The following is a 451,071-nucleotide window of genomic DNA, read 5'->3' on the forward strand; positions in this document are numbered from 1 at the left end:
TCATCGCCCGCCCGGGCTTCAACCGCTGGCTGGTGCCGCCGGCGGCCCTGGCCATTCACCTGTGCATCGGCATGGCCTATGGCTTCTCGGTGTTCTGGCTGCCGCTGTCCCAGGCCCTGGGTGTCAGCGCGCCAGTGGCCTGCGCCGCCGACATGGGCTTCGTCGCCCGCCTGTTCAGCGCCGAGTGCGACTGGCCGATCTCCATGCTCAGCTGGATCTACACCCTGTTCTTCGTGTTCCTCGGCTGCTCGGCTGCGGTACTTGGTGGCTGGCTGGAGCACGCCGGCCCGCGCAAGGCCGGCCTGGTCTCGGCACTGTGCTGGTGCGGCGGCCTGCTGATCTCGGCGATCGGCGTGAAGACCCACCAGCTGTGGTTGATGTGGCTGGGTTCGGGGGTGATCGGCGGGATCGGCCTGGGCCTTGGCTACATTTCGCCAGTGTCGACCCTGATCAAGTGGTTCCCGGACAAGCGCGGCATGGCAACCGGTATGGCGATCATGGGCTTTGGTGGAGGTGCCATGGTGGGCGCTCCTCTGGCCACCGCGCTCATGGGCCACTTCGGCAGCGCGACCGAGGTGGGCGTCTGGCAGAGCTTTGTCGCCATGGCCGCGATCTACTTCGTGTTCATGACTGCGGGCGCCCTGGCCTACCGCGTGCCGCCGACCGGCTGGAAGCCCGAAGGCTGGACACCGCCGGCGAAGAAAGCCAACGCCATGGTCACCGACCGTCACGTGCATGTGAGCGTGGCCTGGAAAACCCCGCAGTTCGCCTTGGTGTGGCTGGTGCTGTGCCTGAACGTCTCGGCCGGTATCGGCATTCTCGGCATGGCTTCGCCACTGCTGCAGGAAGTGTTCGCCGGCAAGCTGCTGGGCAACGAGCTGACCTTCAGTGAGCTGAATGCCGCGCAACTGGCGCAAATTGCCGCGATTGCCGCCGGTTTCACCGGCCTGCTGAGCCTGTTCAACATCGGCGGGCGCTTCTTCTGGGCGTCGTTCTCCGACTATATCGGCCGCAAGAATACCTACTTCGCCTTCTTCGCCCTAGGCGTGGGCCTCTACAGCCTGGTGCCGAACATGGGCCACATCGGCAACGTGGCGCTGTTCGTGGCGGCGTTCTGCATCATCCTGTCGATGTACGGCGGTGGCTTCGCCACCGTGCCGGCGTACCTGGCCGACCTGTTCGGCACGCAGATGGTCGGTGCCATCCATGGTCGCCTGCTGACTGCCTGGGCGGCGGCCGGTGTGCTCGGTCCGGTGCTGATCACTTACCTGCGCGAGGCGCAGCTGGCGGCGGGCGTGGAGCGGGCCGCGGCCTACGACATGACCCTGTACATCCTGGCCGGTCTGCTGGTGCTGGGGTTCATCTGCAACATGCTGGTGCGCCCGGTGGCGGACAAGTACTTCATGACCGACGCCGAACTGGCGGCCGAGCGCGCGCTGAGCCATGACAAGGGCGCCGATTCCGCGCGTTCGCTGGAGTGGCACGCGGCGCCGGGCAGCCTGCCGCTGGTGCTGGTGGCCTGGGCGGTGGTGGTGATTCCGCTGGCCTGGGGGGTGTGGATCACCCTGCAGAAGACCGCCGTTCTGTTCCATTGATGTAGCTGTACTGGCCTCATCGCCGGCAAGCCGGCTCCCACAGGTATTGCACTGCCGCGATCTCTGTGGGGGCCGGCCTGCCAGCGAAAGGCTGCAAAGCATCCCCAACTACACGCTTGTATAGACCTGTAAGCCTGTTATCCCCCCGCAATTGCTTGCCCTGCCATATGTCATCCGCGTTTCAAGCTGGCGCGTTCTGGGCCTATAATGGAGCCCTTTTCGCCCAATGATTTTGCGGAGCTGGTGATGGTCGAACGTAAGGCTTCCGTCGAGCGCAATACCCTGGAAACCCAGGTCAAGTGCTCGATCAACCTCGATGGCAGCGGCAAGGCCCGATTTGAAATCGGCGTGCCTTTCCTTGAACACATGCTCGACCAGATCGCCCGACATGGGCTGATCGACCTGGACATCGAGTGCAAGGGCGACCTGCATATCGACGACCACCATACCGTCGAGGACGTCGGCATCACCCTGGGCATGGCGTTCGCCCAGGCCATCGGCGACAAGAAAGGCATCTTCCGCTACGGCCATGCCTATGTGCCCCTGGACGAGGCCCTGTCGCGCGTGGTCATCGACTTCTCCGGCCGTCCGGGCCTGCAGATGCACGTGCCGTATACCCGCGCCACCGTGGGCGGCTTCGATGTCGACCTGTTCCAGGAGTTCTTCCAGGGCTTCGTCAACCATGCCCTGGTGACCCTGCATATCGACAACCTGCGTGGCCACAACACCCACCACCAGATCGAGACCGTGTTCAAGGCGTTCGGCCGCGCGCTGCGCATGGCCGTTACCCTCGACGAGCGCATGGCCGGGCAGATGCCATCCACCAAAGGGTGCCTGTAAATGCAGACGGTAGCCGTAATCGACTATGGCATGGGCAACCTGCACTCGGTGGCCAAGGCCCTGGAGCATGTGGGCGCCGGCAAGGTGCTGGTGACCAGCGATGCCGCGGTGATTCGTGAAGCCGACCGCGTGGTGTTCCCGGGCGTCGGCGCGATCCGCGACTGCATGGCCGAGATCCGCCGCCTGGGCTTCGACAGCCTGGTGCGCGAAGTCAGCCAGGACCGCCCGTTCCTCGGCATCTGCGTAGGCATGCAGGCGCTGCTCGAGCGCAGCGAGGAAAACGACGGTGTCGACTGCATCGGCCTGTTCCCCGGCCAGGTACGCTTCTTCGGTAAAGACCTGAAGGAAGACGGCGAGCACCTGAAGGTGCCGCACATGGGTTGGAACGAAGTCGGCCAGACCATCGACCACCCGCTGTGGCATGACATCCCCGACCGTGCGCGTTTCTACTTCGTGCACAGCTACTTCATCGAGGCCGGCAAGCCGGGTCAGGTGGTCGGTCGCGGCCACTACGGCGTCGATTTCGCCGCCGCGCTGGCCGAAGGTTCGCGCTTCGCCGTGCAGTTCCACCCGGAGAAGAGCCATACCCATGGCCTGCAGCTGCTGCAGAACTTCGTCGCCTGGGACGGGCGCTGGTAAATGAGCCGATCGAAGACCAAGGCCCCGATCATCACCCTGACCCCGGAGCAGGAGCGCGAGGCGCTCGACACGCTCAAGCGCTTTCTCGACGACCGCTTCGAGCTGGAGCTGGGGTCGTTCGAGGTGGCCGAGGTCCTCGAGCTGTTCAGCAAAGAGATTGCACCCCATTACTACAACAGGGCGATTGCCGATGTTCAGCTGCACCTCAAGGAGCGGTTCGAGAGCATCGAAAGCGACCTGTGGGCGCTCGAGAAGCCCTGAATTCCAACGATTAGACAGGTTCCTCACATGCTGATTATCCCCGCTATCGATCTCAAGGACGGTGCCTGCGTACGCCTGCGCCAAGGCCGCATGGAAGACTCCACGGTATTTTCCGACGACCCGGTGAGCATGGCCGCCAAATGGGTCGAGGGTGGCTGCCGCCGCCTGCACCTGGTCGACCTCAACGGCGCTTTCGAAGGCCAGCCGGTCAACGGTGAAGTGGTCACGGCTATCGCCAAGCGCTATCCGACCCTGCCGATCCAGATCGGCGGTGGCATCCGCTCGCTGGAGACAATCGAGCACTACGTCAAGGCCGGTGTCAGCTACGTGATCATCGGCACCAAGGCGGTCAAGCAGCCTGAGTTCGTCGCCGAAGCGTGCAAGGCGTTCCCTGGCAAGGTCATCGTCGGCCTGGACGCCAAGGACGGCTTCGTCGCCACCGACGGCTGGGCCGAAGTGAGCAGCGTGCAGGTCATCGACCTGGCCAAGCGTTTCGAGGCCGATGGCGTCTCGGCGATCGTCTACACCGACATCGCCAAGGACGGCATGATGCAGGGCTGCAACGTGCCCTTCACCAAGGCCCTGGCCGAAGCCACGCGCATTCCGGTGATCGCCTCGGGCGGCATCCACAACCTGGGCGACATCAAGGCTCTGCTGGACGCCAAGGCACCAGGCATCATCGGCGCCATCACCGGCCGTGCCATCTACGAAGGCACCCTCGACGTCGCCGAGGCCCAGGCCTTCTGCGACAACTACCAAGGCTGAGGAGCGACCATGGCACTGGCCAAGCGCATCATCCCTTGCCTGGACGTGGACAACGGCCGGGTGGTCAAGGGCGTCAAGTTCGAGAACATCCGCGATGCCGGCGACCCGGTGGAGATCGCCCGGCGCTACGACGAGCAGGGCGCCGACGAGATCACCTTCCTCGACATCACCGCCAGCGTCGATGGCCGTGACACCACCCTGCATACCGTCGAGCGCATGGCCAGCCAGGTGTTCATCCCGCTGACCGTGGGTGGTGGCGTGCGTACCGTGCAGGACATCCGCAACCTGCTCAACGCCGGTGCCGACAAGGTGTCTATCAACACCGCCGCGGTGTTCAACCCGGAGTTCGTGGGCGAGGCGGCGGACCGTTTCGGTTCGCAGTGCATCGTCGTTGCCATCGACGCCAAGAAAGTCTCCGGCCCGGGCGAAACCCCGCGCTGGGAGATTTTCACCCACGGCGGGCGCAAGCCTACCGGGCTGGATGCGGTGGAGTGGGCGAAGAAGATGGAAGGCCTGGGGGCTGGCGAGATCCTGCTGACCAGCATGGACCAGGATGGCATGAAGAATGGCTTCGACCTGGGCGTGACCCGCGCCATCAGCGATGCGCTGGGGATTCCGGTGATTGCTTCCGGTGGCGTGGGTAACCTGCAGCACCTGGCCGACGGCATCCTGGAAGGGCATGCCAGCGCGGTGCTGGCGGCGAGCATCTTCCACTTTGGCGAGTACACGGTACCAGAGGCCAAGGCCTACATGGCTTCGCGTGGGATCGTCGTACGCTGAACCACTGATTGGGGCTGCGTTGCAGCCCATCGCGGCTGAAGCCGCTCCTACAAGGATCACACGTCTCCTGTAGGAGCGGCTTCAGCCGCGATGGGCCGCAAGGCGGCCCCAATTGAATCACCCGTGATTCTTGCCCAGCAAGGCATGGTAAAGCTCGGTATCCCCGAGTATCCCCACTACCTTGTCGTTATCCTGCAGCACCAGCTTGTTGCCGGTCTGGTAACGAATCTGCAACGCCTCGCGCATGCCGATATCGGCGTGCACCACGGTTGGCCTGCGTTCCAGCAAGCCGACGTCCTGCCCCGGCGCCCAGTTCTGCATGTCCAGGCCATTCTGGCCCTGGCGTGCGCGCTTGAGCGAGCCGCCCTCGCCAAGGTCCAGCCATGAGTCGATGCCAGGGTCCAGGCACACCGAACCGTTGACCCGCCGGCAATTGTCCAGGCTGCGCATCAGGCTGCGGCCGCATAGCACGTTGAGCGGGTTGGTGTGGGCGACGAAGGTGCGCACGTATTCGTCGGCCGGGTTGAGCACGATCTCTTCCGGCTTGCTGTACTGGATGATGCGCCCGTCCTTCATGATGGCGATGCGGCTGCCCAGTTTCAGCGCCTCGTCCAGGTCGTGGCTGACGAACACGATGGTCTTGCTCAGCTTGCTCTGCAGGGCTAGCAATTCGTCCTGCAGGCCCTGGCGGATCAGCGGATCGAGGGCCGAGAACGGTTCGTCCATCAACAGGATGTCAGCGTCCATCGCCAGCGCCCGGGCCAGGCCCACGCGCTGTTGCATGCCACCGGAGAGTTCGTCCGGTTTCTTGTTGCGCCACTGGGTCAGGCCCACCAGCTCGAGCTTTTCATCTACCAGCTTGCGCCGTTCCTTCTCCGGCCGGCCCTGCATCTCCAGGCCGAAGCTGATGTTCTCGCGCACCGTCAGCCAGGGCATCAGGGCGAACTTCTGGAACACCATGGCGATGCGCTTGGTGCGCATCATCTTCAGCTCTGCCGGGGTGCAGTGGGCGATATCGATGTGCTTGCCTTCGTGCTCGACGAACAGCTTGCCGCGGCTCACGGTGTTGAGGCCGTTGATGCAGCGCAGCAGGCTGGACTTGCCCGAACCGGACAGCCCCATGAGCACGCAGATCTCGCCTTTGTTGATGTCCAGGTTGGCCTTTTCGACGCCGACCACCAGGCCCGTCTGCTTGAGGATCTGCTCGCGGGTCTTGCCCTGGTCGAGCAGGGCCAGCGCCTCGCGCGGCTTGCTGGAGAAGATGACGTCGACGTCTTCGAAACGAATGATGCTCATGCCTCACCCCTTACCGGCAGCTCCGGTTGCTTGCAGATACGGTCGAGCATGATTGCCAGCAGCACGATGGCCAGGCCCGCTTCGAAGCCCAGGGAGATATCGGCGGTGTTCAGTGCGTTGACCACGGGTTTGCCCAGGCCGTCGGCGCCGACCAGGGCGGCGATCACCACCATCGACAGCGACAGCATGATGCATTGCGTCACCCCGGCGGCGATGCTCGGCATGGCATGGGGCAGTTCGATGCGGGTCAACAACTGGCGGCGCGAGCAGCCGAAGGCCTTGCCGGCGTCCATCAGTTCCTGCGGCACGTCGCAGATGCCTAGATAAGTGAGGCGGATGGGCGCAGCGATGGCGAACACCACGGTGGAGATCAGCCCCGGCACCACGCCCAGGCCGAACAGGGTCAGGGTCGGGATCAGGTAAACGAAGGTGGGCACGGTCTGCATCAAGTCCAGCACCGGGCGCATGGCGGTGTAGAACATCGGTTTGTGCGCGGCGGCGATGCCCAGCGGCACGCCGATGACCACGCAGACCACCGTGGCGAAGGTGACCTGCGCCAGGGTTTCCATGGTCTCCTGCCAGTAGCCCAGGTTGAGGATCAGCAGGAACGACAGGGCGACGAAGACGGTGAGCGCCCATTTGCGCTGGATCAGGTGCGCGAGGCCGGCGAACAGGGCGATTAGCACGAACGGGTTGAACCAGGTCAGGGCGCTGGTGACCCCATGGATCATGAATTCCAGGCCTGCGGCGATGGCGTCGAAGTAGCTGGCGCCATTCTGGGTCAACCATTCGACGAATGAGGCGATGTACTGCCCCAGGGGTATTTTCTGATCGATAAGCATGATAGCGAGCTTCCACCTGCAAAGATTGAAATCAGTCCGGGGCGGGCACGGTCCCACCCCGCGGTGTTGCCATGGCGTCTTGCGTTATTGCGTCAGTTTGGCCTTGGCCGCCTCAAGGCCGGGTTTGCCGTCCACGGTGGTCACGCCGGCGAGCCAGGCGTCGAGCTTGCCGGGGTTGTCCTTCAGCCATTTTTTCGCGGCCGCCTCGGGCTTCATCTTGTCGTCCAGGACATAGCCCATCATGGTGCTTTCATCCTTGAGCTCGAACGACAGGTTCTTCAACAACTGGCCAACGTTGCCGCATTCCTGGGCGTAGCCCTTGCGGGTGTTGGTCAGCACGGTGGCCTTGCCGAAGTCGGGACCGAAATAGGCATCCCCACCGGTCAGGTACTGCATCTTGAAGCGGGTGTTCATCGGGTGCGGTTCCCAGCCGAGGAAGACGATCGCGTCTTCACGCTTCTGCGCCCGGTCGACCTGGGCCAGCATGCCCGCCTCGCTGGACTGCACGATCTGGAAGCCAGCGTCCTTCAGGCCGAAGGCGTTGTCGTCGATCATCTTCTGGATGGTGCGGTTGCCATCGTTGCCCGGCTCGATGCCGTAGATCTTGCCCTTGAGCTCCTGCTTGAACTTGGGAATGTCGGCGAAGTCTTTCAGGCCCTTGTCATACAGCGCCTGGGGCACGGCCAGGGTGTACTTGGCGTTTTCCAGGTTGGCGCGAACGGTCTCGACGGTGCCGGCATCGCGGTATTGCTTGATGTCGTTCTCCATGGTCGGCATCCAGTTGCCGAGAAACACGTCCAGGTCCTTGCCGGTGGCCAGCGACTTGTAGGTCACCGGTACCGAGATCATGGTGGTGTGGGTCTTGTAGCCCAGGGCTTCGAGCACGACGCTGGTGGTCGCGGTGGTGACCGTGATGTCGGTCCAGCCGACATCGGAGAACCGTACCGTCTGGCACTGCTCGGGTTCGGCGGCCTGGGCCAGCAGCGGAGCGGACAGCAACGCGACCAGCAACAGCTTGGGTGAACCTTTCATGGATGGACTCCTGTGATTTTATCTTCGGGTTCGCGTGGGCCGCCGGGCGTTCTCAGGGCTCCGGTCGACCAGGCCTGCAGAGGGCAGGATGCGAGGCCGTGCAATACGAGTCGCTTTCGATAATCCTCCAGCGTTCGGCAATCGCCTACTGGTGGCGTCGTATCCAGTACAGGACGGGTCGTATCCAGTACGGACGATGTCGCAACTGGATTTTTCCACCCCCATACCTCGGTTTTTGCGTCGCCCTGCCGCTGGAAAACGGCGCACGAAAGGCCCGTGCAGCGGCGGCGCTGCTGGACAAAAGTACGTCGGTTGCAGACGGCGAAGGGCAGGGCAAAAGCCCGATGATGCGAGCATTCAAGGCGGCTCGACTGTTTCAGCCTAGCAGTTGCTCCGCCCTGCGCATGGCGCGCAGAGACAAGCCCAGCAAGAGGTGATTCGACAATGGCCATCAGCGTGTTCGACCTGTTCAAGATCGGTGTCGGGCCTTCCAGCTCGCACACCGTCGGCCCCATGCGCGCTGGTGCGCTGTTCGTCCAGGGGCTGCGTGAGCGCGGCGAGCTGGAGCAGGTGCGGCGTATCGAAGTGAGGCTGTATGGCTCGCTGTCGGCCACCGGTGTCGGCCATGGCACCGACAACGCCACGATCATGGGCCTGATGGGCGAATGGCCGGACGCCATCGACCCCAGCCAGATCACCCCACGCATCGCCGACCTGCGCGAAACCAACGTGCTCAAGCTCGACAATCGCCTGCCCATCGAGTTCGTCTGGGCCCGCGACATGCTGCTGCTGGACGAGAACCTGCCGTACCACCCTAATGCCATGACCCTGATTGCCGAAGGCGAGGCGGGCGAGCTGCACCGCGACACCTACTACTCGGTGGGCGGCGGTTTCGTGGTCGATGCCGCCCAGGCCGCCAGTGGCGTGCTGGACGCCGACCAGACCGTGCTGCCCTACGACTTCGACAGCGCCGCCGAACTGCTGCGCCTGTGCAAGCAAAACGACTTGCGCGTGTCGCAATTGATGCTGGAGAACGAAAAGGTCTGGCGCAGTGAAGCCGAGATCCGCGCCGGCCTGCTCAAGCTCTGGCAAGCCATGCAGGAGTGCGTGAACAACGGCCTCAAGCATGAAGGCATCCTGCCCGGCGGGCTCAATGTGCGTCGCCGCGCCGCCCGCCTGCACCGCAGCCTGCAGGAGCTGGGCAAGCCCAACGTGATCGGTTCGACCATGAGCGCCATGGAGTGGGTCAACCTGTTCGCCCTGGCGGTCAACGAAGAGAACGCCGCTGGCGGGCGCATGGTCACCGCGCCCACCAACGGCGCGGCGGGCATCATCCCGGCGGTGTTGCACTACTACATGCGTTTCTCCGATGCGGTGGATGAGTCCAATGTGGTGGACTTCTTCCTCGGCGCGGCTGCCGTGGGCATCCTGTGCAAGAAGAACGCCTCGATCTCCGGCGCCGAGGTTGGTTGCCAGGGCGAGGTCGGTTCGGCCTGCGCCATGGCTGCGGCAGGCTTGGCCGACGTGCTTGGCGCCACCCCGGCGCAGCTGGAGAACGCCGCCGAGATCGCCCTGGAGCATAACCTCGGCCTGACCTGCGACCCGGTCGGTGGCCTGGTGCAGGTCCCGTGCATCGAGCGCAACGCCATCGCCGCGGTGAAGGCGATCAATGCCGTGCAGATGGCCTTGCGCGGTGATGGCGAACACTTCATCTCGTTGGACCAGGTGATCCGCACCATGCGCGACACCGGCGCCGACATGCACGACAAATACAAGGAAACCTCCCGTGGGGGGCTGGCGGTCAGCGTCATCGAGTGCTGATGCGCCGTTCTGGCCCACACGTGACCGATGCGCCACATTCTGGCGCAGCGGTTGTCATCTACCGGCCGTCGCCTGTCGTTACCAGCAGGTTGGTTGTCGGTGACACTTAAGTCTGTCGCATCTGGGCAACCTTCCCACAAGTGCTACCGAATTGCTCAGGGGTGACGCGCAGAGGCGCTGGCGCGCCTGTTTGCGTTTGACCTGACGCTCATCACCCAGGCCGCTGGAAGGCGCATGCCGACGTCGTTTTTGGGTTTTATTGGATGGGCGTTCAAATTCAGGCATGCCAATTGCGTTGAGATTGGCAAAGCCCCTGCATACGAAACGGGGCCATTACAAGAACAGTGCTTGCCTGAGGCACACCCTGCATTGTGTGAGGAGAAATCGCGATGACGTCGTACACCTCCGGGACCCCAACCCAGAACCGCACAGCACCCCAGTCCATCGGCTTTCTCCTGCTGGACAACTTCACCCTTATTTCCCTGGCGTCGGCGGTCGAGCCGCTGCGCATGGCCAACCAGCTGTCCGGTCGCGAGCTGTACCGCTGGCATACCCTGACCGTCGATGGTGGCCAGGTGTGGGCGAGCGACGGCCTGCAGATCACCCCCGACGCGGCCATGCACAGCGCGCCGCCGATGGACACCGTGATTGTCTGCGGTGGCGTTGGCATCCAGCGCACCGTCACCCGCGAGCACGTCACCTGGCTGCAGGCCCAGGCCCGCCAGTCGCGTCGCCTGGGCGCGGTGTGCACCGGCAGCTGGGCGCTGGCCTGCGCCGGGCTGCTAGACGGCTTTGACTGCAGCGTGCACTGGGAATGCCTGGCGGCAATGCAGGAGGCCTACCCGCGGGTGAACATGAGCACCCGCCTGTTCACCCTCGACCGCAACCGCTTTACCAGCTCTGGCGGCACCGCTCCGCTGGACATGATGCTGCACCTGATCAGCCGCGACCACGGCCGCGAGCTGTCGGCGGCGATCTCCGAGATGTTCGTCTATGAGCGCATCCGCAACGAGCAGGATCACCAGCGCGTGCCGCTCAAGCATATGCTTGGCACCAACCAACCGAAGCTGCAGGAAATCGTCGCGCTGATGGAAGCCAACCTCGAGGAGCCGATCGACCTCGACGAACTGGCGGTCTATGTGGCCGTGTCGCGGCGCCAGCTCGAGCGCCTGTTCCAGAAGTACCTGCACTGCTCGCCGTCGCGCTACTACCTCAAGCTGCGGCTGATCCGCGCCCGGCAACTGCTCAAGCAGACGCCGATGTCGATCATCGAGGTGGCATCGGTGTGCGGGTTCGTCTCCACGCCGCACTTTTCCAAGTGCTACCGCGAGTACTTCGGCATTCCGCCGCGTGACGAGCGGGTGGGCTCGAACACCACCCAGCAGGTGGCAATGATGCCGATCCCGCAGGCCATGGCGCTGTCGCCCCACAGCGGGCCGATGGCGGCGCTGAGCCAGGCGCGCAATGAGTCGACCTTTGCCAGCGTGCGCCTCTAGACGCGGGCGGATTTGACGAGCTTGTGGGAGTGGGCTTGCCCGGCGATGGTTCAATCGCGGGGCAAGCCCACTTCCACAAATCTGGCGCCCACTTTTTCCGATGCCCTCAAGCGCGCGTGTTGTACTGCGCCAACGCCGGTAACAGCTGCTTGTCGATGGCCTGGCGCACCGCTGGCAGGATCGTCGCGCTGCCGGTGTACATCTGCTCGACCATGCCCTTGAGCGCCCGCGCATTGGGCTCGGTCAGTCCGCGAATCACCACCTCGCAGGCCTGCTCGGCGCTGGCGCCAGCCGGAATGTCAAAACCCCGCGAGCGCAGTTGGCCCAGCAGGTCGTCCTGGTCGATCAAGTCCGCATGCATCATGACTAATGTCCTTCGCCGCTGTTGTTTGCCATCGATTTTGTGTCCGCCGCGCCAGGGCGGCAAGGGCAGATTGTCGCGATGGCCGCTTTGGCTAAGAACAGGTCGTTTACGGCTAAATCGGGCGCAGGCGAAGGACGCACACTGATGTCATTCACGGCACCGAGGGCTTGGTCACCCTCACTTCACGCCCAGTGGATGTTGCTCGCTCTTGATCCCGGAAGCTCACGGCTTTTCGGGATTTTTTTGTGCACCTGATATTTTTGCCAGTTGTGGGGTGCCTGCTAGTTAGGTTTTTAATAGGGCAGATGTCTTTTGTGCGTCGGGTCATTGCTAATAGCGACGATATTAGTCTGTGAAGACAGGAGATAGCACATGATTGAATTGCGCGGAATTTATACTGCGTTGCTATGGGCTGTGCTGGTCTTGATTGTTTCGGGGTGTTCTGCTTCGAAAACCGATGACGTAACGCCGTCTGCGAACGACTTGAGGGTTTATTTTTATTCAGGGCTTTGGGGGGGGAGCGGACTCCTATGCTCGATAGCTGTGCCTGATAATGGAACTGCACCAATATGTCCCGAGGTGCTGAAAGTGGTGGATGAGGATAGTTGTCATGTTTCCGAGGAGTGGTGTGAGAAGCAAGGTAAAGAATATGTGCCTTATCTCTTGTCGATTGCATTTGGATACTGGCAGGGTTTCCACGTTGTTTGTCTGCAGACGGCGCAAGATGTAGATGTGCTGTGCGTTGACGGGAGGCTTCCTGATGACAATAAGAATGCAAGGACTATCGCACATATGAGATCGGTTTACGGTTTTCCTGAATTTCTTCAGCCCTTGGAAGTAACGCATTGGGATAAGCAGCTCCTCGGTAAGATAACGAAGATCAGGGGCTGGAGGTTTGGTCGCTAAGGCTACTTGCTGCTGGTCTTCTGCCTTGCTTAAGAACGTGCATTGAGCCGGCTTGTGTCCTGTTCACGCATTTACTCAGGGAAATCGGATGATTATTCAACGAAGGGTTACGTGGCTTTTCGCATGTTTACAGATGCTACTGCTGTCGGCCTGTGGAGTGGCAAGCCATGCGCAGGCTTCATCAGTAAATGATGAGCAAAGACTCTATGAAATCAAGGAGCCGATGGATCTCCAGGGGTTGTCGACGCTGACCTCCAGCGATGCGGATGTGAATTTCCTGAAAGCACTGAAGCAATCGAGAAACATAGAAGATGCGCGTTTCATTGATATCAAGCCGGCCTTGGTCAAGGCAGGAACTGGCCGGCTTTCGCTGCCACTGCCAAATGGGGATACTGTCAAATTCAAGCAACGAATTGCGCACGAGGAAAGTGGCGATGCTGCGTACTGGTTTGGAGATATCATTTCCGATCAAAAGCACCGCTACTCATCGCCTAGTAAAGCCGACGTAGACCCTGTCAGTAGAATGATGCTGGTGCGCCAAGGGCAGCGCCTGAGTGGGGAGATTCATCTGCCTGGCCAGTTTTATCGGTTGGAAAATGCCGGTGCAGGCCGACATGTTCTCATCAAGCTTGACCCACAGAGTAACTTGGGATGTGACCCTGTAGATGACAACAAGTCGCACGGAAAGGATCTGAAAAAAGCCGTGAGTGGTTCGCAGCCCAAAGCGCGAAGCACGATTCGGGTCATGTTCGTAAGTACGAAGGAAGCGCGTGAACTTGATGGCAATCCTGGGTTTCGACTTCTAACCATGTTGGCAAGCGCCTCTCAAACGTTCCGCAATAGTAATGTTGATCTTGATTTTGAGTATGCGGGGTTGTTTCAGTTGAGTTTCAAGGAGTCTGAATTTGACAACGATCCAGCGAAAATATTATACGAGATTTCTGAGGAGAAAACAGATCCCAACAAGCCAATTGCGGCCTTGAGGGAGACGAATCGTGCTGATATTGTGATCGCGCTTGTTCACTATCCATTTTTCGAGGGTAAGGCCTACATCGGCGCCAGGAAGCAGAATGCGTTTGCGTTGATCAATATGCGCCATGAGTCAGTAAATCTGACACATCAGTTGGGGCATCTGCTTGGCGGGGCGAAGACGCATACCTGGAAGGGTGGTCCTGAACCAGGTGATCCTACCTACAGATTCGGGCACCAATTCAAAGCCAATGGCGTCGAATATCGAACACTAATGGGTAAGTACGATTGTAACTCTGGTTCATGCCCTTGGGAGTTTGATAGCTTTTCGGATCCCAGTGCTACCTTTGATTCAGTTCCGCTGGGCGATGGGAAATACAGTAATACAGTCCGCCTTTTCAATGAGGTTCGGGACGAAGTATCAAAATTTTATCCTTGATGCTTAAGCCTCTTGCTCTCCAGGCGTACCTTGAGCAAGAGGCATAGGATAATTGGGATGACCTTATCAGTCGGATCAGGCTTAGCGTTCAGGGATGCGAATGGTCCGACCGACGTAGGCTGGAAACGCTTGACTATCCTGCGCGGTGACCAAGGCTTCCAGTAGCTCGATGCTTCGCGCGCCAAACGACGCAGACTTCGGCCCGGCCATGTCAACGTGCAGCAGCATCTGCTCGCTGGCGGCCAGCGCTTCCTCAAAACCCCTTCTGTGCAAACTGTGGTACAGGTGCAGACGCTTCTTGTCGAAGCCGATGATGTGTGTCTGCACCCACACCTCGGCGTCAAGTTTTACCTCATGCAGGTAGTTGATATGCGCCTCCAGGGTGAACAGCGAATGCCCGCTCTGGCCCCGTGCATCGGCATCCAGGCCGATGCGCTCCATCAGCGCATCGGTGGCATGGCTGAAGATCAGCAGGTAGTAGGCGTCGCGCAGGTGGCCGTTGTAGTCGACCCACTCCGGCAACACGCGGGTGCGGTAGGTGATCAGGGCGGGCATCGTTTTTCTCCTCAGTCGCCAAAGGCCATGCCGTGCTTGGCTTTGCTGGCTCTCACCGCTTCCAGTACTGCCAGCAGGGTGTCGTCACGATAGCGCTCCAGCGCGGCAATGCTGTGCTCGCCCAATTGATGCGAGGTGCCCTCGACCACGTCGTCAATCAGCTTGTCGGTCAGCTCAGGCGCCGGCAGGTAGGTCCAGGGTAGCTTCAGCGCCGGTCCAAACTGGGCCATGAAGTGGCGCATTCCGGCATCGCCACCAGCCAGGGTGTAGGTCAGGAACGTGCCCATGAACGACCAGCGCAGCCCCGCGCCAAAGCGAATCGCATCGTCAATCTCGCCGGTGCTGGCGACACCGTCGTTGACCAGGTGCAGGGCTTCGCGCCATAGCGCTTCGAGCAGTCGATCAGCGATAAAACCGGGGACCTCCTTGCGCACATGCAGCGGGCGCATGCCCAGGCTGGTGTAGATGCTTTTCGCCGCTTCGACGGCTTCAGGGCTGGTGTTGCGGCCGCCGACGATTTCCACCAGTGGCAGCAGGTAGACCGGGTTGAACGGGTGCCCCACCACGCAGCGTTCGGGGTGGGTCGCCGACTCGTAGAACTCGCTGGGCAGCAGCCCCGAGGTGCTGGAGCCGATGATTGCGTCGGGCTTGACGGCGGCGCTGATCTTCGCGTGCAGGTCGAGCTTGAGGTCCAGGCGTTCGGGGGCGCTCTCCTGGATGAAGTCGGCATCGCCCACGCATTCCTCGATGGTGGCCACGAACCTCAGCCGATCCTGCGATGCGCCGGCTACCAAGCCTTGTTTTTGCAGCGCCGGCCAGGCGTTGGCGATGCGCTTGCGCAGCGCGGCCTCGGCACCGGGGGCCGGGTCCCAGGCAACCACGTCGAGGCCGTGGGCCAGGGCGCGGGCGACCCAGCCGCTGCCGATCACGCCGCTACCCAGCGCGGCGAAAGTCTTGATGTCGGTGATGAAAGGCATATCTGGCTCCTGCGGGGATATTAGCGACGCTTGAGGTTCATCTTTTCCCGGCCTTCGGCCGGGGTGAGCACACGGCCACCCATGCGGGTGATGATCTCGGCGGCCCGCTCGACCAGCTGGCCGTTGCTGGCCAGCACGCCACGGTCCAGGTACAGGTTGTCTTCCAGCCCGACTCGCACATTGCCGCCAAGCAGCACCGCCTGGGCAGCCATCGGCATCTGCATGCGACCAATGCCGAAACCGGCCCAGGTAACGTCGGCAGGCAGGTTGTCGACCATGGCCTTCATGGTGGTGGTGTCGGCCGGAGCGCCCCACGGGATGCCCAGGCACAGCTGGAACAGCGGGTCTTGCAGCAGGCCTTCCTTGATCATTTGTTTGGCGAACCACAGGTGGCCGGTGTCGAAGATCTCCAGCTCCGCCTTCACGCCTAGCTCGGTGATGCGCTTGGCGCCAGCACGCAGTTGGGCGGGGGTGGAGACATAGATGGCGTTGCCATCACCGAAGTTGAGGGTGCCGCAGTCCAGGGTGCAGATCTCCGGCAGCAGCGCTTCGACATGGGCCAGGCGCTCCAGCGGGCCGATCAGGTCGGTGCCCGGGCCGAATTCCATGGGCGATTCGCCTGGGCCGATCTCCAGGTCGCCGCCCATGCCGGCGGTGAGATTGACGATGATGTCCACGTCAGCCTCGCGGATGCGTTCCATCACCTCGCGGTAGAGGTTGACGTCGCGGCTGAAGCGGCCGGTCTGCGGGTCGCGGACGTGGCAGTGGACCACCGTGGCGCCGGCGTTGGCGGCTTCGACGGCGGACTCGGCGATCTGTTTCGGCGTGACCGGGACCAGGTGGCTCTTGGCGACCGTGTCGCCGGCACCGGTGAGGGCGCAGGTGATGATGACGTCGTGGTTCATTGATCAGTTCCTCGTGGTGTCTTTGCTGGCCCTATCGCCGGCAAGCCGGCTCCCACAGGGTTGGCGATGAACCCTGGCCGTGTGGACGTCCCGTGGGAGCTGGCTTGCCAGCGACGAGGCCGTGTCAGTTGGCGGTGAGCTTGAGGTTGTCCGCAGCCGGTTTGCCGTCGAAGGTGGTCACCCCGTCAAGCCAGCGGGCCTTGTCCTCGGGGTGGTCCTTGAGCCACTGGCGCGCGGATTCCAGCGCGTCCTTGTGGTCGAGCAGCGGCTGCATCATCCGGCTCTCGTCCTCGGCGCTGAAGCTGAGGTTGGTGAGCAGGCGATGGGCGTTGGGGCAGCGCTGGGCATAGTCCGGCGCGGTCACCGTCCACACTGTGGCGCGGCCCTCGTCCGGGCCGAGGGCGTCCTGGCTGTCGCCCAGGTAGACCATGTCGATGTTCACGTTCATCGGGTGCGGCGCCCAGCCGAAGAACACCACCGCCTCCTTGCGCCGCACGGCGCGGTCGACGGCGGCGAGCATGCCGGCCTCGCTGGACTCGACCAGCTGGAACTTGCCGAGGTCGAACTGGTTCTTGCTGATCATCGCCTTGATCTGGGTATTGGCGCCGGAACCGGGCTCGATGCCGTAGAGCTTGCCGCCCAACTCCTTGTGGAACTTGTGGATGTCGGCGAACGTCTTCAGGCCCTTGTCGGCCAGGTATTTCGGCACGGCGAGGGTGGCGCGGGCATCTTCCAGGCTGGGCTTGTCGAGCACCTTCACCTGGCCGGCCTGGACGAACGGGGTGATGGTCTGGGTCATGATCGGGTTCCAGTACCCGAGGAACATGTCCAGGCGCTTGTCGCGGATGCCGGCGAAGATGATCTGCTGCGAGGCGCTGGTCTGCTTGGTCTGGTAACCCAGGCCGTCGAGCAGCACCTGGGCCATGGCGCTGGTGGCGATCACATCGGTCCAGTTGACCACGCCCAGGCGCACATCCTTGCAGGCGGCGGGTTCGGCGGCGAAAAGCGGAGTGGCTACGGTAGTGCTGAGCGCGAGGGACAACAGGCTGCGGCGGATAAAGCGATGCATGGTGGCTCTCCATCGGCAGTGCGTATTGTTATCGGATCCGGCCTCTGCGGGCCGTGAGAACACGCTACGCTGGCAGCAGGGTGGAAAATCGCACCCTGGCGACCAACACTTGCACGGAGGCGACCACCTTTGCCGCGGAGCACGCGATGCCGCAAACCATAGACTTCCTGTTGCTGCCAGGCTTCTCCGCCATGGGCTTCATCAGCGCCATCGAGCCGCTGCGCGTGGCCAACCGTTTTCGTGGCCCGCTGTACCGTTGGCGTGTGCTGAGCCTGGACGGTGGTGCGGTGCAGGCCAGCAATGGCATGTCGGTGAATGCCGACGGCGCGCTGGGGGAGAGTGAACACGGGCGCCTGCTGCTGCTGGTGGCCGGTTTCGAGCCTCTGGCGTGCTATGGGTTGAAGTTGCAGCACATGCTGCGTCGTCTCGACCATGAGGGCGTGGTGCTGGGCGGGATCGACACGGGCGCGATGGTACTGGCCGAGGCCGGCCTGCTCGATGGTCACCGGGCCACCCTGCATTGGGAAGCACTGGAGGCGTTCAAGGAACGTTATCCACGCCTGCAGGCGACCCAGGAGCTGTTCGAGATCGACCGCCGACGCATCACCTGCGCCGGCGGCACGGCCTCCATCGACCTGATGCTCGACCTGATCGCCCAGGCCCACGGCAGCGAACTGGCGGTGCAGGTGTCCGAGCAGTTCGTGCTCGGGCGCATCCGCCCGCGCCAGGATCACCAGCGCATGGAAATCGCCACGCGCTATGGGTTGCGCAACAAGAAGCTGGTGAAGGTGATCGGCGAGATGGAGCGCAATACCGAGCTGCCACTCAACACCCAGGTGCTGGCCGATGGCGTGCAGGTGACCCGGCGGCAGCTGGAGCGGCTGTTTCGCCTGCACCTGGATGACACGCCCAGTGGCTTCTATCTGCGGCTGAGGCTGGACAAGGCCCGGCAGTTGCTGCGTCAGACCGACATGAGTGTGCTGGAGGTGGGGGTCGCGTGCGGATTCGAATCGGCGTCGTACTTCACCCGCTGTTATCGGGCACGGTTCGAACGCTGTCCCAGGGAGGATCGACGGCTGGCGCTGCCGTCATGACGCCTGGAGCGGGTCGAGCCTTGGCAAGCCGGCTTCCACAGGTGCCGCGCAGCGCGAAACCTGTGGAAGCCGGTGAAGCTTAGCTGTTGGGCAGCAAGCGGCAGGTGATGCTCTTGATGTAGCGTGTCTCGGCGATGGCCGGGTGCACCGGGTGGTCTGGGCCCTGGCCGCCGCGCTCGAGCAGTTGCAGGTTGCGGTCCAGGTGGCGGGCGCTGGTCAGCAGGATGTTGTGCAGGTCGTCCTCGGGCAGGTGCATCGAGCACGAGGCGCTGACCAGGATGCCGTCCTTGGTGAGCATGCGCATGGCCTGTTCGTTGAGGCGGCGGTAGGCGGCCTCGCCGTTCTTCAGGTCTTTCTTGCGTTTGATGAAGGCGGGCGGGTCGGCGATGATCACGTCGAAGCGTTCTTCGGCGGCTTTCAGCTCGCGCAGGGCTTCGAACACGTCGCCTTCGATGCAGGTGAGCTTCTCGCCGATACCGTTGAGCGCGGCATTGCGCTCGACGCCGTCGAGGGCGAAGCCCGAGGCGTCCACGCAGAACACTTCGCTGGCGCCGAACGCGCCGGCCTGCACGCCCCAGCCACCGATGTAGCTGAACAGGTCGAGCACGCGCTTGCCCTTGACGTAGGGGGCCAGGCGGGCGCGATTCATGCGGTGGTCGTAGAACCAGCCGGTCTTCTGGCCTTCACGCACCGGGGCTTCGAACTTGACGCCGTTCTCTTCCAGCGCGACCCAGTCCGGCACTTCGCCGTAGACGGTCTCGACATAACGCTCCAGGCCTTCGGCGTCGCGGGCGGCGGAATCGTTCTTGAACAGGATGCCGCTGGGCTTGAGCACCTGCACCAGCGCGGCGATCACCTCGTCCTTGTGCGCTTCCATGGTGGCCGAGGCCAGCTGGACCACGAGGATGTCGAAGAAACGGTCGACCACCAGGCCCGGCAGCAGGTCGGAGTCGCCATACACCAGGCGGTAGCATGGCTTGTCGAACAGGCGCTCGCGCAGCGACAGGGCCACGTTAAGACGGTGCACCAGCAGCGACTTGTCCAGCGGCAGCTTGGCATCGCGCGACAGCAGGCGGGCGCAGATCAGGTTGTTCGGGCTCATGGCCACCACGCCCAGCGGCTTGCCGTTGGCGGCTTCGAGGATGGCCTGCTGGCCGGCCTTCAGGCCTTGCAGCGGGGTCGCGGCAACATCGACTTCATTGCTGTAGACCCACAGGTGGCCGGCGCGCAAGCGGCGATCGGCATTGGCTTTGAGGCGAAGGCTGGGCAGGGACATGACGTCGCTCCGGGAAAAAAGAGCGGGAGTATACCGTGTTGGCCCCAGGTTCGCTGGTGGGTGCGACCAACTGGCCCGCGCCCACGGCTAAAGAAATTCTTGGATCCAACGATTCACTGATAGTCACCCTGCCGGCGTACAGGGTTAGAATCCCCCGTCCCCAGCGAGAATGCACGAATGTCCCAGGAACTCACCGCCGAACAGATCCAGCAAGCCCTGCAGGGCATCACCATCCCTCCACAGCCGCAGATCATGGTCGACCTGCAGTTCGAGCAGTACATGCCCGACCCGGACCTGGAGACCATCGCCAAGCTGATCGCGCAGGACCCGGGCCTGTCCGGCGCCCTGCTCAAACTGGTCAACTCGGCGCAGTTCGGCCTGGCGAACAAGATCGGCTCGATCCAGCGCGCGGTGAACCTGCTGGGCAGCCGTTCGATCATCAACCTGATCAACGCGCAATCGATCAGGGGCGAGATGAGCGACGAGACCATCGTCACCCTCAACCCGTTCTGGGACACCGCCCAGGACGTGGCCATGACCTGCCTGACCCTGGCCAAGCGCACCGGTATCCAGGCGGTGGACGAGGCCTACACCCTGGGCCTGTTCCACGATTGCGGCGTGCCGCTGATGCACAAGCGCTTCCCCAACTACATGGAAGTGCTGGAGGAGTCCTACGCCAAGGCCAATGACGAGGTCCGCGTGGTGGACACCGAGAACCGCGTGTTCAACACCAACCATTCGGTGGTCGGCTACTTCACCGCCAAATCCTGGCGTCTGCCCGAGCACATCAGTGCGGCCATCGCCAACCACCATAACGCCCTGGCGGTGTTCCGCGACGAATCCTCGCGCAACACCCAGACCCAGCTGAAGAACCTGCTGGCGGTACTGAAGATGTCCGAGCACATCTGCGCTTCGTACCGTGTGCTGGGCAACCAGAGCGTCGATCACGAGTGGAACATGGTGGGGCCGCTGGTGCTGGACTACATCGGCCTGACCGAATACGACTTCGAGCAGCTCAAGCAGAACATCCGCGAAATGGGCGGGCACTGAGCCATGCCGGAGCTGCCAGAGGTCGAGACCACGCGGCGCGGCATCGCGCCCCATCTGCAAGGCCAGCGGGTCAGCCGCGTGGTGGTGCGTGACCGGCGCCTGCGCTGGCCGATCCCGGAAGACCTGGACGTGCGTCTGTCGGGGCAGCGCATCGTCAGTGTCGAGCGCCGCGCCAAGTACCTGCTGATCAACGCCGAGGTCGGCACCCTGATCAGCCACCTGGGCATGTCGGGCAACCTGCGCCTGGTCGAGCTGGGCTTGCCGGCGGCCAGGCACGAGCATGTGGATATCGAGCTCGAGTCGGGGCTGATGCTGCGCTACACCGACCCGCGCCGCTTCGGGGCGATGCTGTGGAGCCTCGATCCGCTCAACCATGAACTGCTGATTCGCCTGGGGCCAGAGCCGCTCACCGACCTGTTCGACGGTGAGCGCCTGTTCCAGTTGTCCCGGGGGCGGTCGATGGCAGTCAAGCCGTTCATCATGGACAACGCGGTGGTGGTCGGCGTGGGCAACATCTACGCCACCGAAGCCTTGTTCGCGGCCGGAATCGATCCGCGCCGCGAAGCTGGCGGGATTTCGCGGGCGCGCTATCTGAAGCTGGCAATCGAGATCAAGCGAGTGTTGGCGGCGGCCATCGAACAGGGCGGGACCACCTTGCGTGACTTCATCGGTGGCGATGGCCAGCCGGGCTACTTCCAGCAGGAGTTGTTCGTGTATGGGCGTCGTGGGCAGCCATGCAAACTGTGCGGCACCGAGCTGCGCGAAGTGAAGCTGGGCCAGCGGGCGAGCGTGTTCTGCCCCAAATGCCAGCGTTGAGTTCCGAGGCCGCGTTGTGGCCTATCGCCGGCACGCTGGCTCCCACAAGTTGACAGCATGCGCGGTCCCTGTGGGAGCCGGCTTGCCGGCGATAGGGCCGGTACAGGCGAGAGCGGATCAGTCGACGATCGCCGCCCGCCCCACGCCCCGCGGATCACTGGCCGCCTCCACAGTCCCGCCAGTTTTGTCCCAATAAAGCACCTGCTGGTTCCCATACTGGCGCCCGACATCTTTCAACCGATACCCGCGCCCTTCAAGCTCGGCCTTCTGCCGCGCACTGAACGTCCCCGGCTCATGTTCCACCACATCCGGCAGGTACTGATGGTGATAACGCGGTGTCGCCGGCCACTCGGCCACCGGCCGGCCCTCGAGGAACCCCAGCACCGACAGCAGCACCATGCTGGGTATGCGGCTGCCGCCCGGCGTGCCGAAGGTGGCGAGCTGGCTGGGGCTTTCGATGAAGGTCGGGCTCATGCTCGACAAGGGGCGCTTGCCCGCCGCCACCGCATTGGCCTGGCTGCCGGCCAGGCCATAGCTGTTGCTGCCGCCAGGGTCGGCGGCGAAATCGTCCATCTCGTTGTTCAGCACCACCCCGGTCCCCGGCACGCTGAACGCCGCGCCAAACGGCAGGTTGACCGACAGCGTGGCGGACACGGCGTTGCCGTCGCCATCGATCACCGCGAAATGGGTGGTGTGGTCGCCTTCTCGCCAGGCGGGTGAGGGCGGCAGCGCGCTGCTGGGGGTGGCCTGGTGGACATCGATACTGTCGGCCAGACCTGTCAGGTACTGGCGCGCCAGCAGGCGGTTGATCGGGTTGCTCACATAGTCCGGGTCGCCGAGCAGGCCCCGGTCGCGGTAGGCGCGGCGCAGCACTTCGATTACATAGTGGCTGCGTTGCACGGGCTCGGCGCTCTGCCAGGGCAGGCGCTGCAGCATGGCCAGGCTTTGTGCCAGGGCCACGCCGCCGGCCGAGGGCGGCGGGCTGCTGATCAGCTCACGCTGGTCGGCCAGTGGATAACGCAGCGGTTCACGCCACGCCGTACGGTAGCCGGCGAGGTCGTCGAGGGTCCAGATACCGCCGGCCTGGCGTACGCCTTCGACCAGGCGGCGGGCCATCGGGCCACGGTAGAAGCCGTCGCGGCCCTGCTCGGCCATGGCTTGCAGGGTGGCGGCCAATTCGGGTTGACGGATCACCGTGCCCAGGGCCGGTACTTCATTGCCACTGAGGAACAGCCGTGCGCTTTCGGCATCGTCGCGCAGGGCACTCAGGCGCATGGTGGCGCGATCGCGATAGATGCGGTCGACGGCGAAGCCCTGATTGGCCAGGCGGATGGCCGGGGCCAGGCTGTCCTTGAGCGGCAGCTTGCCGTGGGTGCTGGCGAGGTCGGCCAAGGCCTGGGGCAGGCCGGGGATCGCGGCGGCCAGCGGCCCGTTGATCGACAGGCCGGGCTGCACCTTGCCGTCCTTGAGGTACATGTCCGCACGGGCCGCGGCCGGAGCGCGTTCGCGCGCATCGAGGAAGGTATACCGTGGCGTGGCGCCGCTCTCGCGCAGCAGGAAGAAGCCGCCGCCACCCAGGCCCGAGCCATAGGGCTCGACCACGGCCAGCGTGGCGCTGATGGCCACGGCGGCGTCGAAGGCGTTGCCGCCTTGTTGAAGGATCTGTTGCGCCGCCGAGGTCGCCTCGCTGTGCGGGCTGGCGATGGCCGCACGCCCGGGGCCTTGCGCCTGGGCGGCGCACGCCAGCAGGGCCAGGCAGGCGCCGAGGGCTGCGCGCTGTAACGCGGCGACGAACGGCATCAGGCCTTGCCGGTGATCCGGCGGTACTTGGCCATCAGCTCGTCTTCGGTTTCCGGGTGGGCTTCATCCAGGGGGATGCAGTCTACCGGGCAGACCTGCTGGCACTGTGGCTCGTCGTAGTGGCCCACGCACTGGGTGCACAGGTTCGGGTCGATCACGTAGATCTCTTCGCCTTGCGAGATGGCGGCGTTCGGGCACTCGGGTTCGCAGACGTCGCAGTTGATGCAATCGTCGGTGATGATCAGGGACATGGGGACTCCGGCCTGGGCATCGGGCCCGGGCATGTTTCAAAGCGATGGGCGCAATTGTGCCGGATTCGCGCCCGCAGTGCACGCGGGCGCGACATCGTGACCGCGAGGTTTACTTGCGGAAGCGCTCGGTCAGTGCGTCGGCCACGGCCGGGTGCACGAACTTGCTGATATCACCGCCCAACGCGGCGATTTCCCGGACCAGCGTCGAGGAAATGAACGAATAGCGCTCCGATGGCGTGAGGAACAGGCTCTCGACGTCTGGCGCGAGCTGGCGGTTCATGTTGGCCAGTTGGAACTCGTATTCGAAGTCGGACACGGCACGCAGGCCGCGCAGGAACACATTGGCGCCTTTTTCCTTGGCGAAATGCGCCAGCAGCGAGGAGAAGCCGATGACTTCGACATTGGGCAGGTGCTTGGTGACCTCGCGGGCCAGCTCGACCCGCTGTTCCAGGGGGAACAAGGGGTTTTTCTTCGGGCTGGCCGCCACGGCGATGATCACATGGTCGAACAGGCGCGAGGCGCGCTCGACCAGGTCGCCATGGCCTTTGGTAATGGGGTCGAAAGTACCCGGGTACAACACTCGGTTCATCGCGTCATCCTGGCTGGAGTGCGTTGGGGAGTCGGATGGTAGCGCAGCGATTGCGCCCGGCCAAGTCGCGTGGCTGGCTGATGGCACTATAGACAGCGCGGCCATTGGCTGTCATGTGCCGCGTGCCAGGCGGCCGACCAGCGCTTCGCTGAGCAGGGCGGCCAGGGCGTAGACCGACAGCTGCGGGTTGGCGCCGATACTGGTGGGGAACAGCGAGCCGTCGTGGATCGACAGGTTCTCCAGCTGGTGATGCCGGCCCAGGCTGTCGCACACGGCCTGACGCGGATCCTCGCCCAGGGCGCAGCCGCCCATGACGTGGGCGCTGCCCAGGCGCATGCGCAGCAGCTCCAGGGGCAGGCCGTCGATCAGTGCCCGGGCTTGTGCCGGGGCGCTGACGTAGCGCGCATCGCCATGCACCGGCATCACCTGGCGGGCACCGGCGGCGAACTGGATCTGCGCCATGCTGTGCCAGGCTCGGCGCAGGCCATCGCGCAGGTAGTCGGTGACGGGGTAGTCGAGCACCGGCGAGCCGTCGCCGCGCAGCTCCACCTGGCCGCCGGGGCTGTCGGGGTGGAAGCCGTCGCGCAGCAGCGCCAGCATCACATGGGTGTGGGGCAGTTCGGCCATGCGCTGGGCGTTGTCCTGGCCATGGCCGCCGAGCAGGGTGCTGGCCAGGGCCGGGTGCAACGGTGGCACTTCGAGTTTGTAGCCCACCGGGCCGGTGACACCGTCCTGCCACTGGAACTGGTCGCTGTAGATCGATTGCGGCGCCCCGTAGTACGGGTCGATCTTCGCTTCGAACTGTGCGGCGCTGAAGTTGACCAGGTGCAGGAAGGTGCGCTTGCCCAGGCGCTGGTGCGGGTCAGGCGCGTCTGAGCGCAGCAGCAGTGCCGGGCTGTTGATACCGCCGCCGGCAAGTACATAGTGGCGGGCGCGTACGCGAATCTGGCGGCCTGTGGGCTGAATACCCCGGGCGTCCAGGGCCTGGCATTGCAAGTGGTCGATACGCTGGCCGTCATGACTGAACCGCTCGGCGCGGGCCAGGTAGAGCAGCTCGCCGCCGTGTTCCAGGGTGGCCGGGATGCTGGTGACCAGCATCGACTGCTTGGCGTTGACTGGGCAGCCCATGCCGCAGTAACCCAGGTTCCAGCAGCCACGCACGTTGCGCGGAATCACCGCCCAGCGGTGACCAAGCGCATCGCAGCCGCGACGCAACACGTCGTTGTTGGCATTGGGCGGTATCGCCCAGGGGCTGATGCCCAGGTGCTGCTCCATGCGCTCGAACCACGGCTTCAGGGTGTCGTTGTCCAGGCCCTTGACCCCATGCTCGCGAGCCCAGTGTTCCAGGGTCTGTGGTGGTGTGCGAAAGCTCGATGTCCAATTGACCAGGGTGGTGCCGCCCACCGCCCGGCCCTGCAGAATGGTAATGGCGCCGTCTTTGCTCAGACGGCCCAGGCCCTCCTGGTAGAGGTCGGCGTAGGCTTCGTGCTCGAGCAGGTGGAAGTCACTGCTGGTTTTCAGCGGCCCCTCTTCGATCAGCAGCACCCTCAAGCCGGCGGCGCTGAGCCGTTCGGCGGTGGTGGCTCCGCCCGCGCCGCTGCCGATGACGGCGACGTCGGCTGCGAGGGTCAGGTCCTGTTCCAGGCGCGAGCCGTCGTGGGTGATCCAGCCTCGTTCGAGGCCTAGGCGGAATGGGTCGGGGACGGGCATTTGGCGGTGCTCTTGTCTGGTGTTCAGATCTTTGGTGGGCCGGGGTAGCCGCACGCCGCCCAGGCTTCAGGGCGTTCGTACCAGGCCATCAGCAGCAGTTGCAGCAACGAGGCGTGACCCTGGCGCAGCAGGTTCAACGAGCTGTCGCGCCAGCGTTCGAGGAAGTGTTCAACCTCGGTGTCGGTGGCCTCTGCCCAGCTGCCCCAGACCCCGGTCAGCGGGCCTCGGGTAAGGGGCAGGGTGAGCACGTCGAACAATTGTCGGGTCAGCTTGAGCATGGCAGGCGACAGTGCCGCCAGCTTGTGGTCGAGGCTTTGCAGCACCTGATCCGTGGAGGCCTGGGTGCCGGCCAGCACGACGGGGATCAGGGCCTGCAACAACGGCAGGTCGTCTTTGCGCAGCGCCTGGTAACCCGCCGACGGCGTCTGCTCGCTGCAGCCGACCAGGCTGGCCGCCCCCAGAAACAGGCTGGCGCCTAGGCCGAAGCGCAGCAGGTCGCGGCGCTGCATCAGCGGATAAACAGCTTGTAGACCAGGCGCTGCAAGGCCTTGCCATAGGGCGGATAGATCACCTTGGCGGCATTGATGCGTTGCTTGGCCAGCACGGCCTTGGCCTTGCTGAAGGTCAGGAAGCCTTCGTGGCCGTGGTAGTGGCCCATGCCCGAAGGACCGATGCCGCCGAATGGCAGGTCATCCTGGGCCACATGCAACAGCGTGTCGTTGAGGCAGACACCGCCGGAGTGGGTGTCGCGCAGCACCCGGGCCTGCTCGTCACGGTCATAGCCGAAGTAGTAGAGCGCCAGGGGGCGAGGTCGCTGGTTGATGTAGGCCAGGGCCTCGTCCAGGCGGTCGTAGGGCACCACGGGCAGCAATGGGCCGAAAATTTCGTCCTGCATCACCTGCATGCTGTCGTTTACGTCCAGCAGCAGGTGTGGGGGCAGGCGGCGCCCCTGGCGCGGCTCGTCGGGATAGAGGTCGATCACCTGGGCACCCTGCTCACGGGCATCGTCCAGCAGCCGGTTCAGGCGGCCAAGCTGGCGCTCGTTGATGATCGCGCTGTAGTCGGGGTTGCCAGCGAGCCGCGGATAGAGGCGACGCACGGCATGCCGGTAGGCCTCGGCGAAGGCGTCCAGGCGCTCGCGGGGCACCAGCACGTAGTCGGGGGCGACGCAGGTCTGGCCGGCGTTGAGGGTCTTGCCGAAGGCGATGCGTTCGGCGGCGGTGTCCAGCGGTACGTCGGCCGAGACGATGGCCGGCGACTTGCCGCCCAGCTCCAGGGTCACCGGCGTCAGGTTCTGCGCGGCGGCCAGCATCACATGGCGGCCGACACTGGTGGCGCCGGTGAACAGCAGATGATCGAAGGGCAGGCGGGCAAAAGCCTGGCCGACTTCAACCTCGCCCAGCACCACGCTGACCAGATCATTGGGGAACACGCGCTCGAGCAGGTTCTTGAGGGCCTGGCCACTGGCCGGGGTCGACTCGCTGAGCTTGAGCATCACCCGGTTGCCGGCGGCCAGGGCGCCGGTCAGCGGACCGATGGCGAGAAACAGCGGGTAGTTCCACGGCACGATGATCCCTACCACGCCCAGTGGCTGGTATTGCACCCGGGCGCTGGCTGGTTGGAAGGCCAGGCCGACCTTGCGCCGCGATGGGCGCATCCAGCGGCCCAGCTGTTTCTCCGCATCGCGCAGGCCCATGACCGACGGCATCAGTTCGGCGAGCAGGGTTTCGTCACGGCTGCGGCCACTGAAGTCGGCATCGATGCTCGTGATCAAGGCCTCCTGGTCCTCCAGCAGCGCCTCGCGCAGGCTTTTCAACCACTGCCGGCGTTGCGTGGCCGGGGGCATCGGGTTGCCGGTGAACGCCTGTCGCTGGGCGTCGAACGTCGCTTGCAGGTCGAGGTCGGATTGCACAGGGGGAAGTACGGCAGGCGAGGTCATGGCGGCTCCGGGGCTGACGAGTGAATAGAGCATATACTCTAATTGGCACCATGGTGCACCATTTTTCACTTGGCCGGCGGTGCACCCGACGGGCTGGAGGCCGTAAGATGGGCCCGATCATTACACGCTGGAGACTGGAGCTGAGCATGGCCCCGCGCATGAAGACCCGAGAGCGCATCGTGCAGAGCAGCCTGGAGCTGTTCAACCAGCAGGGCGAGCGTTGCGTCAGCACCAATCACATTGCCGCGCACATGGAAATCTCGCCCGGCAACCTGTACTACCACTTCCCCAACAAGCAGGCGATCATCGCCGTGCTGTTCAATCAGTACGAAGAACTGGTCGACAGTTTCCTGCGCCCGCCCCAGGGCCGCAGCGCCACCGTCGAAGACAAGCGCTTCTACCTCAAGGCGCTGCTGGCGGCGATGTGGAACTACCGCTTCCTGCACCGCGACCTCGAGCACCTGCTCGACAGCGACCCGGAACTGGCGGCCCGCTACCGGCGTTTCTCGCAGCGCTGCCTGCAGCAGGGGCAGGCCATCTACCGCGGTTTCGTCGAGGCCGGCATCCTGAACATGGACGCCGCGCAGGTGGAGTCGCTGACCATCAACGCCTGGATCGTGCTGACTTCCTGGGTGCGCTTTCTCAGCACCACCCGCGAGCATTCCGCGCACCTGGGTGAAGAAGCGTTCAAGCGCGGCGTCTATCAGGTGGTGGTGCTGGAGCTGGGGTATGTCACCCCGACCGCGCGTGCCGCGGTGCAGGCGCTGTGCGCTGAGTTTCATGTCCCGTTCAACCAGGCCCTGGAGCAGTGATCCGGGGTTTCGAGCCATTCATCAGGAGATTGTCATGCCCCTCGCGCAATTGATCACCCCGCAACAGCTGGCCGAGCGCCTGGACGCGCCCGGCCTGGTGATCCTCGACTGCCGCTTTGCCCTGGAAGATGTCGACTACGGTCAACGCAGCTATGCCGAGGGGCATATTGCCGGGGCGCACTTCGCCGACCTCGAACGCGACCTGAGCGGGCCGGTGCTCAAGGGCAGCACAGGCCGCCACCCGCTGCCCGACCCGCAGCGGCTGGTGGAGCGCCTGCGCGAGTGGGGCGTGGACAACGACAGCCAGGTGGTGCTCTACGACGACGGCCCCGGCGCCTTTGCCGCCCGTGCCTGGTGGCTGCTGGCCTGGCTGGGCAAACGCGACGCGGTGTTCATTCTCGATGGCGGCCTGAAGGCCTGGCACGCCGCTCACCTGCCGCTGAGCCTGGACCCGCCGGTACGCCGCGAAGGCAATTTCAGCGGTGAGCCGGACATGGCACTGCTGATCGATGCCGCCCACCTCGCCAAGCGCCTGGACGACCCCGCGATGACCTTGATCGACGCTCGCGGCCTGCCGCGTTTCCGTGGCGAGGTCGAGCCGATTGACCCGGTGGCCGGGCATATCCCAGGCGCCCAGTGCGCGGCGTTCACCGACAACCTTGGCGCGGACGGGCGGTTCCTGCCAGCCGACAAGCTGAAACAGCGGTTTGCCGAAAAACTGGGGGCCCGGTCGCCGGAGGATCTGGTGGCTTATTGCGGTTCTGGCGTCACGGCGTGCCACAACCTGTTCGCCCTTTCGCTGGCGGGATATCCGCTGGGGCGGTTGTATGCCGGGTCGTGGAGTGAGTGGATCAATGATCCACAGCGTGGCATAGCCACTGGCGAGTAATTCGTAACGTGGGAGCGGGCTTGCCCCGCGATGGTCCGGTGATGCTATCGCGGGGCAGGCTCGCTCCCACATATCCCCGCTTTCACCTCTTCCTGGAGGGGGCCTATCGCCCTTCCATCAGCCACTGCGGAATCCGTCGTTCCAGGTAATACCCCGGATTGCGCAGGCTGCCCTCGACAAACCCCACATGCCCACCCCGGCTGTGCAGTTCGAACTGCGTCTGCGCCGCCAGCTCACTGGCATCGGGCAGGCTGTGGCCAAACACAAACGGATCATCGTTGGCGTGGATGATCAGCGTCGGCGTGCGGTTCTCGCCCAGGTAATAGCGGCTGGAGGCGCGCCGGTAGTAGTCATGGGCATCGCTGAAGCCATTGAGGGGCGCGGTCACCTTGCCATCGAAGTCCCAGAACGTGCGCAGGTTGCGCAGCGAGCCCAGGCCTTCGAGGGTGGCCAGCCCTTCATGGTGGCCCTTGTCGCGGAAGTGCCGTTGCTTGTCCTGCACGTAGGCCAGCATCTCGCGCATGAAGTGCGCCTGGTAGACCTTCGAGAAACCCAGGCCGATACGGTCGGCGCACTGGTCCAGGCGAAACGGCACCGACACCGCTACCGCTGCTTCCAGCTGGCTGGTCGCGCCGCTTTCCCCCAGGTACTTGAGCAGCACATTGCCGCCCAGCGAGTAGCCCACGGCATACAGCGGTGCCAGCGGCCGCTGCGCCCGCAGGTGACGGATGGTTTCGGCCAGGTCTTCGCTGGCCCCGGAATGGTAGCTGCGCGCCAACAGGTTGGGTTCGCCCGAGCAGCCGCGCCAGTTCAGCGCGACACTGGCCCAGCCGCGTGTCTGCAAGGCCAGTTGCAGGCCTTTGACATACGGCGAATTGGACGACCCGGTCAGGCCGTGAAGTACCAGCACCAAGGGCACATCGGCCTGGTGCGGGCCGTGCCAGTCGAGGTCGAGGAAGTCGCCGTCGGCCAGCCAAAAGCGCTCGCGGGTGCGCTCAAGTGCGGGGAGTTTGCGCCACAGCGGCCCCCACAACGTCTGCAAGTGGGGGTTGGACAGGCCGGAGGCCGGGCGGAAGGTGGCGGTGAGGCTGATCATGCTGGGCGACTCGTGATGTGCCTGCCTAGAGTGCCATGAAACACCGCCGCCGCGCCTGTGCTATTGGTCGCCAGCCGCACGCTGCCACAGGGCGTAATGCACCTGACCGGTCTTCTTCTCGCGGTGCAGGCGCCAGTTGCCTGGCATCGGCAGCGAGGAGGGCACGGCTTCGCTTTCGGTGTAGATCCACGCCTGCTCGCGCAGCCACTGGCCCTGCTCCAGCAGGTTGCAGGTATTGGCCAGCAAGTCCTGGTGGAACGGCGGGTCGAGGAACACCACATCGAATTGCTGCTTGGCCGGGCCTTGCAGGTAGCGCAGGGCGTCGGTCTGCAGGATCTGCCCGCGCGGGCAGCGCAATACTTCGAGGTTGTCCTTGAGGTTGGTGGTGGCTGCAGGGTTGCTGTCCAGCGCCACGGCATCCTTCGCGCCACGGGACAGCGCTTCGAGCACCAGGGCGCCGCTGCCGGTGAAGGCATCGAGCACCAGGGCACCCTCGATGTAGGGCGCCAGCCAGTTGAACAGGGTTTCGCGCACGCGATCAGGGGTCGGGCGCAGGCCTTCGCCTTCCGGCACGGCCAGGCGACGGCTGCGCCATTCGCCGGCGATGATGCGCAGCTGGCCGGGGCCCTTGCTGGCGCCCGGGGCCGGGCGCGCGGGAGTGTTGGGTCTTGCCATTAGTGCTCCGGTACGCCGAGCGGCTGCTCGGCGGGTTTGTCAGTAGGGGCCGGCAGCGGTTGCTGCGCCACCTTCGGGCCGACGGTGACGATCACCAGCTTGTCCGCCGCGAGATGCTTGTTCATGGCGGCCTTGACCTGCTCGACGCTCAGTGCCTGGGACTGCTGCATGAAGTCCTCCAGCCAGCTCAGCGGCAGATTGTAGAAGCCGATCGCGCCCAGCTGCCCGACAATGCTGGCGTTGCTGGCATTGGACAGCGGGAAGCTGCCGGCCAGCTCGCGCTTGGCATCGTCCAGTTCCTGCTGGGTCGGGCCGTTCTTCAGGTAGTCGGCCAGGATATCCTGGACCAGCTTGAGCGTGCCCTCGCTGAGTTCGGCGCGGGTCTGCAGGTTGATCATGAACGGGCCGCGCACCTGCATCGGGCTGAATACCGAGTACACGCCGTAGGTCAGGCCGCGCTTTTCACGCACTTCGCTCATCAGGCGGGTGCCGAAGGCGCCGCCGCCGAGGATCTGGTTGCCCAGCGACAGCGCCGGCCAGTCCGCATCGTTGCGGTCGATACCCAATTCGGCCAGCATCAGGTGGGTCTGCTTGGACGGGAAGTCGATATGCGTGGTCCCCGGCTTGGGCTCGACAGGCTGCTCCGGCTTGGCCAGTGCCGCGCCCTTGGGCAGGCCGGCGGAGACCTGCGCGGCGATGGCCTCGGCTTCGCCGCGGCTGAGGTCGCCGACCAGGGCGATCACCGCGTTGCCGGCGGCGTAGGCCTTGCCGTGGAAGGTGCGCAGCTGCGCCAGGGTGATGCCCGGGATGGACTCGGCGGTACCGTCGCTGGGGCTGGCATAGGGGTGCTGGCCATAGAGGTTGGCGAACAACGTCTTGCCGGCGATCTTGCCGGGGTTCTGCTTCTCGTACTCGAAGCCTGCCAGCAACTGGTTCTTGATGCGCTTGAGGGCGTCCTCGGGGAAGGTCGGCTGGCCCACCACCTCGGTGAACAGCTTCAGCGCCGGCTCGCGCTTGTCCGAGGCGCTGAGGCTGCGCAGCGAAGCGACGGCCATGTCGCGGTAGGAGCCGTTGCCGAAGTCGGCGCCCAGGCCTTCGAAGCCTTCAGCGATGGCGGTGACGTCCTTGCCGGCCACGCCCTCGTTGAGCATGGCGTTGGTCAGGGTGGCCAGGCCCGGGGTACCGCCGTCCTGGCTGCTGCCGGCGGCGAAGGTCACGCGCAGGTCGAACATCGGCAGCTCGCGGGCCTCGACGAACAGTACGCGGGCGCCTTCGGCGGTGGTCCAGTGCTGGATGTTCAGCTGACGCCGGCTGGGGGCCTTGCCGTCCAGTTCGGCCAGCGATTGCAGGGTATTGGCTGGGCGGGCCGCGGTGTCCGCCTTGCCTTGGCTGTCGGACTGGGCTGGGCGCGCCAGCAGCGCGGCGATGGCCACCACCAGCACGATGATCGCCAGGCCGAACAGGGTGTAGCGCGGTGCGCTGCGATCACTCATGAGCGGACTCCTCGGGCAGTACATGGGCAACGCTCAGGCGTTCGCGGGTGAAATAGGTGCGGGCGGCGGCCTGGATGTCCTCCGGGGTCACGCGCTTGAGGTCGTCGAGCTCGCTGTCGATCAGCTTCCAGGACAGGCCGACCGTTTCCAGTTGCCCGATGGTGGTGGCCTGGCTGCTGATCGAGTCGCGGTCGTAGACCAGGCCGGCGATCACCTGGGCGCGTACGCGCTCGAGCTCTTCGGCGGTGGGTGGCGTGGTCTTGAGCTCGTCGAGCAGCTGCCAGATGCCTTTCTCCACTTCGGCCAGGGTCTTTTGCTTCTGCACGTTGGGCGTGGCCGAGATCATGAACAGGCTGTCGCCGCGGGTGAAGGCGTTGTAGCTGGACGAGGCACCGGCAACCAGCTCCTGGCCGCGTTCCAGGCGCGCCGGCATGCGGGCGCTGTAGCCGCCGTCGAGCAGGGCCGAGATCAGCCGCAGGGCGTTGACGCTGCGCGGGTCCTTGGCGGTGGCCAGGGCCGGGACATTGAAGCCATAGATCAGGCTGGGCAGTTGCGTGCGCAGGTGTAGGGTGAGCAGGCGCTGGCCCGGCTCGGCCAGTTCCAGCGGCAGTTTGCTCGGCGGCACGGCGCGTTTGGGGATGGGGCCGAAATACTTCTGCGCCAAGGCCTTGACCTCGTCCGGCTTGACGTCGCCGACCACCACCAGGGTGGCGTTGTTCGGGGCGTACCAGGACTCGTACCAATGACGCAGTTCCTCGACCTTCATGCGCTCGAGGTCGGCCATCCAGCCGATGGTCGGCGTGTGGTAGCCGCTGGCCGGGTAGGCCATGGCGCGGAACAGCTCGAAGGCCTTGGCATTGGGCTGGTCGTCGGTGCGCAGGCGGCGCTCTTCCTTGATCACCTCGATCTCGCGGCTGAACTCGTCGGCCGGCAGGCGCAGGCTGGCCAGACGGTCGGCTTCGAGTTCCAGGGCCACCGGCAGGCGGTCGCGGGCCAGTACCTGGTAGTAGGCGGTGTAGTCGTCACTGGTGAAGGCGTTCTCTTCGGCGCCGAGATCGCGCAGGATGCGCGAGGCCTCGCCGGGGCCGATCTTGGCGCTGCCCTTGAACATCATGTGTTCCAGGGCATGGGACAGGCCGGTCTGGCCCGGCGTCTCGTAGCTGGAGCCGACCTTGTACCAGATCTGCGAAACCACCACCGGCGCCCGGTGGTCCTCGCGCACGACAACTTTCAGGCCGTTGTCGAGGATGAATTCGTGGGTGGGTTGCACATCGGCGGCGAAAGCCGCCAGCGGCAGGCACAGTGTGCCGAGCAACAGGCCAGCGGCGCGGCGGGCTAGAGCATTCATACGGTGTTCAACCTGTTCGGCGGCCCGCTTGGGTTTAGCGTCGGCGGGCCAGGAGGTGCTAGGATACTGATCCGGTTGCCTGGCGACCATGCCTGTCGCCGTTCTGGCCTGCAGGCCCTTACGACAAAACGTTGCGCATGAACCCGCTGGCTTCACAGTAGTCTGTTCTGCGTGAGTTAAGAATTCCCGATGCGCCGCTGCTGGCCCATCGCTACCCTGAGATAGCCGTCTTCCATGTTTGGTTCCAACGACGACAAAAAAGCGCCGGCCGCGGCTGGCGAGAAGAAAGGCCTGTTCAGCTGGTTCCGCAAGAAGCCGGAACAACCTGCCGCCGAACAGCCGCAAGCCCCTGCACCGCAAGCGCCCGTCGAGCAGACCGCACCGGCTGCCGAGCCGTTGCAGGCGCCTGTGCCAGAGCCGGTGGTTGTAGCGCCGCAGCCGGAGCCTGTGCCAGAGCCGGTGGTTGCCGCGCCGCAGCCGGAGCCTTTGCCAGAGCCGGTGGTTGCTGCACCGCAGCCGGAACCCGCGCCAGAGCCGGTGGTTGCAACGCTGCAACCGGTCGAGGTCGAAGTAACTGCGGCCCCGGTCAGCAACCTGGTCCTGCCTGTCGCCGAAGAGCCGGTGGCCCTGGTCGAGGACCTGGAGCCCAAGGCGCCGCCCGTTATCCCAGCCCGACCGCCTGTCGAAACGGTAGCCACTGCCATTACCGCTCCAGCACCGGTTGTCGAAACGGCGCCGGTCGTTGTGCCGGCTCCAGTCGACCCAGAGCCTGTCGTGGTGACTGCCGCCGAGCCGGCCAAACCTGGTTTCTTCGCCCGCCTCAAGCAGGGCCTGTCGAAGACCAGCGCCAGCATCGGCGAGGGCATGGCCAGCTTGTTCCTCGGCAAGAAGGTCATCGACGATGACCTGCTCGACGAAATCGAGACCCGGCTGCTGACCGCCGACGTCGGTGTCGAGGCCACTTCGACCATCGTCCAGAACCTGACCCAGAAAGTTGCCCGCAAGCAGTTGGCCGACGCCGACGCGCTGTACAAGTCGCTGCAGGAAGAGCTGGCCGCGTTGTTGCGCCCGGTCGAGCAGCCGCTGAAGATCGAGGCGCAGAACAAGCCCTACGTGATCCTGGTGGTCGGCGTGAACGGCGCCGGCAAGACCACCACCATCGGCAAACTGGCGAAAAAGCTGCAGCTCGAGGGCAAGAAAGTCATGCTCGCGGCCGGCGACACCTTCCGCGCCGCCGCGGTGGAGCAGTTGCAGGTGTGGGGCGAGCGCAACCAGATCCCGGTGATCGCCCAGCACACCGGCGCCGACTCGGCTTCGGTGATCTTCGACGCGGTGCAGGCCGCCAAGGCCCGTAATGTCGATGTGCTGATTGCCGACACTGCCGGCCGCCTGCACACCAAGGACAACCTGATGGAAGAGCTGAAGAAGGTCCGTCGGGTCATGGGCAAGCTTGATGTCGAGGCGCCGCACGAGGTGCTGCTGGTGCTCGACGCCGGTACCGGGCAGAACGCCATCAGCCAGGCCAAGTACTTCAACCAGAGCGTCGAGCTGACCGGCCTGGCCCTGACCAAGCTGGATGGTACCGCCAAGGGCGGCGTGATCTTTGCCCTGGCCAAGCAGTTCAACATCCCGATCCGCTTCATCGGTGTGGGCGAGGGTATCGACGACCTGCGCACCTTCGAAGCCGAACCTTTCGTCAAGGCGCTGTTCGCCGAGCGTGAACCTTCATGATCCGATTCGAACAGGTAGCCAAGCGCTATCCCAACGGCCATGTCGGCCTGCACGAACTGAGCTTCCGGGCGCGTCGTGGCGAGTTCCTGTTCGTCACCGGCCATTCCGGCGCCGGCAAGAGCACCCTGCTGCGGCTGCTGCTGGCCATGGAGCGTCCGACCAGCGGCAAGCTGCTGCTGGCCGGGCAGGACCTGGGCCAGATCAGCAACGCGCAGATTCCGTTCCTGCGCCGGCAGATCGGCGTGGTGTTCCAGAACCACCAGTTGCTGTTCGACCGCACGGTGTTCAACAACATCGCGCTGCCGTTGCAGATCCTCGGGCTGTCCAAGGCCGAGATCGCCAAACGCGTCGATTCGGCGCTGGAGCGCGTGTCGCTGAGCGACAAGGGCGAGCTGTTCCCGGCCGACCTGTCCACCGGCCAGCAACAACGGGTCGGCATTGCCAGGGCCATCGTGCATCAGCCGGCCCTGCTGCTGGCGGACGAGCCCACCGGTAACCTCGACCCGCGTCTGGCCGCCGAGATCATGGGCGTGTTCGAGGACATCAACCGACTGGGCACCACGGTACTGATCGCCAGTCACGACCTGGCGCTGATCGCGCGCATGCGCCACCGCATGCTGACGCTGCAACGCGGCCGCTTGATCGGCGATGGGGAGGCCGGGCAATGAGCACCACACGTACACCAAAGGTTTCCGAGCGCGTCGCGCCGAAAGCCGCCGATCCGCAGCCGTCGAAGAAAAAGCGTGGCGATCACGATGACGATGGCCCGGACTTCCGCAGCCTCCTGCATGCCTGGCTGGAAAGCCACCGTGCCAGCCTGGCCGACAGCTTGCGCCGCCTGGGCAAGCAGCCGATCGGCAGTTTCTTCACCTGCCTGGTGATGGCCGTGGCGCTGAGCATGCCCATGGGCCTGTCGTTGTTGCTCAAGAACGTCGAGAAACTCGGCGGCTCGTGGCAGCGCGCGGCGCAGATCTCGCTGTACCTCAAGCTCGATGCCAGCAGCCGCGATGGCGAGGCCCTGCGTGACGAGATCAAGGGCATGCCCGGCGTCGCCGAGGCGCAGTACGTCAGCCGCGAGCAGGCGCTGGAAGAGTTCCAGCAACAGTCAGGCCTGGGCGAGGCGCTGCGTGAACTGCCGGACAACCCACTGCCCGGCGTGGTGGTGGTGACCCCGACCGAGGTCGACAAGCCAGCCCTGGAAGCCTTGCGTCAGCGCCTCTCCGAGCTACCTCGCGTGGAAGCGGCGCAGCTGGACCTGGTGTGGGTCGAGCGTCTGGCGGCGATTCTCAAGCTGGGCGACCGGTTCGTCTTCGGCCTGGCGGTGATGCTGATTTCTGCGCTGCTGTTAGTAATCGGTAACACAATTCGTCTACATATCGAAAACCGCCGGGTCGAGATCGAAGTGATCAAGCTCGTCGGTGGCACCGACAGCTACGTGCGCCGGCCTTTCCTGTACATGGGCGCCCTGTATGGACTGGGTGCGGGCGTGCTGGCCTGGGGCATCCTGGCGTTCGGCCTGAACTGGCTGAACGACGCGGTGGTCGGGCTTTCCGGCCTGTATGGCAGTGATTTCGCCCTGGGTGGCGTACCGGCCTCGGATGGCCTTTCACTCTTGATCGGGGCGGTGCTGTTGGGGTATATCGGTGCATGGATCGCAGTCGCTCGTCACTTGAACGAGCTTGCACCGCGATAAATGTTTCATGGCCAGTATTGACAAATTTTTCATTCTGGAACTTGTACAACGGTTCCTTGTCTATGCTGGCAGTGCCCAAAAGGCACGAGTCTGTAAGCCGGAGGTACTTGAATGACCAATTCGTTGCAACCTGCCTATGCCCTGGTTCCCGGTGCAAACCTGGAAGCCTATGTGCACACGGTCAACAGCATCCCCTTGCTGACGCCGGAGCAGGAGCGTGAACTGGCCGAGCGTCTCTATTACGAGCAGGATCTCGAGGCCGCTCGGCAAATGGTGATGGCCCACCTGCGTTTCGTCGTACACATCGCGCGTAGCTATGCGGGCTACGGGCTGGCCCAGGCCGACCTGATCCAGGAAGGCAACGTGGGCCTGATGAAGGCGGTAAAGCGCTTCAACCCGGAAATGGGCGTGCGTCTGGTGTCCTTCGCCGTGCACTGGATCAAGGCTGAGATCCACGAGTTCATCCTGCGCAACTGGCGCATCGTCAAGGTGGCCACCACCAAGGCCCAGCGCAAGCTGTTCTTCAACCTGCGCAGCCAGAAGAAACGCCTGGCCTGGTTGAACAATGACGAAGTCCATCGCGTGGCCGAGAGCCTGGGTGTCGAGCCGCGTGAAGTACGTGAGATGGAAAGCCGCCTGAGCGGCCAGGACATGGCCTTCGACCCGGCGGCGGAAGCCGACGACGACAGCGCCTTCCAGTCGCCTGCGCATTATCTGGAAGACCACCGCTACAACCCGGCCGTGCAGCTGGAGGACGCTGACTGGAGCGACAACTCCACCAGCAACCTGCATGAAGCGCTGCAGGGCCTGGATGATCGCAGCCGCGACATCCTCTACCAGCGTTGGCTGGCCGAAGAAAAGGCCACGCTGCATGAGCTGGCAGAGAAGTACAGCGTGTCGGCCGAGCGTATTCGCCAGCTGGAGAAGAACGCGATGAACAAGGTCAAGGCATTGATCACGATCTGATCGGCGCCCTGGCTGGATTGAAAAGCCGCTGCTCTCGGAAGAGGCAGCGGCTTTTTTGTGTGTTGCTGACTGGCGCGTGAGAGCGGACCTTAAAGCCTGCGCGAAGCATCCAGTTGCATCAGGTAGCTCGGCCCGCCCAACTGGCTCATCTGCCGGCGGATCCACCCCGCACGGCTTGCCACATAGGCGCTGGGGCGGCTGGCACTCCACTTGATCGGGCTTGGCAGCACGGCCGCGAGCTGTGCGGCCTGTTGTCGCGTCAGGCGGCTGGCATCCACGCCGAAGTGATAACGCGCCGCCGCCTGGGCACCGAACACGCCCTTGCCCCATTCGGCACTGTTCAGATAGACCTCGAGTATCCGCTCCTTCGACCAGAACAACTCGATAAGGGCGGTGAACCAGGCTTCCAGCCCCTTGCGCAGCCAGCTGCGCCCGGACCACAGGAACAGGTTCTTGGCCACCTGCTGGGTCAGTGTGCTGGCGCCGCGTACCTTGCCGCCACGCTCGTTGTAGGCCAGCGCCGCCTGGATCGCGGGGATATCGAAGCCCCAGTGGCTGGCGAACTTCTGGTCTTCGCCGGCGATGACCGCCACCTTGAGCTCGTCGGAGATATCCTCCCAAGGCGTCCAGTCACGTTGCAGGTCGATCGGCTCGCCGCTGGCCCATGACTGCACCTTGCGCTCGACCATCAGCGCGGTGCCGGGCGGCGGCACCCAGCGCAACACCAGAACCACGGCGATGCTGCCAGCAGCGAACCAGAGCAGGGCGCGGGAAAGGCGGCGAAGAAGGGATGACAGCATGGTGATGGCTTGGCCGGACCGTTGGAACGGGCCATTATACAGACCCCTCCCGAGGAGTCGTCCCATGCTTCGCAGCTTCCTGATGCTCGCCGCGTTCTTCGGCTTTACCGGCGTCGCCCTCGGCGCTTTCGCCGCCCATGGCTTGAAAAGCCGCCTCAGCGCCGACTACCTGGCGATCTTCCATACCGGTGTCACCTACCAACTGGTGCATGCCCTGGCGATCCTCGGCGTGGCGGTGCTGTCGGCGCACTTGCCCGGGCGCCTGGTCGGCTGGGCCGGTGGCTTGTTCGCCGTGGGTATCCTGCTGTTCTCCGGCAGCCTCTACGCCCTCACGCTCAGCGGCCTGGGCAAGCTCGGCATGATCACCCCGCTGGGCGGCCTGTGCTTCCTTGCTGGCTGGCTTTGCCTGGGGCTGGCCGCCTGGCGGCTGGGCTGACCGGTCGGTCCACAATCGCGACTAATGGCGTGTGTCGCCCTTGGGTTGCAGGGCGGATCGGGGCTAGAATGCGGGCCCCCAAAGAACAATGGTGGCCGTGCGCATGCGCATTCAATTGAACGGTGAACCTTACGAACTGCCCGCGGGCGAGAGCGTCGCGGCGCTGCTGGGCCGGCTGGAGCTGGCCGGCCGCCGGGTGGCGGTGGAACTGAACCTGGACATCGTGCCGCGCAGCCAGCACGAGAGCACGCAGCTCAAGGACGGCGACCAGGTCGAGGTGGTCCACGCCATCGGTGGCGGCTAACCGCCCCTGAAACCTCGCCAGCAAAGTCCCGCAATCTTTCCTGAGGAACAACGATGAGCAACGTTCGCAGCGACAAGCCCTTCATCCTGGCCGGGCGCACTTTCCAGTCGCGCCTGCTGGTAGGCACCGGCAAGTACCGTGACATGGAAGAAACCCGCCTGGCCACCGAGGCCTCGGGTGCCGAGATCGTCACCGTTGCCGTGCGCCGTACCAACCTGGGCCAGAACGCGGGCGAGCCGAACCTGCTCGACGTGCTGTCGCCAGACAAGTACACCATCCTGCCGAACACCGCCGGTTGCTTCGATGCGACGGAAGCGGTGCGCACCTGCCGCCTGGCCCGTGAACTGCTCGATGGCCGCAAGTCCCATGAGTCCAGGACGCTGGTGAAGCTGGAAGTGCTGGCCGACCAGAAAACCCTGTTTCCCAATGTGATCGAAACCCTCAAGGCCGCCGAAGTGCTGGTCAAGGAAGGTTTCGACGTGATGGTCTACACCAGCGATGACCCGATCATCGCCCGCCAGCTGGCCGAAGCCGGCTGCATCGCCGTCATGCCGCTGGCCGGCCTGATCGGCACCGGCCTTGGCATCTGCAACCCGTACAACCTGCAGATCATCCTGGAGGAATCCAAGGTGCCGGTGCTGGTCGATGCCGGCGTGGGTACCGCCTCCGACGCCACCATCGCCATGGAAATGGGTTGCGAAGCGGTGCTGATGAACTCGGCCATCGCCCATGCCCAGCAGCCTGTACTGATGGCCGAAGCCATGAAACACGCCATCGTTGCCGGTCGCATGGCCTACCTGGCCGGTCGCATGCCGAAAAAACTCTATGCCAGCGCCTCTTCGCCGCTGGATGGTCTGATCAAGTAAGAGCCCCTGATGACTGAATCGCAAGAAACGCCGATCTCCGAAGACGGCGAAACCCGCCCGCACCGCCGTATCAAGAGCTTCGTGATGCGCGCTGGGCGCATGACCGAAGGCCAGCAGCGCGGCCTGGACCAGGGCGGCCCGCAGTTCATCCTGCCGCTGGCCGACAGCCCGGTGGACTATGACCAGGTGTTCGGCCGTTCGGCGCCGCGTACCCTGGAGATCGGCTTCGGCATGGGCCACTCACTGCTGGAAATGGCCGCCGCTTCGCCCGAGCTGGACTTCATTGGTGTCGAAGTGCACCGCCCGGGTGTCGGCGCGCTGCTCAATGGCGTGCTGACACAGGGGCTGAAGAACCTGCGGGTGTACGACTGCGATGCCATCGAAGTGCTCAACCGCTGCGTGGCGGACAACAGCCTTGACCGTCTGATGCTGTTCTTCCCCGATCCGTGGCACAAGGCGCGTCACCACAAGCGCCGGATCGTTCAGCTGGAGTTCGCCGAGCTGGTGCGCCGCAAACTCAAGCCCAACGGCGTGTTCCACATGGCGACCGACTGGGAGCCCTATGCCGAGTACATGCTGGAAGTGATGAGCGCGGCGCCCGGCTATCGCAACCAGGCGGCTGATGGTACCTACGTGCCACGCCCGGAAGAGCGGCCGATCACCAAGTTCGAGCGCCGTGGTGAGCGCCTTGGGCATGGGGTGTGGGATCTGAAGTTCGAGAAGGTGAGCTGAGCCGGGTTCGTTCGGTGCAGTCCGTCAAACCTGCGAAATTGCAGGTACAAAAAAACCGCCTTGAGAAGGGCGGTTTTTTTATGTGGGCCTCGGGTTACGAAGCCTAGCCCACGAACATCACTGGAGACAGTCACAACTGGATCTTAGGATGGCCTCGAATACAGGTCAACCAAGGAAATATCCGGCATTACGTGTGACAGGACAGGTAACAGATCTGGTAAAGAGGTTCACGTAAGATCGATTTGCTCGCATGTGATTCATCCGGTGACGGGCCGGGAACCCAAACGCTTTCTCGGCCCCTTCGACGTGACCTACGACTCGCGCCGGTGATATTTATCGAAGGGCCACCAACCGGGCCACTTCACTGGAGACAGTCACATGCTCTCCGAAGGTGTCGAAGTGCCGGTTAGACGCTGGAAGAATGGCCCAGCCAACACGGAGGCCAAGGCATATGAAGCGTTTGCTGAATACGGTGAGCCGCGTCTGGAAGCTCATTCGGATCCTGATCATTTTCAGGACCGTCAGGGACTTCCTGCGTGATCACTTCGACGATGCCCATTAAGGGGTTAGTCGGGTGAGAAGCCGCCCTGGCCCGCCAGGGCGGCTTTTAGCGGACGCTCACCCCCGCCGATCAGCGACCACGCCGATCAAAACCAGCACCACCAGCAGTACCGGCGCCAGCGCATAGTTGTTGAACTGCCCCAGCCCCTTGACGATCCACGGCGTCGCATAGATCAGCGCCGCACCGCTGCCGATCATCACCAGCAGGGCCATGAACGGCACGCGCAGGGCGCCGGCCAGGCCGCCCAGGCGCCCCTCGACCCAGCCTTTGATGTCGGTGCCGAACAGCACCAGCAGGCAGCCCACCAGGGCCAGCGAAATCTCCGAGAGGTTGCTGCGGCTCCAGCGGGAAACGGTCGAGAGCAGGTCAAGTACCAGGTCCATGGGTCATCCTTAATTCAAGAAGTACTGCAGCAGGTCGTTGAGGAACAGCTGGCCGCGCGGCGTGGCGGCCAGCCGATCCGGTTCGACCCGCAAAAGGCCTTTTTGTTCGGCTTTACGGCGGGCTTCGGCCAGTTGTGCAAGGGGCAGGCCGGTACGCAGGTTGAACAGCTCGGCCTCCACGCCGTCGGTGAGGCGCAGCGCGTTCATCAGGAACTCGAAGGGTAGCTCATCGGCCGGCAACAGCTTCTCGCCGGCCTTGAACGGCTTGGACGGGTTCAGATAGTCCTTGGGCAGGCGGGTCTTCCAGGTGCGCAGGATGCGCCCGTCCGGGAACGACAGCTTGCCATGGGCGCCGGCACCGATGCCGATGAAGTCGCCGAAGCGCCAGTAGTTCAGGTTGTGCCGCGCAGCACGACCGGCTTGGGCGTAGGCCGAGACTTCATACTGGCGGTAACCGTGGTCGGCCATCAGCGCTTGGCCGGCTTCCTGGATATCCCAGAGGATGTCGTCCTCGGGCAGCTCAGGCGGCTGGTTCCAGAACACCGTGTTGGGTTCTACCGTCAGCTGGTACCAGGACAGGTGCGTCGGCGCCAGTTCGATGGCCTGGCGCAGGTCGCCCAGGGCGTCGTCGAGCGACTGGTCCGGCAAACCGTGCATCAGGTCCATGTTGAAGTTGTCGAAGCCTGCCGCACGGGCCATATCGGCGGCGCGCACCGCTTCGGCGCCATTGTGGATGCGCCCCAGTCTTTCGAGCTTGGCGGGCTGGAAACTCTGCACGCCGATGGATAGCCGGTTGATGCCGGTCTGGCGGTAGGCCTTGAACTTCTCCTGCTCGAAGGTGCCCGGGTTGGCCTCGAGGGTGATCTCGATGTCCGGGGCGAACGGGATGCGTTGCTCGATACCGCGCAGCAGGCGCCCAAGCGCGTCGGCGCTGAACAGGCTCGGGGTGCCGCCGCCGAAGAAGATCGTGCTGATCGGACGGCCCTGCACGGCATGCATTTCCTGGTCGAGGTCGGCGAGCAGGGCGTCGATGTACTCGGCTTCCGGCAGGGTCGGGCCGGCCTGGTGCGAGTTGAAGTCGCAGTACGGGCATTTACGCACGCACCAGGGAATATGGATATAGAGTGACAGCGGCGGGAGTTCGGGAAGGATCAGGCCCGCCGGCTGTACCAACAGCTTTTCGCTCATGCCAGGCCCAGACGCTGACGCAGCAGGGCCATGGCGCGGGCGCGGTGGCTGAGTTGGTTTTTGTCGGCAGGGGCCAAGTCGGCGCTGGAGCATTTGCGCTCCGGCACCCAGAACAGCGGGTCGTAGCCGAAGCCGTGTTCGCCACTGGCCTCGAACAGGATACTGCCGTGCCACAGGCCTTCGCAGAGGATCGGCAGCGGGTCGTCGGCGTGCCGCACCAGGGCCAGAACGCAGACGAACTGCGCGCCGCGCTGGTCTTCAGGCACATCCTTGAGCGCATCGAGCAGCTTGGCGTTGTTCGCCGCGTCGCCCTTGCCGTCGGCATAGCGCGCCGAGTAGATACCCGGCGCGCCGCCGAGGAAGTCCACCGCCAGGCCCGAGTCGTCGGCCAGAGCCGGCAGGCCGGAAATGCGCGCGGCGTTGCGCGCCTTGAGGATGGCGTTCTCGACGAACGACAGGCCGGTCTCCTCCGGCTCAACCTGGCTGAATTCACCAATCGAGCGCAGGTTCACGGACTCGCCGAGCATGGCCTGCAGTTCCTTGAGTTTGCCGGCGTTATGGCTGGCCAATACGAGTTGCTGGAAATTCATCATTCGCCTGGGAACACTTCCTGGTTGAAGCTGAGTTTATTGCTGACGCCGCCGGTCTCGACGTTGAGGTCGAAGGTGACGGTCTCGGCCTGGTCGATCTTGAACTGTGCGATGTAATACACCGCCCCCTGATCGGTAATCTGCTTGAACGACAACGGGTTGCTGCGCCCGGTGAGATCTTTCACTGTGCCGCTGACTACCGCCATCGCCGGTTTGCCGCCCTTGAGCACGGCGATGTTGAGCACGCCCTGGTTCTTGCTGCGGGTCAGGCCCGTGGCGGCAGCGATGTCGGGTTGCAGCATGCTTGAGGTGAAGGCGCTGTAGTGGACCGTCACATCACCGAACACTTCCTTGCGCTCGGGCCTGGCGGCATCGGCAGCCAATACCGGCAAGGCCAGGCACAGGCTGATCAGAAACAGTGCTAGTCGACGCATGATGCCATTCCTCCGTTGAGGGTCAGACCGCGAGCTGATGCTCCTGCAGGCCCGGGCTGCTGACCCGATAGATACCGATCTCACCTAGAAGATTAGGCCAAAGCCGCCCACCCAACCCGTTACGGTGCAGGTGGTCGACGGCGAGGCGATCTAGGACCTTGGCCTTGCGCTCATGGCACAGGTTCTCGAAGTCCTCGAAGGTGCAGAAGTGGATGTTCGGTGTGTTGTACCAGGTATACGGCATGAAGTCCGAGACCGGCATGCGACCCTTGGTCGCCAGGTACCAGCGGCAGCGCCAGTGGCCGAAGTTGGGGAAGGTGATGATGCACTGGCGGCCCACCCGTAGCATTTCGTCGAGGATCCGGTCGGGGTACTCCACGGCCTGCAGGGCCTGGGTCATGACCACCACGTCGAAGCTGTTGCTGGCGAAGTTGCCCAGGCCCTTGTCCAGGTCCTGCTCGATCACGTTGACGCCCTTGGCCACGCAGGCGGCGATGTTGTCGGGGTCGATCTCCAGGCCGTAGCCGGTGACGTTCTTGCGCTCGTGCAGCGAGGCCAGCAGTTCGCCGTTGCCGCAGCCCAGGTCGAGTACCCGGCTGCCGGCGGGGATCCAGTCTTGGATGATTTCCAGGTCGGCTCTCATGGGGTCCTCAAACGGCGATGCGGTTCATGTAGTTGGCGAAACCCTGCATGTAGCGGGGGGTCGGGATGAGGAAGGCGTCGTGGCCGTATGGCGAGTCGATGTCCAGGTAGCAGACGTTCTTGCGCGCGGCCATCAGGGCGTCGACGATCTCTCGCGAACGGGCCGGCGAGAAGCGCCAGTCGGTGGTGAACGACATGATGCAGTAGTCCGCCGTCACATGTGCCAGGGTCGCCGCCAGGTCACCGCCGTGGGCGGCGGCCGGGTCGTAATAGTCCAGTGCCTTGGTCATCAGCAGGTAGGTGTTGGCGTCGAAGCGCCCGGAGAACTCCTCGCCCTGGTAGCGCAGGTAGCTCTCGACCTGGAATTCGACGCTGTGGAAGTCGTAGTTGAGCTTGTCGCTCTTGAGCTCGCGGCCGAATTTCTCGCCCATCGAGTCGTCGGACAGGTAGGTGATGTGGCCGACCATGCGCGCCAGCATCAGGCCGCGCTTGGGGATCACGCCCTGGTCCTGGAACGAACCACCGTGGAATTCCGGGTCGGTGAGGATGGCCTGGCGCGCCACTTCGTTGAAGGCGATGTTCTGCGCCGACAGCTTGGGCGCCGAGGCGATGTCCACGCAGTGGCGGACCCGGTCCGGGTAGGTGATGGTCCATTGCAGCGCCTGCATGCCGCCCAGGCTGCCGCCGACGATGGCGGCCCAGGTCTGGATCCCCAGGCGATCGGCCAGGCGCGCCTGGCTGTGCACCCAGTCTTCCACGGTCAGCACCGGGAAATCGGCGCCGTAGGGCTTGCCGGTGGCCGGATTGAGGCTGCTTGGGCCGGTGCTGCCATTGCAACCGCCGAGGTTGTTCAGGCTGACCACGAAGAAACGGTTGGTGTCGATGGGCTTGCCGGGGCCGATGCAGCTGTCCCACCAGCCCGGCTTGCGGTCGGTGGCGGCATGGTAGCCGGCGGCATGGTGGTGGCCGGACAACGCATGGCAGATCAGCACGGCATTGCTGGCGCTGCTGTTGAGAGTGCCATAGGTTTCGTAGATCAGTTCGTACGAGGCCAGTGCGCGGCCACAGGCCAGGGCCAGCGGTTCATCGAACCGGGCGATCTGCGGTGTTACCAGACCGACGGAATCTTCGGGAAGGACAGTGGACATCGACCCTGCTCACGCTTGACGGAGGCGTAAGTCTAAAGAGCGCTACCCCCAGCGGCAAGCAAAGGCTTGCCGCTGGATGCAGGGTGGGTCAGATCATCCGCCACAGCTCTTGCGGCATGCCGGCGTAGGCTGCCAGCTGGGGCATGAGGAACGACTGGATCACCTGGATGGCGATGAAGGCGAAGATCGGCGAGATGTCCATGCCGCCGAGGTTCGGCACCAGGCGACGGAACGGCGCCAGCACCGGCTCGCTGATCTGGTAGGCCAGTTCTGCAGCCGGGTTGTGGCTGTTCGGCGCGACCCAGGAGACGATCACCATGACGATCATTGCCACCCAGAAGATCTTCAGGAACAGCGAGGTGATGCCCAGGATCGACCACATCAGCAGGTGCAGGACGTCGCCGAAGGTGCCGTAGGTGACCATCAGCACGAAGGCCATCAACAGCGCCTGGATGATGATCGACAGCAGCAGCGAGGAGGTATCCAGGCCAGCGATGCTGGGGACCACGCGGCGCAGCGGCTTGAGCAATGGCTGGGTGGCGCGCACGGCGAACTGGCTCAGCGGGTTGTAGAAGTCGGCCTTGACCAGCTGCAGCACGAAGCGCAGTAGGACGATCACCAGGTACAGGCTGACCAGGGTTTGCACCACGAAGATCGCGGCGCCGGACAGTGCATTCATCAAAGGCTCCTTATTTGCCCAGTTTCTCGGCCAGCTCGGCCGAGCGTTTCGCCGCGGCTTGCAGGGCCTGTTCGACGATAGCCTCGAAGCCGTTGGCCTGGAACGATTTGATCGCCGCTTCCGTGGTGCCGGCCGGCGAGGTCACGCGGCGACGCAGCTCGGCGGCGTCGACGTCGCTGGAAACCGCCATGCGGGCGGCGCCCAGGGCGGTCTGCAGGGTCAGTTGCGAGGCAGTCTCGCGCGGTAGGCCGAGTTTTTCGCCAGCGGCGGTCATGGCCTCGATCAGCAGGAAGAAGTACGCCGGGCCACTGCCGGAAACAGCGGTCACGGCGTCCAGCTGCTGTTCTTCATCAAGCCACAGGGCGGTGCCCACGGCCGACAGCAGTTGTTCGGCCTGGCGGCGTTGTTCCATGGAAACTTCCCGGGTTGCGTACAAGCCGCTGACGCCTTGGCGCAGCAGCGCCGGGGTGTTCGGCATGCAGCGTACCAGGGGGATCGCGCCCAGCCAGGTCTGAAGGCTGGCGCAGGTGATGCCGGCGGCAATGGAAACCACCAGCTGGCCCGGTTTAAGGTTCGGCTTAAGTGTTTCGCAGACCGCTTTCATGACTTGCGGTTTGACTGCCAGGACGATCACGTCCACGCCATCGATGGCCCGGGCGTTGTCTTCGAAGGCTTCGATGCCGTGCTCGGCAGTGATGCGTGCGCGGGTTTCGGCACCCGGGTCGCTGGCGCGGATCAGCGCGGTGTCCAGGCCCTGGGCGCGCAGGCCGCCAATCAGGCTGGCAGCCATGTTGCCAGCGCCGATAAAGGCAATACGAGTCTTGCTCATGTCGGGTCCTTGTGGGGGAAGGGAGAGTTAAGCATGGATTCAGGCCTGACCGTAGTCGCGGGCGCCGAACAAGGCGGTACCGATGCGGACCCAGGTCGCGCCTTGGGCGATGGCGGCTTCCAGGTCATGGCTCATGCCCATGGACAGGGTGTCCAGACCGAGGCCGAGCTGGGCCTGCAGTCCACGCAGCGTGGCGAAAGCGGCCTCTTGCTCGGCGCGGTCCTCGGTAGGTTCCGGGATCGCCATCAACCCGCGTAGGCGCAGGCCGGGCAGGGCGTTCACGGCCTGGGCCAGGGCTGGCAGTTCGGCGGGCGAGCAACCGGACTTGCTGGCCTCGCCGCTGACATTCACCTGCAGGCAGATGTTCAGCGGTGGCAGCTCGGCGGGGCGCTGCTCCGAGAGGCGTTGGGCGATCTTCAGGCGGTCCACGGAATGTACCCAGTCGAAGTGCTCGGCGATGGCCTTGGTCTTGTTCGACTGAATGGGGCCGATGAAGTGCCAGATCAAGGGCAGGTCGGAAAGCGCCTGTTGTTTTGTCAGGGCTTCCTGAAGGTAGTTCTCACCCATGTGGCGCAGGCCGGCGGCATGAGCCTCACGGATGGCGCTGGCGGGCTTGGTCTTGCTCACTGCCAGCAGCTGCACGCTGGCCGGCTCACGCCCGGCGGCCCGGGCCGCGCTGTCGATGCGGCGGGCAATGACGGAAATATTGTCTGCTAGGGTGGACATGGTTCGTCGCCGACGGCTTTGGGGTCTGCGGCATTCTACCTGCTTGATCGCCGTTGGGGAGTCTCATGGATGTGACCGACCTGCTGGGCCGGGCCGTGGCCGCAGGCGCCAGCGACCTGCACCTGGCCGTGGGCGAGCCGCCGTTGCTGCGCCTGGATGGCGAGTTGCAGCGCATGGCGGTGCCGGCGCTGACCTGCGCAGCTCTGGAACAGGGAATGGCCGGCCTGCTCGATGACGGGCAGCGGCGGCAATGGCTGAGCGGTGATGAACTGGACCTGGCGCTGAGCTTGCCCGGCGTGGGGCGCCTGCGCTTGAACCTGTTCCGCCAGCACAATGGATTGGGCGCAAGCGCGCGCCTGATCCCGGCGCGGGTCCCGAGCCTCGATGAACTTGAACTGAACGATGTGTATCAAGCCGTTGCGCAATGTCGGGATGGCTTGGTGCTGGTGGGCGGGCCGACGGGTAGCGGCAAGTCCAGCACCCTGGCGGCGCTGCTCGATCAGATCAATCGCGAACGCGCGCTGCAGGTCATCACCCTCGAAGACCCTATCGAATTTATCCACAGCGGCCAGGGTTGCCTGGTCAATCAGCGGGAGATCGGCATGCACAGCCGTGACTTCGCCCAAGGGTTGCGCAGTGCCCTGCGCCAGGATCCGGATGTGATCATGGTGGGTGAGTTGCGTGATCTGGAGAGTATCCGCCTTGCATTGCGCGCGGCAGAAACCGGGCATCTGGTGCTGGCAACGGTGCACACCCGCTCGGCGGTGAACAGCATCGACCGGCTGGTAGAGGTGTTCGCGGCCGAGGAGAAGCCGCTGGTGCGCATGATGCTGGCTGAATCACTGCGCCTGGTGGTGGCTCAGGTGCTGATCAGGCGGGTGGGCGGCGGCAGGGTCGCCGCAAGGGAGGTGCTGATAGCGACGCCCGCGGTGCGCAATTTGATTCGCGAGGGGCGCATGGCACAGGTGCAGTCGGTGATGCAGGCGGGGGCGGCATTGGGGATGCAGACGATGGAGGGGGCGATGCGGGCGCTCAGGCAGAAAGGCCTGGTCGATTAGCATTGCTGCCTGCTGGTGCAATCGCGGGGCAAGCCCGCGATTGAGGGCTTAGCGCTTGGCCAGGGCCAGCGCCTGCTGGTTCTTGGGCAGGACGCGCTTGGCCACCACGTAGTGCTTTTGCCAATAGGGTTTTTCCAGGCTGTCGATGCTCACCCGCTTGCCGGTGCGTGGCGCGTGGATGAAGCGATCGTTGCCCAGGTAGATGGCTACGTGATTGACCCGGCGACTCTTGATGTTGAAGAAGATCAGGTCGCCCGGCTTGAGATCGCTCTTGGCCACCTTGACGCCCTGGCCCTGAGCCATTGCGTTGGAGGTACGCGGCAGGTCGACATCGGCCACATCGTTGAACGCGTACTTGACCAGGCCGCTGCAATCGAAGCCCTTCTTCGGGCTGCTGCCGCCCCAGCGATAGGGTGTGCCAAGTACGTTCACGGCGCGGCTGAGCACTTCGCTGCTCTGCTTGGGTGACATGGCCACGGCCTGCATGCCCACAGCTTGTTGCTGCTTGGCGGCGTTGGCCGGGCGAGCGCGCACGGAACTGCTGCGATACTGGATCGGGGTGCGTTTCACCGTGGCATCGGCATTGGTCGTATAGCCGGTGAATCCGCTGGGAAGTCGTTGCTCACGGTTGGTGGCGTGGGCGGCCAGGGGTAACAAAAGGCAGAGGGTCAGCCATGTCTTGATAAAAGGTGGCATAGATGAAGCTCTTATAAGTGTTGGCGCGCAACTTTATAACAGCTTTTTGATCAAATTCTGATCCGTTGGTCGCTGAAGTACGTACCATATGTCGGGTCAAAACGAAAAAGTCACATTTTTCCTTAGAAAATTTTCAGCTATCCCACGAGGGCTTCGAATGAATGGTTATCAACAGGGTGCCCCCTCGCACGACACCCATAGCAAGGTTCTCGGCTACCTGCTGTGGATCTTCGGCTTCACCGGCTCGCACCGCTTCTACTACGGCAAGCCGATCACCGGAACCATCTGGTTCTTCACCCTGGGCCTGCTGGGCATAGGCTGGCTGATCGACCTGTTCCTGATCCCGTCGATGGACCGTGAGGCAGACATGCGTTTCGAGTCGGGCGGCGTGGACTACAACCTGGCGTGGATACTCCTGACCTTCCTCGGCATCTTCGGTGTGCATCGGCTGTATCAGGGCAAGTGGATCAGCGCGCTGATCTACCTGTTCACCGGCGGGTTGTTCCTGTTGGGCGTGCTGTATGACTTCTGGACGCTCAACAGCCAGATTTCCCAGGTCAACGCCGAGCGTCGCCGGGTATGAAAAAAGGCCTTGTCGCTGCGAGCGGCAAGGCCTTTTTCGTTACTGACGCCGCTGTTGCAGCAGCAGGTTGCTGAAACCTGCCCCGGCCAGTTGTTTCTGCGCCACGGTCAACTGTTCGCGGTTGCTGAACGGGCCGACCATCACGCGGTACCAGGTCTCTTCCTTGACCGTGCCCGACTCAACCTTGACCGCCTGGCCAAGCAGGATGATCTGCGCACGGACCTTGTCGGCATCGGCCTGCTTGCGGAACGAGCCGGCCTGCAGGAAGAACTGGGTCGTGGCCGCTGGCTTGATCACCGGTGGTGCCGGTGGCGGCGTCTGGCCCAGCAGGGCGGCCTGGGCGCGAGCCGTGTCGATCTTCGCCGCTTCCGCAGGGGTGACCGGAGTACTTGGCACGGGCGGTTGCGCCGGCACCGGCGGGGTTTTCTCCGGCACGGCCTCGGGCGGCACGATCACTTCCGACTCCGGCAGCAGCGTATAGAAGTCGTACTTAGGCTTCACCGGCTGCTGTGGCGTCGGGGTGGTGGTCTTGCTCGCTTCGGCGACCTTCTCCTGCTTATGTTGCTCGGGCTTGGTGCGCTTGATATCAGCGCCACCGGGTTCGAGCTTCATCAGGAAGACGATGAACGCCCCCACGGTCAGGCCGACCGCCAGCCACACCCAGCCCGGAATCGGCTGCTTGCTGGCAGGCGGCTGGGAGCGGCTGGCGCCGCGCTTGGGTGCGGGTTTCTTCTTTGCAGCCAACTTACATGCGCTCCAGGGTTTCCAGGCCGAGCAGTTCCAGGCCCTGCTTGAGGGTGCGGCCGGTCAGGGCAGCCAGGCGCAGGCGGCTCTGCTGTTGTTCGGCGGTTTCGGCGGAAAGGATCGGGCAGTTCTCGTAGAAGCTGGAGAACAGGCCGGCGAGGTCGTACAGGTAGGTGCACAGCACGTGAGGCGTGCCTTTTTCAGCGACGTTGTTGAGGATCTCGCCAAACTGCGCCAGGCGCGCGGCCAGGTCCTGCTCGTGCGCTGCCTGCAGGACGATGCTGCCGTCGACTTCGTCGAAGCCCTTGCCAAGCTTGCGGAACACGCCGGCCACGCGGGTGTAGGCGTACAACAGGTACGGCGCGGTGTTGCCCTCGAAGTTCAACATCAGTTCGAAGTTGAAGCTGTAGTCGCTGGTGCGGTGCTTCGACAGGTCGGCGTACTTGACCGCGCCGATGCCGACCACTTCACCGATGTGGCGCAGCTCGTCCTCGGCCAGCGACGGGTTCTTCTCCTTGACCAGCGCATAGGCGCGGTCCTTGGCCTCGGTGAGCAGGTCGATCAGCTTGACGGTGCCGCCATCGCGGGTCTTGAACGGGCGGCCATCGGCGCCGTTCATGGTGCCGAAGCCCATGTGCTCCATCTTCATCGGGTGGCCGACAAAACCTGCGCGGCGGGCCACTTCGAACACCTGGTTGAAGTGCAGGGCCTGGCGCTGGTCGACGAAGTACAGGGCGCGGTCGGCCTGCAGCTTGTTGCTGCGGTAGCGCACGGCGGCCAGGTCGGTGGTGGCGTACAGGTAGCCGCCGTCGGCCTTCTGCACGATCACCGGCAATGGCTCGCCCTCGGCGTTCTTGAATTCCTCGAGGAACACGCACTGGGCGCCCTGGTCCTCGACCAGCAGGCCCTTGGCCTTGAGGTCGGCGACCACGTTGGCCAGGTCGTCGTTGTAGGCGCTCTCGCCCATCACGTCGGCCATGGTCAGCTTGACGTTGAGCAGCTCGTAGGTCTTCTGGCAGTGCGACAGGGAAATGTCCTTGAAGCGCGTCCACAGCGCCAGGCACTCGGGATCACCGGCCTGCAGCTTGACCACCAGCCCGCGGGCGCGGGTGGCGAACTCTTCGGACTCGTCGAAGCGTTTCTTCGCGGCGCGGTAGAAGTTCTCCAGATCCGACAGCTCGTCACTGGTGATCGGGTTTTCCTGGAGGTAGGCCATCAGCATGCCGAACTGGGTACCCCAGTCACCCACGTGGTTCTGGCGGATGACGTCGTCACCGAGGAACTCCAGTACCCGGGCAACGCTGTCGCCGATGATGGTCGAGCGCAGGTGGCCGACGTGCATCTCCTTCGCCAGGTTCGGTGCCGACATGTCGATCACCACCTTTTCTGCCGGGCCGGCCTTGCGCACGCCCAGGTGGCCATCGGCCAGGGCGGCGTCGAGGCGGCCTGCCAGCGCTTCGGTGTTCTGGAAGAAGTTGAGGAAGCCGGGGCCGGCGATCTCGGCCTTGGTGATGTCGGCACTGGCCGGCAGGGCGGCGATGATCTTCTCGGCCAGGTCGCGCGGCTTCATGCCCGCCGGCTTGGCCAGCATCATGGCAATGTTGCTGGCGAAGTCGCCGTGGGTCTTGTCCCGGGCGTTTTCCACCTGGATCGCCGGCGTCAGCCCTTCAGGCAGCACACCGTCGGCGACGAGTTGGGTGAGGGCTTGCTGGATCAGCTGGCGAATGGTGTCTTTCATGAGGGTCTCTTTTCGACCGCAAGCGCGGTGGAGCGCTTCGATGCGCAGGTGGAAAAACTGGGCATTATCCGTTGCCGGGGGCGGGTTGCCAACCTTTTGGGGCACAGTCCATTGTCGGTGTGGGAGCGGGCTTGCCCCGCGATGACGCCATCGCGGGGCAAGCCCGCTCCCACGCCAACCCTCAAACAGTCAGTAAAGGTCGACCGGATCGACATCCAGCGACCAGCGCACCTGGCGCCCCGACGGCATCTGCTCCAACACTAGCAACCAGGCACTGATCAGTCGATGCAGGGGTGCCCGGGCATTGGCCTGGAGCAATAGTTGCGCACGGAACCTGCCCGCCCGTCGCTCCATGGGGGCCGGTACCGGGCCGAGCAACTCGATGCCATGCAGGCCCTGCTCGGCAAGTATGCGCTCGGCGGCGGCGCAGGCTTCGTCAAGGAAACCTTCCGCCTGGCCCGGCTTGTGCGCGTCGGCACGTAGCAGCGCCAGGTGGGCGAACGGCGGCAGCCCGGCCGCACGGCGCTCGCTCAAGGCCTGTTCGGCAAAGGCGAAGTAGCCCTGCTCGGTCAATTGCACCAGCAGTGGGTGATCGGCCAGGTGGGTCTGCACGATGACCTTGCCCGGTTCCTCGGCGCGCCCGGCGCGGCCGGCCACCTGGACGATCAGCTGGGCCATGCGTTCGCTGGCGCGAAAGTCGCCGGAGAACAGCCCGCCGTCGGCATCGAGGATCGCGACCAGGGTGACGCGGGGGAAATGGTGCCCCTTGGCCAGCATCTGGGTGCCGACCAGGATGCTCGGCTGGCCACGCTGGATAGTGGCGAACAGGTTGTGCATGGCGTCCTTGCGCGAGGTGCTGTCGCGGTCCACGCGCAGGATCGGGTAGTCCGGGAACAGCACCTTCAGGCGCTCCTCGGCACGCTCGGTCCCGGCGCCCACCGGGCGCAGGTCGACATGGGCGCATTGCGGGCACTGCAACGGCAGGCGCTCGTCGTAGCCGCAATGGTGGCAGCGCAGCACGGCGGAGCGTTGGTGCACGGTCATGCGCGCATCGCAGCGCGGGCATTCGGAGAGCCAGCCGCAGTCGTGACACAGCAATGTGGGGGCGAAGCCGCGACGGTTGAGGAACACCAGTACCTGCTGGCCGGCCTCGAGTGTCTGGCGGATGGCCTGCTGTAATGGGCCGCTGATGCCGCTGTCCAGTGGCAGGCTGCGTACGTCCAGGCGCAGGAAGCGGGGCGCCTTGGCGCCGCCGGCGCGCTGGTTCATGCGCAGCAGGCCGTAGCGGCCACTGTGGGCGTTGTGCAGGCTTTCCAGCGACGGTGTGGCCGAGCCCAGCAGGATCGGGATGTTCTCCTGGTGCGCACGCACCACGGCCAGGTCGCGGGCGTGGTAGCGCAGGCCTTCCTGCTGTTTATAGGAACCGTCGTGTTCTTCGTCGATGATGATCAGGCCCGGGTTCTTCATCGGGGTGAACAGTGCCGAACGGGTGCCGATGATGATGTCAGCATCGCCATCGCGTGCCGCCAGCCAGGCGTCCAGGCGCTCGCGATCGCCCACCGCCGAATGCAGCAGGGCGATGCGTGCGTTGAAACGCTGCTCGAAGCGTTGCAGGGTTTGCGGGCCGAGATTGATCTCGGGGATCAGGATCAGGGCCTGCTTGCCGGCTTCGAGGGTTTCGCGGATCAGTTGCAGGTAGACCTCGGTCTTGCCGCTGCCGGTGACGCCGGCCAGCAGGTAGGCGTGGAAGGCGCCGAAGCCCGAGCGCACGGCCTCGAAGGCAGCGCGCTGTTCCTCGTTGAGCGGCAGTTCCGGTTGGGCCAGCCAGTGCTCGTGGCGTGCGGCCGGCAGATGGCGGCGTACTTCGACTTCCACCAGCTCCTTGGCCAGCAGCAGGTCGAGGCTGTCCTTGTTCAGGCCAAGTTTGCTCAACAGGCTGTGGGCCACGCCGTGGGGGTGCTGCGACAGGGTCTTGAGGGCGTCGCGCTGGCGTGGGGCGCGGGCGATGCGCGGGTCTTCCAGGCGCGCACCGGGCGCGACATGCCAGAAGCGTTCCTGGCGTGCCTCGGCCGGCTCGCCCTGGCGCAGCAGCGTCGGCAGGGCCCAGTTGAGGGTGTCGCCCAGGCTGTGCTGGTAGTACTGGGCCGTCCACAGGCACAGCTTGAACAATGCCGGCGGCAGGGGTGAGACCGGGTCGAGCAGGGCGCTGGCTGGCTTGAGCTTGTCGGCGGGCACCTCGCTGTGCTCGGCGACCTCCACCAGCACCCCGATCATCTCGCGGCGGCCGAACGGCACGCGGATGCGCATGCCGGGTGTCAGTGCCTGGCGCGCCATGCTCGCGGGTGCCCGGTAGTCGAACAGGCGACGCAGGGGCGAGGGCAGGGCAAGGCGCAGAATGACGTCGGACACGCGGAAGGTCTCTGGAGGGCGTTTCACAAATCAGGCGAGCCTAGCAGACGACGGTCGGTGCAAGCGACAACTTGCGCTACGGCTGCTCTCTGGTATTATTCGCCGCCTAATTACGTGCGGTATTCAACAATAGGTGTTGGGTGGCGGCACGCAGCTCGAGGAAGTGACCATGAAAGCAGATATTCATCCGAACTACGAAGTAGTTGCAGTCACCTGCAGCTGCGGCAACAAGTTTGAAACTCGTTCGACCATGGGCAGCGTCCTGGCGATCGACGTTTGCAACCTGTGCCACCCGTTCTACACCGGTAAGCAGAAAGTCCTGGACACCGGCGGCCGCGTACAGAAGTTCGCCGATCGCTTCGGCATGTTCGGTGCCAAGAAGTAATCATGCACATGGCGAAGCCTTCGGGGTTCGCGCTGTTGCAAAAGAAGGCGCCCCTTGTGGGCGCCTTTTTTGTGGGCGCGATCTGGCACTTCCCGGCGCTGGCCTTCTGTCCATTGCCCGACAGCGCGCAATCGGTGGCGGTGCGTCAGGTGGTCGATGGCGACACCTTGCGCCTGAGCGACGGGCGCAGCGTGCGGCTGATCGGTATCAATGCCCCCGAGATCGGCCGCAAGGGGCGCCCCAGCGAACCTTATGCCGAGGCTGCCAAGAAGCGCCTGCAGGCGCTGGTGAAGGCCAGTGATGGCCGTGTCGGGCTGGTTCCGGGCGTCGAACCCAAGGACAAGTACGGCCGTATCCTGGCGCATATCTATGGCCGCACTGGCAACAATCTGGAAGCACAACTGCTCAGCGAGGGCCTGGGCTACCAGGTAGCGATTGCACCCAACGTGCAGCTGTCGGGCTGCCAGCAGCAGGCCGAGCAGCAGGCGCGCAAGGCCAGGGCAGGGCTGTGGCGACAATCGCCGGTCACGCGTGGGCGCGATGTGCGGCAATCCGGATTCGCGGTGATCGGTGGCAGGATCAACGGGATCGAGCGCAATCGCGGCGGCATCTGGCTGGAGCTTGACGAGGGCGTGGTCCTGCAGGTTCCCGCTCGTCTGCAGCGCCACTTCCCCGCCAGCTTCTTCGCTAACCTCAAGGGACGCCAGGTCGAGGCGCGTGGCTGGGTGCTGGATCGTTCCCGCAAGGGCGGGCTCAAGCCTGGGCAGCGACGCTGGCTGTTGCCATTGACCGATCCGAGCATGTTGGCGCTTGTTTCTGGCTAAATAGTTGTAGACATTTTGCTATTGGATTGTACACACTGGCTCCCGTAAGCCCCGTGGGTTATAGCGTAAAGTCGTAGGCCAAAGGCCTTGACACATAGTGACCGGGCAGTCTTGTCGCCCCCCGGCTCTTTGCGTATCCTCGGCGGTCCGTCAGAACAGTAAATAGCGGAATGCCCATCATGTCAGACCTGAAAACCGCCGCTCTCGAATACCACGCTCAGCCCCGTCCGGGGAAACTGAGCGTCGAGCTCTCCAAGCCAACCGCCACCGCCCGTGACCTTGCCCTGGCCTACAGCCCGGGTGTCGCCGAGCCTGTGCGCGAGATCGGCCGTGATCCGGAGCTGGCCTACAAGTACACCGGCAAGGGCAACCTGGTTGCGGTGATCTCCGATGGCACCGCCATCCTCGGTCTGGGTGACCTCGGCCCACTGGCCTCCAAGCCGGTCATGGAAGGCAAGGGTGTTCTGTTCAAGCGTTTCGCCGGTATCGACGTGTTCGATATCGAAGTCGAGTCGGAGAGCCCGCAAGCCTTCATCGACACCGTTCGCCGCATCTCCATCACCTTCGGCGGCATCAACCTGGAAGACATCAAGGCACCTGAGTGCTTCGAGATCGAGCGCACGCTGATCGAGCAGTGCGACATTCCCGTCTTCCACGATGACCAGCACGGCACCGCGATCGTTACCGCGGCCGGCATGATCAACGCCCTGGAAATCGCCGGCAAGAAGCTCGAAGACGCCAAGATCGTCTGCCTGGGCGCCGGTGCCGCAGCCATCTCCTGCATGAAACTGCTGGTGAGCATGGGTGCCAAGGTCGAGAACATCTTCATGATCGACCGCAGCGGCGTGATCCACGCTGGCCGCGACGACCTGAACCAGTACAAGGCCCAGTTCGCCCACGCCACCGACAAGCGCACCTTGGCTGACGCCCTGGACGGCGCAGACGTGTTCGTCGGCTTGTCCGGCCCGAACCTGCTGAGCGCCGAAGGCCTGAAGTCGATGGCCGCCAACCCGATCGTGTTCGCCTGCTCGAACCCGGACCCGGAAATCGCCCCGGAGCTGGCTCACGCCACCCGCAGCGACGTGATCATGGCCACCGGTCGTTCCGACTACCCGAACCAGGTCAACAACGTACTGGGCTTCCCGTTCATCTTCCGTGGTGCCCTGGACGTTCGCGCCAAGCGCATCAACGAAGAGATGAAGATCGCTGCCGCCATCGCCCTGAAGGACCTGGCCAAGCTGCCGGTGCCGAAGGAAGTCTGCGAAGCCTATGGCGTGCAAGCCCTGGAGTTCGGCCGTGAGTACATCATTCCGAAGCCGCTGGACGCTCGCCTGATCACCGTGGTTTCCGATGCCGTGGCCAAGGCCGCCATCGAGTCCGGTGTGGCCACCCTGCCGTATCCGAAGCACTACCCGCTCAAGAGCGTGGATGACGTGTTCAACGGCTGATCCAGTCGTAGCGTCATGAAAAAGCCCCGGCTCGCAAGAGTCGGGGCTTTTTGTTGGGCCTGGGTTATTGCGGGGCAGGCCTGCTCACGCGGAGTTCAATGTCATCCCTTTCAAGGCGATCGCGTCAGGGCTTGCTGGTGCTCGCCGACAGTCTTGCAGCGCCTACCAGATCGAGCGCCGCCCGCGCGGCGCTCGATCTTGAGAGCGCTGCAAGGTTTTCGGCGAGCACCTGGCGGCCCTCACCGAAAACCTTCAAAGGTTGCCCTTTAGAACAGATCCATCGGCGCTGCTTCATCTGCCGGCAGCGGGCTGCCCGGTGCTGCGCCGTTGCCCAGTTCGTCCGCCGACGGTGGCGAGTCCTCGGCCTTGAACAGTTCGAAGTAGGCGTTCGGCGTGCTCGGCGTGGCGGCGCGGCCGCTGATCGGGTCGACGCGCAGGCTGAGGATGCCCTCGGGTTCGGCTGGCGGGTGCTCGGGCATGCCCTTGAGCGCGGCGCCCATGAAGCTCATCCAGATCGGCAGGGCCACGGTGCCACCGTATTCGCGGCGCCCCAGGGTTTCCGGCTGGTCAAAGCCAACCCACACGGTGGTGACGTAGTCGGCGTTGTAGCCTGAGAACCAGGCATCCTTGGATTCGTTGGTGGTGCCGGTCTTGCCCGCCAGGTCCGAACGGCCGAGGGCCAGGGCGCGACGGCCGGTACCACGCTTGATCACGTCCTGCAGCATGGTGGTGAGAATGTACGAGGTGCGCCCGTCTATGATCTGCTCGGCCACGGCGGGGACCTGGGGTACTTGGGGAGCCGGGGTGATCTGGCCTGCGGCCAACGGCGCCTCGCCTGGCATCGGGGCGGCGCTGATGGGTGCCTCAGGTGCGGCGAGGCCGGCCTGGTCCTGGCTGCCCTGCGGCACGCGTGGCGGGTTGGCGGTGAACAGGGTTTCGCCGTTGCGGCTCTCGACACGCTCGATCAGGTACGGGCTGATCTTGTAGCCGCCGTTGGCGAAGGTGCTCCAGCCGGTGGCGATCTCCATCGGCGTGAGCGTCGCGGTGCCCAGTGCCAGCGACAGGTTGCGCGGCAGGTCCTGCTTGTTGAAGCCGAACTTGGCGATGTAGTCGATGGTGCGATCCACGCCCATGGCCTGCAGCAGGCGGATCGATACGAGATTGCGCGACTTGTACAACGCCTCGCGCATGCGGATCGGGCCGAGGAAGGTATTGGTGTCGTTCTTCGGGCGCCAGACCTTGTCCAGGTACTCGTCGACGAACACGATCGGGGCGTCGTTGACCAGGCTGGCGGCGGTGTAGCCGTTGTCCAGGGCGGCGCTGTAGACGAATGGCTTGAAGCTCGAGCCTGGCTGGCGCTTGGCCTGCACGGCGCGGTTGTAGTTGCTCTGCTCGAAGGAGAAACCGCCGACCAAGGCGCGGATGGCACCGTTGTAAGGGTCGAGGGTGACCAGTGCGCTCTGGGCGCCGGGCACCTGGCTGAACTTGAGCTTGCCGTCTTCCAGGCGTTGCAGGCGCACCAGGTCGCCGACCTGGGCCACATCGGCCGCTGATTGCGGCGAGCGCCCCTGCGAGTTGCTGTTGAGGTACGGGCGGGCCCACTTCATGGTGTCCCAGGCGACGCTATCCTCCAGGCCGCCCCGGGTCATCACCTTCAGCCCGGTCTTCTCGACCTGGGTGACGATGGCAGGCTCCAGGCCCCCCAGGGTGCGCTGCTTGCTCAGCTCCTGCAGCCAGGCCGCACGCGTCTTGCCAGGGAAGCGCGCCTCGGGGCCACGGTAGCCGTGGCGTTCGTCGTACTCGCTGAGGCCGTTGAGGACCGCGCTGTTGGCCATCTGCTGCATGTCGCTCGGCACTGTGGTGGTGACCCGGAAGCCTTCGGTATAGGCGTCGCTGCCGTAGCGGCCGACCATCTCGGCGCGGGCCATCTCGGCGACATACGGCGCATTCACTTCCGGGGTCGGCACATGGTAGCTGGCATTCAGTGGTTCACCGAGGGCGGCCTGGTAGCTGGCCTCGTCGATCTTGCCGAGCTTGTACATGCGCCCGAGGATCCAGTCGCGGCGCTCCTTGGCGCGTACCGGGTTGGCCAGCGGGTTGAAGCGCGAGGGTGCCTTGGGCAGGCCGGCGATCATGGCCATCTGCGCCAGGCTGACGTCGCGAATCGACTTGCCGTAGTACACCTGCGCCGCGGCGTCGATACCGTAGGCACGGTTGCCCAGGTAGATCTTGTTGACGTACAGCTCGAGGATTTCGTCCTTGGTCAGTTCCCGCTCGATCTGCAGGGCCAGGAGAATCTCGTTGGTCTTGCGCGAGAAGCTGCGTTCGCTGGTGAGGAAGAAGTTCTTCGCCACCTGCATGGTGATGGTGCTGCCGCCGCTCTGGATATGCCCGGACTTGACCAACTGCGAGGCCGCACGCATCAGGCTGCTGGGGTCGACGCCATAGTGATTGAGGAAATTGTCGTCCTCGGCGGACAGAAGCGCCTGGATGAACTGTGGGGGAATTTCCTGGAACTTGATCGGCGAGCGCCGCATCTCGCCGAACTCGGCGATCAGCTTGCCGTCGCTGCTGTAGACCCTCAGGGGGATTTGCAACTGGACGCTTCTGAGCGCGTCGACCGAGGGCAGGCTGGGACTAAGATACAGAAACGCACCGCTCACACCGAGTACGAGCGCGCAGATGACGGCGACGAGAGACCACCAGAAGAACTTCAGCAGGCGTATCAAGGCTTTTGGGTGTCCAGGTTGAGAGTGGATTGCGCGCAGGGCCGGCGGACAGGAAAAACGCTGGCCATTATAAGCATTTTTCGTCCCGCCGGGTGACCGCCCGGGGAGAGCGACGACCGCCTGCGCCGCAAGGGTTTGGGCAGCCAATGACCAGGAAGGAACAGCCATGCTTGGACGCTTTGGCAGGGGTACCGGTTCACTGCTGGGGGTGGAAATCGCCTCCGATGCCATACGAATGCTGCACCTGCGCCGCCAACGTGGCGGTTGTCGGGTGATGGGCTGGGCGCATGAGCGCCTTGGGTCAGCACCAGGTAGCTCATTGGGGGGTGACCAGGTGGAATGCCTGGTCGCGGGTTTGCAGCAGGCCCATGCCCGGTGTCGAACTTCGCAGTGCAGGGTCGCCCTGGCGTTGCCAGCATCTCAGGTCATCTGCAAGGTTTGCCGCCTGCCTGCCGGGTTGCCCGGCCATGGCGTCGAAGCGGCCTTGCTCGCGCAGGCCGAGCAGCTGTTTCCCTTTCCTGTGGAGGACCTAGCCCTGGATTTCCAGGTGCATGGCCCGTGCGCGGAGGATGCCGGGCAGGTCGAGGTGTTGGTGGTGGCCTGTAGGCAAAGTCAGCTCGACCCACTGGAGCGCGTGTTCGCGCAAGCCGGCCTGCAGTTGGTGGCCGTGGAGGTGGACAGTTTCGCGTTGCGGCGGGCGCTGGTGCCTGAACCGCAGGCAGGCGTCACGGCGCTGCTGCAGTTGGAGCCGGACGAGGTGATCCTGCACCGTTGGCAGGGAGGCCGCGTGCCGCATCGGCAGCGCATTGCTTTTCCTTCTCTGGAGCGTTGGGCCGAGGCTGTAGATGGGCTTTGGCAGTCGGGTGCCCAGTCCACGCTGGAACAGGTTGTGTTGTTCGGATCCGCCGCCGATGAGGCTCGAGCGGCAGACTTGTCGGAGCGTCTGGGCGTGAAATGCCATGTCGGTCGCCCGGGCCCTCTGGCCAGCGGATTCGATGAAGCCAGCGTGCCTGCTGCTGCCATGGCCCTGGCCTGTGGCTTGGCAATGGGAGGCCCGGTATGAAAGGGCGACTGAACCTGATGCCCTGGCGCGAACAACGCCGGGCAAGCGCTGTGCGGCGATTCCAGATCACTCTGGTCGGCACGCTGGTGGTGGCGCTGTGCGGGGTAATGTTGCTTGATCGAATGGCGCGGTCGCGTCTGGCCAGGCAGGCGCAGGTCGTCGCCACGCAGCAGGCGGCCGTTGAGCGGTTGGACGCTTCGCTGCGGCAGATCGATAAGTTGCGTGAAGCACGGGATGCGTTGTTGGCCCAGCAAGCGGCGGTGTCTGCGCTGAGCGCCGGGCGGGCGCAGTTGCCTGGGTTGTTTCGCGCACTGGAGCAGGCATTGCCCGAAGGCGCGCGCTTGACCGAGGTGGGTGTGGAGGACGGGCGTCTGCGCCTTGCCGGGTTGGCAGCCTCTGCTTCAGTGGTGGCCAGGCTTATGCGCAGCCTGGAGCAGATAAAGATGGTGCGGGACCTGGAGCTTGTTCACCTGCGGCGGCATGGCCAGGGCGATGAATTCCTGCTGGCGGCGCGCTTGTTGGCGGGTGAGTCATGAGCCGCCTGTGGACCCAGGATTGGCAGGGCCTGGCGGCTCGATCTTGGTTGCTCCGGTGGATGGTGGCAGCAGGGCTGCTGTTTCTGGTGGCTTTCGCGGGTTACTTCGTCCGCCTGCGTGAGCCGCTCAATAGCCATGCCGAGGCAGTCCAGAGGCAGTTGCAGCTACAAAGTGTTCTGGCGGATGGGGCGGGAAAACCTGTCGAGCTGGAGCGAGCGCAGCAGGCTCTGGAGCAAGCCAGGACTGGGTTGCAAGCGTTGCGCTGGCGACTGGCCGCGGGAGAGGGCATGAGTGAACTGCTCGACCAGCTGGCCCTGTCGGGCCATGAGCATGGCCTGTCGTTCGAACGCATCGAAGTAAACGAAGCGCAGCAGGCTGCAGGGTACCGCTTGCAGCCTCTGGAGATCAGCGTGCACGGGCGTTACCCGGCGTTGCGCTTGTGGCTTGAGCAGTGGTTGCAGCAGTTGCGTTTGTTGAGCGTGCCCCAGCTCAGGCTGGCCTTGCAGGAAGAAGGCTCAGGAGTGGTTGGCGCACGGTTGCTGATACATGCCTACCACCCAGGGGAAGAGCTTCCCGTGCCGGCTGCCTTGGCGGATGAACCTGCCCAGGATGCCCTGTCGAAGGCCACGTTCGACCCATTTCAGGCCTGGTTGCCCGCCACACAGGGTAAAGAGCTGCGGCATATTCCCTTGGCGCGACTGGAAATGGTCGGAAGCCTGTCCCAGTCAGGGCGCCGGCAGGCATTGTTGCGTTCGGCGGGGCACTTGTATCGGGTCGGGCAGGGCGACCGGCTCGGTTTGAATGAGGGGATCGTGGTGGCAATCGATGCCGATCGGCTGGAGGTCCGCGAACGGATCTACATCGGCGGGCGCTGGCAGGCGCGTCCCAGATATCTGGTGCTTGTAAAACGTGAGCAAGGGGAGGTCAGGGATGAGACCGAAACGATGGTTGAGCGGCGTGGGGTTGATGTTGAGCATCCTGGCGGTGCAGGCAGCGGAGCTTCAGGGTGAGCCGATGTCGCTCAACTTCCAGGATGTCGAGTTGCGCTCGGTGCTTCAGGTCATGGCCGAGCACGCCGGCGTCAACCTGGTTGCCAGTGATTCGGTGCAGGGGCGGATAACCCTGCGCCTGGAGGAGGTGCCCTGGGGCCAAGCCCTCGACCTGGTGCTGCGCAGCAAGGGACTGGGCAGGCGCCAGGAGGGCAATGTGCTGCTGATCGCTCCCGTTGCGGAGCTGGCCGGGCGGGCCGGGGGCATGGGCGAGGAGGTGTTGCTGGAGCCCTTGCGGCGTGAGCTGATCCCGGTCTTTCATGCCAAGGCCGCCGAGCTGGCGGAACTGTTGCTGGCGAGCCTGGCCGATGACGGCATTCTGACCGGGCGCGGCAGCCTCGGTGTGGATGCGCGGACCAACACGCTGGTGGTCACCTTGCCTGGCGAACGGCTTGCCGAGCTGCGCAGGCTGGTGGCGCAGCTGTGATGTGCCGGTGCGCCAGGTCATGATCGAGGCGCGTATCGTCGAGGCCAGCGTCGATTACGAGAAGGCCCTGGGCGTGCGATGGGGTGGCCCGTTGTATGGGGTGGACAGTCGGCTGGGCAGCGACTTGTTCGTTGACCTTGGGATCGAGCGGGCCAATGCCGGGCTCGGCGTGGGGTTGTTGCGCAGCGACATTCTGCTGGACCTGGAACTCAGCGCCATGGAGAAGAGCGGCAATGGCGAGATCATCTCCCAGCCCAAGGTGGTCACGGCCGACAAGGAAACCGCGCGCATACTCAAGGGCACCGAAGTGCCGTATCAGGAGACCACGCGCAGTGGCGCCACTTCCATTTCCTTTCGCGAGGCCTCCCTGTCGCTGGAGGTGACGCCGCAGATTACCCCGGATGGCAAGGTAGTGATGGATGTGCGTGTGACCAAGGACGAGCCCGACTTCATCAATGCGCTGAACGATGTGCCGCCGATCCGCAAGAACGAGGTCACGGCAAAGGTCCGGGTGGCCGATGGGCAGACCATTGTGATTGGCGGCGTGTACTCGACGTCGCAGAACAAAGTGGTCGACAAGGTGCCATTTTTCGGCGATCTGCCGTATGTTGGGCGGCTGTTTCGACGCGATGCATTACAAGAGAAAAAATCCGAGCTGCTGGTCTTCCTGACTCCGCGTATCATGAGTGACCAGGCGATTGCTGTGAGTCGTTGATTCTGTGCGAAATTTGATACTTGTAGGGCCCATGGGCGCTGGAAAAAGCACCATCGGGCGCCTGTTGGCCAAAGAGCTGCGCCTGCTGTTCAAGGATTCCGACAAGGAAATCGAGCTGCGAACCGGCGCCAACATCCCGTGGATCTTCGACAAGGAAGGCGAGCCGGGCTTTCGCGACCGCGAGCAGGCGATGATCGCCGAACTCTGCGCGCTCGACGGCGTGGTCCTGGCGACCGGTGGCGGCGCGGTGATGCGCGATGCCAACCGTGCCGTGCTGCATGCCGGTGGCCGGGTGATCTACCTGCATGCCTCGGTGGAGCAGCAGGTGGGGCGCACCTCCCGTGACCGCAACCGACCGCTGCTGCGCACCGCCAACCCGGAAGCCACCTTGCGTGCCCTGCTTGAAACACGCGACCCGCTCTATCGCGAGATTGCCGACCTGGTGGTGGAAACCGACGAACGGCCACCGCGCATGGTCGTGCTCGACATTCTCGAGCGTCTGCAGAAGTTGCCGCCCCGCTGAGCGGGGTCTATCCTCGGCGACCAACGCCGAGACGGGGTTGAACGTCACCGCGTGGGGCCATAGCGCCACCGCGCCCAAGTACATTGTGGGGATACATGCAGACACTTAAGGTCGACCTGGGCGAGCGTAGCTACCCGATCTACATTGGCGAAGGCCTGCTTGACCAGCCCGAGCTGCTGGCGCCGCATATTGCCGGCCGGCAGGTCGCCATCGTCTCCAACGAGACCGTCGCGCCCCTGTACCTCGAACGCCTGAGCAAGACCCTGGGTGCCTACTCGGTGCTGCCGGTGGTGTTGCCCGACGGCGAGGCCCACAAGAACTGGGAAACCCTGCAACTGATCTTCGATGCCCTGCTGACCGCGCGTCATGACCGGCGCACCACCGTGGTCGCCCTCGGTGGCGGCGTGATCGGTGACATGGCCGGCTTTGCCGCAGCCTGCTACCAGCGTGGGGTCGATTTCATCCAGGTGCCGACCACGCTGCTGTCCCAGGTGGACTCCTCGGTGGGCGGCAAGACCGGCATCAACCACCCGCTGGGCAAGAACATGGTCGGTGCCTTCTACCAGCCCAACGCGGTGCTGATCGACACCACCAGCCTGAAAACCTTGCCCGCGCGTGAGCTGTCCGCCGGTCTCGCCGAGGTCATCAAGTACGGCCTGATCTGCGACAAGCCATTCCTTGCCTGGCTCGAAGACAATATGCAGGCGCTGCGTGCCCTGGACTCCGTCGCCCTGACCGAGGCCATCCGTCGCTCCTGCGCGGCCAAGGCCGCCGTGGTTGGCGCTGATGAGCGCGAATCGGGCGTGCGTGCCACGCTCAACCTTGGCCACACATTCGGCCATGCCATCGAAACACACATGGGTTATGGCGTCTGGCTGCACGGCGAAGCCGTGGCGGCCGGCACGGTCATGGCCCTGGAAATGTCCATGCGCCTGGGCTGGATCGACCAGCCGGCGCGTGATCGCGGAATTCGCCTGCTGCAGGACGCAGGATTGCCGGTGGTGCCACCACAGGAAATGACCCCGGCGCATTTCATGGAGCACATGGCGGTCGACAAGAAAGTGCTCGACGGGCGCCTGCGCCTGGTGCTGCTGCGCCAGCTGGGCGAGGCCGTCGTCACCGACGACTATTCGACAGAGATTCTTCAGGCCACGCTGGCGGCGGATTACCGCGCGATCGTGGCCCAGCTTTGAGGTTGTGACAACGCAATGACCAGTCTGCATGCCGATGAGGCGTTTCTCGATCATTACCAGCTGAGCCACGATCCGTTCGCACCCCGGGTGCCCGGTTTCAAGTTCTTCCCCGCCCAGCGCAAACCAGTGCTTGGCCAGCTGCATCACCTGGCGCGCTACAGCCAGCTGATGCTGGCGGTCACCGGCCCTGTGGGCAGCGGCAAGACCCTGCTGCGCCAGGCCCTGGTGGCCAGCACCAACAAGCAGTCGGTGCAAAGCGTGGTGGTGTCCGCCCGTGGCGCCAGTGACGCGGCCAGCGTGCTCGGCCAGGTGGCGCAGTCGCTGGGCGTGGCGCAGCCGGAAGTGCAGGCGATCCTGTCGCAGGTGGTGCAACTGGCGCTGACCGGCCAGGAAGTCTATCTGCTGGTGGACGATGCGGAACAACTGGACGAGTCGGCACTCCAAGCGTTGCTGGAGTTGGCGGCAGGCGTAGCTGAAGGGCGCCCGCACGTGTTCCTGTTCGGCGAGCCTTCGCTGATCGCCGGGTTGGATGAGCTCAATGCCGATGGCGAGCGATTCCACGTCATTGAACTGGCCCCGTACAGCGAGGAAGAAACCCGCGAGTACCTGGAGCAGCGCCTGGAGGGTGCTGGCCGGGGCATCGAGGTGTTCACCGCCGAGCAGATCGTCGACATCCACGAAAACTCCGACGGCTGGCCTGGGAACATCAACCAGGTCGCCCGCGATACCTTGATCGAAGCCATGATCGCCAGCCGTACCACGGTCAAGCGACCATCCATGGGGTTCAAAATGCCTAAGAAACACGTGCTCGCGTTGTCCGCAGTGGTCGTGGTCGCCGTTGGCGCTGCGGTCCTGATGCCCAAGAAAGGCGACAAGGCCCCGGCCGACGCGCCCCCCGCTGCCCAGGCCCAACTGCCCCTGGGCCAGGGCGGCAACGGCGGCGCGCCCGCCATCGAGTTCTCCGGCTCCTCGCAGCCGATGCCGTTGCCGCTGGTCGGTCAGTCGCAGCCGGTGATGCGCGAACCGCTGGCCCAGGCCGCTGGCATGGGTGAAGGTGAAGACGGCGGGCCGGCCGACAACACCGCGCTGCAGCCAGCCACGCCATCGGCTGCCGTGCCGCCGACCGTGACCACCATCGCGCCGCCGCAAGGTGCCACCGCCAGCCCTGCGCCGACTCCGGCCCAGCCGGTGACCAGCGCTCCGGTACAGCCGGTTGCGCCTGCGACAAAACCTGTAGCAACCCAGCCGGCAAAATCGGTTGCACCTGCCAAGCCAGTCCCGGCCCCGACCCAGGTCGCGAGCGCCAAGCCCGCAGCCAAACCTGCCGAGAAACCGGCTGCCGGCGGCGCCGGCAACAGCAGCTGGTACGCGGGCCAGAAGCCCGGTAACTATGTGGTGCAGATCTTCGGCACCAGCTCGGAAGCGTCGGCGCAGTCGTTCGTCAAGGCGCAGGGTGGCGACTATCGCTACTTCAGGAAAAACCTGCAGGGCAAGCCGCTGTACGTGGTGACCTACGGCAACTTCGCCAGCCGCGACGCCGCCGCTGCGGCAATCAAGAACTTGCCAGCCAAGGTCCAGGCTGGTAAACCTTGGCCACGTACCGTGGGCAGCGTCCAACAAGAGCTGGCCACGGCCCGCTGATACCTTCCGGGCGGCATCACCCCGCCGCCCAGTTGCTGAGCGACTTTCTAGCTTTCAACTAGCCTGCTGCGCCCGAGCGCGGCAGGCTTTTCTGTCCCAGACTGCCGGCCACAAGCCCTTTCTTGCAGTCCTGGCTGAAACGCTTCAGACTCCAGTCAAGCCGCTATCACGGCGTACGACTTAAAAACATTCAAAATTGCGACATAAATTTTCAATGGTGAGACATGAAAATTTGTGGGCGTCGCTGTCGCTGTGCAACAATGGTTTTCCATGGCCACCGCAAAAAAGCTGGCATTTGATCGGCGTGGATGGTAAGTGGTTGTTAAAAAAGAGATTTGCCTCCGGTTGAGAGGTGAACCTGGTGAGAAAGTGTCTATGAAAACAGGTCTGTACCATCCCGAAGAATTCAAGGACAACTGTGGTTTCGGCCTGATCGCCCATATGACGGGCGAGCCGAGTCACCACCTTCTGCAAACCGCCATGCAGGCGCTGACCTGCATGACCCACCGCGGCGGCATCAACGCCGACGGCAAGACCGGCGACGGTTGCGGTCTGCTCATGCAGAAGCCCGATCAATTCCTGCGCGCCGTGGCCCAGGAGCACTTCGCCGTCGAGCTGCCCAGGCAGTACGCCGTCGGCATGGTGTTCTTCAACCAGGACCCGGTCAAAGCCGAAGCCGCCCGCGCCAACATGGATCGCGAGATCGTCAACGCCGGCCTCAAGCTGGTAGGTTGGCGCAAGGTGCCGATCGATACCAGCGTCCTTGGCCGCCTGGCCCTGGAGCGCCTGCCGCAGATCGAACAGGTGTTCATCGGCGGTGAGGGCCTGAGCGATCAGGAATTCGCCATCAAGCTGTTCAGTGCCCGTCGCCGTTCGTCCGTGGCCAACGCCCACGACGCCGACCACTACATCTGCAGCTTCTCGCACAAGACCATCATCTACAAAGGCCTGATGATGCCGCGCGATCTCGCGGCGTTCTATCCGGACCTGGGTGACGAGCGCCTGCAGACCGCAATCTGCGTGTTCCACCAGCGCTTCTCCACCAACACCCTGCCGAAGTGGCCGTTGGCGCAGCCCTTCCGCTTCCTCGCCCACAACGGCGAGATCAACACCATCACCGGCAACCGCAACTGGGCCATGGCCCGTCGCACCAAGTTCGCCAACGACCTGATCCCCGACCTCGAAGAGCTCGGCCCGCTGGTCAACCGCGTCGGTTCCGACTCATCCAGCATGGACAACATGCTCGAGCTGATGGTCACTGGCGGCATCGACCTGTTCCGCGGCGTGCGCATGCTGGTACCGCCAGCCTGGCAGAACGTCGAGACCATGGACGCCGACCTGCGCGCCTTCTACGAATACAACTCCATGCACATGGAACCGTGGGATGGCCCGGCCGGTATCGTCATGACCGAAGGGCGCCACGCGGTGTGCCTGCTCGACCGCAACGGCCTGCGCCCGGCGCGCTGGGTGACCACCACCAATGGCTACATCACCATCGCCTCGGAAATCGGCGTGTGGGGCTATCAGCCTGAGGAAGTCCTGGCCAAGGGCCGTGTCGGCCCAGGCCAGATCCTGGCTGTCGATACCGAGACCGGCCAGATCCTCGACACCGACGCCATCGACAACCGCCTGAAGTCGCGCCACCCTTACAAGCGCTGGTTGCGCCAGCACGCCACGCGCATCCAGGCGACGCTGACCGACGACCAGGGCGTGGCCAGCTACGACGCTGACCAGCTCAAGCAATACATGAAGATGTTCCAGGTCACCTTCGAGGAACGTGACCAGGTGCTGCGCCCGCTCGGCGAGCAGGGCCAGGAAGCGGTCGGCTCGATGGGTGACGACACGCCGATGGCCGTGCTGTCCCAGCGCGTGCGTTCGCCGTACGACTTCTTCCGCCAGCAGTTCGCCCAGGTGACCAACCCGCCGATCGACCCGCTGCGCGAAGCGATCGTGATGTCCCTGGAAATCTGCCTGGGCGCCGAGCGCAACATCTTCCAGGAGTCCCCCGAGCACGCCTCGCGGGTGATCCTCAGCTCGCCGGTCATCTCGCCCGCCAAGTGGCGTTCGCTGATGAACCTGGAGCGCGAAGGTTTCGACCGCCAGCTGATCGACCTCAACTATGAGCAAAGCCTCGGCCTTGAAGCGGCCATCCGCAATATCGCCGACCAGGCCGAAGAAGCGGTGCGCGGCGGCAAGACCCAGCTGGTGCTCAGCGACCGCTACATTGCCCCGGGCAAACTGCCGGTACACGCCTCGCTGGCCGTAGGCGCAGTACACCATCGCCTGACCGAACAAGGGCTGCGTTGCGACAGCAACATCCTGGTCGAGACCGCCACTGCCCGCGACCCGCACCACTTCGCCGTGCTGCTGGGCTTCGGTGCCTCGGCTGTCTATCCGTACCTGGCCTACGAAGTGCTGGCCGACCTGATCCGCACCGGCGAAGTGCTGGGTGATCTGGACGAAGTGTTCAAGTACTACCGCAAGGGCATCTCCAAGGGCCTGCTGAAGATCCTGTCAAAGATGGGCATCTCCACCATCACCTCGTACCGTGGCGCCCAGCTGTTCGAAGCCATCGGTCTGTCCGAGGAAGTGGTTGGCCTGAGCTTCAAGGGTGTGTCGAGCCGCATCAAGGGTGCGCGTTTCGAAGACCTGGAGAGCGACCAGAAGCTGCTCGCCGCCGAAGCCTGGAGCGCGCGCAAGCCGATCCAGCAAGGTGGCTTGCTCAAGTTCGTCCATGGTGGCGAGTACCACGCCTACAACCCGGACGTGGTCAACACCCTGCAGGCCGCCGTGCAGCAGGGCGACTACGCCAAGTTCAAGGAGTACACCACGCTGGTCGACCAGCGTCCGGTGTCGATGATCCGTGATCTGCTGAAAGTGAAGGTGGCCGACCAGGCCCTGCCGTTGGATGAAATCGAGCCGCTGGACGCGATCCTCAAGCGCTTCGACTCCGCTGGTATCTCCCTGGGTGCACTGTCGCCAGAGGCGCACGAAGCCTTGGCCGAGGCCATGAACCGCCTGGGCGCGCGCTCCAACTCCGGCGAGGGCGGTGAAGACCCGGCCCGCTATGGCACCGTCAAAAGCTCGAAGATCAAGCAGGTGGCCACCGGCCGCTTTGGCGTGACCCCGGAATACCTGGTCAATGCCGAAGTGCTGCAGATCAAGGTCGCCCAGGGCGCCAAGCCCGGCGAGGGCGGCCAGCTGCCGGGGGGCAAGGTCAACGGCCTGATCGCCAGGCTGCGCTACGCGGTACCGGGCGTGACCCTGATCTCGCCGCCGCCGCACCACGACATCTACTCGATCGAAGACCTGGCCCAGCTGATCTACGACCTCAAGCAGGTCAACCCGCAGGCCCTGGTCTCGGTCAAGCTGGTTGCCGAAGCCGGCGTGGGTACCATCGCCGCCGGCGTGGCCAAGGCCTATGCCGACCTGATCACCATTTCCGGCTACGACGGCGGCACCGGCGCTTCGCCGCTGACCTCGATCAAGTACGCCGGCGCTCCGTGGGAACTGGGCCTGGCTGAAACCCACCAGACCCTGCGCGGCAACGACCTGCGCGGCAAGGTGCGGGTACAGACCGATGGCGGCCTGAAAACCGGCCTGGACGTGATCAAGGCCGCGATCCTCGGCGCCGAGAGCTTCGGCTTCGGCACCGCGCCGATGATCGCCCTGGGCTGCAAGTACCTGCGCATCTGCCACCTGAACAACTGCGCCACCGGCGTGGCCACCCAGAACGACAAGCTGCGCAAGGACCACTACATCGGCACCGTCGACATGGTGATCAACTTCTTCACCTTCGTCGCCGAAGAGACCCGTGAGTGGCTGGCCAAGCTGGGCGTACGCAGCCTGGGCGAGCTGATCGGCCGTACCGACCTGCTCGACGTGTTGCCGGGCGACACCGAGCGCCAGGGCCACCTCGACCTGTCGCCACTGCTGGGCAGCTCGCACATCCCGGCCGACAAGCCGCAGTTCTGCCAAGTGGACAAGAACCCGCCGTTCGACCAGGGCGAACTGGCCGAGAAGATGGTCGCCATGGCCCTGCCGGCGATCCGCGACATGGCTGGTGGCGAATTCGCCATGGACATCTGCAACTGCGACCGTTCCATCGGTGCGCGCATCTCTGGCGAAATCGCCAGGCTGCACGGCAACCAGGGCATGGCCGCCGCGCCGATCACCTTCCGCTTCAAGGGCACCGCGGGCCAGAGCTTTGGTGTGTGGAACGCCGGCGGTTTGAACCTGCACCTGGAAGGCGACGCCAACGACTACGTCGGCAAGGGCATGACCGGGGGCAAGGTGACCATCGTGCCACCGGCCGGAAGCCCGTTCGAAACCCAGCACAGCGCCATCGTCGGCAACACCTGCCTGTACGGCGCTACCGGCGGCAAGCTGTTCGCCGCCGGCACCGCGGGCGAGCGCTTCGCTGTACGTAACTCCGGCGCCCACGCTGTGGTCGAGGGCACCGGCGATCACTGCTGTGAATACATGACCGGCGGCTTTGTCTGCGTCCTGGGCAAGACCGGTTACAACTTCGGTTCTGGCATGACTGGCGGCTTCGCCTACGTGCTCGACATGGACAACAGCTTCTTCGACAAACTCAACCACGAGCTGGTGGAAATCCAGCGTATCAGTGGTGAGGCGATGGAAGCCTACCGCAGCCACCTGGCGCGGGTCCTGGGCGAGTACGTGGAAGAGACCGGCAGCGAGTGGGGGCGTGAGCTCTCGGAGAACCTGGATGACTATGTGCGGCGCTTCTGGCTGGTCAAGCCGAAGGCGGCCAACCTCAAGCACCTGTTGTCCAGCACCCGTGCCAACCCGCAGTAAGAACAGCTGCAAGTGGCGAGCCCCGTGTGCGGGGTTCGTCGGGCTTACGTGATCGTCTTGCAGCTTGCAGCGTGTAGCTGGCAACTGCGGTAAAGAGGTTTTGAAAAATGGCTGAACGTCTGAGCAACGACTTCCAGTTCATCGAAGTGGGGCGCAAAGACCCTAAGAAAAAGCTGCTGCGCCAGCGCAAGAAAGAGTTCGTCGAGATCTACGAACCCTTCAAGCCGCAGCAGTCCGTGGAGCAGGCGCACCGCTGCCTGGGCTGCGGCAACCCGTATTGCGAGTGGAAGTGCCCGGTGCACAACTTCATCCCCAACTGGTTGAAGCTGGTTTCCGAGGGCAACATCCTGGCGGCAGCCGAGCTGTCGCACCAGACCAACACTCTGCCGGAAGTCTGCGGGCGTGTTTGCCCGCAGGATCGCCTGTGCGAGGGTGCCTGCACCTTGAACGACGGCTTCGGCGCGGTAACCATCGGCTCGGTGGAGAAGTACATCACCGACACCGCCTTCGCCATGGGCTGGCGCCCGGACATGTCCAAGGTCAAGCCGACCGGCAAGCGTGTCGCCATCATCGGCGCCGGCCCGGCCGGCCTGGGCTGCGCCGATGTGCTGGTACGTGCCGGCGTGACCCCGGTGGTGTTCGACCGCAACCCCGAGATCGGTGGCCTGCTGACCTTCGGCATCCCCGAGTTCAAGCTGGAAAAGACCGTGCTGAGCAATCGCCGCGAAGTCTTCACCGGCATGGGCATCGAGTTCCGCCTGAACACCGAGGTGGGCCGCGATATCACCATGGAGCAACTGCTCGCCGAATACGACGCGGTGTTCATGGGCATGGGCACCTACACCTACATGAAGGGCGGCTTCCCCGGCGAGGACTTGCCGGGCGTGCACGACGCGCTGGACTTCCTGATCGCCAACGTCAACCGCAACCTGGGCTTTGAAAAGTCGCCTGAAGACTTTGTCGACATGCAGGGCAAGAAGGTCGTGGTGCTTGGCGGTGGCGATACCGCGATGGACTGCAACCGCACCTCGATCCGCCAGGGCGCCAAGTCGGTGACCTGTGCCTATCGCCGTGACGAGGCCAACATGCCGGGTTCGCGCAAAGAGGTGAAGAATGCCAAGGAAGAGGGCGTGAAGTTCCTCTACAACCGCCAGCCCATCGCCATCGTCGGCGAGGACAAGGTCGAGGGCGTGAAGGTGGTCGAGACCCGTCTCGGCGAGCCGGATGCCCGCGGTCGCCGTAGCCCCGAGCCAATCCCGGGCTCCGAGGAGATCCTGCCGGCCGACGCCGTGGTGATTGCCTTCGGCTTCCGCCCGAGCCCGGCGCCGTGGTTCGAGCAGTTCGGTATCCAGATGGACAGCCAGGGCCGCGTGGTGGCTCCGGAGAAGGGCAAGTTCAAGCACCAGACCAGCAACCCGAAAGTGTTTGCCGGTGGCGACATGGTGCGTGGTTCGGACCTGGTGGTGACGGCGATCTTCGAAGGGCGTACCGCAGCTGAAGGTATCCTGGATTACCTCGAAGTCTGATGTTGCCTGAACCGGCCTCATCGCCGGCAAGCCGGCTCCCACAAAGGCAGTGCCTTACCCTGTGGGAGCCGGCTTGCCGGCGATGAGGCCATCAGATGCAACCCCAGGACCTCGTTTTGTATACAAAAATGCTTGATCCATGGCACCTGATAGACAAAACGCATGGCCATGGCCGTGCCTTTTGCGTCCGCGTCTGAGAAAATGCCCGCACTTTTTTTCCGGATGCCGACATGACTGCCCTGAAGAACGATCGTTTCCTGCGTGCACTGCTCAAGCAACCCGTAGACGTCACCCCGGTGTGGATGATGCGCCAGGCCGGCCGCTACCTGCCGGAGTACCGCGCCAGCCGCGCCAAGGCCGGCGACTTCATGAGCCTGTGCATGAACCCGCAGTTCGCCTGCGAGGTCACCCTGCAGCCGCTGGACCGCTACCCGCTGGACGCGGCGATCCTGTTCTCGGACATCCTCACCATCCCTGACGCCATGGGCCAGGGCCTGTATTTCGAGACCGGCGAAGGCCCGCGCTTCAAGAAAGTCATCAGCACCCTGGCCGACATCGAAGCGTTGCCGATCCCCGACCCGCAGAAGGACCTGGGCTACGTGATGGACGCGGTCAGCACCATCCGCCGCGAGCTCAACGGCCGTGTGCCGCTGATCGGCTTCTCCGGCAGCCCATGGACCCTGGCCACCTACATGGTGGAAGGTGGTTCGTCCAAGGACTTCCGCAAGATCAAGGCCATGGCCTATGACAACCCGCAGGCCCTGCACCTACTGCTGGACAAGCTGGCGCAGTCGGTCACCAGCTACCTCAACGGGCAGATCCAGGCGGGCGCCCAGGCGGTGCAGATCTTCGATACCTGGGGTGGCAACCTGTCGGCGGCGGCCTACCAGGAGTTCTCCCTGGCCTACATGCGCAAGATCGTCAGCGGCCTGATCCGTGAGCATGAAGGGCGCAAGGTGCCCGTGATCCTGTTCACCAAGAACGGCGGCCTGTGGCTGGAAAGCATCGCCGAGGCCGGCGCCGACGCCCTGGGCCTGGACTGGACCTGCGAGATCGGCGACGCCCGCCGCCGCGTCGGTGACAAGGTCGCGTTGCAGGGCAACATGGACCCGACCGTGCTGTACGCCAACCCTGCGGCCATCCGCAAGGAAGTCGCGCGCATCCTGGCCAGCTACGGCAAGGGCAGCGGCCACGTGTTCAACCTGGGCCATGGCATCACCCCGGAAGTCGACCCGGAGCACGCCGGCGTATTCATCAACGCCGTGCACGAGCTTTCGGCGCAGTACCACCAGTAACCGGTGTGCAACTCAAGAAGCCCGGCCAAGTGCCGGGCTTTTGTTGTATTAAGTTTCAATTCAGCGATCGTCGGTAATCTGGTGCCATCAAAACGCACACAGGACCCGATCACCATGAAAGCCCGTTACCTGCCCCTGATCCTCGCCCCACTGTTCAGCACCGCCGCCCTGGCCGCCGGCTACACCGGCCCCGGTGCCCAGTCCGTGACCACGGTGGCTGCCGCCAATGATGCCGCCGACGACACCCCGGTGGTGCTGCAAGGCTACGTGACCAAGAAGATCAACAACGACGACAAGTACGAGTTCAAGGACAACACCGGCACCATCACCGTCGAGATCGACGACGAAGACCTGCCAGCGACGCCGTTCAACGACAAGACCAAGGTCAAGCTGACCGGCGAGGTGGAAAAGCACCTGATGAGCCGTGAGGTGGATGTGGATATCGTCGAGATCATCAACTGATCCAAAGGCCTCATCGCTGGCAAGCCAGCTCCTACAAGGGATCGCATAACCCTGTGGGAGCCGGCTTGCCGGCGAAAGGGCTGCCCAGCAGCCCCTATACTCAAGCCGTCTTCGGCGCCAACCTGCTCAAATGCAACGCCACCAGCAACGCCACCACCAGCAAGCTGCCAATGAACAGCCCAACCCCCTCCCACCCGGCGTAATGCCAGAACACTCCACCTACCGTCCCCGCCACACTCGACCCCGCGTAATAGCTGAACAGGTACAGCGAAGAAGCCTGCCCCTTGGCCTTCAGCGCCCGGCGGCCGATCCAGCTGCTGGCCACCGAATGCGCGCCAAAGAAGCCGAAGGTGAACACCAGCATGCCGAGAATGATCATGGCCAGCGGGTTGGCCAATGTCATGAGCAGGCCGCCGGCCATGACCACGATACTGGCCCAGAACACCTTGCGCCGCCCGAGCTTGTCGGCCAGCGCGCCGACCTGCGCAGAGCTGTAGATCCCCGACAGGTACACCACCGACAGCAGTCCGACCAGCGCCTGGTTCATATGGTAGGGCCCGGCGAGCAGGCGATAGCCAATGTAGTTGAACAGGGTGACGAAGGCGCCCATCAGCAGGAAGGCTTCAAGGAACAGCCAGGGCAGCCCGGCATCCTTGAAGTGCATGACGAAACCGTCCAGCAGGCTGCGGGGTTTCAATGACTGGGCCCGGAAGTTGCGCGATTCGGGAAGCACTTTCCAGAACACCACGGCCGCCACAAGGGCCAGGCCGCCGATCACCAGCATCGCCGTGTGCCAGCTGACGAAGTCGATCAACACGCCGGTGATCAGGCGCCCGCTCATGCCGCCGATGGCATTGCCGCCGATATACAGCCCCATGGCCAGGCCGATGTGCTGCGGGTGGATCTCTTCGCTCAGGTAGGTCATCGCCACCGCGGCCAGGCCGCTCAGCGACAAGCCCACCAGTGCCCGAGTGGCCAGCACCAGCTCCCAGCTCGGCATCACCGCGCTGGCCAGGGTCGACAGCGCCGCGCACAGCAAGGCGAAGACCATCACCGGCTTGCGGCCGATACGGTCGGAAATGGGGCCGGTGATCAGCAGGCCGATGGCGAGCATGGCGGTGGACACCGACAGCACCAGGCTGCTCTGCGCGGCGTTGATGGCGAATTCCTGCGACAGCAGCGGCATCATGGGCTGCACGCAGTACAGCAGGGCGAAGGTGGCAAAGCCGCCGCTGAACAGCGCCAGCACGGTTTTCATGAAGGCGGGCGTGCCTTTCTCGATCCAGATGTCGGTGGGGGCAGGTTCGGGTTCGACGGGCAGGGGGGCGACGGCGGATCTCACGGGAGCGGTACCTCGGGGCGTTGCGGTGGAAAAATCATATAGCTGGCTAATGATTAGATCCAATATATTGTTCGACCTGTTTAAGACGTTTAACGACCTGTTGGGAGCCGACCATGGAGCTGCGTCACCTGCGTTATTTCATCGCTGTGGCCGAAGAGCTGCACTTCGGCCGCGCCGCCCAGCAACTGGGCATCTCGCAACCGCCGCTGAGCCAGCAGATCCAGGCCTTGGAGCAGGAGCTGGGCGCACGGCTGTTCGAGCGCACCAACCGCCGGGTCGAGTTGAGCGAAGCCGGGCGGTTGTTCCTCGACGAGGCCCGGCAAGTTCTGGCCCAGGTGGAAAAGGCCGCCGACGTGGCCCGGCGTGCGCAATTGGGGGAACTGGGGGAGTTGAAGATCGGCTTCACCTCTTCGGCACCCTTCACGTCGAAGCTGCCTAAGGCACTGCACGCGTTCCGTCAGCAGTTCCCGGCAGTGCACCTGAACCTCAGGGAGATGAGCAGCCGCGACGTTGCCGAAGCGGTGCTCGACGAGTCCATCGAAGTCGGCCTGATGCGGCCAATGCCCTTGCCGCAAGGGCTGGTGGTCAACGAGTTACTGCGCGAGCCGCTGGTAGCAGTGATCAATGCCTCGCACCCGTTGGCCGAAGGCAGCGAGCAGGGGCTGTACATGCAGGCCCTGGCCAACGAGCCGTTCGTGTTCTTCCCGCGCAGCTATGGCAGCGGCTTGCATGCCCAGTTGCTGAGCCTGGCGCGCCAGGCCGGTTTCAGCCCGCACTTCGCCCAGGAGGCGGGGGAGGCGATGACCATCATTGGCCTGGTGTCGGCGGGGTTGGGGGTATCGGTGCTGCCAGCGTCGTTCCAGCGCATGCGCATCGACGGAGTGGTCTACCGCACCCTGCTGGACGAGGGCGCCGACACCGCCGTGTGGCTGGTGCGGCGCAGCGGCGAAGGCTCGGCGATGGCGCGGGCCTTCGCCGCCTTGCTGGGCGGGCAGCCGGTCACGCCGCCCGCCTGAGGGTCAGTCAACGTGGGCCAGTTCGCCGCGCAGCGCCACGGCGCTGACGAAGGTGCCGGCGCGGCACTGGAACTTCTCTGAGTCCTTGTACAGCGAGCGCTGGTCGACGCTGGCGATGTTCACCACGGCGTTGGCGTCGGCCTCCTGGGCCGCGCGCTGCATCGTTGCCAAGGCCGATTGCAGGGCCCAGTAACAGGCCTCGCTGTCGGACTTGTTGCTGCCGTTGGTCTTGCGGCTGCTGCTCACCGTACGCAGGGTGCGCACCGAAGTCGGCAGGGCCTCACCGGCCAGGTAGAAGGTCACGCTGCCGTCGAGCAGGCCTGCCTCGGTGGCGCGCTTCACGCCTTCGCGGAAGCTCAGGTAGGTCGGCCCGTCGACGCCCTGGTTGATGATGCCCAGGTTGTTCACCGCTTCGATGTCCGGGTTGAACGACAGCTCCTTCAGCACGTTGTCGCGCAGGCGGTTGATCCAGCGGTTGTAGTTGCCGTGGATCTTGCCGTTCTTGTAGTCAAGGCCCCAGCTGCTGCGGTAGACGATCTGGAACTCGGTAGGGCTGAAGGGGATGTCGACCTCGGCGTGGTGGCGGCCGCGTACGGTGATGGCCGCCTTGACCATGCCCGGGCGCACCGACTGCACGATCCACTGGCGGTCGTTGAGCGCGGTGACGATGGCGCGTTTCATCTGGTCGTCGGTGAAATTGAGGTCCTTGGCGAAGTCTTCCTTGGCGTTGTACACCGGCTTGCTGGTGCACCCGGTGAAGACCAGGGCCAGTGCCAGCAAGGCGAGGATGCGGTGAATCCGGGACATTCCTTTACTCCGTGGTTTTGCAGGTCAGGGCCAACGGCGGAAGATCAACGAGGTGTTGACGCCGCCGAAGGCGAAGTTGTTGTTCATCACGTATTCGTGGCTCATGGCGCGGAAGGCGCCTTGCAGGTAGTCGAGCTCGCCGCATTGCGGGTCGACCTTATCGAGGTTGAGCGTGGGGGCGTACTGCTCGCGGTTCATCATCTCGATGCTGAACCAGGATTCCAGGGCGCCGCAGGCACCCAGGGTGTGGCCCAGGTAGCTCTTCTGCGAGCTGATCGGCATGCGCGGCCCGAACAGGCTGCTGGTGGCCTGGGTCTCGGCGATATCGCCCTGCTCGGTGGCGGTGCCATGGCCGTTCACATAACCGATGGCCTCGGGCGCCAGGCCCGCGTCTTCCAGCGCCAGCTCCATGGCCCGGCGCATGGTCGCCTGCTCGGGCCGGGTAATGTGCTGGCCGTCGGCATTGCTGCCAAAGCCCACCACCTCGGCGTAAATCCGCGCGCCACGGGCCAGGGCGTGTTCCAGTTCTTCAAGCACCAGCATGCCGCCGCCCTCGCCGATCACCAAGCCGTCGCGGTCAAGGTCGTAGGGGCGTGGGCTCAGGTGCGGGGTGTCGTTCTTCAGGCTGGTGGCATAGAGGGCGTCGAACACCATGGCCTCGGTGGGGCACAGCTCTTCGGCGCCGCCGGCAAGCATCAGCGGCAGGCGCCCGAACTTGATCGCTTCATAGGCGTAGCCAACGCCCTGGCTGCCGCTGGTGCAGGCGCTGGAGGTGGGGATCAGGCGCCCGGTCAGGCCGAAGTAGATGCTGATATTGGCCGCCGTGGTGTGCGGCATCATGCGCACGTAGGAGTTGGCGTTGAGGCCTTCGGAGGTGGAGTTGAGCAGCATGTTGCCGAAGGTCTTGATCTCGTCGGTGCTGCCGGTGGACGAACCGCAGGCCACGCCCATGCGCCCGTCGCGGATGCTCGGGTCGTCGAGCAACCCGGCATCGGCCAGCGCCCGCTCGGCGGCGGCCACCGCCAGGCGCGACACCCGGCCCATGCTGCGCAGTTGCTTGCGGGTCCAGTGCGCAGGCACCTGGAAGTCATCGATGGGGCCGGCCAGGCGGGTGTTGAGCTCGCTGTAGCGGTCCCATTCGTCCATGCGGCGGATGCCGCTGCGCCCGGCGGCGAACTGTGCGGCGATGCTCGCCCAGTCGTTGCCCAAGGCGGTAATGCCGGCCATGCCGGTGACCACGACGCGGCGCATCAGCACAGCCCTCCGTTGACCGCCAGCACCTGGCGGGTGATATAGGCCGCCTCGGGCGACATCAGGAAATTCACCGCGCCGGCCACTTCTTCCGGGGTGCCCATGCGCCCGGCCGGGATCATCTTCAGCAGTTCATCGACCGGCACGCTTTCGTCGAGCATGGCCGTGTCGATCAGGCCGGGGGCCACGCAGTTTACGGTGATGCGGCGCTTGCCCAGCTCGATCGCCAGGGCCTTGGCGGCACCGATCAGGCCGGCCTTGGAGGCGCTGTAGTTGACCTGGCCGCGGTTGCCGATCAGCCCCGACACCGAGGTGATGCAGACGATACGCCCCGGCGCGCGGCGGCGGATCATCGGCATCGTCAGCGGATGCAGGACGTTGTAGAAACCGTCGAGGTTGGTGCGCATCACCTGGTCCCAGTCGTCGTCGGTCAGCGCCGGGAAGGCGCCGTCGCGGGTCAGCCCGGCATTGCACACCACGCCGTAGTAGGCGCCGTGGGCTTCGACATCGGCTTCCAGCACCGCTTTGCAGCGGACGCGGTCGGCCACGTCGAACTGCAGCACCCGGGCCTGTTGGCCAAGCGCCCGTACTTCCTCCGCCACGGCATCGGCCTCGGCCCGGCCACTGCGGCAGTGCAGCACCAGGTCGAAGCCGGCCCGCGCCAGGCGCAGGGCAACGGCGCGGCCGATGCCACGGCTGGAGCCGGTAACGAGAATGCTGTCAGTCATGGTGCGGTTCCTCTGGGCCGGCTTCGGCCAGGTAGCGGTCGGGCTGTGGCGGGCGGTACACATTCAGGCGGGCCGTGGCATGGATGCCGGGGCCGCGCAGGTGGCATTCGAACACGCCCATGCCGTTGTCGTCTTCCAGCGAGCGCTGCGCGTGGATCAGCAGTTCGGCGCCGGCGGGGAAGTGCTCGACAGCGCATTCGAACTTGCGCGTGCCCAGCAGAAAGCCCAGCTCCACCGGCAGGCCCTGGCGGCGGGCGCGACAGCCGGCGAAGGCGGCCACGCTCTGGGCCATCAGCTCCAGGCCCAGCCAGGCCGGCAGGCTGCCGTCGGCACGGTTGAACAGGCCGCCCGGGCGCACCGTGGTGCGGGTATGGATCTGCTCGTCGTCGCAGCTGTCGATCTGCTCGATGAGGATCATGTCACCGGCATGGGGCAGCAGCTCGGCCAAGGGCCAGGGAATCATGGGGCGTCTCCGAGAATCAGGCTGACATTGTTGCCGCCAAAGGCGAACGAGTTGCTCATCAGGTAACGCGGGCGTTCCGTTGTCAGTCGCTGGCTGCCATCGACCAACGCCAGGGCCGGCAATGCTGGGTCTTGGTGGCCATCCCAGACATGCGGCGGCAGTAGGCCCTGCGGGTTGTGCCCGCTCAGGGCCAGCCAGCAGAACGCTGCTTCCAGCGCACCGGCGGCGCCGAGGGTGTGGCCGGTCATCGGCTTGGTCGATGAACAGGCCAGGTCGGCGCCGAACAGGCTGTGCACGGCCAGGGCTTCCATGGCGTCATTGTGCACGGTGGCGGTGCCGTGCAGGTTCAGGTAGCCGATCTGCGCGGGCACAAGGCCGGCATTGTCCAAGGCTTTGCCCATGGCCTGCAAGGCGCCTTTGCCGGTGGGCTCCGGCGCCGAGATATGGTGCGCGTCGGAGCTGGCGCCGGCACCCAGCAGGGCGATGCGCGGGCCTTGTGGATTGGCCTCTCGGGTCATCAGCAACATGGCCGCGCCTTCGCCGATATTGATGCCGGCGCGGTTGCGCGAAAACGGGTTGCAGCGTGCGTCGCTGACTGCCTCCAGGGCACTGAAACCGTTGAGGGTCAGGCCGCACAGGCTGTCGACCCCGCCGCACAGCACGGCGTCGCACAGCCCCAGGTCGAGCAGGCGGCGAGCGCTCATCAGCGCCCGGGCGCTGGAGGTGCAGGCGGTGGAAATCACGTAGGCCGGGCCGCTCAGTTGCAGCCAGTCGGCGAGGAAGTTGGCCGGGGCGCTGAGCTCTTGTTGGGCGTAACGGTAGCCCTCGGGAAAATGCTGCTCGCGCAGGTAGTGGGCAATACCGTCGCTGGCTTCGGCTATCCCTGAGGTGCTGGTGCCCAGCACCACGCCGACCCGGTGGGCGCCATGGCGCGTGATCGCCTCGCGGATAGCCGGCTCGATCTGCAGCGCGGCGCTGTACAGCAGCTGGTTGTTGCGGCTGTGGTGCTCTGCCAGCGGCAGCGCGGGCAGCGGGGTGGTGACGGCGCCCACCGGCAGGCTGCGCCCGGGCACCCAGCCCGCCTGCGCCAGCATGCCCGAACAGTCGCCGGCAAACAGCCGGCGGGCGACGTCGGCCTGGCCGTGGCCGAGGGCGCAGACCAGGCCCAGGGCATTGAGATAGGCGCTCATGGGGTGTTCTCGTCGGGCAAGGGGCTGACGTGATAACGCAGCCCTTGGCCCAGGTTCAAGGTAAAGGTATCGGCGCCCTGGTAGCGCACCTGCCAGCGCTCGCCGAGCCAGCGTCGCTCATCCTGCTGGCGGGCCTGGGGGTAAGCCTGTGGCAGTTGCTGCGCCGGGGTCAGGGCGAACAGCACGGCGGCGAACAGCTCGCGCGCCGCCGGGTTCGGCGGCAGCAGCCCGTCTGCCTGCCACTGCTGGCCATCGAGTAGCTGGCGGGCCTGGGGGATGCCCAGCAGATCGAGCAGCGACCAGCGCAGGCGGGTGTCCTCACGCTGGATCACCAGCAGCCAGTCCTGGCGTTGCCCGGCCTGTTCCCGTTCGACGTGCAACTGGCGTGGCAGTTCCAGCGCGGGCGTTTGCTCAGGCAAGGGCGGCCGTGCGGCGCAGGCGCCGAGCAGCAGGCAGCAGAGCATGGCCAGCAGGACTTTCATGGTGTCTCCAGCGGTTTGCGCGCCACCACGTTGAGCAAGGTCTCTTCGCGTTGCCCGATGGGTGGTGGTTTGCACAACCCGAAGCGTTCGAGCAGGCCGAAGTCCTTGGCGCGGCTCCACCACAGGTACGGATACGAGACATGCCGTGGTGCGAATTCGAAGCCTTGGGTGCTAAGCATCCGCAGGTAGCCCTCGGCGCTCTTTTGCACGTGCATCGGGTGGCGGAACAGCCAACGGATCACCCAGGTGTCGATATAGGCCTCGGTGGACTCGGCGAACAGCAGGTAGCCGCCCGGCTTGAGCACGCGATGGAATTCGGCCAGGGCCTTTTCCTGCTCCACCAGGTGGTGGAAGGTCTGGTGGCAGAACAGGATATCGACACTGGCATCGGCGTATGGCAGCGCGGCACAGTCGCTGCCGTGCAGCTCCACGCTGATGCCCAGGCGCTCGGCCTCGGCGGCGCTGAGCGCCAGGCTGTGCGGGTCGGCGTCGGTGCCCAGCAGGCGCGAAGGCGCGAACACCTGGTGCAGGTGGCGGAACGACTTGCCCTGGCCGCAGCCAACATCCAGCAGCACCGGCGCGGCAGGCGGGTTGCCGTCGAACAGCTGACGCAGGTCGTTGATCGCCACCCGCAGCACATGGTGCTGCCAGGTGTGGCTGCGCAGGAACCAGAAACCGAAACGGGTCTCCTCGACATAGGTGTCGCTGAAAAAGGCCTTGGACATGCTGCTGTTCATGGCGGTGGATGCGCTCCTTCGCGGGTGGAGGCCCAAGGGGCCAGCAGGAAACTGAAAGCCAGGCCCAGGCTTACCGCCAGGCCGAAATTGCTGACCGCCGGGGTGTTCGACAGCGCCAGCAGGCCGAACGACAACCAGGTGGTCACTGCCGCCAGCAGGGTGCCCAGCAGGCTCACGGCGGCGCCGCCGATGCGCTCGTGCATGAGGATCGCGTAATCGACGCTGATCGCCGTTACCAGCAGCAGGCCGAACAGGCTGAACAGGGTCAGCGGCTGGCCCAGCCAGCCGAGGCTGGCCAGGCTGCACAGTGCCGCCAGCAGCGGCAGGGCGACGATGCGCAGGGCGCCGCGCAGGCCGAACGGCAGCACCAGCAGCACCACGATCAGCAGGCACGACAAGAGCTTGAGTTCGGCGGCGCTGAGCTGGGTGGCGGCGAACAGCTGGTTCAGCTCACCGAGGCGGTCGACCAGTTGCACGCCGGGCAGGTCATCGGTCTGCAGGCGCAGCAAGGCGGTGTCGCCCAGGCCTTGCAGGCTGACGATGGCGGCCACGCCGTCGCCGTCCTGGCCCAGCCACAAGGGCCGCCAGGCTTCGCCCAGCGGGCCGGCCAGCACCTCGTCGATGCTTTGCAGTGGCAGCTGTTGCAGGTGCTTGAGTTCGTTATCCAGGCCAGTCGCGGGCACGCCAAGGGCGACCAAGGGCTGCCAGTGCGCCTGCAACTGGCCGAGGGACTGTTGCAGGTGCACCTGTTCAACAGGGCTGGCGACCAGTTGGCTGAGGCTCATGTAGCCCTTGAGCTTGCCCAGTTCGACCAGTTCGCCCAGCTTGCCGCTCAGCGCCTGCAGGCGTTCGAGCAGTTGCTGCGGGTCGTTGCCGCGCACCAGGTAGAACTGGCTGGTGGGCTGGTAGCCGGTGATCCGTGCCACAGCCTGGGCCTCTTGCAGCAACTGCGGCGGGCTGCCGACCCACTGGCGGATGTCGTTGCGGCTGTCCAGGCGCCACAGGCCGGCGGCGCAGAACAGCAGCACCAGGATCAGCAGTACCCCGCTCGGGACCCTGGCCAGCAGGCGTTCACGCAGCGTGGTCAGGGTTTGTGCGATGCGCAGCGGCCACTGCGCCGGGCGCAGCTCGACGCCCGCGAGCAGTGCTGGCAGCAGGCATACCGCGCTGAGGTAGGCGCCAAGCAGTCCGGCTGCAGAAAACGCGGCAATCTGGGTCAGCGCCGGGAATGGCGTGAACGCCAGGGCCAGGTAGCCGATGGCGCTGGTCGCCAGGCTCAGGCTCAGCCCCGGCAGGGTCAGGCGCAGGGCCGGCCAGCTGTGCCAGGGCTTGAGGCTCCAGCTCTTGGACAGGTAGTGCAGCGGGTAATCCACCGCCACGCCGATCAGGCTCGAACCCAGCACCAGGGTCATCACGTGCATTTGCCCGAACAGCGCCACGCACACCACCGCGCCGAACAGCATGCCCACCAGCACCGGCACGAAGGCCAGCAGCACGCGCCAGCGGCGAAAGGCCAGCAGCAACAAAAGCAGGATGCCCAGGGTGGCGCCACCGCCAACCCAGGTGATCTCGCGGCTGGCCTGCTGCTGGCCCGCGGCGGCGTACAGCAGGCCGCTGGCCGCCAGCAGCCGGGCGCCGTGCTGGTCGGCGTCGAGGCGGCTGGCGGCGAGCAGCTCGGCCACCTGCAACGGCAGGTGCATGTCGAAGGCGTTGCCCTGGGTGCGTGCCCGCAGCAGCACCCACTGCTGGCCGTCGGCCTCGGCGACCAGTGCGCCGCTGGCAGTGTCGAGCTGCACGTTGGCCGGCATCGGCTGGCTGTTCTGGATGCGCCCCGTCAGGCCCAGCCAGTCGTCCTGGCTGGGCACTAGGCTGAAACCGGCGAAGGGGTCGAACAGGCTTTGCACGCGCTGCTCGATGAAGGCTTGGGGCTGCGTGCTCAACTGCTCGCGATCGTTCGCCGAGAGCAGGGCCAGGCGGCCTTGCAGCAGTTGCGCGCGCAACGCCGACAGGTCGGTCTGCAGGCTCCATTGCACCTTTTCGAACAGGCCGCTGCCTTGCCATTGCGTGGCCAGGCGCTCGGCCAGGGCCAGGGCCTGCTCACGCTCGGGGTGGCCGACCAGCACCAGCATTTCGCGGTTGAGCGGCTCCTGCATGCGCTGTTCGGCCCGCAAAACCAGCGGGTCCTGGGTAGCGCCGGGCACCAGGGTCATCAGGTCGGCCGACAGCGGTGCGCCGCGGTGCCACTGCCAGCCGGCGATGGCCAGCATCACCAGCAGCAACCCGAGGAACAGGCGCGGCAGCAGGCGTTCAGTCGGCAAAATCGCTGCGCTCCGTGTCGTTCAGGGCCGTTGCGGCGGTGCTGGCAGGCATGCGCAGCACGGTACTGTCGCCCTGGGTCTCGCTGAGCTCGATGCGTTCCACGTACTGGCCACCGGCGATGTCGATGCGCGTGAATACCTGTTTGAGCAGCAGCGAGCGGGGCGTCAGGCGCAGCTGCCAGTGCCCGGCATCGCCGGACAGGACCAGTTCGAAGTCGCGTTGCAGGCCGCTGCTGTCGCCCTGCAGCACGGCGAAGAACAGGCGGTTCTGCTCGGCGCCGGCGCTGCGACTGGGCAGGGTTTGCCAGCCGTTGGGGGCGCGCCGGGCGATGCCCTGGGCGTCGATGCGGTAGTCCTGGCGCAGCGGGGTGTCCAGCAGCCACAGCAGGCCGTGGTCACGGGCGAGGACGAAGCGGCCCTTGCTCAGCAGCGGCTGGGGCAGGGCGCGCAGGTGTTTTTCCTGGATGAACGGGCCCTTGACCACGGCGGGCTGGCTGAGCTGCTTTTGCAGGTCGTCGAGGGTGAAGGCCAGGGTCAGGGGGCTGATGAGCAGCAGGCCGAGCGCGACGAGCAGGCGGGCCGCTTTGCGGCCCATCGCCGGCAAGCCGGCTCCCACAGGAGCCGAGCAGCCTTGCAGGTCCCTACTCCTGTGGGAGCCGGCTTGCCGGCGATGAGGCCAGAACAGGCGACTCATGCCAGCACCTTCGCGACTGCATCGAGCATCACCTGCGGCGAGGCCAGCTGCATCTCGCCGCTGTCGATATGCACGGCCACCTGCACGGTGCTGGCGCGGGTCATGCGCTCGCCGGTTTCGGCATCGCTGATCAGGTAATGGATCTTCAAGCGGTTCTCCCATTCCACCAGGCTGGCGCGCACGGTCAGGCGCTGGCCGAAGGTGGCGCCACGGATATAGCGCAGCTGCAGGTCGATCACCGGCCAGTGGTAGCCGGAGGCTTGCATGCCCCGGTAATCGTGCTGCAGGCGCTCGAGCAGGGCGCAGCGGGCGACCTCCAGGTACTTGACGTAATGTCCGTGCCAGACGATGTGCATGCTGTCCACGTCGAAGAACGGCACGACGACTTCGCTGTCGACGTGAAACACCCCGGGGTTACGCATGCAGCCTCCAATGGCGCTGGCCGATACGGGTCAGGCACAGGCGCAGGTCGTGTTCCAGGGCGCGGTCCTCGATCACCGGGGCAAAGTCCGCCAGCAGCGCCTGGTGCATCTGCGCAAGCGCGGGCGGCAAAGGCCGGGCGTCGGCCTGGCGGGCGCGTAGCCAGACGCCCTGGTTGGCCGCCAGCAAGGTGGCGGCGGCGACCTGCTCGGTCAGCTCCAGCACCCGCAGGGCATCGCGTGCGGCAATGGTGCCCATGCTCACCTTGTCCTGGTTGTGGCATTCGGTGGAGCGCGAGAACACACTGGCCGGCATGGTCTGCTTGAGCGCTTCGGCGGTCCAGGCACTGGCACCGATCTGCACGGCCTTGAAGCCGTGGTTGAGCATCGCCCGTTCGGCCTCGGCGCCGGACAGGTTGCTTGGCAGGCCGTGGTTGTAGCGCACGTCCACCAGCAGCGCGAGTTGCCGGTCGAGCAGGTCGGCGACGTTGGCCACCAGGGTTTTCAGGCTGTCCATGGCGAAGGCAATATGCCCGCCGTAGAAGTGCCCGCCGTGCAGCACGCGCTCGGCGTCGCCGTCGATGATCGGGTTGTCGTTGGCGCTGTTCAGCTCGGTTTCGATAAAGCCACGCAGCCAGCCCAGGCTGTCGGCCAGCACGCCGAGCACATGGGGCGCGCAGCGCAGCGAGTAGCGGTCCTGCAGGCGGTGCAGCGACGGCAGCGGCGCGTCGATGGCCAGGTCCTGGCGCAGCCAGGCGGCCACCTGGGTCTGGCCCGGGTGCGGCTTGGTGGCGAACAGGCGCTCATCGAAGTGCTCGGGGTTGCCCTGCAGGGCGATCACGTTGAGTGCGGTGATACGGGTTGCCAGTTGCAGCAGGTAGTCGGCGCGGGCGAAGGCCAGGCAGGCCAGGCCGGTCATCACCGCGGTGCCGTTCATCAGTGCCAGGGCCTCCTTGGGCCGCAGCACCAGGGGTTGCCAGCCCAGCTCGCGGTGCACCTCGGCACTGCTGCGGCGTTCGCCCCGGTACAGCACCTCGCGCTCGCCGGACAGAGTCGCGGCCACGTAGGACAGTGGCGTCAGGTCGCCGCTGGCGCCCACCGAGCCCTCTTCGGGGATCAGTGGCAGGATGTCGTGTTCGAGGAACAGTTGCAGGCGTTCCAGCAACTCCATGCGCACCCCGGACACGCCATGGCTCAGCGAGCGCAAGCGCGCCGCCAGCACCGCGCGGGTGGCCGGGGCGTCGAGCAGGCGGCCCAGGCCGCAGCCGTGGAAGGTGTACAGGTGGCGCGGCAGGCTTTCGACATGCTCCAGCGGCACGGCCACCACACAGGAGTCGCCGTAACCGGTGGTGACCCCGTAGATCACCCCTTCCTGGTCGAGCAGGGTGTCGAGAAAGCGCGCGCCACGGGCGATGCGCTCGCGGTACGCGGCGTCGTCCTGCAGGCGGGTAGCGGCGCGGCGCTCGGCCACGGCCAGCACGTCCTCGATGGCCAGCGGCGCTTCGCCGAAGGTGACAGGCTCATGGGGTTGCATCGTCATCGCTCTTCCAGAAGGGGTAGAAATTGAACCATTGCAGCGGTGCCTGGTGGCAGTAAAGCGCCAGGCGCTCGGCGTAGCGTGCCGTCCATTGCTGGATCACCTGGTCACGCTCGGCGCGCCGCCATTGCAGCTGTTCGGCGAAGGGTTCCAGGGTGATCTGGTAGCGGCCGTTGAGCTTGAGGCAGAACAGCAGGTTGACCGGGCAGCCGAGCAATCCGGCCAGCAGCCACGGGCCTTGCGGGAAGGCGGCCGGCTGGCCGAGGAAGTCCACGGTGGCGGTGCGCGCGCCATGCAGCGGCACACGGTCGCCGGCAATCGCCAGCCACTCGCCACGTTCCAGGCGCTGGGAGAGCTGCAGCATGATCGCCGGGTCCAGCTCGCTGACCTGGATCAGCCGCAGGTGAGTAGCGCCGGCCTCGCCCAGCAGGCGGTTGAACTGCTCGGCATGGCGGGTGTGCACCAGCACGTTCATGGTCACCTGCTCGCCCAGCTCGGCCAGCGCCCGGCACACTTCCAGGTTGCCCAGGTGGGCGCCGACCAGCAGTTGCCCGCGCTCGCCGCGCAGCTGCCCGCGCAGTCCGGCCGGGTCATTGATATCGATATCTTCAAGGCGCAGGCGGCCGTTCCACACGTCGAGCTTGTCCAGCAGGGCGTCGGCGAAGGCCATGAACTGGCGGAACACCTGCCACTGGCTGGGGGCTGGCGTCTGCCCGGCGCTCCACTGGTGCAGGCGCTGCTGGTACTGCATGGCGCTGTGCCGGGCGCGGCGGCCGAACAGGAAGAAGTAGGCGACGATCACATGGATCAGCGGGCTGAGCAGGCGGCGCCCGAGCAGGCGCGCCAGCAGCGCGGTTAGCTGCATCAGCCGGAAGCTGCCGCGCTCGCGTTGCGCGGCCCAGTGCTGCTCGCTCATCGGCGCCACCGGCGCCAGAGAATCAGCGGGCTGCGCAGGAGCATGCCGAAGAACAGCTTGGCGTGCATCTTCGAGATCAGTGCGTTGTCGTATACCAGGCGAAAGTGCGAGAGGCCGTCCTGCGGGTAGTGCACCCGGGTCGGCAGCCAGCGCATCGGCTGGTTGCGCCAGGCCAGGCGCACCAGGATCTCGGGGTCGAAATCCATGCGCCGGCCCAGCTTGACGCTGTCGATCAGCGCCAGGGTGGGCGGCAGCGGGTAGACGCGAAAGCCGCACATCGAATCGGGAATGGCCAGTGACAGGCTGTTGATCCATACCCACACGTGGGTGAGGTAGCGGGCATACAGGCGACCCTTGGGCACGCTGTCGTCGTACTGGGGATAACCGCACACCAGCGCCTGTGGATAAACCTGCGACTGGGCCAGGAAGTGGCCGACATCGGCCAGGTCGTGCTGGCCGTCGGCGTCCACCTGCAGGGCGTGGCTGAAGCCCAGCCGCGCGGCCTCGCGCAGGCCGGCCATCACCGCGCCGCCCTTGCCTTGGTTGACTGCCAGTTGCACCAGATGCACATCCGCGCGCTCGGCCAGCCGGCGCAGCACCTCGGCGCATGGCGCATGGCTGGCGTCATCCACCAGAACACAGGGCAGGCCAGCGTGCAGCAGGTCGTCGACCACCTTGGGCACGGCCTGTTCGTGGTTGTACACCGGGATCACCGCGCAGGGTTTATGCACAGGCGGCCTCCAGCAGGATGCGGCCGCTGGCGCAGGGCTGGCCGGCGCGGGTGTAGCTGAAGTACAGCTTGCCGCGTGCCGCCTCGAAGCGCAGGTCCAACTGCAGCATGTCGCCGGGGCGTACCAGTTGCTGGAACTTGAGCACTTCCATGCCGGCAAAGCGCAGGTTGGCGGCCAGTAACGGTGCAGCGAGGGCGATGGCCCAGTCGACCTGGACCACACCAGGCAATACCGGCGTGTGCGGGAAATGGCCGGTGAAGCAGGGCAGGTCCAGCGGCACGGCCAGGCGCAGTTGCAGCTGGTGGTCTTCGCTGGCCTGTTCCACGACCTCGGGCGCCTGGCTGCGGGCTGCCAGCAGCAGGGCCGTCACCTTGGCCTGGGGCAGCTTACCCTGGCCGTTGTACGGCAGCTGGCGCAACAGGCGCCAGCGCCGGGGCAGGGCGATGGTCTCGCAGTGTTCGGCCAGGTGCGCACGCAGGCCCTCCACCAGTACGCGGCGACCCTGGTTACGCAGCACATGCAGGCCTTCGGCGCTCGGCACCAGCAGGCTACCGAGGAAGGCGCGGCCTTCTTCGATCACGCCCAGGCGCGCCTCGGCGACCCAGGCGTGGGAGCACAGGGCCTGCTCGAGCATGGGCAGGGAGATGCGTTTTTCTTCCAGCTTGACGGTGCGGTCGAGGCGGCCGAGCAGGCGGAAGCGCCCGTCGCTGGCAAACTCGACGGCATCGGCGCTGTGCTCGACGTGGCCGGCAGGCAGGTAGGGCGAGGCGATGCGCAGGGCGCCGTCGGCGTCCTGGCTGAGCTCTACATCGGCGAATGGCTGCCACAGCGCTTCGCCCTGGCGCCAGGCGATGCCGCCGGTTTCGGAGCTGCCGAGGATTTCCGTTGGCCACTGGCCGAGGCGCTGTTGCAGGTGTTCGGCGGCTGCGGCGGGCAGTTCGCCGCCGGAGGAGAATACTCGGCGCACCGAGCTCAGCCCAGGCCAGTCGAGGTTGTCGCCCATGCGCTTGAGCAGCGCCGGGCTGGCCACCCAGGCGAACGCCGGGTGTTCGCGGCTGGCGCGTTGCAGGTCTTCGGGGAACGGCTGGGCCTTGCGGGCGAAACCGCGCCCGGCGCACAGCGGCCACAGCACGCGGAACAACAGGCCGTAGATGTGCTGGGTGGCGACGCTGCCGAGGACGTGCGCATCACCCAGCGAAGCCCCCCACAGCTGCTCCAGGGCGATGACTTCGTTGCCCAGCTGGCGCAGGCATTTGTCGATGCGTTTGGGCTCGCCGCTGGAGCCTGAGGTGCACAGGCTGATGCGGCACTGGTCCGGGTCGAGGTCGGCACTGGCCAGTGGCTCGCCCAGCAGGTCGTCGAGCTGTGGGTCGCCAGGCTGGTCGCTGAGCCACAGGTCGACCTGGGCCTGCCAGCGGGTACGGGTCTGCGGTTGCAAGTCGGCGCTCAGCAGTACCTCGGCCCCGGCGCGCCAGGCACCGAGCAGGGCGATGGCCAGCGTTGCGGCGTCGTCTACATGCACCGCCAGGCGTCGCACGCCCTGGGCTTGCAGGCCGCCGGCCAGGCGCAGGGCTTGCTGGCACAGCGCGGCGTGGTCCAGGGCAGGCGCCTCGGTCACCGGGCGTGGCGTGGCCAGCGGGCGCAACAGGTGTTCGAGGTTGATCCAGTTCATGAGCGTCCTCGCACACGTTGACGTATCAGCCATTCCACGGCGAACAGCAGGCCCATCGCTGCATAGGCGATCAGGCCGTTGTACAGGGTCCACCAGGCCAGCGGCGCCCAAAGTGTCAGGCCGGCGGCGATCAGGCCGTTGACCAGGAAGAACAGGCACCAGGCCTGGGTCACCCGGCGCGTGTAGCGCACCGCCGCCGCTGGTAGCTCGGGTTCGTGCAGGCGCGCCAGGCGCTCGGCCACTGGCATGCCCTGCATCAGGCTGGTGCCGAACAGGCCGAGCATGAAGCCGCTGATCAGCACCGGGTACCAGCGCAGCAGTTGCGCGCTGTCGGACAGCGCCAGCAACACGCAGAACCCCAGCGCCGCCAGTGCCATCCACAGGCCACCGGGGCGTTGTGGCGCGCTCAGTGCGCGGGCCAGCCACAGGCCGCCGAGCAGCAGGGCGAACTGCCACGGGGCGAAGTGGCCCAGGCCGTAGTGCACGGCAAACGGATACAGCACGCCGGCCAGCAGCAGGCCGAGGCCGACCAGGCGTTTCATGCCGCGCTGTTTACCAGGCGATGAACCGCTTCGACCACATCGTTGACGGTGCGTACCGACTTGAAGTCCTCGGCGCTGATCTTCTTCCCGGTCTTGCGCTTGATGTGGTCGAGCAGGTCGATGGCATCGATGCTGTCGATTTCCAGGTCCTGGTACAGGTGCGATTGCAGGCTGATGCGCTCGGGCTCGAGCTCGAACAGCTCGACCAGGGCGTCACGGAGGGTGTTGAAGATGTCTTCGCGGTTTTGCATGGTGCGGTCTCAGGCGGCCTGGCGAGCGGTGATGAACGCCGCGAGGGTGGCGACGTTGGTGAAATGGCTGCGGGTGTCCTTGGCATCGGCGTCGATCTTGATGCCGTAGCGCTTCTGGATTGCCAGGCCCAGTTCGAGGGCGTCCACCGAGTCCAGGCCCAGGCCTTCGCCGAACAGTGTCTGCGCGTTGTCGATGTCCTGCACGCTGATGTCTTCCAGGCCCAGGGCGTCGATGATCAGTTGCTTGATGTCACGGTTCAGGTCGTGCTGTGCATCGCTCATCGGTGGCGAGCTCCTTGTTGTAGTACTGGTGCAGGTAATCATTGAGTTTGCGCGACGCCAGGGGCGCCGGGCCAAGGCTGGCGAAGGCCTGGGGGTCGATATCGGCGCCGACGCGCAGGCTGAAGTGCACGCGCCGCCGGGGGATGCGGTACCAGGGTTCGTGCTTGGTCAGGGTGGTGGGGCTGACCTTGATGATCACCGGTGTGATGATTTTCGCACCGCGCAGGGCGATTGCGGCGGCGCCACGATGGAAGGCCGGGGCCTGGCCAGGCGGGGTGCGGGTGCCTTCGGGGAAGATCACCAGCGGCTGGCCCTGTTGCAGCGAAGCAGCGGCATTGTCGAGCATGTCCAGGCTGCCGTCATTGCCAATGTACTGCGCCTCGCGCACCGGCCCACGGGTGAAGGGGTTGCCGAACAGGCTGTGCTTGACCACGCAGTTGGCGTCGCGCACCAGCCCGAGCAGAAACACCACGTCGATCAACGAGGGGTGGTTGGCGATGATCAGTTGCCCCTGGCGGCCCAGGCGTTCGGCGCCCTGCACCTCGAAGGTGAGCACGCCGAGGCCGCGCATGAGGCCGATGAAGCGCCAGAACAGCCAGCCGATGGTGCGCCGGGCGCGCTGGCGGTGACGTTCGGCGCCACCGGGCAGGCAAGCCAGCAGCGGGAACACCAGCAGGCGCAGGCACAGCCCGCCCAGGCCGAACAGCAGGAAGCTCAGGGCGGTGGCCAGCAGGCGCCACAGGTAGGCGTCGCGGGGGCGGTTCATGGCTGTCGTTGCCAGTTCCATGTGCGACGTTCCCAGGTGTGTGAAAAGGAGGCTTGGCCGCTGAGCGAGGCGCGCAGCCAGGCCAGGGCATGAGGCAGTGCGGTGGCTGACGTGGAGGGCGTCGGTCCCGGTGCCAGGCACCACTGCTGCCCAGGTGTGAGCAGTAGGGCCATGGCATAGGCGAACGGCACATCGTCGATCCACGGCGCGTAAGCGGCCGGCGGTTGTTCTTCAGTGACGATCAGCAGCACCGCGGGAGCGCCTTCGGCCAGCAGCGCAGCCGCTTCGACGATACCGTGCTCGAAACCGTCGCCGGCGGCGGCCAGGGCTGTCATCTCACAGGTTTGCCCGCGCATGATCGACCACAGGCCGATCATCGCGTTGTGTACCGACAAGCTGAACTGGGTGGGCGACAACGGCTGCTGGTTGGCCAGTTCGCCAAGCAGCGAGAACGTGCGCGGGGTTTCCCCGTGGCGCGAGACGAACACCAGCGGCAGGTTGTCGTGGCCTTCAGCCAAGGGCCAGCCGACGGCGAAGGCCATGCGCGACATAGGGCCAAGGCGCCGGCGCTGCAAGGCCGGCAGGAACGCCACGTCCGGCGCGTGGTCGGCGTCGCCCACGTGTTCGGCACCGTGCGCCCAGGCCTGCCAGTCGGCTGGAGTCGAGAGGCCCGGGGCCCAGGCATGCCATTGGCTGATGTCGAAAGTGATCATGATGAGTATGACGTTCCGCCCTGAGGGGGTTCCTATCCGTGGGGATGACTCGAAGCACGTGCCCAGCGGGCATGGCGCACGGGAAGGTGGCGCGCATTATCGCGGTGCACGGGACCTGTATCAATCCACCTGGTGGCTCTTAGACATTCTTCACACGCATCTGAGATAACTCTGCATCGTTGGCGGGGGATTTCCGATAATCGGTTGTCGGATGGCTTGCGCGAACAACGCTGGCCAATGGCGCGGTGTCGCCACATACTCGGGCATTCGTTGATACACGGAGGTCTGTCATGCGGCGCGTGGTGTTCAATCAGAAAGGTGGTGTGGGTAAGTCGAGCATTGCCTGCAATCTGGCAGCGGTCAGTGCCAGCGAAGGTTATCGGACCCTATTGATCGACCTGGATGCCCAGGCCAATTCCACTCAATACCTCACCGGCCTGACTGGTGACGACATCCCCATGGGCATCGCCGACTTCTTCAAGCAGTCGCTGTCCAGCGGGCCGTTCGCCAAGAAGAACAAGGTCGATATCTACGAAACGCCCTTCGATAATCTCCATGTGGTGACTGCCACTGCGGAGCTGGCCGACCTGCAGCCCAAGCTCGAGGCCAAGCACAAGATCAACAAGCTGCGCAAACTGCTCGACGAGTTGGACGAGGATTACGAGCGGATCTATATCGATACCCCTCCAGCACTCAATTTTTACGCGGTTTCCGCATTGATCGCGGCCGATCGCGTGCTGATCCCCTTCGATTGCGACAGCTTCTCGCGCCAGGCCCTGTATGGCCTGCTGGCCGAGATCGATGAGCTCAAGGAGGACCACAACGATGAGCTGATGGTCGAGGGCATCGTGGTCAACCAGTTCCAGTCCCGCGCCAGCCTGCCCCAGCAGATGCTCGACGAACTGCTGGCCGAGGGCCTGCCGGTGCTACCGGTTTACCTCGGCAGTTCGGTGAAGATGCGTGAGTCACACCACGCCAGCCTGCCGCTGATCCACCTGGAGCCACGGCACAAGCTGACCCAGCAGTTCGTCGAGTTGCATGATCTGCTGGAGCGCAGCGCCTAGTTCGGACGGACTGCGCTTGCGGCTCACGCAGCTCATCACTACTATCTCCCAAAACGGGAGATGGCGCCGGGATGCGGATAATTGCAAAGCGAACGCTGGTCAGGTTCTGGGAGATGCCAGGGCATGAGGACGCCAAGGCACCACTGGAGAGTTGGCATGACTTGGTGCTCAAGGCCGTCTGGTCTTCGCCTCAGGACGTGAAAGACCAGATTGGTAATGCCAGTGTCTGTGCCAACAACCGCGTGGTCTTCAACATCGGAGGCAATAAATACCGCCTCGTAGTGGAAATGCAGTACCAGTCCGGCATTGCCTGGGTCAAATTCGTCGGTACGCACAAGCGTTATGACGAGATCGACGTGGAGACGATCAATGAATATTAAGCCTATCCGCAGTGATGATGACCTGCACGCCGCGTTCAAGCGGTTGGAAGTCATTTTCCAGGCCGAGCCCGGCACGCCTGAGGCCGATGAAATGGAAGTGCTTGTTACATTGATCGAAGTCTATGAGAACAAGCACTATCCCATTCAAGCCGCCAACCCTATTGAGGCCATCAAGTTCTGCATGGATCAGCAGGGGCTTACAGCACGTGACCTTGAGCGATACATCGGCCCTAGTGGACGCGTTTCCGAAGTGTTGAATGGCAAGCGTGGCTTGAGTCTTTCGATGATCAAACGCCTTCACGATGGCTTGAGGATCCCCTACGAGTCACTTCTTGCGGGAGCGTAGTTAACCTCTCTCTAGACCCCTTGCCCGCGCAGCCACTCCAGCAATGACTGGAGCGGAAACGCGCCGGCCTGGCGGGTCACTTCGCGGCCATTCTTGAACAGGATCAGGCTCGGGATCGAGCGGATACCCAGCTGGCCGGCCAGGTTGCGGTTGGCCTCGCTGTCGAGCTTGGCCAGGCGGCAGCGGCCCTCCAGCTGGCGAGCGGCTTGTTCGAAGGTCGGGGCGAAGCTCTTGCACGGACCGCACCAGTCGGCCCAGACATCCAGCAGCAGCGGCAGATCACCTTTGATCTGGGCGGCATAGTTGCCATCGGTCAGCTCGAACGAGGTGCTCAGCAGCACGTTCTGTTTGCAGCGGCCGCATTTCGGCGTGTCGCCCAGGCGCTCGGCGGGGATGCGGTTGAGGCCGTTGCAGTGGGGGCAGGGGATTACCAGCGGATTGGGCATCGGGGTCTCCAGTCGAAAGATGCTGCGGCGAACTGCGGCTCCCACAGGGTTGGCGCGCTCATTGTGGGAGCCGGCTTGCCGGCGATCGGGGGCGAAGCCCTCGCAGAGTTTCACGTGCAGCAATGAAATCAGGACGAACAGCTGATCTCCAGGTGCTTGCCCCACTCCGGTGGTCGCTCGGCATACGTTTGCATCCCGGGCTGTTCCTCGAACGGTTTGCTCAGCACCTGATGCAGCCGACGCACTTCACTGTAGTCACCGGCCTCTGCCGCTTCGATGGCCTTCTGCGCCAGATAATTGCGCAGTATGTACAGCGGGTTGACCGCATGCATCCGCTCACGGCGACCTTCGGCATTACCCGGCTCACGCTCGCAGCGTGCCAGGTAGTCCGTACCCCAGGCATCGAAACCGGCCAGGTCGACGAAATCGTCGCGCACCACTTGCAGGGCCTCGGCCACCGGTTGCTCGCCCAGACGGCGGAAGAACAGCGTGTAGTCCACGCCGCCGCTCTGCATGCGTTGCAGCAGGCGTTCGACCAGGGTCATGTCGTCGTCCTCGGCAGTGGTCAGGCCCAGGCGGCGGCGCATCAGGTCCAGATAGTGGGCCTGGTACAGCGGCAGGAACAGCGCCAGCGTCTCCTTCAGTGCCTCGACCTCGATCACCGTGGTCAGGGCCTGGGCCAGGGCGCTGAGGTTCCAGTGGGCGATCGGCACCTGGTTGGCGTAGCTGTAGCGGCCGCGGTCGTCGGAGTGGTTGCAGATGAAGTTGGCGTCGAAGTCGTCGAGGAAGGCGTAGGGGCCGAAGTCGAAGGTGATGCCGAGGATCGACATGTTGTCGGTATTCATCACCCCGTGACAGAAGCCGTAGGCCTGCCAGCGAGCGATCAGCTCGGCGTTGCGTTCGACAATGGTGCGGAACATGGCCAGGTAAGGCTGTGCGGCGTCGCGGCATTCGGGATAGTGCTGGTGCAGCACATGGTCGATGAGCACTCGCTGCTGCTCTGGCTGTTTCGTGTAGTAGAAGTACTCGAAATGGCCGAAGCGCACATGGCTCTGGGCCAGGCGCAGCAGCATCGCGGCGCTTTCGCGGGTTTCCCGCCACACCGTGGTGCTCGAGCCGATCACGCACAGCGCCCGGCTGCTGGGGATGCCCAGCGCGCTCAGGGCCTCGGAGGCGAGAAACTCGCGAATCGACGAGCGCAGCACGGCCCGGCCATCACCCATGCGTGAGTAAGGCGTCTGGCCGGCGCCCTTGAGGTGCAGGTCCCAGTGTTCGCCGGCCTCGTTGAGGATCTCGCCCAGCAGCAGGCCGCGGCCATCGCCCAGGCGCGGGTTGTAGGAGCCGAACTGGTGGCCCGAGTAGACCATCGCCCGCGGGTCGGCCTCTTCCCAGAGTTTGTGGCCGCTGAACAGCTCGGCGAACACCGGCAGCTCGGCCTGGGCCGGGTCGAGGTCGAGCAGGGCCATGGCCGAATCGCTGGCAACGACCAGGCGTGGATCGGCGATCGGGTCGGGCAGGACCTGGGTGGAGAAGGCATCGCCGAGTTGGGCGAAGCGGTTGTCGAAGGTGAGTTGGTCGAGGGACTTCACGGGGCCTGCTCCTGAATTCGGTGCCATTGGGGCCGCTGTGCGGCCCTTTCGCCGGCGAGCCGGCTCCCACAGGGCAAGGCATGCCATCTTGTGGGAGCCGGCTTGCCGGCGATCGAGGGCAAAGCCCTCGCCTGCATTCTGGAGGGCATGCCTGTCGCAGTCCACTCAGCTCGGCGGCGTGCTGTCCGGTTTGCTGTCCATCGGGATCAACTGCTGCTTGCCGTTCTTCGCGTCCATGAGGAACACCTCCACCTGGCGCACCGAGATCTTGATGTTGTGCGCCTTGAACTCACGGTTGATATAGCGGTTGAGCTCGTCCAGCGTCGGATTGCGGTCACCGAGATCGCGCACGTGCATGCGCAGCTCGTGGTCCAGCGAGCTTTCGCCGAAGTTGAGGAAGTACACCAGCGGCTCCGGGTCCTTCAGCACCCGCGGGTTCTCGTGGGCGCCCTTGAGCAGCAGGTCGCGCACCAGGTCCAGGTCCGAGCCGTAGTCGATGCCCAGCTTCAGCGTCACCCGGGTGACGGTGTCGGTAAGCGACCAGTTGATCAGCTGGCCGGTGATGAAGGTCTTGTTGGGGACGATGATGTCCTTGCGGTCGAAGTCGGTGATGGTGGTGGCGCGGATACGGATTTTGCTCACCGTGCCGGACAGGTTGCCGATGGTGATGGTGTCGCCGATGCGTACCGGGCGTTCGAACAGGATCATGATGCCGGAGATGAAGTTGGCGAAGATCTCCTGCATGCCGAAGCCCAGGCCCAGTGACAGGGCCGCGACCAGCCACTGCAGCTTGTCCCAGCTGACTCCGAGGGTGGCCAGGGTGCTGACGATACCGACCCCGGCGATCACATAGGACAACAGCGTGGTAATGGCGTACGCGCTGCCCTGGGCCAGGTTCAGTCGCGACAGCACCAGTACTTCGAGCAGGCCGGGCAGGTTGCTGGCCAGGGCCACGGCGATGCCGGCGATGACCATGGCGCCGAGCAGGTCGCCGAGGCTGATCGGCACCATGCTGGCAGCTGCGCCGGTGCCGCTGCTGTACTCGTAAAGGGTGATGTTGTTGAGGTAGGCGAACACCGTGATCAGGTCCGCCCAGACCCAGTACAAGCCGCCGATGAAGCCGCCGAGCAGGGCCAGGCGGATCAGGCGCAGCGACTGCTGGTTGACCTGCTCGATGTCCAGGGTCGGCTCCTCGACCACCACCTCGCCATCCAGGCCCTCCTTGGCGGCCTGGCGTTTGCTCAGGGCGCGCTGGTAGGCCAGGCGCCGCGCCGCCACCGACAGGCCACGCACGAACGCGGCCTCGATCACCAGCCAGAACAACAGCAGGTAAAGGGTGTAGATCAGCCGGTCGGTAAGCTTGAGGGCGGTGTAGTAGTAGCCGAAGCACACCGCCACGAACAGGGCGATGGGCAGGGCGGTGAAGGCCACCCCGACCGCCTTGCGGAACAGCGAGGTGTCCTGGTGCGCGGGGCTGCTCAGCAGCAGTCGGCTGAGCAGCCAGGCCATCAGTGCATAGCAGGTCAGCACCACGCCGATGCCCAGTACGTCGTCTGCCAGCGCCGAGGGCTGGTGCTCGGCCACCGCCACCACGCCGACCAGGGCCAGCACCACGGTACCGAGTCGGCGCACCCAGCCGCGCAGGAACTCGACCTGGGGCTTGTGCCAGCGGAAGTGAATCTCGGCAACGCCGCCCGGGGCAAGGATGCGGTACGCGGTGTAGAACACCAGCCAGGCCTGGGCGATCTGCCACAGGGCGGCGCCGAGGTTGGCGTTCTGCCCGCGGGCGTCGAGTTGCAGGGCGTAGCTGCCCAGGGTAAGCGCCAGGGCCACCGGCAGTGCCAGCAGGATGTTGATCAGGATCGCCTGGGGCGTATGCCACTGGCTGTCGCGCTTGAAGTGGCCGATGTCCTGGTGGACCTTGCCCAGGCGCCGGTACAGGGCCTTGCGCCGCCACAGCAGGGCACCGATCACCAGGATCAGCGGCAGGAACAGCAGTGGTTGCTGCACCAGGCCGTCGCCCAGCTCCTTGATACCCGCGCCCCAAGGCAGGCTGGCCACCTGGTAGGCCAGGCCCTCGGGTACTTCGCGCAGCCACTGCCAGTCCAGCGGCTTGTTGCTGGGGATCCAGAACATCTGCTCTTCCAGCGTGGTGCGCAGGTTCTGGGCAGTGCTCAGCAGTTGTTTCTGGTTCAGTTGCAGGGTGATGCATTCGTTGAGCAGCGCCGACAGCTCGCGGTTCAAGCGCTCGAGCAGGTCGCCCCGGGTGATCGCCACTTCCAGCAGGGCCTTGCGCAACTGCGGGGTGACATCTTCCTCGGGCTGGCTGGCCAGCAGCTTGTCCACATAGTTGGACGGGCTGCTCATCTGTTCGCGTTCCTGATTGATCTCGAACTGGTACAGACGGATATCGGCGATCTGGTCGGCCAAGTTGCGGTCGAGCTTCAGGTGCGGCAGGGCCTGCTTCTGCTTGTAGAGAATCTTCGACAGCAACAGGCTGCCCTTGAGCACATTGATCTGCTCGTCCAGGGCCTGGTCGGCCTGGGTGAGGCTGTCGAGCTGCTGCTTGGTGCGCAGGTTCTGCTGGGTCACCTCGTTGAGGCGGTCGGTGCTGCGCAGCAGGTAGTCGGACAGCTGGAGGTTGGCGGTGCTTTCGGTGGCCAGCAAGTTGCTGCCGCCGGCCTTCTGCGCCTCGATTGACTGGCGGGTGACGGCCTGTTGCGACTGCGCCAGGCGTTTTTCGTTGATCAGCGTCTGCAGGTCCTGGATTTCCTGTTCCTGGCGAGTGGCGCGCTCGATCAGCAGGTCGTGGCGGGCGTTGCCCAGGTCCTGCAGCACGCTGTTGCCGGCCAGTTCCTGGCGACGCAGCAGGGTCAGGGCGTTGAGCGAGGCCAGCTCGGCGTTGAGCTGGTTGCGCTGGTCGGCATTGATCGACTTGCCGTTGTCCTTGCCGCTCTTGAGGCTGTTGTTGATCTGCTGGGCACGCATCTGGTTGCCGCTGATCTCGGCCTGGGCGCGCTCGGGGCGGGTCTGGGAGTTGATGATCAGGCTGTTGGCTTCGGACAGCGCCTTCTGCAGATCGCCCTGCTGAGTGCTGCGCTCGCTGAGCATCTGCTCGAGCTGCGGCACCGTCAGGTTGGCGTAGCGCTGCGCCACGGGCACGACGCTGGAGGCTTTGAGCTTGATCAGCTCGCGCTGGCTGTCGCGGATCTCCTGGGGGGCGTTGGCCAGCTGCTGCTTGAGGGCTTCGAGCTTCTTTTCGCTGTCGTCGCGGGCGTTGAGCAGCGCCAGGGTCTGTTCCAGCACCTGCTGCACGGCTTTCTGCTCGGTTTCCGGCAGTTTGCGCTCGGCGATCTTGCTCAGGCTGCTCTGGATGCCCGGAGTGGTCGGGATTTCCACCGCGCCGGCGGCGAGCGAGAGGGTCAGGCACAGCCCCAGCAGGGCTGCGCGGCAATGGTCACGCAGGGACATAGGCAGAGTTCTTGTGTTACGCGGCAAATCGGAGTTTAGAGGAACAGCCCGGGGCCGGGGCGGGTACCTTCGGGGAATCTGACGCCCACTTTCTGGATCTTGTTCCCGTCCATGACCGCGACGGTCCAGATCGTACCGTGCCATTCGATCTGGTCGCCTACTACTGGAGCGCCTCCGACCTTTTGTCGGATGAACTGCGCCAGCGGCATCTTCGCGTCCAGGCCATCGAGTTTCAGGCCATAAAGTGCAGCCACCGCGCCCAGCTCGGCATCGCCTTCGAGCACGAAGTCGCCGAAGAAGCGCAGATCCAGGCCGCGTTGCGGCGCCTGGCTGAACAGCTTGCCCAGCGCCGGCAGGTTATGTTCGTGGCCGATCACGCAAAGCATGTCGCCGACCTCCAGCACGGTGCTGCCCGACGGGTGCAGCAGCTGTTCGCCACGGAACAAGGCGGCGATCCGCGTGCCCTCGGGCATCTTCAGCTCGCGCAGGGCGGCGCCGATGCACCATTTTTCGGCGCCCAGGCGGTAGACGAACAGCTCCCATTCGCTGGTGACGTGCACTTCGAGCGCGGAGCGGGAAATCGGTGCCGGGTCCGGCGGTACCGTGACCTTCAGCAGCTTGGCCATCCACGGCAGGCTGGTGCCTTGCACCAGCAGCGACACCAGCACGATGAAGAACGCCAGGTTGAAGAACAGCTGGGCCTGGGGCAGGCCGGCCATCAGCGGGAACACCGCCAGGATGATCGGCACCGCGCCGCGCAGGCCGACCCAGCTGATGAAGCCTTTCTCGCGACCATGGAAGGCCTTGAATGGCAGCAAGGCGGCGACCACCGACAGTGGTCGGGCCACCAGGATCATCCACAGTGCCAGGCCCAGGGCGGGCAGGGCGATGGGCAGCAGGTCGTGGGGCGTGACCAGCAGGCCGAGCACCAGGAACATGCCGATCTGGGCCAGCCAGGCCATGCCGTCGAGCATGTGCAGGATGCCGTGGCGGCTGCGGATCGGCTTGTTGCCCAGCACCAGCCCGCACAAGTAAACCGCGAGGAAACCGCTGCCGTGCAGGGCGTTGGTCAGGGAGAACACCACTAGGCCGCCGGCCACCACCAGGATCGGGTACAGGCCGCCGGCCAGGTTGATGCGGTTGACCAGTTGCAGCATCAGCCAGCCGCCGCCCAGGCCCATCAGGCCGCCGATGCCGAACTCGCGCAGCAGGTGGGTGAGCAGGCTCCAGTGCAGGCCGGTCTGGCCGCTGGCGATCATGTCGATCAGGGTCACGGTGAGGAACACCGCCATCGGGTCGTTGCTGCCCGACTCGATTTCCAGGGTGGCGGTGACCCGTTCGTTGAGGCCCTTGCCGCCGAGCAGCGAGAACACCGCCGCGGCGTCGGTGGAGCCGACGATGGCGCCGATAAGCAGGCCTTGGATCAGGCTCAGGTCGAACAGCCAGGCGGCGACCATGCCGGTCAGCCCGGTGGTGATCAACACGCCCACCGTGGCCAGCGACAGCGCCGGCCACAGCGCCACGCGGAAGCTCGCCACCCGGGTGCGCAGGCCACCGTCGAGCAGGATGACGGCAAGCGCCAGGTTGCCCACCAGGTAGGCGGTCGGGTAATTGTTGAAGATGATGCCGCCACCGTCCACGCCCGCGACCATGCCGACGGCGAGGATGATGACCAGGATAGGGATGCCCAGGCGCGATGACAGCGAGCTGACCAGGATACTTGCGCCCACCAGCAATGCGCCGATCAGGAACAGGCTGTTGATGGTGCTTGCATCCAAAGGCAGGTACTCCGGGACAGCGGGGAAAGGAACTTGCAACTGTGAACTAGCAGGTCGCGTGCCAATCGATTCTAACCTGATGAATTGGCAGGCTGTAAAGCGTTTCTGCAGATGTAGAAAAGGCACCTCGTAAGGTGCCTTTTCTTGTGTGGTCAGTGCTGGCCCTTCGCGGATGAATCCGCTCCTACAAGGTGCTACGCGTTTGTAGGAGCGGATTTATCCGCGATTGAGTCGGCGCAGGTTCAGGCCTGCTTCACTTCACGCATCGCCTTGCCCTTCACCGGTGCATCGCCCGCCACGTAGTACTTGGCGGTGCTGCGCGGCAGCGGCTTGCGGCCACGGATCTTGTCCGAGATCTTCTCGGCGATCATGATCGTGGTGGCGTTGAGGTTGCCGGTGATGATCAGCGGCATGATCGACGCATCGACCACGCGCAGGCCCTGCATGCCGTGCACGCGGCCTTCGGCATCGACCACTGCCATGTCGTCGGTGCCCATCTTGCACGAGCAGGACGGGTGGAAGGCGGTTTCGGCGTGCTCGCGGATGAATTTGTCCAGCTCTTCATCGGTCTGCACGTGCGCGCCCGGGCTGATCTCGCGGCCGCGGTACGGGTCCAGCGCCGGCTGTGCCATGATTTCGCGGGTCAGGCGGATGCCGTCGCGGAATTCCTGCCAGTCCTGCTCGGTGGACATGTAGTTGAACAGGATGCTCGGGTGCTGGCGCGGGTTCTTCGACTTGGCCTGGATGCGACCACGGGCCGGCGAGCGCATGGAGCCCATGTGCGCCTGGAAGCCGTGCTCTTTCACACCGTTCGAGCCGTTGTAGTTAATCGCTACCGGCAGGAAGTGGTACTGGATGTTCGGCCACTTGAATTCAGGACGGGTGCGGATGAAACCACCGGCCTCGAACTGGTTGCTGGCGCCGATGCCGGTGCCGTTGAACAGCCACTCGGCACCGATGGCCGGCTGGTTCCACCACAGCAGCGACGGGTACAGCGACACCGGCTGGGTGCAGGCGTACTGCAGGTACAGCTCGAGGTGGTCCTGCAGGTTCTCGCCGACGCCCGGCAGGTCGTGGACCACCGGGATGTCGAGGCTTTCCAGCAGGGCGCGCGGGCCGACGCCGGAGCGCTGCAGCAGTTGCGGCGAGGCGATGGCGCCGGAGGAAACGATGACTTCCTTGCGGGCGCGGGCTTCGACGCGCTCTTCGCTGTCACCAACCAGGTAGGTCACGCCAACAGCGCGCTTGTTGTCGAACAGCACGCGGTCGCTCAGGGCGTGGGTGACGATGGTCAGGTTCGGGCGCTTCTTGGCCTGGTCCAGGTAGCCGCGGGCGGTGCTGGAACGACGGCCGTTCTTGGTCACCGAACGGTCCATCGGGCCGAAACCTTCCTGCTGGTAGCCGTTGAGGTCTTCGGTACGCGGGTAGCCGGCCTGCACGCCGGCTTCGACCATGGCGTGGAACAGCGGGTTGTTGCCGGCTTTCGGCGTGGCCACGCTGACCGGGCCTTCGCCGCCGTGGTAGTCGTTCGGGCCGATGTCGCGGGTTTCGGCCTTACGGAAGTACGGCAGGCAGTCCAGGTAGGTCCAGTCTTCGAGGCCTGGCAGTTCAGCCCAGCCGTCGAAGTCCATGGCGTTACCGCGGATGTAGCACATGCCGTTGATCAGCGAGGAGCCACCCAGGCCCTTGCCGCGGCCACATTCCATGCGGCGGCCGTCCATGTGCGGCTCCGGATCGGTCTCGTAGGCCCAGTTGTAGCGACGACCCTGCAGGGGGAAGGCCAGGGCGGCGGGCATCTGGGTGCGGAAGTCGAAGCGGTAGTCCGGGCCGCCGGCTTCGAGCAGCAGGACGGTGACGCTGGCGTCTTCGGTCAGGCGGGTGGCCAGGGTGTTACCGGCCGAGCCGGCACCGACGATGATGTAATCGAATTCTTGGGACATTGAAGTACCCTCGTTGGCAGTTGTCAGGGAGCGGAAACGCCCGCGCTCAAGGGCGCGGGCGTGGCGGGACCAGGTTTAGAAAACCGAGTTGTAGCCGCCCAGCTCGACCTGAACCGACTTGATGCGAGTGTATTGAGCCAGCGAGCTGACACCGTTTTCACGGCCGACGCCCGACTGCTTGTAACCGCCAACCGGCATTTCGGCCGGCGACTCGCCCCAGGCGTTGATCCAGCAGATACCGGCTTCGAGCTTGTGGATGATGCGGTGGGCGCGGCTGATGTCGTTGGTGCAGACACCGGCGGCCAGGCCGTATTCGGTGTCGTTGGCGCGACGGATGACTTCTTCCTCGGTCTCGTAGCTGAGGATGCTCATCACTGGGCCGAAGATCTCTTCCTTGACGATGGTCATGTCGTCGGTGCAGTCGGTGAACACGGTCGGGGCGACGAACGCGCCCTTGGCGAAGTCGCCGTCCAGCAGACGCTCACCGCCGCAGAGGACGCGGGCGCCTTCTTCTTTACCCTTGGCGATGTAGGACAGCACGCTTTCCATGTGCTGGAAGCTGACCAGCGGGCCGAAGTTGGTGTTCTCGTCTTCCGGGTTGCCGGCACGGATGCGGGCGACGCGCTCGGCGATCTTGGCTTCGAAGGCGGCTTTCATCGCGGCAGGGATGAACACGCGGGTGCCGTTGGTGCAGACCTGACCGGAGCTGTAGAAGTTGGCCATCATGGCGATGTCGGCGGCCTTGTCCAGGTCGGCGTCGTCGCAGATGATCAGCGGCGACTTGCCGCCCAGCTCCATGGTGACTTCCTTGAGCGACGAGCTCGAGGCGCTGGCCATGACTTTCTTGCCGGTGGTGGTGCCGCCGGTGAAGGAGACTTTCTCGATGCGCGGGTGCTCGGTCAGCCAGGTGCCGACTTCGCGACCGCTGCCGGTCAGGACGTTGAACACGCCGTTCGGCAGGCCGGCTTCGGTGAAGATCTCGGCCAGTTTCAGGGTGGTCAGCGAGGTGACTTCCGACGGCTTGAAGATCATCGCGTTGCCGGCGGCCAGGGCCGGGGCGGATTTCCACAGGGCGATCTGGATCGGGTAGTTCCAGGCGCCGATGCCGACGGTCACGCCCAGCGGCTCGCGGCGGGTATAGACGAAGGACGATTCGCGCAGCGGGATCTGCTCGCCTTCGATGGCCGGTACCAGGCCTGCGTAGTATTCCAGCACGTCGGCGCCGGTGACGATGTCGACGTAGCGGGTTTCGGAGTACGACTTGCCGGTGTCCAGGGTTTCCAGCATGGCCAGCTCGTCGTTGCGCTCGCGCAGGATGTCGACGGCGCGGCGCAGGATGCGCGAACGCTGCATGGCGGTCATGGCGGCCCAGACTTTCTGGCCACGCTCGGCGCTTTCGACGGCCTTCTCGACGTCAGCTTGAGTTGCGCGCTGCACGTGGGCGAGGACTTCGCCGGTAGCTGGGTTGATGGCTTCGAAGGTGGCATCGCTGCCAGCGTCGACGTAAGCGCCATCGATGTAGAGTTTTTGCGTTCCGAAACGGGCCATAGTGTCCTCGCAAGTGCAGTGTGTGGTTGGCTGCCGCGTCACGCTCCCGCCGGTTGGCTGGTCGCTGCGCGCGGCTGTTCAGCGGCCTGGTCGGTTGTGCCCAGGGTCTGCTGCTTAGCCAGTTGTAGATCCATGTATTCGTAAGCGATGCGTATTGCCTGCTCGGTGTCGAATGCGTCACCCGACAGGGCGCCACGCAGCCACAGGCCGTCGATCAACGCTGCCAGGCCGCGGGCAGCCTTGCGCGCATGGTAGAGCGGCAGGACGCGGCGGAACTGGCAGCACAGGTTGGAATACAGGCGGTGGTCGTTGATCCGCTGCAACCTGTGCAAAGACGGCTGGTGCATGCTGGAGGCCCAGAAGGCCAGCCAGGTTTTCATTGCCGGGCCATTCACCTGGCTCGCATCGAAGTTGCCTTCGATGATCACCTTCAGGTGGGCACGCGGGCTGTCGTCCGTGAGGGCCTGACGACGCGCGATCACACCCTCGTTGAGCATGTTCATGATGTAGCGCATCGTCGCTGCGATCAGGCCGTTCTTGTCCTGAAAGTAGTGACTGATGATGCCGTTCGACACACCGGCCAAACGGGCAATCAGCGCAATGCTGGCATCTCCCAGTCCGACCTGATCGACCGCCTGCAAGGTGGCTTCGATCAACTGCTGGCGGCGGATGGGTTGCATACCGACCTTGGGCATCTTGCTATCTCCTCAGGCCTGCGGGCAGACGACAAGCGGCTGCCTCGGCGAAGGCCAGTCTATTTTGTTTTGATTGAACGTTCAATCAATAAAGAATAAGCTCTGCGACAATTTGTGCCATTGACAGTTTTCGGACGGTCACAGAAGCACGAATCGACACCCCAGGAAATCGCGTAACCCCCGGAATACAAGGCGTTGACGGGCATGGGCGATGCGAAAGACAGATTTTGCCGAGCAGCCACTGGCTGCGCGGCCGGCCCTTGGAGCGGGCCAGGTGTCTGTGGCGAATGCGCGCACCTCCTTATGGAGGGCAGGGTTTTCCACAGGCGACCGGTCTGATTTTTTTGCAACGTTCCTATTCGGGATCACGGTTTCCAGGGTGCTTTTATAACACCTGTCGCAGTAGGGCTATTGCACCAATTGCGTGGGAAATAACTGTTTAGCCTCCACTGCCGCACTGCCCGGAGCATTCGTGCAATGAGTTCTGCCTCCCTGACAAAGCCCCCCGCCGAGCGGGTACGGGTCAATCGCGTGGTGTTCTACACCTCGGCGCTGATGATCCTCGTTCTGACTGCCTTGCTGATCGCTGTACCCGAAGCCGCCGGCCAGGTGCTGGGCGTCGCCCAGAAATGGCTGACCCGCACCTTTGGCTGGTACTACATGCTGGTCATCTGTGGTTACCTGCTGTTCGTCGTCTACCTGGCCTTCTCCGACTTCGGCAAGCTCAAGCTGGGCGGCAAGGACGACACCCCGGACTTCAGCTACGGCGCCTGGGCCGGCATGCTGTTCTCCTCCGGTATCGGTATCTCGCTGCTGTACTTCGGCGCTTCCGAGCCGCTGGACCACTACTTCAACCCGCCGGAAGGTACGCCTGCCAGCCTCGAGGCCGCGCGCCAGGGCCTGCAGCTGACCTTCCTGCACTGGGGCCTGCACGGCTGGGCGATCTACGCCCTGGTCGGCCTTGCCGTCGGTTACTTCGCCTACCGCCACAACCAGCCGCTGGCACTGCGTTCGGCGCTGTACCCGCTGGTCGGCGAGCGTTGGGTCAAGGGCGGCGCTGGCCATGCCGTGGACATCTTCGGCATGTTCGTCACCCTGCTGGGCCTGGTGACCAACCTGGGTATCGGCTCGATGCAGGTGGCCTCGGGCCTGGAATACCTGTTCGGCATGGACCACAGCAAGACCAACCTGCTGGTGGTGATCCTGGTCATGGCCGGCGTGGCTACCGTGGCCGCGGTGTCGGGCGTGGAGAACGGCATCCGCCGCCTGTCCAACCTGAACATCCTGCTGTTCAGCGGCCTGCTGATCTTCGTGCTGCTGGCCGGCAATACCCTGCACCTGCTCAACGGCTTCGTGCAGAACGTCGGTGACTACCTCAACGGTGTCGTGCTGAAGACCTTCGACCTCTATGTCTATGAAGGTGACAACGACAAGTCCGAGCGCTGGCTGGGCCTGTGGACCGTGTTCTACTGGGCCTGGTGGATCTCCTGGGGCCCGTTCGTCGGCATGTTCATCGCCCGTATCTCCAAGGGCCGGACCGTACGCCAGCTGGTCAGCGGCGTGCTGCTGATCCCGCTGGGCTTCACCCTGGCCTGGTTGTCGATCTTCGGTAACACCGCGCTGGACCTGGTGATCAACCAGGGTGCGGTGGAACTGGGCAAGACCGCGCTCGAACAGCCATCGATGTCTATCTACCAGCTGCTGGAATTCTTCCCGGCCGCCAAGATCGTCATCGGCCTGGCGGTGTTCGTCGGCTTCGTGCTGTTCCTCACCCCGGCCGACTCCGGCGCGGTGATGATGGCCAACCTGTCGTGCAAAGGCGGCAAGGTCGACGAAGACGCACCGCACTGGATGGTGGTGTTCTGGTCGGTGGTCATCACCCTGGTCACCATCGGCCTGCTGTTCGCCGGTAACTTCGAAGCCATGCAGACCATGGTGGTACTGGCCGGCCTGCCGTTCTCGGTGGTCCTGGTGCTGTTCATGTTCGGCCTGATGAAGGCCATGAAGCAGGACGTCGCGGTCGAGAGCGAGCGCGCCGAACTGGCCGCTCGTGGCCGTCGCGGTTTCAGCGAGCGTCTCAGCCAGCTGGACCTGCAGCCGACCCAGGCCGTGGTGCAGCGGTTCATGGACAAACAGGTCAGCCCGGCGCTGAAAGAAGCCGCCGAGCAGCTGCGTACCCTGGGCTTCGAGGTCGAGACCCGGGTAGGTCAGTCGCGCAACATGATGGGCCTGCGAGTGATGATGGAAGAGGGCAACCCCTTCGTCTACGAGGCCAGCCTGGATGGCTACCTGGCCGCGCCGAGCGAGGCGCCGGTCGAGGGCGAGCCGGAAGTGCAGCAGCGCTTCTATCGTGCCGAGGTGTACCTGCACGACGGCAGCCAGGAGTACGACCTGATGGGCTTCACCCGCGAGCAGATCGTGCGTGACGTGCTTGATCAGTTCGAAAGCCACCGCCAGCTGCTGGGGCGTGTGTACAGCTGATATCGGCTGATGTCAGGCAAGGGCCCGGTTCGTGAGAGCCGGGCCCTTTTTGTTTTCGGTGTCAGTGGGCGACTACTTCCAGGAGGTCCTCCCGAGGCACAGGGGTCATTCCTTTCTGACAGGGCTCGCATTCGTGTAGCGGCCATGCCTGCCATGGGCGGGCATGGCCTGGTTGCCGCGTTCGGCGATCATCTGCCGCAGGCTGATCAACTCGATCCCCTGGCTCTTGAGCCGGGGAATCTCTTGCGCCAGGACGCTCAGTGTCTGCGGATATGGGTGCCCAATCAGTACCGCCGAACCCTGCTTGCGGGCCACCTCGATACCAAGACGCAGTTGCCCGGCAATGGCCTCGTTCGTTCGTACGTCGTCAAGAAAAACATCCCGCGAGAGATGCGCCAACCCCAGCGCCTGGGCCTCTGCCGCCGCCACCGTCGCCGCACTGGTGCGGCTGTCGACGAAGAACAGATGGCGGCGTTGCAGTTCACCCATCAACCAGGTCATGGGCTCGCGCTGGGCGGTCATGCGGCTGCCCATGTGGTTGTTGATGCCGGCGGCGTAGGGCACCTTGGCCAGGGCGGCATCCAGGCGCCGGGCCAGTTCGTCGAGGGCGACGCCTGGATGCCAGGCGTAGGGCCCGGTGGCAGGGTCCATGGGCATGTGCAGGATAACCGTGCGCCCGGCCTTGTGGGCCTGGCGGGCGAAGTCGGTGGCGTGCGGGGTGTCGGGCATGATCGCCATGGTCACCGGGCCGGGCAGGGCGAGCGTACGGCTGTCGCGTTCGCTGCTCTGGCCCAGGTCGTCGATGATGATGCTCATGTAGGCCTTGGCCGGGGCCGCTTGCGCGACGCCGGCCAGCAGGCAGACCAGCAGGGACAGCAGATAACGCATGGCGGGTATCAGTCACCCTTGGTGATGTTCAGGCCCTTGAGCAGGCTGAGAGCCTGGCTGAGCTGGAAGTCGTTGTCCTGCGGGCGATCCTTGCGCTTGGCACTGCCGGTCGGTCGGTCGGCGCCGCCGTTGCCGTTGCCCAGGTGGCCCTGCAGGTCGGCTTCCTTGAAGTTGTCGTTGTCGGCTTCGGCGGTCAGCTTGGCCGGGCGCACTTCGATGTCCGGGACGATGCCCTGGGCCTGGATCGACCGGCCATTGGGGGTGAAGTACAGCGCGGTGGTGAGCTTCAGGGCGCGGTCGTTGGCCAGTGGCAGCACGGTCTGCACCGAGCCCTTGCCGAAGCTGTCAGTACCCATCAGCACGGCGCGCTTCTGATCCTGCAGGGCGCCGGCGACGATCTCCGAAGCCGAGGCGCTGCCGCCGTTGATCAATACCACCAGTGGCACGCCTTCGCTGGCATCGGCCGGGTCGGCGGAGTAGCGCAGCTCGGAGTTGGCGATGCGGCCCTTGGTGTAGACGATCAGGCCTTTGGTGAGGAAGTGGTCGGCCACTTCGACCGCCGACTGCAGCACGCCGCCGGGGTTGTTGCGCAGGTCGAGAACCACGCCGCGCAGCTTCTTGCCGTTGTCCTTGCGCAGCTTGGCCAGGGCCTTGCCCACCTCGTCGCCGGTCTTGACCTGGAACTGGGTGATGCGGATGTAACCGTAGTCGTTCTCCAGCAACTGGCTCTTGACGCTCTTGACCTGGATCACCGCGCGGGCCAGCGTCACGTCGAACGGCGTGCCGCCGTCGCGCACCAGGGTGAGGGTGATCTTTTCGCCGATCTTGCCGCGCATCTTGTCCACGGCCTCGGTCATGGTCTGGCCACGGGTTGGCGCGCCGTTGATCTTGACGATCAGGTCGCCGGCCTCGATGCCCGCGCGGGAGGCCGGGGTGTCGTCGATGGGCGAGACCACCTTGACGAAGCCGTCCTCCATGCCGACCTCTATCCCCAGGCCGCCGAACTCGCCGCTGGTGCTTTCCTGCAGCTCCTGGAAGTCTTCGGGGCCGAGGTAGGCCGAGTGCGGGTCAAGGTTGCTGAGCATGCCCTTGATGGCGTTTTCCAGCAGGGTCTTGTCGTCGACAGGTTCCACATAGGCCGCCTTGATGCGGTCCATGACCTCGGCGAAGGTGCGCAGCTCTTCCAGCGGCAGGGGCGCCTTGGCGGTCACCTCGGTGGCCGGCACCGCGGCCTGCTTGGCCGCTGGCTTGGCCGGTTCGGCGGCAATGGCCAGGGGCGCGCCGATGACCAGGGCGATGGTCAGGGCCAGCTGGGTGAGGCGAGGCGAGTGCAGCATGTCGAACGAACTCCTGATCCTGTTGGTGCTCCCGCTGGGAGCATCGGCGTCGCCGTTTCGTGGGCGGCGCCGTAAAAGTAGCACTAACTAACCGCGACACCATTGCGCGGGGTCGGTGGGCTGGCCCTGCTGGCGAATCGCGAAGTACAGGCCGGCGCTGTCCTGGCCGCCACTGTCGCCGACCGTGGAGATGGCTTCGCCGGCCTTGACGATGTCGCCGGCGCTCTTGAGCAGGCTCTGGTTGTGGCCGTACAGGCTCAGGTAGCCATTGCCATGGTCGAGAATGACCAGAAGTCCGGCGCCGCGCAACCAGTCGGCGAACACCACCCGCCCGCCATGCACGGCGCGCACCTGGGTGCCCGCGCTGGCGCTGATCATCACCCCGTCCCACTTGGCCCGCGCATCACCGCCGCGGGTGTCACCGAAGCGTGCCAGCAATCGACCATTGACCGGCCATGGAAGTTTTCCCCGTGCCGAAGAAAATGCGCCGCCATAGCTGGCCGTGTCGCTGGAAACCACCGGGCCCAAGGTAGTCCGGGCCTTCTTCGGGGCTTCCTCGGGCTCCTGCTTGCGGGTCGCGGCGGCCAGGGCCTGCGCCTTGCGGCGCTGCTCTTCTTCCTGTTTGGCCAGCAGGGCCCGCTGGCGGGCCTCCTCGGCCTCGCGAGCCTGGCGGGCGAGGGTTTCCTCGATAGTCTTGAGCACCTTGCCCAGGTCGGCCTGGTCCTGCTCGCGGCTCTGCAGCTTCTGGTCGCGTTCCTTCATGTCGCTGCTGAGCTTGGCCAGCACCTGCTGGCGCTTGTCGCGTTCGGCGATCAGGGCCTGGCGTTGAGTGTCGAGCTCGGCACGCTGTGCCAGCAACTGTTGCTGGTGGCCGGCGATGTCCTGCTCGACATTGGCCAGCTGGCGCAAGGTCTCGTTGAAGGTGCGCAACTGGTCCATGCGCGCTTTGCTGAGATAGTCGTAATAGGTGAGGGTGCGGGCGAACTTCTCGGGATTCTGCTGGTTCAGCAGCAGCTTGAGGTATTCCTCGCGACCGTTGTTCTGGTAGGCCGAACGGGCCTGGATGGCAATCAGGCGTTGTTGTTCAACGCGGGCGCTCTGGAGTTTTTTTTTCTCGTGGTCAAGGCGCTCCAGCTCGCCCTCGGTCTTTTTTAGTTCTTGCTGCAGTGCCTCCACCTGTTTTTCGAGTTTGCCGATATCGGTCTCGGTGGCCTTGAGGTCTTTCTGCACGCCGGACTTCTCCTCCTGGAGCTTGCCCAGCATCTTTTTCAGCTCGGCGATGTCCTGGCGGGTGGCGTCCAGCTGTTGTTGGGTCTGTGCGCGCTCATCGGCAGCGAAGGCCGGGGCAAGCAGACATGACAGGGCGAGTAGGAACAGGGCGCGGAGCATGGGGTTGGGCGTACCAGGGATGGAGACTGGTCTAGTATGCCCGCGCAGGCGTGCAAAAAAAACGCCCAGCGGCGTGTGCGGCGGGGCGTTGGTCTGGAATTCATGTGTATTGGGGCTGCTGTGCAGCCCTTTTCGCCGGCAAGCCGGCTCCCACAGGATAAGTGCCTGACTCAAACGTGTGGGAGCTGGCTTGTCGTGGCGACGAACCGCAGCGAAAGGGCCGCAAAGCGGCCCCAGTACACCGATCAAGCGTCGATCAGGATCGAGGTACCGGTCATCTCCGCCGGTTTTTCCAGCCCCAGCAGCTCGAGCATGGTCGGCGCCACGTCTGCCAGCACACCGCCGTCACGGACTTGCACGTTGCGCTTGCCGACATAGATGAATGGCACCGGCTCGGTGGTGTGGGCGGTGTGCGCCTGGCCGGTGCATTCGTCTTCCATCTGCTCGACGTTGCCGTGGTCGGCAGTGATCAGGGCTTCGCCGCCGACCTTGTCCAGCGCCTCGACGATGCGGCCGACGCAGCGATCCAGCGCTTCCACGGCCTTGACCGCGGCATCGAACACGCCGGTGTGGCCGACCATGTCGCCGTTGGCGTAGTTGACCACGATCACGTCATAACGCTGCTGCTCGATGGCCTCGACGATACGGTCGGTGACTTCCGGGGCGCTCATTTCCGGCTGCAGGTCGTAGGTGGCGACTTTCGGCGACGGGATCAAGATGCGTTCTTCGCCTTCGAACGGCTCTTCGCGCCCGCCCGAGAAGAAGAAAGTGACGTGGGCGTACTTCTCGGTTTCGGCGATGCGCAGCTGGGTCTTGCCGTTCTTCGCCAGGTACTCGCCGAGCACGTTGTTCAGGCTGGCCGGGGCGAAAGCCGCCGGGGCCGGGATCTTCGCCGAGTACTGGGTCAGGCCGATGTAGGCCGCCAGCTTGGGCAGGCGCGCGCGCGGGAATTCATTGAAATCGGGCTCGACGAACACGCGGGACAGCTCGCGGGCGCGGTCGGCTCGGAAGTTCATGAAGATCACCGCGTCGCCGTCTTCGACCTTGACCGCCTCGCCAATGCGCGTGGCCTTGACGAACTCGTCGCTCTCGTCGCGGGCATAGGCGGCTTCAAGGCCGGCCACGGCGGTCGCTGCGGTGTATTCGGCGGCGCTGTCGACGATCAGGTTGTAGGCGGCGCTGACGCGGTCCCAGCGGTTGTCGCGGTCCATCGCGTAGTAGCGGCCGATCAGGCTGGCGATGCGGCCCTTGCCGAGCTTGGCGAAGGTGGCGTCGAGCAGTTCGATGGATGACTGCGCGCTGCGCGGCGGCGTGTCGCGGCCGTCAAGGAAGGCATGCAGGTAGATCTTCTCGGCGCCACGCTGCGCGGCCAGTTCGGCCATGGCGATCAGGTGGTCCTGGTGGCTGTGCACGCCGCCGTCGGAGAGCAGGCCAAGGATATGCACGGCCTTGCCGGCGCTGGCAGCTTTTTCCACGGCACCGACGAGCATCGGGTTTTCGAAGAACTCGCCGTCACGGATGGCCTTGGTCACCCGGGTGAAGTCCTGGTACACCACGCGGCCGGCGCCGAGGTTCATGTGACCGACTTCCGAGTTGCCCATCTGCCCGTCGGGCAGCCCCACGTCCATGCCGGAGCCAGAGATCAGACCGTGCGGCTGGGTGGCGCGCAGACGGTCGTAGACCGGAGTGTTGGCGGCGAAGATGGCGTTGTATTCGGGGCTTTCGCTGTGACCGAAGCCATCCAGGATGATCAGGACCAGGGGTTTAGGCGTACTCGTCATCAATCAAACTCACGGTTGTTCAAAGATGATAAAGACACGCATTTTAGGGCAAATCCGCCAGCGACGGCGAATATTCCTCCCATTGCCCGACCAGCGCGGTCAGGCATGCAACATGAAGGCGCGTTTGCCGCAAGCCCAGTGGGCTTTGGCGGTCATGGGGGGCTGTGTATACTGGCCGCCATTTTCAATCGCCTGGAACACCCCTGATGGTTGCTCACCTGATTCAATTCGCGACAGATCACTTCATCCTGGTGGCCATTTTCGTCGTCCTGCTGGTCCTGCTGCTGGTCAATGAAGTCCGCCGTGGCGGCCAGAGCCTGAGCAACGGCCAACTGACCGCCCTGGTCAACGCCGACAAGGCCGTGGTGATCGATATCCGTACCGCCAAGGAATACTCGGCCGGGCATATCGTCGGCGCGCTGAGCATGCCGCAGGACAAAGTGGCCGGTCGCATGACCGAGCTGGAAAAACACAAAGACAAGACCCTGATCGTCGTCGACGCGATGGGCCAGCAGTCCGGTACCCTGTGCCGCGAACTGCTCAAGGCTGGTTACACCGCCGCCAAGCTCAGCGGTGGCGTTTCCAGCTGGAAAGCCGATAACCTGCCCCTGGTGAAGTGATATGAAGCCCGTCATCGTCTATTCCAGCGACTACTGCCCCTACTGCATGCGCGCCAAGTACCTGCTCGAGAGCAAGGGCGTGGCGTTCGAGGAGATCAAGGTCGACGGCAAACCCCAGGTTCGCGCCGAAATGAGCCAGAAGGCCGGCCGTACCTCGGTGCCGCAGATCTGGATCGGCAGCACGCACGTCGGTGGATGCGATGACCTCTATGCCCTGGAGCGCGCGGGCAAGCTCGACGCGCTGCTGGCGGCCTGATTCGCACTGCATTCAAGAACATTAGGAAAAGGATCTGCCATGACTGACCAACAGAACAACGGCGCTGGTGCTGAAGAAACCGCACCACAATTCTCCCTGCAGCGCATCTACGTGCGCGATCTGTCGTTCGAGGCTCCGAAGAGCCCGCAGATCTTCCGCCAGCAGTGGGAGCCGAGCGTATCGCTGGACCTGAACACCCGCCAGAAAGCCCTGGAAGGCGACTTCCACGAAGTGGTGCTGACCCTGTCGGTGACCGTCAAGAACGGTGACGAAGTGGCGTTCATCGCCGAAGTGCAACAGGCCGGCATCTTCCTGATCGCCAACCTCGATGCCGCTTCGATGAGCCACACCCTCGGTGCGTTCTGCCCGAACATCCTGTTCCCGTACGCCCGCGAGACCCTGGACAGCCTGGTGACCCGTGGTTCGTTCCCGGCGCTGATGCTGTCGCCGGTCAACTTCGACGCCCTGTACGCGCAAGAGATGCAGCGCATGCAGGAAGCCGGTGAAGTGCCGACCGTGCAGTAATTTCTGCCGGTAAAGCAAAAGGCGACCTTCGTGGTCGCCTTTTTCATGCCTTGCTGGTGATCGGGCCCGAGCGGCAAGCGCATCAGCTTCCGGCAAACCCCTGCTGGCGCCACGCCTCGTACACCGTCACCGCCACGGTATTGGACAGGTTCAAGCTCCGGCACCCCGGCCGCATCGGCAGGCGCAGGCGTTGTTCGGCAGGCAGGCTGTCCAGCACCTCGGCCGGCAGGCCACGACTCTCGGGCCCGAACAGGAAGGCGTCACCGGGCTGGTACTCGACCTCATGAAACGGGTGCGAGCCTTTGGTGGTGAACGCGAACAGTCGAGGCTGATTCAGGCTTTCCAGGCATTCGGCCAGGCTTTGGTGGCGCTGTAGCGTGGCATACTCATGGTAGTCCAGCCCCGCGCGGCGCAGGCGCTTGTCGTCCAGTTCGAAGCTGATGGGCTCGATCAGGTGCAGGGCGCAGCCGCTGTTGGCGCACAGGCGGATGATGTTGCCGGTATTCGGCGGAATTTCTGGTTGAAAAAGGATGACGTGAAACATGCACGGCTCCAAGCGTGAAGATGACGAGCATTCTACCCCCGAACCCGACCCGCGTTCGAAGGCCTGGCCGCGGGTGCTGCTGTCGCTGGCGATCTTCGGCATGCTCGTCGGCCTGATGATCGGCCGGCTGACGGCGCCCGAGGAGCGGGTGCTGGAGCAGGTCGAGGTGGTGCAGGGCGGGCTGGACCTGTGGTTCAACGAAGAGCCGCAACTGCATGGCGAGAATGTCGAGGGTACCGTGGCCGTGGTGTTCCAGGCCGAGGGCAAGGCTGCGCGTGGCCAGTTGATGTTGCAGGGCAAGCCGGTGGGCTGGCGCTTGCAGAAGAGCGAGGAAGGCTTGCTGTTGACGCTGGTCGCTGCGCGCCCCCTGCGCGGCGAATGGGCCGGCGCGCAGGAGGCGGGGCGTTGGCGGGTGCAGGTCAGGCTGCACGAATAAAAGAGGGGATATCCCGGCCTGCCTGTACCAGGGTCCCCGAAACTGGAGATGTCTGGGTTGTTGCAGGTGTCGTGCCAGTTTTATCGGTGTGGAAAAACAGGGGGTTAGCCGGTATCTACAGCGGTCTTGGTGGATTATTTGCCTCGTCACGGTGCAAGGGGCACGTAATCGGTGCATGCACCGCTCGTGGGGCCAGCTCGCTCCCACGACATCAATAGCGTGGGAGCGGGCTTGCCCTGCGATTCGTTGCAACGTTTGGACTCAGTGCTCTTCCGCCTCGTCCTCATCCCCTCCGGCGACATTCATCCCCAGCTCCTTGATCTTGCGCGTCAGGGTATTGCGCCCCCAGCCCAACAACAGCGCCGCATCGCGACGTCGCCCAGCGGTGTGCTTGAGCGCGGTTTCGATCATGATCCGCTCGAAACTGGGCACGGCGCTGTCCAGCAGGTTGGTCTGGCCGCGGGCAAGGGCCTGGTCGGCCCACTGGCGCAGGGCCTGTTCCCAGTTGGTCACCGGCGCGGCGTCCTGGGGCAGGTTGAGCAGCTCTGGCGGCAGGTCGCCGACCAGCACTTCGCGGCTGGAGGCCATCACGGTGATCCAGCGGCAGGTGTTCTCCAGTTGGCGTACGTTGCCCGGCCAGGGCAGGTTGCGGATGAACGCTTCGGTCTCGGGCTTGAGCAGCTTGGGCTCCACCGCCAGCTCCTGGGCAGCGCGGCCGAGGAAGTGGCGGGCCAGCGCCGGGATGTCCTCGCGCCGGTCGGCCAGGCGCGGGATATGGATGCGGATCACGTTGAGGCGGTGGAACAGGTCCTCACGAAACTTGCCGGCCTGTACCAGGGACTCGAGGTTCTGGTGGGTGGCGGCGATGATGCGCACATCCACCTTCACCGGCACATGGCCGCCGACCCGGTAGAACTCGCCGTCGGCCAGCACTCGCAGCAGGCGGGTCTGGGTATCGGCGGGCATGTCGCCGATCTCGTCGAGGAACAGCGTGCCGCCGTCGGCCTGTTCGAAACGCCCGCGACGCAGGTTGGCGGCGCCGGTGAAGGCGCCCTTTTCATGGCCGAACAGTTCGGACTCCATCAGGTCCTTGGGGATCGCCGCCATGTTCAGGGCAATGAACGGCGATGCCGCACGCGGGCTGTGGCGGTGCAGGGCATGGGCCACCAGCTCTTTGCCGGTACCCGACTCACCATTGATCAGCACGGTGATGTTGGAATGGCTGAGGCGGCCGATGGCACGGAACACCTCCTGCATCGCCGGTGCCTCGCCGATGATCTCCGGGGTGCGGGCCAGCGCCTGGGGCACTTCCAGGGCCTGTTGCTCCTGGGCGTGCTGGTTGGCGCGTTTGACCAGCGACACTGCTTCGTCGACATCGAACGGCTTGGGCAGGTACTCGAAGGCGCCGCCCTGGTAAGAGGCCACGGCGCTGTCCAGGTCGGAATGGGCGGTCATGATGATCACCGGCAGCCCAGGGTGCTGGTCGCGGATCTGGGCGAGCAGGTCGAGACCGCTGGCGCCGGGCATGCGGATATCCGAGATGATCACGTCCGGTTGCTGGCGGGCCAGGCGGCCCATGACACCATCGGCGCTGTCGAAGCTCTGGGTGGTCATGCCTTCCTGCTGCAGGGCCTTTTCCAGGACCCAGCGGATGGAACGATCATCATCGACGATCCAGACGGTTTCACTTCGGCTCATGGGGCAGTGGCTCCTTGTTCCAGGGGCAGGTAGATCGAGAAGGTGGTGTGGCCCGCGTGGCTTTCACACTCGATCAGGCCCTGGTGCTGGCTGATGATGTTCTGGGTGATGGCCAGGCCCAACCCGGTGCCGTCCGGGCGGCCGCTGACCATGGGATAGAAGAGCGTGTCCTGCAGTTCCGCGGGGATGCCGGGGCCGTTGTCGATGATCTCGATCCGCGCCACCAGGCGGTGGCGCACATGGCCGATGGTGAACTGGCGCACGGCGCGGCTGCGCAGGGTGATACGGCCCAGGCGCAGTTCGTTCTGCCCGGCGATGGCCTGCATGGCGTTGCGCACGATGTTGAGCACGGCCTGGATCATCTGCTCGCGGTCGATCAGCACGTCCGGCAGGCTCGGGTCGTAATCGCGCACCAGGGTGATGCCGCCCTGGCTCTCCGCCTCGACCAGGCTGCACACCCGCTCGAGCACTTCGTGGATATTGGTCATGGACAACGACGGCAGCTTGTTCGAGCCGAGCATACGGTCGACCAGGTTACGCAGGCGGTCGGCCTCTTCGATGATCACATTGGTGTAATCGCGCAGGCCATCCTCGGGCAGCTCGCGGGCCAGCAACTGCGCTGCGCCGCGAATGCCGCCGAGGGGGTTCTTGATTTCGTGGGCGAGGCCACGCACCAGCATCTTGGTGGTCTCCTGCTTGCTCAGCTGGGCCTCCTCCTTGGTGATGCGCAGCAGGCGGTCACGTGGGTGCACCTCCAGCAGCAGCAGGGTCTGGCCTTGGTGCAGGATAGGCGTGACGGCGTAGTCGACGGTGATGCTCTGGCCGGTCAGCGAGGTCAGCTGGGCTTCGCGCTTGGTGAACGGGTGCGCCTGCTCCACCGCCTGGCGCAGCGAGTTGAGTGCCTCGGCCGATTCGGTGAACAGCTCGCTGATGAACTGGCCATGGCTGCGCTGGCCACTGACAGCCAGGAGCATTTCCGCGGCTGGATTCATGTATTCCAGGCGCAGTTCGGCATTGAGCAGGAGCGTGGCCGTGGTCAGGTTGTCCAGAAGCAGACGGTGCTGTGCATCGCTGATGGTCATAAGGTGTCGTTGACCTCTTTTGGCACAGTGGCGCCCAACGGCTCGGGCCCGGGGGCGCGCACGGGATAGTGCTGGATGCAGTGAAAATGCAAGAACCAAACCAAGGCTCCGAAAAGAAGCGGAAATTCCGGATAAACACCTGGAACTGCGCGAATTCGAGCCAGAAAGCCCTGGTTTATCGATTCTTGTGAACCAAATTGGGTTGCATGATGGGGCGTGTCGCCAAGTCATGCACCAATATGGAGCATAGGGTGGTCAGCGCAATTTGCACAGCTGGGCGCTGGCGCGAACCAGGGCGAGGTGGCGGGTTGTGTCCTGGGTGCGTTGTTGCAGGGCGTCGGCCAGGTGGTTGGCGCATTGGCTCGGCGGGGTCTGGTCAAAATGGGCGAGGGCGCTCAGCAGCTGTTCCTACAGCAGGTCCAGTTCAGGGCGCACTTCGTTGGCCAGGTCGCGGCGTGGAAGGGCTGGTGCCTGTCGGGCGCGATGCCAGGTGTCGAGCAGGTGGTACTGCAGGAGCTTGTTGGCTTCGATCTGGTCGGCAAAAAAGGCCTCGACGCGTGCCGGATCCAAGTGGTGGGCGACGGCGGCCTGGCGTGCGCTGAGCAATACCTGGTGCTCGCGGGCGCTGGCCTGAACGGGTTGCTGGTGATCCCACTTGTGCAGGGCGACAGCTTCGGCCAGGTCCAGGCGCCGATCGATGGTGGCAAGCAACTGATCCAGGGTAGGCGTGATGCTCGGTGAGGAGGCACAACCGGATAGGGCGAAGCAGCAGGTCAGGGCGAGGGTGGTGGCACGCATGGCGATCTCCTTGGGAATTAAGCCTCGAGTGTCGCCTGTGGCGTTGCGGCGGCTAATAGGTGTTGTCCGATGATGAGGGTATGAAAAAGAAACGGCCTCCCGAGGGAGGCCGTCCTGATGTCACCGACGCGAGGCGCCGATCAGATCAGCAGCTGTAGTACAGCTCGTATTCCAGCGGGTGCACGAAGGTGCGGACCTTGATCTCTTCTTCGCTCTTCAGCTCGATGAAGGCATCGATGAAGTCGTCGGAGAACACGCCGCCCTTGGTCAGGAATGCACGGCCTTTGTCCAGCTCTTCCAGGGCTTCCTTCAGGCTGCCACAGACTTGCGGGATTTCCTTGGCCTCTTCAGGCGGCAGGTCGTACAGGTTCTTGTCGGCGGCATCGCCTGGGTGGATCTTGTTCTGGATGCCGTCCAGGCCTGCCATCAGCAAGGCCGCGAAGGCCAGGTACGGGTTGGCCGACGGGTCCGGGAAGCGTGCTTCGATACGGCGGGCTTTCGGGCTGCCGACGTAAGGAATACGGATCGAGGCGGAACGGTTGCGCGCCGAGTAGGCCAGCATTACCGGGGCTTCGAAACCTGGGACCAGACGCTTGTAGGAGTTGGTCGACGGGTTGGTGAAGCCGTTCAGGGCCTTGCCGTGCTTGATGATGCCGCCGATGAAGTACAGGGCGGTATCGGACAGGCCGGCATAGCCTTCGCCGGAGAAGGTGTTCTTGCCGTCTTTCCAGATCGACATGTGCACGTGCATGCCCGAGCCGTTGTCGCCGTACAGAGGCTTGGGCATGAAGGTGGCGGTACGGCCATAGGCGTCGGCAACGTTGTGCACGACGTATTTCAGGGCCTGTACTTCGTCAGCTTTCTTCACCAGGGTGTTGAACTTGACGCCGATTTCGTTCTGGCCGGCAGTTGCCACTTCGTGGTGGTGAACTTCGACGGTCTGGCCCATTTCTTCCAGGGCGTTGCACATGGCGGTGCGGATTTCGTGGTCGTGGTCGAACGGCGGAACCGGGAAGTAGCCGCCTTTCACGCCCGGACGGTGGCCTTTGTTGCCGCCTTCCACGTCAGCGCCAGTCATCCACGAGCCTTGCTCGGAGAAGATCTTGAACATCGAGCCGGAGATGTCCGAGTGGAACTTCACTTCGTCGAAGATGAAGAACTCAGGCTCTGGGCCTGCGAACACGGTGTCACCGATGCCGGTGCTCTTCAGGTACTCTTCGGCGCGCTTGGCGATGCCGCGCGGGTCACGATCGTAGCCCTGCATGCTCGACGGGTCGACGATGTCGCAGGTGATGATCAGGGTCGGTTCTTCGGTGAACGGGTCCAGCACGGCGGTTTCGTCAACCGGCATCAGGATCATGTCGGAGGCTTCGATGCCTTTCCAGCCAGCGATGGAGGAGCCGTCGAACATCTTGCCGACTTCGAAGAAGTCTTCGTCCAGGCCATCGCGCGCCGGCATGGTCACGTGATGCTGAATGCCTTTGGTGTCCGTGAAACGCAGATCAATCCACTTGACGTCATGATCTTTGATGAGTTGAACCGACTTCGACATGTTGTCCTCCGGATGGTCTAGGGCGCAGTTGGCTGCTGCCCTGGAAATAAGGGTGTCGCTGGGCGCGGATAGTCGGCCAAGCTTACCTGCCTCACAAGGGAGCAAATTGCATGCCAGTGCCCGAAAATGGCGAGGGTGGGATAAAAGAGGGCGTTGGCGGGCATTTGGCGCGCTGGCGGCCGGTATAAATGCACTCTTACGAGGCGGAATTTGGATTTTTCGCACCAATGTGGTGCGCGTCTTGAGTTGTGTGGCGTTTGCGAGATCGAGCGCCGCCCGCGCGGCGCATCGCGGATAAATCCGCTCCTACATCTGTTGCAACGTGGCCAAGCCTGTGAGGCCATGGTTGTTAGCCGGTTTGCAAGACTCAAGACATGCACCAAGGCAGGCGACCATGGCCTGTCAGGTTCGGCACGTTGCAACAAATGTAGGAGCGGATTTATCCGCGATGCGCCGCGCGGGCGGCGCTCGGTCTCCCAGGCGCCGCAAATCCCACCTCGTACATTTTTCTGAAAGCTTCTGATCAAAAGTTGGTCAAAAGCTGAGCAATTTCCGCTATAATTCGCGCCCCTCATTTTCGGTAGGCCCTGGGCGCGCTGTTAAACCAATGAAACTTATCGTCAAAGTCTTCCCAGAAATCACCATCAAGAGCCGGCCGGTGCGCAAGCGCTTCATCCGCCAGCTCGCCAAGAACATCCGCAACGTGCTCAAGGACCTTGATCCCGAGCTCGCGGTTGATGGTGTCTGGGACAATCTCGAGGTGGTCACCCGCGTCGAGGACGAAAAGATCCAGCGCGAAATGATCGAGCGCCTGACCTGCACGCCGGGTATCACCCACTTCCTGCAGGTCGAGGAGTATGCACTGGGCGATTTCGACGACATCGTCGCCAAGTGCAAGCACCACTTCGGCCACCTGCTGGCCGGCAAGCGCTTCTCGGTACGCTGCAAGCGCGGCGGTCACCACGACTTCACCTCGATGGACGTCGACCGCTACGTCGGCAGCCAGCTGCGCCAGCAGTGCGGCGCAGCTGGCATCGACCTGAAGACACCAGAAGTCGTGGTGCGCATGGAGATCCGCGACCAGCGCCTGTACGTGATCCACAACCAGCACAACGGCATCGGCGGCTACCCGTTGGGCGCCCTGGAGCAGACGCTGGTACTGATGTCCGGTGGCTTCGACTCCACCGTGGCGGCATACCAGATGATGCGTCGCGGCCTGATGACCCATTTCTGCTTCTTCAACCTCGGTGGTCGTGCCCACGAGCTGGGCGTGATGGAAGTGGCCCACTACCTGTGGAAGAAGTACGGCAGCAGCCAGCGCGTGCTGTTCATCAGCGTGCCGTTCGAGGAAGTGGTCGGCGAGATTCTCAACAAGGTCGACAACAGCTACATGGGCGTCACCCTCAAGCGCATGATGCTGCGCGGCGCCGCGCACATGGCCGACCGTCTGCAGATCGACGCGCTGGTCACCGGCGAGGCGATCTCCCAGGTGTCGAGCCAGACCTTGCCGAACCTGTCGATCATCGACTCGGCCACCGACAAGCTGGTGCTGCGCCCACTGCTGGCCAGCCACAAGCAGGACATCATCGACCAGGCCACCGAAATCGGTACCGCCGACTTCGCCAAGCACATGCCCGAATATTGCGGCGTGATCTCGGTGAACCCGACTACCCATGCCAAGCGTCACCGCATGGAGCACGAAGAAAAGCAGTTCGACATGGCCGTTCTGGAACGCGCCTTGGAGCGTGCCAAGTTCATCTCCATCGACCATGTGATCGACGAGTTGGGCAAGGACATCGAAATCGAGGAAGTGGCCGAGGCGCTGCCAGGCCAGATCGTCATCGACATTCGTCACCCCGACGCCCAGGAAGACGAACCTCTGGTGCTGGAAGGCATCGAAGTCCAGGCCATGCCGTTCTACGCCATCAACAGCAAGTTCAAGCACCTGGACCCCACGCGCCAGTACTTGCTGTATTGCGACAAGGGTGTGATGAGCCGTCTGCACGCACACCACCTGCTCAGTGAGGGACATGCCAATGTGCGTGTTTATCGTCCGACATAAGACGCCAGGGCTGTATGGCGGCAGCATCCGCCATCGCCCTCCCGACCACCGGGCCTGCTGAGCCGTAAACCGTACATATTGGCCGCCTACACTGGCGGCAACCGAATCCTCTGATCGAGATACAGTTGTGATCGAAAATCTGCGTAACATCGCCATCATCGCCCACGTTGACCATGGTAAAACCACCCTGGTCGACAAACTCCTGCGCCAGTCCGGCACCCTGGAGCGTAACGAGCTCAACGACGAGCGCGTCATGGACTCCAACGACCAGGAAAAAGAGCGCGGCATTACCATTCTGGCGAAGAACACCGCCATCAACTGGAACGGCTACCACATCAACATCGTCGACACCCCCGGCCACGCCGACTTCGGTGGCGAGGTTGAGCGTGTAATGTCGATGGTCGACTCCGTGCTGCTGCTGGTCGACGCCCAGGACGGCCCGATGCCGCAAACCCGCTTCGTGACCAAGAAGGCTTTCGAAGCTGGCCTCAAGCCAATCGTCGTGATCAACAAGGTCGACCGTCCGGGCGCGCGTCCTGACTGGGTTCTGGACCAGATCTTCGACCTGTTCGACAACCTCGGCGCCACCGACGAACAGCTGGACTTCAAAGTCGTCTACGCCTCGGCCCTGAACGGCATCGCAGGTCTCGACCACACCGCCATGGGCGAAGACATGACCGCCCTGTACCAGTCGATCGTCGACAACGTACCGGCGCCGGACGTTGACCGTGAAGGCTCGTTCCAGATGCAGATCTCGGCACTGGACTACAACAGCTTCCTCGGTGTTATCGGTGTTGGCCGTATCGCCCGTGGCCGCATCAAGCCGAACACCCCGGTTGTTGCCATCGATGTCGACGGCAAGAAGCGTAACGGCCGTATTCTGAAGCTGATGGGCCACCACGGCCTGCACCGCGTCGACGTCGAAGAAGCCCAAGCTGGCGACATCGTCTGCATCAGCGGTTTCGACGAGCTGTTCATCTCCGACACCCTGTGCGCCCCGGACGCGGTAGAAGCGATGAAGCCGCTGACCGTCGACGAGCCAACCGTCTCGATGACCTTCCAGGTCAACGACTCGCCGTTCTGCGGCAAGGAAGGCAAGTTCGTCACCAGCCGTAACATCAAGGACCGTCTGGACAAGGAGCTGCTGTACAACGTTGCCCTGCGCGTCCAGGAAACCGATTCCCCTGACAAGTTCAAGGTATCGGGCCGTGGTGAGCTGCACCTGTCCGTTCTGATCGAAACCATGCGCCGTGAAGGCTTCGAGATGGCCGTAGGCCGTCCTGAAGTGATCATCCGCGAAGTCGACGGCGTCAAGCAGGAGCCGTTCGAGAACGTCACCATCGACATCCCTGAAGAATCCCAGGGCAAGGTCATGGAAGAAATGGGTCTGCGTAAAGGCGACCTGACCAACATGGTGCCGGATGGCAAGGGCCGTGTTCGCCTGGAATACAACATTCCAGCCCGTGGTCTGATCGGTTTCCGTAACCAGTTCCTGACCCTGACCAACGGTGCAGGCATCCTGACCTCGATCTTCGATCGCTACGACACCATGAAGTCGGGCCAGATGTCCGGCCGCCTGAACGGCGTACTGGTTTCGGTCGAGACCGGCAAGGCACTGACCTACTCGCTGGAAACCCTGCAGGCGCGCGGCAAGCTGTTCGTCGAGCACGGCCAGGAGATCTACAACGGTCAGATCATCGGCCTGAACAGCCGCGACAACGACCTGGGCGTGAACCCGACCAAAGGCAAGAAGCTCGACAACATGCGTGCTTCGGGCAAGGACGAAGTCATCGCCCTGGTACCGCCGGTTCGCCACACCCTGGAACAGGCCCTGGAGTTCATCCAGGACGACGAGCTGTGCGAAGTCACGCCGAAGTCGATCCGTCTGCGCAAGAAGATCCTGGACGAAGGCGAGCGTACCCGCGCTGCCAAGAAAGCCAAGAACTGAGTTAGCTCAGGCTGAATGAAAACGCCCCCGGTCGAAAGGCCGGGGGCGTTTTTGTTTGTGTGTCTTTTGCCGCATGTTGCACTTGAAGCACTTGCTCACGAACCAGGTTTGGCAGGGCTTTGCCCGAGCATTAGCCTGACGCTTCGGTGCGTGGCTGAGGTGTGCATGAAAGGCAAGGGATGGTGGGAGCATCTGTCGGTGGGAGCAATCGAGGTAGCGGGCGAACCATGGTGCTTGCAGCACCTGCGTGCGCATTCTCATGAAGTGCAACTGCCGGGTTCGGGCGTGCAGCCCTCCATTGCGGTGATGCTGCGCCTTGAGTATTCAAGCCATTGCGTGAGCCACGGTGCCCGACAAGGGCTCGCGCTGGATTTCGACAGCATCGGTCTGGACAGTTTGGTAATAGATCATCGAGGGATCTACCGAGCGTTCTGCCCGACGCGACATAGGCTGTCGTTGCAGCTGCCTGCCATCATGTGCAACCTGGCCGACCGCCAATGCCTATTTACCGGGCACAGTAACTGGCTGACGTTGGAGGGCAATCAGTTCGGCTTCCCGGAAGGCAGCCATTATGAGGTGTATTTCAATATGCGTCGTGAGGCCGCCACAAGCCTCAGGATTTATGTCGAGAGTGCCTATGTGCGGGATGCACGCCATGCAGCGGGCAGCCAAAGCCGCTTCAAGCGACATGAAAAGATCAAAGGCTGGTTGCTGATGCTCAAAAAGTTGAGGAACGAGCCCGTTCGCAGGCCCATGCGCCACTGACCAGCCCCCAGAAATACGAAACCCCCAATGAAGGGGGTCGTATCGCGGATGCCCTTAGGGATTGATCCCTTCAACCGGCACGGCCGGAACCAGATGGCGGCGTCTTGACACCTTCCAGAAGGAAAGCTCCGTATATATCCAGACGGCTCAGATTCTATGAGGTTGATTGCAGAGCGTCAACGCCCGACCACTTTGGGCTTGTACGCGCAATACCCCGGCCGCGGCCCGACCTTGGGGTGGTTGCGGCAGGTATCCGGGCGCTTGTCGTAGATGGTGCACAGGCGGCTCTTGCGATCCAGGTACATGCAGTCATCGTTGCTCATCCGGGTCAGGGTGAATATCCCCGATTTCTGGTTGAAGCGCTCGATGATGCCTTCCTTCTGCAGGCGCTTGGCCACGTTCTTTGGCGGCTCGTCTTTTTCGAATTCGTCTACCACGCCAATGCGGATCAGATCCTTGATCTTCACCTCCACCGGCAGGGTGCAACAGGTCGAGTGGCAGCCACCGCACATATGGCTGGCATAGCGCTGCCAGGTCTCCAGGCGGTCGACTTCGGCGGCGGCGATCAGGGTCGTTTTCATGGTTATGGGGTGAATCACGGTCTTGGGGCGCGCGATCATACCGGAGTTGTTCAATTTGTGAACAACCTTTTGCCCGATTCCCCTGGTGGTTGATGAAAACCGCGAACGCTCGCTGTCGCTGTGTGTCAGAGCGTCTAGGCTGAACACTCTCCCTGCGCTTTCGCCTACTTGCCCGAGGATGCCGCATGTCCCAGGAAAACAAGGCCCGTGAGGCCAAAGCTCATACCGACGAGGTGGCCGCGTTCCGCGCCGCCGTGCTGGCCAAGCTGACCTACGCGGTCGGCAAGGACCCGGAACACGCCTTCGACCACGACTGGTTCGAGGCCATTGCCCTGGCTGCCCGCGACCATATGGTCGACCACTGGATGGATCACACTCGCCAAGCCTACCGCCGTAGCCAGAAGCGGGTGTATTACCTCTCCCTCGAATTTCTCATCGGCCGCCTGCTGTACGACAGCCTGAGCAACCTCGGTTACCTGGAGATCGCCCGCGAGGCCCTCGAAGGGCTGGACGTCGACCTGGAGCGTATCCGCCTGCTCGAGCCTGACGCGGCGCTGGGCAACGGTGGCCTCGGGCGCCTGGCGGCGTGCTTCATGGAGAGCATGTCGACCCTGGGTATTGCCGCCCATGGCTATGGCATTCGCTACGAGCACGGGTTGTTCCGCCAGGCGGTAGTCGATGGTTGGCAGCAGGAACAGACCGAGAACTGGCTGGATTTCGGCAACCCCTGGGAGTTCGAACGGGCGGAGGTGATCTACCCGATCAGTTTTGGCGGCAGCGTCGAGACCGTGCAGGAAGGCAATGGCCAACAGCGGCAGGTCTGGTGGCCGGGCGAGACGGTGCGGGCGGTGGCCTACGACACGCCGGTGGTCGGCTGGCGCGGCTCCAGCGTCAATACCCTGCGCCTGTGGCGTGCCCGGGCGCTGGAGGAGCTGCACCTGGAGCGCTTCAATGCCGGTGATCACCTGGGCGCGGTGGCCGAGGTGGCCCGCGCCGAAAGCATCTCGCGGGTGCTGTACCCGGCCGACAGCACCGAGGCAGGCCAGGAGCTGCGCCTGCGCCAGGAGTACTTCTTCGTTTCGGCCTCGCTGCAGGACCTGCTGCGGCGCCACCTGAACATGCACAAGGACCTGCTCAACCTGCCGGATGCCGCGGCCATCCAGCTCAACGACACCCACCCGTCGATTGCGGTGGCCGAGCTGATGCGCCTGCTGGTCGACCAGCACGAAATCCCCTGGGACAAAGCGTGGGCGCTGACCGTCGGCACCCTGGCCTACACCAACCACACCTTGTTGCCCGAAGCCCTGGAAACCTGGCCGGTGGCATTGATGGAGCGCATGCTGCCGCGGCACATGCAGATCATCTACCTGATCAACGCCTACCATATCGACGCACTGAGGGCCAAAGGCCTGCACGACTTCGACGTGCTGCGCGCGGTGTCGCTGATCGAGGAGGACAATGGCCGCCGGGTGCGCATGGGCAACCTGGCGTTCCTTGGCTCGCACAGCGTCAACGGCGTGTCGGCGCTGCACAGCAAGCTGATGAAAAGCACGGTGTTCGCCGAGCTGCACAAGCTCTACCCGCAGCGGATCAACAACAAGACCAACGGCATCACCTTCCGCCGTTGGCTTTACCAGGCCAACCCGCCGCTCACGGCGATGCTGGTCGAGGCGCTGGGGCCGGATGTGCTGGATGACCCGGAAGGCAAGCTCAAGGCACTGGCGCCCTTCGCCGACAAGGCCACCTTCCGCAAGCAGTTCGCCGCCCAGCGCCTGCACAGCAAGCGCGCCCTGGCCAGCATCATCCAGGACCGGATCGGCGTGACGGTCAACCCCGAGGCGCTGTTCGACGTGCAGGTCAAGCGCATCCACGAGTACAAGCGCCAGTTGCTCAACCTGCTGCACACCGTGGCGCTGTACCAGGCCATCCGCAACGACCCGGGCACCGACTGGGTGCCGCGGGTGAAGATCTTCGCCGGCAAGGCGGCAGCCAGCTATCACCAGGCCAAGCTGATCATCAAGCTGGCCAACGACATCGCCCGGGTGGTCAACAACGACCCCACCGTGCGCGGCTTGCTCAAGGTGGTGTTCCTGCCCAACTACAACGTCAGCCTGGCCGAAAGCATCATCCCGGCGGCGGATCTGTCCGAGCAGATTTCCACGGCAGGTTATGAGGCCTCCGGTACCAGCAACATGAAGTTCGGTCTCAATGGCGCACTGACCATCGGCACCCTCGATGGCGCCAACGTCGAGATGTGCGAGCAGGTGGGGGCGGAGAACATGTTCATCTTCGGCCTGACCGCGCAGCAGGTGGAAGCGCGCAAACGCAGCGGCGACTTTGGCGCCGCGTCGGCGATCGCCGCCTCACATCGTCTGGGCGACGTGCTGCAGGCGATTCGCAGCGGGGTGTTCTCGCCTGATGATCCAGCGCGCTATGCCGGGTTGGTGGACGGGCTGATCGCCTACGACCGCTTCCTGGTGTGCGCCGACTTCGATGCCTATTGGGACGCCCAGCGGCGGGTCGAGGAGTTGTGGCACGCGCCACAGGACTGGTGGCGCGTGGCGGTGCTGAACACGGCGCGGATGGGCTGGTTCTCGTCGGACCGGACCATTCGCGAGTATGCGACCGAGATCTGGAAGGCCTTGGATTAGCACATCGGGGCCGCTTTGCGGCCCATCGCCGGCAAGCCGGCTCCCACAAAGATCCACAGCACCGCCAAACTCTGTGGGAGCCGGCTTGCCGGCGATGGGCTACGCAGCAGCCCTAATCGACAAGCTGCGTGAACTCAAAGCCCAATGAGCCCTCTGATCTGCCACACGAGTCTCTTTGCTCGCTAGCCCGTCACTCTCCCTGTAAACTGCGGGGGTTTTTCTCCCCCTTTCCTTTTCGGAGCCATACATGTCCCGCGTTACCCTGAGTCGCTATCTGATTGAGCAGACCCGCAGCAACAATACCCCTGCCGATCTGCGCTTCCTGATCGAAGTGGTGGCGCGTGCGTGCAAGGAGATCAGCCACCACGTGTCCAAGGGCGCCCTGGGCGGCGTGCTGGGCAGCATGGGCACCGAGAACGTGCAGGGCGAGGTGCAGAAGAAGCTCGACGTGATTTCCAACGACATCCTGCTCGAAGCCAACGAGTGGGGCGGTCACCTGGCCGGCATGGCCTCCGAAGAGATGGACAATGCCTACCAGATCCCGGGCAAGTACCCCAAAGGCGCCTACCTGCTGGTCTTCGACCCGCTGGATGGTTCGTCGAACATCGACGTCAACGTCTCGGTCGGCACCATCTTCTCGGTGCTGCGTTGCCCGAACGAATACCTGAGCCAGAACGAAACCCTGAACGAGAATGCATTCCTGCAGCCAGGTACCCAGCAGGTCGCCGCCGGTTACGCCATCTACGGCCCGCAGACCATGCTGATCCTGACCCTGGGCAACGGCGTCAAGGGCTTCACCCTGGACCGCGAGCTGGGCAGCTTCGTCCTGACCCACGAAAACATCCAGGTACCGGCCACCACCGCCGAGTTCGCCATCAACATGTCCAACCAGCGCCACTGGGAAGCTCCGGTGCAACGCTACGTGGGCGAGCTGCTGGCCGGCGAGACCGGTCCGCTGAAAAAGAACTACAACATGCGCTGGATCGCCTCGATGGTGGCCGACGTGCACCGCATCCTGACCCGTGGCGGCCTGTTCATGTACCCACGCGATGCCCGCGAGCCGAGCAAGCCGGGCAAGCTGCGCCTGATGTACGAAGCCAACCCGATGTCGTTCATCATCGAGCAGGCCGGCGGCGCTTCCACCAACGGTTACGAGCGTATCCTCGACATCAAGCCGGAGAGCCTGCACCAGCGCGTGTCGGTGATCCTCGGCTCGAAGGAAGAGGTCGAGCGCGTCACCGCCTACCACAAGGAGTAAGTCATGCTCGCACCTTGGCAGCCGTTGCTGGAGTGGTGGTTCGGTTGGGGCACGAGTGCCCAGGCCGTGGCTGACGAGAAGAACACGCTGTGGTTCGGCAAGCATCACGACGCCGATGCCCAGGCGCTGTTCGGCGACCTGGTCGAGCAAGCCCTGGCGGGCGGGCTCGACGAGTGGCAGCAGAGCCCCCAGGGCTGGCTCGGTCTGGTGCTGCTGCTGGATCAGCTGCCGCGCATGATCTATCGCGACACGCCGCGTGCCTTCGAGGGTGACCGACGTGCCCAGGTAGTGGCCATGCAGGGGTTGCAGAAGGGCTGGGACTACCAGCTGCTGCCGATCCAGCGGGTATTCGTGCTGCTGGTACTGGAGCACGCCGAGGTGCTGGACTGGCAAAACCTGTGCGTCGAGCGTTACCAGACCTTGCTGGACGAGCAGCCCGAGGCCAACCGCCGGTTGTTCGAAGGCTTCCTCGACTATGCCGAGCAGCACCAGCGGGTGATCGCCCGCTTCGGGCGCTTCCCGCACCGCAACCTGGTGCTGAACCGCCCGAGCACCAGTGAAGAGATGGACTTCCTGCTGGAGCCTGGGTCCAGGTTCTAGTGCCAGTGGGGCTGCTTTGCAGCCCTATCGCTGGCAAGCCAGCTCCCACAGGATAAGCGCTGCCCTCGGATCTGGCGCTATCCCTGTGGGAGCTGGCTTGCCAGCGATGGGCCGCGAAGCGGCCCCAGCCATCTCAGATCCTGAAACTACCCACCAGATGCTTCAACCGCTCGACCTGATGCTCCAGGTCGGTGCAGGCACGCAAGGTGCTCTGCAGGTTCTGCACCCCTTCCTGGTTCAGCGTATTGATCTCGGTGATGTCGACATTGATCGACTCGACCACGGCCGTCTGCTCTTCGGTGGCGGTGGCCACCGACTGGTTCATGCCATCGATCTCGCCGATGCGCTGGGTGACACTGCCCAGGCGTTCGCCGGCCTGGTTGGCGATGCCGACGCTGCGGTCGCTGTGCTGCTGGCTCTGGTTCATGGTGCTCACGGCTACCTGGGCCCCGGCCTGCAGCTCCTCGATCAGGCGCTGCACCTGCTGTGCCGAGTCCTGGGTGCGGTGTGCCAGGTTGCGCACCTCGTCGGCCACCACCGCGAAACCGCGCCCGGCTTCGCCGGCACGGGCTGCCTCGATGGCCGCGTTGAGCGCCAGCAGGTTGGTCTGCTGCGAAATGCCGCTGATCACATCGAGGATCTGACCAATGTTGGCCGTGTGATTATTCAGGGTCTCGATGTTGCCGCTGGCATCGCTGATGCGCGCCGATAGCTGGTTCATCACATCGATGGTCTCGCCGACCACTTGCTGGCCTTCCTCGGCCAGGCCGCGGGCGGCGCTGGAGTGCTGCGAGGCGAGGGCGGCGTTCTGGGCAATTTCCTGGGCGGCGGCGCCGAGCTGGTTGATCGCCGCGGCAACACTGCTGGTGCGGCTGGACTGCTGGTCGGCGTTGTGGATCGAGGCGTTCGAGGCGCTGACCACCTGGCCGGCCACGGCATTCACCTGGCCGGTGGCCGAGGCCACTTCGCGGATCGATTCGTGGATCCGCTCGACGAAGCGGTTGAACGACTGCGCGAGGCTGCCGAACTCGTCCTGGGCGTGGATGGCCAGGCGCCGGGTCAGGTCGCCTTCGCCCTCGGCGATGTCGCGCATGGCGCGGCCCATGACGTGCAGCGGTTCCATCAGCACGCGGATCAGCAAGCCGAGCAGGGCGATGATCACCACCACCGCGATCAGTGTCGCCACCACGGCCGAAGTGCGCAGTTCGCCGAGCATGGCGAAGGCCGCTTCCTGGTCCAGCACCAGCGCCACGTACCAGTCCGCCGACGGCACGCCATCGACGTGGGTGAAGCTGATGAACTGTTTGCGACCCTCGACTTCCACTTCCTTCAGGCCGCTGCCGATGCGCAGGTTGCTGCCAGGGTAGACCTCCGCCAGGGGCTTGAGCGCCAGTTCGCCCTTGGGGTGGATGAGCACCTTGCCCTCGCTGTTGACGATGAAGGCGTGCCCGTGGCCGCCGAAGTCCAGGGTGTTGATCAGGTTGCTGATGGTCTGCAGGTCGGTGTCGACACCGCTGACGCCGATCATGCGCCCGCCCTGTTGCACCGGAGTGGCCAGGGTAATTACCAGCTTGCCGGCCGATACCGAGATGTACGGTTCGGTGACGATGGTCTGGCCCGCTGCGCTGGCCGCCTTGTACCAACCGCGCACGCGCGGGTCGTAGTCGGAGGCGCGGTTGCCCACCGGCACCGACTGCATGCTGCCGTCCTGGCCGCCGAAGTAGGTGAGGATGAAGTTGCTGCCGTACACCGGCAGCGCCAGGATGCGCTCGAGGCTGCTCTTGGCGGGACCGTCGACGGCAATCTGCTGGGCCACCGAGTTCACCAACTGGATGCGGCTGTCGAGCCAGGTGCGGATGTTGCCGGCGGTGAGGTTGCCCAGCGATTGCAGCGTCGACTCGGTGTCGCTACGCAGCGACTGACGCTGTCGGTAGTCATTGAACAGGACGAAGCAAGTGAAGGCGACGGCCACCACCAGGGCGGCGGCCAGCAGGATCTTGTGGCTGAACTTGAGGTTCTTGGTCATTTTTCTTGGAATCTGCGCACGGGCACGAAGGGGAGGGGTGCGGCAAAAGGCCACACCACCGATCTATGTCGACTCACCGGGATAAAACATTAATCGTTTGCGCGCCAGGCGACCAACGGTGCACAACGAAACCTCGTCGGCCAGGGAACCGAGGAGCCTTTTTCCCTTCTAAGCTCCCTGCGGGCCCTCGTGCCTGTGTATCCATCTCCAGGAGTGTCCCTTCATGTCGTTGCGTTCCCTCGCCCTGTTGTCCTTGTGCGTCGTCCTGACCGCTTGCAGCAAGATCAACCAGGAAAACTATTCCAAGCTCAAGGCCGGCATGAACAAGGCCGAGGTCGAGCAGTTGCTCGGCACGCCCAAGGAGTGTTCCGGCGCGCTGGGCATGAGCAGCTGCACCTGGGGTGACGAGAAGAGCTTCATCAGCGTGCAGTACGCGGCGGACAAGGTCCTGATGTATTCCGGGCAGGGCCTCAAATGAGGCACCTGCACCTGCTGCTGGGCGTGTGCCTGGTGATGCTGCTGGGTGGCTGCGCCACCTCGGCCACCGACCCGCTGGCGCCGAAGACCGCAGGTGCGGTCGACCTCAAGCGTTACCAGGGCAAATGGTTCGAGCTGGCGCGCCTGCCAATGAAGTACCAGGACGGTTGCGCCCAGTCCGAGGCCCATTACAACCTCAAGCCCGATGGCACGGTCGGTGTGCTGAACCGTTGCCGTACCCTGGGGGATGAATGGCTGCGTGCCGAGGGCCATGCCACGCCGCAGCAGGCGGGCCACACCGACAAGCTGTGGGTGGAGTTCGACAATTGGTTCACCCGCCTGGTGCCCGGGGTGGCCAAGGGGGACTACTGGATCCTGTTCGTCGACGAGCGCTATCGCACGGCGATCGTCGGCAGCCCGGATCGCAAGTACCTGTGGATTCTTTCGCGTACGCCTTCGTTGCCGGCGTGGGAGCGTGAAAACTTGCTGGCCAAGGCGCGGCAGCAGGGCTTTGATACCAGCCGCCTGATCTGGCGCACGCCCGACAAGAGCATCGTCGCCCGGCATTGAGGACGCCATCGCGGGGCAAACCCGCTCCCCACACGTACCAGTGGGAGCGGGCCCCGCGATGTTTCGACTGTCAGTCCAGCAACTGTCGCAGCACTTGTACAAACGCTGCCGCGCTTTGCTCCTCCTGTTCATGCCGCCCTTGGCGCACCACCCACTGCCCGTTGACCATCACATCGCGCACCTGGCGATCAGAACCCGCGAACAACCAGCGGTTGAGAATGGCATCGCCGTCGGCCACGGCCAGATACGGATCCTGCCCGTCGAGAACCAACCAGTCCGCCCGCCTGCCCACGGCCAGCTCGCCGATCGGCTGCCCCAGCGCCTGGGCACCGCCCAGCAGCGCGGCGTCGTACAAGGTTCGCCCAACCATCGGCTGATCGGCGCGATACAGGCGATTGCGCCGCTGATCACGCAGGCGCTGGCCGTACTCCAGCCAGCGCAGTTCCTCGACCACGCTCAAGGACACATGGCTGTCCGAGCCGATACCCATCCGCCCGCCCTGGGCCAGATAGTCCACCGCCGGGAAGATGCCGTCACCCAAATTCGCCTCTGTGGTCAGGCACAACCCGGCCACCGCGCCACTGCGGGCCATGGCGGCGACTTCGTCGGCTTCGGCGTGGGTGGCGTGGACCAGGCACCAGCGCTGATCGACATCGACATGCTCGTACAGCCATTGCAGCGGGCGGCGGCCGCTCCAGGCCAGGCAGTCATCGACTTCCTTCTGTTGCTCGGCAATGTGGATATGGATCGGGCAGGATTTGTCGCTGGCACCGAGCACATCGGCGATCTGTCCCGGTGTCACGGCACGTAGCGAGTGGAAGCACAGTCCCAGTGCCTGCGCCGGCTGTTGTGTCAGCAATGGTGCTAGCTGCTGTTGCAGTTGCAGGTATTGTTCGGTTGAGTTGATGAAGCGCCGTTGGCCGTCATTGGGCGCCTGGCCGCCGAAGCCGGCATGGCTGTACAGGACCGGCAGCAGAGTCAGGCCGATGCCGCTGGCGGCGGCGGCGGCGCTGATGCGCCGTGACAATTCGGTAGGGTCGGCATAGGCCTGGCCGTTCTGGTCATGGTGCACATAGTGGAACTCGGCCACCGAGGTGTAGCCGGCCTTGAGCATCTCGATATACAGCTGGCGCGCGATCACTTGCAGTTGTTCCGGCGTGATACGGCCGACCAGGCGGTACATCAGCTCGCGCCAGGTCCAGAAGCTGTCGTTGGGATTGCCGGCCACTTCCGCCAGCCCCGCCATGGCCCGCTGGAATGCGTGCGAGTGCAGGTTGGGCATGCCCGGCAGCAGCGGCCCGCCCAGGCGCTCGGCGCCCTCGGCGTCGGCATCGGCCATGATCGCGGCCAGCCGACCATCGGCGGCGACCTCCAGGCGGACATTGCGGGCCCAGCCCGAAGGGAGCAGGGCGCGTTCGGCGAAGTAGGCGGGCATCGGTGAAATCCTGTTATTGTTAACTTGTATATACATATACAGCCGTTTGCCTGCCGGGTAAACTCCGGCAAGCTACCGTTCACTCCAACCGCACAAGGATTCAACGCCGTGCCGACACTTCCTGTCTCCGCGCTGGTTGCCCAGATGGGCGAAGGGCCGGCGCCGCTCTACGCCCGGGTGAAACAGATGATCATCCAGCAGATCGAGAGCGGCAGCTGGCCGCCTCATCACCGGGTGCCATCGGAAAGCGAACTGGTCAGCGAGCTGGGCTTCAGCCGCATGACCATCAACCGTGCCCTGCGCGAACTCACCGCCGAAGGCCTGCTGGTGCGCATGCAGGGCGTCGGCACCTTCGTCGCCGAACCCAAGAGCCGCTCGGCGCTGTTCGAGGTCAACAACATCGCCGACGAGATCGCTGGGCGTGGCCACCAGCATAGCTGCCAGGTGATCAAGCTCGCCGAGGAAGCCGCCGGCTCCGAGCGCGCCCTGGCCTTGGACATGCGCGAAGGCCAGCGGGTCTTCCACTCGCTGATCGTGCATTACGAAAATGGCGTGCCGGTGCAGATCGAGGACCGCTACGTCAACGCCGCCATTGCACCGGATTACCTCAAGCAGGATTTCACCCGGCAGACGCCCTACGCCTACCTGTCGCAGGTGGCGCCGCTCACTGAAGGCGAGCACGTGGTCGAGGCGATCCTTGCCGAACCTGAAGAATGCAAGCTGCTGCAGATCGAGCGGGGCGAGCCGTGCCTGTTGATCCGCCGTCGCACCTGGTCGGGACGCCAGCCGGTCACCGCTGCGCGCCTGATCCACCCCGGTTCCCGTCACCGTCTGGAAGGACGATTCAGCAAATGACCCAGTTGCAGCTGTTGCGTGCCCAGGATTATCCGCGCATGCCCTGGAAAAACGGTGGCGGTTTCACCGAAGAAATCACCCGCGACGCAGGCGACAGCCTGGACGGTTTCGGCTGGCGCCTGTCGATCGCCGATATCGAGGAGTCCGGTGGTTTTTCCAGCTTCGCCGGGTATCAGCGGATCATTACCGTGTTGCAGGGCGATGGCATGCGCCTGCTGGTCGATGGCCAGGCCAGCCGGCCGTTGCTGCCGTTCGACGCCTTCGCCTTCAGTGGTGAAAGCCAGGTGAGCTGCAAGCTGCTGGGCGGGGCGATTCGCGATTTCAACCTGATCTATGCGCCGCAGCGGTATCGGGCACGGTTGCAGTGGTTCGATGGCAGTAGCCGGCTGTTCAGCTCGGCGTCGACGGTGCTGCTGTTCGCCGCCAGCACCCATGTCGAGGTGGGGCTGGCTGGGGAGGACGCGCAGCAGCTTGGGCGCTATGACTGCCTGCGTGTCGATGGCAATGAAGGGTTGCTGGAAATGGATGTACAGGGGCGATTCTGCCTGATCGAGCTGATTTCACACTGATCTGTCATCGCTGAAAGGGGCTGCTGCGCGCCCCATCGCTGGCAAGCCAGCTCCCACATGGGCCAAGTGAACCCAGTGGGAGCTGGCTTGCCAGCGATGGGTCGCGTAGCGGCCCCTTTTTCGTTTTTCATCCGAGGAATGGTCACTCTTTTTTGGTTGCCTATGCTTGTACATACAAGTAAAGGTGTGTTTGTATAGTCACCACGACACACACATGCCGTCGGACGACCGCAGAGGACATCCCCGTGACTGACAACAACAAGTACCGTGACGTAGAAATCCGTGCCCCGCGTGGCAACAAGCTGACCGCCAAGAGCTGGCTCACCGAAGCTCCGCTGCGCATGCTGATGAACAACCTCGACCCGCAGGTCGCCGAAAACCCGAAAGAGCTGGTGGTGTACGGCGGCATTGGCCGCGCCGCGCGCAACTGGGAGTGCTACGACAAGATCGTCGAGACCCTGACCCGCCTGGAAGACGACGAAACCCTGCTGGTGCAGTCGGGCAAGCCGGTCGGCGTGTTCAAGACCCACAGCAACGCCCCGCGCGTGCTGATCGCCAACTCCAACCTGGTACCGCACTGGGCCAACTGGGAACACTTCAACGAACTGGATGCCAAGGGTCTGGCCATGTACGGCCAGATGACCGCCGGCAGCTGGATCTACATCGGCAGCCAGGGCATCGTCCAGGGCACCTATGAAACCTTCGTCGAGGCCGGCCGCCAGCACTACAACGGCAGCCTCAAGGGCAAGTGGGTACTGACCGCGGGCCTGGGCGGCATGGGCGGCGCCCAGCCACTGGCGGCAACACTTGCCGGCGCCTGCTCGCTGAACATCGAGTGCCAGCAGAGCCGCATCGACTTCCGCCTCGAGACCCGCTACGTCGACGAGCAGGCCACTGACCTGGACGACGCCCTGGCGCGCATCGCCAAGTACACCGCCGAAGGCAAGGCCATCTCCATCGCCCTGCACGGCAACGCCGCCGAAATCCTGCCAGAGCTGGTCAAGCGTGGCGTGCGCCCGGACATGGTCACCGACCAGACCAGCGCCCACGACCCGCTCAACGGCTACCTGCCGGCTGGCTGGACCTGGGAGCAGTACCGCGACCGTGCTGTGACCGACCCGGCAGGTGTGGTCAAGGCCGCCAAACAGTCGATGGCCGTACATGTACAAGCCATGCTCGACTTCCAGAAGCAGGGCATCCCGACCTTCGACTACGGCAACAACATCCGGCAGATGGCCAAGGAAGAGGGCGTGGCCAACGCCTTCGACTTCCCGGGCTTCGTCCCGGCGTACATCCGCCCGCTGTTCTGCCGCGGCGTCGGCCCATTCCGCTGGGCCGCGCTGTCCGGCGATGCCGAAGACATCTACAAGACCGACGCCAAGGTCAAGGAACTGATCCCCGACGACGCTCACCTGCACCGCTGGCTGGACATGGCCCGCGAGCGCATCAGCTTCCAGGGCCTGCCGGCGCGTATCTGCTGGGTCGGCCTGGGCCTGCGCGCCAAGCTGGGCCTGGCGTTCAACGAAATGGTGCGCAGCGGCGAGCTGTCGGCACCCGTCGTCATCGGCCGTGACCACCTGGACTCGGGCTCGGTATCCAGCCCCAACCGCGAAACCGAAGCCATGCGCGACGGCTCCGACGCGGTCTCCGACTGGCCGCTGCTCAATGCCCTGCTCAACACCGCAGGCGGCGCCACCTGGGTTTCGCTGCACCACGGCGGTGGCGTGGGCATGGGCTTCTCCCAGCATTCGGGCATGGTCATCGTCTGCGACGGTACCGATGAGGCCGCCGAGCGTATCGCCCGCGTACTGACCAACGACCCGGGCACCGGCGTGATGCGCCACGCCGACGCCGGCTACCAGATCGCCATCGACTGCGCCAAGGAGCAGGGCCTGGACCTGCCGATGATCACCGGCTGATCGCCGCGCTTTGGATCGCACCCTTCACGGGTGATACTGAACAACAAGAAGGGGGCCATGGCCCCCATGCGATTGGAGTAGCGAAGTGACCGAATTGACCCTCAAGCCCGGCACCCTGACCCTGGCCCAGCTGCGCGCCATCCACGCCGCGCCCGTGCGCCTGCAGCTCGATGCCAGCGCCGCGCCCGCCATCGACGCCAGCGTCGCCTGCGTCGAGCAGATCATCGCCGAAGACCGCACCGCCTACGGCATCAACACCGGTTTCGGCCTGCTGGCCTCGACCCGCATCGCCAGCCACGACCTGGAAAACCTGCAGCGCTCGCTGGTGCTGTCCCACGCCGCCGGTATCGGCGCGCCGCTGGACGACGACCTGGTGCGGCTGATCATGGTGCTCAAGATCAACAGCCTCAGCCGTGGCTTCTCCGGCATCCGCCGCAAAGTCATCGATGCGCTGATCGGCCTGGTCAACGCCGAAGTCTATCCGCACATCCCGCTCAAAGGTTCGGTCGGCGCCTCCGGCGACCTCGCGCCGCTGGCGCACATGTCGCTGGTGCTGCTGGGCGAAGGCAAGGCCCGTTACAAGGGCCAATGGTTGCCTGCCACCGAAGCCCTGGCCGTCGCCGGCCTGGAGCCACTGACCCTGGCCGCGAAAGAGGGCCTGGCCCTGCTCAACGGCACCCAGGCCTCCACCGCCTATGCCCTGCGTGGCCTGTTCCAGGCCGAAGACCTGTACGCCGCGGCCATCGCCTGTGGCGGCCTGAGCGTCGAGGCGGCGCTGGGTTCGCGCTCGCCGTTCGATGCGCGCATCCATGAAGTGCGCGGCCAGCGTGGCCAGATCGACACCGCTGCCTGCTTCCGCGACCTGCTGGGCGACTCCAGCGAAGTCTCGCTGTCGCACAAGAACTGCGACAAGGTCCAGGACCCGTACTCCCTGCGCTGCCAGCCGCAAGTCATGGGCGCCTGCCTGACCCAGATCCGCCAGGCCGCCGAAGTGCTGGGTATCGAAGCCAACGCCGTGTCGGACAACCCGCTGGTGTTCGCCGCCGAGGGCGACGTGATCTCCGGTGGCAACTTCCACGCAGAACCCGTGGCCATGGCTGCCGACAACCTGGCCCTGGCCATCGCCGAGATCGGCTCGCTGAGCGAGCGCCGCATCTCGCTGATGATGGACAAGCACATGTCCCAGCTGCCACCGTTCCTGGTGGAAAACGGTGGTGTGAACTCCGGCTTCATGATCGCCCAGGTCACCGCTGCCGCCCTGGCCAGCGAGAACAAGGCGCTGTCGCACCCGCACAGCGTCGACAGCCTGCCGACTTCGGCCAACCAGGAAGACCATGTGTCGATGGCCCCGGCCGCCGGCAAGCGTCTGTGGGAAATGGCCGAGAACACCCGTGGCGTGCTGGCCATCGAATGGCTGGGTGCCTGCCAGGGCCTGGACCTGCGCAAGGGCCTGAAGACCTCGGTCAAGCTGGAACAGGCGCGCCAGGCGCTGCGTCGCGAAGTGCCGCACTATGACCGCGACCGTTTCTTCTCGCCGGATATCGAGGCGGCTGCCGCGTTGCTGGCCAAAGGCACGCTGACCGGGCTGCTGCCGGTGGGCGTCCTGCCAAGCCTGTAACGCCCTCGGGGGCCGCTTTGCGGCCCATCGCCGGCAAGCCGGCTCCCACAACTGCTTGTGTGGGAACCGGCTTGCCGGCGATTGGGCTGCGCAGCAGACCCCATCCCGATATCACGACCAGAACAACAATAAGGACGTGACATGCAACAAGCTCAAGGTCTCAAGCGCGGGCTATCGGCCCGGCACATCCGTTTCATGGCGCTCGGTTCGGCAATCGGTACCGGGCTTTTCTACGGTTCGGCCTCGGCCATCCAGATGGCCGGCCCGGCCGTGCTGCTGGCCTACCTGATCGGCGGCGCCGCAGTATTCATGGTCATGCGCGCCCTCGGCGAAATGGCCGTGCACAATCCGGTGTCCGGCTCTTTCGGTCACTACGCCAGCACCTACCTCGGCCCCATGGCCGGCTTCATCCTCGGCTGGACCTACGCCTTCGAGATGGTCATCGTCGCCATCGCCGACGTCACGGCCTTCGGGATCTACATGGGCTTCTGGTTCCCCGAAGTGGCACGCTGGATCTGGGTACTCGGTATCGTCTTCCTGATCGGTGGCCTGAACCTGTGCAACGTACGGGTGTTCGGCGAGATGGAGTTCTGGCTGTCGCTGCTCAAGGTCGGCGCCATCGTCGCGATGATCCTCGCAGGTCTCGGCATCATGGCCTTCGGCTTCAGCCAGGTGGGCAGCGGGCATGCGGTCGGGGTGAGCAACCTGTTCGAACATGGTGGCTTCATGCCCAATGGCGTCAGTGGCCTGATCGCCTCGTTCGCGGTGGTGATGTTCGCCTTTGGCGGCATCGAGATCATCGGCGTCACCGCAGGTGAGGCGAAAGACCCGCAACGCGTGATCCCGAAAGCGATCAACGCCGTGCCGCTGCGCATCCTGCTGTTCTACGTGCTGACCCTGTTTGTGCTGATGTGCCTGTACCCCTGGCCGCAGATCGGCAGCCAGGGCAGCCCGTTCGTGCAGATCTTCAGCAACCTGGGGATTGGCTCGGCGGCGGCGGTGCTTAACATCGTGGTGATTTCGGCAGCCATTTCCGCGATCAACAGCGACATCTTCGGCGCTGGCCGGATGATGTACGGCCTGTCCCAGCACGGCCAGGCGCCGCGTGGCTTTGGCAAGCTGTCCAGGCACGGCGTGCCGTGGATGACCGTGGTGGTGATGGGCGCGGCGCTGCTGGTCGGCGTGCTGCTCAACTACCTGATCCCGGAGAACGTGTTCCTGCTGATCGCGTCGATCGCTACCTTCGCTACCGTATGGGTGTGGCTGATGATCCTGGTCACCCAGGTAGCCATGCGTCGCAGCATGAGCCGCGAACAAGTCGCCCAGCTCAAGTTCCCCGTACCGTTCTGGCCCTATGGCCCGGCGATGGCCATTGCGTTCATGTTGTTCATCTTCGGTGTGCTGGGTTACTTCCCGGATACCCAGGCGGCATTGATCGTCGGCGTTATCTGGGTCGTGTTCCTGGTGGCTTCCTACCTGCTGTGGTGCAAGCCGCGCGCAGGCGATGGCGAGCCGGTTCGCGAGCCTGCCGAGCTGCACCGCTGAGTCTTAAAAGGAGATCCTGATGAGAACCCTCTGGCAGCACTGCCATGCGGCAACCATGGCCGAGGGCCGCTACTCGATCATCGAGGATGCGGCGATCGTCACCAGTGCAGGCCTGATCGAATGGATCGGCCCGCGTGACGAGGTGCCGCCAGTGGCGGCCGATCGCATCGTCGACCTCGGCGGTGCCTGGGTTACCCCGGGGTTGATCGACTGCCACACCCACGCGGTGTTCGGCGGCAACCGCAGCGGCGAGTTCGAGCAGCGCCTGCAAGGCGTCAGCTATGCCGAGATCGCGGCCCAGGGCGGCGGCATCGCCAGCACCGTGCGGGCTACCCGTGCCGCCAGCGAGGACGAGCTGTTGGCCAGTGCCCGTCAGCGCGTCCAGGCGCTGATGCGCGACGGCGTGACCACGATCGAGATCAAGTCCGGCTACGGCCTGGACCTCGAGAGCGAGCGCAAGATGTTGCGTGTCGCCCGGCGCCTGGGCGAGGAACTGCCCGTGACCGTGCGCAGCACCTGCCTGGCGGCCCATGCCATGCCGCCGGAATTTGCGGGGCGGGCTGACGACTACATCGCCCATATCTGCAACGTCATGCTCCCGGCATTGGCTGCCGAGGGCCTGGTGGACGCGGTGGATGCCTTCTGCGAGCACCTGGCCTTTTCCCCGGCCCAGGTCGAGCGGGTATTCATCAAGGCTCGTGAGTTGGGACTGCCGGTGAAACTGCACGCCGAGCAACTGTCGTCGCTGCACGGTTCGAGCCTGGCGGCGCGTTACCACGCACTGTCGGCCGATCACCTGGAGTTCATGACCGAAGAGGACGCCATCGCCATGGCCGAGGCCGGCACGGTGGCGGTGCTGCTGCCGGGGGCGTTCTACTTCCTGCGCGAAACCCAGTTGCCGCCGATGGATGCCTTGCGTCGGCATGGGGTGAAGATCGCCCTGGCCAGCGACCTCAACCCCGGCACTTCGCCGGGGCTGTCGCTGCGCCTGATGCTGAACATGGGTTGCACCTGTTTCCGCATGACCCCGGAGGAGGCTTTGGCCGGTGTCACCGTGCACGCCGCCACGGCGCTGGGCCTGGGCGATAGCCATGGCTCGCTGGAAGAGGGCAAGGTCGCGGACTTCATTGCCTGGCAGATCGAACGCCCCGCCGACCTCAGCTACTGGCTCGGCGGCGACCTGCCCAAGCGCGTGGTGCGCCTGGGCCATGAGATATCCAATTGAGCGAGGGCATATGGACAAGGTATTGAGTTTTCACCAGGGCCGTCTGCCGCTGCTGATCAGCATGCCCCATGCCGGGCTGGGCTTGACCGACGCGGTGCGCGATGGCCTGGTGGACCAGGCGCGGAGCCTGCCGGACACCGACTGGCACATCCCGCGCCTGTATGACTTCGCCCGCGACCTGGGCGCCAGCGTGGTGGCGGCGGAGTATTCGCGTTTCGTCATTGACCTCAACCGGCCGGATGACGACAAGCCACTGTATGCCGGTGCCACCACCGGTCTGTACCCGGCCACGTTGTTCGAGGGCGAGCCGCTGTTCAAGGACGGGCTGGAACCGACTGGCGAGCAGCGCAAACAGTACCTGGAGCAGATCTGGCGCCCTTACCACGACACCATTCGCAACGAGCTGGAGCGTCTGCGCGAGCACTTCGGCTACGCTCTGTTGTGGGATGCCCATTCGATCCGCTCGCTGATTCCACACCTGTTCGACGGCAAGCTGCCGGACTTCAACCTCGGTACCTTCAACGGTGCAAGTTGCGACCCGGAGCTGGCTCGACGGCTGGAGGGCGTATGCGCTGAGGCGCAGGGCTACAGCCATGTGCTCAATGGCCGGTTCAAGGGTGGGCATATCACCCGGCATTACGGCGATCCGGCGAACGACATCCATGCGGTGCAACTGGAGCTGGCGCAGAGCACCTACATGGATGAAGTGGAGCCTTTCACCTATCGCGAGCAACTGGCACAACCCACCCAGTCGGTCTTGCGCTGCCTGTTGGAAGCCACCTTGCAATGGGGGCGTGAGCGCTACGGGCGCTGACATGCAGCAATGGCCAGCGCCGTAGCTGCGGGCGCTGGCTTGCGGCTAGTGGTGCTCGGCGCGGATGCGCTGGGTCAGCTCGGCGATCAGGTTTGCCTCCTGTCGCTCGCGCAGAGCCTCCAGCGCGCGGGTCGGCGCCTCCAGTTCATCCAGGCTGGCCTCTGGATGGTCGTATTGCAGGTTGTTCACTGCGCTCTGGAACTTCGTTTCGATCCGCTCAAAATCGCCAGCGTAGACCTCGCGCAGGTAATCGACCCAGAACGGCGTATAGCCGGCGAACGTCAGAAAGTCCTCCCCCTCCTCAGCCTCCCATATCCGTAACGCAGCATCCGTGGCATCTGTCGAGCTTACGTCGGCACCGAACATCATTTCGTCAGCCGGGCTCAGCAGGTCCAGGCGCGAGGCCAGCAGACGCCGATAAGCCAGGCGGACTTCGGCGGCATCCTGGTGCAGTGACCTGGCGCTGGCGATTTCGTCGAGGCGCTCTTGGCGGAAATGGCGGCGCAGCAAACGATAGAGGCGCGACTCGCGATCCGCCCCGGTCGTATCCAGGGCAGTCTGGGCAATCATGTGCATCTGCTCGACCTGCTGGAACTGCAGCAAGATCCCGTCCGGACAGGTGCCTTCGCGGATGGCCTCGGCGGCAATCGCATCGAACACCTCACGTTCATCTGGCTGGTTGGCCGCCATTGCCAGCACCCGCCAGACGCGCGCGATGATATCTGCCCGGGTTTCAGTATTGCGATAGGGCACGGCTGTTGTCAGCTGGGTGATCAGTTGCAGCAGGTTGTCCGCATCACCGGCCTGGCGAATTTGCTGCCACTGCGCGTCCCGTGACTGGCGCAAGCTGCCGGCACCCTCCAGCCAAGGGCTGGCATCCATCTCTAGCATCGGCGTCCAGGGGGCAAAGCCATGGCGATGGTAGCTGCCGGTACTGCCCGTACTACCGAGGCTGCCCAGCGAGCTGCTGAAGGCAACGCCAGGCTCGATACCCATCGGCGACGCGCTGAGAATGTCGAAGGGCAAGTCCATGTCGAAGGTGAAGGTTCGGTCGTAGCGCTGTGACAGGTGCGCCGCGCGCATCGTCGCGGGGGTCAACGGGTTGTCGGTCAACAGGATGGCAGTGCTGCCGAACGTGCTTGGCGGGTTTTCGAGAATAGTCTGGGGCAGGGTGGTCAGGCGGTTTTCCCGCAGGTCCAAGGTGTACCTGGGCATCAGGTTGTCCAGCCAGGCCGGCCAGCTTTCCAATCCCATGTTGCGCAGTGCAAGGCGATCAAGGCGTGGGGGCATGCCATTGAGGCTACGCAATTCCGGGCTCAGCCGGTTGCCAGAGATGTCCAGTTCCCTCAAAGCGGGTATGCGTGCGATCACGCGCATCGCCTGATTGTCGATTTCCAGGCCTTGGTTTATCACGCTCAAGCGGCTGAGCGCGGGCAGCCGGGTCAGTGCCTCGGCTAGCCGCGAAAGCGGCTGGACATGGCCGTCGAGGGTTAAATGGGTGATGTGTGTGAAACGCTCAAGCCACCGGTCAAGCTGCTCTGCAGTGCCCTGCATGCGGGTTAGTCGGACAATATCGGCGCAGCGGATGAAGAACTCCGGCAGTGAAGGTGGGAAGTGTTCAACACTGAAGTCATCCAGGTGCCAGGGGCTCAGGGAGTCGTCACGGACACGGCGTTCCCAGAAGTCGAGGATAGATTGGGCGATTCTGGCTCGGGCGTTTGCCGTTTGGCCGTCAGGCACCGACGTGGACGTGGAGGCCATGCTCCACTGGTCCAGAGTGTCGCGTAGCGCTTGATACTGCTCAATGACGAGATTGTGCCCCAGGCTGAAAACGAACCGGCGACGCAGGTTTGTCTGGCTGCGGTGCATATCCAGCAACTGCGCCGGGCGTATGGCATTGCCATCGAGCAGAACACGGGTGTGCGTGCTCTCGCTTTCGGCGTTTTCCAGTAACAGCGTCGGTACACGGGTCAGGCTGTTGTGTTGCAGCGACAAGGTGCCGATCCGTTCCAGCGCTGCCGCGTCAAGCCAGTCCGGCCACTGCGCCAGTGCCATCCGCTCCAGACCCAGGTAATCCAGATACCAGTCCGGGAGGCTGAAGCGCGTGAGTGGAGCAAGGCGGTTGCCGCTCAGGTCCAGATAGCTCAACTGATTGCGAGAGGCGAAGCGCTCGAAGTCCAGCGGGTAGAACGTCAGGTTCTGGTTGATCAGTCTCAGTTCATCGAGCTGTGGAAAACTACTGACGATCAGCGGCAGGCTGTTGGCGAACTCCGAGCCGCCAGCGAGCGGGTCGTAATGCCGGCTGATCTCCAGGGCTGACAGATTTGGGAAGTGCCCGAAGACATTGCTCAGTTGCGCTTCGAAATCTGTCCAGGCCAAGCTGCTGTCAGACGAGTGATCGAGGAGGATGTCGTCCAGCTGCAAGCGGTTGACCCGCAAACCGATGAAGGCAGGCAACTGCCGGGGGAACTCGGCGATGAACATCCTGGAAAGCCGCAGAATACCTGGTGACTCGTCGAGTTCGGGCACTGCACTGTGAATCCAGTGCTGCCACAGGGCCATTTCGATCTCTTGTCGATTGGCGAGGCTGGCCCCGAGAGCCAACACCTGGTCAGGGCCGGTGAAAGCCTCGTCCAAACTCTGACGCAGCTCTTGGCGTTCGACACGCAATTGATCGATCCGCGCCTGTATCTGCGAGGGGGACCGGCCAGCGTTTTCCAGGGCCACCAGGATCCGCTCTGCGGATATGGCGAGTTCGGGTGCCAAGCTCATGGCGTCAAGTTGCGACAACAAGCTGCTCCGGCTCTGCGGTTCTGGAGGCTTCTCGTCACCGCTCAGGCGGTAGCCCAGTCGTCCATCGGCCAGGCGCATGGGCGAACGAAACACCGGGGGCTGCATGTTGAAGACTTTGCGCAGTTCGGCGCGCGGTAGCAGGGGAGCGTCCCGCACCCGTTCGTGCAGGGCTGACGCCGAATCGATACCCAGCGCCAATTTATGTGAGTCGGTCAGCGCGTCGAATACTGCGCCGTACAGGCTGTCGTGGGTACGAATCTGCTCATCCGGGGTCTCGGCCGTCGGGGTTTCCAGATAGCCCGCCCAGGCACTGGTGATCGATACGGTCGAGCTGGTTTTCTTGGGGCCAATACTGTCGATGCGCTCCGGGGAAACTTGGCGATGGTGCAGTTCTACCCGCAGGTCTTCGGGCCAGCCTGGCAGCCGTTCGAGCATGCGCAGGGCCAGGCGGTCGCTGTCCCAGCTACGCGTGGAATCCAGATACAGGCCTTCGTAGGCACGGGTCAGTCGCACCTGTTGTTGATAGAGCCGAATTTCCCCAGTCAGCCGACCAGGTACCTTACCTGCAGTCAGCATGCTTTGTTCGGCGTACGAGGCATTGCGCGCCAGTTCTTCGCAAAGCCTGACAGGCAGCTTCGGGTATACCCTGCGAAGCAGCGCCGCACGAGAGGAAAGGGGGGCGATGACTGCCTGGGTGCGGCGGGTGAATTCGGCGCTACGCGCCATGATCGAGGCCTCGGGAAGCGCCTGCTGTATGTGCTGATCAATGGCAAAGCGCTCCATCGTGTCTTCCAGCAGCGCCGGTAGCCTCTGGCTGTGACACACAATGTTGCGCAGCACGTGCTCGTCGGTGCCGCTGACACGCAGTATCTGCTTGGCAGTACATTCATCGAAGCTGGCCTGCAGGTGTCCAAGCCGGCGGAACAGACGCATGTCGGCCCAGCTTCGCGGTTGCTCCGTGGGCAGCAGCCAGGCCCCTGCGCCGTTGTGCAGCACCGTCGGTTGGTAGCTGTTGGCGCGATCAGGGTGTTCGAGGCGATACCCGTTGCCTGCGCGCTTGACCGAGTACAGCCGCTCCTCGACCGGCAGCCAGGTTTTGCCTTGGTGGTGGATCAAACCGAATTCGTCGGGTTTGAGTCCGGCCGGCAGAACTTTGTCGTGGTGGAAGAGGGCCAGGTCGGGTTTCCACAGGCGGCGTTCACCGTCAGGCATCTCGACGGGCTGGAGCTCTTCGATGAAGGACGGTGTCTGCACCGGTATTCGCTCGACCACCGGTATGCCATTGCCACGGTGAGTTGCCGCCAGCGCCGCCATGATGGCGACGTTCTCGATCACATCCATCAGGTACTGCAACGCTTGCTCGCGATCACCATCGAGCCAGCTACCAATCCCTTCGAAGGTTTCGTTGGCCAGTTGCACTGCGGTTACACCGAGCATCACGGCACCTAACGGTGCTATGAACATACCCGCGAAATTCAGGGTGTTTAACGCGATGGTCTTGAAGTAGGCGATGTGCCTTCGGGCGGTCTGCTTGTCCATCGTTGCCGTCGGCACGGCGTGGAACAGTCCATCGTCGCGCAGGCGCTGCTGCCGTTGAGTGACTCGCTCGTCCATGCACGGCCTGGTGAAGGGTTGTACGTGCAGGCTGATCTCGGGGTTGGGGGCGGGTAGGCGTTCCTTGTACTGGCCGCTGGCGTTCCAGGTATAGGGTTCAAGCGTGTCGGTGAGTCTGTCGAGGAAACTGCTCCGGTGCCGGTCGGGTATCAGTTGCTGGTGGTTCGCCTGGCGAAATGCTGGCAACTGCTTGGCCAGGAAGGCTTCGGCATCGGCCCGGGAGGCATGGCAGGTCAGCGGCTCGGGGAGGCCTGGGAGGTAAAGCACCAGCCAGCCGTCATAGGGATACACCGGGCCGGGTGGGAAGCGCCCGGCACCTGTTGGGATGCGAGCGTCGATTCCAATCGTCATCGCGCCGGTGAGAGTGGTGTGCAGCAGCGTGATGCTGCCACACAGCACAGGGCGCCCGCCGTGTTCGACTTTGTCGTCGCTCGCGAGTTTCAGCAAGGTATCGTGGATGGCGTTGTCAATCTTGCCCAGTAAAAATGCGTGGTGAACGTGCAAGCAGAATGTAGAGCGCTCGGCAGCCGCGAACACGGTCCGAACGGCTTCTGTGTCTGGGTGGTTGGTGGGGGGATCAAGCGAGTCGAGCAACGCCTGGTACTTGCCGCCGATATCCAGCTCACGTGCCAGCGCCGCGAAGTCTTCTGCAGCGATGGGCAGCCTGACGGCCTGGGAGACGAGACTGACATCGTTCCTGTCGAGGATGGCTGACTCATTAGTGTTGGCGTTCATGCCCCCAGGTTGAGCTTCGAAGGCCTCGAAATTTTGCAGGGCGCTGTGCAGCAGGGATTGAGTCGCCAGCTTCAGGGCGCGGGCTGAAGTGGCGAGCGGATCGCTGGTCAGGCTGGACAGCGTCTCTCTGATGGCCGCGGCCCTGGTCAGATTCATCAGGTAGGTTGTGGAAACCTCGATCTGCTGGTCGAAGCGCTGGCTGATCGCGTTCGACAGCAGCTCAGTGGTGTATTGCTCCAGCTCTGGCAGGCTCGCCAGAAGTGCCTTCAGGTCTGCTTCAGCCTGCAGGTGCTGGCCATAGGTTTGCGCCAGTGCCCTGGCCACCGCCGGGTTGTCCTCGCATGCGCGCTCGAGCTGTGGGTCGCGTTGGCGTGCCGCCTGGCGCAAGAGTTGCCGTTGCTCCGGCTGAGCGTTGATCAGCCAGCCGGGTAACTTGCGGCTGATCAGTTGGTGATGGAGACCAGGTTCGGAGGTTGCAGCGTTGGCCGGGTCGAGCATGAGGGCATCTCGTGTTGATTGAGTTCCCCCATGCTATTGAGCCGTGTCTGCGCCTTGCACATAAGATGATCTTGCTTAGACACATGCTCAAAGCGCAATTCGGGTTTATGATGGCCCACGGCCGAACCAAACCTCACACGGAGTGCGCGATGCAGACCCTCTACCCGCAGATCAAACCCTACGCCCGGCACGATCTGGCCGTGGAAGCGCCGCATGTGCTGTACGTCGATGAAAGCGGCTCGCCGGAAGGTCTGCCCGTGGTGTTCATCCACGGCGGCCCGGGCGCCGGTTGCGACGCCCAGAGCCGTTGCTACTTCGATCCCAACCTGTACCGCATCATCACCTTCGACCAGCGCGGCTGTGGCCGCTCCACGCCCCACGCGAGCCTGGAGAACAACACCACCTGGCACCTGGTCGAGGACCTGGAGCGTATCCGCGAACACCTTGGCATCGACAAATGGGTGCTGTTCGGCGGCTCCTGGGGCTCCACCCTGGCCCTGGCCTATGCCCAGACCCACCCCGAACGCGTGCATGGGCTGATCCTGCGCGGGATCTTCCTGTGCCGTCCGCAGGAAATCAGCTGGTTCTACCAGGAAGGTGCCAGCCGTCTGTTCCCGGATTACTGGCAGGACTACATCGCACCGATTCCACCGGAAGAGCGTGGCGACCTGGTCAAGGCCTTCCACAAGCGCCTGACCGGCAACGACCAGATCGCCCAGATGCACGCGGCCAAGGCCTGGTCCACCTGGGAAGGCCGTACTGCCACCCTGCGGCCGAACCCGTTGGTGGTCGACCGCTTCTCCGAACCGCAGCGCGCCCTGTCCATCGCCCGCATCGAATGCCATTACTTCACCAACAATGCGTTCCTCGAGCAGGACCAGCTGATCCGCGACATGCCTAAGATCGCCCATCTGCCGGCGGTGATCGTGCATGGCCGCTACGATGTGATCTGCCCGCTGGACAACGCCTGGGAGCTGCACCAGGCCTGGCCGAACAGTGAGTTGAAGGTGATCCGCGACGCCGGTCACGCCGCCTCCGAGCCGGGAATCACCGACGCCCTGGTGCGTGCCGCCGACCAGATGGCTCGACGTCTGCTCGACCTGCCTCTGGAAGAGGCATGAAAGGGCTGATCCAGCGTGTGCGCGGCGCACGGGTGGAAGTGGCGGGGGAGATCGTCGGGGCCATCGACCAAGGGTTGCTGGCGCTGGTGGCGGTCGAGCCTGGCGATTCGCCCGAGCATGCCGACAAACTGCTGCACAAGCTGCTGAACTATCGAGTGTTCAGCGACGAGCAGGGCAAGATGAACCGCTCGCTCAAGGATGTCGGCGGTGGCCTGTTGCTGGTGTCACAGTTCACCCTGGCCGCCGACACCCGCAACGGCATGCGCCCGAGCTTTTCGACGGCTGCGCCACCGGCCCTTGGCGCTGCGCTTTTCGACTATCTTTTGAATCAGGCACAAGGTCAGCACCCGCAGGTGGCCAGTGGTCGCTTCGGCGCTGACATGCAGGTGCATCTGGTCAATGATGGCCCGGTAACATTTATGTTACAAATATGAGGTCAAAAAACCCTTTGTTTGGCGAAAACAAGGGGTTTTGTACGATAAATAGTTTGTTCAGCCTGATGCGTTGTAACGCGACCTGCTGGATAATCGCGCGCTGCATGAACCTGCGTTCGCAGGTTCGTTTCACTTTGACTCGAGCATTGTCAGGATCCGTTTGGGGAATCATTACGCCCTCACGGGGTCCGAACAGTGCTCGCCAACCCGGCATTTGTCGCTGGCCGTTGGTTTCATGATCTGTTTTCGGCGAGGATTGCTCGTGATTGTAAGCCCCTGTATTGCACCTAGAATCCCCGGTACCCGGCTGCGCAAGGCCCTGTTGGCCGGCGTGGCGCTGGTCGGCCTGATGAGCGCGGGCCAGCTGTGGGCATTCAATCTGGACGATGTTGCAGCCAAGGCAAAGGATCTGGCCGGTCAGAAGTTCGAGGCACCGAAGAGCAACCTGCCGCCGGTGTTCCGCGACATGAAGTACGCCGACTACCAGAAGATCCGCTTCCTGCAGGAAAAGGCCGAGTGGGCCAAGGACAAGACGCCGTTCAAGCTGTCCTTCTACCACCAGGGCATGCATTTCGACACGCCGGTGACCATCAACGAGATCACCGCCAACAAGGTCAAGGAAATCAAGTACGACCCGAGCCGCTTCGAGTTCGGTGACGTGCCCCATGACGCTGATGCCACCAAGAATCTCGGCTATGCCGGTTTCCGTGTGCTCTACCCGATCAACAAGGCCGACAAGCAGGACGAGATCATGACCCTGCTTGGCGCCAGCTACTTCCGCGTGGTCGGCAAAGGCCACCGCTATGGCCTGTCGGCCCGTGGCCTGGCCATCGACACCGCGCTGCCGTCGGGCGAGGAATTCCCGCGTTTCCGCGAATTCTGGATCGAGAAGCCCAAGCCGAACGACAAGCACCTGGTGATCTACGCACTGCTCGACTCGCCGCGCTCCACCGGTGCCTACAAGCTGACCCTGCGTCCGGGCGAGGACACCCTGGTCGACGTCAAGTCGCGCGTCTACCTGCGTGACAACGTCAGCCGCCTGGGCATCGCCCCGCTGACCAGCATGTACCTGTTCGGCCCCAACCAGCCGTCGAAGGTCATGAACTACCGCCCGGCCCTGCACGACTCCGAAGGCCTGGCTATCCATGCCGCCAACGGCGAGTGGCTGTGGCGCCCGCTGAACAACCCGAAACACCTGGCCGTGAGCAACTTCAGTGTCGAGAACCCGCGTGGTTTCGGCCTGCTGCAGCGCCAGCGCGCCTTCAGCGACTACGAAGACCTCGACGACGAGTACGAAAAGCGTCCTAGCGCCTGGATCGAGCCGAAGGGTGATTGGGGCAAGGGCACCGTCGACCTGGTCGAGATTCCGACCGCCGACGAAACCAACGACAACATCGTGGCTTTCTGGAGCCCGGAAAAGCTGCCTGAGCCAGGCAAGCCGTTCGAATACGACTACCGCCTGCGCTGGACCATCAAGGAAGACCAGCTGCACCCGCAGGAACTGGGCTGGGTCAAGCAGACCCTGCGCTCCGCCGGTGACGTCAAGCAGTCCAACCTGATCCGCCAGACCGACGGCAGTGTTGCCCTGCTGGTCGATTTCATCGGCCCGAACCTCGCGGCATTGCCGGCTGATACCGCCGTGCGCAGCCAGGTCAGCGTCGGCGACAACGCCGAAGTGGTCGAGAACAACCTGCGTTACAACCCGGAAACCAAAGGCTGGCGCCTGACCCTGCGCCTGAAGGTGCAGGATCCGAAGAAATCCACCGAGATGCGCGCCGCGCTGCTGCGTGACGTGCCGGTCGAGCAACCGAAGCCCGCCAAGGAAACCAAGCAGGACAAGGCCGCGGCCAAGCACGCCCACGCCAAGGCTGAGAAAGCCAAGGCCGAGCAGGCTGCCGAGCAACCCGCCGCCGACGCGGCATCCACCAACGGGGCCCCGGCCACCACCGAGAAGGTGCTGACCGAGACCTGGAGCTATCAGTTGCCTGCCGATGAGTAACTCAAGCGCAAGGCCGGAATCGCTTGGCGAATACCTGGCCCACCTCCCACTGAGCGACGAGCAACGCGCGGAACTCGCCCGTTGCACCTCGTTCAGCGAGCTGCACCAACGCCTGGCGGCCAACCCGGCCGCCGCCACCGCCGAGGCCGTCCAGGCTTCGGTGGGGGCCCGTCTTACCGTAGGCAGCGCCGCCGAACTGGAAGAGGCCGAGATGCTCGGCGTCGATGGCAGCGGCCGCCTGTGCCTGAAGATCGCCCCACCGATCAAACGCACCAAGGTCGTGCCCGAGCCGTGGCGCACCAACGTGCTGATCCGCATGTGGCGGCGCATGACCGGCCGCACCAACGCCCCGCAGCCGCCCAAGCGCGAGCTACCGCCGGCACGCTGGCGCACGGTCGGCTCGATCCGCCGCTATATCCTGCTCACCCTGATGATCGGCCAGACCATCGTCGCCGGCTGGTACATGAAAGGCATCCTGCCGTACCAGGGCTGGTCGTTCGTCGACCTCGACGAAGTCATCCACCAGCCGCTGTGGGACACCGTGGTGCAGGTGTGGCCGTATGCGCTGCAGACGTCCATCCTGATCCTTTTCGGCATCCTGTTCTGCTGGGTGTCGGCGGGCTTCTGGACCGCGCTGATGGGCTTCCTCGAGCTGCTCACCGGGCGTGACAAGTACCGCATCTCCGGCAGCAGCGCCGGCAACGAGCCGATTCCCGCCGAGGCGCGTACCGCGCTGGTGATGCCGATCTGTAACGAAGACGTGCCTCGGGTGTTCGCAGGCCTGCGTGCGACCTTCGAGTCGGTGGCCGCAAGCGGCAACCTCGATCGTTTCGACTTCTTCGTGCTCAGCGATACCAACGACACCGATATCGCCGTGGCCGAACAACAGGCCTGGCTGGACGTGTGTCGCGAGACCAAGGGCTTCGGCCGCATCTTCTACCGTCGCCGCCGGCGCCGGGTGAAGCGCAAGAGCGGCAACCTCGACGACTTCTGCCGTCGCTGGGGCGGCGATTACAAGTACATGGTGGTGCTCGACGCCGACAGCGTCATGAGCGGCGAGTGCCTGAGCAGCCTGGTGCGCCTGATGGAGGCCAACCCGGATGCCGGCATTATCCAGACCGGGCCGAAAGCCTCGGGCATGGATACCCTCTATGCGCGCATGCAGCAGTTTGCCACCCGCGTGTACGGCCCGCTGTTCACCGCTGGCCTGCACTTCTGGCAGCTGGGCGAGTCGCACTACTGGGGCCACAACGCGATCATCCGCATGAAACCGTTCATCGAGCACTGCGCCCTGGCGCCGTTGCCGGGCAAGGGCGCGTTTGCCGGTGCGATCCTTTCCCACGATTTCGTCGAAGCCGCGTTGATGCGCCGGGCTGGCTGGGGCGTGTGGATTGCCTACGACCTGCCGGGCAGCTACGAAGAGCTACCGCCGAACCTGCTCGACGAGCTCAAGCGCGACCGTCGCTGGTGTCACGGCAACCTGATGAACTTCCGCCTGTTCCTGGTCAAGGGCATGCACCCGGTGCACCGCGCGGTGTTCCTCACTGGGGTGATGTCGTACCTGTCGGCGCCGCTGTGGTTCCTGTTCCTGGTGCTGTCGACCGCACTGCTGGCGACTAACACCCTGATGGAGCCGCAGTACTTCATCGAGCCGTTCCAGCTCTACCCGCTGTGGCCGCAGTGGCACCCGGAGAAGGCCATCGCGCTGTTCTCCACCACCATCGTGCTGCTGTTCCTGCCCAAGCTGCTCAGCGTCATCCTGATCTGGGCCAAGGGTGCCACCGAGTTTGGCGGACGCATCAAGGTCACCTTGTCGATGCTGATGGAGATGCTGTTCTCCATGCTGCTGGCACCGGTGCGGATGATCTTCCACACCCGTTTCGTGCTGGCCGCGTTCCTCGGCTGGGCCGCGACCTGGAACTCGCCGCAGCGTGACGATGACTCGACTCCGTGGAGCGAGGCGGTACGTCGCCATGGTCCGCAGACCCTGCTGGGCATCGCCTGGGCCGGCCTGGTGGCCTGGTTGAACCCGAGCTTCCTCTGGTGGCTGGCGCCGATCGTCGGCTCGCTGGTGCTGTCGATCCCGGTTTCGGTCATCTCCAGCCGCACCCGCCTGGGCCTGGCGGCCAAGGATGAGAAACTGTTCCTCATCCCCGAGGAGTACGCCACGCCGCAGGAACTGCTGGCCACCGACCAGTACACCCACGAGAACCGCTGGCATGCCCTGCACGACGGCTTCGTCCGGGCCGTGGTCGACCCGCGCCAGAACGCCCTGGCCTGTGCCATGGCCACGGCGCGTCATGGCCAGGCGGCGCCGATCGAGGCGCTGCGCGTAGAGCGCGTGGCCAAGGCGCTGGAAGTGGGGCCACAGGGCCTGGACCTGAACACCCGCCTGGCGTTGCTCAGCGACCCGGTGGCGCTGTCGCGCCTGCACGAGCAGGTATGGGCCGGGCACAACACGGCGTGGATCGATGTGTGGCGCGCTTCCATCGCCAACGATCCGCACTCACCGTTGCTGCCGCTGCATCCGGAGCACGTGGTCCAGCCAGCACTGGCGGGCGCCTGACCCTTCCTTGGGGCCGCTTCGCGGCCCTTTCGCCGGCAAGCCGGCTCCCACAGGTGCAACACTATCCTTGTGGGAGCCGGCTTGCCGGCGATACGAGGGCAAAGCCCTCGCTCTTCGCCATCTTTTGGCCAACAAAGTCCCCCCCGGCTCTAGGTCCGGCGCCGCGCATGCGTTAGCATCCGTCCCGACATTACGCATCGGTCTGTAGGACCGTGCTTACAAAAAAAATCTGCGTACTTCTTGCTAGGGGACTTGGTGATGATGAAGAAATACCTGTCGCGACTGCTGGTAGGTGCGACCGCCCTGATCGCGGTAGCCACCGCCCAGGCCGGCGCCATCGATGACGCGGTCAAGCGCGGCACCCTGCGTGTGGGCATGGACCCGACCTACATGCCGTTCGAAATGACCAACAAGCGTGGCGAGATCATCGGCTTCGAGGTCGACATCCTCAAGGCCATGGCCAAGTCCATGGGCGTCAAGCTGGAGATGGTCTCCACCGCCTACGACGGCATCATCCCTGCTTTGATGACCGACAAGTTCGACTTCATCGGCAGTGGCATGACCCTGACCCAGGAGCGCAACCTGCGCCTGAACTTCAGCGAGCCCTTCATCGTCGTCGGCCAGACCCTGCTGATCCGCAAGGAGCTGGCGGGCGAGATCAAGTCGTACAAGGACCTGAACAACGAGAAGTACCGCCTCACCTCCAAGCTTGGCACCACCGGCGAGATGGTCGCGAAGAAACTGATCGGCAAAGCCAAGTACCACGGCTACGACAACGAGCAGGAAGGGGTGATGGACGTGGTCAACGGCAAGGCCGACGCCTTCGTCTACGATTCGCCCTACAACGTGGTGGCGGTGGAGAAGGCCGGCGCCGGCAAGCTGGTGTTCCTGGAAGAACCCTTCACCTACGAGCCGCTGGCCTTCGGCCTGAAGAAGGGCGACTACGACAGCATCAACTACATCAACAACTTCCTGCACCAGATCAAGCATGACGGGACCTACGATCGTATCCACGACAAGTGGTTCAAGAACAAGGACTGGCTGAAGGAAATGGAATAAGGCCTGGGCGCAAAACCCCAAGCGCTGACCTCGACGCGCAGGCAAGCCCTGCGCGTTCGCATTTACGGAAGTACCCCACGTGATCAAACACAAGAAAGCACAGTGGCCCTGGCATGGGCTGACCGCGCTGGTCCTGGTGGGCCTGGCGATCAGCCTGTACCTGGCCACCTCGATGATTTCCTACGAGTGGCGCTGGAACCGCGTTCCGCAATACTTCGCCTACAAGGCCGAGGAAACCCAGCGTGCCGCCAACCCTGGCACGGTCGAGGAAATCGTGGTGTCCGGCGACAACGCCCGGGTCACCCTGAAGGACGAGAGCGGCGACACCCAGGTCGTCGAAGTGGCCAAGGACAGCATGCTGCTGGCCCGTGGCGACGACGTAGCCGAGGGCGATGCCATCGGCGTCACCCGTCACTGGGCCGCTGGCCCCTTGGCCTGGGGCCTTTGGACCACGCTGTGGATCTCGGTCATATCCGGCGCGCTGGGCCTGGTGATCGGCCTGTTCGCCGGGCTTTGCCGGTTGTCGAGCAACCCCACCCTGCGTGACCTGTCCACGGTGTATGTCGAACTGGTGCGCGGCACGCCGCTGCTGGTGCAGATCTTCATCTTCTACTTCTTCATCGGCACCGTGCTCAACCTGTCCCGTGAGTTCGCCGGTGTGGCGGCGCTGGCCCTGTTCACCGGCGCCTACGTGGCCGAGATCGTCCGCGCCGGGGTGCAGTCGATCGCCAAGGGCCAGAACGAGGCGGCACGCTCGCTGGGCCTGAACGGTGCGCAGTCCATGCGCCATGTGATCCTGCCCCAGGCCTTCAAGCGCGTGCTGCCACCGCTGGCCGGGCAGTTCATCAGCCTGGTCAAGGACACCTCGCTGGTGTCGGTGATCGCCATCACCGAGCTGACCAAGAGCGGTCGCGAGGCCATCACCACCTCGTTCTCGACCTTCGAGATCTGGTTCTGCGTGGCGGGCCTGTACCTGCTGATCAACCTGCCGCTGTCGCACATCGCCAGCCGGCTCGAGCGGAGGCTTGCGCAAAGTGATTGAAGTCCGTGACCTGCTTAAAGTCTTCGACACCCGCGGCCAGGTGGTGCGTGCGGTGGACAACGTCACCACCCAGGTCGCCAAGGGCGAGGTGGTGGTGGTGCTGGGCCCGTCCGGCTCGGGCAAGTCCACCTTCCTGCGTTGCCTGAACGGCCTGGAGCATTTCGACCAGGGCCATGTGTCCATCAACGGCGTGCAACTGGACGACCCGAAGACCGACATCAACGCCTACCGCCGTGAAGTCGGCATGGTGTTCCAGCACTTCAACCTGTTCCCGCACATGACCGTGCTGGAAAACCTGTGCCTGGCGCAGAAGGTGGTGCGCAAGCGCAACAAGGCCGAGCGCGAAACCAAGGCCCGGGCGTTGCTGGAAAAGGTCGGTATCGCCCAGAAAGCCAACGAGTACCCGTCGCGTCTCTCAGGTGGCCAGCAGCAGCGGGTAGCCATCGCCCGCGCCCTGGCGATGGACCCGAAGGTGATGTTGTTCGATGAGCCGACCTCGGCGCTCGACCCGGAAATGGTCGGGGAGGTGCTGGATGTGATGAAGACCCTGGCCCAGGAAGGCATGACCATGGTCTGCGTGACGCACGAGATGGGCTTTGCCCGGGAAGTGGCGGATCGGGTGTTGTTCTTTGATCACGGGAAGCTGTTGGAAGATTCGCCGCCAAAGGCGTTCTTCGATGCGCCGAAGGACCCACGGGCCCAGGCGTTCTTGCGCCAGGTGCTGTAGGGGGAGCAGCTGCTCATGCCCGCTAATGGCCGCTTTGCAGCAACGGTATGGGGGCGGTGCAACACCGCTCCCACGAACCCTGTGAAGCTTTAACAAGGGCTACTGCCGTATGCGGTAGTTTTCATATCCTGATTTCCAGTACTGACGATCAATAGCGTTCACAGCCTCTTGCGCGGTGCGCACAGCATCGAGATATACAATTGCCTCAATCTCCAGCAAGGGTTGGAGGTCAGCTATTTGTTGGCGTGTTTTTTTAGCTTCTAAAGTTTTATTTTTGATGGTTTCGGTATGTTTTTTTATATCTTCTGGGCTGAGGTTAAGGATTTTTCTATGCGCATCCCCGTTCAAGTCCGTAAAGGGCATTAGTCGTTGTAGTGATTCCCCTGCTGTTTGGCTAGTTATTTTTTTGGTTTGGTATTGTGTCGATATCGACAGTATGTCTTCGAGTTCCTTTTTTGAGTTTTCAATGGATGTTAATTTCCTAGAGAGTTTGCCGATTTCGGTGGTTCTAGCGTCAAGTCTCTTTTTTGTTATCTCTGCGACAGCTATAGAGCTGTCTGCATGTGAAGTGAGGATTGTATCTAGAGCGCGTTGCTTCAGGGACCGAACGTTTCCAGATGGATCGCTATAATTGATCGGGTCGCCGTTGCAATAGGCATAGGCATTGTAGTTTCGCTGTAAAAACACGCCGGTCCGATCCGGAGACAAAAAACGCATGAGCCTGGGACTGTAGACACGGTTGCCATGTCCCAGCAGATAAAGGCCTGCCTGCTCCAGGTATTCGCCGTTATAAGCCAGCAGGTTTCGCGCGCAACCGGGGCGCAGTTCACCATAGGGTGAATAGGCGTTGTTTTGCTGGACTGCGCCCTGGGCGGTCAGCAGTATGGATTTGGATAAGTCGGTCGCCAGAAGTTTGGATTGGGCCAGGGCATATCGCCGAGTATGCGGTGGACTACCCAACGCGAAAATGGAGTCCTTTGTATAGGACGCGTGTTTTTTAGTCACCTGCCACACTCCGGTCATGAAAGGAGAATCCTTCACGGAGTATCGTCCAGGCCCCGGAGGTCGGTAAACTAGCAAAAATGACAGGTCGAGCGAGCCCGCGCTGAGTCCCGGGCAGGCGACTTTCCATTCATGCTTGTCGCTGTGCATAACATGCCCTAACAAAACCAACATATCTGCTCTTGATCTGCTCTTGATCTGCTCTTGATCTTGCTTCTAAGCGCGCGATAGTTCAGGCGCCACCAATTGCGACTTCAGGAGGCCGAACGGAGGGCTTGCGCAGGGAGGTGACGGGCATGGATGCCCGTCAAGCGCCGATCAGGCCATGGATGGCCCGTCGGCGCGTCCTCCCGGAGCGAGCCCGGAGTGAGGGGACCCCGGAGCGAAGCGTAGGGGCCGGATGAACGGAGCCGAACGGTTTTGCCTCCTTTTCCCAAGAGAAAAGGAGGTCGCCATAAAGGCGAAAAGGTGACTGTGCGTCGACATGGCGAATGAATGCGCATATAACTTTCAAAACATACGCTGTGTAAGTCAAAGTCAAAGTCAAAGTCAAAGTCAAAGTCAAAGTCAAATGCGATCGGCGTGGGTTTCCACAGTTGTAAGCGCATTCATTTGCTATAATGACGCATAGTCACCTTTTCGCCCTTACGGCGAGTCACTTTTTGTCAAACGCGACAAAAAGTAACCAAAAAACGCTGCGCTCCATTCATCCGGCCCTCCGCTTCGCTCCGGGTTCCCTCACTCCGGCCTTGCTCCCGGGAGGACCGCGCTGAACGCCCCATCCTGGGGCGCAGCGCTTGACGGGCATCCATGCCCGTCACCTCCCTCCGCAAGGCCTGCGTTCGGCCTCCTGAAGTCGCGAAGTTACGGGCGGCGCCTGGGCTGACGCAGCTGTCGCTAGTGGGCTGTGGGGGAACCTTCTGATCGCCAAAGCCAAAGCCAAAGCCAAAGCCCGGGGCTGGAGATTTGAACGCACGGCCGGAAGGCCTAAAGGCTGAACCGCCCCACCATGCCCCTCAACTGCTGCCCCAAGTGCTCCAGTTCCCCGCTTGAAGCAGCGGTCTGCTCACTGGCCGCACTGGTCTGGTCCGACACATCGCGCACATTGATCACGCTGCGGTTGATCTGCTCGGCAACCACGCTCTGCTGCTCGCTGGCGGTGGCGATCTGTTGGTTCATGCCCTGGATGCTCGATACCGTTTCGGTGATCTGCCCCAGCGCGGCACCCGCCTTGCGGCTGAGCTCGACACTCTGCCCGGTCAGGCTCTTGCTGTCGTCGAGCAGACCGGTGACTTCGTCGGTACCACGGTGCAGGCTGTCGATCAGCAGCTCGATTTCCTCGGTCGACTGCTGCGTGCGTTGGGCCAGGCCGCGTACTTCGTCGGCCACCACGGCGAAGCCACGCCCTGCTTCCCCCGCCCGGGCTGCCTCGATAGCGGCGTTCAGCGCCAGGAGGTTGGTCTGCTCGGAAACCGACTTGATCACATCTAGGATCGAACCGATGCGCTGGCTTTCACCGGCCAGGTGGCCCATCGCGGTGAGGCAGCGATCCATCTGGCTTGCCAGTTGCTCGATGCGGGCGATGGCTTCGGCCACCACCTGGTCGCCCAGCTGTGCCTGGTGGTCGGCGGTGGTTGCCGCCAGCGAGGCCTGTTCGGCGTTCTGCGCGACTTCCTGTACCGTGGCGCTCATCTGGTTCATGGCCGTGGCCACCTGATCGGTCTCTTCGCGCTGCTGGCTGATGCGCTCGCGCGTATCCACGCTGGCGCAGGCCAGCTCTGCCGCTGCCTTGGACAGCTGGCCGACGCCCTGATCAATGCCGCCGAGCAGTTCGCGCAGGCTCAAGGTCATCTCGCGCATGCTGGTTTGCAGCTGGCCCATCTCGTCACGGCGGTGCACCGTCTGTACCTGGCTGAGATCGCCTTGGGCGATACGTGCGGCCTGGGACAGCACCTGACGCAGAGGTTGGGTGACCTGCCGGGTGATCAGCCAGGCGGCCAGGATGCCGAACACCAGCGCCAACACGGCCACGCTGGTCAGTAACGAACGGTCGGCCAGGGCCTCGTTGTCGCGCTGCTCGACCTTGCGCTCGCTCAGTTCGCGGCTCACGGCCTGCAGTTCGTCGCCCATTTTCTCCATGCCGTCCTGCAGTTGCTCAACCTTGAGCGCGGCCTCGCGGTATTGGCGCAGGGTGTCGCGGTAGCGGTCCAACTCCACCTGTGGCCGCTGGGTCAATGTGGCGGGCAGTTCCAGTGGAGCAATGGCCCGCAGCAACTGCCCCAGGCTGACGTTCGCCGCCTGCAGCGCGGCATCGCCCATGCTGGCGAAATTGTCCTGGGGCGAGTAGGTATAGGCCGGCACCTGGCTTTGCTGGCTAGCGGACTCGATATGGCGGCCCAGGGTATCCATAAGCCCGACTACGCTGCCTTGCTGGCCATCGCCGGGCAGCTTGAGCAAGGCCTGGGTCTGCAGCTCGTCGATCACGGCTTCGAGCACGCCAACCTGCGCCTGCATCGCCGCACGCAAGCCTTCGCGGCTGTCCACGGTGCCTTGCAGGATGGCGAAATCGGCCTTCAGGCGCTGCAGCAGCTGCAGTTTCTGGTTCAGCATCTGCCGCGACGAATCGACGCCGCTGCGTTGTTGCAGCAGGGTCAGGCGGTCGTGCAACTGCTCCAGGATGGTCGCGATGCGGGTCTTGCTGACGTCGTCGGCAAGCACCCGGTAAGTGATGCGTTCGGCGCGCAGGTCGCGGGTCAAGTCGTTGAGTTGGCCGATGTCGCCGAGCTGCTCCGAGCGCTCGATGGCACCGTCCAGCGCACTCCAGCCGCTGAGCGTGGTGGCCAGGGTGAGCAGCAACACCACGGCGAAACCGAGGGCGAGCTTGAGCCCGACGCCGAGGTTGCCCAGCTGACGGTCAAGGTATCCGAACATGGCAGGTCTCCGTCCAATTGAGAAATGGCCATAGCGGTATGTTGCCGCTATGACCCTTGCTCATCGGCAGGGAGTCCGTCGGACTGGACCTGTAAATAGTGTAGGAAAAGTCCTTGCGAGCTGAAGGGCAAAGCCTACAGCCCGCAAGCCGCAGTCTAGAGCCTAAAACGTCCTACCAGACCCTGCAGGTGAGTCCCCAGGCGCGCCAGCTCGACACTGGAACTTGCCGTCTCCTCACTGGCCGCGGAGGTCTGGTCAGAGATATCGCGCACGTTCATCACGCTGCGGTTGATCTCCTCGGCCACGGCGCTCTGTTGCTCGGCGGCGGTGGCGATCTGCTGGTTCATCGATTGGATCGACGACACCGTGCGGGTGATAGTGCCCAGCGAATCGCCGGCGCGGCGCGTCAGTTCCACGCTGCTGTCGGTGAGGGCGCGGCTGCTGTCCATGACGCCGGCCACGCGCTCGGTGCCGTTCTGCAGGCTGGCAATCAGCTCCTCGATCTCTTCGGTGGACTGCTGGGTGCGCTGGGCCAGGCTGCGCACTTCGTCGGCGACCACGGCGAAGCCACGGCCTGCCTCGCCGGCACGGGCCGCCTCGATGGCGGCGTTGAGGGCCAGCAGGTTGGTCTGCTGGGCCACCGACTTGATCACATCGAGCACACTGCCGATCTTGTCGCTCTCGGCCTTTAGCTGGTTCATCGCTTCGCTGGAGTTGACCACTTCGCTGGCCAGGCGCTCGATCTGGCTGATCGCCTCGCCCACCACCTTGTCACCTTCGCGGGCCTGCTGGTCGGCCATCAGTGCCGCTTCCGAGGCCTGTTCGGCGTTACGCGCCACTTCCTGGACGGTGGCGGCCATCTCGTTCATGGCGGTGGCGACCTGGTCGGTCTCGACCTTCTGGTTGTTGACCCCGGCGCTGGTCTGCTCGGTGACCGCCGACAGTTCCTCGGCAGCACTGGCGATTTGCGTCACCCCGTCGCCGATGCCGCCGATCAGTTCGCGCAGGCTTTGGGTCATGCGCTGCATGCTGGCCTGCAATTGGCCCAGCTCGTCGCGCCGGTCGGCCTTGAGGTCCTGGCGCAGGTCGCCACCGGCCACGCGTTCTGCGGCGGCGAGGGTCTGGCGCAGGGGTACGATGATCTGCCGGGTAATGGCGAACGCGGCGAGCACGCCCAGCAGCAAGGCCAGCACCGTGGCACCGGCCAGCAGGGTCTTGGCCTGCTGGGTGCCCTGGTCGCGCACGGTTGTTTGCGAAACGGTCATTGCCTGGCTGGCGTCCAGCAGCACCTGGCCCTGTGCGGACATGCGCGTCAGCGCTTGCTCGCTGGCGGCCTGGGCATTGCCGAACTGGTTCACCGCGTCGCGGTAGGCGGCTAGCGCGCTGGCGGCATCGTCCAGGCTGGCGGCGAACTCGGCCGGGAGCCTGGCGGGCAGGGCCTTGAGCACGGTCAGGGCCTGGTCGATGGCAGTGAGCGCGGTCTGCTGGAATTCGGCCTTGCCGCTATAGGTGTAGCCACGCACCTGGAAGCGTGCCTGCTGCAGCAGCGCCGCGACTTGCACAGCCTCCTGGTACTGCTGGATATCGCCGCCCTGCAGCAGGCGCTGCTGGACCTTGCCGATCAGTTCGGCAGCCTTGTCGGCGCTGTCGCCAAGAGTGCCCCGGCTGGCCTCGCGGCGCTGGCCGGCCTGTCTGAGCTCGGCGAAGGCTTGCTGGTACTGGCGTACGGCGTCCTGTTGCTTGTCCAGGCGCTGGCGGTCGGCGGGGATTTCGATCTGCCCGAGCATGAACTGCACCTGGCGCTCGAGATTGGCCAGGGCCTTCTCCAGCTCGGCCACGGAGGCGTCATCACGGCTGCGTTCGTAGGCCAGGCGGGCGAGGCGCAGGTCCTGGGTGTACTGGTGGATCACCGAGATGTTGCCGAGCTTATCGCCACGGCTGGTGACGCTGTCGATGCCCAGCCAACCGGTGAAGGTGATGCCGAGGGTGAGCAGCAACACCAGGCCGAAGCCGATCCCCAACTTGCGATTGACGCTTACATTTCCCAGTGACTGGGCAAACCAACGGTACATAGACGACTCCCCGGCGCGTGGCAGTGCGGATTATTGTTTTGTTGCACAGGGCATCGGCGCACGGCGGGGAAACTTGATGATAAAAAGCTGACTTGCACGTCAGAAAATTCGCGAAAGCAAGGCCGTTACGGCCGTCTCCACGCGTAGGATCCTATCCCCCAATTGCACGGGCGCAAGGCCAGCCTTGCCCAGCAGCTCGATTTCATAGGGAATCCAGCCGCCCTCCGGGCCGATCGCCAGGGTTACCGGGCCTTCAACGGCCCGTGGGCAAGCGGGGTAGTGGCCAGGATGCCCGACCAGGCCGAGGGTGTCGGCGGCGATGGCGGGCAGGCGGTCTTCGACGAAGGGCTTGAAGCGCTTCTCGATGATCACCTCCGGCAGCACCGTGTCACGGGCTTGCTCCAGACCGAGAATGAGGTTTTCGCGGATAGTCTCGGGCTGGAGGAACGGCGTCTGCCAGAAGCTCTTCTCGACCTTGTAGCTGTTGACCAGGATCAGCCGTGGCACGCCCAGGGTGGCGACCGTCTGGAACAGCCGGCGCAGCATCTTCGGCCGTGGCACGGCCAGCACCAGTGTCAGTGGCAGTTTGGCCGGCGGGGGCTGGTCGAAGTCCACCCGCAGTTCGGCTTCGTGGCCTTCGAGGCGGATGACCTCGGCCTTGCCCATCAGCCCGCCGATGCGCCCGACGCGCAGGCTGTCGCCCACCGCCACGCGATGGATCTCCTGCATGTGGGTAAAGCGGCGATCAGCCAGGACAACACGGTCGGCCGACACGAAGTCGGCCTCTTCAAGAAGCAAAAGGTTCACGGTTGGGTCGCAGGCGGCTGGTCGTTGTGGTCGTTGTTCGCTTCGTCCGGCTCATGGCTGCGCTTGCGGATCAGGCTGCCGCACAGCACGCCGACCTCGAACAGCATCCACATCGGCACGGCCAGGAGGGTCTGGGAGAAGATGTCCGGTGGGGTGAGGATCATGCCGACCACGAAACAGCCGATGATCACGTACGGGCGGATCTTCTTCAGGTACTGCACGTCGACTACGCCAATCCACACCAGTAGCACTACCGCCACCGGGATTTCGAAAGCGACCCCAAAAGCGAAGAACAGGGTCATGACGAAGTCGAGGTAGCTGGAGATGTCGGTCATCATCGACACGCCTTCGGGCGTGGCGCTGGCGAAGAAGCCGAAGATCAGAGGGAACACCAGGAAATAGGCGAAGGCCATGCCGGCGTAGAACAGGAAGATGCTCGACACCAACAGCGGGATGGCGATGCGCTTTTCATGGCGGTACAGGCCGGGGGCAATGAAACCCCAGATCTGCTGGAGGATGAACGGGATCGCCAGGAACAGCGAGACGATCATGGTCAACTTGAACGGCGTCAGGAACGGCGAGGCCACGTCGGTGGCGATCATTGTCGCGTTGGCCGGCAAGTGCTCGCGCAGCGGTGCCGAGACCAGGGTGTAGATCTGCTGGGCGAAGGAGAACAGCCCGGCGAAGATCAGGAAGATGGCGGCGACGCAGCGCAGCAGGCGTGCGCGCAGCTCGGTCAGGTGCGAGACCAGCGGCATCGGCTGGTCGGTTTCCGGATTCTCGCTCATGGGGCTCGCGGCGGTTGTGGCGGTTCGGAGGGTGTTGCTGCGGCCGGCTGCGCGGGTACTGCGTCGGCGGCAGGTGCGGCAGGCGTTTCAGCGTTTGCCGGCGGCTGTGTGGGCGGCGCCAGCGGATTGAGGATGCGCTTGGCCTCCTGCTCCATCTGCAGGATGTGCTCGTTGTGCAGCTGGCGGCGGATGTCGTCGGCGCCGATCTCGCGCTCGACTTCCATCTTGATCGCGTTGAAGCTGCGCTTGAGGCGGCCGATCCATAGCCCGGCAGTGCGTGCGGCCCCCGGCAGGCGCTCGGGGCCGAGCACCAGCAGGGCGACCAGGCCGACGAGCAGCAGCTCGCTGAAACTGATACCGAACATGGGTCAGTCTTTCCGCTGCGGCTCTTGAACCGGCTGGGCCTGGCCTTCGATGGTGTGGCCCTGGGCCTGCTGCGCGGTGTTCTGCACCGGCGGAACAGGTTGCGCCGGCGGTGGGGTCTGCTCGGCCGGCTTGGCTTCTTCTTCGTTCATGGCCTTGCGGAAGCCCTTGATCGATTCGCCCAGGTCGCTGCCAAAGTTCTTCAGTTTCTTGGTGCCGAACACCAGCACCACGACGACCAGCAGGACGATCCAGTGTTTCCAGTCAAAAATACCCATTTCGTACTCCTGAAAAATGTATGTCAGCCGGAACCGGCGCTATCGCGGGGCAAGCCCGTTCCTGTAAATATGCGCGGTCAGGCCTGGGGCTGACGGGCGGCCTTCTCGTCATGGCCGGAAAGGCCGAAGCGGCGCTCCAGTTCGTCGAGCACCGCCTGCGGATGTTGGCCCAGCGCGCTGAGCATGACCAGGCTATGAAACCACAGGTCTGCGGTCTCGTAGATGACATCGCTGTAATCCTTGCTGACGGCGGCATCCTTGGCAGCGATGATGGTCTCGATGGACTCTTCGCCGAGCTTCTCGAGGATCTTGTTCAGGCCCTTGTGATGCAGGCTGGCGACGTAGCTGCTGTCGGGCGCCGCGTGCTTGCGTTCTTCCAGCACCTCGGCGAGGCGGTCTAGCGTGTCGCTCATGTCAATGCCCTGCGCTATAGATGGCGTCCGGATCCTTGAGGACCGGATCGACGATTTTCCACTGGCCGTCTTCGAACACGCGATAGAAGCAGCTTTCGCGGCCGGTATGGCAGGCGATATGGCCCAGTTGCTCGACCATCAGGATGATCACGTCGGCGTCGCAGTCCAGGCGCATTTCGTGCAGCTTCTGCACATGGCCCGACTCTTCGCCCTTGCGCCATAGCTTGCCCCGCGAGCGCGACCAATAGATGGCGCGATGCTCGGCGGCGGTCAGGGCGAGGGATTCACGGTTCATCCAGGCCATCATCAGCACGCGCCCGGTCTTGTGGTCCTGGGCGATCGCCGGTACCAGGCCATCGCTGTTCCACTTGATCTCGTCCAGCCAGTCTTTCATCGTCGACTCCAAACCGGGCCCGCTCCCGTACCGGGCCCCTGTGCGCTAGTGTGCCAGCCGGCGGCGCGGCTGGCTATCGGCGCACGATCAGGTACAGGCCCGCTGCCAGCATCAACCACGCGGGCCAGGCGGCCGGGGCGCTGAGGCTGACCGCGCCGGCCGCCAGGGTGGCGCCACCGCCGAGCAGGCCGGCACCGAGCAGGCGCAGCGCCCAGTTGTCGCCGGCGCGGCGCCGCTCGGGCAGTTGCGGGTCGTGCAGGTGCGGTTGCGACAGGCGTTCGAGCAGGTCGCGGGTCATGTCGGCCAGGTGCGGCAGCTGCTCGGCCTGGCTGTAGAGGTTGCCGATTACCGCCTTCGGGCTCATGCGCTCGCGCATCCAGCGCTCGAGGAAGGGCTTGGCGGTGCTCCACAGGTCCAGGTCGGGGTAGAGCTGGCGACCCAGGCCTTCGATATTGAGCAGGGTCTTCTGCAGCAGCACCAGTTGTGGCTGGACTTCCATGTTGAAGCGTCGGGCCGTCTGGAACAGGCGCATCAGCACCTGGCCGAAGGAGATATCCTTGAGCGGCTTTTCGAAGATCGGCTCGCACACCGTGCGGATCGCCGCTTCGAACTCGTTGACCTTGGTCTGCGCCGGTACCCAGCCCGAATCGATGTGTAGCTGGGCCACGCGGCGGTAGTCGCGCTTGAAGAAGGCGATCAGGTTGCGGGCCAGGTAGTCCTGGTCCTCGGCGGTGAGGCTGCCGACGATACCGCAGTCGATGGCGATGTATTGCGGGCTCCACGGCTTGACCGTGCTGACGAAGATATTGCCCGGGTGCATGTCGGCGTGGAAGAAACTGTCGCGGAACACCTGGGTGAAGAATACCTCGACGCCGCGCTCGGCCAGCATCTTCATGTCGGTGCGCTGGTCGGCCAGCGTCGCCATGTCGGTGACCGGCACGCCGTAGATGCGCTCCATCACCAGTACCTTGGGCCGGCAGAAGTCCCAGTAGACCTGGGGCACGTACATCAGCTCGGAGCCTTCGAAGTTGCGCCGCAGCTGGCTGGCGTTGGCGGCCTCGCGCAGCAGGTCGAGCTCGTCGTAGATGGTCTTTTCGTAGTCGCCGACGATTTCCACCGGGTGCAGGCGACGGGCATCGGCCGAGGCGCGCTCGGCGGCCTTGGCGATCAGGAACAGCCAGGCCAGGTCCTGGGCGATGACCGGTTTCAGGCCCGGGCGCACCACCTTGACCACCACTTCCTCGCCGCTCTTCAGGCGTGCGGCGTGTACCTGGGCCACCGAAGCCGAGGCCAGCGGCTCGACGTCGAAACGGCTGAATACCTCGCCTACCTTGGCGCCGAGCTGTGCTTCGATCAGCGCCACGGCATGCTGCGGGTCGAACGGCGGCACGCGGTCCTGCAGCAGCATCAGCTCGTCGGCGATGTCGGTGGGCAGCAGGTCGCGGCGGGTGGAGAGCAACTGGCCGAACTTGATGAAGATCGGCCCCAGGTCCTGCAGCGCCAGGCGCAGGCGTGCGCCGCGGCTCAGCTCCAGGGGCTTGCGCGGCAACCAGCGCCAGGGCATCAGCAGGCGCAGGCTGGCCAGCCACCAGGGCAGCAGGGGTTGTTCGAACAGCAGGTCATCGAGGCGGTAGCGGATCACGACGCGCTGGATGCGCAACAGACGGCGGACGGCGAGCAGCTTCATGCGTTATCGCTGGTATCAAGAGTGTGGGCGAGGCGGCGCAGGCGTGCCTCGAGGCGTTCGATATCGACCTTCAGCGCATCGAGTTCGCTGAATGCCGCTTCGGCTTCGCGTTTGCCGACCAGGGTACGCGATTCCTCGGCCAGGTACTCGGAGAGATTCTCGCCGAAGCGGGCCAGGCCTTGGCGGGACCAGCGCGCGCGCAGGCGCAGGTGGCCGGCGATCAGCGCGGTGGGGACCGGCCCCAGCCAACGCTGCAGCTCGTGTTCCCAGTCCAGTTCCAGGTCCTGCAGGATGCCGAACAGGTCGAGCAGCACGGCGCTGTCGCCATGCAGCTCGACCTGGGGGCTGTGCAGCACGGCGGTCTTGTCTTTGGCCAGCGCCAGCTGTGCCAGGCGCCCGGCGGGGGCGCGCAGGGTGCAGTCGACCTCGCTTTCCCAGTGGGCGGCAAGCATCAGGCCTTCCTCGTCGGGCAGCACGAACAGCTTCAGGGCCGGCTGCACGCAGTCGATCTCGATCACCTTGCCTTCCAGCGCCGCCAGGCGCGGGAGGGCGGTGCTGTCCAGGCGCAGGACACGGTTGAGCCCGTGCTCGACGCTGGCGAGCAGGCCGGCCAGGAGCATCAGGGCTTGATCCCCCGGTGCACGGCGACGATACCGCTGGTCATGTTGTGGTAGGTGACGCGGTCGAAGCCGGCCTCGACCATCATGCTCTTGAGCGTTTCCTGGTCGGGGTGCATGCGGATCGACTCGGCCAGGTAACGGTAGCTTTCCGAGTCGTTGGTGATGAGCTTGCCGGCCAGCGGCATGAAGGCGAACGAGTAGGCGTCGTAGGCCTTGGACATCAGCTTGTTGGTCGGCTTGGAAAATTCCAGGATCAACAGGCGGCCACCGGGCTTGAGCACGCGCAGCATGGAGCGGATGGCCGCATCCTTGTGCGTCACGTTGCGCAGGCCGAAAGCGATGGTCACGCAGTCGAAGTGGTTGTCCGGGAACGGCAGCTTTTCAGCGTCGGCCTGGACGAATTCGATATTGCCCGACACGCCGCGGTCGAGCAGGCGGTCGCGGCCGACCTTGAGCATCGATTCGTTGATGTCGGCCAGCACCACCTGCCCGGTCGGGCCGACCAGGCGCGAGAACTTGGCGGCCAGATCGCCCGTGCCACCGGCAATGTCCAGCACGCGGTTGCCGCTGCGCACCCCGGACAGCTCGATGGTGAAGCGCTTCCACAGGCGGTGCATGCCGCCGGAGAGCACGTCGTTCATCAGGTCGTACTTGGCGGCCACCGAGTGGAACACCTCGGCGACTTTCTTCGCCTTCTGGCTCTCGGGAACGTCCTGGTAGCCGAAGTGGGTGGTGGGTTCGGCGTGGTCGCCTTTGCGCTGGTCGGTCATATCGCTTCACCAGAAAAAAATTACGGCCATTCTAGGGGCTACGGGCGGATTTGTCTTGGCGGGGTGTGTCATGCAAAGGGGGCGGGCATAATGGCGATTATGTCTTCATATCCAGGATCACCCGCATGACCCAGATCAGCGTCGAACGCAAACACACCCTCGGCCGTGAAGCCGCCCGCGCCAAGGCCGAGGCGCTGGTGGACAAGCTGACCCGCGAATACGACCTCAAGGCCAGCTGGAACGGTGATCGCGTCGATGTGAAGCGCAGCGGCGCCAACGGCAGTGTGCATATCGGTGAGGACACCATCCGCGTCGAGCTCAAGCTGGGCATGATGCTGTCGATGATGAGCGGCACCATCAAGGGCGAGATCGAGCGGGCGCTGGACAAGGCGCTGGCCTGAAGGACGTTCATGGCGAGAGGTTTGTGCTGCCCTGACTATCGAGCGCCGCCCGCGCGGCGCATCGCGGATAAATCCGCTCCTACATCTGTTGCAACGTGACCATGCCTGATAGGCCATAGTTGTAAGCCATGTGCACTCGACGCGATGTTACTGTGGGCATTGCTGCCGCCCCACCTGCCTCAAGCCCTGCGCCAAGGCTGGAAACCATGGCCTGACAGGTGCGGTACGTTGCAACAGATGTAGGAGCGGATTTATCCGCGATGCGCCGCGCGGGCGGCGCTCGATCTCAAAGATGCTGCAACACTAACGTCGAGCACCTTGAAAGGCCTGCACCTTAGGGTGAGGATTCTAATTTTTCCGCCTACCTTCACGCTCAAGCCCTACCACCCCGGGCAGTTCCTCCCTCCCTTAAATGAGCATGAGGTGCAGAGCATGGCCAAAGTGAATCTCAAGCAGAAAGACGACGCCCAAGGCAGCACGCTGGGCGAGGTGCGGGGCTACGCCCGCAAGATCTGGCTGGCGGGCATCGGTGCCTACGCCCGTGTCGGTCAGGAAGGCTCCGACTACTTCAAGGAGCTGGTGAAAGCCGGCGAAGGCGTCGAGAAGCGCGGCAAGAAACGCCTCGACAAGGCTGTCGAAGCCGCCAATACCCAGATCGACGAAGCCACCCAGGAAGTCACCCGCGTGCCCGGTCGGGTCGAGGCGCAGCTGGACAAAATCGAACGCGCCTTCGACGCCCGTGTCGGTCGCGCCTTGAATCGCCTCGGCATTCCGTCTAAACATGACGTTGAGGCGTTGTCCATCAAGCTTGAACAGCTGCACGAGCTGCTCGAGCGCGTCGCGCACAAACCATAAGGAGAGCAGGATGGCTGGCAAGAAGAACACCGAGAAAGAAGGCAGCTCCTGGATCGGCGGAATCGAGAAGTACTCCCGCAAGATCTGGTTGGCTGGCCTGGGTATCTACTCCAAGGTCGACCAGGACGGTCCGAAGCTGTTCGATTCGCTGGTGAAGGACGGCGAGAAAGCCGAGAAACAGGCGAAGAAGACCGCCGAAGACGTGGCCGAAAGCGCCAAGTCTTCGACCAACTCGCGAGTGTCGGGCGTGAAGGATCGTGCGCTGGGCAAGTGGAGCGAGCTGGAGGAAGCCTTCGACAAGCGCCTGAACAGCGCCATCTCGCGCCTGGGCGTGCCCAGCCGCAATGAGATCAAGGCCCTGCACCAGCAGGTCGATTCGCTGACCAAGCAGATCGAGAAACTGACCGGTGCCTCGGTCACCCCGATCTCCAAGGCCAGCGCCAGCAAGACGGCCGCCAAGCCATTGGCCAAGGCGGCCGCCAAGCCTGCGGCCAAGACCGCTGCGGCAAAACCTGCGGCGAAAACCGCTGCGGCCAAGCCTGCGGTCAAGGCTGCGGCCAAGCCTGTAGCGGCCAAGCCTGCTGCCAAACCGGCAGCCGCCAAGAAACCGGCCGTGAAGAAAGCGGCGCCGGCCAAACCTGCGGCAGCCAAGCCCGCCGCACCGGCGCCTGCCGCTACCGCAGCCCCGGCACCGAGCGCGGCGCCGGCCAGCAGCACCCCGTCGGCACCGGTGAACGCGGCCACCCAGGCCTGATATCGGGTCGCACTGATCGCGGGGCAAGCCCGCTGCCACGAAACCTGCACAGGACTCGTGGCAGCGGGCTTGCCCCGCGATCGTTTCAGCCTTCCAGGTACCTCATTGCCAACTGCTCCGCCGCCATGCGCGCCGGGGCCTGCAGATGCGGCGCCACCAGCATCATCACCTGGTACACCACCACGCCGACATCGCCCTCGCGGCCAAGCACGCGCTGATAATCAAGCGAGCACATCAGGGTCAGGGTGATCTGCTCCACCAACTGCCCCAGTGCCTGGGTCTCGCTGGTCACCTGGCCCTGGCCCTTGAGGCTGGCCAGCAGCGCGGCCAGGGTGCGCTTGAGGGCGTTGATCAAGCTGCGCATGCCTCGCGCCAGCTTGGGCAGGCGCCCGGTCAGGTTGGACAGGTCCTGGAACAGGAAACGGTACTGGGCCATGCGTTCGACGATCAGGTGCAGGAACAGCCAGTAGTCCTCGGCATCCAGGCGTACGTCCAGCGGCGGGTCGAGCAGTGGCATCAGTTGCTCTTCGAAACGCTCGAACAGGCCGATCACCAACGGCTCCTTGCCGTGGAAGTGGTAGTACAGGTTGCCTGGGCTGATCCCCAGCTCGTTGGCGATCTCCAGGGTCGAGACGTTGGGTTCGCCCTGGCGATTGAACAGCTGCAAGGCACATTCGAGGATACGGTCGCGGGTCTTCATCCGGTCAGCGTGCCAGTACGTAGCTGCCGGGCGCGGGGGCTAGCGGTGGATAAGTGGTGTTGCCCAGCTCGTCGCGTGGCGTCCTGAGCGTGCCGGAGCGCTGCTCTATCCATTCCAGCCACAGGGGCCACCAGCTGCCGTCGCGGCGTTGGGCGTCGTGGAACCAGGCCCGCGGGTCGCTGGAGAGCTTGGGGTTTTCCAGGTAGTAGGCCTTGGGGTTGCCGGGCGGGTTGATGATGCTCTGGATATGGCCGCTGTTGGCCAGGATGAAGCGCCGCTCGCCGCCGAGCAGCAGGGCCGAGCGGTACACCGCGTCCCAGGGGGTGATGTGGTCGTTGCTGCCGGCCACGGTGAAGCTGTCCAGCCCGACCTGCGTGAGGTCGATCGGGGTACCGCACACCTCCAGGCCTTCGGGGAAGGTCAGCGGGTTGAGCTTGAAGAAATCCAGCAGGTCGCCGTGCAGCGCGGCCGGCAGGCGCGTGCTGTCGGCGTTCCAGTAGAGGATGTCGAAGGCCGGCGGCGTCTTGCCCATCAGGTAGTTGTTGACCCAGTAGTTCCAGATCAGGTCGTTGGGGCGCATCCAGGCGAAGATCCGTGCCACCTCGCCGCCGTCCAGCACGCCGCGCTGGTAGGAACGGCGCTTGGCCGCCTCGATGGTCTGCTCGTCGGCGAACAGGCTGGCTGGGCTGTCGAACTGGCTGTCGAGCAGGCTCACCAGGTAGGTGGCACTACGCACCTTGCGCAGCTGCTTCTTCGCCTGCAGGTGGCCCTGCAGCGCGGCCATGGTCAGGCCGCCGGCACAGGCGCCCATCAGGTTGGGGTCGCGGCTGCCGCTGATGCTGCGACAAGCGTTGAGCGCCTCCTCCAGGGCCTGCACATAGCTGGACAGGCCCCACTCGCGGTGGCGTGGGTCGGGGTTGCGCCAGCTGACCATGAATACCTGCAGGCCCTGCTTGAGCATGTACTGGACGAAGCTGTTGGTCGGGCCCAGGTCGAAGATGTAGAACTTGTTGATCTGCGGCGGCACCACTAGCAGCGGTCGGGCGTACTGTTTCTCGCTCATGGGCTTGTACTGGATCAGCTCCAGCAGTTCGTTGCGAAACACCACTGCGCCCGGTGTGGCTGCCAGGTTGCCGCCGACCTCGAAGGCCCGTTCGTCCACCTGCCGTGGCAGACCGTCGTTGTGGCGCAGGTCGTCGAGCAGGTGGCTGACACCGCGCAGAAGGCTCAGGCCGCCGGTGTTGAACAGTTCCTTGACCGCCAGCGGGTTGAGCAATGAATTGCTGGGCGCGAAGGCGTCGCTGACCAGGTTGAACAGGAACTGCGCCCGGGCGCGGTCGTCGTCGGCCAGGCTGCTTTCCTCGATCCACAGGCGCGTCTGCTTCTGCCAGGCAAGGTAGGCCTGCAGGCCGCGGCGGTAGAACGGGTTCTGGCTCCAGGTCGGGTCGCTGAAGCGGGCGTCCCTCGGGTGGGGCTGGTAGGGGCTGTCGCCGATCAGCACGCGCCCCAGCTGGCCACCCAGGCTCAGCAGGTGATGCGCGGTGTGCAGCGGATTGCGCAGGCCGATCCGGCCGACCTGGCGCAGGGTCGAGAACAGGTCGCGACCGCGCAGGCCGGTGATGGCGTTCTGCACGTTCATGCTCGTGGCGGGGACCGGTGTCGATCCTCTGGCCGGTTTGTCCTTCATGCCAACACTCCTTCGTCAGATCCATTTCCGCGTTGGCCTTGGTGCGGATAAAGCTACTCCTGCAGGCTCGCATCGCCTGCCTGGGAGTGCCCGCAAAGGCCCGTGCTGACGCAATAAAAAGCCTTCCTACCCCCGTGCCGCTGGCCGAGGGTGCATGACCGCGCGTTGGCGTTCTTGCTCGAGGAATTTCATGATGATCGGGGCGACGGCCTCGGCCCGGGTGATCAGGAACAGGTGGCCATCATCGATTATGTGTAGCTGGGCATTGGGAATCCGCCAGGCCAGCAGGCGCATGTTGATCAGCGGGATCAGCGGATCGTCGTCGCCGGCCAGCACCAGGGTGGGCTGGTGGATCTTGTGCAGCCAGTGGATGCTGGTCCAGCCGAGCCCGGCGAACAGCTGCCAGTAGTAGCCCAGCTTGCCGCCCGAACGCACCTTCGAGGCATGGTGCATGGCCAGGTCCGGATCCCGGCGAAAGCCGCCGCCATAGATCAGCGGCGCGATGCGGATGACATGGGAGGGCTGCACGTAGCGCCGTGGGCTGGCCATCATCCACAACACCTTGGGCTTGCCCGGTACCATCACCGCGCCGGCGGCGGTGGCGGCCAGCACCAGTTTCTTGCAGCGTTCGGGGTAGTCGTGGGCGAACTGCTGGGCCAGGGCGCCGCCCCAGGACACGCCGATGACGTTGACCTGGCCGTAGTTCAGGTAGTCGAGCATCCTTGCGGTCAGCTTGGCCAGGCCGGGAAAACGGTAGGGGTGACGGGGCGTGGACGAGCCGCCCACCCCGGGCACGTCGAAGGCGATGACCTCCAGGTCCGGGTCCAGGGCCTCGATGAATGGAAACACCAGCTCGAGGTTGGCGCCGATGCCGTTGAATATCAGCAGCGGCGTCAGGTGTGGCTTGCCCGGGCGGACCGCAGTGCGGATGGACTGGTCGTCCAGCTCGACGGTCCTGAAGATATACGGTTGCGGCATGCGCGTGACTCTGTGGTGAAAGTAGCGCCGCGCTGCGCCACCAGGCGCACCACGGCGGTTCGGCTCAACGCTCGTGCACGTATGTTCCCGGTGCGGCCTCGCCCGCGGTATAGGCGCGGTTACCCAGGCGTGTAGGTGCCTTCTTGAGTTCGCCGGCGCGCTCACCCAGCCAGGCCTGCCAGTGCAGCCACCAGGAGTCGGCGTGCTTGACCGCGTTCTCCTGCCAGGCCACCGGGTCGTCCGGGCGATCCTCGCCGGTCATGAAGCGCGCCTTGGGGTTGCCCGGGGGGTTGAGAATGCTCTGGATATGGCCACTGTTGGACAGCACGAACTCGATCTTGCCGCCGAACAGGTGCGCCGAGCGGTAGCACGACTGCCAGGGCGTGATGTGGTCGGCGGTGCCGGCAACGCTGTAGATGTCGCAGTCGACCTGCTTCAGGTCGATGGCCGTGCCGCACACCTCGAGGGCGTTGGAGCGGATCAGCGGGTTGTTCTTGAACATCTCGATCAGGTCGCCGTGGAAGGCGGCCGGCAGCCGGGTGGTGTCGTTGTTCCAGAACAGGATGTCGAACACCGGCGGCTCATTGCCGAGCAGGTAGTTGTTGACCCAGTAGTTCCAGATCAGGTCGTTGGGGCGCATCCAGGCGAACACCTTGGCCATGTCGCTGCCTTCGAGCACGCCGGACTGGTAGGAGTGGCGCTTGGCCGCTTCCAAGGTCTGCTCATCGACGAACAATGCCACCTGGGTGTCGACGGTGGTGTCGAGCACGCTCACCAGCAGGGTCAGGGCATTGACCTTCTTCTCACCGAGTGCGGCGTAGTGGCCCACCAGCGCGGTGCAGGTGATGCCGCCGGAGCAGGCACCGAGCATGTTCAGGTCCTTGCTGCCGGTGATCGCCAGCACCGCGTCGACGGCTTCCTTGAGTGCGTCGATGTAGGTGGACAGGCCCCACTCGCGCTGGGCCTTGGTCGGGTTGCGCCAGCTGACGATGAAAGTCTGTTGCTGCGAGCGCAGGCAGAAGCGCGCCAGGCTCTTTTCCGGGCTCAGGTCGAAGACGTAGAACTTGTTGATCTGCGGCGGCACCACCAGCAGCGGGCGGCTGTGCACCTGCTCGGTGATGGGGCTGTACTGGATCAGCTCCAGCACATCGTTGCGGTACACCACCGCGCCTTCGCTGGTGCCGAGGTTCTTGCCGACCTCGAAGGCCTCCATGTTCACCTGGCTGGGCATGCCGCCGTTGTTGACGATGTCCTTGGCCAGGTTGGACAACCCGTCGAGCAGGCTCTTGCCGCCGGTCTCGAAGAAGCGTTTGACTGCAGCCGGGTTGGAGAGGGTGTTGGTGGGCGCCATGGCCTCGGTCACCAGGTTGATGACGAACTGCCCGCGGCTGATGTCCTGCGGCGACAGGTCGCTCTCGCTGATCCAGTCGTTGAGTTCCTTGCGCCAGGCCAGGTAAGTCTGCAGGTAGCGGCGATAAAGGGGGTTCTTGCTCCACGCCGGGTCGCTGAAGCGACGGTCGTCGCCTTCCGGCTGCAGCGCCGACTTGCCCAGCAGGACGTTCTTCAGCTCCAGGCCGAAGTGCGCCACGTGCTTGGCGCTGTGCAAGGGCTGGCGCATGGCCTGGCGCAACACCGTGCGCGCCGATGTAAGTAGATCCTTGCGGCGAATGCCGATGACCGGGTTCAGCCCCAGGGTGTTTTCCGAGGCCTGCCGCTGCAACTCATCGTTGTTCTTGTTACTCATCTACGACGCTCCGTTGTCCTGAGACGAGTACCGGTGTGCTGTGACAGCCCGGTACTGCTACTCGGGTGACCAGTGATAAGGAACAGCGGTGCTGCGACCGGATGCGTGCCGATGATGAGCTGCGGGGGTTTCTGCGTGTGAAGACAACCTGCTTTCGCTCGCGACCTCTACATACCGGCCTGGCCCTGCCTGCCCGGAGGCGATGCAGGGAACTTGCCAGCTCCATTGGTTACCCGACTTTCGTGTAATGCGCAAGACAGCCAATCTTTGGCAGTCATCCAGGCATTCAAGCAGATGAGATTAGAAAATGCGCTCTAAAGCTTGTGGGGCTTGAGCTAGAGCATCAATTTCACCACCGATTCGGACGGGTCGCGGGATTTGCCGGCCTTGTGCAATTCGTCGAGGTAGTCGGCCCATAGCTGCTCCTGGCGCAGGCACAGCTGCTCGAGGTATTCCCAGGTGAACAATCCTGAGTCATGGCCGTCGTCGAAGGTCAGTTTCAGTGCATATTGACCGGCTGGTTCCAGACCGCTGAGGCCGACGTTGATCTTGCCGAATTGCAGGATGGGATTGCCGTGGCCCTGGACTTCGGCGGAGGGCGAGTGCACGCGCAGGAACTCGGCGGGCAGGTGGTAGACCTCGCCGGGGGCGTAGGTGAGGGTGAGGGTCTTGGAGGCTTTGTGTAGATTGATCGCGGTGGGCAGGCGGGCCATTGGGGGCTCTCTCTAGGCATCAGGCAATCAGCTTCGAGTGATTTTGGCCATTGTGCAAGGGGGCTGCTTTGCAGCCCATCGCCGGCAAGCCGGCTCCCACAATGGTCGATGTGGGAGCCGGCTTGCCGGCGATGGGCCGCGCAGCGGCCCCGTGCGGTTTTACAGGATGTAACGCGACAGGTCTTCGTTCTGTGCCAGCTCACCCAGGTGGCTGTTGACGTAGGCGGCGTCGATGTGGATCGGCGTCTCGTCGTGGGCGCTGGCCAGGTCGCCGGCGCTGAACGACACCTCTTCGAGCAGGCGCTCGAGCAGGGTGTGCAGGCGGCGGGCACCGATGTTCTCGGTCTTCTCGTTGACCTGGTAGGCGATCTCGGCCAGGCGCTTGAGGCCCTCGTCGGCGAACTCGATGTTCAGGCCCTCGGTCTTGAGCAGGGCGCTGTATTGCTCTGTCAGCGAGGCGTGCGGCTCCTTCAGGATGCGCTCGAAGTCTTCCGGGGTCAGCGCCTTGAGCTCGACACGGATCGGCAGGCGGCCTTGCAGCTCGGGCACCAGGTCGCTCGGCTTGCTCAGGTGGAACGCGCCGGAAGCGATGAACAGGATGTGGTCGGTCTTGACCATGCCCAGCTTGGTGTTGACGGTGCAGCCTTCGATCAGCGGCAGCAGGTCGCGCTGCACGCCTTCACGGGAGACATCGGCGCCACCGACGTTGCCACGCTTGGCAACCTTGTCGATCTCGTCGATGAACACAATGCCGTGCTGCTCGACCGCTTCCAGGGCCTTGGCCTTGAGCTCTTCCTCATTGACCAGGCGGCCGGCTTCTTCGTCGCGGACCATCTTCAGTGCGTCCTTGACCTTGAGCTTGCGCGCCTTGCGCTTGCCCTTGCCCATGTTGGCGAACAGGCTCTGCAGCTGGTTGGTCATCTCTTCCATGCCGGGCGGCGCGGCGATTTCGACGCCCATGTTCTCGGCGACTTCGATCTCGATTTCCTTGTCGTCCAGCTGGCCTTCGCGCAGGCGCTTGCGGAACAGCTGGCGGGTGTTGGAGTCGCTGCTGCTCTGCTGGGCTTCCTCGCTGAAGCTGCTGACCCGCGCCTGTGGCAGCAGGGCGTCGAGGATGCGGTCCTCGGCGGCGTCCTCGGCGCGGTGGCGCACGCGGACGATCTCCTGCTCGCGCAGCATCTTCAGCGCGGCGTCGGCCAGGTCGCGGATGATCGACTCGACATCACGGCCAACGTAGCCGACCTCGGTGAACTTGGTCGCCTCGACCTTGATGAACGGCGCATTGGCCAGCTTGGCCAGGCGGCGGGCGATTTCGGTCTTGCCCACGCCGGTGGGGCCGATCATCAGGATGTTCTTGGGGGTGACTTCGGCACGCAGCTCGGCGGGGAGCTGCATGCGCCGCCAGCGGTTGCGCAGGGCAATGGCGACGGCGCGCTTGGCGTCGTCCTGGCCGATGATGTGGCGGTTGAGTTCGTGGACGATTTCGCGTGGGGTCATGGACATGATGTATGGGGTCCTCAAGCACAGTGATCAGTGTGGAAAAGTCCCGCTGCGAGCGGGACGCCAAAACAACTGATTCACTCGGCCAGGTCCTGCTCCTCGATGGTCAGGTTGTGGTTGGTGAACACGCAGATGTCGCCGGCGATGTTCAGGGCGGCCTCGGTGATCTCGCGGGCCGACAGGTCGGTCTTGTTCAGCAGGGCGCGGGCCGCGGCCTGGGCATAGCCACCGCCGGAACCCATGGCGATCAGCCCGTCCTCGGGTTCGACCACGTCGCCGTTGCCGGTGATGATCAGGGATGCATCCTTGTTGGCCACGGCCAGCATCGCTTCCAGGCGGCTCAGCGAGCGGTCGGTACGCCATTCCTTGGCCAGCTCGACGGCGGCACGCACCAGGTGGCCGGAGTGTTTCTGCAGCTGGGCTTCGAAGCGCTCGAACAGGGTGAAGGCATCGGCGGTGGCACCGGCAAAGCCGGCGATGACCTGGCCGTTGTACAGGCGACGCACTTTCTTGGCGTTGCCTTTCATCACGGTGTTGCCGAGGGAAACCTGGCCGTCGCCGCCCATGACGACTTTGCCGTTACGGCGGACAGAAACGATGGTAGTCAAGGGAGAGTCTCCACGCAGCGGGGCGAAAATGCCTGATGCAGACTCATATGGGGGGAGGGGGGAAGGATTTCAACCGAGAGGGATGAATGGTTGTTTCAAGGCATTGCCTGGCAGGCCTGCTCCACACGATGACCCCAGGGGGCTTCGTGGGAGCGGGCTTGCCCCGCGGTGGCGTTACTCAGGCCTCGTGGCAGACGTGCCCATCGACCAAGGTATAACGTACCGCGCCCGGCAGGCAGTGGCCGATGAACGGGCAGTTCTCGCCGCGGGAGAACCAGTTTTCGCCGGCCACGGTCGAGGCTTTCGGGTCGAACAGCACCAGGTCGGCGGCGGCGCCGACTTTCAGCTCGCCGGCCGGCAGGCGCATGGCCTTGGCCGGGCCGCTGCTCAGGCGCGCCATCAGGGTCGGCAGGTCGAGCAGGCCGTCCTCCACCAGGGTCATGGCCAGCGGCAGCAACAGCTCGACACTGCTGATACCTGGCTCGGTGGCGCCGAACGGCGCCAGCTTGGCATCGCGCTCGTGGGGCTGGTGATGACTGGAGATCGCCTGGATCACCCCGGATTTCACCGCTTCACGCAGGCCGTCGCGGTCGGCGGCAGTGCGCAGCGGCGGCTGCACGTGATACAGGCTTGAGAAGTCGCGCAGCGCCTCGTCGGTGAGGATCAGCTGGTACAGCGCCACATCGGCGGTGACCGGCAGCCCCAACTGCTGGGCCTGGGCGATCAGCCGGGCGCCACGGGCGCTGGTGATCTGGGTGAAGTGGGCGCGCACGCCGCTCTGCTCGACCAGCAACAGGTTGCGGGCCAGGGCCACGGTCTCGGCGGTTTCCGGGATGCCAGGCAGGCCGAGGAAGCTGGCCATCGGGCCTTCATGGGCGAGGCCGCCCTGGGCCAGGTCACGGTCCTGGGAGTGGAACACCACGGTCAGGTCGAAGGTGGCGGCGTATTCCAGGGCGCGAGCCAGGGTGCGGTTGTTGGGGATCTCTTTCAGGCCGTTGCCGAAGGCCACGCAGCCGGTGTCGCGCAGGGCCACCAGTTCGGCCAGTTGCTCGCCTTCCAGGCCCTTGGTCAGGGCGCCGATCGGATAGACCTTGCTGTTGGCGGCTTCGCGGGCGCGGTCGAGGATCAGCTCGGCGACGGCCGAGGTGTCCAGTACCGGCTTGGTCTGCGGCGGGCAGCACAGGCTGGTGACGCCGCCGGCGACCGCGGCGCGGGTTTCGCTGGCGATGTTGCCCTTGCGGCTGTAGCCCGGTTCGCGCAGGGAGACGCCGAGGTCGACCAGGCCGGGGGCGGCGACCAGGCCTTCGGCCTGGATCGTGCGGCTGGCGCTGAAGCCGGCGGGGGCCGCGCCGATGGCGGCAATGCGCCCGCCATCGAGGTGCAGGTCGGTGATGGTGTCCAGGCCGCTGGCAGGGTCGATGACCCGGGCGCCGATGATGCTTAGGGTCACTGGGCGTTCTCCTGCTCGAATTGACGTTGCGCGTTCTGCCCGCTCATGGCCATGGACAGCACGGCCATGCGCACGGCGATGCCGTAGGTGACCTGGTTGAGGATCACCGAGTGCTTGCCGTCGGCCACCGCCGACTCGATCTCCACGCCGCGGTTGATCGGACCCGGGTGCATGACGATGGCGTCGGGCTTGGCGCCGGCCAGGCGCGCGGTGGTCAGGCCGAACAGGCGGTAGAACTCGCCTTCGCTGGGCAGCAAACCGCCGGCCATGCGCTCACGCTGCAGGCGCAGCATGATCACCACGTCGACATCCTTGAGGCCCTCGGCAAGATCGGTGTAGACCTTCACGCCGTACTGCTCGATGCCGATCGGGATCAGCGTCTTCGGGCCGATCACGCGGATGTCCGGGCAGCCCAGCGCCTTGAGCGCGAGCATGTCCGAGCGGGCCACGCGCGAGTGCAGGATGTCGCCGACGATGGCCACCGACAGGTTCTCGAAGCTGCCCTTGTGCCGACGAATGGTGAGCATGTCGAGCATGCCCTGGGTCGGGTGGGCGTGGCGGCCGTCACCGCCGTTGATCACGGCCACGTCCGGGCACACGTGCTCGGCGATGAAATGGGCGGCACCGGAGTCGGAGTGGCGCACGACGAACATGTCGGCGGCCATGGCCTCCAGGTTGCGCAGGGTGTCGAACAGGGTCTCGCCCTTGCTGGTCGAGGAGGTCGACACGTTCAGGCTGATCACGTCGGCCGACAGGCGCTGGGCGGCCAGCTCGAAGGTGGTGCGGGTACGGGTGGAGTTCTCGAAGAACACGTTGCACACGGTCTTGCCGCGCAGCAGCGGGACTTTCTTCACGGCCCGGGCGCCGACTTCGAGGAACGAGTCGGCGGTGTCGAGGATCTCGGTCAGCAGTTCGCGGGGCAAACCGTCGAGCGAGAGGAAGTGGCGCAGCTGGCCCTGATCATTGAGCTGCAGCGGGCGCTTGGCGTCGAATGGCGTCATCGCGGGGGACTCTTAAAGGGCGGATGCGGGAGCGAGGTCCTGGCGCTCGAGGGCGAGCGGCGTGGGTCCGGTCAATTTTACCCGTTCATGGGCGGCCAGGGACAGGGTGGCGCCAAGCACATTCGGGCGGATCGGCAGCTCGCCGGCATCCAGGTCGAGCAGGCACACCAGTGTCACGCTGGCCGGGCGGCCGTAGTCGAACAGCTCGTTGAGGGCGGCGCGGATGGTACGCCCGCTCATCAGCACGTCGTCCACCAGCACCAGGTGCTGGCCTTCGATCTCGAAAGGCAGTTCCGAGGGGCGCACCTGCGGGTGCAGGCCGTTCTGGCTGAAATCGTCACGGTAGAAGGAAACGTCCAGGGTACCCAGCGGGCTCTGGTCGCCGAGCTCGGCCTGCAGGGCCTGTGCCACCCACACGCCGCCGGTGCGGATGCCGATGAAGCGTGGCTCGGCGATGGCGCGGCGGGCCAGGTGGGCGCGAAGGTCGACGGCCATCTGCCGGATCAGGTCGGCGGGATTGGGTAGGCTCATTGCGTGCTCCTCGGAAGGCGGGCGCCGGCAAGCCGCCGGCGGCAAAGCGGATTTAAGTGTTGGCCTCCAGCCAGCCTTGCAGCAGCAGGGCCGCGGCGATGGCGTCGACCGGGTTGTCGCGGTAGCTGCCGTGACGGCCGCCACGGGCCATCTGCTCGCCCTTGGCTTCGAAGGTGGTGAGCCGTTCGTCGTGGGTGTGTACTGGCAGGTTGTAGCGGCCGTGCAGGCGACGGGCGAACTTTTCGGCGCGTTCGCTCATCTCGCTGGGCGTGCCGTCCATGTTCAGCGGCAGGCCGACGACGATGGCGTCGGGTTTCCATTCCTTGATCAGCTTTTCGACCTGGTTCCAGTCCGGCACGCCGTTCTGTGCCTTGAGCGTGCACAGTTCTCGGGCCTGGCCGGTGATCACCTGGCCGACGGCCACGCCGATCTGCCGGGTGCCATAGTCGAAGCCAAGCAGCAAGCGCAGTTCGGCCATCAGGCGTGGCCCGCCTGGCTGGTCAGCAGGCTGAGGTTGATCCCCAGGCTGGCGGCGGCGGCGCCCAGGCGCATGTCGCTGGCCATGCCGAAGATGATCTCTGGGTCGAAGGGGCAGTTGAGCCAGGCGTTGTCGGCAAGCTCGGCCTCCAGCTGGCCGGCTTCCCAGCCCGCGTAGCCCAGGGTGATCAGGCTCTTGCGCGGCCCGTCGCCGGCGGCGATGGCGAACAGCACGTCCTGGGAGGTGGACAGCGACAGGCCCTCCAGTTCGACCGTGGCCTGGTAGCTGCGGTCGTTGCTGTGCAGCACGAAGCCGCGGTCGGTCTGCACCGGGCCGCCCTGGTAGATCGGGACGTGCAGGGTGCTGGCCGGCGGCTCATCGTCTGGGCGCAACTGTTCGAGGATGTCGGCCAGGTTCAGCTCCTGCGGGCGGTTGACCACCAGGCCCATGGCGCCGTGGGCATTGTGCTCGACGATGTAGGTGAGGGTCTGGGCAAAGTTCGGATCGGCCATGTGCGGCATGGCGATCAGGAACTGGTGCTTGAGGTAGCTGGGGGCGAGGGTCTTCATGACCGCTAGTGTGGCGCCAGGTGGCGAGGCTGACAAGGTGCCAGGGGCACCTTGTCAGTGGCACGGCGGGTTACTGGAACAGCTTCACCACTTCGGGCGAGTACAGGCTGCGGCGTTCCGCTGCACGGGACAGGATGTACTGCCTGACCGTTTCCTGCTCGGTATCCGGGAAGTTCTTCATGTAGGTCGGCGAATGGACGGGTGCCTCCGGGTCGGCACCTGCGGCGATCAGTGCCGCAACACAGTCCGGGTTGTTCGAGCGGGCGGCCTCCAGCAGTGGCGTATGGACCGCCGTGCCTGGGGAAGTCACTTGAACAGCTTGACGATCTCGGCGGGATACAGGTCCGGCTCGGCGTCGGCCTGGGACAGTACATAGGCCTTGATCGTCTGTTGCCTGGCGGTCGGGTACTGCGCCAGGTAGCTCGCCGGGTACACCGGGGCCTGGGGGCTGGCGCCGGCCTTGATCAGGGCGGCGACGCAGTCTGGGTTGTTGCTCATCAGCGCTTCCTTGAGTGGCGTGCCGACCGGGAAGGTGCCTTGCTGCTCGTGAATGGTATCGATGGAGCTGCCCTTCTTCAGCAACAGTGCGATGCGCTGGTTCGCCTGAGGGTCCGGCTGGCCATTGAGTTCATAGGGGCGTTGGCAGACGAAGTGCAGAGGGGTGGATCCCGCGCCTGTCACCTGGTACGGGTTGGCGCCGGCCTCGACCAGCAGCTTGATCACCTCCAGATTCGAGGCGCCTTTGCCGGTCAGGGGCGTGAAGTTGTTGGCCAGGGTGGCCTTGGCATCGGCGCCGGCGGCCAGCAGCAGTTTGACCAGCTCTGGCGAGCCTTTTTCCGCCGCGGTGTTGAGGGGCGAAGCCGTGTCTTCCTGAGCCTGCACGTTCACATTGGCTTTGGCTGCGATCAGCGCCTTGACCATGCTCAGGTCGGCCTTGGAGGCTGGCTGTTCAGCCTGGTTGAGGGTGAGCAACAGCAGGGTTTCGCCGTTTTCCTGAATCGGGGCATTGACGTTCACTTTCGGCAGGAACAGCTCGAAAGGTGCGGTCGCCTTGTAGGAGGCCGCCAGGAACACCGGTTGGCCATCAGGATCGGCGCCCTGGTCGAGCAGGGCCTTGATGGCGGCCAGGCGCTGCGGGGTTTCGTCGTAGTGGTATTCGCCCACTTCGTCGATCAGTTTCTGCGTCAGGGCGGCGGCATCGGCGCACGCCACGGCGGGTAGTGCGAAGGTGCCAAGGGCAAAGACAAAGGCAGCGGTATTGCGGGCGAAGAGGGAGCGCGCCATGGAAGAGTCCTTTCTCAGTTGGATCCAAAGGCGCGCATGATTACAGAATGGCTATTGTTTTGCCATCAGGTAAGCCCTGATGTCAGTTGCTCTGCAGACGGTCCCCCCGGGCGAATCGCCAGGTACGGATGATCTCCAGGCGGTCGAACTCCGCCAGGTCGCCGGTAAATGGCGCAAACGGCGCCGCCAGGCGCACGATACGCTGGGCCGCCTGGTCCAGTACCGGCTGGCCGGAGGACTCCAGCACCAGCACCTCATACAGCGAGCCGTCGCGGTTGATCGACACCATCATCCGCAGGCTGCCGTACATCTGCTGGCGCCGGGCTTCCTCGGGGTAGTTGAGGTTGCCTATGCGCTCGACCTTCTTGCGCCACTCTTCCTTGTACCAGGCGCCCTTGTCGCGCAGGGTCGAGGCGGCGTTCAGGCGGTGGATGCGCGGGCGCTTGGCGTAAAGCTGCTGTTCCTGGGACAGCTCGGCCTCGAGGCTGGCGATCTGGCTGGACAGCTGCGAGCTGTCGAAGTCCGGAACCTTGGCCTGGGGCTGGGGTTGCGGCTTGCTTTCCTTCGGCTTGGGCTCGACTTTCTGCGGCTTCGGCGCCTGGGTGGCGACCACGGCCTTGGCCGGTGCCGGGGGTGTTTGCGGTTTCGCCGCCGGGGGCGGGGTGATCTTGTTGATCTTGCTGTCCTGGAACGGCGCGACCTCGGTGGTCTTGGGCACCGCTTTCTTGTCCAGGGTGCCGCTGCCCTGCTGGTTGTCCTGGGCCTGGAAGTCGGCCTTCTCGGGCGCTTTCTCGCTCTTGAAGGTGGCCAGGGTGATGTCCATGGCGTGACGAATCTCGGCCGGTTTGACCACGGTGAAACCCACGCCCAGGATCAGCGCCAGATGCACCAGGGCGGCCAGGAACAAGGTGAAACCGAGCCGGTCCACCGGGCGGACGCGCGGTGGCAGCAGGTCGGGTGGGATGTCAGCGGGGAGCGTCATCGGGTATCCAGCAACCGCTAGGCTCTGTACGAAAAGCCTTGATACTTGTTCATGCTGCGTTGAAAACAGCCTCGGAATGCTCATGTACTCCAGTACACTGCGCTTCCTCGGCTGTTTTCGCCTTGCCTGACCTGCGTCTCAAGACTTTTCGTACGGAGCCTCGGCGGGGCAGCAGCTCAGTCGAAAAGGACCGGCATCATACCCCACTGCGCGGTGTTGCCACGTGTCCTCGGTCAGCGCGCCTGAAGCTTGCGATCAATGGCGTCCATCAATTGCCCGCCGATATTGGTGTTGAAGGCAGCGTCGATCTCGCGGATGCAGGTCGGGCTGGTGACGTTGATTTCGGTGAGGTAGTCGCCGATCACGTCCAGGCCGACGAATAGCAGGCCCTTTTCACGCAAGGTCGGGCCGACCTGGGCGGCGATCCAGCGATCACGCTCGCTCAACGGGCGGGCTTCGCCGCGACCGCCGGCGGCCAGGTTGCCGCGGGTCTCGCCGCTGGCCGGGATGCGCGCCAGGCAGTAGTCCACCGGCTCGCCGTCGATCATCAGGATGCGCTTGTCGCCGTCCTTGATCGCCGGCAGGTAGGCCTGCGCCATGATCTGCTGGGCGCCGAGCGCGGTCAGGGTCTCGAGGATCACCGACAGGTTGGGGTCGCCGACCCGGTGACGGAAGATCGAAGTGCCACCCATGCCATCTAGCGGCTTGAGAATCACATCACCATGCTCGGCGGCGAACTCGCGGATGATGTCGGGGCGGCGGCTGACCAGGGTGGGGGGCGTGCACTGCGGGAACAGCGTGGCGAACAGTTTCTCGTTGCAGTCGCGCAGGCTCTGCGGCTTGTTGACCACCAGCACGCCTTCGGCCTCGGCCTGTTCCAGCAGGTAGGTGCTGTAGACGAACTCCATGTCGAAGGGCGGGTCCTTGCGCATCAGGATCACGTCCAGCTCGGCCAGGGTGCTGTCCTGCTCCTCGCCCAGTTCGAACCAGCGGGCCGGGTCGGCGAACACCTTGAGCGGGCGCATGCGTGCGCGGGCCTTGCCCTGGCCCTGGTACAGGTCGCGCTGCTCCATGTAGAACAGGCTCCAGCCGCGGGCCTGGGCGGCCAGCAGCATGGCCAGCGAGCTGTCCTTTTTGTAGGAGATGGACGCGATGGGGTCCATGACAATCCCGAGGCGAACGCTCATGGGGTAGTTCCTCTTGGCGGCGCTTGGCCGCATGGCACGAAAGAAAAAGTGGCTCAGGGTGGCGCCGGGCGCGCCCACGGTCAAGGGGTGGGCGGATGGAATGGCCTTCGGGAGTGTGCTAAAAAGGCCAGGCACATGGCCTGCACGGCCTTTTGGCGAATTCGCTCCCAGGCAGAAGCGCAACTATGGAACAACCCCTGAAGGTGATGGTGATCGACGATTCCCGCACGATCCGCCGCACCGCGCAGATGTTGCTCGGCGAGGCAGGCTGTGAGGTGATCACCGCCAGTGACGGCTTCGACGCCCTGGCCAAGATCGTCGACCACAAACCGCGGGTCATCTTCGTCGACGTGCTGATGCCGCGCCTCGACGGCTACCAGACCTGCGCCATCATCAAGCACAACAGCGAGTTCAAGGACACCCCGGTGATCCTGCTCTCTTCCCGCGACGGCCTGTTCGACAAGGCCCGCGGCCGGGTGGTCGGTTCCGACCAGTTCCTGACCAAACCTTTCAGCAAGGAAGAACTGCTCGACGCGATCCGTGCCTGCGTGCCCGGCTTCGCCGCGCAGGATCCACACGCACCCTGACGCGCCCACGCAAGGCGGCGTCTCTATTTCCTGATGGGGAAACAGCATGGCCCGAGTTCTGATTGTCGACGACTCGCCGACAGAGATGTACAGATTGACCGAATGGCTGGAGAAGCACGGCTATGGGGTGCTCAAGGCCGACAACGGCGCCGACGGCGTGGCCCTGGCGCGCCAGGAGAAGCCCGACGCGGTGCTGATGGACATCGTCATGCCCGGCATGAACGGTTTCCAGGCCACCCGCCAGTTGAGCAAGGACCCGGAAACCAGCGCCATCCCGGTGATCGTGGTCACCACCAAGGACCAGGAAACCGATCGGATCTGGGCCCAGCGCCAGGGCGCCCGCGACTTCCTGACCAAACCTGTGGAAGAAGATGCGCTGATCGCCAAGCTCAAAGAAGTGCTGCAGGCTTGACCACCCGGCCCCAGGGCGCGTCGCTGACCGCCTTCGAGTTGCTGCTGGACATCGACCGGCGCTGCCGCCTGCTGGTGGCCGACCAGCCACCGCAGGACATCCGCCTGCAACAATGGAGCGGCATCGGCTTTCGTGTTGCCGGGCAGTGGTTCGTCGCGCCCATGGGTGAAGTTGCCGAAGTGCTGCGCGAACCCCGCGGTAGCCGGGTGCCGGGTGTGCAGCCCTGGGTGCGTGGGGTGGCCAACCTGCGAGGGCGGCTGCTGCCGGTGATGGACCTGTGTGCGTTCTTTGGCCTTGGCCCGGCTGCAGCGGGCAAGCAACGGCGGGTGCTGGTGCTGGATCATGAAGAGCTGTTCGCCGGGCTGCTGGTGGACGAAGTGGTCGGCCTGCAGCACTTCGCCCTGAGCAGCCTCGAGCTGTCACCGCCGCAACCGTTGATCCGTGCGGCCGCGCCCTTCGTGCAGGGCCATTTTCCCCGTGAGCGCAATTGGGCGATCTTCAGCCCGTTCGCCCTGGCCCAGGCGCCGGGCTTTCTCGATGTGGCGTTGTAGAGGACTTTCGACGTGAACAAGCCAGGACCCACCGTTGCCGCAGCCGGCGTCTCGCCCGCCGCCGTGGCCCAACGCCCGCGCAGCACCGCGCAGATCACCGTGCTGTTCGTGGTGCTGATCCTGTCGATCGTCCTGTTGTTCGCCAACTTCGCCTACCTCAACACCCAGGCCAACCACGACAAGCAGTACATCGGCCACGCCGGCGAGCTGCGCGTGCTGTCCCAGCGCATTGCCAAGAACGCCACCGAGGCGGCGGCGGGCAAGGCGTTGGCGTTCAGGCTGCTCAGCGATGCGCGCAACGATTTCGAGCGGCGCTGGAGCTACCTGCGCGAAGGTGACAAGACCACCGGGCTACCCGCGGCGCCCGTGGCGGTGCGCGATGAAATGGACGCGGTACGCCAGGACTGGGAGAACTTGCGCAAGAACACCGACACTATCCTGGCCAGCGAGCAGACCGTGCTGTCGTTGCACCAGGTCGCGGCCACCCTGGCCGAAACCGTTCCGCAGTTGCAGGTCGAATACGAGAAAGTGGTGGAAATCCTGCTGCAGAGCGGTGCGCCGGCCAACCAGGTGGCCGTGGCCCAGCGCCAGTTGCTGCTGGCCGAGCGCATTCTCGGCTCGGTCAACACCGTGCTCGCCGGTGACGAGACTTCGGTGCAGGCCGCCGATGCCTTCGGCCGCGACGCCAGCCGCTTCGGCCAGGTGCTCGAGGGCATGCTGGCCGGCAACCCGGCGATTCAGGTCACCCGCGTCGAGGATGCCGATGCCCGGGCGCGTCTGGCCGAGATCGCCGAACTGTTCCAGTTCGTCTCGGGCTCGGTGGACGAAATCCTCGAGACTTCGCCGGAGCTGTTCCGCGTGCGCGAGGCTGCCGGCAACATCTTCAGCCTGTCGCAGACCCTGCTCGACGAAGCCTCGCACCTGGCCAACGGCTTCGAGAACCTGGCTGGCGGGCGTACCCTCGACACCGTGGGTGGCTACGTGCTTGGCCTGCTGGCACTGGCTTCGATCATCCTTATCGGCCTGGTGATGGTACGCGCCACCCACCGCCAGCTCCGCGAGACCGCCGAGAAGAACGAGCGCAACCAGCAGGCGATCATGCGCCTGCTCGACGAGATCGAGGAACTGGCCGACGGCGACCTGACCGTCACCGTCTCGGTGACGGAGGACTTCACCGGGGCCATCGCCGACTCGATCAACTTCTCGGTGGACCAACTGCGCGACCTGGTGGCCACCATCAACCACAGTGCCGAGCAGGTCGCCGCTGCGGTGCAGGACACCCAGAACACCGCCCGCCAACTGGCCAAGGCTTCCGAGCACCAGGCCGAGCAGATCAGCGAGGCGTCAGAGGCGGTGGGCGACATGGTCGAATCGATCGACCGGGTTTCCGCGCATGCCTATGAATCGGCCAAGGTGGCCGAGCGCTCGGTGGCCATCGCCAACAAAGGCAACGAGGTGGTGCATAACACCATCCACGGCATGGACAACATCCGCGAACAAATCCAGGACACCGCCAAACGGATCAAGCGCCTCGGTGAGTCCTCCCAGGAGATCGGCGATATCGTCAGCCTGATCGACGACATTGCCGAGCAGACCAACATCCTCGCCCTCAACGCGGCCATCCAGGCGTCGCTCGCCGGCGAGGCCGGCCGCGGCTTTGCCGTGGTCGCCGACGAAGTGCAGCGCCTGGCCGAGCGCTCGTCCTCGGCAACCCGGCAGATCGAGGCGTTGGTGCGCACCATCCAGGCCGACACCAACGAGGCGGTGATCTCGATGGAGCAGACCACCGCCGAAGTGGTGCGCGGCGCGCGCCTGGCCCAGGACGCCGGCGTGGCCCTGGCAGAGATCGAAGGCGTATCGCAGACGATGGCCGACCTTATTCACAGCATCTCCGATGCCGCTCAATTGCAGACGTCGTCTGCCGGGCAGATTTCCCACACCATGGCGGTGATCCAGCAGATCACCGCGCAGACCTCCGCCGGCTCCGGCGCCACGGCCGACAGCATTCGCCACCTGGCACGCATGGCCAGCGAGATGCGCCGTTCGGTATCCGGTTTCACCCTGCCCAAACCGGTGGAGCGGTCGTGAGCGGGGCAAGCATGGCCGGCCCGGGCAGTACGGCCGGCGAGCGCCACGACACCGTGGCCCTGGCCTGGGTCAAGGCCCCCATCCTTGATTGCCTGGCACAGGCGCGCCAGGCCCTGGAGCGTTTCTCGGCAGATCCGGGCGATCTGTCGATGCTGGCGTTCTTCGTCGACAACTTGCACCAGGTGCACGGTTGTCTGCGCCTGCTCGAATTGCCGGGCGCGACGCGCCTGGCCGAGGAACTGGAGCTGCTTGGGCGGGCCATGGCCGAGGGTCAGGTGAGCCCCCGTGGCGACTGCCTGGGTGCGCTGTTCCGGGGGCTCGAGCAATTGCCGCCCTACCTGGATCGCCTGCGCGGGGCACGCCACGACCTGCCGTTGGTGGTCATGCCCCTGCTCAACCAGCTGCGGGTCTGCCGCGGTGCCGAACCCCTGGCCCAAGGCAGCCTGCTGGGCGACCTCGGGCAGCGTCTGGCTGGCGCGGCGGACCTGGCCAACCTCGACCTTTCCCTGGGGAGCTGGCGTGAGCACATGCAAGCCGGCCCTGGGCGCGACGCGCTGCGTTCAGTGGTGATGGCGCTGTGCGATGACCTGATGCGCATCAAGGACCGTCTCGACCCCTTCGTCAGTGGCGAGCATCCGCCACGCGAACCGCTGGAGACGTTGCTGCCGCCCCTGCGCCATGTCGCCGACACTCTGGCAGTGCTGGGTTTCCAGCAGCCACGACGCGTGATCATCGACCAGGTGCTGGCGCTGCAGGCGCAGGTCGAGAAGGACGGCGCGGTGGACGAGGCGCTGTTGATGGATGTCGCCGGGGCGCTGTTGTACGTCGAGGCGACCCTAAACGGCATGGTCGGCCCGCTGGAGGAAACCTCACCAGGCAATCTGCCTGGTTCTGACTTGGCCGAGATTCGCCAACTGGTACTCAATGAGTCGCTCAATGTGCTGCAGCAGGCCAAGGACCTGATTGGCGACTGCCTGGAGTCGGACTGGTCGCGTCAGCGCCTGCAGGCCTTGCCCGGTCTGCTGCAGCAGGTGCGCGGGGCGTTGGCGATGCTGATGCTGCCGGCTGCCGCCGAAGTGTTCGCTGGGTGTGCGGGATATGTGCAGGGCTGGCTGGTCCATGTGGAGGACGAGCCGCTGCCCGATGAGCTGGCCCATCTGGCCGATGCCCTGTGCGCCGGCGAGGCCTGGTTGCAGTGGCGAGTGGCCGACCCGCTGGCCGATGCCCAGCGTTTCATCGACATGGCCCACGCCAGCCTGACCGCCTTGGGCGTGCAATGCCCGCGCCTCGAACGCCCCTTGGCTGGCTCCCGGATGGCGGACGGTATCGATGACGAGTTGCGCGAGGTGTTTCTCGAAGAGGCCGGCGAACTGTTGCCTGAAATCGAGCGGCAATGGCTGCGTTGGCGTGCCGACAACGGTTTGCGTGATTCATTGATCGAGGTGCGTCGCGCGCTGCATACGCTCAAGGGCAGCGGGCGGATGGTCCACGCAGAGGCCGTGGCGGAGCTTGCCTGGGGCGCCGAGCACCTGCTGAACCGGGTGCTGGAGGGGCGCATCACGCTGAGCGCCGAAGGCCTGGTGGCCTTGCAGCAGGTCTTCGTGCGCCTGCCCGACCTGCTCGCCGACTTCGCCGCCAGCCAACTGCCGCCCACCGCGGAGATCGAGCAACTGGCCGGGCATCTGCACGCGCTGGCGCTCAACGACACGCCGGCCAGTGCCAGCATCGACGGTCTCGATCCGCAGTTGCTGGAGATTTTCCGTAACGAGGCCCAAGGGCACCTGGCCGGGCTCGATGCTTTCCTGCAGGTGGCTGATGCTCAAGGCACAGTGGTCAGCGACAGCCTGCAACGCGCCTTGCACACCCTCAAGGGCAGCGCCGCCATGGCTGGCGTGATGCCGATGGCGGAACTGGCCACCGCGCTCGACCGCCTGGTGCGCGAGTACAAAGGTCACCACCTGCCTTTGCAGCAGGCCGAGACCGAACTGCTGGAGGCTGCGCGTGCGCTGTTCCACCTGGGGCTGGCCCAGTTGGACAGCACGCCATTGGCTGCCATCCCGGGGGCTGCGGCGTTGATCGAGCAGGTCGGGCAAACGGTCGATGCCAGGCTGGCCAGGCACCAGGCCGAGGCGCACCCGGCACGCCGGGCCCGGCGTGACCCGCAACTGACGGCCACTTTCCTGACCTTGGGCATGGATATCCTGCTCGACGCCGAGGCGCGGCTGGCCAACTGGCAGGCCGACCCCACGCAGCACCATGAACTGCACCTGCTGCTCGAGGAAATGACCACCCTCAGCCATGGCGCGCACCAGGCCGAGCTGTGGCAGGTGGATGAAGTCTGCGAAGGGCTGCTCGACCTGTACGGCGCGGTCGAAGAGGGCAGCCTGGCGGTGACGCCGCGTTTCTTCGCTATCGCCCGGCAGGCGCACGAAGCGCTGTTCGACCTGTTCGACGAAATAGCCGCCGGGCAGGACCCGACAGCACGCCCCGATTGCCTGGCCGCCTTGCACGGCTTGCTTGATGATGCCCTCGACCCGGCGGCCCTGGGGCTGGTCGGCGCAGCTGGCGCGACAACGCTGCCTATCGCAGGTCAGCTACCGGACCCCGCGGTCGTCGAACTGTTCCTCGAGGAAGCCGCCGATATTCTCGAAGGCGCCGACCAGGCGCTGCGGCAATGGAAGGACGATCCCGAAAGCCTGTCACCGCTGTCGGCGTTGCAACATGATGTGCTGACCCTCAAGGGCGGCGCGCAGATGGCTGCGATCGGTGCCATCGAAGTGCTTGCCCAGGAGCTCGCGCTGCTCTACGAAGGGCTGGTGGACCGGCGGATCGGGGCAAGCCCGAGGCTGTTCGAGCTGCTCGCACGCAGCCATGACACCCTGGCCGGGATGCTGCGCAGCTTGCACGAGGGCCAGCCACCGCTGTCGGCGGTGGAGTTGCTGGGTGAGCTGCGCGATTTCCGTCACAACGCTCCGCCACCTGGCCCGGTCGAGGCGCAGGACGACACGCAGGAAAGCGAAGGCGACAAGGAGCTGCTGGAGGTTTTCCTCGAGGAGAGCTCCGATATCCTCGAAAGCGCGGCCCAGTCCCTGGCGCGCTGGCAGGCCGACCCGCGCAACACGGTCGAGGTGGAGAACCTGTTGCGCGACCTGCACACCCTCAAGGGTGGAGCGCGCATGGTCGAGATCACCGCCATCGGCGACCTGGCCCATGAGCTGGAATTTCTCTACGAGCTGCTGGCGGCCGCACGGCTGCCGTCGACGCCGGCCTTGTTCAGCCTGCTGCAGAACTGCCATGACCGCCTGGCGCACATGCTCGACGCTGCGCGCCTGGGCGAGCCGCTGCATGCGGCGACGGCGCTGATCGACTATATCCGCAACTTCTCGAGTGCAGCGCTGACCGACAGCGCCGCCGGGCAGCCCCAGGCCGAGCCCGCCCCGGCCGAAGCCCCGGCTGTCGCGCCCGAGCGGGCCGGGGACATGGTCAAGGTCGATGCCGAACTGCTGGACGACCTGGGCAACCTGGCCGGCGAGCATTCGGTGATCCGCGGGCGCATCGAGCAGCAGGTCAACGATGCGCAGTTCGCCCTCAACGAGATGGAGACCACGCTGGAGCGCATGCGCGACCAGCTGTTGCGCCTGGATATCGAGACCCAGGGGCGGATCTCGAGCCGGCACCAGTTCGAGGGTGATGCCTACGACGACTTCGACCCACTTGAGATGGACCGCCATTCGCAGTTGCAGCAATTGTCGCGGGCGCTGTTCGAGTCCACCTCGGACCTGCTTGACCTCAAGGAAACCCTGCTGCAGCGGGCCCAGGAGGCGCACAGCCTGTTGCAGCAGCAGGCGCGGGTCAACAGCCAGTTGCAAGAGGGGCTGACCGCCACCTTGATGGTACCGTTCGAACGCCTGGTGCCGCGTTTGCAACGGGTGGTGCGGCAGGTGGCCAGCGAACTGGGCAAGCAGGTCGAGCTGGTGGTCGGCAATGCCGAGGGCGAGCTGGACCGCAGCGTGCTGGAACGCATGGTCGCGCCGCTGGAGCACATGCTGCGCAATGCCGTCGACCATGGCCTGGAAGCCCGCGAGGCGCGCCTGGCGGCCGACAAGCCGGAGCAGGGCACCATCCACCTGAACCTGCTGCACGAAGGCGCCGACATTGTCATCGAGATGAGCGACGACGGCGCCGGGGTGCCGCTGGAGGCGGTGCGCAACAAGGCGATCAAGCGCGGCCTGCTCGATCCGCAGGCGCGTCTGAGCGACCACGAGATCCTGCAGTTCATCCTGCGCCCGGGGTTTTCCACGGCCGAGAAGATCACCCAGATCTCCGGGCGCGGCCTGGGCATGGACGTGGTCCATGAAGAGGTCAAGCAGCTGGGCGGTTCGATGAGCATCGAGTCCAGCCCCGGCAAGGGCGCGCGCTTCCTGATCCGCCTGCCGTTCACGGTGTCGGTGAACCGGGCGCTGATGGTGCATGTGGAGGATGAGCAATACGCAATTGGGCTGAACACCATCGAGGGCATCGTTCGCGTGCCGCCAGCGGAGCTGGAGGCCTGCTACCGGCTTGACCCGCCACGCTACAGCTATGCCGGGCATGACTACGCACTGCGCTACCTCGGCGAACTGTTGCAGGAGGGCACGCAGCCCAACCTGCTGGGCCAGAGCGTACCGCTGCCGGTGCTGCTCACCCATTCCCACGAGCAATCGTTCGCGATCCAGGTCGACAGCCTGTCGCCCAGCCGCGAGATCGTGGTCAAGAGCCTGGGCCCGCAATTCGCGGCGGTGCCGGGGCTGTCCGGTGCCACCCTGCTCGGCGACGGGCGGGTGGTGCTGATTCTCGACCTGCTCGGCCAGTTGCGCGGCCAGCAGCGACGCCTGGCGCGCCTGCCGGGCGTGGCGCAGGGGCAGCATCTGCTGACCGGTCCCGTGCCGCGTCGACCGCTGCTGGTGATGGTGGTGGACGACTCGGTGACCGTGCGCAAGGTCACCAGCCGCCTGCTCGAACGCCACGGCATGAGCGTGCTGACCGCCAAGGATGGGGTGGATGCCATGGCGCTGCTCGAAGAGCACCGCCCGGACGTGTTGCTGCTGGACATCGAGATGCCGCGCATGGACGGTTTCGAGGTGGCCACGCGCATCCGCCGCGACCAGCGCCTGGCGCAGTTGCCGATCATCATGATCACCTCGCGCACCGGGCAGAAGCACCGCGACCGCGCCATGGCCATCGGCGTCAACGAATACCTCGGCAAGCCTTACCAGGAGTCGGTCCTGTTGCAGAGCATCGCCCACTGGAGCCAACCCCATGCTTGAACATATCGCCGGCCAGCGCAGCAGCCTCACCGGCCTGCTGTTGCCCTTGGGCGACCGCACCCTGGTACTGCCCAACGTGGCGGTGGCCGAATTGATTGGTCATCGCGCCATCGCCTGCGAGCCAGGGGAGCCGACCTGGCACCTGGGCTGGGTGGACTGGCGCCAGCAGCGCCTGCCGTTGATCGGTTTCGAGGCGGCCTGTGGCGGGCAGACCACTTGCGGCGAGCGGGCACGGGTGGTGGTGCTCAATGCACTGGGGGATACCGGCCTGCGCTTCCTGGCGTTGCTGCTGCAGGGTATTCCGCGCTCGTGCAAGCTCGACAGCCAGTTGAACTATGTTGATGTGCCACTGGCCGCGCTGGAGCTGGCGGCAGTGCAGGTGGGCGAGCAGGTGGCGCGGGTGCCGGACCTGGCCGGGCTGGAAAGATTGGTGCGTGACGCTGATCTGCAATCTCTAGCTGGCTAGGATAGTGGTTACGCGGGCCCTGTCGCGGGGCTCAGGAACCCTGACTGCTGCGGGAGGTCTGTGCTTGCATGTATTACGGTGAACGCTTCAACGCCTGGACCCACCTGGTCGGCGCGGTACTGGCCTGCATCGGAGCGAGTTGGCTGATCGTCGTGGCGGGCCTGCAGGGCGATCCCTGGAAGATCGTCAGTTTCTCCATCTACGGTTTCACCCTGCTGTTGCTCTACAGCATCTCCACCCTCTACCACAGCACCCGCGGGCGAGCGAAGCGGGTCATGCGCAAGCTCGACCACCTGTCGATCTACCTGTTGATTGCCGGCAGCTACACGCCGTTCTGCCTGGTCAGCCTGCGCGGTCCCTGGGGCTGGAGCCTGTTCGGGGTGGTCTGGGGGTTGGCGCTGATTGGGATGTTGCAGGAGATCAAGCCGCGCTCGGAGGCGCGGATCCTGTCGATCGTCATCTATGCGCTGATGGGCTGGATCGTGCTGGTGGCGGTGAAACCGCTGCTGCACAGCCTGGGTGCCGCCGGCTTCGCCTGGCTGGCGGCCGGCGGTGTGTTCTACACCGTCGGCATCATCTTCTTCGCCTTTGACAGCCGATTCCGCCACTGGCATGGCATCTGGCACCTGTTCGTGATTGCCGGCAGCCTGATGCACTTCGTCGCGGTGTTCTTCTACGTGCGTTAGAAATCGCCCCACAGTTGTTGCGCTACCGACAGGGCCACCACAGGGGCGGTTTCGGTACGCAGCACGCGAGGGCCGAGGCGGGCGGCGTGGCAGCCGGCGGCCTTGGCCTGCTCGACTTCCGCTTCGCTCAGGCCGCCCTCGGGGCCGATCAGGAAGGCCAGCCTGGCCGGTTTGGCATGGCTGGTCAGTGGCTCGGCCACCGGGTGCAGCACCAGCTTGAGGTCGGCTTCGGTGCTTTTCAGCCACTCGGCCAGGGTCACGGGCGGGTGGATCACCGGCAAAGTCGAGCGCCCGCACTGCTCGCAGGCACTGACAGCCACCTGGCGCCAGTGGGCCAGGCGCTTGTCGGCGCGTTCGTCCTTCAGGCGTACTTCGCAGCGTTCGCTGACGATCGGGGTGATTTCATTGACACCCAGCTCGGTGGCTTTCTGGATTGCCCAGTCCATGCGCTCGCCACGGGACAGGCCCTGGCCGAGGTGGATGTGCAAAGGCGAGTAGGCCTGGCCGGGGAGGGCCTGGTCGAGGCTGACGCGCACGGTTTTCTTGCCGACTTCGAGCAGTTGGCCGAGGTATTCCTGGCCGCTGCCGTCGAACAGCTGCACGGCGTCGCCAGCGGCCATGCGCAGCACACGGCCAATGTAGTGGGCCTGGGCTTCGGGGAGCTCGTGCTCGCCAAGGCCCAGTGGGGCGTCGATGAAGAAGCGGGAGAGTCTCATGGGCTTGCTCTGGAAAAAGGCTGACGCAGATCCTGTAGGAGCGGACACGCCGGCTCCTACAGGTTTCGGGTTGGTCTGGGGTTAGCCCGGATCGCGGAAATCCGGATGGAAGTCGGCCGGCACGGCGACGCTCACCTTGTCGCGGGTGGCGATATCGATCCCTTCGCTGGCCACCTCGGCCAGGAAGTCGATCTGTTCGGGTGTGATCACGTAAGGCGGCAGGAAATACACCACGCTGCCCAGCGGGCGCAACAGCGCGCCACGGCTCAGGGCGTGCTCGAAGACTTTCAGGCCGCGGCGCTCCTGCCAGGGGTAGGCGGCCTTGGTGGCCTTGTCCTGGACCATCTCGATGGCCAGGACCATGCCGGTCTGGCGGATCTCGGCGACGTGGGCATGGTCGGCCAGGTGCGCGGTGGCGCTGGCCATGCGCGCCGACAAGGCCTTGTTGGTCTCGATCACGTTGTCCTGCTCGAAGATGTCCAAAGTGGCCAGGGCCGCGGCGCAGGCCAGCGGATTGCCGGTGTAGCTGTGCGAGTGCAGGAAGGCGCGCAGGGTCGGGTAGTCGTCGTAGAAGGCCTGGTAGACCTTGTCGGTGGTCAGGCAGGCGGCCAGCGGCAGGTAGCCGCCGGTCAGGGCCTTGGACAGGCACAGGAAGTCCGGGGTGATGCCGGCCTGCTCACAGGCGAACATCGTGCCGGTGCGGCCGAAGCCGACGGCGATCTCATCGTGGATCAGGTGCACGTCGTAACGGTCGCAGGCCTCGCGCAGCAGCTTGAGGTACACCGGATGGTACATGCGCATGCCGCCGGCGCCCTGGATCAGTGGCTCGACGATTACCGCGGCGATGCTGGCGTGGTGTTCGGCCAGGGTCTGCTCCATGGCCGCGAACATGTTCCGCGAGTGCTCTTCCCAGCCCATGCCTTCCGGGCGCAGGTAGCAGTCCGGGCTTGGCACCTTGATGGTGTCCAGCAGCAACGCCTTGTAGGTTTCGGTGAATAGCGGCACGTCGCCCACCGACATCGCGGCGATGGTCTCGCCATGGTAGCTGTTGGTCAGGGTGACAAAGCGCTTCTTCTGCGGTTTGCCGGTGTTCTGCCAGTAATGGAAGCTCATCTTCAGCGCCACTTCGATGCACGACGAGCCATTGTCGCCGTAGAACACCCGCTCCAGGCCGGCCGGGGTGATCGCCACCAGGCGTTCGGACAGCTCGATCACCGGCTGGTGGCTGAAGCCGGCGAGGATCACATGTTCGAGCTGGTCGACCTGATCCTTGATGCGCTGGTTGATGCGTGGGTTGGCATGGCCGAAAGCGTTGACCCACCATGAGCTGACGGCGTCCAGGTAGCGCTTGCCCTCGAAGTCCTCCAGCCACACGCCCTCGCCGCGCTTGATCGGGATCAGCGGCAGCTGTTCGTGGTCTTTCATCTGGGTGCAGGGGTGCCAAAGGACCTTCAGGTCACGCTGCATCCACTGATCGTTGAGGCCCATGGGCACTTCTCCTGGCGTTACGGCTCGGTTTGACCGCGTAAGCCTAAGCAATGCCGGGGGGCAGGACAACCGCTCAATGTCGCCAGGCCGGGCGCCATTCCAGCTGGCGGATATGCACCGTGCACTGCGGCAGGGTGGACAGGGTCAGGCGGTCGAGCGGGCCGGGCACGTCGTGCCAGGAGGTGCCGTGGGTGCCGGGGCCGGGCGTGAACTCGGTGTAGTCCTGGTCGCGCAGGGTCAGCCAGTAGGCGGTCGAGACGGCCTTGCCGAGCGTGTTGATGTCCACTTCGAGCAGCAGGCAATCGACCGTCTGGCCGAAGATGAACTCGATATCGCACTGGCCATGGATGATCAATTCCGTGCCGATCCGCCCCTCTTCGGTCTGGTAGCGCGCGCTGTAGACAATGCCATTGGACACGATGCTCAGGCCGGTGGGCGCGTGCCAGGAACACTCGGGCAGCGGCGCCGAAGGCGTCCACCTGGCAAAGTCTTCGGTGTAGATCACTGCTGTTCCCCGGCTCGATGCTTGAGTGCCAGCCAAGGCTGCACGACCCGGCGACCCACCGCTACTGACAAAATTACCAGTTGCCAAAGGCACTTGATGTCACTGCGGTGGCAGGGTGGGCAGAGGTGACGTATTCTTAACGCATCTCTCCCGGGGCATTGCTCCCCGTCTCTTCTATCGCTTCTCTGACCGGAGTTCGCCATCATGGCTGCTGCTTGGGTGCGCCTGTGCGCGTTGGTATTGATCGGGGTGACCAGCGGTGTCGCGCTGGCCAAGGACAAGACGGCAATCGTCGTCGGTGGTGGCCTGGCGGGCCTGACTGCGGCCTACGAGCTGCAGAGCAAGGGCTGGCAGGTGACCCTGCTGGAAGCCAAGTCGGGCATGGGCGGGCGTTCGGGCCTGGCCACCAGCGAGTGGGTCGGCAACAGCAAGACCCAGCCGGTGCTCAACCAGTATCTGGAGCAGTTCAAGGTCGCCACCCTGCCGGCCCCGGAGTTCGTGCGCAATCCCGGCTACCTGATCGATGGTGAATATTTCAGCGCCACCGATCTCGCAGCCAAGCAGCCGGCCACTGCCGAAGCGCTCAAGCGCTACGAGAAAACCCTCGACGACCTGGCCCGCTCCATCGAAGACCCGCTCAATCCCGCGGCAAACAGCACCCTGTTCGCCCTCGACCAGATGAACGTGTCCACATGGCTCGACAAGCTGCAGCTGCCAGCCACCGCCCGTCAGTTGGTCAACCAGCAGATCCGCACCCGTTATGACGAGCCGTCGCGTCTGTCGCTGTTGTACTTCGCCCAGCAAGGCCGGGTCTACCGCAATGTCAGCGACCGTGACCTGCGCGCCGCGCGCCTGCCGGGCGGCAGCCCGGTGTTGGCCCAGGCCTTCGTCAAGCAGCTGAAAACCATCAAGACCAGCTCGCCGGTCACCGCCATCGTCCAGGACAAGGACGGTGTGACCGTCAAGGTCGGCGGTGTCGGCTACCAGGCTGACTATCTGGTCATGGCCGTGCCGCTGCGTGCACTGGCCAAGATCCAGATGACCCCGGGCCTGGACGGGCAACACCTGGCGGCCTTGAAGGGCACCAACTATGGCTGGCGCGACCAGCTGATGCTCAAGTTCAAGAACCCGGTATGGGAAAGCCGTGCACGCATGTCCGGCGAGATCTTCAGTAACACTGGCCTGGGCATGCTGTGGATCGAGCCGGCGCTCAAGGGTGGCGCCAACGTGGTGATCAACCTGTCCGGCGATAACGCCCGCTTGCTCCAGGCTTTTGGTGACAAGCAGATGGTCGACCAGGTGCTGATCCGCCTGCACGCCTTCTACCCACAGGCACGTGGCGCCTTCACCGGTTATGAAATCCGCCGCTACAGCACCGACGCCGGCATGGGCGGTGCCTACCTGGCCTACGGCCCGGGGCAGATCAGCAAATACTGGCGCCTGTGGGAGCGCCCGGTACAACGGATCGCCTTTGCCGGCGAACATACCGATGCGCTTTACCCAGGTACCCTCGAAGGGGCCCTGCGTAGCGGCCAGCGTGCTGCGGGGCAGGTCCAGGACCTGGCGGCGGGCAAGTCCTTCGACCCGGCCAAGGCTGCATCGGTCGCCGCCGCAGCGGCTACTGGAGCGGCCGGCGTGGCGGCCGCGAAGGACAAGGGCGGGTTCTTCTCCAACCTGTTCGGCGGCTCGTCCGACAAGGCCCCCGCCAAGGCAGAGCCAGTGAAGGTCGAGCAGGCCAAGCAGGACAAGCCGGGCTTTTTCTCGCGCCTGTTTGGTGGCGGTGACCAGCCAGAGGTCAAGGCTGCCCCGATCGCCAAGGCCGAAGAGGTTGCACCTGCTCCGGCCCCCGTGCCGGTCGTCCCGGCGCCTGTGGCCAAGGATGAACCGGTGAAACCTGCCGTCACCAAGCCCGCTCAAGCCAAGCCTGCGGCCAAGCAGGCCCACAAGCCTGCAGCCAAACCGGCGCCGGTGAAGAAGGCCACCGCCAAGTCGGAACCGGCCAAGAAGCCGGTGGTCAACAGCCAGGCCAAGGCCGGTTGATCTCGGTATAGCCGCCATCGCGAGCCCCGCGATGGCGGCGGATCTTCCAAACGTCTATCGTTAATGTTTCCTTAATAGGAAGCTTGCAGAATTAATATCTGATTTTTCGATAATCAGAAGCTGTTTTTTACGCTTTTATTCGATGCATTACGCGTTAGTCTTGTGCACAGCTTTCACGGGGAATACGCCAACATGCAACTGCGCAATTCATCTTCTCGCTATGGCCTGGTCAGCATCGTCCTGCACTGGGGTGTGGCGCTGGCGGTCTTCGGGCTGTTTGGCCTGGGCCTGTGGATGGTCGGCCTCGATTACTACGACCCATGGCGCAAGTCCGGCCCGGACCTGCACAAGAGCATCGGCCTGGTGTTGCTGGCACTGATGCTGTTGCGGGTAATCTGGCGTTTCGTCAGCCCGCCGCCACCGGCACCGGCCAACCATGGCAAGGTCACCCGCCTGGCCGCCAAGCTGGGCCACCTGGCGCTGTACATGGGCCTGTTCGCGGTGATGATAGCGGGCTATCTGATTTCCACCGCCGACGGCGTGGGCATTCCGGTATTCGGCTTGTTCGACGTTCCCGCGCTGGTCAGCGACCTGCCCGACCAGGCCGATCTGGCGGGGGTGATCCACCTCTGGCTGGCCTGGGGCCTGGTGATTTTTGCCGTACTGCACGCATTGGCGGCACTGAAACATCATTTCATCGACCGTGACGCGACCCTGACCCGCATGCTGGGCCGCAAAGCTTGACTCTCAACCTCAATTGCAAAGGAAGGAAGTAAGGATGTTGAAAAAGACTTTTGCCGCTCTGGCGCTCGGTACCGCTCTGATCTCCGCCGGCCAGGCCATGGCCGCCGAATACAAGATCGACAAGGAAGGCCAGCACGCGTTCGTTGACTGGAAGATCAGCCACCTGGGCTACAGCTTCATCCACGGCACCTTCAAGGACTTCGACGGCAACTTCACCTGGGACAGCGCCAAGCCCGAGGCGAGCAAGATCAGCGTCGACCTGAAGACTGCCAGCCTGTGGTCGAACCACGCCGAGCGTGACAAGCACATCGCCAGCAAGGACTTCCTGGATGTCAAAAAATATCCAGAAGCCAAGTTCGTCTCCACCAGCGTCAAGTCGACCGGTGACAAGACTGCAGATGTGACCGGTGACCTGACCCTGCACGGCGTGACCAAGCCGGTCACCTTCAAGGCCGTGTTCAATGGCGAGGGCAAGGACCCGTGGGGCGGCGAGCGCGCTGGCTTCAACGCCACCACCACGCTGAACCTGAACGACTTCGGTATCAAGGGCCCAGGCGCGACTTCGCAGACCCTGGACCTGGATATCAGCGTCGAAGGCGTGAAGCAGAAGTAATTCGCTTCGCCAGCAACAAAAACGCCGCCCAATGGGCGGCGTTTTTGTTGGCTTTGCTTGGCCTCATCGCGGGGCAGGCCCCGCGATGGCGGGCTCAGCCCTTGCGGGTCAGCAGTGCCGGGCGCTCACCGCGTGGGCGGCTTGGCAGGTCGTCCAGTTGCTCGGGCGTCGGGTAGCGGTCGAGCTTGGATTCCTTGCGGATGATCACTGGCGCGCTCTGCGACTCGCGCGGGTTGCGCACGGCCGGTTCCTGGCGGGACGAGTCTTCACGGCGAGCACGGCCGCCGTTGTTGTCGCGTCGGGCGCCACCATTGCTACCGCCGCCGTTGCGCGGGCGCTTTTCACCGGAGCCCTGGCCCTGGCGCTGCTGGCCATTGCCACGGCCCTGGGCTTGCCCCTGGCCCTGGCCGCTACCACTGCGCTGGCCTTGCCCCTGGGCTTGGCCGCCGTTGCCGCCCGGGCGACGGTTGCGGCCCTGGTTCTTGGCGTTCTGGTACGGGCTGACGTAGTCGGCGCGGTTGCCGAAGTTGTCGACGTCGTCGTCGAGGAACTCTTCAGGGTCGCGATTGGGTGCGGCGACAGGCGCGGCTTTCTGGCCGTTGTTCTGCTGCTGGCGTGGCTTCTGGTCGCGCGGCTTGCGCTGCTGGCCCTGCTGCTGTTTCTCGCCGGACTTGTCCTTTTCCGCGGACTTCTCGGACGAAGGCTTGTTGCGGCCTTTGTCCTTGCCCTTGTCCTTGCGCCCGCCACTGCCTTCCTTGCCGCCTTCGCCGCGAGGTTGCTGGTTGCGGCCACCGCGGCCATTGTTCGGCTGGCGCTCGCGCACTTCCGGCTTCTCGGCCTCGACCTGCGATGCGTCAAAGCCCATCAGGTCGCCATCCGGGATTTTCTGGCGGGTGACGCGCTCGATGCTCTTGAGCAGCTTTTCTTCGTCCGGCGCGACCATCGAAATGGCTTCACCGGAGCGACCGGCACGGCCCGTACGGCCGATGCGGTGAACGTAGTCTTCCTCGACGTTGGGCAGCTCGAAGTTGACCACGTGGGGCAACTGGTCGATGTCCAGGCCACGAGCGGCGATGTCGGTGGCGACCAGCACGCGCACGGTGTTGGCCTTGAAGTCGGCCAGCGCCTTGGTGCGGGCGTTCTGGCTCTTGTTGCCGTGGATCGCCGCAGCGGTCAGGCCGTGCTTCTCGAGGTACTCGGCCAGGCGGTTGGCGCCGTGCTTGGTGCGGGTGAACACCAGCACCTGTTCCCAGGCGCCCAGGGTGATCAGGTGCGCCAGCAGGGCGCGCTTGTGGCTGGCCGGCAGGCGGTAGACCCGCTGCTCGATACGCTCGACGGTGGTGTTCGGCGGCGTGACCTCGATGCGCTCGGGGTTGTGCAGCAGCTTGTCGGCGAGGTCGGTGATGTCCTTGGAGAAGGTCGCCGAGAACAGCAGGTTCTGGCGCTTGGCCGGCAGGCGCGCCAGCACTTTCTTGACGTCGTGGATGAAGCCCATGTCGAGCATGCGGTCGGCTTCGTCCAGCACCAGGATCTCGACCCGCGAGAGGTCGACACTACCTTGGCCGGCCAGGTCGAGCAGGCGCCCCGGGCAGGCGACCAGGACGTCGACGCCCTTGGCCATGGCCTGGACCTGCGGGTTCATGCCGACGCCGCCGAAGATGCAGGCACTGATGAAGTTGAGGTCGCGGGCATACACCTTGAAGCTGTCATGTACCTGGGCAGCCAGCTCGCGGGTGGGAGTCAGCACCAGCACGCGCGGCTGGCGCGGGCCATGGCGTTGCGATTTGTCGGGGTGGCCACCCGGGAACAGACGCTCAAGGATCGGGAGCGCGAAGCCGCCGGTTTTACCAGTACCTGTCTGGGCGGCGACCATCAGGTCGCGACCTTGCAACACGGCGGGAATGGCCCGCTGTTGCACCGGAGTGGGCTGGGTATAGCCCGCTGCCTCGATAGCGCGGACAAGAGCCTCGGAGAGACCGAGGGAAGCAAAGGACATGGGCAATCCTGTTCTCGTGGGGGCTAGGCCCGATGGGGTGTTCTGCCTGGCGCGACGGGCATCGGAGGGATGCGATCGCGTCCGGTCCAGCTGGGCGTTCACTGCGCATCCTGGAACCGGCGGGCGGGCACCAAAGGTGCGCGGCTGCGGGTCGAGATGCCTGTTGCGAGGCCGAGCGTCCGGGCGTGAGCCGGGCGGGAAGGCCCGAGTATAACAGAGCAATCAGCGTGTGCCGCGTTCCTGCTGCTCAACGGCGAAAGGAAAATCCTGATTGCCGAGGTAGCGGGCACTGATCGCCGCATAGGCTGGCTCCTGTTTGAAGCGCCGCAGTTCCTCGCTGAAGGCCTGCGCCAACTGCTCGCGGCCGGGTTTACGGGCCAGCCCCAGGTACTGCGGGCGACGGCTGACTACCAGGGGCAGCTCTTCCACGGTCTGCTCCAGGCCCAGGCGGCGGCTCACATAGCGGCCGACCCGGCGGTCGGTCACCAGCAGGTCGATGCGTGCGAGCGCCAGCTTGCCGAAGTTGGCCTCGTGGCTGGGCGCGGGCTCGCGGCGAAACAGCGGCGATTCGGCGAAATTGCCGTCGTAGACATAGCCCGGCGAGGTGCCGACGGTCAGCCCGGCCAGGTCCTCGACGCGCTTGACTGGGTGTGGCCGTGAGCGCGCCTGGTAGAGGACGAACTCGACCTCGGACATCGGCTCGTCCGGGTAGACCAGGTAGCCCTGGCGCGAGTCGACCTGGAAAATATCCATCACGGCATCCGCCAGGCCCTGTTCGACCATGGCCAGGCAGCGCTTCCAGGGCAGGAACTGCCACTGCACCTCGACGCCCAGGCGTTTGAACACCTCGTTGGTGATCTCGTAGTCGATGCCTTTGGCCTGGCCATTCTCCTGGTAGAGGTAGGGGGCCCAGTCGTCGCTGACGATGCGCAGGCGTTCGGCATGGGCCAGCGGACTCAGGCCGGCGAGCAGCAACAGCAGGAGAGGGAGGATGAGCGTGCGCATGGCGTGAGAGTACGCTGCAAGCCCGGGCAAGACCAGTGAACGCTGGCCGCAGGCGCGTGCGGCGCGAGCGCGAACGAACAAGGCTTTGACCTGCGCCAAAGCCTTGTTCGCGACCATCAGCGTGGCAGCTTCAGGTTGTTCCAGATCGCCAGGCTCGGCTCGGCCTGGTTCAGGGTATAGAAGTGCAGGCCCGGTGCGCCGCCTTGCAGCAGTTGTTCGCACATGCGGGTGATCACTTCCTCGCCGAATGCCTGGATGCTGGCGGTGTCGTCGGCATAGGCTTCCAGCTGCTTGCGGATCCAGCGTGGGATCTCGGCGCCGCAGGCGTCGGAGAAACGCGCCAGCTTGCTGTAGTTGGTGATCGGCATGATGCCGGGCACCACCGGGATCTCGACGCCCAGTTTCTGCGCGCGCTCGACGAAGTAGAAGTAGCTGTCGGCGTTGAAGAAGTACTGGGTGATGGCACTGTCGGCGCCGGCCTTGACCTTGTGCACGAAGTTGGCCAGGTCGCTCTCGAAATTGCGCGCCTGCGGGTGCATCTCTGGGTAGGCGGCCACTTCCAGGTGGAAGTGGTTGCCGGTTTCCTGGCGGATGAACTCGACCAGGTCGCTGGCGTAGCGCAGTTCGCCGCTGGCCATGCCCATGCCCGACGGCAGGTCGCCACGCAGGGCGACGATGCGCTTGATGCCGGCGGCCTGGTACTCGGCCAGCAGGGCGCGCAGGTCGTCCTTGCTGTCACCCACGCAGGACAGGTGCGGGGCGGCGGGGACTTTCACCTCATTTTCCAGCTGCAGCACGGTGTTGAGCGTGCGGTCGCGGGTCGAGCCACCGGCACCATAGGTGCAGGAGAAGAAGTCCGGGTTGTAGCTGGCCAGCTGGCGGGCAACGCCCATCAGCTTTTCGTGACCGGCATCGGTCTTGGTGGGGAAGAATTCGAAACTGTAGCGGCGTTCTTGTGACATCTCTGGTTCCTTCGGCAGTGAGCCTGGGCTGCTGCCTGCAAATAAAAGCCAGGACGGTGGGGGCCGGCCTGGCTCGGACATCGGTTCGAAACGTTGCCTGCCAGTGCCGGGCAAGCATACCTGGCACTGGCAACCAGCCGCTTAGTAGCGGTAAGCGTCCGGCTTGAACGGGCCTTCGACGGTCACACCGATGTACTCGGCCTGCTGCGGGGTCAGCTGGGTGACCACGCCGCCGAAGCCGCGGACCATCTCCAGGGCCACTTCTTCGTCGAGTTTCTTCGGCAGCACTTCCACGGTCAGGCGCTCGGCCTTCTTCGCGGCTGGCAGCGCGGCGAACTTCTGCTCGAACAGGAAGATCTGCGCCAGGACCTGGTTGGCGAACGAACCGTCCATGATGCGGCTTGGGTGGCCGGTGGCGTTGCCCAGGTTCACCAGGCGGCCTTCGGCCAGCAGGATCAGGTAGTCGTCGTTCTGCGGGTCGAACACGCCGGCACCGGTGCGGTGGATCTTGTGCACCTGTGGCTTGACCTCTTCCCATGCCCAGTTCTTGCGCATGAAGGCGGTGTCGATCTCGTTGTCGAAGTGGCCGATGTTGCAGACCACGGCGCGCTTCTTCAGGGCCTTGAGCATGTTGGCGTCGCAGACGTTGACGTTACCGGTGGTGGTGACGATCAGGTCGATGCGGCCGAGCAGGTCCTTGTTGATGCCGGCTTCGGTACCGGTGTTGATGCCGTCCTTGAATGGCGAGACGACTTCGAAGCCGTCCATGCACGCTTGCATGGCGCAGATCGGATCGACTTCGGTGACCTTGACGATCATGCCTTCCTGACGCAGGGACTGGGCCGAGCCCTTGCCTACGTCGCCGTAGCCGATCACCAGGGCCTGCTTGCCCGACAGCAGGTGGTCGGTGCCGCGCTTGATGGCGTCGTTGAGGCTGTGACGGCAGCCGTACTTGTTGTCGTTCTTGCTCTTGGTGACCGAGTCGTTGACGTTGATCGCCGGGACTTTCAGCTCGCCCTTGGCCAGCATGTCCAGCAGGCGGTGCACGCCGGTGGTGGTCTCTTCGGTCACGCCGTGGATCTTGTCCAGCATGGCCGGGTATTTCTTGTGCAGGATCTCGGTCAGGTCACCGCCGTCGTCCAGCACCATGTTGGCGTCCCATGGCTGGCCATCCTTGAGGATGGTCTGCTCGATGCACCACTCGTACTCCTGCTCGGTTTCACCTTTCCAGGCGAATACAGGGATGCCGGCGGCAGCGATGGCGGCGGCGGCCTGGTCCTGGGTGGAGAAGATGTTGCACGACGACCAGCGCACTTCGGCACCCAGGGCGACCAGGGTCTCGATCAGCACGGCAGTCTGGATGGTCATGTGGATGCAGCCGATGATCTTCGCGCCCTTGAGCGGTTGCTCGGCTTGATACTTGCGGCGCAGGCCCATCAGCGCGGGCATTTCCGATTCGGCGATGATGACTTCCTTGCGGCCCCAGTCGGCCAGGGAGATGTCGGCGACCTTGAAGTCGGAAAAACCTGCAGGCGTGTTTACAGCGCTCATTGAGAGCCTCCATTCGTAGTGTGCGAATGGGCGCCGTTGTGCGTTGAGCGTCCGCTTGCGCGGACAACGCCCCAACCGAGCCTGACAGGCCGAGCCTGCTGCAGCGCCCCTCGGATGGGTGGCGGGATGGCCACCACTGTGGGGGACCATGTGAAACGGCGAGATTATAGCCGCGGGCGTGTGACACACCCAAGACTTTCTGTCGATTAATCGAGACGATAGTCGATGTTCAATGGAGCGTGACCGAGCGGTCTGCCATCATTGGCGCATGTCAGCAAGCAGGTCAGGAGTACAGATGAACTTTCACACCCGCAAATGGGTAAAACCCGAAGACCTCAATCCCAACGGCACCTTGTTCGGCGGCAGCCTGCTGCGCTGGATAGACGAGGAGGCGGCGATCTACGCCATCGTCCAGCTGGGCAACCAGCGCGTGGTGACCAAGTACATTTCCGAGATCAACTTCGTCAGTGCTTCGCGTCAGGGCGACATCATCGAGCTGGGCATCACCGCCACCGAGTTCGGCCGCACCTCGATCACCCTCAAGTGCGAAGTACGCAACAAGATCACCCGCAAGGCGATCCTGACCGTCGACAAGATGGTGTTCGTCAACCTGGGTGAGGATGGCCTGCCGGCCGCCCACGGGCGCACCGAGATCAAGTACATCCAGGACCAGTTCCCCGATTCTGCGGTCGAGTGATAAAGCCGGGGCCGCAGAGCGGCCCCAGCGTTTTCATGCCGGTGTGCTGACCTTGCGCACCACCTTGCCGACCGTCAGGCCTTGAATCAGGATCGACGACAGCACCACGATGTAAGTGATCGACAGCAGCAGGTCACGCTCGGCGCCCTGCGGCAGCGACAGCGCCAGGGCCACCGACACGCCACCGCGCAGGCCGCCCCAGGTCAGTACGCGGATGGTGCCCTGAGGCACGCTGCGCCAGCGGCGCAACAGCACGATCGCCGGCGCCACGGTCAGCAGGCGCGAAGCCAGCACCGCCACCGCCAGCACACCACCCGCTGCCAGGTGCAGCCAGTTGAACGGCAGCAGCAACAGCTCCAGGCCGATCAGGGCGAACAGCAGGGCGTTGAGCATGTCGTCGATCAGTTCCCAGAAGCCGTCCATGTAGCGGCGGGTCATGTCGTTCATCGCCAGGTTGCGCCCCAGGTTGCCGATGATCAGGCCGGCCACCACCATGGCGATCGGCGCCGACACGTGCAGCTCGTAGCACATGGCCGAGCCGCCGATCACCAGCGCCAGGGTCAGCATCACTTCCACCTGGTACTGCTCGACGCTCTTGATCATGCGGTAGGTGGCGTAACCGATCAGGCCGCCGAAGGCGATGCCACCCAGTGCCTCGCGGGCGAACAGGATGGCGGTGTCGGCGACGCTCGGCGTCTCGCCCAGCTGGATGATGCCCAGCAGCACGGTGAACACCACGACCGCCGTGCCGTCGTTGAACAGCGACTCACCGACGATGGTGGTCTTCAGCGGCTTCGAGGCGTTGGCGGTACGCAGTGCGCCGAGCACGGCGATCGGGTCGGTCGGCGAGATCAGCGCGCCGAACAGCAGGCAGTAGATCAACGGCACGTTCCAGCCGAACAGGGCGAACACCCAGTGCGCCAGGTAGCCGATCACCACGGTGGCGATGAGCACGCCCAGGGTGGCCAGCAGGCCGATCGGCCAGCGGTAGCTGCGCAGGTCGGCGAGGTTGACGTGCAAGGCACCGGCGAACAGCAGGAACGACAGCATCCAGTGCATCAGCAGGTCGTTGAAATCGATCTGGTTCATCAGGCCTTCGACGCGTTCTTCCAGGCCAGGGAAGCCGATCAGGCTCAGGCCCTGCAGCATCAGGGAGAACAGCAATGCGGTGACCATCACGCCGATGGCCGGCGGCAGGCCGATGAAGCGGTAGTTCACATAAGTGAGGAGGGTGGTGAGGCAGATAAACGCGGCAACTAATTCAAGCATCCCGAATCCTGTGAAAGTGGCTTCCAAGTCGTTACCCGAATGGCTCGGGCAGTTCTTTGATGACCTGGCGCGGCAGTCGGGACACACCTTATGACCGGATTTCTCCAATTGGTTCCTGTCAGGCAATGGCGTGGGTACGGGCTTGCCCCGCGATGAGGCCATGACAGGCCAGGCGCTATATAGTGGTCCCCACCAAACGACAACAAGGATTCCAAGGCGTGCTGGCAACTTCCCTCGTACTGGTCGCAGCCCTGCTCCATGCCACCTGGAATACCTTGATCAAGTTCAGCTCCGAGCGCTTGCTGGTGATCGCCAGCATGGACGTGGTGGCGCTGAGTTTCGCCCTGCTGGCGGTAGCCTTCGTAGATTTCCCGCCCGCCGGGATCTGGCCCTGGCTGCTGGCCTCGGCGCTGGCCGAGCAGCTGTACCGCTTTCTGCTGATCCAGGCCTATCGGGTCGGCGACCTGGGCCTGGTCTATCCGTTGATGCGTGGCCTGTCGCCCTTGGTGGTACTTGGGTTGACCCTGGCCTTTGCCGGCGAATCGCTGAGTCAGCAGCAGATCATCGGCATCCTGCTGATCCCCTGTGGCATGGCGTGCTTGCTTTGGCAGGGCGGCGGCGGCGACCGCCTACCCTGGTCGATGCTGCCGGTGGTGGCGCTGATTGGCCTGTGCATCGGCTGCTACACCTGGTTCGACGGCCAGGCCGTACGCCTGTGGGGCAAACCGTGGGATTACCTGGTGTGGCTGAGCCTGCTCAGCTCCTGGCCGTTCCCGCTGCTGGCCGTGGTGGCCCGACGAGGCCCGTTCATGCTGTTCTGGCGAACCCAATGGAAGCTGGGCCTGGCAGTCGGGTTCTGCGTATTGTTCAGCTACGCTCTGGTGCTCTGGGCCATGCACCTGGGCTCGGTGGCTGAAGCTGCAGCGTTGCGCGAGTTGAGCGTGATCCTCGTGGTGCTGTTGGGCATGCGCTACCTCAAAGAACCTTTTGGCGGGCCAAGACTCCTAGCTTGCGGGCTGGTGCTGGCCGGCATGCTGGTGATGAAGCTCTGAAGCGAACCTCTATGAACAAGGAGTCCTGTAGATGACCGTAGCCCTGTGGTGCATTCTCGTCGCGCTGGTCCTGCCGCCGCTGTGTGCACTGATCGCCAAACTCAGCAGCGGGTATTTCGGCCTGCGTGCCAATCACGATCCGCGTGCGTTCCTGGACAAGCTCGAAGGGCTGCCACGTCGGGCCCATGCCGCCCAGCTGAACGGCTACGAGGCGTTTCCCGCGTTTGCCGCGGCAGTGCTGGTGGCCGATATTGTCGGCAATGCCGAACAAGTGACCCAAGATGTCCTGGGCGTGATGTACATCACCAGCCGGTTGCTCTACATCATCTGCTACCTGGCGGATTGGGCGGTGTTGCGCTCGCTGGTGTGGTTCGTCGGGATGGCGCTGATCGTGTCGTTCTTTGTCGTTTCGATCTGAGTGCATCGTGGGGCAAGCTCGCTCCCGCGATGGAAGGGAGCTTGCCCGGCAACAACGCCAGTCAGAGGACCTTGGGGACGTCGGGTAGAGGCTGACCCTTGGGCCAAAGCATCCAGATCTGTCCTTGCTGTTTCATGTTCCCTGCCAGCTCGCCGGCCTCTGGCCCGGTGCCCCAGAACAGGTCCGCGCGGACCTCACCAGTGATGGCGCCACCAGTGTCCTGAGCGCCCACCGGGCGCACGACTGGCGCGCCGTCAGGCCGCGTGGTCGACAGCCATAACAGGCTGCCAAGGGGGATCACCTTACGGTCGATGGCCACGCTGTAGCCAGCGGTCAATGGGACGTTGAGCGAGCCGCGCGGACCTTCGTTGCTGTCCGGGCGGGTGCTGAAGAACACATAGCTCGGGTTGCTGGCCAGCAACTCAGGGACCCGCTGCGGGTTGGCCTGGGCCCAGGCGTGGATGCTGCCCATGGTCACCTGTTCCTTGGGCAGCTGGCCCTGGTCCACCAGCCAGCGGCCAATCGGCCTATAGGGGTGGCCATTCTGGTCGGCATACCCCAGCCGCAGCTGGCGGCCACCTTCCAGCTGGATGCGACCGGAACCCTGGATCTGCAGGAACTGCAAGTCCATCGGGTCGGTCAGCCAGGCCAGTACCGGTGCCTTGGCACCGTCGCGGTTGATCACTTCGGCGGTGTCATAGGGCTTGAGCACGCGGCCATCGAGGCGCCCGCGCAGGCGCTTGCCCTTGAGTTCGGGATACACACTGGCCAGATCGACCACGATCATGTCCTCGGGTACGCCGTACACCGGTACATGCGCGGCTTCGGTGCGTTCCAGACTGCCTGGATAGACCGGCTCGTAATACCCGGTGATCAGGCCGTTGGCGCTGTTCTGCGCCGAGCGCAGCCCGTACACCTGGAGATTCTGCTCGAGGAAGGTGCGTACCTGATCAGCGCTCGCCGTGGCTGAACCGGCTGCCTCGCAGGTTGCGGCCCACACCGGATCGCGCTTGAGCTTCTCGCAACCGTTGCGCCAGGCATAGAAACCGGCGAGCAGGTCGTCGTCGCTGACCTGGGGCAGGTCCTTCCAGGTCGCTGGCACATAAGTGGCGATGGCATGAGGCTCGGGCTTGGCACTTTCGCCGCCGTTGCAGCCGGCCAGGAGCGCCAGGGCGGGGAGGGCCCAGGCGAGATGGCGCAATACAGATTTCATCGGGAGGGTCCTGTGCTGGGCGAAACATGAACATTCGCCCTTGTTTTCTGTGTGGCTATTGGTCTTTGCCCGGCAGGCGGCGATACTGGCCACCCGTTTGCCTGGCCAAAGAGACCGTGATGTTCAAGCGATTGACCGTAGTACTGCTCGCCGCCCTTGCCCTGACCGCCTGTGACGGCGTCGACCCCAATTCGCCACTGGGCCAGCGCAAGGCGATCTTCAAGCAGATGCTCAAGACCAGTGAAGACATGGGTGGCATGCTGCGCGGGCGGTTGCCCTTCGATGGCGTGAAGTTCGCCGAGGGCGCGGTGAAGCTGGATACCCTGGCCCATGAGCCGTGGCAGCACTTCCCGCAGGTGCGCGACGAGGGTGACAGCAGCGCCCGGGCGGATGTCTGGGAGCGTCAGGCGCGGTTCCAGGACCTGGCCCGGCAGCTGGAGGGCGTTACCGGCGAACTGGTGACGGTGACCCGCAACCCGTCGCTGGACGCAGCGCAGATGAAGGCACCGATGGACAAGGTCGAGGCGGCGTGCAAGGCCTGTCATAGCGAGTTTCGTAATCACTGAGCCGTGGAAGCTGTTGTGGGAGCGGGTTCGCTCCCACATCAAAGGCTGTTAGGTCAGCGCTCGAGCTCGTCCACGGCTTCCTGCAGTTCTTTCTTCGCCTCGGCCAGCTTGTCCTTGCGTTTGTTGATCTTTTCCGCGTCACCTTTCTTCATGGCCTTGTCCAGGTCCTTGGTGCGCTGGTTCACTTCGTGGCGGGCATCGAGCACTTTCTGCTCGCGCTCTTTGCGCAGGCCGGCTTCGGTGCAGTTGTCCACGCCACGCAGCGCCTCTTCGAGCCCGGCAACCTGGTCACTGTTGCCATGGTCACGGGCAATCTTCAGCTGGTTCTCGATGGCGCTGCGTTTGGCGGCGCAGCCGGTCAAGCCTGCATCCGGCTGGGCGGCTTGCGCGACGCCGGTCGCCAGGCCAAGGGTTGCCAGCAGGAAAAGAGCGGTGAAACGTGTCATGAAAAGCCTCCTGAGCGGGGCGGAGCAGCAAAAGTTGGTGGAATCCTGCCTTGGTTTGCCGGATTTAGGAACCCTTGGTGGGCTTTAAACGGCAAACTCGGAGTTACCCTACGCTCGTCATTGTTCGGCGGTGTCGTTCGAGTGCTGGAAACCGGCGATACGATACCCGCCCAGTTGCGCGGCAAGGGCCTGAACATCTTCTGTTGCAAAAAATACCTCGAGTTGTTTCGATCTTGCGCCACCGACGCCCGGCAAGGTTTGCCATGCGTCAGCAGTTCGTGTTGCGAGCGTTGACCAGTCGGCCTCCAGGGGCATCCCCTGAGGCAAGGGCGCGCCCAGTGCTGTCAACCACTGGAGGAAGGGGCGCAAGCGAGCCGCGTTGAAACTGTCATGAAGCTGTCGGGCCCTGGCATCGCCGAGACCCGGCACCTTCGCCAGGACTTGGGTGTCGAGCTCCAGCCAGTCCACGAGGGTGGTCACCAGGCCGGCATTCACCAGTCGGCGCCAGGTGCCCGGCCCAATCCCAGGCAGGGCCAGCCCCTGCTTGCTGCTCAACCAGTTCAATCGGGCGATGAATTGCTCTTCGCAGCCAGCGCCGGCCTGCCTGCAAGTGTGCGCGTCATACTGGCCGGCAGCCGGTGAGGCCACGGGCTGTCGCACGACCGTGCGATGTACCACGTCGTCAAACCGCGGAACGGTGAGGCCGGCAAGGCTGATGGCCACCTGATCGCCAGGGCGAATATCGAGTTTCTGCCAGCGGGCCAGGGAACCAAGGCTGACCTGGGAAACCTGACGGTCGTCCAGCTCGACAGGCGCCAGATGGAGGATGGGGGTTACCTTGCCAGTGCGTCCAATGCGAAAGCGCACTTCGCGCACCTCGGCCAGTGCCTGGGAGAAGGGGTATTTCCAGGCCGCAATCCAGTAAGGGGCCTTGGCTTGCCAGCGTTCGGCGGGCGGGCGGCTGTCCTGGCGCAGGATCACGCCATCGGTGGCGAAGGGCAGGGCGGCGCGATACCAGTGCAGGCGCATCTCGGCGGCCTGCTTCGGGCTGGCGATGGCGACGCTGTAGCGCTGGCTGTCGGCAAAGCCCATGGCGGCCAGCCGCTCGAGACGCTCCGCCTGGGTTTGCGGCCCGTGTGGCCAGTCCCAGACGAACAGGCCGATGCTCGCGCCGAGCTCGGTGTCCAGCTGCTTGCGTGCCATCAGCCCGGCCACGTTGCCGCGAGCATTGAGGCTGCCTGCCTGGGCCTGCACATGGCCCTCCAGGCGTTTGTACAGTTCCCCTTGCAGTACCAGGTCCAGAGGTTGCGGCAGCTGTCGGGTGATGGCGCCGAGCGAGGGAATATGCCGGCTCCAGTCATGGCCCTGGACGCCATCGCCACGGCTGAGCAGCCGGACCAACCGACCCTTCTGATAGATCAGGGAAACCGCGACGCCATCGACCTTGGGTTGTATCCAGACATCGCGTTTGCCGGCCAGCCAGCGATGCATTGCCTGTTCGTCGGGCAGCTTGTCGACACCGGTGTGGACGACTGGGTGTGCAATCGGACCGCGTGCGCTTGCCAGTGGGTCGGGCGCCGCGTCTGGCAGGTTGAAGCACCGCTGTAGCAGCAATTGGCGCTGGCGGCTCTGGTCATAGAGTTCGTCGGCCACCAATGACTTGCCCTGACGATGGTAGTGATCGTCCCAGCGGGCCAGGGTCTCGCCCAGCCGGGCCATTTCGGCATTCGCCTGGGATACGCTCCAGTCCGGACACTGGCCGGCCTGTGCGCTGGCGAAGAGCGTCGGCAGGAGCATGAGTATCAGCAGCAACGGCATGGCCGGCATCCTTGCGAGGCGGTAAGAAGTCCTCAGCCTAGGTGTTGGCTACCCGGTGCGACGTGCCGCATTGTCAGGCGATATGTCACGAAAAAGCCCCTGCCGATTGCTCGGCAGGGGCTTTCCTTTACTGCTGTAGGAGACTTACAGGCCGGCGGCGTCGCGCAGGGCGGCGGCGCGGTCGGTGCGCTCCCAGGTGAAGGTGGTGAAGGTGTCGTCACCCACGGTCTTCTGCTGCGGGGTACGACCGAAGTGACCGTAGGCAGCGGTTTCCTGATACATCGGGTGCAGCAGGTCGAGCATGGTGGTGATGGCGTACGGACGCAGGTCGAAGCATTCGCGCACCAGTTGCACGATCTTCTCGTCCGAGACCTTGCCGGTGCCGAAGGTGTTGATCGAGATGGAGGTCGGCTGGGCCACGCCGATGGCGTAGGACACCTGGATCTCGCAACGCTCGGCCAGGCCCGCGGCGACGATGTTCTTGGCCACGTAGCGGCCGGCGTAGGCGGCGGAACGGTCGACCTTGGACGGATCCTTGCCGGAGAACGCGCCACCACCGTGGCGAGCCATGCCGCCGTAGGAGTCGACGATGATCTTGCGGCCGGTCAGGCCGCAGTCGCCCACCGGGCCGCCGATGATGAAGTTGCCGGTCGGGTTGATGTGGTACTGGGTACCCTTGTGCAGCAGCTCGGCAGGCAGGGTGTGCTTGACGATCAGCTCCATCACCGCTTCCTGCAGGTCTTTTTGCGAGACCTCGGGGTTGTGCTGGGTCGACAGCACGACCGCGTCGATGCCGACGACCTTGCCGTTTTCATAGCGGCAGGTGACCTGGGATTTGGCGTCCGGGCGCAGCCAAGGCAGCAGCTTGGACTTGCGCGCCTCGGCCTGGCGCTCGACCAGGCGGTGCGAGAAGCAGATCGGTGCCGGCATCAGCACATCGGTCTCGTTGCTGGCGTAGCCGAACATCAGGCCCTGGTCGCCGGCGCCCTGGTCTTCCGGGCGGGAGCGGTCGACGCCCTGGGCGATGTCCACCGACTGCTTGCCGATGATGTTCATCACGGCGCAGGTGGCGCCGTCGAAGCCGACGTCGGAGCTGTTGTAGCCGATGTCGATGATCACGTTACGCACCAGGTCTTCCAGATCGACCCAGGCCGAAGTGGTGACTTCGCCGGCGATGATGGCGACACCGGTCTTGACCAGGGTCTCGCAGGCCACGCGGGCATACTTGTCCTGGGCGATGATGGCGTCCAGCACCGCGTCGGAGATCTGGTCGGCGATCTTGTCCGGATGCCCTTCGGACACGGACTCGGAGGTGAAAAGGGAGTATTCGCTCATCTCGATGGGTTCCTGAAATTTACCGATGTTGTATGTCGCCAGTGGCCCGCTGGAAATGCCGGACCTGGATCTGAAAACCGTTACGCAAGCCCACGTAGAGGCTGTCCCCGGGGGCCAGCCCTGCCGCGTTGGCCCAACGGGCCAGGTCGTCCTGCTCGAAGCCAAGCCACAGGTCGCCGCAGGCTTCGCGCGCCCACCCCTGGTCATGGCTGCACAGCTCGGTGACCAGCAGGCTGCCGCCCGCCTTCACCCGTCTGGCCAGCAGGCGCAAGGCCTGGGCCGGGTCGCTGAAATGGTGCAGGACCATGTTCAGCACAACGCAGTCGGCTTCCACATCCGTTGCACCCAGTGCATCGGCCAACTGCAGGTTTACGTTACTCAATTCGTTGCGTTCGCAGACCTGGCGCGCCAGCTCGAGCATGGTCGGGCTGTTGTCCATGGCCGTGACCTGGTCGAAGCGGCGCGCCAGGTCGGGCAGGAAGCCGCCGTCGCCGGGGCCTACTTCCAGGGCGCTGGCGCCAACGCCGAAGCTGAGCTTGTCGAGCAGCGCCAGCAGGCTTTCGCGGTACTGCGGCAAGCCGGCGATCAGGTCCTGCTGGGCGCGGAACTTCTCTTCGACGCGCTGGAAAAAGTCCTGGCTGGTGGCGGCGCGGCGCTGTTGCACCAGGGCGATACGCGCCTGCACGTCCACGGGCAGCGCGAGGTCGTCGGCCTCCTCGAGTAGCGCCGTATGCAGGCGGCCACCCAGGCGCTGACTGTCGGGCAGGGCGCGGCGGTAGAAGATCGCATTGCCCTCGCGGCGGGTCGCCACCAGGTCGGCCTGGGCCAGTACCTTCAGGTGGTGGCTCATGCCCGACTGGCCGATGTCGAAGATCTGCGCCAGCTCCAGCACGCCGAACGAGTCGTTGGCCAATGCGCGCAGCACGTTCAGGCGCAGCGGGTCGCCGCCGGCCTTGCACAGGGCGGCCAGCTCGTCGCTGCGTTGCGGGGTGATGGGCGCATTGAGGTTCATGGGGCGGGAGTCTAGTCAGGGGATGCTGTCGTCGCAATAGCAATATCAAAAAGTTTTGATATTGCTGGATGGGTGGTGGTTGCGCAGGCGCATTTCTCGTGAAAAGTGGGCCAAACACAGGAAAAAAGCCCGACTGCGACCATACGTCATTGCCCCCGGCCCCCCCTGTGGGCGAAAATGGTCGCCTTTTTTCGCTTCACCACCCTTTCAAGCCCCAGGAGACTCAGCGATGCCCAGCCGTCGTGAACGTGCCAACGCCATTCGTGCCCTCAGCATGGATGCCGTGCAAAAGGCCAACAGCGGCCACCCAGGTGCCCCCATGGGTATGGCGGATATCGCCGAAGTGCTTTGGCGCGACTACCTGAAGCACAACCCGAGCAACCCGAACTTCGCCGACCGTGACCGCTTCGTGCTGTCCAACGGTCACGGCTCGATGCTCATCTATTCGCTGCTGCACCTGACCGGCTACGACGTCACCATCGACGACCTCAAGGCCTTCCGTCAGCTGCACAGCCGCACCCCGGGCCACCCGGAGTTCGGCTACACCCCAGGCGTGGAAACCACCACCGGCCCCCTGGGCCAGGGTCTGGCCAACGCCGTGGGCTTCGCCCTGGCGGAAAAGGTGCTGGGCGCCCAGTTCAACCGTGAAGGCCACAACATCGTCGACCACAACACCTACGTGTTCCTCGGCGACGGCTGCATGATGGAAGGCATTTCCCACGAAGTCGCCTCGCTGGCCGGCACCCTGGGCCTGAACAAACTGATCGCCTTCTACGACGACAACGGCATCTCCATCGACGGCGAAGTGCACGGCTGGTTCACCGACAACACCCCGGCGCGCTTCGAAGCCTACAACTGGCAGGTGATCCGCAACGTCAACGGTCACGACGCCGACGAGATCAAGATGGCCATCGACACCGCTCGCAAGAGCGACCGTCCGACCCTGATCTGCTGCAAGACCATCATCGGCTTCGGCTCGCCGAACAAGCAGGGCAAGGAAGACTGCCACGGCGCACCGCTGGGCAACGACGAAATCGCCCTGGCCCGCAAGGAACTGAACTGGAACCACGGTCCGTTCGAGATCCCGGCCGACATCTATGCCGAGTGGGACGCCAAAGCCGCTGGCGCCAAGGCCGAAGCTGCCTGGAACGAGCGTTTCGACGCCTACGCCAAGGCTTACCCGGAACTGGCTGCCGAGTTCAAGCGCCGTGACGCAGGCGACCTGCCGGCGGACTTCTCCGAGAAGGCCCAGGCCTACATCAACGAAGTCGCCGCCAAGGGCGAAACCATCGCCAGCCGCAAGGCCAGCCAGAACACCCTGAACGCCTTCGGCCCGCTGCTGCCGGAGTTCCTCGGTGGTTCGGCGGACCTGGCCGGCTCCAACCTGACCCTGTGGAAAGGTTGCAAGGGTGTCGAGGCCAATGACGCCAGCGGCAACTACGTGTTCTACGGCGTGCGCGAATTCGGCATGACCGCGATCATGAACGGCGTCGCCCTGCACGGCGGCCTGGTGCCTTATGGCGCGACCTTCCTGATGTTCATGGAATACGCCCGCAACGCCGTGCGCATGTCGGCGCTGATGAAGCAGCGTGTGATCCACGTCTACACCCACGACTCCATCGGCCTGGGCGAAGACGGTCCGACTCACCAGCCGATCGAGCAGCTGACCAGCCTGCGCAGCACGCCGAACCTGGATACCTGGCGCCCGGCCGACGCAGTCGAGTCCGCCGTGTCCTGGAAAGCCGCCCTGGAGCGCAAGGACGGCCCGTCGGCGCTGATCTTCTCGCGCCAGAACCTGCAGCACCAGACCCGCGACGCCCAGCAGATCGCCGATATCGCCCGTGGCGGTTACGTGCTCAAGGACTGCGCCGGCGAGCCTGAACTGATCCTGATCGCCACCGGTTCCGAAGTGGGCCTGGCCGTCCAGGCGTTCGACAAGCTGAGCGCCGAGGGCCGCAAGGTCCGCGTCGTGTCGATGCCGAGCACCAGCGTGTTCGATGCCCAGGACGCTGCCTACAAGCAGTCGGTCCTGCCACTGGAGGTCAGCGCGCGTATCGCCATCGAGGCTGCCCATGCCGACTTCTGGTACAAGTACGTCGGCCTGGAAGGTCGCGTCATCGGCATGACCACCTACGGCGAGTCGGCACCGGCCTCCGCGCTGTTCGAGGAGTTCGGCTTCACCCTGGACAACATCCTGGGCACCGCCGAAGAGCTGCTGGAAGACTGATGCACCCGGGAGGCTCCGTGCCTCCCGCCTGATCGCGGGGCAAGCCCGCTCCCACAAGGCATCCCGGTGCCGTGTGGGAGCGGGCTTGCCCCGCGATGGTCGTTCAACGCACCTGCACGTGAGTATCGAATGCCCCACCCGCGTCCCTACAAAGTTGCACTCAACGGTTACGGCCGCATCGGCCGCTGTGTCCTGCGCGCACTGTTCGAGCGAGGGGCGAAGGCCGGTTTCGAGATCGTCGCGCTGAACGACCTGGCCGACCAGGCCAGCCTGGAATACCTGACGCGCTTCGACTCCACCCACGGGCGTTTCCCCGGTGAGGTGAAAGTCGACGGCGACTGTCTGCATATCAATGGCGATTGCGTGAAAGTGCTGCGCAGCGCCACCCCCGAAGGCATCGACTGGGCCGCCCTGGATGTCGACCTGGTGCTGGAGTGCTCTGGCGCCTACAACACCCGCGCCGACGGCCAGCGCTTTCTCGATGCCGGTGCGCCACGGGTGCTGTTCTCGCAGCCGATGGCGAGTGAAGCCGACGTCGATGCCACGGTGGTCTACGGCATCAACCAGGGTTGCCTGACCGGCAACGAGCTGCTGGTATCGAACGCGTCCTGCACCACCAACTGCGGCGTGCCCCTGCTGCGGGTGCTGGACCAGGCCTTTGGCATCGAGTACGTACAGATCACCACCATCCACTCGGCGATGAACGACCAGCCGGTGATCGACGCCTATCACCATGAAGACCTGCGCCGCACACGCTCGGCGTTCCAGTCGGTGATCCCGGTGTCCACTGGTCTGGCGCGGGGTATCGAACGCCTGCTGCCGGAACTTGCCGGGCGAATCCAGGCCAAAGCGGTACGCGTGCCGACCGTCAACGTGTCGTGCCTGGACATCACCCTGCAGACCGCCCGTGACACCAGCGCGGCCGAGGTCAACCGGGTGTTGCGCGAGGCCGCCCTGGATGGCCCGCTCAAAGGCTTGCTGGCCTATACCGAGCTGCCCCACGCCAGCTGTGATTTCAACCATGACCCGCATTCGGCCATCGTCGATGCCAGCCAGACCCGTGTCTCAGGCCCCCGCCTGGTGAACCTGCTGGCCTGGTTCGACAACGAATGGGGGTTTGCCAACCGTATGCTCGACGTTGCCGAACACTATCTGCACGTCGTCCACCCAACCCGCAGCAAACAGCCCTGAAGGACTGCATTCATGACCGTGTTGAAGATGACCGACCTCGACCTGCAAGGTAAGCGCGTACTGATCCGCGAAGACCTCAACGTCCCCGTGAAAGACGGCGTGGTCGCCAGCGATGCGCGTATCCTGGCAGCGCTGCCGACCATCAAGCTGGCCCTGGAGAAGGGCGCGGCGGTAATGGTCTGCTCGCACCTGGGGCGCCCGACCGAAGGCGAGTTCTCCGCCGAGAACAGCCTCAAGCCGGTTGCCGACTACCTGGGCAAGGCCCTGGGCCGCGACGTTCCGCTGGTCGCCGACTACCTCGACGGCGTCGCGGTAAAGGCCGGTGACCTGGTGCTGTTCGAAAACGTGCGCTTCAACAAGGGCGAGAAGAAGAACGCCGACGAGCTGGCGCAGAAGTACGCCGCCCTGTGCGACGTGTTCGTCATGGACGCGTTCGGCACCGCGCACCGCGCCGAAGGCTCCACCCACGGTGTTGCCAAGTTCGCCAAGGTCGCTGCTGCCGGCCCGCTGCTGGCGGCCGAGCTGGATGCCCTGGGCAAGGCCCTGAAGGCCCCGGCCAAGCCGATGGCGGCCATTGTTGCCGGCTCCAAGGTGTCGACCAAGCTGGACGTGCTGAACAGCCTGAGCACTGTGTGCGACCTGCTGATCGTCGGCGGCGGTATTGCCAACACCTTCCTCGCCGCTGCCGGTCACCCGGTTGGCAAGTCGCTGTACGAGGCTGACCTGGTCGACACCGCCAAGGCCATCGCCGCCAAGGTCAATGTGCCGCTGCCGGTCGACGTGGTGGTTGCCAAGGAATTCGCTGAAAGCGCCGAAGCCACCGTTAAAGCGATCGCCGACGTGGCCGCCGACGACATGATCCTCGACATCGGCCCACAGACCGCTGCCAACTTCGCCGAACTGCTGAAGTCGTCGCAGACCATCCTGTGGAACGGCCCGGTCGGTGTGTTCGAATTCGACCAGTTCGGCAACGGCACCAAGGTACTGGCCAAGGCCATCGCCGACAGCGCCGCATTCTCCATCGCCGGTGGTGGTGACACCCTGGCAGCCATCGACAAGTATGGCGTTGGCGCCGATATCTCCTACATTTCTACCGGTGGCGGCGCGTTCCTCGAGTTCGTCGAGGGCAAGGTCCTGCCTGCCGTGGCAATCCTGGAAGAACGGGCCAAGGCCTGAGTTTGAAGGCGCCTGGCAAAGGGAGCGACCTGATGGTCAAGCAATTGCCTGTGATGATCGTGGCCGTGTTGCTGGGCGCCTGCTCCAGCAACACGGGCAGCGAGGCTGACCCGGCGCAGCCGCCCAAGGGCGGTTGCTACCAGTCCCAGTGGCAGGCCGAGACGGCACCGGTGATCAACAAGCGCCTGGGCCCGGATGGCCTGGAAAAGTACGACGACGAGCACCAGCGCAAGGCGCCGGGCTGCCCTTGATCGGGCGCCAGGCAACCTGAAGGCTGTTTTGTGGTCTTGAACATAGGGCTGCTTTGCAGCCCCTGGCGGAGTGATTGAATGAAAGCGCTTCTGGCCGCATTGGCCCTGGCGACCCTGGCAGGCTGTTCGTTACTGCAACCCGCCCAACCCGCCCCGGCGGACAACTGGACCCGCTGGGTCTGCGACAGCCAGGCCGAAGTGCTGTGGCGCTTCGCCGATGCACAACAGGACGCGGTCGATGTACGCCTGGGGGGCGGCGACCAGGTCTACCGGCTCAAGGCCGAGCCGGGCGCCTCTGGCGCGCTGTACAGCGATGGCATGCTGGCCTTCCACACCAAAGGCGAAGAAGGCCTGGTGTACTGGGTGGCGACCAACGATCTGATTGGGCGGGGCTGCAAGGCACCGTGACTGGCCGGGCCGCGCAGGTGGCCCACACTACTTGAACAGCAACCGCCCCTGCGGCAGGCTTGCACGAAACAAACGACGCTTGTCGGGAGAGAGATACACAATGGCACTCATTAGCATGCGCCAGATGCTGGACCACGCCGCCGAGTTCGGCTACGGCGTTCCGGCTTTCAACGTCAACAACCTCGAGCAGATGCGCGCCATCATGGAAGCGGCCGACAAGACCGACTCCCCGGTGATCGTCCAGGCTTCGGCCGGTGCCCGCAAATACGCTGGCGCCCCCTTCCTGCGTCACCTGATCCTGGCTGCCATCGAAGAGTTCCCGCACATTCCGGTGTGCATGCACCAGGACCACGGCACCAGCCCCGACGTGTGCCAGCGCTCCATCCAGCTGGGCTTCAGCTCGGTGATGATGGACGGCTCGCTCGGTGAAGACGGCAAGACCCCGACCGACTACGAGTACAACGTTCGTGTCACCCAGCAGACCGTCGCCATGGCGCACGCCTGTGGTGTTTCGGTGGAAGGCGAGCTGGGCTGCCTGGGTTCGCTGGAAACCGGCATGGCCGGTGAAGAGGACGGTATCGGCGCCGAAGGCGTGCTGGATCACAGCCAGATGCTGACCGACCCGGAAGAAGCGGCCGACTTCGTCAAGAAGACCCAGGTGGACGCCCTGGCCATCGCCATCGGCACCAGCCACGGCGCCTACAAGTTCACCAAGCCACCGACCGGTGACGTGCTGGCGATCGACCGCATCAAGGAAATCCACAAGCGCATCCCCAACACCCACCTGGTGATGCACGGTTCCTCCTCGGTGCCGCAAGAGTGGCTGGCGATCATCAACCAGTACGGTGGCGACATCAAGGAAACCTACGGCGTGCCGGTCGAAGAGATCGTCGAAGGCATCAAGTACGGTGTCCGCAAGGTCAACATCGACACCGACCTGCGCCTGGCCTCCACTGGCGCCATGCGCCGCCTGATGGCGCAGAACCCGAGCGAGTTCGACCCGCGCAAGTTCTTCGGTGAAACCGTCAAGGCCATGCGTGACGTGTGCATCGCCCGCTACGAAGCTTTCGGCACCGCCGGCAACGCCTCGAAGATCAAGCCGATCTCCCTGGAAGGCATGTTCCAGCGCTATGCCAAAGGTGAACTGGCGGCCAAGATCAACTGATCCGGCACCGTTCAACGAAAGAGCCCGCAGCGATGCGGGCTTTTTTGTGCCTGCAGCCTTTGCGGCACGCTCAGGCCTGGGCCGTGCGTCGACTGTCCGGCGCTTATACCGTTAGTCGGCTAACATCAACTCCAGTGGCTTATAGCCATCCACCTGCATTGCGTCTTCGGAGGCCGAGACTAGAGTAACAATCGGATCCAATAACAAGTCGCAGTTGGACTTACCAAGAGAAGCAACATGGATGGCGCTTATTCTCAAACACCGGAAAGCAGTTCGGTTCTGCTGGTCGTAGACGACTATCCGGAGAACCTCATCAGCATGCGGGCCTTGCTGTCCCGCCAGGATTGGCAGGTATTGACCGCCAGTTCAGGGATGGAAGCCCTGAGCACCTTGCTCGAGCACGAGGTCGACCTGGTTCTGCTTGACGTGCAGATGCCCGAAATGGACGGTTTCGAGGTTGCCCGCCTGATGCGCGGCAGCCAACGCACGCGTTTGACCCCGATCATTTTCCTGACCGCCAACGAGCAGTCCGACGCCGCTGTGCTCAAGGGTTACGCCAGTGGCGCGGTGGACTACCTGTTCAAACCGTTCGACCCGCAGATACTCAAGCCCAAGGTCCAGGCCCTGCTGGAGCAGCAGCGCAACAGGCGCATGCTGCAACGGCTGACCCGTGAACTGGAGTCGGCGCGGGCGTTCAACGCCTCGATCCTGGAAAATGCCGCCGAGGGCATCCTGGTGGTGGACGAAACGGGTTGTATCGGCTTCGCCAACCCGGCCATTTCACGCCTGCTCGATGCGCCGGTGGATAAACTGCAAGGCGCGCACATGCTGGACCTGATCCAGCTCCCCTGCGCCAACCTGTGGCACGAGTCGGACTTCTACCAGGCCTATCTGCGGCGGCAGATCTTCCGGGTGCATGATGCCCAGCTGCGCACCCTCGGTGGCCAGCTGGTGCCGGTGGCATTGTCCTGCGCGCCGCTGCCCGCCGAACAGAAGGCCATGGTGGTGACGGTGCTGGACATGTCGGTGGTGCGCAGCCTGCACCAGCAACTGGAGTACCAGGCGGTGACCGATCCGCTGACCGGGCTGCTCAACCGCCGTGGCTTCTACCAGACCGCCGAAAGCGCGTTGCTGCGCAACGAGCGTTCGGACAAGGCCAAGGCCCTGATGTACATGGACCTGGACGGCTTCAAGCGGATTAACGACCTGCTCGGCCATGAGGCCGGCGACAAGGTCCTGCGCTGGGTGGCCGACCAGCTCAAGGAGTGCCTGGGCAGCGAGGCGCTGCTGGCGCGCATGGGCGGCGACGAGTTCACCGCGTTGTTCGACGGCCTGCCGTACCCCGAACAGGCCGGCCGCTATGCCGAAAAGCTGCTGGAGCGCATGTCGAGCTTCCAGCAGGTGGATGGGCTCGAGGTCAACCTGGGGGTGAGCATCGGCATCGCTACCTACCCCGACTGCGGCGCCAACGTGGAAGGCCTGTTGCGCGCGGCCGATGCGGCGATGTACGCGGCCAAGCAGGCTGGGCGCCAGCAGTACCGCTTCTACGACCAGGAACTCAATGGCCGCGCCCGCTCACGGCTGATGCTCGAGGACAGCGTGCGCACGGCCATCGAGCAAAATGATTTCAGCCTGGTCTACCAACCCCAGGTGGCGTTCGCCGATGGCCGCTTGCGGGGCTTCGAGGCGTTGTTGCGTTGGCAGCACCCGAGCGTCGGCGACGTGCCGCCCGGGCTGTTCATCCCGTTGCTGGAAGAGGCTCGCCTGATCAACCGCCTGGCCAGCTGGATCTATCGCAAGGGCGCCGCGCAGCGCAATGCCTGGAGCGATCGCTTTGGTTCGCAACTGGTGCTGGGCATCAGCCTGAGCCGCGCCCAGTTCACCATGCCCGGGTTGGTCGATGAACTGGCCCAGGTGATCGACAAGCATCAACTGCAACCCGCCCAGTTGGAGGTGGAGGTTGCCGAGACCTCGCTGATGTACAACATCGACGCGGCGGTGAAGCAGGTGCACCGCCTGCGAGAGCTGGGCATTCGCGTGGCGCTGGACGACTTCGGCGCTGGCGACTGCTCGTTGCGCATGCTGCGCGACCTGCCCATCGACACGCTCAAGCTCGACCGCCACCTGGTCGCGCGGTTGCCGGACTCGGCGGCGGATATCGCATTGGTGCGCAGCGTCATCGACCTGTGCGCGGCCTACGACATCACGGTAATCGCCGAGGGTGTCGAGACCCGGGCCCAAGCCGAATGGCTCAAGGGCGCCGGTTGCGCCTACGTGCAGGGGTTCCTGGTGGCCCGGCCGCTCACTGCCGACGCCGCTGGCGATTTCCCGGCGTTTTTCCCATGGGCGTCGTGATTGGCTAAACTCGCGTCTTCTCGTTCCGAACGCCAGCCATGACCGCCCTACGTTACCTGCAAGCCTACCCGCCGCACCTGCAGGAACAGGTGCGCCAGATGATCGCCAGCGATCGCCTGGGCGACTACCTGCGCCAGCGCTATCCCGAACGCCATGACGTGCAGAGCGACAAGGCCCTGTACGGCTATGCCCAGGAGATCAAGCAGCAGTACCTGCGCAGTGCGCCGCCGCTGGACAAGGTCCTGTTCGACAACCGCCTGGACCTCACCCACCGTGCATTGGGCCTGAACACGGCGGTATCGCGGGTGCAGGGCGGCAAGCTCAAGGCCAAGAAGGAGATCCGCGTCGCCTCGTTGTTCCGCGAGGCAGCGCCGCAGTTCCTGCGCATGATCGTGGTGCATGAGCTGGCGCACCTGAGGGAGCGCGATCACAACAAGGCGTTCTACCAGCTCTGCCAGCACATGGAGCCGGACTACCATCAACTTGAATTCGACCTGCGCGTCTACCTGACCTATCGGGAACTGCCGGGCAACACCTGAGGGACAAGCACCCCATGACCACGGAAGTGAGCAAGACCCGCAGCAGCTTCTACCGCCGCCTTTACGTGGCCTGGCTGATCGACAGTCAGACCGCCACCAGTGTGCCGGCGTTGATGGAGGCCACCGGCATGCCCCGGCGTACCGCCCAGGACACCATCGCCGCCTTGGCCGACCTGGACATCATCTGCGAGTTCGAGCAGCAGGCCGGTGCGCGCAACCATGCCGGGCATTACCGGATTCATGATTGGGGCGCTATCGACAAGCAGTGGATCATCCAGCACCTGCGGCAGATCCGTGACGTGCTGGGCTACCCATGAGCATCGCGGGGCTTGCCCCGCGACAATATCCTCAGCCCTTGCGCATGCCGATATGCGGAATATCGTCCTCGAGGTATTCCTCGCCCACCACCTCGAAGCCATGGCGGTTGTAGTAGCCCTGCAGGTGCGCCTGGGCCGACAGGTACACCGGCGTCCCCGGCCAGCAGTGCGCCGCGCACTCCAGCCCCTTGAGCAGCAGTTGATGCCCCAGCCCACCCCCACGCGCCGACGGGGCGGTCACCACCCGGCCGATCACCACGTCGCCATTGTGTGATTGCGGGTCGAGCAAACGCAGGTAGGCCACCAGTCGGTCCCCGTCCCAGCCCATCAGGTGCAGGGTATCGCCTTGCAGATCGAGCCCGTCGACTTCCTGGTAGGCGCATCGTTGTTCGACCACGAACACCTCGGTGCGCAGTTGCAGGATGGCGTAGAGTTGTTCCTTGGCGAGGTCGCCATGGTGCTTGCAGATCCACTCGATGGACATGGGGGAGGACTCCTTCGGTTGACCGTCGATCATCGCAAATCCAGGCGGTCACGACGAGGGAGAATGACGCCGTCCAGGATTCGGCCAAAATAGAGGCTAAATGACATTATCGTCCGCTGTCGCCAGGATTTGGCTTGTGTAATCTGCAACCTCTGTTGCTAGTAGAGATCGCCGTCACCAGCGTGGGCCCCCAACTTCGAAAGGATTTGAGCATGCGGCCACTGCTTTGCGTTCTTGGATTACTGGGACTGTTGTGCGCGGGGCCTGCCCTGGCCCATGGCAAGCTGCGGCTGGTGGCCGACAGCTGGCCGCCTTTCACCGATACCGGCATGCCCGGTGGCGGACTGGCCACCAGCATCGTCACCACGGCGCTGACCCGCGCCGGCTACGCCACCGAGTTCGAGGAGGTGCCCTGGGCCAGGGCGCTGATGGGGGTGGGCGAGGGGCGCTACGATGTGCTGATCAATGCCTGGTACAACCAGGAACGCACCCTGATCGGCCAGTTCTCTGCAACCTACCTGGTCAACCGCATCCGCCTGCTCAAGCGTGAAGGCGAGGTTTTTGCCTATGCCCGCCAGGCTGACCTGTACCCTTACACCATCGCTGTGGTGCGCGACTACGCCTATTCCCCCGAATTCGACAGCGACGAACGCCTGAACAAGGTGTTGGTGCGCAACTTTTCATCGGCGGTGCGCATGCTGGCGGCCGGGCGGGTGAACCTGGCGGTGGAGGATGAGTACGTGGCGCGCTACAACCTGCAGCGCGAGCCGCAGCAGGTGCGCGAGGGTGTGACCTTCGTCGACCCGCCGCTGGGCGAGAACAGCCTGCACATCCTGGTGAGCCTCAAGCACCCGGAGCACAAGAAGATCGTGGCGCGTTTCGAAAAGGCCATCGCCACCATGAAGGCCGACGGCAGTTACGCCCGCCTGATGCGCCAGCATGGTTTCTGAGCCCACTCGTGGCGTGGGAGCGGGCGATCAGGCGGGTTGACCTTCCTTGATCAGATGCCCGGCCAAGGTCCGCAACGGCCCCAACTGCCGGCAGATCAGCGCCAATTGCGTCTGCACCAGGCGCTGATGCTCGTCCAGCTCCTCGGGCATCTGTTCCAGCGCGTTGGCCAGTGCCTCTTCGGCGTCGCTGTGGATCGCCACCGGCAAGCGTGCCGCCAGGCCATTGGCGATCTCGTCCAGGCTGCTGGCCAGGCTCCGCCCGGCACCATCGATCAACTGCTCGTGGACTTCGGCCGGCAGCGCTGTATCGCGGTGCGCGCCCAGCCCCGAGAGGTAACTCAGCAAGGTATGTGACAACACCAGGAAGCGGAAGCCGACGTCGGCCTCCTTACGGAAATGTCCTGGCTCCATGAGCATGTTGGCCAGGGTGGTCGACAGTGCCGCGTCGGCATTGTGCGCATTGCGCCGGGCCAGGCGGTAGGCCAGGTCGTCACGCTTGCCATGGGCATATTGCTGCATGATCTGGCGCAGGTACTCGCTGGCGCAGGCGAGGGTGTTGGCCAGCACCTTGTTCAACCGTCGGCCTTGCCAGTCGGGCAGGAACAGGAACACCGCGAGGATGGCGATCAGGCTGCCGACCAGGGTATCGAACAGGCGTGGCAGGAACAGCCCGTAGCCATCGCCGATCTGGTTGAAGCAGAACAGCACCATCAGCGTGATCGCCGCCGTGGCCAGGGTGTAGCGGGTGGTGCGGTTGACGAAGAACACCACCCCCGCGACCACCGCGAACAGCGACTGGACGATCGGGTTGGGGAACAGGTCGAACAGCGCCCAGCCCACGGTCAGGCCGATGGCGGTGCCGATGATCCGTTGCACCAGTTTGCGCCGCGTCGCGCCATAGTTGGGCTGGCAGACGAACAATGTGGTGAGGATGATCCAGTAACCCTGGGTCGGGTGGATCAGGTGAACCATGCCATAGCCCACCGACAAGGCCAGCGACAGGCGCAGGGCGTGGCGGAACAGCAACGAGGTAGGCGTCAGCTGGGTGCGCAGGCGTTTCCACACATCCTTGAAGTTGCGTGGCGAGCGGTCGAGCAGGCTGCTGTCGCTGGCATCGGCCAGGCTGTCCGGGTTGCTGGCGGCGCTGAGCAGGCGGTCCAGCGTGGCCAGGTTGGCGGCCAGCGCCCGCAGCGAGCGCAGCAGGCTGCGCCAGGCCGGGTTGTTCTGGGTGCGCAGATGCTCCAGCGAGGCGTTGAGGTCTTCCAGTGCCTCGGGGTAGCCGCTGGCAAGCACGAACGGCTGGCGCAGGCGGATCGAGCGCGCCAGCTCCTGGCAGGACGAGCCCTGCTTGCGCAGCAGGCGCTGGCAGCGGAACATCACGTCGCTGTGGAAGAACGCCTCGGTCAGGCCGTTGTACGGATAGTGCGAGGCGCTGACCCGCTCATGGATGTCCTGGGCCAGGAAGTACAGCTTGAGGTAGCGGCTGACCTTGGAGTTGGGCTGGCTGTTGCCGACCCGGTGCAGGATGATCTCCTTGGCGGCGTTGAGCGCGGCCACGACCTTGCCATTCTGCTTGGCCAGTTCCAGGCGCGTGGCCTCGACATCGAGGGTGCGGACCGGCTCGAACAGGCTGGCCTTGAGCTTGAGGTAGCTGCCCAGCTCGTAGAACAGCCTGGCCAGGCTCTGTTGCACCGGCTGGTTGGCGAACAATGCCTGCCACAGTACCGACAGCAGCCCGTACCACGCCGCCCCCGCCACCAGTAGCAAAGGCTCGTGCCAGAAATCACTGACCTCTCCGCCGCGCTGGTCGACGCCGATCATGGTGTAGACCGAGAGGATCAGGGTGGCCGAGGCGATCGCCCCATAGCGTTCGCCCAAGGCCCCGAGCATGGTCAGGGAAAAGGCCGCCAGGGCCAGCGCGACCGCGAAGATCCAGGGATAGGGGAACAACAGCTCGACCGACAGCGCGGCGATGGCGAAACAGCCCAGGGTGACCAGCAGGGCACTGAGGCGTCCCTGCCAACCATCGTCGGTCTCGGCCAGGGCGCTGGCGATGATGCCGAGGAACAGCGGGATGAGCAGGCTCATCTCGTTCTGGTACCAGCACCAGGCCATGCTGCCGGTGAGGGCGATGGTCACGCGGATGGCATAGCTGAACTTGTCTTGGCCCCACAGGCGACGCAATGAATGGCGGAACGAGCTCGATGACATGATGGCCTGCTGGGCAGTATTCGAAAAAGAATCTCTGGGGCAACATCGCGGGGCAAGCCCGCTCCCACCGTTTTGACGTGGGAGCGGGCTTGCCCCGCGATGGTTTTGCACCCTTCACAACACAGGACCAGCAAGAAGCGTTCCGTGCTGCTGAATGGATTCTACTCTACACGAACTGCGCCGCCGCGTTGGCCGAAGCCCAGGCCCACTGGAAGTTGAAACCGCCCAGGTGCCCGCTCACGTCCAGCACTTCGCCGATGAAGTACAGCCCAGGGCTCTTCAGCGATTCCATGGTTTTCGAAGACACTTCGCGGGTATCCACGCCGCCCAGGGTCACTTCCGCGGTGCGATAGCCTTCGGTCCCCGCCGGCACCACCTGCCAGGCCGCCAATTTTTCGGCGACCTGCGCCAGTTCCGCCGGGGTGTATTGCTTCAGCGGCTTGGACTCGAACCACTGCTCGGCCAGCAAGTTGGCCAGCTTGCGGGTGAATACCTCGCCCAGCACGGTCTTCAGCTCGCTGTTGGGACGCTCGGCTTGTTGGCCTTGCAGCCATTCCAGGGCGTCGCGATCAGGCAGCAGGTTGATCTCCACCGTGTCGCCGGCCTCCCAGAAGGACGAGATCTGCAGGATCGCCGGCCCGCTCAGGCCACGGTGAGTGAACAGCAGGTTCTCGCGAAAGCTGGTGCCATTGCAGCTGGCGATGCAGTCCAGCGAGGTGCCGGACAGCTCGGTGCACAGTGCCTTGAGCTGGGGCTCGGTAATGGTGAACGGCACCAGGCCGGCGCGGGTGGGCAGCAGTTCGTGGCCGAACTGGCGGGCGACCTGGTAGCCGAAGCCACTGGCGCCGAGCGTCGGGATCGACAGGCCGCCGGTGGCGATCACCAGCGACTGGCAGGCGAATGGGCCGGCGCTGGTCTGCAGGGTGTAGCCGGCCTCGGTCTTTTCGATCTTGTCGATGCTGGTGTTCATCCGCAGCTCGGCACCGGCCTGGTCGCACTCGGCCAGGAGCATGTCGAGGATGTCGCTGGACTTGTTGTCGCAGAACAGCTGGCCGAGTTTCTTCTCGTGGTACGGCACGCCGTGCTTGCACACCAGCTCGATGAAGTCCCACTGGGTGTAGCGGGCCAGCGCCGACTTGCAGAAGTGCGGGTTGTGCGAAAGGAAGTTGGCGGGCTCGGTGTACATGTTGGTGAAGTTGCAGCGCCCGCCGCCGGACATGAGGATCTTCTTGCCCGGTTTGTTGGCGTGGTCGAGCACCAGCACCCGGCGCCCGCGCTGGGCGCTGAGCAGGGCGCACATCAGGCCGGCGGCGCCGGCGCCGAGGATGATCACGTCGGTGGAGTGCACGGTGTTACCTCTTCAATAGCCGGGGCCGCTGCGCGGCCCATCGGCGCGGTTCGTCGCCACGGCAAGCCGGCTCCCACAGGGATAACACCAAACCCTGTGGGAGCCGGCTTGCCGGCGATGGGCTGCGCAGCAGCCCCAAAAAGACTTCAGACGATACGGACTTTCAGCGCGCGACCTTTGATCTTGCCGCTGTTCAGGCGCTGCATGGCCTGTTTGGCCACTGCCCGCTCCACGGCCACGAACGCGACGAAGTCGAAGATGGCAATCTTGCCCACCTGCTTGCCCGGCAGCCCGGCGTCACCGGTCAGCGCACCGAGAATATCGCCTGGGCGCAGCTTGTCCTTGCGCCCGGCGGCGATGCACAGGGTGGTCATCGCCGGTAGCAGCGGCTCGCCGCCTTTGTTCTTCAGGCTGTCCAGCTGTTCCCAGCGCAGTGGCTGCTTCTGCAGGTTTTCGATGGCCTGGGCGCGATGGCCCTCGGCCGGCGCCACCAGGCTGATCGCCACGCCTTTCTCGCCTGCACGACCGGTACGGCCAACGCGGTGCACGTGGATCTCGGCATCACGCGCCAGTTCGACGTTGATGACCATGTCCAGGCCATCGATGTCCAGGCCGCGGGCGGCGACGTCGGTGGCTACCAGCACCGAGCTGCTGCGGTTGGCGAACATGGTCAGCACCTGGTCACGGTCGCGCTGCTCCAGGTCGCCGTGCAGGGCCTGGGCGACGATGCCCTTGGCTGTGAGATGGGCGACCACGTCTTCGCACTGCTGTTTGGTGAAGCAGAACGCCACGCAGGACTGAGGGCGGTAGTGGCCGAGTACACGGGTCACAGCGTCCAGGCGCTGCTGAGCGTCGATCTCGATGAAGCGCTGTTCGATCTGGTTGTCGCTGTGCAGCGCCTCGACCTTGACCTGCTGCGGCTGGCGCATGAAGGCCTTGGCCAACTGCTCGATGCCGGCCGGGTAGGTGGCCGAGAACAGCAGGGTCTGGCGGCGTGACGGGGTCTTGCCGATGATGCTGGCAATGGCGTCGAAGAAGCCCATGTCGAGCATGCGGTCGGCTTCGTCGAGGACCAGGGTGTTCAGCCCGTCGAGCACCAGGGTGCCCTTGTCCAGGTGCTGCTGGATGCGCCCAGGGGTGCCGACGATGATGTGCGCGCCGTGCTCCAGCGAGGCGATCTGCGGGCCCAGCGAGACGCCGCCGCACAGGGTGAGGATCTTGATGTTGTCCTCGGCGCGGGCCAGGCGGCGCAGCTCCTTGGCCACCTGGTCGGCCAGCTCGCGAGTCGGGCACAGCACCAGCGCCTGGCAACCGAAGTAGCGCGGGTTGATCGGGTTGAGCAGGCCGATGCCGAAGGCGGCGGTCTTGCCGCTGCCGGTCTTGGCCTGGGCGATCAGGTCCTGGCCCTTGAGGATCACCGGCAGGCTCTGGGCCTGGATCGGGGTCATCGAGGCGTAGCCCAGGGCGTCCAGGTTGGCCAGCATGGCGGCGGACAGCGGGAGGGTGGCAAAGGCGGTGGTTTCAACGGTCACGAGGCGGGCCTGCGGTGCGAAGCGAAAAATGTCGCACAGTCTACCAGCCTCACAGCCATTCGCCCTACGACTCGACGTGTTCTTCCGGACGACGGGCGCGCCTTCCGTCTGTCGGCGCCAGTTGCAGGAAGATCGCCGCCGCCAGCATGGCCATCACGCCGATAGTGACGAAGGTCAGCTGGAACGCCCCCAGGGTGCTTTCGACGCCCTCGGCGCTGCCGGCCGCGGTGAAACCACCGAGCAGCGCGCCGGCGCAGGCCACGCCCAGGCTCAGCGACAGTTGCGCGACCACCGACAGCAGGCTGTTGCCGCTGCTGGCGCTGGCGTCGTCGAGGTCGATCAGGGTCACGGTGTTCATCGCCGTGAACTGCATCGAGTTCACCGCGCCCAGCATTGCCAGCTGCGCCAGCAGCAGCGCATACGGCGTCTGCTCGTCGACCAGCCCCAGGCTGGCCAGCAGCAGGCCCAGCAGCAGGGTGTTGCCGGTGAGCACGATGCGGTAGCCGAGGCGCTCGATCAGCGGCCGGGCGACCGACTTGGCGAGCATCGCCGCCGCCGCCAGCGGAATCATGCTCATCCCGGCCTGGGCCGGTGAATAACCCAGCGCCACTTGCAGCAGCAACGGCACCAGGAAGGGCAGGGCGCCGCTGCCCAGGCGGGCGAACAGGTTGCCGAGGATGCCGATGGCGAAAGTGCGCACGCGGAACAGTGACGGCGAGAACAGTGGCTCCGGGTCACGCCCGGCGCGCAGCCAGTAGGCGGCCAGGCAGGCCATGCCGGCGAACAGCAACAGCATCACCCGCAGGTGCGGCAGGTGCAGTTCGCCCAGGCCTTCCATGGCGATGGTGATCAGCACCATCGCCGCGCCGAACAGCAGGAAGCCCGGCCCGTCGAAGGTGGTGCGCTCGGCGCCGCGCAGGTCGGGGATGAACCTCCACACCGCATAGCAACCCACGGCGCCCACCGGCAGGTTGAGCAGGAAGATCCAGTGCCAGCTGAGGATTTCCACCAGCCAGCCGCCCACGGTCGGGCCGAGCAGCGGGCCGAGCAGGCCGGGGATGGTGATGAAACTCATGATCCGCACCAGTTCGCTGCGCGGGTAGGCGCGCAACACCACCAGCCTTCCGACCGGCAGCATCAGTGCGCCGCCCAGGCCTTGCACCACCCGGGCGAAGATCAGGAAACCGAGGCTGTTGGCCATGGCGCACAACAGCGAGCCGAAGCTGAACAGCAGGATGGCGCTGAAGAAGATGCGCTTGGTGCCGAAGCGGTCGGCAATCCAGCCCGAGGCCGGGATCAGCAGGGCCACGGTGAGCATGTAGGCGATGATCACCCCCTGCATGCGCAGCGGGTCTTCGGCCAGCGAGCGGGCCATGGCCGGCAGCGCGGTATTGAGGATGGTGCCGTCAAGCGATTGCATGAAGAAGGCGATGGCCACCACCCAGGGGATCCAGCGAGCGGTGACGGGGTCCAGCGGGGCACGGTCGGGCATGGGTTACCTCAATGTCCTGTTTTGCCTGGGGCGGCCTCATCGCCGGCAAGCCGGCTCCCACAGGGGCAACGCACGCCGTTCAGTGTGGGAGCTGGCTTGTCGTGGCGACGAACCGCAGCGATGAGGCCGGTCCTGCGAATCACAGTGTCAGGGTCAACCCCTTCACCAACGCCCCTGGCAGATGACTCGAACCGGTGCTGCGCTGCCCATAGGTGCTGGTCGACAGGATCATCTCGCGCTCCTGGCTCAGGTCCTCCAGCTGGTTGCCCAACAGGTTGTACAGGCTGTCGTCGAAGCGCATGGTGCTCACCGGGCCCTGGATCTGCCCGTTCTCCACCCAGAAGGTGGCGAAGCGCGTCAGCCCGGTCATGCGCGCCGCCGGCAGGTCCGAGTAGTTCAGGTACCAGAGGTTGCTGATGTAAAGGCCGGTGCCCAGACGTTCGAGAATCTGCTCGCCGGGCAGGTTGCCCGGCGCCAGGCTCAGCGCGCAGGGCGACTCGTAGCTGTCGGCGCCATTGGCCTGCTGGCCGAATTCGACGGCGCTGCGCGCACTCACCAGTCTTTCCAGCGCCCGCCCTTCACCGATCAGCAGCAGGTCGCGGCGCGGCGAGCCCTCGTCGGAGAAGGCCGGACTCAGCGAGCCGCTGACTTGTTCGCGGAAGCTCACCAGCGGGCTCAACTGCGCGTCGCCGTTGTACAGGCGCTGCAACGGGCTGTTGCCAGTGGCCAGCGCCTGCGCGGAAAAACCACCCCAGCACAGCATGCCGGCGATCTCGTCCATCGCCGCTGGCGCCAGGTAAGCGCGGTAGCTGCCAGGCTTGAGGGTGACGGCTGGGCGCCCCAGGTGCGCCAGCTGTTCGCGAGCCTGACGCAGGCGCGCGGCAAAGGTTTCGCCGCTCCAGGCCTGCCCTGCGTAGTTGGCTTTGACGGCCTGGCCGTTGGCGTGGAACAGGCTCCAGTCGAAGTTGAAACTGTTGGCCTGGTGCCAGCCAAAGGCGCCGAACGAGCTGGCGAAGCCGCGGCAGATGGGGCCGGCGGCATAGATGCCGACCAGATCCAGGTCGCCGGCTTCGCGCTCGACCAAGGCCAGCACTTCGTCCAGCTCGGGCAGTGGCTGCTCCAGCAGGCTATGACTGTGCCAGGCGCTGTCGTCGAGGTTCAGGTAGGGATCCACCGCCAGCAGCGGCAGGGTCTGGCGCAGTTGCGCGAGGGCGTCGTGCAGGCGCTGGCGGTCGAGTTCGGCATCGTCGCCCAGGGTGATCTGTTGCTCGGCCTGGCGTCCTTCGCGGACCAGCCGCAACTGCACGCTGGCCTGGCTGACCAGCCCGGCCTGGCGCACCTTGGCATGGTTGAAGCGCACGAACTGCGAGTGCTCGGCGCTGTAGCCCAGGGTGAACTGCTCGCCGGGCTGCACGGCGGCGTTCAGGCTATCGAGCAAGCTTTCGAAACGTTGCTGGTAGACGGTGCTCATCAGGCGTCCCCTCCGAATACATCGATCTGGCGGAACACGCAGGCCGGCGAGGCATGGCCGACCCGCACCACCTGGTTGGGCTCGCCTTTGCCGCAGTTGGGCGTGCCGAGTACCTGGAAGGTGCTGCGGTCACCGACCGCCGAGAGGTTGCGCCAGAAGTCGGCGGAGATGCCGCGATAGTTCGGGTTCTTCACCACGCCCTTGAGTTCGCCGTTCTCGATCAGTTGGCCCCACTCACAACCGAACTGGAACTTGTTGCGCGCATCATCGATGGACCAGGAGCGGTTGGTGCGCATCAGGATGCCGTGCTCGATGCCGGCGATCAGTTGCGCCAGCGTCTGCTCGCCCGGCTCGATGTTGAGGTTGGCCATGCGGTCGATCGGCGCGCGGTTCCAGCCGCAGGCGCGGCTGTTGGCCACGCCGTCCAGGCCCGAGCGCAGTTGCGACAGGGCGCCACCCAGGGGGCGCACCAGCAGGCCATCACGGATCAGGAACTGCTTGCTGGCCGGAGTGCCGTCGTCATCGAAGCTGTAGCTGGCCAGCTCCTCGTGGATTGTCGGGTCGAAGGTCACGTTGAGCAGCTTCGAACCGTACTGCAGATGGCCGAAATCGCTGGCTTTGACGAAGCTGGTGCCGGCGTAGTTGCGCTCATCGCCGAGAATGCGGTCCAGCTCCAGCGGGTGGCCGATGGATTCGTGGATCTGCAGCATCATCTGGTCGGGCATCAGCAACAGATCGCGCTGACCGGCCGGGGTGTTCGGCGCCAGCAGCAATTGCAGCGCCTCGTCGGCCACCCGGCGGGCCGCGCCGAGCAGGCCGCAGCGCTCGACCACTTCAAAGCCGCCTTGCTGGCCGAAGTTCTCCCGGCCCAGGCTGCGGCTCTGGCTGTCCTGGCCGTCGCTGGCGGTGACGCCCAGGCCTGGGTAGATGAAGCGCTGGGCATGGCGCAGCTCGGCGCCGGCGGAGTTCAGGTAGGTCTGTTCGACCACGCTGAAACCCAGGCTTGCCTGCCAGTCCACCAGGCGCTCGTCCCTGGGTACGCTGGCGGACTCGGCGACGAGCAGCTCCAGGCAGTCGGCGAGGTTGGGCAGGGACTGTTCGAAATTGGGCGAGACATGATCGTGACGCCCGCTTGGGGCGGGTTGGCCGCTCAGGTCGAGCAGGCTGCTGGCCTTGATCCGCCGGGCGAGTGCCTCGGCCTGTTCCAGCGCGCGTTGCAGGCCGGCCTGGGACAGGTCGGCGGTGGCCGCGTAGGCCTCGACGCCGTTGACCCGCACGGTGAGCATGGCGCCTTCGTCCTGGCTGAAGAAGGGCGGCTCGGCGACGTTGCGCCGTACTGACAGTGACTGCTGCGATTGCTTCACATGGCGAAGCGAGAACAGTTCGGCCGTGCTGCGCAACGCGGCGAAGCGCTGGCGCAGCAGGGTGCTGGAGTCGAACATGGGAAACCTCCGTGTGCGCGGTGGCTCCCCCTAGAACCACCCCTCTTGCATGCCCAGGCACGTATCGTCGCGGGCCTCGAGCAAAGCGAGGTCATTATGGCAGCCCGGCACTTCCCAGGTGAGGAAATAACGCGCGGCCTGGAGCTTGCCCAGGTAGAAGTCGCGGTCGCTGCCCTTGAGCAGGCCGACCTCGGCATGGATCGCCTGCTCCAGCCAGCGCCAGCCGATCACGCAGTGGCCGAAGGCCTTGAGGTACAGCGCCGAGTTGGCCAGGGCCCCAGCGACCTTGCCTTGGGCCAGGTCGCCGAGCAGGGCCAGGGTCACGCTTTGCAGGCGATTGACCAGCTGCTCCAGTGGCTGGCGTAGTGTGTCGAGGTTCGGATGATGGCTGGCGCGCTCGCACGTGCCGGCGATCAGGCGGATCAGCTGCTTGAGCCCGGCGCCGCCGTTCTGTGCCAGCTTGCGCCCGAGCAGGTCAAGGGACTGGATGCCTTCGGTACCTTCGTGGATCGGGTTGAGGCGGTTGTCGCGGTAGTACTGCTCGACCGGGTACTCGCGTGTGTAGCCGTGGCCGCCGAGGATCTGGATTGCCAGCTCGTTGGCCTTCAGGCAGAACGCCGAAGGCCAGGACTTGACGATGGGCGTGAGCAGGTCGAGCAGCTCCAGGGCTTGCCGGCGTGCCTCTGCATCCGCCGCCGTGTGGGAGTCATCGAACAACCGGGCCGCGTACAGGCCCAGGTCGAAAGCACCCTCCACGTAGGCCTTCTGTGCCAGCAGCATGCGCTTGACGTCGCTGTGCTCGATGATCGGCACGGCGGGGCTGTGCGGGTCCTTGTTGTCCGGCAGGCGGCCCTGTGGGCGTTGGCGGGCGTACTCCAGTGAATACAGGTAACCGGCGTAGCCGAGCATCACCGCGCCCATGCCGACGCCGATGCGCGCCTCGTTCATCATCTGGAACATGCACGCCAGGCCCTGGTGCGGCTGGCCGACCAGGTAGCCGACGCACTGGCCGTTGTCGCCGAAATTGAGCGCGGTAGAAGTGGTGCCGCGCCAGCCCATCTTGTGGAACAGCCCGGCCAGCAGCACATCGTTGCGCGGGCCCAGGCTGCCGTCGGGGTTGACCAGATACTTGGGCACGATGAACAGCGAGATGCCCTTCACCCCGGCTGGCGCGTCCGGCAGCTTGGCCAGGGCCATGTGCACGATGTTCTCCGACAACTCGTGGTCGCCGCCGGAGATGAAGATCTTGTTGCCCTTGAGCCGGTAGCTGCCGTCGCCGGCGGGTTCGGCGCGGGTGCGGATATCGGCCAGCGACGATCCGGCATGGGGCTCGGTCAGGGCCATGGTGCCGAAGTAGCGGCCCTCGATCATCGGCTGCAGGAACAGGCGCTTTTGCTCTTCGGTGCCGAAACTCTCGATCAGGTTGGCCGCGCCCATGGTCAGGAACGGGTAGGCCGTGGTGCCAGCGTTGGCGGCCTGGAAGTGGGCAAAGCAGGCCTGTGATACCAGGCTTGGCAACTGCATGCCGCCGACTTCGAAGTCGCGGTTGGCGTTGAGGAAGCCCGCTTCGAGGAAGGCGTCCACGGCCGGTTTCACTTCCGGGATCAGCTCGGCGCGGCCGTCCACGTAGCGGGGCTCGTTTTCATCGCCTTTGCGGTTGTGCGGGGCGAAGTACTTTTCGGCAATGGTGCGGGCGGTGGTCAGCGCCGCGTCGAAGGTCTCGCGGCTATGCTCGGCGAAGCGCGGACGCTGGGTCAGGGCCTCGGCGTCGAGGACTTCGTAGAGTTCGAAGGCGAGGTTGCGGCTGCTGAGGAGTTGCTCGGACATGGCTGCATTCCTGGTTCGGGGTGCAGCGAGTCTAGGCGGGGTGGTGGGGCAGGGGACAGGTTAATTGGTGTGGGTGATATGGGGGCAGAAATCGCTAATGGCGGACTGTAAACGATGTTCGAAGTTAGAGTTGCAGCGCCTGTGAAATCGAGCGCCGCCCGCGCGGCGCATCGCGGATGAATCCGCTCCTACATTTGTTGCAACGTACCGAACCTGTCAGGCCATGGTTGCCAGCCTTGGCGCAGGGCTTAAGACAGGTGAGGCTGCGGCAATGCCCATCGAAAAATCGCGTCGAGCGCACAAGGCTAACAACCATGGCCTATCAGGCATGGCCACGTTGCGACAAATGTAGGAGCGGATTCATCCGCGATGCGCCGCGCGGGCGGCGCTCGATCTGCTAGGCGCTGCAAAAATCGTGGCGAGCACCTAGTGACCCCCACTTTATGAATTTACAAGTTGCTATCACCGAGCCCCCTGTCGTGCGCCCGACGGTATGCAGGTGGACGTCATCCGTCGCAAAACCTTGTCATGCAATATCGCTTATATCGATACCGATATAGCTCTATCGTTGCCTCATCACGATGCACAGAGGGATTTGCAATGACAAACGAACGCTCTACTTCAGTATGGGATGCGCTGTTCGACTCACCCGAAGAGGCCGAGAACCTGCGGCTTCGGGCGAAGCTGATGCGGGTGTTGACCAAGATGGTCCGATGCTGGGATCTGCCGCAGAAAGATGCAGCGCGGCGACTGCATCTGACTCAGCCACGCTTGAGTGACTTGCTCAATGGCAAGATAGACAAGTTCTCGCTGGATGCACTGGTGAATATCCTGGCGCACACCGATCTGGAAGTCGATTTTACGGTGAAAAAGAAATCGGCCTGATTGTTGATGATGGCGTCGATGCTGAAGGGGGGAGAGCGGGCTTTCTTCGCGCTGGTGTTTCTTGAGCCGGACTGGCATGAACCTTTCATCCTAACGCCTGCCCGCAGCTGTCGAGACTGGTAAAAGTGCCAGTTTCAGAGTGCTCCACGACCACCAATACTTGTTTGAAATTCCGTTTGGCAGGTGTGCGATGAAGTACTTTTTCTATATGGAAGGTAGGCCTGTGGTCGTCGGAGAAGTGGGGGCGGGCAGGCGTATCGTGCGTGGAGCGGGAGGTGCCTTGGCGCAGGTCGGGCAGGGTGACGGGCTGCTTACCGGCACACGCAGCGATGGTTCGATCACCTTCACCGCCTGGGGCTCCGGGCATTTTGGTCATGTCTATGCTCCCTACGGCTTTGAGCCTCCTGGGGATCACGCTGCCTTACTGGGCTATGCCGGTTATCTACGGGACTCGGAACCTGGCTGCTATCTGTTGGGAAATGGGCATCGTATGTACAGCACGAGGCTGATGCGCTTTAACAGCCCTGATGTGCTCAGTCCATTTGCTGCCGGAGGGTTGAATGCATATGCCTACAGTGAGGGAGATCCCATCAATCGTATTGATCCTTCAGGACGGGCTGGATATCAGTATAAAAAGACAACCGTAGGGAGATGGCCAGAGCAGCGCGTTGTCTGGAGCGCGATAGTTCCAAGGGTAAACAGCCAGAACCCTGGCAGTGTGGTATTTACCGGCGCAGCAAACTTAACGGATGCAATGACGCTACATGTGGACAGTGGTGAGAAATTCGTGAGGCCAAGCTATGACGCATTGCAAGCCAATTTTGAAAGCAGTCTTCCCATGGGCCTTAAGCCGGAAGACTATGGACGGTGGGTTGCCAAAAATGCAAGCAGGCAGTCACTGCTTGTCAACAGACGGTCTGCAGCTGGAGCGCTAGAGCTTTTGGATAGTCTTGCATACGGCGATTACAGGATGGATCACCAGAATCTCTATTTAATAAACAAGACGACGGGGAATGTAAAAATTCATGGGGGAATTACTAGCTCCGATGCCCAGGAAGTTTTCCGTGAGTATCTTATCTTCAAGGATTCTGTTCCGTTGCGTAAAAAAATACTAAGCAAACAGTGGAGAGGCACGTTTTCACATACGCAACAATACGAGAATCTTAAGAGGGCGTTAAAAATAAGGGCCTCCTGGGAATAGTCAGCATGATCAGCAGCACTATCTGTTCACCCAAACGCATCGCGGGGCAAGCTCGCTCCCACAAAGTCCAAAACACGACCTTGTAGAACGGGCTTGCCCCGCGATGGCGTCAGCCGTCTTAGCCGATAGTCATCAAGCTGGCGTTACCACCTGCCGCCGCGGTGTTCACGCTCACCGCCCGCTCGATCACCAGGCGCTCCAGGGCGATCTGGTGATCGCCGCTCGACAGCCCATGCACGCCGACAATCGCGCCGGCGCGCTTGGCCACCTGCTCGCAGACGCCGCGCAGCTGGTCGGAGTGACCATGGTGGATGACCGCGTCGAAGGCGACCTCGTCCTTGCTCCAGTCAGCCACCAGCTTGATCTTCGCTTGCAGCTCCTTCGGCAGACGAGCGCGCACGGTCTTGGCCGGCTCGCCGTCGTGGAACACCGCCGAGCTACCCACGGCCAGTACCGCTGCCAGCTGGGCCAGCAGGTCGGCCTCGTTGTCGGCCAGGCACAGCACGTGTTCGCGTGGCAGCACGCTGTAGGTGTTGCGCTCGCCGGTCGGGCCTGGCAGCACGCGGGTGATGCCGCTCTGCGACTGCTCGGCGAACTGCTCGCATAGCGCGACCAAGTCGCTCATCTGGCTGCTGGCCGCCCAGGTCTTGAGGGTGGTCAACGGCTTGAGCTGCTGGTCGCGCAGGGTGGTGTCGGCCTTGCTGCGCGCGTCGTCGGCCTGGAAGTGGCGGGCGATGGCGTCGGCCGGGCGGGTCGACAGCAGGCGGTACAGGTACAGCGGGCCGCCGGCTTTCGGGCCGGTGCCCGACAGGCCTTCACCGCCGAACGGCTGCACACCGACCACGGCGCCGACGATGTTGCGGTTGACGTACATGTTGCCGGCGTTGACGTTGTCCACCACCTTGGCGATGGTCTCGTCGATGCGGGTGTGCACGCCCAGGGTCAGACCGTAGCCGGAAGCGTTGATCTGCTCGATCAGCTGGTCCAGGTCCTTGCGGTTGTAGCGCACCACGTGCAGCACCGGGCCGAAGATTTCGCGCTTGAGCTCGTCGAAGCTTTCCAGTTCGATCAGGGTCGGCATCACGAAGGTGCCGCGCTTGATCTCTTCACCCTCGGCGATGGCCACCTGGTAAACGCTGCGGCCTTTGTCGCGCATGCCCTGGATGTGCTTCTCGATGCCGGCCTTGGCTTCGGCGTCGATCACTGGGCCAATGTCCACGGACAGGCGCTCCGGGTTGCCCAGGCGGCTTTCGGCCATGGCGCCCTTGAGCATCTCGATCACGCGGTCGGCGGAGTCTTCCTGCAGGCACAGCACGCGCAGGGCCGAGCAACGCTGGCCGGCGCTGTCGAAGGCCGAGGACACCACATCGATCACCACCTGCTCGGTCAGTGCCGAGGAGTCGACGATCATCGCGTTCTGGCCGCCGGTTTCGGCGATCAGCGGGATCGGACGGCCCTGGTTGTCCAGGCGCCCGGCAATGTTGCGTTGCAGCAGGCGGGCGACTTCGGTGGAACCGGTGAACATCACGCCCTTGACGCGCTCGTCACCGACCAGGCCGGCGCCGACGGTTTCGCCCTGGCCCGGCAGCAGTTGCAGCACGCCTTCGGGGATGCCGGCTTCCAGCATCAGGCGCACGGCCTGGGCGGCGATCAGCGGGGTCTGCTCGGCCGGCTTGGCCAATACCGGGTTGCCGGCGGCGAGGGCCGCGGCCACCTGGCCGGAGAAGATCGCCAGCGGGAAGTTCCACGGGCTGATGCACACCACCGGGCCCAGTGGGCGGCAGTTGTCGTTACGCAGATCGTTGCGTGCCTGCACCGCGTAGTAGCGCAGGAAGTCCACGGCCTCGCGCACTTCGGCGATGGCGTTGGCGAAGGTCTTGCCGGCTTCGCGTACCAGCAGGCCCATCAGCGGCTGGATATCGGCTTCCATCAGGTCGGCGGCGCGTTCGAGGATCGCGGCACGCTCGGCCGGCGGGGTGGCCTGCCAGATCGGCGCGGCGTTCAGCGCGCACTGGATGGCATTGTCGACGTCGGCGACGGTGGCTTCCTGCACATGGCCGACCACATCGCGATGATCGGATGGGTTGAGCACCGCCACAGCGGTTTGCTCGCTGGCGGCGCAAGCCAGCAGCGGCGTGGCTTTCCAGTCGTTGTGGGCGGTGGCCAGCAGGGCGCAGGACAGCGACGCCAGGCGATGTTCGTTGGCCATGTCGATGCCGGCCGAGTTGGCCCGCTCGCTGCCGTACAGCTCACGTGGCATCGGGATGCGCGGGTGCGGCAGGCCGATGCTGCCTTCCTGGGTACCCATGCGTTCGATGCTGGCGACCGGGTCAGCGACCAGTTCCTGAATGGAGATCGAGTGGTCGGCAATGCGGTTGACGAACGAGGTGTTGGCGCCGTTTTCCAGCAGGCGGCGGACCAGGTAGGCCAGCAGGGTCTCGTGGGTGCCGACCGGTGCGTACACGCGGCACGGACGGTTCAGCTTGCCCTCGGCGATCTTGCCCACGACTTGCTCGTACAGCGGTTCGCCCATGCCGTGCAGGCACTGGAACTCGTACTGGCCCGGGTAGTAGTTCTGCCCGGCGATGGTGTAGATGGCCGACAGGGTGTGGGCGTTGTGGGTGGCGAACTGCGGGTAGATGGCTTCCGGCACCGACAGCAGCTTGCGCGCGCAGGCAATATAGGAAACGTCGGTGTACACCTTGCGGGTGTAGACCGGGTAGCCTTCCAGGCCCTCGACCTGGGCGCGCTTGATCTCGCTGTCCCAGTAGGCGCCCTTCACCAGGCGGATCATCAGGCGGTGGCGGCTGCGCTTGGCCAGGTCGATGACGAAGTCGATCACATATGGGCAGCGCTTCTGGTACGCCTGGATAACGAAGCCGATGCCGTTCCAGCCGGCCAGCGACGGCTCGAAGCACAGGCGCTCGAGCAGGTCCAGCGACAGCTCCAGGCGGTCGGCTTCCTCGGCGTCGATGTTCAGGCCGATGTCGTATTGCTTGGCCAGCAGGGTCAGCGACAGCAGGCGCGGGTACAGCTCGCTCATCACGCGCTCGTACTGGGCGCGGCTGTAACGCGGGTGCAGGGCCGAGAGCTTGATCGAGATGCCCGGGCCTTCATAGATGCCGCGGCCGTGCGAGGCCTTGCCGATCGAGTGGATCGCCTGCTCGTAGGAGGCCAGGTATTTCTGCGCATCGTGCTCGGTCAGCGCGGCTTCGCCGAGCATGTCGTAGCTGTAGCGGAAGCCCTTGGATTCGAACTTGCTGGCGTTGGCCAGGGCCTCGGCGATGGTCTCGCCGGTGACGAACTGTTCGCCCATCAGGCGCATGGCCATGTCGACGCCCTTGCGGATCATCGGCTCGCCGCTCTTGCCGATGATGCGGGTGAGCGAGGAGGTCAGGCCGGATTCGTTGTGGGTGCTGACCAGCTTGCCGGTCAGCAGCAGGCCCCAGGTGGCGGCGTTGACGAACAGCGATGGGCTGTTGCCCAGGTGCGGCTGCCAGTTGCCGGTGCTGATCTTGTCGCGGATCAGCGCGTCACGGGTGCCTTTGTCGGGGATACGCAGCAGGGCTTCGGCCAGGCACATCAGCGCTACGCCTTCTTGCGAGGACAGCGAGAACTCCTGCAGCAGGCCCTGGACGATACCGGCGCGGCCACCGGCGCTCTTCTGGTTGCGCAGCTTGTCGGCCAGGCTTGCGGCCAGCTTGTTGGTGGCTTCGGCCTGGGCGGCCGGCAGGCGAGCTTGCTCCAGCAGCATCGGCACCACTTCCTGCTCGGGGCGGCGGTAGGCGGCGGTGATCGCCGAGCGCAGTACCGACTGCGGCAGGATGCTTTCGGCAAACTCCAGGAAGCACTGGTGGGCGTGGTCGGCGGCGACTTCGCCGGCGTCGTCGCCAGCGGCGGCATGGCCGTTGAGGTCGTTCAGGGTGGCGCCACCCTCGAGCTTCTCGAGATAGTTGAAGATCGCTTGCTTGATCAACCAGTGCGGCGTGCGGTCGATGGACTGCGCAGCTGCTTTGAGTCGCTCACGGGTCGGGTCGTCGAGTTTGACCCCAAGGGTGGTCGTCGCCATTTCTTATCCTCGTTATTGGCCACGGATGTGACCTAAGCTGGCGGCAAGATTAGCCTGTAGGACAATTGGGGTGCAACCGGGTGCAACCCGATTTTTTCGTGCCCCAGGTGCAACTCGTCTGAAGGGTATTTCTGAACCACCGAAATGGCTGTTTTTGCTGCATTTAAGTATGAGAAACGTCGTTTTTGCTCCGAAAAGAAGCAAGAAAGCGGTTTTATCTGAAAATGCAGGCTTGGGTGCAACTTGCAAATGAAAAATGGTTGCACCTGATTCATGTTGTTGCATAGGATGCGCCGCCTGGGTGCAACCGTCGTCGTGCACGGCGAGTCGCAGAGATAAAAACAACGCCAGGGCACAACTCATGGGCAATCCAATCACGATCACCTTCGTGATCTACATCGCGGCAATGGTGCTGATCGGCTTCGCGGCCTATCGCTCCACCAAGAACCTTTCCGACTATATTCTCGGCGGCCGTAGCCTCGGCAGCGTGGTCACCGCGCTTTCCGCCGGCGCATCGGACATGAGCGGCTGGCTGCTGATGGGTCTGCCGGGCGCCATCTACTTCGCCGGTCTTTCCGAGGCCTGGATCGCCATCGGCCTGACCGTCGGCGCCTACCTGAACTGGCTGTTCGTCGCCGGCCGTCTGCGTGTGCAGACCGAGCACAACGGTGACGCCCTGACCCTGCCGGACTACTTCGCCAGCCGCTTCGAGGACAAGACCGGCCTGCTGCGGATCATCTCGGCCATCGTCATCCTGGTGTTCTTCACCATCTACTGCGCCTCCGGCATCGTCGCCGGCGCCCGCCTGTTCGAAAGCACCTTCGGCATGTCCTACGAGACCGCCCTGTGGGCCGGTGCCGCGGCCACCATCGCCTACACCTTCGTCGGTGGCTTCCTGGCGGTGAGCTGGACCGACACCGTGCAGGCATCGCTGATGATCTTCGCGCTGATCCTGACCCCAGTGATCGTGCTGATCTCCACCGGTGGCTTCGACCAGACCTTCGCCGCCATCGACGCGGTGAACCCAGCGCACTTCGACATGTTCAAGGGCGCCACCTTCATCGGCATCATCTCGCTGATGGGCTGGGGCCTGGGCTACTTCGGCCAGCCGCACATCCTGGCGCGGTTCATGGCTGCCGACTCGGTGAAGTCGATTGCCAATGCCCGTCGCATCTCCATGACCTGGATGATCCTCTGCCTGGCCGGTACCTGCGCCGTGGGCTTCTTCGGCATCGCCTACTTCTCGGCGCATCCTGACCTGGCCGGTCCGGTCACCGAGAACCACGAACGCGTGTTCATCGAGCTGGCCAAGATCCTGTTCAACCCATGGGTCGCCGGCGTGCTGCTGTCGGCCATCCTGGCGGCGGTGATGAGCACCCTGAGCTGCCAGCTGCTGGTGTGCTCCAGCGCCCTGACCGAAGACTTCTACAAGGCCTTCCTGCGCAAGAACGCCTCGCAGACCGAGCTGGTCTGGGTCGGTCGCCTGATGGTGCTGGCTGTCGCGCTGATCGCCATCGCCATGGCCGCCAACCCCGAGAACCGCGTGCTGGGCCTGGTGGCCTACGCCTGGGCTGGCTTCGGTGCCGCCTTCGGTCCGGTGGTGCTGATCTCGGTACTGTGGAAAGGCATGACCCGCAACGGCGCGCTGGCCGGTATCGTGGTGGGTGCGCTGACCGTGATCCTGTGGAAGAGCTACGTCGGCCTGGGGCTGTACGAGATCATCCCGGGCTTCCTGTTCGCCAGCATCGCCATCTTCGTGGTGAGCAAGCTGGGCAGTCCGACGAACAGCATGGTTTCGCGTTTTGAAACCGCTGATGCGGCGTATCACGCCGACAAGTAACGCCTGCTGAATCGGCATCGCCTTCATCGCCGGCAAGCCGGCTCCCACAGGGGTCTCATCCAACCTGTGGGAGCCGGCTTGCCGGCGATGCGATTCAAGCCCGACCGCCGTACCTGACGTCTCCTTCGCGACAAGGTAAACTTGCCGACCCCGCAGGAGTCCTCATGAACTATCGTCACGCCTTCCACGCCGGCAACCATGCCGACGTCCTCAAGCACATCGTGCTCACCCGCCTCATCGCCCTGATGTCGCGCAAGGAGCAGCCGTTTGCCTATATCGATACCCACGCAGGGCTTGGCCTGTACGACCTGCAGGGCGATCAGGCGAGCCGTACCGGTGAGTACCTCGAAGGCGTCGCCCGCCTGTGGAATCGCGATGACCTGCCCGTCGTTACCGCTGGCTATCTGGGTGTCATCAAGCGCCTGAACAAGAACGGCGAATTGCGCTACTACCCGGGCTCCCCCGAGCTGGCCCGGCGCTTGATGCGTGACCAGGACCGTGCACAGCTCAACGAAAAGCACCCTGAAGACGGCGTGCTGCTCAAAGAGAACATGAAGAAGGACCCGCGAGTCACCGTGCACTTGGGCGAAGGCTGGCATATCCCGCGGGCGCTGCTACCGGTGCAGGAAAAACGCGCGATCATGCTGATCGACCCGCCGTTCGAGCAGGCCGACGAGCTCAAGCGCTGCACCGTGGCGATGAAGGAGGCGATCGGTCGCATGCGCCAGACCGTCGCGGCCATCTGGTACCCGATCAAGGACCAGCGCTCGCTGACCCGCTTCTACCAGGATCTCACCAGCACCGGCGCGCCCAAGCTGCTGCGCGTGGAGCTGTATGTGCATCACCAGGACAGCCCGCAGGGCCTGAACGGCTCGGGCCTGGCCATCGCCAACCCACCGTGGGGCCTGGAAGACGAACTCAAGGAGCTGCTGCCGTGGTTGGCCAAGGAACTGGCACAGACCGCCGGCAGCTTCCGCATGGACTGGCTGATCGCCGAATAAACAGGCGTCGCAAGCATCGTGGGAGTGGGCTTTCCCGGCGATGGCGTCAGCAGATCCAACGCCATCGCGGGGCAAGCTCGCTGCCACGTCTATGCATCGCGTCAGGCGATCTTTGCGTTATAATCCCGCCCTTTAGCCGCCATCCGCCTGAATGGCCGGTGGCGCACTTCATACCGATTTGAGAGGCTAACCCCTTGGCACTGACGATTCTTGGCCTGTCCGGCGCCCTTAGCCATGACCCTTCCGCGGCCCTGTACATCGACGGCAAGCTGATTGCCGCCGCCGAAGAAGAGCGCTTCGTGCGTGACAAGCATGCGAAGAACCGCATGCCCTACGAGTCGGCGAAGTTCTGCCTGGAACAGGCCGGCATCAAGCCGTCGGACGTCGACGTGGTGGCCATTCCTTTCGCACCGATCAGCCTGTTCGGCAAGGCCCGCTGGCACTATGCCAAGCGCTACTGGTACGCCCCGGATCGCGCCCTCGACGCGCTGCTGATGGGCAACCGCCGTTACAAGCGCTACCGCAAGAAGATCGTCTGGTGCCTGGAGCAACTGGGCTTCGATCCGAAGAAGATCAAGATCGAACCGGTCGAGCACCACCTGGCCCACGCCTCCAGCGCCTACCACTGCTCGGGCTTCAAAGAGAAGACCGCGATCCTCGGCATCGACGGCAAGGGCGAATACGCCACTACCTTCTTCGGCTATGGCGAAAACGGCAAGATCCACAAGATCAAGGAATTCTTCGACCCGGACTCCCTGGGTGGCCTGTATGGCGCGATCACCGAGTTCCTCGGCTTCGAGATGCTCGATGGCGAGTTCAAGGTCATGGGCATGGCGCCATATGGCGATGCCAGCAAATATGATTTCTCGCGCCTGGCCAGCTTCGAAAACGGCGAGCTGGTGATCAACACCGAGTACGCCAACGTCATCGGCCTGCGCCGCTATAAAGAGAAGGGCAAGGGCTTCTACTTCTCGCCCAAGCTGATCGAGTGGTTGGGTCCGAAGCGCGAAGGCGATATCGCCGACGAGCCGTATATCCACTACGCGGCGAGCATGCAGGCATTGTTCGAGAAGCTCGCCCTGCAGATGATCGACCACTACCTGGGCGATACCCTGAAAGAGACCGGCAAGCTGGCCTTCGCCGGCGGCTGTGCGCTGAACGTCAAGCTAAACCAGAAGATCATCGCCCGCGATGACGTGAAAGAGCTGTTCGTCCAGCCAGCGTCCGGCGACGCCGGTACTGCGGTGGGTGCTGCTGCCTATGTGTCCCACGCCCGTGGCGTGCCGGTCGAGAAGATGGAGCACGTCTACCTCGGCCCTGCGTACTCCAACGAAGACGTGATCGCCGCCTGCGCCCGTCACCCGAGCAAACCGGTATGGCGCAAGCTCGAGAACATGCCCGAGCAGATCGCCAAGATCATGGTCGACGGCAACCCGGTGGCCTGGTTCCAGGGGCGTATGGAGTTCGGCCCTCGCGCACTGGGTGGTCGCTCGATCATCGGTTGCCCGAGCGTGCCGGGCGTGGCCGACCGCATCAACCACCAGATCAAGTTCCGCGAGCGCTGGAGGCCTTTCTGCCCGTCGATGCTCGACACTGTCGCGCCGCAGATGATCAAGATCGACCATCCGGCGCCGTTCATGACCTTCACCTTCGAAGTGGCAGAAGAGTGGAAGACCCGCGTGCCGGAAGTGGTCCACGAGGACGGTACCTCGCGCGCCCAGGTGCTCAAGCGCGAGTACAACCCGCGCTACTACGACATGATGAAGGCGCTGGAAGACCTGACCGGCAACGGCGTGTCGCTGAACACCTCGCTCAACCGCCGTGGCGAACCGATGATCTGCTCGCCGACCGACGCCCTGAACATGTTCTTCGGCTCGGACCTGCAGTACCTGATCATGGAAGACATCCTGGTGGTCAAGGAAGGCGCCGCGCCGTATGACCAGCCGCTCTGAACCGCGGATCCTGCAGTTCTGCCATGGCTATGACGGGCCGTTCCTCGACTGCGCCCGTCAATACGCCAGCCTGTTCCAGGGCAGCGGCTACAAGGTCACCACCGTGTTCCTCACCGGGGCAGCTGACGCGCAGGTCGCTGCTGGCTGCGCCTCGGACGAGGTATTGTTCCTGGAATTCAGTTCAAAGGCCGTGCGTGGCCTGAAGCTGGGCGCCATCGCCGCGCTGCGCAAGATCGCAGCGCAGCGCAATTTCGCGTTCTGCATCGCCCACCGCTTCAAGCCGATCTATGTCGCGCTGCTGGGCACCGGCCTGCCGGTGATCGGCGTGCACCACGCGTTTGGCGACTACCAGCGCAAGGGGCGTCGCCTGTTCGCCAACCTGTTGCGCAAACGCCTGAGCCTGCTTGGCGTCTCGGACGCGGTGCGCGACGACATGCGACGCTGCCTGGGGCAGTGGCCGGCCGAGCGTATCCAGACCCTGTACAACCGCATCGATGTCGAGGCACTACAGGCCAGCTTGGTGCCGCGTGACGAGGCGCGTCGCGCCTTGGGCCTGGATGAGCAGGCATGGGTGGTCGGCAATGTCGGCCGCTTGCACCCGGACAAAGACCAGGCCACGCTGTTGCGCGGCTTCGCCGAAGCCTTGCCTGGCCTGCCGGCTGGCGCGCGGCTGGCAATCCTGGGCAAGGGCCGCCTCGAGGCACCGCTCAAGGCATTGGCCAGTGAGTTGGGCATTGCCGGGCAGGTGGACTTCCTCGGCCAGGTGCCGGACGCCCGTCGTTACTTCCGCGCCTTTGATGTATTTGCGCTGAGCTCCGACCATGAGCCGTTCGGCATGGTCTTGCTCGAGGCCATGGTGGCGGGCGTGCCGCTGCTGGCCACCGCCTGTGGCGGCGCCCGAGAAGTAGTCGAGGGCGTGGGCGTGCTGTTCCCGCTGGGGGATGACGCGCAGCTGGCCCAGGGCCTGAAGCATATGGCCGGGCTGGACGCCGGGCAGCGTGAGGCCTGTGCTTTGCACATGCTGCAGCGCCTGCAGCAGCGTTTCAGCGACCAGGCAGTGCGCGATTCCTTCTGGCAGTTGCCGCAGGTGCGTGCGCTGGTGGCGGAGGCCTGATGCTCAATCACCTCAAGGCCTGGCGCGAACGCGGCTGGCAAGTGATCGACGCGGCCGAGTACAACGATGCCTGGCAGCGTTTCGGCGGCAGTGTCGCCACGCACCCGCTGGTGGTCGAGCAACTGGCGGACCTGGCTCAGATCCCGGTGCGTTACCTCGGTTGGTTCCAGGGCGGCGAGCTCAAGGCCGCGTTGCCGGTATGGGGGCGCCACTTGGCGCTGTCCAAGGACGTGCTCAAGCGTCATGGCAAGAAAGGCCTGTTCGACCTGGGCAACGCCGAGATCATCCTGCCGGCCGCCGATGACTGCGCCGCGCCGCTGCGCCATGCCGGGCGTTACCTGTCCGAGCTGAACCAGGGCCGTTTCAGCGGTCTCAAGGCGCAGCCAGAGCAGTTGGCCATGTCTCGCCCGCACGAGGACCTGTCGAAGAAATTCCGCTATAACCAGCGCCGTGAGCTGCGCCTGCTGGAAGAGGCCGGCGGCCAGGTGCGACCGATTGGCGATTTCACTGCAGCCGAGATCGCGGCGATGTACTGTGACTTGTTCCAGCGTCGCTGGGGGTTCCCGGCAACCGGCGCGGCCCGCATGGCTGAAGTGGTCGAGCGCCTGCGCGAACTGTTGATTGGCTCCGTGCTGTTCCTGGAGGGCGCACCGATTGCGATCCAGCTGGTGTATCGCGTCGAGGCGCCACAATGGATCAGCGTCGAATATGTAAACGGCGGTGTCGACCCGCAGACCAAGGCCTTCAGCCCTGGTAGCGTACTGAGCTTCCTCAATACCCAGGCTGCCTGGGAGGATGCCAATGCCCGAGGCAAGGCGCTGCGGTTCTCCTTCGGCCGGGCCGATCGAGAGTACAAGGATCGTTGGTGTAACCCCGTCAACGTCTTCCAGGTCTGAACATGAGCGCCAACAAGCAGCAACTGCTCAAACGCCATCGCAAGCGCAAGCGGGTGATCCTGCTGGTGTTGCTTGTCGCGCTGTTGCTCACGGCGCTGTGGGCATGGTGGTTGCCGCCTGTCCTCGCGGTGTTGTTGTGGGTGGCCCATGAGGCCTGGTTCTCCGACCACCTGTTCTACGTGCCCGGCAGCGACTACCAGTACGATTTGCAGGCCAGCGAGCGTCATGCGCTGCACAGCCATGGCGGTGTGCTTGCGTTGCCGAAAGACTGCCAGCTGGACGGCAGCGAGACCCTGTTGCTGCGGGTGAATTTGCGCGCCGGTTGGTTGGGGCGCCTGCTCGACCCGGCGGTACGCATCGAAGGGGGCGTCGCCGATTGCCAGGCCTTCGAGCGTGGTGTCCGCGGTGTGCGCTACCTGAACCTGGGGGGGCAGGCCGAGGCGCTGGGTGCCGGGCGGCTGCGCCTGAGTGGCCGGCACTGCCGCGTGGCGCCGGAGATGGAATTGCTGGTTTTCCGTCACACCGACTACCTGGCCGGCTCGCTGATGGTCATCGCACCCCATGCCGACGATGCCGAGCTTGCGGCGTTCGCCGCTTATGCCCAGGCAAAAAGCAGCTGGATCGTGACCCTGACCGCAGGCGAGATCGAGAACGCGTATTATCGCGAAACCTTCGGCCTTGACCTGGTAGAGGCAGCCCGGCTCAAGGGCGAGTTGCGCAGTTGGGACAGCATCGCCGTGCCCCGCTGGGCCGGGGTGCCTTCCCAGCAGTGCGTGCAGTTGGGATATTTCTGCATGCAACTGCCGGCCATGCAGGCCGAGCCCGAGACACCTGTCGCATCGCGCGAGGCCGACCTGATCGACACACGGCCATTCCGCCGTTTCAACGAGGTCGCGCTGCGCAGTGATGCCGATGGCCGACCGACCTGGAGCAACCTGGTCCAGGACCTGCGCGAGCTCATCGAGCATGCGCGCCCGGCAACCATCGTGATGCCACACCCGACGCTCGATCCCCACCCGGACCATGTGTGCGCCCATGACGCCCTGCAGCAAGCGTTGCAAGGGGCGAGTTGGCAACCGCAAACCTTGCTGTTGTACGCCAATCACCTGCACGACAATGATCGCTGGCCGATGGGCGATGCCGGTACCGGGGTGCCTTTGCCACCGTTCTTCGATGCAAGCCTGCCCATGCTCCCCTGGGTGCTTGGGGTTGGCGAGCAGCAGCAGAGGCAAAAGGCCATCGCTTTGGGTATGATGCACGACCTGCAGTCCGCGGCTCCATTCAAACGCAGGGTTCGTCGCTTCCTGCAGCGCTGTCTGGCCGCCCGGCGCTGGCCGGCATTCGGTGACAATGAATTCTTCCGCAAGGCCGTACGGCGCCACGAACTGCTGTGGGTCGGTACAGTGATCGACAAGAGAGAGCCACGTTGAAAGTCCTGTTCCTGGTCCAGAAAGAGCAACGCGCCATCCTGGATCGTCTTTACGAAGGCATCGCGGCCGACTGCGAGTGCGATATCCGCTGGCTTACCGGTGACCAGCAGGCCGACTTGCGTGGCTATTTCCGCGAACATGTGCAAGTCGATCAGTACGACCGCATCCTGTTCTTCCTGCGGTTCAAGAAAGAAATCCGCCAGGCGCGTTTCATCCGCACACTTCCGAACCTGGTGATCCTCGAGCACGATGCCTACCAGAACTACATCCCATGCAAGTACACCGGCAAGTTCAGCGAGTACTATCGCCAGTTGCCGTGGGCACGGGTCATCACTTCAGGCGCGGTGGTTACCCGCCGGCTGCGTGATGAAGGTTTCGATGCGGTATTCGTGCCCAAGGGCTACGACCAGGCACTATTGCGCAACGAGAACCGCGAGCGCGACATCGAACTGGCGTTCGTCGGCAGCCTACGCAGCGTGGCCTACTCCGGGCGCAAGCAGATGCTCGAGTCGATCGCGGCGGTAGAGAACCTGTTGATCACCCGCACCAAGTCGGGTGAGGAATACAGCCAGACTCTCAGTCGCATCCGCTTTTTCGTCAGTGCCGACGTTGGCATGGGCGAATACATGATCAAGAACTTCGAAGCCATGGCCTGTGGTTGCGTCCTGTTCGCCTATGACCAGGGTGAGGAGGAGAACCAGGCACTGGGCTTCGTAGACATGCACAACATCGTGCTCTATCGCGACCTTGAACAACTACGCGAGAAGCTCGCCCAGCTGCGTGGTGACCTGGCCCTGGCCGAGCGTATCTCACGCAACGGCCAGCAACTGGCCGAACAGCGTTATACCTTTCACGCGCTCGGCCAGGCGATCACCGAGGCCATGCGCGCGCCGCTGCGCCCGGCCGCGAAACCCGGCCTGCTGGCGCGTGTGCTGCTGGCCATCGGCCTGTCGCGTTAGCTCCCACACACATCGAGGAAGCCATGATCTTCAGTGAAAACAGCGAGATCACACTGGTGGTGACCAGCTGTGGTCGTTTTGAACTGCTCAAGCGCACGCTCGAGAGTTTCGATCTCTACAACACGGCGCCCATCCGCGAAGTGTTCATTACCGAGGACTCCGGTGACGAGGCGGTACGCGACTGCATTCCCGAGCACTGGCGCGAGCACACCACCTTCATCGTCAACAATCCCAAGCTCGGACAATTGCGTTCGGTGGACGCCGCCTACTCGCAGGTGAAGACATTCTGGGTGTTCCACTGCGAGGATGACTGGGCGTTCTATCGCCCAGGTTTCGTCGAGGAGTCCCAGGCCTTGCTCGAAGCCGACCCGCAAGCCTTGCAGGTCTGGCTGCGCAGCTTCAACCATGACTTGCAGGTGCACAGCCCCTATGTGTTCCTGGAGGCGCGTCAGGTGCTGCAGGGTATTGCCTTCCACAAGCTGGGTTCGCACAAGGCGGAATGGCAGGGCTTCTCGTTCAACCCGGGCCTGCGCAGGCTCGCCGACTACCAGGCGCATGCGCCGTACGCCGCGCATTCGGGCGAGAAGAGCCTGTCGCGGCTCTACGCCGAGCGTGACCGCTACGCGCTGATCCTGGAAAACGACGCGGTGCTGCACACAGGGTTCGGCGAGCATGTGGAAATGCCGGAAGAAAAAATCAAGAAGGTACGACGCAAGCGCATGGATCGCATCCGCTTGTTGGGTGTGCTGGTCATCGGACTATTGCTTGGATGGGTGTTGAAGGATGTTTGAAGGGATTGACCGAGACAACAGCAGGAGTCGTCGCTATTTCACTGCGGCGTTGATCGCTTTCCTGGCCAGCTTCGTGCTGATGGACTCGTCGAAATGGACGAACAACATTTTCTACGCGTTCATCGCGTTGCCGGGTCTGGTGTTCCTGATCAAGGAGCGAGGCGCCGGGCTGCTGCATGACAAACTTGGGCTGGCCTGGCTGGTGTTCCTGCTGTGGTTCCTGGTGCCAGCGGTAATCGCCGGTGAGGGCCAGTTCTACAAGCACATCGCCTACGTGACGCTATTCGTCTTCACCATCGCGGGGCTGACAAACCAGCGTTTCCTGCGCTCCGAGATGTTTGCCCGGGTGCTGTTCTGGGCCATTTGTCTGTATGTCTTCGGCTATGCGGCATATGCCTACCTGACGGGCATCCACGTCTTGGGCGAGCGGGTCAACCTGATGCCGGCGCGCATGCAGAACGTCATCTACACCAGCATCTGGTTGCTCTGTGCCCTGGCGCTGGCCATGCCGGGCTGGCTGCACCGTCGTCGCTGGTTCGAAGCTTTTTGCGCGGTGGTGCTGTCGGTGGTGGCTGTCACCTTCGTGATGCAGACACGTACCGCGATGGTCGGTGCAGTGTTCCTGTTCGCTGTCTGGGCGTGCTGGGCATTGTGGCGTTTCCCGCGGGTGGCCGGGCCGTGGCTCGCCGTGTTCGCTGTACTCGGTGTGGTGGTCCTGTGGTTGGTCAAGGACGCGGCTTGGTTCCACTCGCTTTTCGAGCGTGGCGACTCCTATCGCAGCGAGTTGTTCCATGTGATGGTTGGTGAATGGGAGAACTGTGGCTGGATGGTTGGCTGCGGTGTCGAGTTCCATACCGACAAGCTGCTGAGCGGCACCATGCCGATCCAGCATCCGCACAACATTTTCGTTGCCTTGGGTCTCTATACCGGCGGCGTCTCGCTTGTGCTGTTCCTGGTGATCGTCGCCATGACCCTGGTCCAGGCCGTGCGCCTGCGCGACCCGTGGGGCATGTACCTGGCCTGTGCCCTGGTCATGCTCAACTTCGACGGCAGCAAGCTGATTGGTAACCCCGACGAGCTATGGCCGCTGGTCCTGCTGCCGGCAGCCATGGTACTTGGCCGTGGGTTGCAGCAGCGACGTTTGCGCTGATGATGAAGATGGCCGCCTCCGGGCGGCCATCTTCGTTCAGGCCAGTGCGCTGGCCAGGTCCTGGCGGCGGCAGACCTGCTGGCTGGCCAGGTAGGCCTCGATGAACACGTTGTCACGGTCACCCAGCAACCATTCCCGATCTTGCCGATACCGCAGCATGTGGCGGAAGTTGCGCTGACGTTGTGATCGGCGCAGCGGCTTGCGGTACATGCGCAGGTCGGCGACATCGATCAACCCCAGCTTGCCTTCGGGCGTCAGTACCACGTTGCCCAGATGCGCGGAGCGGAAGTACACACCTGACTCGTGCAGCGTCGCGATGAACTGCCCGAGTTGGTCGCGCAGTTCGGGATGCTCGCCGGGTTGCTCCAGTAGCTGACGCAGCGTATGCCCTGGGAGCGGGTCGTAATGCACGGCATCGCGGGCGATCTCGGCAATACGGTACACCGCCTTGACCTGTGGGCAGGGGATGCCGCGCGCGGCCAGGGCCTTGCAGTTGTCGGCGAAGCGTCGGGCATAGGGATACCAGGCCGCCGAGCTGATCAGGCGCTTGCGCCGAAACAGCTTGAGCATCGTGCCGTCGCGCAGGCGCAGGACCTTGTCGCCAGTGCCGTCGGCTTCGAGGACATGAGCGCCCTCGCGCAGGGCAAGGTAGCGGGCGTGGTCAAGTGCGTGCATCTAGCCTCCAGGGCCATGGGTTCGGGACAGCCGCCTATCTTACCTGCAGCGGGCGGTGCGAGACACCGCGTGTGTTATAATCCCGACTCTTTTTGACCCGACGGATTCTCATGACAGTTCCCGAATCGTCTTCGCCTGCGAGCCTGAAGATCTACCTGCGCCTGCTGGGCTACGTCAAACCTTATATCGGCATCTTCCTGCTGAGCATCGTCGGTTTCGTGATCTTCGCATCGACCCAACCGATGCTGGCCGGGATCCTCAAGTACTTCGTCGACGGCCTGAGCAACCCCCAGGCGGTGTTGTTCCCCAGCGTCCCTTATCTGCGTGACCTGCAGTTGCTGCAGGCGGTGCCGCTGCTGATCATCCTGATCGCCGCCTGGCAGGGCTTGGGCTCGTTCCTGGGCAACTACTACCTGTCCAAGGTTTCGTTGTGCCTGGTTCACGACCTGCGCGTCGAGTTGTTCAACAAGCTGCTGGTGCTGCCCAACCGCTACTTCGACAACCACAACTCCGGGCACCTGATTTCGCGTATCACCTTCAACGTGACCATGGTTACCGGCGCGGCCACCGATGCCATCAAGGTGGTCATTCGTGAAGGCCTGACAGTGGTGTTCCTGTTCGCCTACCTGCTGTGGATGAACTGGAAACTGACCCTGGTGATGGTGGCGATCCTGCCGCTGATCGCGGTGATGGTGAGTACCGCCAGCAAGAAATTCCGCAAGCAGAGCAAGAAGATCCAGGTGGCCATGGGCGATGTCACTCATGTGGCCTCCGAGACCATCCAGGGCTATCGCGTGGTGCGCAGCTTCGGTGGCGAAAGCTACGAAGAGCGTCGCTTCAACGCCGCCAGCCAGAGCAACACCGACAAGCAGCTGCGCATGACCAAGACCGGCGCGCTGTACACGCCGTTGCTGCAACTGGTGATCTACACCGCCATGGCCACGCTGATGTTCCTGGTGCTGTTCCTGCGCGGCGAGGCGTCGGCCGGTGACCTGGTGGCCTACATCACGGCGGCCGGGTTGCTGCCCAAGCCGATTCGCCAGCTCTCGGAAGTCAGCTCGACCATCCAGAAGGGCCTTGCCGGTGCCGAAAGCATCTTCGAGCAGTTGGACGAGAAGCCGGAGGTCGATGCCGGCACCGTCGAGAAGGAGCGGGTCGACGGGCGCCTCGAAGTGCGCAACCTCAGCTTCACCTACCCCGGCACCGAGCGTCAGGTGCTCAGCGACATCAGCTTCACCGCCGAGCCTGGGCAGATGATCGCCCTGGTAGGGCGGTCTGGCAGCGGCAAGTCGACGCTGGCGGCGCTGATCCCGCGGTTCTACCACCACACGGAAGGGCAGATCCTGCTCGACGGCGTGGAAATCGAACAGTACCGCCTGCGTAACCTGCGTCGCCATGTGTCCCAGGTGACCCAGCACGTCACCCTGTTCAACGACACGGTGGCCAACAACATCGCCTATGGTGACCTGGCCGGCGCCCCCCGGGCGGATATCGAGGCCGCCGCCGCCGATGCCTACGCCAAGGAGTTCGTCGACCAGTTGCCCAAGGGCTTCGATACCGAAGTCGGCGAGAACGGCGTGCTGCTCTCCGGAGGCCAGCGCCAGCGTCTGGCGATTGCGCGGGCGCTGCTGAAAAACGCGCCACTGCTGATCCTCGACGAGGCGACCTCGGCCCTGGATACCGAGTCCGAGCGTCACATCCAGGCGGCGCTGGACCACGTGATGGAAGGTCGCACCACCCTGGTGATCGCCCACCGCCTGTCGACCATCGAGAAAGCCGACCTGATCCTGGTAATGGATCAGGGCCGTCTGGTGGAGCGTGGCACCCACGCCGAACTGCTCCAGGCCAATGGCCATTATGCCCGCCTGCACGCCATGGGCCTGGACGAAGCGGAAAAGGCCGACATCACCTGATCGGCCGTAGGGTGGGGCCTTCGCGGCCCCGCCAGTCAATCGATACAGCATTGCCGCGGTTGGCCGTAAAGCCCTGCGCAACCCTGTGCTAATATCCTGCCCCTGTTCACTTTTCCAATGATGGGTTGCCCATGAAGTTGTCCATGCCGCGTTTCGATCAAGCCCCGGTACTGGTGGTCGGCGATGTCATGCTCGACCGCTACTGGCATGGCGGTACTTCGCGTATCTCGCCTGAAGCGCCGGTGCCGGTGGTCAAGGTCGATCAGATCGAGGACCGTCCCGGCGGCGCCGCCAACGTGGCCTTGAACATCGCCGCCCTCGGCGCCCCTGCCGCGCTGGTTGGCGTCACCGGCCAGGACGAAGCCGCCGATAGCCTGGCCAACAGCCTGCAGGCCGCAGGCGTGCGCTCGATCTTTCAGCGCATCGCCCATCAGCCGACCATCGTCAAGCTGCGGGTCATGAGCCGCCACCAGCAGTTGCTGCGCATCGATTTCGAAGAACCCTTCGCCACCGACCCGCTGTCGTTGGGAGCGGAAGTGGATGCCTTGCTCGAAGGCGTCAAGGTCCTGGTGCTGTCCGATTACGGCAAGGGCGCGCTGAAGAATCACCAGTCGTTGATCCAGGCTGCCCGCGGCAAGGGTATCCCGGTGCTGGCCGACCCCAAGGGCAAGGATTTCTCGATCTACCGCGGCGCCAGCCTGATCACCCCGAACCTCAGCGAGTTCGAGACCATCGTCGGCCGTTGCGCCGACGAAGCCGAGCTGGTTGCCAAGGGCCTGAAGCTGCTCGAAGAGCTGGACCTGGGCGCGCTGTTGGTGACCCGTGGCGAGCACGGCATGACCTTGCTGCGCATCGGCCATCCGGCGCTGCACCTGCCGGCCCGAGCCCGTGAGGTGTTCGATGTCACCGGTGCCGGCGATACGGTGATTTCCACTCTCGCCGCGGCCATTGCCGCGGGCGAAGACCTGCCGCACGCGGTCGCCCTCGCCAACCTGGCTGCCGGCATCGTCGTCGGCAAGCTGGGTACCGCCGCTATCAGCGCACCCGAACTGCGCCGGGCGATCCAGCGTGAAGAAGGCTCCGAGCGCGGCGTGCTGGGGTTGGAGCAGTTGCTGCTGGCCATCGATGATGCCCGTGCGCACAACGAGAGCATCGTCTTCACCAATGGCTGTTTCGATATCCTGCATGCGGGCCACGTGACCTATCTGGAGCAGGCCCGCGCCCAGGGCGACCGCCTGATCGTCGCCATCAACGACGATGCTTCGGTCAGCCGCCTGAAAGGGCCGGGCCGTCCGATCAACAGCGTCGATCGTCGCATGGCTGTGCTGGCCGGGCTCGGTGCGGTGGACTGGGTCATCAGCTTCCCTGAGAACACCCCTGAGAACCTGCTGCGCCAGGTCAAGCCGGATGTGTTGGTCAAGGGCGGCGACTACGGTATCGACCAGGTGGTCGGTGCCGATATCGTCAAGGCCTACGGCGGCACGGTGAAGGTGCTCGGCCTGGTGGAGAACAGCTCGACCACGGCGATCGTCGAGAAGATCCGCAAGCACTGAGTCAGTTGCAATCGCTGGGCAAGTCGCATCGGCGCGCCGATGCGACTTGCCCAGCGTTCATTTGTGCAGCGTGTCCCGTGCCCGCTCCAGCAACGCCCGGGCCTTGTCACTGAAGCGTTCCAGGTGCGAAACCGGTTCGCGCTTGTGCTCGACCAGGCCTTGTTGTTTCAACCAATCCTTCCAGCGTACCCGCTCCTCCCGAACCACCCAGCCTACCTGTGGTGCAAAGCTTTCAGCCAGCCATAGGCCGCGTGTGCTCGCCGGCAGCAGTTGATCCTTCTTCAGGGTATAGAGCTCTGCCAGTGGTTGGCCGTCCTGCAACGGCATCAGGTAAAGGTCGGGTTTTTTGCGATCGAGCCGTGCCACCAGTTGGTCGCCCTCGAGCCGTTCATCGACATGGAACAGGCTCAGTGACTTGGCCTCCTTGGGCACTTGCAGGCGCAGGTCGTAGATCAACTGCAACGATGCGGTGGGCAGGTGCACGTAGGCCCGTGGCCGCTCCAGCAGGGTCAGGCGGGCGCAATGCACCGGGCGGGCGGCACCGGACTCGGGCGAGAGCACGAACGGCAGCGCTTCGCGATAGTGCAGGGCGGCGGCATAGGGCGCCGGCAGCCAGGTGTCGTTGAAGCGCCCGCCAAGCCAGCCTTCAGGGGTTTCCAGCAGGCACTCTTCGGCCACTTCCTGGATCGCCGTGTGCAGCGGCAGGTTCAGCTCGTGGGCCGGGACATAGCCGGAAATCAGCTTGAGCACCACATCGCCACGGTCCTGTCGGCGTTGGCGCACCAGCACCCAGTAGTCGCGGCCTTGCCAGTTCAGGGTGAGGCGCACCGACACGCCAAGGTTGGCCAGCTCCGCAACGAAGTGTTCGGGGTTGGCGACCTGGATGGCCTTGCGCCGCTGCAGGGTCTGGGCGAAGTTCAGCGGCATGCCGATGCTCTGGTAGGTCAGGCCATCGGGCGTGGCTTCGACGTGCAGCGGCAGGGTCTTGAAGTTGCTCGGATTCTTGCGGATCAGCGTACGCGGCACGAGGCTCCTCCTTGCGTTGGGCCCCCGTCTGGGCGGCTCAGGGCCGGCCCAGGATGCGGGCGACGGTGGCCACGTTGTGGGCCAGGTGTACCGGGTTGATGGTGCCGACGATGGCACTGCACACACCGGGGTGGGCGAACAGCAACTCGAAACTGGCCTGCACCGGGTCGACCCCCGGGGCCAGGCAGATATGGCCGCTGGCCAGGGCCTTCTTCACCAGGATGGCCTTGCCGTGTTCGGCAGCGTAGTCGAGCACGGGCCGCTCCGCCTGCTCGTTGAGGTTGTAGGTGACCATGGCGCAATCACCCTGTTCCAGGGCTTTCAGGCCACCCGCGGCGGTCTTGCCGGAGAAGCCGTAGCCGAGGATCTTGCCTTCGCGCTTGAGCGCGGCGAGGGTTTCGTACACCCCCTCCTGCTCGAGGATCGCCAGGTCGTTGCCGTCGGAGTGCACCAGCACCAGTTCGATACGGTCGGTTTCCAGGCGCTTGAGGCTTCGTTCGACCGAGCGACGGGTATGGGCGGCGCTGAAATCGAAATGCGACTGGCCATCCTCGAACTCTTCACCGACTTTGCTGACGATGACCCACTGCTCGCGCTGGCCGCGCAGCAACGGGCCGAGGCGCTCCTCGCTGCGGCCATAGGCCGGGGCGGTGTCGATCAGGTTGATGCCCAGCTCGCGGGCTTGCGCGAGCAAGAGGCGCGCGGCCTGGTCATCGGGAATGGTGAAACCATTGGGGTATTTGACGCCTTGGTCGCGGCCCAGCTTGACCGTGCCCAGGCCCAGTGGCGATACCCGCAGGCCGGTGCTGCCCAAGGGACGGTGGTGATCGTGCAGGGTCGGCAGGCTCATGGCAGCAGTTGCTCCCAGGCTGGCAGCGCCAGCGGCGGGCGCGGCAGGTCGGCAAGGTCAGGCTGGCTCGCCGGGCGGATGCCGTCGCGCTCGAAGCTGGCCAGCACGCGATCGGCGAAGTCCGGCGCCAGGGCCAGCTTGGTCGGCCAGCCGACCAGCAGGCGCTGCTGGTCGGCAAGGAAGGCGTTGTCCGGGCGTACCAGGCCCGATTGCGCGGGCTCGGCGCGATCGACGCGCAGGGTGGCCCAGCGGACCAGGCTTTGATCGACCCAAGGCAACAGGCTGGCGACTTCCTTCTGCGCCGCGGCGATCTGCGCCTCAGGCTCGCGGGCAACCCCGTCGGCCTCGGCAATATCGCCACCCAGGTACCACACCCATTGGCCATCGGCGGCCGGGTGGGTGGTCACGGTGATGCGCGGCTTGGGGCCACCGCCCAGGCAGTGGGCATACAGGGGCTTGAGATTTGGCCCTTTGGCCAGGACCATGTGCAGCGGGCGGCGTTGCATGGCCGGTTGGTCCAGCCCCAGGGCGTGCAGCAGGTCTGCGGTGCCACCGCCAGCGCTGAGGACGATGCGCTGGGCGCGGATCTCGCGGCCATCGACCACCAGGCCGGCCAGATCTTCGCCGTCGCGCAGCGGTTCGATGCGTTCGCCGGCCAGCAGGCTGTCACCCGCCAGTTGCGCGAGGTTGGCCAGCAAGCTGGGTACGTCGATGACCAGTTCGGCCAGGCGGTAGACCTTGCCCTTGAACGCACGATCCTGCAGGGCCGGCGGCAGTTGCTCGCCCTTGACCTGGTCGACCCGGCCGCGCACGGCCTTGCTGGCAAAGAAACTGGTGAGGTTGCCGGCCAGGGTGCCGGGGGACCAGAGGTAATGGGCCTCGGACAGCAGGCGGGTGCCGCTCAGGTCCAGCTCGCCGTTGCCGGCCAGCGCTTCGCGCCAGCGCCGCGGCATGTCGGCGATGGCCTCGGAGGCGCCGGTCAGTGCCCCGTGCAGGGCGTACTTGGTGCCGCCGTGGATGATGCCTTGCGACTTGATGGTCTGCTCGCCACCGAGGCTGGCGCGTTCCACCAGTACCGTCGAGTAGCCCAGGCGGCGCAGCCGGGCATTGAGCCAGAGGCCTGCGACCCCGGCGCCGACGATCAGCACGTCAGTGGTAATGGCGGATGGCATGCGGGCACCTCGAAAACTGGGACAGGTGCGCAGTATACAGGCTGTGGCGTCGTGCTGACCCCTGTGGGCTCAGGCTCAGTGCCCTGCGGTGTTGGAAAACACCTGGATCACCACCACCCCGCCGACGATCATGGCCATGCCCACCATCGCCGGCATATCCAGCTTCTGCCCATAGATCACCAGCGCCGCGATGCTGATCAGGACGATCCCCAGCCCCGACCAGATCGCATAGGCGATCCCCACCGGAATGCTGCGCACCACCAGGGTGAGCATCCAGAACGCCACGCCGTAGCCGCACACCATCAGCAGCAGCGGCAGAGGCGTGCTCAGCCCCTTGACCGCTTTCATGGAAGCAGTGGCGATGACTTCGGCGCAGATGGCGATGGCGAGATAGGTGTAGGCGTTCATGGTGCGGGTCCTCCGGTGCTGGATGGGCATTCTAGAGGATCTCCGAATGCGGTAAAGTCATTACCTATCTGCTATGGAGATAGGTTGATGATGGCCGAGCACTGGAACCTGGAACAGTTGCGCCTGTTCGTGCGGGCGGCAGAGTTGCGTTCGTTTTCCGCGGTGGCCCGTGAGCAGCACAAGGCGCAGTCGGCGGTGAGCAACGCCATCGCCCTGCTCGAGGCGGACCTGGGCGTGACGCTGTTCGAACGCAGCAGTGGCCGCCAGCCACGCCTGACCGAAAGCGGTGCCGCGCTGCTGGAGGACGCCCGCGAGCTGTTGCGCCAGTGCGAGCGCCTGGACGGTCGGGCACTTGCGTTGATGCGTGGCCAGGAGGCGCTGCTGCGGGTGGCCCAGGACGAAGCCATGCCCTACCAGCCGGTAATCGACAGCCTCGACGAGCTGGCAGCGCGCTATCCCTATCTGGAGGTGCAACTGGCCAGCGGCGCCCAGGGCGATGTAGCGCGCAAGCTGGTGGAGCGGCGCGCCGACCTGGGGTTGTTCTTCCACCACGAAAGCATTCCTTCCTCGCTGGAGCGGCGGGCCCTGGGCAGCGTCGAGATGGTCACTGTGTGCGCCATCGGCCACCCGCTGGCGGGGCAGGGCAAGGTTAGCCGGCAACAACTGGCGCGTCATCGCCAATTACTGATCACCCCACAGCAGAGCGGCTATCCGGGCGGCGAGGCGATCAGCCCGCAGGTCTGGCGTGCCGACAGCTTCTATGCCATGGCCGAATTGCTGATGCGCGGCCTGGGCTGGGCTTGGCTGCCGCGTCATGTGGTGCAGTACCCCACCTACCAGGCGCAGATGGTCGAGCTGGACAGCGAATGGCGCCCGCCGGCGCTGGTGGCGGAACTGGCCTGGCGCCGCGACGAGCCCCTGGGCCCTGCGGCGCAGTGGCTGGCCGAGCGCTTCGCCGTGCACCTGCGGGCCATTGGCTGACAGGCCTTTTCATCCAGTTCCTAGTAAACTCCGCCGCCATGAACAGAACCCTCTATACCCTGCTTTTCCATCTGGGCCTGCCGCTGGTCGCGCTGCGCCTGTTCCTGCGCGGGCGCAAGGCGCCGGCCTACCGTGCGCGGATCGCCGAACGCTTCGCTTGTGGCTTGCCACCCATGCGCCAGGGCGGTATCTGGGTGCATGCGGTCTCGGTGGGCGAGAGCATCGCCGCCGCGCCATTGGTGCGGGCGCTGCTCAAGCAGTATCCGGACCTGCCGATCACGCTGACCTGCATGACCCCGACCGGCTCCGAGCGTATCCGTGCGATGTTCGATGGCGAGCCACGGGTGCAGCACTGTTACCTCCCGTACGACCTGCCATGGGCGGCGGGGCGTTTTCTCGACCATGTGCGCCCGCGCCTGGGCATCATCATGGAAACCGAGCTGTGGCCCAACCATATCCATCAGTGCGCCAGGCGCGGTATTCCGGTGGCGTTGGCCAATGCGCGGCTATCCGAACGCTCGGCCCGAGGCTATGCGCGCTTTGCCGGCCTGACCCGGCCGATGCTCGAGGAGATGAGCCTGATCGCGGTACAGACCGAAACCGAGGCCAAGCGTTTCCGCTCGCTCGGTGCGCGCCAGGCGAGCGTGCAGGTGACCGGCTCGATCAAGTTCGACCTGAAGGTCGACGACCAGTTGATGCCTCGCTCCCGGCAGTTGCGCGAGCAGTGGGGGGCCAGCCAGCGCCCGGTATGGATCGCCGCCAGTACCCACGATGGCGAGGATGGGTTGATCCTCGAGGCTCACCGGCAACTGCTGAGCGTGCACAGCGATGCACTGTTGGTGCTGGTCCCGCGCCATCCCGAGCGGTTTGGGGCGGTACATGAACTCTGCGCCAGCCAGTTCTCCACGGTGCGTCGTTCGACAGGCGATGCCGTGACGGCGCAGACCCAGGTATTGCTGGGTGACACCATGGGTGAATTGCTGTTCCTGTACGCCCTGGCCGATATTGCCTTCGTCGGTGGCAGCCTGGTCGCCACGGGCGGGCACAACCCGTTGGAGCCGGCGGCGCTGGCGCTGCCGGTGCTCATGGGGCCGCATGTGTTCAACTTCCTCGAAATCAGCGCGATGCTGCGCGAGGCGGGGGCGTTGCAGCAGGTGGACGATGCCGAGGGCCTGGCTGCGGCGGTGCGCCGCTTGGTCGAGCTGCCGCAGGATGCCCGGCGCATGGGCGAGGCGGGCAGGGCGGTGATGCAGGCCAACCAGGGGGCGTTGCAGCGGTTGCTCGATGGGCTGGCGCGGCTTCTGAGCTGATGATGAGCCTGTAGGCGCGGTTGTTGTGGGAGCGGGGGTTGCCCCCACGAAGCCCGCCCTACAGGTAGTGTGTTGCCTTCAAGGCCGGCGTTCGAAGTTCTTCGCCGCGGCCGCCGCCAGGTCCGGTGGCAGGAAATCCTTGTCCGGGTTGTAGTCGGCCTTCAGGTACCGTCCCAGGTCCTGCAGGTCCTGCGGGCTCAGGGTGCCGGCCGCCTGCTTGAGGCGCAAGTTGTCGAGGATGTAGTCGTAGCGGCTGTTGTTGTAGTCGCGCACCGAGGTGTACAACTGGCGCTGCGCGTCGAGCACGTCGACGATGTTGCGGGTGCCGACCTGGTAGCCGATCTCGGTGGCTTCCAGTGCGCTCTGGTTGGAGATGATCGACTGCTTGCGCGCCTGTACCTGTTCCACGTCGGTGTTCACCGCACGGTGCAGATTACGCGTGTTTTCCACTACCTGGCGGCGCAGGCTTTCGCGCTGCTGCTCGCTCTGGGTCAGGCGCGCATAGGCCTCGCGCACCTGGGAGCTGGTCAGGCCACCGCTGTAGATCGGGATGTTCAGTTGCAGGCCGATGCTGGTCTGCTCCACGTCACTGCCATAGCGCACGTTCGGTTGCAGCTGTGAATTGGTGAAACCGAGGTTGTCGTTGTCGCCCTTCTGGTACTTGGCCACGGCATCCAGGGTTGGCGCATGGCCGGCCTTGCGCTGGCGCACGGTCTCCTCGGCGGCCGCCACGGCATGGTTGGTGGCCAGCAGGTTGAGGTTCTGCCGCCCGGCGGTTTCGACCCAGGCCTTGGCATCGTTGGGCGTCGGCACTTGCACCGGCAGGGTGTGGACCACGCCCTGAATTGCGCTGTATTGGCGATTGGTCAGGGTGATCAGGGCCTCGAAGGCATCCTGCACCTGGCGTTCGGCGATGATCCGGTTGGCCCGCGCCGTGTCATAGCTGGCCTGGGACTGGAGCACATCGGTCTTGTCCGAAAGGCCGACGTCGAAACGCTCGTTGGACTGGTCGAGCTGGCGCTTGAAGGCTGCCTCTTCGGCCTTGGTCGAGGCCAGGTTGTCCTGGGCGCGCAGCACCGCGAAATAGTTCTCGGCGCTTTGCAGGATCAGGTTCTGCTCGGTGGCCGACAGTTCCAGCGCGGCCTGTTCGTTGACCGCTTCGGCAGCCTGCAGCTGGAACCAGCGGTCGGCGCGGAAGATCGGCTGCGCCAGGGTGGCGCTCCAGGCATTGCCGCTGCGGTTGGAGGTGATCGACGGCTCGTCGAGCTTGGTGCGGGTATTCATCATCTCGGCGCCGGTCGAAAGGTTGGGCAGCAAGCCGGCGCGAGCCTGGGGCACCACCTCGCGGCGGGCGCCGTAGTCGGCGCGGGCGGCGGCCAGGTCGGCGTTGTTGTCGACCGCTTCCTGGTAGACGCTGACCAGGTCGGTCTTCACCGTCGTGGGCGTATCCACTGCCCAGGCCACTCCGTTGGACGCACAAGACACGGCAATCGCCAGTGAGAGTTTGCGCAGCATAGGGCAATCCTTGATCAAGATGTATTTACTGTACTGTCGGGTATCGAGCACGCCAGTGTAGTGCCGCGCGCCGCCCTCAACAATCCGTCACGTGTGCCATTTATCACGCCAGGGATTTACCCGCTTGGCTTTGCCGACCACTCCAGTCTAGACTGCGCAGGTTCTTGTCGGGGTGCCTTGATGCAAAGGCTGAGATCGCAAAGTTGCGGATCCCGTTGAACCTGATCAGGTTAGCGCCTGCGTAGGGAACAAGATTGCTCTCATGTCCCGGGAGCCTCTTGTGCCAGGTCCGGGATCGCCACAGCTGCTTGCAGCCCACGGCACCCCTTGTCCGGCACTGCACCCGTCAACACGGGTGCGTCCGCGCCTTTCAGGTTCACCCCGACATTCCGCCCGCTAGGAAGCTGTCTGGAGAGCCTGTGATGAGCAAACAAGAAAAAACGATCAGTCTGAGCGAGTCGGCCCAAGTCGACCAACAGTCCGTGCAACCGCTGCCCAATTCGCGCAAGGTCTATGTCGAAGGTTCGCGCCCCGACATCCGCGTGCCCATGCGCGAGATCAGCCTGCACGACACCCCCACCGACTTCGGCGGCGAAAAGAACGCCCCGGTGCTGGTGTATGACACTTCCGGCCCGTACACCGACCCCAATGTCATCATCGACGTGCGCAAGGGCCTGGGCGATGTGCGCTCGGCGTGGATCGACGCCCGTGGCGACACCGAGCGCCTGGGTGGCCTGAGCTCGAACTTCGGCCAGCAGCGCCTGAACGACGCCGAGCTGGCCAAGCTGCGCTTCGCCCACGTGCGCAACCCGCGCCGGGCCAAGGCTGGCGCCAACGTTTCGCAGATGCACTACGCGCGCCAGGGCATCATCACCGCCGAGATGGAATACGTCGCCATCCGCGAGAACATGAAGTTGCAGGAAGCCCGCGCCGCCGGCCTGCTCAGCCAACAGCACGCCGGGCACAGCTTCGGCGCCAGCATCCCGAAAGAGATCACCCCCGAGTTCGTCCGCGAGGAGATCGCCCGCGGTCGCGCGATCATCCCGGCCAACATCAACCACACCGAGCTGGAGCCGATGATCATCGGCCGCAACTTCCTGGTGAAGATCAACGGCAACATCGGCAACAGCGCCCTGGGTTCCTCCATCGAGGAAGAAGTGGCCAAGCTGACCTGGGGCATCCGCTGGGGCTCGGACACGGTCATGGACCTGTCCACCGGCAAGCACATCCACGAAACCCGCGAGTGGATCATCCGCAACTCGCCGGTGCCGATCGGTACCGTGCCGATCTACCAGGCCCTGGAAAAGGTCAATGGCGTAGCGGAAGACCTGACCTGGGAGCTGTTCCGCGACACCCTGATCGAGCAAGCCGAGCAGGGCGTGGACTACTTCACCATCCACGCCGGCGTCTTGCTGCGCTATGTGCCGCTGACCGCCAAGCGCGTCACCGGCATCGTCAGCCGTGGCGGCTCGATCATGGCCAAGTGGTGCCTGGCGCATCACAAGGAAAACTTCCTGTACACGCACTTCGACGAGATCTGCGAAATCATGAAGGCCTATGACGTCAGCTTCTCGCTGGGTGACGGTCTGCGCCCGGGCTCGATCGCCGACGCCAACGACGCCGCGCAGTTCGGTGAGCTGGAAACCCTTGGCGAGCTGACCAAGATCGCCTGGAAGCACGACGTGCAGTGCATGATCGAAGGCCCCGGCCATGTGCCGATGCAGCTGATCAAGGAGAACATGGACAAGCAGCTCGAGTGCTGCGACGAGGCGCCGTTCTACACCTTAGGCCCGCTGACCACCGATATCGCTCCGGGCTACGACCACATCACCTCCGGCATCGGCGCGGCGATGATCGGCTGGTTCGGTTGCGCCATGCTCTGCTACGTCACGCCCAAGGAGCACCTGGGCCTGCCGAACAAGGACGACGTCAAGACCGGCATCATCACCTACAAGATCGCCGCGCATGCCGCCGACCTTGCCAAGGGCCACCCCGGCGCGCAGATCCGTGACAATGCGCTGTCCAAGGCGCGCTTCGAGTTCCGTTGGGAAGACCAGTTCAACCTCGGCCTGGATCCGGACACCGCCCGTGCGTTCCACGACGAGACGCTGCCCAAGGAGTCGGCCAAGGTCGCGCACTTCTGCTCGATGTGCGGGCCGAAGTTCTGCTCGATGAAGATCACCCAGGAAGTGCGTGAGTACGCAGCCAAGATCGAGACCGTGGACGTGACAGTCGAACAGGGCATGCGCGAGCAGGCCGAGCGGTTCCGCCAGGAAGGCAGCCAGCTGTACCAGAAAGTCTGAGTAGCAGACCCAGGCGGTGCGCGATGCGCACCGCATCGCTGGCAAGCCTGCTCCCACAGAGACTGCGATGCGGCCCCTGTGGGAGCTGGCTTGCCAGCGATGGGTTCACCCCAACTCTTCCGTCGAGCGCCCGAGCATGACCACTCCCAGCCACTTCTCTCCCGACCACCCGGTTCCCTCCCACCATCGCCAATTCGGCGCCCGCGACCTGTTTTCGCTGTGGTTTTCCCTCGGCATCGGCCTGATGGTCCTGCAGGTCGGCAGCCTGTTGGCGCCGGGCCTGGGCCTGGCGGGCTCGATCCTGGCGATCACCCTGGGCACGGCGGTAGGGGTATTGCTGCTGGCCGCGGTGGGGGTGATCGGTAGCGATACCGGCCTGTCGGCCATGGCAACCTTGCGCCTCACGCTCGGTAGCCATGGCGCGCGCCTGCCGGCCTTGCTCAACCTGCTGCAACTGGTGGGCTGGGGTTCGTTCGAGATCATCGTCATGCGTGATGCCGCCAGCCTGCTGGGCGCACGCGCGTTCGGCGAGGGCAGCGGCTGGAGCAGTCCACTGCTGTGGACCTTGTGCTTTGGCGCTCTGGCCACTCTGCTGGCGGTCAGCGGGCCGCTGGCGTTCGTGCGCAAGGTCTTGCGCAAATGGGGAATCTGGTTGTTGCTGGGCGCCTGCGCCTGGTTGACCTGGAACCTGTTCGCCAAGGCCGACCTGGCCGATCTGTGGCGCCGCCCTGGGGACGGTTCGCTGTCCCTGGCCCTGGGTTTCGACATCGTGATCGCCATGCCGCTGTCGTGGCTGCCGCTGATCGCCGACTATTCACGCTTTGGCCAGCGCGCCAGCCGGGTGTTTGGCGGTACCGCGCTGGGCTTCTTCATCGGCAATGCCTGGCTGATGAGCCTGGGCGTGGCCTACACCTTGGCGTTCGCGCCCAGCGGCGAGGTGAATGCCCTGCTGTTGGCACTGGCCGGCGCCGGGCTGGGAATTCCGTTGCTGCTGATCCTGCTGGACGAGACGGAAAACGCCTTTGCCGATATCCACTCGGCGGCGGTGTCCACCGGCCTGCTGGTGAAAATGAAGGTCGAGCACCTGGCCCTGGCTATCGGCGTGCTGTGCACGCTGATCGCCTTGCTGGCGCCGCTGGCCCAGTACCAGAACTTCCTGTTGCTGATCGGCTCGGTGTTCGCGCCGCTGTTCGGCGTGGTGCTGGTGGATCACTTCGTGATTCGCCGCCGTCGCCTGCCGGCGCTGGTCGAGGGTTTGCATTGGCAGGCGCTGCTGGCCTGGGGCGCGGGAGTGGCGGCCTATCACCTGATGGCCAGCCAGGCGCCGGAGCTGGGGGCGACCCTGCCGGCACTGTTGCTGGCAGGGGTACTGCACTTGCTGCTATCGCTCAGCCGCGGCCGGGAAACAGCTCGGGCTTGATCACGCCATTGAGGCGCGGGTAGGGGATCTTCAGCTCGACATGGCCCATGGAGTAGGGCGCGATGGAGTAGACCTCGTACTTGATCACCACCGCGCCGTAGGTCAGGGCGATGTGCGGGGACTGCTTGAACGGCCAGGTCTTGATGAACTCGGGGTCCTTGTCCATGCCGGTGCTGATCAGCCAGGCGCGGTGGGACTCCTCGGCGGTCTTCCAGAAGGTCGCCTCCTGGCCGGGCACCAGCATGTCGTCCAGGGTCAGTACCTTGTCCAGCTTGCGTGAATAGTTGATGAAGCCGCGCCCAGGCATGCCGTGGGCACCGCCGCTGTCGAGGTAGCTGGACAGCTCGACGATCACCAGCCCGTCATGCTGCTCGCGTACCTTGGCCTGCAGGTAGCTGCTGTTGCGCTTGTCGGCGCGGGCCAGGTATTGCTGCTCATAGGCTTGCAGCGAGGCCGGCGGGGTGCCGCGCTGGTTGTCCTCGGTCAGCATCAGCAGGCGTTTCTCGACAATGCCGTCGAGCTTGGGCAGGGCCGGGAAGTGCACGACGTCGATATTGACCAGCGGGCAGTCGCTTTCGCTGCAGCCGGGTTTGACGTGCTCCCAGGCCTCGCGCTTGACCTCGAGCGGGGCCCGGTAATTGGGCGTGAACAGGCTCTGGCAGGCGCCGAGCGCCAGTGCCAGGACGGCCACGGAAGTCAGTTTGACAAGCGTCATGTTGCCTCTTTCACAACGGTGATGATCGGCCTTGGACCGCCTGCGCGGCCTTCAGTTCGCCACTAAGCTAACAGAGAGTGACACGCCTGTCCCGGCTGCCCGAACGGTCAGCGGAAAGGGATGAAACCGGGCCGTGCGCAGAGTAGGATTGCGCGATGCGGTAAACGAGGCATGAGGAGTTTGCATGACGGACACGCACAATACAGTGCCTACCCAGGTCGAGATCGCTCGGCGGGAGCCGCTGTTCAAGGGCTTTTACAAGCTCGACAAGCTTCACCTGCGCCACGAACTGTTCGCCGGGGGCATGAGCCGCGAGTTCACCCGTGAACTGTTCGTGCGCCATGACGCGGTCTGCGTGCTGCCCTACGATCCTCAGCGCGACGAAGTGGTGCTGATCGAGCAGTTTCGCGTTGGCGCCATGGGCAAGGTGGCCAACCCCTGGCTGATCGAGATGGTCGCCGGGCTGATCGACAAGGACGAGCAGCCCGAGGAGGTTGCCCACCGCGAAGCCGAGGAAGAAGCGGGCCTGGCCTTCTCGGCGCTGTGGCCGATGACCAGGTACTTCCCGTCACCGGGCGGCAGCGACGAGTACGTCCACCTGTTCCTGGGCCGTTGCGTCAGCGAGGGTGCCGGTGGCCTGCATGGCCTGGAAGAGGAAAGCGAAGACATTCGCGTGCGCGTGTGGCCGTTCGAGGATGCCCTGCAGGCCGTACGCGACGGGCGTATCTGCAACGCCGCCGCGATCATCGGGTTGCAATGGCTGGCGCTGAACCGTGACGAAGTACGAGGTATGTGGAAGTGAACCTGCTGCGCGAGCGCTATCGAGTCGACCTGGTCGGGCTGCAGTCCGCCTGCGAGGCCAACTATGCCCGCCTGATGCGACTGTTGCCCGACATGCGCACCACGCAGAGCTCGCGCCGTATCGGCATGACCCAGGGCGACCAGATGCTCGGTGTGCTGGTGCTTGAAGTGCTATTGGCCTGCCCCTACACCACCACGCTCAAGGTGCGCCAGGAGCACAGCCTGCCCTGGCTGCCGGTGCCCGAGCTGGAGGTGCAGGTCTACCATGACGCGCGCATGGCCGAGGTGGTCAGTGCCGAGCATGCGCGTCGCCTGCGCAGCATCTACCCCTATCCCAACACGGCGATGCACCAGCCGGACGAGAAGGCCCAGCTCAATCTGTTCCTCGGTGAATGGCTGAGCCACTGCCTGGCCTGCGGCCACGAACTGGAAGCCGTGCGCTGAAATGTGATGCGCGTCGGTTTCGAGTATTTGCTCGAAAGCGATCCGCCGCCATAATCCGTGCTGAATCCGTTCGAGGAGACGGCCGTTGCCGCAACCACTTTCACCCCCGTCACCTGTCCATGTGGTGCAACTGACCGATGCCCATCTGTTTGCCGACCCGGCGGGCACCTTGTTGGGCCTCAATACCCGCGCAAGCCTTGGGCACGTGGTCGGCCAGGTTCGCCGCGAACAACCGCGCATCGACCTGCTGCTGTGCACGGGCGATCTTTCCCAGGATGCCAGCGTCGAATCCTACGCGGCCTTTCGCGAGCTGACGTCGACGCTCGGCGCGCCAGCGCGCTGGCTGCCGGGTAACCATGACGAGGCGCGGGTCATGGCCGAGGTGGCGCCGGAACTGGTGCAGGCAGTGACCGATATCGGCGCCTGGCGCATCGTCATGCTCGACTCGGCAGTGGTCGGTGCCACCTTCGGTCTGTTGGCCGATGACCAGTTGGTCGTGCTGGACCAGGCGCTGAACGGTGCGGGCGAGCGTCATTGCCTGGTGTGCTGCCATCACCAGCCGGTGGATATCGGTTGTGCCTGGATCGCGCCGATCGGACTGCATAATGCTGATGAGCTGTTGCGGCGTCTGCGCAGTTATCCACAGGTGAAGGCGCTGCTGTGGGGGCATATCCACCAGGAATGGGACGAAGTGCGTGACGGCATCCGTTTCCTTGCCACGCCTTCGACCTGCATCCAGTTCGCGCCGCGCAGCGAGGACTTCAAGGTGAGCGAGGAACAGCCGGGTTACCGCTGGCTTCGTCTGCATGCCGACGGGCGGTTGGAGACCGGGGTGGAGCGGGCGCGGGATTTCGTGGTGAAGCTGGATTTCGATAGCCCCGGCTACTGAAGGGCTGCGCAGCTGCCCCTGTCATTTGAAGAATTTGTTGCGAAAATCCCCAGGCTGCGCCAATGACCATCGAACACGCTACACTGCGCGTCTTTGCGTCCGGGGGCAGCATGTCGGGTTCCATCCTCTATATCCATGGCTTCAACAGCTCGCCGCTGTCGACCAAGGCACGCCAGCTCGAAGCGGTGATGCAGCAGCTCGGCCTGGCCGAGCAACTGCGGGTCCCGGCCCTGCACCATCATCCACGCCAGGCGATCGCCCAACTGGAGACGGCGATCGCCGAGCTCGGCGCGCCCTTGCTGGTCGGCAGCTCACTCGGCGGCTACTATGCCACCCACCTGGCCGAGCGACACGGGCTCAAGGCGCTGTTGATCAACCCGGCGGTGGCCCCGCACAAGCTGTTCGACGGTTACCTCGGCACCCAGCGCAACCTCTATACCGACGAAGCCTGGGAGCTCACCCACGACCACGTGGACGCCCTGGCCGAACTGGAAGTGCCGGCACCGCAGGATGCCGCCCGCTATCAAGTGTGGTTGCAGACCGCCGATGAAACCCTGGACTATCGCCAGGCCGAGCGCTACTACCGCGCCTGCGCCCTGCGTATCCAGGCCGGTGGCGACCACAGTTACCAGGGCTTCGCCGAACAGCTGCCGGCCCTGCTGGCGTTCGCCGGCATTGCCCGCGGGCAGTACGCGGCGCTGGACTTTTCTGTATTTTGACTTTTGCATTCACCAGACTGACGACGAGAATCCATGGCCAATCCCAGCGCTAGCGCCTATAACGCAGACGCCATCGAAGTCCTCTCGGGCCTTGACCCGGTCCGCAAGCGGCCGGGCATGTACACCGACACCAGCCGGCCCAACCACCTGGCCCAGGAAGTCATCGACAACAGCGTCGACGAAGCCCTTGCAGGCCACGCACGGTCGGTGCAGGTCATTCTGCACGCCGACCACTCGCTGGAAGTCAGCGACGATGGCCGCGGCATGCCGGTGGACATCCACCCCGAAGAGGGCGTTTCCGGTGTCGAGCTGATCCTCACCAAGCTGCACGCCGGCGGCAAGTTCTCCAACAAGAACTATCAATTCTCCGGCGGCCTGCACGGCGTCGGCATCTCGGTGGTCAACGCCCTGTCGAGCCAGGTCCGCGTGCGCGTCAAGCGCGACGGCAACGAGTACCAGATGACCTTCGCCGACGGCTTCAAGGCCAGCGAGCTGGAAGTGGTCGGTACCGTCGGCAAGCGCAACACCGGCACCAGCGTGTACTTCAGCCCCGATCCGAAGTACTTCGATTCGCCGAAGTTCTCCATCAGCCGCCTCAAGCACGTGCTCAAGGCCAAGGCGGTATTGTGCCCGGGGCTGTCCATCAGCTTCGAGGACAAGGGCACCGGCGAGAAGGTCGAGTGGCACTACGAAGACGGTCTGCGCTCCTACCTGGTCGATTCGGTCAGCGAGTTCCAGCGCCTGCCAGACGAGCCGTTCTGCGGCAGCCTGGCCGGTAACAAGGAGGCCGTGGACTGGGCCCTGTTGTGGCTGCCGGAAGGTGGCGACAGCATCCAGGAAAGCTACGTCAACCTGATCCCCACCGCCCAGGGCGGCACCCACGTCAACGGCCTGCGCCAGGGCCTGCTGGACGCCATGCGCGAGTTCTGCGAGTTCCGCAACCTGCTGCCGCGCGGGGTCAAGCTGGCCCCCGAGGACGTCTGGGAGCGCATCAGCTTCGTGCTCTCGATGAAGATGCAGGAGCCGCAGTTCTCCGGCCAGACCAAGGAGCGCCTGTCGTCCCGCGAGGCGGCCGCGTTCGTTTCCGGCGTGGTCAAGGACGCCTTCAGCCTGTGGCTCAATGCCCACCCTGAACTGGGCATGCAGCTGGCGGAGCTGGCCATCAGCAACGCCGGCCGGCGCTTGAAGGCGAGCAAGAAGGTCGAGCGCAAGCGCATCACCCAGGGCCCCGCATTGCCGGGCAAGCTGGCCGATTGCGCCGGCCAGGACCCGATGCGCGCCGAGCTGTTCCTGGTCGAGGGTGACTCGGCCGGTGGCTCGGCCAAGCAGGCGCGGGACAAGGAGTTCCAGGCCATCCTGCCGCTGCGCGGCAAGATCCTCAACACCTGGGAGGTCGATGGCGGTGAAGTCCTGGCCAGCCAGGAAGTGCACAACATTGCCGTGGCCATCGGCGTCGACCCGGGCGCAGCCGACCTCTCGCAGCTGCGCTACGGCAAGGTCTGCATCCTCGCCGACGCCGACTCCGACGGCCTGCACATCGCCACACTGCTGTGCGCGCTGTTCGTCCAGCACTTCCGCCCGCTGGTCGAGGCCGGGCACGTGTACGTGGCCATGCCGCCGCTGTACCGCATCGACCTGGGCAAGGAGATCTACTACGCCCTGGATGAAGCCGAGCGTGACGGCATCCTCGACCGGCTGGTGGCCGAGAAGAAGCGCGGCAAGCCGCAGGTCACCCGATTCAAGGGTCTGGGCGAGATGAACCCGCCGCAGCTGCGCGAAACCACCATGGACCCGAACACCCGGCGCCTGGTCCAGTTGACCCTGGACGATGTGCAGGGCACCACCGAGATCATGGACATGCTGCTGGCCAAGAAGCGTGCGGGCGATCGCAAGAGCTGGCTGGAGACCAAAGGCAACCTGGCCGAGGTCCTGGTTTGATTCGTCCGTTGCTCCTGGCCTGCCTGGCGTGGTTTGCCCTGCAGGCCCAGGCCGGCGACTGGCCGCAGCTCAAGCTCAGCGCCGAGCATGCGGTCGATGGCATGCGCGGCGGCAACCTGTCGGGCCTGGCCTGGTGCCGTGGGGCGCTGTGGGCGGTGTCTGACCGCGATGACGACCGGATCTACCGCCTGGATCAGGAGGGGGCGACGTGGCAGGCCCAGCCACTGACCTTCACCCCGCCTGCGGCGCCCGATACCGGCCTGCCCTGGGGGCTCAAGTCGCGCAATTGGGCGGCGTCCTACATCCGCGGCGGCGAGCTGGATTTCGAGGGCATCACCTGCGATCAGGCCGGCAACCTCTATATCGTCAGCGAGGCCCACGCTGCCGTGCTGCAGTTGCCGGTGGACGGTGAACCGGACTGGCTGAAAATCGACCAGGCCATGGTGCGCCAAGCGCGGGCCAGCGGCATGTTGCTGCATTTCAACGCGCTGTTCGAGGGGCTGGCGATCAACCCGGCGGGCGATCGCCTGTGGTTGGCCGCCGAGCGCGAGCGCCGTGGCCTGCTCGCGGTGCAGCGCCAGCAGTCGGTGTGGAACTGCGGGCGCGGCTGCGTGCTGCTCAGCGAGGCGGGTGTCGAGATGCAGCCGCCGCAATTTCCCGAGGCACGCCCGGTATCACGTGACTTTGCCGACCTGGCCTGGTTCGAGGGCAAGCTGTTCACCCTCGAGCGCAATGCCTACCGCATTTGCCGACGGGATGCCGACACGGGCGCCGTGGAGCGCTGCTGGTCGTTCGCCGCTGACGCCCTGACGGAATCGCGGCGTTACTCGCAGCCCTACGGCTTGGCCGAGGCGCTGGTGATCGACAAGGGCGGTGCCTGGATCGGCGTGGACAACAACGACCGCCCACGGGTGGATGGTGAAACACGGCCGATCGTCTGGCGCTTCGACGCGCCGCAGGGCGGCTGGAGCGCCAGGCCATGAACCAGCCAGCGGGCAAGCGCGCGGGCAGGGTATTGATGATTGTCGCCTGGGCGGCGGCGATGTTCCTTGCCACGCGCTTTTTCGGCCAGTGGGAAGAACGTCAACAGAACCCCAACAGCGTGGTGCAGAGCGAGCAGGGCGACGGCTTCGTCGAGGTGCGCCTGCTGAGCAACGGCCAGGGCCATTTCGTCGCCGATGGCGCGATCAATGGGCGACGGGTGCACTTCATGCTCGACACCGGCGCCACTGACGTGGCGATCCCCGAGGCGCTGGCCCGCGACCTGGACCTGGCGCGTGGCGCCGCGGTGCAGTTGAGCACCGCCAATGGCCGTACCCAAGGCTACCGCACGCGGCTCGACAGCCTGCAACTGGGCGATATCCACCTGCGCGACGTACGCGCGCTGGTGGTGCCCGGCCTGGATGGCCAGGGCGTGCTGCTGGGCATGAGTGCCCTGAAACAACTTGAATTTACCCAGCGCGGCGGCACCATGCTGCTGCGCCAGAACCTGAAATGACGAGGCCCGCATGAGCGACTCACTCGAACTCAGTCTCGACGGCGTCGAACGCCGTTCCCTGGCTGACTTCACCGAACAGGCCTACCTCAACTACTCCATGTACGTGATCATGGACCGCGCCCTGCCGCACATCGGCGACGGCCTCAAGCCGGTCCAGCGACGCATCGTCTATGCCATGAGCGAGTTGGGGCTCGATGCCGACTCCAAGCACAAGAAATCGGCGCGTACCGTCGGTGACGTGCTCGGCAAGTTCCACCCCCACGGCGATTCGGCGTGCTACGAGGCCATGGTGCTGATGGCCCAGCCGTTCAGCTACCGCTACACCCTGGTCGACGGCCAGGGCAACTGGGGTGCGCCGGACGATCCGAAGTCGTTCGCTGCCATGCGTTACACCGAGGCGCGCCTGTCGCGCTACTCCGAGGTGCTGCTCACCGAATTGGGCCAGGGCACCGTCGACTGGGTACCGAACTTCGACGGCACCTTGCAGGAGCCGGCCGTGCTGCCCGCGCGTCTGCCGAACATCCTGCTCAACGGCACCACCGGCATCGCCGTGGGCATGGCCACCGACGTGCCGCCGCACAACCTGCGCGAAGTGGCCAGCGCCTGCGTGCGCCTGCTCGACGAGCCCAAGGCCACCATCGAGCAGCTCTGCGAGCATATCCAGGGGCCGGACTATCCGACCGAAGCCGAGATCGTCACCCCGCGCGCCGATATCCAGAAGATCTACGAGAGCGGCAAAGGCTCGATCCGCATGCGTGCGGTGTACCGCATCGAGGACGGCGACATCGTCGTCACCGCGCTGCCGCACCAGGTCTCCGGCGCCAAGGTGCTCGAGCAGATCGCCGCGCAGATGCAGGCCAAGAAACTGCCGATGGTCGCCGACCTGCGCGACGAGTCGGACCACGAGAACCCTTGCCGCATCGTCATCATCCCGCGCTCGAACCGTGTGGATGCCGCCGAGCTGATGCAGCACCTGTTCGCCACCACCGACCTGGAGAGCACCTACCGGGTCAACGTCAACATCATCGGCCTCGACGGCCGTCCGCAGCTGAAGAACCTGCGGGCGCTGCTGCTGGAGTGGCTGGAGTACCGCATCGGTACCGTGCGGCGTCGTCTGCAGCACCGCCTGGACAAGGTCGAGAAGCGCCTGCACCTGTTGGAAGGCTTGCTTACCGCGTTCCTCAACCTGGATGAAGTGATCCACATCATCCGCACCGAGGAGCACCCCAAACAGGCCTTGATCGCCCGTTTCGACCTGAGCGAGATCCAGGCCGACTACATCCTCGAGACCCGCCTGCGTCAATTGGCGCGTCTGGAAGAGATGAAGATCCGCGGCGAGCAGGACGAACTGCTCAAGGAACAGAAGCAACTGCAAGCGCTGCTGGGCAGCGACAGCAAACTGCGCAAGCTGGTGCGCAGCGAGCTGATCAAGGACGCAGAGACCTACGGCGACGACCGCCGCTCGCCGATCGTCGAGCGCGCCGAGGCCAAGGCCTTGTCGGAAAACGAGCTGATGCCGACCGAGCCGGTCACCGTGGTGCTGTCGGAGAAGGGCTGGGTGCGCTGCGCCAAGGGCCACGATATTGATGCCACGGGGCTTTCGTACAAGGCTGGCGACGGCTTCAAGGCCGCCGCCGCCGGACGTTCCAATCAGTTTGCCGTGCTCATCGACTCCACCGGCCGCAGCTACTCGCTGGCCGCCCACAGCCTGCCGTCGGCCCGTGGCCAGGGCGAGCCGCTGACCGGCCGCCTGACCCCGCCACCGGGCGCCACATTCGAGTGCGTGCTGCTGCCGGAAGACGATGCCCTGTACGTTGTGGCCTCCGACGCCGGCTACGGTTTCGTGGTCAAGGGCGAGGACCTGCAGGCCAAGAACAAGGCCGGCAAGGGCCTGCTCAGCCTGCCCAACGGCGCCAAGGTGATGACCCCGCGTCCGGTGGCCGATCGCGAGCAGGACTGGCTCGCAGCGGTGACCACCGAGGGTCGCCTGCTGGTGTTCAAGGTTGCCGACCTGCCGCAGCTGGGTAAAGGCAAGGGCAACAAGATCATCGGCGTGCCGGGTGATCGGGTGGCCAGCCGCGAGGAATACGTGACCGATCTTGCGGTGATCAGCGAGGGCTCGACCCTTGTATTGCAAGCTGGCAAGCGTACCCTTTCGCTCAAGCCGGATGATCTCGAGCACTACAAGGGCGAGCGGGGTCGCCGTGGTAGCAAATTGCCACGTGGTTTCCAGCGCGTCGATGGGTTGCTGGTGGAAACCCCGGCTTGAGTGGATGGGCCGTCTGTTGCGGCGTTTTCGACGCCGCTTCGGGCGGAAATGCTGGAGTCGGGCGACTATTTCGCGGATGATAGGGCCCTCGTTGGCGCCGGCGTGGCCGAGTGCCCGGATGAATCTACATGAGTATCACTGCGGTCAGTCTGGTGACGACCGCCTGGATGGGATGAATGAAATTTCTGCGCCTTCCATTTGCGCTGCTGATGACTGGCTTGCTGGGCCTGAGCGGGTGCAGCATGCACCAGCCGGTTGCCCTGTATCAGCTCGACAGCGGTGATCCCGGCCAGCCGACCCAGGCTGCGGGCATGGCGGTGGTGCTTGGCCCGGTATCGGTGGCCGACTACCTGCAACGCGAAACCTTTTTGCAGCGTCAAACCGATGGCAGCCTGACTGCGGCGACCGACGGTCGCTGGGCCGGCAGCCTTTCGTCGGATATTGACCAATTGCTGGTACGTCAGCTGGCCTGGCGCCTGGACAGCCAACGCGTGGTGCTGGCGCCGGCAAGTGCCGGCTTCACGCCGGACGTGCAGGTGCTGCTGTCGATCACCCGCCTGGACTCGGGCAAGAACCAGCCGGCGATCCTCGATGCGCAGTGGCGCGTGCTGGACCGCCGCGGCCAGGTGCGTGACAACCGTATCGTCCACCTCGAACAGCCCCATGCGGGCAGCGAGTCGGCGCAGGTTCAAGCCCAGGGGCAATTGCTGCAGAAGCTGGTCGAACAGCTGAGCACCACGGTCAAGCCGCTGGCCAACCAACCGGCCATCGCCGAGGAAGCGCCACGCAAGCCGGCCGCGCCGGTGCAGGTGAAGAAAGAGCCGGAAAAGCCGAAGATTCCGATGGCATCGCCGATTCGTACCGATATGGAAGTGTTCCGCTTCTGATATGACAGACATGAAAAAGCCCGCAGCGATGCGGGCTTTTTTGTGGCCTTCGAGAATGCTGGGGGCGCTTTGCGCCCCTTTCGCCGCGGTTCGTCGCTATGACAAGCCGCCTCCCACAAAGAGCAGACCATGTACCTGTGGGAGCCGGCTTGCCGGCGAAAGGGCTGCGCCGCAGCCCCAGGCGTGCCTCAGGTCAGGCGCGGCGCTCGTGCATCCGCGCCAGTTGGCGCTCCAGCATGGACGGGTAAGGCTCCATCAGGCGCTCGACACAGCACGCGCCCTCAGGACTGGCAATCGGCCGAATACGCGCACGCTGGCGCACCAGGGTGTCATCGCTGATGCGCCGCTCGACCAGCAGCAGGTTGCGGCTGTGCTGCGACAGGGCCAGCGCGTCCTGGGCTTGTTCGGTCATCAGCAAGTCGACCTGATCCATGCCCTGCAGGTCGTCGGCCAGCACCAGGCCCAGCTGCAGTTGCAGGGTGATGCCGCTGTCGGCTACCTCGATCTGCAGGGCGTGGCCCAAGGCACGCAGCAGCTCGCCACAGCAGATGGCGTTGGTGAGGTAGTCCTCGCCGCTGTCACGGCTGTGGAACAACAGCAGAGTGCTGCCGTCGTTCAAGGTATGGACTTCCCCTTCGTACAGCGAGGCAGCCTGGTCCAGGCAGTCGCGGTAGCGCTCCAGCAGTTCGGTCAGGCGAGTGCGTGGCAGGCGGCGCAGTTGCTCCTGGGAGCCCAGTTGCACGGCCAGCACGGCGCTGGACTGCGGTTCATCGGACTCGGCGATGGCAGGCTTGGCCGGGGCGCTCTGTTCATCCATCAGATCGGCGAAGGCATCATCGTCATCGTCGTGATCGGGTGCCAGCGCCGCGACCTTCGTACGTGGCGCGGCCTTGGGAGCGGGCACGTCATCGAAATCGTCTGCCTCGTCCTCTTCCTCCGGCTCCGGTGGTGGCGGCGGGGCGAGACGAGCGTGCAGTTGGCGGGCCAGATCGCCGATTTCGTCCTGGCGGTCGATGCCCGGTGTGTAGGGGTGCGGATCACGCAACCACACTCGCAGTTGCAGCAGCGGGGTGGAGATGAAACGACCCAGGCGCAGGCTGAGGGTCAGTGCCAGGGCCAACAGGATCGCGGCAAGGATACCCATGCTCTGCAGGCTGATCAGCATCGGTTGCTGGAACTGGCTCATGTCCAGGCTGATGCGCAACTGGCCGGCGGTCACGTCCTGGAAGGTGATCTTGGTCTGGTAGACGCCCTCGGTTTCGCCCAGCAAGCTATTGCGTGGGCGCTGGCCGGCCTCGGCGAGGATGCGGTTGTCCACGCTGTAGATGGCGGCATGGGCCACCAGCGGGTTCTTCACCAGGTTGCCGAGCAGCACGTTGAGGCTGAGGATGTCGTTGGACACCAGCAGCTCGGTGGCCGATGTGGCCGTTTGCGTGGTCAGGCTCTGGCCAACGGCATCGGCCTGCTCGTGCATGGCCTGCTTGAACTGCAAACCCATCACGCAGGCATAGATCACCAGGGCCAGGGCCACCAGGAAGATGTTATGGCTGGCAATGCGCAGGGCCAGTGGGATTCGGCGCTGGCTGAGGGCTCGGTAGATCATCAGGAAGAAGTTATCGGGTTTAACGGGCGTGGGCCGGTTCACAGAGCGCGGCTCTTCATGGCGAGAAAGTTGCTGGGCAGTATAGCGATACGTGTTTTGTCGGCAAAGTAGCGTTGGCGCCCGATGGTCATGGAAAATCGGTAGAATGCGCATTTTTCATCGAGTTGGAGCCCGGTCTTGCGCGAAATCGTCCTGATCAACATCACTGGTGAAGACCGTCCAGGTCTTACCGCGGCCATCACCGGCGTCCTGCTCCAGGGCGGTGTGAACATTCTCGACATCGGCCTTGCGGTCATGCACGGCACGCTGTCGTTCGGCATCCTGGTCGACATCCCCGACAACGAGGTGGCCACCGCGCTGCTGCAGAGCGTACAGGGCAAGGCCCATGAGCTGAACCTGCAGGCGCGCTACACGCCGATCTCCGAGGCCGACTACCAGCACTGGGCCGACAGCCAGGGCGAGGCCCGCCACATCGTCACCCTGCTCAGCCGCCGGGTCACGCCACAACAGTTGCAGCGGGTTAGCGCCATCATCAGCCAGTACGGCCTGACTATCGAGCGCATCGAGCGCCTGTCGGCCCGCGTGGCGCTGGATGCCCAGGTCGAGAAGGGCAAGTCCGCGCTGGAAATCTCCGTGCGTGGCGAAGCCAGCGACGCCCAGGCCCTGCGCGCCGACTTCTTCGCCCTGTCCGAAGAGCTGAACATCGATATCGCCTTCCAGCGTGACGACCTGTTCCGCCGCAACCGCCGCCTGGCGGTGTTCGACATGGACTCGACGCTGATCGAGGCTGAAGTCATCGACGAGCTGGCCAAGGCTGCCGGTGTCGGTGAACAGGTGGCGGCGATCACTGAGCGCGCGATGCGTGGCGAGCTGGATTTCCGGGCCAGCTTCAAGGAGCGCATGGCGCTGCTCAAGGGCCTGGACGTGGGCGTACTGGACCAGATTGGCGCCTCGCTGCGCTTGACCGAGGGTGCCGAGCACCTGTTCGCCGAGCTCAAGCGCCTGGGCTACAAGACTGCGATCCTTTCCGGCGGCTTCACCTACTTCGCCAAGCAGGTACAGGCGCGCCTGGGCATCGACTATGTATTCGCCAACGAGCTGGAAGTGGTGGACGGCAAGGTCACCGGCGTGGCCGTCGAGCCGATTGTCGATGCGCAGCGCAAGGCCGATCTGCTGCAGCAACTGGCCAGTGAAGAGGGCCTGCAGCTTGAGCAGACCATTGCCGTGGGCGATGGCGCCAACGACCTGCCGATGCTGTCCCTGGCCGGCCTGGGTGTAGCGTTCCGCGCCAAGCCGCTGGTGCGTCAGTCGGCCAAGCAGGCAATCTCGACCCTGGGCCTGGATGGTGTGCTGTACCTGCTCGGCGTACGCGATCGCGAAGCGCGCGGTTGATCTTGAGCCCTGGGGCTGCGCTGCAGCCCTTTCGCCGGCAAGCCGGCTCCCACAGAGGTTTGCGTTCTTACTGTGGGAGCCGGCTTGCCGGCGATGGACCGCGTAGCGGACCCAATGAAAAAGGCCCTGCTGAGCAGGGCCTTTGTTGTTGCAGCAGTCAATCAGGCCTGGGTCGGTTGCGCCAGTAGCTCACCCATGCGCACGGCGGAGCCGGCACCGAGGCTCTCGGCCCACTTCACCTGCTCTGGCCCGAACAGCACGATGGCGGTGGAGCCCAGCTTGAAGCGGCCGAGCTCGGCGCCTTTCTCCAGATGGATCGGCGCACGGCTGGCGTCGTCATAGCGGAAGGTCTTCAGCTCGCGCTTCGGCGGCGTGACCAGGCCGGCCCAGACGGTCTCGATTGAGGCGACGATCATCGCGCCGACCAGCACCACGGCCATCGGCCCGCGCTCGGTGTCGAACAGGCAGACCACGCGCTCGTTGCGGGCAAACAGCTCCGGTACGTTCTCTGCGGTGGTCTGGTTGACCGAGAACAGCCGGCCCGGCACGTAGACCATTTCGCGCAGGGTGCCGGCCAGCGGCATGTGCACGCGGTGGTAGTCCTTGGGCGACAGGTAGATGGTGGCGAACTCGCCGCCCATGAACGGCGCGGCCAGGGCCGGGTCGCCGCCCAGCAGCTCCAAAGCGCTATAGCCGTGGCCCTTGGCCTGGAAGATGCGGCCGTGCTCGATCGGGCCGAGCTGGCTGACCGCGCCGTCGGCCGGGCAGAGGATCGCGCCGGGGGTCTCGTCCAGCGGGCGGGCGCCGGGCTTGAGGGCACGGGTGAAGAACGCGTTGAAGTGCTCGTAGGCGCTGAGGTCTTCGACCAGTGCCTCGGACATGTTCACCTGGTAGCGCTTGGCGAACCAGGCGGTGAAGGCGTTCTTGAACCAGCGTGCGCGGCACTCGGCGACGCAGCCGGCCAGCCGCGACAGCAGGTGGTGCGGCAGCAGGTACTGGCTGATGATGAACAAGCGGGATTTCATTGAGCGTCCTTAAACTTCGACGGGCGTGTCGGGGTGGTTGCCCCATTCGCCCCAGGAACCGGCATAGCCCTTCACCCGTGGATAGCCGAGGGCCTTGGCCACGAGGTAGGTGAAGCCGGAGCGGTGGTGGGTCTGGCAGTGGGTGATCACTTCCTTGTCGGGGGTGATGCCAAGGTTTTGCAGGACTTCGGCGATGTCCTTGCGGATGCGCAGGTGGTCGTTGAGGTCCATGCCGGCGGTCCACTCGAAGTTGATCGCGCCGGGAATGTGCCCGCCTTTGGCGGCCAGCACTTTCTCGCCGCTGTATTCCAGTGGCCCGCGGGCATCCCAGATGACCAGGTCGGCGGCGCCCAGGCGGCTTTGCAGGTATTCGCGGGTGGCGGTGGGCTCCGGGTGCAGTCGCAGGTTCACCGCCCCGCCCATGGTGGCGGGCACTTCGGTGGACAGTTTGTCCGCCGGCCAGGCCTGTATGCCGCCGTTCAGGTAGTGGTAGCGCTGGTGGCCAATCACGTCGAGCAACCAGATGAAGCGGCCGGCCCAGCCGCCTCCTTCGTCGTCGTAGACCACATAGACCGCATCGTCGCGATGACCGAGTTCGGCGAACAGCTTCTCCAGGTCGGCGCGTGCCGGCAGCAGGCCAGGCGCCGGTGGTTGCCCCAGCTGGGTGCGCTTGGGATCGACGAAGCGTGCCCCGGGGATGTGGCCGCTGCCATAGCGGTTGGCGCTGGTCAGGTCGACCAGGATCAGTTGCGGCGATTCCAGGCGCGGCAGCAGGTCCTCGGCTTCGATCACCAGGGGCAAGCCGGAAAAGTCAGTCATCCACGGTCTCCAGGGTGCAAAGGGGGCGATTGTAGCGCAAGGCAATCATGAATGGCGGTTGCCGAAGAGGGCCAGGGCACGCTCGATGCATTGCACGGTTTTACCGAATGCCTGCACGCTGACGTCGGCCAGCGGTTTGCCGTCCTGGTCCGCCACCGCCAGCATCAGCACCTGGTCGCCGACCGCCAGCGAGCGCAGCAGCAGGTGTTCGCTGCGGAAGAATGCGCGCAGTGGTGCTGGCAGCAGCGCGGTGAACTGGGCGTGATTCTCGGGCGTCAGACGCAATTGCCCGGCCTTGCTCATCAGTTTCTGCAGGAGTTTGTTCTGCGCGATCGGCAACGCAATGACGCTGGCTTCCTTGGGCAGCCCCGCAGTCTGCTGCACCCGCAGGTAGTCGGTAGCCTTGTCCAGGCTCAGCAGCATCAGGCGCTGCATGCCGCACGCCAGCAGCGCTTCGCGGGCCTGGGTGGCCAGGTGCACGGTGTTGCTGAACGGGCTCGGCTGGGCGAGCAATTCCTGGCACAACCTGCGCCAGCGACCGAGGTCCTCGGTGCTGGGCGGTGGCGGCGTGAGCATGTCCGGGTGCGGGCGGCGCTGGTGCCAAGGCCAGATCAGCGCCTCGGCCGGGTGGAACAGGGCATGCCGGGCGTGATGGCGGGCGCTGGCCGCGGCCTGCTGGTGAACCTGCTGCTGCACATCGTCCAGCGAGGTCTGCAGATAAAGGGCGGTAAGCAACTGCCAGCGCAGCAAATGCGGATTGTCCCAGCCAACCTGGGCGGCCAGGGCAAGGCCGTTGGCCAGCAGCACGGTATTCGGGGGCTGGTTGAACCAGCGACGCAGGGCCGGCTCTTCGTCCAGGCGCTGTTGCTGGACCAGCGGGTCCTGTTCGCGGGCGATGTTCAGCACCTGCGCCAGCTGTTCGCGCTCGTCCATCAGCAGGCGGTAACCCTGGGTCACCCACTCGGGCAGGCGCCAGTGCTCGGCCATGGCCTGGCACAATTGCATGATGCGCACGCCGAATAGTTGCTGCTCGACTTCAGCAGCGTCCTCGCCCTTGTGGATAACGCGCAGCTCCCAGGTGTCCAGCAGCTTGGGGTAGGCCAGGGCCAGGGGCCACAGGGGCGAGAGGAACAACAGGCTGCCCCAGTGGATTTCCTGCCACAGGCGCGCCAGACGGCTGGCGAACAGGCCGTTGGCCTGCTGGGTGGCATGCTGGCTGATCAGCAGGAACTGGCGCAGCACCGGCGGGATCTCGTCGGCCGGCAGCGATGGCAGGCGTGCCAGCAGTTGGCTGACGCGGGCCAGGCCAAGGCGGTTAAGGGCTATTTCCAGGCTCTCGGCCGGTTCGGCCTGGCTGGCGTTGGCCGGGTGGTTGGCCTCGCGCAGCACGCAGAGCACCAGCGCAGGGCTGTCCTGCATCAGTTCGGCGATATCGCGCAGGGAGCGACGGCTGTCGTTGATGGCCTGCAGCACGCGATCATGGCTCTCTTTCGGCACCGGTACGCGGACACCGTCGAGCAGCTTGATCCAGGCCTCTAGACTCGACGGCGCCTGACTTGGCACCTTGGTTTCAATTGGCATATTGACATCAGTCCGAACTGGCTTTTCGCAATGAGTGGCTATAGTCTGGCGCAGTTCTGCCGATAAGTAGAAGAAGAGTTTTCAAGCTTCCGTTCCCTATCCTGACCACGACAGCAAGTGCTTCCAACTTATGGCTAAAATTATCGGCATCATCGTCGTATTCGCGAGCGTGCTCGGCGGCTACGTGCTTTCCCACGGCAAGATCGCGGCACTGATCCAGCCGTTCGAAGTGCTGATCATCGGCGGCGCGGCCTTTGGTGCGTTCCTCCAGGCCAACCCTGGTTACATGACCATGCATGTAATCAAGAAGTCGCTGAAGATGTTCGGCACCCGTTTCACCCACACCTTCTACCTGGAAGTGCTGGGCCTGGTGTACGAGATCCTCAACAAGAGCCGTCGTGAAGGCATGATGGCGATCGAAGGCGACATCGAGGACGCCGCAGCCAGCCCGATCTTCGCCAAGTACCCTGCGGTGCTGGGCGACGAGCGCATGACCGCGTTCATCTGCGACTACCTGCGGATCATGTCCACCGGCAACATGGCGCCCCACGAGCTCGAAGGCCTGTTCGACATGGAACTGCTGAGCATGAAGGAAGAGCTCGAGCACCCGTCCCACGCAGTGACCGGGATCGCCGACGGCATGCCCGGCTTCGGTATCGTCGCGGCGGTACTGGGTATCGTGGTGACCATGGCCTCGCTGGGTGACGGTGACCAGAAGTCCATCGGCCTGCACGTTGGTGCGGCGTTGGTCGGTACCTTCTTCGGTATTCTTGCTGCCTACGGCTTCTTCGGCCCATTGGCCAACGCCCTGCGCCACGATGCCAAGGAAGAGCTGAACGTCTACGAGGCGATCAAGGCCTCGCTGGTGGCCTCGGCTTCCGGCATGCCGCCGTCGCTGGCGGTCGAGTTCGGTCGCAAGGTGCTGTACCCGGCGCACCGCCCGAGCTTCGCCGAGCTGGAACAAGCAGTACGCGGTCGCTAAGCCATGGAGAACAATCAGCCCATCATCGTCAAGCGCGTCAAGCGCTTTGGCGACGGCCATCACGGCGGCGCCTGGAAAATCGCCTTCGCCGACTTCGCCACGGCGATGATGGCGTTCTTCCTGGTGCTGTGGTTGCTGTCGACCGCCACGCCCGAGCAGAAGATCGCCATCGCCGGTTACTTCAAGGACCCGATCGGTTTCTCCGAAAGCGGTACGCCCTACATCATCGATCTGGGTGGCTCGCCAGAACTGGCACCGGAAAAGACCATCAACCCGGAAGTGAAGTCCGAGCCGACGCCGGATACCAGCCTGCAACTGGACAAGGATCAGGTCGAGACCATGGCCGAGCAGGTCGAGCGCGAGCGCCTCGAGCTGCTGCTGCAGGAGCTGCAGAACAAGGTCGAGGAAAACCCGCAGCTGCAGAAGTTCAAGGACCAGATCCTGTTCGAGATCACCCAGGACGGCCTGCGCATCCAGATCATGGACGCCGAGAACCGGCCGATGTTCGACCTGGGCAGCGCACGCCTGCAGCCGTATTTCGAAGATATCCTGCTGGCCATGGCCGACACCATCAAGGCGGTGCCGAACAAGATCAGCATCAGTGGCCATACCGATGCCAAGCCGTACTCCGGCACTGGCGACTTCGGCAACTGGGAGCTGTCGGCCAACCGCGCCAACGCGGCGCGTCGTGCATTGGTCGCCGGTGGCTATCCGGATGAGCAGGTGGCCCGTGTGGTCGGTTATGCATCGTCGTCGCTGTTCGACCGTGCCAACCCGTTCAACCCGGTCAACCGCCGTATCGACATCATCGTCCTCACCAAGAAGGCGCAACGCGATATCGAGGGTGAACAGGGCAAGCCGGAGGCTGCGCCGCCTGCCGCTGAAGCACCGCCTGCGGACACTGCACCAGGTGCGGCCGCGACACCGGGCGATACGCCAATGCAACCGCGCGAGCTGCGTCAGAAGCTGAACATCTTCGAGGATGGTGTGTTGAAGATGGATGAGGCCAAAGACCAGTAAGTGACAGGGGCCGCTTTGCGGCCCCGATGCATTCAGAACCCCCGCCTGATCTTGGCCTTTAGATCGGCATGGAAAAAATCCGCGTTGTCCCTGTCCGACACTACGCCACCCCCGGCCGGCGAAGCCATGGCCCGGCCAAAGGTCTGCTCGTCATGATAGGCGCGCACGAACAGGTCTATATGCTCTCGTTCCCGCATTACTGGCCACTTGCCCAGCCTTTGGGGCAGGTCAACCGAGCCAGCATGGTAGAAAGTCACCCGTCGATGCATCATGGCCGCTGCGCCCAGTAGCCAGGCCGTCCACCAGTCTTCGGCATGGGCCTCGCAGAGCACGCCGATCCAGTGAGTGGCATCGGCCATGTGTTGGCAAAAGCTGCCATGCAGGTCGTCGTGGGTCTGCCCTTCACTGTCGAAGGGGACGAGTTGGGTGGGAATGCCTTCTAGTAGCAGACGCTCGTTCAGGATTAAGGCATCGAGCCGTTCGTTCTGGTGGTAACTGATGAATACCGGCATCTGTGCTGCCCTCCCTGATCAATACCGACGACAAGGCCATGACCATCAGGGAAAGCAGCGGAAGGGACAATAGGTGACCGCGAAACCGGAGCGGTCCTACCTGCTCCGGTAAAATTTCCTACGATGCTAGCGTGCTTGCCGCCACCTCAATAGGTGTCTTCCGGCAAGCTGGCGATGATCGAGCGGTAGCTGTTCATTCGCTGTTGCGTAACGCTGCCGTCTTCCAGGGCCTTGAGCAGCGCACAGCCGGGCTCGCGGTCATGCTTGCAGTCGCGGAAGCGGCAGTTGCCGATCAGTTCGCGGAATTCGATGAAGCCATCCTCGACATCATCACGGCTGACATGGCCCAGGCCGAATTCACGGATGCCCGGCGAGTCGATCAGGTCACCGCCATTGGGGAAGTGGTAGAGGCGCGCGGTAGTGGTGGTGTGGGTGCCCTGGCCGGACCATTCCGACAGGTCGCCGACACGGGTGCCCGCATCAGGCAGCAGGCTGTTGACCAGCGAGGACTTGCCCACGCCCGACTGGCCGACGAACACGCTGATATGACCATCGAGCGTCTGCTGCAAGCGCTGCATGCCATCGCCCTGGTGCGCCGAAACCTCCAGCAGCGGGTAGCCCAGGCCACGGTAGACCTCAAGCATGGCGTTGAGGGTCGGGGCGTTCTCGTCGTTGATCAGGTCGGCCTTGTTCAGCAGCAGCAGCGGGCGGATGCCGGCATGCTCGGCGGCGACCAGGTAACGGTCGATCAGGTTGGGGTGCGGTTCGGGCGCAGGGGCGAAGACAATGACGATCAGGTCGACGTTGGCTGCCACCGGCTTGAGCTGGCCATGGTTGTTCGGCCGGCACAGCTCGGTGCTGCGCGGCATCTGCGCGACGATCACGCCGATGCCCTGGTTGCCGGCGCGCCAGACCACACGGTCGCCGGTCACCAGCGCCGGCAGGTTGGCCCGCAGGTGGCAGCGGAACACCTGGCCCGCGGCCTCGCCGTCCTGGGCCTCGACCTCGACTTGCACGCCGAAGTGGGCAATCACCAGGCCCAGTTGCTCCGGCCCCAGGTCGCCACCCTCCAGTTCCTGCAGTACATGCTGCTCGCGTTTGGCGGCGCGAGCGGCGCGTTCACCCTGGATCTTTTCGATGCGCCAGTTCTGGCGGCGGTTGAGCTGGCGTTTGGCCATGAAGGTTCCGTGTCGGCGGGGCAGAAAGAAAACGGCAGGCAGTTTAGCACGGCGCGCCCAACACCCGTTCGCTAGGCTAATATGACGGCCTATTCGAGGAGCCCTTTCATGCAAAACCCACAGAACCTGATCTGGATCGATCTGGAGATGACCGGCCTGGATCCGGACAACGACGTCATCATCGAGATGGCCACCATCGTCACCGACAGCGAGCTGAACACCCTGGCTGAAGGCCCGGTGATCGCCATCCACCACAGCGACGAAGTGCTGGCGCGCATGGACGAGTGGAACACCCGCACCCATGGCGCCTCGGGCCTGACCCAGCGTGTGCGCGAGAGCAAGGTGAGCATGGCCGAGGCAGAGGCGCAGACCATCGCCTTCCTTGAGCAGTGGGTACCGAAGGGCAAGTCGCCGATCTGTGGCAACAGCATCTGCCAGGACCGCCGTTTCCTCTATCGGCACATGCGCGAGCTGGAAAACTACTTCCACTATCGCAACCTCGATGTGTCCACGCTCAAGGAACTGGCCGCGCGCTGGGCGCCGGAAGTGCGTGACAGCTTCAAGAAGGGCAACACCCATTTGGCGCTGGATGATATCCGTGAGTCGATTGGCGAACTGCGTCACTACCGTGAGCATTTCATCAAGGTCTGACCTTGTGCGCCGATGATCGTCGGCGCGCCCCTTTTGGTGCCCCGCGTGACTGGGTAGACTGCGCGCCTTTCCCGCACGGACCTGCACCATGTTGCTGATGCTCTATCTCATCGCCATCACCGCCGAGGCCATGACCGGCGCCCTGTCCGCTGGCCGCCGCGGCATGGACTGGTTCGGCGTGGTGCTGATCGCCTGCGTCACCGCGCTGGGTGGCGGCTCGGTGCGTGACGTGCTGCTCGGGCACTACCCGCTGACCTGGGTGAAGCATCCCGAGTACCTGGTGCTGACCAGCTTCGCGGCGCTGCTGACCATCTTCATCGCGCCCTTGATGCGCCACCTGCGGTCGTTGTTCCTGGTGCTCGACGCCCTGGGTCTCGTGGCGTTCACTCTGATCGGCTGCATGACCGCGCTGGAGATGGGGCAGGGGTTCCTTGTCGCCTCCATCAGCGGAGTGATTACCGGGGTGTTTGGCGGCATCCTGCGGGACATCTTCTGCAACGATATTCCGTTGGTGTTTCGGCGTGAGCTGTATGCCAGTGTTTCGTTCGCGGCGGCGTGGTTCTATCTTGGGTGTGTTTACTTCAAGGTGCCGGCGGAGCAGGCCATGCTGCTGACACTGTTTGGTGGTTTTCTGGTGCGATTGTTGGCGATTCGGTTTCATTGGGAGATGCCGAAGTTTCATTACAATGATCAGCAATAGCGGATTTTTGCGGCGTAGCCACTGTATTCAGAATTGTTCTGGCGGGACTGTAACTGTAGTCATATAGCCATTGTTCAGAAAAGTTGCTTGCTCTTGCTCTGCTTTTGCTTCTAAGTGCGCGATAGTTCAGGCAACACAAATTGCGACTTCAGGAGGCCGAACGTAGGTCTTGCGGAGGGAGGTGACGGGCATGGATGCCCGTCAAGCGCTGCGCCCCAGGATGGGGCGTTCAGCGCGGTCCTCCCGGGAGCAAGGCCGGAGTGAGGGGACCCCGAAGCGAAGCGTAGGGGCCGGATGAATGGAGCGAGGATTTTTTGGTTCCTTTTTGATCCTTCAAAAAGGGACCCGCCGTAAGGGCGGAAAGGTGATTATGCGTCACCATCGCAAATGAATGCGCATATAACTTTCGAGACACACGCTGTGTAAGTCAAAGTCAAAGTCAAAGTCAAAGTCAAAGTCAGTCGGCATCGGTTTTTATAGTTGTAAGTGCATTCATTTACGATGTCGACGCACAGTCACCTTTTCGCCTTTACGGCGAGTTCCTTTTTGTCGTGGCAAAAAGGAACCAAAAACCGTGCGCTCCATTCATCCGGCCCTCCGCTTCGCTCCGGGTTCCCTCACTCCGGCCTTGCTCCCGGGAGGACCGCGCTGAACGCCCCATCCTGGGGCGCAGCGCTTGACGGGCATCCATGCCCGTCACCTCCCTCCGCAAGACCTGCGTTCGGCCTCCTGAAGTCGCGAAGTTACGGGCGGCGCCTGCACTGGCGCAGCTGGCGCTCGCAGGCTATGGGGTTGACCTTTTGATCGCCAAAGGCAAAGGCAAAGGCAAAGGCAAAGGCAAAGGCAAAGGCAAAGGCAAAGGCAAAGGCAAAGGCAAAGGCAAAGGCAAAGGCAAAGGCAAAGGCAAAGGCAAAGGCAAAGGCAAAGGCAAAGTCGCAGCAGCGAGCTTCAAAGGGCGTTGTGGCGAGCCAGGGCCCATTCCACGTGTTCGCGTACCAGTTCCGAAGGATCATCCCTACGCGCATTGAGCGCCTCCAGCACGGGGATGGTCGACGGTGCGTTGCCAAGCCCCACCGCGAGGTTGCGCAGGAACCGTTCATACCCCGCCCGGCGCAATGGCGAGCCTTCGGTGCAGCCGAGAAAGCGCTTTTCGTCCCACAGGAACAGTTCGGCCAGTTCGATATTGTCCAGCCCCCGGCGGGGCATGAAGTCGTCTTCGGTCGTGGTCTTGGCGAAACGGTTCCACGGACAGACGATCTGGCAATCATCGCAACCAAACACCCGGTTACCGATCAATGAACGCAGTTCCAGTGGTATGGCCCCGCGCAATTCGATGGTCAGGTACGAGATGCAGCGCCGGGCATCGAGCTGATAGGGCCCGACGAACGCCTGGGTCGGACAGATGTCCAGGCAGGCCTGGCAACGCCCGCAATGATCGCTGCCCTGCACGCCGTCGATCGGCAGCGGCAAGTCGACGAACAACTCGGCGAGGAAGAAATAGCTGCCCGCCTTGCGGTTGAGCAGCAGGGTGTTCTTGCCGATCCAGCCAAGGCCAGCCTCCTGGGCCAAGGCCTTCTCCAGCACCGGGGCGCTGTCGACGAAGGCGCGGTAGCCGAACGGGCCGATGGCTTCCTGGATGCGGTCGGCGAAGTGCTGCACACGCTTGCGCACCAGCTTGTGGTAGTCGCGGCCCAGGGCGTAGCGCGAGATGTAGGCTTTTTCCGGCTCTGCCAGGCGCTTGGCCATCTGCGTGTCGCCGGGAAGGTAGTCCATGCGCAGCGAGATCACCCGCAACGTGCCGGGTATCAGCTCGGCCGGGCGCGAGCGCTTGTTGCCATGCTCGCCCATGTACTCCATCTCGCCGTTATGGCCGGCGGCCAGCCAACGCTGCAGGTGCTGTTCGTGCTCGCCAAGGTCGACACCGGCGATGCCGACATGGGCAAAACCGAGTTCGCGGCCCCAATCCTTGATCGATTGGGCCAGTGTGGCGATGTCTGGAAGGTCGGCGGACATGGATGAACAAGCATTACAAGCGGAGGTGCGTATAATTCTGCCAGACATCGGAGCCTTTGACCCCATGCCTCAGACCAAACACCCCCCATTACCGCTCAGCAGCCTGACCTTGGCCAGGTTGCCGCCACGTGCCGCTGATGCCCACAAGGGCGATTTCGGCCATGTGCTGGTGGTCGGCGGCGACCTCGGCACAGGCGGCGCGGTCATGCTCAGTGGCGAGGCAGCGTTGCGTTGCGGCGCCGGCCTAGTCAGCGTGGCCACTCGCCCCGAGCACGTTGCTGCGGGGCTGACACGCCTGCCCGAGACCATGTGGTTGGGCGTGAGCTCGGCCAACCAGCTGATGGCGCTGCTCGAGCGTGCCACGGTACTGGTGGTCGGCCCTGGCCTCGGCCAGGCCGGGTGGGGGCGCAGCCTGTTGTCGGCGGTGGCCAATGCCCACCGGCCACAGGTGTGGGACGCCGATGCGCTCAACTTGCTGGCGCGCACGCCACTGGCACTGCCCAGCGGCAGCATCCTCACCCCGCACCCCGGCGAGGCCGCGCGCCTGCTGGGGATTTCCACCGAGGCGGTGCAGGCCGACCGGCCGGGTGCGGCGCGCAAGCTGGCGCGTCGCTACGCCAGCGTCTGCGTGCTCAAGGGCGCCGGCACGTTGGTGGCCGACCCTGCCGGGCAGTTGGCGTTTTGCGGCCGTGGGCACCCAGCCATGGCCGGTGCCGGATTGGGCGATGTTTTGACAGGCGTGCTGGCAGCCTTGCTGGCCCAGGGGCTGGACGCCTGGCAGGCCGCGTGCCTGGGGGTGTGGCTGCATGCGTGCGCGGGCGAGCGGTTGGGTGTCAAAGGTAGAGGACTGGCGGCCAGTGATCTGGTGCCGGTCATAAGAGCGTTATTGGAGGAGCATTCAGCGTGTCAGGCATAACCCTGTTTCTGGGCGACGAGGACGCCACCGTCGCCTTTGGCGCGAAACTGGCCGAAGTGACCAAAGGTCACGGTGTGATTTTTCTCGAGGGCGACCTGGGGGCCGGCAAAACCACCCTGTCCCGTGGGCTGATCCGTGGCCTGGGTCATACCGGCCCGGTAAAAAGTCCGACATTTACCGTGGTTGAACCCTACGAGATTGGTGAGATTCGCGCCTTCCACTTCGACCTCTATCGCCTGGTCGACCCGGAAGAGCTTGAATTCATGGGTATTCGCGATTATTTCGAGGGCGATGCATTGTGCCTGTTCGAATGGCCCGATAAAGGCGCGGGCGTTTTGCCAAAGCCCGACCTGACCATTACCATAAGCCCGCAAGCGGGCGGACGTTCGCTGAACCTGTCGCCGCAGGGGGCACGCGGCGAAGCCTGGTGTGCCGTTCTGGCCAAAGAATTCATACAGTAAGTGGGGAAAGGTATGCGCATACGCGCACTGGTCGCTGTCGTTGGGCTGCTGCTGACCGCGGTGACCGTTGACGCTCTGGCCGTCACTCAAGTCAAGAGCATGCGCCTGTGGCGCGCTCCGGACAACACGCGGCTGGTCTTCGACCTGTCCGGGCCTGTGCAGCACAGCGTCTTCACCCTCACCGCTCCCGATCGCCTGGTGATCGACATCAACGGTGCCACCCTGGGGGCGCCGCTGAACGTCTCCACCTCGAACACGCCGATCACCAGCGTGCGTTCGGCCCAGCGCACGCCAACCGACCTGCGCGTGGTGGTCGACCTGAAGAAAGCCGTGTCGCCGAAGAGCTTCACCCTGGCCCCGAACGCCCAGTACGGCAACCGCCTGGTGGTCGACCTGTACGACCAGGAAGCCGACGCCATCGCCGCCAGCAATCCGACCCCGCCGCCGACACCGCAGCCACCGGCCACCACGCCGGCGGTGCCCGTCACCCCGGCGCAGCCGGCGATCAAGTTGCCACCGGCACCGAGTGGCAAGCGTGACATCGTGGTCGCCATCGACGCCGGCCACGGCGGCGAAGACCCGGGCGCGTCCGGCTCGCGTGGCCAGCACGAGAAAGACATCGTGCTGGATATCGCCAAGGAACTGCAGCGCCAGATCAACTCCGAGAAGGGTTACCGCGCCGAGCTGACCCGCACCGGCGACTACTTCATCCCGCTGCGCAAGCGCACCGAGATCGCCCGCAAGAAGGGCGCCGACCTGTTCGTCTCGATCCACGCCGACGCCGCGCCGTCCAAGGCGGCCTTCGGCGCCTCGGTGTTCGCCCTGTCCGACCGCGGTGCCACCTCCGAGACCGCCCGCTGGCTGGCCGACACGGAAAACCGCTCCGACCTGATCGGCGGTGCTGGCAACGTCAGCCTCGACGACAAGGACCGCATGCTGGCCGGCGTGCTGCTCGACTTGTCGATGACCGCCACCCTCAGTTCCAGCCTCAATGTCGGGCAGAAGGTACTGGGCAACATGGGCCGGGTCACGCCGCTGCACAAGCAGCGGGTGGAACAGGCCGGGTTCATGGTGTTGAAGTCGCCGGACATCCCGTCGATCCTCGTTGAAACCGGGTTCATCTCCAATGCCAACGAGGCGGCCAAGCTGGCGACCCGCAGTCATCAGCAGGCCTTGGCGCGTTCGATCCATACCGGTGTGCGTCAGTTCTTCCAGCAGAACCCGCCGCCGGGCACCTACATTGCCTGGCTGCGTGACAGCGGCAAGATCGCCCAGGGGCCGCGTGAGCACACCGTGCGACCTGGCGAGACCCTGGCGATGATCGCCGTGCGCTACCAGGTGAGTGTTGCCGCCCTGCGCAGTAGCAACAGCCTGAAAAGCGATGAGTTGAAAGTCGGCCAGCACCTCGACATTCCGACCACCGCCCTGGCGTCCCAGCAATGAGTGGCGGCTCGCGCATCCAGCTGCTCAGCCCGCGGCTGGCCAACCAGATCGCCGCCGGCGAGGTGGTCGAGCGCCCTGCGTCGGTGGCCAAGGAACTGCTGGAAAACAGCCTCGACTCCGGTGCCCGGCGTATCGAAGTCGAGGTCGAACAGGGCGGCGTGAAGTTGCTGCGGGTGCGCGACAACGGCAGCGGCATTGCTCCTGACGACTTGCCGCTGGCCCTGGCGCGCCACGCCACCAGCAAGATTCGTGAGCTGGAAGACCTCGAAGGCGTGCTCAGCCTCGGGTTTCGCGGCGAGGCGCTGGCATCGATCAGCTCGGTCGCCCGCCTGACCCTCACCTCGCGTACTGCCGAGGCCAGCGAGGCCTGGCAGGTGGAGACCGAGGGGCGCGACATGCTCCCGCGGGTGCAGCCGGCGGCTCATCCGGTCGGCACCTCGGTCGAAGTGCGTGACCTGTTCTTCAATACCCCGGCCCGACGCAAGTTCCTCAAGGCCGAAAAGACCGAATTCGATCACCTGCAGGAAGTGATCCGGCGTCTGGCGCTGGCGCGTTTCGACGTGGGCTTTCACCTGCGGCACAACGGCAAGACCATCTTCAGCCTGCATGAGGCCGCCGACGAGATGGCGCGGGCGCGGCGCGTCGGCACCATCTGCGGCCCAGGCTTCCTCGAGCAGGCGCTGCCGATCGATGTCGAGCGCAACGGTCTGCGCCTGTGGGGTTGGGTGGGCTTGCCGACCTTCTCGCGCAGCCAGGCCGACCTGCAGTACTTCTTCGTCAATGGCCGCGCGGTGCGCGACAAGCTGGTCGCCCATGCGGTGCGCCAGGCTTATCGGGATGTGCTGTTCAATGGTCGGCACCCGACTTTCGTGCTGTTCCTCGAGTGCGACCCGACCGGCGTGGACGTCAACGTCCATCCGACCAAGCACGAAGTGCGCTTCCGAGAAGGGCGCATGGTCCATGACTTCCTCTACGGCACCTTGCACCGTGCCTTGGCCGATGTGCGCCCGGAAGACCAGCTTGCCGCGCCGGCGGCCACCGACGAACTGGTCCGCCCCAGCGGCTTGCAGGCTGGCGAGTTCGGCCCCCAGGGCGAAATGCGCCTGGCCTCGCCAGTGCTCGAGCAGCCTCAGGGCGAGCAGCGGGGGTTCGCTTCGAGCGGTTCGGGCGCGAGCTATCAGTACCAGTACACGCCCAGGCCCTCCCAGCCGCTGAATGCTGGCGAGGCTCAGGCGGCCTACCGCGAGTTCTACGCCCCCCTGGACAATGCCGCCGCCGCGCCGAGCGCGTTGCCGGAAAGCCAGGGCGATATTCCACCGCTCGGCTACGCGCTGGCGCAGCTCAAGGGGATCTACATCCTTGCCGAGAACGCCGTCGGCCTGGTGCTGGTGGATATGCATGCCGCCCATGAGCGGATCATGTACGAGCGTCTGAAAGTGGCCATGGCCAGCGAAGGCTTGAGCGGCCAGCCATTGCTGGTGCCCGAGTCGCTGGCATTGAGCCAGCGCGAAGCCGACTGCGCCGAGGAACATGCCCAATGGTTCCAGCGCCTGGGCTTCGAACTGCAGCGCCTGGGCCCGGAAACCCTGGCGATCCGCCAGATCCCGGCCTTGCTCAAGCAGGCCGAGGCCAATCGCCTGGTGCAGGATGTGCTGGCCGACCTCATGGAGTACGGCACCAGTGACCGTATCCAGGCGCACCTCAACGAGCTGCTGGGGACCATGGCCTGCCATGGCGCGGTGCGGGCCAACCGGCGCCTGGCCATCCCCGAGATGAACGCCTTGCTGCGCGACATGGAGAACACCGAGCGCAGCGGCCAGTGCAACCACGGCCGACCGACCTGGACCCAGATGGGCCTGGACGATCTGGACAAGCTGTTCCTGCGGGGCCGATGACATGAGTGCCAGACCTCCGGCGATTTTCCTCATGGGCCCGACTGCGGCCGGCAAGACCGACCTGGCGATCGAGCTGACCAGCAAGCTGCCCTGCGAGCTGATCAGTGTCGACTCGGCGCTGGTCTATCGCGGCATGGACATCGGTACCGCCAAGCCCTCCAAGGAAGTGCTGGCCGCCCATCCGCACCGCCTGATCGACATTCTCGACCCCGCCGAAAGCTACTCGGCCAAGCGTTTCTGCACCGATGCTCTCCAAGCCATGGCCGAGATCACCGCGCGCGGCAAGATCCCGCTGCTGGTCGGCGGCACCATGCTCTACTACAAGGCACTGGTCGATGGCCTGGCGGACATGCCGCCGGCCGATGCCACGGTGCGCGCCGAGCTCGAGGCACAGGCGCAGGCCCTCGGCCTGGCCGAATTGCACCGGCAACTGGCCGAAGTCGATCCGGAGTCGGCGGCGCGTATTCATCCGAATGACCCGCAGCGGCTGATCCGTGCGCTTGAAGTGTACAAAGTGAGCGGCGAGAGCATGACCGCCCACCGTCAGCGTCAATACGCGCAAAGTAGCGGCGCAGACGCAGGCGCGGGCGAGCATTTGCCCTATACTGTCGCCAGCCTGGCGATAGCGCCTACAGATCGTCACATTTTGCATCAGCGAATTGCGTTACGATTTTCACAGATGCTGGAACAGGGCTTTGTCGACGAGGTCCGAACGCTGCGGGCCAGAAGTGACTTGCACGCCGAGCTGCCGTCTATAAGGGCAGTGGGGTATCGGCAGGTCTGGGACTACCTCGACGGCAAGCTGACTGAGAATGAGATGCGTGAACGCGGTATCATTGCCACGCGTCAGCTGGCCAAGCGGCAATTCACCTGGTTGCGCGGCTGGTCCGACGTCCACTGGCTGGATAGCCTGGCCTGCGACAATCTGTCCCGCACCTTGAAATACCTGGGGACCGTCTCCATATTGAGCTGAGTCCCTGCCAGTTGCCGTCTATTCTTGCGAAGGGGCGGCATAATTTATCGATTTTCTTGATTTTCTATTATTGATCCTTACAGGAGTGCGGCATATGTCAAAAGGGCATTCGCTACAAGACCCTTACTTGAACACCTTGAGAAAAGAAAAAGTCCCGGTTTCGATCTATCTGGTCAACGGGATCAAGCTGCAGGGCCAGATCGAATCCTTCGACCAGTTCGTCGTGCTGCTGAAAAACACCGTCAGCCAGATGGTCTACAAGCACGCCATTTCGACCGTCGTCCCCGCACGCCCGGTTCGTCTGCCAAGCCCGACCGATGGTGAGCACGGCGACAGCGAGCCAGGCAACGCTTGAAAAAAGTAGGAGCCTGCATTGTTCTTTGAGCGCCACGGTGGTGGTGAGCGAGCGTTGCTCGTTCACTTGGAAGGTCAGAACCCTGAGGCGCGCGAAGACCCGCAGGAGTTTCAGGAGCTGGCGCTGTCGGCCGGAGCCGATATCGTTTCGCTGGTGACAGTGGCGCGGCATCAGCCCACCGCCAAGTTTCTGATCGGCAGTGGCAAGGTCGAGGAGTTGCGCGACCTGGTCCATTCGGCCGAAGCCGACCTTGTGATTTTCAATCACACCCTCACGCCCAGCCAGGAACGCAACCTCGAGCGCGTCTTCGAGTGTCGCGTGCTGGACCGTACCGGGCTGATTCTCGATATCTTCGCCCAGCGGGCGCGTACTCACGAAGGCAAGCTGCAGGTCGAACTGGCCCAGCTCGAGCACATGAGCACGCGACTGGTACGCGGTTGGACCCACCTTGAGCGGCAGAAAGGCGGTATCGGCCTGCGTGGCCCGGGTGAAACCCAGCTCGAAACCGACCGCCGCCTGCTGCGGGTGCGCCTGCGTCAGATCAAGGCACGCCTGGAGAAGGTGCGCAGCCAGCGCGAGCAGGCCCGTCGTGGGCGCAAGCGCGCCGACATTCCTTCGGTGTCGCTGGTGGGTTATACCAACGCCGGTAAATCGACCCTGTTCAACGCACTCACGCAATCCGATGTGTATGCCGCGGACCAGCTGTTCGCCACCCTCGACCCGACCTTGCGCCGGCTCGAGCTGGCCGACCTGGGGCCGATCGTGCTGGCCGACACCGTAGGTTTCATCCGCCACCTGCCGCACAAACTGGTCGAGGCATTTCGGGCTACGCTCGAAGAGTCGAGCAACTCCGACCTGCTGTTGCACGTGATCGATGCCCATGAGCCCGAGCGCATGGAGCAGATTGAACAGGTACTGGCGGTGCTGGGCGAGATCGGTGCCGAGAGCTTGCCGATCCTCGAGGTCTATAACAAACTCGACCTGCTCGAAGATGTCGAGCCGCAGATCCAGCGCGATGCCGATGGCAAGCCGCAGCGGGTCTGGGTATCGGCACGCGATGGACGAGGCCTGGAGCTGGTTGGCCAGGCGATTGCCGAGTTGCTGGGGGACGACCTGTATGTCGGAACCCTGTGCCTGGAGCAACGGTTTGCCCGCCTGCGCGCGCAATTCTTTGCCCTGGGTGCCGTGCAGAGTGAAGAGCATGATGAAGAAGGGCGCAGCCTGCTGAGCGTGCGACTGCCCAGGGTCGAGCTGAATCGCCTGGTCAGCCGCGAAGGCATGGAGCCGCAAGTGTTTGTCGAGCAACACACTTTGCAATAAATGCCCGTCGAGGTCGCCGGGCAGCCGTGACAGGCATTCTGTAGCATTGGACGGCGCGCCGTGGGCGCGTCTTTGCTTTATCAGATGGAGAGCGCTATGGCTTGGAACGAGCCGGGTGGCAACTCGAACAATCAGGATCCCTGGGGCGGCCGCCGTAATGGTGGCGGCGGTGGTGGCGACAAGAAAGGTCCACCGGATCTGGACGAGGCCTTCCGCAAGCTGCAGGACAGCCTGAACGGCATGTTCGGCAGTGGCAAGAAACGTGGCGGCGGCGGTGACCGCAATATCGGCAAGGGTGGCGGCTACGGCCTGCTGGGCATCGGCCTGGCGGCTCTGGCGGCAATCTGGCTGTACAACGCCGTCTATGTCGTGGACGAGCAGGAGCAGGCCGTGGTGCTGCGCTTCGGCAAGTACTACGAGACCGTCGGTCCCGGCCTGAATATCTACTTCCCGCCGATCGACCGCAAGTACATGGAAAACGTGACCCGCGAGCGGGCCTACACCAAGCAGGGGCAGATGCTCACCGAAGACGAGAACATCGTCGAAGTGCCACTGACCGTGCAGTACCGCATCAGCAACCTGCAGGACTTCGTGCTCAACGTCGACCAGCCGGAAGTCAGCCTGCAGCATGCGACCGACAGCGCCCTGCGCCACGTGGTGGGTTCCACCTCGATGGACCAGGTGCTGACCGAAGGCCGCGAGCAGATGGCCGTGGACATCCGCGAGCGTCTGCAGCGCTTCCTCGACACCTACCGTACCGGTATCACCGTCACCCAGGTCAACGTACAGAGCGCGGCAGCCCCGCGTGAAGTGCAGGAAGCCTTCGACGACGTGATCCGTGCCCGTGAGGACGAGCAGCGTGCGCGCAACCAGGCCGAGTCCTACGCCAATGGCGTGGTGCCGGAGGCCCGTGGCCAGGCGCAGCGCATCATCGAGGACGCCAACGGCTACCGCGATGAAGTCATCGCCCGCGCCAAGGGTGAGGCCGATCGCTTCACCAAGCTGGTCGCTGAGTACCGCAAGGCGCCGGAGGTCACGCGTCAGCGTCTGTACCTGGACACCATGCAGGAGGTCTACAGCAACTCCAGCAAGGTCCTGGTCACGGCCAAGGACGGGCAGAACAACCTGCTCTACCTGCCGCTGGACAAGATGGTCGAAGGCAGCCGTGGCAACAGTGCAGCGCCGGCCAGCAGCGTATCGCCGTCGGTCAATGACGCCGCCGCGCGTGCCGCGCAGGACCTGCAACCACAACCGCCGCTGCGTTCCAGGGAGAGCCGCTGATGAGCAATAAGTCACTGTTCGCCCTGATTGGCGCCGTGGTGCTGGCGATCGCCGCCTGGAACTGCTTCTACATCGTTTCGCAGACTGAGCGCGCGGTATTGCTGCAGTTCGGTCGCGTGGTCAAGGCCGATGTCCAGCCTGGCCTGCACGTGAAGGTGCCGTACGTGAACCAGGTGCGCAAGTTCGACGCCCGCCTGATGACCCTCGACGCACCGACCCAGCGTTTCCTGACGCTGGAGAAGAAAGCGGTGATGGTCGATGCCTACGCCAAATGGCGGGTCAAGGACGCCGAGCGCTTCTATACCGCAACTTCGGGTATGAAGCAGATCGCCGACGAGCGCCTGTCGCGTCGTCTGGAGAGCGGCCTGCGTGACCAGTTTGGTAAACGCACCCTGCACGAAGTGGTTTCCGGTGAGCGTGATGCGCTGATGGCGGATATCACCGCCTCGCTGAACCGCATGGCCAGCAAGGAGCTGGGTATCGAGGTGGTCGACGTTCGCGTCAAGGCCATCGACCTGCCCAAGGAAGTCAACCGTAGCGTGTTCGACCGTATGAGCACCGAGCGCGAGCGTGAAGCCCGCGAGCACCGTGCCAAGGGTAACGAGCTGGCCGAAGGTATTCGTGCCGACGCCGACCGTCAGCGCCGCGTGCTGCTGGCCGAAGCGTACCGCGAAGCGGAAGAGACCCGTGGTGATGGCGATGCCCAGGCAGCTGCCATCTATGCCAAGGCCTACACGCAGGACGCCGATTTCTACGCGTTCTACCGTAGCCTCAAGGCCTACCGCGAAAGCTTCTCCAGCAAGAGCGACGTGCTGGTCCTGGATTCGAAGAACGAGTTCTTCCGCTTCCTGGACAAGAGCAAGCCCTGATCGTGCTCTCATGAGGGATTCGCCCCGCCGGGCAGCTAAAATGCCTGGCGGGGTGCATCCTGAATGAAAAGGGGTGTATGATGAGTCAGCCGGGAAATTCCCGGCTTTTTTGCGTCTGCAAGGTTGATTGGCAAACGGCCAGTTGACGGTTTGGTCAGGTCGCAAGGCAATTCGAGGGTATTGGCTACGGTGGTTGCGCTGGGATCGGTGCTGCCCGCTGTTGTGCGTCAATGCCTGCTTTACTCACGGCTCGCCAGCTGGCAGGCCGCCCGGACCAGAGGGGAAATGGCGTAATGGCAACGGTAGACCGCTGGCTACTGCCAGATGGCATCGAGGAAGTACTGCCACCTGAGGCGGCGCGCATCGAGATCGCGCGTCGTCAGGTGTTGGACCTGTTCCAGAGTTGGGGTTACGAACTGGTCGTCACCCCGCATATCGAGTACCTGGAGTCGCTGCTCACCGGCGCCGGCCAGGACCTGGACCAGCGTACCTTCAAGGTCGTCGACCCGCAGTCCGGCCGCCTGATGGGCTTCCGTGCCGACTTCACGCCGCAGGTGGCGCGCATCGACGCCCACACCCTGCGCCGTGAAGGCCCGAGCCGCCTGTGCTATGCCGGCAGCGTGCTGCATGCGCAGCCGCGTGCCCTGTCGACCTCGCGCAGCCCGATCCAGCTGGGCGCCGAGCTGTACGGCGACGCCAGCCCTACCAGCGATGTCGAAGTCATCAGCCTGATGCTCGCCACGCTGCAACTGACCGATGTCGCCGATGTGCACATGGACCTTGGCCATGTCGGTATCTATCGCGGTCTGGCCCGTGCCGCCAACCTGTCCGGCGCGGTCGAGCAGCAACTGTTCGATGCCCTTCAGCGCAAGGCCGTCGATGAAGTGCAGGCGCTGACCGCAGACCTGTCGAAGGACCTGGGCAACATGTTGCGTGCCCTGTGCGAGCTGTGCGGTGGTCGTGAAGTGCTGGCCGAGGCGCGTGTGCGCCTCGGCCGCGCCCCGGCCAGCGTGCTGGCGGCGCTGGACGACCTGTTGGCGATCGCCGATCGCCTGGCTTCGCGCTACCCGGACCTGCCGCTGTACTTCGACCTCGGCGAACTGCGCGGCTACCACTATCACACCGGCGTGGTGTTCGCCGTGTTCGTGCCTGGCGAAGGTCAATCGATCGCCCAGGGCGGCCGCTATGACGACATCGGCGCTGATTTTGGCCGGGCACGCCCGGCCACCGGATTCTCCACGGATTTGAAGACCCTGGTCACACTGGGGCGAGCGGAGGTCGTATTGCCTGCTGGCGGCATCTGGATGCCCGACAGCAGCGATGCGGCCCTCTGGCAGATGGTCTGCCAGTTGCGCAACGAGGGCCAGCGAGTGGTCCAGGCTTTGCCTGGCCAGCCGCTGAGTGCTGCCCTCGAGGCGGATTGTGATCGGCAATTGATTCAGCAAGACGGGCGCTGGCAGGTTCTGCCGCTGACCCATTGAGATTCTTCGCCGGCAATGGGCCGGCACCAAGTTTGCGTGAATGAGGACAAATGTAATGGGTAAGAATGTCGTCGTCCTGGGCACCCAGTGGGGTGATGAGGGCAAAGGCAAGATCGTCGATCTGCTGACCGAACATGCTGCCGCCGTCGTGCGCTACCAAGGTGGCCACAACGCGGGCCACACCCTGGTGATCAACGGTGAGAAGACTGTTCTGCACCTGATTCCGTCCGGCATCCTGCGTGAAGGCGTGCAATGCCTGATCGGCAACGGCGTGGTCGTTGCCCCGGATGCCCTGATGCGTGAAATCACCAAGTTGGAAGAGAAGGGCGTACCGGTGCGCGAGCGCCTGCGCATTTCCCCGGCGGCCCCGCTGATCCTGTCGTACCACGTGGCCCTCGACCAGGCCCGTGAAAAAGCCCGCGGCGAAGCCAAGATCGGCACCACCGGTCGTGGTATCGGCCCAGCCTACGAAGACAAGGTGGCCCGTCGCGGCCTGCGCGTCGGCGACCTGTTCCACCGCGAGCGCTTCGCCGCCAAGCTCGGTGAGCTGCTGGATTACCACAACTTCCAGCTGGTGAACTACTACAAAGAGCCGGCCATCGACTTCCAGCAGACCCTGGACGAGTGCATGGCCTACGCCGAGCAGCTCAAGCCGATGATGCTCGACGTCACCGCCGAACTGCACAACCTGCGCCGCGCCGGCAAGGACATCATGTTCGAAGGCGCCCAGGGTTCGCTGCTGGACATCGACCACGGTACCTACCCGTACGTCACCAGCTCCAACACCACCGCCGGCGGCATCTCCACCGGTTCCGGCGTTGGCCCGATGTACCTGGACTACATCCTGGGCATCACCAAGGCCTACACCACCCGTGTCGGTTCCGGTCCGTTCCCGACCGAGCTGTTCGACGAGACCGGCGCCACCCTGGCCAAGCGTGGCCACGAGTTCGGCTCTACCACCGGCCGTGCCCGTCGTTGCGGCTGGTTCGATGCCGTGATCCTGCGTCGCGCCATCGACGTCAACAGCATCTCGGGCATCTGCCTGACCAAGCTGGACGTGCTGGACGGCCTGGAAACCATCAACATCTGCGTTGGCTACAAGAACGAGAACGGTGCCGTCATCGACGCGCCTTCCGATGCCGACAGCTACATCGGCCTGGAGCCGGTGTACGAAGAGATGCCAGGCTGGAGCGAGTCGACCCTGGGCGTTAAAACCCTGGAAGAGCTGCCGCAGGCCGCGCGCAACTACATCAAGCGCATCGAGGAGCTGGTCGGCGCGCCGATCGACATCATCTCGACTGGCCCGGACCGCAACGAGACCATCGTGCTGCGTCATCCGTTCGCCTGATCAGCTACTCGCTAGCTGACTGAACGCCGCGCCCCCGCAAGGAGGCGCGGCGTTTTCATATGGGCTACGAAGTAGCGGCAGGCTTGCCCCGCGCATGGCATCGGCGCAGGCAATTTCGCTGCCATGGATAATCGCCTCATATCTTTGGCATTTATACCTGCTGTCTCAGGCACAACCCTTGCTGTAAGAAGTTTCTGTAGATGCCATCAAAGTAATGGCGCCAGAAACACGAGGGTTACAACGTGTCTGCCATCCTTTCACTGTTACGAAGCCGCCTCTTGCGGCCTGTGTTTGTTGCGCTTGGTATCGCTCTTCTGGTGCAGGTGCTGGTTGCCGTTGCACTGACGCGGAGCACGGTCACCGCCCTGGAGGCCGATTTGGGGGCGCGCCTGGGCAATGACAGCCAGAAACTGGCTGCCGAACTGGAGCAGGCCGGGGAGGATGTCCGGGCTGGGCTCGACAGCCTTTCCGTCAGTACGCGCCAGCGCTTGAGTGCGGGCCTGTCCAGCCGTCTGCAGGATGAGCAGCAGCAGTTGCGCGCAACGCTGGAGGAAAATCTCAGGGACTCGGCCCATGAAATGGCCGATCTGTTGGCATCGGTCGCGCCACGGGCGATCTGGGACAACGACGTGCCGATGCTCTCGGACTTCGCTCGCCGTGCCCAGCGCAATCCCAACGTATTGTTCGTGATCTACGACGATGCCCAGGGCCAGCACCTGACCCGCTACCTCAACCGGCAGAACCCGATCAACCAGGCTTTGATGGAAAAGGGCCAGGGTGAGCGGGCGCTGGACAAGGTGCTGGATGCCGCGCGCAAGGATCCGTCGGTGTACTTCGTAGAAGCGTCGATCAACCCCAATGGCGCAGAGATCGGCAAGGTGTTGATGGGCGTGTCCACCGCGGGCATCGACCAGGAACTGAAGGCTCTGGATCAGCGCTTCGCGGCCTTGATCGCCAGTGGTGAGCAACTGGTCGGAGACAGCCTGGTGGCCGCCGCCGCCGACAGTGGCAAGGCCTTGCGTGCGCGCCTGGAGACAGCCCAGCACAGCGCCACGGCGATGCAGGCCAATACCGCGCAGACCGTGCGCGATGCCGCCGCCGAGCTGCGCTGGCGCATCGGCCTGGGCCTGGTGCTGGTCGGTCTGGGTGTGCTGCTGGTGGTGGCCGTGGTGCTCGGGCGTCGCGTCCTCAGCAAGCTTGGCCTGCTGATCGCCGCGTTGAACGACCTGGCCGCCGGCGAGGGCGACCTGACCAAGCGCGTCAAGCTCGACAGCCGTGACGAGATCGGTGACATGGCCTCGGCGGTCAACCGCTTCGTCGACAAGCTGCAGCCCATCGTCCGCGAGGCCGGCGAAGTGGCGCAGCGTACTGGCGTGGAGATCGACAGCATGGCCCAGCGCAACGCCGGGGCCGACGCCGCTGCCGCGTTGCAGCGCGACGAAGTGGCTGCCAGCCTGCGCGACCTGTCGAGCATGGCTGACGAGGCCCAGGCCGAGAGCCATGCCATGCAGGCGGCATTGCAGCAGGTGGTGGACATTCGCCAGGCGACCGACGAGAACAGCCGTGCTTCGACGCAACTGGCGCGTTTGATCGAGAACCTGGCCGGTGAAGTGCAGACCGGCTCCCAGGTGATCGAGCGGCTGGCCAAGCAGAGCGAGCAGATCGAGGTGGTACTGACGGTGATCCATGGCATTGCCGAGCAGACCAACCTGTTGGCGCTCAACGCCGCCATCGAAGCGGCGCGGGCCGGAGAGACCGGGCGCGGCTTCGCCGTGGTGGCCGATGAGGTGCGTGCCTTGGCGAGCAAGACGCAGAGCTCGACCGGGGATATCCAGTCGCATATCGCTGCGTTGCAGCAAGGCGCCAAGGAGGCGGTGGCTACCATCAGTCAGGCCGGGCGCCAGGCCAGTGAGGGCTTGCTGGTGTTGCGCGACAATGAGCGGCGCCAGCAATCGGTGCAGGCTGCTGTCGAGCAGGTGCATGCGGCGATCGGCCTGGCCACGCGAGCGGCCGAGCAGCAGGCCAACGGCGCGCAGGCCGTGCGTGGACGAGTCGAAACCATCCATGCCCAGGCCGAGCGTTCGGCCGAGGTGGTGATGCAGACCACCGCCAGCAGCAAGGTACTGGATGACCTGGCGGCGCAGTTGCGGGCCAGCCTGGGGCAGTTCAGGGCCTGACATAAAGCATCGCGGGGCAAGCCCGCTCCCACGTGACCGATACACGGCGGCGTGGGAGCGGGCTTGCCCCGCGATAGGTCTTACGCCTTGTTCAGATACATCCGCGTAGTCAGTAGATACACCGGCAATCCCGACACCACGATCAGCAACGCCGCATAAGGCGCCGCCGCCGCGAACTCGACGTTGGCGGTATGCGCCCACACCTCGGTGGCCAAGGTGGTCATCCCGGTCGGGCTGAGCAGCAGGGTGGCGGTCAGTTCCTTCATTGCATCCAGGAACACCAGGGCGAACGCCGCCGCCATTGCCGGGAAGATGATCGGCAAGGTAACCCGGCAGAAGGCTGCAAAGCTGCTGGCGCCCAAGGTGCGCGCCGCCTCTTCCAGGGTTGGCGAGGCCTTGTTCAGTGCGGTGCGCACCGGCGACTGCGCCAGCGGCAGGAACAGCAGGGCATAGGCCAGGATCAGCAGCGCCGTGGTCTGGTACAGCGCCGGCACATAGTGCAGGGCAAAGAACACCAGGGGCAGCGCGATCACCAGCCCGGGCAGGGCGTGCAGCAGGTACGGCAACCGCTCGGCCCAGATCGCCAGGCGCCCCTTGTAGCGCACCACCAGGAAGCTGATTGGCAGGGCCAGCAGCACGCAGAAGCCGGCGCCACCCAATGACACCGACAGCGAGGTGCCCAGGGCCTTGCCGATGGCCGCGACCGGGAAGGCCGCCGATGAGCCCACGCTCAGCCAGTAGCCGAGCATGGCCAGTGGAATGCCGCTACCCAACACCGCCAGCGCCAGGCAGAACAGCTGCCCCAGCGGCATCCAGCCGCGCAGTCGCAAGGGTTGGGCGCGGCGCGCAACGCCCTGGCCAATGCGCACATGACGCGCCTTGCCACGCACCCGCAGTTCCAGCCACAGCATCGCCAGGCACAGCACCAGCAGCACCGCCGAGAGCATCGCGGCGTTGGCGTTGCTGAATTCCAGTTCGAACTGCTGGTAGATCGCCGTGGTGAAGGTCTGCAGGCCAAGGATCGACAGGGCGCCGAACTCCACCAGCATGTGCAGGGCAATCAGCAGCCCGCCGCCGAGCATCGACGGCCACAGCAACGGCAGGGTGATCTTGCGGAACACGCCCCAGCGGCTGCAGCCCAGAGTGCGCGCCGACTCCTCCAATGCGGTATCCAGGTTGCGCAGGGTGGCGGCCACCGGCAGGAATACCAGCGGGTATTTCGACAGCGCCATCACCAGGATCGCCCCGCCCAGTCCTTCGAAGTCCGAGCTCAGCGACACCCAGGTGAAGCTGCTGACAAACGATGGCACGGCAAACGGCAGGCACAGCACCACGCCCCACAGGCGTCGGCCCGGCAGATCGCTGCGCTCCAGCAGCCAGGCCAGGGCCACGCCCACCACCAGGCACAGCGCGGTGACGCCGACCATCAGCAGCAGGGTGTTGCGCAGCAAGCCCCACACGAACGGGCGCCATAGCAGGCGCAGCGCTTCATGCCAGCCGGCATCCCAGGCCTTGAGTCCGACGTACAGCAATGGCAGCAGGCTCATGGCCACCAGGAACAGCACGGGCAGCACCACCCAGATGGACGGGCGCTTGCGCTTGGGGACGAAACGCGCCAAGGCGGGCGAGGGCAGGGCGGCAGTCATCAGAGCAGGCCAACCTCACGTTCCAGCTCGATGGCTTCCTCGGCATTGCCAAGGTCGGCCGGCGAGATCTTCGGCGGGCGCAGCTCATCGAACGGCTTCAGGCCGCGGTCGGAGACCATGCCTTTATGCAGCGGGTATTCGGCGGTGGTCTGGGTGATCACGCGCTGGCCTTCTTCGCTGGCCATCCAGTTGAGCAGGGCCTGTGCTTCTTTCGGATGCTTGCTGGCCTTGACCGCGGCGGCACCGGAGATGGTCACCAGGTTGCCGGCGTCGCCGTCGGCCAGGTAGTACAGCTTGGAGTCGAGCTTGCCGCGCTCGCGCTCCAGGGCGTACCAGTAGTAGTTGTTCACCAGCACGGCGGCGACTTCGCCCTTCTCCACGGCCTTCAGCGCGACCATGTTGTTGGTGTAGGTCTTGCCGAAGGCTTTAAGGCCGGTCAGCCATTCTTCGGTGGCTTCGCGCCCGTGCATCTTGAGGATGGCCACCGCCTGTTCCTGGAAGGCGCCGCTGGTGGGCACGTAGCCGACGCGGCCGTCCCACTCGGGGCCGGCGAAATCCATCACCGTGGTCGGCAGGTCCTTCTCATCGATCTTCTTCGGGTTGTAGACCACCACGCGGGTGCGCGCGGTGACGCCCATCCAGGTGCCGTTGGCGCCGACGTACTCCTTGGGCAGCATGTTCAGGGTGGCGTCGTCGATCTTCGCCAGCAGGCCCAGTTCGCCCAGGTTGTTCAGCGGTGGCGACTCTTCGGTATAGATGATGTCGGCCGGCGAGCGTTCGCCTTCCTCGATGATCTGGCTGGCCAGCTGGTTGCTGCTGCCCTTGCGAATATTGATATGAATACCGGTCTTGGCCTCGTAGGCCTTGGCGATGGCTTCACCGATTTCCTTGTGCTGGCCGTTGTACATGGTCAACGTGACCGGTTCGTCTGCCAGGGCGGCCGGAGCGCCGATCACCAGGCTCAGAACTGCGGCGGCCAGGGTGCGCATCAGCGGTTGCGGGCGGATCGTCATGCGGGTATTTCCTCGCTTACGGCTACATATTTGGAAACAATGGTAAACGAAATTGTTTCTCAAATGGGCGCATGACGGGAAATTCATGGGTAGACGAAGGAGGGGGCTGCCCGGCGACATGAAATCGCAGGCAAGAAAAAACCCACTAGCAAGCTAGTGGGTTTTTGTATGGTGCCCAGGAGAAGACTCGAACTTCCACGACCGTTAAGTCACTGATACCTGAAACCAGCGCGTCTACCAATTCCGCCACCTGGGCAAAGCTTTGCATCGTCTGCTGAAGGCGACTTTCGTCTGCTTTCACACAGTAGTAACAGATCCTTGGTCATCTGTTACTTGAAAATTTTTGGTGCCCAGGAGAAGACTCGAACTTCCACGACCGTTAAGTCACTGATACCTGAAACCAGCGCGTCTACCAATTCCGCCACCTGGGCACACATTCGAGATTAAAAGATGCTTTACAGCGTCGTTCATCTCTACTACAACTTCGGGCTTGTCCGTCGTTGTGGTGCGCACTATACGGACGCTCCTGATGGCTGTAAAGCCCCTGATCGAAAAAAAATTCAAAAAATTCAACCCGTTGATTCCACGCGCCTATTTCCGTTCGGCGGATACCGCGCCGGGGCTGTCCAAGGCTGACATTTCCGGTTTCAATACGCCTATGCCAGAATTCATATCTATATACCCCAAGGTGAACCCCTTCTGATGGCCGATTGGCAATCCCTCGATCCCGAGGCCGCTCGCGAAGCGGAAAAATACGACAACCCTATCCCCAGCCGTGAGCTGATCCTGCAGCGCCTCGCCGACCGTGGCGAGCCGGCTGCCCGCGAACAGCTGGCCGAAGAGTTCGGTCTTTACGAAGAAGACCAGATCGAAGCCCTGCGCCGCCGCCTGCGTGCCATGGAGCGCGACGGTCAGCTTATCTATACCCGGCGCGGCACCTATGCCCCGGTGGACAAGCTCGACCTTATCTGTGGCCGCGTGTCCGGCCACCGCGACGGTTTCGGCTTCCTGATTCCCGACGATGGCAGCGAAGACCTGTTCCTCAGTCCGTCGCAGATGCGCCTGGTGTTCGACGGCGACCGCGGCCTGGCCCGGGTTTCCGGGGTGGACCGCCGTGGCCGCCGCGAAGGTGTGCTGGTGGAAGTCATCTCCCGCGCCCACGAAAGCGTGGTCGGCCGTTACTTCGAAGAGGGCGGCATCGGCTATGTGACCCCCGACAACCCGAAGATCCAGCAGGAAGTGCTGGTCACCGCCGGGCGCAACGGCGGCGCCAAGATCGGCCAGTTCGTGTCGATCAAGATCACCCACTGGCCAACCCCGCGCTTCCAGCCCCAGGGTGATGTGGTCGAGGTGATCGGCAACTACATGGCGCCGGGCATGGAAATCGACATCGCCCTGCGCAGCTATGACATCCCGCATGTCTGGCCGCAGGAGGTGATCAAGGAAGCGCGCAAGTTCCGCTCCGAAGTCGAGGAGAAAGATAAAGAGAAGCGCATCGACCTGCGCCATCTGCCTTTCGTCACCATCGACGGCGAAGACGCCCGCGACTTCGACGATGCGGTGTATTGCGAACCGCTAGGCAAGCTGCGCATGTTCTCCGGCGGCTGGCGCCTGTACGTGGCGATCGCCGACGTTTCCAGCTACGTGCGCCTGGGCTCGGCCCTGGATACCGAAGCGCAGCAACGGGGTAACTCGGTGTACTTCCCCGAGCGCGTCGTGCCGATGCTGCCCGAAGAGCTGTCCAACGGCCTGTGCTCGCTGAACCCGCACGTTGATCGCCTGGCCATGGTCTGCGAAATGACCATCAACAAGGCCGGCCAGATGGTCGACTACCAGTTCTACGAGGGTGTGATCCACTCCCACGCGCGCCTGACCTACAACAAGGTCAGCAGCATGCTCGAGCATTCCCGTACCCGCGAAGGCAAGGCCCTGCGCGAGGAATACAGCGCGGTGCTGCCGGACCTGAAGAGCCTGTACGCCCTGTACAAGGTGCTCCTGGCGGCCCGTCACACCCGCGGCGCGATTGACTTCGAAACCCAGGAAACCCGGATCATCTTCGGCGATGACCGCAAGATCGACGAAATTCGTCCGACCGTGCGCAACGACGCCCACAAGCTGATCGAAGAGTGCATGCTGGCGGCCAACGTCGCGACGGCCGAGTTCCTGCAGAAACACAATGTGCCTGCGCTGTACCGCGTGCACGACGGCCCGCCGCCCGAGCGCCTGGAGAAGTTGCGCGCATTCCTCGGTGAGTTGGGCCTGAGCCTGCACAAAGGCAAGGACCCTTCGCCGAAGGATTACCAGGCACTGCTGGCGAGCATCGCCGGGCGCCCGGACTTCCACCTGATCCAGACCGTCATGCTGCGCTCGCTGAGCCAGGCGGTGTACAGCGTCGAGAACAACGGCCACTTCGGCCTGAACTACGAGGCCTACACCCACTTCACCTCGCCGATCCGTCGTTACCCGGACCTGCTGGTGCACCGCGCCATCCGTAGCGTGATCCGCTCCAAGGTCGACACCCCGCACGTCAAGCGTGCCGGTGCCATGAGTATTCCCAAGGCGCGCATCTACCCGTACGACGAGAACAGCCTCGAGCAGATGGGCGAGCAGTGCTCGATGACCGAGCGCCGCGCCGACGAAGCTACCCGCGACGTGGTCAACTGGCTCAAGTGCGAGTACATGCGTGATCGCGTCGGCGAGACCTTCCCTGGCGTGATCACCGCAGTGACCGGCTTTGGCCTGTTCATCGAGCTGACCGACATCTATGTCGAAGGCCTGGTGCATGTCAGCGCCCTGCCGGGTGACTACTACCACTTCGATCCTGTGCATCACCGCCTGTCCGGTGAGCGCAGCGGCCGCAGCTTCCGCCTGGGCGACACGGTCGAGGTGAAGGTCATGCGTGTCGACCTCGAACAGCGCAAGATCGACTTCGAAATGTCGGAGAAGACCGTCACCGCACCGGTCGGCCGCAAGCCACGCGCTGCCGCGCAGCCGGTGGCCGAGCAGGCGCCTGCCGTCGAAGCGAAGATTTCGCCCAAGCCGCGCAGCCGCAAGAGCGAGGCCTCCGAGGCGTACTTCCCGAAAGACGCCGTGCAGCGCAATGCCGAGGTGCGCAAGAGCCGTGAAATGAAGAAGGCGCTGATGGGTGAGGCGCGCGCCAGCGGCCATGCCGGCGGCAAGTCGGAAAAAGGTGGCAAGTCGTCCGGCAAGCCGACCAAGCATCGCAAGGGGCCGCCCAAGTCCGGCGCGCCACGCAAGGGCAAGAACAAGTCATGAGTCAGCTGGAAAAGATCTACGGCGTGCATGCCGTGCAGGCACTGCTGCAACACCACCCCAAGCGGGTAAAGCAGATCTGGCTGTCCGAAGGGCGCAGTGAGCCACGCATCCAGGCCTTGTTGGAGCTGGCTGCGCAGAACTGTGTCCAGGTCGGCCAGGCCGAGCGCCGTGAGCTCGACGCCTGGGTCGAAGGTGTGCACCAGGGGGTGGTTGCCGAGGTGAGCCCGAGCCAGGTTTGGGGCGAGGCGATGCTCGACGAGCTGCTCGAGCGCACCGAGACGCCGCCCTTGATCCTGGTGCTCGATGGCGTCACCGATCCGCATAACCTCGGTGCCTGCCTGCGCACCGCCGATGCGGCCGGGGCGACCGCCGTGGTGATCCCCAAGGACAAGTCCGCGACCCTGACCGGCGTGGTGCGCAAGGTGGCCTGCGGCGCCGCCGAGGTGATGCCGCTGGTGGCCGTGACCAACCTGGCGCGTACCCTGGAGAAACTCCAGCAGCGCGGACTGTGGGTGGTCGGTACCGCTGGCGAGGCCGAGCAGGAAATCTACCAGCAGGACCTGACCGGTCCGCTGGTGATGATCATGGGGGCCGAAGGCAAGGGCATGCGCCGCCTGACCCGTGAACACTGTGATTTCCTGGTGAAGTTGCCGATGGGTGGCAGCGTCAGCAGCCTGAACGTTTCGGTGGCCACCGGGGTGTGCCTGTTCGAGGCGGTGAGGCAGCGTCAGGCCAAGCGCTGATCTGACTGTGTGTGGGAGCGGCGGTGCGCCGCTCCCACGTTGTTTCCCAGGCTTGCGGCCTGTTGGGCGAATATGTTTCCGGCTGTTCAAATATTCGCCAACCTCCTTGCTTGTCCTTCCCGGCTTCTCTACAATTGCGCCCCTTGCCGAGCTGGCAGGCGCGCATGTGCCTTCTCTCTAGGGCAAGACATACAGTGTCATTCACTCCTTGTCTGACCAGGTTGCTGGCAGACTACTAACCCGTAAGGAGCATTCATGCGTCATTACGAAATCATCTTCCTGGTTCACCCGGACCAGAGCGAGCAAGTCGGCGGCATGGTTGAGCGTTACACCAAGCTGATCGAAGAAGATGGTGGCAAGATCCACCGCCTGGAAGACTGGGGCCGTCGTCAACTGGCCTACGCAATCAACAATGTTCACAAGGCTCACTACGTGATGCTGAACGTTGAGTGCTCCGGCAAGGCCCTGGCCGAGCTGGAAGACAACTTCCGCTACAACGATGCCGTGATCCGTAACCTGGTCATCCGTCGCGACGAAGCCGTCACCGGCCCGTCCGAGATGCTCAAGGCAGAAGAGAACCGCAGCGAGCGCCGTGAGCGTCGCGAACGTCCTGAGCATGCTGATGGCGCCGAAGGCGACGACAGCAATGACAGCGACAACAGCGATAACGCTGACGAGTAATCCACGGACCTTTTGAGGAGCCTATTACATGGCACGTTTCTTCCGTCGTCGTAAATTCTGCCGCTTCACTGCTGAAGACGTGAAAGAGATCGACTTCAAAGATCTCAACACCCTGAAAGCTTACGTATCCGAAACCGGCAAGATCGTTCCAAGCCGCATCACCGGTACCAAAGCTCGTTATCAGCGTCAGCTGGCCACCGCTATCAAGCGCGCCCGCTTCCTGGCCCTGCTGCCCTACACCGACAGCCACGGCCGCTGAGACCGGGTCGTCGACTAAGTAGCAAGGGATAAGCATGCGAGCGTTGGCAAGTTTCATCATGCGCGGTCGTGTGCAGGCCACCCTCGTGGTGGTCATCAGCGCGGTACTGCCGCTGCTGTTCTGGTTGAGTGCCGCCGCCGGTAGCCTTGTGCTCCTGCGGCGCGGGTTCAAGGACGCTTCATCGGTCATCGCCTGGGGCCTTTTGCCAGCGTTGATCATGGGCTTCTTCGGCGAACCGAGCACCTTGCTGGTGCTTTTGGGAACGCTGGGTCTGGCCGCCTCGTTGCGTGCCGGGCATTCCTGGACCCGGGTACTGCTGTCCAGTGTCGCATTAGGCTTGCTGTACAGCCTGATCCTGGATGCGGTGATGCGCGAAACCTTCGAGGTGCTGGCCAAGGCGCTTGAAAAAGCCCTGCCGCAGTTCGAGGGCCAACCAGTACTACCTGGTGAGCTGATCGGCCCTTTGCTGGTCGCTTCCAGTGCGGTAATGCTGCAGCTGTTCAGCCTGCTGGCCTTGATGCTGGCGCGCTATTGGCAGGCTGCGTTGTACAACCCCGGTGGTTTCGGGCGCGAGTTTCGCGAACTGAGGCTGCCGCTGGTACCCATGCTGGTGCTGGTGTCATTGATGGTGTTGGGCCCGTTCATCGGGTCGCAGTTCATCGTCCTGGCCAGTGCGTCCAGCCTGGTGCTGCTGCTCGCTGGCATCGCCCTGATTCACGGGCTGGTGGCACAAGGGCGACTGGCCGGTTTCTGGCTGGTGGGGATGTACGTGACGTTGCCGCTGCTCATGCAGCTGATGTATCCGTTGCTCGTGGTTCTGGCCATTGTCGACAGCCTGATTGATTTTCGCGGTCGCAAGTCCCCTTCACAGGGTGACGACTCCGCGAACGGTGAAGGTTAAAAGTTAAGAGGTTTTACCAAATGGAACTGATCCTGCTGGAAAAAGTCGCCAACCTGGGCAACCTGGGCGACAAAGTAAACGTTAAGGCTGGTTACGGCCGTAACTTCCTGCTGCCATTCGGCAAGGCCACCGTTGCCAACGCCGCCAACCTGGCCGCGTTCGAAGAACGCCGCGCCGAGCTGGAAAAAGCCGCCGCAGAGAAAAAAGCTTCGGCTGAAAGCCGCGCTGCCCAACTGGCCGAGCTGGAAGTGACCATCACTGCCACCGCTGGCGACGAAGGCAAGCTGTTCGGTTCGATCGGCACCCACGACATCGCTGACGCCCTGACCGCCTCCGGCGTTGAAGTGGCCAAGGCTGAAGTTCGTCTGCCGAACGGCACCATCCGTCAGGTTGGCGAATACGACGTAGCCGTGCACCTGCACAGCGACGTTGAAGCCACCGTACGTGTGGTCGTCGTAGCTGCCTAAGCTGCGTAATCGGCTGGTCCCTCGCGGGCCAGGCGGTTAACATCGGGCACGGTCCTGTTTTGCGCAGGCCGTGCCCTTTGTCTTTTTCATCTTCCAGAATTCTTTCGTGGCCATGAACGAGATCACCACCCCCGAACAACTCGACCTGCAAACCGCTGCCCTGAAGGTGCCGCCGCATTCCATCGAGGCCGAACAGGCCGTGCTCGGTGGCCTGATGCTGGACAACAACGCTTGGGAACGGGTGCTGGATCAGGTGTCGGACGGCGATTTCTACCGGCATGACCACCGCCTGATCTTCCGCGCCATCCACAAGCTGGTGGATGCGAACCAGCCGTTCGACGTGGTCACCCTGCACGAGCAGCTGGACAAGGAGGGCGTGTCCACCCAGGTCGGCGGCCTGGCGTATCTGGCCGAGCTGGCCAAGAACACCCCGTCGGTAGCCAACATCAAGGCCTACGCCGCGATCATCCGTGAGCGGGCCACGCTGCGACAGCTGATCAGCATCAGTACCGATATCGCCGACAACGCCTTCAACCCGCAGGGGCGTAACGCCGAGGAGATCCTTGACGACGCTGAACGGCAGATCTTCCAGATTGCCGAGGCGCGGCCGAAGACCGGTGGGCCGGTGGGGGTCAACGAGCTGTTGACCATGGCTATCGACCGCATCGACACGCTGTTCAACTCCGACAGCGACATCACCGGCGTTTCCACCGGCTTCACCGACCTGGACGAGAAGACCAGCGGCCTGCAGGCAGCCGACCTGATCATCGTCGCGGGCCGTCCGTCGATGGGCAAGACCACCTTCGCCATGAACCTGGTGGAAAACGCCGTGTTGCGCAGTGACAAGGTGGTGCTGGTGTTCTCCCTCGAGATGCCCGGTGAATCGCTGATCATGCGTATGCTGTCGTCGCTCGGGCGCATCGACCAGACCAAGGTGCGTTCCGGTCAGCTGGACGACGACGACTGGCCGCGGCTGACCTCGGCGGTCAACCTGCTGAACGACCGCAAGCTGTTCATCGACGATACCGCCGGCATCAGCCCCTCGGAAATGCGTGCGCGCACCCGCCGCCTGGCCCGCGAGCATGGCGAGATCGCCATGATCATGGTCGACTACCTGCAGCTGATGCAGATCCCGGGCTCTGCCGGTGACAACCGGACCAACGAGATTTCCGAGATCTCCCGCTCGCTCAAGGCGCTGGCCAAGGAATTCAACTGCCCGGTAATCGCCCTGTCACAGCTCAACCGCTCTCTCGAGCAGCGCCCCAACAAGCGCCCGGTCAACTCCGACCTTCGTGAATCGGGTGCGATCGAGCAGGACGCCGACGTGATCATGTTCGTCTACCGCGACGAGGTGTATCACCCCGAGACCGAGCACAAGGGCGTAGCCGAGATCATCATCGGCAAGCAGCGTAACGGCCCCATCGGCTTCATTCGCCTGGCGTTCATCGGCAAGTACACCCGCTTCGAGAACCTCGCGCCGGGCATGTACAACTTCGACGACGACGAGTAAGCGTACCCCTCCAGCCCCAATCGCCGGCAAGCCGGCTCCCACAGGTACTGTGCCATCCCTGAAGCAGCGATGATCTTGTGGGAGCCGGCTTGCCGGCGATTGGGACGTTACAGGCACCACATGAATCCGACCACCACCGTCGGATTTGGTCAAAATTTGTGCTATATTCCGCGCCCGCGATTTTCCTGCACATTAGAACCGGTCACTGACATGCAAGCAGCCAAACCACTCTACGACTATCCCAAGTACTGGGCCGAATGCTTCGGGCCAGCGCCGTTCCTGCCGATGAGCAGGGAGGAGATGGATCAGCTCGGCTGGGATTCCTGCGACATCATCATCGTGACCGGTGACGCCTACGTCGACCACGCGTCGTTCGGCATGGCCATCATCGGCCGCCTGCTCGAGGCCCAGGGCTTCCGGGTGGGCATCATCGCCCAGCCGAACTGGCAGTCGAAGGACGACTTCATGAAGCTCGGCGAGCCGAACCTGTTCTTCGGGGTCGCGGCGGGCAACATGGACTCGATGATCAACCGCTACACCGCGGACAAGAAAATCCGTTCCGACGACGCCTACACGCCTGGCGGCATGGCCGGCAAGCGTCCGGACCGCGCCAGCCTGGTGTACAGCCAGCGCTGCAAGGAGGCCTACAAGCACGTGCCGATCGTGCTCGGCGGCATCGAGGCCTCGCTGCGCCGCATCGCCCATTACGACTACTGGCAGGACAAGGTCCGCCACTCGATCCTGGTCGACGCCAGCGCCGACATCCTGCTGTACGGCAACGCCGAACGCGCTATCGTCGAGGTTGCCCAGCGCCTGTCCCAGGGTGAAAGCATCGAGCACATCACCGACGTGCGCGGCACCGCGTTCATTCGTCGCGACACCCCGCAGGGCTGGTTCGAGATCGACTCCACCCGTATCGACCGCCCAGGCCGCGTCGACAAGATCATCAACCCGTACGTGAACACCCAGGACACCCAGGCCTGTGCCATCGAACAGGCCAAGGGCGACCAGGAAGACCCGAACGAAGCCAAGGTGGTGCAGATCCTCGACAGCCCGAGCGTCACCCGCGAGAAGTCGGTGATCCGCCTGCCGTCTTTCGAGAAGGTACGCAACGACCCGGTGCTCTATGCCCACGCCAACCGCGTGCTGCACCTGGAGACCAACCCGGGCAACGCCCGCGCCCTGGTGCAGAAGCACGGCGAGGTGGATGTGTGGTTCAACCCGCCACCCATTCCCATGACCACCGAAGAGATGGACTACGTGTTCGGCATGCCCTATGCGCGCATCCCGCACCCGGCCTATGGCAAGGAGCGCATCCCGGCCTACGAGATGATCCGCTTCTCGGTGAACATCATGCGTGGCTGCTTTGGTGGCTGCACATTCTGCTCGATCACCGAGCACGAAGGCCGGATCATCCAGAACCGCTCGCACGAATCGATCCTGCACGAGATCGAAGAAATGCGCGACAAGGTACCGGGCTTCACCGGCGTGGTCTCCGACCTCGGCGGGCCGACCGCCAACATGTACCGCATCGCCTGCAAGAGCCATGACATCGAGAAGCACTGCCGCAAGCCGTCGTGCGTGTTCCCGGGTATCTGCGAGAACCTCAACACCGACCACAGCTCGCTGATCGAACTGTATCGCAAGGCTCGCGCCCTGCCGGGGGTTAAGAAGATCCTGATCGCCTCGGGCCTGCGTTACGACCTGGCGGTGGAGTCGCCGGAGTACGTGCGTGAGCTGGTCACCCACCACGTCGGCGGTTACCTGAAGATTGCCCCGGAGCACACCGAGCGTGGCCCGCTGGACAAGATGATGAAGCCGGGCATCGGCACCTACGACCGCTTCAAGCGCATGTTCGAGAAGTTTTCGAAGGAAGCGGGCAAGGAGCAGTACCTGATTCCGTACTTCATCGCTGCCCACCCGGGCACCACCGACGAAGACATGATGAACCTGGCCCTGTGGCTCAAGGGCAACGGCTTCCGTGCCGACCAGGTGCAGGCGTTCTATCCGTCGCCGATGGCTTCGGCCACGGCCATGTACCATTCGGGCAAGAACCCGCTGCGCAAGGTCACCTACAAGAGCGAAGGGGTGGAGATCGTCAAGAGCGAGGAGCAGCGCCGCTTGCACAAGGCGTTCCTGCGTTATCACGATCCGAAGGGCTGGCCGATGCTGCGCGAAGCGCTGCAGCGCATGGGCCGCGCCGACCTGATCGGGCCGGGCAAGCACCAGCTGATCCCGCTGCACCAGCCGGCGACCGACACTTACCAGAGTGCGCGGCGCAAGAACTCGACCCCGGCCGGCAGCCACAAGGTGGGCAAGGACCAGAAGATCCTCACCCAGCACACCGGCCTGCCGCCGCGCGCCAGCGATGGCAGCAAGCCGTGGGACAAGCGCGAGAAGGCCAAGGCCGAGGCGTTCGCCCGCAACCAGCAGGCGGCCAAGGAGCGCAAGGAAGCGGCCAAGGGTGGTGGAGGCAAGGGCAAGAAGCCGCGCCAGCCTGTCATCCCGCGCTGATCATAAAAGGGGCCGCGTTGCGGCCCATCGCCGCGGTTCGTCGCCACGACAAGCCGGCTCCCACTAGGGCAAGGCATGCGCTGCACCTGTGGGAGCCGGCTTGCCGTGGCGACGAACCGCGGCGATGGGCTGCAGCGCAGCCCCTTTTCGATTAATCAGGCTTCTTGTCCACCCACTTCGGCAATACCGGCGACTCGAATCGATCCATCCCGTCCAGCAACTCATCCGGCTGCTCCCCGAGCAACAGCATCGCCCGGTGCTGAGGCCGCACGAAGCCTTCCTCGACAATATGGTCGAGGAACCCGCCCAGCTTCGCGTAGAAACCATTCACATCCAGCAGCCCCAGCGGCTTGGCGTGATACCCCAGTTGCCCCCAGGTCCATACCTCGAACAGCTCCTCCAGCGTGCCCAGGCCACCCGGCAGGGCAATGAAGGCGTCGCTGAGTTCGGCCATGCGCGCCTTGCGCGCATGCATGCCGTCCACCACTTCCAGGCGGGTCAGGCCCTTGTGGCCGATTTCGGCGTTCATCAGGCTTTGCGGGATGATGCCGACGACTTCACCTCCGGCAGCCATGGCGGCATCGGCAACGGTGCCCATCAGGCCGACCCCGCCGCCGCCATAGACCAGCGTCAGGCCACGGCGGGCGATGGCCTGGCCGAGGGCGACGGCGGCTTCACGGTAGGCAGGGTTGGCACCGATGCTGGCGCCACAGAAGACACAAACGGAACGTACAGGCATTGCTTATCTCCCTTTACATGCGCGCACAGGGTAAGGCGCATGCCTGTCGGTTCCAAGGGGATCATTCGGGACGGGCGAACTCGCAGACCGCCGAACCTGCGGCGCCGCAGGCGTAGGCTGCCAGCAGGCTGCGCATCATGTTGCTCAATGTCATGACATTTGCTCCTAATTGAGAGGTTGTCTCATCGTCCATTAAGAGGGCATGATGTGCACTTTGATTGGTTGTATACAATCCATTGAACAAATCTACTGGCTGGCGACTTGACACCCCTTGACCCATATCAGGTACGGGCGTTCGGTTTTCAGGCAGTCTCGCAATTGATAAAACCCTGCCAAGGAGATTCATGATGTTTGCGAAAGCTGTAGCGGTATCCCTGCTGACCCTCGCCAGCGCCTCCGTCTTCGCTGCTGACAAGTGCTCGGTGACTGTCGACTCGACTGACCAGATGTCCTTCAATACCAAGGAAATCACCGTCGACAAGAGCTGCAAGGAGTTCACCGTAAAACTGACCCACTCCGGCAGCCTGCCGAAGAACGTCATGGGGCATAACCTGGTGATCAGCAAGACCGCCGACATGCAAGGCATCGCCACCGAAGGCATGTCGCAAGGCCTGGACAAGGACTACATCAAGGCCGACAACGCCGCGATCATCGCCCACACCAAGATGATCGGCGCTCCTGAGAAAGAAACCGAAGTGAAGTTCGATGCCACCAAACTGGAAGCCGGCGGCGACTACAGCTTCTTCTGCACCTTCCCGGGCCACATCGCGATGATGAAGGGCAAGGTCGTCGTCAAGTAATCAAAACCTGACGCAATACCCTGTGGGAGCGGCCTTGCCCCGCGATGGCGATGGTGAATCCACCATGTCATCGCAGGGCAAGGCCGCTCCCACAGTTGTTTCCACGCCTGATCAAGGGGCGAACGGCAGCTCGCGCTTGTGCTGGGTCTTGCGGTAGGTGGCGACGATGATGTCGAACGCCTCCTGGCTCACCGGCTCACCGTGCAGGAAGGCGTCGATCTGCTGGTAGGTCACGCCGTGGGACGCTTCGTCCGGCTTGCCCGGTTCGAGGTCTTCCAGGTCCGCGGTCGGTACTTTCTCCACCAGCGATTCCGGCGCGCCAAAGCTGCGCGCAATGGCCCGCACCTGGTTTTTCACCAGCCCGCTCAGCGGCGCCAGGTCGCAGGCACCATCACCAAACTTGGTAAAGAAGCCCATTACCGCTTCGGCCGCATGGTCCGTGCCGATCACCAGGCCGGCACGGGCACCCGCGACAGTGTATTGGGCGACCATGCGCGTGCGTGCCTTCACGTTGCCGACGACGAAGTCGACCAGGGTCGGCGAGCCGTTTTTCAGTTCCTCGACCTCTGCCGCCAAGGCTTTTACGGCTGGGGCGATGTCGATGGTGTGCACCTCGTCGGCCTTGATCACGTCCAGGCAGGCCTGGGCGTCGTGCTCGTCGTGCTGCACGTGGTACGGCAGGCGCACGGCGATGAAGGTATAGGCCTTGTCGCCGGTCTCGGCGCGCAGTTCGTTGATGGCGCGCTGGGCGAGCAGGGCGGCGGTCAGCGAGTCGACACCGCCACTGATGCCCAGCACCAGGGTCTTGAGCCGGGCATTGGCCAGGCAGTCCTTGATGAACGCCACGCGCCGGGCCACTTCCTGCTCGAGGGCGGCGGCATCGGCGAACGGCGGCTGCACCTTGAGCGCCTGGGCAATCTCTTGCTGAACGGCTTGCATGGGTTACTCCTTGCTGGGGACTTTGAATACGTGGCGCATGTAGGCGACGAAGTTTTCGTCACGGCACTGGGTCTTGGCGGCTTCGTCGGAGATCTTCGCCACCGGCGAGCCGTTGCAGTCGGTCATTTTAAGCACGATGTTCATGGGCGCCACGCCGGGGATGTCGCAGGTCAGGTTGGTGCCGATGCCAAAGCTGACGTTGATGCGCCCACGCAAGGCCCGGAAGATCTCCAGCGAGCGGGTCAGGTTCAGGCCATCGGAGAACACCAGGGTCTTGGTCATCGGGTCGATACCTAGCTTCTGGTAATGGGCGATGGCCTTTTCTGCCCAGGCCACCGGCTCGCCCGAGTCGTGACGCAGGCCATCGAACAGCTTGGCGAAGTACAGGTCGAAATCCTTCAGGAAGGCATCCATGGTGATGCAATCGGTCAGGGCGATGCCGAGCAGTCCCCGGTACTCGCGCACCCAGCAGTCCAGGGCGGCGATCTGGCTGTCGATCAGCCGTGGGCCGAGCTGCTGGTGGGCCATGATCCATTCATGGGCCATGGTGCCCAGGGGCTTGATATCCAGTTTCCATGCCAGGTCGACGTTGCTGGTGCCGACGAAGCGGCCCGGGAACTCATCGCGCAGCACTCGCACCACGTCTTCCTGCACGCGGCTGGAGAAGCGCCGACGGGTGCCGAAGTCGGCTACCTGCAGTTCGGCCAGTTCGTCGTCGCTGGCGTGGGCGCGCAGCCAGTCGAACTTGCGATATAGCTGGTCGCGGGCTTCGGCCAGGCGCATGCGCGGGTGCAGGTGGCGGTTGCGCACTTCGCTGATGATGGCCAGCAGCGGCACTTCGAACAGGATCACGTGCAGCCATGGGCCTTTCAGGCGCAGGAACAGTTGGTCGTTCTCGATGCCGATGCGCACATAGCGCAGGTTGAAGCGGAACAGGCGCAGGAAACGCAGGAAGTCCGGCTTGAGGAAGCTGATGCGCTCGAGGAAGGCCAGTTGGCCGTCATCCAGGGTCAGCTCGCTGAGCAGCTCGAGCTGGTTGCGGATCTCGCCCAGGTAGGGGCGCAGGTCCTCGCCGTTGCGGCAGCGGAACTCCCATTCGACATCGGCGTCCGGGTAGTTGTGCAGGACGCCCTGCATCATCGTGAGCTTGTAGAAGTCGGTGTCGAGCAGGTTGTGCACGATGCGCTCGGCGAATGCGCTCTCGCTCATCAGGGGGAAGCTCCAAGGCGGGCAATGGCGACCATTGTGCCAGATCGCGGGGCAAGCCCGCTCCCGCGCCGCCCGCGATATTGGCCTCTGCAGGTAATTTTCCGTGCGCCAGCTAGCCTTCAAACAGTGCTCCCTGTAGCAGTCGCGCACCAGTGGTGTGCAGTTCGGTGACGTCCGCTGTTACAGCGCGGTTGCACGTTAACACTTGCGAGGGTTGCAATGATGATGGGCGTCGGTTGCTCCTTGTCTAGGCGTGTGGGTGTCACTTGCTGTGTGGCAGACGGTTGCACGCTCAATAAAGAAAAGGCCGCCGGTCGCCTCTGTTCACCCCTTGTCGTGTGTTTTCCCGGAAGACAAAACCACTGGCACGGCCCTTGCTCGGAGCACAGGGCTGAGAAGTTGTAGTGCCAACCAAAAAAAATATTCTAGGAGCACCACCTCATGTCGCAGACGTTTTACAAGAAAGGTTTCCTGGCACTGGCTGTAGCCACCGCACTGGGTGTTTCTTCGTATGTTCAGGCCGACATCAAGATCGGCGTCGCGGGCCCGATGACCGGAGCCAACGCAGCGTTTGGCGAGCAGTACATGAAAGGTGCGCAGGCCGCGGCCGACGTGATCAACAAGGCTGGCGGCGTCAACGGCGAGAAGATCGTCCTGGTCAAGGGCGATGACGCTTGCGAGCCGAAGCAGGCAGTATCCGTGGCCAACCGCCTGGTCGACCAGGACAAGGTGGCGGGCGTGGTCGGTCACTTCTGCTCCTCCAATACCATCCCCGCTTCCGAGGTTTACGACGAGGCCGGCGTGATCGCCATCACTCCCGGCTCCACCAACCCGCAGGTGACCGAGCGCGGCCTGTCCGCGATGTTCCGCATGTGCGGCCGTGACGACCAGCAGGGCATCGTCGCCGGCAACTACATTGTCGACGTGCTCAAGGGCAAGAAGGTGGTGGTGCTACACGACAAGGACACCTATGGCCAGGGTCTGGCTGACGCCACCAAGGCCCAGCTGATCAAGCGCGGCGTCACCCCGGTGCTGTACGAGGGCCTGACCCGCGGCGAGAAAGACTTTAGCGCCGTGGTCACCAAGATCCGCGCCGCAGGTGCCGATGTCGTCTACTTCGGCGGCCTGCACCCGGAGGCCGGCCCTCTGGTGCGCCAGCTGCGCGAGCAGGGCCTGAAGGACGTGGCCTTCATGTCCGACGACGGCATCGTCACCGACGAACTGGTGGCCACCGCCGGCGGCGCCCAGTACACCAATGGCGTGTACATGACCTTCGGCGCCGACCCGCGCCTGCTGCCCGACAGCAAGGCGGTGGTCGAGGAGTTCCGCAAGAACGGCACCGAGCCTGAAGGCTACACCCTGTATGCCTACGCCTCGGTCCAGGCCCTGGCCGCCGCGTTCAACGGCGCCAAGTCGAACAAGGGCGAGGACGCCGCCAAGTGGCTCAAGGCCAACCCGGTCAAGACCGTCATGGGCGAGAAGAAGTGGGACCAGAAGGGCGACCTGACCGTCTCCGACTACGTGGTCTACCAGTGGGATGCCAACGGCAAGTACCACCAGCTGGAAAAACAAAAATAACAATGGCATCCGGCCCGGGCGCGCGATGCCCCGGGCCGTTGCCCCCGCGGTACCTGTCTTTGTCAGTAGATGTGCACAGTTCTGCGCTGCGAGGGCCGCTGCATCCGGGCCCTGCGTGGTCGGCGCTCGTGCAATCTCAATCAGGTGAGATTGCGTTATGGATGGTATTTTCCTGCAGCAACTGGTCAACGGCCTGACCCTCGGGTCGGTCTACGGCCTGATCGCCATCGGCTACACAATGGTCTATGGCATCATCGGCATGATCAACTTCGCGCACGGCGAGGTGTACATGATCTCCGCGTACCTCGCGGCGATCAGCCTGGCATTGCTGGCCTACTTCGGTATCGAGTCGTTTCCGCTGCTGATGCTGGGCACCCTGTTGTTCACCATCGTCGTCACTGGCGTCTATGGCTTCACCATCGAACGCATCGCCTACAAACCCCTGCGTAACTCCACCCGCCTGGCGCCCTTGATCAGCGCCATCGGCATTTCGCTGATCCTGCAGAACTACGCGCAGATCAGCCAGGGCGCCCGCCAGCAAGGCGTGCCGACCCTGCTCGAAGGCGCCATGCGCGTCGAAGTGGGCAGCGGCTTCGTGCAGCTCACCTACACCAAGATCTTCATCCTGGTGGCCGCTTTCGTCGGCATGGGCCTGCTCACCTACGTGATCAAGTACACCAAGCTCGGGCGCATGTGCCGGGCCACGCAACAAGACCGCAAGATGGCCTCGATCCTGGGCATCAACACCGACCGGGTGATTTCCTACGTGTTCGTCATCGGTGCGGTGATGGCTGCGCTGGCGGGCGTGCTGATCACCATGAACTACGGCACCTTCGACTTCTACGCCGGCTTCATCATCGGCATCAAGGCCTTCACCGCCGCGGTGCTCGGCGGCATCGGCTCGCTGCCGGGGGCCATGCTCGGCGGGATCATCCTGGGGATTTCCGAGTCGTTGTTCTCCGGCCTGATCAACTCCGACTACAAGGACGTGTTCAGCTTCTCGCTGCTGGTGATGATCCTCATCTTCCGTCCCCAAGGCCTGCTGGGTCGCCCGCTCGTGGCTAAGGTGTGAAACATGTCCGTTGCCAATACTGCCTCTGCTTCGCAAACCAAGGGTTTCGATCTTAAACGCAGCCTGCTGGAGACCATCGTCGCCGGCCTGCTGGCCCTTATCGTCTTCGGCCCCGTCGTCGGCGTGGTGCTCGATGGCTACACGTTCAACGCCGAACCCGCCCGCGTCGCCTGGCTGGTCGGCGGCGTGATGATCGGGCGTTTCATCCTCAGCCTGTTCCTGCAGACGCCGACCGGCCAACGCATGCTCCAGGGCTTCGACAGCGGTGGCTCGGGCGTGCATGTGCTGGCGCCGAACTACAAGTCGCGCCTGCGCTACATCATCCCGGCGCTGATCGTCATCGCCATCGTGTTCCCGATCTTTGCCAACAAGTACCTGCTGACCGTGGTCATCCTCGGCCTGATCTACGTGCTGCTGGGGCTGGGCCTGAACATCGTGGTCGGTCTGGCCGGCCTGCTCGACCTGGGCTATGTGGCGTTCTACGCCATCGGTGCCTACGGCCTGGCGCTGGGTTATCAATACCTGGGCCTGGGCTTCTGGAGCGTGCTGCCACTGGCGGCCATTGCCGCGGCGCTGGCGGGGTGCATCCTCGGCTTCCCGGTGTTGCGCATGCATGGCGACTACCTGGCCATCGTCACCCTCGGCTTCGGTGAGATCATCCGCCTGGTGCTGAACAACTGGCTGTCGTTCACCGGCGGCCCCAACGGCATGCCGGCGCCGTCGCCGACCTTCCTGGGCCTGGAGTTCGGCCGTCGGGCCAAGGACGGCGGGGTGCCGATCCACGAGTTCTTCGGCTTTGAATACAACGCCAACCTCAAGTTCGTGTTCATCTACGCGGTGCTGTTCCTGGTGGTGCTGGCGGTGCTGTACATCAAGCACCGGCTGACCCGCATGCCGGTGGGCCGCGCCTGGGAAGCCTTGCGCGAGGACGAGATCGCCTGCCGCTCGATGGGCCTGAACCACGTACTGGTCAAGCTTTCCGCGTTCACCCTCGGCGCGTCCACCGCAGGCCTTGCCGGGGTGTTCTTCGCCACCTACCAGGGCTTCGTCAACCCATCGTCGTTCACCTTCTTCGAGTCCGCGCTGATCCTGGCCATCGTCGTGCTCGGCGGCATGGGCTCGACCGTGGGCGTGGTGATCGCGGCGTTCGTGCTGACCGTGGCGCCCGAGCTGCTGCGCAGCTTCTCCGAGTACCGGGTGCTGCTGTTCGGCGTGCTGATGGTGCTGATGATGATCTGGCGACCGCGGGGGCTGATCCGCATCAGCCGTACCGGCGTGGTCCCGCGTAAAGGAGTGGCGCCATGAGCGACGAAGTCATTCTGTCTGTAGACAACCTGATGATGCAGTTCGGTGGGATCAAGGCGCTCAGCGATGTCAGCCTGCAGGTCAAACGCAACCAGATCTTCGCCCTGATCGGCCCCAACGGCGCCGGCAAGACCACGGTGTTCAACTGCCTCACGGGCTTCTACAAGGCCACCGGCGGGCGGATCGAGCTGAACGTGCGCGGCAGCCACACCAACGTCATCCAGCTGCTCGGCGAGCGCTTCCGGGCGGCGGACTTCGTTTCGCCGGCACGCTTTGCCAACCGCCTGTACTACAAGATGTTCGGCGGCACCCACCTGGTCAACCGCGCCGGGCTGGCGCGCACCTTCCAGAACATTCGCCTGTTCAAGGAAATGTCGGTGGTGGAGAACCTGCTGGTGGCCCAGCACATGTGGGTCAACCGCAACCTGCTGGCCGGGGTGCTCAACACCCCGGGCTACCGCAAGGCCGAGAGCGATGCCCTCGACCATGCGTTCTACTGGCTGGAGGTGGTCGACCTGGTGGACTGCGCCAACCGCCTGGCCGGCGAGCTGTCCTACGGCCAGCAGCGCCGCCTGGAGATTGCCCGGGCCATGTGCACGCGGCCGAAGATCATCTGCCTGGACGAACCGGCTGCCGGCCTCAACCCCCAGGAAACCGAAGCGCTGAGCCGCATGATCCGTGTGCTGCGCGACGAGCATGACATCACCGTGGTGCTGATCGAGCACGACATGGGCATGGTCATGAGCATCTCCGACCACATCGTCGTGCTCGACCACGGCAACGTGATAGCCGAAGGATCACCGCAGGATATCCGCCACAACCCGACGGTGATTGCCGCCTACCTGGGTGCCGACGAAGAGGAACTGACATGAGCGCGCCCATTCTCGAGCTGAAGGACCTGGATGTGTTCTATGGGCCGATCCAGGCCCTGAAGAAGGTCTCGATGCACATCAACGAAGGCGAGACGGTCAGCCTGATCGGCGCCAACGGCGCGGGCAAGTCCACGCTGCTGATGTCGATCTTCGGCCAGCCGCGCGCGGCATCCGGGCAGATCGTCTATCGCGGCACCGACATCACCCGCAAGTCGTCGCACTACATTGCGTCCAATGGCATCGCCCAGTCCCCGGAAGGGCGTCGTGTGTTCCCCGACATGACCGTCGAGGAGAACCTGATGATGGGCACCATCCCGATCGGCGACAAGCATGCCGACCAAGACATGCAGCGCATGTACGAGCTGTTTCCGCGGCTCAAGGAACGGCGCAACCAGCGGGCCATGACAATGTCAGGCGGCGAGCAGCAGATGCTGGCGATTGCCCGGGCGCTGATGAGCCGGCCCAAGCTGTTGCTGCTCGATGAGCCGTCGCTGGGCCTGGCGCCGATCGTGGTCAAGCAGATCTTCTCGACCCTGCGCGAGCTGGCGCAGACCGGGATGACCATCTTCCTGGTCGAGCAGAATGCCAACCATGCGTTGAAGCTGTCGGACAGGGCCTATGTGATGGTCAACGGGCAGATCCGCATGACCGGGACGGGGCAGGAGCTGTTGGTCAACGAGGAGGTGCGTAACGCCTACCTGGGCGGGCACTGATCCAGCACTGGGGCCGCAGCGCGGCCCTTTCGCCGGCAAGCCGGCTCCCACAGGGGGGGCGCTTGGCTTGAGCGCCATGCAATCGAAGTGGGAGCCGGCTTGCCGGCGAAGGGGGCTGCCATGCAGCCCCAACCCAAGTCAGTCGAGATGTGGACAACTTGTCGCATATCTTTCCGGCAGCACTCCACAACTCCCACGCAAGCCATTGTTTCCACAGCTGGAAAACTTTCCACGGATTATGTGGAGCCGCCTGTGGAAAACATGGTGGCACCTTGCTCAAGCCCTTGTGTACCAATGCCTCCAAGGATTTGTTCGTTTTTTGATCAGGTCTTGCTTGTGCATGATTTATCGAGGGTTTTCAGCAGCAGCGCGGTTCATCCACAGCTATCTGAGTTCTGTGGATAAGTCTGTGAAAAAACTTTGGACAGACCGCCGCAGACGGCAGGTTGAAAGCGTTGCGCCATCACGGGCAGATGTCCACAGCAGGCAAAGGTTCCCTGGAACCGACAAGTTGCCCCCAATCTGTGGGGAAAGCCTTGTGGATAAGATGCGCATAGCCTGACGAAAGCCCGCAATCACGGGGCTCTTCAGCGTCTGTACGTTTTTTGACCAGTGGCTGAAACGGTTGTCGACAACGCTTGCGCCGGGCATGCTGCAAGGCCTGCCGAGCACACCCAAGGAGAAGAGCATGACATCCACCGTATTCATCACTGGCGCGACCTCCGGTTTCGGTGAAGCCACCGCCCGCCGTTTCGCCGATGCCGGCTGGAAGCTGGTGCTCACCGGTCGCCGCAAGGAGCGCCTGGATGCGCTGTGCCAAGAACTCTCGGCCAAGACCGAGGTGCATGGGCTGGTGGTCGATGTGCGTGATCGCCAGGCCATGGAGGCCGCCATCGCCAGTCTGCCGCCGAGCTTCGACAAGCTCCAGGGTCTGGTCAACAATGCCGGCCTGGCACTGGGTGTGGATGCGGCGCAGAACTGCAGCCTGGACGACTGGGAAACCATGGTCGACACCAACATCAAGGGCCTGATGTACACCACCCGCCTGTTGCTGCCGCGCCTGATCGCCCACGGGCGCGGCGCGTCGATCCTCAATGTCGGTTCGGTGGCGGGCAACTACCCGTACCCGGGCGCGAATGTGTATGGCGGCACCAAGGCCTTCGTCGGCCAGTTCTCGCTCAGCCTGCGCTGCGACCTGCGCGGCACTGGCGTGCGGGTCAGCAACATCGAGCCGGGGCTGTGCGAAAGCGAGTTCTCGCTGGTGCGTTTCGGCGGCGACCAGGCCAAGTACGACGCCACCTACGCTGGCGCCGAGCCGATCCAGCCGCAGGACATCGCCGAGACCATCTTCTGGATCCTCAACCAGCCGGCGCATATCAACATCAACAGCCTTGAGCTGATGCCGGTGAGCCAGGACTGGGCAGGGTTCTCGATCGACCGGTCAGCTAAAGGTTGATTCGCTGACGATCGCGGGGCAAGTCGCATCGGCGCACCGCCCCGCGATAGCGTCAGATCAGGCGCTGCAGACCTTCGAGGCTAGTCGCCAAATGATAGGGCGTGGTCGACGGCATGTCATGGCGGCTCACCGCCCCCTCGCCATCGCGGCACTCATGCCAGCCGCCTTCATGCAGGAAGCGTGATTCCAGCGCCGTGAGTTGCTCCAGCAGCCGCGCCTCGCTTCCCGGCCGCAGGGCCAGTGCCCGCAGGTACTCCGCCTGGGCCCAGATACGCTGTGTCGCGTCGATCACCTTGCCGTCCACATCCAGCGTCGCCAGCACCGCAGCATCCTTCACTCCGCACTGTTCGGCGAAGTCGAAGGCCCGCTCGATGGAGGCATGCAGCGCAGTACCGCGCAGCAACTCGGAAGTGTCGAGCAGGTAGAACCATTCGAACTGGTGGCCCGGCTCGAACCAGTTATCCACAGCCCCGCGCGGCTTCTCCAGCATCAGGCCATGGGCCGGTTCGACGAACTGCGCCTGCAGCGCTTCGCACAGCTGCAGCAGCGAGTCGCGAACGTCGTCGTCCTCACGTACGGCCAGTACCTGCAGGAAGGCCTCGGCCAGGTGCATCTGCGGGTTCTGCAGCGGGCCGCTGCCCAGGTCTGACCAATCCTCACCCAGGCTGGCCTCGTACAGGCCATCGTCGCGGGCGAACTGCTCGTGGATCACCTCAAGGGCGCCATTGAGCGTGGCTTCCACCAGCCCCTCGCCGACCTTGCCCAGGTAATGGGCGCAGGCGAAGACGATGAAGGCGTGGGTGTAGAGGTCCTTGCGCCGGTCCAGCGGCTTGCCCTGGGCGTCGATGCTGTAGAACCAGCCGCCATGTTCGGCGTCATGGAAGTGCTTCTGCAACGAACGGAACAATGCCGCGGCGCGTTCGGCCGCGCCAGGTTGTTCGATGCGGCTGCTGAACAGGTACAGCTGGCGGGCGCAGGCCATGGCCCGGTAGCGTTGCACCGGCAGTGGCCGGTGCTGGGTGTCCAGGGCTTCGTACGGCAGCGCCATGTCGGCGTTCCACCCCGGGCCTTGCCACAGCGGCACAATGCGCTCGGCGAAGTGCTGTTGGAAACGGGTCAGTGCGGGACGGGGGTCGGACATGGTGGCGCTCGTGGACGGTCGGGCAGGGCGCCATGGTAGCAGAAGTGACAAGGGGTTCGTGGGGCACCGCCGCTGCCACGATCCGGCTTGGGCGAAAATCTCAGCCTGGATTGCCCAGCCCCTGCCAGTGCCGAGCGCCAACAAAAATGAAGCGCAGCTGCTGGGTGATCTTTTCCTGTGCCGTCAGCGCCTGCGCATGGCCCGGTTCGGGGCTGTCGATCAGCTCGGGCAGGGTGGCGAACACGGTCTTGACCACCAGGTCGGCCATCACCGCCAGGGCGGCGCCGTCCAGGTGCCGCCAGCGCGGCATGCGCGCAAGGTCGGTGGCCAGGTCGCTGCTGATGTCCTGGCGCAGGCGGGCGATGGCCTGGCGCACTGGTTGCGAGCCGCCGTACTGCTCGCGGGCGAGGAACAGGAATTGCGCGCGGTGGGCGACGACCACGTCGAGGAAGATGCGCACCGAGGCATCGGTGATACCACCCAGTTCGAATTCGTTATGGCGTACCAGGCGGATGGTCTGGCGGAAGGTGGTGTCCACCTCGGCGACCAGGGCCAGGCCCAGGGCGTCCATGTCGGGGAAGTGGCGGTAGAAGCCGGTGGGCACGATGCCGGCGGCCTTGGCCACCTCGCGCAGGCTGATGCTGCCGAAACCCCGGCCGCTCTCCATGAGCAGGCAGGCGGCATCCAGCAGGGCCTGGCGGGTTTGTAGCTTCTGTTCGGCGCGCGGCAGCATGGGGCAGGCTTCTATGACGGTACGGCTGGGCATTCTGGATAGAAAAACGAAGCCCGGTCAATGGACCGGGCTTGGAGGGGAGCAGCTACCGCACGGAGGGTTGTTGTTTTCGGCCATGGCGATCAGCTCACACGGCTGAGTTCGACCAGGCGATCCGAGCCACCCTCGGCTACACGGTTGTTGCGTTCGTTGAGGCGATCGGAACCCCCTTCGGCGACGCGGTCGTTGCGTTCGATCAGGCGATCGGAGCCACCTTCGGCGACACGGTCATTGCGTTCGATCAGGCGATCCGAACCACCCTCGGCGACACGGTCGTTGCGTTCGATCAGGCGATCTGAACCACCCTCGGCGACACGGTCATTGCGTTCGATCAGGCGATCTGAACCACCCTCGGCGACACGGTCATTGCGTTCGATCAGGCGATCAGAGCCACCTTCGGCAACACGGTTGTTACGTTCAAGCAGGCGTTCGGCACCGCCTTCGGCCACACGGCCTGCACGTTCCTGCAGGCGCTCGGCGCCACCTTCTGCCAGGGTGTTCAGTGGTTGGCTGACGGTGATGGCGCTGGAGCGCGACTCGGCGCTCAGGTGCTGGTCTTCGGCAGGCAGGGCGAAGGCGTTGGCAGCAAGTACGGACAGGGTCAGGCTCAGCAGCAGATGGCGTTTCATGATTCGGTGCTCCTCTGGGGGGCTGGAAAGTGGGTACGGAGCCAATGCTACGCCCGGTAACTCCAGAGAAAAGTTCATCAGGATAATGGTAACAATCGACGGCATTGATACTGTGCGTGGAGCGCTCTGGCTCAATGTTTTCGGCGATGCGCCGAGCATTGAGGCACGTCGACTCCCCGGTAACACTGCCACGCTCCGTAGACCAAAAGCTGAGAAAATCGTCAGGAAAATCTTGGTTATCATGCTGCGCGGATTAAACCCGGCGGGTTTTCATCAGTCCGACATAATGAGTGCCATCGTCGCGCCGCCTTCCATGCAGTCAGGAGAATCACGCAATGACGCGCCCTGCCAGAATCATCGTCTGGACCTTCGCCACCCTGGCCACCCTGTTGGCAATCCTGGTGGTGGTGATCGCCACCTTCGACTGGAACCGCGTCAAGCCGTTGCTCAACGAGAAAGTCTCCGAAGCCCTGCACCGGCCTTTCGCGATCAACGGCAACCTCGCGGTGCACTGGCGCACCGAACCCGAGGAGGGCGGCTGGCGTGCCTTCGTGCCCTGGCCGCACTTCACCGCCGAAGACCTCACCCTGGGCAACCCCGAATGGCTCAAGGAGCCGCGCATGGTGGGCCTGGAGCGGGTGGATTTTCGCTTGGCGCCGTTGCCGCTGATCGTCCAGCGCATCAGCATCCCGCGCATCGACCTGGTCAAGCCCAGTGCCAGCCTCACCCGCCTGGCCGATGGGCGGGCCAACTGGGTGTTCGACTTCGGGCCCAAGGATGAGCACGAGGAGCCGTCGAAGTGGGTGCTGGACATCGGCGCGATCGGCTTCGACCAGGGCAATGTCAGCTTCGACGACCAGACCCTGAAAACCAGCATGAAGGTTCAGGTCGACCCGCTGGGCAAGCCGATCCCGTTCAGCGACATCGTCGGCAAGGCCCGCGCCGAGAAAGCCGGCAATGCCCAGGACTATGCCTTCGGCTTCAAGGCCCAGGGGCGCTACAAGGGCCAGGCGGTGGCCGGCACCGGCAAGATCGGCGGCCTGCTGGCGCTGCAGGATGCCAGCCAGCCATTCCCGCTGCAGGCCGACGTGCGCATCGGCGATACCCACGTCGCCCTTGCCGGCACCCTGACCGACCCCCGCAACCTGGGCGCCCTCGACCTGCGCCTGAAGCTCTCCGGCAGCAGCCTGGGCAACCTCTACCCGCTGACTGGCGTGACCCTGCCCGACACGCCACCCTATGCCACCGACGGCCACCTGAACGCCAACCTGCATGCCGCCGAGGGCGCGCATTTCCGCTATGAAGGCTTCAACGGCAAGATCGGTGACAGTGATATCCATGGCGACCTGGCCTTCGTCGCCAGCCAGCCCCGGCCGAAACTGTCCGGCAACCTGGTTTCCAACCAACTGCTGTTCAAGGACCTGGCACCGCTGATCGGCGCCGATTCGAACGCCGAGCAGAAGGCCCGGGGCGGCGCCAGCAAGCAGCCGGCCAACAAGGTGTTGCCGGTAGAGGAGTTCCGCACCGAGCGCTGGCGGGCGATGGATGCCGACGTGACCTTCGCCGGCAAGCGCATCGTGCACAGCGAGAAACTGCCGTTCAATGACCTGTCTGCCCATGTGATTCTCGAGGACGGCCTGCTGCGCCTGGAACCGCTGCGCTTCGGCGTGGCCGGGGGCAACCTCGATTCCAACATCCGCCTGGACGGGCGCAGCACGCCGATGCAGGGGCGCGCCCAGCTCACCGCCAGGGGCTTCAAGCTCAAGCAGTTGTTCCCCAGCTTCGCGCCCATGCAGACCAGCTTCGGCGAGCTCAACGGCGACGCCGATATCAGTGGCCGGGGCAACTCGGTGGCGGCGCTGCTCGGTACTTCCAACGGCGACCTGCGCCTGCTGATCAACGATGGCGCCATCAGCCGCAGCCTGATGGAGATCGCCGGGCTCAACGTGGGCAACTACGTGATCGGCAAGCTGTTTGGTGATGAGGAAGTGAAGATCAACTGTGCCGCAGCCGATGTCGGCATCAAGGAGGGCCTGGCGACCACCCGCCTGTTCGTCTTCGATACCGAGAATGCGATCATCCACATCGACGGCACGGCCAATTTCGCCAGCGAACAACTGGACCTGAAGATCACCCCGGAATCGAAAGGACTACGGCTGTTCTCGCTGCGGTCGCCGTTGTACGTACGCGGGCCGTTCGCCAAACCGAGTGCCGGTGTGCAGGCAGTGCCGTTGGCATTGCGCGGCGCGGGGATGGTGGCGTTGGGTGTCGTGGCGGGGCCGGCGGCGGGGCTACTGGCGCTGATCGCGCCGAGCAGCGGGGATGTGCCCAACCAGTGCACGCCGTTGTTGCAGCAGATGCGCGCCGGCAAGGCGCCGGCGGCGGTGAAGGCCAAGAAGTAGGGCCGCTTTGCGGCCCGATCGCCGGCAAGCCGGCTCCCACAGTTATCACCGATCGCCTGTGGGAGCCGGCTTGCCGGCGATTGGGGCGCGCAGCGCCCCCAACATTACAAGCCCTGCAACAGATCCGACATATCGTCGGCGTGCTCTTCTTCCTGGGCCAGGATGTCCTCGAAGATGCGCCGCGTGGTCGGGTCCTTGTCGCCGATGTACTGGATGATCTCGCGGTAGCTGTCGATGGCGATCCGTTCGGCCACCAGGTCCTCCAGCACCATCTCCTTCAATGAACTGCCCGCCACGTACTGGGCATGGGAGTTCTTGGTCAGGTTGTCGGGGTTGAAGTCCGGCTCGCCGCCCAGTTGCACGATGCGCTCGGCCAGCTTGTCGGCATGTTCGGCTTCCTGGGTGGCGTGCTCGAGGAACTCCGCGGCGGCGACGCTGGCCTTGATACCGCTGGCCATGAAGTAGTGACGTTTGTAGCGCAGCACGCAGACCAGCTCGGTGGCCAGCGACTCGTTGAGCAGGCGCAGGATCTTCTCGCGATCGGCGTGGTAACCCTCGGTCACCGCGCCTTGCTCGACATGCTGGCGGGCACGTTCGCGCAGGGTTTTCACATCGGTCAGTTCAACGCTCATGTTCATCTCCGAAAGGATCAGGGTAGTCATGGGGTGTCATGCGCCGTGGACGGCGTCGCTGTCTTCCTGGCGTTGCTTGCAGGTCTTGAAGCCCTTGGCGTCGACATGGCCGGTGGCGTCGAAGCGCACGTAATAGGGCTGTTGCTGGCCATCGCGGTTGAGGATGTAGTCGTTGCAGGTGCCGCCGTGGGGCAGGTCGCTGACATTCGACGGACTGCCGCCGATGGCGATGACCTTCTGCATGGTCATGCCGTGCTCCACCTGCTTGACCAGCGGCTCGTCGCGGTAGGTGACGTAGTCCACCGGGTTTTCCGGGCGGCTGCCGCAGGCGGCGAGGGTGGCGCTTGCCAGAAGGATGGCCAGGGTTCGCTTGTACATGGTCCCGCTCCTTGCTCAGGGTCTGTTCTGCTTGGAACCGCGCGGCGCGCCGGGAGTTCGATTGCGAATGACACTGGGCGCGCGCGCGCGGTAGTGTGGGCCGGTCGTCCATGGAAGAGGGCAGGGTGATGAGTCAGGAACTGGCCACGCGTTATCCACTGGTACTGGTGCCGGGCATGCTCGGCTTCGTGCGGGCGCTGCTGTATCCCTACTGGTTCGGCATTGTCCCGGCATTGCGCCGGGGCGGCGCGCAGGTGTATCCGGTGCAGGTGTCGCCGCTGCATTCCAGCGAGGTGCGCGGCGAACAGCTGTTGATCATCATCGAGGACATCTGCCGGCGAACGGGGGCCGAGAAGGTCAACCTGATCGGCCACAGCCAGGGCGCGCTCAGTGCCCGCTATGCGGCGGCGAAGCGGCCAGGCCGGGTGGCCTCGGTGACCTCGGTGGCCGGCCCCAACCATGGCTCGGAGCTGGCCGACCACCTTGAACGCACGGCGCCGGGCGACTCCGCCAAGGGGCGCATCCTCAAGGCCGTGCTGCATGGTTTCGCCGTACTGCTGGGCTGGCTGGAGACCGGCTGGCGCCGGGAGCGGCTGCCGATCGACGTGCATGCCTCGCACCAGTCGCTGACCAGCGCCGGTGTGGCGCTGTTCAACCAGGCTTATCCACAGGGGCTGCCCGAGGTCTGGGGGGGCGAGGGGCCGGCCGAGGTGAACGGCGTGCGTTATTACTCCTGGTCAGGCACCTTGCAGCCGGGCCGCACCGACCAGGGGTTGAACCGCTTCGACGGCAGCAATCGCTTCTGCCGTCTGTTCGCCCGTAGCTTCGTGCGCGAGAAGGGCCACTGCGACGGCATGGTCGGGCGTTTCAGCTCGCACCTGGGCCAGGTGATCGGCGACGACTATCCGCTCGACCACCTGGACATCGTCAACCAGTCCCTCGGCGCCGTGGGCAAGGGCGCCGAGCCGGTGCGGCTGTTCACCGAACATGCCGCGCGGCTCAAGGCCGCGGGGTTGTGACCGTGCGCCGTACTGGCGTTGTCCAGCGCTCGGCCAGCAGCACGCCGACCAGTGTCAGCAAGCCGCCGACCAGGTGATAACTGGCCAGTTGCTCGTCCAGCACCACAGCGGCGATCACCGCCGTGACCACCGGCAGCAGGTTGAAGAACAGCGTGGTGCGGCTCGGGCCAAGGCGATGCACGGCCTGCATCCATACCCGCGGCGCGACCATCGAGGCGAGCAGGCCGGCATACAGCACCAGGCCGAGGTTGTGGCCGTTCAGCCCGGTTTTAGGTGACAGCACGAACAGCGGCAGCAGCACCAGGATCGCCACCAGCACCTGCAGGTAGAGCAACTGCAGCGGCGGCAGGCGCAGCTGCCATTTCTTCAGCAGGAAGCTGTACAGCGCATAGGCGAGGGTGGCCACCAGCATCATCAGGTCGCCACTGTTCAGGCCCTGGTGCAGCAGCGTGCCAGGCTGCCCGGCCGAGACGACTTCGAGCACGCCGAAGAACGACACGATTGCGCCCAGCAGCGCGCCGTAGCTCAGGCGCTGGCCCAGCCAGGCGATGGACAGGGCCAGTGACATCAGCGGCATCAGCGAGAGGATGATGCCCATGTTGGTGGCGCTGGTGATGCTGGCGGCGAAGTACGCCAGGCTCTGGTAGATGGCCATGCCCAGCACGCCCAGCACGAACACCTTGCCCAGGTGCGGGCGGATCGCCGCGCGGTTGCGCCAGACCTGGGGCAGCAGGAAAGGGGTGAACAGCAGGCCGGCCAGCAGCCAGCGGTAGAAACCGATCTCGGCCGGGAAGATGGCCCCCGCGGACATCTTGGTGACCACGGTGTTGCCGGCCCAGATGAGGATGGCGATGAGGGGGAAGAGGTAGTTCATTGGTGCTCTCAGGTAACGGGTGTCCCCTGCGGGAGCGGGCTCGCTCCTGCAGGGAGGGTATGACGGCGGGTATTATCGCTTGTCTGCCTGCATGCCTATACTTCCATCCAGACAACCTACCCCGCGAAGCAGACAGCATGGCCCGCAAGTACCTCGACATTCCACGCTTCGACCAGCTCCCGGCCCCGGTGTACTTTCGCTACGACGAATTCGGTGCCGACACCCACAGCGCCCCGCACCGTCACTCCTGGGGCCAGCTCAACTACGCGTCCCATGGCTTGATGCACCTGGACGTCGAAGGCCAGCGCTTCATCTCGCCGCCGCACTACGCCGTATGGGTGCCGCCGGATACCGAGCATGGCTGCTACAACCCCCAGGCCATCGTCTACCGCTCGGTCTACCTTGACCGCAGCCTGTGCGCCGGGCTGCCGGCGCAACCCTGCAGCCTGGTGATCAGCGACATCCTCAAGGCGATCCTCGGCGACTTCGCCCGCCGCGACCTGCGCGTCGCTCGGGACGAGCGTGACCAGCGTCTGACGCAGGTGCTGCTCGACCAGTTGCACCTGGCGCAGACCCAGACCTGCTACCTGCCCTTCGCCCGCAGCGACAGCCTGCGCCAGGTGCTTGAAGGATTGCATGGCGAACCCGGCGACAACCGCCCGCTGGCTCACTGGGCCGCGCAGGTGCATGTCAGCGAGCGCACCCTGGCGCGGCAGTTCCTGCGTGAACTGGGAATGAGCTTCGGCGAATGGCGCCTGCGCCTGCGCTTTCTACGCGCCATCGAGGCGCTCGAGGCGGGCACCGCGATCCAGGCCATCGCCTTCGACCTCGGCTACAGCAGCGCCTCGGCCTTCATCGCCATGTTCCAGCGCCAGGCCCGGTGCACCCCGGAACAGTACCGACGGCGGGCGCGGACAGAGATGTAAAAATTCTTGTCTACACTCAGCAGCGACGAGCGCGCATCCGGCGCGCAGGCAAGGAGACCACTCCATGAAGCTGCTGCACGTACCCCTGCTGGTGTTGGGCATGTTGATCGCGGGGCAAGGATTTGCCGCCACCGCGCAACAGGAAAAGATGAAGACCTGCAACGCCGACGCCACCGCCAAGGCGCTCAAGGGCGACGAACGCAAGGCGTTCATGAGTACCTGCCTCAAGGCCAAGCCTGCCGCCACCCAGCAGGAGAAGATGAAAACCTGCAACGCCGACGCCACCACCAAGGCGCTCAAGGGCGACGAGCGCAAGACCTTCATGAGCGACTGCCTGAAGAAGAAATGACCTGCGCCTATGCCTCTGCCGTGAAGGCTGGCAGACTGCGGGACTTTCCGCTGTCTGCCGTCGAGGCTGTATGACCTTCACCCCCCGCCAGGTCACCCTGGCCAGCTGGATCATCGTCATGGCCGGCCTGTTGCTGGCGCTGCCCCTGAAGCTGCTGCCGAGCCTGCTCGCCGGCTTGCTGGTGTTCGAGCTGGTCAACATGCTCACCCCCAGGTTGCAGCCGCTGATCGCCGGGCAGCGCGCGCGCTGGCTGGCGGTGGCGCTGCTCGGAACCTTGGTGGTGAGCACGCTCACCCTGCTGATTGCCGGCGCCTTCAGTTTCCTGCTGCATGAGGCCGAGAACCCCGGCGCCTCGCTGGACAAGTTCATGGGCCTGGTCGAGCGTGCCCGTGGCCAGTTGCCGCCGTTCATCGAAGCCTACCTGCCGGCCAGCGCCGCCGAGTTCAAGGTGGCCATCGGCGAATGGATCAAGAGCCACCTGAGCGACCTGCAACTGGTCGGCAAGGGCATGGCGCACATGTTCGTGACCCTGTTGATCGGCATGATCCTCGGCGCCATCGTCGCCCTGCAGCGCATCCCCGACATTTCCCGGCGCAAGCCCCTGGCCGCAGCCTTGTTCGAGCGCCTGAGCCTGCTGGTGCAGGCGTTTCGCAACATCGTCTTCGCGCAGATCAAGATCTCGTTGCTCAACACCTTCTTTACCGGCATCTTCCTCGCCGTGGTGTTGCCGCTGTTCGGCGTGCACCTGCCGCTGACCAAGACCCTGATCGTGCTGACCTTCCTGCTCGGGCTGCTGCCGGTGATCGGCAACCTGATGTCCAACACCCTGATCACCATCGTCGGTTTGTCGCTGTCGATCTGGGTGGCGATGGCGGCGCTGGGGTACTTGATCGTGATCCACAAGGTCGAGTATTTCCTCAACGCGCGGATCGTCGGCGGGCAGATCAGTGCCAAGGCCTGGGAGCTGTTGCTGGCGATGCTGGTGTTCGAGGCGGCGTTTGGCCTGCCGGGGGTGGTGGCGGGGCCGATCTACTACGCCTACCTGAAGAGTGAGTTGAAGCGGGCTGAGCTGGTCTGAGGATCACCGGGGCCGCTTTGCGGCCCTTTCGCTGGCAAGCCAGCTCCCACAGAGAGGTGCGTACCCAGCTTTTGTGGGAGCCGGCTTGCCGGCGAAAGGGCCGCAAAGCGGCCCCAAATCGATCAGAGCACGCCGTAGCGCTTGCGCGCCTCGATCGCCAGGCCGCTACCAATGCTGCCGAAGATATTGCCTTCCACATGCCGCGCATTGGGCAGCATTGCCGCCACGCTGTTGCGCAGCGCCGGAATGCCGCTGGAGCCGCCGGTGAAGAACACCGTGTCCACCTGGCTCTCGCTCACGCCGGCCTTGGCCAGCAGTTCGCTCACACTACCGCGCACGCGCTCGAGCAGACCGTCAATTGCATCTTCGAACAGTGCCCGGGTCAGCTCGGCCGACAGCTGCGGTTCGATCCGGCCAAAGTCGATGCTCCGGCTGTCGCGCTCGGTGAGCTCGATCTTGCTCGCCTCCACCTCCATCGCCAGCCAGTGCCCGGCGCGCTGCTCGATCAGCTTGAACAGGCGGTCGATGCCGAGGGTGTCCTCGATGTCGTAGCGCATGCTGCCCAGGGCCAGCTGCGACTTCTGCGCATACAGGGCGTTGATGGTGTGCCAGGTGGCCAGGTTGAGGTGATAGCTGGTGGGCATCAGCGCGCCGCTCTTCATCCGGCTGCCGTAGCCGAACAGTGGCATCACGCCCTGCAGGCTCAGCTGCTTGTCGAAGTCGGTACCGCCGATGTGCACGCCGCCGGTGGCGAGGATGTCGTCCTGGCGCTCGGCCACCAGGTGGCGCTCGGGCGACAGGCGGATCAGGGTAAAGTCCGAGGTACCACCGCCGATATCGACAATCAGTACCAGCTCTTCACGGCTGATGCCCGACTCGTAGTCGAAGGCCGCGGCGATCGGTTCGTACTGGAACGACACGTCCTTGAAACCGATCTTGCGCGCAACTTCCGCCAGGGTATCCTCGGCTTCCTGGTCGGCGGCCGGGTCCTCGTCGACGAAGAATACCGGGCGGCCCAGCACCACCTGGTCGAATTCACGGCCGGCATCGGCTTCGGCGCGCTTTTTCAGTTCGCCGATGAACATGCCCAGCAGGTCCTTGAACGGCAGGGCGCTGCCCAGCACGCTGGTGTCGTGCTTGATCAGCTTGGAGCCCAGCAGGCTCTTGAGCGAGCGCATCAGGCGGCCTTCGTAGCCCTCCAGGTACTCGTGCAGGGCCAGGCGGCCATATACCGGGCGACGTTCCTCGATATTGAAGAAGACCACCGACGGCAGGGTGATCTTGCCGTCTTCCAGGGCGATCAGCGATTCGGCGCCAGGGCGGTGCCAGCCGACCGTGGAGTTGGAGGTGCCGAAGTCGATGCCGAGGGCACGGGCCGGGGATACGTCAGACATGGAGAAAGCTTCCGGAGGCAAAACGGCCGCGCAGTTTATGCCGTTCTGCGGCTAAATCAAGACCGGTCGTCTGCGATAGCGCAACCCCGGATGAACCTTGAAAGGCTATGCTTGACCCCAATCTTCAGTAGCAATACGTACATTCACATCGGTGATCCATAGATGGACTTCAAAGACTATTACAAGATACTCGGCGTCGAGGCGAGCGCGGACGAGAAGGCGATCAAGGCCGCGTACCGCAAGCTCGCGCGCAAGTATCACCCCGACGTCAGCAAGGAGCGTGACGCCGAGGACAAGTTCAAGGAGGCCAACGAGGCCTACGAAGTGCTTGGCGACAAGGACAAGCGCGCCGAGTACGACGAGATCCGCAAGTACGGCGGCCAGCATGGCCGGCCGTTCCAGGCACCGCCTGGCTGGCAGTCCCGTGGCGGCAATGGCGGCGGCGGTGGCTTCGAGGGCGGCGATTTTTCCGATTTCTTCAGCTCGATCTTCGGCGCCCGGGGTGGCAACCCCTTCGGTGGCGGCGGTGGCCGGCAACAACGCAGTGCCGGCAGGCGAGGGCAGGACGTGGAACTGGAACTGGCGGTGTTCCTCGAGGAAACCCTGAACAAGGAATCCAAGCAGATCAGCTTCCAGGTGCCGCAGACCAACGCTGCTGGCCAGCGCACCGGGTTCACCACCAAGACCCTGAACGTGAAGATCCCTGCCGGGGTGACCGACGGCGAGCGCATCCGCCTCAAGGGCCAGGGCGCGCCGGGCGTGGGCGGTGGCGCCAATGGCGACCTGTTCCTGACCATCCGCATGGCACCGCACCCGCTGTTCGATGTCGAAGGTCATGACCTGATCATCACCGTGCCGCTGGCACCATGGGAGGCGGCGCTCGGCGCCAAGGTGGCCGTGCCGACCCTGACCGGCAAGATCAACCTGACCATCCGCCCCGACAGCCAGAGCGGCCAGCGCCTGCGGGTCAAGGGCATGGGCCTGCTGAACAAGCAGGGCGAGCGCGGCGACCTGTACGCCCAGCTCAAGGTAGTGATGCCCGCCCAATCCGATGACGCAACTCGCGCACTGTGGACCCAGCTCTCCGAGAAAGCCGCGTTCAATCCGAGGACTCAATGGAGTAAGTGATCATGAGCAGCACCCTGATCGTTCAACTGGACATGCGTACCCTTTGCCAGGAAGCCGACCTCACGGCCGATTGCGTGATCGAGATCGTCGAGCACGGCATTGTTGAACCTTCGGGGCGAACGCCGGAGGAATGGGTGTTCGACGACCGCGCACCGGTCACCCTCAAGCGCGCGGTGAAGCTGCATGATCAGCTGGAGCTTGAGTGGGAAGGGGTGGCCCTGGCGCTGGAGTTGCTGGAGGAAGTGCAGCAGTTGCGCAGCGAGAACCACATGCTGCGCCAACGGTTGGGCCGGTTTACCCAGATGTGAACGTTGTGGGGCCGCACGGCGGCCCCTCGGGTTTCACGGCTGTGCCCCTGGATCGAGCATCAATTGCATGAAGGTCAGGTCCAGCCACCGGCCGAACTTCACGCCCACCTGCGGCATCTGCCCGGTCACCACGAACCCTAGCCGCTCATGCAGGCGCACCGACGCGGCATTGCCGCTTTCGATGGCGGCGACCATCACATGCTTGCCACAGCTTCTGGCCCGCTCGACCAGTGCTGCCATCAGCACCGGCCCCAGACCTTTGCCGCGCTGGTCACCACGGATGTACACCGAATGCTCGACCGTATGGCGAAAGCCCTCGAATGGCCGCCAGTCGCCGAACGAGGCGTAACCGAGCACGCCGCTGTCATCCACCGCCACCAGGATTGGAGAGCCCTGCTGCGCGCGGGCCTCGAACCAGGCCAGGCGATTGGCCAGGTCCACCGGGGTTTCGTTCCAGATCGCCGTGGTGTTGGCCACGGCGTCGTTGTAGATGTCGAGGATGCCCGGCACGTCGTCGGTCAGGGCGTCGCGGATCTGGTAACTCATGACAGCGTCTCGCAAGGGAAGTGGTTGCAGATTAAATGGTAACCAGGCCGCGCACACCTTCGGCCTGCATGTTTTCGCCGCGGCCGCGCTGGACGATTTCGCCGCGTGCCATGACCAGGTACTGGTCGGCCAGCTCTTCGGCGAAGTCGTAGAACTGCTCCACCAGCAGGATGGCCATGTCGCCACGGTCGGCGAGCTTGCGGATCACCGCGCCGATCTCCTTGATCACCGACGGCTGGATGCCTTCGGTGGGTTCGTCGAGGATCAGCAGGCGCGGACGGCTGGCCAAGGCGCGGCCGATGGCCAACTGTTGCTGCTGGCCGCCCGAGAGGTCGCCCCCTCGGCGTTGTTTCATCTGCTCCAGCACCGGGAACAGTTCGTAGATGAATGCCGGCACATCCCGTGCCTCGCGGGCGGGGAAGCGCGACAGGCCCATCAGCAGGTTTTCCTCCACGGTCAGGCGCGGGAAGATCTCGCGGCCCTGGGGTACGTAGGCGATGCCGGCTTGCACTCGTTGTTGTGGCTTGAGTGTGGTGATCGCTTTGCCTTCCCATTCCACGCGGCCCTCGCGGGCCGGCAGCAGGCCCACCAGGCAGCGCAGCAGGGTGGTCTTGCCCACGCCGTTGCGGCCCAGCAGGCAGGTGACCTCGCCGACCTTGGCCTCGAAGGACAGGCCGCGCAGGATGTGGCTGCCGCCGTAGTACTGGTGCAGGGTGTCGATCTTGAGCATGTGTTGTCCTTGTCGAATCGGCTTTGTGTGTTCGGGCCTCATCGCCGGCAAGCCGGCTCCCACAGGATTTGTGCAACTGCCGCCCTTGTGAGAGCCGGCTTGCCGGCGATGAGGCCGGTGCAGATAACGAAGATCAGCGGCCCAGATAAACCTCGACCACCCGCTCATCCTCCTGCACCTGCGCCAGCGACCCCTCGGCCAGCACACTGCCCTGATGCAGCACCGTCACATGGTCGGCAATGCTGCCGACGAAGCCCATGTCATGCTCCACCACCATCAGCGAATGCCTGCCCGCCAGCGAGCGGAACAGCTCGGCGGTGAACTCGGTCTCGGCATCGGTCATCCCCGCCACCGGCTCGTCGAGAAGTAGCAGCTTCGGCTCCTGCACCAGCAGCATGCCGATCTCCAGGAACTGCTTCTGCCCGTGGGACAACAACCCCGCCTGGCGCTGGGCCAGGGGCAGCAGTCGCAGGGTGGTCAGCACCTCATCGATGCGCTGGCGCTGCTCGCCGCTCAACCGCGCCAACAGACTGGCCCACACCGACTTGTCGGCCTTGAGCGCCAGCTCCAGGTTTTCGAACACCGTCAACGCCTCGAACACCGTGGGCTTCTGGAACTTGCGGCCGATGCCGGCCTGGGCGATCTGGCATTCGCTCATGCGGGTCAGGTCGAGGGTGTCTCCGAAAAACGCGGTACCCGAATCGGGGCGGGTCTTGCCGGTGATCACGTCCATCATCGTGGTCTTGCCGGCGCCGTTGGGGCCAATGATGCAGCGCAGCTCGCCGACGCCGATGTACAGGTTCAAGTCGTTGAGCGCCTTGAAGCCATCGAAGCTGACACTGATGCCTTCCAGGCTCAACACCGTGCCGTGGCGGGTGTCGAGCCCGGCCTCGCGACGCCGGCCCAGGCCGATGGCCTCGCGACCGCTGCCGACCTGGTCGAAGATCGGTTCGAGCATGAATTCCGGATGCACCGGGGGCACGCTTCTCATGGCTGGCTCCTTTTCTTCACAAGGCCGACCACGCCTTTGGGCAGGTACAGGGTGACGAGGATGAACAGCGCGCCGAGGAAGAACAGCCAGAACTCGGGGAACGCCACGGTGAACCAGCTCTTCATGCCATTGACCAGGCCGGCGCCGAGCAGTGGCCCGATCAGCGTGCCGCGCCCGCCCAAAGCCACCCACACGGCGGCCTCGATGGAGTTGGTCGGCGACATCTCACTGGGGTTGATGATGCCCACCTGTGGCACGTACAGCGCCCCGGCCAGGCCGCACAGCACGGCGCTGAGCACCCACACCAGCAGCTTGAAGCCGCGCGGGTCGTAGCCGCAGAACATCAGGCGGTTCTCGGCGTCGCGCACGGCGGTGAGCAGGCGCCCGAACTTGCTCTGGGTCAGGCGCCAGCACAGGAACAGGCTGCCCAGCAGCAGGCTCACCGTGAGCAGGAACAGCACGGCCCGGGTGCCCTGGGCGGTGATGTCGAAACCGAGGATGGTGCGGAAATTGGTGAAGCCGTTGTTGCCGCCAAAGCCCGTTTCGTTGCGGAAGAACAGCAGCATCCCGGCAAAGGTCAGGGCCTGGGTCATGATCGAGAAGTACACGCCCTTGATCCGCGAGCGGAAGGCGAAGAAACCGAACACCAGCGCCAGCAGCCCCGGCGCCAGCACCACCAGGCACAGCGCCCAGGCGAAGTGCTGGGTGCCGGCCCAGTACCAGGGCAGTTCGCTCCACGACAGGAAGGTCATGAACCCGGGCAGGCCGTCACCGGCCGCCTGGCGCATCAGGTACATGCCCATGGCGTAGCCGCCGAGCGCGAAGAACAGGCCGTGGCCCAGCGACAGCAGCCCGGCGTAGCCCCACACCAGGTCCAGGGCCAGGGCGACGATGGCGTAGCAAAGAATTTTGCCGACCAGGGTCAGGGTATAGGCCGAGATCTGAAGCGTGTGCCCGTCGGGCAGCAGCGACAGCAGCGGCAGGGCCAGCAGCACCAGGACGACAAGGGCGCCGACGGCCAGCGACACCCGGGTGCCGGCCTTGCGCGTGGCAGTGACAATCAATGGCTGGTTCATCAGTCGATTACCCGTCCCTTGAGGGCGAACAGGCCTTGCGGGCGCTTCTGGATGAACAGAATGATCAGCGCAAGGATAAGGATCTTGCCCAGCACCGCACCGATCTGCGGCTCCAGCAGTTTGTTGGCGATGCCCAGCCCGAAGGCTGCCCACAGGCTGCCGGCCAGCTGCCCGACGCCGCCGAGCACCACCACCAGGAACGAGTCGATGATGTAGCTCTGGCCCAGGTCCGGGCCGACGTTGCCGACCTGGCTCAGGGCCACGCCACCAAGCCCGGCGATGCCCGAGCCGAGGCCGAAGGCGAGCATGTCGACGCGCCCGGTGGACACCCCGCAGCAGGCCGCCATGTTGCGGTTCTGGGTGACCGCGCGCACGTTCAGGCCCAGCCGCGTGCGGTTGAGCAGCAGCCAGGTGAGCAGCACCACGGCGAGGGCGAAGCCGATGATCACCAGGCGGTTGTACGGCAGCACCAGGTTGGGCAGCACCTGGATGCCGCCGGACAGCCAGGCCGGGTTGCTTACCTCGACGTTCTGCGCGCCGAAGAGCAGGCGCACGGCCTGGATCAGGATCAGGCTGATGCCCCAGGTGGCCAGCAGGGTCTCCAGCGGGCGGCCATACAGGTGGCGGATCACCGTGCGCTCCAGGGCCATGCCGACCCCGGCGCTGACGGCGAAGGCCACCGGCAGGGCGATCAGCGGGTAGAGCTCGATGGCGCCCGGGGCGTAACGCTGCAGCAGCACCTGGACCATGTAGGTGCTGTAGGCGCCGAGCATCAGCATCTCGCCGTGAGCCATGTTGATCACCCCGAGCAGGCCGAAGGTGATCGCCAGGCCCAGCGCCGCCAGCAGCAGGATCGAGCCCAGCGACAGGCCGCTGAAGGCCTGGCCGAGCAGTTCGCCGACCAGCAGCTTGCGCTGTACCTGGGCCAGGCTGGTTTCGGCGGCGGTACGCACGGCGGCGTCGGTTTCTGCGTCGGGTTGTAGCAGGGCTTCGAGGCGAGTGCGGGCGAGCGGGTCGCCGGTTTCGCCGAGCAGGCGCACGGCGGCCAGGCGCACTGCCGGGTCGCTGGCGCCCAGTTGCAGGTTGGCCAGGGCCAGGCCGAGGGCGGCGTGTACGGCGGCGTCCGGTTCGTTGGCGAAGCGGCGGTCGAGGAAGGCCATCTGCGCCGGTTGCGCGGATTTTTGCAGTTGCTGGGCGGCGGCCAGGCGCACGTTGGTTTGGTCGCTGAGTAACTGATGGCTGGCCAGGGCGTTATCGATCAGGCCGCGCAGGCGGTTGTTCAGGCGTAGTTTGCGCGTGTCGTTTTCGGCGATGCGACCCTGGCGCAGGTTTTCCAGCAACTGCAGGCGGGCGGCGTCGGGTTGCGCGGCCCAGGTTTCGAGCAGGCGCGCCTGTTCGGCGGGCTTGGCGCTGAGGAAGAATTCGCCTTCGCTGGCTTGGGTTGCCAGGGGCAGCAACAGGAGGAGGGTGAGCAGGAATCTGAACATGCGGGCAGTCCTGAAAAATCGGCGGTGGATTCATCGCCGGCAAGCCGGCTCCCACAGGTCCAATACAGAATTCGAAAGCTGTGCTGTACCTGTGGGAGCTGGCTTGCCAGCGATTGGGCTGCGCAGCAGCCCCAGTGCACTCAGTTACCCTTCACCGCATAATCCGGCCGCTTGTCATTACCCGGAATGAACGGGCTCCACGGCTGCGCCCGCAGCGGCTGCTCGGTTTCCCACACCACACTGAACTGCCCGTCATCCTGGATCTCGCCGATCATTACCGGCTTGTGCAGGTGGTGGTTGCTCTTGTCCATGGTCAGGGTGAAGCCCGACGGTGCCTTGAAGCTCTGCCCGGCTAATGCTTCACGCACTTTGTCGACGTCTGTGGACTTGGCTTTCTCGGCGGCCTGCGCCCACATGTGAATGCCCACGTAGGTGGCCTCCATGGGGTCGTTGGTCACCGCCTTGTCGGCCCCCGGCAGGCCCTTGGCCTTGGCGTAGGCCTTCCAGTCGGCGACGAACTTCTGGTTCACAGGGTTATCCACCGACTCGAAGTAGTTCCACGCCGCCAGGTGCCCCACCAGCGGCTTGGTATCGATGCCACGCAGCTCCTCTTCACCCACCGAGAACGCCACCACCGGCACATCGGTGGCCTTCAGTCCCTGGTTGGCCAGCTCCTTGTAGAACGGCACGTTGGAGTCGCCGTTGACGGTGGAAATGACCGCCGTCTTGCCACCGGCTGAGAACTTCTTGATGTTGGCGACGATGGTCTGGTAATCGCTGTGACCGAACGGCGTGTACACCTCCTCGATATCCTTGTCGGCCACGCCCTTGCTGTGCAGGAAGGCGCGCAGGATCTTGTTGGTGGTGCGCGGGTAGACGTAGTCGGTGCCCAGCAGGAAGAAGCGCTTGGCGCCGCCGCCGTCCTCGCTCATCAGGTATTCCACCGCCGGGATCGCCTGCTGGTTGGGCGCCGCGCCGGTGTAGAACACGTTCGGCGACATCTCTTCACCCTCGTACTGCACCGGGTAGAACAGCAGGCCATTGAGCTCCTCGAACACCGGCAGCACCGACTTGCGCGACACCGAGGTCCAGCAGCCGAACACCACCGCCACCTTGTCCTGGGTCAGCAGCTGGCGGCTCTTCTCGGCGAACAGCGGCCAGTTGGACGCCGGGTCCACCACCACCGCCTCGAGCTGCTTGCCGTTGACCCCGCCCTTGGCGTTGATCTCGTCGATGGTCATCAGCGCCATGTCCTTGAGCGAGGTCTCGGAAATGGCCATGGTCCCGGACAGCGAATGCAGGATGCCGACCTTGATGGTCTCGGCGGCCTGGATGCTCCAGCTCAGGCCCATCGCCGCAATTGATGCGCTGAGGGTGAAGGCCTTGATCAGACTGCGTCGCTTCATGTGCTCACTCCGATGTGATGGTGGGTGTTGGCCATATCGGAGATTGCAAAGGCTGTGCCGGGCGTTGGAATGTGCGTGATAGAGCGGTTGTGCGACGAATCGGGGCGCGGGGTGGGGCCAGGATGGTGCTTGCTGCACAGGCCTGCACAGGATTGGGGCCGGGGGCGATGAACACTTTTGACACATAAGCGGTACTTGAGTACCGTGCCGCACCGCAGTAGTTTCTGCGGTTCGGGATTGGCGTCCCGGATACAGAGAGCGGGCACTTTTAGCAGTGTCCTGCATGGCTGCACCCGTTATGGGCGGAGCCGTGTGTGGGAGCCTTCGGGCTCACCGGCTCTCTCTGTCCGGCACGCCAACCCGCACGGCTCCGTCCACCCATATTGGCGTGTGGGTGCGGAGCGTCATTACGGAGAGCCGCAAGGAGATGCACCATGCTCAAGAAGATCGTTCCAGATCCACCGTTCGCATTTATCGAGATCGCCACCTTTCATCGAGAGGTGCAGCCATGAACCAGGAATCGCTGGTCAACCTCACCCCGCGCAAATCACGTCCGGTCACCGCCAGCTCCCACTTTGGCACCTGCAATCACGCCCATGCGCCGATGCTCTCGGTGCAGGCCGGGGTCGATAGCGAGGATGCGCTGGTGTGCGCCGTGGCGGCGTTGAAGGCGGCGTATGAGACCAATGCCGCAGCATTGGAGAAGGCCGGGGAGCCGTTGCGCAGTTTGCTGACGGCTACGGAGAATTCGCTGGAGAAGGGGTTGGCGTTGGCTGAGGCTGTGCTTGAAGGGTTGGAGCACGGCTGACAATCGCCGGGGCCGCTGTGCGGCCCAATCGCCGGCAAGCCGGCTCCCACAGGTACTGCGCAATCCTGACCCTGTGGGAGCTGGCTTGCCAGCGAAAGGGCTGCGCAGCAGCCCCCTGCGATCAGCGGCTCGACGCGCCTCTCATCGCATTGCGCGGCTGGCGCCTGCTACGCACGAACTGATAGGTCACCGCCAGGATCACAAACCAGATCGGCGTCACCACCAGCGCCGAGCGCGTATCGGCCTCCAGGCTCAACAGCACCAGGATGCCGGCGAAGAACACCAGGCACACGTAGCACATGAAGCGCCCGCCGGGCATCTTGTAGGTGGATTGCTCATGCAGCGCCGCACGTTGCTTGCGGTAGCTCAGGTACGACAGCAGGATCAGCGTCCAGACGAACATGAACAGCACCGCCGACACCGTCGTCACCAGGGTGAAGGCTTCGATCACATTGGGTACCAGGTAGATCAGCACCGCGCCCAGCAGCAGGCAGGTGCAGGAGAAGTACAGGCCGTTGGCCGGCACGGCGCGGCGCGAGAGTTTCTCGAACGCCTTGGGCGCATCGCCCTCCTGGGCCAGGCCGAACAGCATGCGGCTGGTGGAGAACACGCCGCTGTTGGCCGACGAGGCCGCCGAGGTCAGCACCACGAAGTTGATGATGCTTGCCGCCGCCGGCAGGCCGGCCAGCACGAACAGCTCGACGAACGGGCTCTTGCCCGGCACCACGTCGCGCCATGGGGTCACCGCCATGATGGCAATCAGCGCCAGCACGTAGAACACGATGATGCGGATCGGGATCGAGTTGATCGCCCGCGGCAGAGTGCGTTCGGGGTTCTTCGCTTCGGCGGCGGTGGTGCCTACCAGCTCGATGCCGACGAAGGCGAACACGGCGATCTGGAAGCCGGCGAAGAAGCCCAGCAGGCCATTGGGGAACATGCCGCCGTCATTCCACAGGTTGGTCAGGGTGGCGGTGTGCCCGCTTGGCGACTGGAAGCCGGTGATGACCATGTACAGGCCGGTGGCGACCAGGCCCATGATGGCGATGATCTTGATCAGGGCGAACCAGAATTCCATTTCGCCGAACATTTTCACCGTGACCAGGTTCAGCGACAGCAACAGCGCCACGCAGCTCAGCGCCGGTATCCACTGCGGCAGGTCGGGGAACCAGAACTGCGTGTAGGCGGCAATCGCCACCACGTCGGCGATGCCGGTGACCACCCAGCAGAACCAGTAGGTCCAGCCGGTGAAGTAGCCGGCCCAGGGGCCGAGCAGGTCGGCGGAGAAATCGATGAACGACTTGTAGTTGAGGTTCGACAGCAGCAGCTCGCCCATGGCGCGCATGACGAAGAACAGCATGAAGCCGATGATCATGTAGACGAAGATGATCGACGGGCCGGCCAGGCTGATGGTCTTGCCCGAGCCCATGAACAGGCCGGTGCCGATGGCGCCGCCAATGGCGATGAGCTGGATGTGACGGTTGGTCAGGTTGCGTTGCAGGTGCTGCTCTTCGGAGGGTGTCTGGGAGGTCCGGGTCATAGGCTGCATTCCATTGAGGGTCAGTCTTTTTGTGAGCGAAAGCCGAGTAGGCTATCACGTCGCGTTCCAATCGCGGGTGTGGCAGATCGGCACGATCTTGGCGGTACAGCGCGATGCTCGACATGACTGGAGTCAATGGTTGCATGGGCTGGCATCATCGCTGGCAAGCCGGCTGCCACAGGGATCGCACCCACCCTTGTGGGAGCCGGCTTGCCGGCGATCAGGTCGGAACAGCCAAGCAAGGTCTCAGGCCCGGGCCAAGGCCCGCTGCCGCACCACCAGGCTATCCACCCCCCACATCACCACCATGGACAACCCCACCAGCGGGAAGGCGATGCCCAGCACCAGCATCACCGCCACCGCCGTCTTCCAGCGCGGCAGGTCATGGCGCAGTGGCGGCACCCCCAGCCCACCGGCCGGCTTGCGCTTCCACCACATCACCAGCCCGCTTACCGAACCCAGCAGGATCATCAGGCACACCAGCAGGATGACGAGCTGGTTCAACGGCCCGAACATCTTCCCTTCGTGCAGCATCACCCCCAGCTCCGTGGCGCGGGCCACCGGGCTGTAGTCCTGCCAGCGCACGTCGGCCAGTACCTGCCCGGTGTACTGGTCGACATGCAGGGTGGCGTCGTTGCGCGGATCGTCGGCGAACACCGCGATGGTGAACACGCCGTCGGCACTGGTCGGCAGGGTGATGCTGTAGCCCGGCTCGACCTTGCGCAGGGTGGCGACATCCTCGACCTGTTGCAGGCTGACCTGCGGCGCCGCTGGTGCGTGATCCATCATGTGATGCCCGGCATGCTCGGCATGGGCGCCGGACACTGGCATCGGCGTGTTCTCCATCGCCCACGGCACGGTCTGGCGGTGGGCGCTGTTGAGGTCGCGCGCTTCTTTATCGGACTTGGGCACGTCGTTCCACATGGCCGCCGGGAAGCGGTTCCACAGGTCGGCGTACTGCTTGCCCCACAGGCCGGTCCAGGTCATGCCGCTGAGCAGCATCAACAGCAGCAGGGCCGAGCCCCAGAAGCCGGTGACGGCATGCAGGTCGCGCCACAGCAAGCGGCCGCGCGCGCTGAAACGTGGCCACAGCACGCCCGCGCCGCTGCGCCCGCGTGGCCACCAGAGATAGAGGCCGGACACCACCAGGACAATGCCCCAGCCCGCCGTCAGTTCCACCAGTCGGTCACCGACCGTGCCGACCATCAGTTCGCCATGCAGGGCGCGGGCGATGGCCTGCAGGTTCTGCTTGCCATCCTGCTCGCCCAGTACCTTGCCGCTGTACGGGTCGATGAAGACATTCAGCTCGCGCCCGCCGTCGTGCACCACGAACTGCGCGCTGCGCTCGGCGTTGATCGCGGGCAGGTACTGGCCCACCTGCCCCTGTGGATAAGCCTGGCGCACGTTGGCCAGCAGGGTGTCGGCGCTTTGCCGGTGATGGCCGGCCTCGACCACCATCAGTTCGCGGTACATCAACGGGTCGAGCTGCGGCTTGAACAGGTAGACGATCCCGGTAAGCGCCAGCAGGATCATGAACGGCGCCACGAACAGCCCGGCATAGAAATGCCAGCGCCACGCCAGGTTGTAGAAGGAAACGTTTGGTTTGCTCATGGGAGCCTCCCGTAGACCTTGTGTGGGCGCGGTCAGGCCCCGCGCCCGTTTGTTGTTGTCAGAAGCTGAAGTCGACCTTGGTCCAGAAGGTCCTGCCTGGCTCGTTCACCGGCTGGGTACTGTTGGCCGGGTAGCCGAACCCGGCGTTCCCGGCCAGGTTCAGGTGCTCGGCGTAGGCCTTGTCGAACAGGTTGTCGACGCCCGCGCTGAGCTTGAGGTTGTTGTTCACCTTGTAGGCACCGTTGAGCGAGAACACGCCGAAGCCGGCACTTTTGTCGTAGTCCTTGCCCACCACGTTGCCCTGGTTCTGGGCGATGCGGTTCTGCTCGGCCACCAGGCGCCACAGGGCGCCGACGCTCCAGGTGTCGCGGCTGTAGGTCAGGCCCAGGCGGCTTTCCAGCGGTGGCATTTGCGGTAGCGCCTTGCCATCACTGCTGTTCTTGCCCCAAGCGTAGGCGAGCGTGGCGTCGGCCTTCCAGTTCTCGGTCAGCTTGTAGGCCGCGCCCAGTTCGCCGCCCATGATGCGGGCGTCGATGTTCTGCGCCTGAGAAACGAGTCGGCTGCCCATACCGCCCATGCCAGGCACGTAGTCGAACAGGATGTAGTCGCGGATCTGGCCGACGTAGCCCGAAGCCCAGGCCTCCAGGCGTTCGTCGCGGTACTGGATGCCGAAGTCGAGCTGTGTGGTCTTCTCCGGCTTGATACCGTCGAAGGCGTTCACCGAACCGGTTGGGGCCAGGGTGGGCGAGAACAGCTCCCAGTAGTCCGGGAAGCGCTGGGTGTGGCCAAGGCCTATGTAGGTGGTGGCCGGTACGGCGGCCAGGTCGTGCTCATAGCGCACAAAGCCACTGGGCAAGGTATCGGCACGGGTGTCACCGCTGGTGGCGATGTCCTTGCGGAAATCGTGGGCTGATGCCCGGTCCAGGCGCGCACCAGTGATCAATCGGTCCTCGCCGGTGGCGTACCAGGTCAGTTCACCGAAAACGCCGTAGTTGTGGAAGTCGGCGTCCTTGTCCCAGGGCTTGGCCTTGTACGTGTCGATACCCATGCCATTGCGCTTGCGGTGCTCGTTGGTTTGCGCATCGATGCCGCTGATCAGCTGTACATCGGCCCAGCGCCAGGTCGCCTTGATCCGTGCGCCGAGGGTGCGGCGATCGACGTTGCTGGCCATCGGCATCCCGACGGTCGAGCGCAGGGTGTAGTTGTCCATCACGTGGTCGGCGTAGTTGTAGTAGACCTGCGCCTCGACCTTGTCGAGCACTTCACCGAGGTTGGACTTCTCGAAGCGCAGCCCCAGGCTTTCACGCTTGAATTGCGAACCGTCCATGCCGCGCCCGGCCGAACGCGCCTCGCCATCGCCCTTGCCGGCGGTCAGTTCGAGCAGGGTGTCGGCGTCCGGGGTCCAGCCGAGGCTGACATCGCCGTTCCATTTGTCCCAGCGCGACGGCACGGTGTCACCGTTGCCGTCTTCGAAGTCATCCGAGTGCGACTGGTTGCCGACGAAGCGCACATAGCCGAGCTGGTTGCCGGCGGCGGCGTCGAGCACTTTGTCGAAGCGGCCGTTGGAGCCGGCCAGCACGCTGCCGTTGACCCGGCTGCCGAGCTCGCCGAATTTCTCCGGGTCACGCTCGAAGAGGATGGTGCCAGCGGAGCCGCCCGGACCCCAGATCACGCTTTGCGGGCCCTTGATCACGGTGAGGCGGTCGTAGGTTTCCGGGGAGATGTACGAGGTCGGGGCGTCCATGCGGCCCGGGCAGGCGCCGAGCATCATGCCGCCGTTGGTGAGGATGTTCAGGCGCGAGCCGAACATGCCGCGCAGCACCGGGTCGCCGTTGGTGCCGCCAGCGCGGATCACCGAGAACCCAGGGATGGTCTTGAGGTAGTCGCCGCCGTCGCTGGCCGGCACGGGCTGGCGCGGGTCCTTGGGGTTGGTGACCACGGTCAGCGGCGAGCTCGGGGCGATGGCGGTGATCACCGTCGGGCTCAGCTCGGCAGTGTCGTGGATGTGGCCTTCATGGCCGGTTTCGGCGGCAAAGGCCAGTGGCGCGAGCAGCGAGCCGCACAGTACGGCGATGGTCCCGCGCAGGGAAAGGGCAAAAACAGGGGTGCAGCCGGACATAATGATTCCAGTCGATCAGTCATGAGTCAGCGCGAAGCCTCCTGGCTTCGGGCGTTTATCGCGTTGTGTTCAGGCGACGATCGAGCTGGGCGGCGCGCGGCTGCGGGCGCCGGGGAATACAGCCTGCCGGGCATGGCCCTGGCGCGTGGCATTGGCGAGGTGGACAGGGGGGAGTTGGCTGCCCGCAGTCAGCGGGCTGAGGGTCTGGGGCAGGGCGGGGCAGTTGAACAGCAGGCTGCAATAGCCGCACTTCTCCCACATGACATGCAACTGGCCATCGTTGCCGTGGCCATGGTGCTCGTCGTGAGCGTGGGCCATGGGCATGCTCATTGGCATGTCCATGGACATGGCCATGCCGGCGTGGTGCTCCATCGGCATCGACTGGGAAACCAGCGGGCCGATGAAAATCATCCACATGGCGAACAGGCTCAGCCAGCCGCCACCGACGCGCCTGCGATCAGGGCGGGTGCTGCGGGCGGAGCTGTAGCGCGGCAGGCTCATGGCGAGTGCCTGTCAGTCGGTCAGTGCGTGTGTTCGTGCGCTGCGGCTTGTTCGGCCGGCGGCTGCTTCTGCACCGCGACGTCGACCGTGACGTCACCGGCTTTCTCGAAGTGCAGGGTCAGCGGGAAGCGCTTGCCGTCGGTGAGCAGGCTGCGGTCCTTGGGCTGCATGATCATCACGTGGTAGGCGCTGGGGGCGAATACCACATCCTTGCCGGCCGGGACCAACACGCTTGGCACATGTTGCATCTTCATGGCGCCGGCGGCGCTCATCACATGCTCATGCAACTGGGCGTCGTCGGTGATGGGGCTTTTCACCGAAAGCAGGCGGTCATCGGCCTTGCCGTTGTTGTGCACGACAAAGTAGGCCGCCACGTTAGGCGCGTTCGGCGGCAGCTCCAGCGACCAGGGGTGGGCGATGTGCAGGTCGCCGACGCTGTACTCGTGGGCGTTGGCGTAGGCGCCGGGCAGCAGCAGGGCGGCCAGGACGAGGGCTTGCTTGAGCATGGGTGAGTCTCCGGTCTGTTCAGGTTCTGAAGGACAGCGTAGTGAACTCAGACCAGCGGAGAGGCACGGGGATTGAGCGCGGGCCAGAGCTGGCGCGGCGTGGGTTGGTAGTCGGCGAGGTGCGGCAGGTGCCCGGCGATCAGCAGTGGCGGGTTGTGCAACTGTGGCGGGTAGCTGGGCAAGGCCAGCAGTGGCGCCGCGCCCAGGCAGCACCAGCAGTTCATCATGCTGGCGCTGTCGTCGCTTTGCTGCCCCAGGTCGATCTTGGCCAGGGCCTGGACATCGACCTTGGCCTTGTTGGCCATGCTGGAGCAGAAAGCCCCCCACAGCAGCTGCTCGGCCGGGCCTTTGGGCGCGGCAGAAGACAGCGGCATGGCCAGCAGGTTGAACAGCACTGCAAGGCAGGCTATCCAGGCAATGTGCCGACGTGGGGGCATGGAGAGATCCGGTCAGGAATCGTGATGGCTATTGTACGGCGGAGTATAGGTAAAAAAGCCGGGGTGCGGTGAAGTGCCGCACCTGGGGCTGCAAAGCACCCCCCGACGATATCAAGCCTTGCCGCGCCCCATCAGGCCGCGCACGGTTTCCTGCAGGTCAGCCGGCAGCACCACGACTTTCGAATTGTCGCTGGCCGCCAGGTTCTCCATCGCGCCAATGTAACGCTCACCCAGCAGGTACATGGCCGGCACGGTCTCGCTGCCCACGGCTTCCTTGACCAGGGTGATCGCCCGCGCCGACGCTTCGGCCAGGTTAACCTGGGCCTCGGCATCCAGCTTGGCCGCCTGCAGGCGCGCTTCGGCCTCGAGAATCGCCGCCTGCTTGTTGCCCTCGGCGCGAGTCACGTCGGCTTTACGTTCACGCTCGGCGGCCGCCTGGCGTTCCATGGCGGTCTGCATGCTCGGCGACGGCTTGATGTCCTGGATCTCCACCGAGCGCACGGTCACGCCCCAGTCTTCGGTCTGCTCGGACATCGCCTCGCGCAGGCGCGCCTTGATCTGCTCGCGGCTGGACAGCGCTTCGTCCAGGTCCATGGCGCCGACGATGGCGCGCAGCGAGGTCATGGTCAGGCTGGTGACGGCAAACGAGAAGTTCTGCACGCCGTACGAGGCTTTCTGTGGGTCGACCACCTTTGCGAAGCACAGGGCGTTGGCGACGATCACCGCGTTGTCCTTGGTGATGATTTCCTGCTGCTGCACGTCGAGGATGATGTCCTTGGTCGGCAGGCGATAGGCGACCACGTCCATGTACGGAATGACGATGTTCAGGCCGGGCTTGAGGGTGCTGTGGTAGCGGCCCAGGCGCTCGACGATCCATTCCTCGCCCTGGGGCACGATGCGCACGCCCTTGAACACGGTGATCAGGACGAATACAGCGAGGGTGGCGACGACGATGAGGCTGGTCATGGTGCGAACTTCCTTTTAGTGCGGATTCAGGCCCGGGTAACCCGGGCGGTGTTGCCTTCGATGGCGGCCAGGCGCACACGCTCGCCGGCGGGGATGTCGCTGTCGGCGACGCAGGTCCATTCCTCGTTGCCGAGGATCGGCTTCTGGAAGCGCACGCGGCCTTTCTGGAACTGCGACACGGCGTTGGTCAGCAGGCCGACCTCGCCGATCACGCTGTCGGCGGTCCAGCGCACGTCCGGCTTCTTGCGCCGGAACACCTTGAACCAGAGGGCGGTGGTGATCGATGAAAGCACCACCCACAGCAGGCCCTGCATATCGAGTTGCAGGCTGGGAGCAAGCAGCGAAATGAACGACACCAGTACGGCACCGATGCCGAACCAGAGAATGAAGAAGGTTGGGAGCACCAGTTCCAGCAGGATCAGGGCCACGCCGAAGACGAGCCAGATCCACCATTGCATTTCCATATGGGTGGAGCCTTCCAGTAGAGGGAGCGTGATTTTACGGCAAGATCAAGGCACAGGGCCATCTGTTGCGCGCTGCTCTGGAATGAGCGCGCGCGGGGTTAGTTGTTCAGCAGGATGTTTGCGTCAGGGCTGACAGGTGCTCGCCGAAAGGTTTCCAGCGCCTCCAACAGCACCTTCTGATCTTCGAAAACCCGCTCCACTTCCGGCAACTGAGGCCGCTTGAGCACCAGCACCGGCACCCCTCGTTCACGCGCCACTTCCAGCTTCGGCTCGGTCGCCGTGCTGCCGCTGTTCTTGCTCACCAGCACATCGATCTGCCGGTGCTCGAACAGCGCGCGTTCATCATCGATAAGGAAGGGCCCGCGTGCACCAATCACTTCGCAGCGTTCGTTGCCTGGGCAGGCTTCGAGGGCACGCAGGGTCCAGAACTGCTGTGAAGGAATCTCGTCCAGATGCTGCAGCGGCTCGCGCCCGAGAGTGAACAGCGGGCGCTGGAAGGGCGCGAGAGCCTCGATCAGCTCGGCCCAGTCTTCCACCTCACGCCAGTCGTCCCCCGCTTGCGCCTGCCAGGCCGGGCGCCTGAGCGCCCAGCAGGGAATGCCGGTCATGGTCGCGGCCTGTGCGGCGTTGTGGCTGATCTGCGCGGCGTAGGGGTGAGTGGCATCAACCAGCAGGTCGATGCCTTCCCCACGCAGGTAGCGCGCCAATCCCTCGGCGCCGCCATAGCCGCCGACCCGCACCTGGCAGGCCAGGTCCTGGGGAATACGGCCGATGCCGGCGAGGCTGTAGACATGCTGCGGCCCGAGTGTACGGGCGATGGCCAGGGCCTCGGTAACGCCGCCCAGCAGCAGGATGCGCCCGTTCATTGCACACCCGCCTTGCCGACGATGCCGCCCTGGCGGTCGATGGCGAACACTTCCACCTGGACCTGGGCCGGCACCACGCTCTGGGCGAAGTTCAGCGCATGACGGCAGACTTCGTCGCCCAAGGCGATACCGGCTGCATGGGCCAGGGCGAGGGCCTGCTGGCTGGTGTTGGCGCCGACGATCGCCGCTTGCAACGCTGAGTCGGCGCCAATGTCGGCAGCCCAGCCCGCCAGCTGCGGCAGGTCGATGCTCGAATGGCGGCTGTGCAGGTCCATGTGCCCGGCCGCCAGCTTGCTGATCTTGCCGAAGCCACCGCATAGCGTGAGGCGCGGCACCGGCACCTTGCGCAGGTGCTTGAGCACGGCGCCGACGAAGTCGCCCATCTCGATCAGGGCGATCTCGGGCAGGTCGTAGACCCGGCGCATGGTGTCTTCGCTGGCGTTGCCGGTGCAGGCGGCGATGTGCGTGTAGCCGTTGGTGTGGGCGACGTCGATGCCCTGGTGGATCGAGGCGATGTAGGCCGAGCAGGAAAACGGCCGGACGATGCCGCTGGTACCGAGGATCGACAGCCCGCCGAGGATGCCCAGGCGCGGGTTCATGGTCTTCAGGGCCAGCGACTCGCCGTCCTGGACATTGACCGTGACTTCAAAACCGCCGCCATAGCCGCATTCGCTGGCCAACTGTTGCAAGTGGTCGCCGATCATCCTGCGTGGTACCGGGTTGATCGCCGGCTCGCCGACGCCCAGCACCAGCCCTGGGCGGGTCACGGTCCCCACGCCTTGCCCGGCGACAAAGCGAATGCCGGGCTCGGCCAGCAGGCGCACCTGGCTGTAGAGCAGGGCGCCATGGGTGACATCGGGGTCGTCGCCGGCATCTTTCAGGGTGCCGGCTTCGGCGGCTTCGCCTTTGAGATGGCAGAACTCCAGGCGCATCTCTACCACCTTGCCCTTGGGCAGGGTGATGTGCACCGCGTCATTGTGCTGGCCGGTCAGCAGCAGGCGCGCCGCCGCCAGGCTGGTGGCGGTGGCGCAGCTGCCGGTGGTCAGGCCGCTGCGCAGGGGCGCGGGTTGTTCGCGGGTTTCTTCACGCATCGACGGGTTTCACCACGTCGAGCAAAGTGATCGGCAGGGCCTGGCGCCAGGTGTCGAAACTGCCCAGCGGCTGGGTGTGGGCGATATGGATACGGGTCAGCTCGCCGCCATGCTGGTCGCGAAACTGCGCCAGGGCGACCTCGCTTTGCAGCGTGACGGCGTTGGCAACCAGGCGCCCGCCCGGCAGCAGGCGCTCCCAGCACAGGTCGAGCACGCCTTCGCGGGTGACGCCGCCGCCGATGAAGATCGCGTCCGGACGTTCCAGCCCGGCCAAGGCTTCGGGTGCCTTGCCGCGGATCAGTTGCAGGCCGGGCACGCCGAGGGTGTCGCGGTTGTGTTCGATATAGCCCTGGCGGCCTTCGTCTGCCTCGATCGCAAGGGTGCGGCAGCTGGGGTGGGCGCGCATCCATTCGATGCCGATGGAGCCGCAACCGGCGCCTACGTCCCACAGCAGTTCGCCCGGTTGCGGTGCCAGGCGGGCCAGGGTAATCGCTCGCACGTCGCGCTTGGTCAGCTGGCCGTCGTGACGAAAGGCGCTGTCAGGCAGGCCGGCCACGCGAGGCAGGCGCGGGGCATCAGGCGAGGCCTGGCACTCGATGGCGACCAGGTTGAGCGGGGCGATGTCGGTGTGTGGCCAGTCGTCGGCGGTACCGCTCAGCGTACTTTCCTGCGGGCCGCCGAGGTGTTCGAACACCTGGAGACGGCTGGGGCCGAAGCCACGTTCGCGCAACTGCGCGGCAATGGCCGCAGGGCTGCTTTCGTCGTTGCTCAGCACCAGCAGGCGCATGCCGCTGTACAGGTGGGCATTGAGCGCAGCCAGCGGGCGGGCGACCACCGAGACCACCTGCACGTCCTGCAGCGGCCAGCCCAGGCGGGCGGCGGCCAGGGCGCAGGAGGAGGGCATCGACAGCACCTGCAGTTCCTCGGCGGGCAGCTGGCGCGCCAGGCTGGCGCCGACGCCGTAGAACATCGGATCGCCGCTGGCCAATACGCATACCGGCTCGCCGCGCAGGGCCAGGACCGGGGCCAGGGAGAAGGGGCTGGGCCAGTGCAGTTGCTCGGCGGTGACGCAGCGGGGCAGCAGGGCCAGCTGGCGCGGGGCACCGATGATGCGCGTGGCTGCTAGCAGGGCGCGCCGGGCCTGCTTGCCCAGGCCGCTGAAGCCGTCTTCGCCGATGCCTATTACTGTCAGCCAGGGGGCCATTTGTTCCTCGTACCGTTCATTGATCGCGGGGCGTTCGACCACCGGTTTTTCATGCCGCCGGACAAAGCAGGCATAATACCGCGCCTTCTACACTGAAGCGCACTTTCACGATTGCCGGATGCCCCCTTGACGCCGCCCCTGCCCCCCGAAGTTTCGCCCCGTCCCTCGGCCTGCCCGGGGTTGTGGCGCATCGTCGCCGCGCGCGATGGCGGCATCTGCCGGATCAAGCTGCCCGGTGGCCTGCTGCTGGCCGACCAGGCCGATGCCGTGGCCGACGCCGCCGAGCGTTTTGCCGGAGGCGTGATCGAGGCGACCAACCGGGCCAATCTGCAGATTCGCGGCATCGGTGATGACCACCGAGGTCTGGTCGAGCATCTGCTGGCTGCCGGGCTCGGCCCGCGTGACGCGGCCGGTGATGATGTGCGCAACCTCATGGTCAGCCCATTGGCCGGGCTCGATCCGGCCATGGTGTTCGACACCCGACCGTTGGCCGGGCAGATTCTCGACCTGCTGGAAAGTACACCCAGGTTCCACAAGCTGTCGGCCAAGTTCGCCGTGCAACTCGATGGCGGCGAAGCGCTGGCGATGCTCGAGCACGCCCATGATCTGTGGCTGTCCGCGATGCAACGCGAAGGACGCATCTGGTTGCGGTTCGGGCTCGCCAGCAGCCTGTCGACTAGCCAGGCGCTGGGCGCGGTGCCGGTGGAGCAGGGGCTGGCGTTGGTGCGTGCAGTGCTGGAGCGCTTCCTCGACCTGGCGACGCCCGAGCAGTCGCGCATGCGTCAATTGCTGCAGGTATGCCCGGTGGAGCACTTCCTTGAAGGGCTGCCCCTGCAAATCGACACCTCATCGCTGGCTTGGCAGCGCCCGGCAACGACAAGTGCCTGGCTTGGCGTGCTGCCCCAGCGCCAGGGCGTGGCCCTCGGCGTCGCGCCACCCCTTGGTCGCCTGACCCCGGCCATGCTGCGCGGCGCCGCCCATGTCGTCCGCCAATGGGGCGATGGCAGCTTGCGCCTGACGCCTTGGCAGAGCCTGGTACTGACCAACCTGAACCCGGCCCATGCGCAGCCTGCCCGCGAACACCTTGCGGCCCTGGGCCTGTTGTGTCACAGCGAGCACCCGCTGGCGCGGGTCGTCGCCTGCACTGGCTCCAGCGGCTGCGCCAAGGGCCAGGCCGACACCAAGGCCGATGCCGTCACCCTGGCCGGCTTGCTGCACCATGGCGCCCCAGGCAGCGTGCACCTGTCCGCCTGCCCACGTTCCTGCGCCATGGCCCACACGGCCCCGGCCACCCTGCTGGCCCGCGCCCCGGGCCGCTACGACCTTTACCTGCGCGATGCGCGCCAGCCGGGCTTCGGCAGGCTGCGCGGCGCCGACCTCACCCCAGAAGAAGCAGGCGCCATGCTCGACCTGCCGACGGAGCACCTTGATGATTGACTACATCCGCGATGGTCAGGAGATCTATCGCAATTCCTTCCGCATCATCCGCGAGGAAGCCCGGCTCGAGCGGATCCCCGCCGATCTTGAAAAGCTCGCCGTGCGCGTGATCCATGCCTGCGGCATGGTCGAGGCCATCGATGGCCTGCAGTTCTCCGAAGGCGCCGGCAGCGCCGGTCGCGAGGCCCTGGCCAAGGGCGCGCCGATCCTCTGCGACGCGCACATGGTCGCCGAAGGCATCACCCGCGCCCGTCTGCCGGCCAACAACCCGGTGATCTGCACCCTGCGCGACCCGAGCGTGCCGGACCTGGCCAAGGCCGAAGGCAACACCCGGTCCGCCGTGGCCCTGGAACTGTGGCGTCCGCACCTGGAAGGCAGCGTGGTGGTGATCGGCAACGCGCCGACCGCGCTGTTCTACCTGCTGGAAATGCTCGATGCCGGCGCACCGAAGCCGGCGTTGATCCTCGGCTTTCCGGTCGGCTTCGTCGGCGCCGCCGAATCCAAGGCGATGCTCGCCGCCGACAGCCGCGGCGTGCCGTTCGTGATCATGCAGGGCCGCTTGGGCGGCAGCGCGATGGCCGCCGCGGCAGTCAACGCCCTGGCCACGGAGGTGGAGTGATGCAGGCACGCGGACGACTGCTGGGCCTGGGCGTGGGCCCGGGCGACCCCGAGCTGATCACGGTCAAGGCCTTGCGCCTGCTGCGCGAGGCGCCGGTGGTGGCGTACTTCGTCGCCAAGGGCAAGCGCGGCAATGCCTTCGGCATCATCGAAGCGCACCTGCAAACCGAACAGACCCTGTTGCCGCTGGTGTACCCGGTGACCACCGAGGCGCTGCCGGCACCGCTGTCCTATGAACAGGTGATCAGCGACTTCTACGACGAAGCCAGCGTGCAGGTGGCCGAACACCTGGATGCCGGCCGTGACGTGGCGGTGATCTGCGAGGGCGACCCGTTCTTCTACGGCTCCTACATGTATCTGCACGACCGCCTGGCCTCGCGCTACGAGGCCCAGGTGATCCCGGGCGTGTGCTCGATGCTCGGCGGCGCCTCGGTGCTCGGCGCGCCGCTGGTGTATCGCAACCAGACCCTCACCGTGCTATCCGGTGTGTTGCCCCATGAGGAGCTCAAGCGCCGTCTGGCCGATGCCGACGCCGCAGTGATCATGAAACTGGGACGCAACTTCCCCAAGGTGCGCCAGGTGCTCGCCGAACTGGGCATGGATAGCCGTGCGCTGTACGTGGAGCGGGCGACCATGGCCAACCAGAAGATCGTCGCGCTGGACGAGGTCGACCCACAGTCCTCGCCATACTTCTCGCTGATCATCGTGCCGGGTGAGAAATGGCAGGGATGAACAAGGCTCCGGCAATCGTCATTCTCGGCCCGGGCAGCCTGGCCACCGCGCGGCGTATCCAGGCCTGTTATCCACAGGCGCTGATCCATGGCCTGGAAGGGCGCGTGGAAGGGGCCGACCGATACTACGCAGCATTTGGCGACACCCTGCGTGCGCTGTACCAGCAGGACACGCCGATCATCGCCCTGTGCGCGGCGGGTATCGTCATTCGCACCCTGGCGCCGCTGTTGAGCGAAAAAGGCGTCGAGCCACCGGTACTGGTTGTGGCCGAGGACGGCAGCGCCGTGGTGCCGCTGCTCGGTGGCCTGGGTGGGGTCAATGTCATGGCCCGAGAGATTGGTGAGGCGCTGGGTGTGAGCGCGGCGATCACCACCAGTGGCGAACTGCGCTTTGGCACCTGCCTGCTCAACCCGCCCGAGGGTTACGCGCTGGGGGACCTGGAGCAGGGCAAGCGCTTCGTCTCCGACCTGCTGGCGGGCGAGACGGTGCGTGTCGAAGGCGACGCGCCGTGGCTCGAACACGCGCAGTTGCCCGCCAGTGACGAGGCGCAACGCACTATCCACGTGGGCAGCGCACTGCGTCCGGCCAGCCGGGACGAACTGCTGATCCATGCGCGTTGCGTGGTGGTGGCGGTCACGGCTGGTAGCGCCGACCTGGTGCACCAAATACGCGAGGAACTGCTGCGGGCGAACATTGCCGAGCCCGCGCTGGCCTGCCTGCTGGCGAGCGAAACCGAGATGCCGGAGCCAGCCCTGCACGAAGCTGCACGGGCATTGAATGTTGCCCTGCGCTTCGCCCCGGCTGCCGAAAGCCTGGAGCGGATGCTGGCTGATGCAGTGCCGCAAGCGCGGGTAGGTTCGGCCGTGGGGCTCGCCCACGCCGTTTGCCCGGCACCTGTCGACATCGCGCGCGTTGGCCGGCGCCGTGGCCGCCTGGCCGTGATCGGCCTGGGCCCTGGTGCCGCCGAGCTGATGGTGCCGGCGGTCAAGGCGGAGCTGGCGCGTGCGCAGGATGTGCTGGGTTACGAAACCTACGTGCGCATGGCCGGCCCTTTCCGCGACGATCAGGTGCTGCATTGCACCGACAACCGCGAAGAGATGCAGCGCGCCCGCCATGCCTTCGAGCTGGCGGCGCAAGGGCGTTCGGTGGTGGTGGTGTCGTCGGGTGATCCGGGCGTGTTCGCCATGGCCGCCGCAGTGCTCGAAGCGCTCCACGAATCCAGTGACCCGGCCTGGCAGCGCGTCGAGCTGGAGATCCTGCCCGGCGTCTCGGCCTCGCTGGCTACCGCCGCCCAGGCGGGGGCGCCACTGGGCCACGACTTCTGCGTGATGTCGCTGTCGGACAACCTCAAGCCCTGGTCGATCATCGAGAAACGCCTCGACCTGGCGGCCCAGGCAGATCTGGTGCTGGCGTTCTACAACCCGATCTCCAAGTCCCGGCCGCATCAGCTGGGCGTGGCGCTGGAAGTGGTACGCCGCCATCGCGACGCAGGCACCCCCGTGGTGCTGGGCCGTGATATCGGCCGGCCGGGGCAGACCCTGCGGGTGGTGACCTTGGGCGAGCTGCTGCCGGAGATGGTCGACATGCGCACCATGGTGCTGGTCGGCTCCTCGACCACCTGCACCTTCCCCCGTGCCGATGGCGGCCAATGGGTGTACACGCCGCGCTGGTACCCCGCCAAGCCCTGAGCGCAGCCGGGGTCAGGGCAGCAGGTAGCCCTTGATCCCGGTGAAGATGATCTGCGCCGCCAGGGCGCAGACGAACAGCCCCATCAGGCGGCTGACGATCTGCAGGCCCTGTTCGCCGAGGATCCGTTCGATACGGTGCGAGAGGTACAGCACCAGGCCCACGGTGAAGCTGGCCAGGGCGATGCTGACGATGGCCAGCAGCTTGTCGTCCCAGTGCGGTTGGCCCACGCCCATCACCAGCAACGCACCGATGGTGCCGGGGCCGACGGTGAGCGGAATGGTCAGCGGCACGATGGTCACGTCCTGCTGCACGTTGTCGGTCTGCACCGCCGACTTGCCCTGGGCCATGCCCAGCGCGGAGATGAACAGCACCGAGCCTGCGCCGATGCGGAAGGCATCGGCGGTGATGCCGAATACCCCGAAGATCACCCGCCCGAACAGGTACAGCAGCACGCTGGCGACCAGCGTGGCAATGGCTACCCGCCAGGCCAGTTGCTTGCGCTCCTTGCTGGAGTGGCCGCGGGTCAGGCCGATGAAGCATGAGAGCACGAAGAATGGGCTGTAGAGCACGAGCATCTTCAGGTAGACGCTGAACAACTCATGGAGCATGGCGCTGGGTCCGCGGCGGGAATGGGTGGCACCTGTATAGCACGGAACCTGTAGGAGCGGCTTCAGCCGCGATCACCCGCGAAGCGGGTATCAGATTCTGTGGTGGCTGCCTCGCGGCTGAAGTCGCTGCTACAGGATCTGCGTGGTGTCGTCGGACACCACCTGCCGCTGCCCCGCCCAGAACTGCACCAGCTCGCGCAACTGCGACAGCTCCACCGGCTTGGCCATGTGCCCGTCCATGCCGGCCAGGCGCGCGCGTTCCTTGTGCTCATTGAGGATGTGCGCGGTCAATGCCACCACCGGGGTGCGCGGACGCTGGTTGGCGGTCTCCCAGGCGCGCAGCTGCTGGGTGGCGGAGAAACCGTCGAGCACTGGCATCTCGCAGTCCATCAGCACCAGGTCGTAGTGCTTGGCTTTCATCGCCTGCAGGGCCTCTTCGCCGTTGCTGGCAGTGTCCGGCTCGAGGTTGAGCTTGCCGAGCATGCCGCGGATGACCTTGGTCGAGATGCTGTTGTCCTCGGCCACCAGGATGCGGAAGTCGCCGGGCAGGTCCAGCGGCACCGGGGTACCGACCGGCAGCGGCGGCGCGGCCTGCTCGCGGCCGCGCAGGGCGAGTTCCTCGGCCAGGGTGGTCTTGAGCGTGTAGCCGGCCACCGGCTTGGCGAGGATGCGCTTGACCCCGGCGTTGCGGGCGATGATCTTGCTCGGCGCGTTGCTGATGCCGGTGAGCATGACCACCAGGATGTCGTGGTTCAGGCTCGGGTCTTCCTTGATCTTGGCCGCCAACTGCATGCCGGTCATGCCGGGCATGTTCTGGTCGAGCAGCACCGCGTCGAAATAGTCGCGCAGGTGCGCCTTGGTGCGCAGCAAGGCCAGCGCCTCCTTGCCCGACGGCACCGCGCTGACGTTCATGCCCCAGGCGCTGCATTGCTGCACCAGTACCTTGCGGCAGGTGTCGTTGTCGTCCACCACCAGCACCCGGGCGTCGCGCAGCGGGCCGTCGAGGTCGGTGGGCGGCTGCTCCAGGCGCAGCGGGTCGAGCGGCAGGGTCAGCCACAGGGTGTTGCCCATGCTGGTGCTGGTCTTGATGCCGAACTCGCCCTGCATCAGGCCGATCAGTTGCTTGGCGATCACCAGGCCCAGATGGCCACCGAGCTTGTTGCTGGAGAGGAAGTGGCGGCTGTGCAGCTCGGCCTGCAGCAAGGCGTCGCGCTCGGCCGGCGGCATGGGCTCGCCGCTGTCCTGCACGGCGATGCGCAGGCGCGGGCTGTCGCCACGCTGGTCGAGGGCCACCACCAGCAGGATCTCGCCCTGGGTGGTGTTCTTCAGGGCATTGTCCAGCAGGCTCGACAGGGCCTGGCGCAGGCGCGTCGGGTCGCCGCTGACCACCCGCGGCACCTGTGGCTGGGTGAAGCTGATCAGCTCGATGTTCTGCTGTTCGGCCTTGGCCCGGAAGATGTTCAGGCAGTCCTCGATCAGGGCATTGAGGTCGAACTGCACGTCGTCCAGCTCGATCTGCCGCGATTCGAGCTTGGAGATGTCGAGGATCTCGTTGATCAGGGTGAGCAGTTCGTTGCCGGCGCTGTGGATGGTCTGCACATAGTCGCGCTGCTTGACCGACAGCGGCGTGCCGAGCAGCAGCTCGGTCATGCCCAGCACGCCGTTCATGGGGGTGCGGATCTCATGGCTGATCTTGGCCAGGAACTCGGCCTTGGCGTTGATCTCGGCGTCGCTGGCGGCCAGGGCGCGGCTGGCGCGGAAGCGCTCCTCGCTGATTCGGCGCAGGCGCTCGCTGACCGCGAGGTTGAGCAGCAGGCCGCTGACCACGGTCAGCGCCATGAGGATGCACAGCAACCAGGGCGTGGAGGTGCGGGTGAGGCCCAGCAGGGCCGGCAGCAGCACCAGGCCGCCGAGGTTGAACACCAGCATCGCCACGGCGAACAGGCGCGCCGGGCCGTAGCCCTTGTACCAGTGATAGCCGCTGACCAGCAGCATGCTCACGCTGCCCAGGGCGAGCAGGGCGTAGGTCATCAGGTTCAGCGGCAGGGTGTCGACGAACAGCAGCACCAGGCCGCTGACCGCGGCCACCAGCATTTCCATGTGCAGCAGGCGATTGAGCCGCGCCGAACTGCAGGGGGAGAAGAAGTGCAGGGTGAAGTACAACCCGGCCAGGCCTGCCAGTACCAGCGTCAGGTAGGCCGCCGGGGTTTGCGCGCTGTGCCACAGCTGCCCCCAGGGCCCAGTGAGGTTGAGCAGGATCAGCGCGCTGAGCATCATCAGACCGTGGTACAGCGCCAGTACCAGCGTGGTGCTGGAGCGTGTGTAGCCGAAGCGGATCAGGTTGTGCAGGATCAGCATCACCAGGCCACCGAACAACAGGCCGAACAGTAGCGACTGGCGCTGGTCGGCGGCGGCGTGGGCGGTGGTCTCGACAGTGATGGCCGGGCGCAGTTGGTGTTCGGAAACCAGCCGCAGGTAGATATCCAGCGGTTGGTTGCTGTGCGGCAGCGGCAGCACGTGGTCCCTGCCGCGCAGGGTGGGGCTGAGGCCGTCGCCCTGCCGGCCATGGTGCAACTGGCGCAGCAGTTTGCCGCCTTCCAGGGCGTAGAGGTCCAGGCGTGACAGGTCGGGGGCGAAAATGCGTACCAGTTGTTCCTGGTCGCTCGGATCCAGGCGGTAGTGCAACCACAAGGCCTGGTCGGGGAGGGCGGCATCCAGTTCTTCGAGGGCCAATGGGCTGAACTGGTTGCGGTAGCGTTCGGAGCGCACGTCGGACAGCTGCAGGTTGGCCTGTTCATCGAGCAGCGCCGACCAGCCCGCGGCCTGTTCGGCGTGTGCCGGGAGCAGGCAGAGCAGGGTCAGCAGGCTGACGATCAGGGCTATGGCAATCCGAAGCCGACGCACGACGAAATCCCTTCTTAGCTAATGTGCCGGATAACCACTATGCGCGGCGCGCCAAGGCGAAGGCAAGGCCCCGGCGGGGCCTTGACGACGAGCCGAAGGCCGTGCGCCGGGAGCGGCACGACCGTTGGCTGCACTTTTACTGCTGCTCACCGCGCTCGCGGGCGATGGCCCGGTAGCCGATGTCGTTGCGGTAGAAGCTGGCGTCCCACTTGACCTGCTCGGCCAGGCGGTAGGCCTGCTGCTGGGCGGCTTCGACGGTGTCGCCCATGGCGGTGGCGCACAGTACGCGGCCACCGGCGGTGACCACCTGGCCGTCCTTCAGTGCGGTGCCGGCGTGGAACACCTTGCCTTGCAGCTTGGCGGCGGCGTCCAGGCCGCTGATCACGGCGCCCTTGGCGTAGTCGCCCGGGTAGCCACCGGCAGCCAGCACCACGCCCAGGCTCGGGCGCGGGTCCCATTGTGCTTCGACCTTGTCCAGGGCCTTGGCGAAGGCGGCTTCGATCAGCAGCACCAGGCTCGACTCCAGGCGCAGCATGACCGGCTGGGTTTCCGGGTCGCCGAAGCGGCAGTTGAACTCGATGACCTTGGGGTTGCCCGCCTTGTCGATCATCAGGCCGGCATACAGGAAGCCGGTGTAGACATTGCCTTCCTCGGCCATGCCGCGCACGGTCGGCCAGATCACCTGGTCCATCACGCGCTGGTGCACGTCGGCGGTGACCACGGGGGCAGGGGAGTAGGCACCCATGCCGCCGGTGTTCGGGCCGGTATCCTGGTTGCCGACACGCTTGTGGTCCTGGCTGGTGGCCATTGGCAGCACGTTGTGGCCGTCGACCATGACGATGAAGCTGGCTTCCTCGCCGTCGAGGAACTCTTCGATCACCACGCGCGAACCGGCTTCACCGAAGGCATTGCCGGCGAGCATGTCGCGCACGGCGTCTTCGGCTTCCTGCAGGGTCATGGCGACGATTACGCCTTTACCGGCGGCCAGGCCGTCGGCCTTGATCACGATCGGCGCGCCTTTCTCACGCAGGTAGGCCAGGGCCGGCTCGATCTCGGTGAAGTTCTGGTAGTCGGCAGTCGGGATCTTGTGGCGGGCCAGGAAGTCCTTGGTGAAGGCCTTGGAGCCTTCCAGCTGGGCCGCGCCCTTGGTCGGGCCGAAGCAGTCCAGGCCACGGCTGCGGAACAGGTCCACGACACCGATCACCAGCGGCGCTTCCGGGCCGACGATGGTCAGGTCGACGTTCTTCTCGGCGAAGTCGGCCAGTTGCTCCAGGGCAGTGACGTCGATGGCGACGTTCTCGCACTTGGCTTCGCTGGCGGTGCCGGCGTTACCCGGCGCCACGAAGATTTTCTCGACCCGTGGGTCCTGGGCGACTTTCCAGGCCAGGGCGTGTTCGCGACCGCCGCTGCCGATGATCAAAACTTTCATGTCAAAACCTCTGTGTAGCGGCGATCCCCGGCCCTTGTAGGAGCGGATTCATCCGCGATTGCGGCGGTGAATCCAGCATCGCAATCGCGGATGAATCCGCTCCTACAGAGCCTGGGATCGGCCTGGTATCTGATTAGTGGCGGAAGTGGCGCATGCCGGTGAATACCATGGCGATACCGGCTTCGTCGGCAGCGGCGATGACTTCGGCATCACGCATCGAACCACCCGGCTGGATCACCGCGCTGATACCCACTTTAGCCGCGTTGTCGATGCCATCACGGAACGGGAAGAACGCATCCGAGGCCATTACCGCGCCCTGCACCTGCAGGCCGGCATGTTCGGCCTTGATCGCGGCGATGCGCGCGGAGTTGACGCGGCTCATCTGGCCGGCGCCGACGCCGATGGTCTGGCGCTGCTTGGCGTAGACGATGGCGTTGGACTTGACGAACTTGGCCACTTTCCAGGCGAACACCAGGTCGTGGATTTCCTGCTCGGTCGGCGCACGCTTGGTGACGATCTTCAGGTCGTCGGCAGTGATCATGCCGATATCGCGGCTCTGCACCAGCAGGCCACCGTTGACGCGCTTGAAGTCCCAACCGGCGGCGCGCTCGGCTGGCCACTCGCCGCACTCCAGCAGACGCACGTTCTGCTTGGCGGCCACGACTTCGCGGGCGGCCTGGGAGATTTTCGGGGCGATGATCACTTCGACGAACTGGCGCTCGACGATGGCTTTGGCGGTTTCGCCGTCCAGCTCGCGGTTGAAGGCGATGATGCCGCCGAACGCCGATTCGGTGTCGGTGGCGTAGGCCAGGTCGTAGGCCTTGCGGATACCGCCTTCGTCCTCAGGCACCACGGCCACGCCGCACGGGTTGGCGTGCTTGACGATCACGCAGGCCGGCTTGACGAAGCTCTTCACGCACTCCAGCGCGGCGTCGGTGTCGGCCACGTTGTTGAACGACAGCTCCTTGCCTTGCAGCTGGATGGCGGTGGAAATGCTGGCCTCGCCTTTCTTGGCCTCGACGTAGAACGCCGCGCTCTGGTGCGGGTTCTCGCCGTAGCGCATTTCCTGGGCCTTGACGAACTGGCTGTTGAAGGTGCGCGGGAACTCGCTGCGGTCTTCGGTGGACAAGGTGTCCTTGGCCTGGTCGATGGTGCCCATGTAGTTGGCGATCATGCCGTCGTAGGCGGCGGTGTGCTCGAAGGCCTTGAGCATCAGGTCGAAGCGCTGGGCGTAGGTCAGGCCGCCGGCTTTCAGGCCTTCGACAATGCCGGCGTAATCGCTGGCGTTGACCACGATGGCCACGTCCTTGTGGTTCTTCGCCGCGGAACGGACCATGGTCGGGCCGCCGATGTCGATGTTCTCGATGGCGGTCGGCAGGTCGCAGCCCGGCTTGCTGATGGTGGCTTCGAACGGGTACAGGTTGACCGCGACCAGGTCGATCGGCTTGATGCCATGCTCGTTCATGATGGCGTCGTCGGTGCCGCGACGGCCCAGGATGCCGCCGTGGATCTTCGGATGCAGGGTCTTGACCCGGCCGTCCATCATTTCGGCGAAGCCGGTGTAGTCGGCCACTTCCACCGCGTTGACGCCGTTGTCCTTGAGCAGCTTGTAGGTGCCGCCGGTGGACAGGATCTCGACACCGAGCTGTTGCAGCTCACGGGCGAATTCGAGGATACCGGTCTTGTCGGAGACGCTGATCAGGGCGCGGCGGATCGGCAGGCGGGTAGTCTGGTCGGTCATTTCAGATTCCATAACGCGGTGGAGTCAGCAAAAAAGGCGCCTCTTTGCATGAGCGCCTTTTTGGTTGGGGTTCTGGCCTTACAACAGATCGTACTGCTTGAGCTTCTTGCGCAGCGTGCCTCGGTTGAGCCCGAGCATCTCGCTGGCCTTGGTCTGGTTGCCCTTGACGTAGTTCATCACGCATTCGAGCAGCGGCGCCTCGACTTCCGAGAGCACCAGGTTGTACACGTCCGTGACGGTAGCGCCTTCCAGGTGGGCGAAGTAGTTGTGCAGTGCCTTCTCGACGCTGTCGCGCAGGGTCTGGCCCTCTTCGCTCGGCGTGTTCAAGTGCTGCTTGAGGTTGGCGTTGTCGCTCACGGGCGTTGTTCCACTCACTAATGTCTCGGTCATCATCGTCATGCGGCCACCCCTTGTTCGTCCTCTGTCCCAAGGCTCTGTCGACGTTCGGCGAAAAACGCCTGAACGTTGGCGCACTGCGCTTGTGTGTCTTGCAAAGCGTTGAACTGGCTGCGGAACTCCTTGCCGCCAGGTCGGGTTGCCAGGTACCAGCCAACGTGCTTGCGGGCGATCCGCACGCCCATCACATCGCCATAGAAGGCATGCAGCGCGGCCAGGTGCTCCAGCAGAATGCGTTCCACTTCGTCCAGCGCCGGGGCGGGCAGCTGCTCGCCCGTGCGCAGGTAATGCTCGATCTCGCGGAAAATCCACGGCCGCCCCTGGGCGGCACGGCCGATCAGCAGGCCGTCGGCGCCGGTGGCGTGTAAAACCGCCCGGGCCTTTTCCGGCGAGGTGATATCGCCGTTGGCGAAAACCGGGATCGACACCGCCTGCTTGATCGCGGCGATGGTGTCGTACTCGGCGTCACCGGTGTACAGGTCGGCGCGTGTGCGGCCATGCACCGCCAGCGCCTGGATGCCGGCCTGTTCGGCGATCTTCGCCACGTTCAGGCCGTTCTTGCTCGCCCGGTCCCAGCCGGTGCGGATCTTCAGCGTCACCGGCACGTCCACGGCGCCGACGACGGCATGGAGGATTTCGGTGACCAAGGCTTCATCTCTCAATAAAGCAGAGCCTGCGGCCTTGTTGCAGACTTTTTTTGCCGGGCAGCCCATGTTGATATCGATGATCTGCGCGCCGGCTTCGACGTTGGCCCGGGCCGCCTCGGCCATCATCTGCGCGTCGCCACCGGCGATCTGCACCGAGCGTGGCTCGGGATCACCTTCGTGGATGCGGCGCAGGCTCGACTTGCGGCTGTTCCACAGGCGCATGTCGCTGGAGACCATCTCCGATACCACCATGCCCGCCCCGAGGCGTTTGCACAGTGTTCGGAAAGGCTGGTCCGTGACGCCGGCCATGGGGGCCAGGATCAGGTTGTTCTGCAGTGTGTAAGGGCCGATGCGTACCGCCGACATAGGTGTTCCCTGTTGTGGGGCCGAATCATTGGAGTTCGAAAAAGGGATGGCATGATACCCGCTCTCGATGACCGGATAAAGATGAATCTGGATAAAATCTGAACAGTTGCGGCGTTATGACACCCAGTGCCAAGCGGCGAGCTTCAAGCTGCAAGAGGCCTGCAGACAGGCTTTTACCTGCGGCTTGAAGCTTGCCGCCTGTCGCTTACTCCGGCGAACGGAAGCTCAGGCTGTAGTTCACCGCCTTCGGCCCGGGGTCGAGGATATCCAGGGCGATGTGGATCGGCGTCTGGCTGGGCATCTCGCCGCGCCCGGCCAGCTCGCCCGACAGGTACTCGCTGGGCTTGAAGCGCCGGCTGGCGATCAACTGGCCGTTGAGGTCGGCGAAGCGCAGCTCGAGCAGCGGGAAGGGCTGGGCGAAGGGCGCGCGGTTGTAGATGATCGCGTCGACGATCAGCGCCCCTTTGAAGTCCGGGTGGCTGCGTACCACCAGGTTGCTGCTCTTGATCCGCGAGATGTCGACGCGGGTCGGCACCTGGCAGCCGAACATCGGGCACAACTGCTGGAACCACGGGCGGTACTGGTCCTGGCGGGCCATTTCGTCGAAGTGGAACCAGACGTACTGGAATGCCAGCAGGCCCGCGGCCAGCAGGGTCAGGAAACCCCACAGCAGGCGCTTGCCCCAGTTCGGGGCGGGCTTTTCCCAGCCCAGCTGCAACGGGTCGTCGACCACGTCGACCAGCGGCTCCTTGCGCGAGCGTTCGGGCTTGGCGGCCAGGCTCGGTTCCAGGCGCTGCCCGGGATGTTCGTCTGGGGCATCGTCGCGGGCCGAGAACGGTGCGCTGTGCACCTCGTCGTCCAGCGCTGAAAGGCCCTTTTCCGGCACCGGTTCGTCATGGCTGGGCAACTGCCGCGAGGGTTCGTCGAGGTCGTCGTCGAGTGGCCGATCGCGCACTGGCGGTTCATCGTCCAGCTCGAGGCTGGTGGCGCCGAGGGTAGGCTCGGTGCGCTCGTCGTCGGCCGGTACCAGGTCAAGCGGCTCCTGCTCGACCAGCATCGGTGCGTTCTCGCGCTCCTGCGCAGGCAAACGGTCGCCGTCAGTGGCGGTGCCGAACGGTTCATCGCCAGGCCCATCGCCGAGCTGATCGTCGCGGCGGGCCTGGAGCATGCCCTTGGCCGGGGCTGCGCGCCGATCACCGGGACTGCGCCGTTCAAGGCGCGCCAGTTCCTGGTCGAGGTCGAGGGCATCGAGTTCCTCGGCCGTGACCGTCCAGTTGTCCTCGCTCGGTGCCGGCGGGGCGGCCTCCGGCTGCACGGCTGCGGGCGCTGGCACGGCCGGCTCGGCTGTCGGCGCCGGCGCACGGGTGTCGCCTTCGCCAGCCGCGGCGCGGTTCTGCTCCAGCAGTTGTTTCGCCGCGTTGAACACCTGCAGGCATTGGCCGCAGCGCACCACGCCGCGGGCCACGCTCAACTGGTGATGGGTGACGCGAAAGCTGGTCTGGCAATGCGGGCACTGGGTGACGAAACTGTCGGTCATGCGGCTGTCCGGGAAGCTGTGCAGGAGATGAGTCTAGGCGCGCTTAGCGGCGGCGACCACTGATACGTACCCAGCCGTCGCGCACGACGATCGGGTCCAGGTCGAAGTCGGCGGCATAGGCGGCGGCCACTTCCTCGCCCTGTTCGGCGAGGATGCCCGACAGCGCCAGCAGGCCGCCGGGGCGCACCAGGCCGGACAGCTGCGGCGCCAGCGATACCAGCGGGCCGGCCAGGATGTTGGCGACCAGCACGTCGGCCTGCATCGCCGGCATCTGCTCGGGCAGGTACAGGTCGAACGTGTCGTCGGCAATGCCGTTGCGCTGGGCGTTGTCACGCGAGGCCTCGATAGCCTGCACGTCGATGTCGGTGCCGACCGCGTGGCGGGCGCCGAGCAGCAGCGCGGCAATGGCCAGGATGCCCGAGCCGCAGCCGAAGTCGAGCACTTGCGTGCCTTGCAGCTGCTGGCCGTCGAGCCATTCCAGGCACAGCGCGGTGGTTGGGTGGGTACCCGTGCCAAAGGCCAGGCCCGGGTCGAGCAGCAGGTTGACCGCGTCCTTTTCCGGGGCTTCGTGCCAGCTTGGCACGATCCACAGGCGCTGGCCGAAACGCATCGGCTGGAAGTTGTCCATCCAGCTGCGCTCCCAGTCCTGGTCCTCGATTACCTCGGCGTGGTACTCGGGCAGCTCGGCACCGGTCAGCAGGCGCAGGTGGGCGAACACCTGCTCGGGCTCGGCATCGGCCTCGAACAGCGCCAGCAGGTGCGTGTGCGACCACAGCGGGGTGGTGTTGAGGTCCGGTTCGAAGATCGGCTGGTCTTCGGCGTCCATGAAGGTCACCGAGACGGCGCCCACTTCAAGCAGGGCGTCTTCGTAGGTTTCGGCTTGTTCCGGGCTGATGGCCAGGCGTACTTGCAGCCAGGGCATGGCGGGCACCTTTGGTAAATCGACAGGGGCAGCCCGAGGCTGCGCGAAAAGGCCGCCAGTTTACTTGAGTGCGTGGGGTTTGTGCAGAAGTCGCATGCCGGCATGCGCCATACCTGTGGGAACAACTGTCTTGTTTGCCTGCACCGGCCTCTCGCCGGCAAGCCGGCTCCCACAGGATGGCACATTGCTTTGGGCTAGCGCGGTCGGGGTGTGGAGCCGGCTTGCCGGCGAGAGGCCGGTGCGAGAAAGCCCAGCCTTCAGAGACTGCGCGCCCGGGTAACCCGGTCTACCAGGTACACCAGCCCGTGATAATCGATGCCACTGTGGCTCGACAGGCCGATCTCGCAGGTGCGGCTGGTGGAGATTCCCTCGCTGCAATACTGCACCGCGTCCTTGAGCGTGCGCAGCGAATGGGCGTTGAGCTCCGGTGTGGTGAAGCCCTTGTCGCCGGCGAAGCCGCAGCAATGGATGCCTTCGGGGATCACCACCTGCTTGCTGCAGCGCCGCGCCAGGTCGATCAGCGCCTGGCTTTCGCCCAGGTGCTGGGTGCTGCAGGTCACGTGTACCGCCACGGGCTCGTCCTGGGGGGTGAACTCCAGCTTGTCGACCAGGTGGGTGCGGATGAAGCGCACCGGGTCGTACAGGTCCAGCCGCGATTCGCCCAGGTCCTGGACCAGGCGCAGGGTGCAGGGGCTGGTGTCGCAGTAGATCGGGTCAAGGCCGCCACGGCTGGCGTGCAGCAGCGCGGTGATCAGTTCCTGGCGCTTGTGCTCGGCCTGCTCGGGGTAGCCCTTGGAGGCGAACGGCTGGCCACAGCACAGGCTGTCGGCGTTGTCCGGGAACACTACCTGGTAGCCGGCCTTCTCCAGCAGGGCACGGGTCTTGTCCAGCAGCGAACTCTGCTCGCGGTCGGCATAGGCCGGGCCCATCACCCGCGATACGCAGGCGGCCAGGTAGACCACGCGAGGGCGGGCGTCGTGGCTCGCGGTGCTGAGCTCGACGGCCCGCAGCGGCTGCGGCATGGCGGGGGTCCACTGCGGCAGGCGGCCTTTGCTGGCCTTGCTCAGGCGGGCGCTGAGCCGGCTCATGCGCGGGGCACCGAGCAGCTTGCGCGCGCCATTGGCGGCGGCCAGCGTGAAGCGCGCGCCGCGCAGGGTGGCGTGGAAATGCTCGGCCAGCCAGTCGGCGGCCTTGCCGTGCTCGGCCGCCTGACCGCGCAGCTTCTTCACCAGCTCGCCGGTGTTGATGCCCACCGGGCAGCGCTGGGCGCACAGGCCGGTGGCGGCGCAGGTGTCGATGCCCTGGTACTGGTAGGTGCGCAGCAGTTCGCGGGTATCAACGCCGGCGCGTTTCTTCGCCTGGATGTCGCGCCACATGACGATGCGCTGGCGCGGGCTCAAGGTAAGGCCTTTCGACGGACACACCGGCTCGCAGAAACCGCACTCGATGCACTTGTCGACGATCTCGTCGGCGGCCGGCAGCGGCTTGAGGTTCTTCAGGTGGATGTTGGGGTCCTCGCTCAGCACCACATCGGGGTTGAGGATGCCGTTGGGGTCGAGCAGGCGCTTGAGCTTCCACATAAGTTGGTAGGCGTCATGCCCCCATTCCAGCTCGACGAAGGGCGCCATGTTACGCCCGGTGCCGTGCTCGGCCTTGAGCGAGCCGCCGAATTCCACTGCCACCAGCTGCGCCACGTCGTCCATGAAGGCCTGGTAGCGCGCCACTTCCTCGGCGCTGTTGAAGCCCTGGGTGAAGACGAAGTGCAGGTTGCCTTCCAGGGCGTGGCCGAAAATGATCGCCTCGTCGTAGCGGTGCTTGTCGAACAGCTGGATCAGGCGGTTGACGCCTTCGGCCAGTTGCTCGATGGGGAAGGTCACGTCCTCGATGATCACCGTGGTGCCGGTCTGGCGCACGGCGCCGACGGCGGGGAAGGTGTCCTTGCGGATCTTCCACAGCTGGTTGTACACCGCCGGGTCTTCGCTGAACGCGACCTTCTGCTCCAGCGGGTAGTCGTCGATGGACGCCATCACCTGCTCGAGCTGCTCGTGCAGCAGGCTCTGGCTGGCGGCGCGGCACTCGATCAGCAGGGCGCAGGCGTTTGCCGACAGGTCCTTGACCCATGCCGGCATGCCCGCCATCTCCTGCACCGAGCGCAGGCTGCGGCGGTCGAGCAGCTCCACGGCGGAGACAGGCTGGCGCTTGAGCACGGTCACGGCGCGGCAGCAGCTTTCGACGCTGGGGAACACCAGCAGCGCGCTGGCCTTGTGCGGGTGGTCGGGCACGGTGTTGTAGGTTACGGCACTGATGAAGCCAAGGGTGCCTTCGGAACCGACCAGCAGATGCTGCAGGATATCGAGCGGCTGGTCGTAGTCCACCAGTGCGTTGAGTGATAGCCCCGTGGTGTTTTTCAGCCGGTACTTGTGCCGGATGCGCTCAGCCAGCGCGGTGTTGGCGCGGGTCTCGCGGCCAAGGCGGGCCAGTTCGTCCAGCAGGCCGGCGTGGCTGTGCTCGAAGGCGGCGACGCTGGTTGGGTCCTCGCTGTCCAGGCGGGTACCGTCGGCCAGCACCAGGCGCAGGCCGGCGAGGGTGTGGTAGGTGTTCTGCGCGGTGCCGCAGCACATGCCACTGGCATTGTTGGCGACGATGCCGCCGATCTTGCAGGCGTTGATCGACGCCGGGTCCGGGCCGATCTTGCGCCCATAGGGGGCCAGCCAGGCATTGGCCTGGGCGCCGATCACGCCGGGCTGCAGGCGGATCTGCCCGCCCTGGTGGCGAATCTCCCGGCCATTCCAGTTGTCGCCGAGCACGATCAGCACCGAGTCGCTGATGGCCTGGCCGGACAAGCTGGTGCCGGCGGCGCGGAAGGTCACCGGCACCCGGTCGCGCTGGGCCAGCTGGATCAGCGCGACCACTTCGTCCTCGGACTCCACGCGCAGCACCAGCTTGGGGATCAGCCGGTAGAAGCTGGCGTCGGTGCCGAAGGCCAGGGTCGAGGTCGGGTCGTCGAAGCGGCGTTCGGCGGGGATCAGGCGCTCGGCATCACGCAGGAACGCGGCGGGCAGGCTCATGCAGTCTCCTCGCGGGGCCGCGGCGTCTGGTGCGCGGCGTGCCCCGGGTATTCAGGCGTTGGTGGGCGCGCTCAGGCGCCCAGTTCGCGGACCAGCGAGTCTTTGCTGATCTCGCCGATGGACTTGGCGCCGGTCAGCACCATGGCCACGCGCATCTCTTTCTCGAACAGCTCCAGCAGGTTCTTCACCCCGGCCTCGCCGTGGGTGGCCAGGGCATAGAGGAAGGCGCGGCCGATCAGCACGCTGTCGGCGCCCAGGGCGATCATGCGCACCACGTCGAGGCCGCTGCGGATGCCGGAGTCGGCGAGGATCTTGATATCGCCCTTCACCGCGTCGGCGATGGCCGGCAGGGCGCGGGCGCTGGACAGCACGCCATCGAGCTGGCGGCCGCCGTGATTGGAGACGACGATGCCGTCGGCGCCGAACTTGACCGCGTCGCGGGCGTCATCGGCGTCGAGGATGCCCTTGATGATCATCGGGCCGTCCCAGAATTCGCGGATCCACTCCAGGTCTTTCCAGGAGATGGACGGGTCGAAGTTGTTGCCCAGCCAGCCGATGTAGTCGGCCAGGCCCGTGGGGTTGCCGCGGTACGCGGAAATATTGCCCAGGTCGTGCGGGCGGCCCATCACGCCGACGTCCCAGGCCCATTGCGGGTGGGTCATGGCTTGCAGCACGCGGCGCAGCGGGCCGTTGGCGCCGCTCATGCCGGAGTGGGCATCGCGGTAGCGGGCGCCGGGCACGGGCATGTCGACGGTGAATACCAGGGTCTTCACCCCGGCGGCCTTGGCGCGCTCCAGGGCGTTGCGCATGAAGCCGCGGTCCTTGAGCACATACAGCTGGAACCACATCGGCCGGTCGATGGCCGGGGCCACTTCTTCGATCGGGCACACCGATACCGTCGACATCGTGAACGGAATGCCGTGGGCCGCCGCTGCGCGTGCCGCCTGCACTTCGCCACGGCGGGCGTACATGCCGGTGAGGCCGACCGGGGCCAGGGCCACGGGCATGCTCAGGGTTTCGTCGAACAGCTGCGTCTGCAGGCTCAGCTCGGACATGTTCTTCAGTACGCGCTGGCGCAAGGCGATGCCGGCCAGGTCCGAGACGTTGTGGCGCAGGGTGTGTTCGGCGTAGGCGCCGCCGTCGGCGTAGTGGAACAGGAAGGGGGGCAGCTTGCGTTGGGCCGCGGCGCGATAGTCGGTGGAGGCGGAAATGATCATGGATTCTCGCAGCGTTGCTTGTGGGGAATGCCAGGCGCGTCAAGGCGCCCGGCCCCTGTCACTTTAGTGATGAACCAGCATGCCAGTGAGCCAGTAGGCCTGGACCAGAGTGATCAGGCCGACGATGGTGGCGAAGAACAGGCTGTGCTTGACGGTGAAGCGGAACAGGTCGGATTCCTTGCCGACCAGGCCGGTGGCCGCGCAGGCCACGGCGATCGACTGCGGCGAGATCATCTTGCCGGTCACGCCGCCGCTGGTATTGGCCGCCACCAGCAGGGTGTCGCTGACGCCGATCTGGTGCGCGGTGGTGGCCTGCAGCGAGCTGAACAGGGCGTTGGACGAGGTGTCCGAGCCGGTCAGGAACACGCCCAGCCAGCCGAGGAACGGCGAGAAGAACGGGAACGCCGCGCCGGTGCCGGCCAGCACCAGGGCCATGGTCGAGGACATGCCCGAGTAGTTGGTGACGAAGGCGAAGGCCAGCACCATGCCGATCGACAGGATCGGCCAGCGCAGTTCCCAGAAGGTCTCTTTGAAAGTGGTCAGACCAGTTTTGAGGTTGATCTTCAGCACCCACATCGAGATCAGCGCCGAGAGGAAGATCGCGGTGCCGGTGGCGGAGATCGGGTCGAGCTTGAACACCGCCGGCATGGCGGTGGGCGCTGTGACGATTGGGGCGGTCTTGACCACCAGCTGGTCGAGGTGCGGGATGGCGAAGTTGAACACGAAGTTGTACATCGCGCCGCCCGGGGCGAAGGCTGCCTTGAACGGTTTCAGGGTCCAGATGGTCACCAGCACGGTGAGGATCAGGAATGGCGACCAGGCCTTGAAGATCTCGCCAAAGCTGTACGGGCTCGGTTGGCTGCCGCTCGACTGCACGACGGCGGCGCCGACACTGCCCTTGGCCTCGGCGAACGCGCGCTTGGGCTGCCAGACCTTGAGGAACAGGGTCAGGGCGATCAGGCTGGCCAGGGCCGAGGTGATGTCGGGCAGCTCCGGGCCGATGAAGTTGGAGGTGAAGTACTGGGTGACGGCGAAGCTCAGGCCGGCCACCAGGGCGGCAGGCCAGGTCTCTTTCACGCCGCGCACGCCGTCCATCATGAACACCAGCCAGAACGGCACGAACAGCGACAGCAGCGGCAGCTGGCGACCGGTCATGGCGCCGATGTGGAAGGCGTCGATGCCAGTCACCTGGCCGGCGACGATGATCGGGATGCCCAGGGCGCCGAAGGCCACCGGGGCGGTGTTGGCGATCAGGCACAGGCCGGCGGCGTACAGAGGGTTGAAGCCAAGGCCCACCAGCAGCGCGGCGGTGATCGCCACCGGGGCGCCGAAGCCGGCCGCGCCTTCGAGGAAGGCGCCGAAGCAGAAGCCGATCAGCAGCACCTGCAGGCGCTGGTCGTCGGTGATCGACAGTACCGAGCTGCGGATGACTTCGAACTGGCCACTCTTGACCGTGAGTTTGTAGAGGAATACCGCGGCGACGATGATCCAGGCAATCGGCCACAGGCCGTAGAGGAAGCCATAACCCGCAGCGGCCAGCGCCATGTCGACAGGCATCTGGAAGGCGAAGATCGCCACCAGGATCGACAGTGCCAGGGTAATGCTGCCGGCGACGTGGCCCTTGAGGCGGAACACGGCGAGGGCGAGGAAGAAGAACACGATTGGGATGACCGCCGCCAGCGCGGACAGGCCAAGGCTACCAAGCGGGGTATAGAGTTGTTGCCAGGTTTGCATATGGGGTGGCCCCTAATTGTTGTTGGTCAAGGCACTGGCATTGGATAATTGGTAAGACCAATTTACAATGGCTGGTCGCTAGGTTAAGAGCGCCACGCAGGGTGTGTCAATTTGTCCTGTGGGAAACTTTGGTCGGATGCCGATGAGCGGGCATCTGCTTGGCTGGGAAAAACGCCGCCTGACGGCTGTCGGTGCAAGCCGGATAGGCGCAGAATAGGCGCCCCCGGATTCGCATCCCCGGGGTTCGTGGAGAGCATGTGATGGTTTTTGATCAGGTCCGCCAGCGGCGCCTGTCCGACGACATCGTCGATCGGTTGGAAGGGATGATTCTCGAAGGCACCCTCACCTCGGGTCAGCGCCTGCCGGCCGAGCGCGCCCTGGCCGAGCAGTTCGGCGTGTCGCGGCCGTCGCTGCGCGAGGCGATCCAGAAGTTGGTGGCCAAGGGCTTGCTGGTCAGTCGCCAGGGCGGCGGCAACTATGTGGCCGAGTCATTGGGCTCGACCTTCAGCGACCCCTTGCTGAAGCTGCTCGAATCCAGTCCCGAGGCGCAGCGTGACCTGCTGGAGTTTCGTCATACGCTGGAGGCGTCCTGCGCCTACTACGCGGCGCAGCGCGCCACCGAGCCGGATCGTGAGCGGCTGAAGACTGCCTTCGATGCGTTGCAGGACTGCTACAACCGTGTCGGTGAAGTGGACCGGGCGGAGGAGGGTGCGGCGGATGCGCGCTTCCATCTGGCCATTGCCGAGGCCAGCCACAATGCCGTTTTGTTGCACACCATTCGCGGGTTGTTCGACCTGCTCAAGCGCAATGTGGTGACCAACATTGGCGGCATGTACCAGCAACGCTCGGAGACCCGCGACATGCTGATCAGCCAGCATCGCGAGTTGTATCTGGCGATTGTCGAGGGGCGTGCGGAGGACGCGCGGGAGGTTTCCAGCCGGCACATCCTGTATGTGCAGGAGGTGCTGCAGGAGGCGCAGCAGGAAGCGCAGCGGGTGGCGCGGGCAGAGCGGCGCAGCGGGCGCTGAGCATCGTGGCTTATCGCGGATGAATCCGCTCCTACAGGGGGTGAAACCTGTAGGAGCGGATTCATCCGCGAGGCAGGCGTCGCAATGCGAAGGACTGCTTACTCTTCCTTGCCCTTGTTGCGCATCGTGCGCTGCAGCTCGCGGTTGGAGTCGCGCTCGCGCACGGTATCGCGCTTGTCGAACTCCTTCTTGCCCTTGCCGAGTGCGATCTCGCACTTGATCAGGTGCTTGCTCCAGTACAGCGACATCGCCACGCAGGTGTAGCCCTTCTGCGCCACGGCCGCTTCCAGGCGCTCGAGCTCGCGCTTGTTCAGCAGCAGCTTGCGGGTGCGGATGGGGTCGGCAATGACGTGGGTGCTGGCGGTGTTCAGTGGGGTGATGTGGCTGCCGAACAGCCAGGCTTCGCCATCCTTGAGCAGCACGTAGCTGTCGGTCAGGTGCGCCTTGCCGGCCCGCAGGCTTTTTACTTCCCAGCCGGACAGGACCAGCCCGGCCTCGAACTTGTGTTCGATGAAGTAATCGTGTCGCGCTTTCTTGTTCTGCGCGATGGTCCCGGTCGGATGCTTCTTTTGTTTAGCCATAGGGGCGGCATTATAGGCAGTCGCCGCGTCCTCGGCTACGGGGTTTAGCTGCGCTTGAGCCTGTTGTGTGAATCCCGGACAATGCAACCCACGCTCTGCCGCGCAGAGCCGTTTTCAAGGCGCTGACAAGCGCTGCCGCCCAGTTTGGAAGTGACGCCTGGATGACTACCCATATTCAACGCTCCGCTCTGCTGCCGTACCCTGCCCAGGCGCTCTACGACCTGGTCAACGATGTGGCGAGCTACCCGGAGTTCCTGCCCTGGTGCTCGGCGTCCACGGTGCTCGAGACCAGTGACACGCACATGCGGGCCAGGCTGGAAGTGGCCAAGGGTGGCATGAGCCAGCAGTTCATCACGCGCAATGTGCTGGTGCCGGGGCAGTCGATCGAGATGAACCTGGAAGAGGGGCCGTTCACCCAGTTGCATGGGCTGTGGGTGTTCAAGCCGCTGGGAGAAAAGGCCTGCAAGATCAGCCTCGACCTGTCGTTCGACTATGCCGGTGCCCTGGTGCGGGCCACCTTGGGGCCACTGTTCAACCAGGCGGCCAACACCATGGTCGATGCCTTCTGCCAGCGGGCCAAGCAGCTCAATGGTTGAGGGTGCGCGTGGCGGGTGAGTAACCCCCGTCATTCATGCAGGCAATAAAAAGCCCGGACAAGATCCGGGCTTTTTAGTATCGGCGCATTTACTGCGGCGAAGTTTCCAGCGGTGCTGGTGTTGGCACCGGGGTGGTCTCGACGTTGTCGATTTCCTTTTGCAGCGAGTCTTCCAGCGAGCCTGGCTTGGCTGGCTTCTCCGGTTGGCTCGGCTGCTTGTCCGGGTTGACCGTGGTGTCGCCGCTGCCACCGAGGATTTCCTGGTCGCGGCTGACGCCTGGCATGAAGTCGCCGGAGAGGTTGACCAGTTGGTCGTTCTCGTTGAAGAAGATGCTCATGCGCTCTTGCTGGCGCTGGCCGCCGCCAGGCTGCAGGCTGTAGAGATAATCCCAGCGATTGGTGTGGAAGGTGTCCTGCAGCAGGGGGTTGCCCATGATAAACCTTACTTGTCGGCGGGTCATTCCCGGACGCAATTGGTCTATCATATCCTGCGTGACGACATTGCCCTGCTGGATGTCGATTTTGTAAACCCCGGGAAACGAGCAACCGGCGAGTGCGAGCAGTCCCACTAGGGTGAGGCTGGTTAGCAAGAGCTTGGTGTTTTGCATCGGTGGGCGACTTCCACTATCTTGGCTGGACAACGTAAACCCCGATCATACCCGTATTAAGAGAAGCTGCGAAGCAGCATCGGCGAGAAAGCTGACCATGGTTGAAAATAGCGAATTGCGCAAAGCGGGCCTCAAGGTAACCCTGCCTCGAGTAAAGATTCTTCAGATGCTCGACTCCGCCGAGCAGCGTCACATGAGTGCCGAGGATGTGTACAAGGCGCTGATGGAAGCTGGCGAAGATGTCGGCCTGGCGACCGTGTATCGCGTACTGACCCAATTCGAAGCGGCGGGCCTGGTGGAGCGCCACAACTTTGATGGCGGCCATGCAGTGTTCGAGCTGGCGGATGGTAAGCACCACGATCACATGGTCAACGTGGACAGCGGTGAAGTCATTGAATTCTTCGATGCCGAAATCGAGAAGCGCCAGAAAGAGATCGTTGCCGAGCATGGCTTCGAGCTGGTGGACCACAATCTGGTTCTGTACGTGCGTAAAAAGAAGTAACGATTTAATCGTTACTGACGACAAAGGCGACCTTCGGGTCGCCTTTGTGCTTTGTAGGGGGGGCTGACGAAGGCGCTGGCTTTGCTGGCCTCATCGCTGGCAAGCCAGCTCCCACAGGTGTGGCGATGGTTTTGAGGGTGGCGCGATCCATGTGGGAGCCGGCTTGCCGGCGATAGGGATTGTGAGGTGACGCGTAGGGCTCAGGCCTTGCCGCTCACCACCATCTTGCGCGCATGGGCCAGCGACTCCTTGGTGAGGTCAATGCCGCCCAGCATCCGCGCCACTTCCTCGACTCGCTCGCGCTTGCCCAGGCTGGCCACGGCGGTGTGTGTGGTGTCGCTGTTGCGTACCTTGTGCACGAACAGGTGGTGATGCCCCTGGGCGGCTACCTGTGGCAGGTGGGTCACGGTCAGCACCTGGCCGCGTTCGCCGAGGCGGCGAAGCAATTGGCCTACGATTTCGGCGGTCGGGCCGCCGATACCCACGTCGACTTCGTCGAATACCAGGGTCGGAATGCGTGAAGTCTGAGCGGTGATCACCTGGATCGCCAGGCTGATGCGTGACAGCTCGCCGCCCGAGGCCACCTTGGCCAGGCCTTTGAGTGGCTGGCCAGGGTTGGCGCTGACCAGCAGCTCGATCTGCTCCAGGCCATGGGGCGAGAGGTCCGTGCTTTCGAAGGGGGTGAGTTCGATGCAGAAACGCCCGCCTGGCATGCCCAGACGCTGGATTTCCTGCTCCACGGCGGTGGCCAGCTGTTTGGCCGCCTGCTGGCGCAGGGCGCTGAGCTCGATGGCCTTCTCTTTATAGTGCTGGGCGAAGGCCGCGAGCTCCTCGCCCAGCCGCTCGATCGATTCGTCGCTGGCGTTCAGGCCTTCCAGCTCTTCCATCAGGCGCTGTTGCAGGTGCGGCAGTTCGGTGGGGTGCACGCGGTGCTTGCGGGCGAGGGTATAGATAGTGTCCAGGCGCTCTTCGAGGGTCTGCAGGCGCATCGGGTCGGCATCGAAATTGTCGAGGAAGCGGTTGAGTTCGCCGACGGCCTCCTCCACCTGGATCTGCGCGCTGGCAATCAGGTTGACCGCCTCGCCCAGTGCCTTGGGCGCATTGCCTACCGCGCCGAGGCGATTGAGGCTCATGGTCAGGGCGCTCAGTACGTTGCCCGAGTCGCTTTCGCTGCACTGGTCGATGACCTGGCGGCAGATGCCGAAGAGGGCCTCGGCGTTGGTCAGGTTCTTGTGCTCTTGCTCCAACTGCTCCAGCTCGTTTTCGCCAAGGCCCAGGTTGTCGAGTTCCTCCAGCTGGTAGCTGAGCAACTGGTGGCGTGCCCGCTGCTCGTCGCCGGAGTTGCTCAGGCGCTCCAGCTCCTGGCGCGTCTGGTTCCAGCGCTTGGCGGCCAGCTGTACCTGGCGGGCCAGGTCGGTGGCGCCGGCGTACTCGTCCACCAGGCGGCGGTGGGTATCGGTTTTCAGTAGCGACTGGTGTTCATGCTGGCTGTGGATGTCGATCAGCAGCTCGCCCAGGGCCTTGAGGTCGCCCAGCGGGCAGGGGGTGCCATTGATGTAGCCGCGGCTGCGGCCCTCGGCGGTGATCACCCGGCGCAGGATGCAGGGGCCGTCGCTTTCCAGGTCGCGCTCGGCGAGCCAGGCGTGCGCCTCGGGGATGTCGACCAGGTCGAACGTGGCGAGGATGTCCGCCTTGTCGGTGCCCGGACGCACCACGCCGCTGTCGGCGCGATCGCCAAGGGCCAGGCCGAGGGCGTCGAGCATGATTGACTTGCCGGCCCCGGTCTCGCCGGTGATGACGGACATGCCGCGGGCGATCTCGAGGTCGAGGTGTTCGACGATGGCGTAGTTGTGGATGGACAGGTGCACCAGCATTGGGGCGGCTCCCGAGGGGTCGTGTCTGGATATTTATACAGTGCTTTTCGCGAGTCTGCCAATAGCCGGTCGACGAATGTGGAAAAGCACCTGCCCCCTTGAACCTGGTTTTTCCGACCCCATATAGCCGGCAAGACATAGCGAGCCTGGCTCGCACGACAGAAATCGTGGAGGAGAAACCCAATGGCTGACGAACAGCTGGATGAAAAGAACCTGAACCCCGAAGAGGCCGTTGCAGCTAACGCCGACGCCCGCATTCTGGAGCTCGAGGAGCAGCTGGCCGCCGCCAAGGATCAGTCCCTGCGTGTTGCTGCAGAAGCGCAGAACAGCATTCGTCGCGCTGAACAGGACGTCGACAAGGCCCGCAAGTTCGCCTTGGAGAAGTTCGCCGGCGACCTGTTGCCGATCATCGACAGCCTGGAGCGTGGCCTGGAGCTGTCCAGCGCCGACGACGAAACCATCAAGCCGATGCGCGATGGTATCGAGCTGACCCTGAAGATGTTCCAGGACACCCTCAAGCGCTACAACCTCGAAGCCATCGACCCGCACGGCCAGCCATTCAATGCCGAGCACCACCAGGCGATGGCCATGCAGGAAAGCGCCGATGTCGAGCCGAACAGCGTGATCAACGTGTTCCAGAAGGGCTACCTGCTCAACGGCCGCCTGCTGCGCCCCGCCATGGTGGTGGTCAGCAAGGCGCCGAGCGCTGCGCAGCCTTCGATCAATGAAAAGGCTTGAAATCTTTCCGGGCGCCCCCATCTAGGTGTCAAGCCTTCAAGTATTAGCGCAGATGGCCAAAGCAGTCACTGCTACCAAATTCAAGTTTCGGGAGAATCATCATGGGTAAAATCATCGGTATCGACCTGGGGACCACCAACTCCTGCGTCTCCGTGCTGGAAAACGGCACCGCCAAGGTCATCGAGAACGCCGAAGGCGCGCGCACCACGCCTTCGATCATCGCCTACGCCAACGACGGCGAAATCCTGGTTGGCCAGTCGGCCAAGCGCCAGGCGGTCACCAACCCGCATAACACCCTGTTCGCGGTGAAGCGCCTGATTGGCCGCCGCTTCGAAGAAGATGTCGTGCAGAAAGACATCAAGCTGGTCCCTTACAAGATCGTCAAGGCCAGCAACGGTGACGCCTGGGTAGAGGCCGCCGACAAGCAGATGGCTCCGCCGCAGATCAGCGCCGAAGTCCTGAAAAAGATGAAGAAGACCGCCGAAGACTACCTCGGCGAGCCAGTCACCGAAGCGGTCATCACCGTTCCGGCCTACTTCAACGACAGCCAGCGCCAGGCCACCAAAGACGCCGGTCGCATCGCTGGCCTGGACGTAAAACGTATCATCAATGAACCGACCGCCGCCGCGCTGGCCTACGGCATGGACAAGGGCAAGGGCGACCACACCGTCATCGTCTATGACCTGGGTGGTGGTACCTTCGACGTGTCCGTGATCGAAATCGCCGAAGTCGACGGTGAGCACCAGTTCGAAGTACTGGCTACCAACGGCGACACCTTCCTGGGTGGCGAAGACTTCGACATGCGCCTGATCGACTACCTCGTCGACGAGTTCAAGAAAGAGTCCGGCATGGACCTGAAGAACGATCCCCTGGCTCTGCAGCGCCTGAAAGAAGCCGCTGAAAAAGCCAAGATCGAGCTGTCCTCGGCCCAGTCGACCGACGTCAACCTGCCGTACATCACTGCAGACGCAACCGGTCCGAAGCACCTGAACGTGAAGATCTCCCGCGCCAAGCTGGAGTCGCTGGTCGAAGACCTGGTCAACCGTACCATCGAGCCATGCCGCATCGCCCTGAAGGACGCCGGCATCGATGCCAGCAAGATCGACGACGTGATCCTGGTCGGTGGCCAGACCCGTATGCCGATGGTGCAGAAAGCCGTTGCCGACTTCTTCGGTAAAGAAGCACGCAAAGACGTCAACCCGGACGAAGCCGTCGCCATGGGTGCCGCCATCCAGGGCGCCGTTCTGGCCGGTGACGTGAAGGACGTACTGCTGCTGGACGTCAGCCCGCTGACCCTGGGTATCGAAACCATGGGTGGCGTGATGACCGCGCTGATCGAGAAGAACACCACCATCCCGACCAAGAAGTCGCAGGTGTTCTCGACCGCCGACGACAACCAGGGCGCCGTGACCATCCACGTGCTGCAGGGCGAGCGCAAGCAAGCTTCGCAGAACAAGTCGCTGGGCAAGTTCGACCTGGCCGATATCCCGCCGGCTCCACGTGGCGTGCCGCAGATCGAAGTGACCTTCGACATCGACGCCAACGGCATCCTGCACGTCGGTGCGAAGGACAAGGCCACCGGCAAGGCGCAGTCGATCGTGATCAAGGCCAACTCCGGCCTGTCCGACGAAGAAATCGAGAAGATGGTGCGTGACGCCGAGGCCAACGCCGAGGAAGACCGCAAGTTCGAAGAGCTGGCCGCCGCCCGTAACCAGGGTGACGCGCTGGTCCACTCGACCCGCAAGATGGTCACTGAAGCGGGTGACAAGGTCACCGCCGAAGAGAAGACTGTCATCGAGGCCGCCGTGGTTGCCCTGGAAGCCGCCGTCAAGGGCGACGACAAGGCTGCCATCGACGCCAAGGTCGAGGAGCTGTCCAAGGTTTCGGCCCCTGTTGCCCAGAAGATGTACGCCGAGCAACAGGCCGAGCAACCGCAGGGCGGCGCCCAGCAGGCCGAGCCGGAAGCCAAGCACGACGACGTGGTTGACGCCGAGTTCGAAGAAGTAAAAGACAACAACAAGCAGTAAATCCTGCATGTTGTCGCCCAGTTCACCGTCGTTTGCCGGTGAGCTGGTAGGATGTCGCCGCGCGGGGGCTTGCTCCCGCGTTGGCGTGTCTGGAACACGAGAATTATTTACAGCATCTGTCTGGGCGCATTCGCGTATGGCGGCAGGTGCTGACGGCATGGCGCACCGATGCGCAGAGGTATGCCGAACGCCCCCAAGAGTGCAAATGACCTATGGCAAAGCGTGATTTTTATGAAGTCCTGGGTGTCGAGCGTGGCGCCAGTGAAGGTGATCTGAAGAAGGCCTACCGCCGTCTGGCGATGAAGTACCACCCTGACCGCAACCCGGGTGATAAAGAGTCCGAAGACCTGTTCAAGGAGGCCAACGAGGCCTACGAAGTGCTGTCGGATGCCAGCAAGCGTGCGGCGTACGACCAGTACGGCCATGCCGGCGTCGACCCGAGCATGGGTGGCGGCGGTGCCGGCTTCGGTGGTGCCAACTTCTCCGATATCTTCGGCGATGTCTTCAGTGATTTCTTCGGCGGTGGCCGTGGTGGTGGTCGTGGCGGCGCACAGCGTGGCAGCGACCTGCGCTACACCCTCGAGCTCAATCTCGAAGAGGCGGTGCGCGGTACCACGGTCAATATCCGCGTCCCCACGCTGGTCAACTGCAAGCCGTGCGACGGCTCCGGCGCCAAGAAGGGCTCGACCCCGTCGACCTGCCCGACCTGTGGCGGTATCGGCCAGGTGCGCATGCAGCAGGGCTTCTTCGCGGTACAGCAGACCTGCCCGCGCTGCCATGGCCAGGGCAAGATCATCACCGACCCTTGCGGCTCGTGCCACGGCGAAGGCCGTGTCGAGGAATACAAGACCCTGTCGGTCAAGGTGCCGGCTGGCGTCGATACCGGCGATCGCATCCGCCTGTCCGGCGAAGGCGAGGCGGGTGCCCATGGCGGCCCGACCGGTGACCTGTACGTGGTCGTCAATGTGCGCGAGCACCCGATCTTCCAGCGCGACGGCAAGCACCTCTACTGCGAAGTGCCGATCAGCTATACCGATGCCGCCCTGGGTGGCGAGCTGGAAGTGCCGACCCTCGATGGTCGCGTGAAGCTGAAGATCCCCGAAGGTACCCAGACCGGCAAGCAGTTCCGCTTGCGCGGCAAGGGTGTGGCACCGGTGCGCGGTGGCGCGGCAGGCGACCTGCTGTGCCGTGTGGCGGTGGAAACGCCGGTCAACCTCAGCCGTCGCCAGCGCGAGCTGCTCGAAGAGCTGCGCGATTCGCTGGAAGGCGACAGCTCCCATTCGCCCAAGGCCAGCGGCTGGTTCGAGGGTGTGAAGCGCTTCTTCGGCGATCTCTGAGAAGGAACAGGCTATGCGACGTATTGCGGTAATGGGCGCGGCGGGGCGGATGGGCAAGACCCTCGTCGAGGCTGTGCAGCAGCAGGCGCCCCAGACCGGGCTGACAGCGGCGATCGATCGCCCGGACAGCTCGCTGGTCGGGGCCGATGCCGGTGAGCTGGCGGCCCTTGGGCGTATCGGCGTGCCGATCTGCGATGACCTGGCCAAGGTCGCCGACGAGTTCGATGTGCTGATCGACTTCACGCATCCTTCGGTGACCCTGAAGAACCTGGCGTTCTGTCGCAAGGCGGGCAAGGCCATGGTCATCGGCACCACCGGTTTCACGCCGGAAGAGAAAGAGCTGCTGGCGGAGGCGGGCAAGGAGATCCCGATCGTCTTCGCCGCGAACTTCAGCGTGGGCGTGAACCTCAGCCTCAAGCTGCTGGACATGGCGGCCCGGGTGCTGGGCGATGATGTGGATATCGAGATCATCGAGGCCCATCACCGGCACAAGGTCGACGCGCCGTCGGGGACCGCGCTGCGCATGGGTGAAGTGGTTGCCAATGCGTTGGGGCGCGACCTGCAGGAAGTGGCGGTTTATGGTCGTGAAGGCCAGACCGGTGCCCGTGATCGCAAGGCCATCGGTTTCGCCACCGTGCGTGCCGGTGATGTGGTCGGTGACCACACCGTGCTGTTCGCCGCCGAAGGCGAGCGTCTGGAGATCACCCACAAGGCCTCCAGCCGCATGACGTTCGCCAAGGGCGCCGTGCGCGCCGCGCTGTGGCTGGAAGGGCGCGAGCCTGGCCTGTACGACATGCAGGACGTGCTTGAGCTGCGTTGATGCCGTGGGGCTGCCTGGCAGCCCCTTGTCGCATTGGTGTGTTTTAGAGACACATCTACGGTAGACCGAAAACGCACTTTTCTGTAAGCTACAGCTTTAGTGTGTCCACTAAAAGCGCGCAGCGAATTGAATTCAGCACTTAAAAGCGGGGTGACGTGTCCATACGTCACTCCGCTTTTTTGCAACCTGCGATCGCCCTTTCATGCTTGATTTACGGGAGGTCTTCTTGACAAAGCCAGCCATACTCGCCCTTGCCGACGGCAGTATTTTTCGCGGTGAAGCCATTGGTGCCGACGGTCAGACCGTTGGCGAGGTGGTATTCAACACCGCTATGACCGGCTACCAGGAAATCCTTACAGACCCTTCCTACTCGCAGCAAATCGTCACCCTGACCTACCCGCACATCGGCAATACCGGCACCACCCCGGAAGACGCCGAATCCAACCGCGTCTGGTCCGCCGGCCTGGTCATCCGCGACCTGCCGCTGCTGGCCAGCAACTGGCGCAACACCCAGTCGCTGCCTGAGTACCTCAAGGCCAACAACGTTGTCGCCATCGCCGGTATCGATACCCGTCGCCTGACCCGTATCCTGCGTGAAAAGGGCGCCCAGAACGGCTGCATCCTCGCCGGTGACAACATCACCGAAGAGCAGGCCATCGCCGCTGCCCGTGCCTTCCCGGGCCTGAAGGGCATGGACCTGGCCAAGGTCGTCTCCACCAAAGAGCGCTACGAGTGGCGTTCCAGCGTGTGGGAACTGAAGACCGACAGTCACCCGACCATCGACGCTGCCGACCTGCCGTGTCACGTGGTTGCCTTCGACTACGGCGTCAAGCTGAACATCCTGCGCATGCTGGTGGCGCGTGGTTGCCGCGTGACCGTGGTGCCTGCCCAGACCCCGGCCAGCGAAGTGCTCGCGCTCAACCCCGATGGTGTGTTCCTGTCCAACGGCCCTGGTGATCCGGAGCCATGCGACTACGCCATCCAGGCGATCAAGGAAATCCTCGAGACCGAGATTCCGGTCTTCGGCATCTGCCTCGGCCACCAGCTGCTGGCCCTGGCCTCCGGCGCCAAGACCGTGAAGATGGGCCATGGCCACCACGGTGCCAACCACCCGGTCCAGGACCTGGACACCGGCGTGGTCATGATCACCAGCCAGAACCACGGCTTTGCCGTCGACGAAGCCACCTTGCCGGCTAACGTACGCGCCATCCACAAGTCGCTGTTCGACGGCACCCTGCAGGGTATCGAGCGCACCGACAAGAGCGCGTTCAGCTTCCAGGGCCACCCTGAAGCGAGCCCGGGCCCGACCGACGTCGCGCCACTGTTCGATCGTTTCACCGATGCCATGGCCAAGCGCCGCTGAGCATCCTGCTTCAAGGCCCCGGGCCGGCTTGTGCCGCGCCCGGAAGCGCCTGACCCAGATTGTTCAAAGCGGCTTGCCGACTGACCCCGGATTTGAGTGACCACCATGCCAAAACGTACAGACATCAAAAGCATCCTGATTCTCGGCGCTGGCCCGATCGTGATCGGCCAGGCCTGTGAGTTCGACTATTCCGGCGCCCAGGCCTGCAAGGCCCTGCGCGAGGAAGGTTTCCGCGTCATCCTGGTGAACTCCAACCCAGCCACCATCATGACCGACCCGGCCATGGCCGACGCCACCTACATCGAGCCGATCAAATGGCAATCGGTGGCCAAGATCATCGAGAAAGAGCGCCCGGACGCCGTCCTGCCGACCATGGGCGGCCAGACCGCGCTGAACTGCGCCCTGGACCTGGAGCGCCATGGCGTTCTGGAAAAGTTCGGCGTGGAGATGATCGGTGCCAATGCCGACACCATCGACAAGGCCGAAGACCGCTCGCGCTTCGACAAGGCCATGAAGGACATCGGCCTTGAGTGCCCGCGCTCGGGTATCGCCCACAGCATGGAAGAGGCCAATGCGGTCCTCGAGAAGCTCGGCTTCCCATGCATCATTCGCCCGTCCTTCACCATGGGCGGCACCGGTGGCGGTATTGCCTACAACCGTGAAGAATTCGAAGAAATCTGCACCCGTGGTCTGGACCTGTCGCCGACCAAGGAACTGCTGATCGACGAATCGCTGATCGGCTGGAAGGAATACGAGATGGAGGTGGTCCGCGACAAGAAGGACAACTGCATCATCGTCTGCTCCATCGAAAACTTCGACCCGATGGGCGTGCATACCGGTGACTCGATCACCGTGGCGCCAGCGCAGACCCTGACCGACAAGGAATACCAGATCATGCGCAACGCCTCGCTGGCGGTGCTGCGTGAAATCGGTGTCGAAACCGGCGGTTCCAACGTGCAGTTCGGCATCTGCCCGAACACTGGCCGCATGGTCGTGATCGAGATGAACCCGCGTGTTTCGCGTTCGTCCGCCCTGGCCTCCAAGGCCACCGGCTTCCCGATCGCCAAGATCGCCGCCAAGCTGGCCATCGGCTACACCCTCGACGAACTGCAGAACGACATCACCGGCGGCCGTACCCCGGCGTCCTTCGAACCGTCGATCGACTACGTCGTCACCAAGCTGCCACGCTTCGCCTTCGAGAAATTCCCCAAGGCCGACGCCCGCCTGACCACTCAGATGAAATCCGTCGGTGAAGTCATGGCCATCGGCCGTACCTTCCAGGAATCCCTGCAGAAAGCCCTGCGTGGCCTGGAAGTCGGCGCCTGCGGCCTCGACCCGAAAGTCGACCTGGCCAGCCCGGAAGCCGCCAGCATCCTCAAGCGCGAACTGACCGTGCCGGGTGCCGAGCGTATCTGGTACGTGGCCGACGCCATGCGTTCGGGCATGACCATCGAGGAAATCTTCCAGCTGACCGGCATCGACCTGTGGTTCCTGGTGCAGATGGAAGACCTGATCAAGGAAGAAGAGAAGGTCAAGACCCTGGCCCTGTCGGCGATCGACAAGGACTACATGCTGCGCCTCAAGCGCAAGGGCTTCTCGGACCAGCGCCTGGCCAAGCTGCTCGGCATCACCGACAAGAACCTGCGCCGTCACCGCCACAAGCTGGAAGTGTTCCCGGTGTACAAGCGCGTCGACACCTGCGCCGCCGAGTTCGCCACCGACACCGCCTACCTGTACTCGACCTATGAGGAAGAGTGCGAGGCCAACCCGTCGACCCGCGACAAGATCATGATCCTGGGCGGTGGCCCGAACCGTATCGGCCAAGGCATCGAGTTCGACTACTGCTGCGTGCACGCAGCGCTCGCCCTGCGTGAAGACGGTTACGAGACCATCATGGTCAACTGCAACCCGGAAACCGTCTCCACCGACTACGACACCTCCGACCGCCTGTACTTCGAGCCGCTGACCCTGGAAGACGTGCTGGAAGTCTGCCGCGTCGAGAAGCCGAAGGGCGTGATCGTCCACTACGGCGGCCAGACCCCGCTGAAACTGGCCCGTGCCCTGGAAGAAGCCGGCGTGCCAATCATCGGCACCAGCCCGGACGCCATCGACCGCGCCGAAGACCGCGAGCGTTTCCAGCAGATGGTTCAGCGCCTGAACCTGCTGCAGCCGCCAAACGCCACCGTGCGCAGCGAAGACGAAGCCATCAAGGCGGCCGGCACTATCGGCTACCCGCTGGTGGTGCGCCCGTCCTACGTGCTGGGCGGCCGTGCGATGGAGATCGTCTACGAGCTGGACGAGCTCAAGCGCTACCTGCGTGAAGCGGTGCAAGTGTCCAACGACAGCCCAGTGCTGCTCGACCACTTCCTCAACTGCGCCATCGAGATGGACGTGGATGCGGTCTGCGACGGCACCGACGTGGTGATCGGCGCGATCATGCAGCACATCGAGCAGGCCGGCGTTCACTCCGGTGACTCGGCGTGCTCGTTGCCACCTTACTCGCTGAGCAAGGAAGTGCAGGACGAAGTCCGCGTGCAGGTCAAGAAAATGGCCCTGGAGCTGGGCGTGGTCGGCCTGATGAACGTGCAGCTGGCCCTGCAGGGCGACAAGATCTACGTGATCGAGGTCAACCCGCGCGCCTCGCGTACCGTGCCGTTCGTGTCCAAGTGCATCGGCACCTCGCTGGCGATGATCGCCGCACGCGTCATGGCAGGCAAAACCCTGAAGGAACTGGGCTTCACCCAGGAAATCATCCCGAACTTCTACAGCGTCAAGGAAGCCGTCTTCCCGTTCGCCAAGTTCCCGGGGGTTGACCCGATCCTCGGCCCTGAGATGAAATCCACCGGTGAAGTCATGGGTGTCGGCGACAGCTTCGGTGAAGCCTTCGCCAAGGCCCAGATGGGCGCCAGCGAAGTGCTGCCGACCGGCGGTACCGCGTTCATCAGCGTGCGCGACGACGACAAGCCACAAGTGGCTGGCGTTGCCCGCGACCTGATCGCCCTGGGCTTCGAAGTGGTTGCAACTGCAGGCACCGCCAAGGTTATCGAAGCGGCCGGCCTGAAAGTGCGCCGTGTGAACAAGGTGACCGAGGGTCGCCCGCACGTGGTCGACATGATCAAGAACGACGAAGTGTCGCTGATCATCAACACCACCGAAGGCCGCCAGTCGATTGCCGACTCCTACTCGATTCGTCGCAATGCGCTGCAGCACAAGATTTACTGCACCACCACCATTGCGGCCGGTGAAGCCATCTGCGAGGCGCTGAAATTCGGTCCGGAAAAGACCGTTCGTCGCCTGCAGGATCTGCATGCAGGACTCAAAGCATGAGCATTACCAAGTACCCGATGACCGTCCAGGGCGCTCGCGCCCTGGAAGAAGAGCATCTCTTCCTGAGCAAGACCGAGCGCCCGCGCCTGAGCCAGGCTATCGGTGAGGCCCGCGAGCTGGGCGACCTCAAGGAAAACGCCGAATACCATGCCGCCCGTGAGGAGCAGGGCATGGTCGAGGCGCGTATTCGCGATATCGAAGGCCGCCTGCAGAACTCGGTGGTGATCGACGTGACCACCATTGCCCACACCGGCAAGGTCATCTTCGGCACCACTGTCGATCTGGAGAACACTGAAACCGGCGATCAGGTGACTTACCAGATCGTTGGCGAAGATGAAGCCGACGTGAAGAAAGGCAAGCTTTCCAGCGGTGCACCTATCGCCCGTGCCATCATTGGCAAGGAAGAAGGTGACACGGTGGTCGTGAAGACGCCGAACGGTACGGTCGAGTACGAGATTGTCGAAGTCAAGCACATCTGACCGGCGCCTGCGGGCGCCATCCCTCGAGGGGATCCTCTGGCAGCTGGCCCAGGTTTTCTGGGTCGGCGGCCTGTGGGTGTTCCACGTGGGGCTGGTGCCGGCGCTGAAAGTCAGTGGCCTGGCGCCGTTGCTGGTGCACGACATTGCTGCACAGATCGACCGCTGGTTGATCGGCGTGGCAATGCTCGGGCTGTTGACCCAGCTGGCTGTATTGGCGAGGGTGGATGGCCTGGCGGCCTGGTGGCGGCAATTTCGCGGCCAGATGCTGTTGCTCGGCTTCGCTGCCTGCGTCAGCTACTACACTCTGCGCTACGGGATCTCCGTGGGCGAACGCTGGCAGATGTTCTGCTTTTTGGTGCTGGGTTTTTCCGGCATCGTGCTGGTGGCCCAGCCGGTTCCGGTCAGGGCGCGCAAGGCGCGCCACTGATCGGCGCCACCGTTACTTGAAGCGGTGGATGTTGGACAGCTGCTTGTTCGGCTGTGGGTTCTTGCGGTAGATCAGCGCCTTCTTGCCGATGGTCTGCACCAGCTCGGCGCGGCCGACCTTGCACAGTTCGGCGATCGCGGCGGCGCGCTCTTCACGGTCTTCCGAACGGATTTCGACCTTGATCAGCTCGTGATCGGCCAGGGCGCGCTCCAGTTCGGCGGCGACGCCTTCGTTCACACCGTTGCCAGCAACGATCAGGACCGGCTTCAGGTCATGACCAATGGACTTGTATTGCTTCTTCTGCTCGTTATTGAGCGGCATAATCTGACCCTTTTCGTCTGATTCTGTAAAATTGACGGGCATTTTACCCGAGGGCCCCTGGCTCCGCCCAGTCAAACACGACGCATATCATCGAGGTGCCCCGTGGTACAACGTTCCAAAAGCAGCGCAAACTGGCTGCGAGAGCATTTCAACGATCCTTTTGTGAAACAGGCGCAGAAGGATGGCTACCGCTCGCGTGCGAGCTACAAACTGCTGGAGATCCAGGAAAAAGACCGCCTGATCCGCCCCGGCATGAGCGTGATCGACCTCGGCGCAGCGCCAGGTGGCTGGTCGCAGGTGACCAGCCGTCTGATTGGTGGCCAAGGGCGGTTGATCGCCTCGGACATCCTGGAAATGGACTCGATCCCGGACGTTACCTTCATCCAGGGCGACTTTACCCAGGACGAAGTGCTGCAGCAGATCCTGCAGGCGGTCGGTGATTCGCACGTAGACCTTGTGATTTCCGATATGGCCCCCAATATGAGTGGTACGCCCGCGGTGGACATGCCGCGCGCCATGTTCCTCTGTGAACTGGCCCTGGATCTGGCGACCCGCGTGCTCAAGCCCGGCGGGGATTTCCTGATCAAGATCTTCCAGGGCGAGGGTTTCGACATGTACCTGAAGGACGTGCGCAGCAAGTTCGACAAGGTGCAGATGCGCAAGCCGTCGTCCTCGCGGGATCGCTCCCGTGAACAGTACCTGTTGGGCAAGGGTTTCAAGGGAGCGTGAAAGGCGTGCTGCGGGGTTGCCGATAGTTATTTCCAATCGGCGGCTCCGTCTGGATCGTCCGAACTTCGTGTAGTCTAGCTTTCACAAAGGGTTACAGACGGTGCCTGCGGATGCGTGGGTAATGTAGTAAGTTAGGGCGATGAATATCATGCGAGGCACGGCTGCGTCGTGCGCCGGCCTCAGAGGGTAGCGAATTGAACGACATGGCAAAGAATCTGATCCTCTGGTTGATCATCGCCGCCGTCCTGGTGACGGTGATGAACAACTTCTCGAGCCCTAACGAGCCGCAGACCCTCAACTATTCCGACTTCATCCAGCAGGTCAAGGATGGCAAGGTCGAGCGCGTGACCGTCGACGGCTACATCATTACCGGCAAGCGCACCGACGGCGACAACTTCAAGACCGTCCGCCCGGCCATCACCGATAACGGCCTGATCGGCGACCTGGTCGATAACCACGTCACCGTCGAAGGCAAGCAGCCGGAGCAGCAGAGCATCTGGACCCAGTTGCTGGTGGCCAGTTTCCCGATCCTGGTGATCATCGCCGTGTTCATGTTCTTCATGCGCCAGATGCAGGGCGGTGCCGGTGGTAAAGGCGGCCCGATGAGCTTCGGCAAGAGCAAGGCGCGCCTGCTGTCCGAAGACCAGGTCAAGACTACCCTGGCTGACGTTGCCGGTTGCGACGAGGCCAAGGAAGAAGTTGGCGAGCTGGTCGAGTTCCTGCGTGACCCGGGCAAGTTCCAGCGCCTGGGTGGCCGCATTCCCCGCGGTGTGCTGATGGTCGGTCCGCCCGGTACCGGTAAGACCCTGCTGGCCAAGGCCATCGCCGGCGAAGCCAAGGTGCCGTTCTTCACCATTTCCGGTTCCGACTTCGTCGAGATGTTCGTCGGCGTGGGTGCCAGCCGCGTGCGCGACATGTTCGAGCAGGCCAAGAAACACGCTCCTTGCATCATCTTCATCGACGAGATCGACGCCGTCGGCCGCCACCGTGGCGCCGGCATGGGTGGCGGTCACGACGAACGTGAGCAGACCCTGAACCAGTTGCTGGTCGAAATGGATGGCTTCGAGATGAACGATGGCATCATCGTCATCGCCGCCACCAACCGTCCCGACGTGCTCGACCCGGCGCTGCTGCGCCCGGGCCGCTTCGACCGCCAGGTGGTGGTCGGCCTGCCGGACATCCGTGGTCGTGAGCAGATCCTCAAAGTGCACATGCGCAAGGTGCCAATCGGCGAGAACGTCAACGCGGCGGTCATCGCCCGCGGTACCCCTGGCTTCTCCGGTGCCGACCTGGCCAACCTGGTCAACGAGGCGTCGCTGTTCGCTGCCCGTTCCAGCAAGCGCGTGGTCGAGATGAAGGAGTTCGAGCTGGCCAAGGACAAGATCATGATGGGCGCCGAGCGCAAGACCATGGTCATGTCCGAGAAAGAGAAGCAGAACACCGCTTACCACGAAGCTGGCCACGCCATCGTCGGCCGTGTCGTGCCCGAGCATGATCCGGTGTACAAGGTGTCGATCATTCCGCGTGGTCGTGCCCTGGGTGTGACCATGTTCCTGCCGGAGGAAGACCGTTACAGCCTGTCCAAGCGTGCGCTGATCAGCCAGATCTGCTCGCTTTATGGCGGTCGTATCGCTGAAGAGATGACCCTGGGCTTCGATGGTGTGACCACTGGCGCCTCCAACGACATCATGCGTGCGAGCCAGATTGCCCGGAACATGGTCACCAAGTGGGGCCTGTCCGAAAAACTCGGGCCGCTGATGTACGCCGAAGAAGAGGGCGAGGTGTTCCTCGGCCGCAGCGCGGGTAGCCAGCATGCCAGCGTTTCCGGTGAGACGGCGAAGATGATCGACTCCGAAGTGCGCAGCATCATCGACCAGTGCTATGCCACGGCCAAGCAGATCCTCACCGACAATCGCGACAAGCTCGACGCCATGGCCGAGGCCTTGATGAAGTACGAAACCATCGATGCCGACCAGATCGACGACATCATGGCTGGCCGCACTCCGCGTGAGCCACGTGACTGGGACAACGATGCCGGGACCTCTGGCAAGCAGGCTTCCCAGGATGATCGTCCGGAGTCGCCGATCGGCGGTCCAGCGGCTCAACACTAAGGGCACCTATGAGCTCTAAGCAGTACCCGACCCGGTTGCCTTGCGGCAACCGGGTTCTTGATTTGTCCCGTACCCATGTCATGGGTATCCTCAACATCACCCCAGACTCGTTCTCCGATGGTGGGCGCTTCAATCAGCGCGACGAGGCCCTGCGTCATGCCGAGGAGATGGTGGCGGCCGGAGCGACCCTGATCGATGTGGGGGGCGAGTCCACCCGTCCGGGTGCCCGCGCCGTTTCGCCTACCGAGGAGCTAGAACGCGTGGCACCGATTGTCGAGGCGATCAACAGCCGGCTCGACGTGGTCATCTCGGTCGATACCTCGACGCCTGCGGTCATGCGCGAATCCGCGCGCCTCGGCGCTGGCTTGATCAACGACGTGCGCGCCCTGGAGCGCGACGGTGCGCTTGATGCGGCGGCGGACACCGGCTTACCGGTGTGTCTCATGCACATGCGCGGCGAGCCGGGCACCATGCAGGACAATCCGCAGTACGAAGATGTGACAGCCGATGTTACGCGCTATCTTGAACAGCGTATGGCCGCCTGCGCGGCGGCAGGCATCGGGGCTGAGCGCATCATCCTCGACCCGGGGTTCGGCTTTGCCAAGACCCTCGAGCACAATCTCAGCCTTTTCAAACACATGGAAGCGCTCTATCGCCTCGGCAGGCCGCTCCTGGTAGGCGTCTCGCGCAAGAGCATGATCGGCCTCGCGCTGGGCCGCCCCGTCGGTGAGCGCCTGTACGGTAGCCTGGCGCTGGCGGCATTGGCCATGACCAAGGGTGCGAGCATCCTGCGGGTGCATGACGTGGCGGAAACCGTCGACGTGGTGCGCATGATCGCGGCCGTGCAGAGCGCCGAATAAGAACATTGGAGTCACTATGAGCAGAAAATACTTTGGTACCGATGGTATCCGTGGTCGCGTTGGCCAGTTCCCCATCACTCCGGACTTCATGCTGAAACTCGGCTGGGCGGCGGGCATGGCCTTCCGCAAGCAGGGCAATTGCCGTGTGCTGGTCGGCAAGGACACGCGTATCTCGGGCTACATGTTCGAGTCCGCGCTGGAGGCAGGCCTGTCCGCGGCCGGCGCCGACGTGATGCTGCTCGGGCCGATGCCGACGCCTGCCATCGCCTACCTGACCCGGACCTTCCATGCCGACGCGGGTATCGTCATCAGTGCCTCGCATAATCCGCATGATGACAACGGCATCAAGTTTTTCTCCGGCGCCGGTACCAAGCTGCCGGACGAAGTCGAGCTGATGATCGAGGAACTGCTCGACCAGCCGATGACCGTCGTCGAGTCCAGCAAGCTGGGCAAGGTTTCGCGTATCAACGACGCGGCGGGGCGCTATATCGAGTTCTGCAAGAGCAGCGTGCCCAGCAGCACCAGTTTCGAAGGCCTCAAGATCGTGGTGGACTGCGCGCATGGTGCCACCTACAAGGTGGCGCCGAGCGTGTTCCGTGAGCTCGGCGCCGAAGTCACGGTGCTGCACGCGGCGCCAGACGGCCTGAACATCAACGAGGGCTGTGGCTCGACCCATATCGAGTCGCTGCAGGCTGCGGTGCTGGTCGGGCATGCGGACATCGGCATCGCCTTCGACGGCGACGGTGACCGTGTGTTGATGGTCGACCATACCGGCACCATCGTCGATGGCGACGAGCTGCTGTTCATCATCGGTCGCGACATGCAGGAGCGCGGCAAGCTGCAAGGCGGCGTGGTCGGTACGTTGATGAGCAACCTGGGCCTGGAGTTGGCGTTCAAGGAGCTTGATATTCCGTTCGTGCGCGCCAAGGTTGGTGATCGCTATGTGATGGCCGAGCTGCTCGAGCGCGAATGGCTGCTGGGTGGCGAAAATTCCGGGCATGTCGTCTGCGGCAGCCACACCACCACGGGAGACGCGATCATCGCCGCGCTGCAGGTGCTGATGGCGCTCAAGCGCCGTGGCGAGAACCTCGCCCAGGCCCGCCAGGCAGTGCGCAAGTGCCCTCAGGTGCTGATCAACGTGCGTTTCGCCGCGGGCAAGAGCGATCCCCTGGAAAACCCGTTGGTCAAAGAGGCCAGCGCCAAGGCGACCGAGGCCATGGCCGGTCGCGGCCGTGTGCTGCTGCGCAAGTCGGGTACCGAGCCTCTGGTGCGGGTGATGGTGGAGGGTGACGACGAAACCCAGGTGCGTGGCCATGCCGAAGCCCTGGCCAAGCTCGTTGAAGAAGTTTGTGCCTGAAAGAGGCTTGCCAGCGCAGATCGGGTTGGGTAAGATCTGCGCCCACTTTGACCGACGAGGTAAAGCATGCGTCGCCCCATGGTAGCTGGTAACTGGAAGATGCACGGTACCCGCGCCAGCGTCGCTGAGCTGACTCAGGGGTTGGGCGAAATGCTCATTCCCGACGGTATCGAAGTCGCGGTGTTTCCACCGGCCCTGTTCATCAATGAAGTTGTTGATGGGCTGAAAGGCAAGGGGATCATCGTTGGAGCACAGAATTCTGCGGTACAGCCCGAACAGGGCGCACTGACCGGTGAAGTTGCACCGAGTCAGTTGTCAGAAGTCGGTTGCAAGTTGGTGTTGATCGGCCATTCGGAGCGTCGCCAGATTATCGGCGAAAGTGACGAAGTGCTGAATCAAAAGTTTGCAGCCGCACAGAAAAGTGGTTTGACGCCAGTGCTCTGTGTAGGGGAAACTCTCGCCGAGCGTGAAGCAGGCAAGACGCTCGAAGTTGTAGGGCGTCAACTAAGCAGTGTGATCGACGCGTTCGGTATCGCCGCTTTTGCCAATGCAGTAATTGCCTATGAGCCTGTATGGGCCATTGGTACAGGTTTGACGGCCTCGCCCCAGCAAGCCCAGGATGTGCATGCAGCCATCCGCAAGCAGTTGGCGGAAAAGGACGCCGAAGTTGCCCGCAAGGTGCAGCTTCTCTACGGCGGCAGCGTGAAGGCGGCTAATGCGGCCGAACTGTTCGGCATGCCGGATATCGATGGGGGGCTCATTGGTGGAGCGTCCCTGAATGCAGACGAATTCGGTGCAATTTGTCGCGCCGCAGGAAACTGAAAAATGCTGGAAACAGTCGTAGTTGTTTTTCATCTGTTGGCAGCACTGTCACTGGTAGTCATGGTGTTGTTGCAGCAGGGTAAAGGTGCGGAAGCAGGTGCATCTTTCGGCGCAGGTGCTTCAAATACTGTGTTCGGAAGCCAAGGTTCCGCTACCTTTTTGAGTAAAGTTACTGCTATACTTGCCGCCACTTTCTTTTTGACTGCACTTGGGTTAGGATACTTCGCCAAGCAGCAAGCACACCAGCTGACTCAAGCTGGTCTGCCAGATCCAGCAGTGCTGGAAGTCAAAGAGCAAAAGCCGGCAGTCAATGATGATGTACCGGTGCTCCAGCAGCAGAAGAGCGAAACCACCAACTCTGGTGATGTACCTCCTCCAGCCAAAGAGCAGCAGTAACGGGTTTCAAATGTAGTATTGCCGAGGTGGTGGAATTGGTAGACACGCAACCTTGAGGTGGTTGTGCCCATAGGGTGTAGGGGTTCGAGTCCCCTTCTCGGTACCAATTGAAGCATGAGAGCCCGCTTTAGCGGGCTTTCTTGCAGGTGGAGGTCGGATTGACCCAGCAAAGGGTTCAGTCTTATACTTTCGCCCCAGCTTTGTCGCGGGGTGGAGCAGCTTGGTAGCTCGTCGGGCTCATAACCCGAAGGTCGTTGGTTCAAATCCAGCCCCCGCAACCAGCTTCAGCAGAGCCCCTTTTCAGGGGCTTTTTGCTAGCCGAACAGTTTTAGGCGTCGTTGTCCAACGGCGCTTTCAGGGATGGGCGCTTCGCCCATTTTTTATTTGCACAGCATGCACGAGGGGGTTCAGGTGTCGAGCAAGCTAGAACAGTTGCAGGCCTTGTTGGCCCCGGTTGTCGAGGGCCTGGGCTACCAATGCTGGGGGATCGAATACGTCTCCCAAGGCAAGCATTCGGTACTGCGTATCTATATCGACAAGGAAGGCGGCATCCTGGTGGAAGACTGCGAAGCCGTCAGCCGTCAGGCCAGCGCCATCCTCGATGTGGAAGATCCGATCAGCTCTGAATATACCCTCGAGGTGTCCTCTCCAGGCATGGACCGCCCGCTGTTCACCCTAGAACAGTTTGCAGCGCATGCCGGCGAGCAGGTGAAGATCAAGCTGCGTACGCCCTTCGAGGGCCGTCGTAACTTCCAGGGCCTTCTCCGCGGTGTGGAGGAACAGGATGTGGTGGTGCAGGTGGACCAGCACGAGTTCCTGTTGCCGATCGACTCGATCGACAAGGCCAATATTATTCCCAGTTTTGACTGAGACGTGCCGGGCCCGGCGGATGTTCCGGGGCCAATGGCTTGCGCAAGGCGAGGCGTACGATGAGCAAAGAAGTACTGCTGGTTGTTGAATCGGTATCCAACGAGAAAGGTGTACCGCCAGGCGTCATTTTCGAAGCGCTGGAAGTGGCCCTGGCCACTGCAACCAAAAAACGTTTTGAGGACGAAGTCGACCTGCGTGTGGAAATCAACCGCCACACCGGTAGCTACGAGACCTTCCGCCGCTGGACCGTGGTCGACGAGAACGACCTGGACGATCCGGCGATCGAGACCTGGCTGGAAAAGATCCAGGACACGCACCCGGATGCCAAGATCGGTGACGTGATCGAAGAGAAGATCGAGTCGATCGAGTTCGGTCGCATCGCCGCGCAGACCGCCAAGCAGGTCATCGTGCAGAAAGTCCGCGAGGCCGAGCGCGCCCAGGTGGTCGATGCCTACCGCGAGCGCGTGGGCGAGATCATCTCCGGTACCGTCAAGAAGGTCACCCGCGACAACGTCATCGTCGACCTGGGCAACAATGCCGAGGCGCTGCTGGCGCGCGAAGACATCATTCCCCGTGAGACCTTCCGTGTCGGCGTGCGTCTGCGTGCGCTGCTCAAGGAAATCCGCACCGAGAACCGCGGCCCACAGCTGATCCTGTCGCGCACCGCGCCGCAGATGCTGATCGAACTGTTCCGCATCGAAGTGCCGGAAATCGCCGAAGGCCTCATCGAAGTCATGGCCGCCTCCCGTGATCCGGGTTCGCGTGCCAAGATCGCCGTCCGCTCCAAGGACAAGCGCATCGACCCGCAGGGTGCCTGTATCGGCATGCGTGGTTCGCGCGTTCAGGCCGTATCCGGCGAGCTGGGTGGCGAGCGTGTGGATATCGTCCTCTGGGACGAGAACCCGGCGCAGTTCGTCATCAACGCCATGTCGCCGGCAGAGGTTGCCGCGATCATCGTTGACGAGGACGCCCATGCGATGGATATCGCCGTTGCCGAGGACAACCTGGCCCAGGCGATTGGCCGTGGTGGCCAGAACGTCCGCCTGGCCAGCCAGCTGACCGCCTGGACCCTGAACGTGATGACCGAGAAGGACATCCAGGCCAAGCAGCAAGCTGAAACCGGCGACATCCTGCGTAATTTTGTCGAGGAACTGGAAGTCGACGAGGAGCTGGCACAAGTGCTGGTCGACGAAGGCTTTACCAGCCTCGAAGAAATTGCCTACGTACCGTTGGAAGAAATGCTCAACATCGATGGCTTTGACGAGGAAATCGTCAATGAGCTCCGCGCTCGAGCCAAGGACCGTTTGTTGACCAAGGCCATCGCTACCGAAGAAAAACTGGCAGACGCCCATCCGGCCGAAGACCTGCTCTCCCTAGAGGGCATGGACAAGGACCTGGCGGCGGAACTGGCGGTGCGCGGCGTGGTTAACCGCGAAGACCTGGCCGAGCAGTCGATCGACGACCTGCTCGACATCGACGGCATCGACGAAGAGCGTGCCGGCAAGTTGATCATGGCCGCCCGAGCCCACTGGTTCGAGTAATTAGGCGCGGCCTGAGGAGAGAAGTGCATGACGCAAGTCACGGTGAAAGAACTGGCCCAAGAGGTCGAGGCACCGGTAGAGCGCCTGCTGCAGCAGATGCGTGAGGCAGGTCTGCCGCACACCGACGCCGGTCAGGTAGTGACCGACAATGAGAAGCAGACCCTGCTGACTCATTTGAAGAGCAGCCACAAGAGCAAGGCGGAAGAGCCGCGCAAGATTACCTTGCAGCGCAAGACCACCAGCACTCTGCGTGTCGCCGGTAGCAAGAGCATCAGCGTAGAAGTACGCAAGAAGAAAGTCTTCGTGCAGCGCAGCCCGGAAGAGATCCAGGCTGAGCAGAAACGCGAGCAGGAAGAGCGTCGCGCCGCGGAAAACGCCGCGCGTGAGAAGGTTGAAGCCGAAGTTCGCCAGCGCAACGAGGAGCAGGCACGCCGTCAGGCCGCCGAGGCTCCGGCCGCCGCGCCAGCGCCCAAGGCCGAGCCTGCGCCAGCCGCTGCCCCGGTAGTGGCCAACGCACCGGTGTCCGAAGACGCCGCCGCGCGTGCTGCCGAGCGCAAGAAGGACGAGACCCGTCGTAACGAAAGCCGCACCCGTGATGACGATCGTCGCGGTGGTGGCCAGGCTACCGCCGGCCGTGGCGAAGCGCCGCGCATGTCGGTCAAGGTCAAGGTCAAGGAGAAGGAAAAGGCTCCGACTCCGCGCGCCGCGCCGCGTACCACCGATGAAGAAAGCGATGGTTTCCGTCGCCGCGGTGGCAAGGGTAAAGGCAAGAAGCGCAATGCGCATGGCTTCCAGAGCCCGACCGGCCCGGTTATCCGTGACGTGGCGATCGGCGAGACCATCACGGTCTCCGATCTGGCCAACCAGATGTCCGTCAAGGGCGCTGAAGTGGTCAAGTTCATGTTCAAGATGGGTACTCCGGTCACCATCAACCAGGTGCTCGACCAGGAAACCGCTCAGCTGGTAGCAGAAGAGCTGGGCCACAAGGTCACACTGATCAGCGACACCGCCCTGGAAGACTCCCTGGCTGAATCGCTGAAGTTCGAAGGCGAGACCACTTCGCGTGCGCCGGTCGTGACCGTCATGGGCCACGTCGACCACGGCAAGACCTCGCTGCTCGACTACATCCGTCGTGCCAAGGTTGCTGCTGGCGAGGCCGGTGGTATCACCCAGCACATCGGTGCGTACCACGTCGAAACCGACCGTGGCATGGTTACCTTCCTCGACACCCCTGGCCACGCTGCGTTCACGCAAATGCGCGCCCGTGGTGCCAAGGCGACCGACATCGTCATCCTGGTGGTGGCGGCGGACGACGGCGTGATGCCGCAGACCCGCGAAGCCGTGCAGCATGCCAAGGCAGCTGGCGTACCGCTGGTCGTTGCAGTGAACAAGATCGACAAGCCAGGCGCAGACCTCGATCGCATCCGTAACGAGCTGTCCGTCGAAGGCGTGACCTCCGAGGAATGGGGTGGTGACACGCCGTTCGTCAAGGTTTCGGCGAAGATGGGTACCGGCGTCGACGAACTGCTCGAAGCGGTCCTGCTGCAGGCCGAGATCCTCGAACTCAAGGCCACCCCGACCGCACCTGGTCGTGGTGTCGTGGTCGAGTCGCGTCTGGACAAGGGCCGTGGCCCGGTGGCGACCATCCTGGTTCAGGACGGTACCCTGCGTCAGGGCGACATGGTCCTGGTCGGCTCCAACTATGGCCGCGTGCGTGCCATGCTCGACGAGAACGGCAAGCCTGTGAAGGAAGCTGGCCCGTCGATCCCGGTCGAGATCCTCGGCCTGGACGGTACGCCGGACGCCGGTGAAGAGATGTCGGTGGTTGCCGACGAGAAGAAAGCGCGTGAAGTTGCGCTGTTCCGTCAAGGCAAGTTCCGTGAGGTCAAGCTGGCCCGTGCTCACGCCGGCAAGCTGGAAAACATCTTCGAGACCATGGGTCAGGAAGAGAAGAAGACCCTCAACATCGTCCTCAAGACCGACGTGCGCGGCTCCCTCGAGGCGCTGCAAGGTTCGCTCGGCGGCCTGGGCAACGACGAAGTTCAGGTTCGCGTCATCGGTGGCGGCGTCGGTGGTATCACCGAAAGCGATGCCAACCTGGCGCTGGCGTCCAACGCTGTACTGTTCGGCTTCAACGTGCGTGCCGATGCCGGCGCGCGCAAGATCGTCGAGCAGGAAGGTCTGGATATGCGTTACTACAACGTGATCTACGACATCATCGAAGACGTCAAGAAAGCCCTGACCGGCATGCTCGGCAGCGATGTTCGCGAGAACATCCTGGGTGTCGCCGAAGTCCGTGACGTGTTCCGTTCGCCGAAGTTCGGCGCCATCGCTGGCTGTATGGTCATCGAGGGTACCGTGTACCGCAACCGTCCGATCCGCGTTCTGCGCGACGACGTGGTGATCTTCGAAGGCGAGCTGGAATCGCTGCGTCGCTTCAAGGACGATGCGTCCGAAGTACGCAACGGCATGGAGTGCGGTATTGGCGTCAAGAGCTACAACGACGTCAAGGTCGGCGACAAGATCGAAGTGTTCGAGAAAGTCCAGGTGGCTCGTACCCTGTAAGGGCCGAGCGTGGTGCAGGCCCCGCCCCAGGGCGGTTGCCTGAACCTCTGAAGGTAGCGCCCGGTCAGGCTTCGAGCTTGACCGGGCGTTTGCCGCTTTAAGATACAGGTAGCAAGAATGGCAAAAGAATACAGCCGTACCCAACGTATCGGTGATCAGATGCAGCGTGAGCTGGCAGAGCTGATCCGCCGTGAAGTCAAAGACCCGCGTGTCGGCCTGGTGACCATCACCGCCGTCGACGTCAGCCGTGACCTGGGCCATGCCAAGGTCTTCATCACCGTCATGGGCGAAGAAACCCCGGACGCCGTCAAGCAGTCGCTCAAGGCCTTGAACAGCGCCGCCAGCTTCCTGCGCCTGCACCTGGGCCGCTCGATGCAGCTGCGCAGCGTGCCGCAGCTGCATTTCCACTTCGATGAAAGCGTGAGCCGTGGTGTGCATCTGTCGGCGCTGATCGAGCGTGCGGTGGCCGAAGACCGCCAGCACCAGGATGCCGACGCGCCGGACACCAAGGAGTAAGCGGTGGCCCAGGTCAAACGTATCCGCCGCAACGTCAGCGGCATCATCCTGCTCGACAAGCCGTTGGGGTTCACCTCCAACGCTGCCCTGCAGAAGGTCCGCTGGCTGCTCAACGCCGAGAAGGCCGGCCACACCGGCAGCCTCGATCCGCTGGCCACCGGCGTGCTGCCGCTGTGCTTCGGCGAGGCCACCAAGTTCTCGCAGTACCTGCTCGACTCCGACAAGGGCTACGAGACGGTGATGCAGATGGGCCAGACCACCACCACCGGGGACGCCGAAGGCGAAGTGCTGAAGACCCGCGACGTGACCGTTGGTCGCGCCGACATCGAAGCGGTCATCCCGCGTTTTCGCGGTGAAATCCAGCAGGTGCCGCCGATGTACTCGGCCCTCAAGCGCGACGGCCAGCCGCTGTACAAACTGGCGCGCGCAGGAGAGGTAGTGGAGCGTGAGGCGCGTTCTGTTACTATTGGCCGGTTGGACCTGCTGGAGTGCGAAGGCACTCGGGCACGCCTGTCGGTTGGCTGCAGCAAGGGCACCTATATCCGCACCCTGGTGGAGGATATGGGCGAGGCGTTGGGCTGTGGTGCCTACGTCGCCGAGCTGCGCCGCACCCAGGCCGGCCCCTTCGAGCTGGCCCAGACTGTCACGCTCGAAGAGCTGGAACAGGCTCACGCCGAAGGTGGCAACGAAGCGCTCGATCGCTTCCTGATGCCCTCGGACAGCGGCTTGCAGGACTGGCCATTGGTGGTATTGTCCGAGCACAGCGCGTTCTACTGGCTACATGGCCAGGCAGTACGTGCGCCGGACGCGCCGCAATTCGGCATGGTCCGCGTACAGGATCACAATGCCCGCTTCATCGGTATCGGTGAGGTGAGCGAAGACGGGCGCATTGCGCCGCGTCGACTGATTCGGTCGGAATGACCGATACCACAGGGCGAGGTCAACGCTTTGCCCTGCGGATTCGAGGATGGCTGTTAGTAGGCACGGTCATTACTCTTTTTATTAATACAGGGATCCAGTCCCTGGCCTATTGGACCCCGCTTGCGGGATCCGTTTATCAGGAGAAGCCAAATGGCCCTCAGCGTCGAAGAAAAAGCTCAGATCGTTGCAGACTATCAGCAAGCCGCCGGCGACACCGGTAGCCCGGAAGTACAGGTTGCCCTGCTGACCTTCAACATCAACAAGCTGCAAGGCCACTTCAAGGCCAACGAAAAAGACCACCACTCCCGTCGTGGTCTGATCCGTATGGTCAACCAGCGTCGTAAGCTGCTGGATTACCTGAAGGGCAAAGACACCACTCGTTACAGCGCCCTGATCGGTCGCCTGGGCCTGCGTCGCTAATAGCGGCCTGGCCAGTGGTGTTGCATGGTGTGTCGCATTCTTCGGCTACGCTGCCTGTCAGCGTCGCCGTTGGACACGCCGCGCGATCTGCGAGGTTGGCAGCCTGGTGTGCCGAGCGGTTTATCCGCCCGGCGCCAGGCTCCCAGCCTCGTGTTGTATCTGGACGGTCAATGGGGCCGATTCCCCGTTCTGCCCAAGAATTCGCAAGAACCAGTTCCCCCAAGAGCCACTGAAAAAGGTAGGAAACCGTGAACCCGGTAATCAAGCAATTCCAGTTCGGTCAATCGACCGTTACCCTCGAAACGGGCCGCATTGCCCGTCAGGCCACCGGCGCCGTGCTGGTCACCGTCGACAACGATGTCACCGTGCTGGTGACCGTGGTCGGTGCCAAGCATGCCGATCCGAGCAAGGGCTTCTTCCCGCTGTCCGTGCACTACCAGGAAAAGACCTACGCCGCTGGCAAGATCCCAGGTGGTTTCTTCAAGCGTGAAGGCCGCCCATCCGAAAAAGAAACCCTGACTTCGCGCCTGATCGACCGCCCGATCCGCCCGCTGTTCCCTGAAGGTTTCATGAACGAAGTGCAGGTTGTCTGCACCGTGGTTTCCACCAGCAAGAAGACCGATCCGGACATCGCTGCGATGATCGGTACCTCGGCTGCCCTGGCCATCTCGGGCATTCCGTTCGAAGGCCCGATCGGCGCCGCCCGCGTTGCCTTCCACGAAAGCACCGGCTACCTGCTGAACCCGACCTACGAGCAGCAGGCCGCTTCGAGCCTGGACATGGTCGTTGCCGGTACCGAGTCGGCCGTACTGATGGTTGAATCGGAAGCCAAAGAGCTGACCGAAGACCAGATGCTGGGCGCCGTGCTGTTCGCCCACGACGAATTCCAGGCCGTGATCAAGGCTGTCAAAGAGCTGGCTGCCGAAGCCGCCAAGCCGACCTGGGACTGGAAACCTGCCGTTGCCAACACCGAGCTGTTCAACGCCATCCGCGCCGAGTTCGGCGAAGCGGTGTCGCAGGGCTACACCATCACCGTCAAGGCCGACCGCTACGCGCGCCTGGGCGAGCTGCGCGATCAGGCGATCGCCAAGTTCTCCGGTGAAGAAGGCCAGCCATCGGCTGGTGAAGTCAAAGACATCTTCGGCGAGATCGAATACCGCACCGTTCGCGAAAACATCGTCAACGGCAAGCCACGTATCGACGGTCGCGACACCAAGACCGTGCGCCCGCTGAACATCGAAGTCGGCGTTCTGCCGAAGACCCACGGTTCGGCCCTGTTCACCCGTGGCGAAACCCAGGCCCTGGTCGTCGCGACCCTGGGTACCGCCCGTGACGCCCAGCTGCTGGACACCCTCGAAGGCGAGAAGAAAGACCCCTTCATGCTGCACTACAACTTCCCGCCGTTCTCGGTAGGTGAGTGTGGTCGCATGGGCGGTGCTGGCCGTCGTGAAATCGGCCACGGCCGTCTGGCCCGTCGTTCGGTACAGGCCATGCTGCCGGCCGCTGACGTGTTCCCGTACACCATCCGCGTGGTATCGGAAATCACCGAGTCGAACGGCTCCAGCTCCATGGCTTCGGTCTGCGGTGCCTCCCTGGCGCTGATGGACGCGGGCGTGCCGATGAAGGCGCCGGTTGCCGGTATCGCCATGGGCCTGGTCAAGGAAGGCGAGAAGTTCGCCGTACTGACCGACATCCTGGGTGACGAAGACCACCTCGGCGACATGGACTTCAAGGTAGCCGGTACCGCCAAAGGCGTCACCGCGCTGCAGATGGACATCAAGATCAACGGCATCACCGAAGAGATCATGGAAATCGCCCTGGGCCAGGCCCTGGAAGCGCGCCTGAACATCCTCGGCCAGATGAACCAGATCATCGGCGAATCGCGTACCGAGCTGTCGGCCAACGCTCCGACCATGATCGCGATGAAGATCGACACCGACAAGATCCGTGACGTCATCGGCAAAGGCGGCGCCACCATTCGCGCCATCTGCGAAGAGACCAAGGCTTCGATCGACATCGAAGACGACGGCTCGATCAAGATCTTCGGCGAAACCAAGGAAGCCGCGGACGCTGCCAAGCAGCGCATCCTGGGCATCACCGCCGAAGCCGAGATCGGCAAGATCTACGTCGGCAAGGTCGAGCGCATCGTCGACTTCGGTGCCTTCGTCAACATCCTGCCGGGCAAGGACGGCCTGGTGCACATCTCCATGCTGAGCGATGCTCGTGTCGAGAAGGTCACCGACGTGCTGAAGGAAGGCCAGGAAGTCGAAGTACTGGTACTGGACGTGGACAACCGCGGCCGTATCAAGCTGTCGATCAAGGACGTTGCCGCTGCCAAGGCATCGGGCGTCTAAGCCTTTCGAGGCTAAAGGAAGGACCCTTCGGGGTCCTTTTTTTATGCCTGCCGCAAAATAGTTGAGAGCATGCATCTTGCACGTGGCTTTTTTACCGGGATTGCAAAATGCACGGTACGGGCTTCTGATTGCTTTGTTTAACTCATTGATTTCAAAGGGTTTATAGGGCGTGCAAAAACTGGCACAGCCCCTGCAACTACCTTCCTACCTGACGCCAGGAACCAAGGCGCAGACCTTTCGAAAAAACAGGAGTGACCCACATGAAGAAGTTCGCCATTGCTGCCGCTACTGCTACCGCTCTGACCCTGACCATGGCTAACGCGGCTTTCGCTGCCCAGTCCACCCAGGCCCCAATGACGCTTGCGGCCGGTGAGGTGACCAAAGCCAAGGAAGCCACTTCCGACACCTGGATCACCACCAAGGTGAAGGCTGACCTGATGACCGAGAAAGGCGTGCCGGGCAGTGACATCAAGGTTGAAACCAACAAAGGCGTAGTGTCCCTGTCTTCGGACGTGGCCATTACCGATGCACAGAAAGACATGGCGGTTGCCATCGCCAAGAAGATCAAAGGCGTACAGGCCGTCTCGGCTGATGGCCTGAAAGCCGAATAAGGATTGTCCCGTCGGCCAAAAGGATTTGGCCACCCCTTCAAGCAAAAGCCCCGGCCATCGCCGGGGCTTTTCTATGGGCATTCAGGAAGGCGGCTTCAGCTCACCGGGTTTCGGGCGATCACATCGCTCTCGAAGCACACCTGTTCTTCGATCAGCGGCTCCACCAGGGGGCGGCTGTCGCGAAAATGCGCGGTCCGGGTATGCGCCTCGTACGCCTCATCGTCCTGGTAGATCTCGTACAGGTAGATGACATCGGCATCCTCCCGGTCCTGCGAGACATCGAATACCAGGCAACCCGGCTCGGTGGCGACCGACGCCGCGGCGTTGGCATTGATGGCTGCCAGGAAGGCATCGGCGGTACCGGGTTTCACCCGCGTCTTGATAAATAGGCAGTACACATGACGTTCCTTTTGTTTTAAATTCCATTGTGAATTGTATACAAAAAAGGAGCCGCGCTCATGTCCGATCTACCTGCCCGCCCAGGCCGTCTCAATGGCCTGCGGCATATCGCCCTGCTGGTCCCCAATCTGGAGGAGTGCGAGCGCTTCTACGTGGATGTGCTGGGCATGGAGGTGCTCAACCGTGCCAACGAAGACCTGGTCTACCTCACCTGCGGCAATGACAACCTGTCGCTCGGGCGCGGCGCAGGCGCGGCCAATGGGCTGCAGACCCTGGATCATTATGGTTTCATCGTCGACAGCGTGGAGGAACTGGAAGCCTGGTACCAGTACTTCAAGGCCCATGGCGTGACGCTGCTGGACCGCCCGTTCAATCACGGCGATGGCGCGCGCAGCTTCCATTTGCTGGACCCGGCGGGGAACAAGGTGCAGCCGCTGTATCACCCGGCGGTATCGGGGCAGCGGCTGGCCTGATGGTATTGATCGCCTGCGTTGCCCTCATCGCCGGCAAGCCGGCTCCCACAGAGGTACAGTCTGTATCTGTGGGAGCCGGCTTGCCGGCGATTAGGGCGACTCGGTCGAGGGTTACTCGGCATCCAGGTGCATCGGCGTCACCACGCGGCCATCGCTCTCGGCCTGGCCGAGGTTGGTGTCGATGAAGTACACGCGGTCATCTTCCAGCTGGCCCTTGTCTACCAGGTAGTCCTTGATGCTGCTGGCCCGCTCCTGGCCCAGGTTGCGCAGCAACACGGCGCTTTCCGCCCAGGACTTGATGACCGCCTCGCGCAGCTTGGCGCTGCGCTCGTCACGGCCCAGGTCCTGCCATTCAGCCGGGGGCTGCTGTTTCAGGCGGGTACGGTAGATACCCTCGAGCATCGCCGGCTTGTCGCTGTCGTCCACCACCAGCAACGAAGCATTGGCCGGCACCTTGTCGCCCCGACGCTGGAGGATCTTGTACCAGGTGGCCTGGTACTCACGCTCCAGGCGCTGCTGGGCAATCAGCGGGCCGTCACTGCTCTGGGCCGCCGTGCCTTCGATTTCCAGGCGCAGCTCGGGGCGCTCCTTGAGGGCCGAGGCGAGCTTGTCCAGGGACGCTTGAACCTCAGGCGTGAGGTCGCTCGAGCCGGCGGCGAACGACACGTTGCCGAGATCTTCCGCGCCACCCCCCGAGACCAGCCCGCCAAGCAGTTTGAACGGCGCCTGCGCCGCGCGCAGCACCAGGTTGCGCAGGGTCTGCCAGACGATCGGCATCACGCTGAACTGTGGGTTGTTGAGGTCGCCCGACACCGGCAACTCGATGGAAATCTTGCCTTCGGTATCCTTGAGCAGGGCCACCGCCAGGCGGATCGGCAGGTCCACGGCATCCGGGCTGTCGACCTTCTCGCCCAGCTGCAGTTGCTCGATCACCACCTTGTTCTCGGCCTTGAGCTGGCCGTTGGTGATCAGGTAATGCAGGTCGAGGTTCAACCGGCCCTTGCGGATGCGCATACCGGCGAACTTGCCGGAGTAGGGCGTCAGGGTCGTCAGCTCGACACGCTTGAAGCTGGTGGCGATGTCGAGGCTGGCCAATGGGTTGAACGGGTTGAGCGCGCCCTTGATGGTCACAGGCGCGTAACGGTCCACCTTGCCCTTGATATCGACCTTGGCCGGTAGCGGCTTGCGGTTGTCGATGGTACCGATCTGGCCGTTGAGCTGCTGGACTGCGGTGGCGAAGTTAGGCGTCAGGGTCAGGTCGGCGAAGTTGGCCGAGCCGTCGTTGATGCTGATCTGGCCGATGTGGATGCCCAGCTCCTTGCCGCTGCCGGCAGAGGCGGGCTTGCTCGCGGCCGTGGCAGGCTTGTCGGCGGGTTGCGGGATCAGCAGGTCGTCGACGTTGGTGGTGCGGTCTTCGTTGATGATGAAGCGTGCGTAGGGTTGCAGCAGGGTGACCTTGTCGATCGACAGGGCATCGCCATGCACGTACGACAGGCCATCGACGTTGACCTGCTGCCATTTGACGAAGTCGCGGTTCTTGATGGTGTCCAGGGTGTGCAGCTGGTTGGCCTGGGCCTTGCCGGTGATGGTGAAGGCCAGGGGCTCGGTGCTCTTGAGGTCGACCTTGAGGTCGCTGGAGAGCATGCCGCTGCGCAGCTCCAGGCGGATGAACGGGCTGATGTAGGCCTGGGCCACCCGCAGGTCGATATCGCGGGTGGCAACGTCGAGCTTGGCCGAGACCGGTGCCAGGTTGACCTGGCCTGCGGCCTGTAGCTTGCCCTGCTTGCCCACGCCGGTGTCGAGCTTGAGGGTGAAGGGCGACTGGTTGAGGCTGTCGAAATTCTGCAGGTCGAGGTTGAGCGGGCCGACATCCAGGGCCACGGGCTCTTTCTGGCTGCGATCGGCCAGGTGGACCATGTAGTTGCGCGCCTGCACGTCCTTGAGCAGGACCTGCCAGGGCTTGCTCGGCTCTTTGGCAGCCTGTTCTTCCGGGGTGGGTTCGGCGGCGGCGGGCTCGGCCTTTTCCTTTGGCGTGGCCTTGGCCGGCTGGCTGGCGAACAGCTTCTGCCAGTCGAGCTGGCCGTCCTTCTCCAGGGCTGCCCAGGTTTCCAGCTTGTCGCTGCGGATCTTGCCGACGGTTACCAGCTGCTTGGCCAGGTCGATGGAGGTTTCACTGACCTCCAGGCTGGCCAGGCGCGCCAGTGGGCGGCCATCCGGTGCCTTGATGGCGAAGGGCGCGACCCGCACCGAGGTGTTGTCGAGCAGCAGCTCGGTTTCCTTGGAAAGGTTGAGCTTGTAGTGGGTGTCGAGGCTGACCATGCCGTCTTCCAGCACCAGCGGCACGGCGTCGCGCACGTAAGGCCAGAACAGCTTCATCTTGCCGTCGGTGACTTTCAGCGTGCCCTCGGAAGCGATTGGCGTCAGGCTGAGCGTGCCGCTCCAGTCGATACGCCCACCCGCCGGGCCGTTGGCCACCAGGGTCATGTCGGCGTTGTCGTCGGGCAGGGTGCTGAGGTTCTTCAGCTCCAGGTTCATCGAGTCGTAGAGAAACTCGATCGGCTCGCTCGGGCGCAGGTCCTGGAAGTGCAGGTAGCCCTCGCTCAGCTTGATGCTGGCGATGCGCAGCGGGAACGGGTCGCTTGGCGGCTCCTCGGCCTTGGGCTCGCTGGGCGGGAGCTTGAACAGCTGGGCCAGGTTGAGGCTGCCGTCCTTGGCGAACAGCAACTCGGTACGCGGCTTGTCCAGCTCCACTGCGTCGAGGCGCAGGGCCTTGGTCCACAAGCTGTCGAGGGACAGGTTGGCGTAGAGGCGCTCGAAGCCGACCTGCTCCTTGCCGGGCTCGCCGATCTGCAGGCCCCACAGGGTCAGTTCGAGGCTGAACGGATTGAGTTCGATGCGCTGCAGATGTGCCGGCACCGTGGCGTACTGCGCCAATTGCTGGTTGGCGATGCGCAGGGCGATGCCGGGGAGAATGAAGAAGCCGAGCAGGCTGTACAGGGCCACGAGGGCCACGAGTGCGCCGAGGGCGCGGGTCAATCCTTTGGGCATGTGTCGCTTCGTCTGTATCAGGCTGGAGTGCTTGGAGTATGGCACGTTAAATCGGTTCCGATGAACGGACCAAAATACCTCATTCGACGCCCATGCGCCGCCTGGCGCGCTGCGCCGAGCCATTGCGCATGGCCCAGCGCAGCACTGGCGCGGTATTGCTCAGGCCCAGGCGGATCATGCGCCGCTCGACCGCGCCCTGGTGCAGGCCGAGCATTGCGCTGGCCCAGTCCGGCAGCAGGTCGATGCCGGCCTTGAGCATCAGCTTGCCCACCGGCTCGGCGAGGCGGCTGGGGGCCGGGGCCTTGAGCAGGATATCGACCACCTCGAGGCTGCGCGCATCGCACTGCAACTGCGGGCGCATGCGCTGCAGGTAGGCATCCACCTCGGCACAGGAACGGGGCACGTCGCGCGCGCCCAGGCGTTCGGCGATCAGGGCGATCTCGTTGTAGTAGGCGTCCTGCGCGCTACGCGGTAGACCAGGATTGCGGTAGCGCAGGTGGGCGGCGAGGAAGCTGCTGACTTCGGCCACATGCACCCAGGTCAGCAGGTCGGGGTCGCTGGCAGCGTAGGGGCGGCCATCGGCCGCGGTGCCGACCACTTTGAGGTGGATGGTGCGGACCTTGTCGATCAGCCACTCGGCGTCACGGGTCGAACCGAAGGTGGTGCCGGAGATGAACTGGCTGGTGCGGCGCAGGCGGCCGAGCAGGTCCTGGCGAAAGTTCGAATGGTCCCAGACCCCGGCCAGGGCCAGCGGATGCAGCAGTTGCAGCATCAGTGCACTGATCCCGCCCACCAGCATGCTGGGGAAGTCGCCATGCACCTGCCAGCTGATGCTCTGTGGGCCGAACAGGCCGGGATCGCCCTTGGGCGACTCCAGGTCGAGCTGGCCGAGGGCCAGCCCGGTGAGGCTCATGACTTGGGTTTCGATGCGGCGACGCAAGGTTTCCATGGCGACCTGTGCTGGCCGCCATGGCGGCCGTCTATGGGGTTGGGCGATTGTCGTCCAGTCGGGCACCGCCCGGGCTGGTGGGCGCGTGCGTTTCGAACGCGCCGCCCTGCACATGATAAACCGTGGGCTCCTCGGAAAAATATGGTGTCAGGTGGGCCATGAAGACCTGGTGGTCTTCACTGGCCTCGAAACCCGGCGCGTGGTCCTCGAGTGTTTGCCATTGCACGATCAGGTTGAATTGATGGGGGCTCTCGATCCCTTGCGCGAGCACATGGCTGACGTGACCCTTGGCTCGGCTGAGCAACGGGGCGACCTCGGCGAATGCGTGCGTGAAGGTATCGACGTGGGTCGGATGAATGGGAAGCAGGGCAATTTCGTAGATCATGGAGGTCCTTGAAGTCGAAAAGGGTGGCAGGTGCTTCAAGCGCTTGCGGGATCGGCCATGGGCGCGACCGCAATGGCGATCTTTCCCTGCAGGCCATTGTTGGCGCTTTGCAGCCGGGCATGGGCGAGGGGAACCTCAGCGAGGGTGTAGACGGCGCCCACGTGTGGCTTCAGTTGCCCGCGCTCGACCAGCGCGCTCAATTCGTCGAGCTTGCCGCGGTGCTGCCGGGTGAAGACGAAGTGGTAACTCGCGTTGCGGCCCCAGGCCTGGATCAGGTTCTGCGGTTGCGCGATGTCCACGATCGACACCACGCGCCCCAGTTGCGCCAGGACGTCCGGGCTGCGTGCCAGGGTATCGCCACCGATGGTGTCGAAGACCACGTCGACGCCTTGGCCCCCGGTTTCCCGCAGGACGACATCGACATAATCCTGATGCTCATAGTCGATGACCACGTCCGCGCCCATTTGCCGCACGAATTCGGCATTGGCCTCGCGCACGGTGGTGAACACCCTTGCGCCCATGGCCTTGGCCAGCTGGATCGCCACGTGGCCGACACCACCTGCGCCGCCGTGAACCAGAATGCGCTCGCCCACCCTGAGCGCCGCACGCACTACCAGGGCCTCCCAGGCCGTGCCGCCGACCAGGCTCAGGCTGGCGGCCTCCAGATGGCTCAGCGAAGGCGGTTTCAGGCCGATGATGCCTTCGGCGGCGACGTGGTACTCGGCATAGCTGCCCGCCCCGTCGAAGATCTGCGGTGTGTACCACACCTCGTCGCCCGGCCTGAACGCGGTCACGCCCGGCCCGACGGCTTCGACGACGCCGGAAACGTCGTGCCCGGTAATGGCCGGGAGGGGCACCAGGTCGGAGTAGTCGCCACGCCGAACCTGGTAATCCAGGGGGTTGATGGAGGTGGCGTGCACCCGGACCAGCACCTGTCCGGCCTGCGGCACCGGTTTGGCGACATCGCGATAGGCAAATGCGTCCGGGCCGCCAAAGGAATCCAGTATCAACGCTTTCATGGTGTTTCCTCGCTTCGATAAAAAGGGATATCGGGAAATGTCGATGTATTAAGTGAAATGAAGTTGCTGTTCTGTTCCTTGGCACCTGTCAGATGCCGTAGTTGCTGCCTCCTTGGGTTCGATAAAAAGATTCGATAAAACGGGATATCGGGAAAAATCGATGTATGGAGATAAAAGTAAAACCTACAACTCGCTCCCGATCAGCTCGGCGAGCGCGCTGATGGCTGCTTCGTTACGCTTGTAATAGGTCCACTGGCCAATGCGCCGGACTTCGACCAGGCCTGCGCGCTGCAGGGTGGCCAGGTAGTCGGACACCGTCGACTGCGACAACCCCACGCCTTCCTGGATGCTGCTCACACAGACGCCCACCGTATGAACGTCACCTTCGTCCTGGGGAGGAAAGTGTTTCACCGGGTCTTTCAGGCCTTTGAGGATCTCGAGACGGGTACGGTTCGAGAGTGCCTTGAATATGTCGAGCAGTTCCATGGCGCGATAATATCGGGATTTACCGATATGTCAATGCGGTAAAGGATGATCGGGGCGGCGGTGGTGGCCGCCCCGAGGGTTCTACTGGTTGAGACGTTTGTCGATCAGGCCCTGGACCACGCTGGGGTCGGCGAGGGTGGACGTATCCCCCAGGTTGTCCAGCTCGTTGCAGGCGATCTTGCGCAGGATGCGCCGCATGATCTTGCCCGAACGGGTCTTGGGCAGGGCGGGCGCCCACTGGATCAGCTCGGGCTTGGCGAAGCTGCCGATTTCCTTGCTGACCAGGGCCAGCAGTTCGGCCTTGAGCGCATCATCCGGTTCTATGCCGTTCATGGGGGTTACGAAGGCATAGACGCCCTGGCCCTTGAGGTCATGGGGATAACCGACCACCGCGGCTTCGGCGACGCTGTCGTGCAGCACCAGCGCGCTCTCCACCTCGGCGGTGCCGATGCGGTGGCCGGAGACGTTGATCACGTCGTCGATGCGCCCGGTGATCCAGTAGTCGCCGTCGGCGTCGCGGCGGGCGCCGTCGCCGGTGAAGTAATAGCCGGGCATGGGCTTGAAGTAGGTGTCGACCATGCGCTGGTGGTCGCCGTAGACGCTGCGGATCTGCCCGGGCCAGCTGGCCTTGATCGCCAGCAGGCCGGCGCCTGGCCCCTCGATGAGCTTGCCCTTTTCATCCAGCAGCACCGGCTGCACGCCGAACATCGGTTGGGTGGCGCAACCGGGCTTGAGCCTTTGTGTGCCGGGAAGGGGCGTGAGCATGATGCCGCCGGTCTCGGTCTGCCACCAGGTGTCGACGATGGGGCAGCGTTTCTGCCCGACCGCCTCGAAGTACCATTCCCAGGCCTCCGGGTTGATCGGCTCGCCGACGCTGCCGAGCAGGCGCAGGCTCTGGCGCGAGGTGCCCTGCAGCGGGCCGGAGCCTTCACGCATCAGGGCCCGCAACGCGGTGGGCGCGGTGTAGAAGATGTTCACCCGGTGCTTGTCCACCACCTGCCAGAAACGCGAGGTGTCGGGGTAGTTGGGCACGCCCTCGAACATCAGCGAGATCGCGCCGTTGGCCAGCGGGCCATAGACGATATAGCTGTGGCCGGTGACCCAGCCGACGTCGGCGGTGCACCAGAACACTTCGCCGTCGCGGTAATCGAATACCACCTTGAAGGTCATCGTGGCCTGCAGCAGGTAGCCGGCGGTGCTGTGCAGCACGCCCTTGGGCTTGCCGGTGCTGCCGGAGGTGTAGAGGATGAACAGCGGGTCCTCGGCGTTCATCGGTTCGGGCGGGCAGTCGTCACCGGCCTTTGCCGTTGCCTCGTGGTACCAGAGGTCACGGCCTTCGCGCCAGCTGACGTCGCCGCCGGTGCGCTTGACCACGAGCACGCTGCTGACGGCCGGGCAGCTGGCCAGCGCCTTGTCGACATTCAGCTTGAGCGGTATGCGCTTGCCGCCGCGCACTCCTTCGTCGGCAGTGATCACGGTACGGCAATCGGCGTCGAGGATACGGTCGCGCAGGGCATCGGGGGAGAAGCCGCCAAACACCACCGAGTGAATGGCGCCGATGCGGGTGCAGGCGAGCATCGCGTAGGCGGCCTCGGGGATCATCGGCATGTAGATGCATACCCGGTCGCCTTTGCTCACGCCCCGGGCTTTCAGGGCATTGGCCAGCCGGCACACCTGGCGGTGCAGCTCGCGGTAGCTGATGGCCTTGCTGTCCTTGGGATCGTCGCCCTCCCAGAGCAGGGCGGTCTGTTCGCCGCGCTTGGCCAGGTGGCGATCGATGCAGTTATGGCTGACATTCAGCTGGGCGCCGTCGAACCAGCGCGCCGTGCCGGTCTTCAGGTCGCATTGCTGCACGCTCGACCAGGGCTTGATCCAGTCCAGGCGCTTGGCCTGCTCGGCCCAGAAGGTGTCGGGGTCGTCCACCGACTGGCGATAGAGGCGGCGGTAGTCGTCGTCGGAGAGTGTGGCGGCCTGGCTGACGGCCAGTGCCTCGGGATAGTCGCGGATATCGAACATGGCGGGTGGTCCTGCTCTTGTTAGGGGCGAGGGACTGCAACGGCTATTCGATGGACAGTGTAGAAGGTGGGGGTGTTCCCGGGCGGAAAGCATCGCGGGGCAAGCCGCATCGGCGCACCGATGCGATTTGCCCCGCGATTGACGGCTACAGGTCGATCAGCCGCGGTGACGGCCGCGGAAGTAGTTGATCAGGCCTTGGGTCGAGCCATCCTCGGCGCTGTCTTCCTGGGCGCCGACCAGGCGCTGGTACACGCCCTTGCCCAGTTCCTTGCCCAGCTCCACGCCCCACTGGTCGAAGGCGTTGATGCCCCAGACCACGCTCTGCACGAACACCTTGTGCTCGTACATTGCCACCAGCGCGCCAAGGCGGCGCGGGCTGATGCGCTCGACCACCAGGGTGTTGCTCGGGCGGTTGCCCGGGATCACCTTGTGCGGCGCCAGCTTGGCGATGTCGTCCTGGTTCAGGCCCTTGGCGCGCAGTTCGGCCTCGGCTTCCTCGAGGGTCTTGCCGAGCATCAGTGCCTGGCTCTGCGACAGGCAGTTGGCGTACAGCCACTGGTGATGGTCGGCCACCGGGTTGAAGCTCACCACCGGCACGATGAAGTCGGCCGGGATCAGCTGGGTGCCCTGGTGCAGCAGCTGGTGGTAGGCGTGCTGGCCGTTGCAGCCGACGCCGCCCCAGATCACCGGGCCGGTTTCGGTCTGCACCGGCGTGCCATCGGTCAGCACGCTCTTGCCGTTGGACTCCATGTCCAGCTGCTGCAGGTGCTTGGTGATGTTGCGCAGGTAGTGGTCGTACGGCAGGATCGCGTGGCTGCGGGCGCCCCAGAAGTTGCCGTACCACACGCCCAGCAAGGCCAGCAGCACCGGCATGTTCTTCTCGAACGGCGCGGTCTGGAAGTGCTGGTCCATGGTGTAGGCGCCGGACAGCAGCTCCTTGAAGTTGGCGGTGCCGATGGCCAGGGCGATCGGCAGGCCGATGGCCGACCACAGCGAGTAACGCCCGCCCACCCAGTCCCACATCGGGAAGATGTTCTCTTCGCGGATGCCGAAGGCCACGGCCGCGGCCTTGTTGCTCGACACGGCGATGAAGTGGCGGTACAGCTCGGCTTCCGAGCCGCCCTGGGCCAGGTACCAGGTACGCGCGGCCATGGCGTTCTTCAGGGTTTCGAGGGTGTTGAACGACTTCGACGACACGATGAACAGGGTGGTCTCGGCGCGCAGGTTGGCCGACAGTTCATGGAACTCGCTGCCGTCGATGTTCGCCAGGTAGTGGCAGCGCACGCCGCGCTGGGCGTAGGGCAGCAGAGCCTCGGAGACCAGCTCCGGGCCCAGGAACGAGCCGCCGATGCCGATGTTGACCACGTCGGTGATCGGCTTCTCGCTGTAGCCGCGCCACAGGCCGTCGTGGATGCGCCCGACCAGTTCGGTGATCTGGTTGAGCACCTTGTGTACTTCGGGCATCACGTTGACGCCGTTCACGCTGAGTTTGTCGCCGACCGGGCGGCGCAGGGCGGTGTGCAGCACCGGGCGGCCTTCGGAGGCGTTGATGATCTCGCCGCTGAACATCGACTTGATGGCTGCTTCCAGGTCGACTTCCTTGGCCAGGTTGACCAGCAGGTCTCGGGTCTGCTCGGTGATCAGGTTCTTCGAGTAGTCGAGAAACAGGCCGCAGCTGCTCAAGGAGAACTGGTCGAAGCGCTTGCCGTCGGCGGCGAAGGCTTCGCGCATGCTGAAGCCCTGCATGGCGTCGCGGTGTTGCTGGAGCGCCTGCCAGGCGGGCAGCGCCGTCACATCGTGGGGGGTACGGTAATACGCCATTGCGGGTGGTTTCCTTGTTGCATGGTCAGGCTTGGACAGCGGCAGTCATTGCCGGTTGCAAGCTGGACATTATAGGCATTGGCGCCAAGGCGGGAATGGGGGAAGGCGGGCGGCGCGGATTAAAATTGTCACAGGCCTGATACCCAAGGCACGCGTGGGGCGGCGTTGAGCCGCTCCCACGCGTCGAGCTCAGGCGGTCTGCTCTTCGAGGTGCAGATAGAGATTGTCGATCAGCCGGGTGTTGCCCAGGTAAGCTGCGGCGATCACCACCAGATCACGGTCATCGACCTGCGCCGGGCGCAGGGTGATGGCGTGGCGTACTTCCAGGTAATCCTTACGGAACCCGGCGGCTTCGAGTTGCGCCTGGCCCTCGGCGATCAGCGCCGCGTAGTCGCGCTGGCCACGGCGCAAGGCCTCGGCCATGCCGCCCAGCACACGGTACAGCGCCGGCGCGGCGGCACGCTGCTCCGGCGTCAGGTAGCCATTGCGCGAGGACAGCGCCAGGCCATCCTCGGCGCGCACGGTCGGCTCGCCGATGATCTGGATCGGCATGTTCAGGTCGCGGACCATGGCGCGGATCACCGCCAGTTGCTGGAAATCCTTCTCGCCAAACACGGCCAGGTCCGGCTGGACCATGTTGAACAGCTTGCTGACCACGGTCGCCACACCCTCGAAGTGGCCAGGACGGCTGGCGCCGCACAGCCCTTCGGACAGTTGCGGCACGCTGACGCGGGTCTGCACGGTCATGCCGTCGGGGTACATCTCCTCGACGGTAGGGGCGAACAGCAGGTGGCAGCCGGCCTGGAGCAGTTTCTCCTGGTCGGCGGCGAGGGTGCGCGGGTACTTGTCCAGGTCTTCGCCGGCGCCGAACTGCAACGGGTTGACGAAGATGCTGGCGACCACGAAGTCGGCACGCTGTGCGGCCTTGGTCACCAGGGCGGCGTGGCCGCTGTGCAGGTTGCCCATGGTCGGTACGAAGGCGATGCGCTTGCCCTCGCCGCGGGCGCGGGCCACGGCGGCGCGCAGCTCACGGACGGTCTTGACGGTATTCATGCGCTGAACCCATGTTCGCTGCCGGGGAAGCTGACTTCCTTGACCGCGCGGACATAGGCGGCCAGGGCACTCTGGATGTCCGGCTGGCCGGCCATGAAGTTTTTCACGAACTTCGGCACGCGGCCGCTCAGCGACAGCCCGAGCATGTCGTGCAGCACCAACACCTGGCCATCGGTGGCACTGCCGGCACCGATGCCGATCACCGGAATGCTCACGGCCTGGGAGATTTCCGCGGCCAGTTCGCTGGGCACGCACTCGAGCAGCAGCATGGCCGCGCCGGCCTGTTCCAGGGCGATGGCGTCGGCGCGCATCTGCCGCGCCTGGGCTTCCTGGCGCCCCTGGACCTTGTAGCCGCCCAGCACGTTGACCGTCTGCGGGGTCAGGCCCATGTGCGCGCATACCGGCACGCCGCGTTCGGCCAGCAGGCGGATGGTCTCGCCCAGCCAGGCGGCGCCTTCGATCTTGAGCATGTGGGCGCCGGCGCGCATCAGTTCGGCCGCGTTGGCGAAAGCCTGCTCGGGGGTGGCGTGGGCCATGAACGGCAGGTCGGCGAGGATCAACGCCCCATCGTTGCCGCGTTTGACGCAGGCGGTGTGGTAGGCCATGTCGCGGTTGGTGACGGGCAGGGTGCTGTCATGGCCCTGCAGGACCATGCCCAGGGAGTCGCCCACCAGCAGCACTTCCACGCCGGCCTGGCTGGCTGCCTTGGCGAAGGTCGCGTCATAGCAGGTCAGCATGGTGATTTTTTCACCCTTGGCCTTCAGGCCGTGCAGGGTGGTCAGGGTTACTTCAGGCATGTAGGGGAGTCCTCGTTCAGGCGCTGTGAACAACAACTGCGTACAACGCGTGTATTCATCTTCCGGAGCGGCACATCATCGGTCGTGATGTTCGGGCACAGATCCGTCCGAGCCTAAATGGGTGATTGCGGCACAGTGGCGCCGCGGGACGCCTATAGTCGTGAGCGAGGTGGGGGAAGTCAACCAGCCGTGTTACCGCATTGTTACGGCGTGGGTGTTACTGGCGTTACCGTCGTCTGAAACGCCCGATTTACAGGCGTTCCAGGCCGACGAACGGGCAGCCCTCGAGCAGTTGCGCGAGGGGGCGGCCGTCGGCAAGGCGGAAGCTTTCGGGAACCAGCTCGGCGAGCGGGTAGAGCACGAAGGGGCGGGCCTGCATATGGTAGTGCGGCACTTTCAGGCGCGGCACGTCGATGACCTGGTCGCCGAACAGCAGCATGTCCAGGTCGAGGGTGCGCGGGCCCCAGCGCTCCTTGCGTACGCGGCCCTGGCCGTTCTCGATGGCCTGCAGGGCGTCCAGCAGGTCCAGCGGCGCCAGTGCCGTGTCGATGGCCGCCACGGCGTTGGTGTAGCGTGGCTGGCCCGGCAGCAGCGAATCGCTGGTGTAGAGCGCCGAGGCCGCCGCCAGGCGGGTCTCGGCGATCAGGTCCAGCGCCTGCAGGGCGCTGCGCAGCTGCTCGGCGGGCTCATCCAGGTTGCTGCCCAGGCCGATGTACGCACGGGTGGTCATGCTCAGTCCCAGGCCTGCTCGTCGTCACGCTTGCGCTTGCCGCCACTGCGCTTGCGCTTGCGTGGGCCGGCACCGGCGCCAGCGGCGTCGTCACGGTTGCCCAGCTCGCGGATCATGTCGCGGCGCTGGCTGTCGTTGGCGTCCTGGTAGTCGGTCCACCATTGGCCCAGCCCATCGGTTTCCTCGCCGGCGCTTTCACGCAGCAGCAGGAAATCGTAGCCGGCGCGGAAACGCGGGTTGTCCAGCAGCATGTCGGCGCGCTTGCCGCTGCGCCGTGGCAGGCGCTCCTGCATGTCCCAGATCTCGCGGATCGGCAGGGTGAAGCGCTTGGGGATGGCGATGCGTGCGCACTGTTCGGCGATCAGGTCGTGGGCCGCGCCATTCATTGCCGGAATCGGCGGCACGCCCTGGCTCTGCAGGTACAGCACGCGGCTTGGCAGGGCTGGCCAGAGCAGCGCGGCGAACAGGAAGGCGGGCGTCACCGGCTTGCCCTGCTTGACGCGCAGGTCGGTGTTGGCCAATGCCTGGCTGATCAAGCTGTGGGTGTAGCTCGGACGTTCTTCCAGGGCATGGCTGCTGGCCGGGAACAACGGCTCGAACAGTTGCAGGTCGACCAGCATCTCGAAGGTGATCGCCCCCTGGCCGTTGAGGAACAGCTTGAGGCTTTCCTCGAACAGGCGCGCGGGTGGGATGTCGCGCAGCATCGGCGCCAGCTCGCGGATCGGCTGCACGGTGTGCTTCTCGATGCCGAAGTCCAGCTTGGCGGCGAAGCGCACGGCACGCAGCATGCGTACCGGATCTTCCTGGTAACGGTGGGTCGGGTCGCCGATCAGGCGCAGCAGCCGGTTACGGATGTCGTGGACACCGTTGGCGTAGTCGAGGATGCGCTCGCTGACCGGATCGTAGTACAGGGCGTTGATGGTGAAGTCGCGGCGTTGCGCGTCTTCTTCCAACGTGCCGTACACGTTGTCGCGCAGGATGCGACCGCTGGCATTGTGCGACGAACGGTGGCTATCGGACTGGTCGTCATCGGAGTGGGGCGCACGGAAGGTGGCGACCTCGATGATGTCACGGCCGAAATGCACGTGGACCAGCTTGAAGCGCCGGCCGATGATGCGGGCGTTGCGGAACTCCGCGCGGATCTGCTCGGGGGTGGCGCTGGTGGCCACGTCGAAGTCCTTGGGCGTGATGCCCAGCAGCAGGTCGCGCACACAGCCACCGACCAGGTAGGCCTGGTAGCCGGCCGCCTGCAGGCGCTCGACAATGCCCACGGCATGGCGGCTGAACTGGCTGCGCTGCAGCGAGTGCTGGCTCTTGTTGATCACTTCAGGCGTGGTGCGCCTGTGGTGCTGGCCACGAACGGGCGGGCGGAACGACTGGAACAGCTTCTTCAGCATGGGATGCACTGTTTGAAGGAATGATCGGCCAAGGATAGGAGAATGGCCGCATGATGGGCGGGGATTCTAGCATTTACTGGGGGAATGGTGTAGGCGGTGTGCCAAGCGTGATGCAGAAGTGAGAAACGACATGGGGAGCCGAAGCTCCCCATCAAGTCGTTGCGTGCTCTTATTGTTCTTCTGCCGGGCTTCTTGTTTTTGTTGAATGCCCTGTCCACAAATCTCGAAGCTTGTGGACGACCCCCAAACCGGGGGTGAAGAGCAAACGGATTGCTTTGGTCGCCGAGTTGATGCTGATCTGTCGATCCAATCAGTTCAGGTGCTGCTTTTGAGTGCAGTTTTTGTTGTTCTCTGCCTGATCGTGGGGCAAGCCCCAAACACAACGCCTCTCCAAAAGAATCAGTTAGCTGCGCCTCCGCCGTCTTGTTTTTATTGTGCGTGAGCCGTTTCGTCTTGTTCTTATTCTGAGTTGCAGTGCTTGTTATTGTTCTTGTACCAGACACATAGCAGGTGTCGTGCCAACTTTTGAAAACCCAATGAAATCGGGGGTTTCAGCGTTTCAGGCAGGTTTTATCACGGGGCAAATGTAGAAATTTCGTTACCTTACGCCTCGTGAGATGTTACGCCCGACAGGGTAGGTAACAGATTTTTGCGGTAACTGATGTGTTACCCCCAAACGACCGCGGGGCAAGCCTGCCCCCACGCGCTGTGGGAGCTGGCTTACCCCGCGATGTATCCAGGCTGGATCAGTTGTCGCTGGTGGCGTTGCTCTTGCGCCGCGGGATGCCCAGGCGCTGGCGGCGTTCCCACAGGCATTTGCGGCTGACGCCCAGCTTGCGGGCCAGTTCGGTTTCGGTCATGTGGTCCTGGTGCTCGAGCACGAAGTGCTGGAAGTAATCCTCCAGCGACAGGTCCTCGGTCGGCTCATGGCTGGCGCTGTTGCTGCTGGCCAGCGCCGGCAGGTTGTCCAGCATGTCGTCGTCTTCCAGGTCGCTCAGCTCGATGTCGATGCCCAGCAGGTCGGCGGAAATTTCCGCGCTTTCGCTGAGAATCACAGCGCGCTCCACCGCGTTTTCCAGCTCGCGCACGTTGCCCGGCCAGCTGTAGTGGCGGATGGCTTGTTCGGCATCGTGGGAGAAATGCAGGTCGTCGCGGCCGATCCGTGCGCTCTGGCGGGCAAGGAAGGCATTGGCGATCTCGTTGACGTCGCTGCCGCGCTCGCGCAGGGCCGGCAATTTCAGGGCGATCACATGCAGGCGGTAGTAAAGGTCTTCACGGAACTGCCCGGCCTTGGCCAGGTTCTTCAGGTCGCGGTGGGTGGCCGCGATCAGGCGCACGTCGACCTTCTGTGATTGCACCGAACCCACCCGGCGGATCTCGCCTTCCTGCAACACCCGCAGCAGGCGGGCCTGGGCTTCCAGTGGCAGCTCGCCGATCTCGTCGAGGAACAAGGTGCCACCATCGGCGGCTTCGACCAGCCCCGCCCGACCCGCGCTGGCGCCAGTGAAGGCGCCCTTCTCGTGGCCGAACAGTTCCGACTCGATGAGGGTTTCCGGGATCGCCGCGCAGTTCACCGAGATCATCGGTGCCTTCGCCCGGCGCGAGAGGTTGTGCAGGGCGCGGGCAACCAGCTCTTTGCCGGTACCGGACTCGCCCTGGATCAGCACATTGGAGTCGGTTGGCGCGACCTTGCGAATCTTCACGAACATGTCCTGCATCGGCGGGCAGGAGCCAATGATGCCGATCTCGCCGTTGGCGGCGGCGGGGCTGGCCTTGTCCGGGCTGGCCTTGCCGTTGGCGGCCCGGGGCTCGCCGGCCGGCGCCGAGGCCGGGACGTTCACCCGGTCGCGCAGGATACGCGCCACGGCCTGGAGCATCTCGTCGTGGTCGAAGGGCTTGGCGATGTAGTCCACCGCGCCCATTTTCATCGAGTCCACCGCCGAGCGCAGGCTGGCGTAGCTGGTCATGATCAGTACCGGCGTGCCCTGGCCGAGCTTGATCAACTCGGTACCCGGGGCACCCGGCAGGCGCAGGTCACTGACGATCAGGTCGAAGGTGGCAATGCTGAAGCGTTCCTGGGCTTCCTGCACCGAGCCGGCTTCGCTGACCTGGTACTGGTTCCGCTCGAGCAGGCGACGCAGGGCCGAGCGGATGATGGTTTCGTCTTCGACGATCAGAATGTGCGGCATTGATTCAATTCTCTCGACGGTCTCGAATTTCAGGGGACGTCGCTACGACATGCCGGGGCAGGGTCACGCGGATCCGGGTACCACGTTGGCGCTCGATGTCGGCCGGGCTGTCGATGGTGATTTGCCCATAATGCTCTTCCACGATGGAATAGACCAGAGCGAGCCCCAGTCCGGTTCCTTCGCCCGGGTCCTTGGTGGTGAAGAAGGGTTCGAACAGGCGGTCCATGATGCTTTTCGGAATACCGCTGCCTTCGTCCTCGACCACCAGGTCGACGGTGTGCTCGTTGATTTCACTGCGCACGCGCACGGCGCTGCCGGGTGGCGAGGCGTCGCGGGCGTTGGAGAGCAGGTTGATCAGCACTTGGGCCAGGCGTTGCGGGTCGCCCTCGACCCAGTGTTGCGGGTCGCAGAGGTTGAAGAACTGTACTTCGAAATTGCGCCGGTTCAACGCCAGCAGACCAATGGCATCCTGCGCCACCTCGGCCAGGCACACCGGCTCTTCGCTGTTCTGCTGGCTGCCGCCGGCGTGGGCGAAACTCATCAGCGACTGGACGATGCGCGACACGCGCTTGGTCTGCTCGAGGATCTGGCTGGACAGCTCGATGATCTCGCCGTCGCCCTCGCGCTCCTCGCGCAGGTTCTGTGCAAGGCAAGCGATGCCGGTGATCGGGTTGCCGATCTCGTGGGCCACGCCCGCGGCGAGGCGGCCGATGCTGGCCAGGCGCTCGGAGTGCACCAGCTTGTCCTCCAGCGCCTGGGTCTCGGTGAGGTCCTCGACCAGCAGCACCAGGCCGCTGTTGCCCGGGGCCAGCGGCTCGTCGATGGCCGCCTTGTGCAGGTTCAGCCAGCGCGGCTGGCCATCGAGGACCAGGCGCTGCTTGTGCAGGTGTTCGTCGGGCACATTGATGAAGCCTTGCAGCAGGCCGCGCCAGGGTTCGGCGATGGTCACCAGGCGCGAGCCGACCACATGCTTGGCGGCGATGCCGGTGAGCTCCTCCATCGCCTTGTTCCACATCAGTATCTCCTGGTCCTTGGCCAGCGAGCACACGCCCATGGGCAGTTCCTGCAAGGTCTGGCGGTGATAGCGGCGCAGGGCGTCGAGCTCGGCGGCAAGGCCGGTCAGGCGCGAGTGATAGTCCTCGAGGCGGCTCTCGATGAAGTGGATGTCCTCGGTGACGTAGTTCTCGTTGCCGGACTTGTACGGCAGGAAGGTCTCGACCATGTCCTGCGCCACGCTCGGCCCCATCAGGCCGGACAGGTTAGCCTCGATGCGGTCGCGCAGGCGCCGCAGGGCATAGGGGCGGCGTTCGTCGAAGGGCAGGTACAGGTCGCGCAGGGCCTGCTCCACCTCTTTTTGCGCAGCCTTGGCGCCCAGCGGCTTGGCCAGCTGGGTGGCGAACTCCTGGGGTGAGGCGGCATGCAGTTCGCGGCGTTGCGGGCGACGCACGTTGTCCACCGCGCAGGCCTCGGCGGCGCTGACCTCTTCGCTGCTGGCATTGGTGAACAGCGAGATCAGGGTGAACAGCAGGACGTTGGCCGCAAGCGACGCGATGGCCGCCATGTGCCAGCTGGTGTCGTCCAGCACGTAGATCATGTCCAGCAACGGGATGTAGAAGCCCTGCAGGTTGCCCAGCAGCGGCAGCAGCATGGTCACCATCCACACCAGCATGCCGGCCAGCAGGCCGGCGATGAACCCTCGTCGGTTGGCGGTCGGCCAGTACAGCACCGAAAGCACCCCGGGCAGGAACTGCAAGGTGGCGACGAAGGCGACGATGCCGAGGTTGGCCAGGCTCTGGTGGTTGTTCTGGGTGAGGTAGAAGACGAAGCCGGCGGTGATGATGGCGACGATCAGCGCCCGGCGGGTCCACTTCAGCCAGCGGTAGATGTTGCCTTCGGCCGGCGGCTGGTACAGCGGCAGCACCAGGTGGTTCAAGGCCATGCCCGACAGCGCCAGGGTGGTGACGATGATCAGCCCGCTGGCGGCCGACAAGCCTCCGACATAGGCCAGCAGCGCCAGCGCTTCGTTGTTGGCGGCGATGCCCAGGCCCAGGGTGAAGTACTCGGGGTTGGTGCTGGCGCCCAGGCGCAGGCCGGCCCACAGCACCAGCGGCACCGCCAGGCTCATCAGCAGCAGGAACAGCGGCAGCCCCCAGCTAGCGCTGACCAGCGAGCGCGGGCTGAGGTTTTCGGTGAAGGCCATGTGGTACATGTGCGGCATGACGATCGCCGAGGCGAAGAACACCAGCAGCAGGGTGCGCCAGGGGCCTTCCTGCAACGGCGTGTGCAAGGCGGCGAGGGCGGTCTGGTTCTGCAGCAGCCAGACTTCCAGCCCATGCGGGCCACCGAACACGCCGTACAGCGCATAAAGGCCGATACCACCCAGCGCCAACAGCTTGATCACCGATTCGAAGGCGATGGCGAACACCAGGCCTTCGTGTTTTTCGCGGGTGGCGATATGGCGTGAGCCGAAGAAGATGGTGAACAGGATGATCAGCACGCAGAAGGCGAACGCCACCCGCGCCTTGACCGGCTCACCGGTGAGGATGCTGATCGAATCGGCCACCGCCTGGATCTGCAGGGCCAGCAGGGGCAGCACGCCGATCAGCATGAAGATGGTGGTCAGCGCGCCGGCCCAGGTGCTGCGAAAGCGAAACGCCAGCAGGTCGGCCAGTGACGACAGCTGGTAGGTACGGGTGATCTTGAGGATCGGATAGAGCAGCACCGGGGCCAGCAGGAAGGCCCCGGACACCCCCAGGTAACAGGCAAGGAAGCCGTAGCCATATTGATAGGCCAGGCCGACCGAGCCGTAGAAGGCCCAGGCGCTGGCGTAGACCCCCAGCGACAAGGTGTAGGTCAGGGGGTGGCGAATGATCGCCCGCGGGATCAGCCCGCGCTCGCTGATCCAGGCCACGCTGAACAGCACCAGCAGGTAGGCGGCGCTGATCAGGATCATCTGGGTCAGGCTAAAGCTCATCGGCATCTCGTTGGCTCTGCAGGATGAAGGTGACGACGATGAGGATCAGCCAGAGCAGGTAGGGACGGTACCAGGCACCGGTCGGCTCGATCCACCAGTCCATGATGGCGGGGGAGAACAGGTAGATCCCCACCACCAGAAGCAGGACCAAACGATAGATGTACATGCTGGCCTCGAAGGGTTGGGCGCTGCGGTTTGGACTTATTATTGGCGCAAATGGCTGGGGCGATGCTAGCGGGAATCGGGGCTGTTAGCCAAGGGTTTGAATTTGTTGGGCTTTTGAGCCTGGTTTTGCTTGTTCTGGCCCTGTCGCGAGCCTGCGCATAGCCAGGCATCGTGGGAGCGGGCTTGCCCCGCGATAGGGCCGCGACTGCCTCAGCGCAAATCAGCCTCGGGCACCGTCATCTGCCGTGCAATGTGCTCCGGCCGCCACTGCTGGCGCGCCACCGCCAGCACCTCGGCCGGGCTGGCTCCTGTCAGTGACGGATCGGTCTGCTGCCCCAATGCCCGCAGGGCTCGCAGCAGCAACGGCGTCGCCTGGTCCGCTTCAAGCGGCGGCGAGCGATACGACTTGCCCAGCTTGTGCCCGTCAGGCTGCACGATCAATGGAATGTGCAGGTAACGCGGCTGCGAGAAGCCCAGCAACTCCTGCAGGTAAAGCTGGCGGGGCGTGTTGTCCAGCAGGTCGGCACCGCGCACGATGTCGGTGACGCCCTGCCAGGCATCGTCCAGCACCACCGCCAACTGGTAGGCATAGAGCCCGTCGCGGCGCTGGATCACGAAATCGCCCATCTCGCGCCCCAGGTGCTGTTCGAACGTACCCTGGACGCGATCCGTGAAGCGGTAGATCAGTTCCGGCACGCGCAGGCGAATGGCCGCGTCTTGCCGGGGATGCCCGGCGTTACGGCAAAAGCCTGGGTAGATACCGTCGTACCCTTCCAGTTGCTTGCGCGAACAGGTGCAGGCATAGGCCAGGCCCATGCTGAACAAACGGTCGACCACGGCGGCATAGGCCTCGTGGCGCTGGCTCTGGAACACCACTTCGCCGTCCCACTCCAGGCCGTAGCGCTCCAAGGTCTGCAGGATCGCATCGCGTGCCCCGGGCATTTCCCGGGGCGGGTCGGTGTCTTCCATGCGCAGTAACCAGCGGCCATTGACCGCACGGGCGTCGAGCCAGGAGGCGAGGGCGGCCACCAGCGAGCCGAAGTGCAGAAAGCCGCTGGGGGTGGGGGCGAAGCGGCCGATGTAGCGGGAGTCGTTCATGGATTGCACAGCTATATAAATGAAGACGGGGCGTACTGATTGCAGGAGCGGGCAAGCCCGCCTCCACAACCAGTACGCCCCGTCTGCGAGGTTCTGGAATCAGCCTTTACCGACAGTCTTTTCCTTCTTCTCGGCAATTTCCTTGCAGTCGAAGCACAGGTCGGCGGTCGGGCGGGCTTCGAGGCGGCGCAGGCCAATCTCGATGCCACAGGAGTCGCACCAGCCGTACTCTTCGTCCTGAATCTTCTGCAGGGTCTTGTCGATCTTCTTGATCAGCTTGCGCTCACGATCGCGGTTGCGCAGTTCCAGGGCGAACTCTTCTTCCTGGCTGGCACGGTCAGCCGGGTCTGGGAAGTTGGCTGCCTCGTCCTTCATGTGCGTCACGGTCTGGTCCACGCTCGTCATCAACTCAAGCTTCCATGCTCCCAGAAGCTTGGTGAAGTGCTTGCGCATGGGCTCCCCCATGTACTCTTCGCCCTTGGTTTCTTTATAGGGCTCTACACCGTACATGGACTGACTGGTTTTTTGCTTTTCTACGGTGGACATGAATAGACCGCCTCTCACTCATCTGATCCAATGCGCAGGCTTGCTTCCATCGCCGGCACCCGCCGGCCCTGCGACTGCGAGCCGCCGAACTTACCAGATAGATCCGGGGTGCGCTACCCCGCCCTATGCCTGCTATTGACAGCAGGCCGGGCGGCACGTTCGCTGCGGTGCACAGGTAGAATCACCAGTTTAGACCCAATTGAGAGAAGGCCCATGGCTCAGCCACACAGTGCGCGCAGTCGCGCCATCGAACCCTTCCACGTGATGGCCCTGCTGGCGCGCGCCAACGAGCTGCAGGCTGCGGGCCACGACGTGATCCACCTCGAGATCGGCGAGCCGGACTTCACCACCGCCGCGCCGATCGTCGCCGCTGGCCAGGCTGCCTTGGCCGCCGGGCACACCCGTTACACCGCTGCCCGCGGCTTGCCGCAGCTGCGTGAGGCAATCGCCGGGTTCTATGGCCAACGCTACGGTGTGGACCTCGACCCGGAGCGCGTGCTCATCACCCCGGGCGGTTCCGGCGCGCTGCTGCTGGCCAGCAGCCTGCTGGTCGACCCGGGCAAGCACTGGCTGTTGGCCGACCCGGGCTACCCGTGCAACCGCCACTTCCTGCGCCTGGTCGAAGGCGGCGCGCAGCTGGTGCCGGTGGGGCCGGAGGTCAATTACCAGCTGACCGCTGATCTGGTCGAGCGTCACTGGGACAAGGACACGGTCGGTGCCCTGGTGGCGTCGCCAGCCAACCCGACCGGCACGGTGCTCGACCGCGACGAGCTGGCCAGCCTTTCCAAGGCTACCCGCGAGCGCCATGGGCATCTGGTGGTGGACGAGATCTACCACGGCCTCACCTACGGCATGGATGCGCCGAGCGTGCTGGAAGTCGACGATGAGGCCTTTGTCCTGAACAGTTTTTCCAAATATTTCGGCATGACCGGCTGGCGCCTGGGCTGGCTGGTGGCGCCGCCGTCGGCGGTAGCAGACCTGGAAAAGCTGGCGCAGAACCTCTACATCAGTGCTCCGAGCATGGCCCAGCATGCCGCGCTGGCCTGCTTCGAGCCGCAAACCCTGGCCATCCTCGAGGAGCGCCGCGCCGAGTTTGCCCGCCGCCGCGACTACCTGTTGCCGGCATTGCGTGAGTTGGGCTTCGGTATCGCCGTGGAGCCGCAAGGCGCCTTCTATCTGTACGCTGATATCAGCGCGTTCGGCGGCGATGCCTTCGCGTTCTGCCGGCACTTCCTCGAAACCGAGCACCTGGCATTCACCCCGGGGCTGGACTTCGGTCGTCACCAGGCCGGCCACCATGTGCGTTTTGCCTACACCCAGAGCCTGCCGCGCCTGGAGGAGGCGGTGCAGCGCATCGCCCGTGGCCTGAAAAGCTGGCAGGGCTGACGGATGCTGTTTCCACAACTGGAAGAGGCGCGCCTGCTGCGCCGCTATAAACGCTTCCTGGCCGACATCGAACTGGCCACCGGCGAGCAGCTGACCATTCACTGCCCCAACACTGGCTCCATGCTCAATTGCATGCGCGAGGGCGGGCAGGTGTGGTTCAGCCGCTCCAACGACCCCAAGCGCAAGCTGCCCGGTACCTGGGAGATCAGCGAAACGCCCCAGGGGCGGCTGGCCTGCGTCAACACCGGGCGCGCCAATGCGGTGGTGGAGGAAGCGTTGCGGGCCGGGGTGATCAGCGAGCTTGCCGGGTTCACCACGCTCAAGCGTGAAGTGGCGTATGGCGAGGAACGTAGCCGTATCGACTTCTACCTGGAGTTCGGCAATGGCGACAAGGCCTACGTCGAGGTCAAGAGCGTGACCCTCGGTTACCCCGATACTCCCGTGGCGGCGTTCCCTGACGCCGTCACCCAGCGTGGGGCCAAACACCTGCGCGAGCTGGCCGCCCTGGCACGCCAGGGTATCCGTGCAGTGCAGCTGTATTGCGTGAACCTGACCGGCATCGAGGCCGTGCGCCCGGCCCAGGAGATCGACGCCGCCTACGCCCAGGCACTGCGCGCCGCGGTGGCGGAAGGGGTCGAGGTGCTGGCCTACGGCACGCGCCTGGATGCCCAGCAACTGGTCATCGACCGGCCGCTGCCGGTATTGCTCAATCCGTAAGCCAGATGCCCTGGCTGTCTTCCCGGCAGTCCAGGGCTTCCAGCCATTCGCCCGCGCAGGGGCCAGTAATGCATTCGCCGCTTTCTATCAGGAACTGGGCCCCGTGATGGGCGCACTGGATCAGGCTCGCGCTGTCATCGAGAAAGCTGTCCGCCGCCCAGTTCAGCGGTATGCCCCGGTGCGGGCAGCGGTTGCGATAGAGGTGGACCGTGCCCTGGCGGCGCACGCCGAACAGCGCTATGCCGGCTACGCTGAAGGCGCGGCTGTGGCCCTCGGCGAGGTCGTTGGAGGCGCAGAGAAAATGCATCGCAGCGGAGTCTTCCGGTTAAGCCGTGTGACAAAGGGATGGCTTGACGCTTCAATGCGAATAATTATCAAATTGCCCGCATTCGTCGCGCCAGGCTGTCTATGGTGCGCACTTGTGCCGCCCGCCACAAGGTGTGCTGCCCGCCCTCTGCAAAGGAATCCGATGATGCGCCGTCCCGCTGCCTTGATTGCCCTGTGCGCCGGTCTTGCCCTGTCTACCCCCACCATGGCCGCCGAGCTGCCACAGCGCTGGGTAAGTGCCGGCGGTGCCTTGAGCGAGTGGATCAGCGCCCTGGGCGGTGAGCAGCGCCTGGTCGGCGTCGACACCACCAGCCAGCACCCCGAGTCGCTCAAGGCGCTGCCCAGCATCGGTTACCAGCGCCAGTTGTCGGCCGAAGGCATCCTCAGCCTGCGCCCTGACGTACTGGTGGGCACTGAGGAAATGGGGCCACCGCCGGTGCTGGCGCAGATCCGCAAGGCCGGGGTGCGGGTCGAGCTGTTCTCCAGCAAGGCCGAAGTGGGCGCGGTTGACGAGAACCTCAAGCACCTGGGGGCATTGCTCGGCGACGAGCACAAGGCCAAGACGTTGGCTGCCGATTACCGTCAGCAGCTGGAGGCGTTGCACAAACAGGTCGAGCAGGCCCAGGCCGGGCAGAAGGCGCCTGGGGTGTTGCTGCTGGTCGGGCATGCCGGTGCCAAGCCGATGATCGCCGGGCAGGGCACTGCCGGGGACTGGGTGCTGCGTCAGGCGGGAGGGCGCAATCTCGCTGACCACCAGGGCTACAAGAACTTCTCGGTGGAGGCCCTCGCCGCGCTGAATCCGGACGTGGTGGTGTTCTCCGACCGGGCCCTCAGTGGTGAACAGGCCTTGCAGGCACTGATCAAGGAAAACCCGGCCCTGGCGACGTCCCGCGCGGTGCGCGACAAGCGCCTGCTGTCGCTCGACCCGACGTTGCTGGTCGGCGGCCTCGGCCCGCGCCTGCCGGCCACCCTGCATGAGCTGGCCGCCAGCTTCTATCCCGCCGCCAAGGCCAGCCTCAATCCATGATGCCGCGGGTTCGACCACGTACGTTGTTCATTACCCTGGCCTTGCTGTGCCTGCTGGCGGTGTGGTTGTCGCTGGCGCTGGGGCCGGTCAGCCTGCCGCTGTTCGATACCCTGCGCGCCGGCCTGCGCCTGGTCGGGTTGCCGGTCAGTGGCGAGGGCCTGGAGCAGGCCGAGATGATCCTCGGCCAGATCCGCCTGCCGCGAACCTTGCTGGGGCTGGCGGTCGGCGCGGTGCTGGCATTGTCCGGCGTGGCGATGCAGGGGTTGTTCCGCAACCCGCTGGCCGATCCGGGGCTGGTCGGTGTCGCCAGCGGCGCCGCCCTGGGGGCCGCGGTTGCGATCGTCGGCGGCAGCTGGCTGGGCGGCATTCCTGACTGGTTCGCGCCTTATCTGTTGTCGTTGTGTGCCTTCGTCGGTGGCTTGGGCGTGACAGCGATGGTCTATCGCCTGGGGCGCCGCGACGGCCAGACCAACGTGGCGACCATGCTCCTGGCCGGTATCGCGATGACCGCGCTGGGCGGCTCGGCGGTGGGCCTGTTCACTTACCTGGCCGACGACGCCACCCTGCGCACCCTGACCTTCTGGAATCTGGGCAGCCTCAACGGCGCCAGCTACGAGAGGCTGTGGCCCTTGCTGCTGGTGGCGGCGGCCGTGGCCCTGTGGCTGCCGCGCCGGGCGCAGGCGCTCAACGCCTTGCTGCTAGGCGAGTCGGAGGCGCGGCACCTTGGCATCGAGGTGGAAAAGCTCAAGCGCGAGCTGGTGTTCTGCACCGCGCTCGGCGTGGGGGCGGCGGTCGCCGCCGCCGGCCTGATCGGCTTCATCGGCCTGGTGGTGCCGCACCTGGTGCGGCTGGTGGCGGGGCCGGATCATCGGGTGCTGCTGCCGGCCTCGTTGCTGGCGGGCGGTACCTTGCTGCTGTTCGCCGACCTGGTCGCGCGCCTGGCCCTGGCCCCGGCAGAGTTGCCGATCGGCATCGTCACCGCCTTTATCGGGGCGCCATTCTTCCTGTTCCTGCTGGTGAAGGTGCGCAACTGATGCTCGACGTCCAAGGGCTGTCTCTCAAACGTGGTGGCAGCCAGGTGTTGCACGACATCAACCTCACGTTGCGGCCAGGGCAGGTTCTCGGCGTGCTCGGGCCCAATGGCGCCGGCAAGAGCAGCCTGCTCGGCGTGCTGTGTGGCGAACTGGCGCCCAGTGCCGGGCGCGTGCACCTCGAGGGCCGTGGGCTGGACGATTGGCCGGGCCAGGAGCGGGCCCGGCGCCTGGCGGTACTGCCGCAGGCGTCCAGCCTTGGCTTTGCCTTCAGTGTCGCTGAAGTGGTCGGCCTCGGCCGCCTGCCCTATGCCAGCGGCCGTCAGCGCGACCGGGAAATCGTCGAGGCGGCGCTGGCGGCGGCGGATGCTCAGCACCTGGTCGAGCGCAGCTACCTGGCGCTGTCCGGGGGGGAGCGCCAGCGCGTGCACCTGGCGCGGGTGCTGGCCCAGCTGTGGCCCGGCGAGCCCGGCACCACGCTGTTGCTGGATGAGCCCACTTCTGCGCTGGACCCGCTGCATCAGCACACCACGCTGCAGGCGGTACGCAGTTTCGCCGACCGTGGCGCGTCGGTGCTGGTGATCCTGCATGACCTGAACCTGGCGGCGCGCTACTGTGACCATATTCTCTTGCTGGAGCAGGGCCGCAGCCATGCACTGGGCACACCGCAACAAGTGCTGACACCGACGGCGCTGCGAGCGGTGTTCGGTATCGACGTCCTGGTGCAACCTCATCCGGAGCGCGGCCATCCGCTGATCATCACTCGCTAGGAGCCATTCGCCATGCGCCATCCCTTGCTGTCCGGCTTGT

402 protein-coding genes, 4 tRNA genes, 5 pseudogenes and 2 riboswitches (2 of these 413 only partly in view) are annotated in these 451,071 nt (G+C 64.4%); of the genes and pseudogenes, 205 read left to right on the forward strand and 206 right to left on the reverse strand.

Annotation, left to right across the window (positions count from 1 at the left end; translation table 11 throughout):
- The 6 genes from CCOS191_RS01610 to hisF all read left to right on the forward strand — a co-directional run.
- Positions 1 to 1,595, forward strand: partial view of an OFA family MFS transporter gene (locus CCOS191_RS01610; protein ID WP_046853801.1) — the 3' portion only. It extends 64 nt beyond the left edge of the window; 1,595 of the gene's 1,659 nt are visible here — the last part of the coding sequence; the start codon falls outside the window, past its left edge; its stop codon occupies positions 1,593 to 1,595.
- Positions 1,596 to 1,841: 246 nt separating this feature from the next.
- A complete protein-coding gene (hisB, locus tag CCOS191_RS01615; RefSeq protein ID WP_028688464.1) occupies positions 1,842 to 2,435 on the forward strand; it encodes an imidazoleglycerol-phosphate dehydratase HisB in 594 nt (197 codons plus the stop codon).
- Positions 2,436 to 3,074 (forward strand): imidazole glycerol phosphate synthase subunit HisH, encoded by a 639-nt coding sequence (gene hisH / locus CCOS191_RS01620; RefSeq protein ID WP_046853802.1) that lies wholly within the window; start codon positions 2,436 to 2,438, stop codon positions 3,072 to 3,074.
- On the forward strand, positions 3,075 to 3,335 hold the full coding sequence (locus tag CCOS191_RS01625; protein WP_046853803.1) for a DUF2164 domain-containing protein: 261 nt from the start codon (positions 3,075 to 3,077) through the stop codon (positions 3,333 to 3,335).
- 27 nt (positions 3,336 to 3,362) lie between these two features.
- The gene (gene hisA, locus CCOS191_RS01630) at positions 3,363 to 4,100 is read left to right on the forward strand and encodes a 1-(5-phosphoribosyl)-5-[(5-phosphoribosylamino)methylideneamino]imidazole-4-carboxamide isomerase (RefSeq protein ID WP_046853804.1); all 738 of its coding nucleotides are present in this window, start codon (positions 3,363 to 3,365) and stop codon (positions 4,098 to 4,100) included.
- Between the two features lie 9 nt (positions 4,101 to 4,109).
- Positions 4,110 to 4,880: an imidazole glycerol phosphate synthase subunit HisF gene (hisF, locus tag CCOS191_RS01635; RefSeq protein ID WP_023629858.1), complete on the forward strand. Its 771-nt coding sequence runs from the start codon at positions 4,110 to 4,112 to the stop codon at positions 4,878 to 4,880.
- A gap of 117 nt (positions 4,881 to 4,997) precedes the next feature.
- Here hisF and choV read toward each other — a convergent pair whose 3' ends face one another.
- The 3 genes from choV to CCOS191_RS01650 all read right to left on the reverse strand — a co-directional run bounded on the left by choV (position 4,998) and on the right by CCOS191_RS01650 (position 8,050).
- Complete coding sequence (gene choV / locus CCOS191_RS01640) at positions 4,998 to 6,176, reverse strand: choline ABC transporter ATP-binding protein (RefSeq protein WP_023629857.1); 1,179 nt, start codon at positions 6,174 to 6,176, stop codon at positions 4,998 to 5,000.
- Positions 6,173 to 7,021: a choline ABC transporter permease subunit gene (gene choW, locus CCOS191_RS01645; protein ID WP_172670914.1), complete on the reverse strand. Its 849-nt coding sequence runs from the start codon at positions 7,019 to 7,021 to the stop codon at positions 6,173 to 6,175. Before choW ends, choV begins: the two co-directional genes overlap by 4 nt.
- 81 nt (positions 7,022 to 7,102) lie before the next feature.
- Positions 7,103 to 8,050, reverse strand: a complete 948-nt coding sequence (locus CCOS191_RS01650; RefSeq protein WP_023629855.1) for a choline ABC transporter substrate-binding protein — start codon at positions 8,048 to 8,050, stop codon at positions 7,103 to 7,105.
- 98 nt (positions 8,051 to 8,148) lie between these two features.
- On the opposite strand from CCOS191_RS01650, the gene CCOS191_RS27775 reads away from it, so the two are divergent.
- The 3 genes from CCOS191_RS27775 (at position 8,149) to CCOS191_RS01660 (ending at position 11,367) form a co-directional block, all read left to right on the forward strand.
- The gene (locus tag CCOS191_RS27775) at positions 8,149 to 8,487 is read left to right on the forward strand and encodes a hypothetical protein (RefSeq protein ID WP_156177496.1); all 339 of its coding nucleotides are present in this window, start codon (positions 8,149 to 8,151) and stop codon (positions 8,485 to 8,487) included.
- A 7-nt stretch (positions 8,488 to 8,494) separates the two neighbouring features.
- On the forward strand, positions 8,495 to 9,871 hold the full coding sequence (locus tag CCOS191_RS01655; protein ID WP_046853806.1) for an L-serine ammonia-lyase: 1,377 nt from the start codon (positions 8,495 to 8,497) through the stop codon (positions 9,869 to 9,871).
- A 389-nt stretch (positions 9,872 to 10,260) separates the two neighbouring features.
- Complete coding sequence (locus CCOS191_RS01660) at positions 10,261 to 11,367, forward strand: GlxA family transcriptional regulator (protein WP_046853807.1); 1,107 nt, start codon at positions 10,261 to 10,263, stop codon at positions 11,365 to 11,367.
- A 106-nt stretch (positions 11,368 to 11,473) separates the two neighbouring features.
- Here the strand turns inward: CCOS191_RS01660 and CCOS191_RS01665 are convergent, their stop codons facing one another.
- A complete protein-coding gene (locus CCOS191_RS01665) occupies positions 11,474 to 11,731 on the reverse strand; it encodes a hypothetical protein (RefSeq protein WP_046853808.1) in 258 nt (85 codons plus the stop codon).
- Between the two features lie 372 nt (positions 11,732 to 12,103).
- Between CCOS191_RS01665 and CCOS191_RS27780 the strand changes: the two genes are divergently transcribed.
- Together CCOS191_RS27780 and CCOS191_RS01670 are read left to right on the forward strand one after the other, a co-directional pair.
- A complete protein-coding gene (locus CCOS191_RS27780; RefSeq protein ID WP_156177497.1) occupies positions 12,104 to 12,637 on the forward strand; it encodes a hypothetical protein in 534 nt (177 codons plus the stop codon).
- Between the two features lie 133 nt (positions 12,638 to 12,770).
- Positions 12,771 to 14,045 carry a hypothetical protein gene (locus CCOS191_RS01670; RefSeq protein ID WP_156177498.1) on the forward strand — a complete coding sequence of 425 codons (1,275 nt, stop codon included), beginning with the start codon at positions 12,771 to 12,773 and terminating at the stop codon, positions 14,043 to 14,045.
- Between the two features lie 81 nt (positions 14,046 to 14,126).
- On the opposite strand, the gene CCOS191_RS01675 is transcribed toward CCOS191_RS01670, so the two are convergent.
- From CCOS191_RS01675 to choX, 4 genes are all read right to left on the reverse strand, one after another.
- On the reverse strand, positions 14,127 to 14,600 hold the full coding sequence (locus CCOS191_RS01675) for a thioesterase family protein (RefSeq protein ID WP_046853810.1): 474 nt from the start codon (positions 14,598 to 14,600) through the stop codon (positions 14,127 to 14,129).
- Between the two features lie 11 nt (positions 14,601 to 14,611).
- Positions 14,612 to 15,577 (reverse strand): L-carnitine dehydrogenase, encoded by a 966-nt coding sequence (locus CCOS191_RS01680; RefSeq protein ID WP_046853811.1) that lies wholly within the window; start codon positions 15,575 to 15,577, stop codon positions 14,612 to 14,614.
- A 20-nt stretch (positions 15,578 to 15,597) separates the two neighbouring features.
- Complete coding sequence (locus CCOS191_RS01685; protein WP_046853812.1) at positions 15,598 to 16,482, reverse strand: 3-keto-5-aminohexanoate cleavage protein; 885 nt, start codon at positions 16,480 to 16,482, stop codon at positions 15,598 to 15,600.
- A gap of 124 nt (positions 16,483 to 16,606) precedes the next feature.
- Entirely contained in the window at positions 16,607 to 17,551 is a 945-nt protein-coding gene (gene choX / locus CCOS191_RS01690) for a choline ABC transporter substrate-binding protein (RefSeq protein ID WP_038706982.1), read from the reverse strand.
- Positions 17,552 to 17,697: 146 nt separating this feature from the next.
- On the opposite strand from choX, the gene CCOS191_RS01695 reads away from it, so the two are divergent.
- Entirely contained in the window at positions 17,698 to 18,645 is a 948-nt protein-coding gene (locus CCOS191_RS01695) for a GlxA family transcriptional regulator (protein ID WP_046853813.1), read from the forward strand.
- Positions 18,646 to 18,724: 79 nt separating this feature from the next.
- Here the strand turns inward: CCOS191_RS01695 and CCOS191_RS01700 are convergent, their stop codons facing one another.
- Positions 18,725 to 19,921: a class I SAM-dependent rRNA methyltransferase gene (locus CCOS191_RS01700; RefSeq protein WP_046853814.1), complete on the reverse strand. Its 1,197-nt coding sequence runs from the start codon at positions 19,919 to 19,921 to the stop codon at positions 18,725 to 18,727.
- Between the two features lie 231 nt (positions 19,922 to 20,152).
- On the opposite strand from CCOS191_RS01700, the gene CCOS191_RS01705 reads away from it, so the two are divergent.
- Positions 20,153 to 20,971 (forward strand): HDOD domain-containing protein, encoded by an 819-nt coding sequence (locus CCOS191_RS01705; RefSeq protein WP_172670915.1) that lies wholly within the window; start codon positions 20,153 to 20,155, stop codon positions 20,969 to 20,971.
- Between the two features lie 3 nt (positions 20,972 to 20,974).
- Positions 20,975 to 21,787: a bifunctional DNA-formamidopyrimidine glycosylase/DNA-(apurinic or apyrimidinic site) lyase gene (gene mutM, locus CCOS191_RS01710; RefSeq protein ID WP_023631621.1), complete on the forward strand. Its 813-nt coding sequence runs from the start codon at positions 20,975 to 20,977 to the stop codon at positions 21,785 to 21,787.
- Between the two features lie 117 nt (positions 21,788 to 21,904).
- Here mutM and ggt read toward each other — a convergent pair whose 3' ends face one another.
- From ggt to CCOS191_RS01740, 6 genes are all read right to left on the reverse strand, one after another.
- The gene (ggt, locus tag CCOS191_RS01715; protein WP_172670865.1) at positions 21,905 to 23,587 is read right to left on the reverse strand and encodes a gamma-glutamyltransferase; all 1,683 of its coding nucleotides are present in this window, start codon (positions 23,585 to 23,587) and stop codon (positions 21,905 to 21,907) included.
- Positions 23,587 to 23,838: a YfhL family 4Fe-4S dicluster ferredoxin gene (locus CCOS191_RS01720; protein ID WP_011531711.1), complete on the reverse strand. Its 252-nt coding sequence runs from the start codon at positions 23,836 to 23,838 to the stop codon at positions 23,587 to 23,589. The genes ggt and CCOS191_RS01720 overlap by 1 nt, the downstream gene beginning before the upstream one ends.
- Positions 23,839 to 23,947: 109 nt before the next feature.
- Positions 23,948 to 24,427, reverse strand: coding sequence for a pantetheine-phosphate adenylyltransferase (gene coaD / locus CCOS191_RS01725; RefSeq protein ID WP_023631729.1), 480 nt, complete (start codon positions 24,425 to 24,427; stop codon positions 23,948 to 23,950).
- Between the two features lie 111 nt (positions 24,428 to 24,538).
- Positions 24,539 to 26,137, reverse strand: coding sequence for a GMC family oxidoreductase (locus CCOS191_RS01730; RefSeq protein ID WP_046853816.1), 1,599 nt, complete (start codon positions 26,135 to 26,137; stop codon positions 24,539 to 24,541).
- Between the two features lie 23 nt (positions 26,138 to 26,160).
- Positions 26,161 to 26,646: a hypothetical protein gene (locus tag CCOS191_RS01735; protein WP_046853817.1), complete on the reverse strand. Its 486-nt coding sequence runs from the start codon at positions 26,644 to 26,646 to the stop codon at positions 26,161 to 26,163.
- Complete coding sequence (locus tag CCOS191_RS01740; RefSeq protein WP_046853818.1) at positions 26,646 to 28,076, reverse strand: coniferyl aldehyde dehydrogenase; 1,431 nt, start codon at positions 28,074 to 28,076, stop codon at positions 26,646 to 26,648. Before CCOS191_RS01740 ends, CCOS191_RS01735 begins: the two co-directional genes overlap by 1 nt.
- Before the next feature lie 146 nt (positions 28,077 to 28,222).
- On the opposite strand from CCOS191_RS01740, the gene CCOS191_RS01745 reads away from it, so the two are divergent.
- The gene (locus CCOS191_RS01745; RefSeq protein ID WP_046853819.1) at positions 28,223 to 28,888 is read left to right on the forward strand and encodes a TetR/AcrR family transcriptional regulator; all 666 of its coding nucleotides are present in this window, start codon (positions 28,223 to 28,225) and stop codon (positions 28,886 to 28,888) included.
- Positions 28,889 to 28,922: 34 nt separating this feature from the next.
- Entirely contained in the window at positions 28,923 to 29,777 is an 855-nt protein-coding gene (locus CCOS191_RS01750) for a sulfurtransferase (RefSeq protein WP_046853820.1), read from the forward strand.
- 103 nt (positions 29,778 to 29,880) lie between these two features.
- Here CCOS191_RS01750 and CCOS191_RS01755 read toward each other — a convergent pair whose 3' ends face one another.
- Genes CCOS191_RS01755 through CCOS191_RS01770 form a run of 4 tightly spaced genes read right to left on the reverse strand, consistent with a single transcriptional unit; the run spans position 29,881 to position 34,389 of the window.
- Entirely contained in the window at positions 29,881 to 30,873 is a 993-nt protein-coding gene (locus CCOS191_RS01755) for a hydrolase (RefSeq protein WP_046853821.1), read from the reverse strand.
- 60 nt (positions 30,874 to 30,933) lie between these two features.
- The gene (rsmD, locus tag CCOS191_RS01760; protein WP_046853822.1) at positions 30,934 to 31,548 is read right to left on the reverse strand and encodes a 16S rRNA (guanine(966)-N(2))-methyltransferase RsmD; all 615 of its coding nucleotides are present in this window, start codon (positions 31,546 to 31,548) and stop codon (positions 30,934 to 30,936) included.
- Positions 31,548 to 33,041 (reverse strand): M16 family metallopeptidase, encoded by a 1,494-nt coding sequence (locus CCOS191_RS01765; protein WP_038706976.1) that lies wholly within the window; start codon positions 33,039 to 33,041, stop codon positions 31,548 to 31,550. Before CCOS191_RS01765 ends, rsmD begins: the two co-directional genes overlap by 1 nt.
- Complete coding sequence (locus CCOS191_RS01770; protein ID WP_046853823.1) at positions 33,034 to 34,389, reverse strand: M16 family metallopeptidase; 1,356 nt, start codon at positions 34,387 to 34,389, stop codon at positions 33,034 to 33,036. Before CCOS191_RS01770 ends, CCOS191_RS01765 begins: the two co-directional genes overlap by 8 nt.
- 234 nt (positions 34,390 to 34,623) lie before the next feature.
- Here CCOS191_RS01770 and ftsY point away from each other — a divergent pair, with 234 nt between their 5' ends.
- From ftsY to rpoH, 4 genes are all read left to right on the forward strand, one after another.
- Positions 34,624 to 36,120 carry a signal recognition particle-docking protein FtsY gene (gene ftsY, locus CCOS191_RS01775; RefSeq protein ID WP_046853824.1) on the forward strand — a complete coding sequence of 499 codons (1,497 nt, stop codon included), beginning with the start codon at positions 34,624 to 34,626 and terminating at the stop codon, positions 36,118 to 36,120.
- Positions 36,117 to 36,788 carry a cell division ATP-binding protein FtsE gene (gene ftsE / locus CCOS191_RS01780; protein ID WP_011531723.1) on the forward strand — a complete coding sequence of 224 codons (672 nt, stop codon included), beginning with the start codon at positions 36,117 to 36,119 and terminating at the stop codon, positions 36,786 to 36,788. Before ftsY ends, ftsE begins: the two co-directional genes overlap by 4 nt.
- Complete coding sequence (gene ftsX / locus CCOS191_RS01785; protein ID WP_046853825.1) at positions 36,785 to 37,813, forward strand: permease-like cell division protein FtsX; 1,029 nt, start codon at positions 36,785 to 36,787, stop codon at positions 37,811 to 37,813. The genes ftsE and ftsX overlap by 4 nt, the downstream gene beginning before the upstream one ends.
- Positions 37,814 to 37,924: 111 nt before the next feature.
- Positions 37,925 to 38,779, forward strand: coding sequence for an RNA polymerase sigma factor RpoH (gene rpoH, locus CCOS191_RS01790; protein ID WP_023630664.1), 855 nt, complete (start codon positions 37,925 to 37,927; stop codon positions 38,777 to 38,779).
- A gap of 89 nt (positions 38,780 to 38,868) precedes the next feature.
- Here rpoH and mtgA read toward each other — a convergent pair whose 3' ends face one another.
- Positions 38,869 to 39,579, reverse strand: a complete 711-nt coding sequence (mtgA, locus tag CCOS191_RS01795) for a monofunctional biosynthetic peptidoglycan transglycosylase (RefSeq protein WP_023630665.1) — start codon at positions 39,577 to 39,579, stop codon at positions 38,869 to 38,871.
- 64 nt (positions 39,580 to 39,643) lie between these two features.
- Between mtgA and CCOS191_RS01800 the strand changes: the two genes are divergently transcribed.
- The 5 genes from CCOS191_RS01800 (at position 39,644) to CCOS191_RS27785 (ending at position 42,457) form a co-directional block, all read left to right on the forward strand.
- On the forward strand, positions 39,644 to 40,015 hold the full coding sequence (locus CCOS191_RS01800; RefSeq protein ID WP_046853826.1) for a DUF423 domain-containing protein: 372 nt from the start codon (positions 39,644 to 39,646) through the stop codon (positions 40,013 to 40,015).
- Positions 40,016 to 40,118: 103 nt separating this feature from the next.
- A complete protein-coding gene (thiS, locus tag CCOS191_RS01805; RefSeq protein ID WP_038707614.1) occupies positions 40,119 to 40,319 on the forward strand; it encodes a sulfur carrier protein ThiS in 201 nt (66 codons plus the stop codon).
- Positions 40,320 to 40,372: 53 nt separating this feature from the next.
- Complete coding sequence (locus CCOS191_RS01810) at positions 40,373 to 41,185, forward strand: thiazole synthase (protein ID WP_046853827.1); 813 nt, start codon at positions 40,373 to 40,375, stop codon at positions 41,183 to 41,185.
- A gap of 9 nt (positions 41,186 to 41,194) precedes the next feature.
- Positions 41,195 to 41,917: a tRNA (guanosine(46)-N7)-methyltransferase TrmB gene (gene trmB, locus CCOS191_RS01815; RefSeq protein ID WP_046853828.1), complete on the forward strand. Its 723-nt coding sequence runs from the start codon at positions 41,195 to 41,197 to the stop codon at positions 41,915 to 41,917.
- 378 nt (positions 41,918 to 42,295) lie between these two features.
- Complete coding sequence (locus tag CCOS191_RS27785) at positions 42,296 to 42,457, forward strand: hypothetical protein (RefSeq protein ID WP_156177499.1); 162 nt, start codon at positions 42,296 to 42,298, stop codon at positions 42,455 to 42,457.
- Between the two features lie 78 nt (positions 42,458 to 42,535).
- Here CCOS191_RS27785 and CCOS191_RS01820 read toward each other — a convergent pair whose 3' ends face one another.
- From CCOS191_RS01820 to CCOS191_RS01860, 9 genes are all read right to left on the reverse strand, one after another.
- Positions 42,536 to 42,862, reverse strand: a complete 327-nt coding sequence (locus CCOS191_RS01820) for a DUF3392 family protein (RefSeq protein ID WP_011531731.1) — start codon at positions 42,860 to 42,862, stop codon at positions 42,536 to 42,538.
- 9 nt (positions 42,863 to 42,871) lie between these two features.
- On the reverse strand, positions 42,872 to 44,050 hold the full coding sequence (gene hemW / locus CCOS191_RS01825) for a radical SAM family heme chaperone HemW (RefSeq protein WP_046853829.1): 1,179 nt from the start codon (positions 44,048 to 44,050) through the stop codon (positions 42,872 to 42,874).
- The gene (gene rdgB, locus CCOS191_RS01830; protein WP_046853830.1) at positions 44,047 to 44,643 is read right to left on the reverse strand and encodes an RdgB/HAM1 family non-canonical purine NTP pyrophosphatase; all 597 of its coding nucleotides are present in this window, start codon (positions 44,641 to 44,643) and stop codon (positions 44,047 to 44,049) included. The genes hemW and rdgB overlap by 4 nt, the downstream gene beginning before the upstream one ends.
- Entirely contained in the window at positions 44,640 to 45,074 is a 435-nt protein-coding gene (locus CCOS191_RS01835; RefSeq protein WP_046853831.1) for a DUF4426 domain-containing protein, read from the reverse strand. The genes rdgB and CCOS191_RS01835 overlap by 4 nt, the downstream gene beginning before the upstream one ends.
- Before the next feature lie 22 nt (positions 45,075 to 45,096).
- Entirely contained in the window at positions 45,097 to 45,717 is a 621-nt protein-coding gene (gene metW, locus CCOS191_RS01840) for a methionine biosynthesis protein MetW (RefSeq protein ID WP_046853832.1), read from the reverse strand.
- 7 nt (positions 45,718 to 45,724) lie between these two features.
- Positions 45,725 to 46,864, reverse strand: a complete 1,140-nt coding sequence (metX, locus tag CCOS191_RS01845; protein ID WP_046853833.1) for a homoserine O-succinyltransferase MetX — start codon at positions 46,862 to 46,864, stop codon at positions 45,725 to 45,727.
- A gap of 88 nt (positions 46,865 to 46,952) precedes the next feature.
- The gene (locus CCOS191_RS01850; protein WP_023630880.1) at positions 46,953 to 47,543 is read right to left on the reverse strand and encodes a YggT family protein; all 591 of its coding nucleotides are present in this window, start codon (positions 47,541 to 47,543) and stop codon (positions 46,953 to 46,955) included.
- A gap of 10 nt (positions 47,544 to 47,553) precedes the next feature.
- Positions 47,554 to 48,372, reverse strand: a complete 819-nt coding sequence (proC, locus tag CCOS191_RS01855) for a pyrroline-5-carboxylate reductase (RefSeq protein ID WP_046853834.1) — start codon at positions 48,370 to 48,372, stop codon at positions 47,554 to 47,556.
- Between the two features lie 39 nt (positions 48,373 to 48,411).
- On the reverse strand, positions 48,412 to 49,098 hold the full coding sequence (locus tag CCOS191_RS01860) for a YggS family pyridoxal phosphate-dependent enzyme (protein ID WP_046853835.1): 687 nt from the start codon (positions 49,096 to 49,098) through the stop codon (positions 48,412 to 48,414).
- Positions 49,099 to 49,163: 65 nt separating this feature from the next.
- Between CCOS191_RS01860 and CCOS191_RS01865 the strand changes: the two genes are divergently transcribed.
- On the forward strand, positions 49,164 to 50,156 hold the full coding sequence (locus tag CCOS191_RS01865) for a type IV pilus twitching motility protein PilT (protein WP_046853836.1): 993 nt from the start codon (positions 49,164 to 49,166) through the stop codon (positions 50,154 to 50,156).
- Positions 50,157 to 50,204: 48 nt separating this feature from the next.
- Here CCOS191_RS01865 and CCOS191_RS01870 read toward each other — a convergent pair whose 3' ends face one another.
- A complete protein-coding gene (locus tag CCOS191_RS01870) occupies positions 50,205 to 50,852 on the reverse strand; it encodes a C40 family peptidase (protein WP_046853837.1) in 648 nt (215 codons plus the stop codon).
- 157 nt (positions 50,853 to 51,009) lie between these two features.
- Between CCOS191_RS01870 and CCOS191_RS01875 the strand changes: the two genes are divergently transcribed.
- Complete coding sequence (locus CCOS191_RS01875; RefSeq protein WP_023630210.1) at positions 51,010 to 51,435, forward strand: NINE protein; 426 nt, start codon at positions 51,010 to 51,012, stop codon at positions 51,433 to 51,435.
- Between the two features lie 39 nt (positions 51,436 to 51,474).
- On the opposite strand, the gene CCOS191_RS01880 is transcribed toward CCOS191_RS01875, so the two are convergent.
- From CCOS191_RS01880 to CCOS191_RS01890, 3 genes are all read right to left on the reverse strand, one after another.
- The gene (locus CCOS191_RS01880) at positions 51,475 to 52,179 is read right to left on the reverse strand and encodes an SPOR domain-containing protein (protein ID WP_023630209.1); all 705 of its coding nucleotides are present in this window, start codon (positions 52,177 to 52,179) and stop codon (positions 51,475 to 51,477) included.
- A gap of 1 nt (position 52,180) precedes the next feature.
- Entirely contained in the window at positions 52,181 to 53,917 is a 1,737-nt protein-coding gene (gene argS, locus CCOS191_RS01885; RefSeq protein WP_046853838.1) for an arginine--tRNA ligase, read from the reverse strand.
- Positions 53,918 to 54,106: 189 nt separating this feature from the next.
- Positions 54,107 to 56,326 carry a primosomal protein N' gene (locus tag CCOS191_RS01890; RefSeq protein ID WP_046853839.1) on the reverse strand — a complete coding sequence of 740 codons (2,220 nt, stop codon included), beginning with the start codon at positions 56,324 to 56,326 and terminating at the stop codon, positions 54,107 to 54,109.
- 169 nt (positions 56,327 to 56,495) lie between these two features.
- Between CCOS191_RS01890 and rpmE the strand changes: the two genes are divergently transcribed.
- The 3 genes from rpmE (at position 56,496) to CCOS191_RS01905 (ending at position 58,983) form a co-directional block, all read left to right on the forward strand.
- Positions 56,496 to 56,711, forward strand: coding sequence for a 50S ribosomal protein L31 (gene rpmE, locus CCOS191_RS01895; protein ID WP_031315083.1), 216 nt, complete (start codon positions 56,496 to 56,498; stop codon positions 56,709 to 56,711).
- A gap of 2 nt (positions 56,712 to 56,713) precedes the next feature.
- Positions 56,714 to 57,535, forward strand: coding sequence for a thermonuclease family protein (locus CCOS191_RS01900; RefSeq protein WP_046853840.1), 822 nt, complete (start codon positions 56,714 to 56,716; stop codon positions 57,533 to 57,535).
- 179 nt (positions 57,536 to 57,714) lie between these two features.
- Complete coding sequence (locus tag CCOS191_RS01905; protein WP_046853841.1) at positions 57,715 to 58,983, forward strand: malic enzyme-like NAD(P)-binding protein; 1,269 nt, start codon at positions 57,715 to 57,717, stop codon at positions 58,981 to 58,983.
- Positions 58,984 to 59,249: 266 nt separating this feature from the next.
- Here the strand turns inward: CCOS191_RS01905 and CCOS191_RS01910 are convergent, their stop codons facing one another.
- Positions 59,250 to 61,712 (reverse strand): penicillin-binding protein 1A, encoded by a 2,463-nt coding sequence (locus CCOS191_RS01910; RefSeq protein WP_046853842.1) that lies wholly within the window; start codon positions 61,710 to 61,712, stop codon positions 59,250 to 59,252.
- A 166-nt stretch (positions 61,713 to 61,878) separates the two neighbouring features.
- Between CCOS191_RS01910 and pilM the strand changes: the two genes are divergently transcribed.
- The 11 genes and pseudogenes from pilM (at position 61,879) to CCOS191_RS01965 (ending at position 76,963) form a co-directional block, all read left to right on the forward strand.
- Entirely contained in the window at positions 61,879 to 62,775 is an 897-nt protein-coding gene (pilM, locus tag CCOS191_RS01915; RefSeq protein WP_046853843.1) for a type IV pilus biogenesis protein PilM, read from the forward strand.
- Positions 62,772 to 63,311: a PilN domain-containing protein gene (locus tag CCOS191_RS01920; RefSeq protein WP_046853844.1), complete on the forward strand. Its 540-nt coding sequence runs from the start codon at positions 62,772 to 62,774 to the stop codon at positions 63,309 to 63,311. Before pilM ends, CCOS191_RS01920 begins: the two co-directional genes overlap by 4 nt.
- Positions 63,308 to 64,321, forward strand: coding sequence for a pilus assembly protein PilP (locus tag CCOS191_RS26945; RefSeq protein ID WP_082120342.1), 1,014 nt, complete (start codon positions 63,308 to 63,310; stop codon positions 64,319 to 64,321). The genes CCOS191_RS01920 and CCOS191_RS26945 overlap by 4 nt, the downstream gene beginning before the upstream one ends.
- Positions 64,278 to 65,502 (forward strand): annotated as a pseudogene (locus tag CCOS191_RS01930) (type IV pilus secretin PilQ). The gene CCOS191_RS26945 and the pseudogene CCOS191_RS01930 overlap by 44 nt, the downstream one beginning before the upstream one ends.
- A gap of 4 nt (positions 65,503 to 65,506) precedes the next feature.
- Entirely contained in the window at positions 65,507 to 66,025 is a 519-nt protein-coding gene (gene aroK, locus CCOS191_RS01935) for a shikimate kinase AroK (protein ID WP_046853845.1), read from the forward strand.
- Positions 66,026 to 66,120: 95 nt separating this feature from the next.
- A complete protein-coding gene (aroB, locus tag CCOS191_RS01940; protein ID WP_023631794.1) occupies positions 66,121 to 67,218 on the forward strand; it encodes a 3-dehydroquinate synthase in 1,098 nt (365 codons plus the stop codon).
- A gap of 15 nt (positions 67,219 to 67,233) precedes the next feature.
- Positions 67,234 to 68,859: an AAA family ATPase gene (locus CCOS191_RS01945; protein WP_046853846.1), complete on the forward strand. Its 1,626-nt coding sequence runs from the start codon at positions 67,234 to 67,236 to the stop codon at positions 68,857 to 68,859.
- A gap of 375 nt (positions 68,860 to 69,234) precedes the next feature.
- Complete coding sequence (gene gltB, locus CCOS191_RS01950) at positions 69,235 to 73,680, forward strand: glutamate synthase large subunit (RefSeq protein WP_046853847.1); 4,446 nt, start codon at positions 69,235 to 69,237, stop codon at positions 73,678 to 73,680.
- A 107-nt stretch (positions 73,681 to 73,787) separates the two neighbouring features.
- Complete coding sequence (locus CCOS191_RS01955; protein WP_046853848.1) at positions 73,788 to 75,206, forward strand: FAD-dependent oxidoreductase; 1,419 nt, start codon at positions 73,788 to 73,790, stop codon at positions 75,204 to 75,206.
- A gap of 230 nt (positions 75,207 to 75,436) precedes the next feature.
- Positions 75,437 to 76,501 carry a uroporphyrinogen decarboxylase gene (hemE, locus tag CCOS191_RS01960; RefSeq protein ID WP_046853849.1) on the forward strand — a complete coding sequence of 355 codons (1,065 nt, stop codon included), beginning with the start codon at positions 75,437 to 75,439 and terminating at the stop codon, positions 76,499 to 76,501.
- Between the two features lie 114 nt (positions 76,502 to 76,615).
- Positions 76,616 to 76,963 (forward strand): YgiW/YdeI family stress tolerance OB fold protein, encoded by a 348-nt coding sequence (locus CCOS191_RS01965; RefSeq protein ID WP_046853850.1) that lies wholly within the window; start codon positions 76,616 to 76,618, stop codon positions 76,961 to 76,963.
- Positions 76,964 to 77,063: 100 nt separating this feature from the next.
- Here CCOS191_RS01965 and CCOS191_RS01970 read toward each other — a convergent pair whose 3' ends face one another.
- Complete coding sequence (locus tag CCOS191_RS01970; protein WP_046853851.1) at positions 77,064 to 78,305, reverse strand: MFS transporter; 1,242 nt, start codon at positions 78,303 to 78,305, stop codon at positions 77,064 to 77,066.
- A gap of 113 nt (positions 78,306 to 78,418) precedes the next feature.
- On the opposite strand from CCOS191_RS01970, the gene CCOS191_RS01975 reads away from it, so the two are divergent.
- A complete protein-coding gene (locus CCOS191_RS01975; RefSeq protein WP_046853852.1) occupies positions 78,419 to 79,321 on the forward strand; it encodes a LysR family transcriptional regulator in 903 nt (300 codons plus the stop codon).
- A gap of 3 nt (positions 79,322 to 79,324) precedes the next feature.
- Here the strand turns inward: CCOS191_RS01975 and CCOS191_RS01980 are convergent, their stop codons facing one another.
- The 19 genes from CCOS191_RS01980 to CCOS191_RS02070 all read right to left on the reverse strand — a co-directional run bounded on the left by CCOS191_RS01980 (position 79,325) and on the right by CCOS191_RS02070 (position 95,820).
- Positions 79,325 to 80,128, reverse strand: a complete 804-nt coding sequence (locus CCOS191_RS01980) for a hypothetical protein (RefSeq protein WP_046853853.1) — start codon at positions 80,126 to 80,128, stop codon at positions 79,325 to 79,327.
- Positions 80,129 to 80,152: 24 nt separating this feature from the next.
- Entirely contained in the window at positions 80,153 to 81,379 is a 1,227-nt protein-coding gene (locus tag CCOS191_RS01985; RefSeq protein ID WP_046853854.1) for a beta-ketoacyl-ACP synthase, read from the reverse strand.
- On the reverse strand, positions 81,379 to 82,107 hold the full coding sequence (gene fabG / locus CCOS191_RS01990; RefSeq protein WP_046853855.1) for a 3-oxoacyl-ACP reductase FabG: 729 nt from the start codon (positions 82,105 to 82,107) through the stop codon (positions 81,379 to 81,381). The genes CCOS191_RS01985 and fabG overlap by 1 nt, the downstream gene beginning before the upstream one ends.
- Positions 82,100 to 82,570 (reverse strand): hotdog family protein, encoded by a 471-nt coding sequence (locus tag CCOS191_RS01995; RefSeq protein WP_038706960.1) that lies wholly within the window; start codon positions 82,568 to 82,570, stop codon positions 82,100 to 82,102. Before CCOS191_RS01995 ends, fabG begins: the two co-directional genes overlap by 8 nt.
- Positions 82,567 to 83,760 carry a beta-ketoacyl-[acyl-carrier-protein] synthase family protein gene (locus tag CCOS191_RS02000; protein WP_046853856.1) on the reverse strand — a complete coding sequence of 398 codons (1,194 nt, stop codon included), beginning with the start codon at positions 83,758 to 83,760 and terminating at the stop codon, positions 82,567 to 82,569. Before CCOS191_RS02000 ends, CCOS191_RS01995 begins: the two co-directional genes overlap by 4 nt.
- Positions 83,757 to 84,242: a DUF3261 domain-containing protein gene (locus CCOS191_RS02005; protein ID WP_046853857.1), complete on the reverse strand. Its 486-nt coding sequence runs from the start codon at positions 84,240 to 84,242 to the stop codon at positions 83,757 to 83,759. The genes CCOS191_RS02000 and CCOS191_RS02005 overlap by 4 nt, the downstream gene beginning before the upstream one ends.
- The gene (locus tag CCOS191_RS02010) at positions 84,239 to 84,979 is read right to left on the reverse strand and encodes a class I SAM-dependent methyltransferase (RefSeq protein WP_046853858.1); all 741 of its coding nucleotides are present in this window, start codon (positions 84,977 to 84,979) and stop codon (positions 84,239 to 84,241) included. The genes CCOS191_RS02005 and CCOS191_RS02010 overlap by 4 nt, the downstream gene beginning before the upstream one ends.
- Positions 84,976 to 87,297 (reverse strand): MMPL family transporter, encoded by a 2,322-nt coding sequence (locus tag CCOS191_RS02015; RefSeq protein WP_046853859.1) that lies wholly within the window; start codon positions 87,295 to 87,297, stop codon positions 84,976 to 84,978. The genes CCOS191_RS02010 and CCOS191_RS02015 overlap by 4 nt, the downstream gene beginning before the upstream one ends.
- Positions 87,287 to 87,892 carry an outer membrane lipoprotein carrier protein LolA gene (locus CCOS191_RS02020; RefSeq protein WP_046853860.1) on the reverse strand — a complete coding sequence of 202 codons (606 nt, stop codon included), beginning with the start codon at positions 87,890 to 87,892 and terminating at the stop codon, positions 87,287 to 87,289. Before CCOS191_RS02020 ends, CCOS191_RS02015 begins: the two co-directional genes overlap by 11 nt.
- A gap of 95 nt (positions 87,893 to 87,987) precedes the next feature.
- Positions 87,988 to 88,413, reverse strand: coding sequence for an acyl-CoA thioesterase (locus CCOS191_RS02025; protein WP_023632105.1), 426 nt, complete (start codon positions 88,411 to 88,413; stop codon positions 87,988 to 87,990).
- The gene (locus CCOS191_RS02030) at positions 88,406 to 89,950 is read right to left on the reverse strand and encodes an HAL/PAL/TAL family ammonia-lyase (protein WP_046853861.1); all 1,545 of its coding nucleotides are present in this window, start codon (positions 89,948 to 89,950) and stop codon (positions 88,406 to 88,408) included. Before CCOS191_RS02030 ends, CCOS191_RS02025 begins: the two co-directional genes overlap by 8 nt.
- Complete coding sequence (locus CCOS191_RS02035) at positions 89,931 to 90,863, reverse strand: LpxL/LpxP family acyltransferase (protein ID WP_046853862.1); 933 nt, start codon at positions 90,861 to 90,863, stop codon at positions 89,931 to 89,933. Before CCOS191_RS02035 ends, CCOS191_RS02030 begins: the two co-directional genes overlap by 20 nt.
- Positions 90,860 to 91,594, reverse strand: coding sequence for a glycosyltransferase family 2 protein (locus CCOS191_RS02040; protein ID WP_046853863.1), 735 nt, complete (start codon positions 91,592 to 91,594; stop codon positions 90,860 to 90,862). Before CCOS191_RS02040 ends, CCOS191_RS02035 begins: the two co-directional genes overlap by 4 nt.
- Positions 91,587 to 93,266: an AMP-binding protein gene (locus tag CCOS191_RS02045; RefSeq protein WP_046853864.1), complete on the reverse strand. Its 1,680-nt coding sequence runs from the start codon at positions 93,264 to 93,266 to the stop codon at positions 91,587 to 91,589. Before CCOS191_RS02045 ends, CCOS191_RS02040 begins: the two co-directional genes overlap by 8 nt.
- Positions 93,263 to 93,808, reverse strand: coding sequence for a membrane protein (locus CCOS191_RS02050; protein ID WP_046853865.1), 546 nt, complete (start codon positions 93,806 to 93,808; stop codon positions 93,263 to 93,265). The genes CCOS191_RS02045 and CCOS191_RS02050 overlap by 4 nt, the downstream gene beginning before the upstream one ends.
- Entirely contained in the window at positions 93,805 to 94,059 is a 255-nt protein-coding gene (locus CCOS191_RS02055; protein ID WP_046853866.1) for an acyl carrier protein, read from the reverse strand. Before CCOS191_RS02055 ends, CCOS191_RS02050 begins: the two co-directional genes overlap by 4 nt.
- Positions 94,060 to 94,068: 9 nt before the next feature.
- Positions 94,069 to 94,341 carry a phosphopantetheine-binding protein gene (locus tag CCOS191_RS02060; protein ID WP_046853867.1) on the reverse strand — a complete coding sequence of 91 codons (273 nt, stop codon included), beginning with the start codon at positions 94,339 to 94,341 and terminating at the stop codon, positions 94,069 to 94,071.
- Positions 94,310 to 95,128: a lysophospholipid acyltransferase family protein gene (locus CCOS191_RS02065; RefSeq protein WP_046853868.1), complete on the reverse strand. Its 819-nt coding sequence runs from the start codon at positions 95,126 to 95,128 to the stop codon at positions 94,310 to 94,312. The genes CCOS191_RS02060 and CCOS191_RS02065 overlap by 32 nt, the downstream gene beginning before the upstream one ends.
- Positions 95,104 to 95,820: a beta-ketoacyl synthase chain length factor gene (locus tag CCOS191_RS02070; protein WP_046853869.1), complete on the reverse strand. Its 717-nt coding sequence runs from the start codon at positions 95,818 to 95,820 to the stop codon at positions 95,104 to 95,106. The genes CCOS191_RS02065 and CCOS191_RS02070 overlap by 25 nt, the downstream gene beginning before the upstream one ends.
- 290 nt (positions 95,821 to 96,110) lie before the next feature.
- On the opposite strand from CCOS191_RS02070, the gene CCOS191_RS02075 reads away from it, so the two are divergent.
- The 3 genes from CCOS191_RS02075 to CCOS191_RS02085 all read left to right on the forward strand — a co-directional run bounded on the left by CCOS191_RS02075 (position 96,111) and on the right by CCOS191_RS02085 (position 97,610).
- Positions 96,111 to 96,884 carry a ParA family protein gene (locus CCOS191_RS02075; RefSeq protein ID WP_046853870.1) on the forward strand — a complete coding sequence of 258 codons (774 nt, stop codon included), beginning with the start codon at positions 96,111 to 96,113 and terminating at the stop codon, positions 96,882 to 96,884.
- 71 nt (positions 96,885 to 96,955) lie between these two features.
- The gene (locus CCOS191_RS02080) at positions 96,956 to 97,264 is read left to right on the forward strand and encodes a type II toxin-antitoxin system HigB family toxin (protein WP_046853871.1); all 309 of its coding nucleotides are present in this window, start codon (positions 96,956 to 96,958) and stop codon (positions 97,262 to 97,264) included.
- A complete protein-coding gene (locus tag CCOS191_RS02085) occupies positions 97,254 to 97,610 on the forward strand; it encodes a helix-turn-helix domain-containing protein (protein ID WP_031314915.1) in 357 nt (118 codons plus the stop codon). Before CCOS191_RS02080 ends, CCOS191_RS02085 begins: the two co-directional genes overlap by 11 nt.
- Positions 97,611 to 97,621: 11 nt before the next feature.
- On the opposite strand, the gene trxC is transcribed toward CCOS191_RS02085, so the two are convergent.
- The 7 genes from trxC to betI form a co-directional block, all read right to left on the reverse strand.
- Entirely contained in the window at positions 97,622 to 98,056 is a 435-nt protein-coding gene (gene trxC / locus CCOS191_RS02090) for a thioredoxin TrxC (RefSeq protein ID WP_046853872.1), read from the reverse strand.
- Between the two features lie 128 nt (positions 98,057 to 98,184).
- A complete protein-coding gene (gene selO, locus CCOS191_RS02095; RefSeq protein WP_046853873.1) occupies positions 98,185 to 99,645 on the reverse strand; it encodes a protein adenylyltransferase SelO in 1,461 nt (486 codons plus the stop codon).
- A gap of 165 nt (positions 99,646 to 99,810) precedes the next feature.
- Positions 99,811 to 103,116, reverse strand: a complete 3,306-nt coding sequence (mscK, locus tag CCOS191_RS02100; protein ID WP_046853874.1) for a mechanosensitive channel MscK — start codon at positions 103,114 to 103,116, stop codon at positions 99,811 to 99,813.
- A gap of 35 nt (positions 103,117 to 103,151) precedes the next feature.
- Positions 103,152 to 104,894: a potassium/proton antiporter gene (locus CCOS191_RS02105; protein WP_046853875.1), complete on the reverse strand. Its 1,743-nt coding sequence runs from the start codon at positions 104,892 to 104,894 to the stop codon at positions 103,152 to 103,154.
- A gap of 242 nt (positions 104,895 to 105,136) precedes the next feature.
- Positions 105,137 to 106,834: a choline dehydrogenase gene (gene betA / locus CCOS191_RS02110; RefSeq protein WP_046853876.1), complete on the reverse strand. Its 1,698-nt coding sequence runs from the start codon at positions 106,832 to 106,834 to the stop codon at positions 105,137 to 105,139.
- A gap of 75 nt (positions 106,835 to 106,909) precedes the next feature.
- On the reverse strand, positions 106,910 to 108,382 hold the full coding sequence (betB, locus tag CCOS191_RS02115; RefSeq protein WP_046853877.1) for a betaine-aldehyde dehydrogenase: 1,473 nt from the start codon (positions 108,380 to 108,382) through the stop codon (positions 106,910 to 106,912).
- 38 nt (positions 108,383 to 108,420) lie between these two features.
- Positions 108,421 to 109,077 (reverse strand): transcriptional regulator BetI, encoded by a 657-nt coding sequence (betI, locus tag CCOS191_RS02120; protein ID WP_046853878.1) that lies wholly within the window; start codon positions 109,075 to 109,077, stop codon positions 108,421 to 108,423.
- 477 nt (positions 109,078 to 109,554) lie between these two features.
- On the opposite strand from betI, the gene CCOS191_RS02125 reads away from it, so the two are divergent.
- A complete protein-coding gene (locus CCOS191_RS02125; protein WP_046853879.1) occupies positions 109,555 to 111,558 on the forward strand; it encodes a BCCT family transporter in 2,004 nt (667 codons plus the stop codon).
- A 105-nt stretch (positions 111,559 to 111,663) separates the two neighbouring features.
- On the opposite strand, the gene CCOS191_RS02130 is transcribed toward CCOS191_RS02125, so the two are convergent.
- From CCOS191_RS02130 to gpmI, 4 genes are all read right to left on the reverse strand, one after another.
- A complete protein-coding gene (locus CCOS191_RS02130; protein ID WP_046853880.1) occupies positions 111,664 to 112,446 on the reverse strand; it encodes a divergent polysaccharide deacetylase family protein in 783 nt (260 codons plus the stop codon).
- 8 nt (positions 112,447 to 112,454) lie between these two features.
- Positions 112,455 to 113,783 carry a S41 family peptidase gene (locus tag CCOS191_RS02135; RefSeq protein ID WP_046853881.1) on the reverse strand — a complete coding sequence of 443 codons (1,329 nt, stop codon included), beginning with the start codon at positions 113,781 to 113,783 and terminating at the stop codon, positions 112,455 to 112,457.
- A gap of 87 nt (positions 113,784 to 113,870) precedes the next feature.
- Positions 113,871 to 115,172, reverse strand: a complete 1,302-nt coding sequence (locus CCOS191_RS02140; protein ID WP_046853882.1) for a murein hydrolase activator EnvC family protein — start codon at positions 115,170 to 115,172, stop codon at positions 113,871 to 113,873.
- A gap of 245 nt (positions 115,173 to 115,417) precedes the next feature.
- Positions 115,418 to 116,953 (reverse strand): 2,3-bisphosphoglycerate-independent phosphoglycerate mutase, encoded by a 1,536-nt coding sequence (gene gpmI / locus CCOS191_RS02145; protein WP_046853883.1) that lies wholly within the window; start codon positions 116,951 to 116,953, stop codon positions 115,418 to 115,420.
- Positions 116,954 to 117,159: 206 nt separating this feature from the next.
- Between gpmI and CCOS191_RS02150 the strand changes: the two genes are divergently transcribed.
- The 3 genes from CCOS191_RS02150 to secB are packed head-to-tail and all read left to right on the forward strand — an operon-like array spanning position 117,160 to position 118,354.
- Complete coding sequence (locus CCOS191_RS02150) at positions 117,160 to 117,573, forward strand: rhodanese-like domain-containing protein (RefSeq protein WP_023628822.1); 414 nt, start codon at positions 117,160 to 117,162, stop codon at positions 117,571 to 117,573.
- Between the two features lies 1 nt (position 117,574).
- Positions 117,575 to 117,829 carry a glutaredoxin 3 gene (grxC, locus tag CCOS191_RS02155; RefSeq protein WP_003249204.1) on the forward strand — a complete coding sequence of 85 codons (255 nt, stop codon included), beginning with the start codon at positions 117,575 to 117,577 and terminating at the stop codon, positions 117,827 to 117,829.
- A gap of 39 nt (positions 117,830 to 117,868) precedes the next feature.
- Positions 117,869 to 118,354 (forward strand): protein-export chaperone SecB, encoded by a 486-nt coding sequence (gene secB / locus CCOS191_RS02160; protein ID WP_023628821.1) that lies wholly within the window; start codon positions 117,869 to 117,871, stop codon positions 118,352 to 118,354.
- Positions 118,355 to 118,436: 82 nt separating this feature from the next.
- Here secB and trmL read toward each other — a convergent pair whose 3' ends face one another.
- A complete protein-coding gene (gene trmL, locus CCOS191_RS02165; RefSeq protein WP_031314454.1) occupies positions 118,437 to 118,898 on the reverse strand; it encodes a tRNA (uridine(34)/cytosine(34)/5-carboxymethylaminomethyluridine(34)-2'-O)-methyltransferase TrmL in 462 nt (153 codons plus the stop codon).
- Here trmL and CCOS191_RS02170 point away from each other — a divergent pair.
- The gene (locus tag CCOS191_RS02170) at positions 118,897 to 119,334 is read left to right on the forward strand and encodes a hypothetical protein (RefSeq protein WP_046853884.1); all 438 of its coding nucleotides are present in this window, start codon (positions 118,897 to 118,899) and stop codon (positions 119,332 to 119,334) included. The two genes, trmL and CCOS191_RS02170, sit on opposite strands and share 2 nt — an antisense overlap.
- Positions 119,335 to 119,595: 261 nt before the next feature.
- On the opposite strand, the gene ntrC is transcribed toward CCOS191_RS02170, so the two are convergent.
- From ntrC to glnA, 4 genes are all read right to left on the reverse strand, one after another.
- Positions 119,596 to 121,032 carry a nitrogen regulation protein NR(I) gene (gene ntrC / locus CCOS191_RS02175; RefSeq protein WP_046853885.1) on the reverse strand — a complete coding sequence of 479 codons (1,437 nt, stop codon included), beginning with the start codon at positions 121,030 to 121,032 and terminating at the stop codon, positions 119,596 to 119,598.
- The gene (glnL, locus tag CCOS191_RS02180; protein ID WP_046853886.1) at positions 121,029 to 122,114 is read right to left on the reverse strand and encodes a nitrogen regulation protein NR(II); all 1,086 of its coding nucleotides are present in this window, start codon (positions 122,112 to 122,114) and stop codon (positions 121,029 to 121,031) included. The genes ntrC and glnL overlap by 4 nt, the downstream gene beginning before the upstream one ends.
- A gap of 408 nt (positions 122,115 to 122,522) precedes the next feature.
- Positions 122,523 to 122,912 (reverse strand): gamma subclass chorismate mutase AroQ, encoded by a 390-nt coding sequence (gene aroQ / locus CCOS191_RS02185; RefSeq protein WP_231867466.1) that lies wholly within the window; start codon positions 122,910 to 122,912, stop codon positions 122,523 to 122,525.
- A 145-nt stretch (positions 122,913 to 123,057) separates the two neighbouring features.
- Positions 123,058 to 124,464: a type I glutamate--ammonia ligase gene (glnA, locus tag CCOS191_RS02190; protein WP_023628815.1), complete on the reverse strand. Its 1,407-nt coding sequence runs from the start codon at positions 124,462 to 124,464 to the stop codon at positions 123,058 to 123,060.
- A gap of 607 nt (positions 124,465 to 125,071) precedes the next feature.
- On the opposite strand from glnA, the gene thiI reads away from it, so the two are divergent.
- From thiI to CCOS191_RS02205, 3 genes are all read left to right on the forward strand, one after another.
- Entirely contained in the window at positions 125,072 to 126,526 is a 1,455-nt protein-coding gene (gene thiI, locus CCOS191_RS02195) for a tRNA uracil 4-sulfurtransferase ThiI (protein ID WP_046853887.1), read from the forward strand.
- A gap of 127 nt (positions 126,527 to 126,653) precedes the next feature.
- Complete coding sequence (gene typA, locus CCOS191_RS02200; protein ID WP_046853888.1) at positions 126,654 to 128,474, forward strand: translational GTPase TypA; 1,821 nt, start codon at positions 126,654 to 126,656, stop codon at positions 128,472 to 128,474.
- 165 nt (positions 128,475 to 128,639) lie between these two features.
- Positions 128,640 to 129,239, forward strand: a complete 600-nt coding sequence (locus CCOS191_RS02205; RefSeq protein ID WP_046857673.1) for a hypothetical protein — start codon at positions 128,640 to 128,642, stop codon at positions 129,237 to 129,239.
- Between the two features lie 176 nt (positions 129,240 to 129,415).
- Here CCOS191_RS02205 and CCOS191_RS02210 read toward each other — a convergent pair whose 3' ends face one another.
- Positions 129,416 to 129,820, reverse strand: coding sequence for a YkgJ family cysteine cluster protein (locus tag CCOS191_RS02210; RefSeq protein WP_016712459.1), 405 nt, complete (start codon positions 129,818 to 129,820; stop codon positions 129,416 to 129,418).
- A gap of 185 nt (positions 129,821 to 130,005) precedes the next feature.
- On the opposite strand from CCOS191_RS02210, the gene CCOS191_RS02215 reads away from it, so the two are divergent.
- The 3 genes from CCOS191_RS02215 (at position 130,006) to CCOS191_RS02225 (ending at position 134,329) form a co-directional block, all read left to right on the forward strand.
- A complete protein-coding gene (locus tag CCOS191_RS02215) occupies positions 130,006 to 132,471 on the forward strand; it encodes a glycogen/starch/alpha-glucan phosphorylase (RefSeq protein WP_046853889.1) in 2,466 nt (821 codons plus the stop codon).
- A gap of 247 nt (positions 132,472 to 132,718) precedes the next feature.
- Positions 132,719 to 133,729 (forward strand): class 1 fructose-bisphosphatase, encoded by a 1,011-nt coding sequence (locus CCOS191_RS02220; protein WP_038706942.1) that lies wholly within the window; start codon positions 132,719 to 132,721, stop codon positions 133,727 to 133,729.
- 3 nt (positions 133,730 to 133,732) lie between these two features.
- Positions 133,733 to 134,329, forward strand: coding sequence for a DUF924 family protein (locus tag CCOS191_RS02225; protein ID WP_046853890.1), 597 nt, complete (start codon positions 133,733 to 133,735; stop codon positions 134,327 to 134,329).
- A 133-nt stretch (positions 134,330 to 134,462) separates the two neighbouring features.
- Here CCOS191_RS02225 and CCOS191_RS28620 read toward each other — a convergent pair whose 3' ends face one another.
- Together CCOS191_RS28620 and CCOS191_RS28625 are read right to left on the reverse strand one after the other, a co-directional pair.
- A complete protein-coding gene (locus tag CCOS191_RS28620; RefSeq protein ID WP_371926848.1) occupies positions 134,463 to 135,293 on the reverse strand; it encodes a methyl-accepting chemotaxis protein in 831 nt (276 codons plus the stop codon).
- A gap of 24 nt (positions 135,294 to 135,317) precedes the next feature.
- Positions 135,318 to 136,355: pseudogene (locus tag CCOS191_RS28625) on the reverse strand (cache domain-containing protein); the annotation flags it as partial.
- A gap of 223 nt (positions 136,356 to 136,578) precedes the next feature.
- Between CCOS191_RS28625 and bamE the strand changes: the two are divergent.
- Positions 136,579 to 136,833, forward strand: a complete 255-nt coding sequence (gene bamE, locus CCOS191_RS02235) for an outer membrane protein assembly factor BamE domain-containing protein (protein WP_011536093.1) — start codon at positions 136,579 to 136,581, stop codon at positions 136,831 to 136,833.
- Positions 136,830 to 137,402: a lipocalin family protein gene (locus tag CCOS191_RS02240; RefSeq protein ID WP_023631132.1), complete on the forward strand. Its 573-nt coding sequence runs from the start codon at positions 136,830 to 136,832 to the stop codon at positions 137,400 to 137,402. Before bamE ends, CCOS191_RS02240 begins: the two co-directional genes overlap by 4 nt.
- 70 nt (positions 137,403 to 137,472) lie before the next feature.
- Here the strand turns inward: CCOS191_RS02240 and CCOS191_RS02245 are convergent, their stop codons facing one another.
- Positions 137,473 to 138,837, reverse strand: coding sequence for a formimidoylglutamate deiminase (locus CCOS191_RS02245; RefSeq protein WP_046853892.1), 1,365 nt, complete (start codon positions 138,835 to 138,837; stop codon positions 137,473 to 137,475).
- Between the two features lie 144 nt (positions 138,838 to 138,981).
- Here CCOS191_RS02245 and hutC point away from each other — a divergent pair, with 144 nt between their 5' ends.
- From hutC to hutG, 7 genes are all read left to right on the forward strand, one after another.
- Positions 138,982 to 139,692, forward strand: coding sequence for a histidine utilization repressor (hutC, locus tag CCOS191_RS02250; protein ID WP_167659468.1), 711 nt, complete (start codon positions 138,982 to 138,984; stop codon positions 139,690 to 139,692).
- Complete coding sequence (locus CCOS191_RS02255; protein ID WP_046853894.1) at positions 139,689 to 140,261, forward strand: HutD/Ves family protein; 573 nt, start codon at positions 139,689 to 139,691, stop codon at positions 140,259 to 140,261. Before hutC ends, CCOS191_RS02255 begins: the two co-directional genes overlap by 4 nt.
- Before the next feature lie 245 nt (positions 140,262 to 140,506).
- Positions 140,507 to 142,180, forward strand: coding sequence for a urocanate hydratase (gene hutU / locus CCOS191_RS02260; protein ID WP_038706939.1), 1,674 nt, complete (start codon positions 140,507 to 140,509; stop codon positions 142,178 to 142,180).
- A gap of 85 nt (positions 142,181 to 142,265) precedes the next feature.
- On the forward strand, positions 142,266 to 143,798 hold the full coding sequence (gene hutH, locus CCOS191_RS02265) for a histidine ammonia-lyase (RefSeq protein WP_046853895.1): 1,533 nt from the start codon (positions 142,266 to 142,268) through the stop codon (positions 143,796 to 143,798).
- Between the two features lie 141 nt (positions 143,799 to 143,939).
- The gene (locus CCOS191_RS02270; protein ID WP_046853896.1) at positions 143,940 to 145,343 is read left to right on the forward strand and encodes an amino acid permease; all 1,404 of its coding nucleotides are present in this window, start codon (positions 143,940 to 143,942) and stop codon (positions 145,341 to 145,343) included.
- Between the two features lie 19 nt (positions 145,344 to 145,362).
- A complete protein-coding gene (hutI, locus tag CCOS191_RS02275; protein WP_046853897.1) occupies positions 145,363 to 146,568 on the forward strand; it encodes an imidazolonepropionase in 1,206 nt (401 codons plus the stop codon).
- Positions 146,569 to 146,578: 10 nt separating this feature from the next.
- Complete coding sequence (hutG, locus tag CCOS191_RS02280; protein ID WP_046853898.1) at positions 146,579 to 147,382, forward strand: N-formylglutamate deformylase; 804 nt, start codon at positions 146,579 to 146,581, stop codon at positions 147,380 to 147,382.
- A 45-nt stretch (positions 147,383 to 147,427) separates the two neighbouring features.
- Here the strand turns inward: hutG and CCOS191_RS02285 are convergent, their stop codons facing one another.
- Entirely contained in the window at positions 147,428 to 153,022 is a 5,595-nt protein-coding gene (locus tag CCOS191_RS02285; RefSeq protein WP_046853899.1) for an NEL-type E3 ubiquitin ligase domain-containing protein, read from the reverse strand.
- Between the two features lie 149 nt (positions 153,023 to 153,171).
- Between CCOS191_RS02285 and pip the strand changes: the two genes are divergently transcribed.
- The 7 genes from pip to CCOS191_RS02320 all read left to right on the forward strand — a co-directional run bounded on the left by pip (position 153,172) and on the right by CCOS191_RS02320 (position 161,970).
- The gene (pip, locus tag CCOS191_RS02290) at positions 153,172 to 154,143 is read left to right on the forward strand and encodes a prolyl aminopeptidase (protein ID WP_046853900.1); all 972 of its coding nucleotides are present in this window, start codon (positions 153,172 to 153,174) and stop codon (positions 154,141 to 154,143) included.
- Positions 154,140 to 154,577, forward strand: a complete 438-nt coding sequence (dtd, locus tag CCOS191_RS02295; RefSeq protein ID WP_046853901.1) for a D-aminoacyl-tRNA deacylase — start codon at positions 154,140 to 154,142, stop codon at positions 154,575 to 154,577. The genes pip and dtd overlap by 4 nt, the downstream gene beginning before the upstream one ends.
- 262 nt (positions 154,578 to 154,839) lie before the next feature.
- Positions 154,840 to 156,576: a glucan biosynthesis protein G gene (locus CCOS191_RS02300; RefSeq protein ID WP_082120343.1), complete on the forward strand. Its 1,737-nt coding sequence runs from the start codon at positions 154,840 to 154,842 to the stop codon at positions 156,574 to 156,576.
- Positions 156,569 to 159,142, forward strand: coding sequence for a glucans biosynthesis glucosyltransferase MdoH (gene mdoH, locus CCOS191_RS02305; protein WP_046853903.1), 2,574 nt, complete (start codon positions 156,569 to 156,571; stop codon positions 159,140 to 159,142). Before CCOS191_RS02300 ends, mdoH begins: the two co-directional genes overlap by 8 nt.
- Before the next feature lie 261 nt (positions 159,143 to 159,403).
- Complete coding sequence (locus tag CCOS191_RS02310; protein WP_167335937.1) at positions 159,404 to 160,201, forward strand: transporter substrate-binding domain-containing protein; 798 nt, start codon at positions 159,404 to 159,406, stop codon at positions 160,199 to 160,201.
- 79 nt (positions 160,202 to 160,280) lie between these two features.
- Positions 160,281 to 161,243 (forward strand): amino acid ABC transporter permease, encoded by a 963-nt coding sequence (locus tag CCOS191_RS02315; RefSeq protein WP_046853904.1) that lies wholly within the window; start codon positions 160,281 to 160,283, stop codon positions 161,241 to 161,243.
- A complete protein-coding gene (locus tag CCOS191_RS02320; protein ID WP_046857674.1) occupies positions 161,236 to 161,970 on the forward strand; it encodes an amino acid ABC transporter ATP-binding protein in 735 nt (244 codons plus the stop codon). The genes CCOS191_RS02315 and CCOS191_RS02320 overlap by 8 nt, the downstream gene beginning before the upstream one ends.
- A gap of 99 nt (positions 161,971 to 162,069) precedes the next feature.
- Here CCOS191_RS02320 and CCOS191_RS26955 read toward each other — a convergent pair whose 3' ends face one another.
- The 13 genes and pseudogenes from CCOS191_RS26955 to ubiE all read right to left on the reverse strand — a co-directional run bounded on the left by CCOS191_RS26955 (position 162,070) and on the right by ubiE (position 174,095).
- Positions 162,070 to 162,993: an RHS repeat-associated core domain-containing protein gene (locus CCOS191_RS26955; protein WP_172670866.1), complete on the reverse strand. Its 924-nt coding sequence runs from the start codon at positions 162,991 to 162,993 to the stop codon at positions 162,070 to 162,072.
- 966 nt (positions 162,994 to 163,959) lie between these two features.
- Entirely contained in the window at positions 163,960 to 164,832 is an 873-nt protein-coding gene (locus tag CCOS191_RS28630) for a methyl-accepting chemotaxis protein (protein ID WP_371918101.1), read from the reverse strand.
- Positions 164,815 to 165,903, reverse strand: a pseudogene (locus CCOS191_RS28635) (methyl-accepting chemotaxis protein); the annotation flags it as partial. The gene CCOS191_RS28630 and the pseudogene CCOS191_RS28635, both read right to left, overlap by 18 nt.
- Before the next feature lie 155 nt (positions 165,904 to 166,058).
- Positions 166,059 to 167,975 (reverse strand): HAMP domain-containing methyl-accepting chemotaxis protein, encoded by a 1,917-nt coding sequence (locus CCOS191_RS02330; protein WP_046853906.1) that lies wholly within the window; start codon positions 167,973 to 167,975, stop codon positions 166,059 to 166,061.
- 99 nt (positions 167,976 to 168,074) lie between these two features.
- A complete protein-coding gene (locus tag CCOS191_RS02335; RefSeq protein WP_046853907.1) occupies positions 168,075 to 168,782 on the reverse strand; it encodes a 16S rRNA (uracil(1498)-N(3))-methyltransferase in 708 nt (235 codons plus the stop codon).
- Positions 168,779 to 169,570, reverse strand: coding sequence for a twin-arginine translocase subunit TatC (gene tatC, locus CCOS191_RS02340; protein WP_046853908.1), 792 nt, complete (start codon positions 169,568 to 169,570; stop codon positions 168,779 to 168,781). The genes CCOS191_RS02335 and tatC overlap by 4 nt, the downstream gene beginning before the upstream one ends.
- Positions 169,567 to 169,935 (reverse strand): Sec-independent protein translocase protein TatB, encoded by a 369-nt coding sequence (gene tatB / locus CCOS191_RS02345; protein WP_046853909.1) that lies wholly within the window; start codon positions 169,933 to 169,935, stop codon positions 169,567 to 169,569. The genes tatC and tatB overlap by 4 nt, the downstream gene beginning before the upstream one ends.
- A gap of 3 nt (positions 169,936 to 169,938) precedes the next feature.
- Entirely contained in the window at positions 169,939 to 170,211 is a 273-nt protein-coding gene (locus CCOS191_RS02350) for a twin-arginine translocase TatA/TatE family subunit (protein ID WP_046853910.1), read from the reverse strand.
- A gap of 77 nt (positions 170,212 to 170,288) precedes the next feature.
- Positions 170,289 to 170,624, reverse strand: a complete 336-nt coding sequence (locus CCOS191_RS02355) for a phosphoribosyl-ATP diphosphatase (protein WP_023632586.1) — start codon at positions 170,622 to 170,624, stop codon at positions 170,289 to 170,291.
- A gap of 1 nt (position 170,625) precedes the next feature.
- Positions 170,626 to 171,018 (reverse strand): phosphoribosyl-AMP cyclohydrolase, encoded by a 393-nt coding sequence (hisI, locus tag CCOS191_RS02360; protein WP_023632585.1) that lies wholly within the window; start codon positions 171,016 to 171,018, stop codon positions 170,626 to 170,628.
- A 73-nt stretch (positions 171,019 to 171,091) separates the two neighbouring features.
- Positions 171,092 to 172,705 carry a ubiquinone biosynthesis regulatory protein kinase UbiB gene (ubiB, locus tag CCOS191_RS02365; protein ID WP_038706931.1) on the reverse strand — a complete coding sequence of 538 codons (1,614 nt, stop codon included), beginning with the start codon at positions 172,703 to 172,705 and terminating at the stop codon, positions 171,092 to 171,094.
- Positions 172,702 to 173,325, reverse strand: coding sequence for a ubiquinone biosynthesis accessory factor UbiJ (locus CCOS191_RS02370; protein ID WP_046853911.1), 624 nt, complete (start codon positions 173,323 to 173,325; stop codon positions 172,702 to 172,704). Before CCOS191_RS02370 ends, ubiB begins: the two co-directional genes overlap by 4 nt.
- Complete coding sequence (gene ubiE, locus CCOS191_RS02375; protein ID WP_023632556.1) at positions 173,325 to 174,095, reverse strand: bifunctional demethylmenaquinone methyltransferase/2-methoxy-6-polyprenyl-1,4-benzoquinol methylase UbiE; 771 nt, start codon at positions 174,093 to 174,095, stop codon at positions 173,325 to 173,327. The genes CCOS191_RS02370 and ubiE overlap by 1 nt, the downstream gene beginning before the upstream one ends.
- Before the next feature lie 125 nt (positions 174,096 to 174,220).
- Here ubiE and CCOS191_RS02380 point away from each other — a divergent pair, with 125 nt between their 5' ends.
- The 3 genes from CCOS191_RS02380 to CCOS191_RS02390 all read left to right on the forward strand — a co-directional run bounded on the left by CCOS191_RS02380 (position 174,221) and on the right by CCOS191_RS02390 (position 176,105).
- Positions 174,221 to 174,496, forward strand: coding sequence for a polyhydroxyalkanoic acid system family protein (locus tag CCOS191_RS02380; protein WP_023632555.1), 276 nt, complete (start codon positions 174,221 to 174,223; stop codon positions 174,494 to 174,496).
- A gap of 432 nt (positions 174,497 to 174,928) precedes the next feature.
- A complete protein-coding gene (locus CCOS191_RS02385; RefSeq protein WP_023632554.1) occupies positions 174,929 to 175,351 on the forward strand; it encodes a phasin family protein in 423 nt (140 codons plus the stop codon).
- A 10-nt stretch (positions 175,352 to 175,361) separates the two neighbouring features.
- Entirely contained in the window at positions 175,362 to 176,105 is a 744-nt protein-coding gene (locus CCOS191_RS02390) for a phasin family protein (protein WP_046853912.1), read from the forward strand.
- Between the two features lie 85 nt (positions 176,106 to 176,190).
- On the opposite strand, the gene CCOS191_RS02395 is transcribed toward CCOS191_RS02390, so the two are convergent.
- From CCOS191_RS02395 to gshB, 16 genes are all read right to left on the reverse strand, one after another.
- Complete coding sequence (locus CCOS191_RS02395; protein ID WP_046853913.1) at positions 176,191 to 176,805, reverse strand: TetR/AcrR family transcriptional regulator; 615 nt, start codon at positions 176,803 to 176,805, stop codon at positions 176,191 to 176,193.
- Positions 176,806 to 176,809: 4 nt separating this feature from the next.
- On the reverse strand, positions 176,810 to 178,492 hold the full coding sequence (gene phaC, locus CCOS191_RS02400) for a class II poly(R)-hydroxyalkanoic acid synthase (RefSeq protein WP_046853914.1): 1,683 nt from the start codon (positions 178,490 to 178,492) through the stop codon (positions 176,810 to 176,812).
- Between the two features lie 126 nt (positions 178,493 to 178,618).
- Positions 178,619 to 179,470: a poly(3-hydroxyalkanoate) depolymerase gene (phaZ, locus tag CCOS191_RS02405; RefSeq protein WP_046853915.1), complete on the reverse strand. Its 852-nt coding sequence runs from the start codon at positions 179,468 to 179,470 to the stop codon at positions 178,619 to 178,621.
- 64 nt (positions 179,471 to 179,534) lie between these two features.
- Entirely contained in the window at positions 179,535 to 181,214 is a 1,680-nt protein-coding gene (gene phaC, locus CCOS191_RS02410; RefSeq protein WP_046853916.1) for a class II poly(R)-hydroxyalkanoic acid synthase, read from the reverse strand.
- Positions 181,215 to 181,549: 335 nt separating this feature from the next.
- Entirely contained in the window at positions 181,550 to 181,927 is a 378-nt protein-coding gene (locus CCOS191_RS02415; protein WP_046853917.1) for a gamma-butyrobetaine hydroxylase-like domain-containing protein, read from the reverse strand.
- Positions 181,928 to 182,086: 159 nt separating this feature from the next.
- Positions 182,087 to 183,430, reverse strand: coding sequence for an ATP-dependent protease ATPase subunit HslU (hslU, locus tag CCOS191_RS02420; protein ID WP_046853918.1), 1,344 nt, complete (start codon positions 183,428 to 183,430; stop codon positions 182,087 to 182,089).
- A 74-nt stretch (positions 183,431 to 183,504) separates the two neighbouring features.
- Positions 183,505 to 184,035 carry an ATP-dependent protease subunit HslV gene (gene hslV, locus CCOS191_RS02425; protein ID WP_011536056.1) on the reverse strand — a complete coding sequence of 177 codons (531 nt, stop codon included), beginning with the start codon at positions 184,033 to 184,035 and terminating at the stop codon, positions 183,505 to 183,507.
- A 178-nt stretch (positions 184,036 to 184,213) separates the two neighbouring features.
- Positions 184,214 to 185,485: a dihydroorotase gene (locus tag CCOS191_RS02430; protein WP_046853919.1), complete on the reverse strand. Its 1,272-nt coding sequence runs from the start codon at positions 185,483 to 185,485 to the stop codon at positions 184,214 to 184,216.
- Complete coding sequence (locus CCOS191_RS02435; protein ID WP_038706925.1) at positions 185,482 to 186,486, reverse strand: aspartate carbamoyltransferase catalytic subunit; 1,005 nt, start codon at positions 186,484 to 186,486, stop codon at positions 185,482 to 185,484. The genes CCOS191_RS02430 and CCOS191_RS02435 overlap by 4 nt, the downstream gene beginning before the upstream one ends.
- A 12-nt stretch (positions 186,487 to 186,498) precedes the next feature.
- Positions 186,499 to 187,017: a bifunctional pyr operon transcriptional regulator/uracil phosphoribosyltransferase PyrR gene (gene pyrR / locus CCOS191_RS02440; protein WP_046853920.1), complete on the reverse strand. Its 519-nt coding sequence runs from the start codon at positions 187,015 to 187,017 to the stop codon at positions 186,499 to 186,501.
- A gap of 52 nt (positions 187,018 to 187,069) precedes the next feature.
- Positions 187,070 to 187,495, reverse strand: coding sequence for a Holliday junction resolvase RuvX (gene ruvX / locus CCOS191_RS02445; protein ID WP_028688357.1), 426 nt, complete (start codon positions 187,493 to 187,495; stop codon positions 187,070 to 187,072).
- On the reverse strand, positions 187,495 to 188,064 hold the full coding sequence (locus tag CCOS191_RS02450; RefSeq protein WP_046853921.1) for a YqgE/AlgH family protein: 570 nt from the start codon (positions 188,062 to 188,064) through the stop codon (positions 187,495 to 187,497). The genes ruvX and CCOS191_RS02450 overlap by 1 nt, the downstream gene beginning before the upstream one ends.
- Before the next feature lie 70 nt (positions 188,065 to 188,134).
- A complete protein-coding gene (locus CCOS191_RS02455) occupies positions 188,135 to 188,374 on the reverse strand; it encodes an ankyrin repeat domain-containing protein (protein WP_046853922.1) in 240 nt (79 codons plus the stop codon).
- On the reverse strand, positions 188,371 to 189,348 hold the full coding sequence (locus tag CCOS191_RS02460; protein WP_052752572.1) for an ankyrin repeat domain-containing protein: 978 nt from the start codon (positions 189,346 to 189,348) through the stop codon (positions 188,371 to 188,373). The genes CCOS191_RS02455 and CCOS191_RS02460 overlap by 4 nt, the downstream gene beginning before the upstream one ends.
- An 82-nt stretch (positions 189,349 to 189,430) precedes the next feature.
- Positions 189,431 to 190,330 (reverse strand): energy transducer TonB, encoded by a 900-nt coding sequence (locus CCOS191_RS02465; RefSeq protein ID WP_023631717.1) that lies wholly within the window; start codon positions 190,328 to 190,330, stop codon positions 189,431 to 189,433.
- 233 nt (positions 190,331 to 190,563) lie between these two features.
- Complete coding sequence (gshB, locus tag CCOS191_RS02470; protein WP_046853923.1) at positions 190,564 to 191,517, reverse strand: glutathione synthase; 954 nt, start codon at positions 191,515 to 191,517, stop codon at positions 190,564 to 190,566.
- Between the two features lie 185 nt (positions 191,518 to 191,702).
- Here gshB and pilG point away from each other — a divergent pair, with 185 nt between their 5' ends.
- From pilG to trhA, 7 genes are all read left to right on the forward strand, one after another.
- Positions 191,703 to 192,104, forward strand: a complete 402-nt coding sequence (gene pilG / locus CCOS191_RS02475) for a twitching motility response regulator PilG (protein WP_046853924.1) — start codon at positions 191,703 to 191,705, stop codon at positions 192,102 to 192,104.
- A 46-nt stretch (positions 192,105 to 192,150) separates the two neighbouring features.
- Positions 192,151 to 192,516 (forward strand): twitching motility response regulator PilH, encoded by a 366-nt coding sequence (gene pilH, locus CCOS191_RS02480; protein WP_046853925.1) that lies wholly within the window; start codon positions 192,151 to 192,153, stop codon positions 192,514 to 192,516.
- Entirely contained in the window at positions 192,513 to 193,067 is a 555-nt protein-coding gene (locus CCOS191_RS02485) for a chemotaxis protein CheW (protein WP_046853926.1), read from the forward strand. Before pilH ends, CCOS191_RS02485 begins: the two co-directional genes overlap by 4 nt.
- Positions 193,068 to 193,130: 63 nt before the next feature.
- Positions 193,131 to 195,155, forward strand: coding sequence for a methyl-accepting chemotaxis protein (locus tag CCOS191_RS02490; RefSeq protein WP_156177729.1), 2,025 nt, complete (start codon positions 193,131 to 193,133; stop codon positions 195,153 to 195,155).
- Positions 195,156 to 195,166: 11 nt separating this feature from the next.
- Positions 195,167 to 200,461 carry an Hpt domain-containing protein gene (locus CCOS191_RS02495; protein ID WP_046853928.1) on the forward strand — a complete coding sequence of 1,765 codons (5,295 nt, stop codon included), beginning with the start codon at positions 195,167 to 195,169 and terminating at the stop codon, positions 200,459 to 200,461.
- Positions 200,454 to 200,927: a chemotaxis protein CheW gene (locus tag CCOS191_RS02500; RefSeq protein ID WP_046853929.1), complete on the forward strand. Its 474-nt coding sequence runs from the start codon at positions 200,454 to 200,456 to the stop codon at positions 200,925 to 200,927. The genes CCOS191_RS02495 and CCOS191_RS02500 overlap by 8 nt, the downstream gene beginning before the upstream one ends.
- Positions 200,928 to 200,995: 68 nt before the next feature.
- Positions 200,996 to 201,613: a PAQR family membrane homeostasis protein TrhA gene (gene trhA / locus CCOS191_RS02505; protein ID WP_046853930.1), complete on the forward strand. Its 618-nt coding sequence runs from the start codon at positions 200,996 to 200,998 to the stop codon at positions 201,611 to 201,613.
- On the opposite strand, the gene CCOS191_RS02510 is transcribed toward trhA, so the two are convergent.
- From CCOS191_RS02510 to CCOS191_RS02520, 3 genes are all read right to left on the reverse strand, one after another.
- On the reverse strand, positions 201,610 to 202,329 hold the full coding sequence (locus CCOS191_RS02510) for a 16S rRNA (uracil(1498)-N(3))-methyltransferase (RefSeq protein ID WP_046853931.1): 720 nt from the start codon (positions 202,327 to 202,329) through the stop codon (positions 201,610 to 201,612). The genes trhA and CCOS191_RS02510 overlap by 4 nt on opposite strands.
- Positions 202,330 to 202,410: 81 nt before the next feature.
- Positions 202,411 to 203,817 (reverse strand): adenosylmethionine--8-amino-7-oxononanoate transaminase, encoded by a 1,407-nt coding sequence (locus CCOS191_RS02515; protein WP_046853932.1) that lies wholly within the window; start codon positions 203,815 to 203,817, stop codon positions 202,411 to 202,413.
- Positions 203,818 to 203,890: 73 nt separating this feature from the next.
- Positions 203,891 to 204,322 (reverse strand): hypothetical protein, encoded by a 432-nt coding sequence (locus CCOS191_RS02520; RefSeq protein ID WP_046853933.1) that lies wholly within the window; start codon positions 204,320 to 204,322, stop codon positions 203,891 to 203,893.
- 204 nt (positions 204,323 to 204,526) lie between these two features.
- Between CCOS191_RS02520 and CCOS191_RS02525 the strand changes: the two genes are divergently transcribed.
- From CCOS191_RS02525 to CCOS191_RS02535, 3 genes are all read left to right on the forward strand, one after another.
- Entirely contained in the window at positions 204,527 to 206,362 is a 1,836-nt protein-coding gene (locus CCOS191_RS02525; protein WP_046853934.1) for a flavin monoamine oxidase family protein, read from the forward strand.
- A 192-nt stretch (positions 206,363 to 206,554) separates the two neighbouring features.
- Positions 206,555 to 207,106 carry a cytochrome b gene (locus CCOS191_RS02530; RefSeq protein ID WP_046853935.1) on the forward strand — a complete coding sequence of 184 codons (552 nt, stop codon included), beginning with the start codon at positions 206,555 to 206,557 and terminating at the stop codon, positions 207,104 to 207,106.
- 34 nt (positions 207,107 to 207,140) lie between these two features.
- Positions 207,141 to 207,719 (forward strand): YceI family protein, encoded by a 579-nt coding sequence (locus tag CCOS191_RS02535; protein WP_046853936.1) that lies wholly within the window; start codon positions 207,141 to 207,143, stop codon positions 207,717 to 207,719.
- Between the two features lie 94 nt (positions 207,720 to 207,813).
- Here the strand turns inward: CCOS191_RS02535 and CCOS191_RS02540 are convergent, their stop codons facing one another.
- The 4 genes from CCOS191_RS02540 to ahcY form a co-directional block, all read right to left on the reverse strand.
- Entirely contained in the window at positions 207,814 to 209,715 is a 1,902-nt protein-coding gene (locus CCOS191_RS02540) for a DEAD/DEAH box helicase (RefSeq protein ID WP_046853937.1), read from the reverse strand.
- Positions 209,716 to 209,937: 222 nt separating this feature from the next.
- Positions 209,938 to 210,720 carry a substrate-binding periplasmic protein gene (locus CCOS191_RS02545; RefSeq protein ID WP_046857676.1) on the reverse strand — a complete coding sequence of 261 codons (783 nt, stop codon included), beginning with the start codon at positions 210,718 to 210,720 and terminating at the stop codon, positions 209,938 to 209,940.
- Between the two features lie 116 nt (positions 210,721 to 210,836).
- A complete protein-coding gene (metF, locus tag CCOS191_RS02550; protein ID WP_046853938.1) occupies positions 210,837 to 211,682 on the reverse strand; it encodes a methylenetetrahydrofolate reductase [NAD(P)H] in 846 nt (281 codons plus the stop codon).
- Positions 211,683 to 211,823: 141 nt separating this feature from the next.
- Complete coding sequence (ahcY, locus tag CCOS191_RS02555) at positions 211,824 to 213,233, reverse strand: adenosylhomocysteinase (RefSeq protein ID WP_046853939.1); 1,410 nt, start codon at positions 213,231 to 213,233, stop codon at positions 211,824 to 211,826.
- A 21-nt stretch (positions 213,234 to 213,254) separates the two neighbouring features.
- Positions 213,255 to 213,351: riboswitch (S-adenosyl-L-homocysteine riboswitch) on the reverse strand.
- A gap of 177 nt (positions 213,352 to 213,528) precedes the next feature.
- Between ahcY and CCOS191_RS02560 the strand changes: the two genes are divergently transcribed.
- Positions 213,529 to 213,930, forward strand: a complete 402-nt coding sequence (locus tag CCOS191_RS02560) for an acyl-CoA thioesterase (protein WP_003257757.1) — start codon at positions 213,529 to 213,531, stop codon at positions 213,928 to 213,930.
- 33 nt (positions 213,931 to 213,963) lie between these two features.
- Here the strand turns inward: CCOS191_RS02560 and CCOS191_RS02565 are convergent, their stop codons facing one another.
- Positions 213,964 to 215,199, reverse strand: coding sequence for a cation:proton antiporter (locus CCOS191_RS02565; RefSeq protein ID WP_023629467.1), 1,236 nt, complete (start codon positions 215,197 to 215,199; stop codon positions 213,964 to 213,966).
- A 218-nt stretch (positions 215,200 to 215,417) separates the two neighbouring features.
- Here CCOS191_RS02565 and CCOS191_RS02570 point away from each other — a divergent pair, with 218 nt between their 5' ends.
- Positions 215,418 to 216,251: an EamA family transporter gene (locus tag CCOS191_RS02570; protein WP_046853940.1), complete on the forward strand. Its 834-nt coding sequence runs from the start codon at positions 215,418 to 215,420 to the stop codon at positions 216,249 to 216,251.
- A 31-nt stretch (positions 216,252 to 216,282) separates the two neighbouring features.
- Positions 216,283 to 216,669 (forward strand): MAPEG family protein, encoded by a 387-nt coding sequence (locus CCOS191_RS02575; RefSeq protein ID WP_046853941.1) that lies wholly within the window; start codon positions 216,283 to 216,285, stop codon positions 216,667 to 216,669.
- A 61-nt stretch (positions 216,670 to 216,730) separates the two neighbouring features.
- Here CCOS191_RS02575 and mltA read toward each other — a convergent pair whose 3' ends face one another.
- A complete protein-coding gene (gene mltA, locus CCOS191_RS02580; protein WP_046853942.1) occupies positions 216,731 to 217,882 on the reverse strand; it encodes a murein transglycosylase A in 1,152 nt (383 codons plus the stop codon).
- A gap of 119 nt (positions 217,883 to 218,001) precedes the next feature.
- Between mltA and CCOS191_RS02585 the strand changes: the two genes are divergently transcribed.
- Positions 218,002 to 218,448 carry a c-type cytochrome gene (locus CCOS191_RS02585; protein ID WP_046853943.1) on the forward strand — a complete coding sequence of 149 codons (447 nt, stop codon included), beginning with the start codon at positions 218,002 to 218,004 and terminating at the stop codon, positions 218,446 to 218,448.
- 53 nt (positions 218,449 to 218,501) lie between these two features.
- On the opposite strand, the gene CCOS191_RS02590 is transcribed toward CCOS191_RS02585, so the two are convergent.
- The 4 genes from CCOS191_RS02590 to CCOS191_RS02605 form a co-directional block, all read right to left on the reverse strand.
- A complete protein-coding gene (locus CCOS191_RS02590; RefSeq protein WP_023632841.1) occupies positions 218,502 to 218,894 on the reverse strand; it encodes a DUF1090 domain-containing protein in 393 nt (130 codons plus the stop codon).
- A 117-nt stretch (positions 218,895 to 219,011) separates the two neighbouring features.
- Positions 219,012 to 220,712, reverse strand: a complete 1,701-nt coding sequence (gene ligB, locus CCOS191_RS02595) for an NAD-dependent DNA ligase LigB (RefSeq protein WP_046853944.1) — start codon at positions 220,710 to 220,712, stop codon at positions 219,012 to 219,014.
- Positions 220,713 to 220,856: 144 nt separating this feature from the next.
- A complete protein-coding gene (gene metK, locus CCOS191_RS02600) occupies positions 220,857 to 222,047 on the reverse strand; it encodes a methionine adenosyltransferase (protein ID WP_038706913.1) in 1,191 nt (396 codons plus the stop codon).
- 19 nt (positions 222,048 to 222,066) lie between these two features.
- Positions 222,067 to 223,059: an ArsR/SmtB family transcription factor gene (locus CCOS191_RS02605; protein ID WP_046853945.1), complete on the reverse strand. Its 993-nt coding sequence runs from the start codon at positions 223,057 to 223,059 to the stop codon at positions 222,067 to 222,069.
- Positions 223,060 to 223,288: 229 nt separating this feature from the next.
- On the opposite strand from CCOS191_RS02605, the gene tkt reads away from it, so the two are divergent.
- From tkt to CCOS191_RS02650, 9 genes are all read left to right on the forward strand, one after another.
- A complete protein-coding gene (tkt, locus tag CCOS191_RS02610) occupies positions 223,289 to 225,286 on the forward strand; it encodes a transketolase (protein ID WP_046853946.1) in 1,998 nt (665 codons plus the stop codon).
- A gap of 129 nt (positions 225,287 to 225,415) precedes the next feature.
- The gene (gene epd / locus CCOS191_RS02615; RefSeq protein ID WP_046853947.1) at positions 225,416 to 226,477 is read left to right on the forward strand and encodes an erythrose-4-phosphate dehydrogenase; all 1,062 of its coding nucleotides are present in this window, start codon (positions 225,416 to 225,418) and stop codon (positions 226,475 to 226,477) included.
- Between the two features lie 12 nt (positions 226,478 to 226,489).
- The gene (locus CCOS191_RS02620) at positions 226,490 to 227,653 is read left to right on the forward strand and encodes a phosphoglycerate kinase (protein ID WP_046853948.1); all 1,164 of its coding nucleotides are present in this window, start codon (positions 226,490 to 226,492) and stop codon (positions 227,651 to 227,653) included.
- 32 nt (positions 227,654 to 227,685) lie between these two features.
- Positions 227,686 to 227,904: a hypothetical protein gene (locus CCOS191_RS02625; RefSeq protein ID WP_031315764.1), complete on the forward strand. Its 219-nt coding sequence runs from the start codon at positions 227,686 to 227,688 to the stop codon at positions 227,902 to 227,904.
- A 78-nt stretch (positions 227,905 to 227,982) separates the two neighbouring features.
- Positions 227,983 to 228,312, forward strand: coding sequence for an MliC family protein (locus CCOS191_RS02630; RefSeq protein WP_023631711.1), 330 nt, complete (start codon positions 227,983 to 227,985; stop codon positions 228,310 to 228,312).
- Between the two features lie 100 nt (positions 228,313 to 228,412).
- Complete coding sequence (gene fba / locus CCOS191_RS02635) at positions 228,413 to 229,477, forward strand: class II fructose-bisphosphate aldolase (protein WP_023631710.1); 1,065 nt, start codon at positions 228,413 to 228,415, stop codon at positions 229,475 to 229,477.
- Positions 229,478 to 229,714: 237 nt separating this feature from the next.
- The gene (locus CCOS191_RS02640) at positions 229,715 to 231,832 is read left to right on the forward strand and encodes a putative bifunctional diguanylate cyclase/phosphodiesterase (protein WP_046853949.1); all 2,118 of its coding nucleotides are present in this window, start codon (positions 229,715 to 229,717) and stop codon (positions 231,830 to 231,832) included.
- A gap of 38 nt (positions 231,833 to 231,870) precedes the next feature.
- Positions 231,871 to 232,371, forward strand: a complete 501-nt coding sequence (locus tag CCOS191_RS02645; RefSeq protein ID WP_023631708.1) for a M48 metallopeptidase family protein — start codon at positions 231,871 to 231,873, stop codon at positions 232,369 to 232,371.
- A 14-nt stretch (positions 232,372 to 232,385) separates the two neighbouring features.
- Complete coding sequence (locus CCOS191_RS02650; RefSeq protein WP_023631707.1) at positions 232,386 to 232,688, forward strand: winged helix-turn-helix domain-containing protein; 303 nt, start codon at positions 232,386 to 232,388, stop codon at positions 232,686 to 232,688.
- Positions 232,689 to 232,719: 31 nt separating this feature from the next.
- Here the strand turns inward: CCOS191_RS02650 and CCOS191_RS02655 are convergent, their stop codons facing one another.
- Positions 232,720 to 233,172 carry a GNAT family N-acetyltransferase gene (locus CCOS191_RS02655; RefSeq protein ID WP_046853950.1) on the reverse strand — a complete coding sequence of 151 codons (453 nt, stop codon included), beginning with the start codon at positions 233,170 to 233,172 and terminating at the stop codon, positions 232,720 to 232,722.
- A gap of 212 nt (positions 233,173 to 233,384) precedes the next feature.
- Between CCOS191_RS02655 and CCOS191_RS02660 the strand changes: the two genes are divergently transcribed.
- Entirely contained in the window at positions 233,385 to 234,122 is a 738-nt protein-coding gene (locus CCOS191_RS02660) for a substrate-binding periplasmic protein (RefSeq protein ID WP_046853951.1), read from the forward strand.
- A gap of 27 nt (positions 234,123 to 234,149) precedes the next feature.
- On the opposite strand, the gene yccS is transcribed toward CCOS191_RS02660, so the two are convergent.
- The 7 genes from yccS to CCOS191_RS02695 form a co-directional block, all read right to left on the reverse strand.
- A complete protein-coding gene (gene yccS, locus CCOS191_RS02665) occupies positions 234,150 to 236,333 on the reverse strand; it encodes a YccS family putative transporter (RefSeq protein WP_046853952.1) in 2,184 nt (727 codons plus the stop codon).
- 166 nt (positions 236,334 to 236,499) lie between these two features.
- Complete coding sequence (locus CCOS191_RS02670) at positions 236,500 to 237,681, reverse strand: NAD(P)/FAD-dependent oxidoreductase (RefSeq protein ID WP_046853953.1); 1,182 nt, start codon at positions 237,679 to 237,681, stop codon at positions 236,500 to 236,502.
- A 146-nt stretch (positions 237,682 to 237,827) separates the two neighbouring features.
- Positions 237,828 to 239,165, reverse strand: a complete 1,338-nt coding sequence (dbpA, locus tag CCOS191_RS02675) for an ATP-dependent RNA helicase DbpA (RefSeq protein ID WP_231867496.1) — start codon at positions 239,163 to 239,165, stop codon at positions 237,828 to 237,830.
- Positions 239,166 to 239,277: 112 nt separating this feature from the next.
- Complete coding sequence (gene mdtD / locus CCOS191_RS02680) at positions 239,278 to 240,705, reverse strand: multidrug transporter subunit MdtD (RefSeq protein WP_023632381.1); 1,428 nt, start codon at positions 240,703 to 240,705, stop codon at positions 239,278 to 239,280.
- Positions 240,706 to 240,844: 139 nt separating this feature from the next.
- Positions 240,845 to 242,176: a TldD/PmbA family protein gene (locus tag CCOS191_RS02685; protein ID WP_046853955.1), complete on the reverse strand. Its 1,332-nt coding sequence runs from the start codon at positions 242,174 to 242,176 to the stop codon at positions 240,845 to 240,847.
- Positions 242,176 to 243,618, reverse strand: coding sequence for a TldD/PmbA family protein (locus tag CCOS191_RS02690; RefSeq protein ID WP_046853956.1), 1,443 nt, complete (start codon positions 243,616 to 243,618; stop codon positions 242,176 to 242,178). The genes CCOS191_RS02685 and CCOS191_RS02690 overlap by 1 nt, the downstream gene beginning before the upstream one ends.
- 30 nt (positions 243,619 to 243,648) lie before the next feature.
- Positions 243,649 to 245,445 carry an acyl-CoA dehydrogenase gene (locus CCOS191_RS02695; protein WP_046853957.1) on the reverse strand — a complete coding sequence of 599 codons (1,797 nt, stop codon included), beginning with the start codon at positions 245,443 to 245,445 and terminating at the stop codon, positions 243,649 to 243,651.
- 600 nt (positions 245,446 to 246,045) lie between these two features.
- On the opposite strand from CCOS191_RS02695, the gene CCOS191_RS02700 reads away from it, so the two are divergent.
- Both CCOS191_RS02700 and CCOS191_RS26960 read left to right on the forward strand, forming a co-directional pair.
- Positions 246,046 to 246,330 (forward strand): helix-turn-helix domain-containing protein, encoded by a 285-nt coding sequence (locus CCOS191_RS02700; protein WP_046853958.1) that lies wholly within the window; start codon positions 246,046 to 246,048, stop codon positions 246,328 to 246,330.
- Positions 246,331 to 246,490: 160 nt separating this feature from the next.
- Positions 246,491 to 247,531 (forward strand): RHS repeat-associated core domain-containing protein, encoded by a 1,041-nt coding sequence (locus CCOS191_RS26960; protein ID WP_231867467.1) that lies wholly within the window; start codon positions 246,491 to 246,493, stop codon positions 247,529 to 247,531.
- Positions 247,532 to 247,649: 118 nt separating this feature from the next.
- Here CCOS191_RS26960 and putA read toward each other — a convergent pair whose 3' ends face one another.
- Both putA and CCOS191_RS27795 read right to left on the reverse strand, forming a co-directional pair.
- The gene (gene putA, locus CCOS191_RS02705; RefSeq protein ID WP_046853959.1) at positions 247,650 to 251,600 is read right to left on the reverse strand and encodes a trifunctional transcriptional regulator/proline dehydrogenase/L-glutamate gamma-semialdehyde dehydrogenase; all 3,951 of its coding nucleotides are present in this window, start codon (positions 251,598 to 251,600) and stop codon (positions 247,650 to 247,652) included.
- 12 nt (positions 251,601 to 251,612) lie between these two features.
- Complete coding sequence (locus CCOS191_RS27795) at positions 251,613 to 251,963, reverse strand: hypothetical protein (RefSeq protein WP_156177501.1); 351 nt, start codon at positions 251,961 to 251,963, stop codon at positions 251,613 to 251,615.
- Here CCOS191_RS27795 and putP point away from each other — a divergent pair.
- From putP to CCOS191_RS02750, 9 genes are all read left to right on the forward strand, one after another.
- Positions 251,962 to 253,440: a sodium/proline symporter PutP gene (gene putP, locus CCOS191_RS02710; RefSeq protein WP_046853960.1), complete on the forward strand. Its 1,479-nt coding sequence runs from the start codon at positions 251,962 to 251,964 to the stop codon at positions 253,438 to 253,440. The two genes, CCOS191_RS27795 and putP, sit on opposite strands and share 2 nt — an antisense overlap.
- Before the next feature lie 164 nt (positions 253,441 to 253,604).
- Complete coding sequence (locus CCOS191_RS02715) at positions 253,605 to 254,441, forward strand: 23S rRNA (adenine(2030)-N(6))-methyltransferase RlmJ (protein WP_046853961.1); 837 nt, start codon at positions 253,605 to 253,607, stop codon at positions 254,439 to 254,441.
- A gap of 194 nt (positions 254,442 to 254,635) precedes the next feature.
- Complete coding sequence (locus CCOS191_RS02720) at positions 254,636 to 256,393, forward strand: carbamoyltransferase family protein (RefSeq protein WP_023630136.1); 1,758 nt, start codon at positions 254,636 to 254,638, stop codon at positions 256,391 to 256,393.
- Positions 256,377 to 257,507, forward strand: coding sequence for a glycosyltransferase (locus CCOS191_RS02725; protein ID WP_046853962.1), 1,131 nt, complete (start codon positions 256,377 to 256,379; stop codon positions 257,505 to 257,507). Before CCOS191_RS02720 ends, CCOS191_RS02725 begins: the two co-directional genes overlap by 17 nt.
- On the forward strand, positions 257,507 to 258,403 hold the full coding sequence (locus CCOS191_RS02730; RefSeq protein ID WP_046853963.1) for an antimicrobial resistance protein Mig-14: 897 nt from the start codon (positions 257,507 to 257,509) through the stop codon (positions 258,401 to 258,403). Before CCOS191_RS02725 ends, CCOS191_RS02730 begins: the two co-directional genes overlap by 1 nt.
- Before the next feature lie 2 nt (positions 258,404 to 258,405).
- On the forward strand, positions 258,406 to 259,833 hold the full coding sequence (locus CCOS191_RS02735) for a PIG-L deacetylase family protein (protein WP_046853964.1): 1,428 nt from the start codon (positions 258,406 to 258,408) through the stop codon (positions 259,831 to 259,833).
- Positions 259,830 to 260,792: a glycosyltransferase family protein gene (locus CCOS191_RS02740; RefSeq protein ID WP_046853965.1), complete on the forward strand. Its 963-nt coding sequence runs from the start codon at positions 259,830 to 259,832 to the stop codon at positions 260,790 to 260,792. Before CCOS191_RS02735 ends, CCOS191_RS02740 begins: the two co-directional genes overlap by 4 nt.
- Before the next feature lie 23 nt (positions 260,793 to 260,815).
- The gene (locus CCOS191_RS02745; RefSeq protein WP_046853966.1) at positions 260,816 to 261,583 is read left to right on the forward strand and encodes a glycosyltransferase family 2 protein; all 768 of its coding nucleotides are present in this window, start codon (positions 260,816 to 260,818) and stop codon (positions 261,581 to 261,583) included.
- On the forward strand, positions 261,576 to 262,733 hold the full coding sequence (locus tag CCOS191_RS02750) for a membrane protein (RefSeq protein ID WP_046853967.1): 1,158 nt from the start codon (positions 261,576 to 261,578) through the stop codon (positions 262,731 to 262,733). Before CCOS191_RS02745 ends, CCOS191_RS02750 begins: the two co-directional genes overlap by 8 nt.
- Positions 262,734 to 262,769: 36 nt before the next feature.
- Here the strand turns inward: CCOS191_RS02750 and CCOS191_RS02755 are convergent, their stop codons facing one another.
- Positions 262,770 to 263,408: a phosphotransferase gene (locus CCOS191_RS02755; protein WP_046853968.1), complete on the reverse strand. Its 639-nt coding sequence runs from the start codon at positions 263,406 to 263,408 to the stop codon at positions 262,770 to 262,772.
- A gap of 110 nt (positions 263,409 to 263,518) precedes the next feature.
- On the opposite strand from CCOS191_RS02755, the gene msbA reads away from it, so the two are divergent.
- Both msbA and hldE read left to right on the forward strand, forming a co-directional pair.
- The gene (msbA, locus tag CCOS191_RS02760; protein ID WP_046853969.1) at positions 263,519 to 265,321 is read left to right on the forward strand and encodes a lipid A export permease/ATP-binding protein MsbA; all 1,803 of its coding nucleotides are present in this window, start codon (positions 263,519 to 263,521) and stop codon (positions 265,319 to 265,321) included.
- A gap of 131 nt (positions 265,322 to 265,452) precedes the next feature.
- Positions 265,453 to 266,874, forward strand: a complete 1,422-nt coding sequence (gene hldE / locus CCOS191_RS02765; protein ID WP_046853970.1) for a bifunctional D-glycero-beta-D-manno-heptose-7-phosphate kinase/D-glycero-beta-D-manno-heptose 1-phosphate adenylyltransferase HldE — start codon at positions 265,453 to 265,455, stop codon at positions 266,872 to 266,874.
- A 57-nt stretch (positions 266,875 to 266,931) separates the two neighbouring features.
- Here hldE and CCOS191_RS02770 read toward each other — a convergent pair whose 3' ends face one another.
- The 4 genes from CCOS191_RS02770 to CCOS191_RS02785 form a co-directional block, all read right to left on the reverse strand.
- Entirely contained in the window at positions 266,932 to 267,900 is a 969-nt protein-coding gene (locus CCOS191_RS02770; RefSeq protein WP_046853971.1) for a hypothetical protein, read from the reverse strand.
- A 37-nt stretch (positions 267,901 to 267,937) separates the two neighbouring features.
- Positions 267,938 to 268,750 carry an aldo/keto reductase gene (locus tag CCOS191_RS02775; protein ID WP_046853972.1) on the reverse strand — a complete coding sequence of 271 codons (813 nt, stop codon included), beginning with the start codon at positions 268,748 to 268,750 and terminating at the stop codon, positions 267,938 to 267,940.
- The gene (locus tag CCOS191_RS02780) at positions 268,747 to 269,922 is read right to left on the reverse strand and encodes an NAD(P)/FAD-dependent oxidoreductase (protein WP_046853973.1); all 1,176 of its coding nucleotides are present in this window, start codon (positions 269,920 to 269,922) and stop codon (positions 268,747 to 268,749) included. The genes CCOS191_RS02775 and CCOS191_RS02780 overlap by 4 nt, the downstream gene beginning before the upstream one ends.
- A 75-nt stretch (positions 269,923 to 269,997) precedes the next feature.
- Positions 269,998 to 270,330 carry a DMT family transporter gene (locus tag CCOS191_RS02785; RefSeq protein WP_046853974.1) on the reverse strand — a complete coding sequence of 111 codons (333 nt, stop codon included), beginning with the start codon at positions 270,328 to 270,330 and terminating at the stop codon, positions 269,998 to 270,000.
- Between the two features lie 90 nt (positions 270,331 to 270,420).
- Between CCOS191_RS02785 and CCOS191_RS02790 the strand changes: the two genes are divergently transcribed.
- Together CCOS191_RS02790 and waaA are read left to right on the forward strand one after the other, a co-directional pair.
- Positions 270,421 to 271,311 carry a LysR family transcriptional regulator gene (locus tag CCOS191_RS02790; RefSeq protein WP_046857677.1) on the forward strand — a complete coding sequence of 297 codons (891 nt, stop codon included), beginning with the start codon at positions 270,421 to 270,423 and terminating at the stop codon, positions 271,309 to 271,311.
- Positions 271,312 to 271,349: 38 nt separating this feature from the next.
- Positions 271,350 to 272,621, forward strand: coding sequence for a lipid IV(A) 3-deoxy-D-manno-octulosonic acid transferase (gene waaA, locus CCOS191_RS02795; RefSeq protein ID WP_046853975.1), 1,272 nt, complete (start codon positions 271,350 to 271,352; stop codon positions 272,619 to 272,621).
- Positions 272,622 to 272,699: 78 nt separating this feature from the next.
- On the opposite strand, the gene CCOS191_RS02800 is transcribed toward waaA, so the two are convergent.
- The gene (locus tag CCOS191_RS02800) at positions 272,700 to 274,136 is read right to left on the reverse strand and encodes a TolC family outer membrane protein (RefSeq protein ID WP_046853976.1); all 1,437 of its coding nucleotides are present in this window, start codon (positions 274,134 to 274,136) and stop codon (positions 272,700 to 272,702) included.
- Positions 274,137 to 274,294: 158 nt separating this feature from the next.
- Positions 274,295 to 274,401: riboswitch (TPP riboswitch) on the forward strand.
- A gap of 157 nt (positions 274,402 to 274,558) precedes the next feature.
- Here CCOS191_RS02800 and thiC point away from each other — a divergent pair.
- On the forward strand, positions 274,559 to 276,439 hold the full coding sequence (gene thiC, locus CCOS191_RS02805; protein WP_046853977.1) for a phosphomethylpyrimidine synthase ThiC: 1,881 nt from the start codon (positions 274,559 to 274,561) through the stop codon (positions 276,437 to 276,439).
- 136 nt (positions 276,440 to 276,575) lie between these two features.
- On the forward strand, positions 276,576 to 277,859 hold the full coding sequence (cytX, locus tag CCOS191_RS02810) for a putative hydroxymethylpyrimidine transporter CytX (protein WP_046853978.1): 1,284 nt from the start codon (positions 276,576 to 276,578) through the stop codon (positions 277,857 to 277,859).
- On the opposite strand, the gene CCOS191_RS02815 is transcribed toward cytX, so the two are convergent.
- A complete protein-coding gene (locus CCOS191_RS02815; RefSeq protein ID WP_046853979.1) occupies positions 277,828 to 278,574 on the reverse strand; it encodes an RsiV family protein in 747 nt (248 codons plus the stop codon). The two genes, cytX and CCOS191_RS02815, sit on opposite strands and share 32 nt — an antisense overlap.
- 184 nt (positions 278,575 to 278,758) lie before the next feature.
- Here CCOS191_RS02815 and CCOS191_RS02820 point away from each other — a divergent pair, with 184 nt between their 5' ends.
- From CCOS191_RS02820 to CCOS191_RS02860, 9 genes are all read left to right on the forward strand, one after another.
- A complete protein-coding gene (locus CCOS191_RS02820) occupies positions 278,759 to 279,376 on the forward strand; it encodes an NUDIX domain-containing protein (protein WP_046853980.1) in 618 nt (205 codons plus the stop codon).
- Positions 279,367 to 279,819 (forward strand): DUF1249 domain-containing protein, encoded by a 453-nt coding sequence (locus CCOS191_RS02825; RefSeq protein WP_023630808.1) that lies wholly within the window; start codon positions 279,367 to 279,369, stop codon positions 279,817 to 279,819. The genes CCOS191_RS02820 and CCOS191_RS02825 overlap by 10 nt, the downstream gene beginning before the upstream one ends.
- An 85-nt stretch (positions 279,820 to 279,904) precedes the next feature.
- Positions 279,905 to 280,708, forward strand: coding sequence for a 3',5'-cyclic-AMP phosphodiesterase (cpdA, locus tag CCOS191_RS02830; RefSeq protein ID WP_046853981.1), 804 nt, complete (start codon positions 279,905 to 279,907; stop codon positions 280,706 to 280,708).
- A 110-nt stretch (positions 280,709 to 280,818) separates the two neighbouring features.
- Complete coding sequence (locus tag CCOS191_RS02835) at positions 280,819 to 281,427, forward strand: YqiA/YcfP family alpha/beta fold hydrolase (protein ID WP_046857678.1); 609 nt, start codon at positions 280,819 to 280,821, stop codon at positions 281,425 to 281,427.
- A gap of 33 nt (positions 281,428 to 281,460) precedes the next feature.
- A complete protein-coding gene (parE, locus tag CCOS191_RS02840) occupies positions 281,461 to 283,365 on the forward strand; it encodes a DNA topoisomerase IV subunit B (protein ID WP_046853982.1) in 1,905 nt (634 codons plus the stop codon).
- Positions 283,362 to 284,348 carry an esterase-like activity of phytase family protein gene (locus tag CCOS191_RS02845; protein WP_046853983.1) on the forward strand — a complete coding sequence of 329 codons (987 nt, stop codon included), beginning with the start codon at positions 283,362 to 283,364 and terminating at the stop codon, positions 284,346 to 284,348. The genes parE and CCOS191_RS02845 overlap by 4 nt, the downstream gene beginning before the upstream one ends.
- Positions 284,345 to 284,863, forward strand: coding sequence for a retropepsin-like aspartic protease family protein (locus CCOS191_RS02850; protein ID WP_046853984.1), 519 nt, complete (start codon positions 284,345 to 284,347; stop codon positions 284,861 to 284,863). The genes CCOS191_RS02845 and CCOS191_RS02850 overlap by 4 nt, the downstream gene beginning before the upstream one ends.
- Before the next feature lie 10 nt (positions 284,864 to 284,873).
- Positions 284,874 to 287,132 (forward strand): DNA topoisomerase IV subunit A, encoded by a 2,259-nt coding sequence (gene parC / locus CCOS191_RS02855; protein WP_023631342.1) that lies wholly within the window; start codon positions 284,874 to 284,876, stop codon positions 287,130 to 287,132.
- Positions 287,133 to 287,308: 176 nt separating this feature from the next.
- A complete protein-coding gene (locus tag CCOS191_RS02860) occupies positions 287,309 to 288,019 on the forward strand; it encodes a PqiC family protein (protein WP_038706898.1) in 711 nt (236 codons plus the stop codon).
- Between the two features lie 193 nt (positions 288,020 to 288,212).
- On the opposite strand, the gene CCOS191_RS02865 is transcribed toward CCOS191_RS02860, so the two are convergent.
- The gene (locus CCOS191_RS02865) at positions 288,213 to 289,664 is read right to left on the reverse strand and encodes a histidine kinase (protein ID WP_046853985.1); all 1,452 of its coding nucleotides are present in this window, start codon (positions 289,662 to 289,664) and stop codon (positions 288,213 to 288,215) included.
- Between the two features lie 135 nt (positions 289,665 to 289,799).
- On the opposite strand from CCOS191_RS02865, the gene serB reads away from it, so the two are divergent.
- Positions 289,800 to 291,014, forward strand: coding sequence for a phosphoserine phosphatase SerB (gene serB, locus CCOS191_RS02870; protein WP_046853986.1), 1,215 nt, complete (start codon positions 289,800 to 289,802; stop codon positions 291,012 to 291,014).
- Between the two features lie 161 nt (positions 291,015 to 291,175).
- Here the strand turns inward: serB and asd are convergent, their stop codons facing one another.
- Genes asd through CCOS191_RS02885 form a run of 3 tightly spaced genes read right to left on the reverse strand, consistent with a single transcriptional unit; the run spans position 291,176 to position 294,439 of the window.
- A complete protein-coding gene (gene asd / locus CCOS191_RS02875) occupies positions 291,176 to 292,039 on the reverse strand; it encodes an archaetidylserine decarboxylase (RefSeq protein ID WP_046853987.1) in 864 nt (287 codons plus the stop codon).
- Positions 292,040 to 292,048: 9 nt separating this feature from the next.
- Entirely contained in the window at positions 292,049 to 292,858 is an 810-nt protein-coding gene (gene rhdA / locus CCOS191_RS02880) for a thiosulfate sulfurtransferase (RefSeq protein ID WP_046853988.1), read from the reverse strand.
- A gap of 45 nt (positions 292,859 to 292,903) precedes the next feature.
- Positions 292,904 to 294,439, reverse strand: a complete 1,536-nt coding sequence (locus tag CCOS191_RS02885; RefSeq protein ID WP_046853989.1) for an HDOD domain-containing protein — start codon at positions 294,437 to 294,439, stop codon at positions 292,904 to 292,906.
- Between the two features lie 130 nt (positions 294,440 to 294,569).
- Between CCOS191_RS02885 and motA the strand changes: the two genes are divergently transcribed.
- On the forward strand, positions 294,570 to 295,421 hold the full coding sequence (gene motA / locus CCOS191_RS02890) for a flagellar motor stator protein MotA (RefSeq protein ID WP_023630652.1): 852 nt from the start codon (positions 294,570 to 294,572) through the stop codon (positions 295,419 to 295,421).
- Positions 295,422 to 295,424: 3 nt separating this feature from the next.
- Positions 295,425 to 296,441: a flagellar motor protein MotB gene (motB, locus tag CCOS191_RS02895; protein WP_046853990.1), complete on the forward strand. Its 1,017-nt coding sequence runs from the start codon at positions 295,425 to 295,427 to the stop codon at positions 296,439 to 296,441.
- Between the two features lie 32 nt (positions 296,442 to 296,473).
- Here motB and CCOS191_RS02900 read toward each other — a convergent pair whose 3' ends face one another.
- The gene (locus CCOS191_RS02900) at positions 296,474 to 296,953 is read right to left on the reverse strand and encodes a hypothetical protein (RefSeq protein WP_046853991.1); all 480 of its coding nucleotides are present in this window, start codon (positions 296,951 to 296,953) and stop codon (positions 296,474 to 296,476) included.
- A 146-nt stretch (positions 296,954 to 297,099) separates the two neighbouring features.
- Positions 297,100 to 298,131 carry a small ribosomal subunit biogenesis GTPase RsgA gene (gene rsgA, locus CCOS191_RS02905; protein ID WP_046853992.1) on the reverse strand — a complete coding sequence of 344 codons (1,032 nt, stop codon included), beginning with the start codon at positions 298,129 to 298,131 and terminating at the stop codon, positions 297,100 to 297,102.
- A 108-nt stretch (positions 298,132 to 298,239) separates the two neighbouring features.
- Between rsgA and orn the strand changes: the two genes are divergently transcribed.
- Both orn and CCOS191_RS02915 read left to right on the forward strand, forming a co-directional pair.
- Positions 298,240 to 298,782, forward strand: coding sequence for an oligoribonuclease (gene orn / locus CCOS191_RS02910; RefSeq protein WP_046853993.1), 543 nt, complete (start codon positions 298,240 to 298,242; stop codon positions 298,780 to 298,782).
- Between the two features lie 88 nt (positions 298,783 to 298,870).
- A complete protein-coding gene (locus tag CCOS191_RS02915; protein WP_023630647.1) occupies positions 298,871 to 299,482 on the forward strand; it encodes a trimeric intracellular cation channel family protein in 612 nt (203 codons plus the stop codon).
- Positions 299,483 to 300,225: 743 nt separating this feature from the next.
- Here CCOS191_RS02915 and CCOS191_RS27800 read toward each other — a convergent pair.
- Together CCOS191_RS27800 and queG are read right to left on the reverse strand one after the other, a co-directional pair.
- On the reverse strand, positions 300,226 to 300,495 hold the full coding sequence (locus CCOS191_RS27800) for a hypothetical protein (protein ID WP_172670867.1): 270 nt from the start codon (positions 300,493 to 300,495) through the stop codon (positions 300,226 to 300,228).
- Entirely contained in the window at positions 300,431 to 301,495 is a 1,065-nt protein-coding gene (queG, locus tag CCOS191_RS02920; RefSeq protein WP_046853994.1) for a tRNA epoxyqueuosine(34) reductase QueG, read from the reverse strand. The genes CCOS191_RS27800 and queG overlap by 65 nt, the downstream gene beginning before the upstream one ends.
- 64 nt (positions 301,496 to 301,559) lie before the next feature.
- Here queG and CCOS191_RS02925 point away from each other — a divergent pair, with 64 nt between their 5' ends.
- The 13 genes and pseudogenes from CCOS191_RS02925 to CCOS191_RS28645 all read left to right on the forward strand — a co-directional run.
- Positions 301,560 to 302,411 (forward strand): NAD(P)H-hydrate dehydratase, encoded by an 852-nt coding sequence (locus CCOS191_RS02925; protein WP_046853995.1) that lies wholly within the window; start codon positions 301,560 to 301,562, stop codon positions 302,409 to 302,411.
- Positions 302,399 to 302,872: a tRNA (adenosine(37)-N6)-threonylcarbamoyltransferase complex ATPase subunit type 1 TsaE gene (gene tsaE, locus CCOS191_RS02930; RefSeq protein ID WP_046853996.1), complete on the forward strand. Its 474-nt coding sequence runs from the start codon at positions 302,399 to 302,401 to the stop codon at positions 302,870 to 302,872. Before CCOS191_RS02925 ends, tsaE begins: the two co-directional genes overlap by 13 nt.
- Positions 302,873 to 304,315, forward strand: coding sequence for an N-acetylmuramoyl-L-alanine amidase (locus tag CCOS191_RS02935; RefSeq protein WP_401109062.1), 1,443 nt, complete (start codon positions 302,873 to 302,875; stop codon positions 304,313 to 304,315). It abuts the gene before it with no gap.
- Positions 304,312 to 306,210 (forward strand): DNA mismatch repair endonuclease MutL, encoded by a 1,899-nt coding sequence (gene mutL, locus CCOS191_RS02940; protein WP_046853998.1) that lies wholly within the window; start codon positions 304,312 to 304,314, stop codon positions 306,208 to 306,210. The genes CCOS191_RS02935 and mutL overlap by 4 nt, the downstream gene beginning before the upstream one ends.
- A gap of 1 nt (position 306,211) precedes the next feature.
- Positions 306,212 to 307,183: a tRNA (adenosine(37)-N6)-dimethylallyltransferase MiaA gene (gene miaA / locus CCOS191_RS02945; RefSeq protein ID WP_023629893.1), complete on the forward strand. Its 972-nt coding sequence runs from the start codon at positions 306,212 to 306,214 to the stop codon at positions 307,181 to 307,183.
- 94 nt (positions 307,184 to 307,277) lie between these two features.
- The gene (hfq, locus tag CCOS191_RS02950) at positions 307,278 to 307,538 is read left to right on the forward strand and encodes an RNA chaperone Hfq (protein WP_023629894.1); all 261 of its coding nucleotides are present in this window, start codon (positions 307,278 to 307,280) and stop codon (positions 307,536 to 307,538) included.
- Positions 307,539 to 307,556: 18 nt separating this feature from the next.
- A complete protein-coding gene (gene hflX, locus CCOS191_RS02955; RefSeq protein ID WP_023629895.1) occupies positions 307,557 to 308,858 on the forward strand; it encodes a ribosome rescue GTPase HflX in 1,302 nt (433 codons plus the stop codon).
- A gap of 96 nt (positions 308,859 to 308,954) precedes the next feature.
- Positions 308,955 to 310,139: an FtsH protease activity modulator HflK gene (hflK, locus tag CCOS191_RS02960; protein ID WP_046853999.1), complete on the forward strand. Its 1,185-nt coding sequence runs from the start codon at positions 308,955 to 308,957 to the stop codon at positions 310,137 to 310,139.
- Positions 310,139 to 311,008 carry a protease modulator HflC gene (hflC, locus tag CCOS191_RS02965; protein WP_023629896.1) on the forward strand — a complete coding sequence of 290 codons (870 nt, stop codon included), beginning with the start codon at positions 310,139 to 310,141 and terminating at the stop codon, positions 311,006 to 311,008. Before hflK ends, hflC begins: the two co-directional genes overlap by 1 nt.
- Positions 311,009 to 311,301: 293 nt before the next feature.
- Positions 311,302 to 312,489: an ATP phosphoribosyltransferase regulatory subunit gene (locus CCOS191_RS02970; protein WP_046854000.1), complete on the forward strand. Its 1,188-nt coding sequence runs from the start codon at positions 311,302 to 311,304 to the stop codon at positions 312,487 to 312,489.
- 55 nt (positions 312,490 to 312,544) lie between these two features.
- Complete coding sequence (locus CCOS191_RS02975; RefSeq protein WP_028688256.1) at positions 312,545 to 313,837, forward strand: adenylosuccinate synthase; 1,293 nt, start codon at positions 312,545 to 312,547, stop codon at positions 313,835 to 313,837.
- Positions 313,838 to 314,895: 1,058 nt separating this feature from the next.
- Positions 314,896 to 315,108 (forward strand): annotated as a pseudogene (locus CCOS191_RS28640) (methyl-accepting chemotaxis protein); the annotation flags it as partial.
- Positions 315,109 to 315,498: 390 nt separating this feature from the next.
- Positions 315,499 to 316,014: pseudogene (locus CCOS191_RS28645) on the forward strand (methyl-accepting chemotaxis protein); the annotation flags it as partial.
- An 80-nt stretch (positions 316,015 to 316,094) separates the two neighbouring features.
- Here the strand turns inward: CCOS191_RS28645 and CCOS191_RS02985 are convergent.
- From CCOS191_RS02985 to CCOS191_RS03000, 4 genes are all read right to left on the reverse strand, one after another.
- On the reverse strand, positions 316,095 to 317,660 hold the full coding sequence (locus CCOS191_RS02985) for an ABC transporter permease (RefSeq protein ID WP_046854002.1): 1,566 nt from the start codon (positions 317,658 to 317,660) through the stop codon (positions 316,095 to 316,097).
- The gene (locus tag CCOS191_RS02990) at positions 317,660 to 318,673 is read right to left on the reverse strand and encodes an extracellular solute-binding protein (RefSeq protein WP_023629373.1); all 1,014 of its coding nucleotides are present in this window, start codon (positions 318,671 to 318,673) and stop codon (positions 317,660 to 317,662) included. Before CCOS191_RS02990 ends, CCOS191_RS02985 begins: the two co-directional genes overlap by 1 nt.
- Before the next feature lie 169 nt (positions 318,674 to 318,842).
- Positions 318,843 to 318,929, reverse strand: a tRNA-Leu gene (locus CCOS191_RS02995).
- A gap of 88 nt (positions 318,930 to 319,017) precedes the next feature.
- Positions 319,018 to 319,104 (reverse strand) — tRNA-Leu (locus tag CCOS191_RS03000).
- A gap of 98 nt (positions 319,105 to 319,202) precedes the next feature.
- Between CCOS191_RS03000 and CCOS191_RS27805 the strand changes: the two genes are divergently transcribed.
- The 9 genes from CCOS191_RS27805 to CCOS191_RS03040 all read left to right on the forward strand — a co-directional run bounded on the left by CCOS191_RS27805 (position 319,203) and on the right by CCOS191_RS03040 (position 329,024).
- Positions 319,203 to 319,376, forward strand: a complete 174-nt coding sequence (locus tag CCOS191_RS27805) for a hypothetical protein (protein WP_156177503.1) — start codon at positions 319,203 to 319,205, stop codon at positions 319,374 to 319,376.
- A complete protein-coding gene (gene rnr / locus CCOS191_RS03005; RefSeq protein WP_046854003.1) occupies positions 319,376 to 321,949 on the forward strand; it encodes a ribonuclease R in 2,574 nt (857 codons plus the stop codon). The genes CCOS191_RS27805 and rnr overlap by 1 nt, the downstream gene beginning before the upstream one ends.
- On the forward strand, positions 321,946 to 322,692 hold the full coding sequence (rlmB, locus tag CCOS191_RS03010) for a 23S rRNA (guanosine(2251)-2'-O)-methyltransferase RlmB (RefSeq protein ID WP_046854004.1): 747 nt from the start codon (positions 321,946 to 321,948) through the stop codon (positions 322,690 to 322,692). The genes rnr and rlmB overlap by 4 nt, the downstream gene beginning before the upstream one ends.
- A gap of 255 nt (positions 322,693 to 322,947) precedes the next feature.
- The gene (rpsF, locus tag CCOS191_RS03015; RefSeq protein ID WP_023629370.1) at positions 322,948 to 323,373 is read left to right on the forward strand and encodes a 30S ribosomal protein S6; all 426 of its coding nucleotides are present in this window, start codon (positions 322,948 to 322,950) and stop codon (positions 323,371 to 323,373) included.
- Positions 323,374 to 323,401: 28 nt separating this feature from the next.
- Positions 323,402 to 323,632: a 30S ribosomal protein S18 gene (gene rpsR / locus CCOS191_RS03020; protein ID WP_003249563.1), complete on the forward strand. Its 231-nt coding sequence runs from the start codon at positions 323,402 to 323,404 to the stop codon at positions 323,630 to 323,632.
- A 34-nt stretch (positions 323,633 to 323,666) separates the two neighbouring features.
- The gene (locus tag CCOS191_RS03025; RefSeq protein WP_046854005.1) at positions 323,667 to 324,533 is read left to right on the forward strand and encodes a hypothetical protein; all 867 of its coding nucleotides are present in this window, start codon (positions 323,667 to 323,669) and stop codon (positions 324,531 to 324,533) included.
- A gap of 20 nt (positions 324,534 to 324,553) precedes the next feature.
- Positions 324,554 to 325,000 carry a 50S ribosomal protein L9 gene (rplI, locus tag CCOS191_RS03030; RefSeq protein ID WP_046854006.1) on the forward strand — a complete coding sequence of 149 codons (447 nt, stop codon included), beginning with the start codon at positions 324,554 to 324,556 and terminating at the stop codon, positions 324,998 to 325,000.
- A gap of 112 nt (positions 325,001 to 325,112) precedes the next feature.
- Positions 325,113 to 326,510: a replicative DNA helicase gene (gene dnaB / locus CCOS191_RS03035; RefSeq protein WP_046854007.1), complete on the forward strand. Its 1,398-nt coding sequence runs from the start codon at positions 325,113 to 325,115 to the stop codon at positions 326,508 to 326,510.
- 210 nt (positions 326,511 to 326,720) lie between these two features.
- Complete coding sequence (locus CCOS191_RS03040) at positions 326,721 to 329,024, forward strand: YgiQ family radical SAM protein (RefSeq protein ID WP_046854008.1); 2,304 nt, start codon at positions 326,721 to 326,723, stop codon at positions 329,022 to 329,024.
- Positions 329,025 to 329,175: 151 nt separating this feature from the next.
- Here the strand turns inward: CCOS191_RS03040 and CCOS191_RS03045 are convergent, their stop codons facing one another.
- On the reverse strand, positions 329,176 to 329,763 hold the full coding sequence (locus CCOS191_RS03045) for a TIGR00730 family Rossman fold protein (RefSeq protein ID WP_046854009.1): 588 nt from the start codon (positions 329,761 to 329,763) through the stop codon (positions 329,176 to 329,178).
- 347 nt (positions 329,764 to 330,110) lie between these two features.
- Between CCOS191_RS03045 and azu the strand changes: the two genes are divergently transcribed.
- Positions 330,111 to 330,563, forward strand: a complete 453-nt coding sequence (azu, locus tag CCOS191_RS03050) for an azurin (RefSeq protein WP_046854010.1) — start codon at positions 330,111 to 330,113, stop codon at positions 330,561 to 330,563.
- A 111-nt stretch (positions 330,564 to 330,674) separates the two neighbouring features.
- On the opposite strand, the gene nadE is transcribed toward azu, so the two are convergent.
- Together nadE and pncB are read right to left on the reverse strand one after the other, a co-directional pair.
- Entirely contained in the window at positions 330,675 to 331,502 is an 828-nt protein-coding gene (nadE, locus tag CCOS191_RS03055; protein WP_046854011.1) for an ammonia-dependent NAD(+) synthetase, read from the reverse strand.
- Positions 331,503 to 331,505: 3 nt separating this feature from the next.
- Positions 331,506 to 332,711, reverse strand: a complete 1,206-nt coding sequence (gene pncB / locus CCOS191_RS03060) for a nicotinate phosphoribosyltransferase (protein WP_046854012.1) — start codon at positions 332,709 to 332,711, stop codon at positions 331,506 to 331,508.
- A 441-nt stretch (positions 332,712 to 333,152) separates the two neighbouring features.
- Between pncB and CCOS191_RS03065 the strand changes: the two genes are divergently transcribed.
- The 6 genes from CCOS191_RS03065 (at position 333,153) to CCOS191_RS03090 (ending at position 339,707) form a co-directional block, all read left to right on the forward strand.
- Complete coding sequence (locus CCOS191_RS03065; RefSeq protein WP_046854013.1) at positions 333,153 to 334,289, forward strand: branched-chain amino acid ABC transporter substrate-binding protein; 1,137 nt, start codon at positions 333,153 to 333,155, stop codon at positions 334,287 to 334,289.
- Between the two features lie 157 nt (positions 334,290 to 334,446).
- Positions 334,447 to 335,361 (forward strand): ABC transporter permease subunit, encoded by a 915-nt coding sequence (locus CCOS191_RS03070; protein WP_046854014.1) that lies wholly within the window; start codon positions 334,447 to 334,449, stop codon positions 335,359 to 335,361.
- Between the two features lie 3 nt (positions 335,362 to 335,364).
- Positions 335,365 to 336,666 (forward strand): high-affinity branched-chain amino acid ABC transporter permease LivM, encoded by a 1,302-nt coding sequence (gene livM, locus CCOS191_RS03075; RefSeq protein ID WP_046854015.1) that lies wholly within the window; start codon positions 335,365 to 335,367, stop codon positions 336,664 to 336,666.
- Positions 336,663 to 337,538 (forward strand): ABC transporter ATP-binding protein, encoded by an 876-nt coding sequence (locus CCOS191_RS03080; RefSeq protein ID WP_031314650.1) that lies wholly within the window; start codon positions 336,663 to 336,665, stop codon positions 337,536 to 337,538. The genes livM and CCOS191_RS03080 overlap by 4 nt, the downstream gene beginning before the upstream one ends.
- The gene (locus CCOS191_RS03085) at positions 337,535 to 338,251 is read left to right on the forward strand and encodes an ABC transporter ATP-binding protein (protein WP_023629375.1); all 717 of its coding nucleotides are present in this window, start codon (positions 337,535 to 337,537) and stop codon (positions 338,249 to 338,251) included. The genes CCOS191_RS03080 and CCOS191_RS03085 overlap by 4 nt, the downstream gene beginning before the upstream one ends.
- Positions 338,252 to 338,939: 688 nt before the next feature.
- Positions 338,940 to 339,707: an SDR family oxidoreductase gene (locus tag CCOS191_RS03090; protein WP_023629361.1), complete on the forward strand. Its 768-nt coding sequence runs from the start codon at positions 338,940 to 338,942 to the stop codon at positions 339,705 to 339,707.
- A gap of 52 nt (positions 339,708 to 339,759) precedes the next feature.
- On the opposite strand, the gene CCOS191_RS03095 is transcribed toward CCOS191_RS03090, so the two are convergent.
- The 3 genes from CCOS191_RS03095 to CCOS191_RS03105 all read right to left on the reverse strand — a co-directional run bounded on the left by CCOS191_RS03095 (position 339,760) and on the right by CCOS191_RS03105 (position 342,249).
- The gene (locus CCOS191_RS03095) at positions 339,760 to 340,848 is read right to left on the reverse strand and encodes an AGE family epimerase/isomerase (protein ID WP_046854016.1); all 1,089 of its coding nucleotides are present in this window, start codon (positions 340,846 to 340,848) and stop codon (positions 339,760 to 339,762) included.
- 100 nt (positions 340,849 to 340,948) lie between these two features.
- Complete coding sequence (locus CCOS191_RS03100) at positions 340,949 to 341,581, reverse strand: TetR family transcriptional regulator (RefSeq protein WP_046854017.1); 633 nt, start codon at positions 341,579 to 341,581, stop codon at positions 340,949 to 340,951.
- 122 nt (positions 341,582 to 341,703) lie between these two features.
- Positions 341,704 to 342,249, reverse strand: a complete 546-nt coding sequence (locus CCOS191_RS03105; protein ID WP_046854018.1) for a hypothetical protein — start codon at positions 342,247 to 342,249, stop codon at positions 341,704 to 341,706.
- Between the two features lie 335 nt (positions 342,250 to 342,584).
- On the opposite strand from CCOS191_RS03105, the gene CCOS191_RS03110 reads away from it, so the two are divergent.
- The gene (locus tag CCOS191_RS03110) at positions 342,585 to 344,651 is read left to right on the forward strand and encodes an AsmA family protein (RefSeq protein ID WP_046854019.1); all 2,067 of its coding nucleotides are present in this window, start codon (positions 342,585 to 342,587) and stop codon (positions 344,649 to 344,651) included.
- A gap of 104 nt (positions 344,652 to 344,755) precedes the next feature.
- Here CCOS191_RS03110 and CCOS191_RS03115 read toward each other — a convergent pair whose 3' ends face one another.
- Both CCOS191_RS03115 and osmE read right to left on the reverse strand, forming a co-directional pair.
- Positions 344,756 to 345,313, reverse strand: a complete 558-nt coding sequence (locus CCOS191_RS03115) for a ferritin-like domain-containing protein (RefSeq protein ID WP_023631202.1) — start codon at positions 345,311 to 345,313, stop codon at positions 344,756 to 344,758.
- A gap of 6 nt (positions 345,314 to 345,319) precedes the next feature.
- On the reverse strand, positions 345,320 to 345,661 hold the full coding sequence (gene osmE, locus CCOS191_RS03120) for an osmotically-inducible lipoprotein OsmE (protein ID WP_046854020.1): 342 nt from the start codon (positions 345,659 to 345,661) through the stop codon (positions 345,320 to 345,322).
- Positions 345,662 to 345,789: 128 nt separating this feature from the next.
- Here osmE and CCOS191_RS03125 point away from each other — a divergent pair, with 128 nt between their 5' ends.
- Positions 345,790 to 346,680 (forward strand): lipase family alpha/beta hydrolase, encoded by an 891-nt coding sequence (locus tag CCOS191_RS03125; RefSeq protein ID WP_046854021.1) that lies wholly within the window; start codon positions 345,790 to 345,792, stop codon positions 346,678 to 346,680.
- Here CCOS191_RS03125 and CCOS191_RS03130 read toward each other — a convergent pair.
- Positions 346,661 to 347,554, reverse strand: a complete 894-nt coding sequence (locus CCOS191_RS03130; RefSeq protein ID WP_046854022.1) for a DMT family transporter — start codon at positions 347,552 to 347,554, stop codon at positions 346,661 to 346,663. The genes CCOS191_RS03125 and CCOS191_RS03130 overlap by 20 nt on opposite strands.
- A gap of 137 nt (positions 347,555 to 347,691) precedes the next feature.
- On the opposite strand from CCOS191_RS03130, the gene CCOS191_RS03135 reads away from it, so the two are divergent.
- From CCOS191_RS03135 to CCOS191_RS03145, 3 genes are all read left to right on the forward strand, one after another.
- On the forward strand, positions 347,692 to 348,480 hold the full coding sequence (locus CCOS191_RS03135; RefSeq protein WP_046854023.1) for an AraC family transcriptional regulator: 789 nt from the start codon (positions 347,692 to 347,694) through the stop codon (positions 348,478 to 348,480).
- A 64-nt stretch (positions 348,481 to 348,544) separates the two neighbouring features.
- A complete protein-coding gene (locus tag CCOS191_RS03140; RefSeq protein ID WP_046854024.1) occupies positions 348,545 to 348,829 on the forward strand; it encodes a PsiF family protein in 285 nt (94 codons plus the stop codon).
- Between the two features lie 70 nt (positions 348,830 to 348,899).
- Complete coding sequence (locus CCOS191_RS03145; protein WP_046854025.1) at positions 348,900 to 349,907, forward strand: AI-2E family transporter; 1,008 nt, start codon at positions 348,900 to 348,902, stop codon at positions 349,905 to 349,907.
- A 122-nt stretch (positions 349,908 to 350,029) separates the two neighbouring features.
- Here the strand turns inward: CCOS191_RS03145 and CCOS191_RS03150 are convergent, their stop codons facing one another.
- Entirely contained in the window at positions 350,030 to 351,301 is a 1,272-nt protein-coding gene (locus CCOS191_RS03150) for an Hsp70 family protein (protein ID WP_046854026.1), read from the reverse strand.
- A gap of 162 nt (positions 351,302 to 351,463) precedes the next feature.
- Here CCOS191_RS03150 and cbpA point away from each other — a divergent pair, with 162 nt between their 5' ends.
- Both cbpA and CCOS191_RS03160 read left to right on the forward strand, forming a co-directional pair.
- Positions 351,464 to 352,429 carry a curved DNA-binding protein gene (gene cbpA, locus CCOS191_RS03155; RefSeq protein WP_046854027.1) on the forward strand — a complete coding sequence of 322 codons (966 nt, stop codon included), beginning with the start codon at positions 351,464 to 351,466 and terminating at the stop codon, positions 352,427 to 352,429.
- Between the two features lie 2 nt (positions 352,430 to 352,431).
- A complete protein-coding gene (locus CCOS191_RS03160) occupies positions 352,432 to 352,737 on the forward strand; it encodes a chaperone modulator CbpM (protein WP_023630087.1) in 306 nt (101 codons plus the stop codon).
- A gap of 33 nt (positions 352,738 to 352,770) precedes the next feature.
- On the opposite strand, the gene CCOS191_RS03165 is transcribed toward CCOS191_RS03160, so the two are convergent.
- From CCOS191_RS03165 to urtA, 6 genes are all read right to left on the reverse strand, one after another.
- Positions 352,771 to 353,283 (reverse strand): GNAT family N-acetyltransferase, encoded by a 513-nt coding sequence (locus CCOS191_RS03165; protein ID WP_046854028.1) that lies wholly within the window; start codon positions 353,281 to 353,283, stop codon positions 352,771 to 352,773.
- Positions 353,284 to 353,314: 31 nt separating this feature from the next.
- On the reverse strand, positions 353,315 to 354,013 hold the full coding sequence (urtE, locus tag CCOS191_RS03170; RefSeq protein WP_046854029.1) for an urea ABC transporter ATP-binding subunit UrtE: 699 nt from the start codon (positions 354,011 to 354,013) through the stop codon (positions 353,315 to 353,317).
- 133 nt (positions 354,014 to 354,146) lie between these two features.
- The gene (gene urtD / locus CCOS191_RS03175) at positions 354,147 to 355,004 is read right to left on the reverse strand and encodes an urea ABC transporter ATP-binding protein UrtD (protein WP_046854030.1); all 858 of its coding nucleotides are present in this window, start codon (positions 355,002 to 355,004) and stop codon (positions 354,147 to 354,149) included.
- Positions 355,001 to 356,080 (reverse strand): urea ABC transporter permease subunit UrtC, encoded by a 1,080-nt coding sequence (urtC, locus tag CCOS191_RS03180; protein ID WP_046854031.1) that lies wholly within the window; start codon positions 356,078 to 356,080, stop codon positions 355,001 to 355,003. The genes urtD and urtC overlap by 4 nt, the downstream gene beginning before the upstream one ends.
- Complete coding sequence (gene urtB, locus CCOS191_RS03185; protein WP_046854032.1) at positions 356,080 to 357,567, reverse strand: urea ABC transporter permease subunit UrtB; 1,488 nt, start codon at positions 357,565 to 357,567, stop codon at positions 356,080 to 356,082. Before urtB ends, urtC begins: the two co-directional genes overlap by 1 nt.
- 140 nt (positions 357,568 to 357,707) lie before the next feature.
- Positions 357,708 to 358,973 (reverse strand): urea ABC transporter substrate-binding protein, encoded by a 1,266-nt coding sequence (gene urtA / locus CCOS191_RS03190; protein ID WP_046854033.1) that lies wholly within the window; start codon positions 358,971 to 358,973, stop codon positions 357,708 to 357,710.
- A gap of 508 nt (positions 358,974 to 359,481) precedes the next feature.
- On the opposite strand from urtA, the gene CCOS191_RS03195 reads away from it, so the two are divergent.
- The gene (locus CCOS191_RS03195) at positions 359,482 to 359,781 is read left to right on the forward strand and encodes a hypothetical protein (RefSeq protein ID WP_046854034.1); all 300 of its coding nucleotides are present in this window, start codon (positions 359,482 to 359,484) and stop codon (positions 359,779 to 359,781) included.
- Between the two features lie 121 nt (positions 359,782 to 359,902).
- Here the strand turns inward: CCOS191_RS03195 and cycA are convergent, their stop codons facing one another.
- From cycA to CCOS191_RS03250, 11 genes are all read right to left on the reverse strand, one after another.
- Positions 359,903 to 361,318: a D-serine/D-alanine/glycine transporter gene (cycA, locus tag CCOS191_RS03200; protein ID WP_046854035.1), complete on the reverse strand. Its 1,416-nt coding sequence runs from the start codon at positions 361,316 to 361,318 to the stop codon at positions 359,903 to 359,905.
- A gap of 246 nt (positions 361,319 to 361,564) precedes the next feature.
- Positions 361,565 to 362,929, reverse strand: coding sequence for a PepSY-associated TM helix domain-containing protein (locus CCOS191_RS03205; protein WP_046854036.1), 1,365 nt, complete (start codon positions 362,927 to 362,929; stop codon positions 361,565 to 361,567).
- A gap of 58 nt (positions 362,930 to 362,987) precedes the next feature.
- Positions 362,988 to 365,048 carry a TonB-dependent copper receptor gene (locus CCOS191_RS03210; RefSeq protein ID WP_046854037.1) on the reverse strand — a complete coding sequence of 687 codons (2,061 nt, stop codon included), beginning with the start codon at positions 365,046 to 365,048 and terminating at the stop codon, positions 362,988 to 362,990.
- 69 nt (positions 365,049 to 365,117) lie between these two features.
- Positions 365,118 to 365,549, reverse strand: a complete 432-nt coding sequence (locus tag CCOS191_RS03215) for a DUF2946 domain-containing protein (protein WP_046854038.1) — start codon at positions 365,547 to 365,549, stop codon at positions 365,118 to 365,120.
- 20 nt (positions 365,550 to 365,569) lie between these two features.
- Complete coding sequence (locus CCOS191_RS03220; RefSeq protein ID WP_046854039.1) at positions 365,570 to 366,055, reverse strand: copper chaperone PCu(A)C; 486 nt, start codon at positions 366,053 to 366,055, stop codon at positions 365,570 to 365,572.
- Positions 366,056 to 366,102: 47 nt separating this feature from the next.
- Complete coding sequence (locus CCOS191_RS03225) at positions 366,103 to 366,492, reverse strand: DUF2946 domain-containing protein (protein ID WP_031315367.1); 390 nt, start codon at positions 366,490 to 366,492, stop codon at positions 366,103 to 366,105.
- A 111-nt stretch (positions 366,493 to 366,603) separates the two neighbouring features.
- On the reverse strand, positions 366,604 to 367,458 hold the full coding sequence (locus CCOS191_RS03230) for an SPFH domain-containing protein (protein ID WP_023631114.1): 855 nt from the start codon (positions 367,456 to 367,458) through the stop codon (positions 366,604 to 366,606).
- 26 nt (positions 367,459 to 367,484) lie between these two features.
- Positions 367,485 to 367,922 (reverse strand): NfeD family protein, encoded by a 438-nt coding sequence (locus tag CCOS191_RS03235; RefSeq protein ID WP_046854040.1) that lies wholly within the window; start codon positions 367,920 to 367,922, stop codon positions 367,485 to 367,487.
- A 98-nt stretch (positions 367,923 to 368,020) separates the two neighbouring features.
- A complete protein-coding gene (locus CCOS191_RS03240; protein WP_046854041.1) occupies positions 368,021 to 368,788 on the reverse strand; it encodes a cobalt-precorrin-6A reductase in 768 nt (255 codons plus the stop codon).
- Entirely contained in the window at positions 368,785 to 369,879 is a 1,095-nt protein-coding gene (locus CCOS191_RS03245; protein WP_046854042.1) for a cobalt-precorrin-5B (C(1))-methyltransferase, read from the reverse strand. Before CCOS191_RS03245 ends, CCOS191_RS03240 begins: the two co-directional genes overlap by 4 nt.
- The gene (locus CCOS191_RS03250) at positions 369,872 to 371,083 is read right to left on the reverse strand and encodes a bifunctional cobalt-precorrin-7 (C(5))-methyltransferase/cobalt-precorrin-6B (C(15))-methyltransferase (RefSeq protein WP_046857679.1); all 1,212 of its coding nucleotides are present in this window, start codon (positions 371,081 to 371,083) and stop codon (positions 369,872 to 369,874) included. The genes CCOS191_RS03245 and CCOS191_RS03250 overlap by 8 nt, the downstream gene beginning before the upstream one ends.
- Before the next feature lie 111 nt (positions 371,084 to 371,194).
- On the opposite strand from CCOS191_RS03250, the gene cobG reads away from it, so the two are divergent.
- Genes cobG through cobJ form a run of 4 tightly spaced genes read left to right on the forward strand, consistent with a single transcriptional unit; the run spans position 371,195 to position 375,558 of the window.
- Entirely contained in the window at positions 371,195 to 372,520 is a 1,326-nt protein-coding gene (gene cobG / locus CCOS191_RS03255) for a precorrin-3B synthase (protein ID WP_046854043.1), read from the forward strand.
- Complete coding sequence (locus CCOS191_RS03260) at positions 372,513 to 373,139, forward strand: precorrin-8X methylmutase (RefSeq protein WP_046854044.1); 627 nt, start codon at positions 372,513 to 372,515, stop codon at positions 373,137 to 373,139. Before cobG ends, CCOS191_RS03260 begins: the two co-directional genes overlap by 8 nt.
- Positions 373,139 to 373,870 (forward strand): precorrin-2 C(20)-methyltransferase, encoded by a 732-nt coding sequence (locus tag CCOS191_RS03265; RefSeq protein ID WP_046854045.1) that lies wholly within the window; start codon positions 373,139 to 373,141, stop codon positions 373,868 to 373,870. The genes CCOS191_RS03260 and CCOS191_RS03265 overlap by 1 nt, the downstream gene beginning before the upstream one ends.
- Positions 373,858 to 375,558 carry a precorrin-3B C(17)-methyltransferase gene (gene cobJ / locus CCOS191_RS03270; protein ID WP_046854046.1) on the forward strand — a complete coding sequence of 567 codons (1,701 nt, stop codon included), beginning with the start codon at positions 373,858 to 373,860 and terminating at the stop codon, positions 375,556 to 375,558. The genes CCOS191_RS03265 and cobJ overlap by 13 nt, the downstream gene beginning before the upstream one ends.
- Before the next feature lie 12 nt (positions 375,559 to 375,570).
- Here cobJ and CCOS191_RS03275 read toward each other — a convergent pair whose 3' ends face one another.
- The 11 genes from CCOS191_RS03275 to CCOS191_RS03325 all read right to left on the reverse strand — a co-directional run bounded on the left by CCOS191_RS03275 (position 375,571) and on the right by CCOS191_RS03325 (position 392,128).
- On the reverse strand, positions 375,571 to 376,167 hold the full coding sequence (locus tag CCOS191_RS03275) for a MarC family protein (RefSeq protein WP_046854047.1): 597 nt from the start codon (positions 376,165 to 376,167) through the stop codon (positions 375,571 to 375,573).
- 129 nt (positions 376,168 to 376,296) lie between these two features.
- Positions 376,297 to 379,071, reverse strand: a complete 2,775-nt coding sequence (locus CCOS191_RS03280) for a hybrid sensor histidine kinase/response regulator (protein WP_046854048.1) — start codon at positions 379,069 to 379,071, stop codon at positions 376,297 to 376,299.
- 136 nt (positions 379,072 to 379,207) lie between these two features.
- Complete coding sequence (purD, locus tag CCOS191_RS03285; RefSeq protein ID WP_046854049.1) at positions 379,208 to 380,500, reverse strand: phosphoribosylamine--glycine ligase; 1,293 nt, start codon at positions 380,498 to 380,500, stop codon at positions 379,208 to 379,210.
- A gap of 133 nt (positions 380,501 to 380,633) precedes the next feature.
- Positions 380,634 to 382,241, reverse strand: coding sequence for a bifunctional phosphoribosylaminoimidazolecarboxamide formyltransferase/IMP cyclohydrolase (purH, locus tag CCOS191_RS03290; RefSeq protein ID WP_023630842.1), 1,608 nt, complete (start codon positions 382,239 to 382,241; stop codon positions 380,634 to 380,636).
- A gap of 78 nt (positions 382,242 to 382,319) precedes the next feature.
- Positions 382,320 to 382,640 carry a DNA-binding transcriptional regulator Fis gene (fis, locus tag CCOS191_RS03295; RefSeq protein WP_011535876.1) on the reverse strand — a complete coding sequence of 107 codons (321 nt, stop codon included), beginning with the start codon at positions 382,638 to 382,640 and terminating at the stop codon, positions 382,320 to 382,322.
- The gene (gene dusB, locus CCOS191_RS03300; protein WP_046854050.1) at positions 382,637 to 383,650 is read right to left on the reverse strand and encodes a tRNA dihydrouridine synthase DusB; all 1,014 of its coding nucleotides are present in this window, start codon (positions 383,648 to 383,650) and stop codon (positions 382,637 to 382,639) included. The genes fis and dusB overlap by 4 nt, the downstream gene beginning before the upstream one ends.
- A gap of 205 nt (positions 383,651 to 383,855) precedes the next feature.
- The gene (locus CCOS191_RS03305) at positions 383,856 to 385,187 is read right to left on the reverse strand and encodes a DUF3426 domain-containing protein (protein ID WP_046854051.1); all 1,332 of its coding nucleotides are present in this window, start codon (positions 385,185 to 385,187) and stop codon (positions 383,856 to 383,858) included.
- A 43-nt stretch (positions 385,188 to 385,230) separates the two neighbouring features.
- Entirely contained in the window at positions 385,231 to 386,109 is an 879-nt protein-coding gene (prmA, locus tag CCOS191_RS03310) for a 50S ribosomal protein L11 methyltransferase (protein ID WP_046854052.1), read from the reverse strand.
- A 257-nt stretch (positions 386,110 to 386,366) separates the two neighbouring features.
- The gene (locus CCOS191_RS03315) at positions 386,367 to 389,177 is read right to left on the reverse strand and encodes an FAD-binding and (Fe-S)-binding domain-containing protein (RefSeq protein ID WP_046854053.1); all 2,811 of its coding nucleotides are present in this window, start codon (positions 389,175 to 389,177) and stop codon (positions 386,367 to 386,369) included.
- A gap of 71 nt (positions 389,178 to 389,248) precedes the next feature.
- Positions 389,249 to 390,394, reverse strand: a complete 1,146-nt coding sequence (gene lldD / locus CCOS191_RS03320) for an FMN-dependent L-lactate dehydrogenase LldD (RefSeq protein ID WP_038706870.1) — start codon at positions 390,392 to 390,394, stop codon at positions 389,249 to 389,251.
- 63 nt (positions 390,395 to 390,457) lie between these two features.
- The gene (locus CCOS191_RS03325; protein ID WP_046854054.1) at positions 390,458 to 392,128 is read right to left on the reverse strand and encodes a lactate permease LctP family transporter; all 1,671 of its coding nucleotides are present in this window, start codon (positions 392,126 to 392,128) and stop codon (positions 390,458 to 390,460) included.
- 260 nt (positions 392,129 to 392,388) lie between these two features.
- Here CCOS191_RS03325 and CCOS191_RS03330 point away from each other — a divergent pair, with 260 nt between their 5' ends.
- Positions 392,389 to 393,156 (forward strand): FCD domain-containing protein, encoded by a 768-nt coding sequence (locus tag CCOS191_RS03330; RefSeq protein ID WP_046854055.1) that lies wholly within the window; start codon positions 392,389 to 392,391, stop codon positions 393,154 to 393,156.
- 98 nt (positions 393,157 to 393,254) lie between these two features.
- Here the strand turns inward: CCOS191_RS03330 and smpB are convergent, their stop codons facing one another.
- Positions 393,255 to 393,737 (reverse strand): SsrA-binding protein SmpB, encoded by a 483-nt coding sequence (gene smpB / locus CCOS191_RS03335; RefSeq protein ID WP_023629355.1) that lies wholly within the window; start codon positions 393,735 to 393,737, stop codon positions 393,255 to 393,257.
- A gap of 161 nt (positions 393,738 to 393,898) precedes the next feature.
- On the opposite strand from smpB, the gene CCOS191_RS03340 reads away from it, so the two are divergent.
- On the forward strand, positions 393,899 to 394,333 hold the full coding sequence (locus tag CCOS191_RS03340; RefSeq protein ID WP_046854056.1) for a type II toxin-antitoxin system RatA family toxin: 435 nt from the start codon (positions 393,899 to 393,901) through the stop codon (positions 394,331 to 394,333).
- Positions 394,334 to 394,421: 88 nt separating this feature from the next.
- On the opposite strand, the gene CCOS191_RS03345 is transcribed toward CCOS191_RS03340, so the two are convergent.
- Positions 394,422 to 394,940 (reverse strand): outer membrane protein assembly factor BamE, encoded by a 519-nt coding sequence (locus tag CCOS191_RS03345; protein ID WP_046854057.1) that lies wholly within the window; start codon positions 394,938 to 394,940, stop codon positions 394,422 to 394,424.
- 97 nt (positions 394,941 to 395,037) lie between these two features.
- Here CCOS191_RS03345 and fur point away from each other — a divergent pair, with 97 nt between their 5' ends.
- Complete coding sequence (gene fur, locus CCOS191_RS03350; RefSeq protein ID WP_028691268.1) at positions 395,038 to 395,442, forward strand: ferric iron uptake transcriptional regulator; 405 nt, start codon at positions 395,038 to 395,040, stop codon at positions 395,440 to 395,442.
- A 200-nt stretch (positions 395,443 to 395,642) separates the two neighbouring features.
- Here fur and recN read toward each other — a convergent pair whose 3' ends face one another.
- Positions 395,643 to 397,316 carry a DNA repair protein RecN gene (recN, locus tag CCOS191_RS03355; protein ID WP_046854058.1) on the reverse strand — a complete coding sequence of 558 codons (1,674 nt, stop codon included), beginning with the start codon at positions 397,314 to 397,316 and terminating at the stop codon, positions 395,643 to 395,645.
- 183 nt (positions 397,317 to 397,499) lie between these two features.
- On the opposite strand from recN, the gene grpE reads away from it, so the two are divergent.
- The 8 genes from grpE to CCOS191_RS03395 all read left to right on the forward strand — a co-directional run bounded on the left by grpE (position 397,500) and on the right by CCOS191_RS03395 (position 407,834).
- Positions 397,500 to 398,054: a nucleotide exchange factor GrpE gene (gene grpE, locus CCOS191_RS03360; RefSeq protein ID WP_046854059.1), complete on the forward strand. Its 555-nt coding sequence runs from the start codon at positions 397,500 to 397,502 to the stop codon at positions 398,052 to 398,054.
- Between the two features lie 101 nt (positions 398,055 to 398,155).
- The gene (dnaK, locus tag CCOS191_RS03365; RefSeq protein WP_046854060.1) at positions 398,156 to 400,081 is read left to right on the forward strand and encodes a molecular chaperone DnaK; all 1,926 of its coding nucleotides are present in this window, start codon (positions 398,156 to 398,158) and stop codon (positions 400,079 to 400,081) included.
- A gap of 212 nt (positions 400,082 to 400,293) precedes the next feature.
- On the forward strand, positions 400,294 to 401,418 hold the full coding sequence (dnaJ, locus tag CCOS191_RS03370) for a molecular chaperone DnaJ (RefSeq protein ID WP_028691264.1): 1,125 nt from the start codon (positions 400,294 to 400,296) through the stop codon (positions 401,416 to 401,418).
- A 13-nt stretch (positions 401,419 to 401,431) separates the two neighbouring features.
- The gene (dapB, locus tag CCOS191_RS03375) at positions 401,432 to 402,238 is read left to right on the forward strand and encodes a 4-hydroxy-tetrahydrodipicolinate reductase (protein ID WP_046854061.1); all 807 of its coding nucleotides are present in this window, start codon (positions 401,432 to 401,434) and stop codon (positions 402,236 to 402,238) included.
- A 226-nt stretch (positions 402,239 to 402,464) separates the two neighbouring features.
- Positions 402,465 to 403,601, forward strand: a complete 1,137-nt coding sequence (carA, locus tag CCOS191_RS03380; protein WP_046854062.1) for a glutamine-hydrolyzing carbamoyl-phosphate synthase small subunit — start codon at positions 402,465 to 402,467, stop codon at positions 403,599 to 403,601.
- Between the two features lie 105 nt (positions 403,602 to 403,706).
- Positions 403,707 to 406,928: a carbamoyl-phosphate synthase large subunit gene (gene carB / locus CCOS191_RS03385; RefSeq protein WP_031314636.1), complete on the forward strand. Its 3,222-nt coding sequence runs from the start codon at positions 403,707 to 403,709 to the stop codon at positions 406,926 to 406,928.
- The gene (gene greA, locus CCOS191_RS03390; protein ID WP_082120346.1) at positions 406,925 to 407,407 is read left to right on the forward strand and encodes a transcription elongation factor GreA; all 483 of its coding nucleotides are present in this window, start codon (positions 406,925 to 406,927) and stop codon (positions 407,405 to 407,407) included. Before carB ends, greA begins: the two co-directional genes overlap by 4 nt.
- On the forward strand, positions 407,385 to 407,834 hold the full coding sequence (locus tag CCOS191_RS03395) for an MFS transporter (protein ID WP_082120347.1): 450 nt from the start codon (positions 407,385 to 407,387) through the stop codon (positions 407,832 to 407,834). Before greA ends, CCOS191_RS03395 begins: the two co-directional genes overlap by 23 nt.
- Positions 407,835 to 407,846: 12 nt before the next feature.
- Here the strand turns inward: CCOS191_RS03395 and CCOS191_RS03400 are convergent, their stop codons facing one another.
- Positions 407,847 to 408,155 carry a YhbY family RNA-binding protein gene (locus tag CCOS191_RS03400; RefSeq protein ID WP_027595032.1) on the reverse strand — a complete coding sequence of 103 codons (309 nt, stop codon included), beginning with the start codon at positions 408,153 to 408,155 and terminating at the stop codon, positions 407,847 to 407,849.
- Between the two features lie 102 nt (positions 408,156 to 408,257).
- Between CCOS191_RS03400 and rlmE the strand changes: the two genes are divergently transcribed.
- The 16 genes from rlmE to CCOS191_RS03480 all read left to right on the forward strand — a co-directional run bounded on the left by rlmE (position 408,258) and on the right by CCOS191_RS03480 (position 424,228).
- Positions 408,258 to 408,884, forward strand: coding sequence for a 23S rRNA (uridine(2552)-2'-O)-methyltransferase RlmE (rlmE, locus tag CCOS191_RS03405; RefSeq protein WP_011532133.1), 627 nt, complete (start codon positions 408,258 to 408,260; stop codon positions 408,882 to 408,884).
- A gap of 203 nt (positions 408,885 to 409,087) precedes the next feature.
- Entirely contained in the window at positions 409,088 to 410,995 is a 1,908-nt protein-coding gene (ftsH, locus tag CCOS191_RS03410; protein ID WP_038706866.1) for an ATP-dependent zinc metalloprotease FtsH, read from the forward strand.
- 8 nt (positions 410,996 to 411,003) lie between these two features.
- Positions 411,004 to 411,855: a dihydropteroate synthase gene (folP, locus tag CCOS191_RS03415; RefSeq protein ID WP_046854063.1), complete on the forward strand. Its 852-nt coding sequence runs from the start codon at positions 411,004 to 411,006 to the stop codon at positions 411,853 to 411,855.
- A 16-nt stretch (positions 411,856 to 411,871) separates the two neighbouring features.
- Positions 411,872 to 413,212: a phosphoglucosamine mutase gene (gene glmM, locus CCOS191_RS03420; RefSeq protein WP_046854064.1), complete on the forward strand. Its 1,341-nt coding sequence runs from the start codon at positions 411,872 to 411,874 to the stop codon at positions 413,210 to 413,212.
- 66 nt (positions 413,213 to 413,278) lie between these two features.
- Complete coding sequence (tpiA, locus tag CCOS191_RS03425; protein ID WP_046854065.1) at positions 413,279 to 414,034, forward strand: triose-phosphate isomerase; 756 nt, start codon at positions 413,279 to 413,281, stop codon at positions 414,032 to 414,034.
- A gap of 3 nt (positions 414,035 to 414,037) precedes the next feature.
- Positions 414,038 to 414,430: a preprotein translocase subunit SecG gene (secG, locus tag CCOS191_RS03430; RefSeq protein ID WP_046854066.1), complete on the forward strand. Its 393-nt coding sequence runs from the start codon at positions 414,038 to 414,040 to the stop codon at positions 414,428 to 414,430.
- Between the two features lie 20 nt (positions 414,431 to 414,450).
- Positions 414,451 to 414,536, forward strand: a tRNA-Leu gene (locus CCOS191_RS03435).
- A gap of 98 nt (positions 414,537 to 414,634) precedes the next feature.
- Positions 414,635 to 414,711, forward strand: a tRNA-Met gene (locus CCOS191_RS03440).
- 130 nt (positions 414,712 to 414,841) lie between these two features.
- A complete protein-coding gene (rimP, locus tag CCOS191_RS03445) occupies positions 414,842 to 415,300 on the forward strand; it encodes a ribosome maturation factor RimP (protein WP_038707604.1) in 459 nt (152 codons plus the stop codon).
- A 59-nt stretch (positions 415,301 to 415,359) separates the two neighbouring features.
- A complete protein-coding gene (nusA, locus tag CCOS191_RS03450; RefSeq protein WP_038706865.1) occupies positions 415,360 to 416,841 on the forward strand; it encodes a transcription termination factor NusA in 1,482 nt (493 codons plus the stop codon).
- A gap of 27 nt (positions 416,842 to 416,868) precedes the next feature.
- Positions 416,869 to 419,406, forward strand: a complete 2,538-nt coding sequence (infB, locus tag CCOS191_RS03455) for a translation initiation factor IF-2 (protein ID WP_046854067.1) — start codon at positions 416,869 to 416,871, stop codon at positions 419,404 to 419,406.
- A gap of 117 nt (positions 419,407 to 419,523) precedes the next feature.
- Positions 419,524 to 419,922 (forward strand): 30S ribosome-binding factor RbfA, encoded by a 399-nt coding sequence (gene rbfA, locus CCOS191_RS03460; protein WP_023629337.1) that lies wholly within the window; start codon positions 419,524 to 419,526, stop codon positions 419,920 to 419,922.
- Positions 419,923 to 419,925: 3 nt separating this feature from the next.
- Positions 419,926 to 420,843, forward strand: coding sequence for a tRNA pseudouridine(55) synthase TruB (gene truB, locus CCOS191_RS03465; RefSeq protein ID WP_046854068.1), 918 nt, complete (start codon positions 419,926 to 419,928; stop codon positions 420,841 to 420,843).
- Positions 420,844 to 420,993: 150 nt separating this feature from the next.
- The gene (gene rpsO / locus CCOS191_RS03470; protein WP_023629335.1) at positions 420,994 to 421,263 is read left to right on the forward strand and encodes a 30S ribosomal protein S15; all 270 of its coding nucleotides are present in this window, start codon (positions 420,994 to 420,996) and stop codon (positions 421,261 to 421,263) included.
- Between the two features lie 248 nt (positions 421,264 to 421,511).
- Positions 421,512 to 423,617, forward strand: coding sequence for a polyribonucleotide nucleotidyltransferase (pnp, locus tag CCOS191_RS03475; protein WP_023629334.1), 2,106 nt, complete (start codon positions 421,512 to 421,514; stop codon positions 423,615 to 423,617).
- A 260-nt stretch (positions 423,618 to 423,877) separates the two neighbouring features.
- A complete protein-coding gene (locus CCOS191_RS03480) occupies positions 423,878 to 424,228 on the forward strand; it encodes a BON domain-containing protein (protein ID WP_046854069.1) in 351 nt (116 codons plus the stop codon).
- Between the two features lie 95 nt (positions 424,229 to 424,323).
- Here the strand turns inward: CCOS191_RS03480 and CCOS191_RS03485 are convergent, their stop codons facing one another.
- A complete protein-coding gene (locus CCOS191_RS03485) occupies positions 424,324 to 424,626 on the reverse strand; it encodes a putative quinol monooxygenase (protein ID WP_046854070.1) in 303 nt (100 codons plus the stop codon).
- A 60-nt stretch (positions 424,627 to 424,686) separates the two neighbouring features.
- Between CCOS191_RS03485 and CCOS191_RS03490 the strand changes: the two genes are divergently transcribed.
- A complete protein-coding gene (locus CCOS191_RS03490; RefSeq protein WP_046854071.1) occupies positions 424,687 to 425,100 on the forward strand; it encodes a VOC family protein in 414 nt (137 codons plus the stop codon).
- 111 nt (positions 425,101 to 425,211) lie between these two features.
- Here the strand turns inward: CCOS191_RS03490 and CCOS191_RS03495 are convergent, their stop codons facing one another.
- The 16 genes from CCOS191_RS03495 to dksA all read right to left on the reverse strand — a co-directional run bounded on the left by CCOS191_RS03495 (position 425,212) and on the right by dksA (position 445,773).
- Positions 425,212 to 428,148, reverse strand: a complete 2,937-nt coding sequence (locus tag CCOS191_RS03495; protein ID WP_046854072.1) for a DUF748 domain-containing protein — start codon at positions 428,146 to 428,148, stop codon at positions 425,212 to 425,214.
- 79 nt (positions 428,149 to 428,227) lie between these two features.
- Positions 428,228 to 429,097 carry an oxygenase MpaB family protein gene (locus CCOS191_RS03500; protein ID WP_046854073.1) on the reverse strand — a complete coding sequence of 290 codons (870 nt, stop codon included), beginning with the start codon at positions 429,095 to 429,097 and terminating at the stop codon, positions 428,228 to 428,230.
- 31 nt (positions 429,098 to 429,128) lie between these two features.
- Positions 429,129 to 429,482 (reverse strand): antibiotic biosynthesis monooxygenase family protein, encoded by a 354-nt coding sequence (locus CCOS191_RS03505; protein WP_046854074.1) that lies wholly within the window; start codon positions 429,480 to 429,482, stop codon positions 429,129 to 429,131.
- 35 nt (positions 429,483 to 429,517) lie between these two features.
- Positions 429,518 to 430,501, reverse strand: coding sequence for a zinc-dependent alcohol dehydrogenase family protein (locus CCOS191_RS03510; protein ID WP_046854075.1), 984 nt, complete (start codon positions 430,499 to 430,501; stop codon positions 429,518 to 429,520).
- Positions 430,502 to 430,684: 183 nt separating this feature from the next.
- Positions 430,685 to 430,987, reverse strand: coding sequence for an ArsR/SmtB family transcription factor (locus CCOS191_RS03515; protein WP_023631021.1), 303 nt, complete (start codon positions 430,985 to 430,987; stop codon positions 430,685 to 430,687).
- 81 nt (positions 430,988 to 431,068) lie between these two features.
- The gene (gene acs / locus CCOS191_RS03520; RefSeq protein WP_046854076.1) at positions 431,069 to 433,003 is read right to left on the reverse strand and encodes an acetate--CoA ligase; all 1,935 of its coding nucleotides are present in this window, start codon (positions 433,001 to 433,003) and stop codon (positions 431,069 to 431,071) included.
- Positions 433,004 to 433,159: 156 nt separating this feature from the next.
- Entirely contained in the window at positions 433,160 to 434,824 is a 1,665-nt protein-coding gene (gene pgi, locus CCOS191_RS03525) for a glucose-6-phosphate isomerase (RefSeq protein WP_046854077.1), read from the reverse strand.
- A 189-nt stretch (positions 434,825 to 435,013) separates the two neighbouring features.
- Entirely contained in the window at positions 435,014 to 435,877 is an 864-nt protein-coding gene (panC, locus tag CCOS191_RS03530) for a pantoate--beta-alanine ligase (protein WP_046854078.1), read from the reverse strand.
- Positions 435,874 to 436,674 (reverse strand): 3-methyl-2-oxobutanoate hydroxymethyltransferase, encoded by an 801-nt coding sequence (gene panB, locus CCOS191_RS03535; protein WP_046854079.1) that lies wholly within the window; start codon positions 436,672 to 436,674, stop codon positions 435,874 to 435,876. The genes panC and panB overlap by 4 nt, the downstream gene beginning before the upstream one ends.
- A gap of 250 nt (positions 436,675 to 436,924) precedes the next feature.
- The gene (gene folK, locus CCOS191_RS03540) at positions 436,925 to 437,404 is read right to left on the reverse strand and encodes a 2-amino-4-hydroxy-6-hydroxymethyldihydropteridine diphosphokinase (RefSeq protein ID WP_046854080.1); all 480 of its coding nucleotides are present in this window, start codon (positions 437,402 to 437,404) and stop codon (positions 436,925 to 436,927) included.
- 2 nt (positions 437,405 to 437,406) lie between these two features.
- Positions 437,407 to 438,801, reverse strand: a complete 1,395-nt coding sequence (locus tag CCOS191_RS03545) for a polynucleotide adenylyltransferase PcnB (protein WP_046854081.1) — start codon at positions 438,799 to 438,801, stop codon at positions 437,407 to 437,409.
- 746 nt (positions 438,802 to 439,547) lie between these two features.
- Positions 439,548 to 440,990, reverse strand: a complete 1,443-nt coding sequence (locus tag CCOS191_RS03550; protein WP_046854082.1) for a sigma-54-dependent transcriptional regulator — start codon at positions 440,988 to 440,990, stop codon at positions 439,548 to 439,550.
- Between the two features lie 4 nt (positions 440,991 to 440,994).
- On the reverse strand, positions 440,995 to 443,970 hold the full coding sequence (locus CCOS191_RS03555; RefSeq protein WP_172670868.1) for a sensor histidine kinase: 2,976 nt from the start codon (positions 443,968 to 443,970) through the stop codon (positions 440,995 to 440,997).
- Complete coding sequence (locus CCOS191_RS27810) at positions 443,954 to 444,130, reverse strand: hypothetical protein (RefSeq protein WP_003250005.1); 177 nt, start codon at positions 444,128 to 444,130, stop codon at positions 443,954 to 443,956. Before CCOS191_RS27810 ends, CCOS191_RS03555 begins: the two co-directional genes overlap by 17 nt.
- Before the next feature lie 209 nt (positions 444,131 to 444,339).
- Positions 444,340 to 445,227: a tRNA glutamyl-Q(34) synthetase GluQRS gene (gene gluQRS, locus CCOS191_RS03565; RefSeq protein WP_046854084.1), complete on the reverse strand. Its 888-nt coding sequence runs from the start codon at positions 445,225 to 445,227 to the stop codon at positions 444,340 to 444,342.
- 99 nt (positions 445,228 to 445,326) lie between these two features.
- Entirely contained in the window at positions 445,327 to 445,773 is a 447-nt protein-coding gene (dksA, locus tag CCOS191_RS03570; protein ID WP_046854085.1) for an RNA polymerase-binding protein DksA, read from the reverse strand.
- Between the two features lie 213 nt (positions 445,774 to 445,986).
- Between dksA and CCOS191_RS03575 the strand changes: the two genes are divergently transcribed.
- Both CCOS191_RS03575 and sfsA read left to right on the forward strand, forming a co-directional pair.
- Positions 445,987 to 447,159, forward strand: a complete 1,173-nt coding sequence (locus CCOS191_RS03575) for a pyridoxal phosphate-dependent aminotransferase (RefSeq protein WP_038706857.1) — start codon at positions 445,987 to 445,989, stop codon at positions 447,157 to 447,159.
- 3 nt (positions 447,160 to 447,162) lie between these two features.
- Positions 447,163 to 447,876, forward strand: a complete 714-nt coding sequence (gene sfsA, locus CCOS191_RS03580; RefSeq protein ID WP_046854086.1) for a DNA/RNA nuclease SfsA — start codon at positions 447,163 to 447,165, stop codon at positions 447,874 to 447,876.
- On the opposite strand, the gene CCOS191_RS03585 is transcribed toward sfsA, so the two are convergent.
- Positions 447,866 to 448,183 carry a Rieske (2Fe-2S) protein gene (locus tag CCOS191_RS03585; RefSeq protein WP_023631907.1) on the reverse strand — a complete coding sequence of 106 codons (318 nt, stop codon included), beginning with the start codon at positions 448,181 to 448,183 and terminating at the stop codon, positions 447,866 to 447,868. The two genes, sfsA and CCOS191_RS03585, sit on opposite strands and share 11 nt — an antisense overlap.
- A 162-nt stretch (positions 448,184 to 448,345) precedes the next feature.
- Here CCOS191_RS03585 and CCOS191_RS03590 point away from each other — a divergent pair, with 162 nt between their 5' ends.
- The 4 genes in view from CCOS191_RS03590 to CCOS191_RS03605 are tightly spaced (at most 50 nt apart) and all read left to right on the forward strand, a layout consistent with a single transcriptional unit that may run on beyond the window.
- Entirely contained in the window at positions 448,346 to 449,230 is an 885-nt protein-coding gene (locus tag CCOS191_RS03590; RefSeq protein WP_046854087.1) for a heme/hemin ABC transporter substrate-binding protein, read from the forward strand.
- Between the two features lie 50 nt (positions 449,231 to 449,280).
- On the forward strand, positions 449,281 to 450,264 hold the full coding sequence (locus CCOS191_RS03595; protein ID WP_172670917.1) for a FecCD family ABC transporter permease: 984 nt from the start codon (positions 449,281 to 449,283) through the stop codon (positions 450,262 to 450,264).
- Complete coding sequence (locus tag CCOS191_RS03600) at positions 450,264 to 451,031, forward strand: heme ABC transporter ATP-binding protein (RefSeq protein WP_046854089.1); 768 nt, start codon at positions 450,264 to 450,266, stop codon at positions 451,029 to 451,031. The genes CCOS191_RS03595 and CCOS191_RS03600 overlap by 1 nt, the downstream gene beginning before the upstream one ends.
- 12 nt (positions 451,032 to 451,043) lie before the next feature.
- On the forward strand, positions 451,044 to 451,071 hold the beginning of the coding sequence (locus CCOS191_RS03605) for a ChaN family lipoprotein (protein ID WP_046854090.1). It continues 866 nt past the right edge of the window; only the first 28 of its 894 coding nucleotides appear in the window; it begins with the start codon at positions 451,044 to 451,046; its stop codon lies off the right edge, out of view.

The organism is Pseudomonas sp. CCOS 191 (assembly GCF_001007005.1).
GTDB classification, from domain to species: domain Bacteria; phylum Pseudomonadota; class Gammaproteobacteria; order Pseudomonadales; family Pseudomonadaceae; genus Aquipseudomonas; species Aquipseudomonas soli.

Excerpts from the sequence above, each read along its gene's own strand:
- hisB (WP_028688464.1), top strand. The coding sequence starts at position 1,842 with ATGGTCGAACGTAAGGCTTCCGTCGAGCGCAATACCCTGGAAACCCAG.
- hisH (WP_046853802.1), top strand. The coding sequence starts at position 2,436 with ATGCAGACGGTAGCCGTAATCGACTATGGCATGGGCAACCTGCACTCG.
- CCOS191_RS01625 (WP_046853803.1), top strand. The coding sequence starts at position 3,075 with ATGAGCCGATCGAAGACCAAGGCCCCGATCATCACCCTGACCCCGGAG.
- hisA (WP_046853804.1), top strand. The coding sequence starts at position 3,363 with ATGCTGATTATCCCCGCTATCGATCTCAAGGACGGTGCCTGCGTACGC.
- hisF (WP_023629858.1), top strand. The coding sequence starts at position 4,110 with ATGGCACTGGCCAAGCGCATCATCCCTTGCCTGGACGTGGACAACGGC.
- choV (WP_023629857.1), bottom strand. The coding sequence starts at position 6,176 with ATGAGCATCATTCGTTTCGAAGACGTCGACGTCATCTTCTCCAGCAAG.
- CCOS191_RS01650 (WP_023629855.1), bottom strand. The coding sequence starts at position 8,050 with ATGAAAGGTTCACCCAAGCTGTTGCTGGTCGCGTTGCTGTCCGCTCCG.
- CCOS191_RS01655 (WP_046853806.1), top strand. The coding sequence starts at position 8,495 with ATGGCCATCAGCGTGTTCGACCTGTTCAAGATCGGTGTCGGGCCTTCC.
- CCOS191_RS01660 (WP_046853807.1), top strand. The coding sequence starts at position 10,261 with ATGACGTCGTACACCTCCGGGACCCCAACCCAGAACCGCACAGCACCC.
- CCOS191_RS01665 (WP_046853808.1), bottom strand. The coding sequence starts at position 11,731 with ATGATGCATGCGGACTTGATCGACCAGGACGACCTGCTGGGCCAACTG.
- CCOS191_RS27780 (WP_156177497.1), top strand. The coding sequence starts at position 12,104 with ATGATTGAATTGCGCGGAATTTATACTGCGTTGCTATGGGCTGTGCTG.
- CCOS191_RS01670 (WP_156177498.1), top strand. The coding sequence starts at position 12,771 with ATGCTACTGCTGTCGGCCTGTGGAGTGGCAAGCCATGCGCAGGCTTCA.
- CCOS191_RS01675 (WP_046853810.1), bottom strand. The coding sequence starts at position 14,600 with ATGCCCGCCCTGATCACCTACCGCACCCGCGTGTTGCCGGAGTGGGTC.
- CCOS191_RS01680 (WP_046853811.1), bottom strand. The coding sequence starts at position 15,577 with ATGCCTTTCATCACCGACATCAAGACTTTCGCCGCGCTGGGTAGCGGC.
- CCOS191_RS01685 (WP_046853812.1), bottom strand. The coding sequence starts at position 16,482 with ATGAACCACGACGTCATCATCACCTGCGCCCTCACCGGTGCCGGCGAC.
- choX (WP_038706982.1), bottom strand. The coding sequence starts at position 17,551 with ATGCATCGCTTTATCCGCCGCAGCCTGTTGTCCCTCGCGCTCAGCACT.
- CCOS191_RS01695 (WP_046853813.1), top strand. The coding sequence starts at position 17,698 with ATGCCGCAAACCATAGACTTCCTGTTGCTGCCAGGCTTCTCCGCCATG.
- CCOS191_RS01700 (WP_046853814.1), bottom strand. The coding sequence starts at position 19,921 with ATGTCCCTGCCCAGCCTTCGCCTCAAAGCCAATGCCGATCGCCGCTTG.
- mutM (WP_023631621.1), top strand. The coding sequence starts at position 20,975 with ATGCCGGAGCTGCCAGAGGTCGAGACCACGCGGCGCGGCATCGCGCCC.
- ggt (WP_172670865.1), bottom strand. The coding sequence starts at position 23,587 with ATGCCGTTCGTCGCCGCGTTACAGCGCGCAGCCCTCGGCGCCTGCCTG.
- CCOS191_RS01720 (WP_011531711.1), bottom strand. The coding sequence starts at position 23,838 with ATGTCCCTGATCATCACCGACGATTGCATCAACTGCGACGTCTGCGAA.
- coaD (WP_023631729.1), bottom strand. The coding sequence starts at position 24,427 with ATGAACCGAGTGTTGTACCCGGGTACTTTCGACCCCATTACCAAAGGC.
- CCOS191_RS01730 (WP_046853816.1), bottom strand. The coding sequence starts at position 26,137 with ATGCCCGTCCCCGACCCATTCCGCCTAGGCCTCGAACGAGGCTGGATC.
- CCOS191_RS01735 (WP_046853817.1), bottom strand. The coding sequence starts at position 26,646 with ATGCAGCGCCGCGACCTGCTGCGCTTCGGCCTAGGCGCCAGCCTGTTT.
- CCOS191_RS01740 (WP_046853818.1), bottom strand. The coding sequence starts at position 28,076 with ATGACCTCGCCTGCCGTACTTCCCCCTGTGCAATCCGACCTCGACCTG.
- CCOS191_RS01745 (WP_046853819.1), top strand. The coding sequence starts at position 28,223 with ATGGCCCCGCGCATGAAGACCCGAGAGCGCATCGTGCAGAGCAGCCTG.
- CCOS191_RS01750 (WP_046853820.1), top strand. The coding sequence starts at position 28,923 with ATGCCCCTCGCGCAATTGATCACCCCGCAACAGCTGGCCGAGCGCCTG.
- CCOS191_RS01755 (WP_046853821.1), bottom strand. The coding sequence starts at position 30,873 with ATGATCAGCCTCACCGCCACCTTCCGCCCGGCCTCCGGCCTGTCCAAC.
- rsmD (WP_046853822.1), bottom strand. The coding sequence starts at position 31,548 with ATGGCAAGACCCAACACTCCCGCGCGCCCGGCCCCGGGCGCCAGCAAG.
- CCOS191_RS01765 (WP_038706976.1), bottom strand. The coding sequence starts at position 33,041 with ATGAGTGATCGCAGCGCACCGCGCTACACCCTGTTCGGCCTGGCGATC.
- CCOS191_RS01770 (WP_046853823.1), bottom strand. The coding sequence starts at position 34,389 with ATGAATGCTCTAGCCCGCCGCGCCGCTGGCCTGTTGCTCGGCACACTG.
- ftsY (WP_046853824.1), top strand. The coding sequence starts at position 34,624 with ATGTTTGGTTCCAACGACGACAAAAAAGCGCCGGCCGCGGCTGGCGAG.
- ftsE (WP_011531723.1), top strand. The coding sequence starts at position 36,117 with ATGATCCGATTCGAACAGGTAGCCAAGCGCTATCCCAACGGCCATGTC.
- ftsX (WP_046853825.1), top strand. The coding sequence starts at position 36,785 with ATGAGCACCACACGTACACCAAAGGTTTCCGAGCGCGTCGCGCCGAAA.
- rpoH (WP_023630664.1), top strand. The coding sequence starts at position 37,925 with ATGACCAATTCGTTGCAACCTGCCTATGCCCTGGTTCCCGGTGCAAAC.
- mtgA (WP_023630665.1), bottom strand. The coding sequence starts at position 39,579 with ATGCTGTCATCCCTTCTTCGCCGCCTTTCCCGCGCCCTGCTCTGGTTC.
- CCOS191_RS01800 (WP_046853826.1), top strand. The coding sequence starts at position 39,644 with ATGCTTCGCAGCTTCCTGATGCTCGCCGCGTTCTTCGGCTTTACCGGC.
- thiS (WP_038707614.1), top strand. The coding sequence starts at position 40,119 with ATGCGCATTCAATTGAACGGTGAACCTTACGAACTGCCCGCGGGCGAG.
- CCOS191_RS01810 (WP_046853827.1), top strand. The coding sequence starts at position 40,373 with ATGAGCAACGTTCGCAGCGACAAGCCCTTCATCCTGGCCGGGCGCACT.
- trmB (WP_046853828.1), top strand. The coding sequence starts at position 41,195 with ATGACTGAATCGCAAGAAACGCCGATCTCCGAAGACGGCGAAACCCGC.
- CCOS191_RS27785 (WP_156177499.1), top strand. The coding sequence starts at position 42,296 with ATGCTCTCCGAAGGTGTCGAAGTGCCGGTTAGACGCTGGAAGAATGGC.
- CCOS191_RS01820 (WP_011531731.1), bottom strand. The coding sequence starts at position 42,862 with ATGGACCTGGTACTTGACCTGCTCTCGACCGTTTCCCGCTGGAGCCGC.
- hemW (WP_046853829.1), bottom strand. The coding sequence starts at position 44,050 with ATGAGCGAAAAGCTGTTGGTACAGCCGGCGGGCCTGATCCTTCCCGAA.
- rdgB (WP_046853830.1), bottom strand. The coding sequence starts at position 44,643 with ATGATGAATTTCCAGCAACTCGTATTGGCCAGCCATAACGCCGGCAAA.
- CCOS191_RS01835 (WP_046853831.1), bottom strand. The coding sequence starts at position 45,074 with ATGCGTCGACTAGCACTGTTTCTGATCAGCCTGTGCCTGGCCTTGCCG.
- metW (WP_046853832.1), bottom strand. The coding sequence starts at position 45,717 with ATGAGAGCCGACCTGGAAATCATCCAAGACTGGATCCCCGCCGGCAGC.
- metX (WP_046853833.1), bottom strand. The coding sequence starts at position 46,864 with ATGTCCACTGTCCTTCCCGAAGATTCCGTCGGTCTGGTAACACCGCAG.
- CCOS191_RS01850 (WP_023630880.1), bottom strand. The coding sequence starts at position 47,543 with ATGAATGCACTGTCCGGCGCCGCGATCTTCGTGGTGCAAACCCTGGTC.
- proC (WP_046853834.1), bottom strand. The coding sequence starts at position 48,372 with ATGAGCAAGACTCGTATTGCCTTTATCGGCGCTGGCAACATGGCTGCC.
- CCOS191_RS01860 (WP_046853835.1), bottom strand. The coding sequence starts at position 49,098 with ATGTCCACCCTAGCAGACAATATTTCCGTCATTGCCCGCCGCATCGAC.
- CCOS191_RS01865 (WP_046853836.1), top strand. The coding sequence starts at position 49,164 with ATGGATGTGACCGACCTGCTGGGCCGGGCCGTGGCCGCAGGCGCCAGC.
- CCOS191_RS01870 (WP_046853837.1), bottom strand. The coding sequence starts at position 50,852 with ATGCCACCTTTTATCAAGACATGGCTGACCCTCTGCCTTTTGTTACCC.
- CCOS191_RS01875 (WP_023630210.1), top strand. The coding sequence starts at position 51,010 with ATGAATGGTTATCAACAGGGTGCCCCCTCGCACGACACCCATAGCAAG.
- argS (WP_046853838.1), bottom strand. The coding sequence starts at position 53,917 with ATGAAAGACACCATTCGCCAGCTGATCCAGCAAGCCCTCACCCAACTC.
- rpmE (WP_031315083.1), top strand. The coding sequence starts at position 56,496 with ATGAAAGCAGATATTCATCCGAACTACGAAGTAGTTGCAGTCACCTGC.
- CCOS191_RS01900 (WP_046853840.1), top strand. The coding sequence starts at position 56,714 with ATGCACATGGCGAAGCCTTCGGGGTTCGCGCTGTTGCAAAAGAAGGCG.
- CCOS191_RS01905 (WP_046853841.1), top strand. The coding sequence starts at position 57,715 with ATGTCAGACCTGAAAACCGCCGCTCTCGAATACCACGCTCAGCCCCGT.
- pilM (WP_046853843.1), top strand. The coding sequence starts at position 61,879 with ATGCTTGGACGCTTTGGCAGGGGTACCGGTTCACTGCTGGGGGTGGAA.
- CCOS191_RS01920 (WP_046853844.1), top strand. The coding sequence starts at position 62,772 with ATGAAAGGGCGACTGAACCTGATGCCCTGGCGCGAACAACGCCGGGCA.
- CCOS191_RS26945 (WP_082120342.1), top strand. The coding sequence starts at position 63,308 with ATGAGCCGCCTGTGGACCCAGGATTGGCAGGGCCTGGCGGCTCGATCT.
- aroB (WP_023631794.1), top strand. The coding sequence starts at position 66,121 with ATGCAGACACTTAAGGTCGACCTGGGCGAGCGTAGCTACCCGATCTAC.
- CCOS191_RS01945 (WP_046853846.1), top strand. The coding sequence starts at position 67,234 with ATGACCAGTCTGCATGCCGATGAGGCGTTTCTCGATCATTACCAGCTG.
- gltB (WP_046853847.1), top strand. The coding sequence starts at position 69,235 with ATGAAAACAGGTCTGTACCATCCCGAAGAATTCAAGGACAACTGTGGT.
- CCOS191_RS01955 (WP_046853848.1), top strand. The coding sequence starts at position 73,788 with ATGGCTGAACGTCTGAGCAACGACTTCCAGTTCATCGAAGTGGGGCGC.
- hemE (WP_046853849.1), top strand. The coding sequence starts at position 75,437 with ATGACTGCCCTGAAGAACGATCGTTTCCTGCGTGCACTGCTCAAGCAA.
- CCOS191_RS01965 (WP_046853850.1), top strand. The coding sequence starts at position 76,616 with ATGAAAGCCCGTTACCTGCCCCTGATCCTCGCCCCACTGTTCAGCACC.
- CCOS191_RS01975 (WP_046853852.1), top strand. The coding sequence starts at position 78,419 with ATGGAGCTGCGTCACCTGCGTTATTTCATCGCTGTGGCCGAAGAGCTG.
- CCOS191_RS01980 (WP_046853853.1), bottom strand. The coding sequence starts at position 80,128 with ATGTCCCGGATTCACCGCATCCTCGCCTTGCTGGCACTGGCCCTGGTC.
- CCOS191_RS01985 (WP_046853854.1), bottom strand. The coding sequence starts at position 81,379 with ATGCGCCGCGTCGTGGTCACCGGCATGGCCGGCATTACCGCCTTGGGC.
- fabG (WP_046853855.1), bottom strand. The coding sequence starts at position 82,107 with ATGACTGACAGCATTCTCGTTACCGGCTCCAGCCGTGGCATCGGCCGC.
- CCOS191_RS01995 (WP_038706960.1), bottom strand. The coding sequence starts at position 82,570 with ATGATTCCCTGGCCCTTGGCCGAGCTGCTGCCCCATGCCGGTGACATG.
- CCOS191_RS02000 (WP_046853856.1), bottom strand. The coding sequence starts at position 83,760 with ATGAGCGCCTATCTCAATGCCCTGGGCCTGGTCTGCGCCCTCGGCCAC.
- CCOS191_RS02005 (WP_046853857.1), bottom strand. The coding sequence starts at position 84,242 with ATGAAAGTCCTGCTGGCCATGCTCTGCTGCCTGCTGCTCGGCGCCTGC.
- CCOS191_RS02010 (WP_046853858.1), bottom strand. The coding sequence starts at position 84,979 with ATGAACAGCAGCATGTCCAAGGCCTTTTTCAGCGACACCTATGTCGAG.
- CCOS191_RS02020 (WP_046853860.1), bottom strand. The coding sequence starts at position 87,892 with ATGGGCCGCAAAGCGGCCCGCCTGCTCGTCGCGCTCGGCCTGCTGCTC.
- CCOS191_RS02025 (WP_023632105.1), bottom strand. The coding sequence starts at position 88,413 with ATGCGTAACCCCGGGGTGTTTCACGTCGACAGCGAAGTCGTCGTGCCG.
- CCOS191_RS02030 (WP_046853861.1), bottom strand. The coding sequence starts at position 89,950 with ATGACGATGCAACCCCATGAGCCTGTCACCTTCGGCGAAGCGCCGCTG.
- CCOS191_RS02035 (WP_046853862.1), bottom strand. The coding sequence starts at position 90,863 with ATGAGCGAGCAGCACTGGGCCGCGCAACGCGAGCGCGGCAGCTTCCGG.
- CCOS191_RS02045 (WP_046853864.1), bottom strand. The coding sequence starts at position 93,266 with ATGAACTGGATCAACCTCGAACACCTGTTGCGCCCGCTGGCCACGCCA.
- CCOS191_RS02050 (WP_046853865.1), bottom strand. The coding sequence starts at position 93,808 with ATGAAACGCCTGGTCGGCCTCGGCCTGCTGCTGGCCGGCGTGCTGTAT.
- CCOS191_RS02055 (WP_046853866.1), bottom strand. The coding sequence starts at position 94,059 with ATGCAAAACCGCGAAGACATCTTCAACACCCTCCGTGACGCCCTGGTC.
- CCOS191_RS02060 (WP_046853867.1), bottom strand. The coding sequence starts at position 94,341 with ATGAGCGATGCACAGCACGACCTGAACCGTGACATCAAGCAACTGATC.
- CCOS191_RS02065 (WP_046853868.1), bottom strand. The coding sequence starts at position 95,128 with ATGGAACTGGCAACGACAGCCATGAACCGCCCCCGCGACGCCTACCTG.
- CCOS191_RS02070 (WP_046853869.1), bottom strand. The coding sequence starts at position 95,820 with ATGATCACTTTCGACATCAGCCAATGGCATGCCTGGGCCCCGGGCCTC.
- CCOS191_RS02075 (WP_046853870.1), top strand. The coding sequence starts at position 96,111 with ATGCGGCGCGTGGTGTTCAATCAGAAAGGTGGTGTGGGTAAGTCGAGC.
- CCOS191_RS02080 (WP_046853871.1), top strand. The coding sequence starts at position 96,956 with ATGCGGATAATTGCAAAGCGAACGCTGGTCAGGTTCTGGGAGATGCCA.
- CCOS191_RS02085 (WP_031314915.1), top strand. The coding sequence starts at position 97,254 with ATGAATATTAAGCCTATCCGCAGTGATGATGACCTGCACGCCGCGTTC.
- trxC (WP_046853872.1), bottom strand. The coding sequence starts at position 98,056 with ATGCCCAATCCGCTGGTAATCCCCTGCCCCCACTGCAACGGCCTCAAC.
- mscK (WP_046853874.1), bottom strand. The coding sequence starts at position 103,116 with ATGTCCCTGCGTGACCATTGCCGCGCAGCCCTGCTGGGGCTGTGCCTG.
- betA (WP_046853876.1), bottom strand. The coding sequence starts at position 106,834 with ATGTCCCAAGAATTCGATTACATCATCGTCGGTGCCGGCTCGGCCGGT.
- betB (WP_046853877.1), bottom strand. The coding sequence starts at position 108,382 with ATGGCCCGTTTCGGAACGCAAAAACTCTACATCGATGGCGCTTACGTC.
- betI (WP_046853878.1), bottom strand. The coding sequence starts at position 109,077 with ATGCCCAAGGTCGGTATGCAACCCATCCGCCGCCAGCAGTTGATCGAA.
- CCOS191_RS02125 (WP_046853879.1), top strand. The coding sequence starts at position 109,555 with ATGAGTTCTGCCTCCCTGACAAAGCCCCCCGCCGAGCGGGTACGGGTC.
- CCOS191_RS02130 (WP_046853880.1), bottom strand. The coding sequence starts at position 112,446 with ATGCGTTATCTGCTGTCCCTGCTGGTCTGCCTGCTGGCCGGCGTCGCG.
- CCOS191_RS02135 (WP_046853881.1), bottom strand. The coding sequence starts at position 113,783 with ATGCTGCACTCGCCTCGCCTCACCCAGCTGGCCCTGACCATCGCCCTG.
- CCOS191_RS02140 (WP_046853882.1), bottom strand. The coding sequence starts at position 115,172 with ATGCTCCGCGCCCTGTTCCTACTCGCCCTGTCATGTCTGCTTGCCCCG.
- gpmI (WP_046853883.1), bottom strand. The coding sequence starts at position 116,953 with ATGACGAGTACGCCTAAACCCCTGGTCCTGATCATCCTGGATGGCTTC.
- CCOS191_RS02150 (WP_023628822.1), top strand. The coding sequence starts at position 117,160 with ATGGTTGCTCACCTGATTCAATTCGCGACAGATCACTTCATCCTGGTG.
- grxC (WP_003249204.1), top strand. The coding sequence starts at position 117,575 with ATGAAGCCCGTCATCGTCTATTCCAGCGACTACTGCCCCTACTGCATG.
- secB (WP_023628821.1), top strand. The coding sequence starts at position 117,869 with ATGACTGACCAACAGAACAACGGCGCTGGTGCTGAAGAAACCGCACCA.
- CCOS191_RS02170 (WP_046853884.1), top strand. The coding sequence starts at position 118,897 with ATGCACGGCTCCAAGCGTGAAGATGACGAGCATTCTACCCCCGAACCC.
- trmL (WP_031314454.1), bottom strand. The coding sequence starts at position 118,898 with ATGTTTCACGTCATCCTTTTTCAACCAGAAATTCCGCCGAATACCGGC.
- ntrC (WP_046853885.1), bottom strand. The coding sequence starts at position 121,032 with ATGAGCCGAAGTGAAACCGTCTGGATCGTCGATGATGATCGTTCCATC.
- glnL (WP_046853886.1), bottom strand. The coding sequence starts at position 122,114 with ATGACCATCAGCGATGCACAGCACCGTCTGCTTCTGGACAACCTGACC.
- aroQ (WP_231867466.1), bottom strand. The coding sequence starts at position 122,912 with ATGCGTGCCACCACCCTCGCCCTGACCTGCTGCTTCGCCCTATCCGGT.
- glnA (WP_023628815.1), bottom strand. The coding sequence starts at position 124,464 with ATGTCGAAGTCGGTTCAACTCATCAAAGATCATGACGTCAAGTGGATT.
- thiI (WP_046853887.1), top strand. The coding sequence starts at position 125,072 with ATGAAACTTATCGTCAAAGTCTTCCCAGAAATCACCATCAAGAGCCGG.
- CCOS191_RS02205 (WP_046857673.1), top strand. The coding sequence starts at position 128,640 with ATGAAAGGCAAGGGATGGTGGGAGCATCTGTCGGTGGGAGCAATCGAG.
- CCOS191_RS02210 (WP_016712459.1), bottom strand. The coding sequence starts at position 129,820 with ATGAAAACGACCCTGATCGCCGCCGCCGAAGTCGACCGCCTGGAGACC.
- CCOS191_RS02215 (WP_046853889.1), top strand. The coding sequence starts at position 130,006 with ATGTCCCAGGAAAACAAGGCCCGTGAGGCCAAAGCTCATACCGACGAG.
- CCOS191_RS02220 (WP_038706942.1), top strand. The coding sequence starts at position 132,719 with ATGTCCCGCGTTACCCTGAGTCGCTATCTGATTGAGCAGACCCGCAGC.
- CCOS191_RS02225 (WP_046853890.1), top strand. The coding sequence starts at position 133,733 with ATGCTCGCACCTTGGCAGCCGTTGCTGGAGTGGTGGTTCGGTTGGGGC.
- bamE (WP_011536093.1), top strand. The coding sequence starts at position 136,579 with ATGTCGTTGCGTTCCCTCGCCCTGTTGTCCTTGTGCGTCGTCCTGACC.
- CCOS191_RS02240 (WP_023631132.1), top strand. The coding sequence starts at position 136,830 with ATGAGGCACCTGCACCTGCTGCTGGGCGTGTGCCTGGTGATGCTGCTG.
- CCOS191_RS02245 (WP_046853892.1), bottom strand. The coding sequence starts at position 138,837 with ATGCCCGCCTACTTCGCCGAACGCGCCCTGCTCCCTTCGGGCTGGGCC.
- hutC (WP_167659468.1), top strand. The coding sequence starts at position 138,982 with ATGGGCGAAGGGCCGGCGCCGCTCTACGCCCGGGTGAAACAGATGATC.
- CCOS191_RS02255 (WP_046853894.1), top strand. The coding sequence starts at position 139,689 with ATGACCCAGTTGCAGCTGTTGCGTGCCCAGGATTATCCGCGCATGCCC.
- CCOS191_RS02270 (WP_046853896.1), top strand. The coding sequence starts at position 143,940 with ATGCAACAAGCTCAAGGTCTCAAGCGCGGGCTATCGGCCCGGCACATC.
- hutI (WP_046853897.1), top strand. The coding sequence starts at position 145,363 with ATGAGAACCCTCTGGCAGCACTGCCATGCGGCAACCATGGCCGAGGGC.
- hutG (WP_046853898.1), top strand. The coding sequence starts at position 146,579 with ATGGACAAGGTATTGAGTTTTCACCAGGGCCGTCTGCCGCTGCTGATC.
- CCOS191_RS02285 (WP_046853899.1), bottom strand. The coding sequence starts at position 153,022 with ATGCTCGACCCGGCCAACGCTGCAACCTCCGAACCTGGTCTCCATCAC.
- pip (WP_046853900.1), top strand. The coding sequence starts at position 153,172 with ATGCAGACCCTCTACCCGCAGATCAAACCCTACGCCCGGCACGATCTG.
- dtd (WP_046853901.1), top strand. The coding sequence starts at position 154,140 with ATGAAAGGGCTGATCCAGCGTGTGCGCGGCGCACGGGTGGAAGTGGCG.
- mdoH (WP_046853903.1), top strand. The coding sequence starts at position 156,569 with ATGAGTAACTCAAGCGCAAGGCCGGAATCGCTTGGCGAATACCTGGCC.
- CCOS191_RS02310 (WP_167335937.1), top strand. The coding sequence starts at position 159,404 with ATGAAGAAATACCTGTCGCGACTGCTGGTAGGTGCGACCGCCCTGATC.
- CCOS191_RS26955 (WP_172670866.1), bottom strand. The coding sequence starts at position 162,993 with ATGACCGGAGTGTGGCAGGTGACTAAAAAACACGCGTCCTATACAAAG.
- CCOS191_RS28630 (WP_371918101.1), bottom strand. The coding sequence starts at position 164,832 with ATGCGCGAGATGACCTTGAGCCTGCGCGAACTGCTCGGCGGCATTGAT.
- CCOS191_RS02330 (WP_046853906.1), bottom strand. The coding sequence starts at position 167,975 with ATGTACCGTTGGTTTGCCCAGTCACTGGGAAATGTAAGCGTCAATCGC.
- tatC (WP_046853908.1), bottom strand. The coding sequence starts at position 169,570 with ATGAGCGAGAATCCGGAAACCGACCAGCCGATGCCGCTGGTCTCGCAC.
- tatB (WP_046853909.1), bottom strand. The coding sequence starts at position 169,935 with ATGTTCGGTATCAGTTTCAGCGAGCTGCTGCTCGTCGGCCTGGTCGCC.
- CCOS191_RS02350 (WP_046853910.1), bottom strand. The coding sequence starts at position 170,211 with ATGGGTATTTTTGACTGGAAACACTGGATCGTCCTGCTGGTCGTCGTG.
- CCOS191_RS02355 (WP_023632586.1), bottom strand. The coding sequence starts at position 170,624 with ATGAGCGACACGCTAGACCGCCTCGCCGAGGTGCTGGAAGAACGCAAG.
- hisI (WP_023632585.1), bottom strand. The coding sequence starts at position 171,018 with ATGAAAGACTGGCTGGACGAGATCAAGTGGAACAGCGATGGCCTGGTA.
- ubiB (WP_038706931.1), bottom strand. The coding sequence starts at position 172,705 with ATGAAGCTGCTCGCCGTCCGCCGTCTGTTGCGCATCCAGCGCGTCGTG.
- CCOS191_RS02370 (WP_046853911.1), bottom strand. The coding sequence starts at position 173,325 with ATGCTCCTGGCCGGCCTGCTCGCCAGCGTCGAGCACGGGCTCAACCGT.
- ubiE (WP_023632556.1), bottom strand. The coding sequence starts at position 174,095 with ATGACCGACCAGCGCAAAGGCGACCACGCCGAACCCACCACCCACTTC.
- CCOS191_RS02380 (WP_023632555.1), top strand. The coding sequence starts at position 174,221 with ATGACCCAGATCAGCGTCGAACGCAAACACACCCTCGGCCGTGAAGCC.
- CCOS191_RS02385 (WP_023632554.1), top strand. The coding sequence starts at position 174,929 with ATGGCCAAAGTGAATCTCAAGCAGAAAGACGACGCCCAAGGCAGCACG.
- CCOS191_RS02390 (WP_046853912.1), top strand. The coding sequence starts at position 175,362 with ATGGCTGGCAAGAAGAACACCGAGAAAGAAGGCAGCTCCTGGATCGGC.
- CCOS191_RS02395 (WP_046853913.1), bottom strand. The coding sequence starts at position 176,805 with ATGAAGACCCGCGACCGTATCCTCGAATGTGCCTTGCAGCTGTTCAAT.
- phaC (WP_046853914.1), bottom strand. The coding sequence starts at position 178,492 with ATGAAGGACAAACCGGCCAGAGGATCGACACCGGTCCCCGCCACGAGC.
- phaZ (WP_046853915.1), bottom strand. The coding sequence starts at position 179,470 with ATGCCGCAACCGTATATCTTCAGGACCGTCGAGCTGGACGACCAGTCC.
- phaC (WP_046853916.1), bottom strand. The coding sequence starts at position 181,214 with ATGAGTAACAAGAACAACGATGAGTTGCAGCGGCAGGCCTCGGAAAAC.
- CCOS191_RS02415 (WP_046853917.1), bottom strand. The coding sequence starts at position 181,927 with ATGGCCCGCCTGCCCACCGCGATCAATCTACACAAAGCCTCCAAGACC.
- hslU (WP_046853918.1), bottom strand. The coding sequence starts at position 183,430 with ATGTCCATGACCCCACGCGAAATCGTCCACGAACTCAACCGCCACATC.
- CCOS191_RS02435 (WP_038706925.1), bottom strand. The coding sequence starts at position 186,486 with ATGACGCCATTCGACGCCAAGCGCCCGCTGCAGCTCAATGATCAGGGC.
- pyrR (WP_046853920.1), bottom strand. The coding sequence starts at position 187,017 with ATGAGCCTACCCAATCCCGCCGACCTGATCCGGCAGATGGCCGTCGAC.
- ruvX (WP_028688357.1), bottom strand. The coding sequence starts at position 187,495 with ATGGCCGAACTGCGCTTGCTGCTTGGCTTCGACTATGGCACCCGGCAG.
- CCOS191_RS02450 (WP_046853921.1), bottom strand. The coding sequence starts at position 188,064 with ATGAAGACCCTCGCCCCCAGCTACCTCAAGCACCAGTTCCTGATCGCC.
- CCOS191_RS02460 (WP_052752572.1), bottom strand. The coding sequence starts at position 189,348 with ATGGCGCGCTCCCTCTTCGCCCGCAATACCGCTGCCTTTGTCTTTGCC.
- CCOS191_RS02465 (WP_023631717.1), bottom strand. The coding sequence starts at position 190,330 with ATGACGCTCCCCGCTGACATCCCACCCGACCTGCTGCCACCGCGCGTC.
- gshB (WP_046853923.1), bottom strand. The coding sequence starts at position 191,517 with ATGAGCGTTCGCCTCGGGATTGTCATGGACCCCATCGCGTCCATCTCC.
- pilG (WP_046853924.1), top strand. The coding sequence starts at position 191,703 with ATGGAACAACCCCTGAAGGTGATGGTGATCGACGATTCCCGCACGATC.
- pilH (WP_046853925.1), top strand. The coding sequence starts at position 192,151 with ATGGCCCGAGTTCTGATTGTCGACGACTCGCCGACAGAGATGTACAGA.
- CCOS191_RS02495 (WP_046853928.1), top strand. The coding sequence starts at position 195,167 with ATGGCCGGCCCGGGCAGTACGGCCGGCGAGCGCCACGACACCGTGGCC.
- CCOS191_RS02500 (WP_046853929.1), top strand. The coding sequence starts at position 200,454 with ATGCTTGAACATATCGCCGGCCAGCGCAGCAGCCTCACCGGCCTGCTG.
- trhA (WP_046853930.1), top strand. The coding sequence starts at position 200,996 with ATGTATTACGGTGAACGCTTCAACGCCTGGACCCACCTGGTCGGCGCG.
- CCOS191_RS02510 (WP_046853931.1), bottom strand. The coding sequence starts at position 202,329 with ATGAGACTCTCCCGCTTCTTCATCGACGCCCCACTGGGCCTTGGCGAG.
- CCOS191_RS02515 (WP_046853932.1), bottom strand. The coding sequence starts at position 203,817 with ATGGGCCTCAACGATCAGTGGATGCAGCGTGACCTGAAGGTCCTTTGG.
- CCOS191_RS02525 (WP_046853934.1), top strand. The coding sequence starts at position 204,527 with ATGGCTGCTGCTTGGGTGCGCCTGTGCGCGTTGGTATTGATCGGGGTG.
- CCOS191_RS02530 (WP_046853935.1), top strand. The coding sequence starts at position 206,555 with ATGCAACTGCGCAATTCATCTTCTCGCTATGGCCTGGTCAGCATCGTC.
- CCOS191_RS02535 (WP_046853936.1), top strand. The coding sequence starts at position 207,141 with ATGTTGAAAAAGACTTTTGCCGCTCTGGCGCTCGGTACCGCTCTGATC.
- CCOS191_RS02540 (WP_046853937.1), bottom strand. The coding sequence starts at position 209,715 with ATGTCCTTTGCTTCCCTCGGTCTCTCCGAGGCTCTTGTCCGCGCTATC.
- CCOS191_RS02545 (WP_046857676.1), bottom strand. The coding sequence starts at position 210,720 with ATGCGCACGCTCATCCTCCCTCTCCTGCTGTTGCTGCTCGCCGGCCTG.
- metF (WP_046853938.1), bottom strand. The coding sequence starts at position 211,682 with ATGTCACAAGAACGCCGCTACAGTTTCGAATTCTTCCCCACCAAGACC.
- ahcY (WP_046853939.1), bottom strand. The coding sequence starts at position 213,233 with ATGAGCGCTGTAAACACGCCTGCAGGTTTTTCCGACTTCAAGGTCGCC.
- CCOS191_RS02560 (WP_003257757.1), top strand. The coding sequence starts at position 213,529 with ATGAACTTTCACACCCGCAAATGGGTAAAACCCGAAGACCTCAATCCC.
- CCOS191_RS02565 (WP_023629467.1), bottom strand. The coding sequence starts at position 215,199 with ATGCTTGAATTAGTTGCCGCGTTTATCTGCCTCACCACCCTCCTCACT.
- CCOS191_RS02575 (WP_046853941.1), top strand. The coding sequence starts at position 216,283 with ATGACCGTAGCCCTGTGGTGCATTCTCGTCGCGCTGGTCCTGCCGCCG.
- mltA (WP_046853942.1), bottom strand. The coding sequence starts at position 217,882 with ATGAAATCTGTATTGCGCCATCTCGCCTGGGCCCTCCCCGCCCTGGCG.
- CCOS191_RS02585 (WP_046853943.1), top strand. The coding sequence starts at position 218,002 with ATGTTCAAGCGATTGACCGTAGTACTGCTCGCCGCCCTTGCCCTGACC.
- CCOS191_RS02590 (WP_023632841.1), bottom strand. The coding sequence starts at position 218,894 with ATGACACGTTTCACCGCTCTTTTCCTGCTGGCAACCCTTGGCCTGGCG.
- ligB (WP_046853944.1), bottom strand. The coding sequence starts at position 220,712 with ATGCCGTTGCTGCTGATACTCATGCTCCTGCCGACGCTCTTCGCCAGC.
- metK (WP_038706913.1), bottom strand. The coding sequence starts at position 222,047 with ATGAGCGAATACTCCCTTTTCACCTCCGAGTCCGTGTCCGAAGGGCAT.
- CCOS191_RS02605 (WP_046853945.1), bottom strand. The coding sequence starts at position 223,059 with ATGAACCTCAATGCGCCCATCACCCCGCAACGCAGCGACGAGCTGGCC.
- tkt (WP_046853946.1), top strand. The coding sequence starts at position 223,289 with ATGCCCAGCCGTCGTGAACGTGCCAACGCCATTCGTGCCCTCAGCATG.
- epd (WP_046853947.1), top strand. The coding sequence starts at position 225,416 with ATGCCCCACCCGCGTCCCTACAAAGTTGCACTCAACGGTTACGGCCGC.
- CCOS191_RS02620 (WP_046853948.1), top strand. The coding sequence starts at position 226,490 with ATGACCGTGTTGAAGATGACCGACCTCGACCTGCAAGGTAAGCGCGTA.
- CCOS191_RS02625 (WP_031315764.1), top strand. The coding sequence starts at position 227,686 with ATGGTCAAGCAATTGCCTGTGATGATCGTGGCCGTGTTGCTGGGCGCC.
- CCOS191_RS02630 (WP_023631711.1), top strand. The coding sequence starts at position 227,983 with ATGAAAGCGCTTCTGGCCGCATTGGCCCTGGCGACCCTGGCAGGCTGT.
- fba (WP_023631710.1), top strand. The coding sequence starts at position 228,413 with ATGGCACTCATTAGCATGCGCCAGATGCTGGACCACGCCGCCGAGTTC.
- CCOS191_RS02640 (WP_046853949.1), top strand. The coding sequence starts at position 229,715 with ATGGATGGCGCTTATTCTCAAACACCGGAAAGCAGTTCGGTTCTGCTG.
- CCOS191_RS02645 (WP_023631708.1), top strand. The coding sequence starts at position 231,871 with ATGACCGCCCTACGTTACCTGCAAGCCTACCCGCCGCACCTGCAGGAA.
- CCOS191_RS02650 (WP_023631707.1), top strand. The coding sequence starts at position 232,386 with ATGACCACGGAAGTGAGCAAGACCCGCAGCAGCTTCTACCGCCGCCTT.
- CCOS191_RS02655 (WP_046853950.1), bottom strand. The coding sequence starts at position 233,172 with ATGTCCATCGAGTGGATCTGCAAGCACCATGGCGACCTCGCCAAGGAA.
- CCOS191_RS02660 (WP_046853951.1), top strand. The coding sequence starts at position 233,385 with ATGCGGCCACTGCTTTGCGTTCTTGGATTACTGGGACTGTTGTGCGCG.
- yccS (WP_046853952.1), bottom strand. The coding sequence starts at position 236,333 with ATGTCATCGAGCTCGTTCCGCCATTCATTGCGTCGCCTGTGGGGCCAA.
- dbpA (WP_231867496.1), bottom strand. The coding sequence starts at position 239,165 with ATGCTGGCCAACCTGGACGCCCTGGGCTACGCCTCGATGACCCCGATC.
- mdtD (WP_023632381.1), bottom strand. The coding sequence starts at position 240,705 with ATGCCCGACCGTGCCCCGCTGGACCCCGTCACCGCTCGCTGGATCCCC.
- CCOS191_RS02685 (WP_046853955.1), bottom strand. The coding sequence starts at position 242,176 with ATGAGCACCGTCTACCAGCAACGTTTCGAAAGCTTGCTCGATAGCCTG.
- CCOS191_RS02690 (WP_046853956.1), bottom strand. The coding sequence starts at position 243,618 with ATGTTCGACTCCAGCACCCTGCTGCGCCAGCGCTTCGCCGCGTTGCGC.
- CCOS191_RS02695 (WP_046853957.1), bottom strand. The coding sequence starts at position 245,445 with ATGTCCGAGCAACTCCTCAGCAGCCGCAACCTCGCCTTCGAACTCTAC.
- CCOS191_RS02700 (WP_046853958.1), top strand. The coding sequence starts at position 246,046 with ATGACAAACGAACGCTCTACTTCAGTATGGGATGCGCTGTTCGACTCA.
- putA (WP_046853959.1), bottom strand. The coding sequence starts at position 251,600 with ATGGCGACGACCACCCTTGGGGTCAAACTCGACGACCCGACCCGTGAG.
- putP (WP_046853960.1), top strand. The coding sequence starts at position 251,962 with ATGGGCAATCCAATCACGATCACCTTCGTGATCTACATCGCGGCAATG.
- CCOS191_RS27795 (WP_156177501.1), bottom strand. The coding sequence starts at position 251,963 with ATGAGTTGTGCCCTGGCGTTGTTTTTATCTCTGCGACTCGCCGTGCAC.
- CCOS191_RS02715 (WP_046853961.1), top strand. The coding sequence starts at position 253,605 with ATGAACTATCGTCACGCCTTCCACGCCGGCAACCATGCCGACGTCCTC.
- CCOS191_RS02725 (WP_046853962.1), top strand. The coding sequence starts at position 256,377 with ATGACCAGCCGCTCTGAACCGCGGATCCTGCAGTTCTGCCATGGCTAT.
- CCOS191_RS02730 (WP_046853963.1), top strand. The coding sequence starts at position 257,507 with ATGCTCAATCACCTCAAGGCCTGGCGCGAACGCGGCTGGCAAGTGATC.
- CCOS191_RS02735 (WP_046853964.1), top strand. The coding sequence starts at position 258,406 with ATGAGCGCCAACAAGCAGCAACTGCTCAAACGCCATCGCAAGCGCAAG.
- CCOS191_RS02745 (WP_046853966.1), top strand. The coding sequence starts at position 260,816 with ATGATCTTCAGTGAAAACAGCGAGATCACACTGGTGGTGACCAGCTGT.
- CCOS191_RS02750 (WP_046853967.1), top strand. The coding sequence starts at position 261,576 with ATGTTTGAAGGGATTGACCGAGACAACAGCAGGAGTCGTCGCTATTTC.
- CCOS191_RS02755 (WP_046853968.1), bottom strand. The coding sequence starts at position 263,408 with ATGCACGCACTTGACCACGCCCGCTACCTTGCCCTGCGCGAGGGCGCT.
- msbA (WP_046853969.1), top strand. The coding sequence starts at position 263,519 with ATGACAGTTCCCGAATCGTCTTCGCCTGCGAGCCTGAAGATCTACCTG.
- hldE (WP_046853970.1), top strand. The coding sequence starts at position 265,453 with ATGAAGTTGTCCATGCCGCGTTTCGATCAAGCCCCGGTACTGGTGGTC.
- CCOS191_RS02775 (WP_046853972.1), bottom strand. The coding sequence starts at position 268,750 with ATGAGCCTGCCGACCCTGCACGATCACCACCGTCCCTTGGGCAGCACC.
- CCOS191_RS02780 (WP_046853973.1), bottom strand. The coding sequence starts at position 269,922 with ATGCCATCCGCCATTACCACTGACGTGCTGATCGTCGGCGCCGGGGTC.
- CCOS191_RS02785 (WP_046853974.1), bottom strand. The coding sequence starts at position 270,330 with ATGAACGCCTACACCTATCTCGCCATCGCCATCTGCGCCGAAGTCATC.
- CCOS191_RS02790 (WP_046857677.1), top strand. The coding sequence starts at position 270,421 with ATGGCCGAGCACTGGAACCTGGAACAGTTGCGCCTGTTCGTGCGGGCG.
- waaA (WP_046853975.1), top strand. The coding sequence starts at position 271,350 with ATGAACAGAACCCTCTATACCCTGCTTTTCCATCTGGGCCTGCCGCTG.
- CCOS191_RS02800 (WP_046853976.1), bottom strand. The coding sequence starts at position 274,136 with ATGCTGCGCAAACTCTCACTGGCGATTGCCGTGTCTTGTGCGTCCAAC.
- thiC (WP_046853977.1), top strand. The coding sequence starts at position 274,559 with ATGAGCAAACAAGAAAAAACGATCAGTCTGAGCGAGTCGGCCCAAGTC.
- cytX (WP_046853978.1), top strand. The coding sequence starts at position 276,576 with ATGACCACTCCCAGCCACTTCTCTCCCGACCACCCGGTTCCCTCCCAC.
- CCOS191_RS02815 (WP_046853979.1), bottom strand. The coding sequence starts at position 278,574 with ATGACGCTTGTCAAACTGACTTCCGTGGCCGTCCTGGCACTGGCGCTC.
- CCOS191_RS02820 (WP_046853980.1), top strand. The coding sequence starts at position 278,759 with ATGACGGACACGCACAATACAGTGCCTACCCAGGTCGAGATCGCTCGG.
- CCOS191_RS02835 (WP_046857678.1), top strand. The coding sequence starts at position 280,819 with ATGTCGGGTTCCATCCTCTATATCCATGGCTTCAACAGCTCGCCGCTG.
- parE (WP_046853982.1), top strand. The coding sequence starts at position 281,461 with ATGGCCAATCCCAGCGCTAGCGCCTATAACGCAGACGCCATCGAAGTC.
- CCOS191_RS02850 (WP_046853984.1), top strand. The coding sequence starts at position 284,345 with ATGAACCAGCCAGCGGGCAAGCGCGCGGGCAGGGTATTGATGATTGTC.
- parC (WP_023631342.1), top strand. The coding sequence starts at position 284,874 with ATGAGCGACTCACTCGAACTCAGTCTCGACGGCGTCGAACGCCGTTCC.
- CCOS191_RS02860 (WP_038706898.1), top strand. The coding sequence starts at position 287,309 with ATGAAATTTCTGCGCCTTCCATTTGCGCTGCTGATGACTGGCTTGCTG.
- asd (WP_046853987.1), bottom strand. The coding sequence starts at position 292,039 with ATGAAATCCCGCTTGTTCATCATCAGCCAGTACCTGCTGCCGCACCAC.
- rhdA (WP_046853988.1), bottom strand. The coding sequence starts at position 292,858 with ATGACTGACTTTTCCGGCTTGCCCCTGGTGATCGAAGCCGAGGACCTG.
- CCOS191_RS02885 (WP_046853989.1), bottom strand. The coding sequence starts at position 294,439 with ATGCCAATTGAAACCAAGGTGCCAAGTCAGGCGCCGTCGAGTCTAGAG.
- motA (WP_023630652.1), top strand. The coding sequence starts at position 294,570 with ATGGCTAAAATTATCGGCATCATCGTCGTATTCGCGAGCGTGCTCGGC.
- motB (WP_046853990.1), top strand. The coding sequence starts at position 295,425 with ATGGAGAACAATCAGCCCATCATCGTCAAGCGCGTCAAGCGCTTTGGC.
- CCOS191_RS02900 (WP_046853991.1), bottom strand. The coding sequence starts at position 296,953 with ATGCCGGTATTCATCAGTTACCACCAGAACGAACGGCTCGATGCCTTA.
- rsgA (WP_046853992.1), bottom strand. The coding sequence starts at position 298,131 with ATGGCCAAACGCCAGCTCAACCGCCGCCAGAACTGGCGCATCGAAAAG.
- orn (WP_046853993.1), top strand. The coding sequence starts at position 298,240 with ATGCAAAACCCACAGAACCTGATCTGGATCGATCTGGAGATGACCGGC.
- CCOS191_RS02915 (WP_023630647.1), top strand. The coding sequence starts at position 298,871 with ATGTTGCTGATGCTCTATCTCATCGCCATCACCGCCGAGGCCATGACC.
- CCOS191_RS27800 (WP_172670867.1), bottom strand. The coding sequence starts at position 300,495 with ATGATCCTTCGGAACTGGTACGCGAACACGTGGAATGGGCCCTGGCTC.
- queG (WP_046853994.1), bottom strand. The coding sequence starts at position 301,495 with ATGTCCGCCGACCTTCCAGACATCGCCACACTGGCCCAATCGATCAAG.
- CCOS191_RS02925 (WP_046853995.1), top strand. The coding sequence starts at position 301,560 with ATGCCTCAGACCAAACACCCCCCATTACCGCTCAGCAGCCTGACCTTG.
- mutL (WP_046853998.1), top strand. The coding sequence starts at position 304,312 with ATGAGTGGCGGCTCGCGCATCCAGCTGCTCAGCCCGCGGCTGGCCAAC.
- miaA (WP_023629893.1), top strand. The coding sequence starts at position 306,212 with ATGAGTGCCAGACCTCCGGCGATTTTCCTCATGGGCCCGACTGCGGCC.
- hfq (WP_023629894.1), top strand. The coding sequence starts at position 307,278 with ATGTCAAAAGGGCATTCGCTACAAGACCCTTACTTGAACACCTTGAGA.
- hflK (WP_046853999.1), top strand. The coding sequence starts at position 308,955 with ATGGCTTGGAACGAGCCGGGTGGCAACTCGAACAATCAGGATCCCTGG.
- hflC (WP_023629896.1), top strand. The coding sequence starts at position 310,139 with ATGAGCAATAAGTCACTGTTCGCCCTGATTGGCGCCGTGGTGCTGGCG.
- CCOS191_RS02970 (WP_046854000.1), top strand. The coding sequence starts at position 311,302 with ATGGCAACGGTAGACCGCTGGCTACTGCCAGATGGCATCGAGGAAGTA.
- CCOS191_RS02975 (WP_028688256.1), top strand. The coding sequence starts at position 312,545 with ATGGGTAAGAATGTCGTCGTCCTGGGCACCCAGTGGGGTGATGAGGGC.
- CCOS191_RS02985 (WP_046854002.1), bottom strand. The coding sequence starts at position 317,660 with ATGACTGCCGCCCTGCCCTCGCCCGCCTTGGCGCGTTTCGTCCCCAAG.
- CCOS191_RS02990 (WP_023629373.1), bottom strand. The coding sequence starts at position 318,673 with ATGACGATCCGCCCGCAACCGCTGATGCGCACCCTGGCCGCCGCAGTT.
- CCOS191_RS27805 (WP_156177503.1), top strand. The coding sequence starts at position 319,203 with ATGGCTGTAAAGCCCCTGATCGAAAAAAAATTCAAAAAATTCAACCCG.
- rnr (WP_046854003.1), top strand. The coding sequence starts at position 319,376 with ATGGCCGATTGGCAATCCCTCGATCCCGAGGCCGCTCGCGAAGCGGAA.
- rlmB (WP_046854004.1), top strand. The coding sequence starts at position 321,946 with ATGAGTCAGCTGGAAAAGATCTACGGCGTGCATGCCGTGCAGGCACTG.
- rpsF (WP_023629370.1), top strand. The coding sequence starts at position 322,948 with ATGCGTCATTACGAAATCATCTTCCTGGTTCACCCGGACCAGAGCGAG.
- rpsR (WP_003249563.1), top strand. The coding sequence starts at position 323,402 with ATGGCACGTTTCTTCCGTCGTCGTAAATTCTGCCGCTTCACTGCTGAA.
- CCOS191_RS03025 (WP_046854005.1), top strand. The coding sequence starts at position 323,667 with ATGCGAGCGTTGGCAAGTTTCATCATGCGCGGTCGTGTGCAGGCCACC.
- rplI (WP_046854006.1), top strand. The coding sequence starts at position 324,554 with ATGGAACTGATCCTGCTGGAAAAAGTCGCCAACCTGGGCAACCTGGGC.
- dnaB (WP_046854007.1), top strand. The coding sequence starts at position 325,113 with ATGAACGAGATCACCACCCCCGAACAACTCGACCTGCAAACCGCTGCC.
- CCOS191_RS03040 (WP_046854008.1), top strand. The coding sequence starts at position 326,721 with ATGCAAGCAGCCAAACCACTCTACGACTATCCCAAGTACTGGGCCGAA.
- CCOS191_RS03045 (WP_046854009.1), bottom strand. The coding sequence starts at position 329,763 with ATGCCTGTACGTTCCGTTTGTGTCTTCTGTGGCGCCAGCATCGGTGCC.
- azu (WP_046854010.1), top strand. The coding sequence starts at position 330,111 with ATGTTTGCGAAAGCTGTAGCGGTATCCCTGCTGACCCTCGCCAGCGCC.
- nadE (WP_046854011.1), bottom strand. The coding sequence starts at position 331,502 with ATGCAAGCCGTTCAGCAAGAGATTGCCCAGGCGCTCAAGGTGCAGCCG.
- pncB (WP_046854012.1), bottom strand. The coding sequence starts at position 332,711 with ATGAGCGAGAGCGCATTCGCCGAGCGCATCGTGCACAACCTGCTCGAC.
- CCOS191_RS03065 (WP_046854013.1), top strand. The coding sequence starts at position 333,153 with ATGTCGCAGACGTTTTACAAGAAAGGTTTCCTGGCACTGGCTGTAGCC.
- CCOS191_RS03070 (WP_046854014.1), top strand. The coding sequence starts at position 334,447 with ATGGATGGTATTTTCCTGCAGCAACTGGTCAACGGCCTGACCCTCGGG.
- livM (WP_046854015.1), top strand. The coding sequence starts at position 335,365 with ATGTCCGTTGCCAATACTGCCTCTGCTTCGCAAACCAAGGGTTTCGAT.
- CCOS191_RS03080 (WP_031314650.1), top strand. The coding sequence starts at position 336,663 with ATGAGCGACGAAGTCATTCTGTCTGTAGACAACCTGATGATGCAGTTC.
- CCOS191_RS03085 (WP_023629375.1), top strand. The coding sequence starts at position 337,535 with ATGAGCGCGCCCATTCTCGAGCTGAAGGACCTGGATGTGTTCTATGGG.
- CCOS191_RS03090 (WP_023629361.1), top strand. The coding sequence starts at position 338,940 with ATGACATCCACCGTATTCATCACTGGCGCGACCTCCGGTTTCGGTGAA.
- CCOS191_RS03095 (WP_046854016.1), bottom strand. The coding sequence starts at position 340,848 with ATGTCCGACCCCCGTCCCGCACTGACCCGTTTCCAACAGCACTTCGCC.
- CCOS191_RS03100 (WP_046854017.1), bottom strand. The coding sequence starts at position 341,581 with ATGCTGCCGCGCGCCGAACAGAAGCTACAAACCCGCCAGGCCCTGCTG.
- CCOS191_RS03105 (WP_046854018.1), bottom strand. The coding sequence starts at position 342,249 with ATGAAACGCCATCTGCTGCTGAGCCTGACCCTGTCCGTACTTGCTGCC.
- CCOS191_RS03110 (WP_046854019.1), top strand. The coding sequence starts at position 342,585 with ATGACGCGCCCTGCCAGAATCATCGTCTGGACCTTCGCCACCCTGGCC.
- CCOS191_RS03115 (WP_023631202.1), bottom strand. The coding sequence starts at position 345,313 with ATGACTACCCTGATCCTTTCGGAGATGAACATGAGCGTTGAACTGACC.
- osmE (WP_046854020.1), bottom strand. The coding sequence starts at position 345,661 with ATGTACAAGCGAACCCTGGCCATCCTTCTGGCAAGCGCCACCCTCGCC.
- CCOS191_RS03125 (WP_046854021.1), top strand. The coding sequence starts at position 345,790 with ATGAGTCAGGAACTGGCCACGCGTTATCCACTGGTACTGGTGCCGGGC.
- CCOS191_RS03130 (WP_046854022.1), bottom strand. The coding sequence starts at position 347,554 with ATGAACTACCTCTTCCCCCTCATCGCCATCCTCATCTGGGCCGGCAAC.
- CCOS191_RS03135 (WP_046854023.1), top strand. The coding sequence starts at position 347,692 with ATGGCCCGCAAGTACCTCGACATTCCACGCTTCGACCAGCTCCCGGCC.
- CCOS191_RS03140 (WP_046854024.1), top strand. The coding sequence starts at position 348,545 with ATGAAGCTGCTGCACGTACCCCTGCTGGTGTTGGGCATGTTGATCGCG.
- CCOS191_RS03145 (WP_046854025.1), top strand. The coding sequence starts at position 348,900 with ATGACCTTCACCCCCCGCCAGGTCACCCTGGCCAGCTGGATCATCGTC.
- CCOS191_RS03150 (WP_046854026.1), bottom strand. The coding sequence starts at position 351,301 with ATGTCTGACGTATCCCCGGCCCGTGCCCTCGGCATCGACTTCGGCACC.
- cbpA (WP_046854027.1), top strand. The coding sequence starts at position 351,464 with ATGGACTTCAAAGACTATTACAAGATACTCGGCGTCGAGGCGAGCGCG.
- CCOS191_RS03160 (WP_023630087.1), top strand. The coding sequence starts at position 352,432 with ATGAGCAGCACCCTGATCGTTCAACTGGACATGCGTACCCTTTGCCAG.
- CCOS191_RS03165 (WP_046854028.1), bottom strand. The coding sequence starts at position 353,283 with ATGAGTTACCAGATCCGCGACGCCCTGACCGACGACGTGCCGGGCATC.
- urtE (WP_046854029.1), bottom strand. The coding sequence starts at position 354,013 with ATGCTCAAGATCGACACCCTGCACCAGTACTACGGCGGCAGCCACATC.
- urtD (WP_046854030.1), bottom strand. The coding sequence starts at position 355,004 with ATGAGAAGCGTGCCCCCGGTGCATCCGGAATTCATGCTCGAACCGATC.
- urtC (WP_046854031.1), bottom strand. The coding sequence starts at position 356,080 with ATGAACCAGCCATTGATTGTCACTGCCACGCGCAAGGCCGGCACCCGG.
- urtB (WP_046854032.1), bottom strand. The coding sequence starts at position 357,567 with ATGTTCAGATTCCTGCTCACCCTCCTCCTGTTGCTGCCCCTGGCAACC.
- urtA (WP_046854033.1), bottom strand. The coding sequence starts at position 358,973 with ATGAAGCGACGCAGTCTGATCAAGGCCTTCACCCTCAGCGCATCAATT.
- CCOS191_RS03195 (WP_046854034.1), top strand. The coding sequence starts at position 359,482 with ATGAACCAGGAATCGCTGGTCAACCTCACCCCGCGCAAATCACGTCCG.
- cycA (WP_046854035.1), bottom strand. The coding sequence starts at position 361,318 with ATGACCCGGACCTCCCAGACACCCTCCGAAGAGCAGCACCTGCAACGC.
- CCOS191_RS03205 (WP_046854036.1), bottom strand. The coding sequence starts at position 362,929 with ATGAGCAAACCAAACGTTTCCTTCTACAACCTGGCGTGGCGCTGGCAT.
- CCOS191_RS03210 (WP_046854037.1), bottom strand. The coding sequence starts at position 365,048 with ATGTCCGGCTGCACCCCTGTTTTTGCCCTTTCCCTGCGCGGGACCATC.
- CCOS191_RS03215 (WP_046854038.1), bottom strand. The coding sequence starts at position 365,549 with ATGAGCCTGCCGCGCTACAGCTCCGCCCGCAGCACCCGCCCTGATCGC.
- CCOS191_RS03220 (WP_046854039.1), bottom strand. The coding sequence starts at position 366,055 with ATGCTCAAGCAAGCCCTCGTCCTGGCCGCCCTGCTGCTGCCCGGCGCC.
- CCOS191_RS03225 (WP_031315367.1), bottom strand. The coding sequence starts at position 366,492 with ATGCCCCCACGTCGGCACATTGCCTGGATAGCCTGCCTTGCAGTGCTG.
- CCOS191_RS03230 (WP_023631114.1), bottom strand. The coding sequence starts at position 367,458 with ATGACCAGCCTCATCGTCGTCGCCACCCTCGCTGTATTCGTCCTGATC.
- CCOS191_RS03235 (WP_046854040.1), bottom strand. The coding sequence starts at position 367,922 with ATGGAAATGCAATGGTGGATCTGGCTCGTCTTCGGCGTGGCCCTGATC.
- CCOS191_RS03240 (WP_046854041.1), bottom strand. The coding sequence starts at position 368,788 with ATGAACGGGCGCATCCTGCTGCTGGGCGGCGTTACCGAGGCCCTGGCC.
- CCOS191_RS03245 (WP_046854042.1), bottom strand. The coding sequence starts at position 369,879 with ATGCGTGAAGAAACCCGCGAACAACCCGCGCCCCTGCGCAGCGGCCTG.
- CCOS191_RS03250 (WP_046857679.1), bottom strand. The coding sequence starts at position 371,083 with ATGGCCCCCTGGCTGACAGTAATAGGCATCGGCGAAGACGGCTTCAGC.
- CCOS191_RS03260 (WP_046854044.1), top strand. The coding sequence starts at position 372,513 with ATGATTGACTACATCCGCGATGGTCAGGAGATCTATCGCAATTCCTTC.
- CCOS191_RS03265 (WP_046854045.1), top strand. The coding sequence starts at position 373,139 with ATGCAGGCACGCGGACGACTGCTGGGCCTGGGCGTGGGCCCGGGCGAC.
- cobJ (WP_046854046.1), top strand. The coding sequence starts at position 373,858 with ATGGCAGGGATGAACAAGGCTCCGGCAATCGTCATTCTCGGCCCGGGC.
- CCOS191_RS03275 (WP_046854047.1), bottom strand. The coding sequence starts at position 376,167 with ATGCTCCATGAGTTGTTCAGCGTCTACCTGAAGATGCTCGTGCTCTAC.
- purD (WP_046854049.1), bottom strand. The coding sequence starts at position 380,500 with ATGAAAGTTTTGATCATCGGCAGCGGCGGTCGCGAACACGCCCTGGCC.
- purH (WP_023630842.1), bottom strand. The coding sequence starts at position 382,241 with ATGACCGACCAGACTACCCGCCTGCCGATCCGCCGCGCCCTGATCAGC.
- fis (WP_011535876.1), bottom strand. The coding sequence starts at position 382,640 with ATGACGATGATGACCGAGACATTAGTGAGTGGAACAACGCCCGTGAGC.
- dusB (WP_046854050.1), bottom strand. The coding sequence starts at position 383,650 with ATGTCGGCGGTACGCATCGGCCCTTACACACTGCAGAACAACCTGATC.
- CCOS191_RS03305 (WP_046854051.1), bottom strand. The coding sequence starts at position 385,187 with ATGACCGACAGTTTCGTCACCCAGTGCCCGCATTGCCAGACCAGCTTT.
- prmA (WP_046854052.1), bottom strand. The coding sequence starts at position 386,109 with ATGCCCTGGCTGCAAGTACGCCTGGCCATCAGCCCGGAACAAGCCGAA.
- CCOS191_RS03315 (WP_046854053.1), bottom strand. The coding sequence starts at position 389,177 with ATGAGCCTGCCCGCCGCGTTCCTGCGTGATGCCGAGCGCCTGATCCCC.
- lldD (WP_038706870.1), bottom strand. The coding sequence starts at position 390,394 with ATGATCATTTCCGCCTCCACCGACTATCGCGCCGCGGCCCAACGCAAG.
- CCOS191_RS03325 (WP_046854054.1), bottom strand. The coding sequence starts at position 392,128 with ATGCAAACCTGGCAACAACTCTATACCCCGCTTGGTAGCCTTGGCCTG.
- CCOS191_RS03330 (WP_046854055.1), top strand. The coding sequence starts at position 392,389 with ATGGTTTTTGATCAGGTCCGCCAGCGGCGCCTGTCCGACGACATCGTC.
- smpB (WP_023629355.1), bottom strand. The coding sequence starts at position 393,737 with ATGGCTAAACAAAAGAAGCATCCGACCGGGACCATCGCGCAGAACAAG.
- CCOS191_RS03340 (WP_046854056.1), top strand. The coding sequence starts at position 393,899 with ATGACTACCCATATTCAACGCTCCGCTCTGCTGCCGTACCCTGCCCAG.
- CCOS191_RS03345 (WP_046854057.1), bottom strand. The coding sequence starts at position 394,940 with ATGCAAAACACCAAGCTCTTGCTAACCAGCCTCACCCTAGTGGGACTG.
- fur (WP_028691268.1), top strand. The coding sequence starts at position 395,038 with ATGGTTGAAAATAGCGAATTGCGCAAAGCGGGCCTCAAGGTAACCCTG.
- recN (WP_046854058.1), bottom strand. The coding sequence starts at position 397,316 with ATGCTGGTGCACCTGTCCATCCACAACTACGCCATCGTCGAACACCTC.
- grpE (WP_046854059.1), top strand. The coding sequence starts at position 397,500 with ATGGCTGACGAACAGCTGGATGAAAAGAACCTGAACCCCGAAGAGGCC.
- dnaK (WP_046854060.1), top strand. The coding sequence starts at position 398,156 with ATGGGTAAAATCATCGGTATCGACCTGGGGACCACCAACTCCTGCGTC.
- dnaJ (WP_028691264.1), top strand. The coding sequence starts at position 400,294 with ATGGCAAAGCGTGATTTTTATGAAGTCCTGGGTGTCGAGCGTGGCGCC.
- dapB (WP_046854061.1), top strand. The coding sequence starts at position 401,432 with ATGCGACGTATTGCGGTAATGGGCGCGGCGGGGCGGATGGGCAAGACC.
- carB (WP_031314636.1), top strand. The coding sequence starts at position 403,707 with ATGCCAAAACGTACAGACATCAAAAGCATCCTGATTCTCGGCGCTGGC.
- greA (WP_082120346.1), top strand. The coding sequence starts at position 406,925 with ATGAGCATTACCAAGTACCCGATGACCGTCCAGGGCGCTCGCGCCCTG.
- CCOS191_RS03400 (WP_027595032.1), bottom strand. The coding sequence starts at position 408,155 with ATGCCGCTCAATAACGAGCAGAAGAAGCAATACAAGTCCATTGGTCAT.
- ftsH (WP_038706866.1), top strand. The coding sequence starts at position 409,088 with ATGGCAAAGAATCTGATCCTCTGGTTGATCATCGCCGCCGTCCTGGTG.
- folP (WP_046854063.1), top strand. The coding sequence starts at position 411,004 with ATGAGCTCTAAGCAGTACCCGACCCGGTTGCCTTGCGGCAACCGGGTT.
- glmM (WP_046854064.1), top strand. The coding sequence starts at position 411,872 with ATGAGCAGAAAATACTTTGGTACCGATGGTATCCGTGGTCGCGTTGGC.
- tpiA (WP_046854065.1), top strand. The coding sequence starts at position 413,279 with ATGCGTCGCCCCATGGTAGCTGGTAACTGGAAGATGCACGGTACCCGC.
- secG (WP_046854066.1), top strand. The coding sequence starts at position 414,038 with ATGCTGGAAACAGTCGTAGTTGTTTTTCATCTGTTGGCAGCACTGTCA.
- nusA (WP_038706865.1), top strand. The coding sequence starts at position 415,360 with ATGAGCAAAGAAGTACTGCTGGTTGTTGAATCGGTATCCAACGAGAAA.
- infB (WP_046854067.1), top strand. The coding sequence starts at position 416,869 with ATGACGCAAGTCACGGTGAAAGAACTGGCCCAAGAGGTCGAGGCACCG.
- rbfA (WP_023629337.1), top strand. The coding sequence starts at position 419,524 with ATGGCAAAAGAATACAGCCGTACCCAACGTATCGGTGATCAGATGCAG.
- rpsO (WP_023629335.1), top strand. The coding sequence starts at position 420,994 with ATGGCCCTCAGCGTCGAAGAAAAAGCTCAGATCGTTGCAGACTATCAG.
- CCOS191_RS03480 (WP_046854069.1), top strand. The coding sequence starts at position 423,878 with ATGAAGAAGTTCGCCATTGCTGCCGCTACTGCTACCGCTCTGACCCTG.
- CCOS191_RS03490 (WP_046854071.1), top strand. The coding sequence starts at position 424,687 with ATGTCCGATCTACCTGCCCGCCCAGGCCGTCTCAATGGCCTGCGGCAT.
- CCOS191_RS03495 (WP_046854072.1), bottom strand. The coding sequence starts at position 428,148 with ATGCCCAAAGGATTGACCCGCGCCCTCGGCGCACTCGTGGCCCTCGTG.
- CCOS191_RS03500 (WP_046854073.1), bottom strand. The coding sequence starts at position 429,097 with ATGGAAACCTTGCGTCGCCGCATCGAAACCCAAGTCATGAGCCTCACC.
- CCOS191_RS03505 (WP_046854074.1), bottom strand. The coding sequence starts at position 429,482 with ATGATCTACGAAATTGCCCTGCTTCCCATTCATCCGACCCACGTCGAT.
- CCOS191_RS03510 (WP_046854075.1), bottom strand. The coding sequence starts at position 430,501 with ATGAAAGCGTTGATACTGGATTCCTTTGGCGGCCCGGACGCATTTGCC.
- CCOS191_RS03515 (WP_023631021.1), bottom strand. The coding sequence starts at position 430,987 with ATGGAACTGCTCGACATATTCAAGGCACTCTCGAACCGTACCCGTCTC.
- acs (WP_046854076.1), bottom strand. The coding sequence starts at position 433,003 with ATGTTCGATATCCGCGACTATCCCGAGGCACTGGCCGTCAGCCAGGCC.
- pgi (WP_046854077.1), bottom strand. The coding sequence starts at position 434,824 with ATGGCGTATTACCGTACCCCCCACGATGTGACGGCGCTGCCCGCCTGG.
- panC (WP_046854078.1), bottom strand. The coding sequence starts at position 435,877 with ATGAATACCGTCAAGACCGTCCGTGAGCTGCGCGCCGCCGTGGCCCGC.
- panB (WP_046854079.1), bottom strand. The coding sequence starts at position 436,674 with ATGCCTGAAGTAACCCTGACCACCCTGCACGGCCTGAAGGCCAAGGGT.
- folK (WP_046854080.1), bottom strand. The coding sequence starts at position 437,404 with ATGACCACCCGTGCGTACATCGGCCTGGGCAGCAACCTGGATGAGCCC.
- CCOS191_RS03545 (WP_046854081.1), bottom strand. The coding sequence starts at position 438,801 with ATGCTGAAGAAGCTGTTCCAGTCGTTCCGCCCGCCCGTTCGTGGCCAG.
- CCOS191_RS03550 (WP_046854082.1), bottom strand. The coding sequence starts at position 440,990 with ATGCCGCACATTCTGATCGTCGAAGACGAAACCATCATCCGCTCGGCC.
- CCOS191_RS03555 (WP_172670868.1), bottom strand. The coding sequence starts at position 443,970 with ATGCCGATGAGCTTTAGCCTGACCCAGATGATCCTGATCAGCGCCGCC.
- CCOS191_RS27810 (WP_003250005.1), bottom strand. The coding sequence starts at position 444,130 with ATGTACATCTATCGTTTGGTCCTGCTTCTGGTGGTGGGGATCTACCTG.
- gluQRS (WP_046854084.1), bottom strand. The coding sequence starts at position 445,227 with ATGAACGACTCCCGCTACATCGGCCGCTTCGCCCCCACCCCCAGCGGC.
- dksA (WP_046854085.1), bottom strand. The coding sequence starts at position 445,773 with ATGTCCACCGTAGAAAAGCAAAAAACCAGTCAGTCCATGTACGGTGTA.
- CCOS191_RS03575 (WP_038706857.1), top strand. The coding sequence starts at position 445,987 with ATGGCTCAGCCACACAGTGCGCGCAGTCGCGCCATCGAACCCTTCCAC.
- sfsA (WP_046854086.1), top strand. The coding sequence starts at position 447,163 with ATGCTGTTTCCACAACTGGAAGAGGCGCGCCTGCTGCGCCGCTATAAA.
- CCOS191_RS03585 (WP_023631907.1), bottom strand. The coding sequence starts at position 448,183 with ATGCATTTTCTCTGCGCCTCCAACGACCTCGCCGAGGGCCACAGCCGC.
- CCOS191_RS03590 (WP_046854087.1), top strand. The coding sequence starts at position 448,346 with ATGATGCGCCGTCCCGCTGCCTTGATTGCCCTGTGCGCCGGTCTTGCC.
- CCOS191_RS03600 (WP_046854089.1), top strand. The coding sequence starts at position 450,264 with ATGCTCGACGTCCAAGGGCTGTCTCTCAAACGTGGTGGCAGCCAGGTG.